The 454,090-nt window shown below is 69.1% G+C and carries 387 protein-coding genes, 5 tRNA genes, 8 pseudogenes and 1 riboswitch (2 of these 401 only partly in view); of the genes and pseudogenes, 212 read left to right on the plus strand and 188 right to left on the minus strand.

Annotation, left to right across the window (positions count from 1 at the left end; genetic code table 11):
- Positions 1 to 196 carry the 5' portion of an alpha/beta fold hydrolase gene (locus V5F53_RS00260; protein WP_393995780.1) on the minus strand. 662 nt of this gene lie to the left of the window's left edge, so only the first 196 of its 858 coding nucleotides appear in the window; it begins with the start codon at positions 194 to 196; the stop codon falls past the left edge of the window.
- 251 nt (positions 197 to 447) lie between these two features.
- Between V5F53_RS00260 and V5F53_RS00265 the strand changes: the two genes are divergently transcribed.
- Positions 448 to 1,773, plus strand: coding sequence for a hypothetical protein (locus V5F53_RS00265; RefSeq protein WP_509212749.1), 1,326 nt, complete (start codon positions 448 to 450; stop codon positions 1,771 to 1,773).
- A gap of 388 nt (positions 1,774 to 2,161) precedes the next feature.
- Here V5F53_RS00265 and V5F53_RS00270 read toward each other — a convergent pair whose 3' ends face one another.
- From V5F53_RS00270 to V5F53_RS00280, 3 genes are read right to left on the minus strand one after another with little or no spacing between them, the layout of a single operon-like run.
- Positions 2,162 to 3,037, minus strand: a complete 876-nt coding sequence (locus V5F53_RS00270; protein ID WP_393995782.1) for a siderophore-interacting protein — start codon at positions 3,035 to 3,037, stop codon at positions 2,162 to 2,164.
- Positions 3,034 to 3,990, minus strand: coding sequence for an alpha/beta hydrolase (locus tag V5F53_RS00275; protein WP_393995783.1), 957 nt, complete (start codon positions 3,988 to 3,990; stop codon positions 3,034 to 3,036). Before V5F53_RS00275 ends, V5F53_RS00270 begins: the two co-directional genes overlap by 4 nt.
- A 2-nt stretch (positions 3,991 to 3,992) precedes the next feature.
- Positions 3,993 to 6,206 carry a TonB-dependent siderophore receptor gene (locus tag V5F53_RS00280; RefSeq protein WP_393995784.1) on the minus strand — a complete coding sequence of 738 codons (2,214 nt, stop codon included), beginning with the start codon at positions 6,204 to 6,206 and terminating at the stop codon, positions 3,993 to 3,995.
- 339 nt (positions 6,207 to 6,545) lie between these two features.
- On the opposite strand from V5F53_RS00280, the gene V5F53_RS00285 reads away from it, so the two are divergent.
- Positions 6,546 to 7,586, plus strand: a complete 1,041-nt coding sequence (locus V5F53_RS00285) for a helix-turn-helix transcriptional regulator (RefSeq protein ID WP_393995785.1) — start codon at positions 6,546 to 6,548, stop codon at positions 7,584 to 7,586.
- A gap of 185 nt (positions 7,587 to 7,771) precedes the next feature.
- On the opposite strand, the gene V5F53_RS00290 is transcribed toward V5F53_RS00285, so the two are convergent.
- Both V5F53_RS00290 and V5F53_RS00295 read right to left on the minus strand, forming a co-directional pair.
- Entirely contained in the window at positions 7,772 to 10,057 is a 2,286-nt protein-coding gene (locus V5F53_RS00290; RefSeq protein WP_393995786.1) for a transglycosylase domain-containing protein, read from the minus strand.
- A gap of 266 nt (positions 10,058 to 10,323) precedes the next feature.
- Positions 10,324 to 10,743 carry a YidB family protein gene (locus V5F53_RS00295; protein WP_393995787.1) on the minus strand — a complete coding sequence of 140 codons (420 nt, stop codon included), beginning with the start codon at positions 10,741 to 10,743 and terminating at the stop codon, positions 10,324 to 10,326.
- Between the two features lie 188 nt (positions 10,744 to 10,931).
- On the opposite strand from V5F53_RS00295, the gene ccmI reads away from it, so the two are divergent.
- From ccmI to V5F53_RS00315, 4 genes are read left to right on the plus strand one after another with little or no spacing between them, the layout of a single operon-like run.
- The gene (ccmI, locus tag V5F53_RS00300; RefSeq protein WP_393995788.1) at positions 10,932 to 12,089 is read left to right on the plus strand and encodes a c-type cytochrome biogenesis protein CcmI; all 1,158 of its coding nucleotides are present in this window, start codon (positions 10,932 to 10,934) and stop codon (positions 12,087 to 12,089) included.
- Positions 12,090 to 12,130: 41 nt separating this feature from the next.
- Positions 12,131 to 12,610, plus strand: a complete 480-nt coding sequence (gene ccmE, locus V5F53_RS00305) for a cytochrome c maturation protein CcmE (protein ID WP_393995789.1) — start codon at positions 12,131 to 12,133, stop codon at positions 12,608 to 12,610.
- Positions 12,611 to 12,616: 6 nt separating this feature from the next.
- On the plus strand, positions 12,617 to 14,599 hold the full coding sequence (locus V5F53_RS00310; RefSeq protein ID WP_393995790.1) for a heme lyase CcmF/NrfE family subunit: 1,983 nt from the start codon (positions 12,617 to 12,619) through the stop codon (positions 14,597 to 14,599).
- Positions 14,600 to 14,604: 5 nt separating this feature from the next.
- A complete protein-coding gene (locus V5F53_RS00315; RefSeq protein WP_393995791.1) occupies positions 14,605 to 15,102 on the plus strand; it encodes a cytochrome c-type biogenesis protein in 498 nt (165 codons plus the stop codon).
- Positions 15,103 to 15,310: 208 nt separating this feature from the next.
- Here the strand turns inward: V5F53_RS00315 and V5F53_RS00320 are convergent, their stop codons facing one another.
- The 3 genes from V5F53_RS00320 to V5F53_RS00330 form a co-directional block, all read right to left on the minus strand.
- Positions 15,311 to 16,807 carry a carboxypeptidase M32 gene (locus tag V5F53_RS00320; RefSeq protein WP_393995792.1) on the minus strand — a complete coding sequence of 499 codons (1,497 nt, stop codon included), beginning with the start codon at positions 16,805 to 16,807 and terminating at the stop codon, positions 15,311 to 15,313.
- Between the two features lie 201 nt (positions 16,808 to 17,008).
- Positions 17,009 to 17,344, minus strand: coding sequence for a heme-degrading protein HmuQ (gene hmuQ, locus V5F53_RS00325; RefSeq protein ID WP_393995793.1), 336 nt, complete (start codon positions 17,342 to 17,344; stop codon positions 17,009 to 17,011).
- A 39-nt stretch (positions 17,345 to 17,383) separates the two neighbouring features.
- Positions 17,384 to 19,567 (minus strand): TonB-dependent hemoglobin/transferrin/lactoferrin family receptor, encoded by a 2,184-nt coding sequence (locus V5F53_RS00330; RefSeq protein WP_393995794.1) that lies wholly within the window; start codon positions 19,565 to 19,567, stop codon positions 17,384 to 17,386.
- Between the two features lie 309 nt (positions 19,568 to 19,876).
- On the opposite strand from V5F53_RS00330, the gene V5F53_RS00335 reads away from it, so the two are divergent.
- Genes V5F53_RS00335 through V5F53_RS00345 form a run of 3 tightly spaced genes read left to right on the plus strand, consistent with a single transcriptional unit; the run spans position 19,877 to position 22,667 of the window.
- Entirely contained in the window at positions 19,877 to 20,782 is a 906-nt protein-coding gene (locus V5F53_RS00335; RefSeq protein ID WP_393995795.1) for a heme/hemin ABC transporter substrate-binding protein, read from the plus strand.
- Positions 20,779 to 21,867 (plus strand): FecCD family ABC transporter permease, encoded by a 1,089-nt coding sequence (locus V5F53_RS00340; RefSeq protein WP_393995796.1) that lies wholly within the window; start codon positions 20,779 to 20,781, stop codon positions 21,865 to 21,867. Before V5F53_RS00335 ends, V5F53_RS00340 begins: the two co-directional genes overlap by 4 nt.
- Before the next feature lie 5 nt (positions 21,868 to 21,872).
- A complete protein-coding gene (locus V5F53_RS00345; RefSeq protein WP_393995797.1) occupies positions 21,873 to 22,667 on the plus strand; it encodes a heme ABC transporter ATP-binding protein in 795 nt (264 codons plus the stop codon).
- 36 nt (positions 22,668 to 22,703) lie between these two features.
- Here V5F53_RS00345 and V5F53_RS00350 read toward each other — a convergent pair.
- Positions 22,704 to 23,156, minus strand: a pseudogene (locus V5F53_RS00350) (peroxiredoxin); the annotation flags it as partial.
- A 350-nt stretch (positions 23,157 to 23,506) separates the two neighbouring features.
- Here V5F53_RS00350 and V5F53_RS00355 point away from each other — a divergent pair.
- On the plus strand, positions 23,507 to 26,911 hold the full coding sequence (locus V5F53_RS00355) for a YhdP family protein (protein ID WP_393995799.1): 3,405 nt from the start codon (positions 23,507 to 23,509) through the stop codon (positions 26,909 to 26,911).
- A 33-nt stretch (positions 26,912 to 26,944) separates the two neighbouring features.
- Here V5F53_RS00355 and tyrS read toward each other — a convergent pair whose 3' ends face one another.
- Positions 26,945 to 28,189 (minus strand): tyrosine--tRNA ligase, encoded by a 1,245-nt coding sequence (gene tyrS / locus V5F53_RS00360; protein WP_393995800.1) that lies wholly within the window; start codon positions 28,187 to 28,189, stop codon positions 26,945 to 26,947.
- Between the two features lie 180 nt (positions 28,190 to 28,369).
- Here tyrS and V5F53_RS00365 point away from each other — a divergent pair, with 180 nt between their 5' ends.
- Positions 28,370 to 29,479, plus strand: coding sequence for an anhydro-N-acetylmuramic acid kinase (locus V5F53_RS00365; RefSeq protein ID WP_393995801.1), 1,110 nt, complete (start codon positions 28,370 to 28,372; stop codon positions 29,477 to 29,479).
- A 392-nt stretch (positions 29,480 to 29,871) separates the two neighbouring features.
- Here V5F53_RS00365 and V5F53_RS00370 read toward each other — a convergent pair whose 3' ends face one another.
- Positions 29,872 to 30,534 carry an alpha/beta hydrolase gene (locus tag V5F53_RS00370; RefSeq protein WP_393995802.1) on the minus strand — a complete coding sequence of 221 codons (663 nt, stop codon included), beginning with the start codon at positions 30,532 to 30,534 and terminating at the stop codon, positions 29,872 to 29,874.
- A gap of 402 nt (positions 30,535 to 30,936) precedes the next feature.
- On the opposite strand from V5F53_RS00370, the gene V5F53_RS00375 reads away from it, so the two are divergent.
- From V5F53_RS00375 to V5F53_RS00400, 6 genes are all read left to right on the plus strand, one after another.
- Positions 30,937 to 32,142 (plus strand): cysteine desulfurase family protein, encoded by a 1,206-nt coding sequence (locus V5F53_RS00375; protein WP_393995803.1) that lies wholly within the window; start codon positions 30,937 to 30,939, stop codon positions 32,140 to 32,142.
- A gap of 92 nt (positions 32,143 to 32,234) precedes the next feature.
- On the plus strand, positions 32,235 to 33,707 hold the full coding sequence (sufB, locus tag V5F53_RS00380; protein ID WP_393995804.1) for a Fe-S cluster assembly protein SufB: 1,473 nt from the start codon (positions 32,235 to 32,237) through the stop codon (positions 33,705 to 33,707).
- Between the two features lie 139 nt (positions 33,708 to 33,846).
- Positions 33,847 to 34,596, plus strand: a complete 750-nt coding sequence (gene sufC, locus V5F53_RS00385; protein ID WP_393995805.1) for a Fe-S cluster assembly ATPase SufC — start codon at positions 33,847 to 33,849, stop codon at positions 34,594 to 34,596.
- A 10-nt stretch (positions 34,597 to 34,606) separates the two neighbouring features.
- On the plus strand, positions 34,607 to 35,902 hold the full coding sequence (sufD, locus tag V5F53_RS00390) for a Fe-S cluster assembly protein SufD (protein WP_393995806.1): 1,296 nt from the start codon (positions 34,607 to 34,609) through the stop codon (positions 35,900 to 35,902).
- 332 nt (positions 35,903 to 36,234) lie between these two features.
- Entirely contained in the window at positions 36,235 to 36,609 is a 375-nt protein-coding gene (locus V5F53_RS00395; protein ID WP_393995807.1) for an SUF system Fe-S cluster assembly protein, read from the plus strand.
- Positions 36,610 to 36,619: 10 nt separating this feature from the next.
- Positions 36,620 to 37,036 carry a VOC family protein gene (locus V5F53_RS00400; RefSeq protein ID WP_393995808.1) on the plus strand — a complete coding sequence of 139 codons (417 nt, stop codon included), beginning with the start codon at positions 36,620 to 36,622 and terminating at the stop codon, positions 37,034 to 37,036.
- A 298-nt stretch (positions 37,037 to 37,334) separates the two neighbouring features.
- Here the strand turns inward: V5F53_RS00400 and V5F53_RS00405 are convergent, their stop codons facing one another.
- Entirely contained in the window at positions 37,335 to 40,991 is a 3,657-nt protein-coding gene (locus V5F53_RS00405) for a sensor domain-containing protein (RefSeq protein ID WP_393995809.1), read from the minus strand.
- A gap of 184 nt (positions 40,992 to 41,175) precedes the next feature.
- On the opposite strand from V5F53_RS00405, the gene V5F53_RS00410 reads away from it, so the two are divergent.
- Positions 41,176 to 41,580: a HesB/IscA family protein gene (locus V5F53_RS00410; RefSeq protein WP_393995810.1), complete on the plus strand. Its 405-nt coding sequence runs from the start codon at positions 41,176 to 41,178 to the stop codon at positions 41,578 to 41,580.
- A gap of 689 nt (positions 41,581 to 42,269) precedes the next feature.
- On the opposite strand, the gene V5F53_RS00415 is transcribed toward V5F53_RS00410, so the two are convergent.
- Positions 42,270 to 43,361, minus strand: a complete 1,092-nt coding sequence (locus V5F53_RS00415; protein WP_393995811.1) for a hypothetical protein — start codon at positions 43,359 to 43,361, stop codon at positions 42,270 to 42,272.
- A gap of 274 nt (positions 43,362 to 43,635) precedes the next feature.
- Between V5F53_RS00415 and V5F53_RS00420 the strand changes: the two genes are divergently transcribed.
- Positions 43,636 to 44,232: a superoxide dismutase gene (locus V5F53_RS00420; RefSeq protein ID WP_393995812.1), complete on the plus strand. Its 597-nt coding sequence runs from the start codon at positions 43,636 to 43,638 to the stop codon at positions 44,230 to 44,232.
- Between the two features lie 375 nt (positions 44,233 to 44,607).
- On the plus strand, positions 44,608 to 46,248 hold the full coding sequence (locus V5F53_RS00425) for a glycosyltransferase family 39 protein (protein WP_393995813.1): 1,641 nt from the start codon (positions 44,608 to 44,610) through the stop codon (positions 46,246 to 46,248).
- 488 nt (positions 46,249 to 46,736) lie between these two features.
- Here V5F53_RS00425 and V5F53_RS00430 read toward each other — a convergent pair whose 3' ends face one another.
- The 3 genes from V5F53_RS00430 to V5F53_RS00440 form a co-directional block, all read right to left on the minus strand.
- Positions 46,737 to 48,179, minus strand: a complete 1,443-nt coding sequence (locus tag V5F53_RS00430) for an esterase-like activity of phytase family protein (protein WP_393995814.1) — start codon at positions 48,177 to 48,179, stop codon at positions 46,737 to 46,739.
- Between the two features lie 221 nt (positions 48,180 to 48,400).
- Entirely contained in the window at positions 48,401 to 49,408 is a 1,008-nt protein-coding gene (locus V5F53_RS00435; RefSeq protein WP_393995815.1) for a zinc transporter ZntB, read from the minus strand.
- 129 nt (positions 49,409 to 49,537) lie between these two features.
- A complete protein-coding gene (locus tag V5F53_RS00440; protein ID WP_393995816.1) occupies positions 49,538 to 50,407 on the minus strand; it encodes an amino acid ABC transporter substrate-binding protein in 870 nt (289 codons plus the stop codon).
- A 214-nt stretch (positions 50,408 to 50,621) separates the two neighbouring features.
- Here V5F53_RS00440 and V5F53_RS00445 point away from each other — a divergent pair, with 214 nt between their 5' ends.
- The 3 genes from V5F53_RS00445 to V5F53_RS00455 are packed head-to-tail and all read left to right on the plus strand — an operon-like array spanning position 50,622 to position 53,211.
- Positions 50,622 to 51,623: an ABC transporter substrate-binding protein gene (locus V5F53_RS00445; protein WP_393995817.1), complete on the plus strand. Its 1,002-nt coding sequence runs from the start codon at positions 50,622 to 50,624 to the stop codon at positions 51,621 to 51,623.
- A 7-nt stretch (positions 51,624 to 51,630) separates the two neighbouring features.
- The gene (locus tag V5F53_RS00450; protein WP_393995818.1) at positions 51,631 to 52,431 is read left to right on the plus strand and encodes an ABC transporter permease; all 801 of its coding nucleotides are present in this window, start codon (positions 51,631 to 51,633) and stop codon (positions 52,429 to 52,431) included.
- Positions 52,432 to 52,434: 3 nt separating this feature from the next.
- Complete coding sequence (locus tag V5F53_RS00455; RefSeq protein ID WP_393995819.1) at positions 52,435 to 53,211, plus strand: ABC transporter ATP-binding protein; 777 nt, start codon at positions 52,435 to 52,437, stop codon at positions 53,209 to 53,211.
- Positions 53,212 to 53,250: 39 nt separating this feature from the next.
- Here V5F53_RS00455 and V5F53_RS00460 read toward each other — a convergent pair whose 3' ends face one another.
- The 7 genes from V5F53_RS00460 to V5F53_RS00490 all read right to left on the minus strand — a co-directional run bounded on the left by V5F53_RS00460 (position 53,251) and on the right by V5F53_RS00490 (position 61,501).
- Positions 53,251 to 54,162: an NAD(P)/FAD-dependent oxidoreductase gene (locus V5F53_RS00460; RefSeq protein ID WP_393995820.1), complete on the minus strand. Its 912-nt coding sequence runs from the start codon at positions 54,160 to 54,162 to the stop codon at positions 53,251 to 53,253.
- A gap of 158 nt (positions 54,163 to 54,320) precedes the next feature.
- Complete coding sequence (locus V5F53_RS00465; RefSeq protein WP_393995821.1) at positions 54,321 to 55,097, minus strand: ferredoxin--NADP reductase; 777 nt, start codon at positions 55,095 to 55,097, stop codon at positions 54,321 to 54,323.
- A gap of 148 nt (positions 55,098 to 55,245) precedes the next feature.
- Complete coding sequence (rfbD, locus tag V5F53_RS00470) at positions 55,246 to 56,136, minus strand: dTDP-4-dehydrorhamnose reductase (RefSeq protein WP_393995822.1); 891 nt, start codon at positions 56,134 to 56,136, stop codon at positions 55,246 to 55,248.
- Between the two features lie 290 nt (positions 56,137 to 56,426).
- On the minus strand, positions 56,427 to 57,407 hold the full coding sequence (locus tag V5F53_RS00475) for a class I SAM-dependent methyltransferase (protein WP_393995823.1): 981 nt from the start codon (positions 57,405 to 57,407) through the stop codon (positions 56,427 to 56,429).
- Positions 57,408 to 57,414: 7 nt separating this feature from the next.
- Positions 57,415 to 58,725 (minus strand): cytochrome P450, encoded by a 1,311-nt coding sequence (locus V5F53_RS00480; protein WP_393995824.1) that lies wholly within the window; start codon positions 58,723 to 58,725, stop codon positions 57,415 to 57,417.
- A 74-nt stretch (positions 58,726 to 58,799) separates the two neighbouring features.
- The gene (locus tag V5F53_RS00485; protein ID WP_393995825.1) at positions 58,800 to 59,978 is read right to left on the minus strand and encodes a glycosyltransferase family 2 protein; all 1,179 of its coding nucleotides are present in this window, start codon (positions 59,976 to 59,978) and stop codon (positions 58,800 to 58,802) included.
- 56 nt (positions 59,979 to 60,034) lie between these two features.
- On the minus strand, positions 60,035 to 61,501 hold the full coding sequence (locus tag V5F53_RS00490; RefSeq protein ID WP_393995826.1) for a cytochrome P450: 1,467 nt from the start codon (positions 61,499 to 61,501) through the stop codon (positions 60,035 to 60,037).
- Between the two features lie 394 nt (positions 61,502 to 61,895).
- Here V5F53_RS00490 and V5F53_RS00495 point away from each other — a divergent pair, with 394 nt between their 5' ends.
- Positions 61,896 to 63,410, plus strand: coding sequence for an LTA synthase family protein (locus tag V5F53_RS00495; protein WP_393995827.1), 1,515 nt, complete (start codon positions 61,896 to 61,898; stop codon positions 63,408 to 63,410).
- A 37-nt stretch (positions 63,411 to 63,447) separates the two neighbouring features.
- Here V5F53_RS00495 and V5F53_RS00500 read toward each other — a convergent pair whose 3' ends face one another.
- The 5 genes from V5F53_RS00500 to V5F53_RS00520 form a co-directional block, all read right to left on the minus strand.
- Positions 63,448 to 64,740, minus strand: a complete 1,293-nt coding sequence (locus V5F53_RS00500) for a glycosyltransferase family 4 protein (protein WP_393995828.1) — start codon at positions 64,738 to 64,740, stop codon at positions 63,448 to 63,450.
- A 206-nt stretch (positions 64,741 to 64,946) separates the two neighbouring features.
- Positions 64,947 to 66,272 carry an aminotransferase class I/II-fold pyridoxal phosphate-dependent enzyme gene (locus V5F53_RS00505; protein ID WP_393995948.1) on the minus strand — a complete coding sequence of 442 codons (1,326 nt, stop codon included), beginning with the start codon at positions 66,270 to 66,272 and terminating at the stop codon, positions 64,947 to 64,949.
- A gap of 59 nt (positions 66,273 to 66,331) precedes the next feature.
- Positions 66,332 to 73,843 (minus strand): SDR family NAD(P)-dependent oxidoreductase, encoded by a 7,512-nt coding sequence (locus V5F53_RS00510; protein WP_393995829.1) that lies wholly within the window; start codon positions 73,841 to 73,843, stop codon positions 66,332 to 66,334.
- Positions 73,844 to 74,474: 631 nt separating this feature from the next.
- Entirely contained in the window at positions 74,475 to 75,794 is a 1,320-nt protein-coding gene (locus tag V5F53_RS00515) for a glycosyltransferase family 4 protein (RefSeq protein ID WP_393995830.1), read from the minus strand.
- Positions 75,795 to 75,805: 11 nt separating this feature from the next.
- Positions 75,806 to 76,951, minus strand: a complete 1,146-nt coding sequence (locus V5F53_RS00520; RefSeq protein WP_393995831.1) for a polysaccharide pyruvyl transferase family protein — start codon at positions 76,949 to 76,951, stop codon at positions 75,806 to 75,808.
- Positions 76,952 to 77,294: 343 nt separating this feature from the next.
- Here V5F53_RS00520 and V5F53_RS00525 point away from each other — a divergent pair, with 343 nt between their 5' ends.
- Positions 77,295 to 79,130, plus strand: a complete 1,836-nt coding sequence (locus V5F53_RS00525) for a capsular polysaccharide export protein, LipB/KpsS family (RefSeq protein ID WP_393995832.1) — start codon at positions 77,295 to 77,297, stop codon at positions 79,128 to 79,130.
- 66 nt (positions 79,131 to 79,196) lie between these two features.
- Here the strand turns inward: V5F53_RS00525 and sseA are convergent, their stop codons facing one another.
- The 4 genes from sseA to V5F53_RS00545 all read right to left on the minus strand — a co-directional run bounded on the left by sseA (position 79,197) and on the right by V5F53_RS00545 (position 83,715).
- Positions 79,197 to 80,036 carry a 3-mercaptopyruvate sulfurtransferase gene (gene sseA / locus V5F53_RS00530; RefSeq protein ID WP_393995833.1) on the minus strand — a complete coding sequence of 280 codons (840 nt, stop codon included), beginning with the start codon at positions 80,034 to 80,036 and terminating at the stop codon, positions 79,197 to 79,199.
- Between the two features lie 150 nt (positions 80,037 to 80,186).
- Positions 80,187 to 81,215 carry a cysteine synthase A gene (locus V5F53_RS00535; RefSeq protein WP_393995834.1) on the minus strand — a complete coding sequence of 343 codons (1,029 nt, stop codon included), beginning with the start codon at positions 81,213 to 81,215 and terminating at the stop codon, positions 80,187 to 80,189.
- Positions 81,216 to 81,291: 76 nt separating this feature from the next.
- Entirely contained in the window at positions 81,292 to 82,728 is a 1,437-nt protein-coding gene (locus V5F53_RS00540) for a cryptochrome/photolyase family protein (protein ID WP_393995835.1), read from the minus strand.
- A gap of 105 nt (positions 82,729 to 82,833) precedes the next feature.
- Positions 82,834 to 83,715, minus strand: a complete 882-nt coding sequence (locus V5F53_RS00545) for a LysR substrate-binding domain-containing protein (protein ID WP_393995836.1) — start codon at positions 83,713 to 83,715, stop codon at positions 82,834 to 82,836.
- A 229-nt stretch (positions 83,716 to 83,944) separates the two neighbouring features.
- Between V5F53_RS00545 and V5F53_RS00550 the strand changes: the two genes are divergently transcribed.
- The gene (locus V5F53_RS00550) at positions 83,945 to 84,271 is read left to right on the plus strand and encodes a DUF1127 domain-containing protein (protein ID WP_393995837.1); all 327 of its coding nucleotides are present in this window, start codon (positions 83,945 to 83,947) and stop codon (positions 84,269 to 84,271) included.
- Positions 84,272 to 84,359: 88 nt separating this feature from the next.
- Here the strand turns inward: V5F53_RS00550 and V5F53_RS00555 are convergent, their stop codons facing one another.
- From V5F53_RS00555 to V5F53_RS00565, 3 genes are all read right to left on the minus strand, one after another.
- Entirely contained in the window at positions 84,360 to 85,412 is a 1,053-nt protein-coding gene (locus tag V5F53_RS00555) for a DUF937 domain-containing protein (protein ID WP_393995838.1), read from the minus strand.
- A gap of 302 nt (positions 85,413 to 85,714) precedes the next feature.
- Complete coding sequence (locus V5F53_RS00560) at positions 85,715 to 87,556, minus strand: monovalent cation:proton antiporter-2 (CPA2) family protein (protein ID WP_393995839.1); 1,842 nt, start codon at positions 87,554 to 87,556, stop codon at positions 85,715 to 85,717.
- A 271-nt stretch (positions 87,557 to 87,827) separates the two neighbouring features.
- Positions 87,828 to 88,415, minus strand: coding sequence for an invasion associated locus B family protein (locus V5F53_RS00565; RefSeq protein WP_393995840.1), 588 nt, complete (start codon positions 88,413 to 88,415; stop codon positions 87,828 to 87,830).
- A gap of 559 nt (positions 88,416 to 88,974) precedes the next feature.
- On the opposite strand from V5F53_RS00565, the gene coxB reads away from it, so the two are divergent.
- The 8 genes from coxB to V5F53_RS00605 all read left to right on the plus strand — a co-directional run bounded on the left by coxB (position 88,975) and on the right by V5F53_RS00605 (position 95,729).
- Positions 88,975 to 89,811: a cytochrome c oxidase subunit II gene (gene coxB, locus V5F53_RS00570; RefSeq protein ID WP_393995949.1), complete on the plus strand. Its 837-nt coding sequence runs from the start codon at positions 88,975 to 88,977 to the stop codon at positions 89,809 to 89,811.
- Between the two features lie 183 nt (positions 89,812 to 89,994).
- Positions 89,995 to 91,599 carry a cytochrome c oxidase subunit I gene (gene ctaD / locus V5F53_RS00575; protein WP_393995841.1) on the plus strand — a complete coding sequence of 535 codons (1,605 nt, stop codon included), beginning with the start codon at positions 89,995 to 89,997 and terminating at the stop codon, positions 91,597 to 91,599.
- Between the two features lie 118 nt (positions 91,600 to 91,717).
- Complete coding sequence (locus V5F53_RS00580; protein ID WP_393995950.1) at positions 91,718 to 92,647, plus strand: heme o synthase; 930 nt, start codon at positions 91,718 to 91,720, stop codon at positions 92,645 to 92,647.
- A gap of 110 nt (positions 92,648 to 92,757) precedes the next feature.
- Complete coding sequence (locus V5F53_RS00585; protein WP_509213018.1) at positions 92,758 to 92,928, plus strand: cytochrome c oxidase system small membrane protein; 171 nt, start codon at positions 92,758 to 92,760, stop codon at positions 92,926 to 92,928.
- Between the two features lie 97 nt (positions 92,929 to 93,025).
- Positions 93,026 to 93,607, plus strand: coding sequence for a cytochrome c oxidase assembly protein (locus V5F53_RS00590; RefSeq protein WP_509212764.1), 582 nt, complete (start codon positions 93,026 to 93,028; stop codon positions 93,605 to 93,607).
- A 66-nt stretch (positions 93,608 to 93,673) separates the two neighbouring features.
- The gene (locus V5F53_RS00595; protein ID WP_393995843.1) at positions 93,674 to 94,519 is read left to right on the plus strand and encodes a cytochrome c oxidase subunit 3; all 846 of its coding nucleotides are present in this window, start codon (positions 93,674 to 93,676) and stop codon (positions 94,517 to 94,519) included.
- 11 nt (positions 94,520 to 94,530) lie between these two features.
- Entirely contained in the window at positions 94,531 to 94,920 is a 390-nt protein-coding gene (locus V5F53_RS00600) for a DUF983 domain-containing protein (protein WP_393995844.1), read from the plus strand.
- Between the two features lie 98 nt (positions 94,921 to 95,018).
- Entirely contained in the window at positions 95,019 to 95,729 is a 711-nt protein-coding gene (locus V5F53_RS00605; protein WP_393995845.1) for an SURF1 family protein, read from the plus strand.
- Here V5F53_RS00605 and V5F53_RS00610 read toward each other — a convergent pair.
- Positions 95,711 to 96,271: a hypothetical protein gene (locus V5F53_RS00610; protein WP_393995846.1), complete on the minus strand. Its 561-nt coding sequence runs from the start codon at positions 96,269 to 96,271 to the stop codon at positions 95,711 to 95,713. The two genes, V5F53_RS00605 and V5F53_RS00610, sit on opposite strands and share 19 nt — an antisense overlap.
- Positions 96,272 to 96,495: 224 nt before the next feature.
- Positions 96,496 to 97,509: a P1 family peptidase gene (locus tag V5F53_RS00615; protein WP_393995847.1), complete on the minus strand. Its 1,014-nt coding sequence runs from the start codon at positions 97,507 to 97,509 to the stop codon at positions 96,496 to 96,498.
- A 200-nt stretch (positions 97,510 to 97,709) separates the two neighbouring features.
- On the opposite strand from V5F53_RS00615, the gene V5F53_RS00620 reads away from it, so the two are divergent.
- Positions 97,710 to 98,441 carry a cytochrome c biogenesis CcdA family protein gene (locus V5F53_RS00620; RefSeq protein WP_393995848.1) on the plus strand — a complete coding sequence of 244 codons (732 nt, stop codon included), beginning with the start codon at positions 97,710 to 97,712 and terminating at the stop codon, positions 98,439 to 98,441.
- Between the two features lie 70 nt (positions 98,442 to 98,511).
- Here V5F53_RS00620 and V5F53_RS00625 read toward each other — a convergent pair whose 3' ends face one another.
- The 6 genes from V5F53_RS00625 to V5F53_RS00650 all read right to left on the minus strand — a co-directional run bounded on the left by V5F53_RS00625 (position 98,512) and on the right by V5F53_RS00650 (position 104,250).
- Positions 98,512 to 99,624: a branched-chain amino acid ABC transporter substrate-binding protein gene (locus V5F53_RS00625; protein WP_393995849.1), complete on the minus strand. Its 1,113-nt coding sequence runs from the start codon at positions 99,622 to 99,624 to the stop codon at positions 98,512 to 98,514.
- 80 nt (positions 99,625 to 99,704) lie between these two features.
- The gene (locus V5F53_RS00630; RefSeq protein ID WP_393995850.1) at positions 99,705 to 100,172 is read right to left on the minus strand and encodes a DUF6867 family protein; all 468 of its coding nucleotides are present in this window, start codon (positions 100,170 to 100,172) and stop codon (positions 99,705 to 99,707) included.
- Between the two features lies 1 nt (position 100,173).
- Complete coding sequence (locus V5F53_RS00635) at positions 100,174 to 100,905, minus strand: ABC transporter ATP-binding protein (RefSeq protein ID WP_393995851.1); 732 nt, start codon at positions 100,903 to 100,905, stop codon at positions 100,174 to 100,176.
- A complete protein-coding gene (locus V5F53_RS00640; protein ID WP_393995852.1) occupies positions 100,902 to 101,855 on the minus strand; it encodes an ABC transporter ATP-binding protein in 954 nt (317 codons plus the stop codon). The genes V5F53_RS00635 and V5F53_RS00640 overlap by 4 nt, the downstream gene beginning before the upstream one ends.
- Positions 101,855 to 103,333, minus strand: a complete 1,479-nt coding sequence (livM, locus tag V5F53_RS00645) for a high-affinity branched-chain amino acid ABC transporter permease LivM (protein WP_393995853.1) — start codon at positions 103,331 to 103,333, stop codon at positions 101,855 to 101,857. The genes V5F53_RS00640 and livM overlap by 1 nt, the downstream gene beginning before the upstream one ends.
- Complete coding sequence (locus V5F53_RS00650) at positions 103,333 to 104,250, minus strand: branched-chain amino acid ABC transporter permease (protein ID WP_393995854.1); 918 nt, start codon at positions 104,248 to 104,250, stop codon at positions 103,333 to 103,335. Before V5F53_RS00650 ends, livM begins: the two co-directional genes overlap by 1 nt.
- A 205-nt stretch (positions 104,251 to 104,455) precedes the next feature.
- Here V5F53_RS00650 and V5F53_RS00655 point away from each other — a divergent pair, with 205 nt between their 5' ends.
- From V5F53_RS00655 to V5F53_RS00675, 5 genes are all read left to right on the plus strand, one after another.
- Positions 104,456 to 104,920, plus strand: a complete 465-nt coding sequence (locus V5F53_RS00655; protein ID WP_393995951.1) for an SRPBCC family protein — start codon at positions 104,456 to 104,458, stop codon at positions 104,918 to 104,920.
- 26 nt (positions 104,921 to 104,946) lie between these two features.
- On the plus strand, positions 104,947 to 105,999 hold the full coding sequence (locus tag V5F53_RS00660) for a bile acid:sodium symporter family protein (protein ID WP_393995855.1): 1,053 nt from the start codon (positions 104,947 to 104,949) through the stop codon (positions 105,997 to 105,999).
- 184 nt (positions 106,000 to 106,183) lie between these two features.
- Positions 106,184 to 106,804 carry a Maf-like protein gene (locus V5F53_RS00665; RefSeq protein ID WP_393995856.1) on the plus strand — a complete coding sequence of 207 codons (621 nt, stop codon included), beginning with the start codon at positions 106,184 to 106,186 and terminating at the stop codon, positions 106,802 to 106,804.
- A gap of 95 nt (positions 106,805 to 106,899) precedes the next feature.
- Positions 106,900 to 107,052 (plus strand): DNA gyrase inhibitor YacG, encoded by a 153-nt coding sequence (yacG, locus tag V5F53_RS00670; protein ID WP_509213019.1) that lies wholly within the window; start codon positions 106,900 to 106,902, stop codon positions 107,050 to 107,052.
- A gap of 265 nt (positions 107,053 to 107,317) precedes the next feature.
- A complete protein-coding gene (locus V5F53_RS00675) occupies positions 107,318 to 108,796 on the plus strand; it encodes an aldehyde dehydrogenase (protein ID WP_393995858.1) in 1,479 nt (492 codons plus the stop codon).
- Between the two features lie 21 nt (positions 108,797 to 108,817).
- Here V5F53_RS00675 and tmpT read toward each other — a convergent pair whose 3' ends face one another.
- Together tmpT and V5F53_RS00685 are read right to left on the minus strand one after the other, a co-directional pair.
- Positions 108,818 to 109,474 carry a thiopurine S-methyltransferase gene (gene tmpT, locus V5F53_RS00680; protein ID WP_393995859.1) on the minus strand — a complete coding sequence of 219 codons (657 nt, stop codon included), beginning with the start codon at positions 109,472 to 109,474 and terminating at the stop codon, positions 108,818 to 108,820.
- Positions 109,475 to 109,572: 98 nt separating this feature from the next.
- On the minus strand, positions 109,573 to 110,493 hold the full coding sequence (locus V5F53_RS00685) for a hypothetical protein (RefSeq protein WP_393995860.1): 921 nt from the start codon (positions 110,491 to 110,493) through the stop codon (positions 109,573 to 109,575).
- Between the two features lie 286 nt (positions 110,494 to 110,779).
- Here V5F53_RS00685 and V5F53_RS00690 point away from each other — a divergent pair, with 286 nt between their 5' ends.
- Positions 110,780 to 112,201, plus strand: coding sequence for an aspartate aminotransferase family protein (locus V5F53_RS00690; protein WP_393995861.1), 1,422 nt, complete (start codon positions 110,780 to 110,782; stop codon positions 112,199 to 112,201).
- A 171-nt stretch (positions 112,202 to 112,372) separates the two neighbouring features.
- On the opposite strand, the gene V5F53_RS00695 is transcribed toward V5F53_RS00690, so the two are convergent.
- The 5 genes from V5F53_RS00695 to V5F53_RS00715 form a co-directional block, all read right to left on the minus strand.
- The gene (locus V5F53_RS00695; RefSeq protein ID WP_393995862.1) at positions 112,373 to 112,969 is read right to left on the minus strand and encodes a glutathione S-transferase N-terminal domain-containing protein; all 597 of its coding nucleotides are present in this window, start codon (positions 112,967 to 112,969) and stop codon (positions 112,373 to 112,375) included.
- A 124-nt stretch (positions 112,970 to 113,093) separates the two neighbouring features.
- Positions 113,094 to 114,020, minus strand: coding sequence for a cation diffusion facilitator family transporter (locus tag V5F53_RS00700; protein ID WP_393995952.1), 927 nt, complete (start codon positions 114,018 to 114,020; stop codon positions 113,094 to 113,096).
- 90 nt (positions 114,021 to 114,110) lie between these two features.
- Positions 114,111 to 114,962 (minus strand): 23S rRNA (adenine(2030)-N(6))-methyltransferase RlmJ, encoded by an 852-nt coding sequence (locus tag V5F53_RS00705; RefSeq protein ID WP_393995863.1) that lies wholly within the window; start codon positions 114,960 to 114,962, stop codon positions 114,111 to 114,113.
- A 150-nt stretch (positions 114,963 to 115,112) separates the two neighbouring features.
- Entirely contained in the window at positions 115,113 to 115,733 is a 621-nt protein-coding gene (locus V5F53_RS00710; protein ID WP_393995864.1) for a ribonuclease T2 family protein, read from the minus strand.
- Positions 115,734 to 115,831: 98 nt separating this feature from the next.
- Complete coding sequence (locus V5F53_RS00715) at positions 115,832 to 116,353, minus strand: hypothetical protein (protein WP_393995865.1); 522 nt, start codon at positions 116,351 to 116,353, stop codon at positions 115,832 to 115,834.
- Between the two features lie 200 nt (positions 116,354 to 116,553).
- On the opposite strand from V5F53_RS00715, the gene V5F53_RS00720 reads away from it, so the two are divergent.
- Positions 116,554 to 117,846, plus strand: a complete 1,293-nt coding sequence (locus V5F53_RS00720; protein ID WP_393995866.1) for an alanine racemase — start codon at positions 116,554 to 116,556, stop codon at positions 117,844 to 117,846.
- A 19-nt stretch (positions 117,847 to 117,865) separates the two neighbouring features.
- Here V5F53_RS00720 and msrP read toward each other — a convergent pair whose 3' ends face one another.
- The 5 genes from msrP to V5F53_RS00745 form a co-directional block, all read right to left on the minus strand.
- On the minus strand, positions 117,866 to 118,828 hold the full coding sequence (gene msrP, locus V5F53_RS00725) for a protein-methionine-sulfoxide reductase catalytic subunit MsrP (protein ID WP_393995867.1): 963 nt from the start codon (positions 118,826 to 118,828) through the stop codon (positions 117,866 to 117,868).
- Between the two features lie 174 nt (positions 118,829 to 119,002).
- Positions 119,003 to 119,662, minus strand: coding sequence for a DUF992 domain-containing protein (locus V5F53_RS00730; protein ID WP_393995868.1), 660 nt, complete (start codon positions 119,660 to 119,662; stop codon positions 119,003 to 119,005).
- A gap of 36 nt (positions 119,663 to 119,698) precedes the next feature.
- Positions 119,699 to 120,223, minus strand: coding sequence for a DUF992 domain-containing protein (locus V5F53_RS00735; protein ID WP_393995869.1), 525 nt, complete (start codon positions 120,221 to 120,223; stop codon positions 119,699 to 119,701).
- Positions 120,224 to 120,455: 232 nt separating this feature from the next.
- A complete protein-coding gene (locus V5F53_RS00740; protein ID WP_393995870.1) occupies positions 120,456 to 120,923 on the minus strand; it encodes a DUF992 domain-containing protein in 468 nt (155 codons plus the stop codon).
- A 134-nt stretch (positions 120,924 to 121,057) separates the two neighbouring features.
- Complete coding sequence (locus tag V5F53_RS00745; RefSeq protein ID WP_393995871.1) at positions 121,058 to 122,260, minus strand: pyridoxal phosphate-dependent aminotransferase; 1,203 nt, start codon at positions 122,258 to 122,260, stop codon at positions 121,058 to 121,060.
- A 273-nt stretch (positions 122,261 to 122,533) separates the two neighbouring features.
- Here V5F53_RS00745 and V5F53_RS00750 point away from each other — a divergent pair, with 273 nt between their 5' ends.
- Together V5F53_RS00750 and V5F53_RS00755 are read left to right on the plus strand one after the other, a co-directional pair.
- On the plus strand, positions 122,534 to 123,181 hold the full coding sequence (locus tag V5F53_RS00750; RefSeq protein WP_393995953.1) for a glutathione S-transferase family protein: 648 nt from the start codon (positions 122,534 to 122,536) through the stop codon (positions 123,179 to 123,181).
- A 142-nt stretch (positions 123,182 to 123,323) separates the two neighbouring features.
- Positions 123,324 to 123,731, plus strand: coding sequence for a hypothetical protein (locus V5F53_RS00755; protein WP_393995872.1), 408 nt, complete (start codon positions 123,324 to 123,326; stop codon positions 123,729 to 123,731).
- A gap of 120 nt (positions 123,732 to 123,851) precedes the next feature.
- Here the strand turns inward: V5F53_RS00755 and V5F53_RS00760 are convergent, their stop codons facing one another.
- Positions 123,852 to 124,973 (minus strand): baeRF11 domain-containing protein, encoded by a 1,122-nt coding sequence (locus tag V5F53_RS00760; protein WP_393995873.1) that lies wholly within the window; start codon positions 124,971 to 124,973, stop codon positions 123,852 to 123,854.
- Between the two features lie 187 nt (positions 124,974 to 125,160).
- Between V5F53_RS00760 and V5F53_RS00765 the strand changes: the two genes are divergently transcribed.
- On the plus strand, positions 125,161 to 126,345 hold the full coding sequence (locus V5F53_RS00765; protein WP_393995874.1) for a PQQ-dependent sugar dehydrogenase: 1,185 nt from the start codon (positions 125,161 to 125,163) through the stop codon (positions 126,343 to 126,345).
- Here the strand turns inward: V5F53_RS00765 and V5F53_RS00770 are convergent.
- Positions 126,321 to 126,683, minus strand: coding sequence for a DMT family protein (locus V5F53_RS00770; protein WP_393995875.1), 363 nt, complete (start codon positions 126,681 to 126,683; stop codon positions 126,321 to 126,323). The two genes, V5F53_RS00765 and V5F53_RS00770, sit on opposite strands and share 25 nt — an antisense overlap.
- A 147-nt stretch (positions 126,684 to 126,830) precedes the next feature.
- Between V5F53_RS00770 and V5F53_RS00775 the strand changes: the two genes are divergently transcribed.
- From V5F53_RS00775 to uvrB, 3 genes are read left to right on the plus strand one after another with little or no spacing between them, the layout of a single operon-like run.
- Positions 126,831 to 127,190, plus strand: a complete 360-nt coding sequence (locus V5F53_RS00775) for a hypothetical protein (RefSeq protein ID WP_393995876.1) — start codon at positions 126,831 to 126,833, stop codon at positions 127,188 to 127,190.
- 51 nt (positions 127,191 to 127,241) lie between these two features.
- Entirely contained in the window at positions 127,242 to 127,514 is a 273-nt protein-coding gene (locus V5F53_RS00780; protein ID WP_393995877.1) for a hypothetical protein, read from the plus strand.
- Positions 127,515 to 127,573: 59 nt separating this feature from the next.
- Entirely contained in the window at positions 127,574 to 130,363 is a 2,790-nt protein-coding gene (gene uvrB / locus V5F53_RS00785; protein ID WP_393995878.1) for an excinuclease ABC subunit UvrB, read from the plus strand.
- 28 nt (positions 130,364 to 130,391) lie between these two features.
- Here uvrB and V5F53_RS00790 read toward each other — a convergent pair whose 3' ends face one another.
- The gene (locus tag V5F53_RS00790) at positions 130,392 to 130,631 is read right to left on the minus strand and encodes a hypothetical protein (RefSeq protein ID WP_393995879.1); all 240 of its coding nucleotides are present in this window, start codon (positions 130,629 to 130,631) and stop codon (positions 130,392 to 130,394) included.
- Positions 130,632 to 131,052: 421 nt separating this feature from the next.
- Between V5F53_RS00790 and V5F53_RS00795 the strand changes: the two genes are divergently transcribed.
- On the plus strand, positions 131,053 to 131,682 hold the full coding sequence (locus V5F53_RS00795) for a trimeric intracellular cation channel family protein (RefSeq protein ID WP_393995880.1): 630 nt from the start codon (positions 131,053 to 131,055) through the stop codon (positions 131,680 to 131,682).
- A gap of 19 nt (positions 131,683 to 131,701) precedes the next feature.
- On the opposite strand, the gene V5F53_RS00800 is transcribed toward V5F53_RS00795, so the two are convergent.
- Positions 131,702 to 132,112 (minus strand): DUF930 domain-containing protein, encoded by a 411-nt coding sequence (locus tag V5F53_RS00800; protein WP_393995881.1) that lies wholly within the window; start codon positions 132,110 to 132,112, stop codon positions 131,702 to 131,704.
- Between the two features lie 217 nt (positions 132,113 to 132,329).
- Here V5F53_RS00800 and V5F53_RS00805 point away from each other — a divergent pair, with 217 nt between their 5' ends.
- Positions 132,330 to 132,860 carry a DUF2478 domain-containing protein gene (locus V5F53_RS00805; protein ID WP_393995882.1) on the plus strand — a complete coding sequence of 177 codons (531 nt, stop codon included), beginning with the start codon at positions 132,330 to 132,332 and terminating at the stop codon, positions 132,858 to 132,860.
- A 268-nt stretch (positions 132,861 to 133,128) separates the two neighbouring features.
- Here the strand turns inward: V5F53_RS00805 and V5F53_RS00810 are convergent, their stop codons facing one another.
- On the minus strand, positions 133,129 to 134,601 hold the full coding sequence (locus tag V5F53_RS00810; protein ID WP_393995883.1) for an MFS transporter: 1,473 nt from the start codon (positions 134,599 to 134,601) through the stop codon (positions 133,129 to 133,131).
- A 242-nt stretch (positions 134,602 to 134,843) separates the two neighbouring features.
- Here V5F53_RS00810 and V5F53_RS00815 point away from each other — a divergent pair, with 242 nt between their 5' ends.
- Positions 134,844 to 135,554: a hypothetical protein gene (locus V5F53_RS00815; RefSeq protein ID WP_393995884.1), complete on the plus strand. Its 711-nt coding sequence runs from the start codon at positions 134,844 to 134,846 to the stop codon at positions 135,552 to 135,554.
- Here the strand turns inward: V5F53_RS00815 and V5F53_RS00820 are convergent, their stop codons facing one another.
- Positions 135,555 to 135,998, minus strand: a complete 444-nt coding sequence (locus V5F53_RS00820; protein WP_393995885.1) for a GtrA family protein — start codon at positions 135,996 to 135,998, stop codon at positions 135,555 to 135,557.
- Positions 135,999 to 136,317: 319 nt separating this feature from the next.
- Here V5F53_RS00820 and carB point away from each other — a divergent pair, with 319 nt between their 5' ends.
- Entirely contained in the window at positions 136,318 to 139,683 is a 3,366-nt protein-coding gene (carB, locus tag V5F53_RS00825) for a carbamoyl-phosphate synthase large subunit (RefSeq protein ID WP_393995886.1), read from the plus strand.
- 349 nt (positions 139,684 to 140,032) lie between these two features.
- Positions 140,033 to 140,506 (plus strand): transcription elongation factor GreA, encoded by a 474-nt coding sequence (gene greA / locus V5F53_RS00830; RefSeq protein ID WP_393995887.1) that lies wholly within the window; start codon positions 140,033 to 140,035, stop codon positions 140,504 to 140,506.
- Positions 140,507 to 140,817: 311 nt separating this feature from the next.
- Here the strand turns inward: greA and V5F53_RS00835 are convergent.
- A pseudogene (locus tag V5F53_RS00835) lies at positions 140,818 to 141,675 on the minus strand (LysR family transcriptional regulator); the annotation flags it as partial.
- A gap of 97 nt (positions 141,676 to 141,772) precedes the next feature.
- On the opposite strand from V5F53_RS00835, the gene V5F53_RS00840 reads away from it, so the two are divergent.
- Positions 141,773 to 142,219 carry a CidA/LrgA family protein gene (locus V5F53_RS00840; protein ID WP_393995888.1) on the plus strand — a complete coding sequence of 149 codons (447 nt, stop codon included), beginning with the start codon at positions 141,773 to 141,775 and terminating at the stop codon, positions 142,217 to 142,219.
- Between the two features lie 16 nt (positions 142,220 to 142,235).
- Entirely contained in the window at positions 142,236 to 142,934 is a 699-nt protein-coding gene (locus V5F53_RS00845) for an LrgB family protein (RefSeq protein WP_393995954.1), read from the plus strand.
- Here V5F53_RS00845 and V5F53_RS00850 read toward each other — a convergent pair.
- A complete protein-coding gene (locus tag V5F53_RS00850; protein ID WP_393995889.1) occupies positions 142,891 to 144,057 on the minus strand; it encodes a COX15/CtaA family protein in 1,167 nt (388 codons plus the stop codon). The genes V5F53_RS00845 and V5F53_RS00850 overlap by 44 nt on opposite strands.
- Positions 144,058 to 144,179: 122 nt before the next feature.
- Here V5F53_RS00850 and V5F53_RS00855 point away from each other — a divergent pair, with 122 nt between their 5' ends.
- Positions 144,180 to 144,401 (plus strand): DUF2842 domain-containing protein, encoded by a 222-nt coding sequence (locus V5F53_RS00855; RefSeq protein ID WP_393995890.1) that lies wholly within the window; start codon positions 144,180 to 144,182, stop codon positions 144,399 to 144,401.
- Positions 144,402 to 144,410: 9 nt separating this feature from the next.
- Here the strand turns inward: V5F53_RS00855 and V5F53_RS00860 are convergent, their stop codons facing one another.
- Positions 144,411 to 145,895, minus strand: coding sequence for a hypothetical protein (locus V5F53_RS00860; RefSeq protein ID WP_393995891.1), 1,485 nt, complete (start codon positions 145,893 to 145,895; stop codon positions 144,411 to 144,413).
- A 115-nt stretch (positions 145,896 to 146,010) separates the two neighbouring features.
- The gene (locus tag V5F53_RS00865; RefSeq protein ID WP_393995892.1) at positions 146,011 to 146,832 is read right to left on the minus strand and encodes an enoyl-CoA hydratase; all 822 of its coding nucleotides are present in this window, start codon (positions 146,830 to 146,832) and stop codon (positions 146,011 to 146,013) included.
- A gap of 111 nt (positions 146,833 to 146,943) precedes the next feature.
- Here V5F53_RS00865 and V5F53_RS00870 point away from each other — a divergent pair, with 111 nt between their 5' ends.
- The 3 genes from V5F53_RS00870 (at position 146,944) to rpsI (ending at position 148,604) form a co-directional block, all read left to right on the plus strand.
- Entirely contained in the window at positions 146,944 to 147,399 is a 456-nt protein-coding gene (locus V5F53_RS00870; protein ID WP_393995893.1) for a PaaI family thioesterase, read from the plus strand.
- 262 nt (positions 147,400 to 147,661) lie between these two features.
- On the plus strand, positions 147,662 to 148,123 hold the full coding sequence (gene rplM, locus V5F53_RS00875; RefSeq protein WP_393995894.1) for a 50S ribosomal protein L13: 462 nt from the start codon (positions 147,662 to 147,664) through the stop codon (positions 148,121 to 148,123).
- Between the two features lies 1 nt (position 148,124).
- Positions 148,125 to 148,604 (plus strand): 30S ribosomal protein S9, encoded by a 480-nt coding sequence (rpsI, locus tag V5F53_RS00880; RefSeq protein ID WP_393995895.1) that lies wholly within the window; start codon positions 148,125 to 148,127, stop codon positions 148,602 to 148,604.
- Positions 148,605 to 148,776: 172 nt separating this feature from the next.
- Here rpsI and V5F53_RS00885 read toward each other — a convergent pair whose 3' ends face one another.
- Complete coding sequence (locus V5F53_RS00885) at positions 148,777 to 149,109, minus strand: hypothetical protein (RefSeq protein WP_393995896.1); 333 nt, start codon at positions 149,107 to 149,109, stop codon at positions 148,777 to 148,779.
- Between the two features lie 240 nt (positions 149,110 to 149,349).
- Here V5F53_RS00885 and V5F53_RS00890 point away from each other — a divergent pair, with 240 nt between their 5' ends.
- From V5F53_RS00890 to V5F53_RS00920, 7 genes are all read left to right on the plus strand, one after another.
- Positions 149,350 to 150,159, plus strand: a complete 810-nt coding sequence (locus V5F53_RS00890) for a histidine phosphatase family protein (protein WP_393995897.1) — start codon at positions 149,350 to 149,352, stop codon at positions 150,157 to 150,159.
- 470 nt (positions 150,160 to 150,629) lie between these two features.
- The gene (locus V5F53_RS00895; RefSeq protein WP_393995898.1) at positions 150,630 to 151,280 is read left to right on the plus strand and encodes an NrsF family protein; all 651 of its coding nucleotides are present in this window, start codon (positions 150,630 to 150,632) and stop codon (positions 151,278 to 151,280) included.
- Positions 151,281 to 151,630: 350 nt separating this feature from the next.
- The gene (locus V5F53_RS00900; RefSeq protein WP_393995899.1) at positions 151,631 to 151,849 is read left to right on the plus strand and encodes a hemin uptake protein HemP; all 219 of its coding nucleotides are present in this window, start codon (positions 151,631 to 151,633) and stop codon (positions 151,847 to 151,849) included.
- A gap of 347 nt (positions 151,850 to 152,196) precedes the next feature.
- A complete protein-coding gene (locus V5F53_RS00905) occupies positions 152,197 to 153,930 on the plus strand; it encodes an ArnT family glycosyltransferase (RefSeq protein WP_393995900.1) in 1,734 nt (577 codons plus the stop codon).
- Positions 153,927 to 154,844: a phosphatase PAP2 family protein gene (locus V5F53_RS00910; RefSeq protein WP_393995901.1), complete on the plus strand. Its 918-nt coding sequence runs from the start codon at positions 153,927 to 153,929 to the stop codon at positions 154,842 to 154,844. The genes V5F53_RS00905 and V5F53_RS00910 overlap by 4 nt, the downstream gene beginning before the upstream one ends.
- Positions 154,841 to 155,587 carry a glycosyltransferase gene (locus V5F53_RS00915; protein ID WP_393995902.1) on the plus strand — a complete coding sequence of 249 codons (747 nt, stop codon included), beginning with the start codon at positions 154,841 to 154,843 and terminating at the stop codon, positions 155,585 to 155,587. Before V5F53_RS00910 ends, V5F53_RS00915 begins: the two co-directional genes overlap by 4 nt.
- 1 nt (position 155,588) lies before the next feature.
- Positions 155,589 to 155,918 carry a lipid-A-disaccharide synthase N-terminal domain-containing protein gene (locus V5F53_RS00920; RefSeq protein WP_393995903.1) on the plus strand — a complete coding sequence of 110 codons (330 nt, stop codon included), beginning with the start codon at positions 155,589 to 155,591 and terminating at the stop codon, positions 155,916 to 155,918.
- A gap of 97 nt (positions 155,919 to 156,015) precedes the next feature.
- On the opposite strand, the gene V5F53_RS00925 is transcribed toward V5F53_RS00920, so the two are convergent.
- On the minus strand, positions 156,016 to 156,939 hold the full coding sequence (locus V5F53_RS00925) for a bestrophin family protein (RefSeq protein WP_393995904.1): 924 nt from the start codon (positions 156,937 to 156,939) through the stop codon (positions 156,016 to 156,018).
- 160 nt (positions 156,940 to 157,099) lie between these two features.
- Entirely contained in the window at positions 157,100 to 158,293 is a 1,194-nt protein-coding gene (gene metC / locus V5F53_RS00930; protein ID WP_393995905.1) for a cystathionine beta-lyase, read from the minus strand.
- 161 nt (positions 158,294 to 158,454) lie between these two features.
- Here metC and V5F53_RS00935 point away from each other — a divergent pair, with 161 nt between their 5' ends.
- The 4 genes from V5F53_RS00935 (at position 158,455) to V5F53_RS00950 (ending at position 163,081) form a co-directional block, all read left to right on the plus strand.
- Positions 158,455 to 159,465, plus strand: a complete 1,011-nt coding sequence (locus tag V5F53_RS00935; protein ID WP_393995906.1) for an amino acid ABC transporter substrate-binding protein — start codon at positions 158,455 to 158,457, stop codon at positions 159,463 to 159,465.
- Positions 159,466 to 159,571: 106 nt separating this feature from the next.
- Positions 159,572 to 160,867: an amino acid ABC transporter permease gene (locus tag V5F53_RS00940; RefSeq protein ID WP_393995907.1), complete on the plus strand. Its 1,296-nt coding sequence runs from the start codon at positions 159,572 to 159,574 to the stop codon at positions 160,865 to 160,867.
- Positions 160,868 to 160,871: 4 nt separating this feature from the next.
- The gene (locus V5F53_RS00945) at positions 160,872 to 162,275 is read left to right on the plus strand and encodes an amino acid ABC transporter permease (protein ID WP_393995908.1); all 1,404 of its coding nucleotides are present in this window, start codon (positions 160,872 to 160,874) and stop codon (positions 162,273 to 162,275) included.
- Positions 162,276 to 162,304: 29 nt separating this feature from the next.
- A complete protein-coding gene (locus tag V5F53_RS00950; protein ID WP_393995955.1) occupies positions 162,305 to 163,081 on the plus strand; it encodes an amino acid ABC transporter ATP-binding protein in 777 nt (258 codons plus the stop codon).
- Positions 163,082 to 163,237: 156 nt separating this feature from the next.
- Here V5F53_RS00950 and panC read toward each other — a convergent pair whose 3' ends face one another.
- On the minus strand, positions 163,238 to 164,086 hold the full coding sequence (panC, locus tag V5F53_RS00955; protein ID WP_393995909.1) for a pantoate--beta-alanine ligase: 849 nt from the start codon (positions 164,084 to 164,086) through the stop codon (positions 163,238 to 163,240).
- A 209-nt stretch (positions 164,087 to 164,295) separates the two neighbouring features.
- Here panC and V5F53_RS00960 point away from each other — a divergent pair, with 209 nt between their 5' ends.
- On the plus strand, positions 164,296 to 165,039 hold the full coding sequence (locus V5F53_RS00960) for a VWA domain-containing protein (protein WP_393995910.1): 744 nt from the start codon (positions 164,296 to 164,298) through the stop codon (positions 165,037 to 165,039).
- Positions 165,040 to 165,404: 365 nt separating this feature from the next.
- Positions 165,405 to 166,121: a DnaJ domain-containing protein gene (locus V5F53_RS00965; protein ID WP_445329441.1), complete on the plus strand. Its 717-nt coding sequence runs from the start codon at positions 165,405 to 165,407 to the stop codon at positions 166,119 to 166,121.
- A gap of 18 nt (positions 166,122 to 166,139) precedes the next feature.
- Here V5F53_RS00965 and V5F53_RS00970 read toward each other — a convergent pair whose 3' ends face one another.
- A complete protein-coding gene (locus tag V5F53_RS00970) occupies positions 166,140 to 168,011 on the minus strand; it encodes a serine hydrolase (RefSeq protein WP_393995912.1) in 1,872 nt (623 codons plus the stop codon).
- 301 nt (positions 168,012 to 168,312) lie between these two features.
- Here V5F53_RS00970 and V5F53_RS00975 point away from each other — a divergent pair, with 301 nt between their 5' ends.
- The 4 genes from V5F53_RS00975 to V5F53_RS00990 all read left to right on the plus strand — a co-directional run bounded on the left by V5F53_RS00975 (position 168,313) and on the right by V5F53_RS00990 (position 172,584).
- Positions 168,313 to 168,645: a phasin family protein gene (locus V5F53_RS00975; protein ID WP_393995913.1), complete on the plus strand. Its 333-nt coding sequence runs from the start codon at positions 168,313 to 168,315 to the stop codon at positions 168,643 to 168,645.
- A 375-nt stretch (positions 168,646 to 169,020) separates the two neighbouring features.
- Positions 169,021 to 169,347, plus strand: a complete 327-nt coding sequence (gene clpS / locus V5F53_RS00980; RefSeq protein WP_393995956.1) for an ATP-dependent Clp protease adapter ClpS — start codon at positions 169,021 to 169,023, stop codon at positions 169,345 to 169,347.
- Between the two features lie 203 nt (positions 169,348 to 169,550).
- Positions 169,551 to 172,001 (plus strand): ATP-dependent Clp protease ATP-binding subunit ClpA, encoded by a 2,451-nt coding sequence (clpA, locus tag V5F53_RS00985; RefSeq protein ID WP_393995914.1) that lies wholly within the window; start codon positions 169,551 to 169,553, stop codon positions 171,999 to 172,001.
- A 190-nt stretch (positions 172,002 to 172,191) separates the two neighbouring features.
- A complete protein-coding gene (locus tag V5F53_RS00990) occupies positions 172,192 to 172,584 on the plus strand; it encodes a hypothetical protein (protein WP_393995915.1) in 393 nt (130 codons plus the stop codon).
- Positions 172,585 to 172,592: 8 nt separating this feature from the next.
- Here the strand turns inward: V5F53_RS00990 and V5F53_RS00995 are convergent, their stop codons facing one another.
- Genes V5F53_RS00995 through pabB form a run of 3 tightly spaced genes read right to left on the minus strand, consistent with a single transcriptional unit; the run spans position 172,593 to position 175,350 of the window.
- Entirely contained in the window at positions 172,593 to 173,168 is a 576-nt protein-coding gene (locus tag V5F53_RS00995) for a GNAT family N-acetyltransferase (protein WP_393995916.1), read from the minus strand.
- On the minus strand, positions 173,165 to 173,956 hold the full coding sequence (locus V5F53_RS01000) for an aminotransferase class IV (RefSeq protein ID WP_393995917.1): 792 nt from the start codon (positions 173,954 to 173,956) through the stop codon (positions 173,165 to 173,167). The genes V5F53_RS00995 and V5F53_RS01000 overlap by 4 nt, the downstream gene beginning before the upstream one ends.
- Positions 173,953 to 175,350, minus strand: a complete 1,398-nt coding sequence (pabB, locus tag V5F53_RS01005) for an aminodeoxychorismate synthase component I (protein ID WP_393995918.1) — start codon at positions 175,348 to 175,350, stop codon at positions 173,953 to 173,955. The genes V5F53_RS01000 and pabB overlap by 4 nt, the downstream gene beginning before the upstream one ends.
- A 225-nt stretch (positions 175,351 to 175,575) precedes the next feature.
- Here pabB and V5F53_RS01010 point away from each other — a divergent pair, with 225 nt between their 5' ends.
- From V5F53_RS01010 to V5F53_RS01025, 4 genes are all read left to right on the plus strand, one after another.
- On the plus strand, positions 175,576 to 176,328 hold the full coding sequence (locus tag V5F53_RS01010) for an AzlC family ABC transporter permease (protein ID WP_393995919.1): 753 nt from the start codon (positions 175,576 to 175,578) through the stop codon (positions 176,326 to 176,328).
- On the plus strand, positions 176,325 to 176,669 hold the full coding sequence (locus V5F53_RS01015; protein WP_393995920.1) for an AzlD domain-containing protein: 345 nt from the start codon (positions 176,325 to 176,327) through the stop codon (positions 176,667 to 176,669). The genes V5F53_RS01010 and V5F53_RS01015 overlap by 4 nt, the downstream gene beginning before the upstream one ends.
- Positions 176,670 to 176,751: 82 nt before the next feature.
- Positions 176,752 to 176,860, plus strand: a riboswitch (TPP riboswitch).
- 85 nt (positions 176,861 to 176,945) lie between these two features.
- Positions 176,946 to 178,814 (plus strand): phosphomethylpyrimidine synthase ThiC, encoded by a 1,869-nt coding sequence (gene thiC, locus V5F53_RS01020; protein ID WP_393995921.1) that lies wholly within the window; start codon positions 176,946 to 176,948, stop codon positions 178,812 to 178,814.
- A 192-nt stretch (positions 178,815 to 179,006) separates the two neighbouring features.
- The gene (locus V5F53_RS01025; protein ID WP_393995922.1) at positions 179,007 to 181,106 is read left to right on the plus strand and encodes an FUSC family protein; all 2,100 of its coding nucleotides are present in this window, start codon (positions 179,007 to 179,009) and stop codon (positions 181,104 to 181,106) included.
- A 31-nt stretch (positions 181,107 to 181,137) separates the two neighbouring features.
- Here V5F53_RS01025 and V5F53_RS01030 read toward each other — a convergent pair whose 3' ends face one another.
- The 7 genes from V5F53_RS01030 to rlmB form a co-directional block, all read right to left on the minus strand.
- Positions 181,138 to 182,133 (minus strand): aldo/keto reductase, encoded by a 996-nt coding sequence (locus V5F53_RS01030; RefSeq protein ID WP_393995923.1) that lies wholly within the window; start codon positions 182,131 to 182,133, stop codon positions 181,138 to 181,140.
- A 19-nt stretch (positions 182,134 to 182,152) separates the two neighbouring features.
- Positions 182,153 to 183,031, minus strand: coding sequence for an NAD(P)-dependent oxidoreductase (locus tag V5F53_RS01035; protein WP_393995924.1), 879 nt, complete (start codon positions 183,029 to 183,031; stop codon positions 182,153 to 182,155).
- Between the two features lie 149 nt (positions 183,032 to 183,180).
- Positions 183,181 to 184,551, minus strand: a complete 1,371-nt coding sequence (locus tag V5F53_RS01040) for a (Fe-S)-binding protein (protein ID WP_393995925.1) — start codon at positions 184,549 to 184,551, stop codon at positions 183,181 to 183,183.
- A gap of 65 nt (positions 184,552 to 184,616) precedes the next feature.
- On the minus strand, positions 184,617 to 185,621 hold the full coding sequence (locus tag V5F53_RS01045) for an LLM class flavin-dependent oxidoreductase (RefSeq protein ID WP_393995926.1): 1,005 nt from the start codon (positions 185,619 to 185,621) through the stop codon (positions 184,617 to 184,619).
- A 232-nt stretch (positions 185,622 to 185,853) separates the two neighbouring features.
- Positions 185,854 to 185,928, minus strand: a tRNA-Thr gene (locus V5F53_RS01050).
- Positions 185,929 to 186,181: 253 nt separating this feature from the next.
- Entirely contained in the window at positions 186,182 to 187,849 is a 1,668-nt protein-coding gene (locus V5F53_RS01055) for an MFS transporter (protein ID WP_393995927.1), read from the minus strand.
- Positions 187,850 to 188,169: 320 nt separating this feature from the next.
- Entirely contained in the window at positions 188,170 to 189,033 is an 864-nt protein-coding gene (gene rlmB / locus V5F53_RS01060) for a 23S rRNA (guanosine(2251)-2'-O)-methyltransferase RlmB (RefSeq protein ID WP_393995928.1), read from the minus strand.
- A 225-nt stretch (positions 189,034 to 189,258) separates the two neighbouring features.
- On the opposite strand from rlmB, the gene V5F53_RS01065 reads away from it, so the two are divergent.
- The 20 genes from V5F53_RS01065 (at position 189,259) to V5F53_RS01160 (ending at position 213,051) form a co-directional block, all read left to right on the plus strand.
- Positions 189,259 to 189,343 (plus strand) — tRNA-Tyr (locus tag V5F53_RS01065).
- A 317-nt stretch (positions 189,344 to 189,660) separates the two neighbouring features.
- Positions 189,661 to 190,758, plus strand: coding sequence for a calcium-binding protein (locus tag V5F53_RS01070; RefSeq protein WP_393995929.1), 1,098 nt, complete (start codon positions 189,661 to 189,663; stop codon positions 190,756 to 190,758).
- A gap of 125 nt (positions 190,759 to 190,883) precedes the next feature.
- A tRNA-Gly gene (locus V5F53_RS01075) sits at positions 190,884 to 190,957 on the plus strand.
- 131 nt (positions 190,958 to 191,088) lie between these two features.
- Positions 191,089 to 192,279 carry an elongation factor Tu gene (gene tuf / locus V5F53_RS01080; protein WP_509212781.1) on the plus strand — a complete coding sequence of 397 codons (1,191 nt, stop codon included), beginning with the start codon at positions 191,089 to 191,091 and terminating at the stop codon, positions 192,277 to 192,279.
- A 633-nt stretch (positions 192,280 to 192,912) separates the two neighbouring features.
- Positions 192,913 to 192,989: transfer RNA gene (locus tag V5F53_RS01085), tRNA-Trp, on the plus strand.
- Positions 192,990 to 193,240: 251 nt separating this feature from the next.
- Positions 193,241 to 193,438 carry a preprotein translocase subunit SecE gene (secE, locus tag V5F53_RS01090; RefSeq protein WP_393998079.1) on the plus strand — a complete coding sequence of 66 codons (198 nt, stop codon included), beginning with the start codon at positions 193,241 to 193,243 and terminating at the stop codon, positions 193,436 to 193,438.
- 17 nt (positions 193,439 to 193,455) lie between these two features.
- Positions 193,456 to 193,989: a transcription termination/antitermination protein NusG gene (gene nusG / locus V5F53_RS01095; RefSeq protein ID WP_393998078.1), complete on the plus strand. Its 534-nt coding sequence runs from the start codon at positions 193,456 to 193,458 to the stop codon at positions 193,987 to 193,989.
- A 188-nt stretch (positions 193,990 to 194,177) separates the two neighbouring features.
- Positions 194,178 to 194,399, plus strand: coding sequence for a cysteine rich repeat-containing protein (locus V5F53_RS01100; RefSeq protein ID WP_393998077.1), 222 nt, complete (start codon positions 194,178 to 194,180; stop codon positions 194,397 to 194,399).
- A gap of 259 nt (positions 194,400 to 194,658) precedes the next feature.
- Complete coding sequence (gene rplK, locus V5F53_RS01105; protein WP_393998076.1) at positions 194,659 to 195,108, plus strand: 50S ribosomal protein L11; 450 nt, start codon at positions 194,659 to 194,661, stop codon at positions 195,106 to 195,108.
- Positions 195,109 to 195,113: 5 nt separating this feature from the next.
- Positions 195,114 to 195,812: a 50S ribosomal protein L1 gene (gene rplA / locus V5F53_RS01110; RefSeq protein WP_393998075.1), complete on the plus strand. Its 699-nt coding sequence runs from the start codon at positions 195,114 to 195,116 to the stop codon at positions 195,810 to 195,812.
- A 629-nt stretch (positions 195,813 to 196,441) separates the two neighbouring features.
- Entirely contained in the window at positions 196,442 to 196,960 is a 519-nt protein-coding gene (gene rplJ, locus V5F53_RS01115) for a 50S ribosomal protein L10 (RefSeq protein WP_393998074.1), read from the plus strand.
- A gap of 73 nt (positions 196,961 to 197,033) precedes the next feature.
- Complete coding sequence (rplL, locus tag V5F53_RS01120; RefSeq protein ID WP_393998073.1) at positions 197,034 to 197,405, plus strand: 50S ribosomal protein L7/L12; 372 nt, start codon at positions 197,034 to 197,036, stop codon at positions 197,403 to 197,405.
- 289 nt (positions 197,406 to 197,694) lie between these two features.
- Positions 197,695 to 201,771 (plus strand): DNA-directed RNA polymerase subunit beta, encoded by a 4,077-nt coding sequence (gene rpoB / locus V5F53_RS01125; protein ID WP_393998072.1) that lies wholly within the window; start codon positions 197,695 to 197,697, stop codon positions 201,769 to 201,771.
- 99 nt (positions 201,772 to 201,870) lie between these two features.
- Complete coding sequence (gene rpoC / locus V5F53_RS01130; RefSeq protein ID WP_393998071.1) at positions 201,871 to 206,070, plus strand: DNA-directed RNA polymerase subunit beta'; 4,200 nt, start codon at positions 201,871 to 201,873, stop codon at positions 206,068 to 206,070.
- 429 nt (positions 206,071 to 206,499) lie between these two features.
- Positions 206,500 to 207,507: a L,D-transpeptidase gene (locus V5F53_RS01135; protein ID WP_393998070.1), complete on the plus strand. Its 1,008-nt coding sequence runs from the start codon at positions 206,500 to 206,502 to the stop codon at positions 207,505 to 207,507.
- Positions 207,507 to 208,433, plus strand: coding sequence for a penicillin-insensitive murein endopeptidase (gene mepA, locus V5F53_RS01140; protein ID WP_393998069.1), 927 nt, complete (start codon positions 207,507 to 207,509; stop codon positions 208,431 to 208,433). Before V5F53_RS01135 ends, mepA begins: the two co-directional genes overlap by 1 nt.
- A gap of 19 nt (positions 208,434 to 208,452) precedes the next feature.
- Positions 208,453 to 209,361 (plus strand): alpha/beta fold hydrolase, encoded by a 909-nt coding sequence (locus V5F53_RS01145; protein WP_393998068.1) that lies wholly within the window; start codon positions 208,453 to 208,455, stop codon positions 209,359 to 209,361.
- Between the two features lie 163 nt (positions 209,362 to 209,524).
- A complete protein-coding gene (locus V5F53_RS01150) occupies positions 209,525 to 210,574 on the plus strand; it encodes a GHMP family kinase ATP-binding protein (protein ID WP_393998067.1) in 1,050 nt (349 codons plus the stop codon).
- Between the two features lie 78 nt (positions 210,575 to 210,652).
- Complete coding sequence (locus tag V5F53_RS01155; protein ID WP_393998066.1) at positions 210,653 to 211,879, plus strand: HAD-IIIA family hydrolase; 1,227 nt, start codon at positions 210,653 to 210,655, stop codon at positions 211,877 to 211,879.
- A gap of 11 nt (positions 211,880 to 211,890) precedes the next feature.
- Positions 211,891 to 213,051, plus strand: a complete 1,161-nt coding sequence (locus tag V5F53_RS01160) for an AGE family epimerase/isomerase (protein ID WP_393998065.1) — start codon at positions 211,891 to 211,893, stop codon at positions 213,049 to 213,051.
- A 119-nt stretch (positions 213,052 to 213,170) separates the two neighbouring features.
- Here the strand turns inward: V5F53_RS01160 and V5F53_RS01165 are convergent, their stop codons facing one another.
- Positions 213,171 to 214,592, minus strand: coding sequence for an exopolysaccharide biosynthesis polyprenyl glycosylphosphotransferase (locus V5F53_RS01165; RefSeq protein ID WP_393998064.1), 1,422 nt, complete (start codon positions 214,590 to 214,592; stop codon positions 213,171 to 213,173).
- 278 nt (positions 214,593 to 214,870) lie between these two features.
- Here V5F53_RS01165 and V5F53_RS01170 point away from each other — a divergent pair, with 278 nt between their 5' ends.
- Positions 214,871 to 215,113, plus strand: coding sequence for a hypothetical protein (locus tag V5F53_RS01170; RefSeq protein WP_393998063.1), 243 nt, complete (start codon positions 214,871 to 214,873; stop codon positions 215,111 to 215,113).
- A complete protein-coding gene (locus V5F53_RS01175) occupies positions 215,110 to 215,322 on the plus strand; it encodes a type II toxin-antitoxin system HicB family antitoxin (RefSeq protein WP_393998062.1) in 213 nt (70 codons plus the stop codon). The genes V5F53_RS01170 and V5F53_RS01175 overlap by 4 nt, the downstream gene beginning before the upstream one ends.
- Positions 215,323 to 215,434: 112 nt before the next feature.
- Here the strand turns inward: V5F53_RS01175 and V5F53_RS01180 are convergent, their stop codons facing one another.
- Positions 215,435 to 215,779 (minus strand): hypothetical protein, encoded by a 345-nt coding sequence (locus tag V5F53_RS01180; RefSeq protein WP_393998061.1) that lies wholly within the window; start codon positions 215,777 to 215,779, stop codon positions 215,435 to 215,437.
- A 79-nt stretch (positions 215,780 to 215,858) separates the two neighbouring features.
- Between V5F53_RS01180 and V5F53_RS01185 the strand changes: the two genes are divergently transcribed.
- Genes V5F53_RS01185 through V5F53_RS01200 form a run of 4 tightly spaced genes read left to right on the plus strand, consistent with a single transcriptional unit; the run spans position 215,859 to position 218,404 of the window.
- Complete coding sequence (locus V5F53_RS01185; protein WP_393998060.1) at positions 215,859 to 216,878, plus strand: threonine aldolase family protein; 1,020 nt, start codon at positions 215,859 to 215,861, stop codon at positions 216,876 to 216,878.
- Complete coding sequence (locus V5F53_RS01190) at positions 216,878 to 217,414, plus strand: hypothetical protein (protein WP_393998059.1); 537 nt, start codon at positions 216,878 to 216,880, stop codon at positions 217,412 to 217,414. Before V5F53_RS01185 ends, V5F53_RS01190 begins: the two co-directional genes overlap by 1 nt.
- A gap of 4 nt (positions 217,415 to 217,418) precedes the next feature.
- Positions 217,419 to 217,883, plus strand: coding sequence for a thioredoxin domain-containing protein (locus tag V5F53_RS01195; protein WP_393998058.1), 465 nt, complete (start codon positions 217,419 to 217,421; stop codon positions 217,881 to 217,883).
- Positions 217,884 to 217,936: 53 nt separating this feature from the next.
- Positions 217,937 to 218,404 carry an SRPBCC family protein gene (locus V5F53_RS01200; RefSeq protein WP_393998057.1) on the plus strand — a complete coding sequence of 156 codons (468 nt, stop codon included), beginning with the start codon at positions 217,937 to 217,939 and terminating at the stop codon, positions 218,402 to 218,404.
- A gap of 72 nt (positions 218,405 to 218,476) precedes the next feature.
- On the opposite strand, the gene V5F53_RS01205 is transcribed toward V5F53_RS01200, so the two are convergent.
- From V5F53_RS01205 to V5F53_RS01215, 3 genes are all read right to left on the minus strand, one after another.
- Positions 218,477 to 219,700, minus strand: coding sequence for an ABC transporter substrate-binding protein (locus tag V5F53_RS01205; protein ID WP_393998056.1), 1,224 nt, complete (start codon positions 219,698 to 219,700; stop codon positions 218,477 to 218,479).
- Between the two features lie 139 nt (positions 219,701 to 219,839).
- The gene (locus V5F53_RS01210) at positions 219,840 to 220,646 is read right to left on the minus strand and encodes an SDR family NAD(P)-dependent oxidoreductase (RefSeq protein ID WP_393998055.1); all 807 of its coding nucleotides are present in this window, start codon (positions 220,644 to 220,646) and stop codon (positions 219,840 to 219,842) included.
- 88 nt (positions 220,647 to 220,734) lie between these two features.
- Entirely contained in the window at positions 220,735 to 222,282 is a 1,548-nt protein-coding gene (locus V5F53_RS01215; protein ID WP_393998054.1) for a class I adenylate-forming enzyme family protein, read from the minus strand.
- A 188-nt stretch (positions 222,283 to 222,470) separates the two neighbouring features.
- On the opposite strand from V5F53_RS01215, the gene V5F53_RS01220 reads away from it, so the two are divergent.
- A complete protein-coding gene (locus V5F53_RS01220) occupies positions 222,471 to 223,052 on the plus strand; it encodes a LuxR C-terminal-related transcriptional regulator (RefSeq protein ID WP_393998053.1) in 582 nt (193 codons plus the stop codon).
- A gap of 71 nt (positions 223,053 to 223,123) precedes the next feature.
- The gene (locus V5F53_RS01225; protein ID WP_393998052.1) at positions 223,124 to 223,576 is read left to right on the plus strand and encodes a hypothetical protein; all 453 of its coding nucleotides are present in this window, start codon (positions 223,124 to 223,126) and stop codon (positions 223,574 to 223,576) included.
- A gap of 30 nt (positions 223,577 to 223,606) precedes the next feature.
- Here the strand turns inward: V5F53_RS01225 and V5F53_RS01230 are convergent, their stop codons facing one another.
- Positions 223,607 to 224,101 carry a GNAT family N-acetyltransferase gene (locus V5F53_RS01230; protein ID WP_393998051.1) on the minus strand — a complete coding sequence of 165 codons (495 nt, stop codon included), beginning with the start codon at positions 224,099 to 224,101 and terminating at the stop codon, positions 223,607 to 223,609.
- Between the two features lie 367 nt (positions 224,102 to 224,468).
- On the opposite strand from V5F53_RS01230, the gene V5F53_RS01235 reads away from it, so the two are divergent.
- Together V5F53_RS01235 and V5F53_RS01240 are read left to right on the plus strand one after the other, a co-directional pair.
- On the plus strand, positions 224,469 to 225,440 hold the full coding sequence (locus V5F53_RS01235; protein WP_393998050.1) for a glutathione S-transferase family protein: 972 nt from the start codon (positions 224,469 to 224,471) through the stop codon (positions 225,438 to 225,440).
- A 135-nt stretch (positions 225,441 to 225,575) separates the two neighbouring features.
- Positions 225,576 to 226,274, plus strand: coding sequence for a VIT1/CCC1 transporter family protein (locus V5F53_RS01240; RefSeq protein WP_393998049.1), 699 nt, complete (start codon positions 225,576 to 225,578; stop codon positions 226,272 to 226,274).
- A gap of 18 nt (positions 226,275 to 226,292) precedes the next feature.
- Here V5F53_RS01240 and V5F53_RS01245 read toward each other — a convergent pair whose 3' ends face one another.
- Together V5F53_RS01245 and V5F53_RS01250 are read right to left on the minus strand one after the other, a co-directional pair.
- Positions 226,293 to 227,480 carry an FAD-dependent monooxygenase gene (locus V5F53_RS01245; RefSeq protein WP_393998048.1) on the minus strand — a complete coding sequence of 396 codons (1,188 nt, stop codon included), beginning with the start codon at positions 227,478 to 227,480 and terminating at the stop codon, positions 226,293 to 226,295.
- Positions 227,481 to 227,522: 42 nt separating this feature from the next.
- On the minus strand, positions 227,523 to 227,783 hold the full coding sequence (locus V5F53_RS01250) for a zinc-finger domain-containing protein (protein ID WP_393998047.1): 261 nt from the start codon (positions 227,781 to 227,783) through the stop codon (positions 227,523 to 227,525).
- Positions 227,784 to 227,978: 195 nt separating this feature from the next.
- Here V5F53_RS01250 and V5F53_RS01255 point away from each other — a divergent pair, with 195 nt between their 5' ends.
- From V5F53_RS01255 to V5F53_RS01275, 5 genes are all read left to right on the plus strand, one after another.
- Positions 227,979 to 229,058, plus strand: coding sequence for a hypothetical protein (locus tag V5F53_RS01255; RefSeq protein ID WP_393998046.1), 1,080 nt, complete (start codon positions 227,979 to 227,981; stop codon positions 229,056 to 229,058).
- A 53-nt stretch (positions 229,059 to 229,111) separates the two neighbouring features.
- Positions 229,112 to 229,864 (plus strand): alpha/beta fold hydrolase, encoded by a 753-nt coding sequence (locus V5F53_RS01260; RefSeq protein ID WP_393998045.1) that lies wholly within the window; start codon positions 229,112 to 229,114, stop codon positions 229,862 to 229,864.
- Positions 229,865 to 230,015: 151 nt separating this feature from the next.
- Entirely contained in the window at positions 230,016 to 230,879 is an 864-nt protein-coding gene (cysE, locus tag V5F53_RS01265; protein ID WP_393998082.1) for a serine O-acetyltransferase, read from the plus strand.
- Positions 230,880 to 231,016: 137 nt separating this feature from the next.
- A complete protein-coding gene (locus V5F53_RS01270; protein ID WP_393998044.1) occupies positions 231,017 to 231,229 on the plus strand; it encodes a DUF3126 family protein in 213 nt (70 codons plus the stop codon).
- A gap of 290 nt (positions 231,230 to 231,519) precedes the next feature.
- On the plus strand, positions 231,520 to 232,392 hold the full coding sequence (locus tag V5F53_RS01275) for a cation diffusion facilitator family transporter (protein WP_393998043.1): 873 nt from the start codon (positions 231,520 to 231,522) through the stop codon (positions 232,390 to 232,392).
- Positions 232,393 to 232,653: 261 nt separating this feature from the next.
- Here the strand turns inward: V5F53_RS01275 and V5F53_RS01280 are convergent, their stop codons facing one another.
- The 6 genes from V5F53_RS01280 to V5F53_RS01305 all read right to left on the minus strand — a co-directional run bounded on the left by V5F53_RS01280 (position 232,654) and on the right by V5F53_RS01305 (position 240,051).
- A complete protein-coding gene (locus tag V5F53_RS01280) occupies positions 232,654 to 232,884 on the minus strand; it encodes a formate dehydrogenase subunit delta (RefSeq protein ID WP_393998042.1) in 231 nt (76 codons plus the stop codon).
- A complete protein-coding gene (gene fdhD / locus V5F53_RS01285; protein ID WP_393998041.1) occupies positions 232,874 to 233,782 on the minus strand; it encodes a formate dehydrogenase accessory sulfurtransferase FdhD in 909 nt (302 codons plus the stop codon). Before fdhD ends, V5F53_RS01280 begins: the two co-directional genes overlap by 11 nt.
- 153 nt (positions 233,783 to 233,935) lie before the next feature.
- Positions 233,936 to 236,776 carry a formate dehydrogenase subunit alpha gene (fdhF, locus tag V5F53_RS01290; RefSeq protein ID WP_393998040.1) on the minus strand — a complete coding sequence of 947 codons (2,841 nt, stop codon included), beginning with the start codon at positions 236,774 to 236,776 and terminating at the stop codon, positions 233,936 to 233,938.
- Positions 236,777 to 236,791: 15 nt separating this feature from the next.
- The gene (locus V5F53_RS01295) at positions 236,792 to 238,354 is read right to left on the minus strand and encodes a formate dehydrogenase beta subunit (protein WP_393998039.1); all 1,563 of its coding nucleotides are present in this window, start codon (positions 238,352 to 238,354) and stop codon (positions 236,792 to 236,794) included.
- Complete coding sequence (locus V5F53_RS01300; protein ID WP_393998038.1) at positions 238,354 to 238,848, minus strand: formate dehydrogenase subunit gamma; 495 nt, start codon at positions 238,846 to 238,848, stop codon at positions 238,354 to 238,356. The genes V5F53_RS01295 and V5F53_RS01300 overlap by 1 nt, the downstream gene beginning before the upstream one ends.
- A gap of 273 nt (positions 238,849 to 239,121) precedes the next feature.
- Positions 239,122 to 240,051, minus strand: a complete 930-nt coding sequence (locus V5F53_RS01305; protein WP_393998037.1) for a LysR family transcriptional regulator — start codon at positions 240,049 to 240,051, stop codon at positions 239,122 to 239,124.
- Positions 240,052 to 240,081: 30 nt separating this feature from the next.
- Here V5F53_RS01305 and V5F53_RS01310 point away from each other — a divergent pair, with 30 nt between their 5' ends.
- The 3 genes from V5F53_RS01310 to V5F53_RS01320 all read left to right on the plus strand — a co-directional run bounded on the left by V5F53_RS01310 (position 240,082) and on the right by V5F53_RS01320 (position 241,488).
- Positions 240,082 to 240,291, plus strand: a complete 210-nt coding sequence (locus V5F53_RS01310) for a hypothetical protein (RefSeq protein ID WP_509212791.1) — start codon at positions 240,082 to 240,084, stop codon at positions 240,289 to 240,291.
- A gap of 19 nt (positions 240,292 to 240,310) precedes the next feature.
- Positions 240,311 to 240,550: a hypothetical protein gene (locus tag V5F53_RS01315; protein ID WP_393998036.1), complete on the plus strand. Its 240-nt coding sequence runs from the start codon at positions 240,311 to 240,313 to the stop codon at positions 240,548 to 240,550.
- Positions 240,551 to 240,678: 128 nt separating this feature from the next.
- A complete protein-coding gene (locus V5F53_RS01320) occupies positions 240,679 to 241,488 on the plus strand; it encodes a DUF2865 domain-containing protein (RefSeq protein ID WP_393998035.1) in 810 nt (269 codons plus the stop codon).
- A gap of 99 nt (positions 241,489 to 241,587) precedes the next feature.
- Here the strand turns inward: V5F53_RS01320 and V5F53_RS01325 are convergent, their stop codons facing one another.
- The 3 genes from V5F53_RS01325 to cysQ form a co-directional block, all read right to left on the minus strand.
- Positions 241,588 to 242,364 carry a coiled-coil domain-containing protein gene (locus tag V5F53_RS01325; protein ID WP_393998034.1) on the minus strand — a complete coding sequence of 259 codons (777 nt, stop codon included), beginning with the start codon at positions 242,362 to 242,364 and terminating at the stop codon, positions 241,588 to 241,590.
- Between the two features lie 127 nt (positions 242,365 to 242,491).
- A complete protein-coding gene (locus V5F53_RS01330) occupies positions 242,492 to 243,127 on the minus strand; it encodes a DUF1134 domain-containing protein (protein ID WP_393998033.1) in 636 nt (211 codons plus the stop codon).
- 112 nt (positions 243,128 to 243,239) lie between these two features.
- Positions 243,240 to 244,091: a 3'(2'),5'-bisphosphate nucleotidase CysQ gene (cysQ, locus tag V5F53_RS01335; protein WP_393998032.1), complete on the minus strand. Its 852-nt coding sequence runs from the start codon at positions 244,089 to 244,091 to the stop codon at positions 243,240 to 243,242.
- A 171-nt stretch (positions 244,092 to 244,262) separates the two neighbouring features.
- Here cysQ and chpT point away from each other — a divergent pair, with 171 nt between their 5' ends.
- Positions 244,263 to 244,955 (plus strand): histidine phosphotransferase ChpT, encoded by a 693-nt coding sequence (chpT, locus tag V5F53_RS01340; RefSeq protein WP_393998031.1) that lies wholly within the window; start codon positions 244,263 to 244,265, stop codon positions 244,953 to 244,955.
- 133 nt (positions 244,956 to 245,088) lie between these two features.
- Here the strand turns inward: chpT and ctrA are convergent, their stop codons facing one another.
- Positions 245,089 to 245,790 carry a response regulator transcription factor CtrA gene (ctrA, locus tag V5F53_RS01345; protein WP_393998030.1) on the minus strand — a complete coding sequence of 234 codons (702 nt, stop codon included), beginning with the start codon at positions 245,788 to 245,790 and terminating at the stop codon, positions 245,089 to 245,091.
- Positions 245,791 to 246,250: 460 nt separating this feature from the next.
- Between ctrA and V5F53_RS01350 the strand changes: the two genes are divergently transcribed.
- From V5F53_RS01350 to V5F53_RS01360, 3 genes are all read left to right on the plus strand, one after another.
- Complete coding sequence (locus V5F53_RS01350) at positions 246,251 to 246,646, plus strand: flagellar export protein FliJ (protein ID WP_393998029.1); 396 nt, start codon at positions 246,251 to 246,253, stop codon at positions 246,644 to 246,646.
- A 232-nt stretch (positions 246,647 to 246,878) separates the two neighbouring features.
- The gene (locus V5F53_RS01355; protein ID WP_393998028.1) at positions 246,879 to 247,412 is read left to right on the plus strand and encodes an RNA polymerase sigma factor; all 534 of its coding nucleotides are present in this window, start codon (positions 246,879 to 246,881) and stop codon (positions 247,410 to 247,412) included.
- Positions 247,409 to 249,274 (plus strand): hypothetical protein, encoded by a 1,866-nt coding sequence (locus tag V5F53_RS01360; protein ID WP_393998027.1) that lies wholly within the window; start codon positions 247,409 to 247,411, stop codon positions 249,272 to 249,274. The genes V5F53_RS01355 and V5F53_RS01360 overlap by 4 nt, the downstream gene beginning before the upstream one ends.
- Before the next feature lie 48 nt (positions 249,275 to 249,322).
- Here the strand turns inward: V5F53_RS01360 and V5F53_RS01365 are convergent, their stop codons facing one another.
- Positions 249,323 to 250,519 carry a GGDEF domain-containing protein gene (locus tag V5F53_RS01365; RefSeq protein WP_393998026.1) on the minus strand — a complete coding sequence of 399 codons (1,197 nt, stop codon included), beginning with the start codon at positions 250,517 to 250,519 and terminating at the stop codon, positions 249,323 to 249,325.
- A 218-nt stretch (positions 250,520 to 250,737) separates the two neighbouring features.
- Between V5F53_RS01365 and speB the strand changes: the two genes are divergently transcribed.
- The 4 genes from speB (at position 250,738) to V5F53_RS01385 (ending at position 254,804) form a co-directional block, all read left to right on the plus strand.
- The gene (gene speB / locus V5F53_RS01370) at positions 250,738 to 251,718 is read left to right on the plus strand and encodes an agmatinase (protein ID WP_393998025.1); all 981 of its coding nucleotides are present in this window, start codon (positions 250,738 to 250,740) and stop codon (positions 251,716 to 251,718) included.
- A gap of 105 nt (positions 251,719 to 251,823) precedes the next feature.
- Entirely contained in the window at positions 251,824 to 252,930 is a 1,107-nt protein-coding gene (locus tag V5F53_RS01375; RefSeq protein WP_393998024.1) for a calcium:cation antiporter, read from the plus strand.
- Between the two features lie 116 nt (positions 252,931 to 253,046).
- Positions 253,047 to 253,457: an NADH:ubiquinone oxidoreductase subunit NDUFA12 gene (locus V5F53_RS01380; RefSeq protein WP_393998023.1), complete on the plus strand. Its 411-nt coding sequence runs from the start codon at positions 253,047 to 253,049 to the stop codon at positions 253,455 to 253,457.
- Between the two features lie 705 nt (positions 253,458 to 254,162).
- Entirely contained in the window at positions 254,163 to 254,804 is a 642-nt protein-coding gene (locus V5F53_RS01385) for a DUF2155 domain-containing protein (RefSeq protein WP_393998022.1), read from the plus strand.
- On the opposite strand, the gene aat is transcribed toward V5F53_RS01385, so the two are convergent.
- Together aat and V5F53_RS01395 are read right to left on the minus strand one after the other, a co-directional pair.
- Entirely contained in the window at positions 254,735 to 255,412 is a 678-nt protein-coding gene (gene aat, locus V5F53_RS01390; RefSeq protein ID WP_393998021.1) for a leucyl/phenylalanyl-tRNA--protein transferase, read from the minus strand. The genes V5F53_RS01385 and aat overlap by 70 nt on opposite strands.
- Before the next feature lie 72 nt (positions 255,413 to 255,484).
- A complete protein-coding gene (locus tag V5F53_RS01395; protein ID WP_393998020.1) occupies positions 255,485 to 256,672 on the minus strand; it encodes a pyridoxal phosphate-dependent aminotransferase in 1,188 nt (395 codons plus the stop codon).
- A 286-nt stretch (positions 256,673 to 256,958) separates the two neighbouring features.
- Here V5F53_RS01395 and V5F53_RS01400 point away from each other — a divergent pair, with 286 nt between their 5' ends.
- From V5F53_RS01400 to V5F53_RS01430, 7 genes are all read left to right on the plus strand, one after another.
- Complete coding sequence (locus tag V5F53_RS01400) at positions 256,959 to 258,416, plus strand: M48 family metalloprotease (RefSeq protein WP_393998019.1); 1,458 nt, start codon at positions 256,959 to 256,961, stop codon at positions 258,414 to 258,416.
- 31 nt (positions 258,417 to 258,447) lie between these two features.
- On the plus strand, positions 258,448 to 259,209 hold the full coding sequence (locus V5F53_RS01405) for a DsbA family protein (RefSeq protein ID WP_393998018.1): 762 nt from the start codon (positions 258,448 to 258,450) through the stop codon (positions 259,207 to 259,209).
- 194 nt (positions 259,210 to 259,403) lie between these two features.
- Complete coding sequence (gene aroQ, locus V5F53_RS01410) at positions 259,404 to 259,844, plus strand: type II 3-dehydroquinate dehydratase (protein WP_393998017.1); 441 nt, start codon at positions 259,404 to 259,406, stop codon at positions 259,842 to 259,844.
- 59 nt (positions 259,845 to 259,903) lie between these two features.
- Entirely contained in the window at positions 259,904 to 260,365 is a 462-nt protein-coding gene (gene accB / locus V5F53_RS01415) for an acetyl-CoA carboxylase biotin carboxyl carrier protein (protein WP_393998081.1), read from the plus strand.
- 157 nt (positions 260,366 to 260,522) lie between these two features.
- Positions 260,523 to 261,878 (plus strand): acetyl-CoA carboxylase biotin carboxylase subunit, encoded by a 1,356-nt coding sequence (gene accC / locus V5F53_RS01420; RefSeq protein ID WP_393998016.1) that lies wholly within the window; start codon positions 260,523 to 260,525, stop codon positions 261,876 to 261,878.
- A 725-nt stretch (positions 261,879 to 262,603) separates the two neighbouring features.
- Positions 262,604 to 263,743: a polysaccharide biosynthesis/export family protein gene (locus V5F53_RS01425; RefSeq protein WP_509212795.1), complete on the plus strand. Its 1,140-nt coding sequence runs from the start codon at positions 262,604 to 262,606 to the stop codon at positions 263,741 to 263,743.
- A 285-nt stretch (positions 263,744 to 264,028) separates the two neighbouring features.
- Positions 264,029 to 264,583 (plus strand): invasion associated locus B family protein, encoded by a 555-nt coding sequence (locus tag V5F53_RS01430; protein WP_509212797.1) that lies wholly within the window; start codon positions 264,029 to 264,031, stop codon positions 264,581 to 264,583.
- 743 nt (positions 264,584 to 265,326) lie between these two features.
- Here V5F53_RS01430 and der read toward each other — a convergent pair.
- From der to V5F53_RS01445, 3 genes are read right to left on the minus strand one after another with little or no spacing between them, the layout of a single operon-like run.
- Positions 265,327 to 266,691: a ribosome biogenesis GTPase Der gene (gene der / locus V5F53_RS01435; protein WP_393998013.1), complete on the minus strand. Its 1,365-nt coding sequence runs from the start codon at positions 266,689 to 266,691 to the stop codon at positions 265,327 to 265,329.
- 51 nt (positions 266,692 to 266,742) lie between these two features.
- Entirely contained in the window at positions 266,743 to 267,006 is a 264-nt protein-coding gene (locus tag V5F53_RS01440) for a hypothetical protein (protein WP_393998012.1), read from the minus strand.
- Between the two features lie 11 nt (positions 267,007 to 267,017).
- Positions 267,018 to 267,710: a tetratricopeptide repeat protein gene (locus V5F53_RS01445; protein WP_393998011.1), complete on the minus strand. Its 693-nt coding sequence runs from the start codon at positions 267,708 to 267,710 to the stop codon at positions 267,018 to 267,020.
- A 218-nt stretch (positions 267,711 to 267,928) separates the two neighbouring features.
- Here V5F53_RS01445 and V5F53_RS01450 point away from each other — a divergent pair, with 218 nt between their 5' ends.
- The gene (locus V5F53_RS01450; protein ID WP_393998010.1) at positions 267,929 to 268,726 is read left to right on the plus strand and encodes a PAS domain-containing transcriptional regulator; all 798 of its coding nucleotides are present in this window, start codon (positions 267,929 to 267,931) and stop codon (positions 268,724 to 268,726) included.
- A 134-nt stretch (positions 268,727 to 268,860) separates the two neighbouring features.
- Positions 268,861 to 269,193: a N(2)-fixation sustaining protein CowN gene (gene cowN, locus V5F53_RS01455; RefSeq protein WP_393998009.1), complete on the plus strand. Its 333-nt coding sequence runs from the start codon at positions 268,861 to 268,863 to the stop codon at positions 269,191 to 269,193.
- A 7-nt stretch (positions 269,194 to 269,200) separates the two neighbouring features.
- On the opposite strand, the gene V5F53_RS01460 is transcribed toward cowN, so the two are convergent.
- Positions 269,201 to 269,686, minus strand: coding sequence for a YaiI/YqxD family protein (locus tag V5F53_RS01460; protein WP_393998008.1), 486 nt, complete (start codon positions 269,684 to 269,686; stop codon positions 269,201 to 269,203).
- A 241-nt stretch (positions 269,687 to 269,927) separates the two neighbouring features.
- On the opposite strand from V5F53_RS01460, the gene V5F53_RS01465 reads away from it, so the two are divergent.
- Positions 269,928 to 270,713, plus strand: coding sequence for a phosphatase PAP2 family protein (locus V5F53_RS01465; RefSeq protein WP_393998007.1), 786 nt, complete (start codon positions 269,928 to 269,930; stop codon positions 270,711 to 270,713).
- Positions 270,714 to 270,987: 274 nt separating this feature from the next.
- On the opposite strand, the gene V5F53_RS01470 is transcribed toward V5F53_RS01465, so the two are convergent.
- Both V5F53_RS01470 and V5F53_RS01475 read right to left on the minus strand, forming a co-directional pair.
- A complete protein-coding gene (locus tag V5F53_RS01470) occupies positions 270,988 to 272,343 on the minus strand; it encodes a sigma-54-dependent transcriptional regulator (RefSeq protein ID WP_393998006.1) in 1,356 nt (451 codons plus the stop codon).
- Positions 272,343 to 274,199, minus strand: a complete 1,857-nt coding sequence (locus V5F53_RS01475) for a sensor histidine kinase (protein WP_393998005.1) — start codon at positions 274,197 to 274,199, stop codon at positions 272,343 to 272,345. Before V5F53_RS01475 ends, V5F53_RS01470 begins: the two co-directional genes overlap by 1 nt.
- 283 nt (positions 274,200 to 274,482) lie before the next feature.
- On the opposite strand from V5F53_RS01475, the gene V5F53_RS01480 reads away from it, so the two are divergent.
- A complete protein-coding gene (locus V5F53_RS01480; protein WP_393998080.1) occupies positions 274,483 to 275,823 on the plus strand; it encodes a dicarboxylate/amino acid:cation symporter in 1,341 nt (446 codons plus the stop codon).
- A gap of 67 nt (positions 275,824 to 275,890) precedes the next feature.
- Here V5F53_RS01480 and V5F53_RS01485 read toward each other — a convergent pair whose 3' ends face one another.
- A complete protein-coding gene (locus V5F53_RS01485) occupies positions 275,891 to 276,589 on the minus strand; it encodes a pirin family protein (protein WP_393998004.1) in 699 nt (232 codons plus the stop codon).
- Positions 276,590 to 276,698: 109 nt separating this feature from the next.
- Here V5F53_RS01485 and V5F53_RS01490 point away from each other — a divergent pair, with 109 nt between their 5' ends.
- Complete coding sequence (locus tag V5F53_RS01490; RefSeq protein WP_393998003.1) at positions 276,699 to 277,676, plus strand: LysR family transcriptional regulator; 978 nt, start codon at positions 276,699 to 276,701, stop codon at positions 277,674 to 277,676.
- Between the two features lie 54 nt (positions 277,677 to 277,730).
- On the opposite strand, the gene acpA is transcribed toward V5F53_RS01490, so the two are convergent.
- From acpA to V5F53_RS01510, 4 genes are all read right to left on the minus strand, one after another.
- Entirely contained in the window at positions 277,731 to 279,101 is a 1,371-nt protein-coding gene (gene acpA / locus V5F53_RS01495; RefSeq protein WP_393998002.1) for an acid phosphatase, read from the minus strand.
- Between the two features lie 139 nt (positions 279,102 to 279,240).
- Positions 279,241 to 280,194, minus strand: coding sequence for a ribose-phosphate pyrophosphokinase (locus V5F53_RS01500; RefSeq protein WP_393998001.1), 954 nt, complete (start codon positions 280,192 to 280,194; stop codon positions 279,241 to 279,243).
- An 85-nt stretch (positions 280,195 to 280,279) separates the two neighbouring features.
- Positions 280,280 to 280,960: a hypothetical protein gene (locus V5F53_RS01505; RefSeq protein WP_393998000.1), complete on the minus strand. Its 681-nt coding sequence runs from the start codon at positions 280,958 to 280,960 to the stop codon at positions 280,280 to 280,282.
- A 113-nt stretch (positions 280,961 to 281,073) separates the two neighbouring features.
- Positions 281,074 to 281,625: an RBBP9/YdeN family alpha/beta hydrolase gene (locus V5F53_RS01510; protein ID WP_393997999.1), complete on the minus strand. Its 552-nt coding sequence runs from the start codon at positions 281,623 to 281,625 to the stop codon at positions 281,074 to 281,076.
- 193 nt (positions 281,626 to 281,818) lie between these two features.
- Here V5F53_RS01510 and V5F53_RS01515 point away from each other — a divergent pair, with 193 nt between their 5' ends.
- Positions 281,819 to 282,406, plus strand: a complete 588-nt coding sequence (locus tag V5F53_RS01515) for a glycosyltransferase (protein WP_393997998.1) — start codon at positions 281,819 to 281,821, stop codon at positions 282,404 to 282,406.
- Positions 282,407 to 282,825: 419 nt separating this feature from the next.
- Here V5F53_RS01515 and V5F53_RS01520 read toward each other — a convergent pair whose 3' ends face one another.
- The 13 genes from V5F53_RS01520 to V5F53_RS01580 all read right to left on the minus strand — a co-directional run bounded on the left by V5F53_RS01520 (position 282,826) and on the right by V5F53_RS01580 (position 292,142).
- Positions 282,826 to 283,392, minus strand: a complete 567-nt coding sequence (locus V5F53_RS01520) for a recombinase family protein (RefSeq protein ID WP_393997997.1) — start codon at positions 283,390 to 283,392, stop codon at positions 282,826 to 282,828.
- A gap of 208 nt (positions 283,393 to 283,600) precedes the next feature.
- Complete coding sequence (locus V5F53_RS01525; protein WP_393997996.1) at positions 283,601 to 283,888, minus strand: hypothetical protein; 288 nt, start codon at positions 283,886 to 283,888, stop codon at positions 283,601 to 283,603.
- Positions 283,889 to 283,900: 12 nt separating this feature from the next.
- Complete coding sequence (locus V5F53_RS01530; protein WP_393997995.1) at positions 283,901 to 284,056, minus strand: hypothetical protein; 156 nt, start codon at positions 284,054 to 284,056, stop codon at positions 283,901 to 283,903.
- Between the two features lie 651 nt (positions 284,057 to 284,707).
- Complete coding sequence (locus tag V5F53_RS01535) at positions 284,708 to 284,965, minus strand: hypothetical protein (RefSeq protein ID WP_393997994.1); 258 nt, start codon at positions 284,963 to 284,965, stop codon at positions 284,708 to 284,710.
- On the minus strand, positions 284,965 to 285,273 hold the full coding sequence (locus V5F53_RS01540; RefSeq protein ID WP_393997993.1) for a hypothetical protein: 309 nt from the start codon (positions 285,271 to 285,273) through the stop codon (positions 284,965 to 284,967). The genes V5F53_RS01535 and V5F53_RS01540 overlap by 1 nt, the downstream gene beginning before the upstream one ends.
- A gap of 39 nt (positions 285,274 to 285,312) precedes the next feature.
- Positions 285,313 to 285,528, minus strand: a complete 216-nt coding sequence (locus V5F53_RS01545) for a hypothetical protein (RefSeq protein ID WP_393997992.1) — start codon at positions 285,526 to 285,528, stop codon at positions 285,313 to 285,315.
- Between the two features lie 204 nt (positions 285,529 to 285,732).
- Complete coding sequence (locus V5F53_RS01550; protein ID WP_393997991.1) at positions 285,733 to 285,957, minus strand: head fiber protein; 225 nt, start codon at positions 285,955 to 285,957, stop codon at positions 285,733 to 285,735.
- A gap of 6 nt (positions 285,958 to 285,963) precedes the next feature.
- Entirely contained in the window at positions 285,964 to 286,899 is a 936-nt protein-coding gene (locus V5F53_RS01555; protein ID WP_393997990.1) for a major capsid protein, read from the minus strand.
- Between the two features lie 109 nt (positions 286,900 to 287,008).
- Complete coding sequence (locus V5F53_RS01560; protein WP_393997989.1) at positions 287,009 to 287,515, minus strand: Rha family transcriptional regulator; 507 nt, start codon at positions 287,513 to 287,515, stop codon at positions 287,009 to 287,011.
- A gap of 460 nt (positions 287,516 to 287,975) precedes the next feature.
- Entirely contained in the window at positions 287,976 to 289,223 is a 1,248-nt protein-coding gene (locus V5F53_RS01565) for a hypothetical protein (RefSeq protein ID WP_509212803.1), read from the minus strand.
- Between the two features lies 1 nt (position 289,224).
- A complete protein-coding gene (locus tag V5F53_RS01570) occupies positions 289,225 to 289,818 on the minus strand; it encodes a Rha family transcriptional regulator (RefSeq protein ID WP_393997987.1) in 594 nt (197 codons plus the stop codon).
- A gap of 1,007 nt (positions 289,819 to 290,825) precedes the next feature.
- Positions 290,826 to 291,452, minus strand: a complete 627-nt coding sequence (locus V5F53_RS01575; RefSeq protein ID WP_393997986.1) for a hypothetical protein — start codon at positions 291,450 to 291,452, stop codon at positions 290,826 to 290,828.
- Between the two features lie 216 nt (positions 291,453 to 291,668).
- Positions 291,669 to 292,142 carry a hypothetical protein gene (locus V5F53_RS01580; RefSeq protein ID WP_393997985.1) on the minus strand — a complete coding sequence of 158 codons (474 nt, stop codon included), beginning with the start codon at positions 292,140 to 292,142 and terminating at the stop codon, positions 291,669 to 291,671.
- 945 nt (positions 292,143 to 293,087) lie between these two features.
- On the opposite strand from V5F53_RS01580, the gene V5F53_RS01585 reads away from it, so the two are divergent.
- Complete coding sequence (locus tag V5F53_RS01585; RefSeq protein ID WP_509212805.1) at positions 293,088 to 293,636, plus strand: hypothetical protein; 549 nt, start codon at positions 293,088 to 293,090, stop codon at positions 293,634 to 293,636.
- Here the strand turns inward: V5F53_RS01585 and V5F53_RS01590 are convergent.
- Positions 293,567 to 294,321 (minus strand): IS5 family transposase gene (locus V5F53_RS01590; RefSeq protein WP_509212807.1). Its coding sequence is split into 2 segments (ribosomal slippage): positions 293,567 to 293,988 and positions 293,988 to 294,321, totalling 756 coding nucleotides; the frame shifts between segments, so codons are not numbered across the junction. The two genes, V5F53_RS01585 and V5F53_RS01590, sit on opposite strands and share 70 nt — an antisense overlap.
- A 282-nt stretch (positions 294,322 to 294,603) precedes the next feature.
- On the opposite strand from V5F53_RS01590, the gene V5F53_RS01595 reads away from it, so the two are divergent.
- Positions 294,604 to 295,032: a hypothetical protein gene (locus V5F53_RS01595; protein WP_509212809.1), complete on the plus strand. Its 429-nt coding sequence runs from the start codon at positions 294,604 to 294,606 to the stop codon at positions 295,030 to 295,032.
- A 231-nt stretch (positions 295,033 to 295,263) separates the two neighbouring features.
- Here the strand turns inward: V5F53_RS01595 and V5F53_RS01600 are convergent, their stop codons facing one another.
- A complete protein-coding gene (locus V5F53_RS01600) occupies positions 295,264 to 296,472 on the minus strand; it encodes a tyrosine-type recombinase/integrase (protein ID WP_509212811.1) in 1,209 nt (402 codons plus the stop codon).
- 291 nt (positions 296,473 to 296,763) lie between these two features.
- On the opposite strand from V5F53_RS01600, the gene V5F53_RS01605 reads away from it, so the two are divergent.
- Together V5F53_RS01605 and pbpC are read left to right on the plus strand one after the other, a co-directional pair.
- Positions 296,764 to 302,136, plus strand: a complete 5,373-nt coding sequence (locus V5F53_RS01605; protein WP_393998158.1) for an alpha-2-macroglobulin — start codon at positions 296,764 to 296,766, stop codon at positions 302,134 to 302,136.
- Positions 302,133 to 304,250 (plus strand): penicillin-binding protein 1C, encoded by a 2,118-nt coding sequence (gene pbpC / locus V5F53_RS01610; protein ID WP_509212813.1) that lies wholly within the window; start codon positions 302,133 to 302,135, stop codon positions 304,248 to 304,250. Before V5F53_RS01605 ends, pbpC begins: the two co-directional genes overlap by 4 nt.
- Positions 304,251 to 304,377: 127 nt before the next feature.
- Here the strand turns inward: pbpC and V5F53_RS01615 are convergent, their stop codons facing one another.
- Positions 304,378 to 304,584, minus strand: coding sequence for a hypothetical protein (locus V5F53_RS01615; protein WP_393998156.1), 207 nt, complete (start codon positions 304,582 to 304,584; stop codon positions 304,378 to 304,380).
- A 224-nt stretch (positions 304,585 to 304,808) separates the two neighbouring features.
- On the opposite strand from V5F53_RS01615, the gene V5F53_RS01620 reads away from it, so the two are divergent.
- Positions 304,809 to 304,882: transfer RNA gene (locus V5F53_RS01620), tRNA-Gln, on the plus strand.
- Positions 304,883 to 305,579: 697 nt separating this feature from the next.
- Positions 305,580 to 308,414 (plus strand): HD domain-containing phosphohydrolase, encoded by a 2,835-nt coding sequence (locus V5F53_RS01625; RefSeq protein WP_393998155.1) that lies wholly within the window; start codon positions 305,580 to 305,582, stop codon positions 308,412 to 308,414.
- Positions 308,415 to 308,553: 139 nt separating this feature from the next.
- On the opposite strand, the gene V5F53_RS01630 is transcribed toward V5F53_RS01625, so the two are convergent.
- From V5F53_RS01630 to V5F53_RS01675, 10 genes are all read right to left on the minus strand, one after another.
- Positions 308,554 to 310,635, minus strand: a complete 2,082-nt coding sequence (locus V5F53_RS01630; protein WP_393998154.1) for a methyl-accepting chemotaxis protein — start codon at positions 310,633 to 310,635, stop codon at positions 308,554 to 308,556.
- Positions 310,636 to 310,999: 364 nt separating this feature from the next.
- A complete protein-coding gene (locus V5F53_RS01635; RefSeq protein WP_393998153.1) occupies positions 311,000 to 311,836 on the minus strand; it encodes an amino acid kinase family protein in 837 nt (278 codons plus the stop codon).
- Positions 311,837 to 311,847: 11 nt separating this feature from the next.
- Positions 311,848 to 312,660, minus strand: a complete 813-nt coding sequence (locus V5F53_RS01640) for an amino acid kinase family protein (RefSeq protein ID WP_393998152.1) — start codon at positions 312,658 to 312,660, stop codon at positions 311,848 to 311,850.
- An 895-nt stretch (positions 312,661 to 313,555) separates the two neighbouring features.
- Positions 313,556 to 314,158: an alkylhydroperoxidase domain protein gene (locus tag V5F53_RS01645; protein WP_393998151.1), complete on the minus strand. Its 603-nt coding sequence runs from the start codon at positions 314,156 to 314,158 to the stop codon at positions 313,556 to 313,558.
- A gap of 12 nt (positions 314,159 to 314,170) precedes the next feature.
- A complete protein-coding gene (locus V5F53_RS01650; protein WP_393998150.1) occupies positions 314,171 to 314,836 on the minus strand; it encodes a CMD domain protein in 666 nt (221 codons plus the stop codon).
- A complete protein-coding gene (locus tag V5F53_RS01655; protein ID WP_393998149.1) occupies positions 314,833 to 315,930 on the minus strand; it encodes a putative FMN-dependent luciferase-like monooxygenase in 1,098 nt (365 codons plus the stop codon). The genes V5F53_RS01650 and V5F53_RS01655 overlap by 4 nt, the downstream gene beginning before the upstream one ends.
- Complete coding sequence (locus V5F53_RS01660; protein ID WP_393998148.1) at positions 315,927 to 317,579, minus strand: dipeptide ABC transporter ATP-binding protein; 1,653 nt, start codon at positions 317,577 to 317,579, stop codon at positions 315,927 to 315,929. The genes V5F53_RS01655 and V5F53_RS01660 overlap by 4 nt, the downstream gene beginning before the upstream one ends.
- 22 nt (positions 317,580 to 317,601) lie before the next feature.
- Entirely contained in the window at positions 317,602 to 318,528 is a 927-nt protein-coding gene (locus V5F53_RS01665; RefSeq protein WP_393998147.1) for an ABC transporter permease, read from the minus strand.
- Entirely contained in the window at positions 318,525 to 319,535 is a 1,011-nt protein-coding gene (locus tag V5F53_RS01670; RefSeq protein WP_393998146.1) for an ABC transporter permease, read from the minus strand. Before V5F53_RS01670 ends, V5F53_RS01665 begins: the two co-directional genes overlap by 4 nt.
- A 62-nt stretch (positions 319,536 to 319,597) precedes the next feature.
- Positions 319,598 to 321,274, minus strand: coding sequence for a TIGR04028 family ABC transporter substrate-binding protein (locus V5F53_RS01675; RefSeq protein ID WP_393998145.1), 1,677 nt, complete (start codon positions 321,272 to 321,274; stop codon positions 319,598 to 319,600).
- A gap of 184 nt (positions 321,275 to 321,458) precedes the next feature.
- Between V5F53_RS01675 and nrtS the strand changes: the two genes are divergently transcribed.
- The 8 genes from nrtS (at position 321,459) to V5F53_RS01715 (ending at position 329,522) form a co-directional block, all read left to right on the plus strand.
- On the plus strand, positions 321,459 to 321,698 hold the full coding sequence (gene nrtS / locus V5F53_RS01680) for a nitrate/nitrite transporter NrtS (RefSeq protein ID WP_393998144.1): 240 nt from the start codon (positions 321,459 to 321,461) through the stop codon (positions 321,696 to 321,698).
- Positions 321,699 to 322,038: 340 nt separating this feature from the next.
- Positions 322,039 to 323,013 (plus strand): TauD/TfdA dioxygenase family protein, encoded by a 975-nt coding sequence (locus V5F53_RS01685; protein ID WP_393998143.1) that lies wholly within the window; start codon positions 322,039 to 322,041, stop codon positions 323,011 to 323,013.
- Positions 323,014 to 323,085: 72 nt separating this feature from the next.
- A complete protein-coding gene (locus V5F53_RS01690; protein ID WP_393998142.1) occupies positions 323,086 to 324,219 on the plus strand; it encodes an ABC transporter substrate-binding protein in 1,134 nt (377 codons plus the stop codon).
- Between the two features lie 85 nt (positions 324,220 to 324,304).
- Positions 324,305 to 325,156, plus strand: a complete 852-nt coding sequence (locus V5F53_RS01695) for an ABC transporter permease (RefSeq protein ID WP_393998141.1) — start codon at positions 324,305 to 324,307, stop codon at positions 325,154 to 325,156.
- Complete coding sequence (locus tag V5F53_RS01700; protein ID WP_393998140.1) at positions 325,146 to 325,976, plus strand: ABC transporter permease; 831 nt, start codon at positions 325,146 to 325,148, stop codon at positions 325,974 to 325,976. Before V5F53_RS01695 ends, V5F53_RS01700 begins: the two co-directional genes overlap by 11 nt.
- Entirely contained in the window at positions 325,973 to 326,773 is an 801-nt protein-coding gene (locus tag V5F53_RS01705) for an ABC transporter ATP-binding protein (RefSeq protein WP_393998139.1), read from the plus strand. The genes V5F53_RS01700 and V5F53_RS01705 overlap by 4 nt, the downstream gene beginning before the upstream one ends.
- 247 nt (positions 326,774 to 327,020) lie before the next feature.
- On the plus strand, positions 327,021 to 327,725 hold the full coding sequence (locus V5F53_RS01710) for an SIMPL domain-containing protein (protein WP_393998138.1): 705 nt from the start codon (positions 327,021 to 327,023) through the stop codon (positions 327,723 to 327,725).
- Positions 327,726 to 327,845: 120 nt separating this feature from the next.
- Positions 327,846 to 329,522: an NUDIX hydrolase gene (locus V5F53_RS01715; protein ID WP_393998137.1), complete on the plus strand. Its 1,677-nt coding sequence runs from the start codon at positions 327,846 to 327,848 to the stop codon at positions 329,520 to 329,522.
- A 194-nt stretch (positions 329,523 to 329,716) separates the two neighbouring features.
- Here V5F53_RS01715 and V5F53_RS01720 read toward each other — a convergent pair whose 3' ends face one another.
- Positions 329,717 to 330,517 (minus strand): DUF2189 domain-containing protein, encoded by an 801-nt coding sequence (locus V5F53_RS01720; protein ID WP_393998136.1) that lies wholly within the window; start codon positions 330,515 to 330,517, stop codon positions 329,717 to 329,719.
- 215 nt (positions 330,518 to 330,732) lie between these two features.
- Between V5F53_RS01720 and V5F53_RS01725 the strand changes: the two genes are divergently transcribed.
- A complete protein-coding gene (locus V5F53_RS01725) occupies positions 330,733 to 331,368 on the plus strand; it encodes a FecR family protein (RefSeq protein WP_393998135.1) in 636 nt (211 codons plus the stop codon).
- Between the two features lie 36 nt (positions 331,369 to 331,404).
- Here the strand turns inward: V5F53_RS01725 and glsA are convergent, their stop codons facing one another.
- Positions 331,405 to 333,249 (minus strand): glutaminase A, encoded by a 1,845-nt coding sequence (glsA, locus tag V5F53_RS01730; RefSeq protein ID WP_393998134.1) that lies wholly within the window; start codon positions 333,247 to 333,249, stop codon positions 331,405 to 331,407.
- Between the two features lie 269 nt (positions 333,250 to 333,518).
- On the opposite strand from glsA, the gene V5F53_RS01735 reads away from it, so the two are divergent.
- Together V5F53_RS01735 and V5F53_RS01740 are read left to right on the plus strand one after the other, a co-directional pair.
- Positions 333,519 to 334,967, plus strand: a complete 1,449-nt coding sequence (locus tag V5F53_RS01735) for a mannose-1-phosphate guanylyltransferase/mannose-6-phosphate isomerase (protein WP_393998133.1) — start codon at positions 333,519 to 333,521, stop codon at positions 334,965 to 334,967.
- Positions 334,968 to 335,129: 162 nt separating this feature from the next.
- Positions 335,130 to 336,683: an acetate--CoA ligase gene (locus V5F53_RS01740; protein WP_393998132.1), complete on the plus strand. Its 1,554-nt coding sequence runs from the start codon at positions 335,130 to 335,132 to the stop codon at positions 336,681 to 336,683.
- 219 nt (positions 336,684 to 336,902) lie between these two features.
- On the opposite strand, the gene V5F53_RS01745 is transcribed toward V5F53_RS01740, so the two are convergent.
- The 24 genes from V5F53_RS01745 to motA form a co-directional block, all read right to left on the minus strand.
- Positions 336,903 to 337,721 carry a lytic transglycosylase domain-containing protein gene (locus V5F53_RS01745; RefSeq protein ID WP_393998131.1) on the minus strand — a complete coding sequence of 273 codons (819 nt, stop codon included), beginning with the start codon at positions 337,719 to 337,721 and terminating at the stop codon, positions 336,903 to 336,905.
- Complete coding sequence (locus tag V5F53_RS01750; protein WP_509212817.1) at positions 337,669 to 341,790, minus strand: flagellar hook-length control protein FliK; 4,122 nt, start codon at positions 341,788 to 341,790, stop codon at positions 337,669 to 337,671. The genes V5F53_RS01745 and V5F53_RS01750 overlap by 53 nt, the downstream gene beginning before the upstream one ends.
- Entirely contained in the window at positions 341,787 to 343,268 is a 1,482-nt protein-coding gene (locus tag V5F53_RS01755; RefSeq protein ID WP_509212819.1) for a MotC family chemotaxis protein, read from the minus strand. The genes V5F53_RS01750 and V5F53_RS01755 overlap by 4 nt, the downstream gene beginning before the upstream one ends.
- Before the next feature lie 455 nt (positions 343,269 to 343,723).
- Positions 343,724 to 344,869 carry a flagellar motor protein MotB gene (locus V5F53_RS01760; RefSeq protein WP_393998128.1) on the minus strand — a complete coding sequence of 382 codons (1,146 nt, stop codon included), beginning with the start codon at positions 344,867 to 344,869 and terminating at the stop codon, positions 343,724 to 343,726.
- Positions 344,859 to 345,578 (minus strand): hypothetical protein, encoded by a 720-nt coding sequence (locus V5F53_RS01765; protein WP_393998127.1) that lies wholly within the window; start codon positions 345,576 to 345,578, stop codon positions 344,859 to 344,861. Before V5F53_RS01765 ends, V5F53_RS01760 begins: the two co-directional genes overlap by 11 nt.
- Before the next feature lie 2 nt (positions 345,579 to 345,580).
- Positions 345,581 to 347,269, minus strand: a complete 1,689-nt coding sequence (gene fliF / locus V5F53_RS01770) for a flagellar basal-body MS-ring/collar protein FliF (protein ID WP_393998126.1) — start codon at positions 347,267 to 347,269, stop codon at positions 345,581 to 345,583.
- Positions 347,270 to 347,566: 297 nt separating this feature from the next.
- On the minus strand, positions 347,567 to 348,622 hold the full coding sequence (locus V5F53_RS01775) for a flagellin N-terminal helical domain-containing protein (RefSeq protein ID WP_393998125.1): 1,056 nt from the start codon (positions 348,620 to 348,622) through the stop codon (positions 347,567 to 347,569).
- A 256-nt stretch (positions 348,623 to 348,878) separates the two neighbouring features.
- Positions 348,879 to 349,706: a flagellar type III secretion system pore protein FliP gene (gene fliP / locus V5F53_RS01780; protein ID WP_393998124.1), complete on the minus strand. Its 828-nt coding sequence runs from the start codon at positions 349,704 to 349,706 to the stop codon at positions 348,879 to 348,881.
- Complete coding sequence (locus V5F53_RS01785; protein ID WP_393998123.1) at positions 349,703 to 350,197, minus strand: flagellar basal body-associated FliL family protein; 495 nt, start codon at positions 350,195 to 350,197, stop codon at positions 349,703 to 349,705. Before V5F53_RS01785 ends, fliP begins: the two co-directional genes overlap by 4 nt.
- A gap of 12 nt (positions 350,198 to 350,209) precedes the next feature.
- Positions 350,210 to 350,929, minus strand: coding sequence for a flagellar basal body L-ring protein FlgH (locus tag V5F53_RS01790; protein ID WP_393998122.1), 720 nt, complete (start codon positions 350,927 to 350,929; stop codon positions 350,210 to 350,212).
- The gene (locus V5F53_RS01795) at positions 350,926 to 351,348 is read right to left on the minus strand and encodes a MotE family protein (protein WP_393998121.1); all 423 of its coding nucleotides are present in this window, start codon (positions 351,346 to 351,348) and stop codon (positions 350,926 to 350,928) included. Before V5F53_RS01795 ends, V5F53_RS01790 begins: the two co-directional genes overlap by 4 nt.
- A 336-nt stretch (positions 351,349 to 351,684) precedes the next feature.
- A complete protein-coding gene (flgI, locus tag V5F53_RS01800) occupies positions 351,685 to 352,797 on the minus strand; it encodes a flagellar basal body P-ring protein FlgI (RefSeq protein ID WP_393998120.1) in 1,113 nt (370 codons plus the stop codon).
- Positions 352,794 to 353,372, minus strand: coding sequence for a flagellar basal body P-ring formation chaperone FlgA (flgA, locus tag V5F53_RS01805; RefSeq protein ID WP_393998119.1), 579 nt, complete (start codon positions 353,370 to 353,372; stop codon positions 352,794 to 352,796). The genes flgI and flgA overlap by 4 nt, the downstream gene beginning before the upstream one ends.
- The gene (gene flgG, locus V5F53_RS01810) at positions 353,372 to 354,160 is read right to left on the minus strand and encodes a flagellar basal-body rod protein FlgG (RefSeq protein WP_393998118.1); all 789 of its coding nucleotides are present in this window, start codon (positions 354,158 to 354,160) and stop codon (positions 353,372 to 353,374) included. Before flgG ends, flgA begins: the two co-directional genes overlap by 1 nt.
- A gap of 18 nt (positions 354,161 to 354,178) precedes the next feature.
- The gene (gene fliE, locus V5F53_RS01815) at positions 354,179 to 354,445 is read right to left on the minus strand and encodes a flagellar hook-basal body complex protein FliE (protein WP_509213003.1); all 267 of its coding nucleotides are present in this window, start codon (positions 354,443 to 354,445) and stop codon (positions 354,179 to 354,181) included.
- 71 nt (positions 354,446 to 354,516) lie between these two features.
- Positions 354,517 to 354,936: a flagellar basal body rod protein FlgC gene (gene flgC / locus V5F53_RS01820; RefSeq protein ID WP_393998161.1), complete on the minus strand. Its 420-nt coding sequence runs from the start codon at positions 354,934 to 354,936 to the stop codon at positions 354,517 to 354,519.
- Between the two features lie 5 nt (positions 354,937 to 354,941).
- Entirely contained in the window at positions 354,942 to 355,319 is a 378-nt protein-coding gene (gene flgB, locus V5F53_RS01825) for a flagellar basal body rod protein FlgB (RefSeq protein ID WP_393998116.1), read from the minus strand.
- A 135-nt stretch (positions 355,320 to 355,454) separates the two neighbouring features.
- The gene (locus tag V5F53_RS01830; RefSeq protein WP_393998115.1) at positions 355,455 to 355,913 is read right to left on the minus strand and encodes a BspJ family T4SS effector nucleomodulin; all 459 of its coding nucleotides are present in this window, start codon (positions 355,911 to 355,913) and stop codon (positions 355,455 to 355,457) included.
- A complete protein-coding gene (gene flhB / locus V5F53_RS01835; protein ID WP_393998114.1) occupies positions 355,900 to 356,976 on the minus strand; it encodes a flagellar biosynthesis protein FlhB in 1,077 nt (358 codons plus the stop codon). The genes V5F53_RS01830 and flhB overlap by 14 nt, the downstream gene beginning before the upstream one ends.
- A 114-nt stretch (positions 356,977 to 357,090) precedes the next feature.
- Complete coding sequence (locus V5F53_RS01840) at positions 357,091 to 358,128, minus strand: flagellar motor switch protein FliG (RefSeq protein ID WP_393998113.1); 1,038 nt, start codon at positions 358,126 to 358,128, stop codon at positions 357,091 to 357,093.
- A gap of 13 nt (positions 358,129 to 358,141) precedes the next feature.
- Positions 358,142 to 358,498 carry a flagellar motor switch protein FliN gene (gene fliN / locus V5F53_RS01845; RefSeq protein WP_393998112.1) on the minus strand — a complete coding sequence of 119 codons (357 nt, stop codon included), beginning with the start codon at positions 358,496 to 358,498 and terminating at the stop codon, positions 358,142 to 358,144.
- Between the two features lie 27 nt (positions 358,499 to 358,525).
- Positions 358,526 to 358,813: a hypothetical protein gene (locus V5F53_RS01850; protein ID WP_393998111.1), complete on the minus strand. Its 288-nt coding sequence runs from the start codon at positions 358,811 to 358,813 to the stop codon at positions 358,526 to 358,528.
- Positions 358,794 to 359,720, minus strand: a complete 927-nt coding sequence (locus tag V5F53_RS01855; protein WP_393998110.1) for a flagellar motor switch protein FliM — start codon at positions 359,718 to 359,720, stop codon at positions 358,794 to 358,796. Before V5F53_RS01855 ends, V5F53_RS01850 begins: the two co-directional genes overlap by 20 nt.
- A 3-nt stretch (positions 359,721 to 359,723) precedes the next feature.
- Positions 359,724 to 360,614 (minus strand): flagellar motor stator protein MotA, encoded by an 891-nt coding sequence (gene motA, locus V5F53_RS01860; protein WP_393998109.1) that lies wholly within the window; start codon positions 360,612 to 360,614, stop codon positions 359,724 to 359,726.
- Between the two features lie 240 nt (positions 360,615 to 360,854).
- Here motA and flgF point away from each other — a divergent pair, with 240 nt between their 5' ends.
- The 21 genes from flgF to V5F53_RS01965 all read left to right on the plus strand — a co-directional run bounded on the left by flgF (position 360,855) and on the right by V5F53_RS01965 (position 381,039).
- A complete protein-coding gene (gene flgF / locus V5F53_RS01865) occupies positions 360,855 to 361,580 on the plus strand; it encodes a flagellar basal-body rod protein FlgF (protein WP_393998108.1) in 726 nt (241 codons plus the stop codon).
- Between the two features lie 70 nt (positions 361,581 to 361,650).
- A complete protein-coding gene (fliI, locus tag V5F53_RS01870; RefSeq protein WP_393998107.1) occupies positions 361,651 to 362,973 on the plus strand; it encodes a flagellar protein export ATPase FliI in 1,323 nt (440 codons plus the stop codon).
- A gap of 87 nt (positions 362,974 to 363,060) precedes the next feature.
- Positions 363,061 to 364,380 (plus strand): flagellar hook protein FlgE, encoded by a 1,320-nt coding sequence (locus tag V5F53_RS01875; RefSeq protein WP_393998106.1) that lies wholly within the window; start codon positions 363,061 to 363,063, stop codon positions 364,378 to 364,380.
- Positions 364,381 to 364,405: 25 nt separating this feature from the next.
- Positions 364,406 to 365,860 (plus strand): flagellar hook-associated protein FlgK, encoded by a 1,455-nt coding sequence (gene flgK, locus V5F53_RS01880; protein ID WP_393998105.1) that lies wholly within the window; start codon positions 364,406 to 364,408, stop codon positions 365,858 to 365,860.
- A 5-nt stretch (positions 365,861 to 365,865) separates the two neighbouring features.
- Positions 365,866 to 366,903: a flagellar hook-associated family protein gene (locus V5F53_RS01885; protein WP_393998104.1), complete on the plus strand. Its 1,038-nt coding sequence runs from the start codon at positions 365,866 to 365,868 to the stop codon at positions 366,901 to 366,903.
- A gap of 20 nt (positions 366,904 to 366,923) precedes the next feature.
- Positions 366,924 to 367,271, plus strand: a complete 348-nt coding sequence (gene flaF, locus V5F53_RS01890) for a flagellar biosynthesis regulator FlaF (protein ID WP_393998103.1) — start codon at positions 366,924 to 366,926, stop codon at positions 367,269 to 367,271.
- On the plus strand, positions 367,268 to 367,687 hold the full coding sequence (gene flbT, locus V5F53_RS01895) for a flagellar biosynthesis repressor FlbT (RefSeq protein WP_393998102.1): 420 nt from the start codon (positions 367,268 to 367,270) through the stop codon (positions 367,685 to 367,687). Before flaF ends, flbT begins: the two co-directional genes overlap by 4 nt.
- A gap of 55 nt (positions 367,688 to 367,742) precedes the next feature.
- A complete protein-coding gene (gene flgD, locus V5F53_RS01900) occupies positions 367,743 to 368,156 on the plus strand; it encodes a flagellar hook assembly protein FlgD (protein WP_393998101.1) in 414 nt (137 codons plus the stop codon).
- Entirely contained in the window at positions 368,153 to 368,419 is a 267-nt protein-coding gene (gene fliQ, locus V5F53_RS01905) for a flagellar biosynthesis protein FliQ (protein ID WP_393998100.1), read from the plus strand. The genes flgD and fliQ overlap by 4 nt, the downstream gene beginning before the upstream one ends.
- A gap of 145 nt (positions 368,420 to 368,564) precedes the next feature.
- The gene (flhA, locus tag V5F53_RS01910) at positions 368,565 to 370,646 is read left to right on the plus strand and encodes a flagellar biosynthesis protein FlhA (protein WP_393998099.1); all 2,082 of its coding nucleotides are present in this window, start codon (positions 368,565 to 368,567) and stop codon (positions 370,644 to 370,646) included.
- Entirely contained in the window at positions 370,643 to 371,395 is a 753-nt protein-coding gene (locus V5F53_RS01915; protein ID WP_393998098.1) for a flagellar biosynthetic protein FliR, read from the plus strand. Before flhA ends, V5F53_RS01915 begins: the two co-directional genes overlap by 4 nt.
- A gap of 9 nt (positions 371,396 to 371,404) precedes the next feature.
- Entirely contained in the window at positions 371,405 to 371,806 is a 402-nt protein-coding gene (locus tag V5F53_RS01920; RefSeq protein ID WP_393998097.1) for a hypothetical protein, read from the plus strand.
- Between the two features lie 50 nt (positions 371,807 to 371,856).
- Positions 371,857 to 372,396, plus strand: coding sequence for a rod-binding protein (locus V5F53_RS01925; protein WP_393998096.1), 540 nt, complete (start codon positions 371,857 to 371,859; stop codon positions 372,394 to 372,396).
- Entirely contained in the window at positions 372,393 to 372,776 is a 384-nt protein-coding gene (locus V5F53_RS01930; protein ID WP_393998095.1) for a hypothetical protein, read from the plus strand. The genes V5F53_RS01925 and V5F53_RS01930 overlap by 4 nt, the downstream gene beginning before the upstream one ends.
- On the plus strand, positions 372,773 to 373,273 hold the full coding sequence (locus V5F53_RS01935) for a hypothetical protein (protein WP_393998094.1): 501 nt from the start codon (positions 372,773 to 372,775) through the stop codon (positions 373,271 to 373,273). The genes V5F53_RS01930 and V5F53_RS01935 overlap by 4 nt, the downstream gene beginning before the upstream one ends.
- Before the next feature lie 24 nt (positions 373,274 to 373,297).
- Complete coding sequence (locus V5F53_RS01940) at positions 373,298 to 374,974, plus strand: methyl-accepting chemotaxis protein (RefSeq protein ID WP_393998093.1); 1,677 nt, start codon at positions 373,298 to 373,300, stop codon at positions 374,972 to 374,974.
- 100 nt (positions 374,975 to 375,074) lie between these two features.
- The gene (locus V5F53_RS01945; protein ID WP_393998092.1) at positions 375,075 to 377,924 is read left to right on the plus strand and encodes a hybrid sensor histidine kinase/response regulator; all 2,850 of its coding nucleotides are present in this window, start codon (positions 375,075 to 375,077) and stop codon (positions 377,922 to 377,924) included.
- A complete protein-coding gene (locus V5F53_RS01950) occupies positions 377,921 to 378,415 on the plus strand; it encodes a chemotaxis protein CheW (RefSeq protein ID WP_393998091.1) in 495 nt (164 codons plus the stop codon). Before V5F53_RS01945 ends, V5F53_RS01950 begins: the two co-directional genes overlap by 4 nt.
- A 199-nt stretch (positions 378,416 to 378,614) precedes the next feature.
- Positions 378,615 to 378,995, plus strand: a complete 381-nt coding sequence (locus V5F53_RS01955; RefSeq protein ID WP_393998090.1) for a response regulator — start codon at positions 378,615 to 378,617, stop codon at positions 378,993 to 378,995.
- Positions 378,992 to 380,188 (plus strand): protein-glutamate methylesterase/protein-glutamine glutaminase, encoded by a 1,197-nt coding sequence (locus V5F53_RS01960; RefSeq protein ID WP_393998089.1) that lies wholly within the window; start codon positions 378,992 to 378,994, stop codon positions 380,186 to 380,188. Before V5F53_RS01955 ends, V5F53_RS01960 begins: the two co-directional genes overlap by 4 nt.
- On the plus strand, positions 380,185 to 381,039 hold the full coding sequence (locus tag V5F53_RS01965; protein ID WP_393998088.1) for a CheR family methyltransferase: 855 nt from the start codon (positions 380,185 to 380,187) through the stop codon (positions 381,037 to 381,039). Before V5F53_RS01960 ends, V5F53_RS01965 begins: the two co-directional genes overlap by 4 nt.
- 409 nt (positions 381,040 to 381,448) lie before the next feature.
- Here V5F53_RS01965 and V5F53_RS01970 read toward each other — a convergent pair whose 3' ends face one another.
- Complete coding sequence (locus V5F53_RS01970; RefSeq protein WP_393998087.1) at positions 381,449 to 382,153, minus strand: protein phosphatase CheZ; 705 nt, start codon at positions 382,151 to 382,153, stop codon at positions 381,449 to 381,451.
- Between the two features lie 183 nt (positions 382,154 to 382,336).
- On the opposite strand from V5F53_RS01970, the gene V5F53_RS01975 reads away from it, so the two are divergent.
- Both V5F53_RS01975 and V5F53_RS01980 read left to right on the plus strand, forming a co-directional pair.
- Complete coding sequence (locus V5F53_RS01975) at positions 382,337 to 382,720, plus strand: response regulator (protein WP_393998086.1); 384 nt, start codon at positions 382,337 to 382,339, stop codon at positions 382,718 to 382,720.
- 592 nt (positions 382,721 to 383,312) lie between these two features.
- Positions 383,313 to 383,984 carry a response regulator transcription factor gene (locus V5F53_RS01980; protein ID WP_393998085.1) on the plus strand — a complete coding sequence of 224 codons (672 nt, stop codon included), beginning with the start codon at positions 383,313 to 383,315 and terminating at the stop codon, positions 383,982 to 383,984.
- A 282-nt stretch (positions 383,985 to 384,266) separates the two neighbouring features.
- On the opposite strand, the pseudogene V5F53_RS01985 reads toward V5F53_RS01980, so the two are convergent.
- The 3 genes and pseudogenes from V5F53_RS01985 to V5F53_RS01995 all read right to left on the minus strand — a co-directional run.
- Positions 384,267 to 385,066, minus strand: a pseudogene (locus V5F53_RS01985) (IS5 family transposase); the annotation flags it as partial.
- 39 nt (positions 385,067 to 385,105) lie between these two features.
- A complete protein-coding gene (locus V5F53_RS01990; protein ID WP_393998084.1) occupies positions 385,106 to 385,480 on the minus strand; it encodes a hypothetical protein in 375 nt (124 codons plus the stop codon).
- Positions 385,481 to 385,500: 20 nt separating this feature from the next.
- Positions 385,501 to 385,872 (minus strand): IS5 family transposase, encoded by a 372-nt coding sequence (locus V5F53_RS01995; protein ID WP_393998083.1) that lies wholly within the window; start codon positions 385,870 to 385,872, stop codon positions 385,501 to 385,503.
- Positions 385,873 to 386,082: 210 nt separating this feature from the next.
- Between V5F53_RS01995 and V5F53_RS02000 the strand changes: the two genes are divergently transcribed.
- From V5F53_RS02000 to V5F53_RS02010, 3 genes and pseudogenes are all read left to right on the plus strand, one after another.
- Positions 386,083 to 386,837, plus strand: a protein-coding gene (locus V5F53_RS02000) for an IS5 family transposase (RefSeq protein WP_509212807.1) whose coding sequence is annotated in 2 segments (ribosomal slippage) — positions 386,083 to 386,416 and positions 386,416 to 386,837 — 756 coding nt in all. Because the reading frame shifts where the segments join, the coding sequence is not laid out codon by codon here.
- Between the two features lie 23 nt (positions 386,838 to 386,860).
- Positions 386,861 to 387,016 (plus strand): annotated as a pseudogene (locus V5F53_RS02005) (IS481 family transposase); the annotation flags it as partial.
- 59 nt (positions 387,017 to 387,075) lie between these two features.
- A pseudogene (locus tag V5F53_RS02010) lies at positions 387,076 to 388,027 on the plus strand (IS481 family transposase).
- Here the strand turns inward: V5F53_RS02010 and V5F53_RS02015 are convergent.
- The 4 genes from V5F53_RS02015 to V5F53_RS02030 all read right to left on the minus strand — a co-directional run bounded on the left by V5F53_RS02015 (position 388,024) and on the right by V5F53_RS02030 (position 392,051).
- Positions 388,024 to 388,686: a helix-turn-helix domain-containing protein gene (locus V5F53_RS02015; RefSeq protein WP_393998797.1), complete on the minus strand. Its 663-nt coding sequence runs from the start codon at positions 388,684 to 388,686 to the stop codon at positions 388,024 to 388,026. The pseudogene V5F53_RS02010 and the gene V5F53_RS02015 sit on opposite strands and share 4 nt — an antisense overlap.
- A 644-nt stretch (positions 388,687 to 389,330) precedes the next feature.
- Complete coding sequence (locus tag V5F53_RS02020) at positions 389,331 to 390,143, minus strand: 2-keto-4-pentenoate hydratase (protein WP_393998798.1); 813 nt, start codon at positions 390,141 to 390,143, stop codon at positions 389,331 to 389,333.
- Between the two features lie 8 nt (positions 390,144 to 390,151).
- On the minus strand, positions 390,152 to 391,057 hold the full coding sequence (locus V5F53_RS02025) for an alpha/beta fold hydrolase (RefSeq protein ID WP_393998799.1): 906 nt from the start codon (positions 391,055 to 391,057) through the stop codon (positions 390,152 to 390,154).
- Positions 391,058 to 391,157: 100 nt separating this feature from the next.
- On the minus strand, positions 391,158 to 392,051 hold the full coding sequence (locus tag V5F53_RS02030) for a LysR substrate-binding domain-containing protein (RefSeq protein WP_393998800.1): 894 nt from the start codon (positions 392,049 to 392,051) through the stop codon (positions 391,158 to 391,160).
- A 137-nt stretch (positions 392,052 to 392,188) separates the two neighbouring features.
- Between V5F53_RS02030 and hcaE the strand changes: the two genes are divergently transcribed.
- From hcaE to mhpT, 9 genes are all read left to right on the plus strand, one after another.
- Complete coding sequence (gene hcaE, locus V5F53_RS02035; protein ID WP_393998801.1) at positions 392,189 to 393,553, plus strand: 3-phenylpropionate/cinnamic acid dioxygenase subunit alpha; 1,365 nt, start codon at positions 392,189 to 392,191, stop codon at positions 393,551 to 393,553.
- Entirely contained in the window at positions 393,546 to 394,103 is a 558-nt protein-coding gene (gene hcaF, locus V5F53_RS02040; RefSeq protein WP_393998802.1) for a 3-phenylpropionate/cinnamic acid dioxygenase subunit beta, read from the plus strand. Before hcaE ends, hcaF begins: the two co-directional genes overlap by 8 nt.
- Positions 394,104 to 394,106: 3 nt before the next feature.
- Positions 394,107 to 394,427, plus strand: coding sequence for a 3-phenylpropionate/cinnamic acid dioxygenase ferredoxin subunit (hcaC, locus tag V5F53_RS02045; protein ID WP_393998803.1), 321 nt, complete (start codon positions 394,107 to 394,109; stop codon positions 394,425 to 394,427).
- Positions 394,427 to 395,239 carry a 3-phenylpropionate-dihydrodiol/cinnamic acid-dihydrodiol dehydrogenase gene (hcaB, locus tag V5F53_RS02050; RefSeq protein ID WP_393998804.1) on the plus strand — a complete coding sequence of 271 codons (813 nt, stop codon included), beginning with the start codon at positions 394,427 to 394,429 and terminating at the stop codon, positions 395,237 to 395,239. Before hcaC ends, hcaB begins: the two co-directional genes overlap by 1 nt.
- A 51-nt stretch (positions 395,240 to 395,290) precedes the next feature.
- Positions 395,291 to 396,235, plus strand: coding sequence for a 3-carboxyethylcatechol 2,3-dioxygenase (locus V5F53_RS02055; protein ID WP_393998805.1), 945 nt, complete (start codon positions 395,291 to 395,293; stop codon positions 396,233 to 396,235).
- A gap of 12 nt (positions 396,236 to 396,247) precedes the next feature.
- Positions 396,248 to 397,507, plus strand: coding sequence for a 3-phenylpropionate/cinnamic acid dioxygenase ferredoxin--NAD(+) reductase subunit (gene hcaD, locus V5F53_RS02060; protein ID WP_393998806.1), 1,260 nt, complete (start codon positions 396,248 to 396,250; stop codon positions 397,505 to 397,507).
- A 121-nt stretch (positions 397,508 to 397,628) separates the two neighbouring features.
- Positions 397,629 to 398,570, plus strand: a complete 942-nt coding sequence (locus V5F53_RS02065) for an acetaldehyde dehydrogenase (acetylating) (protein ID WP_509212829.1) — start codon at positions 397,629 to 397,631, stop codon at positions 398,568 to 398,570.
- On the plus strand, positions 398,570 to 399,604 hold the full coding sequence (gene dmpG, locus V5F53_RS02070) for a 4-hydroxy-2-oxovalerate aldolase (protein WP_393998847.1): 1,035 nt from the start codon (positions 398,570 to 398,572) through the stop codon (positions 399,602 to 399,604). The genes V5F53_RS02065 and dmpG overlap by 1 nt, the downstream gene beginning before the upstream one ends.
- Before the next feature lie 143 nt (positions 399,605 to 399,747).
- Entirely contained in the window at positions 399,748 to 400,986 is a 1,239-nt protein-coding gene (gene mhpT / locus V5F53_RS02075; RefSeq protein ID WP_393996816.1) for a 3-(3-hydroxy-phenyl)propionate transporter MhpT, read from the plus strand.
- A gap of 566 nt (positions 400,987 to 401,552) precedes the next feature.
- Here mhpT and V5F53_RS02080 read toward each other — a convergent pair.
- Both V5F53_RS02080 and V5F53_RS02085 read right to left on the minus strand, forming a co-directional pair.
- Positions 401,553 to 404,714 carry an efflux RND transporter permease subunit gene (locus tag V5F53_RS02080; RefSeq protein ID WP_393996817.1) on the minus strand — a complete coding sequence of 1,054 codons (3,162 nt, stop codon included), beginning with the start codon at positions 404,712 to 404,714 and terminating at the stop codon, positions 401,553 to 401,555.
- 30 nt (positions 404,715 to 404,744) lie between these two features.
- Positions 404,745 to 405,920, minus strand: a complete 1,176-nt coding sequence (locus V5F53_RS02085) for an efflux RND transporter periplasmic adaptor subunit (RefSeq protein ID WP_393996818.1) — start codon at positions 405,918 to 405,920, stop codon at positions 404,745 to 404,747.
- A 1,145-nt stretch (positions 405,921 to 407,065) separates the two neighbouring features.
- Here V5F53_RS02085 and V5F53_RS02090 point away from each other — a divergent pair.
- The 6 genes and pseudogenes from V5F53_RS02090 to V5F53_RS02115 form a co-directional block, all read left to right on the plus strand.
- A complete protein-coding gene (locus V5F53_RS02090; RefSeq protein ID WP_445329444.1) occupies positions 407,066 to 407,776 on the plus strand; it encodes a L,D-transpeptidase in 711 nt (236 codons plus the stop codon).
- Positions 407,777 to 409,097: 1,321 nt separating this feature from the next.
- Complete coding sequence (locus V5F53_RS02095) at positions 409,098 to 409,835, plus strand: spermidine synthase (protein ID WP_393996819.1); 738 nt, start codon at positions 409,098 to 409,100, stop codon at positions 409,833 to 409,835.
- A 559-nt stretch (positions 409,836 to 410,394) separates the two neighbouring features.
- The gene (locus V5F53_RS02100; protein WP_393996820.1) at positions 410,395 to 411,873 is read left to right on the plus strand and encodes a porin; all 1,479 of its coding nucleotides are present in this window, start codon (positions 410,395 to 410,397) and stop codon (positions 411,871 to 411,873) included.
- Positions 411,874 to 412,223: 350 nt separating this feature from the next.
- Positions 412,224 to 413,534, plus strand: coding sequence for a porin (locus V5F53_RS02105; RefSeq protein ID WP_393996821.1), 1,311 nt, complete (start codon positions 412,224 to 412,226; stop codon positions 413,532 to 413,534).
- Positions 413,535 to 413,816: 282 nt separating this feature from the next.
- Positions 413,817 to 415,940: an OmpA family protein gene (locus V5F53_RS02110; RefSeq protein WP_393996822.1), complete on the plus strand. Its 2,124-nt coding sequence runs from the start codon at positions 413,817 to 413,819 to the stop codon at positions 415,938 to 415,940.
- Positions 415,941 to 416,463: 523 nt separating this feature from the next.
- A pseudogene (locus tag V5F53_RS02115) lies at positions 416,464 to 416,706 on the plus strand (helix-hairpin-helix domain-containing protein); the annotation flags it as partial.
- A gap of 47 nt (positions 416,707 to 416,753) precedes the next feature.
- Here V5F53_RS02115 and V5F53_RS02120 read toward each other — a convergent pair.
- Complete coding sequence (locus V5F53_RS02120; RefSeq protein ID WP_393996824.1) at positions 416,754 to 419,072, minus strand: lytic transglycosylase domain-containing protein; 2,319 nt, start codon at positions 419,070 to 419,072, stop codon at positions 416,754 to 416,756.
- Between the two features lie 336 nt (positions 419,073 to 419,408).
- Between V5F53_RS02120 and dapA the strand changes: the two genes are divergently transcribed.
- From dapA to V5F53_RS02135, 3 genes are all read left to right on the plus strand, one after another.
- Complete coding sequence (dapA, locus tag V5F53_RS02125) at positions 419,409 to 420,308, plus strand: 4-hydroxy-tetrahydrodipicolinate synthase (protein ID WP_393996825.1); 900 nt, start codon at positions 419,409 to 419,411, stop codon at positions 420,306 to 420,308.
- Positions 420,309 to 420,387: 79 nt separating this feature from the next.
- Positions 420,388 to 420,864: an SsrA-binding protein SmpB gene (gene smpB / locus V5F53_RS02130; RefSeq protein ID WP_393996826.1), complete on the plus strand. Its 477-nt coding sequence runs from the start codon at positions 420,388 to 420,390 to the stop codon at positions 420,862 to 420,864.
- Between the two features lie 116 nt (positions 420,865 to 420,980).
- Complete coding sequence (locus V5F53_RS02135; RefSeq protein ID WP_393996827.1) at positions 420,981 to 421,556, plus strand: peroxiredoxin; 576 nt, start codon at positions 420,981 to 420,983, stop codon at positions 421,554 to 421,556.
- A 162-nt stretch (positions 421,557 to 421,718) separates the two neighbouring features.
- Here the strand turns inward: V5F53_RS02135 and V5F53_RS02140 are convergent, their stop codons facing one another.
- The gene (locus tag V5F53_RS02140; protein ID WP_393996828.1) at positions 421,719 to 422,360 is read right to left on the minus strand and encodes a uracil-DNA glycosylase; all 642 of its coding nucleotides are present in this window, start codon (positions 422,358 to 422,360) and stop codon (positions 421,719 to 421,721) included.
- Between the two features lie 9 nt (positions 422,361 to 422,369).
- Positions 422,370 to 422,978, minus strand: coding sequence for a LabA-like NYN domain-containing protein (locus V5F53_RS02145; RefSeq protein ID WP_393996829.1), 609 nt, complete (start codon positions 422,976 to 422,978; stop codon positions 422,370 to 422,372).
- A gap of 203 nt (positions 422,979 to 423,181) precedes the next feature.
- On the opposite strand from V5F53_RS02145, the gene rpoZ reads away from it, so the two are divergent.
- Positions 423,182 to 423,568: a DNA-directed RNA polymerase subunit omega gene (rpoZ, locus tag V5F53_RS02150; protein ID WP_393996830.1), complete on the plus strand. Its 387-nt coding sequence runs from the start codon at positions 423,182 to 423,184 to the stop codon at positions 423,566 to 423,568.
- A gap of 280 nt (positions 423,569 to 423,848) precedes the next feature.
- On the opposite strand, the gene rimO is transcribed toward rpoZ, so the two are convergent.
- Both rimO and V5F53_RS02160 read right to left on the minus strand, forming a co-directional pair.
- On the minus strand, positions 423,849 to 425,192 hold the full coding sequence (gene rimO, locus V5F53_RS02155; RefSeq protein ID WP_393996831.1) for a 30S ribosomal protein S12 methylthiotransferase RimO: 1,344 nt from the start codon (positions 425,190 to 425,192) through the stop codon (positions 423,849 to 423,851).
- A 450-nt stretch (positions 425,193 to 425,642) separates the two neighbouring features.
- Complete coding sequence (locus tag V5F53_RS02160; RefSeq protein ID WP_393996832.1) at positions 425,643 to 426,146, minus strand: cysteine hydrolase family protein; 504 nt, start codon at positions 426,144 to 426,146, stop codon at positions 425,643 to 425,645.
- An 89-nt stretch (positions 426,147 to 426,235) separates the two neighbouring features.
- Here V5F53_RS02160 and V5F53_RS02165 point away from each other — a divergent pair, with 89 nt between their 5' ends.
- Together V5F53_RS02165 and V5F53_RS02170 are read left to right on the plus strand one after the other, a co-directional pair.
- Positions 426,236 to 427,171, plus strand: a complete 936-nt coding sequence (locus V5F53_RS02165; protein ID WP_393996833.1) for a GlxA family transcriptional regulator — start codon at positions 426,236 to 426,238, stop codon at positions 427,169 to 427,171.
- Between the two features lie 386 nt (positions 427,172 to 427,557).
- Positions 427,558 to 428,547, plus strand: a complete 990-nt coding sequence (locus V5F53_RS02170; protein ID WP_393997027.1) for an aldo/keto reductase — start codon at positions 427,558 to 427,560, stop codon at positions 428,545 to 428,547.
- Positions 428,548 to 428,673: 126 nt separating this feature from the next.
- Here V5F53_RS02170 and V5F53_RS02175 read toward each other — a convergent pair whose 3' ends face one another.
- The 3 genes and pseudogenes from V5F53_RS02175 to V5F53_RS02185 all read right to left on the minus strand — a co-directional run.
- Positions 428,674 to 429,381, minus strand: a complete 708-nt coding sequence (locus V5F53_RS02175) for a RibD family protein (RefSeq protein ID WP_393996834.1) — start codon at positions 429,379 to 429,381, stop codon at positions 428,674 to 428,676.
- A 104-nt stretch (positions 429,382 to 429,485) separates the two neighbouring features.
- Positions 429,486 to 430,070 (minus strand): annotated as a pseudogene (locus tag V5F53_RS02180) (aldo/keto reductase); the annotation flags it as partial.
- A gap of 69 nt (positions 430,071 to 430,139) precedes the next feature.
- Positions 430,140 to 430,487: pseudogene (locus tag V5F53_RS02185) on the minus strand (alcohol dehydrogenase catalytic domain-containing protein); the annotation flags it as partial.
- Between the two features lie 175 nt (positions 430,488 to 430,662).
- Between V5F53_RS02185 and V5F53_RS02190 the strand changes: the two are divergent.
- Positions 430,663 to 431,556: a LysR family transcriptional regulator gene (locus V5F53_RS02190; protein ID WP_393996835.1), complete on the plus strand. Its 894-nt coding sequence runs from the start codon at positions 430,663 to 430,665 to the stop codon at positions 431,554 to 431,556.
- Positions 431,557 to 432,063: 507 nt separating this feature from the next.
- On the opposite strand, the gene V5F53_RS02195 is transcribed toward V5F53_RS02190, so the two are convergent.
- Complete coding sequence (locus tag V5F53_RS02195) at positions 432,064 to 435,231, minus strand: efflux RND transporter permease subunit (RefSeq protein ID WP_393996836.1); 3,168 nt, start codon at positions 435,229 to 435,231, stop codon at positions 432,064 to 432,066.
- 10 nt (positions 435,232 to 435,241) lie between these two features.
- Complete coding sequence (locus V5F53_RS02200; protein ID WP_393996837.1) at positions 435,242 to 436,447, minus strand: efflux RND transporter periplasmic adaptor subunit; 1,206 nt, start codon at positions 436,445 to 436,447, stop codon at positions 435,242 to 435,244.
- Between the two features lie 268 nt (positions 436,448 to 436,715).
- On the opposite strand from V5F53_RS02200, the gene V5F53_RS02205 reads away from it, so the two are divergent.
- From V5F53_RS02205 to V5F53_RS02220, 4 genes are all read left to right on the plus strand, one after another.
- Positions 436,716 to 437,393 (plus strand): response regulator transcription factor, encoded by a 678-nt coding sequence (locus V5F53_RS02205; RefSeq protein WP_393996838.1) that lies wholly within the window; start codon positions 436,716 to 436,718, stop codon positions 437,391 to 437,393.
- A complete protein-coding gene (locus V5F53_RS02210) occupies positions 437,386 to 438,840 on the plus strand; it encodes a sensor histidine kinase (protein WP_393996839.1) in 1,455 nt (484 codons plus the stop codon). The genes V5F53_RS02205 and V5F53_RS02210 overlap by 8 nt, the downstream gene beginning before the upstream one ends.
- Positions 438,841 to 439,340: 500 nt before the next feature.
- Positions 439,341 to 440,168: a response regulator gene (locus V5F53_RS02215; RefSeq protein ID WP_509212834.1), complete on the plus strand. Its 828-nt coding sequence runs from the start codon at positions 439,341 to 439,343 to the stop codon at positions 440,166 to 440,168.
- A gap of 194 nt (positions 440,169 to 440,362) precedes the next feature.
- On the plus strand, positions 440,363 to 441,193 hold the full coding sequence (locus tag V5F53_RS02220) for a DUF1217 domain-containing protein (RefSeq protein ID WP_393996841.1): 831 nt from the start codon (positions 440,363 to 440,365) through the stop codon (positions 441,191 to 441,193).
- Positions 441,194 to 442,122: 929 nt separating this feature from the next.
- Here the strand turns inward: V5F53_RS02220 and scpB are convergent.
- Positions 442,123 to 442,935, minus strand: coding sequence for a methylmalonyl-CoA decarboxylase (gene scpB / locus V5F53_RS02225; protein ID WP_393996842.1), 813 nt, complete (start codon positions 442,933 to 442,935; stop codon positions 442,123 to 442,125).
- Positions 442,936 to 443,020: 85 nt separating this feature from the next.
- Positions 443,021 to 444,145 (minus strand): helix-turn-helix transcriptional regulator, encoded by a 1,125-nt coding sequence (locus tag V5F53_RS02230; RefSeq protein WP_393996843.1) that lies wholly within the window; start codon positions 444,143 to 444,145, stop codon positions 443,021 to 443,023.
- Positions 444,146 to 444,728: 583 nt separating this feature from the next.
- Here V5F53_RS02230 and V5F53_RS02235 point away from each other — a divergent pair.
- The 4 genes from V5F53_RS02235 to V5F53_RS02250 all read left to right on the plus strand — a co-directional run bounded on the left by V5F53_RS02235 (position 444,729) and on the right by V5F53_RS02250 (position 452,545).
- The gene (locus V5F53_RS02235; protein ID WP_393996844.1) at positions 444,729 to 447,032 is read left to right on the plus strand and encodes a DUF3141 domain-containing protein; all 2,304 of its coding nucleotides are present in this window, start codon (positions 444,729 to 444,731) and stop codon (positions 447,030 to 447,032) included.
- Positions 447,033 to 447,505: 473 nt separating this feature from the next.
- A complete protein-coding gene (locus V5F53_RS02240; RefSeq protein ID WP_393996845.1) occupies positions 447,506 to 448,351 on the plus strand; it encodes a polyphosphate kinase 2 family protein in 846 nt (281 codons plus the stop codon).
- Positions 448,352 to 448,499: 148 nt separating this feature from the next.
- Entirely contained in the window at positions 448,500 to 449,741 is a 1,242-nt protein-coding gene (locus V5F53_RS02245; protein WP_393996846.1) for an ArsB/NhaD family transporter, read from the plus strand.
- A gap of 257 nt (positions 449,742 to 449,998) precedes the next feature.
- Entirely contained in the window at positions 449,999 to 452,545 is a 2,547-nt protein-coding gene (locus tag V5F53_RS02250; RefSeq protein WP_393996847.1) for a plasma-membrane proton-efflux P-type ATPase, read from the plus strand.
- Between the two features lie 135 nt (positions 452,546 to 452,680).
- Here the strand turns inward: V5F53_RS02250 and V5F53_RS02255 are convergent, their stop codons facing one another.
- On the minus strand, positions 452,681 to 454,090 hold the 3' portion of the coding sequence (locus V5F53_RS02255; protein WP_509213004.1) for a heavy metal translocating P-type ATPase. It continues 795 nt past the right edge of the window; the window shows 1,410 of its 2,205 coding nt (coding positions 796-2,205); its start codon lies beyond the right edge, outside the window — the gene reads right to left on this strand; its stop codon occupies positions 452,681 to 452,683.

Genomic DNA, 454,090 nt, shown 5'->3' on the forward strand with positions numbered 1-454,090 from the left:
GGAAGCCTGCCAGTTCCGGTGCGCCGGTCTGCCGCATCCAGGACAGCCCGCAGTGGGAGAAGCCATGGATGAACAGCAGCTCCGGCCCCGTCGCCGCCCCTGCGCTCCAGTCCTGCACATGGATGGAGAGGCCATCGGGCGTAACGGCGGTGATGACGCGCGGGGGCGCGGAGGAGGGGCTGTTCAGCGGGCTCATGATCGACTCGCGGTGGAAGGCCGGGTGGGGCGGTGGCGCGGGCGTGCCGGTCCTTATACCATTGGCCCCGGTCTTTCGACCGGCGCCAAGTGGGTCCGCTCAAGCGCCGCGCGGGCTTAATGCCGAAGGCCCGTGAGCTTTGCTCACGGGCCTTCGGCATTAAGCCATGCTCAACCCATTTCGCGCAGGAACATTGGTCCAAGATGCCGCGCCGAACCGTTCGGCGCCGGGTCCAGGAAGGAAGATGTCCCATGTCGAGACGCTCCGTGTCGAGACGCCTCATGACGCCAAGCCCCCTCTCGCGTCGCGGCGCGCTGGCGCTGGCCGTGGCCGCGCTGGCGGCGGGCGCCGCCACGCCGGCCCGGTCTGCCGACCACTACATGGCGCTGGGGCTGCCCTTCTTCGAGCCCTATCGCGTGGGCATCGCCACCGTCGAGGTGGGCGATGACAAGGCCACCGGCACCATCGCCCCGCCGGCCGGCGATCCGCGCCCGGCGCTGCCGTTCACCGGCACGCTCGTCAACGGCATCCTGAAGGTGAACGTGGGCACGGGGGCGGACTCCTACGTGCTGACCTTCACCGAGAGTGAGCGCGGCCTGCACCAGGTGTGGGACGAGGCCACCACCATCGGCGACCTGGAACGCATCACCCTGTTCCGCCCCGCCGCCGACTTTTCCGACACTGCGCTGGTTCTCCAGCACGTGGACGACAATTGGTGCGGCCAGGTCTATGGCGGGCTGTCCGTGGCGCTGCGGCCGGAGGTGCTGAAGTCGGCCGCCGCCGCGCCGGCGGCCCTGGCCGATCTTGACGTGGCGGTGGCCGGGCCGGCGCGCGGCACCGGCACCGCCAAGCTGAAGGACGTGTGGAGCCGCCTGCGCCTTGCCGCGCGGGGCGGCGAGGACGTGGCGGTGGACATCGTCGTTCCGATCGGCCAGGAGGCGGCGCGCGCAAAGGCGCTGCGGGCCGACCCGGCGGTGCTGACGGTGGGCCTGCCCAATGCCTGCACGGAAATGGCGCTGGCCGTGGTGCCCCGCGCCAAGGTATCGGAGGGCGCCGTGGTTTCCGACGCCAAGCTGAAGACCTATCTGGAAACCGCCCTCGGCCGCCTGCTCGCGGGCGCGCCAGCGGAGGGGGCGGCGGGCGGCGCGCGCAAGTTCAAGCTCGCCGGCGTCAGCGTCGCCAAGGGCGCCGGCGGCGCGCCGGTGTTTCATGCCACCGTGACCGGGGAATCGGATGCGACGCGGCTGGAGAAAGGCAGCTGGGACCAGTTCGTCCTGTCGGTCCAGCCGGTGGTGACCGCCGCCGACACCGGCGACAGCATCTCGCTCATTCCCACCATCACCGAGGTGAGGACGGCGAGGAAGAGCGGCGCCCAGATGCCCGCCGACAGCGCGTTCAAGCCCGTGGACGACGATGCCGTCACCGCCGGCATCACCCATCGGCTGGTGTCGTGGCTGGCGACGGCGGAGGGCTCGCGCTGCGACTTCCTCACCCGCGCCGGCTTCGACGAGCCGGAAGGCGCCTACAGCTGCACCAACCAGGCGCTGGACGACGTCGCCCATCCCGACGACAACTGACGCGCGGGTCCATGCGTTAAGCCATCGACGACAAGACATCGGTGCGCCCGGACGGGCGCACCGAGCCGGATGCCGGGAGTGGGTGACTGCGGCCGGCGCATCCGGGCCCAAGAGGCGCCGGCTCAGGTGCTGTGGCCCAAGAGAGGCCGCTCAATAGGCGCAGCCCAAGAGGCGCGGGTCGAAGTGGAAGCCGGCTTCGGCTTGTGGACCTGAGCTTATGGACCTGGGCTTATGGACATCCGGCGCGCGGATTTGGGCGAGGGGCCTCAGGCGAGGGGGGACTTGGCCCGTGGATTTGGGCCCGTGGATTTGGGCCTGTGGATTTGAGCGCGCAGGCCCCCGGTGGGCCGGGCCCCGCGCGTTGCCCGGCGGGAGGCCCGGCGCGGTGTCAGCCGGCGCCTTCCTCGCGGGCGGCGCGGTGGTAGTCGGCGTCGCGGTCGTGGTCGTGGGCGGCGTGGTAGGCGGTCTCGCTCATGCCGCGCTTCCAATAGCCCACCGCCACCAGGGCGCGGGGCGAGAGGCCGCGCTCGTCGCGGAGATGGGCGCGCAAGGCGCGGGCGGCGGCCGATTCGCACGCCACCCAGGCGGCCACGCCATCTCCCGCCGGCAGGTCGGCGGCGCGCACCGCCGTTTCCAGCAGCCGCGTGGTGCCGGCCTCGGCGCCGTTGCGGTGGAGATAGGCGATGCGCACGCCGGGCGGGGCGGCAAGGTCCTGTTCCTCCGCCGCGTCGTCCACCTCCAGCAGGGCCAGGCCGCGCGTGGCGGGCGGCAGCCGTTCCAGGATGGCGGCGATGGACGGCAGGCCGCTATGGTCGCCAGCCAGCAGCACCGTTGGCGCGGTCGGGAGCCCGCGCCCGCCGGGGCCGGCGATGCCCACCGTGTCCCCGGCCCGCGCCCGCCGCACGAACCGCGCCGCCGGCCCGTCTTGGCCGTGCAGCGCGAAGTCGATGGAGACTTCGCCGCGTTCGGCGTCGAACCGGCGGACGGAATAGGTGCGGGCCACTGGCCTTCGCGGTTCCGGCGGCCAGAGCGGGCGCCCGTCGGGACCCTCCAGCGGCCATTCCGGCTCCACGAGCCCGTCCGGTGGGATCAGCAGCTTGAGATTGGGGCCGGCGCCGAAGCCGGCCACCTCCGGCCCGCCCAGCACGATCCGGCGCGTGCGCGCCGTCACCGCCTCCACCCGCACCACTTCCAGCACCCGCAGGTGGCGATAGCGCGGGCCTGCGGGCGCCACCGTGGCGTCGTTCGTCTGCCGCACAGTCATGGCGCGGTGCCTGTCGAATCGGGGCCGAGGAAGAATTCGAGTCCCGCCAGCAGCGCGTGGGGCGCGGCCGAGGCGTGGGTCTGGCCGGGAAGGATTTCGAACCGCACCGCAACCGGCCGGCCGGGCAGCGCCGCGATCCGTCCGGCGAGGTCGCGGGCGGCGTCCACCATGCCCCGCGCTGCGAGCCGCTGCGCCACCTTGTCGGCATCGGGCTGGGTTCGCAGGCCGGGATGCAGCGTCTGTTCATAGGCGCCCACGGTGAGCAGCAGGCGCCGCGTGCCGGCCGGGGGATGGGCGGCGAAGGCCGCCTCCTCGTTCAGGATCGCCCGGTTCGCCCACCAGATGGAGGGGCTGGCGGCGATATAGGTGGAAAACGCCTCGGGGAGGGTGAACAAAGCGTGCAGCGTGAACAGCCCGCCGAACGAGTGTCCCATCAGCCCCTGCCGCGCTGGATCGACCGGAAAGTCGGCGGCGATGAGCGGGCGCAGCTCGTCGAGCAGGAAGGAGAGGAAGGCGTCGGCGGCGCCGGTCTGCTCGGGCGTGAGATAGGTTCCGGTGCCCTCGCCGGGCGGGGCGGGAACGGGCGTCAGGTCCCGCGCGCGGCGGGGCATGTTGTGGGGCGCATCGCCCGGATAGCCCACCGCCACCAGCACCGCCGGCTGGATCAGCCCGCCCTGGTTGCGCGCCTGGGTGCGGGCGAGGTCCGAGAGGGTGCCCGCCACTGCGTTGCCGTCCAGCACATAGAGCACCGGATAGCCGGCGGGCGGTGGCGGCTCGCGCGGCGCGGTGATGAAGAGGCGATAGGGAAGGCCGCCCCGGGAGACGACCACCCGTTCCTCGGTGCCGGGCAGGGTGAGCGGCCCGGCGGTGCCGCGCGCCGCGCCGCCCAAAAGGGCGGCGAGGGCGAGCAGGGTGGCGCCGGCACGCCGGAGCGGGGAGAGTGTGGCGGCCATGGTCAATAGGTCGCGCTCACCTTGAGCCAATAGCCGCGCGGCTCACCATAGAAGTTGAACAGGGAGGTGGAGCCGACACGCTGGTAATAGACCTCGTCGAACAGGTTGGTGACGGTGACGGTCGCCTTCCAATTGTCGTTGAACTTGTAGCCTGCCTGGGCATCCACAACCGTGTATCCGTCCTCGGTGAGCTTCACGCCGCCGGACTTGGTGTAGAAGCTGGACAGAATCTTCACCCCGCCGGCCACATGGAAGCCGCGCAGCGCGCCGTCCTGGAATTCGTACTTGGTCCACAGATTGTAGTTGTGCTTCGGCGTGTAGGTGCTGAAGCCGGACTGCAGCTGCGCCACGGTGGCGGTGAGATATTCGGTTTCGGTGTAGGTGTAGCCGGCATAGATGTCCCAGCCGGGGGCGAGGCGCCCGCTCACCTCCGCCTCCCAGCCCGACACCTCCACCTCGCCGGAAGCGACGTAGACGTTGGCCACGTTGGTGGCCAGGGCGCGGTTGTCGTCGCGGATCACGAACAGGGCGGCGGAGGCGCTGAGCGCGCCGTCGAAGAAGGACCCCTTTACGCCCCCCTCATATTGGTAGCCCTGGCGCGGCGCCAGCACGTCGCCGGCGGCGTTCAGCTCCGTCTGCGGCATGAAGGTGGTGCTATAGCTGCCGTAAACGGAAATCTCCTTCGTCATGTCGATGACGAGGCCCACCGAGGGCAGGACCTTGCCGTCCACATCCACCGTGGACTGGGTGGTGGTGAGCAGGCCGCCGTTGAGGGTGTTCACCGTGGAGGTCGCGTCGTACCACGAGAAGCGCCCGCCCAGGATGACGTGCACCTGCTCAATGGGGTTGATGCGGGCCTGGGCATAGAGGCCGTACTGGGTGGGGTCGGTCACCGCCTCGCGGTTGTAGACGGTGAGGGGCTCCGCCACTGCCCAGGGGTTGGGCGCGTAGATGTTGTACACGTCCGGCAGGTTGGTGCTGGTGGGCGACCACTGGGTCTGGTCGGTGCGGCGGAAGTCGGCGCCGACGGTGAACTGGTGCTCCTGGCCGAACAACTGGAACGGGGTCGAGACATGGGCGTCGCCGGACAGCGAGCTTTCGTTCACCTGCGCCGCCGTGTAGGCGAGGCCGAAATTGCCCGAGGTGGCCGGCGCGGTGCTGACGGCGGTGCGGCCGTAGGCGTATTTATAGTCGATGTCGCGATCGGAATAGCGCAGGGAGGCCTTGGCCTCGCCGCCATTGTCCAGGTCGTGTTTCACCTCCACGAGATAGTCGGTCATCTCGTTGTTGAAGCGGTTCCAGGTGCCGCCCACGAAGGTGGAGCGCGGCACGTTCAGAAGCTGGCCCTCCCCGGTGCCGAGGTTGATCGCCGGCAGGCCGTTGAAGGGGGTGATGTCGCGCTCCTGGTGCCAGGCGTGGAACGACACCGTGGTGTTCTCGGTGATGTCGAAATCGAGGGCGCCGTGGCCCACCCACACCTGGTTGTCGTTGATGTCCACGAACGAGTTGCGGTCCTGGAAGGCGCCGCCGATGCGGGCGCGCACGGTGCCGGCCTCGTTCAGCTTGCCGCCGGCGTCCACTTCGGCGCGCACGAAGTCCCAGGAGCCGTATTCGAGAGCCGAGGCGATGAACGGCTTGGCGGTGGCCGGCTTCAGGGTGCCGTTGATGATGCCGCCGGGGCCGGCATTATTGCCGGCGGAGCCGCCGTAGAACAGGGCAGCAGGCCCCTTCAGCACGTCCAGGCGGTCAAAGATGAACAGGTCCGGCTGGGTGCCGAGAATGGAGGAGAGCGGGGCCGGCAGGTTGTTGACCAGGAGCGTGTCGATCTCGAACCCGCGGGAGAAGATGGAGGAGCGGCCCTGGTCGTTGGCCAGCACCACCATGCCGGTGGTGCGGCGCATGGCGTCTTCCAGCTGGGTGAAATTCTGGTCGGCCATGCGCTGGCTGGTGACGGTGGAGATGGACTGCGGAATCTCGCGCACCGGCGTGGGCGTGCCGACGCCGATGGTGGTGATGGCGGCGTTGTAGGTGTCAAGTCCTTCGGTGAAGACCGCCTGCTCGCGCTTGCGTTCCTCCAGCACCTGCACCGTGTCGAGCGCGATGTCGCCGGCCGCCTGCTGCTGCGGCTGGGCTTGCGCGAAGGCTGGAGCCGGGGCGGCGGCCAGAAGCGCGAGCGCGGTGCCCGACAGAAGGGTTCCGGCCATCATATGGCCCATGCGAAGCCGCCGCGCCGACGCGCGCTCCAATCCGATCATGCAAATCCCCACTTCTAGCAAAGTAACCTGAAGTTGCGCCGGGCGTGGCGCAGACTTCCAAATGGCTGGCCTCGGCTCGTGGGTCTTTTTTAGCGGCTGCACTCCTGGCTGCTCCAGCAGGAATGGGTTTGTAGGATCGTATAATTCGTTTGCAAAATCCTCATCTGTTTTAATGGGAGAGGTTTCAGGAGTGCATACGCGATGATCAGGCGGGTGGTGTCCTGATTATCTGGAATAATACTAAATCGAATGGGCGGCTCTGCTCTTGACAGCGGCGGCCCGGGTCCATGTTGTTGCGACATGAGCGACCCCGATGCGTCCGCCATTCCGCCCCCGGCCGAGGGCACGCCCACGCCTGCGGTGTCCGATGCGCTCGTGCGCTCCCGCGACATCGCGGCGCTGTCCCGCGTCACCGGCCGGGACTTCAGTCTGGTGACGCCGCGCCTCGGCGCGGATGGCGCGGTGTTGCGCGGGCGCTATGTGCTGGCGCCGCTGCGCAGCGGGCTGGTGCTGCATGCCACCGACGCCGCCGACCTGCACGACACCACCACCCGCGTGGTGCACGGGGCCGGGCTCACCGTGTCCCTGTTCCTGGCGGGCGAGGCCGACGTCTGCATCGGCGGGCGCCCGCTGCACCTGGGCACGCCCGAAGGGGTGGAAGGGGCCCTGATGGCGCGCGCAGAGCCCGACCTGTTCGTGCGCAACGGGCGGCGCGGCATGCGGGTGCGCAAGGTCAACATCTTCCTGCCCGAGGGGTGGCTGGAGCAGGCCGAGCACGACGATCGCCGTCATCAGGCGGTGCTGGCCTTTGCCCGCGACCACCGGGCTGTCGCGCGCTGGCGCCCTTCGGCGCAGATGACGGCGCTGGCCGAGCAGATCCTGGCGCCGCCGCGCTACGGGCCGATGCTCTCCGGCCTCTACGCCGAGAGCCGCGCCATGGAGCTGGTGGTGGGGGCCCTTGGCCTGCTGGGCGCCGGAACCGAGGGCGAGGCGCTGGCGGCGCTGCGTCCGCGCGAGCGCCAGAGGATGTGGGCGGTGCACGATTTTCTGGAGGCCCATCTCCAGCGCGAACTGAGCCTGGAGGACATCGCCCGTGAGGCTGGCATGAGCGTCAATTCGCTCCAGCGCGCGTTTCGTGCCGCCTTTGGCACCACGGTGTTCGACTATGTGCGCCGGCGCAAGCTGGAACTCGCTCGCGACGGACTGGCGGCGGAGGGGCTCACCGTGGCCCAGGCGGCCTATGTGGCGGGCTATGGCTCGGCCGCCAATTTCGCCACCGCCTTCAAGCGCGCCTTCGGGGTTTCCCCCCGGGACTGGCGGGAGCGATGCCGGCGGGGGTGAGGCGACCTGTGGGCGCCGGGCTGGTGGGTGGGGCGCGGCAACCCATCCGGGGCGGCATCGGGCTGGCATCTTGATGGCGCCCGGCAGCTTTGGCATCCGGCGGAGCGCGGCACCGACCCCTTCGGCGCCGCGTGCCATCAAAGGCTCCTGCTCTCAGCGCTCCGTGCTCGTCGCTCCCGATGCTCCTAGCCCTTGGGGGCGGCCGCCGCCTCGCCGGTGCGCAAGGGCCGCGGCGGCGGCAGCGGCGCGCCGGGCTGGGGCAGCTTGCCGGCAGGCGGGGCGGTGGCCGGTGCCGGCGGGGTGGCCTGGGCGCCTTCGGTGTCCTTCATCAGCCGTTCCAGCGCCGCCAGCCGCTCGGCGGAGCGGGGCGAGAGCGTCACCGGGCGCTGGGAGTCGGCCAGCCCCGGCACGTCGAGGGGGGCGGGCGTCTCGTCCAGCTTGGGAATGGGCGAAGTGACGCCGGGGATGGGCTTGATCTCGATGCCCTGGTGGGCATAGGCCATCACCTTCTGCCAGGTCATGGCGGGCAGCGAGCCGCCGGTCATCTTGTTCAGCGAGGCATAGTCGTCATTGCCGAACCACACGCCGGCCACGTAATTGCCGGTGAAGCCCATGAACCAGGCGTCGCGGTAGGCATTGGTGGTGCCGGTCTTGCCCGCCACCTTGGCGTTCACCAGCCGCGCCCGGCGGCCGGTGCCGTTCTCCACCACGTTGTTGAGCATGGCGTTGATGTCGTGGAGCTGCGGCGTCGGGATGATCTGCACCGGGGGCGGGGCGTCGCGGTCGAAGCGCCACACCACCTCGCCATTGCCGATGCGCATTTCCACCACCGCGTGGGGGTAGACGCTGCGCCCGCCGTTGGCGAACACCGAATAGGCGGTGGTCATGTCCACCAGCGTCACCTCGGCGGCGCCCAGCGGCAGCGGCGCGGAGATGGGCAGCGGCGTGCGCACGCCCATCTGGTGGGCGAGGTCGACGATTTTCTTGCGCCCGAACTTCTCGGCGAGCCGCACCGCCACGGTGTTCAGGGAGTGCTGGAGCGCGGTCTGCAAAGTGATGGAGCCCATGTAGGAGCGCCCGTAATTCTGCGGGCACCAGTTGCCCAGGCAGATCGGCGCGTCCTGCACGATGGTGGAGGGCTTGAAGCCGTTCATGAGCGCCACGGTGTAGACGAACGGCTTGAAGGAGGAGCCGGGCTGGCGCAAGGCGTCGGTGGCGCGGTTGAACTGGCTCGCGCCATAATCGCGCCCACCCACCATGGCGCGCACGGTGCCGTTGGGTTCCATGACGACGATGCCGCCCTGGCTCGCCTTGTAGTCGCGCCCGAACTCGCGCAGCGACTGCTCCAGCGCGGCTTCCGACACCTTCTGGATATTGGGGTCGAGGCCGGTGCGCACCACGAAGATGCGCTCGGTGACCGAGGCTGGAAGCTGGTCCACCAGCTTCTTCACCTCGCCGAAGGCATAATCCAGGTAGTAGTCTGGCACCGCCTCGTCGCGGCGGTCCACCGGGGTGGCGGGGTTGCGGCGGGCGCCGAACACCTGACCCTCGGTCATGAAGCCGGATTCCACCAGATTGTCGAGCACGGTGGACGCGCGGGCACGGGCGGCGGGCAGGTTCACGTGCGGCGCGTACTTGGAGGGGGCCTTGAACAGGCCGGCCATCATGGCCGCCTCGGCGAGGTTCACCTCGCGCACCGACTTGCCGAAATAGTAGCGCGCCGCCGCATCCACCCCATAGGCGCCGCCGCCGAGATAGGCGCGGTCGAGATAGAGCTTCAGGATCTGGCTTTTCGTCAGGCGCGCTTCCAGCCAGATGGCGAGGAAGGCTTCCTTGATCTTGCGCTCGAAGGTGCGCTCGTTGGACAGGAACAGGTTCTTGGCGAGCTGCTGCGACAGCGATGAGCCGCCCTGGCGCACCCCTCCGGCGCGGGCATTGGTGACCAGGGCCCGCAGGGTGCCCGCCACGTCGATGCCCCAATGCTCGTAGAAGCGCCGGTCCTCGGTGGCCAGGGTGGCCTTGATGAGGTGGTCGGGGAAATCCTCCAGCGGCACGGTATCGTTCTGCCGAACGCCGCGCTCGCCGATGATGTTGCCGTAGCGGTCGAGGAAGGTGACGGCGAGCTCGGTGCGCTTCAGCCAGTCGTCGGAGGTTTCGTGGAAGGCGGGGATAGCCAGGGCCAGCACCACCACCGTGCCGATGGCGCCGAGGGAGAAGGCCTCCGAGGCGAGCCCCACGAAAAAGCGCGGAATGCCGCTGATGTTGAAGTTCTCGGTGAAGGCCGCATAGGCCGAGAGCGCACGCCGGGTGCGGCTGCCGAGGCCGAACAGCGAGGAATCGAGAACGGCGTCGAGGTCCAGCAGCGCATTGCGCAGCCGGGCCAGCAGGGAAGGACGCTCGGGCGCGGTCACGGGTCGGGGCTCATCCCATTGGAGCGGGGACGGCGCCGCCAGCCGGTGCCGTCCCGCCATCAGCCCTCCGCAAAGAGGGCGATTTCGCGACGGCGCCGCACTGCCGGCGCTGCCCGTTCACGACCATAGCGCGCCCTGGCTCCGCGCGCGACGGGCAACGCATGCTCAAGGCATAGCGCGCTCAAGGCATAGCACGCCTAAGGCGTCGCGCGCCTAAGGCATTGCGTACCCAGGCCATAGCGCGACGGAGCAGGACACGGGGGCGGCGGGCACGCGGGAGCCGGTGCGAGGGGCGCCCCGGTCCCGCCGGGCGGGGCGGGTCTGCGTCAGGCCTTGGGGACTTCGAGCACGCCGTTGGGGCTCAGCTTGTCCACCAGCGACGGCAGGTATTGGGAGAGCAGCTCGGTGATCCGCTCGGGGGTCAGGCCGAAGCCGGCGCCGAGCTGCCCGAGCTGGCTTTCGCCGAGGGCAGAGACGATCTGTTCGGCGCTCACCGGAAGGTTGGGGCCGTTGGACAGCCAGCTCGTCACCTGCTCGCCGAGGCCGGATTCCTGCAGCTGCGCCAGCAGGCCGTCGAGGCTGCCATAAGGGGTCTTGGCGAGGGCGCCTTCCAGCATGCCCGGCAGCGCCTGGGCCATCGGCCCGCTCAGCGCGGAGTTCAGGAGGTTGCCGAGGGCGCCGGAATTGCCCGCCTGGGAGAGGACGTTGTTGAGAACGCCGCCCAACATTTGATCGAACAGCCCCATGGCCCTTCCTTTCCGCGGTTGCCGGAGGTGTGTGGTTTGCGGGGCGTGCAACGCCCGGTGTTCGGCGGCAAGCTCTACTGGAAGACGGGTGAAAAGTCGATCACAAGTCGCGGCGCCCCTGCGGCCCGGCGCCGCTGAGGCGGGATGTGGCCTTTGCTTTCGGCGGGACTACGGCTAACGGCTAAGGGATGATCTCCGCGCCCCTGTTTGCCCTGTTCGCGCTCATGACCGCCGTGGCGGCCCTCGCCGTGCTGTGGCCGCTCAGCCGCGCCCGCGCCCTGCGGGGCGAGCGGGCGGCCGACCTCGCCGTCTACCGCGACCAGCTCGCCGAAATCGACCGTGACCGCGACAGCGGCCGCCTGCCGTCCGAGCAGGCCGAAGCCGCCCGCGCCGAGGTGGCCCGCCGCATGCTCGCCGCCGCTGCCCGGGCCGAGGAGGACGGGGCGGCGGGCGGCGGCGAGGGCCGTCGGCGCGCGGCGGCGGTGATGGCGCTGCTGCTGGTGCCGCTGTTCGGCGCCGGTCTCTATGTCTATCTCGGCTCGCCCGATCTGCCCGGCGCGCCGCTGGCGGCGCGCATGGCGGCTCCCGCCGACCGGGGCGACGTGGCGATCCTGGTGCGGCGGGTGGAAGACCATCTGGCCCGCAATCCCGACGACGGCGCCGGCTACGAGGTGCTGGCCCCCATCTATCTGCGGCTGGGCCGGTTCGACGATGCGGCGCGCGCTTACACCCAGGCCATCCGGGTGCTGGGGTCGACGGCGCTGCGTCAGTCGGCGCTGGGCGAGGTGCGGGTGGTGGCCGCCAACGGTGTGGTCACCGCCGAGGCGCTCGCGGCCTTCACGGAGGCGGCGAAGCTCGATCCCACCGAGCCGCGCGCCAGTTATTTCCTCGGCGTCGCCGCCGAGCAGGACGGCCGCCCGGCCGAGGCCGCCGCCATCTGGAGCGCCATCCTGGCGCGGGCGCCGGCCGAGGCGCCCTATGTGCCCGGCGTGAAGCGCGCGCTCGCCCGCGTGCAGGGCGAGGCGAAGACCGCACCGGCGAGCCCGGGCGCCGCGCCTGCCGCCGCACCCGGGCCCAGCGCCGCCGACGTGGCCAATGCCGCGGCGTTGTCGGCGGGCGACCGCAGCGCCATGATTCGCGGTATGGTGCAGCGGCTGGAAGATCGGCTGAAGACCGCGCCGGACGACCTGGACGGCTGGTTGCGTCTGGCCCGCGCCTTCCAGGTGCTGGGTGAGCCGGACAAGGCCAAGGGGGCGGTTGAGTCCGCCCGCGCGGCCTTCGCCGGCAATGCCGAGGCGCTGGCGCGCATCGCCGCCGCCGAAAAAGAGCTGGGGCTGGGAGGCTAGCCCATGGCGTCGCGACACGACAATCGCCGGGAGGAAAGACAATGACACGCAAAGGCCGTCGCCTCGCGCTCATCGGCGCCGGACTGGGCGTTCTGGCGCTGGCCGCCGGGCTGATCCTGTCGGCGCTCAACGATACCATCGTGTTCTTCCGCACCCCCACCGAGGTGGCGCAGCAGCAGGTTGCGCCGGGCTCCCGCCTGCGCCTCGGCGGGCTGGTGGAGAGCGGGTCGGTGGTGAAGGCCGGCACGCTCACCACCTTTGCCGTGACCGATGGCAACGCCACCGTGAAGGTGGCCTATACCGGCATCCTGCCCGACCTGTTCCGCGAGGGGCAGGGCGTGGTCACGGAAGGCGCGCTGCTGGCGGATGGCACCTTCCGCGCCGACAGCGTGCTCGCCAAGCACGACGAGAACTACATGCCGCGCGAGGTGGCCGACGCGCTGAAGAAGCAGGGCGTGTGGAAGGAAGGCGAGAACGGCGCGGTGGTGCCGGCCCGCGCTAGCGCCAACCCGGGGAGCTGAGCCGCCGTGATTGCCGAACTCGGGCAATATGCCCTCGCCCTCGCCTTTGCCCTGTCGATCCTGCAGGTGATCCTGCCGAGCTGGGGCGCGGCCAAGGGCGACGCGGTGCTGATGGGCACCGCCGCGCCCATCGCCATCGGCATGCTGGGCTTCATCGGCTTCGCCTTCGCGGCGCTGGTGCAGCTCTACGTCACCTCCGACTTCACGGTGGTGAACGTGGTGGAGAATTCCCACTCGCAGATGCCGTTGATCTACAAGGTCACCTCCACCTGGGGCAACCATGAGGGATCGATGCTGCTGTGGGTGCTGGTGCTGGCGCTGTTCGGCGCGCTGGTGGCGGCCTTCGGCGGCAACCTGCCGGATCGGCTTCGGGCCCATGTGCTGGCGGTGCAAGGCTTGATCGGCACCGCCTTCCTCTCGTTCATCCTGTTCACCTCCAATCCGTTCCTGCGCCTGGCCTCGCCGCCGGCCGAGGGGCGCGATCTCAACCCGATCCTGCAGGACCCGGGCCTCGCCATCCATCCGCCGCTGCTCTACCTCGGTTATGTGGGACTCTCGGTGTCGTTCGCCTTCGCCATCGCGGCGCTGATCGAGGGGCGCATCGACGCCGCCTGGGCGCGCTGGGTGCGGCCGTGGACGCTGGCGGCCTGGGTGTTCCTGACGCTGGGCATCGCCATGGGCTCCTACTGGGCCTATTACGAGCTCGGCTGGGGCGGCTGGTGGTTCTGGGACCCGGTGGAGAACGCCTCGCTGATGCCGTGGCTCGCCGCCACCGCATTGCTGCATTCCGCCGTGGTGATGGAAAAGCGCGACGCCCTGAAGGTGTGGACCATCCTGCTCGCCATCCTCGCCTTCTCCCTGTCGCTGGTGGGCACCTTCCTGGTGCGCTCGGGGGTGCTCACCTCGGTGCACGCCTTTGCCACCGATCCGGCGCGCGGCGTGTTCATCCTCGGCATCCTCACCTTCTTCATTGCCGGTGGCTTGGCCCTGTTCGCCTTCCGCGCCTCCGAGCTGAAGCAGGGCGGCCTGTTCGCCCCGGTGTCGCGGGAAGGGGCCTTGGTGCTCAACAACCTGTTCCTCACCGCGGCCACGGCGGCGGTGCTGGTGGGCACGCTCTATCCCTTGGGGCTGGAGGCCTTCACCGGCGCCAAGATCACCGTTGGCCCGCCCTATTTTAACCTCGCCTTCGGCGGGCTGATGCTGCCGCTGGTGTTCGCGGTTCCGTTCGGCCCGCTGCTGGCCTGGAAGCGCGGCGACCTGCTGGGGGTGGCGCAGCGGCTGATGCTGGCGGCGGGGCTCGCGGTGGTGGCGGCGGTGGTGACCGCGGCGGCCACCTCGGGCGGACCGGTGCTGGCGCCGCTGGCGGTGGGCCTTGCCGTGTTCATCATGCTCGGCGCCCTGACCGATCTCGCCGAGCGGGCCGGCCTCGGCCGGGTGCGGGCGAAGGTGGCGTTGGCCCGCCTCGCGGGCGTGCCGCGCTCGGCCTATGGCACGGCCATCGCTCATTTCGGCGTCGGCGTGTGCCTGCTCGGCATCGTCTGCGAAACCTCATGGAGTCACGAGAAGATCGCCTCCATGAAGATCGGCGACCAGTTCGTCATCGCCGGCCACGCCCTCGCTTTGGAGCGGCTGGAGAACCGTACCGGCCCGAACTTCAGGGCCCGCACGGCGGTGTTCTCCATCCAGCGCGACGGTCGTTCCGAGGGCACCATCGAGGCCTCCCGGCGCCTGTTCGCGGCGCGGCAGATGGGCACCACCGAGGCCGGCATTCGCACCTTCGGCTTCAGCCAGCTCTACGTGAGCGTGGCGGAGGAGACGCCGGACGGGCACGTTTCGGTGCGCGCCACCTTCAAGCCCCAGGTCACGCTGATCTGGCTCGGCGCGGTGGTGATGGCCCTTGGCGGGGTGCTGTCGCTGCTGGACCGGCGCCTGCGCATCGGCGTGCCCAAGACGGCGCGGCGGCGCGCCGTCGCCGTGCCGGCGGAGTGACGGCCATGCGCAGGCTGATGTCTGTCCTCGCGTTCGCCCTGGTGGGGGGCCTGATGCTGGTGGCGCCGGCGCGGGCGGTCCAGCCCGACGAGGTGCTGGGCGACCCGGCCCTGGAAAGCCGCGCCCGTGTGCTCTCCTCGGAGCTGCGGTGCATGGTGTGCCAGAACCAGTCCATTGATGATTCCGACGCGCCGCTCGCCCGCGACCTGCGGCTGATCGTGCGCGAGCGCCTCAAGGCCGGCGACAGTGATGGCGAGGTGCTCGACTTCATGGTCGCGCGCTATGGGGAGTTCGTGCTGCTGCGGCCGGTCTTCTCCTGGCGCAACGCGTTGCTCTGGGCCACCCCGGGCCTGGTGCTGGTGCTCGGGGCGCTGGCCTCGTTCGTGGCGCTGCGCCGCCGCCGCGCCGCCGTCACCACCCGCGAGGCGCGCCTGACGCCGGAGGAGGAAGCCCGGCTGAAGACGCTGCTGGCCGCCCCGCCGCCGGCCCCGCCCGCGTCGTGAGCCGGGCCCGCCGGCGGCGCTGACGGGGCGCGAGGGACGAGCGGGAGGGCCTGCCCTCCACCCGCGCCTCCATCTCATATCAAAGGCCCGCGGGCGTGCCTCATGGGCCTTGGGTCAAGCCCGCGCGGCGCTTGAGCGGACCCACTTGAGCGGACCCGCCTGGCACCGGTCGAAGCTTGGCACCGGTCGAAGACCGGGGCCGATGGTGTCAGCCCTCGGCGCTGGCGTAGCGGCTTTCCAGATGGGCCTTGAAGACGCCGGCGTCGAGCGGGCGGCCGGTGGCGCGGGTCAGCAGGTCGTCGGTTTCCAGCAGCGAGCCCTGGCTGTGGACATTGGCCCGCAGCCACGCCAGCAGTGGGCCGAAATCGCCGCGCCCGATGCCGGGCAGGATGTCGGCATCGGCCCGGCGGGCGGCGTCGAACAATTGGGCCGCGGTCATGGCGCCGAGCGTGTAGGTGGGGAAATAGCCCCAGCCGCCGCTCGGCCAATGGATGTCCTGGAGGCAGCCGAGGCGGTCGTCGGGCGGCACCACGCCGAGCAGCGCGGCCATGCCCTCGGCCCAGGCGCCGGGCAGGTCCTTCAGCGCCAGGTCGCCGGCGATCAGCGCCTTCTCCAGCCGGTAGCGCAGGATCACGTGGGCCGGGTAGGTGACTTCGTCGGCGTCGACGCGGATGAACCCGCGCTTGACCCGGGTGTAGTTGCGCCAGAGGGCGTCGGCCTCCCAGGCTGGCCCGCTGCCGCCGAACGCCGCGCGCATGCGGGGCGCGGCGAAGCCGATGAAGGCGCGGCTGCGGCAGGCCTGCATCTCCATCAGCAGCGACTGGCTCTCGTGCACGCTCATGGAGCGGGCCTGCCCCACCGGCTGGCTGAGGTAGGCGGCCGGCCGGCCCTGCTCGTAGAGCGCATGACCGGTTTCGTGCAGCACGCCCATGAGGGCGCTGGAAAAGTCGGCCTCGTCATAGCGCGTGGTGATGCGCACGTCGTCGTCGGCGCCGCCGCAGAAGGGGTGGGTGGAGATGTCGAGCCGCCCGCGCTCCAAGTCGAAGCCCACCACCTTCATCATCTCCAGGCCGAGCGCCCGCTGCGCCGCCACCGGGAACGGACCTTCGGGCAGGGGGGTGGCCGGCTGGCGGGCCTGAATCTCCAGCACCCTTTCGGTAAAGGCGGGCAGGAAGGCGGCGAGGTCGTCGAACAGGTCGTCGATGCGGGCGGAACGGCCGCCGGGCTCGTAATCGTTCAGCAGCGCGTCATAGGGCGACAGGCCGAGCTTTTCGCCCTTGGCGGCGGCAACCTCGCGCTGCAGCCGCAGTACCTCTTCCAGGTGCGGCAGCAGGGCCGGAAAGTCGGCCTCGGCGCGGGCCTTGCGCCAGGCCATTTCGCATTTCGAGACCGCCTTGGAGGAGGCTTCCACCAGCGCCGGGGGAACCGCGGTCTGCACTGTCCACAGGCGCTGGATCTCGCGTACGTTGGCGCGCTCGAAGGCGTTGAGGCCGTTGTCGGCGGCCGCGTCCGGCAGCCAGTCGCCAACCCTCGGATCGGTGACAAGGCCGTGGTGCAGCACGCGCAGCAGCGCCAGGCTCTCCGAGCGGGTGTGCGCGGCGCCCTTCGGCATCATCACGTCGCTATCCCATTGCAGGATGCCGATGGCATTGCCGAGGGCGGCGGCGCGGGCGAAATGGGCGGAAAGCTCTGAATAGGCTGTCATGTCTCACAATCCCGAGGGGCGGCCGGCCGGGGGCCTGAAAGCGGGCGAAGCGGCAATGGCCTGAGGGTAGGGCCGGCTTCGGCGGCGCGAAACCCCGCCGCGCGACATCGGCGCCGGCTCTCCGGCACCGGAACAAAAAAGCCCGGCGCCGGAGAGCCGGGCCGGGGGAGGGGATGACAGAAGGAATGCGATGGGGCGGCCTCAGGCCGCCTTCTCGCTGGGGGTGAGGGTGAGCACGGATTCGAAGCCCTCGAACTCGGGGCCGCCGATGTAGTTCACGGTGTTGGTGCTGGCACCGGCGTTGCGGTGGGCGAGGCGGAAGGCCTCCGACTTGGTCCAGGCCTCGAAATCAGCCTTGGAGCCCCACACGGTGTGGGAGATGTAGAGGGTGTAGTCCTCTTTCTCCGGGCCGCGGCACAGGTCGAAGGCCACGAAGCCGGGCACGCTGGCGATATAGGTGTCGCGCTCGCGCCAGACCGTCTCAAAGGCGGCCTCGGAGCCGTGCTTCACCTTGAATCGATTGGTGGCAATGAACATGGTCTGAACTCCATTTGAAACGAGGGCGCGGCGACCCGGTCACTTGACGATGCGGGCGGGGGTCGCCGCGGCGATGACGTCGCCGCCCAGCGTGACCTTCAATCCAGCCTTGAAGGTGATGCCGGCGCTGGGCACGAACTGCTGGTATTGAGTGTATTGCTCATTCAACAGGTTCTCCAGAGCGAACTGGGCGCTCACCCATTCGGTGGCCTGGTAGGCGAGGTAGGCGTTCACGAGATTGAAGCTGGGCGTCGGCTCGATGGCTGAGCCGGCGGGCAGGTCGGCTTCCGTCTTCGCCGCCACCCACTGCCAGCGCACGGAGGCCTGCAGGCGCCGGTCGAACAGCCGGGTGCCGAGGGTGGTGGCCACGGTGTTGGGCATCACCGAGGTCAGCGGCTGGCCGTCGGTCTGGTTGTCGCCCGACGACACGGTGGCGTTGAAACCCGCGAACCACAGCCCGGTGTCGTACATACTCTCGAACTCGAAGCCCTGGAGCTGGGCCTCGGCGACGTTCTGGTACTGGTAGCACAAGGTCCAGCCGGCGGCGGCGCAGGCCGGCACCGCCCCGGTCATGTAGTCGATGTCGATATAGTTGGAGACGTCGTTGCGATACAGGTTGGCCTTGGCGCGGATCTTGTCGCCCTTCATGAACAAATCATTATACTTGATGTTGACGCCGATTTCCTTGTTCTTGCCCACTTCCGCCTGAAGCTCCGGATTGGGCAGGAAGCCGAACGAGAAATAGGGGCTGACGGAGGGGTGCTCGCCGTTCACCAGCGCCTCGGTGACCGAGGGGGCGCGGTAGCCCTCCGCATAGGTGGCGTAGAAGGTGATCCACTCGAACGGCGAGACGCCGACGGTGATCTTGGGCGAGAAGCGGTCGCCGCTGGTGCCGGGAGCGGTGTCGCTGGACAATTCGTAGGCATCCCAGCGCACGGCGGCGATGGTCTGCAGCCACTTGGTCCAGTCCGCCTGCCATTGCACGAAGGCGCCGCCCACCGAGCGCTCGCCGGAGGGGTTGTAGCCGGCGCCGAAGCCGAAATTGTCCTGGTTGTCCACCTTGTCGTGGAAATAGTCGCCGCCCACGGTGATGGCGTTCTTCACCGCGGCGAGATCGAGGCGCGACGTGTTGTTCACGTCGAAGCCGAGGGTGTCGATGGTGAAGCTGCGCGGATCGCCGATGCAGCCGGTGGAGCTGGAGCAGACGCCGTCCACCTTGGTCTGGTCCTGGCCCACCTGGTTCCAGTAGGCGCTTGAGCGCCAGTCGAAGACGGCGTTGTCCGGATTGGAATAATTGTAGCTGGCGGTGACCGTGCGGTTGGTCACGTCGGTGGCATACTGAGTGGTGCCGGTGCCGGGATAGGTGTTGCCGGTGGTGTAGGTGCTGTCGAGGTTGAGGGCGGTGAGCTTCACCTCGTGGAATTCGGCCGGGCGGACGGTGAGCTTGGCGATGCCGGTCCAGGTGTCGTAGCCGGTGCCCAGCACCTCGTTGCCGTCGCCATCCGTATATTGCGACTGGGCGCGCACGGTGCCGCCGAAGAACAGGTCGGCGTTCGGGCCGAGGCGGGTGGCGGCGAAGGCGGAACCGAAGCCCATGGGCCCGTTGGCGCCGAACTCGCCGGAGGTCTCCACGCCCCATTGCTGGCCGCTCTTCAGCAGGTCGTCGGCATCCTTGGTGCGGAAGCTGACCACGCCGCCGATGGCACCGGAGCCGTAGACGTTGGCCACCGGGCCGCGCACCACGTCCACGGTGCTGAGCAGGGCGGGCTCCAGGAAGAACGAGCCGGCGCCGTCATTGTGGCCGAGCTGGGTGAAGTTCTGCCGCGCTCCGTCCACGATCACCGCGACGCGGCCGAAGTCCTGCATGCCGCGGATATTGATCGAGGCCTGGGTGGAATTGCCGTTCTGGATCACCGTGGTGCCGGGCACGCCGAAGAACACCTGCTGCGTGGTCGAGGCCATCAGCTCGGTGAGTTCCTCCGAGGTGATGATGCTGACGCCGGCCAGCGCGTCCACGGCGCGGGTCTCGATGCCGCGGGTGGCCGCCACCGTGAGGGTGTCGAGGGCGATGTCGTCGCTCGCCGCCGCCGGGGTGGCGGTTGCCGTCGCGCTCTGGGCGAGCGCCGCGCCGGCGCCCAGCAGAAGGGCACCGGCCGCCGCGCCACCCAGGAACAGGTGACGCAGCGGAGTGGAAGATTTGGGGTCCGATGGCCCGCGCACCATGATCGTCTCCGCGTCATGTCGTGGCTGGCTACCGTCCCAAAAGGGAACCTCGCGTGCTGCAGATGCCTCTCATCTGCGATCTTCGAGTTATCTCGCGACCCGTGGAGCGTCAAGTTGTCTCTGCGATGCCTTGTCAAATGATGGAAATAACGCCATTTATTGGTGCGGGAATGTCACCATATGTCGAGGTTTTGAATTTTGAATAAATCGAATATGGTGAGTCGACTGAAGCAGATTGACTCCAGGTGGCGAGATTTGAGCGATTCAAAACTGCGTTGGATCGCCTATGCTCTCGCTCGGGTCGGTGCAATGCCTCTTCTTCTGCTGGCGTCCGTGGGGCCGGTGGCCGCTGAGGCGGTGGTGGATGCGCGCGGTCGCGCGGTGGAGGTGAAGGACACCTCCCGGATCGTCTCCATTGGAGGATCGGTGACGGAAATCCTGTTCGCCCTCGGCCTCGGCGACAAGGTGATCGCGGTGGACCAGACCAGCCGTTATCCCGCTGCCGCGCGGGGCCTGCCCAATGTGGGCTATGCCCGCACCCTGGCGCCGGAAGGTGTGCTCTCGGTGGGGCCCAGCGTCATTCTCGCCCTTGAGGGGGCCGGGCCGCGCTCCACCCTCGACGTGCTGGAAGGCGCCTCGGTGCCGGTGGTCATCCTTCCCGATGCCCATGATGGCGAGGGGGTGGCGCGCAAGATCGAGGCGGTGGCCGCCGCCGTGGGCGTGCCCGAGAAGGGGCAGGCCCTGGCGGCGGCGGTGCGGGCCGATTTCGCCGCGCTCCAGGCGGCGGTGGCGGGGCTGAAGGATCATCCGCGCGCGGTGTTCGTGCTGTCGGTGGGCAATGGCACCGCCGTGGTGGGCGGTTCCGACACCAGCGCCGATGCCATGCTGCGCCTCGCCGGGGCGGGCAACGCCATGGCCGGCCTCAAGGGCTATAAGCCGGCGGTGGACGAGGCGGCGATGGCCGCCGACCCCGATGCGGTGGTGGTGATGCGCGGCGGCGGGCAGGTGCTGGACGCCGATACGGTGTTCGCCTTGCCGGCCTTCATCGGTACCCCGGCGGCGCGCGACAGGCGCTTCGTGAGCCTGCCCGGCTCCTATCTGCTGGGGTTCGGGCCCCGGGCGCCGCAGGCGGCGCGCGACTTGGCGGCGGCGCTGCACGGCGCCGCGGTGCTGGACCTGCCGGCCCGCCCCTGGGCGGCGGAGCGCGACGAATGAGCGCCGATCCCGTTCCCCTCGCCCTGGCCGCGCCGACGGCGCGCCGACCGGTGGCGGCCGGCCTCGCTTTGTTCGCGGTGCTGGCGGCGCTGGCCTTCCTCGGCGCCCTGGCCATCGGCCCATTCGCCATTCCGCCGGGCCGGGTGGCGGCGGTGCTATGGGAGGCGGCGGCCGGCGTGCCCGCCGGCAGCGGCGGCCTGCTGCGCGAGCGCATCGTGGTGATGGACGTGCGCCTGCCGCGCGCGGTGCTGGGCGCCCTCACCGGCGCCGGCACGGCGGTGGCGGGGGCAGTGATGCAGGGGGTGTTCCGCAATGCCCTGGCCGATCCCGGCCTGATCGGCGTGGCGCCGGGGGCGGCGCTGGCGGCGGTGGCGTGGGTGGTGTTCGGCGGTGCCGTGGGGGCGGCTCTGCCGGCCTCGGCCCAGCTGCTCGGCCTGCCGCTGGCGGCGTTCGCGGGCGGGCTCGTCACCACCCTGGTGATCGCGCGCCTCGCCACCCGTGACGGGCGCACCTCGGTGGCGACGCTGCTGTTCGCGGGCCTCGCCCTGGGGGCGCTGGCGAGTGCCGGCACCGGGGTCGTGGTGTTCATGGCCTCCGAGCAGCAGACGCGGGAGTTCCTGTTCTGGACCATGGGCAGCCTCGGCGGCGCCACCTGGACCAAGGTCGGCCTCGCCGCCCCCTTCATCGTCGCCCTGGTGGCCGCCGCGCCGCTGCTCGCGCGCGGGCTGGACGCCCTGGCGTTGGGCGAGGCGGAGGCTTTCCACGTAGGCATTTCGGTGGAGCGGCTGAAGCGCCTCGCCATCATCGGCGTGGCGGCCGGGGTCGGGGCCTCGGTGGCGGCGGCGGGGGTGGTGGGCTTCATCGGCCTGGTGGTGCCGCATCTGGCGCGGCTGGCGCTGGGGCCGGCGCATCGGGTGCTGCTGCCGGCCTCGGCCCTGCTCGGGGCGGCGGTGCTGCTGGGGGCCGATATCCTGGCCCGCATGCTGGCGGCGCCGGCCGAGCTGCCGCTGGGGGTGGTGACGGCGCTGGTGGGCGCCCCCTTCTTCCTGTGGCTGCTGCTGCGCCGCCGCGCGTTCGTGGGGTGAGGGGGATGGGCGACGACAAGAATGCCGGCGCCTATCGCGCCGAGGCGGTGCGGGTGGTGGCCGGTGGCCGGGTGCTGCTCCAGGGCGTGAGCCTGACGGTGCGCCCGGGCACGGTGACGGTGCTGGTGGGCCCCAATGGCGCCGGCAAGTCCACTTTGCTGAAGGCCATGTCGGGCGAGCAGAGGCTGGCCGGCGGCCGGGTGCGGCTGGACGGGGTCGACATCGCGGCCCTGGCGCCGCTGGAGCTGGCGCGGCGCCGGGCGGTGTTGCCCCAGGCGGCCGAGGTGGCGTTCGCCTTCTCGGTGGCGGAAGTGGTCACGGTGGGGCTGCTGGGCGGGGCCGACGGCGCCGCGCGCACCGCCCGCCTGCTGCGGCAGGTGGACCTGCCGGGCTTCGCCGACCGCCGCTATGACAGCCTGTCCGGCGGCGAGCGCCAGCGGGTGCAACTGGCCCGGGTGCTGGCGCAGCTCGAATGCGGGGTTGCCGGCCGGGCCGGCTACCTGTTCCTGGACGAGCCGACCGCCAGCCTCGATCTCGCCCATCAGCTGACCGTGCTGCGCCTTGCCCGGGCCCATGCCGATGCCGGCGGCGGCGTGCTGGCGGTGCTGCACGACCTGAACCTCGCGGCCATGGTGGCGGACCGGCTGGTGGTGCTCGCCCACGGTGGCCTCATCGCCGAGGGCGGCGTGGCGGAGGTGATCACCGATGACGTGCTCCAGCGCGCCTTCGGGGTGCGGGTGCGGGTGGGCGTGGCGCCGCCGGGCCCGTTCGTGCTGCCGCAGAACGTGGTTCCACCCTAGCGCCCGGGCGCGCTGCGGCGCGGGCGCGCCGCGGGCTCAGGGCAGGGCTTGCGCGGCCTTGAGCACGGCCTCGGCGTGGCCGTCCACCTTCACCTTGGGCCACACCTGGGCGATGGTGCCGTCGCGGCCGATCAGCACCGTGGCCCGGGTGATTCCCATGAAGGTGCGGCCATACATGCTCTTCTCGCCCCACACGCCGTAGGCGGCCAGCATCTCGTGGGTTTCGTCGGAGCCGAGGGGGAAGGCAAGGTCGTATTTGGCGCGGAAGCTGTCCTGGGCCTTCACCGGATCGGCGGAAACGCCGACGATGTCGGTGTCGGCGGCCGCGAAGGCGGCGCGCAGGGTGTTGAAGGCGATGGCTTCCTTGGTGCACCCGGAGGTATTGGCCTTGGGGTAGAAATAGACCACCAGCTTGCGGCCCTTGAAATCGTCGAGCGCAACCTCGCCGCCGCCGTCCCGTTTGAGGCGAAACGGGGGTGCTTTCGAGCCGACTTCCGGAATCTGGGACATCCGCCTTCCTTTCGACGTGTTCGGCGCCATACGGCAGAACCGCAACTCCGGCCAAAGATAGCTCTGTTCGGGGGATCGGCGGTATGGTGCGCGCGGATCGATCCACCTCATCTTTACGCCGGATATGGACATTAGGGTGAAGAGACGAGGCGCGGCACCGGTGGCGCAGGGCGGGGCGGCTGAAAGCCCTGGGCGCCGGTGACGCGCACGGTTGCGGGAAGGACCACGCGGGGATGGTGGATTCAGGGCCGACGCCGGCGCCACAGCGGCGCAGACCACGGCATGCGCGCATTCGCACCCTCATGGGCGCGCTGGTGCCGCGCGGACGCTTGGCCCGCGTCGCGGCCAGCGTGTTCCTGGTGCTGATCGCCCTCGCCGGCCTGGGCGCGCTGGTGCTGTACGCCCTGATCGCCACCGGGACCGTCACCGCCAACGTGGCCACCCCCTATATCGAGCAGGCGCTGGAGGAGCGAATCGGCGGCGGGCACAAGGTGTCCATCGGCTCCACCACGGTGGAGACGGCCACCGACGGCGCCACCGCCGTGGTGGTGCACGACATCAAGGTGCTGGCTCCGGACGGCCAGCTGGTGGCGAGCGCCCCCAGTGCCGAGGTGGAGCTGGAGGGCTCGCTGCTCTCGCTGATGCCCAAGGCGCGGCGGATCGACCTCATCGGCGCGGAAATGACCGTGCACATCAGCGCCTCCGGTCAACTGGCGGTTGCCGCCGGTCGCGGTGCCCGGCCGCTGACGCCAGCCCTGGCGGCCTCCGCTGCGCCGCCCGGCCCAGCCCCCATGCCCCCGGCCGGCGGCGGCCCTGGGGCGGCGGCTCCGGCGGCCGACGCCGCCGGCGACATGGACCCGCTGCAGCTGACCTTCCTCGCCCAATGGCTGCGCGAGCTCGATGCCGTGGGCTTCGACGGCGGCGCGCTCGCCGACGTGGGCCTGAAGAACGGAACCCTGATCGTCGAGAACGAGAGTTCCGGCCGCGCCATCACCTTCCAGCACATCTCGGTGCGGCTGGCGCGCATGGCGGGCGGCGGCGCGGAGCTGAGCTTCACCTCGCAGGGGCCGCAGGGCGTCTCCACCGCCGTGGCGCGCATCGCTCCGGCCCGCGAGGGGGAGCGGGCGGTGGAGGTGGTGGTCAACGACGTGTCCACCCGCGACCTGGTCCAGGCCTTCAGCCAGGATCATCGCCGCTTCTACATGGATACCCCGCTGAACGCGAAGATCACCGCGCGGATCGCCCTCAGCGGCGCGCTGAAGGCGGCGGAGGCCAGCCTGTCCCTGGGCCCCGGCGCCATCGGCAACGGTGAGGAGGTGCAGGAGCGCTTCGTCATCGACTCCGCCCGCCTGACCGCCCGGCTCGATCCGGAGCGGCGGGTGATCGTGCTCGATCCCATCGTCGCCACTAAGAACGAGAACAAGGTGGCGCTGAACGGCGAAGTGACGGTGCCCGCCCGCGCCCGCGACAACTGGCCCTTCGCCATCGCCCAGACCCGGGTGGTGCTGGCCGGGCCGGAGATGAGCGAGCCGCCGCTGGTGATCGACCAGGTGCAGGTGGCCGGCGCCTTCGAAACCGCAAGCCGGCAACTGGTGGTGGAGCGCGGCCTGCTCGGCAGCAAGGCGGGAAGCTTCAGCTTCACCGCCACCTTCGATTTCGGTGCCGCGGTGCCGAGCCTGCGCATGAACGGGGCGGCCTCGCCCATGCCGGTGGCCACTGTCAAGCGCTTCTGGCCGGTGTCCATCGCCCCGCCGGCCCGCGAGTTCGCCATCGAGAACGTCTCCGCCGGCACCGCCGATGGCATCACGCTGGCGGTGAACATTCCCCTCGACCTCATCGGCCAGAAGCAGGTGCCGCTGCCGGAAGACAGCGTGCGCTTCACGATCAACGGCAAGGGCGTCACCCTGCGCCCGGTGAAGGGCCTGCCGCCGGTGGTCAACGCCAGCCTCGCCATCGTCGTCACCGGCCGCTCGGTGCGCATCGACATGCCGGACGGCACCATGGTGACGCCGCAGAACCGCAAGATTGCGGTCTCGGAAGGCGTCATGTTCCTGCCGGACTATTTCCCGCGCGAGCCCTCGGCCCAGATCTCCGTGCGCTTCGCCGGGCCGGCGGACGCCGCCGTCGAGGTGCTGGGCATGGAGCCCCTGAAGGGGCCGGCCGGCACCGCCTTCGATCCCTCCACCACGCGCGGCAAGTTCCAGGCTCTGCTCAAGGTGAACATCACCTTCCGCAAGGTGCCGCTGCCGGAGGACCTCGACTATTCGCTGGAGGCGACCCTCACCGATTTCGGCCTCGACGAGGTGTTCAAGGCACTGCGCCTGGAGGGGGCGACGGTGCAGGCCTTCGCCTCGCCCGCGGGCATCCTGCTGCGCGGCGACGGCAAGCTCGCCGGGGCGCCCATCGCCTTCGAGTACCAGAAGAAGAAGGATGTGGCCGATGCTGACATCCGCATCAGCGCCACCGTGGCGGACGCCGCCCGGGTAAAGCTGGGCATCGACATTCCCGGCATTTCCGGCCCGCTTGCGGTGCGCCTGGTGGGGACCACCAACAATGAGGACACGCGCGCGACCATCGAGGTGGACCTCACCGCCGCCCGCATCTCCGACCTGATCCCGGGCCTCAGCAAGCCCGCCGGCAAGCCGCTGAAGGCGCGCTTCGTGATGGACGACCAGGGCCGGTCGATCAAGCTGAACGACCTGGTGATGGAAGGCTCCGGCACGCTACTCAAGGGCACGCTGGAGATGTCCGATACCGGCGATCTCATCGCCGCGAACTTTCCGACCTTTCAGCTCTCCGATGGCGACAAGGCCGCGCTGAAGGCCGAAAAGGCGGGCGATGTGCTCAAGATCCGCATCACCGGCGAGGTGATGGATGCGCGCGGCATCATGAAGAGCCTCATGAGCACGCCCACGCCTTCATCCGCGAACAGCCGGCGCCAAGCCAAGCTGCCGGATGTGGACGTGGACGCCAAGGTGGGGGCGCTCTCCGGCAACAATGGCGAGGTGCTGCGCCAGTTTGAGCTTTCGGTCGCCCGCCGCGGCGTGGAGATCCAGGATTTCACCCTGAACGCCAAGGTGGGCCGCGACGGCTCGGTCGCCGGCAAGATCCGCGACTGGCAGGGCCGGCAGCGGGCGCTGCAGGTGGCCACCGGCGATGCGGGGGCGCTGCTGCGCTTCCTCGACGTTTATCCCAAGATGCAGGGCGGCGAGGCCTGGCTGGTGGTGGACCCGCCGCGCACCGACACGACGCCCCAGGAAGGCGTGCTGCACCTGCGCAATTTCTTCGTGAAGGGCGAGCCGGGCCTGTCTCAATTGTCCAGCGCGGCGCGCGATTCCTCCGGCAACATCGTCGATGGCTCGGCGGCGTTCGAGAAGGCGCAGGCGCAGTTCGTGCGCACGCCGGGCAAGATCACGCTCAAGGACGGCGCCATCTGGGGCACCTCGGCCGGCGTCACCTTCGACGGCACGGTGGATTTCGCCGCCAACCGGGTGTCGCTGCGCGGCACCTTCGTGCCGGCCTATGCGCTCAACAACATCTTCTCGAAGGTGCCGGTGCTCGGCATGCTGCTGGGCGGCGGGCCGAACGAGGGCCTGCTGGGCGTGACGTTCGAGGTGGTGGGCTCCATGAGCGGGCCGACCCTGCGCGTCAATCCCATCTCCGCCGTGGCCCCGGGCTTCCTGCGCAAGATCTTCGAATACCGCGATTCAAACGAAGCCCCGCCGAGCCGCTGAGGCTGGCGGGGCGTGGCGACGCAGGCCGGCGGCTCACACCGGCTTAATGAGCACGTGCTTCTTCTTGCCCAGGGACAGCTTGACGACGCCCTCGGCGGTGATGTTGGCCGGTGTCAGCAGCGCCTTTTCATCGCTCACGGTGGCGTCGTTCACCTTCAGCCCTCCGCCCTTGATCTGGCGCCGCGCCTCGCTGGTGGAGGCGACGAGGCCGGCCCGCACGAAGGCGCTGGCGACGCCCAGGCCCGCCTCGATCTCAGCCGCCGGCAGCTCCACCGTGGGCAGGTCCACGGCCAGTGCCCCCTCTTCGAACGTGGCGCGGGCGGTGGCCCTGGCCTGCTCGGCGGCCGCGCGGCCATGCAGCAGGGCGGTCGCCTCGGTGGCCAGCACCTCCTTGGCGTGGTTGATCTCCTGGCCCTCCAGCGCGGCCAGGCGGGCGATCTCGTCCAGCGGCAGCTCGGTGAACAGCTTCAGGAAGCGCTCCACATCGGCGTCGCCGGCGTTGCGCCAGTATTGCCAGTATTCGTAGGGCGCGAGCAACTCGGCGTCGAGCCACACGGCGCCGCCGGCGGTCTTGCCCATCTTGGCGCCGGAAGAGGTGGTGAGCAGCGGCGTTGTGAGGGCGAACAGATCCGCCCCGCGCATCCGCCGGCCCAACTCCATGCCGTTGACGATGTTGCCCCACTGGTCAGAGCCGCCCATCTGCAGAATGCAGCCGTGGCGCTGGGACAGCTCCACGAAGTCATAGGCCTGCAGGATCATGTAGTTGAATTCGAGGAAAGTGAGCGGCTGCTCGCGCTCCAGGCGCAGTTTCACGGAATCGAACGTGAGCATGCGGTTGATGGTGAAATGCGGGCCCACCTCGCGCAGCAGGGGAATATACTTCAGCTCGTCCAGCCAGTCGGCATTGTTGGCCAGGGTCGCGCCGGCCTCGAAATCGAGGAAGCGGGCGAACACCTTGCGGATGGAGGCGATGTTCGCGTTGATCTGCGCGTCGGTGAGCATCTTGCGCGCCTCGTCCTTGCCGGACGGGTCGCCGATCTTGGTGGTGCCGCCGCCCATCAGGGCAATGGGCCTGTGCCCGGTGCGCTGGAGCGTGCGCAGCATCATGATGGAGAGCAAATGCCCCGCGTGCAGGCTCGATGCGGTGGCGTCGAAGCCGATATAGGCGGTGATGGGGCCTTCCGCGGCCTTGGCATCGAGGCGCTCAAGGTCCGAGCACTGGTGGATGTAGCCGCGCTCATGGAGGGTGCGCAGGAAATCGGAGCGGAAGGTTGTCATCGCGATCAATCGGCCAAATCGGTTCGAGGGTCGGTGCGAGCTCGGCTCAAGGTCCGTTACGGACGCGGAAAGGTGGCTGGTGTATCAGGTTCGGCGCGAGATTGCATGGGGCGGAGGTTCGTCCGCCGCGCCGGCGCCGGGCGCGGCGGCTTCGGGCCGGGCGGACAGGAGATTGAAGGCATGCGCGTCGTCGGCCTCATGAGCGGCACCTCCATGGATGGCGTGGATGCCGCGCTGATCGACACCGACGGCGAGGCCATCTCCTGGCTCGGCCCGGCGCTGACCCTGCCCTATGACGGGCCGACCCGCGCCCTGCTGGAGCAGGCCATGGCCGACGCGCGCGGTGTCAACGCCCGCACCGACCGGCCGGGGGTGCTGGCGGCGGCGGAGCGGCGCATCACCGATCTCCACGCGCAGGCGGTGCGGGCGCTGCTGGACCCGCTGCGCCTGTCGCCGCCCGACGTGGACCTGGTGGGCTTTCATGGTCAGACCGTTCTGCACCGGCCCGATGCCCGCCTGACGGTGCAGATCGGCGAGGGCGCGCGCCTCGCCGCGCTGCTGGGCGTGCCGGTGATGGCGGATTTCCGCGCTGCCGACGTGGCGGCGGGGGGACAGGGGGCGCCGCTGGTGCCGGTATTCCACGCGGCGCTGGCGGCGCGGCTTGGTGGTCCCTGGCCGCTGGCGGTGCTGAACGTGGGCGGGGTGGCCAATGTCACGGTGATCGACGGCGCGGGCCCGCCGCTCGCCTGCGACACCGGGCCTGGCAATTCCCTGATCGACGACTTCCTGATGGCGCGCACCGGCCGGCCGTTCGACGCCGATGGCGCGGCGGCGGCTCGGGGGGCGGTGGACGAGGGCGCGGTCGCGGCCGTTCTGGACCACCCCTTTTTCCGCTTGGCGCCGCCCAAGTCGCTGGATCGCAACGCCTTCCGCGCCTTCGTGGCGGCACGCGCGGGGCTTTCGGCCATGACCCTCGAGGATGGGGCGGCAACCCTCACCGCCCTCACAGCGGCGAGCGTCGCGGCGGTGCTCGGGCATCTGGTGGTGGCGCCGCGGCGCTGGATCGTGGCCGGCGGCGGGGCCCGCAACCCGACGCTGTGCGCCATGCTGGCGCGGCGGCTCGGCGCAGAGGTGGTGACGGCGGATGCGGTGGGCTGGTCGGCCGATGCGCTGGAGGCACACGCCTTCGGCTTCCTGGCGGCGCGGGCGGCGCGCGGTTTGCCCCTGACATATCCGAGCACCACCGGGGTGGCCGCGCCCCTGGGGGGTGGCGTGCTGTTCCGGCCCTGAGGCGGCAGGCGGGGCATCGACCCGTGCCGGCTGCGCACCGGGCGGCAGCGGAACGCGGCCTTTGCCGGAGCAGCGCCAAGGAGCAGGAGAACCAAGGGGGCAGGGGGGCAGGGGCACGTGGGGGCCCGAAACGGCGCGGACCCGGCGGCGCGCGGCACGTCAGGGGACGACGCGATGTCCGCGGGGGGCATGGCCGGCCCTGGTCGCGCCGCCTTCGCCTCTCGGCGCTGGCGGACGCGGCGTTGTCCCTGCCGCGATGACCGGGGAGCCGGCCGATCGGGTGCGAGCACCGGGGGCGGGGGGCAATCAGACGGGAGCGATCAGACGAAGAGTCGTCAGGCCGGCGCAAGGGGCGCCTGTCGGGGCCGGAGCCCCGACAGAGTTCCTTGGGCTTACGCCGCGCTGGTGTTGCGCGTGCCGGGCAGGCGCTTGTCGAGGTAGGTGCCCACCACGCCCATCAGTTCCTCGGTCTTGCCGTCGAAGAAATGGTTGGCGCCGGCCACGACCTGCTGCTCGATGACGATGCCCTTCTGGGTCTTCAGCTTTTCCACCAGGGTCTGGACCGCCGTGGTGGGCACCACCGCATCCTTGTCGCCGTGCACGAACAGGCCGGACGAGGGGCAGGGCGCCAGGAAGGAGAAGTCATAGAGGTTGGCGGGCGCGGCGATGGAGATGAAGCCCTCCACCTCCGGGCGACGCATGAGCAGCTGCATGCCGATCCAGGCGCCGAAGGAGAAGCCGGCGATCCAGCAGGCGCGGGCGTCCGGGTTCACGGACTGTGCCCAGTCGAGGGCGGCGGCGGCGTCGGACAGCTCGCCCTGGCCGTGATCGAACGACCCCTGGGAGCGGCCGACCCCGCGGAAATTGAAGCGCAGCACCGAGAAGCCACGGTTGGCGAACTGGTAATAGAGGTTGTACACTACCGGATTGTTCATCGTTCCGCCAAATTGCGGATGCGGATGAAGAATGATGGCGATGGGGGCATTGCGGGTCTTGGCGGGCTGGTAGCGGCCTTCGAGGCGCCCCTTCTCGCCGGGGAAGATGACTTCTGGCATGGACGTCCGCAACCTCTGGGTGGCGATCTCGATGGTCGGTCCGTGCAGGGTGGCGCGCGGACCGGTCTATGGCGGGCGCCGGGCGGAAGGCGCAGGCTTTCCGTCGGCGATCCCTTCCGAAAACTGTCGGGCCGGCGATCCTGATGCGGTCGAAGCCGACCACGGGCCTTTCCGTGGTCGTGCCCCGCGCGTTGAGCGCCTTGACTTCACGACGGGGTCAACCCATCATTTTCGGATCATTCTAACATGCTCCTGTTCGCAACGCGCCGTCCGGAGGTTCGCTCCGGGGATATTACGCAAGGCAGGAACGGTTGGAATTTGACCTATGACCGAGATTGCTGGCAATTGCAAGCCTCAGAACGGCTGGAACGGCCGGAGGTTGCAGTGGGAATCGAGGCGGGCATGAGCGAGCGAGGGCAGGCGGCCGAGGAGCGGCGGGACGGCGCGGCGTGGGATCGGGTGTATCTCGATCACAACGCCACCTCGCCCCTGCGCCCGGAGGCGCGGGCGGCCATGCTGGCGGTGCTCGATGCCCCCGGCAACGCGTCGTCGGTGCATCGGGAAGGCCGCGCCGCCCGGGCCCTGCTGGAGCAGGCGCGCGGTGCCGTGGCCGGCCTGGTGGGCGGCCCGGCGCGGGGGGTGGTGTTCACCTCCGGCGCCACCGAGGCGGTGGCCCTGGGGCTTCACCCCGAGGTCGAGATCGGCGGCCGCCCGCATCCGTGCGACGTGCTGCTGGCGAGCGCTGTGGAGCACCCGGCCGTGCTGCGCGGCCATCGCTTCGCGGCGGTGGAGCGGGTGCCGGTGGACAAGGCGGGGCGGGTCGATCTCGACGTGCTGGAGGAGCGCTTGCGCCATCACCGCGACGCCGGGCGCCGGGCCATGGTGGCGCTGATGGCGGCCAACAACGAGACCGGGGTGCTGCAGCCGGTGGGCCACGCGGCGCGGCTCGCCCATGCCCATGATGCGGTGGTGTTCTGCGACGCGGTCCAGGCCGCCGGCCGCCTGCCCCTCGACATGGCCGCCCTCGATCTCGACCTGCTCGCCGTGTCCGCCCACAAGATCGGCGGTCCGCAGGGCGCCGGGGCGCTGGTGGCGGCGCGGGCCGACATCCGGTTGCCGCCGCTGGTGGCGGGTGGCGGGCAGGAGCGCAACCGGCGAGCCGGAACCGAGAACGTGGCGGCCATCGCCGGGTTCGGCGCCGCGGCGGCCGTCGCCGCGCAGCGGGCCGATGCGGCCCGCCTCGCCGCCGCGCGCGACCGCCTGGAGGAGGGGGTTCTCGCCAGCGTCCCCGGGGCGTCGGCCATCGGGGCTGCGGTGGAGCGGCTTCCCAATACCTCCCTTATTGCTTTTTCGGGATTGCGCGCGGAAACACTGGTGATTGCCCTCGATCTTGCCCACATAAGCGTCAGTGCCGGTTCGGCGTGTTCGTCCGGGAAGGTGGGCCCCTCCCATGTGCTGGAGGCCATGGGGGTGGATGCGCAGCGGGCGGCGGGGGCCATCCGCCTCTCGCTCGGCTGGTCGACCCGCGATGAGGATGTGGATAGGGCGGTCGCGGCCTTGCAAAAGGTGGTGCCGCAGGTGAGAGGCCGCTCGACGAAAGCGGCGTGAAGGGGCCCCGCGCGACGCCGGCGCATGCCGGAGGGGCGTGGTTTTGAACTTGACCCGTGGGCCTTGACCCCGCGTGGGAGAGGAGACTGAAGATGTCTGCCGTCCAGGAGACCGTCGCGCAGGTGCGCGCGATCGATGTGGATCAGTACAAGTATGGATTCGTGACGGACATTGAGAGCGAGAAGGCTCCCAAGGGTCTGTCGGAAGACACGGTGCGCTACATTTCGGCCAGGAAGAACGAGCCGGAATGGATGCTGGAATGGCGGCTCGATGCCTATCGCCGCTGGCTGACCATGCGCGAGCCCACCTGGGCGCGGGTCAGCTATCCGGCCATCGATTTCCAGGACTATTACTATTTCTCGCAGCCCAAGGCGGCGCCCAAGTCCGTGGACGAGATCGACCCCGAGATTCTCAAGACCTATGAGAAGCTGGGCATCCCCCTGCGGGAGCGCGACGCGCTGCTCGGCATCGAGGGGGCGAGCGGCTCCCGGGTGGCGGTGGACGCGGTGTTCGACAGCGTTTCGGTCGCCACCACCTTCAAGGCGGAGCTGGCGAAGGCCGGCGTCATCTTCTGCTCCATCTCCGAAGCCATTCGCGAGCATCCGGACCTGGTGCGCCGGTACCTGGGCTCGGTGGTGCCGGTGAGCGACAATTTCTACGCGACGCTGAACACGGCGGTGTTCTCGGACGGCTCGTTCGTCTACATCCCCAAGGGGGTGCGCTGCCCCATGGAATTGTCCACCTATTTCCGCATCAACGAGCGCAATACCGGCCAGTTCGAGCGCACCCTCATCATCGCCGACGAGGGGGCCTACGTGAGCTATCTGGAGGGCTGCACCGCGCCCCAGCGCGATGAGAACCAGCTTCATGCCGCCGTGGTGGAACTGGTGGCGCTGAAGGATGCCGAGATCAAGTATTCCACCGTCCAGAACTGGTATCCCGGCGACAAGGACGGCAAGGGCGGCATCTACAATTTCGTCACCAAGCGCGGCGATTGCCGGGGCGACAATTCCAAGATTTCCTGGACCCAGGTGGAAACCGGATCGGCGATCACCTGGAAATACCCGAGCTGCATCCTGCGCGGCGACAATTCGCGCGGCGAGTTCTACTCCATCGCCATTTCCAACGGCCACCAGCAGGTGGACAGCGGCACCAAGATGGTGCACCTCGGCAAGAACACGTCGAGCCGCATCATCTCCAAGGGCATCTCGGCGGGCCGCTCCAACAATACCTATCGCGGGCTCGTCTCCGCCCACCGGAAGGCCACCGGCGCGCGCAACTTCACCAATTGCGATTCGCTGCTGATCGGCGACACCTGCGGGGCGCACACCGTGCCCTACATGGAGGCCAAGAACGCCTCGGCGGTGTTCGAGCACGAGGCCACCACCTCGAAGATTTCCGACGACCAGCTCTTCTATTGCCTCCAGCGCGGGCTGTCGCAGGAGGAATCGGTGGCGCTCATCGTCAACGGCTTCGTGCGCGACGTGCTCCAGCAATTGCCCATGGAGTTCGCGGTGGAGGCGCAAAAGCTCATTGCCGTCAGCCTCGAGGGCTCGGTGGGCTGAGGGCCCGGCTGGGGCCTTTTTCCGGCGCTCCGGGCGAGGGCCCTGCAAGGAATGGCGCCGTCCTTTCCGGACGGCGGGGCGCGGATGGCGGGCGCGAGCGGCGCTCCCCGCGCCGATGACGGTTCAAGGAACGCGACACATGCTCGAAATCAAAAACCTGCACGCCCGCATCGGCGGCAACGCGATCATCAAGGGGCTCGACCTCACCGTTCCAGCCGGCGAGGTGCACGCCATCATGGGGCCGAACGGGTCCGGCAAATCCACCTTGTCCTACGTGCTCACCGGCAAGGCGGACTATGAGGTGACGGAGGGGAGCGTGACCTTCGGCGGCCAGGACCTGCTGGCGCTGTCCGCGGACCAGCGGGCGGCGGCGGGTGTGTTCCTGGCCTTCCAGTATCCGGTGGAGGTGCCGGGGGTGGCCAACATGACCTTCCTGCGCGCCGCCCTCAATGCCCAGCGCCGCACCCGCGGCGAGCCGGAAATCTCCACCCCGGACTTCCTGCGGCTGGTGAAGGAGAAGGCGCCGCCGCTCGGTATCTCCCAGGACATGCTGCGGCGCGGCGTCAACGTCGGCTTCTCCGGCGGCGAGAAGAAGCGCAACGAGATCCTGCAGATGGCGCTGCTCGCGCCGAAGCTGTGCATTCTGGACGAAGCCGATTCCGGCCTCGACATCGACGCCCTGAAAGTGGTGGCGGAGGGGGTGAACGCCCTGCGCGGGCCCGACCGCTCGATGCTGGTCATCACCCATTACCAGCGCCTGCTTGATTATATCGTGCCGGATGTGATCCATGTGATGCACAAGGGCCGCATCGTCCGCTCTGGCGGCAAGGAACTGGCGCTGGAGCTGGAAGAGACCGGCTATGCCGCCTATGGCGCGGACGCGGCGTGAGGGCGGCCCCATGAACGCCGATCCTCGCCCCCTCCGCACCGCCGCCGAGCAAGCCTTCGCGGACATGCTGGCGCTTTCGCCGGCCGCCGAACCCGGCCGGGTCGGCGAGTTGCGCCGCGCCGCCACCGCCGCCTTCCTGGACCAGGGCCTGCCCAGCCGGCGGGTGGAAGACTGGCATTATACCGACCTGCGCGCCACGTTGCGCGCCGTGCCCGCGCGCGCGCGGGGGGCGGGGGCGGGTGCCGAGGCGAGCGCCTTTCCCGATGCCGCGCGTATCGTCCTGCGCGACGGGCAGGTCGCAGAGCGGCCGGCGGACTGGCCGGCGGGCGTCAGCCTGGTGCCCCTGGCCGAGGCGCTGGCGGCGGGCCATCCGCTGCTGGAGCGGCTCGGCGCGGCCGCCCCGGCCCGCTATGACGCGGCGCTGGCGCTGAACACGGCCCTGCTGGGCGACGGCGTGGTGCTGCACGTGGCGGCGGGCGCTGTCGTGGAGCGGCCGGTCCAGGTGGCGCAGGTGTTCGGGGCCGGGGCCGCCGCTTCCGTCTTCACCCGCCTGCTGGTGGTGGTGGAGGAGGGGGCGAGCCTGCGGCTCATCGAGAGCTTCGAGGGGCCGGCCGGCGTCGGTTATCTGGACGACGCGGTCGTCGAGCTGTTCGTGGGCGACGGCGCGCGGGTGGACCACGTGCGCCTGCAGGCCGAGGGCGATGCGGCGACCCATCTCGGCACGGTGGTGGCCGAGCTTGGCCGCCACGCGTGTTACGACCTGTTCGTGCTCACCCTCGGCGCCGCCCTGTCGCGGCTCACGCTCCATGGGCGCTTCGGTGGCCCGGACAGCCACATGGGGGTGCGCGGCGCCAGCCTGCTTTCCGGCAAGCGCCATGGCGACGTGACCTTGTTCGTCGATCATGCTGTGGCCCGCTGCGAAAGCCGGGAATTGTTCAAGACCGTGCTGGCCGATGCGGCGCGCGGCGTGTTCCAGGGCAAGATCATCGTGCGGCCCGACGCCCAGAAGACCGACGGGCGCATGATGAGCCAGGCGCTGCTGCTGTCCGACGACGCGGAGATGGACAATAAGCCCGAGCTCGAGATCTTCGCCGACGATGTGCAGTGCGGGCATGGCGCCACGGCCGGCGCGCTCGACGATAAGGTCTTGTTCTACCTCATGTCACGCGGCCTGCCGCGCCAGGAGGCGGAGATGCTGCTGATCCAGGCATTCGCCGGCGAGGCGGTGGAGCATGTGGCCGATCCGGCGGTGCGCGAGGTGCTTGTCGCGCGCATGGCGGATTGGCTCGCGGCCCGCGCCGGGTGAGGCGCGGCCCGCATGGAGGGTGGGGAGGGCGCGTCCGCGCGCCCGCTGCTGTCCGGCGAGGTGCGTCCGTGGGGCGCAAGGCAGGCGCCGCGCGAGGCCGTTGCATACAGGTGCGTTTGGGCTGATATGGAGAGTGGCGTTCGGCGGGCTGCCTGTTCTCCCCTCCCTCCAGGGGAGGCGGGCGGCGCCGGCCGGAGCCCGGTGCCTGACTCCCAAGGCCGTGGTGCCCGAGGCCGTTACACCAAAGTTCGACATCTGGTCCCACATTTGGAAATCCGCCACAGGGAAACCCGCCATTTCGGCGCCCGGCCCACGGCACAGGAAGTGTTCGCATGACCCAGACCAAGGCTCACGAGACCGATCGTCTGCCGGAAATCCACGCTGGTCTTCCGCAGGACGAGCTGACGCGCCTCACCGAGGGCATCGTGGATGCGCTGAAGACGGTGTTCGATCCGGAGATCCCGGTGGACATCTATGAGCTGGGCCTCATCTACAAGGTGGACATTGCCGACGACCGCTCGGTGGCGGTCGAGATGACGCTGACCACCCCCAATTGCCCGGCCGCCGCCGAGCTGCCGGGCATGGTGGAAAACGCGGTCTCGGCCGTGCCGGGAATCAGCGGCGTGAAGGTGGAGATCACCTTCGATCCGCCGTGGGACCAGGGGCGGATGTCGGAAGAGGCGCGGACCACCTTGAACCTGTGGTGAAATCCTTGCCATGGACCGGCCGCCACCGCTTTCCCGCGTGCTCGAAACCGGCCTGTATGTGGACGACCTGACGCGGGCGCGGAGCTTTTACGAAGGGGTGCTGGGGCTGTGCCCCATGCGCGCCGATACGCGCTTCGTGGCCTATCCGGTGGGCGAGACGGTGCTGCTGCTGTTCCGGCGCGGTGCGGCGGATGCGTCCACGGCGCTGCCGTTCGGCGGCGTCATTCCGGGCCATGACGCATCCGGGCGCGCGCATTTCGCCTTTGCCGTGGCCGATGTGGAGCCATGGCGGCGGCATCTGGCGGCCCAGGGGGTCGCCGTCGCCGGCGAGGTGCGCTGGCCGAAGGGCGGCGTGAGCCTTTATTTTCGCGATCCCGACGGCAACCTGGCGGAAATCGCCAGCCCCGGCCTGTGGGACAATTACTGAGGCCAGGGCCCATCGCGCGCGGCGCCCGCAAAGGCCGGGTCGTGTTTTGACGGCGGCTGGGCGGCCTGCAAGCGGACCTGGACCAGGGCGGGTCCTCCTTCTCACCCGGCCGCCTTCGCCCTGCGCCCGCGAGGCGGATCGGCGTTTGCGCGACGCGGGTCCGTCACGGCGAAAGGCGGGGGACGAACGGCGGAAGGCAACGGGCCGGCCCCGGCCGAGAGCGGGCACCCTCCGGGCCACGACGCCCCGGGTCCGCCGCGCGCGGCGGACCCGGGGCCGTCCGGGAGGTTCGCTGATCTCAGGCCGGGCTCGTCTCCAGGACCACCTGCTTGGTGGCGAAGCGGGTCTCGATGTCGTGCACCTGCAATGGCCGGCTGAACAGGAAGCCCTGGCCCAGGTCGCAATTGCGGTCGCGCAGGAAGCTGTATTGCTCCTGGGTCTCGATGCCCTCGGCGACCACGGCCATGCCCAGGGCCTTGGCCACGGCGATGATGGCCACCGTGATCTCGCCGTCCGCCACCGAGCGGGGCAGGTCGCGCACGAAGCTGCGGTCGATCTTGAGCTTGGAGATGGGAAAGCGCTTCAGGTAGCCGAGCGAGGAATAGCCGGTGCCAAAATCGTCCAGAGCGATGCGCACCCCCATCTGCGCGAGGGTCTGGCACTTCTGCTCGGCGGCGGCGCGGGCCTCGAACAGCATGCCCTCGGTAATCTCCACCTCCAGGCGCTCGGGCGGCAGGCCGGTGAGGCGCAGCACCTCGCTGATCCGGTCGCACACCGCCTCGCGGCTGAACTGGCGCGGCGAGAGATTGACGCTGACATAATCGCAGATGATGCCGGCGGCGATCCATTTCGTCATCTGCCGGCAGGCTTCCTCCAGCACCCAGTCACCCAGCGGCACGATGAGGCCGGTTTCCTCGGCGAACGGGATGAAGCGATCGGGCGGCACCAGCCCCCGCGTGGGGTGGCGCCAGCGCACCAGCGCCTCCACGCCATGGATATGGCCGGTGGCGAGGTTGACGCACGGCTGGTAGTGCAGCTCGAATTCCTGCCGTGCCAGGGCCCGGCGCAGCTCCGCTTCCATCTCGATGCGGGCCTTGGCGCTCTGGGTCAGCTCCTGGGTGTAGAAGCTGTAGGTGCCGCGGCCATTGTTCTTGGCCTCGAACAGGGCCGAGTTGGCATGCTGCACCAGCTTCTGGGCGGTGTCGGCGTCCTCCGGGCAGAGGCTGATGCCGACGCTCGCGCCCACATAGACCTCCTGCCCGTCGGGAAACACGTAGGGCGCGGCCAGGGCGGCGATGATGGAGGTGGCGGTGGAGGCGGCGTCCTCCGGCCCCTTCAGGTCTTCCAGGATGACGAGGAACTCGTCGGCGCCGTAGCGGCCGAGGGTGGCGTTGGCGGTGAGGACGCCATGCATGCGGGCGGCCGACATCTGGAGCATCTGATCGCCTGCCACGTGGCCGTAGCTCTCGTTCACGGTCTTGAAGCGGTCGAGGTCGACGCACAGCACCGCGCAGTGGTTGCCCACGCGGTTGACAGCATGCTCCAGCAGCGAGGCCAGCAGGGTTCGGTTGGGCAGGTCGGTGAGAAGGTCGTAATGGGCGATGTGGTCGAGCTCGAATTCCGAGCGCTTGATGGCGGTGATGTCGTGGAAGGCGCCGATGAAGGCCTGCGGCGCGCCGGCGGCGTCATAGACGGTGCTGATGACGAGCTGCTGCAGGAAGACCTCGCCGTTCTTGCGGCGGTTCCAGATCTCTCCCTGCCAGCTGCCGTTGTCCCGGATGGCGTGCCACATCTGCTGGTAAAAATAGGCATCGTGGCGCCCGGAGCGCATGACATGCATGTTCTTGCCCAGCACCTCGGCTTCCTGGTAGCCGGTGATGCGGGTAAAGGACGGGTTGACCGCCGATATGGAGCCGACGAGATCGGTTACCACCAGGCCTTCGTGGGAGCTGACGAACACCGCCGCCGCCAGGCGCAGGTGCCGTTCGGTGCGCTTGTGCTCGGTCACGTCGGCGAGCATGCCCACCACACGGACCACCGTTCCGTCCGGGTTTCGCCGCGCGTAGCCGCGCAGGTGGAAGTCGTGATAGCTGCCGTCGCCGTGGCGGATGCGGGCGTCCACCTCGAACAGGTCGTTGCCGTCGCGCAGCCCGCGCCAGGCGTTGCGGAACGTGGGGCGGTCGTCGCCATGGAGCAGCTCGCACCAGAGCCGGGTCAGGTCGATGCCGTCGTCGGCGGGCAGGCCGAGCAGCGCGTAGCAGCGGGGCGAGAGATACAGGCCGGGGCCGGTGCGACGCCAGTCCCAGACCCCCTCCTCGGTGCTGCTCACCGCAAGCTCGAACCGCTCACGGCTCTCGCTCAGCGCCGTTTCCTGGGCGCGTCGCTCCGACATGTCCTGGACGATGGTGATGAAATAGCTCGGGGCGCCGCTGGAATCGCGGGCCAGCGACGTGGTGCACGCCAGCCAGAGCACAGCGCCGTCCTTGCGGACGTGCCGTTTCTCGGTGCGGGTGTTGGAGACCCTGCCACTGAGGAGGGACTGTTGCAGGTCGCAGTCGTCGGCCATGTCGTCGGGGTGGCGGACCGTGCCGTAGGGCCGGCCCTCCAGCTCCGCGCTGGTGTATCCGAGCAGGGTGCACAGGGTCTGGTTGACGCGTAGGAAGCTGTCGTCGAGGCTCACATAGGCGATGCCCACGGCCGCCTGCTCGAAGGTCGCGCGGAAGCGGATCTCAGCCTGGCTGAGCGCCCGGGCCTGATCGGCGATGCGGGCGCTGGCGCGGCGCTTGGCGGATTCGGTGACGGCGAAGCCGACGGCGAAGGCCAGCAGGAGCGACAGCCCCGCCACCGCCGTGGAAAGGCCGGCGACCACCCGGGAGTCGCGCAGCACCTCGTCGAGATCAATCTTCGCCACCAGGTCGGCGGGGGTGCCGTCGAGGTGCCGGCGGAACGCGAGCACGGCGCGGCCGTGATGATCGAGCCCCACGCCCGGACGGCCATTGTCGTGGGTGGCCGCGAAATCGTAGCTGCCCGGATCGATGCTCTGCGTGAGCGGCGGCGCGGAGGCGGAGCGCTGCGGCGAGGTGATGATCCACCGCCCGCCCGCCTCGGGACGCATGAAGAAGACGTCGGCGGTTCGGGAGCCGCGCACGGCGTCCAGCAGGATCGGGTAAAGAAACTGCGTGGCGTCGGTCTCGCTGAGCAGCAGGCCGAGCAGCGGGCCGGCCTCGTCGCCGGGATCGATGATCGGAGCGAGAACGCCGCTGCGGGTGACGCCGTCGCCGGCATCCCAGATCGGCATGAAGCTGGCGCGCCGGGTCTCGATCACCCGCAGCACCGCCGAGCCCAGGTCCGGCGGGGCGGTGCCGCCGAGCGTCGTGGTGAGGACGCGCTGGCCCTCGCGGTCGAACACTTGCAGCGCGGCGAAGTCGAAAGTGGTCGCGGCGCCCTGCAGCAGGGCGCGGACCTGTTCCGCTTCCCGCTCGTCGCCATTGGCCACGTAGGCACGCAGGGCCCGGGACAGGGCCGGGAATGCCGCGATGGTGCCGGTGGCGGCGGTGCGTAGCGCCCGCTGGCGCGCCAGGTTCCGGCTCTGGACCTCGCTGAGGCTGGCGAGATAGCGGCGATTGTCGTCCAGCAGGCGCTGCGACGTGCTGTGATAAGTGTAAGCGATGCCGGCGATGACGGCGACGCCCAGGGCCAGCGCCGCCACGGCTGCATGCAGGAGCCGCGGTGTGAGCGTGCCCGCGCGGAGGCCCGGCGTGCTGGTGCGCTCAAGCGCCAGCAGCAGCAGGGGCGCGGTGAAGACGATGAACAGGATGTTGCGGTAAGGCGCGATGGCGGCGGCGGTGTCGGCACCGGCCACGCGAGCGATGATCGCGTCGGGGAGGAGCAGCCAGAGGCCTGCCGCGATCGCATAGGCGAGCGTCAGGCGAAGGGTGTGACTGCGTAGGGGCATTCGTTCGAACTCTTGAGCCAGGGCGGGCAGGTGTCGGTCGGGGGCGCCGGATCAGGGACGCGGGCGGCTGTGCGGGGCGCCCGCTTCCCCGGCGCGCGCGCGACGCCTTGTCTGCGCCGGGATCGCCCACCATCTAGATAAGGACGCGCGCCCCAGTCCTTGGGACGCCGGAGGGAGTGAGTTCATGAGCGATGTTTCTCCGCCGCGCGAGGCCAAACGTTCACGTCCACCGGTTCTCCGCATTAGCGACGCCGCCGCCGCGCGTCTGAAGGAGGTTCTGGCCGCTGCCGAGCAACCGCACGCGGCGGTGCGTGTCGGCGTCGCCAACGGCGGCTGCGCCGGGATGTCCTACACCATGGAATATATCAATGATATTGGTTCCTTGGATACCGTCGTCGAAGAGAAGGGCGTTCGGGTGGTGATCGACCCGAAGGCGCTGCTCTTTCTTTTGGGAACGGAGATGGACTTCAGGGAGGATAAGTTGTCTGCACAATTTGTCTTCGATAATCCGAATCAGGTTTCGTCTTGTGGTTGTGGCGAATCGGTTTCGCTTGTGCCTGCGGATGCCTCGACCTATGCGCAATCCTGAAGCGTGCGGCCGGACGAGCGCGCGGGAGGGAGTGGGCTCGACGGAAGCCGAAATTGCCGCTAACTGAAGCGCGGTCACGGCGGACGTGGCGAAATCGGTAGACGCAGCAGACTTCAATTGGAGTGCCCGCGGAGAAATCCGTGGTGCAGAACCGCTCAAAGTCGGGGAACGCTAAAGGGCGCAAGCCTCAGGCCAATCCCGAGCCAAGCCCCATGCGCAGGCCAGCCTTTCGCAGGGGGAAGGTGTAGAGACTGGACGGGCGGCGCCTAAAGCTCAGGCCAGGGCGAAGGGACAGTCCAGACCACGAACGCCGGGCGAATCGCGGCGGCCCGGGTCCTTCGCGGGCCCGCGCCCCTGGCGATCCGGTGGCGGCGAAAGCCGAAGTGGTACGAAAATCTGCCTCTCAATGAGAGTACGGGTTCGAGTCCCGTCGTCCGCACCACATCCGCTATACCTCATCCGCGACACCGGACGCGGCACCGAGCGATCTGCTCCCGGCGGCGCCGGTCGAGGGGGCGCCGGGAAGCCACGGGCGTCCGGCCGCCCCGCGCAGGGCGTGGGGCGGTTTTTCGCGGATCCCTGTTCAGCGCTCTATCATCCGGGGTCCCTCGCCGTGGCGCCGAGGGCGCCACGCCTCGCCTGTCGGGCCGCGCGGGCCCGAGGCCAGCGGGTTGCGCAATACCCGAGGGTCAGCGCACCTGCTGGGCGCGGGCCACGTGGTCGCGCAGTTCCTGAAGCGATGCGAAGCGCACCACGCCATCGGACAGCTCGGCCTGAATCGAGCCGTCCGAGTAGAGCGTATAGGCCATTCCGCCCACGATTCCCGACTTCAGGATCCGCGGCTCCTCCGGAGCCGGCGGCGTCTCGGGCGCGGCTGGCGGGTTCTGTGCCTCCACCGGTCGGGGCGCGCGCGGCGGCGGCTCATAGCCGGTGCGCTGGCGCGGCGGGACCGGCGCGTGTTCCACGTCCGGCACCGCCGGACCTTCGCCGCGCCGCTCGAGTCGCTCGCGCCGCGCCGCGAGCATGGGGTCGTTCACGAGCGGCGGCTGGGGCGCGCGGGGCGGCTCGCCGGCGGGCGGCGCGGAGTCGGGGGCGGCTTCCCGGGGCGGGGGGAGGTCCTCGGCGGCCGGGCGCGGGCCGCGCGGTTCGGGTCGCAGCGCTTCGGGCTTGGCGGCGCCGGCCCTGGGCGAGTCCGGCTTTCCGGCTTCCGGCTTCGCGGTCTCGCCCGCGGTCTTTCCAGCCGTGAAGGCTTCGGGCGCGGTGGCCTCGGCCGGGCGCTCGGTGGCGGCATCGGGCCGGCCGGCCTCCGGCTTGGCAGCCGGCGGCTTGGACACCTGGGGCTTGGGCGCCTGCGGCTTAAGCGTTTGAGACGTGGGCGCTTGAGAGGCAGGCCCTTGGGGCGCGGCGATCGGGGCGGGGCCGGCCGGGGGCGTGGAGAACTCCGGCTGTGCCGGGCGCCCAGGACGGGACGGTGTGTCCGCGCCAGCCTCGGTCGCGTCGGGCGCCGTGTCCGCACCGGCGGTGCCGTCCGGGGCGTCGGCGGCGGGCCAGTCCTCGGAGCGGCCGCGCGCGATGGCCACTTCGATGCGCTGCGACAGGCGCTCCATCTGGCGCAGCACCAAGCCCATGGCGGTGATGACGAACCCGCCCGAGGCCGCCACCGCGCCGGTGGTGATGAGGGTGTTGCCGAAGGTGGAGATGAAGATGGAAACGCCGAGCGCGATGACCGCCAGTCCGGTCAGTGCGATCAGTATGCCGATAACGACCAGAAGCCCCCACATCCCACCACCCCACTTCGCTGTGCCGGCCTTGCGCTGCCTTGATTTTACAGCGGCCTAGCGCCCTTTTGAACCATTTACCTGGATATGATGCCAGGATGGCACGACACCCATAAAATTGGCGAGATCAAGGTTGTTAGATGCCTGACCCCGCCCTATCTAGGTCGCAGCTCGGTCGCTCCGCATTTCCCGGCCCAAGCCCTGGCCTACGCCCAGGCGCCGACCGGACCTGCGATCTGGCGCCGAGCCCGTGCCGGATCGTTTGCGGAGATGTTTCATGTCCTTTACGCTGCCCGAACTGCCGTATTCCTATGACTCGCTCGCCCCGTACCAGTCGCGCGAAACCCTGGAGTACCATCACGACAAGCACCATCTCGCTTATGTCAACAATGGCAACAATCTCCTAAAGGGAACTGAATTTGAAGGAAAATCCCTCGAGGAGATCGTGAAGGGCTCATTCGGGAAGAATGCGCCCCTCTTCAACAATGCCGCGCAGCACTATAACCACCTGCATTTCTGGAACTGGCAGAAGCCCAACGGTGGCGGCGCCATCCCCGGCGAGCTTGAGAAGAAGATCATCGAGGACCTCGGCTCGGTCGAGAAGTTCAAGGAAGCCTTCATCGCCGCCGGCGTCGGCCAGTTCGGGTCCGGCTGGGCGTGGCTCTCCCTCAAGGACGGCAAGCTGGAGGTCACCAAGACCCCCAATGGCGAGAACCCGCTGGTTCACGGCGCCACCCCCATCCTCGGCGTCGACGTGTGGGAGCACTCCTACTACATCGACTACCGCAACCGTCGCCCCGACTATCTGAAGGCCTTCGTCGACCACCTGGTCAACTGGGACTACGTGGCCGAGCTCTACAGCAAGGCTGTGTGATCCGTCGACATGCCGTTGCGGAACACTTCGGCCCGGAGGCCGGAGTGTTCCCTCTCGCCGCGGGGGCCGCTGGTGAGCGTCCATTGTGCAGGCCGGCCTTGGGGTCGGCTATTTTTTTGCCAGCTTACGTTTCGTTGCACGAATATCCTTTGCTCTCTTGGGAATATGGCCCACGGGTTAATTGTAAAATGCCTTAATTATGGCCGCGCCCGGCATAATCTTGTTGCAGTTCCAGGCTAGCCATCCTTATCTGCGAGTGCCTTCGCGAGCTTGGCCATGGATGATGCCCCTTGGAGCCCGTCTCCCAGGATCACGCCCCGGGTCGACTGGCGGATGGACGCTCCCTTCAGGTGTCTCGTTTGGGGTCCTCCGTTGATGTGGGTGTTGCCTTTTGGCCGGCGGCCGGGTGCGATCGCCGATGCCTGCTCTCTCGCCCTGCTGGCGCTGCTCGCGGCCATCGCCGCGCTGACCTTTTCCGACTACGGGCTCGGGTGGGACGACTTCACCCATTCCCAGTACGGCGACCTGCTGTACAAATACTATGCATCTGGTCTGACCCAGCGTAAGGTCTTCTCTTTCGTCAACCTGTATTATTATGGGGGCGGGTTCGATCTTCTCGCCGACGCGCTGTCGAAAGTGCTGCCGGTGGATGTGTTCGACATCCGCCGCTTCCTCGGCGCCGTGGTGGGCATGGCCGGGTTCGTTCTGGTGTGGCGGATCTCCCGCCGGCTGGCCGGCCCGGTGGCCGGCTTCGCCGCCATCGCGCTGCTGGCGATCTGCCCGCTCTACTACGGCCACATGTTCATGAACGCCAAGGACGCCCCGTTCGCGGTGGCGGTGGCGGGGCTGATCTATGCCACGGTGCGGGCGTTCGATGAATTCCCCAATCCCACCCCGCGCACGGTGACCCTGTTCGGCCTGTTCCTCGGCCTGGCGGTGGGCACCCGGGTCGTGGGCATCATGACCGGCATCTACATCCTCACGGCGCTGGCCTTCCTGTTCGTTGTCACCTGGCGACAGGACGGCCTGAAGGCGAGCGCAAGCCGTGCCGGGCGGTTCGTGCTGCTGCTCGCGCTCAGCCTGCCGCTGGCCTATCTGGTGCTCGGCCTGGTGTGGCCGTGGGGCGTGGCCGACCCGGCCAATCCCTTCTATGCGCTGAAGTATTATTCCAAGTTCTGGGAAGTGCCCTGGCGCGAGATGTTCGAGGGGCGGCCGATCCTGGTGCCGGACATGCCGCGCTCCTACGTGCCGACCCTGTTCTCGGTGCAGATGCCGGAACTGTTCCTGGGGCTGACCCTGGCGGGCGCCGCCGGCGCGCTGGTGGCGGTGGTCGCCGGGCGGGACACCCCGGCGCGGCGCGCACGGCTCATCGTGGTGGTGATGGCCGCAATGTTCCCCATCCTGCTGGTGGTGACCACCCGTCCGGTGGTTTACAACGGCATTCGGCACTTCGTGTTCATCTCGCCGTCGCTGGCCATCCTCGGCAGCCTCGCGGCGGCATGGCTGTGGGAAAAGGCGGGCGCCCTGGCGCAGGCCAACCGCGCGAAGCTGGCGCGCGGCGCCCTCGCGGCGGTGTTCGCGGTGGGCATTCTGGCCCCGGCGGGGAGCTTCTATCAGCTTCATCCGTATGAATATACCTACTACAATGCGTTCGTCGGCGGCATCAAGGGCGCCGAGAAGATGTTCATGCTCGATTACTGGGGCTTGGCCTTCAAGCAGGCAGCCGAAGAGCTGGACGAATATGTGGAAGGCCACCGCCACAGCCTGCCGCAGGGGCGCAAGCTGAAGGTGGCTGTGTGTGGGCCGCGGTTTGCGGCGGCGGCAGAGCTGGGGCCGCGCTACGAGACCACCTACGACAGCCAGACCGCCGACTTCTATCTGGCCCTGGGTGAGTTCTATTGCGCCGATGTGAAGGCGCCGGTGCTGGTCAAGATCGAGCGCGACGGCGTCACTTATGCCCGGGTGTTCGATGTGCGCGGGCGCCCCTTCCCGAGCGTGTTCGCCGCCGGGCAGTGATGTGACCGGCCTCTGGAGGCCGCGTCTGGGCCGGGGCAGATGCTGCGGCTCCCACCCCCGGGTCGGGGCCGGCTGGGCGGGCGTGAAGCGCCGGCCTGAGGAACGGTCGGCGTCCGAGGGTGATCGGGCTAAGAAGGATCGGGCCCGGAGGCGGGCGCCGCGCCAGGATGGAGAGATAAAGGCCGGGCGCCCGAGGCTCCCGGCCTTTTTGTGTTGCCGGCCCGCGCCAGTTCGCCGGCCATTCCGTGCCGGTACGGCAGCGCAGTGACCCGGGACGCCGCGCCGCCCTGGCCTCCGGGGGCAGTCTTTCCGCCGCTGTCGGTCGGGCGGTTTTGGGCTTTCCGCTTTGGTTTGGCCGGCGGGCAGGACCCGCCGGCCGGGGGCCTTATACCAAAGGCCCATGAGCGTGACTCATGGGCCTTTGGTCAAGCCCGCGCGGCGCTTGAGCGGACCCACTTGGCACCGGTCGAAGACCGGGGCCGATGGTATTACTTGGCGTTCAGCAGTTCCGGCACCGAGAGCAGGACGAATTCATTGTCGTCATTCTTCTGCGGCGTGCGGCTGGCGGAATAGGGCAGGTTGTTGTCGATGCCCACCACGATCTCGGTGGGGCTCACGCGCACCACGTCCTCGATGGTGAAGAAGGGCAGGTCGAGCACGCCCTCGTTTCCGCCCTGGCGGGCCTTGCCGTTGGGGTCCTTGATGTTCAGCAGATCGATATATCCCACCTTGCGCACCTGCTGGCCGGCGGTCTCGGGCGAGAACTCCACCTTGTAGACGCGCTTGAAGCGGGCCGGCTTGTCGAAGCAGGTGGGGGCCACCTGGCCTTCGGGGCACGCCTTGAAGCGGGTGCCTTCCAGGCTGTCGCGCTCGATGATGAGGCCGTGGGTGTCGTCGATCATGTTGAAGTCGCCGATGGCGTTGCCCGCCACCGCCAGCGGATAGGTCCAGAAGCGGCCGGTCCATTCCTTCTTCGCAAGGTCGAACTCAAGCACCCGCAGCACCTCGGTGTCGCCGGCCTTCTCCTTGCCGCCGGTGGCGGCGTCGAACAGCGGGCCTTCCAGCAGCGCATAGAGCTTGGTCTTGTCGGGCGACAGGGCCATGCCCTCGAAGCCCTTGGAGCGGTAGACGTTGAACGCCACCTTGCCGTCCGGCGCGGACGGCGTGGTCACCGCCGGATGGTCGGGCGAGCGTACCACCTTGCCGTTCACCTTGGTCTCGTGAATGGCCTTCACCTTGCCCTCAAGATCGGTCTCGATCAGGAACGGGCCGAATTCCTCGCCGAACCAGATGCTGTCCCCGACCACCTGGATCGATTCGAGATCGAAGTCGGAGCCGGTGAGATAGCGCTTCGGCGTGCCCTCAAAGGTGATGGGGTAAGGCACCTTCTTGTCGGGGTCATGCAGGAACACGGTGGCGAGCCGCTCCACCTTGCCATCCTTGAAGTCGATCCTCAGGCGGTGGGCCATCAGCATGGTGTCCGGCGAGTTGGCCTTGGAGCCGAAGCCGTTGTCGGTGATGACCCAGAAGCGGTCGCCGCCCTCGTGGACGATGCCGGAGAAGCCCTGCACCGGCTGGCCCTGGAACGGCAGCGCGAAGCCGGTTTCGCGCGGGGCGGCCGGGTTCGACAGCACGCTGGTGGCCTTCACCGAGCCCACCGCGTCGTTGCGTACGCGATCAGCGCTCGTGAACTTGCCGGACACCTTCAGATCGGCCGGGGCGTCCTCGGGCGGGGCGATGAAGGTGGCGGCGGGCAGCAGCGCCTGGCCCACCAGCACCGAGGGGAAAGCCGCGCCTTCGGTGGCGGCCTTGTCCTGGCTGGCTTTGTCCTGGCTGGCCTTTTCCTGCGCGAACGCGGGGGCGGAGATGAGGGCGGCGCCGGCGAGGAAAGCCAGCGAAAGACGACGGAGCGAGCGCGTGGGGGTCTGCACGGTGAGTCTCCTGGGCGGGGCCGGAGCCGGGCCGCCCCGGCGGCGTTGGGCCGTGGTGCGATTCGGACTTCGGACGGAGGGACACGGCATGGGGCGCCCGCCCGGCGGGGAGGCCGGCGGGACGGCACATGACCTTGCGTGCGCTAGGTGGACTGGAAACGGTGTCGGTCGCGCGACAGCGCCGCGACGCTTCCTTGACGGACGCCGGGCGCGGGCGGACCTCAGATCAGGCGCAGACGCCGGAAAGCCCACAGGAAGAACAGGCCGAGGCCGACCAGCAGGGCCGTCACCAGCCAGAAGCCCTCGCCGTCCTGGGAGCCGGGGATGCCGCCCACGTTCATGCCGAACATGCCGGAGATGAGGGTGAGCGGGGCGAACACCACCGTCACCGCCGCCAGCACCAGCATGGACTGGTTCATCTGCTCGGCCCGCCGGTCCACCATCTGGTCGCGGATGACGGCGGCGCGCTCGCGCACGCTGTCCAGTTCTTCGGTAAAGCGGGTGACGCGGTCGGCGGCGTCGCGGATGCGGTTGCGGTCCTTGGGACCCATCCAGGCGTCGTCCTCGAGCGAGAAATGGTTCAGCGCCTCGCGCTGGGGCGCGATGTGGCGGCGCAGCTTGATGGCCACGCGCCGCAGTACCGCCACCTTGGGCAGCAGCGCCGAGTTCACCTCGGCCAGCACGGTGTCTTCCAGTTCGTCGGCCTCGTCGATGAGGCTGTTCACCACCGCATCGAGCCGGTCCACCAGGCGCATGGAAAGCTCGGCCACGAATTCCCCCTGGGTGCGCGGGCAGCGGCCGCGCTTCAGCATGTCCTCATAGTCGGCGATGGCGGACAGCGGCTCGTGCTGCACCGAGATGATGCGCTGGGCGTCGACCCACAGGTGCACGGTGATGAGTTCTTCCGGCAGCGCATTGCGCTGCAGGTTGATGCCGCGCAGGGACAGCAGGGCGCCGTCTGCGAAGATGGCGCAGCGCGGGCGCGCCTCCGGCTCCACCATGGATTCGATGGCCGAGGGGTCGATGCCGGCGGTCTGGCGCAGCCAGGTCTGCGGCGCCCGCTCGATGTGCCGGAAGTGGAGCCACAGGAAGCCGCCCTCGGGAATGGGCTGCCGCAGCACCTCGCTCCAGGAGATGCGGGCACCGGCGCCTTTGCCATCGAAGGACCATGCGGTGAGCAGGCCTTCGGCGTCGAGACTGGTCGCGAGGCTGGGCGCGAGGCTGGTCATGGGCCATCCGTGGGCGGAAGGGACAGTCGTCCCTTCCTGGCACGATTGCGCGACGCAAGAAAGTCGCTCGCGCAAGGGCATGGCTCAGCTTGTGAGGGGCATCCACCGGCCGGTGACGCCGGCGCGGCGCTACTTCGGCACGCCGTTGATGACGAACAGGGCGTTCAGGAACTGGTCGGGCGGAAACTTGCCGAAGGTGCGGGCATAGATGTCGCGGATGCTCTCGGTCCGGTAGAGGTCGGCGAGGGTCGAATCCACCAGCAGCCGGAACGCCTGGTCGCCGCGCGGCAGGCCCAGCGCATAGGTCTCGAAGGTGAAATACTGGTCCGAAAGCGTCAGCTTGCCGGCATAGGGACCGTTCGAGATGAGGTAGTACAGGATGCCGCGATCGCCGAAATAGGCGTCGAGCTTGCCATCCGCCAGCAGCTTCAGGCCTTCGGGGTGGTCGTTCACGGTGATGACGTCGGCGGCGACATGCATCTGGCCGAGGGTGGTGCGCAGGGTTTCCTCCGTGGTGGTGCCCTTCAGCACCCCCACCTTGCGTCCGGCGAGATCCTCCAGGCCCTTCACGGGCGTGCCACGGGTGACGACGCTGGCGCCGTCGATGAAGGTGGGTAGGGAGAAGTCCACCAGGGCGCGGCGCGACATGGTCATGGAGCTGGGCTCGCACAGGATGTCGATGCGCCCGTCGCGCACCGCCAGGAAGCGGTCGTCGGCGGTGACCTTCACATAGTCGATGTTCAGCTTGGGCAGCTTGAGCGCCTTCTGCACCCCGGCGGCGACCTCCCGGCAGAGGTCCACGATATAGCCGGCCGGCTGGCCGTTGCCGGCGGAATAGGAGTAGGGCGGGGCGAAATGGCGGTAGCCGATGCGGAAATTCTGGCTCTGCGCCACCCGCTCCAGGGTCTGCGCCATGGCTGATGGCAGCGCGCCCGGCGCCAGAAACGGCGCGAGCAACAGCACCGCCAGACCGAGCCGCCGCCCCCAAGGTGCCCTCATCTTTCCCTCCCCCGCCTTCCGCCGCTCCGCGCCCGCGCCGGATGCTGCCATCGCGTGGCCGAAATTACCACTGTGTTCGCGCCGCCGGCCGGGTTCCGCCGCGACATTGTGACGGCGCGAGGGCGCGTGAAATCACCGTTGGCCTGGTGTTATATCTGAACATATATAGGATTGATCCTGGCCCGAGCGGGGCCTTTTCAAGGGACGGCTTTTCATGACCGCATTGCTTTCGCGTCGTCGCCTGCTTTCCACCTTCGCTGCCTCCGGAGCGATGGCGCTCGGCGGCGGCGCGTTCTCGCGGGCCTTCGCCGCCCCGGCCGAGGGGCTGGAGATTCTCGGTGCGCCCAACGGGTCCACCATCGTGCTGGTGCGGCTGCTGGCTTCCGGCGGGCTCAGCGCCGCCGCCCCCGGCGCCACCTTCCGCCTGTGGCGCGACACCGACGACCTGCGCGCGGCCATCGTCTCCGGCCGCACCCGCCTGTTCACCACCCCCACCCACGTGCCGGCCAATCTCGCCAATCGCGGCCTGCCGCTGAAGCTGCTGGCCATCTTGTCCATGGGCCACCTGACGGTCGTGAGCGCGGACGAGAGCATCAAGGACCTCAAGGATCTGGCCGGGAAGTCGGTGCTCGGATTCTTCCGCAACGACATGCCAGACCTCGTGTTCCGCGCCTGCCTGAAGGGCGCGGGCATGGACCCGGACAAGGACGTGACCCTGTCCTATGTGCAGACCCCCATGGAGGCGGCGCAGATGCTGGCGGCCGGGCGGGCGTCCACGGCGGTGCTCTCGGAACCGCCGGCCACCGCCGCCATCATGATGGCCAAGCACGCCGGCCTGTCGCTTCATCGCGCGGTGGACCTGCAGGCGGTGTGGCGCAGCCAGCATGGCGGCCTGGGCCTGCCCATGGCCGGCATCGCCGTGCACGAGAAGCTGATCGAGGACAATCCGGAAGTGATGGCGGCGCTGCGCGCCGGTCTGGTGCCGGCCAAGGACTGGGTGCTGGCCAATCGCCCCGCCGCCGGTGAGCTGGCGCAGGAGCAGATGGGCATGAAGGCGCCGATTTTCGCGGCTTCGCTGGAGCATTTCAACGTGGTCGCCACCGGAGCGAAGCAGCTCAAGCCGGGGCTGGTCGCCTTCTACGAGACCATTCTCGCCCTGCAACCCGACGCCTTGGCGGGGAAGCTGCCGCCGGACGACTTCTATCTCGACCTGTGAGGCCGGGATGATGCGCGCCTTTTCCTTCGCAGGCGCGGCCGGACGCTGGGGCTGGGGCGCGCTCGGCGTCGCGCTGCTGCTGGCGGCGTGGCAATGGGGATTCCAGGCCTTTGGCCCGTTCGTGCTGCCTTCGCTGCCGGACACAGCGCGGGCCATCTGGCGGCTGTTCGCCACCGGACAGGCCTTGCCGGCCCTGGCTGCCACCGCCGGCCATGCCCTGGGCGGCTTCGCGGCGGGCGGCGCCGCGGGGCTGGCGGCGGGGCTTGCCGGCGGGCTGGTGCTGCCGGTGGGCGCGGCGATGGCGCCTGTGCTCATCATGATTCTCGGTACCCCGCCCATCGCCTGGGTGGTGCTGGCGCTGCTGTGGTTCGGTCCGGGGGGCGGGGCGCCGGCCTTCACGGTGGCGGTCACCGCGGCGCCCATCGTGTTTCTGGCGGCGCTGCAGGGGGTGCGCAGCCGCGATCCGCGGCTCGACGAGATGGCGCGCATCTATCGTGCGCCGCCGTGGCAGCGCGCCAGTGATCTCATCCTGCCGGCGCTGGCGGACCATCTGGTGCCGGCGTTCGCCACCGCGCTCGCCTTCTCCTTCAAGGTGGCGGTGATGGCGGAGGTGCTGAGCGGGGCGAGCGGGGTGGGCGGCGGCATCGCCACCGCCCGCGCCTATCTGGATCTGGCCGAGACCATGGCCTGGATCGTGCTGGTGGTCGCCTTCCTGCTGGCGGCGGATGCGGTGTTGCTGGCGCCGCTGCGGGGCTGGGTCGCCGCCCGCGCCGGTGGCGGCGCGGCGGTTCCGCTCGGGGGAGGGTGAGCCATGCTTCAGCTCGAAGGCGTTCGCCTCACCTTTGCCGACGGCGCGGTGCTGGAGCGCATCGATTTGCAGGTAAGGCCCGGTGAGCTGGTGGTGTTGATCGGCCGGTCCGGGTGCGGCAAGACCTCCCTGCTGCGGCTGGCGGCGGGCGTCCAGGCGCCGAGCGCGGGCGTGCTGCGCAACGGCTTCGGCAATGCCGCCATGGTGTTCCAGGACCCGCGCCTGCTGCCCTGGGCCGATGCCCGTGACAACGCCGGCTTCGGCCTGAAGGCGCGCGGCGTTGCCCGGGCCGCACGGCGGGCGGCGGCGGCGGGCATCCTGGCCCGCTTCGGCTTCACCCCCGGCGATCTGCGCAAGCGGCCGGCGGCGCTTTCAGGGGGCATGCGGCAGCGGGTGGCCATCGCCCGGGCGCTGGCGGTGGGGCCGGACCTGGTGCTGATGGACGAGCCTTTCTCCGCCCTCGACGTGGGCCTGCGCCAGGAGCTTCAGGCCCTGGTGCGGCGCGAGGTGGAGCGCGCCGGCACCGCGGTGCTGTTCGTCACCCATGACCTTGCGGAGGCGGTGCGGCTGGCGGATCGCATCGTGGTGCTGTCGGCGCGCCCGTCGCGGGTGGTGGCCGACCTGCCCCACACGCCGGTCAGCGCGCCGGGCGACGTCTACGCGGCGGCGGCCGCGCTGATGCGGCGTCCCGAGGTGGCGGCGGCGCTGGCGGGGCCGACGCCCGCGCAGCCCGAGGCCCCGGCGATTGCGGCCGCGGCGGTGCCGCTCGCCGCGGGTTAGGCGCACGACCGGTCGTGCTCCGGCGGGTGTCGGCGGGGCTCAGGATTCGGCGCTCTGGCTGGCGCGCACGCGTTCCGTGAAGCGGGCGACGGCGTCCTGTTCCAGGGTGCGCTGGATGGCCTTGGCGGCGACCACGCCGTCGGCCATGGAGGTGACGCAGCACGGATGCATGCGCTGGGCGATCTCGCCGATGGCGTAGAGGTTGGGGAGCGAGGTCTGGCAGTCGGGATCGGTCTCGACAAAGCCGCGCGCGGTGCGCGCCAGCTCCAGATGATGGGCATAGGGCAGGTAGGGCTCCCAGCCGTAGAGCACCACCAAGCGGTCATAGGCGCGGTCCGCCACCGCCGGCCGTTCCGGCTCCACGTGGTAGGCGCCGAGCCGCACGTCGCCGGCCGGCACCTTCTCCAGGAACTCGCGCCGGGCGCGAATGGTGCGGGCATAGATGTGCACTGCCGCCGCGCCGCGCTTGCGCACGAACATGTAGTTCTCGAAGGCGTTGTCGCCACCGCCCAGGATCGCCACCTCCAGTCCGTCGAAGGCGGCGTTGAACATGGTGCGGCCAGGGCCGATGAGCACCTGGTCCGAGGCCGACAGCCCGCCCTTGACGGGCCGCACGCCGCTGGCCAGCACCGCGGTGCGGCCGAACACCATGGCGCCGCCGGCGGTGGTGACACGAAAGCCGCCCACCACCACGTCGAGCGCGGTGACGCTTTCGCCCAGGCGGCAGACGATGTCGTGGGCCAGGAGGTGGCGGTGGATGTCGTGGGCCACCTCGTAGCCGGTCTGGTTGGTGACCGAGGCGATCCATTCGTTGGGATAGGGGTTGTCGTTCTGCAAACCGCCCAGGGTCGGCCGCCGCTCGATCAGGCAGGGCCGGAACCCCAGCATCTTCAGCCAGAGGGCGCAGGATGCGCCGGCTGGCCCGCCACCGATGATGACCGCGTCGAACATGCCTGCGTCAGCCTCGCGCCCCCGCGATTGACCTCCGGCCGGGCGTCCCCTCCGGTTCCGGCGGCACGGAAGCCGCCGGGAACGCCAGCCTTCCGCATTAGGGCCGTTCGCCAAAGCGAACGCAAGGGCGCGTCATCGCCCCCTTGCGTGCCGTGCGTTCAGCGCTCCACGAAGGCCTTCTCGATCACATAATGGCCGGGGTCCGACTGGCTGCCTTCCTTGAAGCCGCGCGCCTCCAGGAGCGCCACCATGTCCTTCAGCATCTGCGGGCTGCCGCACAGCATCAGGCGGTCCTCCTCCGGCGACATCACCGGCAGGCCGATGTCGGAGAACAGCTTGCCGGAGGTGATGAGATCGGTCAGGCGTCCCTGGTTGCGATACGGCTCGCGGGTGACGGTGGGGTAATAGATGAGCTTCTTCTTCACCTCTTCGCCGATGAACTCGTTGTTCGGCAGCTCCTGGGTGAAGAAGTCCTCATAGGCAAGCTCGCCCACCGTGCGGGTGCCGTGGATCAGGATGATCTTCTCGAACCGCTCGTAGGCGTCCGGGTCCTTGGTGACGGAGAGGAAGGGGGCGAGCCCGGTGCCCGTGGAGAGCAGGTAGAGCCGCTTGCCGGGCAGAAGATTGTCCTGGATCAGCGTGCCGGTGGGCTTGCGGCCGACCAGGATCTTGTCGCCCACCTTCAGGTGCTGCAGGCGCGAGGTGAGCGGGCCATTCTGCACCTTGATGGAGAAGAACTGCAGGTCTTCCTCGTAATTGGCGCTGGCCATGGAATAGGCCCGCAGCAGCGGGCGGCCGTTCACTTCCAGGCCGATCATGGTGAACTGGCCATTGAGGAAGCGGAAGCCCGGATCGCGGGTGCAGGTGAAGGTAAAGAGGTTGTCCGTCCAATGCTGGACGCTCTTCACGGTTTCCTCGTTGAAATTGCTGCTCATCTCATGGTCCGGCGCAGCGAGCCCGCGGCGGGCCGGCCGGTGGGCCGGGTGTCTGGGGCTCGATCGGTAAAATCGCCGCGCACCCTACAGGATGCGGGCGGTGCAAAAAAGTGCGACGGCATGTCCTCGCCGCTGCGAAAACGAGGGGTCAGCCTGTCGTCGGCGTGGTGGCAAGCACGGTGTCCACCACCTCAGCCACCCGCTCCCGCCACGGCGCGGCGCGGAAACCGAACGTGCGGTGGAACAGGTCGCTGGCGAGCTGGGAGTTGGCCGGGCGCTGGGCCGCGGTCGGATAGTCGGCGGTGGCGATGGGGCTCACCTCGGGGCTCCGGCCCAGGCGGGGACCGGCCGCGCGCACGATCTCGGCGGCGAAGCCGTGCCAGCTCGTCGCCCCGTCGCCGGCGAAATGATAGGTGCCCCAGCGCGCATCCCCGCTGGTGGCTACCTCGGCCGCCGCCAGCAGCGCCCCGGCGAGGTCGCGGGTGGCGGTGGGGCAGCCCTGCTGGTCAGCCACGATGCCGAGGCGATCCCGCTCGCGGGCGAGGCGCAGCACGGTTTTCAGGAAGTTGTTGCCGTGGGGACCATAGACCCACGAGGTGCGCACGATGACGTGGCGCTCGGCGGCGGAGCGGACCGCCGCTTCGCCCGCCGCCTTGGTCCGCCCATAGACGCCGAGGGGCGCGATCGGGTCCTGTTCCACATAGGGCGTGGGCTTGGTTCCGTCGAAGACGTAATCGGTGGAGACGTGGATGAGCGGGGTGCGGTAGCGCTCGCAGCGCTCGGCGATATGGGCCGGGGCGAAGGCGTTGATGCGGGCCGCGAGCTGCGGCTCGCTCTCGGCCTTGTCCACCGCCGTGTAGGCGGCGGCGTTCACCACCACGTCGGGGCGCACCGCTTCCATGGCGCGGGCCACGGCGGCTGGGTCGCAGATGTCGAGGGCGGTATGGTCGAGCCCGGTGAGCGCGAGGCCTCCCTCCCGGGCCCGATCGGTGAGTTCCCGGCCGAGCTGGCCGCCGGCGCCGAGCAGAAGAATGCGCATCAGGAGGCCTGCTCCAGGGTTGAAGGTCCGAGCCGCCAGGTGCGGCTTTGGAAAAAGCGTCGGACGGGCATCGGCTGTGCCGGCGATCCCGGGCGCCGTGGCAAGCGGCCGTGGCCTCCTGCCCGCCACCGGGGCACTGGTTGCCGGTCGCGCCGCCGCGGCGAAATCGGCGCCCGCCGTCACGCGTTCCATGCCTCCATACACCATCGGCGGGTCGGGGGCATTCGCGGGGAATACGGAGCCCGATCCCGGTCGTGCCGCCGGCCCCGGCGAGGAGCATGACTGCGGCGTCAGGGTTTGCGCGCCACCAGATAGGCATCCACCGGCCGCGCCGTGGACGGCATGGACAGGAAGCGGCTGGCCACCCGGGCGCCCAGATAGGCCAGGGCGATGCTGGCATGCCACGACCAGCGGTGGGCGAAGTAGCGCTCGTCCGGCGAATGATAGGTGCGGCGGAACAGAAGCTTATGCATCCAGAAGAACATGTTCTGGTGCGGTGAGGGCGGGGTGGCGGAGGCTTCCACCACCTCCAGCCCGAGCTGTTCCGCCAGCGCGGTGAAGGACTGCGGGTTCCACCAGGTCACATGGTGGGGCGGCATGTTGACGGGCAGGTTCGGAATCTCGGTGAGCGGCGAGGGAAACAGCGGCGCCGCCAGCACCACCAGCCCGCCCGGCCGCACCAGCCGCGCCATCAGCTCGGCGTGCCGCAACGGGTCCTGCACGTGCTCGATGACGTGGAAGGCGCACGCCACGTCATAGGCGCCGGGGTTCTTGGCGGCGTGCGCCTCCAGGGTCTCGCGGATGACCACGTCGTCCACGTCGGGCCCGGCATAGGGGTCGAGGCCGGTATAGCTGGCGTGCGGCAGATGGCGGCGGAACACGCCGGGACCGCAGCCGATGTCGATGACCTTGGCTCCATCGGGAACGTGCTTGGCTGTGTGCATGAAGTCCACGCGCGTGTCCGAGAGGTGGGTCAGCGCGTCGTGGACTTCCCATTTGTCGTAATAGGCGTTGTAGAAGGCGCCGTCGCCCACCACCATGGGGTCGAAATAGACGAGGCCGGTGGGCGATTCATACAGGCTGAAGCCCTTCACGTCGGTCAGCAGGTGGCTCACGTCCACCCCCTGGCCGAGGCGCCAGATGTCCTGCAGCAGCGCCTTGGAGAAGGTCTGGATGCGCCGCACCGGCGGCTCGCCGGTGATGGGGCAGGGCAGGGCGCCGGCCAGCGCGGGGTCGGACTTCTTCTTGGACGTTGTCGGTGTCTTGGCCACGAGCAGGTCAGCTCCGTTGGGCGGAAGTCGGCGTCGCGGCGCGTGGCGTGACGGTGAGCACGATGTCTGGCTCGGGCCGCGAGGTGAGGTTGCCGAGAGGAACGGGCGCGCGGCCCCGTGTCAAGCCGAGGCGGGTGCGGGTCAGCAGCAGGCGGGTGATTTCCGCCATCTCGATATTGGCGAACTGCGCCCCGGGGCACACCCGCGCGCCCAGGCCGAACGGGATGAAAGCGGTGCGGGCCGGCGGGTCCTCCCGCTTGAGCCAGCGTTCGGGCCAGAAGGCGTCGGGCTTCTTCCAGTAGCGGCGGTGTCGGTGCAGCACGCGCGGGGCCACCACCACGAAATTGTCCCTGGGCAGGGTGCGGGTCTCGAGCGGCATGTCTTCCCGGTTCTCGCGCAGGAAGAAGCCGATGGGTGGATAAAGCCGCAGGGCTTCCTGGCACAGGGCGGCGATCACCTCGTCGCCGGTGGCACCGGCGAAGCGGGCGGCCTTTGCGGGGGCTGGCGTGCCGGGCGGCAGGGCGAGGATGCCGGCGACGGTCTCCTGCAGGGCGGGGTCGCCGGCGAGCACGTAAGCAAGCCAGCTCAGGGTGGAAGCGGTGGTCTCGTGCCCGGCCAGCAGCATCACCGCGATCTCGTCGAGCGCCCGCTCGTCGCGTCCGGGATCGGCATAGCCGGCATCGGCCAGGGCGCGGGCGAAGATCGCGGTGTCTCCTTCCCGGCCCAGGGGGCCGGACAGGAAGCGCTGCCGCATCAAGGCGCGCATCTCCGCACCGATCTCCTCCAGCCCCAGCTCGTGGATGATGCGGGCGCGGGTGCCCTCGTCCGCATGGGCGAGGAGCAGAAGGGTGGCCTTGGCGCGCCGGTGGTAGAGCGTGAACAGGTCGGTGAAGCGCTGCGACTCCGCCGGGCTGAAGCGCCGGCCCAGGGTGCACACCGAAACCACGTCCACGGTGAGGCGGGACAGGTCCACGCCCACCGGGGCCGGCGCGCCGGGCTGCTTCAGCCAGCCGTCCAGATAGTCCTGGGTGAGGGTGCGGGTGACCTCGGCGATGTGCGCGGCCGGGATGGCGGCGAGGGCGCGGGCGAGCACGCGCCGCGTCTCCTTCACGGTGTCGCCGCCGGGCTGGCCGAACACCCCCTCGCCGATCAAGGGCTTGAGCAGGGCGTGGAGCACGGTGCTCTTGGGGAAGGTGCCGGCGCGGTCGAGCATCACCGTCTCGGCGGTGGCATTGTCATTGACGAGGGCGAGGCGGCGGAACGGCAGGTTGAACACGGTCTGCCAGCCTTCCAGCGGCTTGGCGCCGAGCAGGGGCATGGGGTCGCCCAGGAAGCGACCGGCGATCTTCGCCGCGAACGGCAGCCGGCCGAAAGCGCCGGCGCAAGCCCGGATCAGAGTGAGAATGGCCGTCTTCCTTTCACCCGGATCTGGTCCGGGCCCGCGATGTCGTAGGTGACGTGCCCCCATCGCACGGTCCGGGTCGAGGCGGCCCCGACGATGACGCTGAAATGGAACGCGTCGGCGACAGGTTGCACGATCCCGATGAGAAGCTGACCGAGGCGAACCGACGCAGGGTCGGCAAGCCCCGCGCGCGCGGCGACCTGGCTCACCAGATATTGCTTGAGCAGGCCGAGCGCGGACAGGCCCGCCAGCGCCGCCATGGCCCACGCGGCGGGCAGGCAGGCGCCCGCCACGATCCACGCGCCCAGCCGGACGCCGATGGCGCAGAGCGCCAGCCACCACAGCGCCGGGCGGTAGATGTGGCAGATCTGGTATTGCCGGCGCGCGAACCGCCAGGCCGGCAGGAGGCTCAGATCCGAGGGCGAGGCGATGTAGAGCGAGCCGCGCGTCACCACCTTCAGTCCGGCCTCCGCCGCCTTGAGGGAAATGGACAAATCGTCCGACAAGGTGCGGTCGAGGCTGGCGGACAGGTCCATGCGCGCGGCGGCGGCGACGGAAATGGCCATGCTGCCGCCCCACACCACGCGGGTGCTGTCGCGGTCCAGGCGCGGGGTCAGCGTCACCGCCCGGTCGATGGCCGCGACAAGGTGGGCGCCGAGGCGCGGCGCGCTCACCTGCTGCCAGCGGTGGCCGGTGACGAGGTCGAAGTCCTCGAGGAGGATCGGCGCCACCAGGCCCGACAGCCAGTGCCGGTGCGGGCGGATGTCGCCGTCCATAAGGACGATGATGTCGTCCCGCCCATCGATGTGTCGCAGCGCGGCCTGCTGGTTGTGGCACTTCTGCGCCTGGTCGGTGGCGGCGCCGGCGATCACCACCTCCACCGGAAACGGCGCGCCCTGGGCGGCGGCGCGGGCGGCGGCGCAGGCCGGATCATCCTCGGCCTCCACCACCACGATCAGCCGGCGCGGCCGCAGCGTCTGGGCACCGAGCCGCGCCACCATCTCGCGCAGATGCGGCACGGCTCCGGTGAGGGGCAGGATGATGCTGACCCGGGCCTGGGCGCGTTCGTGCGGCAGGTGCATCCACAGCAGCTTCCGGGCTGCCGCGACCACGGAAAACAGGCTCAACGCCAAGCCCAGGACGACCACGATGACGGCTAAGACGGCCAAATCGGAGCACTCGGTTGCGCGCCGCCGACGGGCGCAGGATGAAGCCCCTGGTCCGCTCAGCTCCCGAACGCGGGGCTGGGGGACCGCGGGGCGGCGAAGGACCCGGCGCCGGCGCGCCGGCGCACCCGCAGGGGCAGCGCCCGGCCGGGACGGATGGTGTTCTGGGCGATCGGCTCGACCACGGTTCCCGGCTTCAGCTCGAATGCGAAGCCCGATACCAGCATAGCCACGGCCAGCACCGCATCGGTGAGGCCCAGCGTGGCGGCGGGGCAGGCGCGGGGGCCCACCGAGAACGGGATATAGGTGTATTTGCGCACCTTCCGTTCGGTGGAGTCGGGAAGAAAGCGGGCTGGACGGAAGGCGTCGGGGGCATCCCAGAAATCGCGGTGGCGGTGCAGCAGCCAGGGCACCACCACCACCAGCGCGCCGGCCGCGATCTTGTGGTCGCAGATGACGTCCGCGTGGGTCGCCTGTCGTGCCAGCATCAGCACCGGCGGGTACAGCCGCAGGGTCTCGGAGACGACCGCGCGGGCGTAGGGCAGCGCCTTGAGCGCGCCCGGCGCGGGCGCGGCATCGCCGATCACCCCCTCGGCTTCGGCGCGCACCTGTTCTTCCACGTCCGGTGCCTGGGACAGCAGGTAGAGGGTCCAGGCCAGCAGGCTTGCCATCGGATCGTAGCCGCCGATGAACAGGCAGATGAGTTCGTTGCGCAGGGCCTCGCCCTCCAGACCGCCGGCGGCCCCCAGGGCGTGGGCGATGCTGTCGGGGGCGTTGCGCGTCCGGGCGATGAGGGTGTCGAACAGGGAGCGGACCACGGCCGCGCTCGCCATGATGGGCGCGTTCTTCAGCCAGGGCGTCCAGTTGGGCAGGCCCAGCAGCATGGGCAGATCGCTGCGGCTGGCATGGGCCTGATAGTCGGCGATGGCGCCGACCAGGGCGCTGGCATCGGCGTCGGCGAAGCCGCGGCCGAACAGCAGGCGGCCGATCATCTTGGCGGAAAGCCGGTTCATCGCGTCCAGCGCGTCCACCTCGCGGTCGTCGCCCCAGGTGGCCGTCACCTCGTCCAGCGCCTGCGCCAGCGCCGGCAGGCCCTGTGGCCGGAACCGCTCCAGCACCGCTTCGACCACCGCGCGCCGGGTTTCCCAAAGGGGACCGTCGCTGACGAACAGGCCGTCGCCCACCAGCGGCGCGAGGCCGCTGCGAATCTGCGGGCTCTTCCGCGCGAAATTCTCGTGCTTGTGAACCAGGGCCTCGGCCACCGTGACCGGGCTGTTGCAGATGAAGACCTGGCGGGTCAAGACCTGCAGTGTCATCGTGTGGTATTCAAAGGCCTTGTCTTCGAAAATCGTCAAAAAATTCGCCGACCCGTGCCGCAGCATCTCGAAAATGGAAGGCGACTTGGCCGGGCGTGGAGGGAAGGGGGGGACGAAGTCTGACATGCGCGCGCTCATTCCAGTGTCCGGTCGGCGAATCGAATGCTCGGGCCCGTGAGAACATGTCGAAAGTGGCGCAAGGCATAGCATATGCGCCCTCGGCTTCAATTCGATTCCGCCGGCGGCATCGACACCGCGGGGCGGGACCGGCGCTCCGGCGCCGTTGGGGAATGCCCGATCTGCTTTCCGGTATCAAGCACTTGCTGAAGTTGCAACCCGTACCCGCCCGCGACCGTCGCGGGCGCGAGGCCGGGAATGTCATCATCCGGCCTCGCGAACCTTTTATGAGCACACCGAAGATGCCCGGCCGGCGCCGCACCGGGATCGGCGCGCGGCGGGGGCCGGGGTTCTCCACGGGATTGACGGGATCGGCGTGGAGCGCTGAAAGGCCGATGGCGGGCACCGTCCGGGACCGGTATGGTCGGGCGCGGTTTCGGCGGCAGGGCGCGGGGTGCATCTCCCGCCGGGCGGGGGCGATGACGGAATGATCCATTCGACGGTGGCGGTCGGCGCGTCGGCCTGTGTGCTCGCGACGCTGGTATGCGACCTCATGGAGCGGGTTTTCGCTCCGGCGCCGCGTCGGGCCGGGGCGGTGGGGCCTCACCTGGCCTTGCGGCTCGCCGTGTTCGCCGTGCTGTTCCTGTTCTGGCTGGCGGTATCGGCGCGGGCGGCGTTCGCGGCCACGGCCTCCATCATCACTACGGCGGTGTTCCTGATCATCTCCGGGGAAAAGGCCCGGCACCTGAAGGAACCGTTCGTGGTGACGGATTTCGCCTTCCTGGTGCTCCTGGTGCGGCATCCGGACCTGTTCTACCTCGGCTGGCGCAAGTCGCTGGGCGTGTGCGCGGTCATCGCCGGGCTGGTCGGCCTGATCGTGGGCTGGATGGTGCTGGAGCCGCGCACCCTGAGCTGGGCCAGCCAGGGCATCGCGCTCGGGGCGTTGCTGGTGCTCGTGGGGCTGGCCTTCGCCGTGCCGCGCCTGCTGCTGTCGCCCTGGCCGCGGGCGCTGGCTCTGGTGACCGAGGCGCCGGCGCGGGCGTTCGTGTCGCAATTGGGATTGCTGCCCTCTGTCGCGGTCTCGGCGCTGGCGCTGCGGGCGCTGCCGGCTCCGGGGCCGCGGCCGGCGGCGGCGGCCGGCGCGCGCGGGAGCGCCGGCCCGATGCCGGGCCCGAACTGGGACGCGGTGGTGGTGATCCAGTCGGAATCTTTCTACGACCTGCGGCGCCAGGGGGTGGCGCTCGACCTCCAGGCGCTCGACGCATTGAAATCCCGTGCCCTCGCGCACGGACGGCTGGTGGTGCCGTGCTACGGCGCCTACACCCTGCGGCCGGAGTTCGCCGTATCCACCGGCCTGCCGTTCGCCGCGCAGGGCATGGATCGCTTCCACCCCTATCTGCGGGCCCGGCGCTTCGCTGGCCATGCCCTGCCGGCCGAGCTGGCCGCCGAGGGCTGGGAGACGGTGTTCATCCACCCCTACGATCCGCATTTCTTCAGCCGGGCGCGCGCCGTGCCCCACCTGGGCTTCCAGCGTTTCCTGACCGAGGCCGATTTCGCCGGCATGGAGCGCTTCGGGCCCTACGTGGCCGACGCCGCCGTCGGCACGCGGATGCGGGCTGAGCTGGCTGCCGCGCGCCAGCGGGCGCGCCCGCTCTACATGATGGCGGTGACCATGGAGGCGCACGACCCCTATGGCGCCGGCCGGCTGGCCGACACCGACGACCCGCTGGAGCAATATTGCCGCCATGTGACCCATGCCGATGCGCTGCTTGCCGGCATGGTGGCCGAGCTCGACGCGCAGACCGACCGCTCCCTGCTGGTGTTCTATGGCGACCACGCCCCGCTGTTGCCGGGCTTCGACATGCTGGCGGACGATCCGCGCACCGATTATCTCGTCGTCGCCTGCGGTCGCCAGATGACCGCAGGCGGTGGCGCCGCCGCCGGGGAATGCGCGCCGGACGGGCTCAACGCCATCCTGCGGCGAATGCTGAACCGGGAGTGATGCCGCGTCCGGTCGCTTTGACGGGGCGGGCGCGGGCCTATCGGGCGAGGTCGAGGATCAGCCTGTCCACGGTGTCGAAATGCTGCGTCCAGCTTGGCACCCGGAAATCCGCCAGGGCCGCCACCTGCGCCTCGCGGGCCGGGCTGTCGGGCCGGGCGAAATCGGTGATGGCCGCCATCCAGCCCGGCCCGTCGATGGGGTCGAGGGTGGTGGGAATATCCCCGGCGATCTCCTGGAACACGTCGAGGTCGGAGGCGATCACCGGCACTCCCAGCGCCAGCGCTTCCGCCAGCGGCAGGCCGTAGCCCTCGGCGAAGGAGGGGAACAGCATGGCCCGCGCCCCCCGCAGGAGCTGGCGCAACTGCCAGTCGGGCAGCCGGTTGCACTCGATCACGTGCGGCTTGAGCGCGGTGGCGCGATCCAGCAGATCGAGGATGTTCTCGTTCTCCCAGCCGCGCCGGCCCACCAGCACGAGCTTGGGGGTGTCGGCGCCGAGCCGCTCGGCCATGCGGCGCCACGCATGCAGCACCAGCAGGTGATTCTTGCGCGGCTCGATGGTGCCGACCATGACGAAATAGGGATGGGGGGCCAGCGGCGCGGCGCCGGTGGCGGCGGCGCGGAAGGTGTCCTCTATGCCGAGCAGGGCGACCACGCCCGGCGGCATCGTGAGGCCTTTGCGGCGGGCGAAGGCGGCCATCGCCGCCTCAGTATGGGCCGAATTATAGATGATCGCCGCCGCCGAGTTCAGCACCGCCGTCATGCGGATGTCGTGCTTGGCCTCGTCGCCCTCCCGCACATATTCGGGATGGGTGAGGGGGATCAGGTCGTGGATCAGATAGACCGGCTTCCAGCCATGGGCCCGCGTCAGGCGCTCCATCTCGCCGGGAAAGGTGAGCCCCTCATGCGACACGTTGAGATAGACCGCGCCCCGCCCCACCGGCCGGCTCAGGGCGCCGGTGATGCCGCCGCCGGGCGAGAACAGGGTGGCGAGCGCCGGGCGGATGTCGGCGTGGAGCGCGGGCGCGCCGGGCCGGGGCGGCGCCGCGAGGGCGCCGGGGGCGAGGCCGACGAAACGTTCCAGGCGCTCCAGCTCGCCGCTTGCGACGGTGCCGTCCGACTGGTCCCAGCGCGCGGCCAGGGTGTGGAGGAAGCGCGGCACCGCCGCCGCCCGCACCGGCCAGATGTGGGAGCGGTAGCGCACGATGAAGCGCACCTGCGGCGCGCGCGCCAGGAGGTGCAGGGCATAGGCCAGCTCGACGCGGTCGATGCCGGTCGGGGTATATTGCAGGGCGCGCCGGAAGATGCGCGTGATGTCCATCAGGATCGTCATGCCGGCGTTCCCCGAAGCGTTCTCGCGTGAAAGGGGACCGTTCGCCCGGGAATGAGCCTGCGGGCGGGATCGATGCGCCGCCGCCTGTCGCGGCCGGCGCCCGCGCGGTCCTTGGGTCCAAAGCCGATTTGCGCTTTTGCTGACATGTCTTGCCGGGCCGACGCCGCCGACCCTTGGCCGGGCGACGGGCTGGCCGGCGCGATGGTTCAGCCGCGCGCGGCGCCGGCGCCGCCTTCCAGCATGTCGGAGAGGCCGGCGAAGGCGAGCTTGCGGATGAAGGTGTCGGTGTTCGGCAGCTCCTCCTTGAGGATGGCCATCGTGGCCTCGATCTGCGCCGGTGTGTGCGACGCGGTCACGAAGAAGCGCAGTCGCGCCGCCTTGTTGGGCACCGCCGGATGGATGATGGGCAGGACGTTCACGCCCCGGTCCAGCATCAGGTTCGACAGCACCACCGCCTTCAGCGAGTCGCCGACGATGACCGGGATCACCGCGTGCCCGTCGGCGGCGCCGGTATCGAGGCCGGCGGCCCGGGCGGCGGCGAGGAAGTGGGCGCTGTTGGCCTGGAGGCGCGCCACCCGCTCCGGCTCCTTCAGCATCTGCCGCAGGGCGGTGAGGGCCGACAGGGTGGCTGGTGCCGACAGGCCCACCGAATAGACGAAGCCGGGGGCCGAGAGCTTCAGATAATCCACCAGATCCTTGGAGCCGGCGATATAGCCGCCGCAGCTCGCCAGGGTCTTGGAGAGCGTGCCCATCCAGATGTCGACCGCCTTGGGGTCGACGCCCTGGGCCTCGAACACGCCGAGGCCGCGCGGCCCGAGCACGCCCAGGCTGTGCGCCTCGTCCACCATCAGCCAGGCGCCATGGCGCTGCTTCAGCTCGACCAGGCGGGCGAGGTCGGGGGCATCCCCGTCCATGGAATAATTGCCCTCCACCACGATCAGCGCGCGCCCATAGGCGCCGCGTTCCGCCACCAGCATGGCTTCCAGCGCGTCGAGATCGTTGTGGGTGAACCACCGCCGGTGGGCGCGGGAGAGCTGGGCGCCGACGATGGCGCTGTTGTGCATCAGCTCGTCGTGGAACACCACGTCCCGCGGGCCCATTAGGGTGCCGATGGTGGCGACGTTGGCGGCGTGCCCGCTCACATAGACGATGGCGTCATCGGCGCCGTAGACGGCGGCCAGCTCGCGCTCGAAGGCGGTGTGGAAGGCGCGCTCGCCGGCGACGATGCGGCTGGCGGAAACGCTGGTGCCGAAGGCGTCCACCGCCGCATGGGCGGCGGCCTGCACCTCGGGGGCGCCGTTCAGGCCGAGATAATCATAGGAGGCGAAGTTGATCACTTCCTTGCCACCGATGACGGAGGTGGCCCCCGCGCGGCCCTCGTGGGTGCGGAAGAACGGGTTGGGAATGCCGAAGGCATTGGTGGCCGCGTGCATGAGCTTCAATTGCTCGAAGCCCGGCAGGGTGGCGAAGGAGGTGTCGTAATGAGGTGTCGTTGCCGTGGCGGGCGCGCCGCCGGGGGCGGTGGCGCGCATCCGGTTCAGAAGCGCCGCCTTGGCGTCGGCTGAGAGGCGCCCCTGGGTCTTGGTTCCGCTCACAAAATGCCTCCGCTGGCATGCTCGCGCTCGCTGACCACCTTGGCGCTGAGGCGGGCGATGGCCTCGGCGTCGAGATCGAGGTCCACATGCTTGTCCATGATGCCGGTCTCGGCGATCAGCTGCGCGGGGGCGCCGCCGCTGGAGTCGCCGGTGCCGCGCACCTGCTGCAGCACCTTCTCGGCCACGTCCATGAGGGTGGAGCCGGCGCCCAGCGCCAGCACCGGCAGTTCGACCCCGAAGCGGCGCTGCACTTCCATGTCGAGCTCCAGGCTCATCAGGGAGTCCATGCCGATGTCGGTCAGCGGACGGGTGAGGTCGATGCTCTCCAGCGGCAGGCGGAGGATCTTGCCGATCTCCTCCGCCAGCAGGCGGGCGATGGTGAGGCGGGCCTCGTGGTCGCTCTGGCCGGCGATCAGGCTGTCGAGGTCGGAGCTCTTGCCCAGGGTGCGCTCGCCGCGCCCGTCGGTCAGCAGGCCGGAGAAGGTGGCGGACTTCACCAGTGCCAGCTCGCCGGCGGTGGACCAGTCGATATAAGCGCAGGTCAGCGCCGCCGGATGGCTCGACGCGCCGGCCGCGAGGACCGCGCCCAGGTGCTTCAGCGCGGTGGCCGAGGTCATGGCGTGGCGGCCGATGCGGCGCTTGAGCTTCTCGTTGATGGCGGTCTCGCGGGCGAGCACGCCGACGTCGGAGATGGCGCCCCACGACATGGCGAGCCCGGGCAGGCCGGCGGCCCGCCGGGCGCGGGCGATGCCTTCCAGGAAGGCGTTGGCCGCCACGTAATTGCCCTGGCCGGGATTGCCCACCAGCGTGGTGGCCGACGAGAACAGCACGAAATAGTCGGGCCCGGCGCCGGCCGCAAGGGCGCGCGTGGCGGCGTCGAGATGGCTGGCGCCCTCGATCTTGGGGCCCAGCACCTTCTCGAACCGCTCGGCGGTGAGATCGCGCAGCAGGCCGTCGTCCAGCACCATGGCTGCATGCACCACGCCGCTCAGGCGGCCGTAGCGCTGCACCAGGGCCTCGACGAAGGCCTTCACCGCTGCGGCGTCCCGCACGTCGAGCCGTTCGGCGGTCAGCGTCACGCCGCGCGCCGCGAGCGCCGCCGCCCGGGCCGCGGCCTCCGGCGTCAGCACGCCGCTGCGGGAGGCCACGACGATGGCGGTGGCGCCATGGTCGGCCAGCCATGCGGCGGTCTCGAAGCCGAACCCGCCGGTGCCGCCGACCACCAGATGCACCCCGTCGCGGGCGGCCTGGAACGTGGCCGGCGCGGGCGCCGCCGGCGGCGGGGCGAGTGGCGGGGTCAGCAGAATCTTGCCCACGTGCCCGGCGCCCTGCAGCAGGCGGAATGCCTCGGGTGCGCCGTCGGCGGCGAACGCGCGATACGGCAGGGCGGTGAACTCGCCCTGCGCCAGCAGCCGCACCAGCTCGCCGAACAGGTCCTGCAGCGCGTCGGGCCGGGCGGCGATGAGCTGGTCGGTGTCCACGCCGAAATAAGAAAGGTTGCGGGCGAACGGGCGAAGGCCGATCTCGGTGTTGCCGATATAGTCGCGCTTGCCCAGCTCCACGAACCGGCCGAACGGCTTCAGCACCGAGATGGAGCGCTCCATCGCTTCCCCGGCGAGGGAGTTGAGCACCACGTCGACCCCGCCGATGCGGGCGCGGATGTCGTCCACGAACGCCAGCGAGCGGGAATCGAGCACGATGTCGGCCCCCGCGAGGGTGGCGAGGGCCCGCTTCTCCGGCGTGCCGGCGGTGGCGACGATGTGGGCGCCGAGCCAGCGGGCGATCTGCAGCGCGGCCAGGCCGACGCCGCCGGCGGCGCCGTGGATGAGCACCCATTCGCCGCGCTTCAGCCGCGCCTGGGTGACGAGGCCGTACCAGGCGGTGAGGAACGCGACCGGAATGGTGGCCGCCGCCTTCAGCGGCACATTGTCCGGCACCTTCAGCGCCATGTTGGCCGCCACCACCACATGCGAGGCGAAGGCGGCGGGCGCGAAGGCCATCACCCGGTCGCCCACCTTCACGTCGGCCACGTCGGCGCCGACGCGGGAGACGACGCCGGAACACTCGAAGCCGAGCGAGGGGCCGGTGAAGCCGTTCTCCAGCATCTCGTCGCCGATGATGCCCTGGGCGAACATCACGTCGCGGAAGTTGAGGGCGCTGGCGACGACCTCGATCTCCACGTCGCCAGCCCCAAGGACGGGGCGGGGGGCGCTCACCCACGTCAGCCGGTCCATGGAGCCGGGCTTGGCCTCCAGGCGGGACATGGCGGTGGTGGCGGTGGGGACGGGTGCCGCCTCGGTCTGCCGGGCGGCGGCGGCGGTGGTGGTGCGCACCGCGCCCACCGGGCCTTCGCCGATCACCAGTTCCCGCTCGGCGGGCGCGGCCAGCAGCAGCGCGGCGAGCCGCCCGGCGGCGACATCGGCACCGAGGGTGGGGGCCACGTCCACCAGGCGCAGGTCGAGGTCGGCGAATTCGTTGATGGCCACGCGGCCATACCCCCAGCAGGCGCTGGCGAGCGGCGTGCCGTCCACCGGGGCGCCGCCGCGGGTGACGAACCACACTTCCGCCTTTCCGGCGCCGGCCCGCACCGCTTCCAGCAAGGCGGTGGCGCGGGTGAACAGGCGGGCGAGGGCGTCGGGGGCCGCCGAGGTCGGCGTCAGCGGGTGCACCACCACCGTGCGCGGCGCGGCGGCGCCGGTCAGCGCCTGAGCCCAGGAGGTGGCCTCGTCCGCCACGCGGTGCAGCGCGCCCACGTGACCGGCGGCGTCGATTTCCGCCACCAGGGTGGCGGCCGCCGCGCTGTGCCCGAATTCCAGCGCCAGGGCCTCGGCGAAGGTGGCTTCGGCGGGGGGAGGGGCGTCGGTGTCGGCCAGGGGAGCGCGGGCCAGCAGCACGTCGACGACGGCATCGGCGGCGATGGCACGGCGGGTCTTCACGCCCAGGAAGCCGGCGGCGGCGATCTTTCGCGCCGTCTCGTCCATGGGCCGCAGCGGCGCGGCATCCGAGACCTCGGAATCGGTCGCGGCGGCGATGAGCGCGGCGAAGGGATGGCTTTCGATCTGCAGCACCGCCAGCACGCCACCGCCGGACACGCGCTTGGCGAGCCGGGCCGGGAGCGCCTCGGCCTCGGTCACCATCGGGCGTAGATCGGCGGCGATCACGAGGTCGTAATGGGTCTCGGTTCCATCCGTGGCGGGGGGCGCGAGAAACGGGGCAAGCGCCGGATGACGCGCGGCCAGGGCGTCGCGGCTGGCGCTGTCGGCGCCATCCACGGCGAAGCGAACCCGGCCGGCATGGGCCAGCGGCAGCAGCGCCATGGCCAGGGCGCCGTGGCGTTCCACCACCAGCACGCGGGCCGGCGCGGTGGGTTCGGCGCCGCGCGCCGCCTCGGCCAGGGCCAGGGCGGTGTCCTGGAGCGCCCGCACTGGGGGAGCGGCGGTCTCCCAATGTTCCAGCAGCGCGCCGGTGAGGCGCAACGGCGCGCCGTCGGCCAGATGCGCCGGCACGGCGGCGGCCAGGTAGGCGCCGAGGGTGACTTCCGCCGCCCGCTCCGGCGCGTCGCGCAGCACCTCGCCGAGGATGCTGGCGCTGTCCGGCAACCCGCTGTCGGACGCCACCGTCCACACCTGTCCCTCGCGCCCGGCCAGCCCGGCATGGGCGAGAATGCCGAGCAGCGCGACCAGGGTTGGGCGGCCGGCTGCAGCCAGGATGCCGCGCTCGGCGAGATCGTCGGCGTCCACCGCCGCCAGGGCGGAGGCGTCGCCCTTCAGCAGGCCGGTGATCGCCTCATGGGCGAGCGCGGTGGCGAAGGCGTTGAGCAGGATGAAGGCGTCGCCCGCGTCGCCCGTGTCGTCAAGGCCGGTGAAGGCGTCCTCCACCCGCTCCACCACGCCGATGTCGGCGATGGCGGCGGGCAGCGCCTCCACGTGCTGGCGGTAATCGGTCTCGGTGGCGGCCATGTTGGACAGGTGGGCCGCCCGAAGGCGGGCGCCGTCGAGGCGCGCGACCACGGTGCCCGCGGAGTCCAGAAGGCGGATGTCGAGCAGCAGCGAACGGGCGCTGGCGCGCGCCACGTACAGCTCGGCCCGCGCCACCGGCCCCTGGCCGAACACATGCAGGGCCCCGAACCGGGCCGGCAGATAGACGCGGCCGCTGTCGAGGTCGGCCGGGTCCACCGCCAGCAGCAGCCCATGCAGGCAGGCATCGAGCACCGTGGGGTGCAGCACATGGCTGCTGCCGAAGGCACCTTGGTCGGCGTGCTCCGGCCGCAGTTCTAGGGTGATATGGCGCCCGCGGGCGGTCGCCTCGGTGACGAGGCGAAATTGCGGTCCGTAGTCGAGGCCCATCCGCTCGGCGGCGCCATAGAGCGCGGCGGCGGTCAGGTGCCGGGTCTCCGCCGCCTCGTTGTCCGCCGCGTGCGGCGGCCGGCCGGCCGGCGAGGAGGCCGATGGCCGGACGTGGCCGCGCGCGTGCAGCGTCCAGTCGGCGGTGAGGCGGGGCCGGCTGAGGATTTCCACGAGCCCGTCGGGCCCGACGCGCACCAGGCTTTCGCGGCCGCCGTCCTCGCCCAGGGCCAGGGCGTGGAGGATGTCGAACTCCTCCAGCGCGAGCGGGACCTCGCCATGAATCGCGCGGCCGGCGGCGAGCGCCATTTCGGCGAGGCCGGTGGCCGGCACCACCACCGTGCCGTTGACCTTGTGGTCGGCGAGATAGGGCACGATCAGCGGGTCGATGAGGCCGTGCCACTCCTGCGAATCGTGGCGCAGCCGGGCACCGAGCAGCGGATGCAGGCGGCGGGAGCCACCCATGTCGGAGGCCTCGATGGTCTCGGGCACGACGATGTGCTGGCGCTGCCAGGGGGTCAGCGGCAGGGTGACCGCGCCGAGCGGGCGCCGCCCGCCGAACACGGTTTCACGCGCCACCGGCGCGCCCTCGACGAAGCAGGTGAGCAGGGTCTGGAGCACCGGGTCGCGCTGCGCCGGCGCCTTTTCCTGCAGGGAGCCGAGCACGGTGTAGTTGCCGGAGAGCGGCTCCAGGGTCTCGCGCATGTGCCCGGTCAGCACCGGGCGGGGGCCCATCTCCAGGAAGATGTCGATCTTCTCGCGCTCGGCGGCGTTCACCACCGCGTCGGCGAACAGCACCGGCGCGCGCACATTGTGCCACCAGTAGTCGCCGTCGAGCCGGGCGGTGTCGATCAGCTCCCCGGTCACGGTGGAGAAGAAGGGGATGTCGCCCGCGCGCGGGGCAAGTCCGGCCAGGGCCGCCCGCAGGGGCGCTTCCACCGGCGCCATCAGCGGCGAGTGGAAGGGATAGTCGAGGTCCATCCGCTTGCCGGCCACGCCGCTCTTGCGGGCGCGCCGCAGCAGGGCATCCAGCTCGGCGCGCGGGCCGGCGATGGTGACCACGCTCGGGCTGTTGACGGCGGCGACCACCACGTCGGCCGCCCCGGCGGCGCTGATCAAGGCGGCCGCGTCGTCCTTGGAGGCCATCAGCACGGCCATGCCGCCGGCGCCGCGGGTGGGCTCCTGGAGCTTGGAGCGCCAGTAGATGACCTCCACCGCGTCCTTGAGGTCGAGGGCGCCGCAGATATAGGCGGCCGGAATTTCGCCGACGCTGTGGCCGAGCACCGCCGATGGACGGCAGCCATGGGCCATCAGGCTCTCGGCGAGGCCGACGCCGATGGCGAACAGCATCGGCTGGGCCACCTCCGTCGCCGCCACGCGGTCCTGATCGGCCGGGGCTTCCAGCGCTTCCGCGATGGACCAGCCGGCGCGGGGGATGAACAGCTCGTCGATGCGGGCGATGGAGGCGCGGAACGCGGCGCTCGACAGCTGGGCGGCGCGTCCCATGCCCACATACTGGCCGCCGTTGCCGGCGAACACGAAGGCGATGCGCGCGGCGCGGTCGGAGACGCCGGCGGCGATGCCGGGCTCCGGCTGGTCGGCGGCGAAGCGGCGCAGCGCCGGGGCGACTGGCAGTCGGCCGTCGAGCGGCAGCGCCAGGCGGTGGGAGAGCTGGCCGCGTCCGTGCGCGGCGGCGTTGGCGAGCGTGGCGGCGTCGGCGCCGGCCTCGATGGCGTCCGCGTAAAGGCCGGCCAGCTCCGCCAGGGCCTTGCGGCTGGCGGCGGAGATGGCGAGGGCCCGGGGCGGGGCGGCCTCAATGGCAGCGGGGATCGCCACCTCGTCGGCGCGCGGCAGGCGGATCACCGCGTGGGCATTGGTGCCGCCGAAGCCGAAGGACGAGACCGCCGCGGCGTCCAGGCCATCCGCGATCGGCACGGGCGTCGCCGCCGGCGCGAGGTTCAGCTCGCCGAACGGGATGGTCTCGTTGGGCTCGTCGAGGTGGAGCGAGGCCGGCAACACCCGGTGCTCCAGGGCGAGCAGGGCCTTGAGCAGGCCGGCGAGTCCCGAGGCCGGTTCCAGGTGGCCCAGGTTGGACTTCACCGAGCCGATGGGCAGCGGCGTGGCGCGGCGGCGGCCGATGGCGTTGCCGATGGCGCTCGCCTCGGCGGGGTCGCCCACCCGGGTGCCGGTGCCGTGCGCCTCGATGAAGGCCAGGGCGTCGGGATCGATGCCGCGCGCGGTGTAGACGGTCTCGATGAGGGCTTGCTGGGCGCTGGTGTTGGGCAAGGCGATGCCCACCGTGCGACCATCGGAATTGGTGCCGGTGCCGAGCACCACCGCGCGGGGCGGGCGCAGGGCGTCGCCGGCGGTGGAGAGGCGTCGCAGCACCATCACCACCGCGCCCTCGGAGCGCACATAGCCATCGGCGCGGGCGGAGAACGGGCGGCAGCGGCCGGTGGGGGAGAGCATGCCCGCCCGCGCGAAGCCCACGAAATTATAGGGGCTGGCGAGGATGTTGACGCCCGCCACCACGGCCACGTCCACCTCGCCGCTCTCGATGGCCCGCACCGCCCGGTCGAACGCCACCAAGGACGAGGAGCAGGCGGTGTCGATGGTCAGGCTCGGCCCGGTGAAGCCGAACGCGAACGAGATGCGGTTGGAAATGATGGAGAGGGCATTGCCGGTGACGAAGTGCGGATCGATCGAGCTGACGTCGGCCGCGAACCGCACCGAATAATCGAGCGACGAGGCGCCCACGAACACGCCGACGGATGTGCCCTCAAGCTCCGACAGGGGCAGGTTGGCGTTCTCGAAGGCCTCTCGGGTCAGCTCCAGCAGCAGGCGTTGCTGGGGGTCCACCTGCTCCACCTCGCGCGGGGACAGGCCGAACGCGCCGGGATCGAAGCCATAGATGTCGTCCAGCACGCCGGCGGCGAAGGTGTAGGTGCGGCCCGGCTCGCCCGAGCGCGGATGCAGGAAGCGTTCCCTGGCCCAGCGGGTGGGGCTGATCTCGGTGACGGCGCATCGGCCTTCCGACAGCAGGGACCAGAAGGCGTCCACGTTCGCGGCCCCCGGCAACCGGCAGGCGTAGCCCAGAATCGCGGCAACGTGGTTCGGTCCAGTCTCGGGCATCGGCGTCTGGGCACGGCTGATGCGGTTCGTCATTCATTCCCTCTTTGGCCCGGATCCGCCGCGGCCCGACGTACCCAACCTCAATCGTCATCGGCTCAAGCCAGGGGTGGAATGACCGTATTCCGACCCCGGCCCGTGGCTCCGTGGGGCGATGCCGCCCCGCGCGGTCCGCCCCCGTTCCGGTCGCGCACCGGAAAGCCGTCTATGATCCGTTCCAACATCACTGCACCGCCCGCATGGTGCGCCGGATGGCGCCATGTTTTGCGTTGCAATGCGATTCAGGAGTGTTCCGTTACGATCTTCGTGCCCACTGCGTCAATCAAGTCTGGAGCCCTCCGCGGCGATCGCCTCGCACTGGAAAGAAGTGACTGTCGCCTGGCGTCGGGCGGGAAGGGTGTCGGCCCGTAGCGTCGTACCGCGTCCATCGATGGCCGCCGGCCTGCCGTTCCGCGCCTGACGCTGGAGTAGCAGGCCGCGCGCGCGATGCAACCCCTCGGTGCGAGCGGAACTCGCGGCGTGCGGACGGTCCGGGGTGCAGCCTCCACGTGATACCTCCGCGTTGACGACACATTCGCCTCCATTCGCGGTAGGTAGCACACTTGCCCCCGTGCGCACATAGCCGTCGCGCCGGTTCCGTCCGGCGCGACGTGGGGTGGGGCGGCGGTCACGCGCCGGGCGCGAGCAGGCGGTCATACAGCGCCGCCACCCGCTCGCGGTAGCGCTCGGGCGAGAACAGCTCGGCCTGGGCACGTCCCTTGGCGCCGAGCGTTTCGCACAGGGTCGCGTCAGCGGCGAGGGCCTGGATGCCGTCGGCGATGGCCCGGGTGTTGTAGGGGTCCACCTTGAGCGCGGCGTCGCCGGTGATCTCGGGGATGCTCGCCCGGTCGGAGGTCAGCACCGGCGTGCCCAGCAGCATGGCCTCCAGGATCGGCAGGCCGAAGCCTTCGTAGAGGGAGGGGAAGACGACCGCCTTGGCGCCGCGGATCAGGCTGACCAGGAATGGGAACGAGACGTACTCGAAGCGCCGCACCCGGTCGCCGTGGGAGGTTTCCGAGAGGATGCGCAATTCCCGGTCCGCCTTCCAGGCCGGCTTGCCGACGATGACGAGGGGCTCCTTCACCTGGCTCGACAGGTAGCCCTCGATGATTCGTCCCACGTTCTTCTTCGGCTCGATGGCACCGAAGAACAGGAAATAGGATTTGTGGGGCAGGTTGAAGACGCCCTCCACCTCCTGGCGGACCATCTCGTCGCTCTTGTCGCGCAGATGCCGGGGAATGGACACCGCCTGATAGGTGTTGGTGATCTTTTCTTCCGGGTATCCGAAGATTTCGACGATGTCCCGCTTCGAAGATTCCGAGACCGTGACGATATGGTCGGCCCGCTGCAGCAGTTTGTTGATAAGGCTGAAATAATATTTTCTGTTGTCGAGCGTCGTATACGGCAGGCGCAGCGGCACGAGGTCGTGGATGGTGTAGATGTTCTTGGTGTTCTTCAGGCGGATCGGCAGCGGATAGGTCCAGTGCATGATATCCGGCGTGTCGAGGCCGGCCACGGTGCTGAAGAGGCGGTAGGCATAATAAAGGGTGAAGGCGCGGTCGAACAGGTTGGCTACGTTCCAGATGGTATCGAAGTGGGGCATCTGGGTGGCGAACTGGTCGATGATGACGCGGCCGCTGATGGGAATGGAGAGCGCCCGGGGATTGAGGAAGGGCGTGGTCAGGCTGTGGATGTCGCGGGCGACGCGGGTGGTGAGCTTCGCCCGTTCCGGCTGGGTCGCGAAGAAGGACACCTCGCGGAAGAACGGGTCCTTGGTGGTCGAGGACGGGATTCCGTACAGAATGTCCGTGCGGTAGCCGAGGCTCCCGCACGCGTAGCTGAGGTTGCGCGCATAGGTGGCGACCCCGGTGCCCCGCTCGAGCGCCAGATTGTATCCGTCGATCATGATCGTGCGGCGCGTGTGGCCGGTGCGGCTGTCGGCGGGCATGGGGCGTCCTGTCACTGGGGGCCGGAGGGCTGGGGCGGGGCGGCAGCGGCGTCGCGCGGTTCCGCCGCCGGTTTCCGGAACAGGCGGGCGAGGCGCTGCAGGCCGGTGTCCGCGCCGGCGTCGCCGCGCAGCAGGGAGGTCTGCTGGAAGGGAAGGCCGCGAATCAGCGGATGGTCGAACACGGTCTGTCCCGGCGGCGGATGGAGCGGGGCCACGTCGAGCGGGAAGGCGCCCAGCAGCGGCTCGTAGTCGAACGGCTTGGGTTCCCAGGCCTCGTCGATGGCGCGCATCACGTGGGCCCAGTCGGTGGGCGCGCGCCGTGCCTGGACATAGACTTGCAGGCGATCGAGGCCGAGCCCTTGATAAAGATCGGTGATGCGCAGGTCGTTGCCGTCATTGGGGTCGAGGATGCGGCTTTCAAGGCCGGGACGGCGCCCGCGCGGCGCGAAATAAAGGCAGGGAATGCCGTAGCTCTCCGCGAACACCATGCCATGCAGGCTGGTGGACACCAGCCGCCGGCAAGCGAGGATTTCGTCGAGCCGCGCGCGCAGGGCATCGGCGGAGATCGCGGTGCGGGTGTGGATGATGCGGACGCTGTCGCGGAACTCGTCGGGGATGTGATAGCGCTGCAACTCCTGTCGCACGAAGGTGTCGAGCTCCTTGTCGTTCAGCTCCGACAGGTGGACGATGACACCGAGGTCCCACTTCTTTTCCGCCGGCGGGCGGTGGAACTGGGGCAGCAGCCACACCGGGTCGCCGAACACCGCCGGGCGAACCGCATTCTCCTCGTTGAACAGCGCCCGCGACACCGGCCCGCGGGTGGCGGCGACACGGTAGCGGGTGCCGGGATAGGGGGCGAACGGCACGCGCTCCACCCGGGAGACGGCGTGCGGATTGCAATAGCGCGACACGCCGGTGCCCCACACCGTCACGTCGCCATTCTGCAGCATGTGGCCAATGGTGCCCACCGCCGCCATCCGCACGCCACGGGCGCTATGGGCCGCGTGGACCACCGGCAGGCTGGACAGCAGCGCCACCATCACCGGGCTCAGGGCGTCGCCGAGGTTGATATGGGACTGATCGGCCGTCGCTGCGGCCCAGACCAGCGGCACCGCGCCCAGGGCCGCGGTTCTCGCTCGAACGGGGAACGGCTCCATCACACCTCCACACCACGTCCCGACATGCGTCCTCCGCCGCGTCCCGGTGCCGCCCCGCCCGGGAATGCCGCGACGGCGACCCGAAGCGGCAGCGCGCCTGCCTCACGGTTGATAGCCGCATTTGACCGCGTCGGCACCCTCGAAACGTCGAAAAGCTTCGCTGCGTCAGTCCGGCCGGCGCGCCCCGTCCGGCGTCCTCCGCGCGCCCGCTGGCCCGCGGCGCCGGCTTGCCTTGCCGGCGCCGTCATGGTCGGTTGGCCCGCCGGGAGGCGGGCGGGGCCTGGTGTGGATGGCGCCGAGGCGGTTTATACCCTGTGCCGCGCAAGGGCGGGTGGATGTGACGATGGACCGGGGCGAGGCGAGGCGGGCGCTGATCTTCCGCATGACGGGGGACGAGTCGGCCGGCAATGCGGAGCGGCTGGCGCGCACCCTCCGTGGTGCGGGATTTGTGCCGGTGGTGGTGCCGTTCTGGTCCGATGCCGAGCACGCCGCCACGGACCCGGCGGCGCCGGTGCTGCTGGAGGGGGGCTTCGATTCGGCGCCGCGCCTGTCGGGTTTCGCCTTTCGGGCGCGGCACGGCCTGTCTCCGGATCTGATCGAGCTGTCCGCCCACAGCCTCGCCATCGGCGACGCCCGTGTCGACAACCTGCTCGCCGAATCGGTGTGGAGCCAGCAGTTGCGGGGCGTGGCCGATCGCGCCATCGCGGTCATGCGGGGGCTGGCGCCGCAGGTGGTGTTCGTGCCCCATGGGGCGGAGGTGGTCTCGCGCCTGCTCGCGGTGGCGAGCGCCCACGTGGGCATCCCCTATCTCTATTGGGAAAGCCCGTTCTTTCCCGGTTATCATTTCGTTGATCCGCACGGCCCGCACTTCTTTCGCGGCGAGAGCCGGATTGATCGCACATGGAGCGCCGACACGGCGGCGGATGGCGCGGTGGCGGCCCGCGCCGCGCGGTTCATCGCGCGCGCGCGCGCCGAGCGCATCACCAAGTATCGCCAGGCCACGGCGCCGGAGGAGCTCGATCGCCTCAAGGCGTGGCTGGCGCTGCGGGCCGGGCCGGTGCTGTTCGTGCCGGGACAGATCGCCTTCGACGCCACCATCACCGTGAGCCTGCGCGACTATCCCGACCTCGGCAGCATCTACCGCGCCGTCTTCCGGGGGCTGCCAAGGGGCTGGCGGGTGATCTTCAAGCCGCATCCGCGCGGGCCCGACGCCGGCCGCGCCGAGGGGTTGCCGGAGCATGTGTTCGTGGTGCGGCGCGTCTCCATCCACGACATCTTCCCTTTGTGCGACGTGGTGGGCCTGCATTCGTCCAATGTCGGCCTGGAGGCGCTCATGGCCGGCCTGCCGGTGATCGCCTGGGGCGAGCCCTATTACGGGCGCAAGGGACTGACGCTGGACATCGAGGACGGGGCCGAGCTTGGGCGTCATCTGGCCGCCGCCCCCCTGCCGCGGCCCGATCCGCTGCGGGTTGGGGCGCTGGTGGGCCATATCCTGGAACAGGGGATGGTGCGGCAGGACGATGGCGCCGCCCTGCTGCACCGCGTGGCCGAGGCCACGGCGGCGCCACCCGCGCCCCGCGCGCCCTGGTATGGCGGGCCGATCCGGCGGCTCATGGCCATCGGGGCGGCGCTGGAGGTGGAGCTCGGCCGCAACCGGGGCATGGCTGCCGCCCTGAGGGCCCTGCCGCGTGCCGACCGCGAGGTGCTGGAGCAGCGGTTCGGCCGGCGGGCCCTGCGCCGGCATTGTCGCGGCGCGCCGCGCCTGGGCTCGGGGTGGCTGCCGCGTCGCATTCTGCTGGCGCGGCGCTTCTCGTCGTTCCTTGGCACCCCGATCCGTTTTGACGAGGTGGACATGCAGGCGGTGCACGACCCGGCGGCGGCACTGGCGGCGCTGGCGGGCCGGGCCCGACGCGGCGGCCGCCTGGTGCTGCTGCGCCGCCGCGCGCCGAGCGCGGCGCTCATCCAGCAGCTCGCCGCCGCCGAGGTCGCGGCCTGGTTCGCCGATGTGGCGCCCGATGTCACGGTGGACGTGTTCGGCTGGTCCGGCGTCCGCCCGCTCGCCGAGCTGGAGGCGCGCGCGGACGCCGAGGCGCTTCTGCTGCTGCGCCCCGCCGGCGCCCGCCCGCTCGGGCTCGCCGACCGGGCGCTGCTGACGCGTCGGCCGGCGCCGGTGCCGTAGCCGTTGCTCGCCTCCCGGCTGAAGGGCACGCCGCGACCGCCGCGCACCGGCGTGACGGCGCCCGGCTCAGCCCACCGCGATAGGCTTGCCGCTGGCACCCCACTCGGTCCAGGAGCCGTCGTAGAGCGCCTGCGGGCGCTTGCCGATGGTTTCCAGCGCCACCCAAAGGATGGCGGCGGTGACGCCCGAGCCGCAGGAGGTGATGACCGGCCGCGACAGGTCGAGCCCGCTGGCCTCGACGATGGGGCGCACCTCATCCGGGGGCAGCAGGCGGCCGTCTTTCAACAGCTTGCCATAGGGCAGGTTGAAGGCGCCGGGCATGTGGCCGGAGGGCAGGCCGGCGCGGGGCTCGGGCGCCTCGCCCCGGAAGCGGGCCTCGTTGCGGGCGTCGAGCACCTGGGCGCTGCCGCTGGCAAGGGCGCGCTCGACGGTGTTGATGTCGGCGACGATGGAATGGTCGAGCCGGGCGGTGAAGCTGGCCGGCGCGCGGCGGGCCGGGCCGCTGTCCACCGCCCGCTCCTCGGCGAGCCACTTGGCGAGGCCGCCGTCGAGGATCTTCACGTCGGTGGCGCCGAAGGCGCGCAGGGTCCACCACACGCGGGCGGCGGAAAACAGGCCGGCGCTGTCATAGACCACCACCCTGAGGCCGTCGCCGATGCCCAGCGCCCCCACCGCCTGGGCGAAGCTGTGCGGGTCCGGCAGCATGTGCGGCAGATCGGTGGAGTGGTCGGCAATGGTGTCGAGGTCGAAATAGACCGCGCCGGGAATGTGCTGCTGCTCGAACTCCCCGGCCCCGCTGCGCCCGGTGTTCGGCATGTGCCAGGAGCCGTCCACCACCACGAGGTCCGGCGCGCCCAGGTTGGCGGCGAGCCATTCGGTGGAGACGAAGGGCGAGCTGTCGGCCATGGCAGGTTCTCCTTATCCGCGCGTCGAATGGCGCCGCTGCGCCCAGCGCCCGGAGCCATCATCGAGGATTATCGCCCATCGTGGGGGCGTGTGGCCCGTGGGGCGGGCGGGCACCGGAGCGGTCATCCACAGCTCCGGCGTCGCAGGGGATCAGAGGAAGACGCTGGGCACCTCGGCCTTGCGCTCCAGCCAGCCGGGCACGGGCAGGCTCTTGGAGCGCAGGAACTCCGGGTTGAACAGCTTGGACTGGTAGCGGGTGCCGTAGTCGCACAGGATGGTGACGATGGTGTGCCCGGGGCCCATCTCGCGCGCCAGGCGGATGGCGCCCGCCACGTTCACGCCCGACGAGCCGCCCACGCACAGGCCCTCGTGCTCCAGCAGGTCGAACACGATCGGGACCGATTCCTCATCCGGGATCTGGAAGGCGATGTCCACCGGCGCCCCCTCCAGGTTGGCGGTGATGCGGCCCTGGCCGATGCCCTCGGTGATGGAGGAGCCCTCGGCGTGGAGCTGACCCGAGGTGTAATAGGAATAGAGCGCGGCGCCGGGCGGGTCGGCAAGGCCGATCTGGATGGCCTTGTTGCGCTCCTTCAGGGCGATGCCGATGCCGGCCAGGGTGCCGCCCGAGCCCACCGCGCAGATGAAGCCGTCCACCTTGCCGTCCGTCTGGGCATAGATTTCCGGGCCGGTGGTGTCGATATGGGCCTGACGGTTGGCCACGTTGTCGAACTGGTTGGCCCAGATGGCGCCGTTGGGCTCGGTCTTGGCGAGCGCCTCGGCGAGGCGGCCGGAATACCTCACGTAATTGTTGGGGTTGGAATAGGGCGCGGCCGGCACCTCCACCAGCGTGGCGCCGGCGAGCCGGATCATGTCCTTCTTTTCCTGGGACTGGGTCTCGGGAATGACGATGACAGTGCGGAAGCCGAACGGGGCGGCCACCAGCGCCAGGCCGATGCCGGTATTGCCGGCGGTGCCTTCGACGATCACGCCGCCGGGCTTCAGGGAGCCGCGGGCGATGGCGTCCTGGATGATGCCGAGCGCCGCGCGATCCTTCACCGATTGTCCCGGATTGAGGAACTCGGCCTTGGCGAGAATCTCGCAGCCGGTTGCCTCCGAGGCGCGCTTCAGACGAATGAGGGGCGTGTTGCCAATGGATTCCACAAGACCATTACGGATCATGATCGATTAAGCCTTCAAGCAAACTGATCCCAGGCTAACCCACGCAGTGGGCTGTATCAAGACATAACATCCATCATCATTGTGTGGATTTGAGCGCCCGCAAGGCGCGGTCCCGCGCCGCCGCGTGGTCCACCAGGGGGCGAGGATAGGTGGTGCCGAGGCTGATGCCGGCGGCACGCAGGGTGGCGGCGTCCGCGGTCCAGGGCTTGTGGATGAGAGCGGCCGGCAGGCGTGCCAGCTCCGGCACGAAACGCCGGACATAGGCACCGTTGGGGTCGAACTTTTCCCCCTGCAGCACCGGGTTGAAGATGCGGAAATAGGGCGCGGCGTCGAGCCCGGTTCCCGCCACCCATTGCCAGCTCGCCGGATTGCTCGCGGGGTCGGCGTCCACCAGCGTGTCCCAGAACCAGGCCTCGCCGGCGCGCCAGTCGATGAGCAGGTGCTTGGCCAGGAACGATGCCACCACCATTCGCACCCGGTTGTGCATCCATCCCGTCTGCCACAGCTCGCGCAGGCCGGCATCCACCAGGGGATAGCCGGTGCGCCCGCGCTGCCACGCCTTCAACTCGCCGGGGCATTCGCGCCAGGGGAAGGCGTCGAAGGCGCCCTGGATGTTGCGCCGGGCGAGGTCCGGCTCGGCCGCCAGCAGGTGGTGGCTGAATTCGCGCCAATAGAGCTCGGCCAGGAACTTGGCCGCGTCGTCCGCCGGCACCGCGCCCTCGGCCCGGGCCTGTTCCACGGCCGCCAGCACCTGGCGCGGCGAGAGCTCGCCGAAACGCAGATGCGGCGACAGGCGCGAGGCGTGAGGCGCGCCGGGATGATCGCGGCCCTCCGCATAGCCGGGAAGGCCTTCGGCGACGAAGGCGGCGAGGCGCGCCTGGGCGGCGCGCTCGCCGGGATGCCAGGCCAGGCGCAGGCCGCCGGCCCAGTCCGGATGCTCCGGCTCAAGGCCGAAAGCCTCCAGCGCCTCCCCGGGAAGGGGCGCCGCCGCTGGCAGCGGGCCGGGCGGTGGCAGGGGCGGGCCCGGCGGGGGAAGCCGCAAGGCGGCGCGGTGAAAGGCGGCGAAAGTGCGCGGCAGGCGTCCGGTTGCGGCGGTGACGGTGCCGGGCGCATGCAGCAGGTGAGCCCAGAAGCGCTCCACCTGCCGCTCTTCCTGGCGCAGCCGGGCGGTCACCGCCTCGTCCACCTTGGCCTCGGCGGCGCCGGGGCGATGGTTGAACACCACGAGCGCGGCGCCGAGCTCGGCCGCCGCCTGCGGCACGACGCGAGTGGCCGGACCCCGCCGAAGCGCCAGCGTGAGCCCGTGCTGTGCCAGCCGGGCGCCAAGTGCCCGCAGTGCCCCGGCCAGCCACCAGCGCGCTGCCCCGCCGAGGGCGCGCAGGCCGGGGGCCTCTTCGTCCAGCACGAACAGGGCGGCGAGCGGTCGCCCGCTGGCGCGCGCGGCCTCCAGCGCGGGATTGTCGGACAGGCGCAGGTCGTCGCGGAACCAGATCAGGGCGGGGGGGCGCGTCATCAGGGGCTCGCGAGGGCAGGGAGGATGAGCTTTCCGCCGTTTGTCGGCCCGCGCAAGGCCCGCCGCCCGCCCATCCCCTGAAACGCGCCGGCCGCGGGGCGATGACTATTGCGCGGCGTCCTGCTCCGTGAGGTTGTCGAGGCCCTGGATCACGTGCTGGGCCAGGGCGTCGGCGAGCGGCGAGGGCTCGTGGCGGTTGCGCAGCAGGCCGATGTCGCAGGGTGGCAGCGCCGGAAAGCCGTCGGCGGTGCCCAGCACCCGCATGCCCGGGCGCAGCGCCGATTCGGGAAACACCGAGACCGCGAGGCCGGACAGCACCGCCGCCGCCACCGCGCCGCTGTTGGGGCTGGAATAGAGGATGCGATGCCCCCGGCCGGCGGTGGCCAGCCGCGTCACCGCGATGTCGCGCCATTGGCAGGTGGTGCGACCGAGCGCCAGCGGCACCACCGTTTCCTGGTGCACCGCGTGGCGTGCCGAGGTCACCCACATCAGCCGCTCGCGGCGGATCACCTGGGCGTTGCGGGCGGTGATCTCGGTGGCGGTGATGATGGCGAGGTCGATGGTGCCGGCGGCGATGCGCTGCACCAGCTCGCTGGTGGGCTCGCAGATCACCGTCAGCTCCACCGAGGGATGGGTGCGGGAGAAGCGCGCCATGATGTCCGGCAGGTAGCGGTCGGCATAGTCGTCCGGCACGCCCAGGCACACGCGGCCCGACAGTTCCGCATCGGCGAAGCTGGAGAGCGCCTCCACGTTCAGCCTGACGATGCGCCGGGCGAAATCGAGCAGCCGCTCGCCATCCTCCGTCAGGCGCGAGGCGCGCCCGTCACGGGCGAAGATCGCGCGGCCGACGCGGTCCTCCAGCCGCTTCATCTGCATGGACACGGCGGACTGGGTCTTGTGCACCACCTCCGCGGCGCGGGTGAAGCTGCCGGTTTCGGCGATGGCGACGAAGGTGCGAAGCTGGTCCGGGTCGAGCAGGACGGCCATGGCGGTTCCCGACTGTGGCGTGCGCGACCGCCGCCGTTGGCGGAGATGCTCCGCTCATTCATCACGTCTGATGATATCTGGGATGAATAACATTCGCTAGCGTGATCCTCCCGCGCCGGGCAGAAAGGACCGCGTCGAAGCCGTGGGGCGTGAGATCGGGCGGCTGCCCACGCCGCCCAGCCCCTGGAAAAGGAGAGCGGCAGATCGTGTCGCGGTGAAGGAGATGACGATGAGCGCGCATGGCGAAACCCGCAGAATCAGCGTCGCCCCGGTGGGCGAGGGAATAGCTTTCCTGGTGCTGAATGTCCTCGCGGTGGCCGGTCAGGCCAAGCGCTGGCTGGACGCCGCCGGGCGCGCCTTCGAGCGTCGTCAGGTGATGGCCGATCTCGCCGCCCTTGACGATCACATGCTGCGGGACATCGGCATCACCCGGGCTGATATCCGGGATGCGATCGGCGCCCCCGTCGGGGCCGACCCCACCTTGGTCCTGGTTCTGCGCGCCACCGAGCGCCGGGCGGCCCTGCGTCTGGCGCGGCGCGAGCAGGGCCGCGACTGACACCTTCACGAGATTCGGCGGGCACGCCCCTCGGACCCGCCGCTGCTGGACCCGCGCCGACCGCAACCGGCGCGGGTCTTTTTTGTGCCTATTTTGAATCGCTGTCCTTGCGCACCAGCCGGGGCTTTTCGGGCGGCAGGATCTCCGCTTCCGGCGTTGCCGGGCGCCCGCGGGCCAGCATGTCCAGCCAGAATTCGGGGAAGGCGTAGGGCGGGCGCTCGGTGCCGGTGGCGGCCGGGAAGGTCGGCGGAAAGCCCTGCGCGAACATCTTCGCGAAGAAGTCCTGGAACGGCTGCAGCGGGTTGGCCGCGGCGTCCGGCGCCGGCTGCGGCGCGGGCTGCGGCGGAGGCGGCGGCGCGTAGGTGCTGGCCGGCGGGGCGCCGGCCTGGGCGAGGGTGCTGGTCATGGCGTTGACCACGTCCTGCCACGCGTGGGCCGGATTGGCACGGGCCTGCGGCGCGGCAGGGGCGGGCGCCTGCTGGAACATCACCCGCGCGAATGCGTCCGCCCAGGGATTGCCCGAGGCGTAGGAGGGGGCGTTGGCCGCCGTGGTGGTGGAGAAGGCGAGGAAGGCGTCGATCCAGGGATTGCCGGACGAGATGGGCGCGGGGCGCGTCGCCGGCTGGCCGATGGGCAGCCGGCTTAGCATCGCCGCCGTCATGGTCTGCAGCGCGCCGGACGCGGCGAGCGACTTGGCGAGCCCGCCCACGAACAGGCTGGCGAAGGTGGGAAGCATCTGCTGCACCACCGCCACGCCGAGCCCGGTGGTGGCCGCCGCGTGGTTCGCCACCGCGCGGCTGACCTCGTTGGAGCCGAACACCGCGTTCAGGGCGTCCACCCCCACTTGGTTGAGGTTCGGTTGCGGCGGGGGCGGAGCGGCGGCGGGGGGAGGCGCATAAGGCGCCGTGTAGCTCGCCGGCTGGCCGTAATAGGCGCCGTAGGGACCGTTCACCATCAGCGCCATCAGCGAGGCCATGGCCTCCGGCGACTGGGTGATGTGGCGGAAGCCGTCCGCGAAGGCGGGCATGAGGGCCTCGGCCACAGCCTGGGCCTGCTGCGTCGACAGGCCATAGACCCGTGCAAGATTCTCCATCCCGTGTCCCCCTTGAGCGGCGCGCAGCAGCTCCACGAACTGATCCATAGACCCTCCTTCGCCGGTTATGCCGGCGGCTGAGGGGCCGCCCGGCGGTTCCGGTCTGTTTCCTCATCCGCGCTGAGCGCGCGTGTCGTTTTCCGACACCTCATTGGGGTGTCCTGGCTGCCTTTGCAACCGCTCCGATGGGCGGGCGCCCGGCGAGCGGGGCGCTGGCGCGCGGATTCCCCCTCTCCGGGGGCCGCCCGCGCGCAGGCCGGCGGGGCCGGCGCGATGCCGCCTGCCCGTGCCGGGGGACTTTACGCCATGGGGGCGTCAAAATCACGAAGGGATCGCCGCCGGGGACGCGCTTAGCCGGAAAACTCGGTCTCGTGGGCCAGGATGTCCTGGGCCTCGGGATTGAGGGGCCGGGCCGGCTTTTCCGGGGTATGGAGCGGCTCGGGCTCCACCTTGCGGCCGCGCTGCAGCTCGGGCGCGACGAAGATGCCTTCCACCAGCTGCCGCTCCAGCCGCGCGCGGTCCCGCGCCCGGACGTCGGCGACGCGCGCATTGGCGGCCTCGGCAGCGATGCCCAGGGCCTGCAGCGTGCGCCCGCCGAAGCCGAGCGCCGATTCCAGCGTCTCGCGAATCTCGTAATCCACCCCGAGGCGCATCAGCTCCATGGAGTGGATGCGATCGAAGCTGCGCACGAACAGCCTGGCGCCGGGAATGGAGCCCTTCACCACCTCGACGATGCGGTTGGCGTCTTCCTTGTCGTCCACGCACACGCAGATGACCTTGCAGGTTTCCGCCCCGGCGGCGCGCAGCACTTCGAGGCGCGTGCCGTCGCCATAGTAGATGTGCACCCCGAACCGGCCGGCGCTCTGGATCATCTCCACGTCGTTGTCGATGATGGTGACGCTCACGCCCTCGGCCAGCAGGCATTGGGACACGATCTGCCCGAACCGGCCGAAGCCGATCACCAGCACCGAGCCGTCGGCGTCGGCGAAGTCGTCGGCCTCCGGTTCCGGCGCCGGGCGCGAGAGGCGGGGCAGCACCAGACCCATGGCCGCGAACAGAAGCGGGCCGAGGATCATGGTGAGCGCGGCCAGCGCGATCAGCAAATCCGCCTGGGCCGGCTGCAGGATGCCGGTGTTGAGGCCCAGCGGAAACAGCACGAAGGCGAACTCGCCCGCCGAGAGCAGCACCACCGAGGCCAGGGCCGATTGTGGCGGGGCGATGTTGTCGTTGCGGAAGACGAAATAGACCACCACGCACTTCATCACCGACACCAGCAGCGTCGCGATCAGCAGCGGGCCCACATTGTGCACCACCACCGAGATGTTCAGCGACATGCCCACGCTCATGAAGAACATGGCCAGCAACAGGCCGCGGAACGCCTCCACATTGGCTTCCAGCTCGTGGCGGAAGGTGGATTCGGACAACAGCAGGCCGGCCAGGAACGCGCCCAGGGCCATGGACATGCCAGCCGCCTGCATCAGCCCGGCGGCGCCCAGCACCACCAGCAGGGCGGCCGCGGTCATCGCCTCCCGCGCGCCGGAGCGCGCCAGCACCCGGAACAGGGGGTTGAGCAGATAGCGCCCCGCCACCACGATCACGGCGATGGCGACGATGGCGGTTCCCGCCCGCAGCAGCGCCGCCGTGGGATCGTCGGCGAACTTGCTCTCGCCGGGCGCCAGCAGCGGCACCAGCGCCAGCAGCGGCACCACCGCGATGTCCTGGAACAGCAGGATGGAGAAGGCGCGCTGGCCGTAGGGGGTGGCGAGGTCGCCGCGCTCGTTGAGCAGTTGCAGGGCGATGGCGGTGCCCGACACCGACAGCGCCATGCCGCTGACCACCGCCGCCGCCATGCCGAAGCCGAACACGAAATAGGCGAGCAGCGCGAAGGCCAGCCCGCTCAGCAGCAATTGCGCCGCGCCCAGGCCAAAGATGTAGCGCCCCATGGAGAGCAGCCGCGACGGCTTCAGCTCCAGGCCGATCAGGAACAGGAGCATCACCACGCCGAGCTCGGCCACCGTGGACACCACCGACGGGTCGGCGACATTGAAGCCCACCGGCCCCACCGCGATGCCCACCAGCAGATAGCCGACGATGGGAGAGAAGCCGAGGCGCTTGGCGAGGGGAACCGAGATGACGGCGGCGGTCAGAAGCGCGAGCGCCGCGACGAACAGCGCGTGATCCTCGCCGTGCATCCGTAAATCTCCCGTGCCGCCGCTGCCGGCGGGCCCATGGCCAATAAAGCGCGTCGCCCGGACACGGGGCGGCGGGCGCGAGCCCCGATCCGCCGGCATGCGCCGGGCTCGAAACAGGATGCGAACGGGCCGCACGGGGTGCCGCCTGTCCAGTGCGCGCTCAAGAGCGCATCAAAGCGTGTCCAAACCGTGCCGAGGGTGGGGCGGGCCGGCGGCGGCCGGACGAAACGCCCGCGCTGCGGCCCCGCGGCCACGGGTCCCGTGCCGGGCCTTACTTAAGGGAATCGAAGCCCGGCCCGAAGCCGTCGAGGCTGAGCGGCACGCCGATGCCTTCCTCCGGGGTCTGGAAGATGATGAAGGTGGCGAGCTTGCCGGTCTTGAGGCGGGAGATGAGCGTGTCGTCCATCACCACCTCCGCCACGCAGCCGTTGGGCAGGCAGCGCACGAAGCCGGCGCGGCCCACGTCCTGGTCGTCGATCTTGAGGCCGAGCCCGGCCGGCAGCAGCACGCCGAGCGGCGCCAGCACCCGCAGCAGGCGGCTTTTCTGGTCGGCGGTCTTCAGCACGATCACGGTCAGGCCGACGTTGGGCCGGTCTTCCGCCTGGACGGACTGCAGCAGCACGCATTGTTCGCCGGAGGCGCCGGGCGGGGTGTCGCAGCGGATCTGCCATTCCCCGTGCACGGACTTCACCACGCCCTGGGCGGCGGCGGGGCTCGAGGCCTGGGCGGCGCCGATCAGCAGCGCAGCCGCCAGCAGCAGGCCCTTGAGGGCGCCCGTGAGGGCGAAGGCCGAGGGCCGCCACCCGGCTCCGCCGCGCGAGGCCGAGAAAAGGAGGAGACCACGGGACGACACGACCATCAACACGACTCCGGAAGCTGCGAGCTCCTCGACCAGGGGCCGAGCTTCATCTCGAATAGCGGCATTTCGCAACGATTGCCTTAATGCCCAGGCCTTCCTGTCAACAATGGGGCGATTCTCCCCTGGCGTCGCTGCCGCTGTCCGCCCTGCTGCCGTGCCGCTCTTCACGCCGCCGGCGTGTGCGTCGCGGCGAGGATCATGCGTGGCCGAGCTGCGGTAATTTGTCTCTCCGGCAGCTGCGGGGAGGGGTGGCCCTACCCTCCGGCAAGGTGCGGTCGCGTTCCCTTATCGTCCTATGAAATAATATGAAAGTCAGATTTTCATAGGATTCCGACGGGCCTCCGGGGCCTTGCAGCGAGCTGAGCGCCACTGTGTCGCACTGCGGCATTGCTGCGACGCATTGCAAGACGGCGACGAATGTGTTTGCCGAATTTTCGGGATGATGGCAGCCTGAGCATGACCGGCGGACAGTCGGCAAATGTGGCGAAAGCCAGGACGCCCGAAACGGGCACGCACATCGGCAGCCAATAGCCGAGGCAGGGAAGAGGCGAACAAGATGATGTCGCGCAACGGCTCCGCCGCTTGCGCCGCGTCGAGTTTCTTCGCGGCGCTGTTCCACGGTCCGGCCGCCTTCGCCGGAACCGGTCAACCCTCTCCATGGCAGATGAACCTGCAGGGCGCGGCCTCGCCGGTGATGGAGAGCATCCATTCCTTCAACACCTTCCTGCTCGTCATCATCACCGCCATCGTGCTGTTCGTTCTGGTGCTGCTGGCCGTCGTGGTGCTGCGCTTCAACGAAAAGGCCAATCCGGTGCCCTCGCGCACCAGCCACAACACGCTGATCGAGGTGGCGTGGACGGTGGTGCCGGTGATGATCCTGGTGGCCATCGCCATTCCCTCGTTCCGCCTGCTGCACCTGGAACTGAAGGTGCCGACCGCCGACATCACCCTGAAGGCGGTGGGGCACCAGTGGTACTGGTCCTATGAATATCCGGACCACGGCGGTTTCGGGTTCGATTCCCTGCTGGTGCCGGAGAATGAATTGAAGCCCGGCCAGCCGCGCCTGCTGGCGGTGGACAATGAGGTGGTGGTGCCGGTGAACAAGGTGATCCGCATGCAGGTCACCGCCGCCGATGTCATCCATTCGTTCGCCGTGCCCTCCTTCGGCATCAAGATCGACGCGCTGCCGGGCCGGCTCAACGAGACCTGGTTCAAGGTCACCAAAGAAGGCGTCTATTACGGCCAGTGCTCGGAATTGTGCGGGCGCGACCACGCCTTCATGCCCATTGCCGTGCGGGCGGTGAGCGAGAAGGACTTCGAGGCCTGGGTGGCGAGCGCCAAGGGCAAGTTCGCCTCCAGCCTCGATGCCGCCGGGCGTCTCGCCGAGGCGCGCTGACGCGCGAGCGCAGCCGTCGTCCGCTCGACGCTCCCGCGTGTGGGGCGTCCGGCATGGCCAGGGCGCATTCGCCCCGGCTTCCGCAGCCGAAGACCAGAGGGGCCGCGGGCCTCCATCGGGCGTCAGAATCCCGAGGGGGCCGGGTCGGCGGGCGCGGCGCCCGCGCAAGGGAAGGACCAGGGCATGGCCATTTATGCGTTATCCGACGCCGATCACGCCCCCATCCCCAGCGGGTGGCGGCGCTGGCTGTTCTCCACCAACCACAAGGACATCGGCCTGATGTACCTGGTCTTCGCCATCGTCGCGGGGATCGTGGGCGGCGCGCTGTCCATCGCCATCCGCATGGAGCTGCAGCAGCCGGGCATGCAGATCTTCGCCGATCCGCAGGTGTTCAACGTCTTCACCACGGCCCATGGCCTCATCATGATCTTCTTCATGGTGATGCCGGCGCTGATCGGCGGCTACGGCAATTATTTCGCGCCCCTCATGATCGGCGCGCCGGACACCGCTTTCCCGCGCATCAACAACATTGCCTTCTGGCTGCTGCCGCCGGCCTTCATCCTGGCGCTCTCCTCCCTGTTCGTGGAGGGGGCGCCGGGTTCCAACGGCTTCGGCGGCGGGTGGACCATCTATCCGCCCTTGTCCTCCAAGACCGGCCATCCCGGCCCGGCGATGGACCTGCTGATCTTCGCCTTGCACCTGGCCGGCGTGTCCTCGCTGCTCGGCGCCATCAATCTCATCACCACCATCTTCAACATGCGCGCCCCCGGCATGACGCTGCACAAGATGCCGCTGTTCGTGTGGTCGCAGCTCGTCACCGGCTTCCTGCTGCTGCTGTCGCTGCCGGTGCTGGCGGGCGCCATCACCATGCTGCTCACCGACCGCAATTTCGGCACCACCTTCTTCGATCCGGCGGGCGGTGGCGACCCCATCCTGTTCCAGCATCTGTTCTGGTTCTTCGGTCACCCGGAGGTCTACATCCTCATCCTGCCGGGCTTCGGCATCATCTCCCACATCGTCTCCACGTTCGCGCGCAAGCCGGTGTTCGGCTATCTCGGCATGGCCTATGCGATGGTGGCCATCGGCGTGGTCGGTTTCGTGGTGTGGGCGCACCACATGTACACGGTGGGCCTGTCGGCCGGCACGCAATCCTATTTCGTCGCCGCGACCATGATCATCGCGGTGCCCACGGGGGTGAAGATCTTCTCCTGGATCGCCACCATGTGGGGCGGCTCCATCCAGTTCCGCACCCCCATGCTGTGGGCCATCGGCTTCATCTTCCTGTTCACCGTCGGCGGCGTGACCGGAGTGGTGCTGTCCAATGCCGGCATCGACCGTTCGCTGCACGATACCTACTACGTGGTGGCGCACTTCCATTATGTTTTGTCTCTGGGCGCGGTATTCGCCATCTTCGCCGGCTGGTACTATTGGTTCCCGAAGATGAGCGGATACATGATTCCGGAATTCTGGGGCAAGCTGCACTTCTGGGTCACCTTCGTCGGTGTCAACCTCATCTTCTTCCCCCAGCATTTCCTCGGCCTCGCCGGCATGCCGCGCCGCTATGCCGACTATCCCGACGCGTTCGCCCCCTGGAACTTCGTGTCCTCGGTCGGCTCCTACATTTCCGGCGTCGCGGTGCTCATTTTCCTCACGGGGACGACGCTGGCCTTCCTGCGCAAGGAGCGGGCCGGCGACAATCCGTGGGGGCCGGGCGCCACCACGCTGGAGTGGACCTTGTCCTCGCCGCCGCCGTTCCACCAGTTCCAGGTGCTGCCGCGGATCCGGTGAGGATGGAGGCGGGAGGTGGCGGCGCGGGCAGACGCCGCCGCCTCCCAGTCTCCGCCGTCTCGCCCTTGAACGTGTGGGGAGGGTTTGCGTCATGAGCGATATCAGCGTCGGCCAGTCCATGTCCCACGGTGCCGGGGTGCGCTCCGGGCCGGGCCTCGCCACGCCCGGCGACTATGTCGCCCTGCTGAAGCCGCGGGTGATGTCGCTGGTGGTGTTCACCGCGCTGGCCGGGCTGGCGCGGGCGCCGGGGGAGCTCCACCCCGTGCTCGGCTTCGCCGCGCTGCTGTGCATCGCCGTGGGCGCGGGCGCGGCCGGCGCGCTCAACATGTGGTGGGACGCGGACATCGACGCGGTGATGACCCGCACCGCGCGCCGGCCCATTCCCGCCGGCCGGGTGACGCCCGGCGAGGCGCTGGCGTTCGGGCTGACCCTGGCCGCTTTCGCGGTGGGAGTGCTGGGGCTGGTGGCGAACCTGCTGGCCGGCGCCCTGCTCGCCTTCACCATCTTCTTCTACGTGGTCGTCTATTCCATGTGGCTGAAGCGGGCGACGCCGCAGAACATCGTCGTCGGCGGCCTCGCCGGCGCTCTGCCGCCTTTGGTGGCCTGGGCGGCGGCGGCCGGCACGGTGTCGCTGGAGCCGGTGCTGATGGTGGCCATCATCTTCTTCTGGACCCCGCCGCATTTCTGGGCGCTGTCGCTGTTCCGCTCGGACGATTACGCGCGGGCCGGCGTGCCCATGCTGCCGGTGGTGGCGGGGCCGGACCAGACCCGCCTGCAAATCCTGCTCTACACTCTGGTGCTGGTGCCGCTGGCCGTCAGCCCGGCGCTGCTGGGCCTTGCCGGGCCGGTCTATGGCGTGGTGGCGCTCGCGGCGGGGGGGCTGATGGCGCGCGCCGCGTGGCGGGTGTTCCGCGTGCGGCGGGGCGAGGCGGCGCTGAAGGCGGCGCGGGGATTATTCGGCTTTTCCATTCTTTACCTGTTCGCGCTGTTCGCGACCCTGCTCGGGGAAGCGCTGGCGGCGCATGTGCTGGAGGGGCGCCTGTGGTGACGCGTGGTCGAAATCTCAAGCCGGGCGCGGTGCCCGTCGGTGAGCAGGAGCGCCGTCGACGCCTGCGCGACAGTGCCAATGCAGCGGCCCGCGGTGGGCAGGTCATCCCCCTGCCGCGCCGGGCCGGGCCGGACGACGGCGTGGTGCTGACGCCGGAGCAGCAGCGGCGACGCCGGGCGCGGAGCGTCGCCATCGCGCTCGTACTCGGGGCGCTGGCGCTGCTGTTCTACGCCGTCACCATCGTCAAGCTCGGGCCGGGGGTGCTGAGCCGGCCGTTGTGAGCACGGCGCGAGGACGGAGGCGCAAGAACGGAGGCGGGCCATGGACACAGGCGGAACGGGCACCAGGGGCGGAGGCGGAGCGGGCCGGCATCGGCTGGTGGCGCTGTGTTGCGCCGCCTTCATCGCCGCCATGGTGGGCGTCACCTATGCCTCGGTGCCGCTCTATGCCGCCTTCTGCGCGCTCACCGGCTTTGGTGGCGCCACCCGGGTGGCCCAGCGCGCGCCGGATGGGGGGACGGCGCGCGACATCACCATCCGCTTCGATGCCAATGTGGCGGCCGGCCTGCCCTGGCGCTTCGCGCCGGATGCGCGGGAGGCGGTGGTCAAGATCGGCGCGCCGAGCCTTGCCCACTACACCGCCCGCAACACCTCGGGCGAGGAGACAATGGGCAACGCCACCTACAACGTCTCGCCGCCCCAGGCCGGCGCCTATTTCGTCAAGATGCAGTGCTTCTGCTTCGAGGCGCAGCAACTGGGCCCCCACGGGGCCGCCGACATGCCGGTGGCCTTCTATGTGGACCCGGCCATCCTGGACGATCCGGATCTCAAGACGCTGCCGGCGATCACCCTGTCCTACACCTTCTTTCCGGCGCGGACGCAGGCGGCGTCCGGCGACGGGCGGGACCGGGACGCGGGGAGCGGCGGCGGGGAACAGGCGGTGCGCGCACCGCGAGGCTGAAGGCGGCGCGGTCCTGCGCGAGGGCCGGGCCTGAACACGAACGCGCGGCAAGGGAGGCCGTTCGCCATGGCCCATACCGATGTCCATGCCCCTGTGAAGAAGCACGACTACCACATGGTGGAGCCCAGCCCCTGGCCCATCGTCGGCTCGGTTTCCGCCCTCATCCTCACTGCCGGGGCGGTGGTGTGGATGCACGGCGGCACCCGCCTCCTCATGCTGGCCGGCGCCCTCGGCGTCGCCTACACCATGTTCGGCTGGTGGCGCGACGTGATCCGCGAGGGCCACCAGGGCTTTCACACCCGGGTGGTGGTGCTGGGCCTGCGCTATGGCATGATCCTGTTCATCGCCTCGGAGGTGATGTTCTTCGTCGCCTGGTTCTGGGCCTTCTTCGACGCCTCCCTGTTCACCGGCGAAGCGATCAATTTCCAGCGCGCCGAGGTCACCGGCGGGGCCTGGCCGCCCAAGGGCATCGAGACCCTGGACCCCTGGCACCTGCCGCTGCTCAATACGCTGATCCTGCTCACCTCGGCCACCACCCTCACCTGGGCCCACCACGCGCTGGTGGAGAACGACCGCGACGGGCTGAAATGGGGCCTGTGGAGCACGGTGGGGCTCGGGGCGCTGTTCTCGCTGCTGCAGGCCTATGAATATGCCCACGCGCATTTCGATTTCGCCGGCAACATCTATGGCGCCACCTTCTTCATGGCCACCGGCTTCCATGGCTTCCACGTGATCGTCGGCACGCTGTTCCTGGCGGTCTGCCTGCTGCGGGCCTATCAGGCGGATTTCACGCCGGAACGTCATTTCGGGTTCGAGGCGGCCGCCTGGTACTGGCATTTCGTGGACGTGGTGTGGGTGTTCCTGTTCGCCTTCATCTATGTCTGGGGCTCCATCGGCATCGCCTCCCACTGACGGAGGCGAGGATGCCCGATGAACCGGACCGGGGCGCGCCGGCGCCCCTCGTCGCCGGCCTCCTGGGCCGCTGCCCGCGCTGCGGCAAGGGGCGCCTGTTCCGGGGCTTCATCACCCTGGCGCCGGCCTGCCCGGTGTGCGGGCTCGACTATGGCTTCGCCGATGCCGGCGACGGGCCGGCGGTGTTCGTCATCCTCATTGGCGGCTTCGTGGTGGTGGCGCTGGCGCTGGCGGTGGAGGCGGCCTACGCGCCGCCGCTGTGGTTGCACGCGGTGCTGTGGGGGCCGGCCATTCTGGGGGTGACGCTCGGCCTGCTGCGGCCGTTCAAGGGCGTGCTGGTGGCGCTGCAATACCGCAACCGCGCGGCGGAAGGGCGCCTGGACCGGGGTGACCCGCCATGAGAGCGGAGCCTCGCGCGCCCGGTGTCGCCGGCGGCGCGCCAGGCGCGCGGGCTCTCGCCGCTTCCTCCGGCTGGAGGGGGCTGGGCGCTGTGGCGTTGGTGGGCGCCGCGGTCCTGCTGCTGGTGGGTCTGGGCACCTGGCAGATGCAGCGCCTGGCGTGGAAAGAGGGCGTGCTGGCACAGGTCGCGAAGCGCGCGCATGCACCGGCGGCGGGGGTGCCGGAGGCGCGGGACTGGCCCGCCCTGACGCGGGAGGCGGACGAGTATCGCCACCTCCGGGCGCGGGGCCGTTTCGACCATGCCCGCGAGACCCTTGTCTATGCCGGGGGCGGGGTGGGCGAGGGGGAGGGGCCCGGCGCCTTCGTCATCACCCCGCTGCTGCGGGCGGACGGGCCGCCCATCCTCGTCAACCGGGGATTCGTGCCGCAGGCCCGGCGTGACCCGGCGACCCGCGCCGACCGCCAGCTTCCCGGCGAGGTGGAGGTGACCGGCCTGCTGCGGCTGCCGGAGGAGGCGAGCTGGTTCGTGCCCGCCAACGACGCCGCGCGCGGGGCATTCTATCGCCGCGACCCGGCCAGCATCGCCGCCGCGCGCGGCCTCGACGGCGCGGCGCCGTTCATCATCGATGCCGATGCGGAACCGGGCGCCGCGCCATCGGGCGGGGCCACGCGGCTCGTCTTTCCCAACCGGCACCTCGACTATGCGCTGACCTGGTATGGCCTTGCCGCCACGCTGCTGGCGGTGAGCGGGGCGGTGTGGTGGTCGCGCCGCCGTCCGCGGGCTGGCTCCGTTCAGCGGCCCCGGGAATAATAGGCCTTCGGCCGCTCACCCTCGCGGAAATAGCCGAAGATCGCGGCCGTTCCCAGCACCTGCGCCAGCAGGCCGGGGGTGAGGGCGGCGAAGTCGGCCATGGTGGCGCCATCGGGCGCCATGGCGGCGCGCAGGGAGAATTGGCAGTAGGCCGAGACCGCGACCCAGGCCACCAGCAGCCAGGGCGCCACCATGAGCGCATGGCGCGACTTCATCACCGTGAGCACCACGAAGCTCGCGCCCCAGGCGAACAGCACCAGTTGCGGCCACAAGCCCAGGCGGAGCAATTGCGCCTGCAGGGTGGAACCGGCGAAGGTCTCGCTGAGGGCCCAGCTGGCGCCGGTGACCCCGGTGGCGGCCACCAGTGAGAACAGGCCGGCCAGGGGCAGGGCGGTGATGCCGCAGGCGCACCAGAACAGCACCATCAGCGCGCCGCCGAGCTTTGGCGTTTCCCGCGGCGGCGCGGCGGCGCGGCGGCGCGGCCGGGGCGTCGGGGCGGCAGGCACGGCGGTGCGCGGTTCGGCGGGGGGCTGTTCGGTCATGGCGGGTTCCCTGGAGCAGGCGCGCGCGGGCTGTGGCCGCACACGGGGCGCATGGACGCGGACCCTAGAGCATCCCCGTGATTCGCAGAAACAGGCCCTCTCCCGGCGCGCGCGCCGAGGCGCCACGGCCGGGGCATCCGCCGGGTGCCTCCGCAACCGGGCTGGCGGCTCCCTTGGCGCGCGGCCTGACAGACCCGGCGCGATTCGCGCGCCGCGCGGGCGGGCTACGGCTGCAGCGCCGTGGCGGAGGCGCCGAACAGGTCGCGCCAGCTCGGCTGGGCATTGGGGAAGGGCAGGGCCTGGGCGCTGAACACGGCGCGCGCCACCGCCCGCGCCAGCACCGCCGAGGCGCAGGCGCCGAGCCGGGCGAGATCGCCCACCGCATGCTCCAGCGGCCGCCGGCCGGTCGCCAGGGTGAACACACAGTCGCCGTCGAGGGGCGTGTGGATGGGGAACAGCGACAAAGCGAGCCCGTCCTGCGCCATCACCGCGAGCCGGTGGGCCTGGGCGGGGGTGAGGACGGCGTCGCACGCCACCACTGCGATGGTGGTGGCCGAGAGCGGCACATGGGTCTTGAGCGCCGGCCAGGAGGCTTCGTCCGGAATGCAGGGCGGCAGGCCGAGCCCGCCGAACTCGGCACCGCGCTCATAGGGGGCGGCGCGGAAGTGGGGGCCGAGGCCGAACAGGGGGCTGCCGACCGCATTCACCGCCACCACGGCGCCCACCACATGGCCGGACGGCAGCACTGCGGAGGCCGAGCCGAGGCCGCCCTTGACCGTGGCGGTGGTGGCGCCGAAGCCGGCACCGCTGCTGCCCAGGGCGAAATCGAGCGCCACCGCGTGGAGCGCCTGCCGCCCGAGATGACGATAGGGCGGCTCCACGCCCCAGGCTTTGTCGCCCCCGTTCAGCAGGTCGAACAGCACCGCTCCGGGCACGATGGGCACCCGTGCCGGGCCCACCGGAAAGCCGCGCCCCTCCGCCGCCAGCGCCGCCATCACCCCCGCCGCCGCGTCCAGGCCGAAGGCGGAGCCGCCGGACAGCACGATGGCATCCACCTTCTCCACGGTGGCCGCGGGGTCGAGCAGGTCGGCCTCCCGGGTGCCGGGGCCGCCGCCGCGCACATCCACGGCGGCGACCGTGGGGGTGTCGCACAGGACCACGGTGACGCCGGTGGCGCGGGCAGGGTCCTCGGCATTGCCCACCTTGAGGCCGGGCACGTCGGTGATGAGATTACGCATGAGCCACCCTCCGATGGCCTTGTTGTAAGGGCTTACCTGCCGTTTGGGAATGAGGCGGAATGCGCGCCCCGGCGGGGCACAGGCGGCGGGCCACCTCACAAGGCGGCGAGCGCGGCCGGATGCGGCCACGTGCGGCTTGCCGCCGGCCGCGGCACGGCCCATGAGGGGGCCTGGATCGATCCCATTGCCGTCAGGGTTCCATGGCCGACGTCACCCTTCCCGCCGCCTTCCTGGCTGGCCTCGTGAGCTTCGTATCGCCCTGCGTGCTGCCGCTGGTGCCACCTTACCTGTGCTTCCTCGGGGGCAGCACCCTGGAGGACCTGGCCGGCGACGAGCCGGTGCGGGAGGTGGGCCGGCGCGCCATTTTCGGCTCGGCGCTGTTCGTGTCCGGCTTCACCCTTGTGTTCGTGCTGCTGGGCGCCGGCGCCTCGGCGGCCGGCGACCTGCTGCGGGCCCATCTCGACCTGCTGTCCATCGTCGCCGGCCTGACAATCCTGGTGATGGGGCTGAACTTCCTGGGGGTGTTCCGGATCCAGCTGCTCCATCGCACCGCCCGGCCGCATGTGAACGAGCCCGCCGGCCTTTGGGGGGCGTTCGTGATGGGGCTCGCCTTCGCCTTCGGCTGGACGCCGTGCCTGGGCCCGGTGCTTGGGGCGATCCTGGCGGTAGCGGGTTCGGAGGGGGCGATCTCCAAGGGGGCCCTGCTGCTCGCCACCTATTCCCTGGGGCTCGGCGTGCCGTTCCTGCTGGCGGCGGTGGCGGTGCGCCCGTTCCTGGCCAGCCTCGTCCATGTGCGCAAGCTGCTGCCGGTGATGGAGAAGGTGATGGGCGCGCTGCTGGTGCTCACCGGCATCGCCTTTATGTCGGGCTGGATCGCCCATGCCAGCTATTGGCTGCTGGAAACCTTCCCGGTGCTGTCCACCATCGGCTGAGGCGGCGCCCCTCGCGCACGAAAAAGCCCGCGCACAGGGCGCGGGCTTTCGTGACGGGCGGGGGCGCGGCTCAAAGCTGCTTGTAGCCGCCGTCCTTCCATTCATAGACCACATAGTCGAGCTTGGTGATGTCGCCCTTCTTGTCGAAGGAGAGCGGGCCAAGAACGGTGTTGAACACCTTGCCGGAGTGGATCTCAGCGGCGATCTTCTTCGGGTCGAGCGACTTGATCGCCTCTGCTGCCTGCTTGATGATCTGCACCGCGGCATAAGAATAGAGCACATAACCTTCGGGATCGATGCCCTTGGCCTTGAAGGCGGCGACGATGTCCTTGGCGGCGGGGTTGTTGCGCGGATCGGGACCGAAGGTCATCAGCGTGCCTTCGGCGCCGGGGCCGGCGATGGTCCAATATTCCTTGTCGGCGATGCCGTCGCCGGAGAACAGCACGGTCTTGAGGCCCTGGTCGCGCATCTGGCGCACGATCAGGCCCGCTTCGGGGTGCAGGCCGCCGTAATAGACAAGGTCCACGCCGTTGGCCTTGAGCTTGGAGACCAGCGCCGAATAGTCCTTCTCGCCGGGATTGATGCCCTCATAGAGGACTTCCTTCACGCCGCCCTTGTTGATGGCCTTCTGGGTCTCGTCCGCGAGGCCCTTGCCGTAGGGGGTCTTGTCGTGGACGATGGCGATCTTCTTGCCCTTGAAGTTCTTGACGATGTACTCGCCGGCGACCGACCCTTGCTGGTCGTCGCGGCCGCAGGTGCGGAACGTGTTCCACAGCTTGCGCTCGGTGAAGGTGGGGTTGGTGGAGGCCGGGCTGATCTGCAGCACGCCTGCTTCTTCATAGTCGGTCGAGGCCGGGATGGAGACGCCCGAGTTGAAGTGGCCGACCACGTATTTCACGCCATCGGAAATGAACTTGTTGGCGGCGGACTTGCCCTGCTCGGGCTTGCCGGCGTCGTCGCCCACCGAGAGCTCGATCTTCTTGCCAAGGATACCGCCCTGGGCGTTGATGTCGGCGACCGCCTGCTCGGTTCCGGTCTTCAGCTGGGCGCCGAAGGCGGCGTTGGAGCCGGTCATGGGCCCGCCCACGCCCATCTTCACGGTGGCTTGAGCCTGCGCCTCGACCCCGGCCGCGAAGGCGAGGCTGGCGCCGAGCGCGAGCGACGCCAACAAGAGTTTCCTCATCTCTAGTCTCCCCTCGAGTGCCCGGCCGAACCTTCAGGTCCGGTCCGGCTGGACGTGGCGCGGCGCAGTGTGCCGCAATTTCAAAGGCGCGTGCCGGGCGGCTCCGCGTCGGTGCCGTCGTTTCGGCGCCGCCAGGCGAGCGGGCCGGCCGGCACGAACAGCCAGCTGTAACGGGCAATCATCTGGCGCTTGCGCACGGAGCGGAAGCCCAGCGCCGCCACCGCCAGGAGAAACAGGATTTCCGCAGCCGACGTGACGGGCGCAAACAGCGCGTCATCGAACAGGGCGAAATGGCAGAAGCGGACTGCCGCCGCCAGCGGCACGCAATAGGCCGCCAGGTGCAGGAGCGAGCCCCAGCCACGCGCCACCGCCCGGCCGGTGAGCCAGGCGGCACCACCGCCCAGCACCAGTGACACCAGCAGGAAGTCACCCAGGGAGGGGCCGATCACCTCGCCCGGCCACAGCATCACCGCAAGCACGAACACGACCAGCAGCCCCAGCGGGCCGAGAAGCAGGGGCGAGGTGGGGCGGCCGGGATTGCGGGCCATCTCAATGCCCCCCTTCCAGATAAGCGGCGCGCACCTCGGGCCGGGCCAGCAATTCGGCGCCGGTGCCGGTCATGGTGATGACGCCATTGACCATCACATAGCCGCGATGGGCGAGCTTGAGCGCGTGATAGGCGTTCTGCTCCACCAGGAACACGGTGAGGCCCTCGGTCTCGTTGAGCAGGCGGATGGCATCGAAGATCTGCCGCGCCACCAGCGGCGCCAGCCCGAGAGAGGGCTCGTCCAGCAGCAGCAGGCGCGGCCGGCTCATGAGGGCGCGGGCGATGGCCAGCATCTGTTGTTCGCCGCCGGAGAGGGTGCCGCCACGCTGGTTGATGCGCTCCTTGAGGCGGGGGAACATCTCGAACATGCGCTCGAGGTCCTCGGCGAAATGGGTGCCGCCCTCCACGGCAGCCCCCATCTGCAGGTTCTCATAGACGCTCATGCGCGGGAAGATGCGCCGGCCCTCCGGCGACTGGGCGATGCGCAGGCGCATGATCTCGTGGGTGGGCAGGCGGGTGATGTCGCGCCCGGCGAAGGTCACCGCGCCTTCCCGGGCCTGGGGGGCGCCGCAGATGGTCATCATCAGCGTGGACTTGCCGGCGCCGTTGGCGCCGATGAGGGTGACGATCTCGCCCTCGCTGATGTCCACGTCCACCCCCTTGAGGGCGATGATGTTGCCGTAGAATGTCTTGACCCCGCGCACCGCGAGCAGGGGGGAGGCGGGCAGGCTCATGCGGACACCCCGACGGCTGCGGCGACTTCGTCCTCGTCCTCCACGCCGAGATAGGAGGCGATCACCTTGGGGTCGTCGCGCACCTCGCGCGGGGTGCCGTCGGCGATCTTGCGGCCGTATTCGAGGACCACCACGTGGTCGGAAATCTCCATCACCACGCTCATGTCGTGCTCGATCAGCAGGATCGAGGTGGCATGCTCGGCGCGGATCGCCAGCAGCAGGGCATTCAGCTCGTGGGATTCGCGCGGATTGAGGCCGGCCGCCGGCTCGTCCAGGCACAACAGGGCCGGCTGGGTGCACATGGCGCGGGCGATCTCCAGCCGCCGCTGGTCGCCATAGGGCAAATCGCCGGCCGGATCGTCGGCGCGGGCGCCGAGGGCGATCTTGTCCAGCCAGTAGACGGCGAGCTCCACCGCCGCCTTCTGCTGGCGCCGCCAGGACGGCAGGTTGAACAGCGCCGCCGGATTGAGGAGGCCGGCCTGGGTCAGCGACATGTGCTGCGCTACCAGGAGGTTTTCCAGCACCGTCATGCCGGAGAACAGGCGGATGTTCTGGAATGTGCGCGCCACCTTCGCCCAGGACGACACCTTGTGGTCGGGCAGGCGCTCCAGCAGGTAGGTGGTGCCGGCCGCCGTCCTGGCCCAGGACAGGCCGGCGGCGGTGAGGTCGTCGATCTCCGCCCGCGTCGCCGGCCCGCCCTGCATCAGGGCGAGGCGGCCGGTGGAGGGCTTGTAGAAGCCGGTGATGCAGTTGAACACCGTGGTCTTGCCGGCGCCGTTGGGGCCGATGACGGCGGTGACCTCGCCGCGCCCGGCGCGGAACGAGACATCGCCCACGGCGACGAGCCCGCCGAAGCGCATGGACAGGTGGTCCACGTTCAAGATGGGGTCGCGGTCCCAGCTCCGCGGCGCGGAGGGGGGCGGGGCGGGGGGCGGGTGGCTGTCGGACATCAGCCGTGGCCCTCCTTCACCAGCGCGCCGGACACCGCCTTGCGGGTCTTCAGGAAGATGGTGGGCATGCGGTTGGCCACCAGGCCGCGCGGGCGCCACACCATCACCGCCACCATGGCGAAGCCGAAGATCAGCATGCGGTAGAGCGAGGGGTCGAAATCCGCGCCGAACAGGAATTCCGCTTTCAGGAACGAGAGGTTGCGCAGCATCTCCATGCCGCCGATGAGCAGCACGGCGGCCGCCGCCACCCCCATTTGCGAGCCCATGCCGCCCAGCACCACGATCGCCAGGATCACCGCCGATTCCATGAAGGTGAAGCTCTCCGGCGAGACGAATCGCACCCGGACCGCGAAGAAGGCGCCGGCGAAGCCGCCGAACATGGCGCCGGTGGCGAACGCCGTGAGCTTGGTCAAGGTGGTGTTGATGCCGAGCGAGCGGCAGGCGATCTCGTCTTCCCGCAAGGCCTCCCAGGCCCGGCCCACCGGCATCTTGCGCAGGCGGATGGTGGCGAGCGCGGTGAGCGCGGCCAGGCCCAGGATGACGAAATAGAGGAAGATCATGCGGTGCATGGAATCATAGTCGAGCCCGAACAGGGCCGCGAAGCCGTCGTCCTCGCGGTTGAACGGCACGCCCAGGAAGGTGACCGGCGGGATGGAGGAGATGCCGGCGCCGCCATTGGTGAGCGACACCCAGTTGATGAGCACGAGGCGGATGATTTCGCCGAACGCCAGGGTGACGATGGCCAGGTAGTCGCCGCGCAGCCGCAGCACCGGAAAGCCCAGGATGACGCCCCACAGGGCCGCCAGCAGGCCCGCCACCGGCAGGCACACCCAGAACGACCACGCCGCCCAGAAGCCTTCCGCCCCATGCGCCTCGAAGAAGGCGTTGACCGGCACCGAGGTGGACAGCAGGGCGAAGGTGTAGGCCCCCACCGCATAGAAGGCCACGTAGCCGAGGTCCAGCAGGCCGGCGAGGCCCACCACGATGTTGAGGCCCCAGCCCAGCATCACATAGGTGAGGATATAGATGCCGAGATCCACCCAGTAGCGGCTTTCGGAGAGGCCGCCGGAGCCGAGGATGGCCAGGAACGGATAGGTGAGCGCCAGGGCGAGGAAGGCCGGCTTCAGCACCGGCGCGATGTTCCGCGTCGCGGCGGCGGCCAGCGCCGTGCCGGGGCCGGCGGCGCGGCGGCCGGGACGCCACAGGGTGAGGCTCAGCGCCAGCCGCAGCCCCGCCACCAGCGCCGCGAACACCGCGACCAGGCCGAAGCGATAGGTGAGGGTCAGCGGGCCGGAGCCCGATTCGGTGGCGCGGAAGCCCACCAGGGGCAGCAGCAGCAGCCCGGTGATGACCCCGCTCGCCACCGCGTCCTTCAGCGCCGGCAGCAGCACCGCCTCGGCCGGCGGCGGGGGCGGCGCCGGGGGGGCGGCGGGTGCCGCCTCCTCGCGTTCCCACAGGTCGGATCTGCGGGCCGCCATCACACCTTCTCCACTTCCGGCCGGCCGAGCAGGCCCTGGGGCATGAAGATGAGCACCACCACGAGGATGGAGAATGCGGCGACATCCTTGTATTCAATGGAGAAATAGGCGGACCAGAAGGTCTCGATGAGGCCGATGAGCAGGCCCCCCAGCACCGCGCCCGGCAGCGAGCCGATGCCGCCCAGCACCGCGGCGGTGAAGGCCTTCACCCCCGGCACGAAGCCGTCGGAGAAGTTCACCACGCCATAATACATAAGATACATCACCCCGGCCACGGCGGCCAGCATGGCGCCGATGACGAAGGTGAGGGAGATGGTGCGGTCGACGTTGATGCCGAGCAGCGCCGCCATCCTGCGGTCCTGCTCGCAGGCGCGCTGGGCCCGGCCCAGCGGCGTCTTCTGCACCAGCCACCAGAAGCCCAGCAGCAGGCCGGCGGTCACCAGCATGATGATGATCTGCTTGTAGGCGAGGGTCACCTGGTAGCCGTCGCGCTCCATCAGAACGATCACGTCGGGCACCATGGGCGGCAGCGGCTTGTTGCGCGGGCCCTGGGCCACCTGCACGAAGTTGGACAGGAAGATGGACATGCCGATGGCGGAGATCATGGGCGCCAGGCGGAACGAGCCGCGTAGGGGCCGGTAGGCGACCCGCTCGATGGCCCAGCTCACCAGCCCGGTGAACAGCATGGCCACCACCAGCGTGATCGCCAGGACCAGGAAGATGGAGCTGATGCCGATGACGGTGGTGAGCAGCAGCACGCAGATGAGGGCGATGAAGGCGCTCACCATGAACACGTCGCCATGGGCGAAATTCACCATGCCGATGATGCCGAACACCATGGTGTAGCCGATGGCGATCAGGCCGTAGATCGACCCCAGGGTCAATCCGTTGATGAGCTGCTGGAGGAAGACGTCCATCCGTCGCGTGTCCCCTGTGCTCCAGATGCCGCGCCCACAAATTCATCCTGCACGATGTTTGAGCGAAGCAAATGCCACTCATAGCCTGACCCGGCGGCCGACACAATTCTGGTGCCCGTGGCGGGGCGCCGGCGGCGCCGGCTGGCGGCGTTTCCCTCGCGCCGGCGGGCCAGGCCGTGCTTGAATGGGCGTCGAGAGGAGGGGGCTGGCCTTGGAGCTGAGCGGCACCGTGCACATTCCCGCACCGCGCGCGGTGGTGTGGGCGGCGTTGAACACGCCGGAGACCCTGAGGGCCTGCATTCCCGGTTGCCAGGAGCTGGAGCCGCTGTCCGGGACCGAGCTGAGGGCGGTGGTGGTGGGCCGCGTCGGGCCGCTGAAGGCCCGCTTCAGGGGCATTGTGACCTTGAGCGAGCAGATCGTCCCCGACAGCTATCGAATTTCTGGGGAAGGGGAGGGCGGCCTTGCCGGATTCGCCAGGGGTGGGGCTCAGGTACGGTTGACCGAGACGGCGGCGGGGACGAAGCTGGAGTATACCGCCGAGGCACAGATCGGTGGCAAGATCGCCCGGCTCGGACAGCGTCTGGTGGCTGGAGCGGCCAAGAAGATGGCCGATGCGTTCTTTCGGAACGTCGCCTCGGCCGTGGGAGGGGAACCGGTTCACCGTTCCTGAACATTCACGCCGTCTGCCCCAGGCCCATGATCGCGCGCTTCAAGATCGACCCCTTCCTTCCGGCCCTCGTCGCCGTGGTTCTCCTCGCCCTGCTGTGGCCCGAGCCCGGCGTGACCGGCGGCGTGCTGCATGCGGACAGCGCCGCCACCTGGGGCATCGGCATCATCTTCTTCCTCTACGGCATCTCGCTCGCCACCCGGCGGCTGCTGGAAAGCGCCACCCGCTGGAAGCTGCACCTGGTGGTGCAACTCGCCACCTTCGGCTTGTTCCCGCTGGTGGTGGTGCTCGCCATGCCCCTCATCAACCGGCTGATGCCGGAGGAGGTAGGGGTGGGTTTCTTCTTCCTGGCGGCGCTGCCCTCCACGGTGTCGTCGTCGGTGGCCATGACCTCGCTCGCCCGGGGCAATGTGGCGGTAGCCATTTTCAACGCCTCCATCTCCAGCCTCATCGGCGTGTTCGTCACGCCGCTGCTGATGGCCTGGTATCTCCACGCCACCGGCGAGACCATGGCGCTGGGCGACGTGATCCTGAAGCTGGTCATCATCGTCATCCTGCCGCTGGTGGCGGGACAATTGGTGCGGCCGCTGCTCCTGTCGGTGGTCGAGAAGCATAAGGCGATCGTGAAGGTGGCGGACCGGGCGGTGATCCTGGCCATCGTCTACAACGCCTTCTGCGACAGCGTGGTGGCCGGGGTGTGGAGCGGGCAGAGCCCGGTCCTGCTGGTGGAGATGGTGGTGGGCGTGGGGCTGCTGTTCGCGGTGGTCTATCTGCTCATCGGCGTGTTCTGCCGGCTGGTCGGCTTCGACCATGCCGACACCACGGCGGTGCTGTTCTGTGGCTCCAAGAAGTCGCTGGCCACCGGCCTGCCCATCGCCAAGGTGATGTTCGGCGCGGTGCCGCAGCTGTCGCTCATCATCACGCCCATCATGATCTACCACTTTCTGCAACTGGTGGTGGTGGGCGTCATCGCCGGGCGCCGCGCCGCCCGCGGCGAGGTGCTGGACGCCATCGCCGCCGAGGAGGCCGCCGAACCCTCGCTCCTGGCCGACCCGCCCGGGGATGCGGACAAGCGGGACTGAGCGGCGCGGACGGGACCTTGTGGCGGCACTCCGCCGTTCACAGCGCGGTTCCTTTCCATTAGAGCGATGACGCGGCACGCCGGACCACCTCAAGGCGGTCTGGCGTGCCCCCGCGCGGATCGCGCGGATGTCGGGCGCGGCGGGCTTTTGCCCGCGGGGCGCCCGCCGGTATCAGGAGATGGTTGTGACCGATCAGCTGAAGCTCGTCCTGGCCTCCGGCTCCCCGCGCCGGCTGGCGCTGCTCAATCAGGTGGGGATCGAGCCGGACCTGCTGATGCCGGCCGATGTGGACGAGACCCCGGAGCGGGGTGAGCTGCCGCGCCGCCTGGCCCAGCGGCTGGCCGGCGAGAAGGGCAAGCTGGTGGCCGATCGCGCCCGCGAGGCCGGCATGGAAGCGCTGGTCCTGGCCGCCGACACGGTGGTGGCGGTGGGGCGCCGCATCCTGCCCAAGCCCGAGCTGCGGGAAGAGGCGGAAGAGTGCCTGCGCCTGCTTTCGGGCCGCAGCCACCGGGTGTTCACCGGTGTGTGCGTGGTGGACCGGCGCGGGCGGGCGCGCATCCGGCTGGTGGAGACGCGGGTGCGCTTCAAGCGGCTCTCGCGGGAGGAGATCAACGACTATCTCGCCTGCGGCGAATGGCGCGGCAAGGCGGGCGGATATGCCATCCAGGGCATCGCCGGCTCTTTCGTGGTGAAGCTGGTGGGCTCCTATTCCAATGTGGTGGGGCTGCCGCTGAACGAGACGGTGGGCCTGCTGTCGGGCGACGGCTATGCGGTGCGGGCCGGCTGGGTGGAGCGGGCGCAATGAGCGGGCAGGACCCGAACGGCCGCGATCCGGCCTCCCCGGACACCGGCACCGGGGCACCGGAGGCCGGGGCGCCGCGCGCAGCCAAGCCGTGCCCGATCTGCGGCAAGCCGCCGGTGGAAAAGTACCGGCCGTTCTGCTCCCGGCGCTGCGCCGACGTGGATCTCAATCGTTGGCTGTCGGGCGCCTATGCCATCCCGGTGGTGGCCGAGGAGGACGAGGACGGCGCCTCGTCCGAGCCGGGGCGCTGACCGGCCGGCGCCGCGCCTCGCGGACCGGCGCCGCCGAATCGGTTGAGCGCCCGGTGGTGGCGCCGGATGCGTCCCGAAGGCGGGGTCGTCTCCCGGAGGCGCGGGCGCGACGGCCGGCGCTGATCAGGCCGGGCCTCCTCCGCGCGCCAGCGGGCGGTGCGCGCGGAGGAGGCCCGGCATCGCGCGGTCGGCGGCGCCTTGACGCCGGGCCCGGGGGCGCGCCAGTTTTGGCCCTCAAGGCCCATCTCGCGGCCGAGGAGCCATCATGACCGCGCTGGCGGAACCTGCAGCCCTTCCCTCCTTTCGCACCCAGGCCTTCATTGACGGCGGCTTCGCGCCGGCGGCATCTGGCCGGACCTTCAGCGCCGTCAATCCGGCCACCGGCAATGTGCTGGCCGAGGTGGCGGCCGGCGACAGCGTCGACATCGACCGCGCCGTCACCGCCGCCCGCCGCGCGTTCGAGGACCGCCGCTGGGCCGGCCTGCGTCCGCTGGAGCGCAAGCGCGCCCTGCAGCGCCTGGCGGATCTGATCCGCGCCCATGGCGACGAGCTGGCCCTCACCGAGAGCCTGAACATGGGCAAGCCGGTGTCCGACGCCCGCGCGGTGGACGTGCGCGCCACCGCCGACTGCTTCGCCTACTATGGGGAGTGCGCCGACAAGGTCTATGGCGAGGTGGCGCCCACCACCAGCGACAACCTGGCCCTCATCCTGCGTGAGCCACTCGGCGTGGTGGGCTGCGTGACGCCGTGGAACTTCCCCATGATCATGGCCGCCTGGAAGGTGGCGCCGGCGCTGGCCATGGGCAATTCGGTGGTGCTGAAGCCGGCCGAGGAATCGCCGCTCACCGCGCTGCGGCTGGCCGAGCTGGCGCACGAGGCGGGCATTCCCGATGGCGTTTTCAACGTGGTGCCGGGCCTTGGCGTGGAGGCCGGCAAGGCGCTGGGCCTGCATATGGACGTGGACGCCCTCGCCTTCACCGGCTCGACCGAGGTCGGGCGTTATTTCATGCGCTACTCCTCGGACAGCAATTTAAAGCGCGTCTATCTGGAGCTGGGCGGCAAGACCGCTTTCGTGGTGGCCCACGACGTGCCCGACCTCGACGCGGTGGCGCAGGCGGTGGCGGGCGGCATCTTCTTCAACCAGGGCGAGATGTGCACCGCCGCCTCGCGGCTGCTGGTGGACAATCGCATCCGGGCCGAGCTGGTGGCGCGCGTGGCCGCCCTGGCGCCGCGCTGGATGCCGGGCGATCCGCTCGATCCGGCGGCACGGGCGGGCGCGGTGGTGAGCCGGGAGCACCAGCAGCGCATCCTTGCCGCCATCGACCGGGGCGTGTCGGAAGGCGCGCGGCTGGTCACCGGCGGCACGGCGGTGCGCCAGGAGAGCGGCGGCGCCTTCGTCGCGCCCACGGTGTTCGACGCGGTGGCGCCGGGTTCCTCGCTGGCCCAGCAGGAGATCTTCGGCCCGGTGCTGTCGGTGATCGGCTTCGACGGGCTCGACGAGGCGGTGACCATCGCCAACGGCACCGTCTACGGCCTGGGCGCGGCGGTGTGGAGCGGCGACCTCGCGGCCGCGCACAAGGTGGCGCGGCGCTTCAAGGCCGGCATCGTCTATGTGAACTGCTTCGACGCCGACGACATCACCACCCCGTTCGGCGGTGTCAAGCAGTCCGGCTTCGGGCGGGACAAGTCCTTGCATGCCCTGGAGAAGTACTCCGACTTGAAGACCGTGTGGACGCGTCTTTAGGGGCTGTGCCCGGCCCGCGCCTCAGGGCGCGGGCCGGGCGAGGTGAAAGACGTGCTCGGTGGCGTCGCATTTGCCTTTCAAGCCGCCGGCGAGCGGCGCCTGCGTCAGCTCGCTCACCCCATAGGCCGCGTCGTAAAGGGCGTGGACCTCGCCGGGCGGCACCGAGAAGGGCGGGCCCTCCACGGCGGACTGGTCGTAGGCGAAGGTGATCAGAACCTGCGGCGCGCCGCAGGTGATGTCCAGGAGGTGGCGCGCATAGCGTGAGCGCATGGGTGCCGGCAGCGCCACCAGGGCCGCCCGGTCATAGATGGCATCGACCGGGCCGAGCCGCGCGGCGCTCAGGTCGAAGATGTCGCCCTGGAAGATGTCGATGCCCGGGCCGGCATGGCGCGCCAGGGGGGGCTCCGGGGGGCCGTCGGCGGTGACGGCGGGCTCGATGCCCAGATCGTCGAACAGCTGGGCCACCGCCAGGGCGCTCAGCTCGGCGCCGGCCACCCGCATGCCGCGCGAGAGCAGCCAGGCGATGTCGCGCGTCTTGCCGCACAGCGGCACGAACACGCGCGCCCCCGGGGCCAGAGCGAGGCGCTCGAAATGCGCTTCAAGAAAGGCGTTGGTCCGGCCCTCGTGAAAGCCGATCTGGTTGTTCGCCCAGCGTGTCTGCCAGAACTCCGCTTCCATGCGCCTTCGTCTCCCGTTGCCGTGCGTGCCTGCGCCGGTGCCGGGATGCTAGCACCTCCGGCCGGCCGGGGGCATGGGCGCGGCAGTCCCGCGCCGGCCTATGGCGTGTCGGCGAGGGGGCGGGCATGGCGGGCAAGGGTGCCGAGCATGTCCGCCAGGGCGGGCGCGTTGGCCGGGGCCATCAGCGAGCCGCCCAGGCGCGGGTTGATCTCGTAGACGCACAAGGAGCCGTCGGCGCGGATGCCGTAGTCGGCGTTGCAGGGGCCGTTGTAGTCCAGCGGCGCAAGGAAGCGCTCCAGCACCTCCACCATCGGCTCCGGCGTCGGCCACGGCTCGTTGGCCTGGGTGGTGCGCGGTCGCCGGATCCGCGCGCCCGGCTTCATGATGTGGCGACAGGAACGCTGAACCAGCACCCGGCCGTTGCGGCAGACGGCGTGGATCACCAGCTCGTCCTGGACCGGCTCATAGGCCTGCAGGAGCACGGGGAACCCGTTCCAGGGGGCGGTGTGCAGCAGCTCCGCCAGGTGGGCGGCGGAAGTGGCGATCTCCACCCCCTTGCCGGAGCGCAGGTCGATGCGCTTCACCACGCAGGGAAAGCGCGCTGCCTCGGCGGAGGCGAACACCTGCGGGCAGTGGGCCGCAAGCCCGTGGCGGGCGGCGTGGGCGGCGAAGGCGGCCTTGTCGGCCAGGGTGGCCACCATGTGCGGGGTGGGGATCAGTCCCTCGTGCCGATCCCGCGGGCAGGCGAGCAGGTGCGGTTCCATGAGCGGCACCACCACGGTGCGCACCCCCGCCAGCGGCGCGGGCAACGGTGCCTGCGGATCGTCCACCACGAGCACGTCCGACACCCCCTCGATCAGCGTCCAGACCCGCGCCGACGGTGCCAGGGCCGCGTTCCAGTTCGGCGCGTGCGATCCGTAGACGACGAAGCGAATCGGGGGCGCGGGAGGGCGGCTGGCTGAAGTTTCCGCCACCGCCCCGTGTTCCGGTTCACTTTGCGGGGGAAGGCGGTCCGTCATCAGTCCTGCTCCTGGAGGTCAAATCGCGTGGGGCGCCATGGATACCAGTTTAGGTCGGAACAGGCCGCCGGTTTCCTGTCGCCGCGCCATTCTTGACGGGAAATGGGAATTCACATTTGCTGAGCGCGCCGGGATGTCGCGGGGCGAATGTGGGGCGGCCCGCCAGGGCCGCACCGCTGGTACCCGCCGCGTGGGATGGTCCTGCGTCATCCGATCGTGTGGCGCGTTTTTTCCCGCGTGAACCGGCGTTCGCGGCGTTCGAAATCGGTTTGGGAGCATCTCCATCGTGTCATCACCCCCCCTGTCCAACTCGACGGCCCACTGGCGCGCGCTCGACGCCGCCCATCACCTGCATCCGTTCTCGGACACCAAGGCGCTCAACGCGGAAGGCGTGCGCGTCATCACCCGGGCGGAAGGGGTCTATGTGTATGACAGCGACGGGAACAAGATCCTGGATGGCATGAGCGGCCTGTGGTGCTCCCAGGTTGGCCATGGGCGCAAGTCCATCGTCGATGCCATCGCCGCCCAGCTGCACCAGCTCGATTATTACAACACCTTCTTCAAGACCACCCATCCGCCGGCGGCGGAGCTGGCCGCCGCCATCGCCGACGTGGCGCCGGAAGGCATGAGCCGCGTGTTCTTCACCTCCGGCGGCTCGGAGGCGGTGGATACGGTGCTGCGCCTGGTGCGGCACTATTGGGCGTCCCTCGGCCGGCCGCAAAAGTCCATCTTCATCTCCCGGCGCAATGCCTACCATGGCTCCACCCTGGGTGGCGCCTCGCTGGGCGGCATGGGGCCGATGCATGCCCAGGGCGGCCTGCCCATTCCCGGCATTATCCATGTGCAGCAGCCCTATTGGTGGGCCGTGGGCGGCACCATGGACCGCGATGCGTTCGGCCTGTACGCCGCCCGTGAGGTGGCCCGCGCCATCGACGAGGCGGGGCCGGAGAATGTGGCCGCCTTCATCGGCGAGCCGATCCAGGGCGCCGGCGGCGTCATCATCCCGCCCGCGACCTACTGGCCCGAGGTGGAGAAGATCTGCCGCGAACGCGACGTGCTGTTGATCTGCGACGAGGTCATCTGCGGCTTCGGCCGCACCGGCGAATGGTTCGGCAGCCAGTTCATGGGCGTGAAGCCCGACCTCATCACCTTCGCCAAGGGCATCACCTCCGGCTACTTCCCGCTGGGCGGCGTCATCGTCGGCGACCGGGTGGCCGAGGGCTTCATCGCGCACGGTGGCGATTTCAACCACGGCTACACCTATTCCGGCCATCCCGGCGGCTGCGCGGCGGCGCTGGCCAACCTCAAGATCATGCATGAGGAAAAGCTGGTGGCCCGGGTCAAGCACGACATCGGCCCCTATCTGCAGGAACGCTGGCTGAAGCTTGGCGATCATCCCCTGGTGGGCGAGGCGCGCATGGTCGGCCTCATCGGTGCGCTGGAACTGACACCGGACAAGGCCACCCGCGCCGCCTTCGCCGCCGAGGAGGGCACGGTGGGCCTCATCTGCCGCGACTTCTCGTTCCGCGAGGGCCTGGTGATGCGGGCGGTGCGCGACGGCATGATCCTGGCCCCGCCCTTCACCCTCTCCCACGCCGAGGCCGACGAACTGGTGGGCATCGCCTGGCGGGTGCTGGACCTGACCCATGCCGAGCTGAAGCGGCGCGGTCTGCTGGTGCCGGTGCCGCGGGTCGACGCGGCGGCATGAGACTGGCGTAGGCTTGAGACGAAAAGGGCCGGCGGGCGCACCGCCGGCCCTTTTCATGCGCGGCGGCCACTCATGCCAAAGGCCCGTGAGCTTGGCTCATGGGCCTTTGGCAAGCGCGAGCGGGGCTTGAGCGGCCCCTTTGGCACCGGTCGAAGACCGGGGCCGATGGGATCAGCGCGGGGCGGTTTCCTCGAACTGCGGGCACCGGGCCGCGAACGCCGCCTGCCAGGCCACCAGGCGCGGGTGATCGGCGCGCCATGCGCCGGCGAAGCGGAAGTCCAGGAAGCCCAGTGCGCAGCCGAGGGCGATCTCCCCGGCGCCGAGGGGGGCGTCGAGGTCCGGCGGCGCGGCTTCCAGCGCGGCCAGGGCGCGGGCCATCTTCTGGCGCTGGTGGTCCAGCCACTTCTCCTCGTGCTTCTCCACCGGGCGGAAGCGGGTTTCGTAGAGCACCAGGACGCCGGCATCCATCAGCCCGTCCGCCAGGGCCTCAAGCTTCAGGCTGGCGATGAAGGCGGCGGGGTCCTTGGGCAGCAGCACGCCGCCGCCGGCCACCTGGTCGAGATAGGCCAGGATCACCCGCGAATCATACAGGCATTCGCCGGCATCGGTGATGAGGGTCGGGATCTTTCCGAGCGGGTTTTGCTGGCGCAGGGTGTCGCTGGGATCGACCGTGTCGGCGAGCTGGAGCTCGATCGGCAGGCCGGCGACGGCGGCCGCGAGACGCACCTTGCGCGCGAAGGGCGAGGTGGCGGAAAGGCGCAGGAGCATGGCAGGCGTCCGGCTGTTGTGGTGGGGCCGCCTTCCTAGAGCATTTTCGCGCGCGGCGGGACCCGGTGCGGTGGAAGAAAATGCCCTCCGGCCGGTGGGGGCGCGCGGTTTGGTGCGCGGCGGCTTATTCCGCCCATTCCGGATCGCCGGTGAAGACGATGGTCAGCCAGCGGTCCGGCCCCTCGCCGCCGAGGGCCTCGCCCATCTCGTCCCGCAGGGCGTCCCAGGCGGCGATGGGCTTGGTGGCCATGCCCGGCGGGACGATGAAGTACAATTCGATCATGCGCGAGCGGCCGACCCGCGCCACATAGGCGCGGTAGGAGGAAAAGCCGTGCCGCGCCACGAAGGCCTGGGCGGCGGCGTCCACCTCCTGCTTGAGGTCGGTCGGCGTCACCAGGAACATGTCGGAGAGCGCCTGCCGGACGGTGGCGATGGGCAGCGGCGCGATGACAAGGCAGACGATGGCCAGCACCGCCGGGTCGATGAAGGGCGTGATCCATTCAAAGGTGGTGCCTTCCACCGCGTAGCCGAGGCAGAAGGCGATGAGCAGCGCGGCGGTGATGCCGGCCGACATGACCCAGCCCCGGACGTCCAGGGCGATGAAGTCGGAGCCGATGCGGCGGTTGGCGCGCGCCTCCACCACCGCCGTCGCGGTGCAGATGGCGACGGTGAGCGCGGCATAGATGATGGCGTATCCGAATTCCAGGTCGCGCCCGCCTTCCAGCAGGCTGCCCACGGCATTGATGAGGGCGTAGATGGCGATGCCCACCAGCAGCATGCCGTTGAGCGCCAGCACCATGGGTTCCAGGTGCCAGAAGCCCATGGAGAAGCGCTCGTGCAGCCGCCCGGCCAACTTTCGCGAGGCGGCATGGGTGGCGATCAGGTTGGCCACGCCCAGGGCCAGCAGGCTCATGGTCGCGTCCACCAGCGAATAGACGCCGTCGAAGGTGATGGAGAACGAGCCGGAGACGAGGCCGAAGCCGATGCCCAGCGACGACACCACCAGGGTGGCGCCGATGGAGGCGCGCAGGACGCCGCATTCTGTGTTCAGGTCGAAGAAGCTGCCCTTGTCTTCCACGCCGCGCTCCGTCTCTTGGTTCTGCTCGCCGGCGCCATCCGCGCGCCCGGGCGGCGATGGCGATCAGCCGGCGGTGGCGGTGAGCCACGACACGCGAACCCGCCCCTTGCCGTCGCGCGCCAGCAGCGGTGCGATGGCGGTGAGCAGGGTGCGGGCCTCGTCGGCCAGGGTGAAGGGCGGATTGACGATGATGAGGCCGCTGCCCGAGAGGGTGTCCAGGCTGCGCACCTCGGCGAAGTCCACTTCCACCCGCAGCGTCTTGGGCAGGCGCAGTTGCGCGACCTCGCGGCGGAAGGCATCCACCGCGCGCAGGTCCTTGATGGGGTACCACAGCATGAAGGTGCCGGTGGCGAAGCGCGCGTAGGCGGCCTTGAGCCCTTCCACCAGCCGATGGAATTCGCCCTGCTCCTCGAAGGGGGGGTCCACCAGCACCAGCCCGCGCCGCTCGCGCGGCGGCAGGTGGGCGGACAGGGCCTGATAGCCGTCCTGGGCCAGGATCTTGGCGCGGGCATCGGCGCCCACGCGCTTTTCCAGCTTCGCCCGCTCCTCCTTGTTGAGCTCGCAGAACAGCAGGCGGTCCTGGGGCCGCGCCAGCGCCAGCGCCAGCGCCGGCGACCCGGGGTAGAGCCGGCGCCCGTCCGCGCGCAGCGCCCGCACCGCGTCGAGATAGGGCGCGAGCAGCACCGCGGCCTTCTCCGGCAACGGGGCGGCGAGGATCGCCTCGATGCCGGCATCGGCCTCCAGGGTGCGCTGGGCGTTGGCGCCGTCGAGGTCGTAGATGCCCGCCCCGGCGTGGGTGTCGAGCACGCGATAGGGCGTGTCCTTCCGCGCGAGATAGGCGAGGATGCGGGCCAGCATCGCGTGCTTCATCACGTCGGCCGGATTCCCGGCATGGAAGGCGTGGCGATAGTTCATGGAGCGGGGTTCACCAAAGCGTTCGCGCGCCGGCGGCGGGGACCGCGCGGCGTGGCGCCCGGTCTATCCGAAAAGACCGGCCCGGCTCCAGCGCATTCTCAAGCCGGGTAGCGCCGGGCGCGGGCATGGACGCGAGGCGGGGCCGCCGGCCTAGTTGCCGCGCACCGGCGGCATGACCATGCGGTCGAGCCGGCAGGCGCGCTTGTCCACCTCGGGGCAGGGGCGGAAGGCCAGGGTGTCGCGCGACAGGCAGACCCGCACCTCGCGCAGGCGGCGCTTGTCGCAGTCCACCGAGATCATGTTCGGCTGAAGGCCCGGGTTGGCGGCGCGGAAGGCCGCCTCCAGATCCACCGGCGCCACCATGCGGTAATCGTCGAGGTGGGCGAACTCGGCGGGAATCGCCACCTTGTCCCGCGCCGCCCGCACCAGCGCGAAATAGCCGTCCGCGTCGAGGCCCGAGCACGTGCCGTGCTTCTTCCATTCGTGGATCACCAGACGCTTGCTGGGCATGATGTCCAGCATGGAGGTGACCAGGCGGTTCGGCACATAGGGGGCGGGGCTGCCGCAGAATTCGGGATAGCCGCGCTCATATTGGGGCCACAGGCCGTGCACCACGAAGGCGTAGGGGCGGCGGGTGGCGCATTGCGGCTCGTCCGCCGCCCGCGCGCCCTGGACCTCGCAATAGGTGGGCGACCACGACAGGGACAGCACGTAGAAATCAAAGCTGCCCGGAGCCGCGCTCTCGGCCGCGGCGGGCGCTGCCACGGCCATCAATGCTCCGAGGCCAACAGCGATCCGGCGCAGCCAGCGCCCTGCGCCGGACACGCGCCTGTCGCGCGGCGGCGGGCCGGGTCGGACCGCCGCCGGCCTCACGGCTGCGCCATCCGGCAGGACGGGGCGTAGGCGTAATTGCGGTCGAGGCCGACGATGCACCATTCCACGCCCCAGCTGGCGCCGATGAAGCCGCCGGATTCGACGATGGCGTAATAGATCGCCCGCTTGTGGGCGTCGGAGGTGTAGACGGTGCCGCGGCAGAAGCGGCGCGGCAGGTAGTCCGGCCCCCAGGGGCGGAAGGCGATTTCCTTCGGCTGCTCGAACTGGGTGATGGACAGGTCGGAGGACCAGAACCGCCGTTCGGTCTCGGCGAAGCGCTGGGCGATCAGGTTGAGCGCCGCCTGTTCGTCGCAGGCCGGCACGTCACCGGAATAATTGGGGCCGGACAGCCAGAAGTTCAGCTCCAGCAGGTTGGCCGCCTCGGCGCGGGGAAGGCTGGCGCCGAGCGCCAGGGCGAACACGGCGGCGCCCAGGCTGGCCAGACGACCGAAGCCGGCCCCGGAGCCGAAGCGCCACGGGTTCGCCTTGGCCTTCGCAGTGCGCACCCCATTCCCCATGGTCGTCTCCACTCGTCGCTGATGCCGCATTGCGGCCATGTTGACCGGACGATGGCGTCCCCGCGGGGGCCGGTCAAGCGCAGCGGAGACACAGGCGTTGAGAAATCGTCAATGAACGGCGTGGCGCGCCGCCGCGCCAAAACTGGGATAGGCTGCTCCGGGAGCCCGCTGGCGCGGCGGGCCGGCGAGGGGAGGCGCGCATGTCCCAGTCCCGTTTCGCGTTCGGCGCGGGGGAGGAGCGGCCAGCCGCCGGGGCGGCGCCCCTGGCGCGCTTCGCGAGCGGGCGGGCGGCCGCGCTGGACCTGCGTCCGGACCATCCGGTCTATTGCTTCCGCCCTGCCGTGTTGCGCGCCGATGCGTCCGCCTTCCGCGACGCCTTTCCCGGCAAGACCGCCTATGCGGTGAAGACCAATGGCGAGCCACTGGTGCTCGAAACCCTGGCCCAAGCCGGCATCTCCGCCTTCGACGTGGCGAGCCCGGCGGAGTTCGAAGCCGCGCGCGCGGTCGCGCCCCAGGCGGAGCTGTTCTACATGCACCCGGTGAAGGCGCAGTCGGACATTCGCCTGGCCCTGGAGCGCTATCGCATCCGCGTCACCGCGCTCGACCACGAGGACGAGGTTGCCAAGATCCTGCGCATCGTGCGCGGCCTCGATCTCGATCCGCAGGACCTGACCCTGTTCGTGCGGCTCGCCACCAAGGGCGAGGCGGCGTACGAGCTGTCGCGGAAGTTCGGCGCCGCGCCCGGCCACGCGGCGGAACTGCTGCAGCGCATCCACGGCTTGGGCATCCGCTGCGGCCTGTGCTTCCACGTGGGCAGCCAGGTGGAGGACGCCGCCACCTACGAGCGGGCGGTGGCGGTGGCGGCCGAGGTGCGCGCGGCGGCGGGCGTGCCCGTCCATGGCCTCGACGTGGGCGGCGGCTTTCCGGCCGCCTATGCCCGCGACCCGCGCCGCGGCGAGCCGGCCATGCCGCCGCTGGCGGACATCATCGGCGGCCTGATGGCGGCGGTGGAGCGCCACGGCTTCTCCGGCGTGCCGCTGGTGGCGGAGCCGGGGCGGGTGATCGTGGCGCGGGCGTTCTCGGTCATCGTGCGGGTGCTTCTGAAGAAGGGGCAGCGGCTCTACATCAACGACGGCATCTGGGCCTCGCTCTCCGATTCCTGGACCGGCAAGATCCTGCTGCCGGTGCGGCATATTCCCGATCCCGCCCGCCGTCGCCGGCCGGCCCGCTCCACCGCCATCGAGCCGTTCCGCATCTACGGCGCCACCTGCGACAGCGTCGACGTGCTCTCCCGCCCCTTCTACCTGCCGCAGAGCGTGGACACCGGCGATTGGATCGAGATCGGCCACATGGGGGCCTATTCCCTGTCGCTGCGCACCCGGTTCAACGGCTTCTATCCCGACACCTTCGTCACCGTGGACGCGCCGTTCGACGCCGGCGACGCGCCCCAGGGCTTCGCCGAACCGGAACATCGCGGCCTCCCGGCGCCCTGAACGTCCCGCGCATGACCCTTCAGAACCAGATGCGGTCGCTCTCGCGGCCGGCGTAGAGGCCGGCCACCTGATCGCCATAGCCGTTGTAGAGCAGGGTCGGGCGGCGCTCGCCGGTGGCGATGTCCTCCTCGCTGGCCTGGCTCCAGCGGGGGTGCGCCACCTTCGGGTTCACATTGGCCCAGAAGCCGTATTCGGCGCCCTGCACCTCTTCCCAGAAGCTCACCGGCTGGGTGTCGGTAAAGGTGAAGCGCACGATGCCCTTGATGGACTTGAAGCCGTACTTCCACGGCAGCGCCAGCCGCAGCGGCGCCCCGAACTGGGCCGGGGCCGGCTTGCCATAGGCGCCGGTGACGAGGAAGGCGAGCTCGTTGCCCGCCTCCGCCAGGGTGATGCCCTCCACATAGGGCCACGGATAGCGGAAATCGCGCTGGTTGGGCGCTATCTTCGGGTCGCGGAAGGTCTCCATCCGCACGAACTTCGCCGCCGCCGTGGGCCGTGCCAGCGCCACCAGCGCCGCCATGGGAAAGCCGGTCCAGGGAATGGCCATGGACCAGGCCTCGACGCAGCGGTGGCGATACAGCCGTTCCTCGAGCGCGACCTTCTTCAACAGGTCGTCGATGTCGAATTCCTGCGGCTTCTCCACCAGCCCGTCCAGCACGATGCGCCAGGGCCGGCGCTGGAAGCGGGCCATGGCCGGGGCCACGTTCTTGGCGTAGCTGAACTCGTAATAATTGTTCACCGTGGAGGACTTGGCCTCCGGGGTCACGGGCCGGTCCAGGGTGTAGCGCGGGTTGGCGCGGGCGGGGTAGAGCGCGGCGCTCGGGTCGGGCAGGTCGGTCACCCGCTGGGCGGCGGCGGGGCCGGCGAAGGCGGCGGCGCCGATCAGTCCCGCGCCCAGCACCGTGCGGCGCGAGAGGTAGACGGATTCCGGAGTGGCGGCGGATTCGGGCAGTTCCCAGCCGCGCCGGCGTCGCAGATGCATGGTCGGTCCTCCTCGGGGCCCGGCGGCTGTGTGGCGCACGGGACCCGGTACGGGCTTGCCCCTCCGGAGGCGGTCCGGGCGATGGGGCGGTTCGCGGGGGGAGGATCGGGACGCGGCCGCCGGCGCGCAAGTCACAGCGGCGTGTGGCCAAGGCGGGACCGCGCGGAAGCGGCCTCAGCGCCGAGGCGTGGCTGCGGACGGGGGATCGCCGGCGACCTGGGGCGTCGAGGGCTCCAGCGTCAGGGTGGCGCCCGCGATGGAGAGGCTGAGCCCGCTGTCGGAGGACACGCTCAGCGGCTGCAGGGTCACCTGCTTGGCGGGGTCCTTGGCGGCCAGCATGTTGGCGGAAAAGCCGGGCCCCAGCGCGAAGCCTGAGGTGAAGCCCACATAGGTGCCGGCGAGCACGCCGCGTTCCAGGTTCGGCGAGGTGGCGAGCACGCCCCAGAGCATGCTGCCCTGGTCGGAAATGCCGATGTCGAGCCCGATGCGCTCCAACGTGCCCACGTAATAGTGATTCTGGCCCATGCTCGGGCGGAACTCGCAGCGCACGGCGCGGGTGGAGCCGAAGCCGGTGGCGGTGGCCATCTCGCCGCGGCATTCCAGCAGGCCGGCCGAAACCTTCGGCATCTGCGGGCGGGCGTCCGGCGCCGCCGCGCCGGGGGCGACATTGAGCTGCGGCAGGGGCTGGACGGGTGTCGCCCCCTGACCGTAAGGCGGCGCGGAGCCCTGCTGCGGCGCGATGGCCAGCGGCTGACCGAACGCGGTCCGGTCGGCGGCGGCCATCGGCAGCAAGGTCGCCACCGTGGCGAGAAGAGCGGGGCGGAAGCGGGTCATCATCATCTCCTGCCCCGATCTTGCACACCTTTCAGGTCATTTGGTGACCTTGGCCTTGGTCGGGGCGGGGACGGTGACCTGCTCCAGCTTCAGGTCGGCCACGCCGGCGGCGATGGTGGCGCCGGTGATGCCTTCCAGCGACAGGGGCTGCAGGGCGATGGTCTGGGTGGAGCCGCCGACCAGCACGTTCACGCCGCCGCCGATGGCCCAGGCCGCATTGGCCGACACGCCGAGATAGGTGCCGGCGAGGGCGCCGGGGCCGACATCCACGGTGGGGGCGAACACGGCCCACGACAGGGTGTTGCCGGAGGTCACGCCGATGTCGATGCCGAAGCGCGACACGGTGCCCTTGTAGGTGCCCTTCACGGTGTAGGGCTCGATGCGGGAGGTGCGCAGCTCGCAGGCCAGGTCGCGCACGGAGCCGAGCACGAGGCCGACCGACGGCGCGACGGAGCACACCAGGACGCCGATCTGCACCTTCGGCGTCTCGGCGGCGGCGGCAGGCGTGGCCGCAGCGACGGCGACGGCGGCGAGGCCGATGAGGCCGGACATGATACGCATGAGATCCCCCAAAACGATGAGCAGAAGCGCGTGCCCGCAAGCCCGCGCCAAGCGCTGTTAGAGCCAGATCGTGGCGGTATTTCGCAAAGCCCCCAAAATGCTTGCGCCCCCGGCGATTGCGGGGGCGCAAGGGGAATTTACGGGAATATGATACCGCGCTAGATGGCTTCACCCATCTCCGATCCGCTCGGGCGCGGCTCCACGCGAATCGCCTGGAGCCGCGGCGGGGCGATCAGCGCAGCGACAGGTCGGCGACGCCGAGGGCGAGGTTGAGGCCGGTCTGGGCTTCCACCGACAGGGGCTGCAGGGCGATGGTGTTGTTGTTGCCACCCACCAGGGCGTTGGCGCCGAGGCCCGCGCCGACGGCGGCGTTGGCGGACGCGCCCACATAGTTGCCGCGCAGGCTCTCCGGGTTCACCGAGGACGACGGGGCGAACACGCCCCACACCAGCACGCCGGCGCCGCTCACGCCGATGTCGAGGCCGAGGCGGCGAATCGTGCCCTGATAGGCGCGGGTCTTGCCGCGACGGGTGGTGAAGGTGCAGCTCATGTCGCGCACCGAGCCGAGGATGAAGCTGACGTTGGGCGCCAGGTTGCAGCGCAGCTCGCCCACCTGCACGCGGGACTGGGCCGAGGCGGGCACGGCGCTGAGGGCGCAGAGGGCGGCGGCGGCGAGGCCGGCCTTGAAAATCGTCTTCATGATGTCGTTCCTCCTGGGGAAGTCCGCGGGTGTCCGATCCGCATGGCACGACGGCGCAGCCATAGCCCAGACTTCACGGCCGCGCCAACGCTTCTATGGGCGGCGGTTTATGTTCCGCCGCCCCTGTTGCCGGCTCAGCTCAGCGCGCCGCAGAAGCGCTGGATGCGCTGGCAGGCTTCCTCGAGATCGGAGGTGGCGGTGGCGTAGGAGATGCGGAACGCCGGGCCGGTCCCGAACGCCGAGCCGTGCACCACCGCAACCCCTTCGGCTTCCAGCAGCTGGGTGGCGAACACCTCGTCCGAGGTGATCGTCACGCCCGACGGGGTGGTCTTGCCGATGGTGCCGGCGCAGGAGGGGAACACGTAGAAGGCGCCTTCCGGCTTCGGGCAGGTGAGGCCCTTGGTCTGGTTGAGCATGGCCACCACCAGGTCGCGCCGCTCCTTGAACACCGCATTGTTCGCGGCGATGAAGTCCTGGGGGCCGTTCAGGGCCTCGACCGCCGCCCACTGGGCGATGGAGGAGGGGTTGGAGGTGGACTGCGACTGCAGCGTGCCCATGGCCTTGATGAGGGCCTCCGGGCCGGCGGCGTAGCCGATGCGCCAGCCGGTCATGCAATAGGCCTTCGACACGCCGTTGAGGGTCAGCGTGCGGTCGTAGAGCTTGGGCTCGACCTGGGCCGGGGTGACGAACTTGAAGTCGTCATAGACCAGGTGCTCGTACATGTCGTCGGAGAGCACCCACACATGCGGATGGCGCAGGAGCACGTCGGTGAGCGCCTTCAGCTCGTCGTGGGTATAGGCGGCGCCCGACGGATTCGACGGCGAGTTGAAGATGAACCACTTGGTCTTGGGGGTGATGGCGGCTTCCAGCACCTCGGGACGCAGCTTGAAATTGTCCTCGAGATGGGTCTCGGCCGGCACCGGAACGCCGCCGCAGAACTGCACGATGTCCGGATAGCTCACCCAATAGGGGGCGGGGATCACCACCTCGTCGCCGGCGTCCAGGGTGGCGAGCAGCGCGTTGAACAGCACCTGCTTGCCGCCGGTGCCGACCGACACCTGCGCGGGCTTGTAGTCGAGGTCGTTGTCGCGCTTGAACTTGCGGACGATGGCGGCCTTCAGCTCGGGAATGCCGTCCACCGCGGTGTACTTGGTCTCGCCGCGGCGGATGGCGGCGATGGCCGCTTCCTTGATGTTGTCGGGGGTGTCGAAGTCCGGCTCGCCGGCGGACAGCGCGATGATGTCCCGGCCCGCTGCCTTCAGTTCCCGCGCCTTGTTGGAAATGGCGATGGTGGGCGAGGGGTTGATTCGCTTCAGGGCGGACGAAATCAGGCTCATGGCCGGTGGCTCCGGACGCGCCCGCCCGCAGCGGCGCATCCGCGGCGGCCGTAAGGCGCAGGTGTGGCACGAATTGAGCGCCGCGGAGGCTCCGTCAGCGCGGGCGGACACTAGTTCAGCCGTCGCGCGGGAACAAGCGACGATGCGGAATGAAACACGCCGCGCGCCGTGATGAATCGGCGCGCCCCGCAGGCGCCGGGCCACCTTGCGTCGCCCCTCCGGCGACGCCACATGCGGGCCGATGGACCGCCGGAGGGCCTGGGGGATGACACGGTGCTGAAGCTTTATTCCACGCAGTCGTCTGGGAATTCCTACAAGGTGCGGCTGATGCTGGCGAAGCTCGGCCGGCCGTTCCAGCTCGCCGAGGTGGACATCTTCGCCGGCGAGCACCGCACTCCGGAGTTCCTGGCCCTCAATCCGGAAGGACGGGTGCCGCTGCTTGACGTGGATGGGCGCCTGCTCGCGGAATCGAACGCCATCCTGTTCTATCTGGCCGAGGGCACCCGCTTCCTGCCCGACGATGCGTTCGCCCGCGCCGAGACTCTGCGCTGGATGTTCTTCGAGCAGAACAGCCACGAGCCCGGCATCGCCACGGCGCGGTTCTGGCTGACCCAGGTGCGCGGCGGGCGCGACCTGCGCACCCACGACGTGGACCGCTGGATGGAGGAGGGTTACGCGGCCCTCGCCATCATGGAGCGCCATCTCGCCACCACCGACTACTTCGCCGCCGGCCGGCTCACCATCGCCGATCTCGCCCTCTATGCGCATACCCATGTGGCGGAGGAGGGCGATTTCAGCCTCGCCGCCTTCGCCAGGGTGCGGGCCTGGCTTGCCCGGGTCGAGGCCGACCCGGGGCACGTGGACATGGGCTGGCGCCCGTCGGTAGCGGTCGCGGAGTGGGGAGAACTCGCGGTTCCGTGAGTCGAGGTCATGGTATCGCCATATTTTGGCGGGTCCCAGCCGTGGCACGGCCATAGTCCTCGGACACCTTCAAGCGTGCCGAAGCGACTGATTCGCCGGCCTGAACGTGGCGGAGCCACGATTCGTTCCGTGTGAGAGTGTCATGTTGAAGCCCCTCGCCGCCGAAGCCCATGTGCCCACCACCCGTCCCGCGGGTACGGGTCGCGTGCCATCGCGCGTCGGGCTGGGGGCGTTCGATCCCTGGCCGGGCGCGCCGCGCGCCCTGTCCGCCGCCGATCCCGACACGCTGGCGCGGGCCGTGCGCGCCCACAAGGCGGGGGACGCTTTCGCCCAGGCGGCGCTCACCCTCGCCTTGATGCTGGCCATCGGTGCGGTCGCGTTCGTGCTCAGCACCGGCCGGGCCGCTGCCGCGGGCGTGCTGGTGGAAGGGGTGGCCGACCATGCCGCCGTCCTGTCCGCCGTGGCCCTGGCCGGTGGCGGGTTGCTGCTGGCGGCACGGGCGCGGATGCGGCGCGCGCGGGTGCGCGCGGACGACCGCCGCCGGCGCTGAGCCTCCGGGCGCATGCTGGCCTGCATCGACATGCGAATGGAAAAAGGCGCCGGAGCATCTCCGGCGCCTTCTGTTTTTGGCGGGCCTGGGGCCCGGGCGCGCGTGCCCGGGCCGGGCGCGTCAGATGGCGTAGCGCAGGATGGCCGCGAGGTCGCCCTGGCCCGGCAGGTCGCCGCGGCGCACCGACAGCACGCGCCCGCCCGCCAGCAGGGTACGGCGGGCGATCTCGTCCACCACGCCATAGTTCACCGCGTCGGGCGCGGCGTCGAAGGTCACCGTGCCATCCTCCTCGTTGACCGAGCCGGACAGGGTGGCATCCATGTCCACCAGCAGGGTGTCCACGGCGCCGAAGGTGGCGGCGCGGGCCGCCAGCGCCACGTCGGCGGTGGCCCGGCCCTGGGCCTCGCGGGCGGCGTAGAGGGCGCCGAAGGCCTGGATCTCGGCGGCGTAGATGTCGTCGAGCACCTTGCGGGCGGCATCGGCCAGGACGTGGTCGGCGGTGTCGTCGGCGCTGCCCGAGATCACCGTTTCCGACAGGTGCGGATAGCTGCTGACCGACTTGTAGATGGAGGCGAGCGGCTCCGAGGCGGCCACGATCAGCGGGCGCTCATCGCCGGTCAGCACCGGGCGCAGGGCGTGCTCCACCACGCGGGCGTAGCGGGTGAGGGTGGCGTTCTCGCTGGTGCTCTCGCCGCTGCGCAGGCCGCTCTCGCGCTCCACGTGGCTGCGGCGTCCGAGCGCGTCGCTGAAGTCGCGCGGCAGGCCCGGCACCGCCACCGGATGGGGCGGCAGGTCCGCCGACACCTCCACGAGGCGCACCGCGCCGACGCCGATGGCGAGCACGTAGGCTTCGTGCGGGAAGGTCACGGAGCGGATGAGGGGCGCCAGGTGAAAGCGGTCGGACACTTCCACCGCGTTGGCCAGCTTGTTGGGCAGGCGGAAGGTGCGGATCTTCTCCGGTGTCGCGAAGATGGCGAGGCTGTTGGCCTGGTTGACCCAGAAGTCGTCATCCTCCACCAGCGCCTCGATGCCCTCCTGAATGGGCCACAAGGTGCGCTTGGCGACATCCACGGCCTCCAGTTCGGCCACCGCGGTCTTCAGAAGATTCTTGAGCTCGATGCGGTCGGCCTTGGTCTCTTGAGTGACCGGCGTGGTTCGCAGATAAATGGAGACGGCGGGCGAACCACGATAAGCCGCAAGCTTTTCGATCTGAGCGCGGGTCGGAAGGTCGATATGAAGCACGAACAAACTCCGTTCTGTATGCCCGCAGTTTAGGCCAAGTTCGTGTCTGAACCTTGATATGAGGCAAAAACTCTTTTCCGCCGCGGGCGGAAACGAAGCGGAAGGCAGGGAGGCGCCGGTGGTTCGTGGTCTCGGGTGCAGGCGCTGTGAAGGTCGTTCCGGTGCTCCCGCGCGGCGGGGCGCGGCCGTGTTCCGGGCGGCGGTGCGGGCGGCGGGCCTGCTCCTCGTCCTGGGGGCGGGCGCGGCGCCGGCCCGGGCCGTGCCGGACAAGCCGGTGCGGTTCGCCGGCGAGATGGTGCGGGTCGATGCCTTCGCGTCCGGGCTCGACCATCCCTGGGGCATGGCCTTCCTGCCGGACGGCCGGCTGCTGGTCACCGAGCGGCCGGGACGGCTGCGGGTGGTGGAGCGCAATGGCGTGGTGGGTCCTGCGCTCGCCGGAGTGCCGGCGGTGGCCGCGGTGGGGCAGGGCGGCCTGCTGGACGTGGCCCTGGACCCGGCGTTCTTCGACAATCGCTTCATCTACCTGAGCTTCGCCGAGCCGCGTGCGGACGGCCTCGCCACCGCCGTGGCCCGCGCCCGGCTCAGCGCCGACGCCGACGCGCTGACCGACCTCACGGTGATCTTCCGCCAGCAGCCGGCCTGGCCGGGGGGCGCGCATTTCGGCTCACGCCTGGCCTTCGCCCCGGACGGCACCTTGTTCGTCACTCTCGGCGAGCGGTTCGACCTGAAGGAGCGGGCGCAGGACCTGTCCACCACCCTCGGCAAGGTGGTGCGCATCAATCCGGATGGCTCGATTCCCCCGGACAATCCCTATGCGCGCGTGACCGGGGCCCGGCCGGAAATCTATTCCTATGGCCATCGCAACGTGCAGGGGGCGGCCATCGAGCCGGGCACCGGGCGGCTGTGGACGGTGGAGCACGGCCCGCGCGGCGGCGACGAGGTGAACCGGCCCATGCCCGGGCGCAACTATGGCTGGCCGGTGATCGGCTACGGGCGGCATTATTCCGGCGCCAAGGTGGGCGAGGGCACCGCCAAGACCGGGATGGAGCAGCCCCTGTTCTATTGGGACCCCTCCATCGCCCCGTCGGGCGCGGCCTTCTACGACGGAGCCCTGCTGCCTGCGTTCCAGGGGCAGTTGTTCGTGGGGGCGCTGGCGGGGGCGGCCCTGGTGGAAGTGAAGGTGCGCGACGGCCTGGTAATGGGCGAGGAGCGCCTGCCCCTGGGCGCGCGCGTGCGTGACGTGCGCATGGGGCCGGACGGTGCGCTGTGGCTGGCCACCGACTCGGCGGAAGGCCAGATCCTGCGGGTGGTTCCCGCCACCGCCCCGCGCGGCGGGCCGGCCGAGGATCAGAACTTGTGGAAGATGAAATAGGCGCCGGCCGAGATGAAGGCGAAGCCCACCAGGTGGTTCCAGCCCAGGGGTTCCTTCAGGTACAGCACCGAGAAGCCGGCGAACACGAGCAGGGTGATGACCTCCTGCATCGTCTTGAGCTGGGCGGTGGAATAGACCTCGGAGCCGAGCCGGTTGGCGGGCACCGCCAGGCAATATTCAAAGAAGGCGATGCCCCAGCTGGCGACGATGGCGAGCAGCAGTGGCGACGACTTGTACTTGAGATGCCCGTACCAGGCGAACGTCATGAAGACGTTGGAGGCGACGAGCAGCACGATCGGTGCGACGTGCGGAGGCAGAAGCGAGGAGAGAGGGGGCATGGGGCGACGCCGGAGGACAGGGGCCTTATCTCCTAATGCACGCCGGGCCGCGATGAAAGCGCGCGCCGGGCCCGGCCGGCGTCACGGTCGACATGGTTTATGAACATGCAGGATGCCCTCGAAGGGTGTGTAACCTCAGGGGGAATCATGAATTTGCGCGTTTTCGCGGCTGCGGGCCTGTGCCTGACGTTGGGCGGCTGTATCGCGAATCGCGGGCCGGCCCTGGGCGCGCGGGAGCTGGTGCCGCCGCAGCGGGGCATTTACGTCGGCTCCCTTTATTATGTGCAGGAGCGGCCCAGCGCGCGGCTGGAGGCGCCGACCGAACTGGAATCCCTGTGCGATGTGCGGCCCGATCTCACGGTCTTCGGGGTCGCCAATCCCGTCGCCCAGCCGGTGGCCGACATCAACCTGCTCTTTGATACGCGGCTCCAGGGATCGCTCAGCGGCCTGTCCACCAAGCTGTTGTCGGTGGGCCTGTCCGGCAACGTCTCGGACTATTACGAGTAAAAGCTCACCAACGTCGCCAAATACACCATTTCGGAGGCCTCGGCGCAGACCGTGTTCGAGGGCCTCGCGGCGGAGCGCAGGTGCAAGGCTGCCCTGCGCCGGCACGCCAATGAAGGCATCTACCAGGTCAAGGCCACATATGTGGGCGACCTGGTGTTCCAGCGAAAGCAGGCCGCGGGCATCGACACCACGGTGGCGGCCAAGCTGGGCCAGGTGGAGCCCTCCATCAAGTCCACATTCGGCCAGACGCTCAACCTGGGATTTTCGGGCCAGGGGCTCGTCTTCTCGTTCGTGCCGATCCTGCGGAGCGGCTCGGGCATCTGAACGCCGGAAGGTGGCGCCGGGGGCTTTTCCTGCCGCGTTCCGGCGCCCATATTCGCCGCATGGCCAAAGCATCCCGCCCCGGAAAGCTCGGGGAGCGCTCCCAGCGCGCCTTCGAGCCGGCGCCCCAGCAGGCGCTCGACCCCGCCCTCGCCAAGTCCCTCGGGCTGGAGCCGGGGGACATCGCGCTCGATTTCGAGGCGTCGGGCGCCTCCGCCACGGTGCAGGCCCTCAGCAGCCTGATCGAGAACGGCCGCCCCGAGATCACCGGCCAGACCTGGGTGCCGCATCGTCCGCCGCGCCCGGAGAAGTCCGAGGGCGGCGTCGAGTTCGTGATGAAGAGCGAGTTCAAGCCCTCCGGCGACCAGCCCCAGGCCATCAAGGAATTGTGCGCCCAGGCGCGGGCGGGCGAGCGCGACCAGGTGTTGCTGGGCGTCACCGGCTCGGGCAAGACCTTCACCATGGCGAAGGTGATCGAGACGCTGCAGCGCCCCGCCATCGTCCTGGCGCCGAACAAGACGCTGGCGGCGCAGCTCTATGGCGAGTTCAAGAGCTTCTTTCCCGACAATGCGGTGGAGTATTTCGTCTCCTACTACGATTATTACCAGCCGGAAGCTTATGTGCCCCGGACGGATACGTATATCGAGAAGGAGTCTTCCATCAACGAGCAGATCGACCGCATGCGCCATGCGGCCACCCGCGCGCTGCTGGAGCGCGACGACGTCATCATCGTCGCCTCGGTGTCGTGCATCTACGGCATCGGCTCGGTGGAAACCTATTCGGCCATGACCTTCGACCTGAAGGTCGGCGAGCGCATCGACCAGCGCAGCCTGCTGGCCGACCTGGTGGCGCTGCAATACAAGCGCATCCAGGCCGATTTCGCCCGCGGCACCTTCCGCGTGCGCGGCGACGTGGTGGAGATCTTCCCCGCCCATTATGAGGATCGCGCTTGGCGCGTGTCCCTGTTCGGCGACGAGATCGAGAGCATCTCCGAGTTCGATCCGCTCACCGGGCAGAAGAGCGGCGACATGAAGAGCGTGCGCGTCTACGCCGCCTCCCATTACGTCACCCCGCGCCCGACCTTGATCCAGGCCATCGCCGGCATCAAGGCCGAACTGAAGGTGCGCCTGGAGGAGCTGTACAAGATGGGCCGCCTGCTGGAGGCGCAGCGCCTGGAGCAGCGCACCCGCTACGATCTGGAGATGATGGAGGCCACCGGCGCCTGTGCCGGCATCGAGAATTATTCGCGCTGGCTCACCGGCCGCAAGCCGGGCGAGCCGCCGCCCACTTTGTTCGAGTACGTGCCCGACAATTCCCTGGTGTTCATCGACGAGAGCCATGTGACGGTGCCGCAGATCGGCGCCATGTATCGCGGCGACTTCCGCCGCAAGGCCACGCTGGCCGAATACGGCTTCCGCCTGCCGAGCTGCATGGACAACCGCCCGCTGCGGTTCGAGGAATGGGAGGCGATGCGGCCGCAGACCGTGCATGTCTCCGCCACCCCCGGCGGCTGGGAGCTGGACCAGACCGGCGGCGTGTTCGTGGAACAGGTGATCCGCCCCACCGGCCTCGTCGACCCGCCGGTGGAGGTGCGCCCCGCCCGCACCCAGGTGGACGACCTTTTGGGCGAGATCCGCGCCGCCAGCGCCAAGGGCTATCGCACCCTCGTCACCGTGCTCACCAAGCGCATGGCCGAGGACCTCACCGAATACCTGCATGAGAACGGCATCCGCGTGCGCTACATGCATTCGGACATCGACACCATCGAGCGCATCGAGATCATCCGCGACCTGCGGCTGGGCGCCTTCGACGCGCTCATCGGCATCAACCTGCTGCGCGAGGGCCTGGACATTCCCGAGTGCGGGCTGGTGGCCATCCTCGACGCCGACAAGGAAGGCTTCCTGCGGTCCGAGACCTCGCTGGTGCAGACCATCGGCCGCGCCGCCCGCAATGTGGACGGGCGGGTGATCCTCTATGCCGACACCATCACTGGCTCCATGAGCCGCGCCATGGCCGAGACCACCCGCCGCCGCGAGAAGCAGGTGGCCTACAATCTGGAGCACGGCATCACGCCCGAGAGCGTGAAGAAGGCCATCGGCGACATCCTCAACTCCGTCTACGAGCGCGACCACGTGCAGGTGGACACCGGCCTGATGGAGGAGGGAGCGGCGTTCGGCCACAACCTCAAGACCGTCATTGCCGACCTGGAAAAGCGCATGCGCGCCGCCGCCTCCGACCTCGACTTCGAGACCGCGGCCCGCCTGCGCGACGAGATCCGCCGCCTGGAGGCCACCGAGCTGGCGGTGGCCGACGACCCCATGGCCCGCCAGGAGGCGGTGGACGACCGCACCGGCGGCTTCAAGGGGCCGCGCAAATACGGCCGCGCCGCCAACCTGCCGCCGGATGCGGCCCGAGGCCGGAGCGGAAAGGGCGTCGCTTCACGGGAGGGAACCGCGAAGGGCGGGGCGGCCAAGGCGCCGGGTTCCACGGCGCCGGTTTCCACGGCGCCTGTGTCCACGGGTCCGTCGTCCGCGCTTTCCGCGCGCGGGCGCGGTGCCAGGACGGCCGCGCCCGAGACCCCGCTGCCGGCGGACGAGGTGCCCGGCAAGGCCGCCGCGCCGGCGCGTACGTCGACCGCGAAAACCGATCTGGAGGCCGCCCTGGAAAGATTGGCGGAACGGCAGGCGCCCTATGCGGCGCCCCGCGCCGGGCGGGCGCACAAGCCGTCCCTGGACGACATGGGTCCTGGCACCGACCGCGCCGTTCCGTTGTCGGAAGACAGCTTCCGCCCCGGCCCACGCCCCGACCCAGGCACCAAGGGCTATCGCAAGGGCGGCCGGCGGAAGGGGTGAGGCCGCAGGCGCCGTCCGGCCGGTCGCATCAGGGCGGGGGGCGCCGGCTGACTGTGCCCACCACCAGTTCGTCGATTTCCAGGTGTCGGATGCGGGCGCGGCCGACGAACAGCCGGCCAATGGCGAGGGCGCCCAGGGCCACCGCGCCCACCGCGAGCGCGCCAATGGCCAGGGCCCCGATGGCGCCGGTTCCGCTCGCGCCCGCGCCCACGGCCAGGGCAGGAATCTTCAGGCTCGCAGCCGGCGCTGGCGGAGCGGGTTCAGCCACGGCGGGCCCGGGCTCCCGCGGCGGTTCCATGTCGGGGGTGGTGTCGACGGTTCGTCTGGTCATTCTGGGCCTGCGTGCGGTTGGATGAGCCCGTGCTTGTATCCCCCGGAGCGCCTGGGATGTGCTGCCGCGAGGTGTGGGAACATACCATGGCTTGTGTTTCGGCCCTGTCTCCGTCGTTCAGCGCGGGTGTCGCGCGGCCTCTTCCGCCCGAAAACGCCGCGGTGGTGACGTGGAGCATGAGCGACCCGCCGTCCCGCGGATCGCGTCGTCCGGATTGGAAGAGGCCCGGCTCGCGCGGGCGGACGCGGCGTTTCCGTATGGTGACAGCCCTTGTGATAACGCGGGTGGCGACGTTCGCCACGGACCCGTCCGTTATGTTACCTCGCGACATGGGCGTGGTCGCTGGGGAGGGTAAAACATGGAAACGGCGCTGCTGTTCAAGATTCTCTACATCGTCGCCATCGTCGCCGAGGCCATGACGGCGGCGCTGGCGGCGGGGCGGCGCGAGATGGACTGGGTGGGGGTGTGCCTGCTCGGCTCGGTCACGGCGCTGGGCGGCGGCTCGGTGCGCGACGTGCTGCTGGGGCGCCATCCGCTATCGTGGATCGAGCATCCCTCTTACCTGCTCATCACCTCCGGGGCGGCGCTGGGCACCATCTTCATCGCCCGCTACATGCACCACCTGCGCTACCTGTTCCTGTTCCTGGATGCGGTGGGGCTGGTGGTGTTCACCCTCATCGGCTGCAACGTGGCCCTCAGCCTGGGCATGCCGGTCATCATCGTCATCGCCTCGGGCATGATTACGGGCTGTGTCGGCGGCGTGCTGCGCGACATCCTGTGCGCCGACGTGCCGCTGCTGTTCCGGGCCGAGCTGTACGGCACCGTGTCCATCGTTACCGGCGGGCTCTATGTGGGCGGCAAGTGGCTGGGCGTGCCGCACGACCATCTGCTGATCGGCACCATGCTGCTGGGCCTCGGCCTGCGCCTGCTGGCGCTGCGCTACGGCTGGCGCATGCCGAAGTTCGCCTATACCGAGACCCTGCATTGACGGCGGGGGGGCGCCGGCGTCACGGCACCAGATAGTGCGCGGACCAGTCCGCCCTCGGCACCTCGCTGCCCAGGGCGTAGCTGAACTCCCGGATGTCGAGGCCGTCGGCGGTGGTGCGGCAGCGGTAGGAGAGGCGGTACCAATGGCCGGCGCTGCGCACCGCCGCTCCGCTCGCGACGATGGTGTCGGCGCCCACCTGGGTGTCGGCGAAGGCGTAGGCCACCAACTCGTCGGGCCGCAGGTCATGATGCTCGCGGCTGATCACCCCCATGGCGCGGGCGTTGCAGCGCTGTTCGATACGCGTGGCGGGGTCGAGGTGAAGGATCATCTCGTCGCGTCGGGGGCTCGCAGCCGCGGCGCCGCCGAGGACGCAAGCGGCGCCCGCGCACAGGACGACGGCGGCGGCGATGCGGCGATGACTGAAACGCAAGGGGGCATCCTCTTCCTGGGTCTCGCTTGGGGGCGACTTAAGTCGAATCTGTGGCGAGGATAGGGAGGCCCCGGCCGGCGCCGCCGCGTCGGTTGGTCCCGGCTGGCGGGGATTGGCGGCGGTCTGCTATTGTTCGATATATATGTGAAATACACAGCGCGGCGGGAAGCCCGCCGCCGCCGGGAAGCTCGCGATGGTGGACGCACCGAACCGACCCATGATCCTCGCCGTCCAGGGTGCCGACCGGGACGTCATCCAGACGCTGCTGGTGGCGGCGGCGCGGCGCCTGAAGGCCGATGGCGCCCATGTGATCGGCGTAGTGGAGGACATGGTGCCCGGCGTCGCCCATCACGAGGTGATGCTGCTCGACCTGGTGACCGGCGCCACCAACCGGCTGCATCAGGATCTCGGCCCCGGCTCCGCCGGATGCAGCCTCGATCCGGAGGGGCTGGCGGCGGCCTGCGCCGGGGTGGAGAGCGCCATCGCCGCGCGCGCGGCGGCGGGCGGCGGGGCGGGCGACACGGTGGTGATCCTCTCCAAGTTCGGCCGGCAGGAGGCCGAGGGTCGCGGGCTGACCGCCGCCTTCCATGCCGCGGTGGCGGCGGAATTCTCGGTGCTCACCTCGGTGTCGCCCTCGGTGTCCGCGGAGTGGGGCACGTTCGTCGGCGACATGGCCCGGGTGGTGCCGGTGGAGATGGACGCGGTGGACGCCTGGTGGCATGGCGCGCCAGCCCTGGCGCCCGGCTGATGGCGACGGGGGCTCTGCGAGCACGGCGGTTCGCCCGGTTCAGCGGCGCGGAGCGCCTGCAGGGGGAGGGGCCGCAGGCGGTCCCCCATCGGGCGAGACGTGCGGACGGCGGGCGGTCCCCATACCCGCACGTCCCATCATCCGCATTCGAGGCGGCGGGGGACGCTTCTGAGGCCCGCGGCAGCTTCGCTCCCGGGGCGGTTCCCGAAGGCTCAGCCGATCCGCCGCGGCCCGCCGGGCGGGGGCGACGGGGGCCGGGGGCGATCCTTTACAGCCCGATGTCGTCGAGCCGGCGGCCCTTGGTCTCGATGCGGAAGGCGTAGGTGACCACCGCGCCGAGCACCGAGGTGCCGGCGAGCACATAGAGCAGGGCGGCGGTGCCGATCTGCGCCAGCAGGATGGGGAACAGGAAGGCGGTGGCCACCGCCCCCAGCTTGGCGAAGGCGGCAGCAAAGCCCGCCCCGGTGCCGCGGATATGGGTGGGGAACACCTCGCCGGCCAGCAGGTAGGTCTGCGCGTTGGGGCCGAGATTGGTCATGAAATTGAACAGCATGAAGCCGGCGAAGATGAGCGCGAGGCGCGGCCCGTCGGTGTAGTAGGTGGACAGGGCGGCGATCAGCAGCCCGGCGGCGCAGCCGATGAAGCCGGCGATCTGCAGCGGAATGCGGCCGACCCGGTCGGCCAGCGCCACGGCGGCGGCGATGCCGACGATGAGCAGCAGGTCGATGGCGGCCGCCCCTTCCGCCGCCACCATGTCGTCGGCGATGAGGTCGGTGAGGTCCTGGGCGTGGGACGCGGCGACGCCGAGCGCGGCGGCCAGGATGGTGGGCGTGAAGATGCCGATACCATAGGTGCCGAGGTCCTGGAGGAACCAGGGCACGGCGGCAAGGATAGTGGCGCGCCGGTTGTGAGGGCTCAGCAGGGCCAGCGGATGGCGCTCGCCCTTGGCATGCGCCTTGTGCCCGGCGGCGAGCGTGATGGCCTTGGGATACTGGGGCTTGCGCCGCAACAGCCGGTGGGCCTCGCGCTCGGCCTCGGCGTGGCGGCCGTGGACCATCAGCCAGGAGGCGCTCTCGGTGACGTAGAAGCGGCCCACCGCCACCGCCAGCGCCGGCACCACGGCGACCGCGTACATGAGCCGCCAGCCACCCACATCGGTGATGTTGGAGAGCACCAGATAGCCCACCAGCGTGCCCATGAGGGCGCCCATGGCCTGGAAGCCGAACGCGCCGAGCACCAGGCGTCCGCGCGCCCGGGTGGGGATGCTCTCGGAAATCACCAGGTGCGCGGTGGGATAGTCGCAGCCGAGCGCCACCCCCATGCCGAACAGGAAGGCCACGGTCCAGCCGAAGCTGGGGCTGATCGACAGCAGGGCCAGGAACAGGATGAAGATCAGCATCTCGGCGACGAACATGACCTTGCGGCCGAGCTGGTCGGCGAGGCCGCCCAGCAGCAGCGCGCCCACCAGGATACCGGCGAGGCTCGCCGCGCTCACCAGCCCGTGCTGGAAGGCGTCCATGCCGAATTCCCGCGCCATCAGCGGCAGCGCCACGCCGGTCATGAACACGACGAGGCCCTCGAAGAACTTGCCCGCCGCCGCCAGCCACCAGATGCGCCATTGCATGGCGGTCATGGGCACGGCGGAAACCGGAGTGCCGTCAGGCCAGGCCGGAGCTTCATCGATATAGTCCTGGACCGAGCGGCCGGCCGCGTGGGGTGGGGAAGTGCGCATCTCGTTCATGGTGCCGTCCTCGACGATCGGCGTGAGGAAAACCTCTTTACCGTGAAACCGTTGTGACGCCGGGCGGCACTGGCGGCCGCGGCCGGGAGCCGCTATCGTCCTTTTGGCGCATGCGCGTGAAACTGGGGTGGCTCCGGCGGTTGCGCACGCCCCCCGCGACCGCACAGGCGCAGACGGTTTTCGGTATCCGCCGAACCGGCATCGCGCGGCTTGTCTGCGTCACTCGGTTGCTCGAGGCTGTCATGTATTCGCGTCGCTCCACTTCCGTGTCCGCCATCGCGCTGCTGGCGCTGGCGTCCGCCGTGCTCGCCGCCTGCCAGGGCTCCCCGGATAGCTGGGGAACCGCCGTGGTCAAGCAGACGGACGGCTTCGGCGATTATTCCGAGACCGTGGTCTCGGTGCCCAAGCCCACCGCCGGCCCGCGCCAGTTCCAGTGCACCGGCCCGTTTGCGCCCAATTCCACGGCGCTCAACCTGGCCGCCGATTTCGGCCAGTCCAATGTGGTCAGCGGCACCGTCACGTCGCCCGATGGCAGCACCTCGCCGGGCGTGGTGCTGCTGCCCAACGACCCCGCCCTGGCCATGGAAATCTCGTTCAAGGACCCGGGCGCGCTGGCCTCGCCGCGCCGCATCTCCTTCACCGAGGAGAGCGCCTGGACCGTGAACGGCATCGGTATCGGCACCAGCCTTGCCGACCTGGAGAAGGCCAACGGCGGCCCGTTCCGCATCCAGGGCTTTGGCGGCGAGGCCGGCGGCGTGGTGGCCGACTGGCAGAACGGGCGTTTCGCCAATATCGGCGGCGGCTGCCGGCTCGGCGTGCAGCTGGCGTTGCCGGCGACGGTGAGCGGGGCGACCCAGGGCAAGGTGTCCGGTCCGCGCCGGCTGGTTTCCACCGATGCCGCGGTGCGCGCCGCCAATCCAACGGTGGGCGTGTTCTGGATCAACTACCGCTGATCAGGTCCGGCGGATGGAGCGGTCGGCGAAGGCCCACACCCGGTAGCCGGTGAAGGTCCACACCAGGGTGACGCCAGTCGCCACCACCTGGGCAGCCAGGTAGTAGAGGCCGATCCGCTGCGCCAGAACCTCCATGAGCAGGGCGTTGAGCGCGAACGCGCCCAGCGCCACCACCGCGAATCGCGGCACGGCGCCGGCATGGCTGCGGGACGATTCGAAGGTGAACAGCCGGTTCAGGACGTAGGACACGACGGCGCCCACCACCGAGCCCATGACCGAGCCGAGGACGGGACCGGCCAGGCCCTGCTCCACGACCAGCGCCAGAGTGGCGAAATGGGCGCCGGTGGCCAGGAGGCCCACCCAGGCGAACGAGCCCACCTGCAGCACCAGGGGGCGATAGCGGCGCACGGCCCTGCGGATCTCAGCCACCGAACTTGTGAACACCTTGCAACGCTCCTTTGCGGGCGCCAGAGGGGAAGGCGTCTTCCGTCGCCGTAAATTATGGTCTAAGGAAGCCATCCAGAGAGCCGGCACGTGCGATTTTTCGCGCGTCACGCCGGCTGGAACCGCATCCGTCAGCCTCGTCGAGCGCGTGCGCCTCGGCCGGAAGCAGCGGAACTGATCCTGTTTGGGGGCGCGCGACCCGCGGCCCTTTTTTTGCGCCTGAACGTGCTTTGCCGCCCGAACATCGCGTCTGACGTGATTTTCGCTCCGGTGGCAGGGCGAACGCAGGCGCCAAGGTGAGCCAGAGCGCCAGAGAGACATGCCGAAACGCACAGATCTCGAAACCATCCTCATCATCGGCGCCGGCCCGATCGTCATCGGCCAGGCGTGCGAGTTCGATTATTCCGGCACCCAGGCGGTGAAGGCGCTGAAGGAGGAAGGATACCGCGTCGTCCTGGTGAACTCGAATCCGGCGACCATCATGACCGACCCGGACATGGCGGACGCCACCTATATCGAGCCGATCACCGCCGAGATCGTCGCCAAGATCATCGAGAAGGAGCGCGGCGACCGGTCCAGGGGCTTCGCCCTGCTGCCCACCATGGGCGGCCAGACCGCGCTCAACTGCGCGCTGTCGCTGAAGAAGATGGGCACGCTGGAGACTTTCGACGTCGAGATGATCGGCGCCACCGCGGAGGCCATCGACAAGGCAGAGGATCGCGAGCTGTTCCGGGAGGCCATGACCAAGATCGGTCTTGCCACCCCCAAGTCGCGCCAGATCAAGACCTTGTCCCAGGCGCTGGAGGCGCTGGACGAGGTGGGCCTGCCCGCCATCATCCGCCCGTCCTTCACCATGGGCGGCACCGGCGGCGGCATCGCCTACAACAAGGCCGAGTTCATCGAGATCGTCGAGCGCGGCATTGACGCTTCGCCCACCTCCGAGGTGCTGATCGAAGAGAGCGTGCTCGGCTGGAAGGAGTATGAGATGGAGGTGGTCCGCGACAAGGCGGACAACTGCATCATCATCTGTTCCATCGAGAACATCGATCCGATGGGCGTCCACACCGGCGATTCCATCACGGTGGCGCCGGCGCTGACGCTGACCGACAAGGAATACCAGATCATGCGCGACGCATCGCTTGCGGTGCTGCGCGAGATCGGGGTGGAAACCGGCGGCTCCAACGTTCAGTTCGCGGTCAACCCCGAGGACGGTCGCCTGATCGTCATCGAGATGAACCCCCGGGTGTCGCGCTCCTCGGCGCTGGCCTCCAAGGCGACGGGTTTTCCCATCGCCAAGGTCGCGGCGCGCCTCGCGGTCGGCTACACCCTGGACGAGATCGAGAACGACATCACCGGCGGCGCGACCCCGGCGTCCTTCGAGCCGACCATCGACTATGTGGTGACGAAGGTGCCGCGCTTCGCCTTCGAGAAGTTCCCCGGCGCCGAGCCGACGCTGACCACCGCCATGAAGTCGGTGGGCGAGGCCATGGCCATCGGCCGCACCTTCCAGGAATCGCTGCAGAAGGCGCTGCGCTCGCTGGAAACCGGGCTGACCGGCCTCGACGACATCGAGATCGAGGGGCTCGGCCAGGGCGACGACAAGAACGCCATCCGCGCCGCTTTGGGCACGCCCACCCCGGACCGGCTGCTCTATGTGGCCCAGGCCATGCGCCTCGGCCTTTCCGACGAGCAGATCCACGCCGCCTGCAAGATCGACCGCTGGTTCCTCACGGAGATTCGCGGCATCGTCGAGGCCGAGCAGAAGATCCGCCGCCTCGGCTTGCCGGCGACGCCGCAGGCGTTCCGCACGCTGAAGGCCATGGGCTTCTCCGACGCCCGGCTCGCCACCCTGGCCGGGCGCACGGAAGCCGATGTCCGGGCCCAGCGCCGGGCCCTCGCCGTGCACCCGGTGTACAAGCGCATCGACACCTGCGCCGCCGAGTTCGCCTCGCCCACGGCCTACATGTATTCCACTTACGAGGCGCCGTTCGCGGGGGCGTTCGCCGACGAGTCGCGCCCCTCCGAGCGCGAAAAGGTCATCATCCTGGGCGGCGGGCCGAACCGCATCGGCCAGGGCATCGAGTTCGACTATTGCTGCTGCCACGCGGCCTTCGCCCTGAAGGACGCGGGCTATGAAGCGATCATGGTCAACTGCAACCCGGAGACCGTCTCCACCGACTACGACACCTCGGACCGGCTCTATTTCGAGCCGCTGACCGCCGAGGACGTGCTGGAGCTGATCGCCCGGGAGAAGGCCAACGGCACCGTCAAGGGCGTCATCGTGCAGTTCGGCGGCCAGACGCCGCTGAAGCTGGCGAAGGCGCTGGAGGCGGCCAACGTGCCGATCCTGGGCACCTCGCCCGACGCCATCGACCTCGCCGAGGACCGCGACCGCTTCAAGCACCTGCTGGAACGGCTCGCCATCCGCCAGCCGGCCAACGGCATCGCCTATTCGGTGGAACAGGCGCGCCTGGTGGCCTCCGAACTGGGCTATCCCATGGTGGTGCGCCCGTCCTACGTGCTGGGCGGCCGGGCCATGCAGATCATCCGCGAGGAAAGCCAGCTCGGCGATTACCTCCTGGAGACCCTGCCGGGGCTGGTGCCGCAGGAGATCAAGGCGCGCTATCCCAACGACAAGACCGGCCAGATCAACACCGTCCTGGGCAAGAACCCGCTGCTGTTCGACCGCTACCTGTCCGACGCCATCGAGGTGGACGTGGACGCGCTGTGCGACGGCAAGGACGTGTTCATCGCCGGCATCATGGAGCACATCGAGGAGGCGGGCATCCATTCGGGTGACAGCGCCTGCTCGCTGCCGCCCTATTCGCTGAGCCCGCAGATTCTCGCCGAACTGGAAAAGCAGACCGCGGCCATGGCCCTGGCGCTGGGCGTCGGCGGCCTCATGAACGTGCAATACGCCATCAAGGATGACGACATCTACGTCCTGGAGGTGAACCCGCGCGCCTCGCGCACGGTGCCGTTCGTGGCCAAGGTCATCGGCCTGCCCATCGCCAAGCTGGCGGCGCGGGTGATGGCGGGGGAGAAGCTGGCGGGGTTCGAACTCGAGACTCCCGAGTTCGCGCACATCGCCATCAAGGAGGCGGTGTTCCCGTTTGCCCGCTTCCCTGGCGTCGACACCGTGCTGGGCCCGGAAATGCGCTCCACCGGCGAGGTGATGGGGCTCGACACCGACTTCGGCGTGGCGTTTGCGAAGAGCCAGCTCGGCGGCGGCACCAAGGTGCCGAAGGCCGGGACGGTGTTCGTCTCCCTGCGCGAGCAGGACAAGGCGCGCATCCTGCCCTCCATCAAGATGCTGCAGGGCCTGGGGTTCAAGGTCATCGCCACCTCGGGCACCCAGCGCTTCCTGGAGGAGCATGGCATCGTCGCCAGCAAGATCAACAAGGTGCTGGAAGGCCGCCCGCACATCGTGGACGCCATCAAGAACGGCGAGGTGCAGCTGGTGTTCAACACCACCGAGGGCGCGCAGGCTCTTGCGGACAGCCGCTCGCTCCGGCGCGCCGCCCTCTTGCAGAAAGTGCCATATTACACCACGCTGTCCGGTGCCGTCGCTGCGGCGCAGGGGATCGAGGCCTATGTGGGCGGGGAACTGAAAGTTCGCCCGCTGCAGGATTATTTTGACGCTGGCCACAGTCCGCTGACGCAAGGCAAGCCCTCCGCCGCCTGACGGACGGGCGGGGTGAACAGCGCGGGCGTTGCGGCGCCCGCGCCTATTTGTCGTCGGCGGGTGCTCATGCGCGGCTTTTTGCTCCGCACGGGGGGCCTGCATTTGTTCAAAACGCCGGAACGAAGGACCGAGCCCGCCCCCACCGTCGTCGCTGTCCCGCGGCGTTCGGGCCCGGCGGGGCGGTGGCATGGAGCCGGCCGGGGCGGGCCGATCTCCACCGGCGGGCAGAGGGCTGAGGGCCGTGCCACGAAGTTCCGCGTTGGGCGGGCACGGGAAAATTCATGCGTGATGGGCCACAGGACGCCGGGCGTCGTGCGCGCATCAGTTTCAGGAGGTCTTGAAAGGACCCATGGAGAAGATTCCCATGACCATCGGGGGCTATGCCGCCCTCGAGCAGGAATTGAAGCATCGTCAGCAGGTTGAGCGCCCGCGTATCATTGCCGCGATTTCCGAGGCCCGCGCCCACGGCGACCTGTCCGAGAATGCCGAATATCACGCCGCCAAGGAGCTGCAGTCGCTCAACGAGGGCCGCGTCGCCGAGCTTGAGGACAAGTTGTCCCGGGCCGAGGTGATCGACGTCTCCAAATTGTCCGGCGATGTGGTGAAGTTCGGCGCCACCGTGACCCTGGTGGACGAAGACACCGAGGAAGAACGGGTGTGGCAGATCGTCGGCGACAGCGAGGCGGATGCCAAGGCTGGCCGCATCTCCATTTCCTCGCCGGTGGCGCGCGCCCTGATCGGCAAGAAGAAGGGCTCGTCCGTCGAGGTGGTGACGCCCAAGGGCGCCCGGTCGTTCGAGATCGTCGAGGTGCGCTGGGCCTGAGGCCCTCCCGCCCCGGCGGGACGCGGCAGGTGGCGCGTCCGCCTGCCCATCGCCCTGGGCCGTGAGCCGCTTGCGGCTCAGCCGGCCGGTTCCTCCGGCGGGCCGGGATCAAGGTCCCGGCCCGGCTCCGGCCCACGCGGTGTCGAGATTGTCCCATGCCGGCCAGACGTGCCGGGGTTCGGTGCGGAAGCGCCGGGCGTCTGGAGGCTGGGTACCTGAATGCCGGGTACCTGGAGGCCCGGCGCCGGGAGGCCGGGCATGTGGGCGCCGGTCGGATCCATGCCGGGTGCGGTGCCGTACACCTCGCGCGTGAGGTCCACCCAGGCGCGGGCGGCGCCGGACAGATAGCCGCCGCGCCGCCACACCAGGGCCATGTGCCATTGGGTTCCGGGCTCGTCCAGGAGCACCAGGGCGACGGCCGGCGTGCGCCGCAGGGTGGCGATGGTCTGCGGCAGGAAGGCGACGCCGAGGCGCGCGCCCACCAGCTCCACGATGAAGTCGATCTGGCCGCTGCGGGCGGTGATGGCAGGGGAGAAGCCGTTGCGGTCGCAGGCTTCCAGCAGCACCTTGTTCAGGGCGAAGCCCTGTTCGAACAGGATCAAGGGCGAGGCGGCCAGCTGCGCGATGCCGATCTTGTCCGCCCCCGCAAGCGGGTGGTCCTTCGGCATCACCACCATCAGCGGCTCGCAGCGCACCGGTTGGAAATCGAAATCCTCGGAGGTGGGCAGCAGCGAGGCGGCCAGCTCCACCTCACCGGCCAACACGATCTCCTCCAGCCGTTTGGAGCCCTGCTCCGTCAGGCGGATATCGATGCCGGGATAGCGCGCGCGGTAGATGGCGAACAGCGGCGCGAACAGGGTGCTCGCCCCAAGCGGCGGCAGGCCCAGGCGCAGGGTGCCGGTCCTGAGCCCGCGCAGGTCGGCGAGCTCCGACACCAGGTTATCCCGCTCCGCCAGCATGGCCAGTGCCCGCCGGTAGACGATCTCGCCGGCGGCGGTCAGCACGCTCTTGTGCCCGATGCGGTCGAGCAGAGGCACGCCGAGCTCGTCTTCCAGCTGCTTGACCGCCTTGGAAATGGTCGGCTGGGTGGCGAACACCACCTTGGCGGCCTGCGAAAAGCCCCCCTGGCGCACCACCTCCACGAAGGCCCTGAGCGTGCGAAGTTCCATTTAATTCCCATATGGAATGATATGAATTCAGTCAATTCATTTTCATCATAGAGTGGAGGCGACTATCTTTTGGGTGACGGCACTGGAGGTGCCCCCCATGTCTGCCAAAATGCCTGTTCCCGTCCGCGCGTTCCGGCGTGGCGTCGTTTATTCCCGGGCGGCGCTGCACCGCTCGGGCCTGCTGCAGATCGCCGTTCTGGCGGTGTTCTGGATGCTTGGCGAAGCCCTGGTGCGGCTTGTCCATCTGCCGTTGCCGGGCGGCATCGTCGGCATGGCGGTGGTGCTGGCGCTGCTGGCCACCGGCTGGATCCGCCCCGTGGCGGTGCGGCGCGGCGCGTCCTGGCTGATCGCCGAGATGCTCCTGTTCTTCGTGCCGGCGGTGATGGCGGTGCTCGACCACCGCGAATTCGTCGGCGTGCTGGGCCTCAAGATCGTGGCGGTGATCCTGGTCGGCACCGTGCTGGTCATGGGCGGCACGGCGCTCACCGTGGACCTGTGCTACCGCTGGCGCGCCCGCCGGGAGGCGACCCGTGTCGGCGCTTGAGGCCCTCGGGCCACTGCTGGAGCGGCTGGAGCCGCTGAAGGGGCCGTTGTTGTGGTCGGCGGTGACCATCGGTGCCTATCTGGTGGCGCGCTTCATCGCCCGCCGCTGGCGCTTCTGGTGGACCTCGCCGCTGCTGCTCACTCCAATCATGGTGGGCCTCGTGGCCGTCAGCCTGCACGCGGGTTATGCGGAATACATCCGCGGCACCCATTGGCTGGTGCTGATGCTGGGGCCGGCCACGGTGGCGTTCGCCATCCCCATCTACGAGCAGCGGGCGGTCATTCGCCGGCATTGGCCGGTGCTGCTGCTGGGGGTGCTGGTGGGCAGCTCCATCGCCATGGTCGCGGCCTTCTTCATGGCCTCCTGGCTGGGGCTCGGCTCCACCATGCAGCTGAGCCTGATGCCGCGCTCCACCTCGACGCCCTTCGCCATGGCGGTGTCGGGCGACATCGGCGGCATTCCGGACCTGACGGCGGTGTTCGTCATCCTCACCGGCGTCGCCGGAGCAGCGCTGGGCGAGCTGATCCTGAAGGTGATGCCGCTGCGCTCGGCCCTGGCACGGGGCGCGCTGTTCGGCATGGGCGCGCACGGGGCCGGCGTCGCCCGGGCCCACCAGATCGGTGGCGAGGAAGGCTCCATCGCCGGCCTCGTCATGGTGCTGGCGGGCCTGTTCAATGTGATGATGGCGCCGGTGGTGGCCTTCCTGCTGCGCTGAGGGCGACCTCCCCCGGTGCTCCCCGGTGTCGGGTGAGGTCCACCGCATGGATGGTGGCGGCGATCAGCACCAGCGTGGCGCCGAGCTGATGGGCGAGGGCCAGGGGCAGGGGCACGTGCGCCAGCAGGGTGGCGATGCCCAATAGGGCCTGGGCCGTCACCAGGGCGAGCAGCACCGCCGCGCCGGCCGTCGCCGCCGGGTCCGCCCGGCGGGCGTCCCAGGCGTGCAGCAGGCTCACCCCCCACAGCAGGTAGGCGATCATGCGGTGGTCGAACTGCACGGTCAGGGCGTTCTCGAACAGGTTGCGCCACCACGGCCGGGCGGCGGCGAGCTGATCCAGCGGCGGGATCAGGTGGCCGTCCATGAGCGGCCAGGTGTTGAAGGCAAGGCCGGCGTCGAGCCCGGCGACGAGGCCGCCCGCGAACACCTGCGCCAGCACCAGCGCCACCAGCACGGCGGCGGTGGCGCGCAGCCGGGCCGGCGTCGGAGGCGCCTCCGGCGTGTGGCGGAGCGAGCGGGCGATGGCCACCACGGCGGCAAGGATCAGGCAGGCGAGGGTCAGGTGCACGGCGAGCCGGTATTGGCTGACGGAGGTGCGCGCGCTCAGTCCTGACGCCACCATCCACCAACCCACGGCGCCCTGGAGCCCGCCGAGCAGGAACAGGCCGGCGCAGCGCGCCAGCAGTCGGCCGCGAATGGCGCCGGTCAGGGCGAACCACGCAAACGGCAGCAGGAAGGCGAGCCCGATGAGGCGGCCGATAAGCCGGTGCGTCCATTCCCACCAATAGATGCGCTTGAAGGCATCGAGCCCCATGCCCCGGTTGAGAAGCTCATATTGGGGAATGGTCTTGTAACGGTCGAACTCGGCCTGCCAGTCGGTGTGCGAGAGCGGCGGCAGGGTGCCGGTGATGGGCTTCCATTCGGTGATGGAGAGTCCCGATTCGGTCAGCCGCGTGGCGCCACCCACCAGCACCATGATGACAATCAGCGCCGCCACGCCGTACAGCCACAGTCGCACCCGGCGGGTCGCGGCGCCGGGCGTGGCCGCCCACGCAAGGCCGCGTGGCGCAAGGTCCTGTGGCGCAAGGTCCTGTGGCGCGTGCCCTCTTGGCGCGTGCTCCATCGCGGCGCCTCCTGGTGGTGTCTCCCCGCCACCGGGCCATTCTGGCGTGGCTCTCGCGGCCGATCCGTTATAGAGGGCTCCTGCCCGGCGCCACAAGGCGCGGGCGTAAGGGGAAAGGGACGATGATGCCCCAGCGCATCCGCAAGCTCATCGGCACGGTGCTGCTGCTGGCCCTGGTGGTGGTGTGGGCTCTCGGCGCCATGGTGGTGGCGCAGGGCCGCGTCACCGAGCTGCATTGGGCCGCGCAGACCCTGTGCTATGTGCTGCTGGGCACGCTCTGGGTCATTCCCGCCGGCGCGCTCATCTGGTGGATGGAGCGGCCCGACCGCCCCAGGGCGCGGTGAGATTCGGCCTCAGGCGGCGCCCTTCAGGGGAATGAAGTCCATCACCAGCCGCGACATGGCGGGCGGAGCCGGCGGGGGCGCCACCACGGGCGGGGGCTCCGCCGCCTCGGCTGTGGTCGCGCCGGTGGCGAAACGCAGCATGACGATGCGCGAGAAGCGCAGGGCAGCCAAGGCGTCGAAGCTTTCCACGGCCGCCGTGGCGGGGGCGGTGTCGGCGGTCAGGCACACCATCAGCGGCTCCGCTGGGTCGAGGCCGGTGTGGTCGGGCGCCAGCGGCGGATTGGCCACCACCACGTAATCGTAGGTCTGCCGCAGGGCGTCGAGCAGGATGCCGAGCCGGCCGGCGCCGGAGGCGTCGGGCCCCGCCGCGTCGGGGCCCATGGCGCCGTTGCCGGTGGCCGAAGTCCAGCCCGGAGGCAGGTGCCCGGGCGGAATCACATGGGCGCGCGAATGGGGATCGCGGTGCAGGGCCTCGCCAAAGCGGGCGCGACCGAGCAGCAGCTCGCGGATGCCGGGGTCGGCGGCCTCGCAGCCGATGTCGACGAGGTCGGCGGGGCTCGCGGCCCGGTCCAGCACAACCAGCACCACGCCGGCATCGTCGGCGAGCCGCCGGGCGAGGGCGCGGGCGCAGCGCCCGGCCGCGTCGGGCAGGCCATCGGAGGTGACGCAGACCAGACGGCCGCGCATCCGCGTCGGCCCCTCGGCCCAGGTGGTGGCGTGGGGCAGGAGCTGCGACACGGCCTCATCAAGATCGAGGCCCTGGGCGTCGTGGCCGTCGAGCCAGCTGATGCGGTGCGGGGTGTCGAGCTGGCGGGGCAGATCGGCGCGGTCGAGCAGGCCCTCCGGCGGGGGCTTGCGGCGCTGCTGCCGCCAGCCGATGAGGAGGGAGACCGCCGCCGCCGCCAGCAGGGTGAAGGGCAGCGGGCCCGGCAGATCCGGCAGCATGGGCTCGAGTGTGGCTGTGCCACGGCCGAGGCCCGGCAGGCGCCCGGCGGTTTCGGGGGCGGGCTGGGCGTCCAGTTCCAGGGCGGCGGCGACATAGGCGTCGGCGAGGCGCACCGCCAGCGCCGGGGATGGCGCGGAAACGGAGATGGAGAAGCCGCGTCCGCCGTTGACAGGGACCACGGCGACCGCCTGGGCCACGCGCCGCGCCGCCTGTCCGGCGAGGGCCGGCAGGCCGCCGCTGGCGGCGGCGGGGAACAGGCTGTCGGTGGCGAGCCGCGCCACCTCGCCGGAGGTGAGCTTTTCGAGCGCGTCGCGGGCCAGCGCGCGGGAGCCGAGCACCTGGCCGATGCCGCGCACGGCGCTTGCCGGGGGCTGGGCGGCGACCTCGAAGGCGAGGTTGGCAGTGGCGGTGAAGGTGAGGGGCAGGGCGCTCACGAGGGCCAGGGCTGCGAGCGCCGCCGCCCCCGCGCCGAAGCCGCCAAGGCGGCGCACGCGCGCCGGGGTGGCGGCGTCCGCTGCCAATCCGATCTCGGCGACATTCGATGTCATGCGCCGCGGGCCCCGCTCTCGCCGCCCCGTCCTGGAGCGGCTTCCAGACCGCAGCAGAACCCGGTTATGGTTGAGAGAAGGTTAAAGACGTCGTCAGGATTGGGGGCGATCGCCCTCAGCGGTCCTCCCAGCTGGGGGCGCGCTTGCCGAGAACCGCGGAAATGCCTTCGTCCGCGTCGTGCGCCAGCATGTTCTGCGTCATCACCCGTGCCGCGTAGGCATAGGCGTCGTCCAGCCCCATCTCCAGCTGCGCATAGAAGGCGGCCTTGCCGAGCTTCACCGGCACGCGGGACTTTTCCGCGATTCGCCGGGCGAGCCCGGTGGCCTCCGCCAGGGCCGCGCCAGTGTCCACCACCCGGTTCACCAACCCCATGCGCAGGGCGTCGTCGGCCAGGGTCCATTCCCCCAGCAGCAGCATTTCCAGGGCGTGCTTGCGCGACAGGTTGCGGCTGAGCGCCACCATGGGGGTGTGGCAGAACAGGCCGATATTGACCCCCGGGGTGCAGAACCGGGCCTCGGCGCCGGCCACGGCCAGGTCGCAGCTCGCCACCAGCTGGCAACCGGCGGCGGTGGCCATGCCCTCCACCGCGGCGATGACCGGCTGGGGCAGGCGCACGATGGCGGTCATGAGCGCCGAGCAGCGCTTCAGGACCTCCTCGAAATAGGCCCGTCCGCGATCGGCGTCGCCGCGATGGCCCTGGATCTCCTTGAGGTCGTGGCCGGCGCTGAACACAGGGCCCTCCGCCGCCAGCACCACCGCGCGCACGCCCTCGTCGGCGCCGATGTCGGCCAGCGCCGAGGCGAGCGCGGCCATCATGGCCTCGGACAGGCTGTTGCGCGAGCGAGGGCGTGCCAGGGTGAGGGTGGCGACGCCCTCTGCCCGCTCGATCCTCAGGAGGGCGTCGGGCGGCGTGGCGGTGGCGGCGTGCGCGGACATGGGCGATCCTCCCGGGACGGCTGGCGGCTTGATCTTGTGCGGCGGCATTCTATGCACAAGCCGAAACGCGGCGCGACCCACGCGCCCGAGGCCAAGGCAGGGAGGACAGGCATGACGTGTGAGGGCCCCGGCGCACCGGGGATGACCATCGCCGAGCTGGAGGCTTTTCTCCAGGTCGAGTTTCCGCAGGCGTTCGGGCCCGGCCGGCCGCATCATGTCGAGGCCATCGGCCGGCGTGCCGCCACCGTCCGGCTCGATGCCGACGAGGCGCACCTGCGGCCCGGCGGTACCGTCTCCGGCCCGGCGCTGATGGCGCTGGCCGACATCGCCGTCTATGTGGCGCTGCTGGCGCAGATCGGCCCGGTGGCGCTGGCGGTGACGACGAATCTCTCCATCAATTTCCTGCGCAAGCCGGCGCCGGGGCCGATCCGCGCCGACGCCCGGCTCATCAAGCTGGGCCGGCGGCTGGCGGTGGGCGACGTGGGCCTGAGGGGCGAGGGCGACGACGACCTGGTGGCCCATTGCGTGGCGACCTATTCCATTCCCGACCGCCCGGCTCAGGGCTAGTCCCGGGTCGGCGTCGGGAGGCGGTGGCGCGGCTCGGGGTCCGCTGGCCCGGCGCCACCGCGCCAACTTTCTGCAGAATCAGCCGTTTTTGTATGGTGCTATAATACCAAAATAATAAGTCATTGTTTTATAAATAGAAAAATGGACACGCTCGCGTTGACGCGGTTTCGACGGTCGGATACAAGCCCGGTCCATCGCCGGAGCGTGGCGCGGGTGGAGCATCCGTGACAGGGGCCGGCTGTCACAATCGGAAACCTTCCCCATGAAGACGTATTCGGCCAAGCCCGCCGAAATCGAGAAGAAGTGGGTGGTGATCGACGCCAGCGGCCTCGTCGTGGGCCGTCTCGCCACCATCATCGCCATGCGCCTGAAGGGCAAGCACCTGCCCATCTACACCCCTCACGTGGACTGCGGTGACAACGTCATCGTCGTGAACGCGGAAAAGGTGGTGCTCACCGGGCGCAAGAAGGACCAGAAGGTCTATTACCACCACACCGGTTTCCCGGGTGGCATCAAGGAGCGCACCGCCAAGTTCATTCTCGAAGGCCGCTTCCCGGAGCGCGTCATCGAGAAGGCGGTTGAGCGCATGCTCGCCCGTGGCCCGCTCGGCCGCAAGATCCTCGGCAACCTGCGCGTCTACAAGGGCCCTGCCCACCCGCACGAGGCCCAGCAGCCCGTCGCCCTCGACGTGGCGGCTCTCAACCGCAAGAACGTGAGGAACTGACATGGCCGAGGTTCTCCAGTCCCTCGAAGCCCTCGGCGGCGCCGACATCGCCACCGAGGCGGCGGCTCCGGTCCATGTCCAGAAGCTGGACAAGTTCGGCCGCGCCTATGCCACCGGCAAGCGCAAGGACGCGGTGGCCCGCGTGTGGATCCGCCCCGGCACCGGCAAGATCACCGTGAACGACCGCGACATCGAGGTGTATTTCGCCCGTCCGGTGCTGCGCCTGCTCATCAACCAGCCGTTCCAGGCGGCCGCGCGCGAGGGCCAGTATGACGTGATCGCCACCGTCGCCGGCGGCGGCCTGTCGGGCCAGGCCGGCGCGGTGCGCCACGGCCTGTCCAAGGCGCTCACCTATTACGAGCCGGAGCTGCGCAGCCCCCTCAAGAAGGGCGGCTTCCTCACCCGCGACAGCCGCGTGGTCGAGCGCAAGAAGTACGGCCGGGCCAAGGCGCGTCGGTCGTTCCAGTTCTCCAAGCGCTGATCGGCGCTTCGGGTTTGCGAAAGTTGGAAACGGCGGGGCTGGCCCCGCCGTTTTTTTTGTCCGCCTGTCCGGCGGGAGCGGTTGCCTGCCGCCGGACCAGCCTATCCCCGGACGAGAAAAGGGCCGGCGAGCAATGCTCCCGGCCCTTTTGGCGTGTGGCGATGGTGGCGAATCAGAAGCTCGGCGTGTCGCCGTCGAGCGGGCTCCACGAGCCATTGTTGGTCGGGTCGCCGGGCGGGCCGGAGCCGTAGCCGCCGGACAGATCCGGCGGGAACACGTAATTGTTGTTCTCGCCCCGGCCGATGGACACATCCGGCCGGATCGCCGGGCCGGGACCGGGGTCGAGATAATTGCCCTGGGGGATGACCGGCAGCTGGATCACGTTGGGGGTGATGACCACATGGGGGCGGGAGGCGGTCTGCGCCAGCGCCACCGTGGCAAGGCAGCCAAGACCGGCCAGCAGCACCATGGTGTGGGCGCTGGTCTCCAACCTGATTGCGAGCATGGCTCAACTCCCCCTTGAACCGGGACCCTCGATCCCGCCTTGAAGCATGTTCGCGCAAGGGTGTGAAGGCCCAACCGCGCGCCGGTTGGACGTCTTCGCCGGCGCGGTTGCTCCTGCCTCGGGGGAGGTCGTCCCGCACGGCGGGCGCGCGCGCCCCCGGCACCGGCCCGGTGCGGATGGCGAAGGGGAGCGGAATATGTTTTGTTCCCAATCACATCGAAATTGAATCCGGGGGCGGCGATGGCGGGACGCGGGGTGATGCTGGCGGGCGGGGCGTGTGCGCTTGCGATGGTGCTGGCGGCGAGCGAGGCGGTGGCGCTGCCGGGCCGCATCATCCTGCTGCGCCATGGCGAGAAGCAGGATGCCTATCGCCTGTGCCCGGTGGGTTTGAGCCGGGCGCAGGGGCTGGCCGCGCAACACCTGGGGCGGGACGCCAGCGCCAGCCTGTTCCGCCCGGGCGAAACCCCGAAGGGCTTCTTCGCCATCACCTTGCACACGCTCGAGACCATCGCCCCCTCGGCGGCGTCCTGGGGGCAGCCTGTCATTACCTACGCGGCGTTGCCGGATGCTTCCGGCGCGCTCGCCGACACCCTGCTCAACGCGCAGACCCAGCAGCTCGCCCGCGACCTGCTCACCGATCCGCGCTGGGATGGGGCGACGGTGGTGGTGACCTGGGAACACGACCACATCGCCAAGACGGTGTCCGGCCACGCCGGCAAGGACGCGGCGGAGAAGGCCGAGGCCGCCGCCAGGGAGGCGAGCCGGAGCCCGCAGAAGCTGGAGGCCGCCGTCGTGAAGGCGGACGGCCGTCCGGAGGCGCCCTCCACCCTGTTCGACCTGTTCGGCCTCGCCCGCTTTGCTGAGGCGCTGAGCAACTGGCCGGGAGAGACCTATGACTATTTCTGGATCATCGATTTCGATCCCAACACGCGGGAGGCGTCCTCGTTCCAGAAGGTGAGGCAGGTCTATTCCGGGCCTTATGCGGCCCTGCCGCAGAACGAGTGGGGTCAGCCCGACGGGCTCACCGCCGCCAGTGGTTGCCAGCTCTGACGTGGCGGGTGGGGCCGGGTGACGGGGATCGCAGGAGGGCCCTCGCTGGAGATTCCGGCCCCCGAGCGCGGCGGCCGGACATTGGCGACGCGGCCGGGCGGGGCTTTCGCGCGGGCCTGTGGCGTGTGTCCGGGACCCGGCGGTTCGCGACTTGCTTCCCGCCACGGCCAGAGCTGGACCACGCGGCGGCCGCAGGCCCGGCTGTCCCCCGCCATGTGCTCCCCGCCATGTGCTCCCCGCCATGTGCTCCCCGCCATGTGCTCCCCGCCGTGCTGATGGGACGGCGGTGCCGCGCGGGCCGGTCCGCCGAGGCTGGCGGATCTGGCGCGGGGCGAGGACAATGGCGGTTTCGGCCGCGTCGCGCCCGCCAGCTCGGCGCGACTGGCCCGCGTCCTTCGGGGCGGGAGCGGGGATGGCGCGGCGGCGCGGCGCTGAAGGCGTCCGGCCGCCGCTGATGGAGGAGTAAAGCCATGAAGACCGAACAGCCGATCCCCGCATCGTCCGCCGGGCCCGCCTCGGGCGGGCCGGCGCCGGGCGCGGCGCTGGCGGGGGCCGTGGTGCTTGGCGCGGCCGCCGCTGCGGCGGGCCTGCTGCTGGGGCTCGGCGTGCGGGGCGATCTCGTAAGCGCTTTGGGCTCGCCGCGCTTTCTCTTCAAGCTCGCGGTGACCGCTGCGGTGGCATGGACCGCGATCCGGCTGGCGCTGCGGCTGGCGCGCCCGGGGCCGGAGCGGTGGTCGGCGGAACTGGCCCTGTTCGGGCCGCCGCTGGCCCTGTTCGTGGCGGTGCTGCTGGAAGTGCTGAGCGTGCCGGAGGCGGCCTGGGGCGCGCGGCTGGTCGGCGCCCATTGGGCGACATGCCTGCTGGCGGTGCCGCTGCTGTCGCTGGTGCCGCTGGTGCCGATCCTGCTCGCGCTGCGCCGGGGGGCAGGCGAATCGGGCGCCACCGTGGGGTTCCTGGCGGGGCTGGCGGCGGGCGGCATCGGCGCCTTCTTCTATGCCTTCCACGGCGGGGACGACTCGCCGCTGTTCGTGGCGGCCTGGTACACCCTGGCCATCGGCCTCGTGGGCGGCCTCGGCGCGCTCGCCGGCGCGCTTCTGGGCCCGCGTGCGCCACGCCGCTAGGAGCGGGTCGGCTTTTCTCGTCGTTCCAATGTGCGCGTCCGCGTGGCGTGGCGGCGGCGATCACCGCCGCCGCCCAGGCTCCGCCGCGTCTCCCGGCCTTCGTCGCAAGTCCTTATCCGTACGGGCAGATCACCATGCGCGGCCGGTCCGTTCCTGGCCACGGGGCGCCCGCGCGGCCGGCTGGGTGCCGGCGCGGCTGATGGGCCGGTGTCACAAGGTCAGTTGATCAGAGCAATGTCGTGTATTATTCAAAGATGACGGCCGAGGATAGCAATATTGAACCCTTCTAAGGTGACGAAGAAGAGTTGAATACTGTGAATGTCACCTGTGGCAATTTGGAGCGATTCAAAATGACCAAGCAAGATTATCCGCGCACCGCCTGGTCAGGGGATCAGGGCGAAGGCTGGGGCGGGCGCTCCGGCGCGACGGCGCGGGCGATCCCCATGGTGGATACGCAGCTCGACAGCCGCGACCTGTTCGCCGCCGGCCGCCTCATCACCATCGCCCATGGCGATCAGACCTATCAGCTGCGCCTCACCGCCCAGAACAAGCTGATCCTGACCAAGTGAGGCCCGCGGCGCCGGTGTTCGGCCGGAGCCGGAAGGGCGCGCGCAGGCCGGCTCGGGCAGAGCGGCGCGCGGGCGGGCCACTCAGGAGGCTGCGCGGGCGTGGCTGACCGTGGGTGGGCGCGCGGCTGAGGCGCGCCGGCCGCGCGGACGAGAGTGGCCGGTCGGACTGGAGCGGGCTGGGCAGGGGCGGGTCGCGCGGGCACGCCGCGCCTTTCCTTCGCCCTTTTCCTTTGCCAGAGGTCCGCCGGCTCGGGGTGGGGGTGCGCTGGCGCCCGCGCATCGGGCCTTTCCGGTGTGGGCGGTTCTGCTATTGTCCGCGCCCAATTCGAGCGGAACCGACAACACGCATGGCCATCTCAGAGCCCGCCCCCCCGAAGGGCCGGGCGTTCGACCTCGACCTCCCGCGCCGGTTGCCGCGCGTGCTCGACCGCGCGGCGGCGGGGCACGGCCGCGCCTGCCTGCTGCTCGTCATCGTGGCGCTGTTCGCGTTCCTGCCGGGCTTCTTCTCCCTCTCCCCCATCGACCGCGACGAGGCCCGCTTCGCGCAGGCCACCAAGCAGATGCTGGAGAGCGGCAACTACGTGGACATCCGCTTCCACGTGCAGGCGCGCCACAAGAAGCCGGTGGGCATCTACTGGCTCCAGGCCGCCTCGGTGAAGCTGGGCGAGGCGGTGGCGGGGCCATCTGCGCGCGGTTCCATCGCATTTTACCGCGTGCCGTCGCTGCTGGCGGCCATCGGCGCCGTGCTGCTCACCTATTGGACGGCGCTGGTGTTCCTCACCCGGCGCGGTGCGCTGGTGGCCGGCCTCGTCATGGCCAGCTGCGTGCTGCTGGGGGTCGAGGCGCGCCTCGCCAAGACCGACGCGGTGCTGCTGTTCACCATCCTCGCCGCCTTCGGAGCCCTGGCGCGGGCCTATCTCCTGCCGCCCGTGGAGCGGCTGAGCGACGTCAAGCTCGCGGCCATCTTCTGGACCGCCATGGCCGCCGGCATCCTGGTGAAGGGGCCCATGACGCCCCTGTTCGTCGGCCTGGCGGTGGTGACGCTGGTGGCGACCGAGCGGTCGGGCCGCTTCTTATTGGCGTTGAAGCCCCTGCCCGGGCTGTTGTGGTGCCTGCTGCTGGTGCTGCCCTGGTTCGTGGCCATCTATTATGTCACCAACGGCGCCTTCTACCAGCACGCCGTGGGCGTGGACATGCTGGGCAAGGTGACAGAAGGGCAGGAGGGCCACTGGGGCCCGCCCGGCACCTATCTGCTGGCGGTCTGGGGCACCTTCTGGCCCGGCGTGGTGCTGGCCGCCATGGCGGTGCCGTTCGCCTGGAAGGCGCGGCGCGAGAAGCCCATGCGCTTCCTTCTGGCCTGGGTGGTGCCGGCCTGGGTGGTGTTCGAGATCGCCGCCACCAAGCTGCCCCATTATGTGCTGCCGCTGTATCCGGGCCTCGCCATCATCGCCGCCCTGGCGCTGGAACGCGGCGTTCTCGCTAAGCCGGGCAGCCGGCTGGCCGGCTTGGTGTGGCTGTGGCCAGTGATGGCAGGCCTGCTCGCGGTCGGGCTGGGCGGCGCCTATGTGTGGCTGGGCAGCGGCTTCGGCCTGCTGGCGTGGCCGCTGCTGCTCATCGCCGTGGTGCTGGCGGTGGCCGCGGCGCGGGCGCTGGCGCGAGAGGGGGCGGAAGGCGCCTTCCTCACCGTGGTGGCGGCGGCGCTGGTGCTCTATCTTGCCGTCTATCAGGTGCTGTTGCCGCAGATGCGGGCGGTGTGGATCTCCGAGCGGCTGGCCGCCATCGCCGCGCAGGCCGGCTGCCCGGCGGAAAATATCGCCTCCGTGCCCTACCAGGAACCGAGCCTGGTGTTCCTGGTGGGCACCAAGATCAATTACATCGCCCCCACCGAGGCGGCGGAGCTGCTGAAGAAGGGCGGCTGCGCGCTGGCGTTCATCGAGCGCCGGATGCAGCCCCTGTTCGAGCAGCGCGCCGGCGAGCTGAAGCTGAAGTACAGCGCCATCGCCACCGTGGACGGCTTCACCTATAACGGCGGACGGCCGGTGAGCATTACCGTCTACCGCTCCCAGGAGCCGGGGCCGTGAGCGCGGCGGGCGTCCGCGCGGGCGGGCGGCGCCTTGCCGAAGCCGGCCGCGACATCGCGGCCGGGCTGCTCGGCGGGCTCGGGGATCTGCGACGCCGCCCGGCGCGTCGCCCGGCGCCACGGGTGCTGCGGGCCGGATGGCCGGTGATCGCCGCGGGCGTCATCCTCACCGTGGCGGCGGTGGCGGCGGCGATGCTGCTGGTGGACCCGCTGACGCCGGGCCTGCGGGCGCGGGCGCCGGCGGGTGTCGTCATTCTGGCCGAGCGCCTCACCGACCTGGGACTCGGCGGCGTGGTGCTGTGGCCCCTCGGGATCGCGCTGGCGCTGCTGCTGGTCCTGCGGCCGCATCTCGACGCCATGGGGCGGCGGGTGGCCACCGCGGTCATCGCCCGGGTGGGCTTCCTGGTGCTGTGCGTGGCTGGGGCCGGGCTGCTGGTGACGGTGGTGAAGCGCCTCATCGGCCGTGCGCGGCCCCATGTGGCGCTGGGCCTGCCGGGCCCGGACCCGCAGCTCACCTTCGACTGGCTGTCGTGGCGGGCGAGCTATGCCTCGTTTCCCTCAGGCCACGCCACCACGGTGTTTGCCACTACGGTGGCCCTGGCGGCGCTGTTTCCGCGCGCGCGCGGTCCGCTCCTCGCCTTGGCGGCGGTGGTGGCGGCCACACGGGTGCTGCTCGGCGCCCATTATCCGAGCGATGTCATCGCCGGGGCGGGGGTGGCCACCCTGTTCGTCCTGTGGATGGTGAAGCTCTTCGCCGCCCGCCGGCTGGTGTTCCGCCTTGACGCGGAGGGCGCCATCGCGCCCATGGCGGGGCCGTCCGCGCGCCGGCTTGGGCTGCTGCTGCCGTGGGGCGCCCGCTGGAGCGGCGGCCGCAACGGCCGTTCCCCCATTCCCTTGGAAGAGGCGAGATCGTGACCTCCGCTGACGCAAGCACCGCCCTCGTCCCCCGCCTCTCGGTGATCATCGCCGTCCGGGACGAGGCGGAGAACATCGCGCCGTTGATCGCCGAGATCGACGCGGCGCTGGATTTCGAGCCGTTCGAACTGATTTTCGTGGACGACGGTTCCACTGACGCCACCCTTGCGGAGCTGCGCAAAGCCGCCGCGACGCGGCCCTACATGCGCATCCTGATCCACGCCACCTCCTGCGGCAAGTCCGCCGGGGTGGATACGGGCGCCCGCGCGGCGCGCGGCGAACTGCTGCTGCTGCTGGATGGCGACGGCCAGAACAACCCGGCCTACCTGCCCGAGATGGTGCGCGTGCTGGACCAGGGCGGGCCCGTGGTGGGGCTGGTGCAGGGCGAGCGGCAGGGCCGCAAGGATACCCGCTTCAAGCGCTTTCAGTCGCGCCTCGCCAATTGGGTGCGCCGCTCGATGCTGAACGACGGCAACCGTGACACGGGCTGCGGCCTCAAGGTGGTGCGCCGCGACGTGCATCTGCGCCTGCCGGTGTTCGACGGGCTGCACCGCTTCATGTCGGCGCTGGTCAAGCGCGAGGGCTATGAGATCCGCACCGTGAAGGTGGTGGACCGCGAGCGCTGGCACGGGATGTCGAAATACGGCTTCTGGAATCGCCTGTGGGTGGGCATCGCCGACCTGATCGGCGTGTGGTGGCTGATCCGCCGCCGCCGGGTGCCGCGGCTGGTGGAGCGCCGTTGAGATGATCTATTATCTTTCCGCCATCGGCACCTATCTCCACGAAGTCTTTGTCGATCAGTTCGACTGGTGGACCGTGCTCGGCCTCGTGGCCCAGTTCATGTTCACCATGCGCTTCGTGGTGCAGTGGATCGCCTCGGAACGCGCCCAGCGCACGGTGATCCCCTTCGCCTTCTGGACCTTCTCCCTGGGCGGCGGCACCCTGCTGCTGGTCTATGCGCTGTATCGGCGCGATCCGGTGTTCATCGCCGGGCAGGCGCTGTCCACGTTCATCTATATCCGCAACCTGCAATTCGCCTTGCGCGAGCGCCGGGCCAACCGCTCCGTCACCTGACGGCCTCGCTGTCCCGTGCCGCGCGGCAGGGAAGGCGGCAGAAAGATGATGGCCGGTGGGGCTGCCCCGCCGGCCATCGGCGTTCTGGAAGGCGGGGTTACAGCAGGATGTGGTCTATCGGCTGCGGCACCGGCGGGCGCTCGCGCTCGCCCATGGCTTCGCGCAGGCTGATCTCGATGGTGGTGGCGAGGGCGCCGATGGGCAGGTCGTTGGGCAGGGTGCCAAACGGTTCCTCCAGTTCGCTGCCCAGGGCATCGAGGCCGAAGAAGGTGTAGGCCACCAGCGCGGTGGCGAGCGGCGTGCCCCAGCCCAGCACGTCGGCGAAGCCGAACGGCAGCAGGAAGCAGAACAGATAGGCGGTGCGGTGCAGCAGCAGCGTGTAGCCGAACGGCACCGGCGTCGTCTTGATGCGCTCGCAGGCGGTCAGCGTCTCCGACAGGTGGGAAACGGTGTCGTCGAGAAGGCGGTATTCGATGTCGGAGAGGGTGCCGGCGTTGCGCAGGCCGGCCAGCACCACACCCATCTGGTGCTGCAGGACCTCGGGCGGGTTGTGGCTGGCGGCGATCGCCGCGCCGAGGTCCGCCGGCAGGGTGCGGGCGAGATCGGCGCCGTCGCCGCCGGGGCGCAGGTGGATCACCAAGGCATGGGGAAAGGCGATGGCGATGGCGACCAGCCGGCGTCGGGCGGCCTCCGCCTCCGCCCCCCGCCCTTCGAGCAGCAGCGTGCGTCGCGTCAGGTCGCGGGCGGCCAGCAGCAACTGGCCCCAGGCCTTGCGGGCCTCCCACCAGCGGTCGTAGCAGGCGCTGTTGGAGAAGCCGAGGAACACCGAAAGGGCGATGCCGAGCAGGGCATAGGGCGCGCCATTGAAGCTGGGGATGAGGCCTGGGTTGCGCCCGTGGGCGAACACCACCAGCGCCGACAGCGCCATCACCACCATCACTTGCGGAAAGATCCGCTGCAGCACCGAGCCCCTGAGGATGAGGAACAGGCGCAGCAGGCCGGGGCGTTCGCGCACGATCATAGGCCGGGTCCTGTGTTGCGCCCCCGGCCGGCGCAGCCGGCGGGAGTCTTGAAGGCCATCCGCTCCGGATGCTGGGTCCGGACGGGCGCCGGCACGCCCGATCGTCCCGCCCCCGGGGATCGGAGCCCCGGAGCGCGGCCTGCCGGAGGCACGTGGCGGATCAGCCGGCGGCTGCGGCGAGCGCCGCGAACGCCTGGTCGAGATCGGCCTTGAGGTCGGCGACGTCCTCGAGCCCGATGTGCAGGCGCACCGCCGGACCTTCCACGTCCCATTCGGTGGCGGTGCGGTAGTCCCTGCAGTCGAACGGAATGGCCAGGCTCTCGTAGCCGCCCCACGAATAGCCCATGCCGAACAGCTTCAGGGCATCGAAGAAGGCGGCGACGGCGGGTTCCGGCACATCCTTGAGGATCAGGCTGAACAGGCCGGAGGCGCCGGAGAAGTCACGCTGCCACAAGGCGTGGCCGGGGTCGGACGGCAGCGCCGGATGCAGCACCCGCGACACTTCCGGGCGCTCCTGCAGCCATTCGGCCATCTCGATGCCGGAGCGCTGGTGGTGGGCAAGGCGCACCGCCAGGGTGCGCAGGCCGCGCGCGCCAAGCGCCGCGTCGTCCGGCGAAATGGTGATGCCGAGGTTGCCGTGGGTGGTGATGACCTTTTTCCACGCCGGCCCCACCGCGGAGATGGTGCCGAGGTTCAGGTCGGCGTGGCCGCCGATGTACTTGGTGCCGGCCTGGATGGAAATATCCACGCCCACCGCATGGGGCTTGAAGAACAGCGGCGTGGCCCAGGTGTTGTCGATGAGGGTGGTGATGCCGCGGCCCCGGGCGACGGCGGCGATGGCCGGCACGTCCTGGATCTCGAAGCTCTGGGACCCGGGCGATTCGAGGAAGATGGCGCGGGTGTTGTCGCGGATGAGGGATTCGATGCCGGCGCCGATCAGCGGATCATAATAGGTGGTCTCCACCCCCAGGCGCTTCAGCGTGCTGTCGCAGACGGTGCGGGTGGGGCGGTAGGCGGTGTCCACCATGAGCAGGTGGTCGCCGGCGCCGAGCACCGAGAGCAGGGCGATGGACACCGCCGACAGGCCCGATGGGGTGAGGGCCACGCCGTCGCCGCCTTCCAGGGCCTTGAGCGCGGCCTCGAGCCCCTCCGTGGTGGGATTGCCGCGCCGGCCATAGCTGTAGCGGCCGCGATGATGGATCAGGTCGTCATAGGTCGGCGACAGCACCGTGGAGCCGCGTACCACCGGCGTGTTCACGAAGCCGTCGAACCGCTTCGGGTCCCGCCCGAGGTGCACCACCTGGGTGGCGGGCCCCGGGGCCGCGTTCCTGCCTTCGTCTTCCGCACCCGTCATCCCGGCCTCCTCTTTCGTCCTACCGCATAACCACTGCGTCTCTATTGACCATGCCGCAACATCGGTCTGTGATGGGCGGGATAGACGCCCCGGGCCGCCGCGTCGAGACTTGACCTCAAGCATGGATCGGCGGGGACGTCATCCCAAAGAAGGAACCTTCCGTGAAACGCTTCCTCCTCGCAGCAGCCGGACTTCTCTCCCTGGTCGGCATCGCCCAGGCCGGCACCCTCGATGACGTCAAGACCCGGGGTGCCCTCAACTGCGGCGTGTCTCAGGGCTTGCCGGGCTTCTCCACGCCCAACGACAAGAACGAGTGGAGCGGCTTCGACGTGGATTTCTGTCGCGCCGTCGCGGCAGCCATCTTCAACGACCCCAACAAGGTCAAGTTCTCCCCCCTCTCGGCCAAGGACCGCTTCACGGCCCTGACGTCGGGCGCCATCGACGTCCTGTCGCGCAACACCACCTGGACCATGTCGCGCGACACCACGCTCGGCTTCAACTTCGCCGGCGTCACTTATTATGACGGCCAGGGCTTCCTGGTGCGCAAGTCGCTCGGCCTCAAGAGCGCCAAGGAGCTCGACGGCGCCTCGATCTGCGTGCAGACCGGCACCTCCAACGAGCTCAACGTCTCCGATTACTTCCGCGCCAACGGCATGAAGTTCCGCGAGGTGATTGCCTTCGGCACCCTCGACGAGACCGTGAAGGCCTATGAATCGGGCCGGTGCGACGTGTTCACCTCCGATCGCTCGCAGCTCGCGGCGGTGCGCCTCAAGCTCACCAATCCGGCTGACCACGTGGTGCTGCAGGAAACCATTTCCAAGGAGCCGCTGGGTCCGCTGGTGCGCCACGGCGATGACCAGTGGTTCGACCTGGTGAAGTGGACCTATTTCGCGCTGCTAGATGCGGAAGAGCTGGGCGTGACCCAGAAGAACGTGGACGAACAGCTGAATTCGCCCAATCCCGAGATCAAGCGCCTGCTCGGCACCGACGGCAAGTATGGCGAGGGCATCGGCCTCACCCCCGACTGGGTGGTGCGCATCGTCAAGGCCACCGGCAATTACGGCGAGATCTACGACCGCAACCTCGGTCCCGCCACCCCGCTCGGGCTGGAGCGCGGCCTCAACAACCTCTGGAACAAGGGCGGCATCCAATACGGCATGCCGGTGCGCTGAGCCCGGCCGCGCCGCTGCTCACGACGACAACGGGAGCGGGCCACGGCCCGCTTCGGCCTCATAAATATAAGGAGGCCCTTGAGGCTTCCGAACCTCCGAGGGTTTCATGTCGGATGCTCGCCTCTCTGACCCCGGCGCCACGCCGAGGCGGCGCTGGTCGTGGACGGACCCCAAGCTCAGGAGCTCGGTCATCCAGATCGTGCTCGGACTGATCCTGGTCTGGCTCGCCTGGTCGTTCTATGCCAACGCCGCCGCCAACCTGTCCCGGCTCGGCATCGCCTCCGGTTTCGGCTTCCTGGACGACCGCGCCGGCTTTGCCATCAGCCAGTCGCTCATTCCCTACAACGAGAACATGAGCTACGGGCGCGCCTTCCTGGTGGGCCTGCTCAACACGCTGCTGGTGGCCTTCTTCGGCATCATCCTTGCCACCATCATCGGCTTCCTGGTGGGCGTGGCGCGGCTGTCCAAGAACGTGGTCATCAAGGCGCTGGCCTCCGCCTATGTGGAGATCACCCGCAACCTGCCGCCGCTGTTCCAGATCATGTTCTGGTACCTGGCGGTGCTCGCCGCCCTGCCGACCCCGCGCCAGAGCTGGGGCCTCGGCCTGCAGCCGATCTTCTCGGCGCTGGCGTCCGGCCTGTCCGCCATCGGCCTCGGCGCCCTGGCGAGCCCGTTCGCCGGCGCCGCCGAGGCGATCGGCACTCCGGCGGTCTATGTCAACAACCGCGGCCTGATGCTGCCGCGTCCCATCTTCGGCGACGGCTCCGGCGTCATCCTCATCGCCCTCGTCGTGGCGGTGGTGGCCAGCCTCATCCTGGCGCGCTGGGCCAAGACGCGGCGCGAGGCCACCGGCCAGCCGTTCCCGGTGTTCTGGACGTCGCTGGGGCTGATCGTGGCGCTGCCCCTCGTCGCGGCGGCCGCCGCCGGCTTTCCGCTGCACCTGGAGGAGCCGCAGTTGCGGGGCTTCAATTTCGTGGGCGGCGTCAGCGTCATTCCCGAATTCGTGGCGCTGCTGCTGGCGCTTGCCACCTACACCGCGGGCTTCATCGCCGAGATCGTCCGCTCGGGCATCCTGGCGGTGTCCAAGGGGCAGAGCGAGGCCGCTCATTCGCTGGGGCTGCGCAGCGGGCCGACCCTGCGGCTGGTGGTGATCCCGCAGGCCATGCGGGTGATCGTGCCGCCGCTCACCAGCCAGTATCTCAACCTCACCAAGAACTCGTCGCTGGGCGTTGCTGTGGGCTATCCCGATCTGTTCGCGGTGTTCGCCGGCACCACGCTGAACCAGACCGGCCAGGCCATCGAAATCATCGCCATGACCATGGCGGTGTACCTCGTCATCTCGATCGTCACCTCCCTCGTCATGGGCTGGTACAACAAGCGCGTGGCGCTGGTGGAGCGGTGAGGCCATGAGCAACCCATCTCCCTCTCCCTCCGCCGCCGCCTTCGTCTCGCCGGTGTTCCGCGAGCCGGAGCCGCCGCCCGTGTCCAATCGCGGACCCATCCGCTGGGCCCGCGCCCATCTGTTCGGCTCGGTCCCCCAGGTGCTGCTCACGGTGTTCGGCCTGTGGCTGCTCTATGCGGTGATCCCGCCGCTGGCCCGCTTCTTCATCATCGACGCGGTCTGGAGCGGCACCAACCGCACCGCCTGCCTGCCGGCCGATGTGGGCCATCCGGTGGGGGCGTGCTGGCCGTTCATCTGGGCTAAGATCAACCAGTTGGTCTATGGCTTCTACCCGGCCGAGGAGCGCTGGCGGGTCAATCTCGTCTATGCCCTCGGCGCGGTACTGCTGCTGCCGCTGCTGATCCAGAAGCTGCCGCACAAGCGCCTCAACGCCATTTTGTTCTTCGGCGTCTATCCGGTGGTGGCGTTCGTGCTGCTCACCGGTGGCAATCTCCAGCTCCAGCGCTTCGTGCTCGGCTACCTTGGCTTCGACGGCCTGTTTCCCGCCGGCGCGACGGTGTTCGGCCTGTCGGCGGCGTTCTGGGCGGACTTTGTGGTGTCGAGCGCGCTGCTGGCGCTCGGCGCGGCGGCGCTGGCGCACGTCGTGGCCGGGCGCGGTGCCGGGCGCGGCGCGGCGCGCAGCACCCTCGCGGTGCTGGCGGTGCTGGGCGTGGTGCTGCTGGCGGTGGACCTCAACGTGGGCCTCGCCCAGGTCGAGACCCGCCTGTGGGGCGGCCTGCTGGTGACACTGGTGATCGCGGTCACCGGCATCACCGCCTCGCTGCCGTTCGGCATCCTGCTGGCGCTGGGGCGGCGCTCCAAGCTGCCCCTGGTGAAGATCGCGTCGGTGGTGTTCATCGAGTTCTGGCGCGGCGTCCCGCTCATCACGGTGCTGTTCTTCGCCACCTACATGCTGCCTCTGTTCCTGCCCGGCCAGCTCACCATCGACGGGTTGCTGCGGGCGGTGGTGGGCGTCGCCCTGTTCGCCTCGGCCTATATGGCGGAAGTGGTCCGCGGCGGCCTTCAGGCGATCCCGAAGGGACAATACGAAGGCGCCATGGCGGTGGGGCTGCGGCCGAGCCTGATGATGCGCCTCGTGGTGCTGCCACAGGCGCTGAAGCTGGTGATCCCCGGCATCGTCAACAACTTCATCGGCCTGTTCAAGGACACGACGCTGGTGCTGATCGTCTCCATCTTCGATCTGCTCGGCGCCATGCGGGCCGCCTTCACCGATCCCAACTGGGCGACGCCGACCACCCTGTTCACGGGCTTCGGCTTCGCCGGCATCATCTATTTCGTCTTCTGCTTCGGCATGTCGCGGTACTCCATGGCGCTCGAAAAGCGCCTCGACCGCGCGCAACGTCATTGAAAAGGGAAAAGGCCATGACCACCAAGTCCATGACCACCGATCCCGTGATCGCCGCGTCCGAGGCCGGCGCCCCGAAGATCGCCGTCGAGATGGTCGGCGTGAACAAATGGTACGGCGAGTTCCACGTGCTGCGCGATGTGAACCTCACCGTGCAGCGGGGCGAGCGGCTCGTCATCTGCGGGCCGTCCGGCTCGGGCAAGTCCACCTTGATCCGCTGCATCAACCGCCTGGAGGAGCACCAGAAGGGGCGCATCGTCGTCGACGGCATCGAACTCACCGACGACCTGAAGCGCATCGACGAAGTGCGGCGCGAGGTCGGGATGTGCTTCCAGCACTTCAATCTGTTCCCGCACCTGACCATTCTGGAGAATTGCACGCTGGCCCCCATCTGGGTGCGCAAGACGCCCAAGAAGGAGGCGGAGGATGTGGCCATGCACTTCCTCGAAAAGGTGAAGATCCCCCACCAGGCGCACAAGTATCCGGGCCAGCTCTCCGGCGGCCAGCAGCAGCGCGTCGCCATCGCCCGTGCCCTGTGCATGCGCCCGCGCATCATGCTGTTTGACGAGCCGACCTCGGCGCTCGATCCGGAGATGGTGAAGGAGGTGCTCGACACCATGGTGGAGCTGGCCCAGGACGGCATGACCATGCTGTGCGTGACCCATGAAATGGGCTTCGCGCGGCAGGTGGCGAACCGGGTGATCTTCATGGACGCCGGTCAGATCATCGAGATGAACGAGCCCAACGCCTTTTTCTCGAACCCGCAGCACGAGCGCACCCGGCTGTTCCTCAGCCAGATCCTGCACTGAGACCGGTGGCCCCGGTTTTCCACCGGGGCCACGCCCGCGCAAGCCGGGCTTGAGCGGGGGAGCGGTGTCGCAGGCGGGCGATCTGCCCGCGGCCGGCGCCGTTGCCGCCCGCCCGTCCCGGAACTGGCGATCCGCCGGGCGCCCCGGCCGTCGGCCTTACACGCCGATGTTGTCGATGAGCCGGGTGGTGCCGAGCCAGGCGGCGGCGAGCAGGCGGATCGGCTCGCCCTCGGCGCCGGTGAGCGGCGCCAAGGTTTCGGCGTGGCGGGCGGCCACATAGTCCACCTTGAACCCTTTGGCGGCCAGGGTCTCGGTCGCCCGGGTGGTGGCGTCCTGCGCGGCGGCACCGCCGCGGATGTTGAGGGCGGCCGCCTTCAGCGCCGTATAGATGGCCGGCGCGGTGGCCCGTTCCGCCGCGCTGAGGTAGGCATTGCGCGAGGACAGAGCGAGCCCGTCCGCCTCGCGGGTGGTGGGCACGGGCACGATCTCCACCCCGAGGTCCAGATCGCGCGACAGGCGGGCAACCACCTTGAGTTGCTGATAGTCCTTCTCGCCGAAGGTGGCGAAGTCCGGCCGGCATTGGATGAACAGCTTGCCCACCACAGTTGCGACCCCGGCGAAGAAGTGCGGGCGGAAGTCGCTCTCCAGCCCCTCGGCCGGGCCGGCGACGCTGATCCGGCTCGTAAAGCCGGCCGGATACATCTCCGCCGGGCTCGGGGCATAGACCGCGTCGGCACCGAGCGTGGCGAGCTTTTCGAGGTCCGCTTCGAAGGTGCGGGGGTAGCGCGAGAAGTCCTCGGTGGGGCCAAACTGGGTGGGGTTCACGAAGATGGAGACCACCACCTTGTCGGCGACCTCGCGGGCCCGGCGCACCAGCGCCATGTGGCCCGCGTGCAGCGCGCCCATGGTGGGCACCAGGGCGATGCGCGCCCCCTGCGTCCTGTAGGCGCCGGTCAGCGCCTTCAGGTCCTGAACCGTCTCCACCACCGTCGGCGTGCTGGCCATTGTTCCGCGACTCCCCGTTTCGGGCGGGGCGGACCCTAGAACGTGCCGGCCCGGGAGGGAAGCGCCCTTGGCGCATGCCCTTGGCGCATGCCCTTGGTGCGTATCTTTGGCGCGTGGCTTTGGCCCGTGCCCTTGGTTCACGCCGCGCGGCCCCCATTTCAGGCGCATGCGCAGGCCGGGGGTGGTGTCGGCGCGGGTGAAGGGGTTCCATGGCGCGTTCCGAAGACAAGACAAAACACGATGTCTCCGCCGCGACCGGCGTCAACGCGCCGGCCGCGCCCTCCGCCGCCGGCGACATCGCCCGCTTCCTGGGCGAGGTGCGCGCCATGGCGCCGGCGCGCGCGGGCGTCGGGCGGGGCCGGCTGGCCTTCGCCCTCGATGCCACCGCCTCGCGCGAGCCGACCTGGGCGCTGGCGTGCGAGATCCAGGCCGACATGTTCGCCGCCGCCGCCGCCCATGGCGGGCTGGACATGCAGATCGTCTATTACCGGGGCATGGATGAGTGCCGTGCCTCGCCGTTCGTGGGCGACGGGGCGACGCTGCGCCGGCTCATGGGCCGCATTGCCTGCGAGGGCGGGCTGACGCAGATTCATCGCGTGCTCGGCCATCTGGAGCGCGAGGCGGAGCGCTGCGGGCTCAAGGCGGCGGTGTTCGTGGGCGATGCCCTGGAGGAGGACGCCGACGCGCTGCACGCCGCCGCCGGTCAGCTGGCGCTGCGCGGGGTGCGTCTGTTCATGTTCCAGGAGGGCGACGACCGGCGGGTGGAGCGGACCTTCCGGGCGCTGGCGAAACTCACCGGCGGCGCCTATTGCCGGTTCGATGCCCGTGCCGGGCATCACTTGCGCGCCCTGCTGTCGGCAGTGGCGGCCTATGCGGCCGGCGGCCGCCCGGCGCTGGAGGCCCGGGGCGATGCCGGGGCGCGCCAGCTGCTGCTGGCCCTCGGCGGCAGTTGATGCCGGCTCGGCTCCTCTGGACCGGGACGCGCCGACCCGCCGACCCCTGGAAGTGGGGCGCGGCGCGACGTGCCAGCATCGGTGTGCCGCGTGGCGCCCGCCGGAGCGCCACTGCGGTGGTCAGCGCCGGCCGCATGGGGGCCATGGCGCTGCCCTGTTCATGTCCAGGCCCTGGTCGCGAGGCGGGTCCATGCCTGCTATCCATCACCGGCTTCTGCTCCAGCGCGCGCTGCGCTTGAGCGCCACCCGCTCGGCATCGGGCAAAGACCGAGGCCGATGGTATAAGGCCAACGACAGGACAAGGGCAGGGCAACGACAGGTCAAGGGCCGGCGCGGGCGCGCGCGGCTTCAGGGAGCGACACGTGATCAGTCTCATCGCCGGCGCGCTGCTGCTGGCCATCGGCCTTTACGGCCTCAAGGTCTGGACCAAGGCCGATCCCAAGGCGCTGGCCGGAATGCTCATGCGGGCGGTGGCCTATTCGGCGCTGGCGGGTGCGGTCGGCGCGCTGCTGCTGGGGCGCTTCGGCGCGGCCGTGCCGCTGGCGATGGCGGGGCTGGCCCTGCTGGGGCGGCTCGATCCGGGCGGCGTGGGGGGCTGGCTTGGCGGCCTGTTCCGGAAGTCGGCGGCGCCGCGAACCTCGCAGGTGCGCTCGGCGCTGCTCGAGATGGAACTGGACCACGCCCGCGGCACGCTCACCGGGCGGGTCATCGCCGGCGCCCATGCCGGCGCCGCGCTGGACGATCTCGACCTGCCGACCCTCCTGGCGCTGCGCGCGGCGTGCGACCCGCAGTCCCTCGCCCTACTCGAAGCTTATCTCGACCGCCGGGCGCCCGCTTGGCGTGAACACGCTGAGGGCGATGCGGGTCGGGGGAATATGGGTGGTATCGCGTCGGGCGGCGGGGCGATGACCGAACAGGAAGCCTACCAGATCCTTGGGCTTCAGCCGGGGGCGGACCCCGGGGAGGTGCGCGCCGCGCACCGTTCCCTTATGAAAAAGCTCCACCCCGACGCCGGCGGTTCCAGTTACCTGGCGGCGCGGATCAATCAAGCCAAGGATCTGATCCTGCGCAAGCATGACTAAGTCTCTCTCCCGACGTCCTCAGTTCTTGATAGTCATGCAGGCAAACGCGTTACGCTGGAGTAAACGGCAGGCTTCCTTGGCACCCTTCTCGTCGAAGCCGGCGAAGCGGGCGCGATAGAGGGCGGTTGAGCCTTTCGTGACCTTCTCGGTATAGGGGTCGGCCTTGCCAAGGGCGGCGCGGGCCTTGCTCTGCGCCAGGTCGAGCTTGGCGCGGGCCTCGGTCTCGGCCCCAAAGGCGCCGATCTGGATGGACCAGCCGCTGCGGGCGCTGCCGGGGGTGCTCCGCTCCGGCCGTTCCGGCGCGGCCACGGGGGCGAGGGAGGCGGTGCGCACGGGCTTCTCGGGCGCGGCGGCTTGGGTGGCCCGGGGCTCCGGCGCGCTGCGGACGGGAGCCGGGGAGTCTTGCGCGGCGACGAGGGCGGTGCGTTCGGCGAGGGTGGCCGGGCGCGGCGGTGGCGCGTAGCGGGCGGTGTCCTTGGCGGCTTCGGTCGCCGCCGCGACCGGCTGGGCGACGGGCTGGGGCTTGGGCGCCGGCGGGCGGGCCCGGCCTTGGGCGACGGCGGTGTCGCCGGCCGGAGCCGCGCCGGCGGGTTCCATGTAGCCGAGCACGCCCGCGGAGGTGCTGAAGCCCCGCGCGGCGGCGGTGGCCGAGGCCGCCGCCGAGGTGGCCGGCGCGGCGGCGTTGGCGGCCACCGCACGTTGGATGGCCACGGTCTTCACCGCCACCGGCCGAATGGGCTCCGCCGATCCGCTCTTCACTCCCGCCGATGTGGGGATGGAGGCTGTGGTGGCCGGGTCTGCGTTCAGCACGGCATATTGCGGCTTGGGCAGGGGGGCCACGTCATGGGCGGGCACCGCCTCGCGCGCCACCGGCTGCGGGGTGGGCGCCATCCCCGCGAACAGGCCGCCGTTCTCGGTGACCTTGGGCGCGGTGCGTCCACCGGCATAGGCGCGCGGGTAATTCTCCGCCAGCAGCGAGCGCATGCGGGAATCGCGGGAGCCGGCGCTGCGCCCGCCCAGCACCACGGCAACCAGGAAGCGGTCGTCCCGCTTCATGGAGGTGAGCAGGTTGAAGCCGGAGGCCTGGGTGTAGCCGGTCTTGATGCCGTCCACGCCCTCCACCGCGCCCACCAGGCGGTTGTGATTGCCGATCGCCTCGCCGCGATAATAGAAGGTACGGGTGGCGAAGTAGCGGTATTCCTTGGGGAAGCGGTCCTGGATCGCGCGGCCGAGGGTAGCGAGGTCGCGGGCCGTGGTCAGCTGGTTGGGATTGGGCAGGCCGGAGGCGTTGCGGAAGGTGGTGCGGCTCATGCCGAGCGCCCGCGCCTTCTGGGTCATCATGTCGGCGAAATTGCTCTCGGAGCCGCCGATGGCTTCGGCGATCACCACCGCCACGTCGTTGGCCGAGCGCGTCACCAGCGCCTTGATGGCATCCTCCACCTCGATGGTGGAGCCGGGACGCACGCCCAGCTTCGACGGCGACTGCGAGGCCGCCTTGGCCGATACCGGCAGGTCGCTGGACAGCTTCAGGCGACCCGCGTCCAGCTGCTCGAACAGGAGGTAGAGGGTCATTACCTTGGTGACTGAGGCAGGATGCCGCAGGGCGTCCGCGTCGTCCTCATAGAGCGGCCGGCCGGTATTGGCGTCCACCACGATGGCGGAGGAGCCGTAATGCCAGCGGCCGGCCTCATCCTGGGTGGCGCGCGGCGGGCTTGTGGTCCGGCGCTGTGCCGTGGTCTTGCGGGCCTTGCTGCTGCTCTTTGTGCTCTCGACCTGGGCCTTCTTGCGCGGCCGGGCCTCGGCCGTGGTCGTCGAGAGGACGAAGCCGGCAAGAGCAGCCACGGCAAGGGCTTTGGTCAGGAGCGAAAGGCTCGCGGAAGCTGTACGCATGGACAAAGGCCCCGTCTTGGCGGTCGCTGCACTGCTTGATCCCGCGCCGACACGACGCGCAGGCGTGGTGCGCGAAGGGTGCCGCTGAACGAACGCGGCGGGGGAAGGCGACCAGGGAAGAAGCCTAAGAAGGCGGAGTTACCAAGGCGTGAATCCGGCCGCGTCGGGGCTGTTGTGCACTGCACAAAATTTGTTGACATCCATGCTGCAGTGCATATTCTCATATTCGAGCGGGAACGCTCCGCTCACTCGGCAACGGCAGAACCGGTGCTCCCACCGGCCTAGAGGAATGAGGACTCCCATGGTGCAGAGCGCAGAAGAGCTCCAGCAGCTCAGCAAGGACAATATCGAGAACGCCCTCAAGAGCTTCGGCCTGCTCTCCAAGAGCGCGCAGGCGATCGCTGTCGAAGTGGCGGACTACACCAAGACCTCTTTCGAGCAGGGCACCGCCGCGCTTGAGAAGCTTCTCGGCGCCAAGTCGGTGGACCAGGCCATCGAGATCCAGCAGGCCTATCTGAAGAGCGCCTACGAGGGCGCGGTGGCCCAGGCCACCAAGATCGGCGAGCTGTACACCGAGCTGGCCAAGGAAACCTACAAGCCGTTCGAATCCGTGTTCAGCAAGGTCGCGCGCTGAGCCTTCCGCCGGTCCAGCCCCGACGTTCCATCTGCCCGTGACGTTGAGGGACGAAAGTCCAAAAGGCCCGACCTTGCGTCGGGCCTTTTCTATTCCGACATAGTGCTGGCCATGGCATGCTGAGGGGGATCGACCGCGCCGTGAGGGCGAGGCGCTGAGCCGGCGGCGGGTCAGGCGGTCCGCGCCTTGCGCGGCGCGCCAAGGCGGGGGTAGGACGGGGTGTCTGCGTGCTCGCGCAGGCCCGGGCCTTTTCCATGATTATGCGGATGTGCGCCAAAGCCCGCCCCCGTGGCCGGCGCGGCGGGCGAGGACGCGATGGATATGATCGCGACGGACATGATGCACGAACGATATTCTTCTCATCCGCCGGCATTCATGGCGGGACCCGATACCAATCGACGAGACGGCAGCGGGACGGCGGTCATCAGTCGCACCCGCCCGCAGACCAAGCGCCCGAGCCTTTATCGGGTGCTGCTGCTGAATGACGACTACACGCCGATGGAATTCGTGGTGCATGTGCTGCAGCGCTTCTTCAGCAAGAACACCGATGAAGCCAATCGCATCATGCTTCACGTTCACCACCACGGGGTGGGCGAATGCGGCGTCTTCACCTACGAAGTGGCGGAGACCAAGGTGACGCAGGTGATGGATTTCGCCCGCAAGCACCAGCATCCGCTCCAGTGCGTGATGGAAAAAAAATAGCGCGGCGCGAACCGGGCGAGGCGATGAATTTCAAGGCGTGGCGGGAGGTTGCGAGTTCGGTTTTCGGCGCGGCGGCGCGCATCGGCGCATCGGGGGACTTGCGCACTGCGGAATCCAGTACGAAGTTTGTGTGAATGGTGCACAAGCCTTCGAGGTCTGCGACCCTTCCGCGGATCCGCGGGTGATGCGCGAAAGAGGTGTCGATGCCTACATTTTCACGCAGCCTCGAGCAGTCGCTTCATCGCGCTCTGGCCCTCGCCAACGAACGTCATCACGAATACGCCACGCTGGAGCATCTGCTGCTCTCCCTCATCGACGACCAGGACGCCGCCGCGGTCATGCGGGCGTGCAACGTCGACATGGAGAAGCTGCGGCGCAATCTGGTCGAATACGTCGATTCCGAGCTTGAGAACCTCGTTCAGTCGGGCTCGGACGATTCCAAGCCCACCGCTGGTTTCCAGCGTGTCATCCAGCGCGCGGTGATCCACGTGCAATCCTCCGGCCGCGAGGAGGTGACCGGCGCCAACGTGCTCGTCGCCATCTTCGCCGAGCGCGAGAGCCATGCCGCCTATTTCCTGCAGGAGCAGGACATGACGCGGTATGACGCCGTCAACTACATCTCCCACGGCATCGCCAAGCGCTCCGGCATGTCGGAGAGCCGGCCCGTGCGCGGCGCGGAGGAGGAGACCGAGACCAAGCCCGGCGACGACAAGCAGAAGAAGGCCGATGCGCTCGACGCTTATTGCGTGAACCTCAACAAGAAGGCGCACGAGGGCAAGATCGATCCCCTCATCGGCCGCGACAGCGAGATTCAGCGCACCATCCAGGTGCTGTGCCGCCGGCAGAAGAACAACCCGCTGTTCGTGGGCGACCCCGGCGTCGGCAAGACCGCCATTGCCGAGGGCCTGGCCAAGCGCATCAACGACGGCGACGTGCCGGAGGTGCTCGCCACCGCCACCGTGTTCGCCCTCGACATGGGCGCGCTGCTCGCCGGCACCCGCTATCGCGGCGACTTCGAGGAGCGCCTCAAGCAGGTGGTCAAGGAGATCGAGGCCTATCCCAACGCGATCATGTTCATCGACGAGATCCATACGGTCATCGGTGCCGGCGCGACCTCGGGTGGGGCCATGGACGCCTCCAACCTGCTGAAGCCGGCGCTGGCCTCCGGCTCGCTGCGCTGCATGGGCTCCACCACCTACAAGGAATACCGGCAGTATTTCGAGAAGGATCGGGCCCTGGTGCGTCGCTTCCAGAAGATCGACGTGGCCGAGCCCAGCGTGGCAGACGCCATCGAGATCCTGAAGGGGTTGAAGCCCTGCTTCGAGGACTACCACAAGCTGCGCTACACCAGCGAGGCCATCAAGGCGGCGGTGGAGCTTTCGGCGCGCTACATCCACGATCGCAAGCTGCCGGACAAGGCCATCGACGTGATCGACGAGTCGGGCGCCGCGCAGATGCTGCTGCCCGAGGCCAAGCGCAAGAAGACCATCGGCATCAAGGAGATCGAAGCGACCATCGCGACCATGGCGCGGATTCCGCCCAAGTCTGTGTCCAAGGACGATGCCGAGGTGCTGGCCAATCTGGAGACCACGCTGAAGCGCGTGGTGTTCGGCCAGGACAAGGCCATCGAGGCCCTGTCCGCCTCCATCAAGCTGGCCCGCGCCGGCCTGCGCGAGCCGGAGAAGCCGATCGGCAACTACCTGTTCTCCGGCCCCACCGGCGTCGGCAAGACGGAAGTGGCCAAGCAGCTGGCCTCGGCGCTGGGCGTGCAGCTGCTGCGCTTCGACATGTCGGAATATATGGAGCGCCACACCGTGAGCCGCCTCATCGGCGCGCCTCCCGGCTATGTGGGCTTCGACCAGGGCGGCCTGCTCACCGACGGGGTGGACCAGAACCCGCATTGCGTGCTGCTGCTGGACGAGATCGAGAAGGCCCATCCGGACCTGTTCAACATCCTGCTGCAGGTGATGGACCACGGTAAGCTGACCGACCACAACGGCAAGCAGATCGACTTCCGTAACGTCATCCTGATCATGACCACCAATGCGGGCGCGGCGGATCTGGCGAAGCCCGCCTACGGCTTCACCCGCAGCAAGCGCGAAGGCGACGATTCGGAGGCCATCAACCGCACCTTCGCGCCGGAGTTCCGCAACCGGCTCGACGCGGTGATCCCGTTCGGCCATCTGCCCACCGAGGTCATCACCCAGGTGGTGGAAAAGTTCGTCCTGCAGCTGGAAGCGCAGCTCGCCGACCGCAATGTCACCATCGAGCTGTCGCCGGAGGCGGGCAAGTGGCTGGTGGAGCGCGGCTATGACGAGCAGATGGGGGCCCGTCCCATGGCGCGGGTGATCCAGGAGCACATCAAGACGCCGCTGGCGGACATGGTGCTGTTCGGCGCGCTCAAGCACGGCGGCCATGTCCAGGTGGTGGTGGAAGGCGAGGGGCGCGACTCCAAGCTCGGTTTCCAGTTCCCGGAAGGGCCGGTCACGCCCAAGCCGGAGAAGATCGACGAGGAGGCCAAGCCCGCCGCCCGCCGCAAGCCCGTCGCCGCCGCGAAGGCCGCCAAGTCCGGGCCGAAGGCGGGGCCGAAGTCGGGACCCGGGTCCAAGCCCGGGCCGAAGCCCGACCCCAAGGCGCCGCTGCTGAAGGTCTGACGGACCGACGCAAGACGAGATCGAAAGAGGCGGCCACGGCCGCCTCTTTTCGTTTCACTGAACCTTGCATCATATGGGCCGGCGCGGCATCGGGCCGGGAGATAGGGTGTGTCGCGGTCGAGTACCTGCGTGGATTGCAATTTGCGGCCAATCTGGAACCCTGTTCGGGTGAACGCTCGGAGTGGTTCAGATGGCAATGTTCAAGCTGCCCCTGTCGGGGGACGTGACCCAGTTCTTCCGCCTGTTCAGTACCAATCTGGCGGCGTTCGGCAGTCAGATCGGTCTTATCAACATCAACCTGGGACAATCCAAGGCGCCGGAGGTGGAAGAGGAGGTGCTGCAGAGCGTGGGCAGCTACGGCAGCCAGATCGGCCGCATCAGCGAGGCGCTGGTGGTGCTCGTCACTCATTTCCGGCCGGAGCGCGCGCTTGAGCCGGATGAACTGCGTGCCCTCAACCGGCTGCGCGCCATGCTGGACGAGATCGCCGATATCAAGGAGCGCCATGGCCGGCGGGCGGTCCGGTTTCCGGAGGCGCTGTCCCTCGGCGTCCCCCGCGACCCGCCGCCGCGCGGCACACCGTGATGCCGGCGTCAGCCGGCGCCCGCGCCGGGCACATGGCCGGGGCGGGCGATGCGGTAGAGCACCTGCCGCCGCCGGGGATGGCCGAGGGGGATGGAGGGCAGGTCGAAGTCCCCATTCTCGACGCGGGTCATGCCGAGCCGCTCCATCACTGCGCGCGAGCGGCGGTTGGCCGGCACCGTGATGGCGACGATGGTGTCCAGCTCCAGCCGCTCGAAGCCGAAGGCGAGGCACTGGCGGGCGGCTTCCGTGGCATAGCCCTGGCCCCAGTGGGCGGACAGGAAGCGCCAGCCGATCTCCACCGCAGGGGTGAAAGGCGCGGTATACGGCACATGGACGAGGCCGGCATAGCCGGCGAATGCGGTCACTCCGGGCACCTCCACCACCCACAGACCGAAGCCGTGGTCGGCGAAATGCCGCGCGATCCGGTCCGCCGCCGCGTCGCTGGCGGCCCGGTCCGGCACCGGCATCAGGAATTCCATCACGCGCGGATCGGACTGCATGCGCCACAGGGCGTCGCGGTCCGCCGGCCGCCAGTGTCTCAGGCGCACGCGCGGGCCCGGGGCGGGAACGACGACGGGGCTCATGGCTCCCCGAGGGCGGTCTTCAGGCGCAGGACCGTGGCGGCGGAGGCCAGCGGGCGGCCGGCCAGCTCGGCCACCGAGCGGAGCCCAAGGCTGGAGGACAGGAACACTTCCTCGGCGCGCGCCAGGTCGTCCACGCTCAAGGTGCGCTCGGCGCCGGCGAGGGCCAGCACCGCCGCGCGCATCACGCCCGGCAGCGCCCCATCGGCCAGCGGCGGCGTGAGAAGATGCCCCTCAATGACCGCGAACACGTTGGCGATGGAGGTTTCCGCCACATGGTCGCGGGTGTTGAGGAGGATGGCATCGTCGGCACCGGCGGTGGCGGCCTCCTGGCGGGCGAGGATATTGTCGAGGTAGTTGAGCGACTTCACGCCCGCCAGCGGCGAGCGCTCGTTGCGCCGGGTCGAGGTGGCGACGATGAGCCGGGCGGCCGCCGGCGGCGGTGCCATGGGAGCGATGGTGACGAGCACTGTGGGCTGAGGCGCGGCCGGCGGCAGCACTCCGCGCGGGCCTTCGCCGCGCGTGACGGTGAGGCGCAGCACCGCGTCGGCAAGGCCGTTGGCGGCACGGGTGTCGTCCAGCACGGCGGCAAGGTCGAGTTGCGGCAGCGGCAGGCCGAGCACTCGCGCGCCCGCTTCCAGTCGGGCGAGATGGGCGTCGAGGCGCAGGATGCGGCCGTCGCGCACGCGCAGGGTCTCGAACAGGCCATCCCCCAGGGTGAAGCCGCGATCGCCGGGGGCGATGCGGGCGTCGGCGGCATCGCGCAGGGCGCCGTTGAGATAGAGCTTCACCGGCCTTCTCCGGACAGCGCCCGCAGCATGGGGGCAAGCTTCACCAGGCTTTCCTCGTATTCGTCCGCCGGGTCGGAATCAGCGACGATGCCGCCGCCGGCCTGGGTGAGCAGGGTGTCGCCGACACGGGTGATGGTGCGGATGACGATGGAGGAATCCATCGCGCCGTCGAAGCCGATCCAGGCCACCGAGCCGCAATAGACGCCGCGCGGGAACGGCTCCAGCGCGTTGATGATCTCCATGGCGCGAATCTTCGGCGCGCCGGTGATGGACCCGCCGGGGAAGCAGGCGGTGAGCAGGTCCACGGGGCCGAGCCCGTCCATCAACTGGCTCTCCACCACCGACACCAGGTGGTGCGCGCTGGCGAAGGTTTCCAGCGCGCACAGCGCCGGCACCTTCACGCTGCCCACCTTGCTGACCCGGCTGAGATCGTTGCGCATCAGGTCGACGATCATGAGATTCTCCGCCCGGTCCTTCACCGAGGCGGTCAGCGCCCGCGCCAGCGCGTCATCCTCCACCGGGTCGGCCGCGCGGCGGCGGGTGCCCTTGATGGGGCGGGTTTCCACCCGGCCCTCCGCATCCAGGCTGAGGAAGCGTTCGGGCGAGGCGCTCAGCACGGCAAGGTCGGGCCCGCAGCGCAGAAGGGCGGCGAAGGGCGTCGGGCTCACCGCGCGCAGGCGGGCGTAGAGCTGAAGGTCGCTCAGCCCCTCCGGCCGGGGCGCGCGCATCTGCTGGGTGAGGTTGGCCTGGAAGATGTCGCCGGCGCGGATGTATTCGATGACGCGGGCGATGGAGGCTTCCACCGCCGCGCGCGGCTGGTCGGGCACGAAACGGCCGGTCAGCGTCCAGTCCGGGGCGGGCGGGACGGCGGGGGCATGGGCGATGCGGTCGAGGACCATGGCCGCCCGCTGTTCGGCGCGCCGGGTGCGCAGCTCGGCATCGACCTCCGGTCGGCCGGAGGAGAACAGCACGGCCCGTCCGGTCGCATGGTCGAAGGCCAGCACCAGGTCGTAAATCCCCATCACCATCTCGGGCAGCGGCGGGCGCCCGGGACGCGGGGGCGGCAGGCGCTCCAGGTGGCGGCCCAGCTCGTAGCCGAGGAAGCCGACCGCGCCGCCGCGGAACGGGAAGGCGCCCGCGTGGGGCTCGGCGCCGCCCTCGGCGGCGAGCATGCGGGCGAGGACGGCGAAGGGCGTTCCCTCCACCATCCGCCCGTCCACCCGCACGCCGTCGGCATCGGCGACGAGGGTGTGGAATGGGTCCACCGCGATGTAGGAAAAGCGCGCGCGCGGATCGCCGACGGCAGCGCTGTCGAGGAACGCGCAATTCGGCACGTCGGCGAAAGCGTGAAAAAGGGCGAACGGGTCGCGGTACGGGATGTCGAGACGGAGCACGGGCAGGCGACCGATTCGGGGCAGCGCGATCAGGATGACGGTGCGAGGCCGTGGCGGCAACCGCTCCGCAGGGTTCTTGCACCCTGCCTACAGCACCGTGCCGCCGGGGGAAAGCGCTTCGGGGGATCGGGACAAGGCGAGCCTGTCGAAGCGCCGGCGGAGATGCTATGGCTACCTTATCGATGCTCTCGTCCCCGCCATTCCCACGATTTGCCTGATCCTTCCATGTCCCTGCGGTCTCCTTCTCACAGCCACGATCCCCTCGGGTCGGCGCGCTCCACTCTCGGCTGGTTCTTCCATGGCGCGCGGCATGGCCTTTCGGTGCCGGCGCTGGTGCTGTTCGCCAGCTATGCCGGCTTCGGCGCGCTGCTGCAGGGGGTGGGCTTTCCCATCGGCGCGGGGGTGCTGTCCACGCTGCTGGTGTGGGCGCTGCCGGCGCAGGTGATCCTGGTGGGCGGGCTGGTGGCCGGCTCGGCGCTGCCGGCGCTGGCCTTCGCCATCGCCTTGTCGTCCATGCGGCTGCTGCCCATGGTGGTGTCGGTGGCCCCCTATATGCGCGGGCCGCGCCGGAACCTGCTGGTCGAGCTCGTCTGTGCCCATTATGTGGCGATGACGCTGTGGGTGGAGGGGCAAAGGCTGCTGCCGCACATGCCGGGCGAAGCGCGGGTGCCCTTCACCCTCGGCCTCGGCAACATGCTCATTTCCATCAGCATGATTGGCACCGCGCTCGGCTATCTGATGGCGGGCAGCCTGTCGGGGCCTCTGGCGGCGATGCTCTTGTTCCTCACACCGCTGTCGTTCTCGGTGCTGATGGTGCGCAATTCCACCGGGCTCACCGACTGGCTGGCCCTGGCCGCCGGCTTCTTTCTCATGCCGTTCGCCGTAGCGCTGGACGGCGGGCTGGACCTGCTCATCGCCGGCGTCGGGGGCGGGTCGCTGGCCTATGGCATCGGCCGGTGGCGGCGGAGGCGCGCATGATCGCCACCCTGAGCGAGGGCACGGCGCTGTTGATCGTCGTGCTGGTGGGGTTCCTGCCCACCGAGGTCTGGCGCTCGCTGGCGGTGCTGGCCGGGCGACGGCTGGAGACCGGCAGCGAGGTGTTCCATTGGGTGAAGGCGGTGGCGACGGCGCTGCTGGCGGCGGTGGTGGCGCGGCTGCTGTTCGCCCCGGCCGCGCCGCTGGAGGTGGTGCCGCTGGCGGTGCGGCTGGGGGCGGTGGCGGGCGGCATCGCCGGCTTCGCCCTGCTGCGCCGCTCGGTGTTCGCCGGCGTGCTGGTGGGCGAGCTGCTGCTGGCCGCCGGCATCCTCGCCTTCGCCTGACGCGGACGCCGGGAAAACCGTCGCCGGCGATGACCTTCCGCCAGGTGTGGATTGACAAACCCCGCCGTGGCGCGGACAGTCGCATCGTTCCGAGGGGGGCCCCGAGTTCGGGGGCTGAGAGTGGGCGCGCCGCCCTGACCCTTGAACCTGATCCGGCTCATACCGGCGGAGGGACGGGAACCTGCGACACGCGCCCCGCGCCGCCGCAGTGGCGAAGGCCGCACCCAATCTGCCCCCAGCGAGTTCGGATCGCTCGTGTGCCAGAGAGGATGCGCCATGACCACAGCCGTCGATCCCAGCAAGATCAACACGGGCGGTCCACAGACCGTCACCACCGGCCCCATCGTCGGGTCCCGCAAGCGTTATGTGGAAGTGCCCGGCGCCGATATAGCGGTGCCGGTGCGCGAGATCACGCTTTCCGACCCGGCCGAGGCGCCGGTGCGGGTCTATGATTCCTCCGGTCCCTACACCGAGTGCGCGCCGGCCATCGACCTTGCTGCCGGCCTCCATGGCCAGCGCGAGGCCTGGGTGGCGAACCGCGGCTTCGAGGCCATCGTGCCGCGCGCGGTGAAGCCCGAGGACAACGGCTTTGCCGGCGACCGCCTGGTGGCCGCCTGTCCGGCCGAGCGCACCGTGCGCCGCGCCGCCCCGGGGCAGATGGCGACCCAGTATGAGTTCGCCCGCGCCGGCCTCATCACCCAGGAGATGATCTTCGCCGCCCACCGCGAGAATCTCGGCCGCGCCGAGGTACTGGAGCGGGCCGAGGGGGCCCTTCAGGACGGCGAGAGCTTCGGCGCCGAAATCCCGCCCTTCATCACGCCGGAATTCGTGCGCGCGGAGATCGCGCGGGGCCGCGCCATCATCCCCGCCAACATCAACCACACCGAGTTGGAGCCGATGGTGATCGGCCGCAACTTCCTGGTGAAGATCAACGCCAACATCGGTAACTCCGCCGTCACCTCCTCCACCGCGGAAGAGGTGGAGAAGATGGTGTGGGCCATCCGCTGGGGTGCGGACACGGTCATGGACCTGTCCACCGGCCGCAACATCCACAACATCCGCTCCTGGATCGTGCGCAACTCGCCGGTGCCCATCGGCACCGTGCCGATCTACCAGGCGCTGGAGAAGGTGGGCGGCGACCCGCTCAAGCTCGACTGGGAGGTGTTCAAGGACACCCTCATCGAGCAGGCCGAGCAGGGCATCGACTATTTCACCATCCATGCCGGCGTGCGCCTCGCCTATGTGCCGCTCACCGCGCGCCGCGTCACCGGCATCGTCAGCCGCGGCGGCTCCATCATGGCGCGCTGGTGCCTCGCCGGGCACCGCGAATCGTTCCTCTACGAGCGGTTCGACGAGATCTGCGACATCATGCGGGCCTATGACGTGTCGTTCTCGCTGGGCGACGGCCTGCGCCCCGGCTCCATCGCCGACGCCAACGACGCCGCCCAGTTCGCCGAGCTGGAGACCCTGGGCGAACTTGCCAACATCGCGTGGCAGAAGGGCTGCCAGGTCATGATCGAGGGGCCGGGCCATGTGCCCATGCACAAGATCAAGGCCAATATGGACAAGCAGTTGAAGGCGTGCGGGGAGGCCCCATTCTACACCCTCGGCCCGCTGACCACCGACATCGCCCCCGGCTACGACCACATCACCTCGGGCATCGGCGCGGCCATGATCGGCTGGTTCGGCTGCGCCATGCTCTGCTACGTCACGCCCAAGGAGCATCTGGGCCTGCCCGACCGCGATGACGTGAAGACCGGCGTCATCACCTACAAGATCGCCGCCCACGCCGCCGACCTCGCCAAGGGCCATCCCGCCGCGCAGATCCGCGACGACGCGGTGAGCCGGGCCCGCTTCGACTTCCGCTGGCAGGACCAGTTCCACCTGGGACTCGACCCGGACACGGCGCAGAAGTTCCACGACGAGACCCTGCCCAAGGACGCGCACAAGGTGGCGCACTTCTGCTCCATGTGCGGGCCGAAGTTCTGTTCCATGAAGATCACCCAGGAATTGCGGGCCGAGGTCCGCGCCATGGAGGGGGCCGACGAAGCCCTGTCCGCCGAGGCGCGGGAGCAGGGGATGCGGGAGAAGTCGCGGGAGTTCCTGGCCGAGGGCGGGGAGCTTTATGTGAGCGCAGCGGAATAGCCGTCGCGCCCGATCCTTCCGAAGGCACCAGAACCCGGCCGTCGCGCCGGCCGGGTTCTGGTCGCGCGGGGGGGCTCATCGCGCGGGGGTCCGCCACGCCCGCCCCCGCCACGACACCGCTGAAGCTTTCGACTAATCTTGAGGGCGCCTTGGCGGATGCCGGCCCGGCGACGCCCTTTGCAGGGATGTGGAATGAACGCGGACGAAGCGGGAGCGGCGGCGCGGCAGGACGCGCGGAAGAATGCGCACGGGGACGCGCGTGAAGACGGCCTGTCCCGGCCCAATGCCTGGTTGCGGGAGCTGGCGCGGATCAAGCCGGCGCCCTGGTCCTGGGGGCGGGCCATCCGCTCCGCCCTCTGCATCGGCGTGCCGTTTTCCGTGGGCTATGCCTGTGACGCGGTCATCACCGGCATGTGGATTTCCATGGGCACGCTCATGATGGCCGCCGCCGAGCCCGCCGGCACCTACCGCTTCATCTTCCGCCACCTCGCCCTATCGGGCGTCATCGGCGCGCTCGGCTATCTCGCCGGCTATCTGACCGGCTTGCCCTGGGGCGCGACGGTACTGGCCATGGCCGCGTTCGGCGTCCTCGGCGGCCTGCTCAGCGGCTATGGGGCGGTGCTGTCCATCGGCGCCATGCAGGCCCTGCTCCTGTCCTCCATCGCCATCGGCGTGCCGGGCATCGGGCCCTATTGGTGGTTGTCGGTGCTCTATCTGGTCGGCGCAGTCTTCTATATGGCGGTGCTGGGGATAGAGGCGCTGCTGTGGCGCGACCGGCCCCGGCGGCAGGCGGTGGCCGGCCTGGTCCGCGCCCTGGCGACGCTGGCCGCCGCCCGGGCCGACGGCCTGGCGGCCGACGCGGATGCGGGCGCGGCGCCCGCTGGCCCGGGGCTCGAGGCCGCCCGCCGGGCGGTGACGGACGGGCTTCGCGCCCTGACCGGCCTGATGCTGGAAACCCAATCCCGCAATGTCGGCCGTGGCCGCGAGACCGACCGCCTCGCGGCGCTGGTGCAGGACTGCGACGCGCTGTTCGCCGCCATCCTGTCGTCGCGCGACACCGTGGGCCTGCGGGCGGCGGGCGCGCGGCTGGGTGTCCTGGCCGCCGCCGCGGACGGTGATGCGGTGGACACGGCGTCGCCCGCGGGTCCCGGCGGGGATCGGCTGGCACAGGCGGTGGCGGGGGTGGCGGCGGCGCTTGCCGCCACCGGCGCCACCCCCGCGCCGGGGCGCGGGCAGGGTGGCGATGAGGCGGAGGCTGAGGCGGCGGCTGAGGCTGAGGGACGGAGCCATGCCCCCGCTGCCGCCACGCAAGCGGGCGCGCGCCTGCGCATCGCCCTCGACCGGCTGGCGCCGGGCGCGGAGAATATCCGGGCGGCGCTGGCCCTGGGGCTATGCATGGGGCTCGCCTATGCCGCCCATTGGTGGGACCGGGAGAGCCACTGGTTCTGGATTCCGCTCACCGTCAGCCTGGTGATGAAGCCCGACCTCGGCTCGGTGTTCGCCCGGGCGGTGCTGCGCTGCGTGGGCACCATCGGCGGGGCGGCCCTGGGCGCCTTGGCATTGGCCTATCTGCCGAAGGGACAGCCGGTGATCCTGCTCATCGCCGGGCTCTCGGCGGTGCTGCCGTGGGCGATGCGGCGGTCCTACGTGCTGCAGGCGGTGGTGCTGGCGCCGCTGGTGCTGCTGCTGGTGGACATCGTCGAGCCCGGCCCCCGAAGCGCCGATTATGCGCTCCAGCGGGTGGTCGATACCTTCATCGGCGGCGGCATCGTGCTGGTGTTCGGCTATTTCCTGTGGCCGCGCACCCATCACAGGCACCTCGCCGAGACCTTCCATGGCGCCAAGGGCCTGATCGGCGATTACCTGCTCGCGGCCTGTGGCCTCGGCTCCGGCCCCGACCTGTCCGAGCATCGCCGCCGGACTTATGGCCGGCTGGCCGACATGCGCACGCGCCTGCGGACCGCGCTGATGGAGCCGCCCCCCGCCAGCACCGAGGCCGGCGCGTGGTTTCCCCTCGTCAGCGCGGCCGAGCGCATCTGCGACCGCGTCACCGCCTATTCGGCTAGCCCGGACCGGCGTGTGCCGCCGGCGGACGCGGAGGCGATCCGCGCGCTTGCGCGCTACATTGCGGCGACGCCCGGCGAACGCGTCCGGCTTGCCCCGCCGGCATCGCCGGCCGCGACCGCCGCCGGCTTTCTCGCCGACGGTATCCGCGACGAACTGGCCCACATGAACCGCCTGCAGGACGCTGGCGGCTTCCCGCAGGCCCCGCCCGAGGCCCCGCGCGGCTGATATATATGCCGCATGGCCTCTCGCCGGGGCGTCAGGCCGCCGTCGGACGCTTGGCGGGTGGCGCCATGAAGGCGGGTGAGACCGGGTCGGTCACGGTGCGGGCGAGGATGGCGTCGATCTCGGCCCGGGTCGCGTCGTCGATGTGAAAGCCGTCCACGTCGCCCACGGGATCAAGCTGGCCCGGCCTGCGCGCGCCCCACAGGGCGATGGTCGGCCCCTGGTCCAGCACCCAGCGCAAGGCCAATGCCAGTACCGACTTTCCGTAGCGCGCCCGGGCCAGCGCCTGCAGCTCCGCCACCGCCTGCAGATACTGCGGGAAGCGCGGGGCGGTGAACTTCGGGTCCACCTTGCGCAGGTCGTCGCCCTCGAACGTGGTGGCGGCGTCCATGCGGCCGGAGAGCAGGCCCCGGCACAGGGCGCCGTAGCTCAGGACGGTGAGCCCGGTGCGCGCCGCATAGGGCAGCACGTCGGCTTCGATCTCGCGCTCGAACAGATTGTAGGGCGGCTGCACCGCGTCGAGCCGCGCCACCGCGCGGAAGGCGTCCATCTGCGCGGGCGCATAGTTCGACACGCCGACGGCGCGGATCTTGCCCTCGCGGCGCAGCTCCTCCAGCACCCGCGCGGTGTCCTCGAACGGCGTTTCGAGGTCCGGCCAGTGGACTTGGTAAAGGTCGATCACATCGGTCCTCAGGCGGCGCAGGGAGTCCTCGATCTCCTGCCGGATGCGGGCCGGGCGGCTGTCGCGGAACACCCGCCCATCGCGCCAGGCAAGCCCGACCTTGGTGGCGATCTGCGCCTTCTCGCGCAGCCCGTCGGCCAGGGCCTTGCCGACGATCTCCTCCGAATGACCGAAGCCGTAGACCGGGGCGGTGTCGATGAGGGTGATGCCGCACTCCACCGCCGCGCGGATGGTGGCGATGGCCTCCGCCTCGTCGGAGCCGCCCCACATCCAGCCGCCGATGGCCCAGGTGCCAAGCCCGATGCGCGAGGTGGTCACGCCCGAGGCGCCGAGTTCGATCTGTTCCATGGCTTGATCTCCGTCTCGATCAGGATTGCCCGGCATCGCGCGCCGCCAGCAGGCCGATGGCGGACCAGTCGCGGTCGGCGCCGCCGGTGGCCAGAAGGGTGAGGAAGCGGTCGCGCAGCAGGCTGGCCAGCGGCAAGGGCACTTCCAGCGCCTCGGCGGCGGCCAGCGTCAGCTTGATGTCCTTGAGGCCCAGCGGCGCCGCGAAGCCGACCGGGGCATCGCCGCCTTCGGCCAGCAGCCGGCCGTAATTCTTATAGACCGGCGCTCCGAACAGGGTGGAGGTGAGCAGCTCCAGGTACTGGGTCTTGTCGATGCCGGCCTTGCCCACCAGCGCCAGCGCCTCGCCCAGGGATTCGATGACGCAGGCGATGAGGAAGTTGCCCGACAGCTTCACCAGATTGGCCCGCGCCGGCAGGTCGGACACCACGAAGGTGCGCTGGCCCACCGCCTCCAGCAGCGGCCGGGCGGCGGTCAGCGCCGCGTCCTCCCCCGCCGCCACCACGAACAGCGTGCCGGCGGCCGCTACATCCGGCCGCCCGAACACCGGCGCCGACAGGAAGAGCTGGCCGGCCGCGGCGTGGGCGGCGGCGAGCCGCTCCGACAGGGCTGGGCCAATGGTGCTGGCGGAGACGTGCAGCGCCCCCGCGGGCAGGGTGGCGATGAGGCCCTGGGGCTCGAACGCCACCTCCTCCACCGCCGCGTCATTGGCGAGCATGGTGATCACCGCCTCGCCCCGGCAGGCCGCGGCAACGTCAGCGGCCCGGGCGGCGCCTGCCGCCACCAGGGCGTCAGTCTTGGCGGGGGAGCGATTGTACACGGTGACGGCATGCCCGGCCTTCAGGAGGTTGCCGGCCATGCCGGCCCCCATCTGGCCCAATCCGATGAAGCCCACCTGCATGGTTCTGTCCTCCTGCCGCGACGGCGCGCCTCGGGTCGGCGTGGCCTCGATCCGGGACCATGGGCGCGCGCGCCGCCGCGATCAATCGCGACGGCGTGATGGCATTCATGCAGGCCATGAATGTGTCGATGCGGCGGGTGCGGTCCCGTTCAGCGCGGGGCGTGGGCCGGGGCGGCGAGGGCGTCGCGCAGCAACAGGGCGATGTGGCGGGCCTTGCGGCCGGTGCCGTGCTCGATCTGGTGGCGGCAGGAAAAGCCGTTGGCGATCAGCGGCGTATCGGGCGCGGCATCGCGCACCGCCGGCAGCAGGTTGAGTTCGCCCATCTCCATCGAAGCATCGTAATGCTCGGCCTCCAGGCCGAAGCTGCCGGCCATGCCGCAGCAGCTGGTTTCGACGATGTCGTACGAAAACCCGGGAATCCACGACAGCACCTTGCGGGTCGCCTTCATCACCCCGAACGCCTTCTGGTGGCAGTGGCCGTGCAGCAGGGCCCGGGGCAGGTCCAGGCCCTGCAGCTGCAGCCGAAGCCCCTTGTTCTGGTGCTCGCGCGCCAGGAACTCTTCCAGCAGATAGAGTTGCTTGCCGAGGTCGCCTACCTCCGGCCCCAACCCCAGGCTGTACAGCTCGTCGCGCAGCGACAGCAGGCAGGAGGGCTCCAGGCCGATGATGGGCGTCTTGGCGGCGATTTCGTCGCGGAAGGCGGCCAGCACCCGGGTGGCCTCGCCCCGCGCCTTCTCCACCATGCCGGTGGTGAGATAGGTGCGCCCACAGCACAAGGGCCGGTTCGGCTCGGCATCGGTAGCGGCGGGACGGGCCGCGCGCACGCGATAGCCGGCGGCCTCCAGCACCTGTTGCGCGGCGTGCGCGACCTCGGGCTCGAAATGGTGGCAGAAGGTATCCACGAACAGGATCACCTCGCCCCGCGGCGGCGCCTCCCCCACGGTCGGCGCCGTGGGCGCGAACGGCGCCGGCGCGGGCTCGGGAATGGGCCGGCGGGCGGTGATGCCGAGCCAGCGGTCCGCCAGCCGCGCCGCCAGCCGCCAGCGGTTGCGCAGGCGGATGGCGGCGCGCAGTAGGCGACGATGGCGCCCCGTCCATTCGGGCACGCCGCCGAACAGCCGGGTGCGCAGCGGCACCCCTTTGATCTCGTGGCGCTGCGCCAGGTATTCGGTCTTGATGAGCGTCATGTCGACGGCGCTCGGGCATTCCTTCTTGCAGGCCTTGCACGACACGCACAGGTCCATGGCCGCGTCGAGCCGGGGGTCGGCGAAGGCCTGCGCGTCCGAGCCGTCGTTGAGGGCGGCCTTGAAGGCGGCGACGCGGGCCTCGGTGGAATGGGCGGCATCGCCGGTGACGCGATAGGAGGGGCACATCACCCCTTTGCCGGTATTACGACAATCGCGGCTGTGCATGCACACCGCGACCGCCTTCGCGTAATTCCCGCCGGTCGCGGGAATGCCGGAATAGGCGTCGCCGATGCCGTAGGTGTCGTAAGCCGACCAGTCGAGGAAGGTTTTCATGCCGTGGAACTCCCGCCGCCGCGCTCAAGCAAGACGCGCGCCAGCGGCGAGGCTCCGGCCGGTCGTCACACCGGCGGCGGGGGGCCGCCGTTCAGCCCGAGGCTGGCGATGATCTCGAAGGACCGCAGCCGCGCCGCCGGGTCGAACACGTCGGACACCACCATCACCTCATCCACCCCGGTTTCGGCGATGAAGGCGGTGAGGCCCGCGCGCACGGTGTCCGGGCTTCCCACCACCGAGCAGGCGAGCATGCGCTGCGCCTGCGCCTTTTCCATCGGGCTCCAATAGGTCTCGATGTCATCGATGGGCGGTTGGCTCAGGCCCCGGGCGCCGCGGAAGATGTTGGCGAAGGACATCTGCTGGGTGGTGGCGAGCCGCTGCGCCTCCCGGTCCGTCTCCGCCGCGATCACGTTGATGCCGGCCATGGCATAGGGCCGCGCCAGCGCCGCCGAGGGCTTGAAGCGGGTGCGGTAGACGTGGAGCGCGTCCATGAGTTGGTCGGGCGCAAAATGGGAGGCGAAGGCATAGGGCAGGCCCAGTTCCGCCGCCAGATGGGCGCCGAAGGTGGACGAGCCGAGGATCCACACCGGCACCTCGGTGCCCGCCGCCGGCACCGCCTGCAGCGTCTGGCCCGGCTGGACCGGCCGGAAATAGGCCTGGAGCTCCAGCACGTCCTGGGGGAAGCGATCGGAATCGGCGGGGGTGCGGCGCAGGGCGCGGAAGGTGGCCTGATCGGTGCCCGGCGCGCGGCCGAGGCCCAGGTCGATGCGGCCGGGGAACAGCCGCGCCAGGGTGCCGAACTGCTCGGCCACCACCATCGGCGCATGGTTCGGCAGCATGATGCCGCCGGCCCCGACGCGGATGGACGCGGTGCCGGCGGCGATATGGCCGATGACCACTGCGGTGGCGGCCGAGGCGATGCCCGGCATGTTGTGGTGCTCGGCCACCCAGAACCGCCGGTAGCCCCAGCCCTCGGCATGGGCGGCGAGGGTGCGGGCGTTGTCCAGCGCGGCGCGGGCGTCCGCGTCCACGGTGACGCGAACGAGATCGAGAATCGAGAAAGCCGTCATGAGAGGCCTTGTGCTTGGCTGCCACGGGCTGCGCCGCCCCCGCGCAGGCCCTGCATGTAGGCCCTGCCGCCCGCCATTCAACCGCCCGGCCCGCATCTCCTGCGCAGGGCTCGCGCCCGCGGCCAGTCAAGGGACATGGCGCAAGAGGCAGGTGATGCAAGAGGCAGATGGTACAAGAGGCAGATGGTACAAGAGGCAGATGGTACAAGAGGAATGTGGTGGAAGACGAAAATGGTGCCGGCTGAGGGGATCGAACCCCCGACCTTCGGTTTACAAAACCGCTGCACTACCGCTGTGCTAAGCCGGCCCCGTTCGAGGCCCGGGACCCATCGCGACCCGGGGCTGGACGGCCGGTGGGGGCGTGGGCCCTCGCCGGTGCGCCTTCATCCCTCGCCGGCGTCCGCGCGTCAAGACGGGCGCGGTGGACAGATGACTTGGCGCCGGGCCGCGCGGTCCGGCGGCCCAAAAAAAGCGGCCCCGCACCGTGCGGGGCCGTCCCGGGAGGGGCGCGGCGGTGAACGCCGCGCCAGAGGTCCTGTGCACGGCTCCTGAGCGGGGGCTCAGTGCCAGTGATCGATGTTGCGGTCCTTGGTCTCGGGCACGAACAGCAGGCCGATGACGAAGGTCATCAACGCAATCACGATCGGATACCAGAGGCCAAAATAGATGTCTCCGGTAGCCGCCACCATGGCGAAAGACGTCGCAGGCAGAAGGCCGCCGAACCAGCCGTTGCCGATGTGATACGGCAGCGACATGGAGGTGTAGCGGATGCGGGCGGGGAACAGCTCCACCAGCGCCGCCGCGATGGGCCCGTAGACCATGGTGACGAACAGCACCAGGATGAACAGCAGCCCGATCACCGCCGCCACCTGTGGGCGGAAGATGTCGAACGGGTGCGCCATCTTCACCACGCCGGTGTCGGACCCGGCCTTGGGATAGCCCGCCGCCTGGAGCGCGGCGAGGGCGGTCTTGCCGAAATCGGGACCGAACGGCACCACCTGGTCGTTCACCTTCAGTTCCACCGGGGCGCCGGGCGCGGCGGGGAGGGTGGAGTACTTCACGCCCGCCTTGGCGAGGGTGTCGCGGGCGATGTCGCAGGGCTGGCTGTAGATCCGTGTTCCCACCGGATTGAACAGCGAGCCGCAATTGCCGGGATCGGCCACCACGGTCACCCGCACGTTCTGAACCGCCCGCTCCAATTGCGGATTGGCATAGGTGGTGATGAGGTTGAACAGCGGGAAATAGCTCGCCGCCGCGATCAGGCATCCGGCGAGGATGATGGGCTTGCGGCCGATCTTGTCCGACAGCCAGCCAAAGAACACGAAGAAGCCCGTGCCGAACACCAGCGACCACGCGATCAGGAGGTTGGAGGTGTAGCCGTCCACCTTCAGGATCGATTGCAGGAAGAACAGGGCATAGAACTGGCCCGTGTACCAGACCACGCCCTGGCCGGCGACGAGGCCGAACAGGGCGAGCAGCACGATCTTCATGTTGCCCCAGTGGCCGAACGCCTCGGTCAGCGGCGCCTTGGAGGTGGTGCCCTCCTCCTTCATCTTCTTGAAGGTGGGGGATTCCGACAGTTGCAGGCGGATCCACACCGAAATGCCGAGCAAGGCGATGGAGACCAGGAACGGCACCCGCCAGCCCCAGTCGCGGAACGCCTCCTCGCCGGTCACGGTGCGCGTGACCAGGATGATGACGAGGGACAGGAACAGGCCCAGCGTCGCCGTGGTCTGAATCCAGGAGGTGTAGAAGCCGCGCCGGCCGTGTGGCGCGTGCTCGGCCACGTAGGTGGCGGCGCCGCCATATTCGCCGCCCAGCGCCAGGCCTTGCAGCAGCCGCAGCGCGATCAGGATGATGGGGGCGAGGATGCCGATGGCGGCGGCATTGGGCAGGATGCCGACGATGAAGGTCGACAGGCCCATGATGAGGATGGTGATCAGGAAGGTGTATTTGCGGCCCACCATGTCGCCGAGCCGGCCGAACACGATGGCGCCGAACGGACGGACCAGGAAGCCGGCGGCGAAGGCAAGCAGCGCGAAGATGTCGCGCGTGGCGGGCGGATAGGCGGAAAAGAACTGCGCGCCGATGATGGCCGCCAGCGAGCCGTAGAGATAGAAATCATACCATTCGAAGACGGTGCCGAGGGACGAGGCGAAGATGACCTTCTTCTCCTCCCGTGTCATGGGGCGGGGGGCTGCCGCCGCCCGCGCACTCGTAACGCTCATGGACATGTCCTCCCACGTCGATGCCCCGGCCGTGTTCCCCCGGCGGAGCTGAGCCAGGCTGCGCGCTGCCGCGGCGCGGGCCGAGCGTGGGGCGATGCCCGCCGCCGCGCGCGGGAGCGGGCGGCGATGACCGGGCGGTCCTCCGTCGGCCTGGCGGTCCGCCTCTCTGGTCGGGCGGTTCGGCTAAGGCTGGGCGCACGCGCGCCTGAGGACAGTGTGGCTGGAAAAAGGTTCTACGACGATAGTCTATTGGTCTTAGGTGCAATGCCGCAAGGTGATGTCGGTGGTGTCATGATCCTGCAGCTGCCCTTCCCCGGCCTTCAGGCCCTCTTCAGGGCGCGTCGGGCGATGCCGAGGGACAAAGCGGCGGCATTGGAGACATTGAGGCTCTTGATGACGCCGGGCAGGTCGATGCGGGCCAGTTCATCGCAGGTCTCGCGCGTCAGTTGGCGCAGGCCCTTGCCTTCGGCGCCCAGGACCAGGGCGAGCGGCGCGCGCAGGGGCGTGTCCTCCAGGTCGGCCGCGCCCTCGCTGTCGAGGCCGACCACCAGCATGCCGTTGTCCTTCAACTCGGTGAGGGCGCGGGCGAGGTTCTGCACCAGGCAGATGGGCACATGCTCCAGCCCGCCCGAGGCGCTCTTGGCCAGCACGCCGGTGGCGACCGGGCTGTGACGGGCGGTGGTGACGATGGCGCTGACCGCGAACGCCGCCGCCGAGCGCACGATGGCGCCCACGTTGTGCGGGTCGGTGATCTGGTCCAGCACCAGCACCAAATCGGTCTTGGCGATGTCCCTGAGGCGGGGGGAGGGCAGGTGGTCCACCTCCGCCAGCAACCCCTGATGCACGGCGTCCGCGCCCAGCAGCTTATCGATCTCGGAGGGCCGCACGAGCTCGGGTTCGACCGGCGGGGTGAGGCCGGCCTCGGCCAGGCGGTGGGCGGCGTTCTCGGTGGCGAGAATCCTGCGGAAGCGACGCTTCGGATTGGCCAGCGCCTCCGCCACCGTGTGCCAGCCATACAGCAGGGCCACCTCGTCCTCGCCCGCCCAGGCCGGCGCCGCGCCGCTCTTCGCGCCGCCCTTGCCCGGCCAGCGCGACCGGCCTCCGCCAGGGCCTCCGCCTTTGCCGCCGAAGGGACGCGGGGAGCCGGGAGCGCGGGTCGGGCGATGGGGAGGACGGTCTGACATGGCGTGGCTTTGTCAGAGCCGGCGCCGCCGCGCAAGAGGCCTTGCGACATGGTGGGGCTAAAGGCGCGCGCCGCGTCATCCACAGCTCGATCATGGCCCTGCGCCTTTTCGGTTGACTTGAACCAAGCCGCCTTACATAACCCGGGACCTCAGCAGCGGCGCGGGCCTCTCGCCCCGCTGCTGAGCCGCTTCGCAGGAAGCGGTCGCGATGACGGGCCGTCGTATGGAGGGGTGCCCGAGTGGTTAAAGGGGACGGACTGTAAATCCGTTGGCTCTGCCTACGTTGGTTCAAATCCAACCCCCTCCACCACCCGTCATCGTCTGGGTCGAAAGCGATCCGATGGGGATCGCCTGATCGAATCGGCGAAGTTGAAGCAACGTTGCGCCGTAACGGCGATCCGATCTTCTCATGTCGCCGTCCAGCGATGATCAAGTCTTGAGCCTGAGCCCGCTTTCGCGTGGGATATCGTATGGCGCGATCTGGTCTGGCGCTGCACGTCGGCGCGCGTGCGCCCTTCCCAGCTTCTCCTGTCGCAATGAGCGTGGATGCCCCGCCGCAGCGTGTTGTGGTCTGTTTGACGGATGCAACCCAGGATCGTAACCTGCCCTATCGAAATGGGGGCCGGAATGGCGGTTTACAGGGGCACGGCTCGGGCCGACATCATCAATGGCAGTGACGCCGGAGATCGGATCTACAGCGAAGGCGGGGACGACGAGATCAATGCCGGGGGCGGCAATGATATCATCTACAGCGCGTCCGGGCATGATACGATTATCGGCGGTTCCGGGAATGATCAGGTTTACGCGGGCTACGGTTCGGACTGGATTTTTGCCGGTCCGGGAAGAGACATCATCTATGCCGAAAGCGGATACGACCGCGTCGAGGGTGGGAGTGGAAACGATCTGATTTATGGTGGGTTTGGCGATGACGAGTTGTATGGCGATCATATGGTCAATGATTATTACGATGGATCTGATTATATAGATGGTGGATCAGGCAACGACACAATTTTTGGTGGTGGGGGCGACGACACGCTGATCGGTGCATTTGGCAACGACTATATGGAAGGCGGATCGGGGAAAGATCGTCTGCTGGGCGGCTCCGGGAATGACAAGCTGTACGGTGGCGACTCCACCTATTACGGATATTTGGACGCTGATTACCTGGATGGCGGCACCGGCGACGATATTCTTGACGGTGATTCAGGCTATGACACCCTCATCGGAGGGGAGGGCAACGACCTCCTCTACGGCGGTGCCGGGAAGGACAGCCTGTCTGGCGGCGCCGGAAACGATGTGCTGTACGGCGACGGGCCGGGAGAGAGAGACGATGCGCCACTGGCGGATCGTCTGTCTGGCGGGGCGGGCAATGATCGCTTGATCGGGGGGCTCGACGCGGATCGCCTGAGTGGCGGTGGGGGAGCCGATGTGTTCATCTTCCAGGCGGTGGACGAGTCGCGGGCCGGCACGAACGACACGATCACGGATTTTTCTGCGGTGCAGGGCGACAAGATCGACCTTTCCGCCATCGACGCCAATGCGGTCGGCGGCGGGCAAAACGATGCCTTCGTGTTCATCGGCGCGGTGGCCTTCTCGGGCACGGCCGGCGAACTGCGCTACAGCAAGAATGGCCTCTGGGGCGACGTGGATGGCGACGGGCGCGCTGACCTCGCCATCCGCTTGAGCGGAGTGAGCGAACTGAGCGGCGCAAGCCTGATCCTTTAGGCGCGGCGAGCGCGAATGCGAACGGCTGGCGCCCGGCCCCATGATGCCGGGCGCCGCCGGGTTATCCCCAGGCGGCGCGAGGTGCCTTTCGCCGGGGCGGAGAGCGTGCTATGCGTCCCGCTCCCGCGGGTGTAGCTCAATGGTAGAGCAGCAGCCTTCCAAGCTGAATACGAGGGTTCGATTCCCTTCACCCGCTCCACTCTTCCCGTGATTCGGCGGTCGCGCTCCGGCGTCGTGAAGCCCGGGTCTTGCATCCGCGCGCGAAACCCCCTATCCCACGGCGGCTTTTTTTGCGGCCCGCGCGGGCGGCCGACCGAGTGAGAGAGAACGATGGCCAAAGAGAAGTTCAACCGTTCGAAGCCGCACTGCAACATCGGCACGATTGGTCACGTTGACCATGGCAAGACGTCGCTGACGGCGGCGATCACGAAGGTGCTTGCGGAGACCGGCGGCGCGACGTTCACGGCGTATGACCAGATCGACAAGGCGCCGGAAGAGAAGGCGCGTGGCATCACGATCTCGACCGCGCACGTGGAATACGAGACCCAGAACCGCCACTATGCGCACGTCGACTGCCCCGGGCACGCCGACTATGTGAAGAACATGATCACCGGCGCGGCGCAGATGGACGGCGCGATCCTGGTGGTGTCGGCCGCCGACGGCCCGATGCCGCAGACCCGCGAGCACATCCTGCTCGCCCGTCAGGTGGGCGTGCCGGCGCTGGTGGTGTTCCTGAACAAGTGCGACATGGTCGACGATCCGGAGCTGCTGGAGCTGGTCGAGCTGGAAGTGCGCGAGCTGCTCTCCAAGTACGACTTCCCCGGCGACGACATCCCGATCGTGCGCGGCTCGGCGCTGGTGGCGCTCGAGAACGGCGATCCGGTGCTCGGCCGTGACGCGGTGCTCGAGCTGATGACCCAGGTCGACGCCTATATCCCGCAGCCGGAGCGCCCGGTTGACCTGCCGTTCCTGATGCCGATCGAGGACGTGTTCTCGATCTCGGGCCGCGGCACGGTGGTGACCGGCCGCGTCGAGCGCGGCATCATCAAGGTCGGCGACGAAGTGGAAATCGTCGGCATCCGCCCGACCCAGAAGACCACGGTGACCGGCGTCGAGATGTTCCGCAAGCTGCTGGACCAGGGCCAGGCCGGCGACAACGTGGGCATCCTGGTGCGCGGCACCAAGCGCGAGGACGTGGAGCGCGGCCAGGTGGTGTGCAAGCCCGGCTCTGTGAAGCCCCACACCAAGTTCAAGGCCGAGGCCTACATCCTGACCAAGGAGGAGGGTGGCCGTCACACGCCGTTCTTCACCAACTATCGCCCGCAGTTCTACTTCCGCACCACGGACGTGACCGGCGTGTGCACCCTGCCGGAAGGCACCGAAATGGTGATGCCCGGTGACAACGTGTCCATGGACGTGGCGCTGATCGTGCCGATCGCCATGGAAGAGAAGCTGCGCTTCGCCATCCGCGAGGGCGGCCGCACCGTCGGCGCCGGCGTCGTCGCCGCCATCATCGAGTGATCGGGCGCGGGTGAGCCGGGGGGCCATCGCCAGATATCGGAAGGGGCGGCGCGGATGCGCCGCCCTTTTCTTTTGCCGGCCCTCAAGCGCTGTCCTCGCGCGGCAGGCGCTGGCCGGCCTCGCCGTGTGCCTCGCTGTGTGCCTCGCCGCGTGGCCGGCGGTGGCGAAGGACCCCTGCCCGGAGCGCGAGCCCTGCCGCGGGTGCGGCTGCGCCGGAGGGCCGGGATATCGCGGTCCCGACGGTCGCTGCGTCGGTTTCAAGGCGTTGGAGCGCGTGTGCGGCAGTCCCCCGGACGCCCGCTGCGTGTTCGAGAATGCACCGGGGGCCGGGGCGAATCGCCCCTGTGCCCTTGGCGCGACCGAGCAGGCACCGGACCCCGCCCAATCCGGTGCCAGCCCGTCTCAACGCCCCGGAGAGCCAGGGCAGGGCGCGCCTTGAGCTGCTGCGTTTGCCTCGGTTCTGCGGCGCAGGCTGGGGACAGCGCGATCTGGTCCAAGCGATCGCCCTTTACAGACGCCACGCATCCCTCTACACACACGCCCACCGATGCGCTGGGTCGCTTTTCCGGCGCGGCGGGCTTTACCCTCGAGTGTCGCGCGCCATCATTGGCTGCGCCGGTCGGGGAAGGGCCTAGGAGTGTAGCTCAACTGGTTAGAGCACCGGTCTCCAAAACCGGGGGTTGGGGGTTCGAGTCCCTCCACTCCTGCCACCTTCCTTCCTGGGGAAGGGCGGCAGGTCTTGAAGCGACGGTCCGGGAGATGCTCGGCGCTCGGGTGCGTGTTGCCCGTTATCGGCGCCTTCCCATTCGCCCGGCGCGGTTCCGGGTCAGCGCCCTTCCGAAGCACGGCGAGACGGGCTATTGGAGTTGACGGCGGTGCCGGGCGCAATCGGGCGCGGGGTACCTTCGAACAAGGAGAGGTGGCGGCCACCGGGTTTTCCCAAGGGGCCGCCGTGTCACGCATGGCGAAGAACAGTCCTGTCGCGTTCTTTCAGCAGGTCCGCGCCGAAACGGCGAAGGTCACCTGGCCGACCCGTCGCGAGACGCTGATCACCACGGCCATGGTGTTCGTGATGGTGTTCCTCGCCTCGATCTTCTTCCTCGTGGTTGACCAGATCATCCGGTTCGGCGTCTCCACGCTGCTCACCATCGGGCACTGAGGCGGCAGGAGGCCCCAATGGCGAAACGCTGGTACATCGTCCACGCTTATTCCAACTTCGAGAAGAAGGTGGCCGACTCGATTCGCGAGCAGGCCGAGCAGCGCAATTTGACCGATCTGTTCGAGCAGATCCTGGTCCCCACCGAGAAGGTGGTTGAGGTGCGGCGCGGCCGGAAGGTGGACGCCGAGCGCAAGTTCTTTCCCGGCTATGTCCTGGTGAAGATGGATCTCACCGACGAGGCGTTCCATCTGATCAAGAATACGCCCAAGGTCACCGGTTTCCTGGGGGCGGACAACAAGCCCATGCCCATCTCCGAGGGCGAGGCCATGCGCATCCTGCAGCAGGTGCAGGAAGGCATCGAGCGGCCCAAGCCGTCCATCACCTTCGAGGTGGGCGAGACGGTGAAGGTGTCCGACGGGCCGTTCGCTTCGTTCAACGGCATTGTCGAGGAAGTGGACGACACGCGCTCGCGGCTCAAGGTGGCGGTGTCGATCTTCGGCCGCGCGACTCCGGTGGAGCTGGAGTTCAATCAGGTCGAGAAGGTGGCCTGAGAGCCGGGGTTGCCCCCGGTGTCTGGTGGACGGGCGCGGCATGGCCGCGCCTTTTTCATGTGCCGTCTGTGCCGTCGCGTTTCACTCATCCAGCCAGTTTCTGCCATCGCGCCCGCATGCGCCCGGCCCTAGAGGCGGGGAGGGCGGCTGCGGACCCCCGCGAATCGGCCGCCAGCGGGAGACAGGCTATGAAGGCGGTCATTTTGGCTCTGGCGATTGCCGGCAGCATGGCATTCGCCACCTCCAGCCACGCCCAGGAGGACGTGCTGGTCAAGTATTGCAAGCCGGACATCGAGCGCCTGTGCGCGACGGTGGCGCCCGGCGGCGGACGCCTCCTGAAGTGTCTCAAGGCTCATGGTGAGCAGATTTCCGTTGGCTGCGCCAAGGCCTTGCAGCAGCTGAAGGGCTGAGCGCCGCCGGCGATGCCGGCCCTCGACTCAAAATGACGCGCGGGCGGCCAGTCGGCCTTTTCCCGCGCGTCGGTTTGGTGTAAAGCACCGCCTCGCCCCGCTTCGGGCGCATTCATGCGCGGGAGGCCCGCCCGGTTCGCCAGCCGGATCAAGCGTGCCGCTACCGCGATCCTCAGTCCGCGCCGCCTGCGATGGCATCATCCGGCAGGCGCGTCTTGGCATTTACGGCCGGCTGCCGGAACTGCCGGGGAGTGTGTAAATGGCGAAGAAGATTACGGGTTTCGTCAAGCTGCAGGTGCCCGCCGGCAGCGCCAATCCGGCGCCGCCCATCGGCCCCGCGCTCGGTCAGCGCGGCCTGAACATCATGGAGTTCTGCAAGGCGTTCAACGCCCAGACCGCGCAGCTCGAAAAGGGCATGCCGATCCCGGTGGTGATCACGGCCTATCAGGACCGCTCCTTCACCTTCGAGCTGAAGACCCCGCCGGTCTCCTACTTCCTGAAGAAGGCCGCGGGCCTTGAGACCAAGAAGAAGCCCGGTTCCGGCTCCAAGACGCCGGGCAAGGGCACCTTCGTCGGCAAGGTCACGCGCGCCCAGCTCTCGGAGATCGCCGAGAAGAAGATGAAGGATCTGAACTGCGAGACCGTCGAGGCCGCGGTTCAGATGATCGAAGGATCGGCCCGCTCCATGGGCCTCCAGGTTCAGGAGTGAGCGCAATGGCGAAGCAAGGCAAGCGCATTCGCGCCGCCCACGAGGGCATCGATCGCAACAAGCTGTACGGCCTGGATGAGGCTCTGGCTCTGCTGAAGGAGCGGGCCACCGCGAAGTTCGACGAGACCATCGAGGTCGCGCTGAACCTCGGCGTGGACCCGCGCCACGCCGACCAGATGGTGCGCGGCGTGTGTAATCTGCCGAACGGCTCCGGCCGGACCGTCCGCGTGGCGGTGTTCGCCCGCGGCGCCAAGGCCGACGAGGCCAAGGCGGCCGGCGCCGACATCGTTGGCGCCGAGGACCTCCTGGAGACCATCCAGGGCGGCACCATCGAGTTCGATCGCTGCATCGCGACCCCGGACCTGATGCCGCTGGTCGGCCGTCTCGGCAAGGTGCTTGGCCCGCGCGGTCTGATGCCGAACCCGAAGGTCGGCACCGTGACCATGGACGTCAAGGGTGCCGTGGGTGCCGCCAAGGGCGGCGCCGTGGAGTTCCGCGTCGAGAAGGCGGGCATCATCCATGCCGGCATCGGCAAGGCTTCTTTCTCCACGGAGAAGCTCGCCGAGAACATCCGCGCCTTCGCCGACGCGGTGGTCAAGGCCAAGCCGACCGGCGCCAAGGGCACCTATGTGCAGCGCATCGCCGTGACCTCGACCATGGGGCCGGGCGTCAAGGTGGAGCCCGCCTCGGTGCTCACCGCCTGACGCAGCCGACGCTGTGATCGCCTGGAAGCCGCGACGCACTCCGTCGCGGCTTCTTGCATTCCGAGGGCGAGAATAATGCCTGAAGGGACGTGACAAGACGTTCGTAAGGCATTATATAGGCTGTTTCCTGGCTGGCGTGCTGGCGGGGAATTTGGATTTCAAGCTTTCGCCCTTGACCGGGTGAAAGGGCTGGGAGGGTTCGCCCGCCCGGCCTTGTCGTCTATCTCGATGCTGCGTTTCAGTCAGATGGAGCATCGGGGTGGGCGGAAAGTCCTGTCCGAGACTGCAGGTGCCGCGGCCGTTTTCCAGAATGCGCCGGGGCTTAATTCTCAAGGGTCATCCCGGAGGGGTGGCGTCGGGGAGCCAGCATAGACGGGGAAGACCGGAATTTCAGCGCGGCCGCCGCTGTCGTGGTGGTTGTGGAGATCGGTTCGAACCAGCGCCTTGTGTTTCGTCCCGGGCCTTTGGCTTCGGTGGGGATCCGAGGGGACAGGGCATGAGCGCCGCGCGTCGCGGTCGGCATGCCGTTTAACGACGGATCCGGCCGCGGTGGGCGGCAAGGCGCAACCGGTGGAATCGACGACCCCTCCGGGTCGGTGCTTCCACCACAGGCTTAAAGAGAGCCAGACGTGGATCGAGCGGAAAAACAACAGCTCGTCACGGCGCTTTCGGAAGTGTTCAAGACCACTTCCGTCGTCGTGGTCGCCCACTATTCCGGCCTCACCGTGGCTCAGCTGTCGCGCCTGCGCCGGCAGATGAAGCAGAACGGTGCGTCCGTGAAGGTGGCCAAGAACCGCCTCGCCAAGATCGCTCTGGAAGGCTCCGACGTCGCCCACGTGGCGCCCCTGCTGAAGGGGCCCACGCTGATCGCTTATTCGAGCGATCCGGTGGCGGCGCCGAAGGTTGCCGTCGAATTCGCCAAGGCCAACGACAAGTTCGTCATCCTTGGCGGTGCGATGGGCACCACGGCCCTGAACGTGGACGGTGTGAAGGCGCTTGCCACACTGCCGTCCCTGGACGAACTGCGCGGCAAGCTCGTCGGCCTCATCCAGGCCCCGGCGACCAAGCTGGCGCAGCTCACCACCGCGCCGGCGGGCAAGCTCGCGCGCGTGTTCGGGGCCTATGCCAAGCAGGACGAAGCGGCGTGAGGCCCGGGTCGCCTGAATCGGGCGGCCGGATCTCGCAAATCTCGAAATCGAACCTATCTCAAGGAAGACTACAATGGCTGACCTGACCAAGCTCGTCGACGAGCTCTCCGCCCTCACCGTGCTCGAGGCCGCCGAGCTGGCCAAGCTTCTCGAGGAGAAGTGGGGCGTTTCCGCCGCCGCCGCCGTGGCGGTTGCCGCCGCCCCGGCCGCTGCCGCCGCCGCGGTGGAAGAGCAGACCGAGTTCACCGTTGTCCTGGCTGCCGCCGGCGACAAGAAGATCGAGGTCATCAAGGAAGTGCGCGCCATCACCGGTCTCGGCCTCAAGGAAGCCAAGGACCTCGTGGAAGGCGCTCCGAAGCCCGTCAAGGAATCCGTTTCCAAGGACGAGGCCGAGAAGCTCAAGGCTCAGCTCGAGAAGGCTGGCGCCAAGGTCGAGCTCAAGTGAGCATGTGACGCCGGCACCGCGCGCCTTGGCGCGCGGTGCTGCCGTTCCCGCCGCTCCGGGCTGGTTCCCGGGGTGGCGAGGGCGATGTTGGGGCGAGGGTGGGGCGGTTCACCCGGCCGGCAGGAAGCGCGAGGCGCTGCCGCCGGCCGGGCGAGCCGTCATGGTGCTGAGATGGGCCTGTCGGGCCCGGATCTCGGCGTGACGGTGATGTGGTTCCGGTGCCGGCATGGCGAGCCCTCGGTCTTAGGGGAGCCGGCCCGAAAAGGGACCTGGACGGACGAGGATCGAGATGGCGCAAACGTTCACCGGTCGTAAGCGGATCCGCAAGTTCTTCGGGAAGATCAAGGAAGTGGCCGAGATGCCGAACCTCATCGAGGTTCAGAAGGCGTCCTACGACCAGTTTCTCCAGATCGAGGAACCGAAGGGCGGGCGCGCCGACGACGGCCTGCAGGCGGTGTTCAAGTCGGTGTTCCCCATCTCCGACTTCTCCGGCGCGGCCATGCTGGAGTTCGTGCGCTACGAATTCGAGCCGCCGAAGTACGACGTGGACGAGTGCCGCCAGCGCGGCATGACGTTTGCCGCCCCGCTCAAGGTGACGCTCCGCCTCATCGTGTTCGATGTGGACCCTGATACCGGCGCCAAGTCGGTGAAGGACATCAAGGAGCAGGACGTCTATACCGGCGACATTCCGCTGATGACCATGAACGGCACGTTCATCGTCAACGGAACCGAGCGCGTCATCGTCTCGCAGATGCACCGTTCGCCGGGCGTCTTCTTCGATCACGACAAGGGCAAGACCCATTCCAGCGGCAAGCTGCTGTTCGCCGCCCGCATCATCCCCTATCGCGGCTCCTGGCTCGACATCGAGTTCGACGCCAAGGACATTGTGTTCGCGCGTATTGACCGCCGCCGCAAGATCCCGGTGACGAGCCTTCTCTATGCGCTCGGCCTGGACGCCGAGGAGATTCTCGACACCTTCTACGAGAAGATCCTGTTCTCGCGCGACAAGGGCGGCTGGCGCATGCCGTTCGATCCCAAGCGCATGAAGGGCTACAAGGCGGTCTCCGACCTGGTGGATGCCGATACCGGCGAGGTGGTGCTGGAGGCCGGCAAGAAGCTGACCGTCCGCGCCGGTCGCCAGCTGGCGGAGAAGGGGCTGAAGGCCCTCAAGATCTCCAACGAGGAGATGATCGGCCAGTACGTAGCCGAAGATCTCGTGGACGCGCAGACCGGTGAGATTCACGCCGAGGCCGGCGACGAGCTGACCGAGAAGAGCCTCAAGCAGCTCGACGAGCTGGGCTATAATGAAATCCCGGTGCTCGACATCGACCATGTCAACACCGGTGCCTACATCCGCAACACGCTGGCGGCGGACAAGAACGTCGCCCGTGAGGACGCGCTGTTCGACATCTACCGCGTGATGCGTCCCGGCGAGCCGCCGACGCTCGATTCGGCGCAGGCGATGTTCCATTCCTTGTTCTTCGACGCCGAGCGCTACGACCTCTCCGCGGTCGGTCGCGTGAAGATGAACATGCGCCTCGACCTCGACTGCCCCGATACGGTGCGCGTGCTGCGCCGCGAGGACATCCTCTCGGTGATCCGCACCCTGGTGGAGCTGCGCGACGGCAAGGGTGAGATCGACGACATCGATCACCTGGGCAACCGTCGCGTGCGCTCGGTCGGCGAGCTCATGGAGAACCAGTATCGCGTCGGCCTGCTGCGCATGGAGCGCGCCATCAAGGAGCGCATGTCGTCGGTCGACATCGACACGGTGATGCCGCAGGACCTGATCAACGCCAAGCCGGTGGCGGCGGCGGTGCGCGAGTTCTTCGGTTCGTCGCAGCTCTCGCAGTTCATGGACCAGACCAACCCGCTGTCCGAGATCACCCACAAGCGCCGCCTTTCGGCGCTGGGTCCGGGCGGCCTGACCCGCGAGCGCGCCGGCTTCGAGGTGCGCGACGTGCACCCGACGCACTATGGCCGCATCTGCCCCATCGAGACGCCGGAAGGCCCGAACATCGGCCTCATCAACTCGCTCGCGACCTTCGCCCGGGTGAACAAGTACGGCTTCATCGAGGCGCCCTATCGCCGGGTGGTGGACAGCAAGGTCACCGACGAGGTGGTCTATCTCTCCGCCATGGAGGAGGGGAAGTATCACGTCGCCCAGGCGAACATTCCGCTCGATCCGGATGGCCGCTTCGTGGAGGATCTGATCATCTGCCGGCATGCCGGCGATGTGCTGATGGTCTCGCCGGACCGCGTTGACTTCATGGACGTGTCGCCGAAGCAGCTGGTCTCGGTGGCCGCGGCGCTGATCCCGTTCCTGGAGAACGACGACGCCAACCGCGCGCTCATGGGCTCCAACATGCAGCGTCAGGCGGTGCCGCTGGTGCGCTCCCAGGCGCCGCTGGTGGGCACCGGCATGGAAGCCGTGGTCGCCCGTGACTCTGGCGCGGCCATCGCCGCCCGTCGCACCGGCATCATCGACCAGGTGGACGCCACCCGTATCGTGATCCGCGCCACCGAGGAGCCCGACCCCTCGAAGTCCGGCGTGGACATCTACCGGCTGATGAAGTTCCAGCGCTCCAACCAGTCCACCTGCATCAACCAGCGTCCGCTGGTGCGCGTGGGCGACGCGGTGCGCAAGGGCGACATCATCGCCGACGGGCCGTCCACCGAGCTGGGCGACCTGGCGCTGGGGCGCAACGTGCTGGTCGCGTTCATGCCCTGGAACGGCTACAATTACGAAGACTCCATCCTGCTCTCGGAGAACATCGTCAAGGATGACGTGTTCACCTCGATTCATCTCGAGGAATTCGAGTGCATGGCCCGCGACACCAAGCTCGGGCCCGAGGAAATCACCCGCGACATTCCCAATGTCTCGGAAGAGGCACTGAAGAATCTCGACGAGGCGGGCATCGTCTATATCGGCGCCGAGGTCGGCGCCGGCGACATCCTCGTGGGCAAGATCACCCCCAAGGGCGAGAGCCCGATGACGCCGGAAGAGAAGCTGCTGCGCGCGATCTTCGGCGAAAAGGCGGCGGACGTCCGCGACACCTCCCTGCGGCTGCCGCCCGGCACCAAGGGCACCATTGTGGAAGTGCGCGTGTTCAACCGCCACGGCGTCGACAAGGACGAGCGCGCCTTGGCCATCGAGCGCGAGGAGATCGAGCGCCTGGCCAAGGACCGCGACGACGAGCAGGCGATCCTGGACCGCAACGTCTACGGCCGACTGACCGAGATCCTGGACGGCAAGACCGCCATCGCCGGCCCGAAGGGTTTCCGCAAGGAGACGCAGGTCACCCGCGAGATCCTGCAGGAGTATCCGCGCTCGCAGTGGTGGTTGTTCGCGGTGGCGGACGACGCCATCATGAGCGAGCTGGAGGCCATCCGCGCGCAGTATGACGAATCGAAGAAGCGGCTTGAGCAGCGCTTCCTCGACAAGGTGGAAAAGCTGCAGCGGGGCGACGAGCTGCCGCCCGGCGTGATGAAGATGGTCAAGGTCTTTGTCGCGGTGAAGCGCAAGATTCAGCCCGGCGACAAGATGGCCGGCCGGCACGGCAACAAGGGCGTCGTGTCGCGCATCGTGCCCATCGAGGACATGCCGTTCCTGGAGGACGGCACCAACGTGGACATCGTGCTGAACCCGCTCGGCGTGCCGTCGCGCATGAACGTGGGCCAGATCCTGGAGACCCATCTGGGCTGGGCCTGCGCCGGCCTCGGCCGGCAGGTGGCCGCGGCGGTGGACGCCTATTATGCGCAGCAGGACCTGGCACCCCTGCGCAATCGGTTGGAATCCATCTACGGCAAGGACGAGATCGACCAGATCCAGGATTCCGAGCTGCCGGAGCTGGGTGAGAACCTGCGCAAGGGCGTGCCCATGGCGACGCCGGTGTTCGACGGCGCCCACGAGGATGACATCGAGGCGCAGCTGGAGAAGGCGGGGCTCGACCCCTCCGGACAGTCCACGCTGTACGATGGCCGCACCGGCGAGCCGTTCGATCGTAAGGTCACGGTGGGCTACATCTACATGCTGAAGTTGCACCACCTCGTGGACGACAAGATCCACGCGCGGTCGATCGGTCCCTACTCGCTGGTGACCCAGCAGCCGCTGGGCGGCAAGGCCCAGTTCGGCGGCCAGCGCTTCGGCGAAATGGAGGTGTGGGCGCTCGAAGCCTACGGCGCCGCCTACACGCTGCAGGAGATGCTGACCGTGAAGTCGGACGACGTGGCGGGGCGCACCAAGGTGTACGAGGCCATCGTGCGCGGCGAGGACACGTTCGAAAGCGGCATTCCCGAGAGCTTCAACGTGCTCGTGAAGGAAATGCGCTCGCTCGGCCTCAATGTGGACCTCGAGAACAGCTAAGGGGCTCGCGACCCTTTCCGCTTCAGGCGGATTGCCGCTTCGGCCCGATGGCCGGAGCGGCGCGAAGAGATAGCCGCCCACCCCGTTTGGGAGCAGCATATGAACCAGGAAGTCCTGAACGTCTTCAATCCGACCGTTCCGGCCCCGAGCTTCAATCAGATCCGCATCTCGATCGCGAGCCCGGAGAAGATCAAGTCCTGGTCCTACGGCGAGATCAAGAAGCCGGAGACCATCAACTACCGCACGTTCAAGCCTGAGCGTGACGGCTTGTTCTGCGCGCGCATCTTCGGTCCGATCAAGGATTACGAGTGCTTGTGCGGCAAGTACAAGCGCATGAAGTACAAGGGCATCATCTGCGAGAAGTGCGGCGTGGAAGTCACGCTCTCGCGGGTGCGGCGCGAGCGCATGGGCCACATCGAGCTCGCGGCTCCCGTGGCGCACATCTGGTTCCTGAAGTCGCTGCCGAGCCGCATCGGCCTGCTGCTCGACATGACCCTGAAGGACCTGGAGCGCATCCTGTACTTCGAGTACTTCGTCGTGATCGAGCCCGGCACGACCAAGCTCAAGTATCGGCAGCTGCTCTCCGAGGAAGAGTATCTGCGCGCGCAGGACGAGTATGGCGAAAGCAACTTCAGCGCCATGATCGGCGCCGAGGCCATCCGCGAAATTCTGCGCGGCATGGACCTGGAGAAGATCGCCGCCGACCTGCGCGTGGAGATCGCCCAGGCCACCACTGAGCTGAAGCCGAAGAAGCTCGCCAAGCGGTTGAAGATCGTCGAAGCCTTCCAGCAGTCCGGCAACAAGCCGGAGTGGATGATCCTGACGCATGTGCCGGTCATTCCGCCGGACCTGCGTCCGCTGGTTCCCCTCGACGGCGGCCGTTTCGCCACCTCCGACCTGAACGATCTCTACCGTCGCGTCATCAACCGCAACAACCGCCTGAAGCGGCTGATCGAGCTGCGGGCGCCGGACATCATCATCCGCAACGAGAAGCGCATGCTTCAGGAAGCGGTGGATGCGCTGTTCGACAACGGGCGTCGCGGGCGCGTCATCACCGGCGCCAACAAGCGGCCGCTGAAGTCGCTTGCCGACATGCTGAAGGGCAAGCAGGGTCGGTTCCGCCAGAACCTGCTCGGCAAGCGCGTGGACTATTCCGGCCGCTCGGTGATCGTGGTGGGCCCGGAGCTGAAGCTGCACCAGTGCGGCTTGCCCAAGAAGATGGCGCTCGAGCTATTCAAGCCGTTCATCTATTCGCGTCTGGATGCGAAGGGCCATTCGGCAACCGTCAAGCAGGCGAAGAAGCTGGTGGAGAAGGAGCGTCCCGAGGTTTGGGACATCCTGGACGAGGTCATCCGCGAGCATCCGGTGATGCTGAACCGCGCGCCGACGCTGCATCGCCTGGGCATCCAGGCGTTTGAGCCGGTGCTGATCGAAGGCAAGGCGATCCAGCTGCATCCGCTGGTCTGTTCGGCGTTCAACGCCGACTTCGACGGCGACCAGATGGCCGTGCACGTTCCGCTTTCGCTGGAAGCCCAGCTGGAAGCGCGCGTGCTGATGATGTCCACCAACAACATCCTGCATCCGGCGAACGGCCAGCCAATCATCGTGCCGTCGCAGGACATCGTGCTGGGGCTCTACTACCTCTCGCTGATGCGCGAGAACGAGCCCGGCGAAGGCATGATGTTCGCGAATATGAGCGAGATCGACCATGCGCTGAACGCCAAGGCGATCACGCTGCACACCAAGATCCGCGGCCGCTACATCGGTCTCGATGCCGAGGGCAAGGAATATTCGAAGATCTACGAGACCACGCCCGGTCGGATGAAGATCGGCGAGCTGCTGCCCCGCGATCCCAAGCTCTCCTACGACGTCGTCAACAAGCTGATGACGAAGAAGGAGATCTCCAACATGATCGACTCCGTCTACCGCCACTGCGGTCAGAAGGAGAGCGTGATCTTCTGCGACCGCATCATGTCGCTGGGCTTCTACAATGCCTTCCGCGCCGGAATTTCGTTCGGCAAGGACGACATGGTGGTGCCGAAGAAGAAGTGGGCGTTGGTGGAAGACGCGCGCGTGCTCACCAAGGAGTACGAGCAGCAGTATAACGACGGTCTCATCACCCAGGGCGAGAAGTACAACAAGGTGGTCGATGCCTGGGGCAAGGCTACCGACCGCATCGCCGAGGAGATGATGAAGGAAATCTCCGCGGTGAGGAAGGATCCGGAGACCGGCCGCGACAAGCAGATCAACTCGATCTACATGATGAGCCATTCCGGCGCCCGTGGCTCGCCCACCCAGATGCGCCAGCTGGCCGCCATGCGTGGCCTGATGGCCAAGCCTTCCGGCGAGATCATCGAGACCCCGATCATCTCGAACTTCAAGGAAGGCCTGACCGTGATGGAGTACTTCAACTCCACCCACGGCGCGCGTAAGGGCCTGGCCGATACCGCCTTGAAGACCGCCAACTCGGGCTACCTCACCCGCCGTCTGGTCGACGTGGCGCAGGATTCCATCATCACCGAGCGCGATTGCGGCTCGGAGAAGGGAATCCACATGCGCGCCATCCTCGATGCGGGCCAGGTGGTGGCCTCGCTGGCCTCGCGCGTGCTCGGCCGCACCGCGGCTGAGGACCTGATCGAGCCGGCGACCGGCACCGTCATCGTGGCCAAGGGCACGATGATCGAAGAGCCGGACATCGAGCGGATCAACAAGTCGGGCATCCAGGAGATCAAGATCCGCTCGGTGCTCACCTGCGAGACCCGCAACGGCGTGTGCGGCACCTGCTATGGGCGCGATCTGGCCCGCGGCACGCCGGTGAACATGGGCGAGGCGGTGGGTGTCATCGCCGCCCAGTCCATCGGCGAGCCGGGCACCCAGCTCACCATGCGCACGTTCCACATCGGCGGCGCGGCGACGCTGGCGGACTCCTCGTTCGTGGAGTCCAATTTCGAGGGCTCGGTCAAGGTCCGCAACCGCAACGTGGCGCGGAACTCCGACGGCGATCTCGTCGTCATGGGCCGCAACCTCGCGGTGGTGATCGTCGATCACGACGGCACCGAGCGCGCGGTGAACCGTATCCAGTACGGCGCCCGCCTGAAGGTGGACGAAGGCGACACCATCAAGCGCGGCCAGCGCATCGCGGAGTGGGACCCCTACACCCGCCCGATCCTCACCGAGGTGGACGGCATCGTCGCCTTCGAGGATTTGGTGGAAGGCGGCTCCATGAACGAGACGGTCGACGAATCGACCGGCATCGCCAAGCGCGTGGTCACCGACAGCCGCAGCGGCCGCGGCCCGGAACTGCGCCCGGCCATCCTCATCAAGGGGGCGGACGGCAAGGTGCTGAAGGTGGCGCGCGGCGGCGACGCCCGCTATGCGCTGCCGGTGGAGGCCATCATCTCGGTGGACCCGAACCAGAAGATCAAGGCCGGCGACGCGGTGGCCCGCGTGCCGATGGAAAGCGCCAAGACCCGCGACATCACGGGCGGCCTGCCGCGCGTCGCGGAGCTGTTCGAGGCGCGCCGTCCGAAGGATGCGGCGATCATCGCCGAGATCTCGGGCACCATCCGCTTCGGCCGCGACTACAAGAACAAGCGCCGGCTCTCCATCGAGCCGGTGGACGGAGATCCGGTGGAATACCTGATCCCCAAGGGCAAGCACATCCATCTCCAGGACGGCGACGTGGTGGAGAAGGGCGACTTCATCGTGGACGGCAATCCCGCGCCGCACGACATCCTGGCGATCAAGGGCGTGGAGGAACTCGCTGCGTTCCTCGTCAACGAGATCCAGGAGGTCTACCGGCTCCAGGGCGTGAACATCAATGACAAGCACATTGAGGTGATCGTCCGGAACATGCTGCAGAAGCTTGAAATCGACGATTCCGGGGAAACCGAATTCCTGGACGGCGAGCAGGTGGACCGCATCGAGTTCATCGAGGCCAATGAAAAGGCCATCGAGGAAGGGCGCAAGCCGGCCACCGGCCATCCGGTGCTGCTGGGCATCACCAAGGCGAGCCTGCAGACGCGGTCGTTCTTCTCGGCGGCTTCGTTCCAGGAAACCACCCGGGTGCTCACCGAGGCGGCGGTCAACGGCAAGATCGATCCGCTGGAAGGCCTGAAGGAAAACGTGATCGTCGGCCGCCTCATTCCGGCGGGCACCGGTGCGCGGATGAACAAGCTGCGGGCAGTGGCGAACTCCCGCGATGATCTCATCGTTGCCACCCGCGACGAGCAGACCGAGGCGCCGGCGGTGTTGGTGGAGGTGCCGGCCGAGCCGGTGGCGCCGCCGCCGGCCGAGTGAGCCTTCGGCACGCGATTCAAGAGTGAGACAGGGCCGCCCTTGGGCGGCCCTTTTTCGTTTGGGCGCGCGGCGGCCGAGACCGCAGGGCTGGGCGCCGTTGGCGTGGCGCTGGATCTTCTCTGCAGCTCTGCCCAAGGGGTGCGTCAGGGCACGTCTCGGAAGGAGCGCAGGTTCGGCAGCTTCCACGATGGCACCCGCGCGGGCGCGCCCGGGACGGCGCATCGGGGCCCGGCTCTCCGAGATGGCGGCCGCTTCCGGCCGTCGCTCCCGTTCCATCTCAGCGGGGCGCCGCCGCCGGTTGCGGTGAAAGGGCAGGCTACGGTGTAGGCCGCGGGGGCGGGCAGCCGGAGAGAAGCGAACGCCGCGGACATGGGGGATTAAACATCCTCGCCCATACTCGCGCAGATGATTCGCTCCTGGGGTTCCGCCATGTCCGATGGGTCCAGTCGCAGGCCGCTGTTGCTCGCCCGGCGCGGTGTCCTCCAGCTCGGCATCGCCGCCGTCTGCGGCCTCGGGTTCGACGCGCTCATCCCGGCGCTGGCGGGACCGGACCCGGACATCGCCGCGATCGCGGCGCTGAAGCCGGGGGCGTTCGTCTGGTATCCGGATCGCGCGCCCGACGGTTTTGTGGCCGTCGTGGTGAACCTGTCGGATCAGCGCGCCTATGTGTACCGCAACGGCGTGCGCATCGGCGTGTCGTCGGTGTCATCGGGTCGCCAGGGTCACGATACGCCGACCGGCGTGTTCACCATTCTGGGCAAGGACGTGGACCACCACTCCTCCCTCTATGACGATGCCTCCATGCCCTACACCGAGCGCCTGACCTGGTCGGGCGTGGCGCTGCACGCGGGCGGGCTGCCGGGCTATCCCTCGTCCCATGGCTGCGTCCATCTTCCGCTGGCATTCGCCAAGCTGCTGTTCGGCATCACGCATGTGGGAACGCCGGTGATCATCGCCGACACCCACACCGCGCCGCAGGAGGTTTTGTCTCCCGGGCTGGTGATGCCGGAGGCGCTGGGACAGCAATTGGCGGTGGACGCCACCGGAGCCGGGGCGCCGGCGGCCGATGCCGAGGCGGTGTCCATGGTGGCGAGCGCCGCCGACCGCTCATTGACCGTGCTTCAAGGGGCGCAGATCGTGCTGCAGGGACCGATTGCGGTGAAGGACCCCGCCACCCCGCTCGGGAACGTGGTCTATGTGCTGACCCCGCGTGACGGCGTTCCGCGCTGGAGCGCCATATCCTGCGAGGGCGGAGGGGCCACGGCCGGCGCGCCGCAGCAGGCGCTGGCCCGCATCACCGTCGATCCGGCCATCAATGGCCGGGTGGCGGCCCTGGTGAAGCCCGGAGCCACCTTGTTCGTCACCGACCTGCCGGCCCATCCGGGCACGCGCAGCGGCGACGGCTTCGTCATCCTGACCCACAAGGCGGTGAGCTGATGGCGGCCGGACCACGGAGCTGCCAGCGCGCGGCGCCGGCGCTCGGCTTCGCGCTGGCGGTCGTGGCGGCGCTGCCGGGCGCGGCTGGCCCCGCCACCGCCCAGCCGGCGACTCCGGCCAAGGAGCTGTTCGGCCGGGTCCGCGCCCCGGCCGACAACTTTCTGCCCGAGGCCATCGGCTTCTATTCCAAGGGCTGCCTGGCGGGGGGCGCGGCGCTGCCGGTGACGGGACCCGAAGCGAATGGCCCGCTGTGGCAGGTCATGCGGTTGTCGCGCAATCGCAATTTCGGCCATCCGGAGCTGGTGGCTTTCCTGGAACGGTTCGCGCGCAAGGTGCCGCAGGTGTCGTCCTGGCGGGGCATCCTGGTCGGCGACATGTCGCAGCCGCGGGGCGGCCCCATGCTCACCGGCCATGCGTCCCACCAGGTCGGGCTCGATGCGGACATCTGGCTCACCCCCAGTCCCGGCCGGGCGCTGAGCCGGGAGGAGCGCGAGAACCTCTCCGCCACCATGATGGTGCGCAAGGACCGGCGCGATATCGACCCCGCCGCATGGCGGCCGGATCACTGGCGGGTGATCCGCGTCGCCGCCACCGATCCGCAGGTGGAGCGGCTGTTCGTCAACGCCGCCATCAAGAAGGCGCTGTGCCGCGACGCCACGGGCGATCGCGCCTGGCTCGGGAAGGTGCGGCCCTATTGGGGCCACGACTACCACATGCATGTGCGGCTCGGTTGCCCGCAGGGCAGCGCCGAATGCAAGGGGCAGGAGGCGCCGCCCTCGGGGGAAGGCTGCGGCGCCGAGCTCGACTGGTGGTTTTCCGACGAGGTGCTGCATCCCAAGCCCGACAAGGAGCCGTCCAAGCCGAAGCCGCCCATGACCCTGGCCGATCTGCCCCCCGCCTGCACCACCGTGCTCGGCGGCAAATAAGCGACGCGGAGGACCACCCATGACGGATCTCTCAGACCTCTTTCCGGGTTTTGCCTCTCACTACGTGGATACCAAGGCGGGGCGCATCTTTCTGCGCCAGGGCGGGGAGGGGCCGCCGCTGCTGCTGCTGCACGGTTTTCCCCAGAGCCACGTGATGTGGCACCTGGTGGCTTCGAAGCTGGCCGAGCGCTTCACCGTGATCGCCCCCGACCTGCCGGGCTATGGCTGGAGCGCGGCGCCAGAGCCGGGCGACGATCTCCTCCCCTACACCAAGCGGGCCATGGCCGCCGCCATGGTGGAGGTGATGGAGCACCTGGGGTTCGCCCATTTCAACCTCATGGGGCATGATCGCGGGGCACGGGTGGGCTACCGGCTCGGCCTCGACAATCCCGGCCGGCTCGACCGGCTGGTGCTGCTCGACATCGCCCCCACCTATGTGATGTGGCACAAGATGGACCGGGCGCGGGCGCTGCAGGTCTATCACTGGGCGTTCCTGGCGCAGCCGCATCCGCTGCCGGAGAAGCTCATCGCCGGCCATCCGGCCTTCTATCTCGACTGGACCCTGGCGAGCTGGACCGGCGCCAAGGATCTCGGCGTCTTCGACGCGCGGGCGCTGGCCTATTATCGCGCCGCGCTGTCGTCGCCGGATCGCATCCACGCTATGTGCTCGGACTATCGCGCCGGCGCCACCTTCGACCTCGCCCACGACGAGGTGGACCTTGCCGCCGGGCGCACCCTGTCGTGCCCCACCTTCCTGGTGTGGGGGGAAAGCGGCATTCCCAGCCGTGGCGTCAGCCCGCTGGATGCGTGGCGTGCGTTCGCGCCGCAGATCACCGGAACCGCGGTGCCGGGCGGCCATTTCGTGTGCGAGGAGGCGCCGCGCCCCACCCTCGACGCGGTGCTACCGTTCCTGCGGGGCGCGGCCTGACCCTCCGGATGCGCCGGGCGTGGGATTGCTCGCGGTCAATGCGCCCGGCGCGCGCCTTGCGATGATAGGGTGCGGGGCGGAAAGCTCCGGCGACCTGTCATCTCCACCCCTTGAAACCATCCCCGCCTGCTGCAGGCGCTCCCAGGGTAAGGACCTGAACCCCATGGCCATCGGCGATGCGTTGAATGTTCGTGCGCGTGCTCCCCTGCGCCTCGGGCTGGCCGGCGGCGGCACCGACCTGTCGCCCTATTGCGACGAGTTCGGCGGCAATGTGCTGAACGCCACCATCGACCGCTTCGCCTATGCCCACATCCGCACCAACCGCATCGGCGCCCTGGTGCTGCGCGCCCGCGACGTGGATACCGAGGAGGTGCTGGAACCGAGCGTGGACCATTCGGTTCACGAGGGACTGGTGCTGCATCGCGCCGTGTATGCCCACATGATGAAGACCTATTGCGACGGCGTGGCGCTGCCGCTCACCATCTCCACCACCATCGACGTGCCGGCGGGCTCGGGTCTGGGCGCGTCATCGGCACTGGTGGTGGCCCTCATCGAGGCCTTCCGCTCGGCGCTGCACCTGCCGCTGGGCCCGTATGAGGTGGCGCGCCTGGCGTTCGAGATCGAGCGCGTGCATATCGGCCTCGCCGGCGGGCGGCAGGACCAGTATTCGGCGGCCTTCGGCGGGCTCAACTTCATCGAGTTCCTGCCCGGCGAGCGGGCCATCGTCAATCCGCTGCGCATGCGCCGGGAGTATCTGAACGAGTTCGAGTCCTCCCTGGTCATCTGCTTCTCGGGGCAGTCGCGCCAGTCGGAGAACATCATCAAGCAGCAGGTGGCGGGGCTGAAGCAGCTCGACGGCAAGACCCTCGAGAACATGCATAAGCTGAAGCAGGACGCCATCGACATGAAACTGGCGCTGCTGCGCGGCGATATCCGCGGCACGGCGGAGATTCTCGGGCGCTCCTGGGCGGCCAAGAAGGCGACCGCCGCCGGGGTCGCCACCGAGGCCGTGGACCGGCTGTTCAACGAGGCCATGGCGGCGGATGCCTGGGCCGGCAAGGTATCGGGGGCGGGCGGCGGCGGCTTCCTGATGTTCCTCACCGATCCGGAAAACGTGTATCGCCTGAAGCGGGTGCTGAACGCGGCGGGCGGCCAGGCCAGCGCGGTGAAGCTCACCTTCGACGGCGCCGAGGGCTGGCCGATCTGCACCTGAGCGGGCGGGACCTTCAGGACGGTGAACGGAAGGCGGGGCGCGGTGCGCGCCCGATGCGGATCACGGGGGGACGGGCTGGTGGTGAACCAATGTGTGATTCTGCTCGGCGGGCTCGGCACGCGCCTCGGCGCGCTCACCGCCGACACGCCAAAGCCGCTGCTGCCGGTGGGTGACATTCCGTTCGTGGAGGTGCTCATCGCCGAGGCGCGGCGGCGCGGCTTCACCAAGGTGCTGCTGCTGGCGGGCCACCGCGCGGAGGTGGTGACCGACTATATCGACCGGACCGACGTGCGCGGCCGCTTCGGCGTCACCGTGGATATTGCCATCGAGCCGACCCCGCTTGGCACCGGCGGCGCCCTGGTGAACGCGCTGCCGCTGCTGGACGACACCTTCCTGCTGCTCAACGGCGACACCTGGTTCGACTTCAACTGGCTGGATCTGGTGGCCCAGACCCTGGCCAACGCATCCGACGTGGGCATGTCGCTGCGCCTGGTGGAGAAGCCGGACCGCTATGAGACCATCGTCCTGGAGGGCGCGCGCATCGCTGCGTTCCGCCCGCGCGGGGCGGGGCTCGACCGGGCGCTGATCAATGGCGGCGTCTATGTGATGCGTCGCCGGGCGGTGGAGACGCTGGCCTGTCCATCCTCGGTGGAAAGCGACCTGCTGCCGCGTCTGGTGGCGGAGGGCAAGGCGACCGGGGTGGCCTACGAGGGCTTCTTCATCGACATCGGCATTCCCGAGACCTATGCGGACGCCCAGGTGTCGGTGCCGGCGCGGCGGCGGCGGCCGGCGGTGTTCTTCGATCGCGATGGCGTGCTCAATGTGGATACGGGCTATCCCCACGACCCGGCCGACATCACCTGGGTGCCGGGCGCGAAGGCGGCGGTGAAGCGCTTCAACGACTTGGGCTTCTACACCTTCGTCGTGACCAACCAGGCCGGCGTGGCGCGCGGCTATTACGGCGAGGAGGCGGTGCGCGGGCTGCACGCCTGGATGGAGGAGGAGTTGCGCGCCGTTGGCGGCTCCATCGACGACTGGCGCTATTGCCCGTTCCATCCCGAAGGCACGGTGGCGCGCTACACCGGCGCCCACCCCTGGCGCAAGCCGGCGCCGGGCATGCTGCTCGACCTGCTCGACCATTGGCCGGTGGACGTGAAAGCAAGCCTGCTCATCGGCGACAAGGCGTCCGACCTTCAAGCCGCCACCGGCGCCGGTGTCGCCGGGCACCTGTTCACCGGCGGCGACCTTCTCACCTTCGTCGAGGGACTGCACCCCGCGGCGTCCCGTCCCGCCGGCCAGCCCTGAGGCGACCCGCCATGCCCGCCGCTCCCGCTTCGCCCGCCGTCGCCAGCCTCCAGGACGTGGCGGCCGACGCCCGGCACTGGCTGCTCGAGGTCGCCGCTCCCCTGTGGTCCACGGTGGGGCGCTCGCCGAAGGGCCTGTTCGCCGAACGCCTGACCCGCGCCGGCGCCGCCGACGATGCGCCGCGCCGCCTGTTCGTGCAGGCGCGCCACACCTATTCGTTCTGCGAGATGGGGCGGCTGGGCTGGGCCGGGCCGTGGCGGGAACTGGCCGGCGCCACGGTGGATTATCTGCTCGCCCACGGGCGGCGGGCGGATGGCCTGTTCATCCATTCCTTCACCACCGATGGTGCCGTGCTCGACGCCCGCGCCGACCTGTACGATCAGGCCTTCATGCTGTTCTGCCTGGGCCATGCCGCCGCGGCGCTGGAGCGGCCGGAACTGCTGGCGGTGGCGGCCGATCACATCAAGGTGCTGGAGGCCGATCACCTCCACCCGGCCGGAGGGTTCGTGGAAAAGGATGTTCCACGCCCATTCCGCCACCAGAACCCGCACATGCATTTCTTCGAGGCGTTTTCCGCGCTCTACGCCTTGAGCGGCCAGCCGCAGTGGAAGGCGCGGGCGGAGACCATGGCCGGCCTGTGCCGCGACCATTTCATCGACGGCGCCAGCGGTGCCCTCACCGAATATTTCACCGAGGATCTACAGCCCGCGCCCGGGCGCGACGGCATCATCGTCGAGCCGGGCCATTGCTTCGAATGGGCCTGGCTGTTCGAAGGGCTGGTGCCGTGGGGCTGGCCGGGGGCGGAGGTCTCGGACCGGCTGACGGCGTTCGGGCGCGCCCATGGCATCGATCCGGTGCGCGGGGTGGCCATCAACGAGGTGACCACCGCCGGGGCCGTGGTGAAGGCCACCGCCCGCCTGTGGCCGCAGACCGAGCGGCTGAAGGTGGCGCTCGCCCGCCTGCGCCGCCTGGGCACGCGTGAGGAGGCCGACGAGGCGCGCCGGGCCTATGCCGGCCTCAAGCTCTACCTGGACATGCCGGTTCCCGGCACCTGGCAGGATGTGTCCAATCCCGACGGCTCCTGGGTGGACATGCCCGCGCCGGGCTCCTCGCTCTATCACATCACCTGCGCGCTGGCGGAGCTGCTGGACACGGTGGAGGGGCGCCGCTGAGGCGGACGGCGCGCCGGGTCCTGGTCGCATCTCGGCCCGGTTTTGCCGGCGGCGTTGGGCTGCCGCATGAAAATGGCCGGGACGTGCCCGGCCATTTTCATATCCGCTCCGCCGTGCCCTCAGAACACCGAGGGGCCGGCCATGCCCTTGGTGATGGTGAGCACCATGATGCGGATGTCGAGCCAGATCGACCAGTTCTCGATGTAATAGAGATCGAGGGCGAGCCGCCGTTCCGCCTTCTCCACCGACTGGATGGGCCCGCGCGAGCCGTTGATCTGCGCCCAGCCGGTGATGCCGGGCTTGACCCGGTAGCGCGACACGTAGTGCTGGATGGCCTCGTACACCACGTTCGGCGACACCAGCATGTTGGGCACGTGTGGGCGCGGCCCGACGATGGACATGTCGCCCTTCAGCACGTTGAGCAGCTGCGGCAGCTCGTCGATGGAGCTGGAGCGCAGGAAGCGGCCGATGCGGGTGATGCGCGGGCTGTCGCGGCGGGTGCCGGCGGAACCGTCGTCATTGGGGTCCACGGTCATGGTGCGCAGCTTGAAGACCTGGAACACCTTGTTGTTGCGCCCCACGCGCGGCTGGGTGAACAGCACCGGACCGGGGGATTCCAGCTTGATGGCGATGGCCGCCGCCAGCAGGATCGGCGAGGTGACAATGAGGCCGAGGGTGGCGACCACGTAGTCCTCCACCGCCTTCAGCAGGCCCAGCGAGCCCTTGAACGGCTGCTGCTGCACCTGGAGCGCCGGCTCGCCGGCAAGCATGGTGAGGTGGGCATAGTTGAGCGAGAAGGAATGGGGGTCCAGCTCCACCACCACGTCCGTGGCGATCTGGTGCAGCTCGCCCACCAGGGCGCTGATGGCGGCCGGGTCGGACCAGGACTTGGTGATCACGACCATGTCCACCGGGGCGTTGCGCGCATAGTCCAGAAGCTCGCGGACGCCGCCGCGCTCATGCGGGTAGGACTTGCCGGTGACGGGCGAGATGCCGCTGTCGGGGGCCTCCGGATCGTCGCTGAAGATGCCGACGAAGGACAGCAGGCCGCCCTGGGCCTCCTGCTCGTTGTAGCGGTCCACCAGCTCGCGGGCGCGGACACGCTCGCCGAGCACCGCCACGTTCCGACGCAGGACCGCATGCCGCTTCACCAGGATCATGCCGAGGCGCACCAGCACCAGACGGCCGAACGCCAGGGCGACGATGGTCGTGACGCTCCAGCCCACCAGGGCCCGCAGGCTGGTTCCCTCGGTGGGAATGAGGGCGTAATAGCATACCACGACCACCGCCGCGGCGGGAATGCCGCCGACGATGATGTGGCCGATCTGCCGTCGCACGAGCGAGTAATGTTCAACGCGATAGGCCCGGCCAAACTGAAGAATTTGCACGAAGCTGAAGATGCCGATGATCCAGAGAATTGAAATCTGGCTCCAGGACAGGAAATTCCAATGCAAATGCGCCACGATTGCCGCCAGCAGCGTCATGGCGATGTCGCAGACGATGACGAGGCGATTGATAAGGCCGTGGGTCCAACGAGTCATGGTGCCGCATTCCCGCAAGCCCAACCTATGATGCGATCGAGGCTTATCCTGAACTTCTCCTTAATCGCGGCTGGACCGTCAAGGGTAGCCAGCCACTGATTTTAAGCTTTGATTAATGCCGGCCGGTCTCACGGATTATGTCTGATTCCAACGCTTTGGATCGTTCGCGGCGCCACGGCGCGCGGGCGGCGCTTTTTTCGGCTTGCCCAGGGGGCGCCCGCGCCTAGACTGAAGACTTTCCAGGTTTTCATTTTCGATCTTTTTGACGGATTTTCACCATGTACAACAAACGTCTCGAAGCATTGCGCAGCAATCCGGGCGGCGACTGGCGGCCGGCCGACCTTGAAATCACAGCTTCCCAATATGCGCTGAAGTTTCGCAAGGTCACGGGAACCCACGTGGTCTTCACCCATCCCTCGGTCCCCAATTGCGTGGCCGTGCCGATGAAGGGGAGGATCCGCGCGGTGCACGTGCGGGCGTTCGTCGAGATGATCGATCGCATGGACGGGTTCGACCAATGACCGACATCGCCGCCTATCGCCATGAGCTGAAGCCTATCGCGCCCGAGGAGGGCGGTGGCTTCGTTGCGTGCTTTCCCGACATTCCCGGATGCCTGGGTGTCGGTGATACGCCAGAGGAGGCGCTGGCCGACGGGCGGCTGGCCCTGTTCGCCTGCATCGACGCCCTGAGGGCCGCAGACCGGGTGCCGCCGGAGCCTTCGGCGGGCTGACCTGCGATCTCATACCATCGGCCCCGGTCTTCAGACCGGGGCCAAGCGGGGCCGCTCAAGCGCCGTGCGGGCTTGACCAAAAGCCCATGAGTCAAGCTCACGAACTTTGGTCTCAGCGCCCGCCGGGTGGGCGGCGCGCGGCCTGCTCCTCCATCCAGGCGGACACCGTGTCCAGCAGGCGGATGGCCGCCGGCAGCTGGGCATGGGCCTCCGCCTGGGCCGGGGTGTCCGGCTCCAGCGTCCGCCACCAGGTGATGAACTGGCCGATCAAGGCGCGCCCGGGGATCTGCCCGAAGGCCAGGCCCGGGAAGGCGACACGTCCGAATGCCGCCTCCACGTCCCGCAGCCGGCCCGACACATAGGCGCGGTCGTCGTCCTCCAGGGGGAAGGGGTGCTCCGGCGCGCGGCGCACCATGCGCACTTCGCTGAGCTCGGGAATGTAGTCGGTCCGGGTCACTGCGGCCTCGCTGCGGGCCCCCGCGCCGGGCCTGGGCGGCGCCGGGCGGAGTCGGCCGCATTCTTGCACGTTTGGTGCCATGGACTTCGCGAGCGACAATACCGGCGGCCTCGCGCCCGCCATCCAGGCGGCGCTCGCCCGCGCGTCGGCAGGCCATGCGGCGGCCTATGGCGGCGATGAGGGGTCCGCCCGGCTGGACGCCGCCTTCGGCGTCCTGTTCGAGACCGAGGTGCGGGTGTTTCCGGTGCTCAGCGGCACGGCGGCCAATGCCCTGGCCCTGGCGCACCTGCTGCCGCCCTGGGGCGCGGTGCTGTGCCATGCGGACGCCCACATCCAGACCGACGAATGCGGGGCGCCGGAATTCTTCAGCGCCGGCGCCAAGCTGCTGACCCTGCCGGGCGATCACGGCCGCATCGACCCGGCGGCGCTGGCGGCCCGGCTCGATGCGCCGGCCTCGGCGCATCAGGTGCAGCCGGCGGTTCTGTCGCTCAGCCAGGCCACTGAGGCGGGCACATGCTACGCCGCCGCCGCCCTTGCCGCCTGCGCCGGGGCTGCGCGCGCCAGGGGCCTCAAGGTGCACATGGATGGCGCCCGCTTCGCCAACGCCGTCGCCGGGCTGGGGCATAGCCCCGCCGCCCTGACGTGGCGGGCGGGGGTGGACGTGCTGTCGTTTGGCACCAGCAAGAACGGCGGGATGATGGCGGAAGCGGTGGTGTTCTTCGATCCGGCGCTGGCGGCGGGCTTCGACCGGCGGCGCAAGCGGGCCGGCCAGCTCATGGCCAAGGGGCGGTTCCTGGCGGCGCAGCTTCTGGCCTCCATCGAGGACGGCCTGTGGCTGCGCCTGGCCGGACACGCCAATGGTCTGGCGCGGCGGCTGGGGGCCGGGTTGGCGGCGCTCGGGTACGTTCCGGTGCATCCGGTGGAGGCCAACTCTGTTTTCGTGCGTTTGCCCGAGCCGCTGGCCCAGGCGCTGCGGCACCGGGGCGCACGATTTTATGATTGGCCGACGCTGGGGCCGCAGGGCCGGCGTTTCGTCACCTCCTTCGCCACCGGCGGGGAGGAGGTGGACCGCCTGATCGAGCTGGCGAGGGTGGGCTGATGGACCCCGCCGCGCCCCCAGACCATCGCGCGCCCCTGGAGCATCTCGCACCCCTGGAGCATCTCGCACCCCTGGAGCATGCCGCGCCCGCGACCCATGCCGAGGCGGTCGCCATTCACGCGGTGCCGGCGGTGCTGGGGCCATCCGGCTTTCGCCTGCTGGTGCTGCGAGAGTTCCGCGCGGCGGACGGGCCGCCAGCCTTCGCCCTCATCACCCAGCATCTGCTGCGCCCGCCGCACCGGCTCAACCGCCATGGGGTGTCGTTCGCGCTGACCTTCCAGCCGGACGTGATGGCGGCGCTCTGCGCCCAGATCGGCCGCCCCGCCCGTCGCGACGGCGCCGGACAGGTGGCGCGCAACCCGTCCTGGCCGGCCTTCGGCTGGTCCCCCGCGCCGCGGGCCTGGGCCGACGGGACCGGCACCGTCGAATGGTGGGCGCGGGTGGAATTTCCAGCCCCCGCTGCCTGGACCGCCTTTCAGGCCCGTTTTGCTGAACGCCTCGCCGGGCGGCTGGAGCCCGCCTGCGCACTGGAGTGACCCCATGAGCCCGCTCACCATCGCCTGTCCCCATTGCGACGCCCGGATTCCGCACGCCTCCAGCGTCGAGCTGAAGGCGGCACGGTGCGGCGCCTGCTGCCAGCCGCTGTTCACCGGCCGTCCCATGGTGCTGACCGCGGCGCGCTTCGATGCCCACACTGCCGCCGACGGATTGCCGCTGCTCATCGACTTCTGGGCCGACTGGTGCGGCCCCTGCCGCTCCCTGGCGCCCATGTTCGCGGCCCTGGCGGCCGAGTTCGAGCCCCATGTGCGCTTTGCCAAGGTGGATACGGACGCCGAGGGCGAGCTGGCCAATTCCTTCCGCATCCAGACCATCCCCACCTTGAGCTTCGTGCATCGCCGGCGGGAGGTGGCGCGGGTGTCCGGGGTGCTCGCCGCCGGGGAACTGCGGCGCTGGATCTACAGCGCCCTGTCGGAGGCCGACGCGGCGTTGGAGCCGGCCCGCTGACGGCGCCGGGGCCGAAGTCATCCGTTCTTCATCGTCAGATTGGGAGTTGCACCGTGACCCTCGTTGCCGAGACCCGTTTCATCGAGAAGGAAGCCGAGTTCGCCTTTCCCGTGGAGACCGTCTGGCGCGCCATGACCGATTCGGAATGGCTTGCCGTGTGGTTCTTTCCCAACGACATCCAGCCGGTCGTGGAGCACAAGTTCACCATCTGGAGCCGTCCGGTGGAGCGCTGGGACGGCGAGTTCCGCTGCCAGGTGGTGGAGGTGCAGCCCGAAAAGCTGCTGAAGTTCACCTGGCGCGGCGGCCATGAGGAGCTGAAGGGCTTCGGCCGCTTCATCGACACGGTGGTGACCTGGACCCTCACCCCCACCGAGACCGGCACCCGCCTCACCTTTCGGCATGACGGCTTTGCCGCCGAGGCGGCCTCCGACAACGTGTTCGAGATCATGTCCAAGGGCTCGGAAAGCGTGCTGCGGGCCCTGGCCAAGCGCCTGCCGGACCTGGTGGAGCACGGCGCCTGAGCCGGTCACGAAAAAGGGGCCGCGCGAACGCGGCCCCCTCGATGCGGCCTGCGCCCGGCGGGCGCGCGCGGCTCACTTCTTGGCGGTGACCAAGGGGCAGTTGCCATCGGCCAGCGGGCGGAAGGCCTCGTCGGCGGGGATGGTGGCGACCAGCTCATAAAGGTCCCACGGGCCCTTCGAGTCCGCCGGCTTCTTCACCTTGAACAGGTACATGGGGTGGGTGGCGCGGCCGTCGATGCGCACTTCGCCCTTGCCGAACAGCGGGTCGTCGATGGGGGTGGCGCGCATCTGCGCCATCACCTTGGGGGCGTCCTTGGTGTTGATGGCCTTCACTGCGTTCAGATAGTGCATGGCGCTGGAATAGACGCCGGCCTGGGCGCTGGTGGGCATCTTGCCGTTGAACTTCTCGGCGAAGCGCTTGGAGAAGGCGCGGGTGTCGTCGTTCAGGTCCCAGTAGAAGGCTTCGGTCAGCAGCAGGCCCTGCGCCGCCTGCAGGCCCAGCGCCTTCACGTCGCTGGAGAAGATGAGCAGGCCCGCCAGCGACTGGCCGCCCTGGGTGATGCCGAACTCGGATGCCTGCTTGATGGCATTGATGAGGTCGGAGCCGGCATTGGCGAAGCCGATGACCTTGGCGCCGGACGCCTGGCCCTGCAGCAGGAAGGAGGAGAAATCGGTGGCGCTCAGGGGGTGCTTGACGCTGCCGGCCACGGTGCCGCCGGCCTTCTTCACGGCCGCGGCGGCATCGCGCTCCAGCGCGGCGCCGAAGGCGTAGTCGGCGGTGATGAAGAACCAGGGCGTTCCACCCTGCTTGGTGAGGGCGGAGCCGGTGCCGTTGGCCAGCGCCCAGGTGTCATAGGTCCACTGCACGGTATTGGGCGAGCACTTGGCGCCGGTGAGATCGGAGGTGCCACCACCGGAAACGAGGAAGATCCTGTTCTTCTCGCGCGTCACGTCCGTCACCGCCAGGGCCACGGAAGACGTGGTGGTGTCCATGATGACGTCGACGTTTTCCTGGTCGTACCACTTGCGGGCGATGGCGGAGCCGACGTCCGGCTTGTTCTGGTGGTCGGCGCCGACCACTTCCACCTTGATGCCCTTGTTCTTGGCCATGAAGTCGTCGGCCGCCATCTGCGCCGCCACCACCGAGCCGGGGCCGGAGATGTCGGCGTACAGCCCCGACATGTCGTTGAGCACGCCGAGCTTCACGGGGATGTCCTCGGCCTTCGCGCCGGTGGTGGCCAGGGGCGCGGCCAGGGTCAGCAGCGTTGCCGCGAGCAGCAGGTTGCGTGTCTTCAATGTTTCCTCCCTCATCAGAGCTTGTTCGCGTTCTTGTTGGGCGCGAGCATAGCCGAGTTTCTTTCCTTGGCGTGTTTTGATCACGCAAAACTGAGCGTCATCCGCAGAAGAGTGCGCCCTTCGCCGCGCCGCCGCCGGCTCACGCCATCTTCAGGGTGACGCCGCCGTCCACCACCAGGTCGAGCCCGGTGACGTAGCGGGATTCGTCGCTGGCCAGGAACAGGGCGGCATAGGCCACGTCCCAGGCGGTGCCCATGTGGCCCATGGGCACCTGCGCGTCGCGGGCCTTCCACATGGCCTCCACGTCGCCCTTCGCATAGGTGTCGGCGAGGCCGGTGGACTTTTCCACCATGGGCGTCTTCATGAGCCCGGGCAGCACGCAGTTCACCCGGATGTTCCTGCCCGCATATTCCACCGCGGTGGTGCGCGAGAGATGGTTCATGGCCGCCTTGGTGGCGTAGTAGGTGGAATACGGCACGCCGGTGTAGCGGATCGAGGCGATGGACGAGATGTTGACGATGGAGCCGCCGCCCTGGCGCTCCATCACCGGGATCACGTGCTTCATGGCCAGGAAGCAGCTCTTGAGGTTCACCTGGAACATGCGGTCCCACACCGCCTCGTCGAGCTCCACCACGCCGCCCACTTCGGCAAGGCCCACATTGTTGTCGAGCACGTCGATGCGGCCATAGTGGCGTATGCAGGCCTCGACGAAGCCGGCGATCTCGGCGGGCTTCGACACGTCGGCCTGGAACGCCTGCGCGTCGCCGCCCTCGGCGCGGATGATGTTGGCGGTCTCCTCGGCGGCGGCGGGGTTCACGTCCACGCAGAACACCTTGGCGCCCTCGCGGGCGAACAGCACCGCGGTGGCCTTGCCATTGCCCCAGCCCGGTCCCACCGAGCCGGCGCCCACCACCAGCGCCGTCTTGCCCGAAAGCCGTTCACCCATTGCATCTCTCCCTGATCTTGTCGTTGTCCGCCGGTGTGCCCGGTCGGGTGTCGGCGGCGAGCCGAGGGGCCGCGTTGGCGCGCGGCGCTCAGCGTGCGGGGGCCGGCCGCCGCTCGGCGGTCTCGGCCCGCAGCACGGTCTTGAGAATCTTGCCGTAATGGCTCTTGGGCAGCTCCTGCCGCCGCTCATAGCGCTTGGGACGCTTGAAGCGGGCGATGGCTGACAGGCAATGGGCGTCCAGCTCGGCGTCGGTGACCGCGGCGCCGGGGGTGGTGACCACGTAGGCGATCACGTTCTCGCCCCACTCCGGGTCTGGCTCGCCCACCACGCACACCTCGGCCACGGCCGGATGGGTCAGCAGCGCCTCTTCCACCTCGCGCGGGTAGATGTTGGTGCCGCCGGAAATGATGACGTCCTTGGAGCGGTCGGTGAGCGTCAGGAACCCGTCCTCGTCCATGCGGCCGAGATCGCCGGTGAACAGCCAGCCCTCCTTGATGGCCGCGGCGGTGGCCTTGGGGTTGCGCCAATAGCCGCGCATGACGGTGGTGCCCTTCACCACGATCTCGCCGGTTTCGCCCGGCGGCAGGGTGCGCCCGTCGGCATCGGCGATGCGCACCTCCACCACGCTCTGGGCGACGCCCACGGAGGCGAGCCGGGCGCGCCCGGCCTCGGTGCGGGTGTCGGCGTGATAGCCGCGGGCGAGGGCGGTGATGGCCATGGGGCTTTCGCCCTGGCCGTAGATCTGCACGAAGCGCTGGCCCATGACCGAGATGGCCGCTTCCAGGTCGGCCAGATACATGGGCGCGCCGCCATAGATGACGGTCTTGATGCCCGTGCCGTCCTCGCCGCGCCGTCGCGCCGCCTCGGTCAGCCGGCGCACGATGGTGGGGGCGGCGAAGAAGGTCAGGTTGCCGATCTGGTGGCCCAGGTCGAGCACCTCGTCGGCGTCGAAGCCACCGGAGGCGGGCACCACATGGCGCGCGCCGACGCGCACATGAATGAAATTGTAGAGCCCGGCGCCGTGCGACATGGGCGCGGCATAGACGATGGCGTCCTCGGCCCGGGCCTGATCCACGTCGGCGAGATAGGCGAGCGACATGGCGACGAGATTGCCGTGGCTCAGCATCACCCCCTTGGGGCGGCCGGTGGTGCCGGAGGTGTAGAACAGCCAGGCGAGGTCATCGCCCGCGCGGGCCAGGGGTTCCGGCTCGGGCGGCGGCGTGCGCAGGGCTTCGAACGCCGGGCCCTCCACGTCGATCACCGGGGGCAAAGCGGCGGCCCCGCCGACCTCCTCCAGCGCCTCCAGCGCATGGCCGGCGGCGAAGGCGAGCTTGACCTCGGCATCGGCAAAGATCCATGCCGCCTCGTTGCCGTGCAGCTTGGCATTCACCGGCACCGCCGCCGCGCCCGCCCACCAGATGCCGTACAGGCATTCGAGGTAGCGGGTGTGGTTGCCCATGAACACGCCGACCCGGTCGCCGGGGGCGATGGCGTGCCGGTCCCGAAGGGCGCGGGCGATGGCCCCGGCGCGGCGGGCGAAGGTGGCGTAGTCGGCCTCCACGCGCGTGCCGTCGAGCAGCGCCGGGGCCCGCGGGGCGAGACGCGCGCGCGCCGCCAGCCAGAGGGCGATGTTCATGGCCGCACCACGGCCACGCGGACGCAAAGGGAACGAGAACCGGCGCGGCGGCCGGGCGGATGTGGCGTCATATTTCCTCACCTGTGGGGAGATGATCTCCCCCGCGCCGGTGGTCCGGCGTCGTTCAAGGTTTCGTGCGTTCAGGTAAGCCCCGGTGACAGGCCGGCGGCAATGCGTAGAATTACGCGATGTTCGTTCACGAAAGGCCGGCCATGGAGGACGAGGCTCAAGCTCTGGCGGAAGGATTCCTGAGCGCGCCGGTGGCGCTGGCCCTGTCTCGCCATCGCATCATCGCCGCCTGCAACGGCGCCTTCGCCGACCTGTTCCGCACCGATCCCCAGGCGCTGGCGGGCCGCTCCCTGGCGCAGCTCTATCCCTCGGTGGATGCGTTCGCCGACGTGGTGGACCACTGGCTTGCGCCCCTGCGCGAGGGCGGCGCCTTTGCCGACGAGCGCTTCATGAAGCGGGCCGACGGCGAGCTGTTCTGGTGCCGGGTGGCCGGCCGCTCGCTCAGCCCGGCGGACCCGCTGGCCCGCGCGGTGTGGAGCTTCGGCGAGCTGCCGACGCCCCCGTACCTGGACGCGACCCTGTCACGGCGCGAGCGGGACGTGGCCTGCCACGTGGCGCGCGGGCGCACGAGCAAGGAGATCGCCAAGCTGCTGGGCCTGTCGCCGCGCACGGTCGAAGGCCACCGGCTGCGCCTGATGCGCAAGCTGAAGGTGAACAACGCCGCCGAGCTGAACCTGCGCATCGGCGGCGGACTCGGGTGACGCCGTCCTCGTCCGTTGCCGCGCTTCAGGTGTAGGCTGGCCGCCGGAAGATCCTCGGGAGGCCCCGGCGCATGTATCTGTTCGTCATCCTGGCCACCATGCTCGTGCTGCCGGTGGCCTCCATCGGCGCGGAACTGGCGCTGCACGGCGGGAGCCTGCCGGCCCTGGCGGGCAAGTGGTTTACGTTCTGGGGCGTCGGCGTGCGCATCATGCTGGCGGCGGTGAAGCAGATGGCGCAGCCGGAGTTCACGGCGCGGATCCTCGGGCTCGCCGATCCGCGCGCGCACATCGTGGTGCGGGAGCTGGGCTTCGCCAATGCCGCCATTGCCCTGCTGGCGCTGCTGTCGCTGGCCTGGCCCGCCTTCCTGGTGCCGGCGGCGCTGGCCGGGGCGGTGTTCCTCGGGCTGGCCGGGGTGCAGCATGCATGCGTGGCGGAACGCAACGGCCAGGAGAGCATCGCCATGGTCTCCGACCTCGGCCTCGCCGTCGTGCTGGCCCTGGCCCTGGCGTGGCGCCTGGCTTGAGCGAGACGCCGGGCCGGGGGAGGCGTGCGCCTAGGCGTTGACCATGCCGGAGACGCCGGCGAAGGCGCCGGGGCTCAGCTCCGCCACCAGCAGCCGCGCCGGGTCCACCGGGCCGGGCAGGGCGACGGTGCCGGGGGGCACCGGCTTGAATCCAAACTTGGCATAATAGGGCGCGTCGCCCACCAGCACCACCAGCCGGTGGCCGGCGGTCTCCGCGGCCTTCAACGCCACGTCCATGAGCCGGGCGCCGATGCCCACCGACTGGAACGGCGGCTCCACCGACAGCGGGCCGAGCAGCAGCGCCGGGGTGGCGCCCACCCGGACCTGCGTCAGCCGCACCGAGCCCACCAGCATGGTGCCCACCCGGGCGGTGAACGACAAGGACCGCTCGTGGCCGGCCTGCTCGCGAATGCGGAACGCGGTGCGCGCGAACCGGCCGGGGCCGAAGGTGCGTTCGTGCAGCCGGTTCACGGCTGCGTCGTCGTCGGGGGTCTCAGTGGCGATGGTGAGGGGAAGCTCGGTCATGCTGGTCTTCGGCGATCGGAGGGCGGGATGGTGCAATCCGCCCGGGCCCCGGCGCGCGGGGCGTCGCCGAAGGGGGGTCAGGCGGGCAAGGCGACGCGTGCGCTCTGGCGCACCGCGTTCATTCGTCGTCGCTGCTGGCCCCGGGCCATGGCGGTCCTCTCGCCGGTGTCTCGATTCTTGAGGAGGCGGGCGATAGCATGCTCTCTGGCGCCGGTCCAGGGGGAGCCGGCGGCATGGGTCCGGCATGGACGCAAGCGGTGCTTGCCCGCGTGCGCATGGCCGTGGCGGGAGCGGGTGCCTATCTGCAGCGCAGGCGGACGCGCGCGGCCCGGGCCCGGCGCCGCCGCCCCCATTCAGGAGCGAGGTCATGGGCCTTCTCATCGACGGCGTCTGGCACGACCAATGGTACGACACCGCCAAGACCGGCGGGCGCTTCGAGCGGCAGGTGTCGCGCTTCCGCAACTTCGTCACCGCCGACGGCGCCCCCGGGCCGAGCGGGGAGGGCGGCTTTCCCGCCGCAGCGGGGCGCTATCATCTCTATGTGTCGCTGGCCTGCCCCTGGGCCCACCGCACCCTCATCATGCGGGCGCTGAAGCGGCTGGAGCCGGTGATTCCGGTGAGCGTGGTGGAGCCGTTCATGGGGAGCGAGGGCTGGACCTTCGCCGCGCCCGATCCGGTGCTCGGCAAAACCCGCCTGCACGAGGTCTACACCACAGCCGATCCCGCCTATTCCGGCCGGGTGACGGTTCCGGTGCTTTGGGACCGGGAGCGTTCCACCATCGTAAGCAACGAATCCGCCGAGATCATCCGCATGTTCAATTCGGCCTTCGCCGCCTTCACCGGTGATACGGCCGATTACTATCCCGGGGCCCTGCGGGCCGAGATCGATGCCGTCAACCAGCAGGTGTACGACGACGTGAACAACGGCGTTTACAAAGCTGGATTCGCCACCACCCAGGCCGCCTACGAGGCGGCGGTGGGGGTGCTGTTCGCCCGTCTCGACGCGCTGGAGGCACACCTGTCGCGCCATGCCTGGCTGGTGGGCGACGTGCTGACGGAGGCGGACATCCGCCTGTTCACGACCCTGGTGCGGTTCGACCCGGTCTATGTGGGCCATTTCAAGTGCAACCTCCGCCGCATCGCGGATTATCCCAACCTCTTCAATTATTTGAAGGCGCTGTACCAGCGCCCCGAGATTCGCCCCACGGTGAATTTCACCCATATCAAGCGGCATTATTACGAGAGCCACCGCACCATCAATCCCACCGGCATCGTGCCCGTGGGGCCGGTGATGGACCTCGACGGACCGCAGGATCGCGGGCGTTTCGCCGGGGCCTGACAGGGCGGCGGGTCGCTCGTCGTGAAGCTGTCACCGCGCCCGCGCAGAAGGGCGCGGGCCGGGCCGCGCTGGCGCACCAGGGTGTTCGGGCGTAGCGTGGCGTCCGCGCCGGCATCCCTCAATCGAGGAACGATCGTGAACCCTCCCCTGCATACCGAGCGCCACCTCGTGGATCGCATCGGCTGGCTGCGCGCCGCCGTGCTCGGCGCCAACGACGGCATCATCTCCACCGCCTCGCTGATGGTGGGCGTCGCCTCGGCGGCCACCGCGTCGGAGGATGTGCTGGTGGCCGGCATCGCCGGCATCGTCGCCGGCGCCCTGTCCATGGCGGCGGGCGAATATGTCTCGGTGTCCTCGCAGGCGGACACCGAGGAGGCGGAGCTGGCGCAGGAGCGGCGCGAACTGGCCGCCATGCCGGACTTCGAGCAGCGCGAGCTGGCCGCGATCTATGTGAGCCGGGGCGTGGAGCCGGAACTGGCGGCGCAGGTGGCCGCGCAGCTCATGGCGAAGGATGCCCTCGGCGCCCACGCCCGCGACGAGCTGGGCATTTCCGAAGTGGTGGTGGCGCGGCCGATCCAGGCGGCGCTCACCTCGGCCGGCACCTTTTCCGCCGGCGCCATCGTGCCGATCATCACGGCGGCGGTGGCGCCCCAGGGGGTGCTGGTTCCGGCCATCTCCATCGTGTCGCTGCTGCTGCTGGCGGCGCTCGGCGCGGTGGGAGCGAGGATGGGCGGCGCCGCCGTCCTCAAGCCCACCCTGCGCGTCGCCTTCTGGGGCGCGCTGGCCATGGCGGTCACTGCCGGCGTCGGCCACCTGGTGGGGGCGGCGGTCTGATCGCTCCGGCCGGGGCCGTCAGGCCTCGTAGATCCAGCCGTAGCGGTCCAGCAGGGTGCTGCCCTGGCGCCGGATCACCAGATCGCGGGCGAATCGGGGCACGCCGGAGAGGTGATAGATGACGCCGTTGCGCCGCGCCTCCCGCTGGATCCGGGCGGTGCGGGCCTGCCGGTCGCTCTCGTAGCTCCGGAGGGCGGCGGCCGCGTCACGGTGACCGGTGACGGCGCGGGCGAGGGCGGCCGCATCCTCAATGGCCTGGGCCGCGCCCTGGGCGAGGAACGGCAGCATGGCATGGGCGGCGTCGCCCAGCAGGGTCACCCGGCCGGCGCTCCAGCGCGGCAGCGGGTCGATGTCGTAGAGGCCCCAGCACAGGAAGTGGCCGGCGCTCTCCAGCAGCGTGCGCGCCTCGGGGGCCCAGCCGGCGAAGGCCTGATGCACGGCGGCGCTGTCGCCGGGGGCGTTCCAGCGGGCCACCGGCGTCGTTTCCTTCACGATGGCGACCACATTCAAGCTGGTCCCGCCCTTCACCGGATAGACCACCAGATGAGCGTCGCGGCCGAGATAGAGCCGCACCTCGTTGGGATGGCCGTCGGGCACGTTGACGGTGGCGCGATAGGCGAGGCGCCGCGCGAACACCGGCGGCGCCGATGGGCCGACATGGCCGCGCACCGCCGAGCGCACGCCATCGGCGCCCACCAGGATGTCGGCGCCATGGGCAATGAGATCGCCGCCCTGGTTCACCACCGCCCGCACGCCGCCGAAGGCGGGCTCGACGCTGGTGAGATCGGCCCCCAGCGCAATGGCGGCGCCGGACTGGGCGGCGGCGTCCGCCAGCAGGGTCTGCAGGTCGGCGCGATGGACCACCAGGAAGGGCGCGCCGTAGCGGGCGGCGGCGGGGGCGTATTCGGCCCGGGTCAGGGTGGCCCCGGTGCGCCCGTCGCGCACGTCCAGGGCGCGCGGCGCCACCGCCACCGCCTCCAGCCGGTCGAGCAGGCCGAAGTCGCGCAGCACGCGGGTGGCGTTGGGGGTGAGCTGAAGCCCGGCGCCCACCTCGCGCAGCCGCTTCGCCCGCTCCACCACCTGGACGGCAAGGCCGGCCCGGCTGAGCGCGATGGCGCAGGCGAGGCCGCCGATGCCGCCGCCAACGATGACGGCGCTGCGGGCCGCGAGCTGCGGCTTCGGTCGGAAGGGGATGGGATCGGGCATGTCAGTTCCGACCGCCACGGCGGCCGGCGGAAAGCGGCGGCGTCAGGCGGCGGCGGATGTCTCGTCCTCGTCGTGCCACACGCACGCCTCCGGCTTGGCGGCGCCGGCGCCGAGCGCCGGATTGTAGCGGTAGAGGGTGGAGCAGTAGGGGCAGACCTTCTCCGTATCCTCGCCGAGGTCGAGGAAGATATGGGGATGGTCGAACGGCGGCGCGGCGCCGACGCACATGAACTCCTTGCTGCCCACCTCGATCACCGTGAGCCCGAGGTCGTTGCAGAAGTGAGGAATGCCGGTGTCCGCCATGGCTCTGCCTGTAGAGGATCTAAATTGCGCCGCGACCTTATCCTCTGCGCGGCCATGATGAAAGGGGGGCCGGCGCGGCACTTGCGCCCGAGCCGCGCGCCGGCGGCATTGCCCGGCGGGCTGAGCCCGGCCGCGTGCCGCCCGTGAACCGGGGCCCTGTTCGCGCGGTGGCGGTGGGCCCATATGGTGGGGGACATGGCTCGCATCCTCGCCCTTCTTGCCCTTCTCGCCGCGCTCCTGGGGGCGGCGCCGTGGCTCGTGCCGCTGGCCAAGCAGGGCGTGCGCCTGGTGGCCGCGCGTGATGATCCGGCCGTTCTCGCCGACCTCGGCCTGGCCGATTTCTCGGCCGCCGACGCGGCCTCCGCCATCGACGCGGCGTTGCGGGGGGACGACGCGGCGCTCGCCGCCTCCTACGTCGCCCTCGCCGATGCCCGGGCGCTCCCGTTGCCGGCCGAGCTGCGCGCCCGGGTGGCGGCGGCCACCGCCCCGGCGGCGCAGGCGGCGCGGACCGCGCGCAGCTTCGGCGCCGGCTTCGCCACCGGCCAGCCCGAGGATCTGGCCGGCCTCACCGGGGCGCTGGTGGGCGACATGATGGTCTGGGGCGACATTCGCGACGCTTCCCGCGAGGGCTGGAAGCTGGCGCGCGGGGAGGCGGCCGACGAGCTGATTCTCGGCCTGTCCGCCGTGGGGCTGGCGCTCACCGCCGGCACCTATGCCACCGGCGGGGCCAGCCTGCCGGTGCGGGCCGGGATCACGGTGGTGAAGGCGGGCGCCCGCACCGGCCGGCTTTCGGTGGGGCTGGCGCGCAGCCTGACGCGGGCGGCGCGCGAGAGCGTGGACCTCGCCGCCCTGCGCCGGCTCGCCGCCAATCCCGTCGTGGCCGATGCGGCGGCGCTCAAAGGCGTGGTGCGCACCGACCGGCTGGCGGGTCTCGCCCGCATGCTGGACGATGTGGCGACCGTGGAGGCCAAGGCCGGCACCCGCGCCGCTCTTGAAGGGCTGAAGGTGGCCGATGGCGGGCGCGACCTTGGCCGGGTGGCCCGGCTGGCGCAGGCCAAGGGCGGGCAGACCCTGGCCATCCTGAAGACCCTGGGGCGCGGCGCCATCGTTGTCACCGGGGTGCTGCTGAAGCTGGTGTGGTGGGGGCTTGCGGCCTGCGCCTATGCCTATCTGCTGGTGTCCTCCATCAACGCCCTCTGCGTCGCCTGCGCCCGGCGGCTGTGGCGGCGGGGCGGGCGGCGGGGCGGGGTTGGCAGCGGCGGGGCGCGGCACTAGGGTCGCGCCGGTTCCGGCATCGCGGGGTCGCGGGCCGCGCGCAGGACGTCTCCATGCCCCATTTCAATTCCGACGGCATCGACATCGCCTATCTCGACCAGGGGGCGGGCGATCCGGTGCTCCTCATCCACGGCTTCGCCTCCAACAAGGAGATCAACTGGGTCGGCCCGTCCTGGGTGAAGACCCTGACCGAGGCCGGCCACCGGGTGATCTGCTTCGACCACCGCGGCCACGGCGCCTCGGGCAAGGTCTACGACCCGGCCCTCTACGACACCGCGCGCATGGCCGAGGACGCCCGGCGCCTGCTCGCCCATCTTCACATCGAGCGGGCCGACGTGATCGGCTATTCCATGGGCGCGCGGGTGGGGGCCTTCATGGCGCTGCTGTTTCCCGAGGCGGTGCGCGCGCTGGTGATCGGCGGGCTCGGCATCCACCTGGTGGACGGGGTGGGCCTGCCGCAATCCATCGCAGACGCCATGGAGGCGCCGCGCCTGGAGGATGTGGCCGACCCCATGGGCCGCATGTTCCGCGCCTTCGCCGACGCCAACCGGCAGGACCTGAAGGCGCTCGCCGCCTGCATTCGCGGCTCGCGGCAGGTGCTGACGCGGGAGGAGGTGGGCCGCATCTTCCAGCCGGTGCTGGTGGCGGTGGGCACCCGCGACGCGGTGGCCGGCGACCCGGGCCCGCTGGTGGACCTGCTGCCGGACGGCGAGCTGCTCCCCATTCCCAACCGGGACCACAATCCGGCGGTGGGCGACAAGGTGTTCAAGCAAGGCGTGGTGGAGTTCCTGCGGCGCCGGCCCTGAGCCCGATCTCGTACTCGTGAAAGGCACGGCTGCACCGCGCTACCGGGCGTTCTCGCCGGGGCGCGGGCTATGATAAGAAGGCAGCCAAGTGTTCTTTCTCGAGGAGGCATGCATGGGACAAACTCCGGTGCCGGTTCAGTCCACGCCCATGATGCAGGGTGAGGCGTCCACGGTGCGCCTGACCAAGGCGGCCGTGGACCGCTGGCATGACGTGGTGGACCCGGTGTGGGCCCGCGTGCGCAACGAGGCCGAGGACGCGGCCGAGCGCGAGCCGCTCATGACCGCGTTCCTGACCGGCGCCGTGCTCGGCCAGCCGAGCCTGGAGGCCAGCGTCGGCCAGCGCATCGCCATGCGGCTCGACCATGCGGACGTGCCGGCGGCGGTGATCCTGGCCGCCTATCTGGAGGCCACCGCCGACGACAAATCCATCGCCCAGGCGCTGCGCGCCGACATCATGGCGGTGGTGGACCGCGATCCGGCGGCCGGCCGCGCGCTTGATCCGGTGCTCTATTTCAAGGGTTTCCATGCCATCCAGACCCACCGCCTCGCCCATTGGCTGTGGATGCGCGGCCAGTTCGACCTGGCGCTGTACCTGCAAAGCCGGGTGTCGTCGGTGTTCGCGGTGGACATCCATCCCCAGGTGCCCATGGGCCGGGGCATCTTCCTCGACCATGCCACCGGCGTGGTGATCGGCATGACGGCGGTGATCGAGGACGATGTGTCCATTCTCCAGGGCGTCACCCTGGGTGGCACCGGCAAGGAGACCGGCGACCGGCACCCGAAAATCCGCCGGGGCGTGCTGATCGGCGCCGGCGCCAAGGTTCTGGGCAATATCGAGGTGGGTCGCTGCGCCCGCATCGCCGCCGGCTCGGTGGTGCTGAAGCCGGTGCCGCGCAACACCACGGTGGCCGGCATTCCCGCCAAGGTGGTGGGCGAGGCCGGCTGCGCCGAGCCGTCCCGCTCCATGGACCAGGTGTTTGAGGATGTCGCCATCTTCGCCGGCGCCGACATCTGACCGTGGCGCCGTGCCCGGCGGCCCTCCGGAGCGCCGGCCGGGCAGCGGGCACATATCTGGGATTTGTGCGCCGGCGTGCCTTGAATGCGCCCGGCGGGACGGTCATAAGGCGGCTGGCGGACATCAGGAGGCCAGCCTTGGACAAGAAAGACATCGAATCCGTTCAACGTTATCTGCGCACAAAGTTCGGAAACCCGCAGATCAAGGTCGTGGCACGGCCCAAGAAGAAGGATTCGGCTGACGTTCTTCTTGGTGAAGAAGACATCGGCATCATCTTTGAGGACAAGGAAGATGGCGATCTTTGCTATCATTTCCAGATGACGATATTTGATGTGGATCTTGAGGACTGAGGCGTCCTTCGCCTCGTTTGTGAAAGGCGCGGGGATGGGGACGTGGCGCGCCGCATGCCGTCGCCCCGCGGGCGTCCAGAACGCGCCAAGGACGAGGACATGACGCCATGAGCGGGTCGCAACCGCCGCGGGCGGTCGAGACCTCCACGGCCGGCGCCGGGGGCCATGGCCCCGCCGCCCGCTCCGGCGCGGAAATGGCGGCCGCGGGAAGCCGCGATCCCGCCGGGTTTTCGCGGTGCTTCTTCCCGCATGCCTCGTCTTGTCGCGCCCCAGGCGGAGTGGGCGCGGGCGTGACGGCTCCGTCGCCGCTGGTGTTCGGCCTTGCCGTCGCGCTCAACCTGGGTTTCGTCGCCACCGAGGCGGTGGTGGGGCTCTGGGCCGGGTCGCTCGCCTTGGAGGCGGATGCCGGCCACAACCTGTTCGATGTGCTCGGCCTGCTGCTGGCCTCCGGCGCCGCCTGGCTGCTGCGGCGCTCGGCGCGCACCGGGGCGGCGTTCGGGCCCGGCGGCCTGCCGTTCCTCGCCATCTTTGCCAATGCGGTGCTGCTGCTGGTGGGAACCGGGGCCATCATCGTCGAGGCGGTGCTTCGCTTCTTCTCGCCGCATCCGGTGCATACGGGGGTGGTGATGGCTGCCGCTTCGGTCGGGCTGGTCATCAAGGTGACGACGGCGGCCTTGCTGATGCGCGGCGGCGCCGGGCGCCGGCGGCAGGGCGCGGGCCTGCGTGTGGCGGCGGATGGGGCGGTGTCGCTCGCGGTGGTGGCTGCGGCCGCCGGCATCGCGCTGACCGGCTGGCTGTGGCTCGATCCGGCCGTGTCGCTGGTGATTGCTGGGATTATCCTCGCCAGCACCTGGCGCCTTGCCCGCGACAGTTTCAGCGTGAACGCGACGGAGGTGGGCGAAGCCGCCGACCGAGCCGAAATTCTGGCCTATCTGTCGCAACTGCCGGGGGTAAGCGCGGTAACGGAGCTGCGCATCTGGAGAGCGAACGCTGCGGAACTGGCGGCATGCGCCCATCTGGTGCGCCCCGGGGCGACGCTGGACGACGCTTTCCTGGCGCGGGCGAGCGAGCATCTGCGGGTCTGCTTTGGCATATCCCTGGTCACCCTCCAAGTGGAGGAGGGCGGCGCAGCGGCGCCCTCAGTTGCCGCACCCGGCCGCTGATCCTAAAGCCCGGCGAGCGTGGCGCATGGTGTTTTCTTCAAGCCGGTGCCGCGCTTGAACACGTCCCCGGGCGGCGGTTTTCCAAGCGAGCACATCCCTTCTGTCCGGCTCGAAGACCGGGCCCCGACCTGCGGCCGGCCGGGGGAGCGGGAACCGTCCGCAGGGGCGTCACCCCCGCGCGGCCGCGCTCCCGGGGCGGCTCGCCCCTCATGTCTTCACCCGCCCGTGCGCCCGTGGGGCGGAACGGATGCGCCATCGGACCTAGGCCGCCTTGATCGGAGGCAGGCCGTCCAGGGCCTCCCGGGCGACGGGCAGGAGGCCTTCGCCGCCGGCGGCGACGTGCGCGGCGATCTTGGCGCGCATGCGCGGGTCCCAGAACTTGGCGATATGGGTGCGCGTGGACTCCACCGCCGCCTCGTGCCGCTGCTGGGCGAAGGCGGTGGCGATCTGGTTGGCCATGTAGACGAGCTTATCAGCTGAACTATGCGACATGGGCGTCGTGCTCCGTCTCGTTGCCGAGCGCGATGCGCCCGGGATGGGTGAAGATCTCGAACCCGTCGACGCGCACCACCGCGCACAGGGTGATGCCGGCGGCCTGCGCCGTGCGGATGGCGAGGGAGGTGGGCGCTGAAACCGCGGCGATCACGCCCACGCCCAGCACCGCGGCCTTCTGCACCATCTCGATGGAAACCCGGCTGGTGAGCAGCAGCAGGCCCTTGTTCGTCTGCAGGCGGCGGGTGGCGGCGATGCCGACCAGCTTGTCGAGCGCATTGTGCCGGCCCACGTCCTCGGCCAGGGCGAGGATGCCGGCGCCGGGCTCGGCATAAGCTGCGGCATGGACCGCACGGGTTTCGCGATTGAGCGCCTGGAGCGGGCCCAGCGCCGCCATGGCGGCCAGGACCTGGTCGGGCGTGAGGCGCGGGCCGGCGACGACCCGGGCGGCGGGCTTCACCGCCTCGGCCAGGCTCTCCACCCCGCACAGGCCGCAGCCGGTGGGGCCGGCGAGGGCGCGGCGGCGGGCCGAGAGGGTGCGCATTTTTTCCTCGGCGATCCACATGCGCGCCTCGATGCCCTCCTCCACCACCAGCTCCTCCAGGGAGAGGATCTCGGATGGGTCAGCGACGATTCCCTCGGTCAGGGCGAAGCCAAGGGCGAAGGCGGGGATGTCGCTGGGGCTGGCCATCATCACCGCATGGGTGGTGCCATTGAAGGTGAGCGCCACCGGCGTCTCTTCCGGCACCGCGCGGCTGCCGCTGCTGACGATGCCGTCGCGCACCTGTACCCGCTCCACGCGCCGGGCCGGTGGCGGCGCCGGCAGGTCGGGTTGTGGCTCCCGCGGCAGCGGGCAGGCTGGCGCTGCGGCGAGGGCGGGGTCGGGCACGTCGGTCATGGGGCGCTTCGTTCCGCGCAGCCGAGGCCGCGCCTGTCATGGCAAAGACGGCGGCCCCTGGCGCGCCGTTGCGGATCGGGGCCTCTCCCCGCCAAGGAGAGGGATGGGCCTCGGCGGGGAGAGGGGCGGCGGGATGAGGGATCCGCGCCGGGTCTATTCCGCCGCTTCCGCCGCGACGCGACGGCTCTTGCGGCTCAGGTCCTCGTAGTCCTCCTGCCAGGCGGTGGGGCCGTTGGAGGGCGAAATCTGCACCGCCGTCACCTTGTATTCGGGGCAGTTGGTGGCCCAGTCGGAGAAGTCGGTGGTGACCACGTTGGCCTGGGTCACGGGGTGGTGGAAGGTGGTGTAGACCACCCCCGGCGCCACCCGGTCCGAGATCACCGCCTTGAGCGAGGTGGCGCCCGCGCGGCTCTCCAGCTTCACGAAGTCGCCGTCGCGAATGCCCCGGTTCTCCGCGTCGCTGGCGTGGATTTCCAGCACGTCCTCGGGGTGCCAGGCCACGTTCGCGGTGCGCCGGGTCTGGGCACCCACATTGTACTGGCTGAGGATGCGCCCGGTGGTGAGCAGCAGCGGGAAGCGGGGGCCGGTCTTCTCGTCGGTGGGCACGTATTCGGTGAGGATGAACTTGCCCTTGCCACGCACGAAGCCGCCGATGTGCATCACCGGGGTGCCGGTGGGGGCCTTCTCGTTGCAGGGCCACTGCACCGAGCCCAGCTCCTCCAGCTTCTGATAGCTCACCCCCGTGAAGGCGGGCGTGAGGGCGGCGATCTCGTCCATGATCTGCGAGGGATGGGTGTAATCCATCTTGAAGCCGAGCGCGTTGGCCAGCATCTGGGTGACTTCCCAGTCGGCATAGCCATTCTTCGGCGCCATCACCTTGCGCACCCGCTGGATGCGACGTTCCGCATTGGTGAAGGTGCCGTCCTTCTCCAGGAAGGTGCAGCCCGGCAGGAACACATGGGCGTAATTGGCGGTCTCGTTCAGGAACAGATCCTGCACGACCAGGCATTCGAGGGCGGCCAGACCGGCCGAGACGTGCTTGGTGTCGGGATCGGACTGAAGAATGTCCTCGCCCTGCACATACATGCCCTTATAGGTGCCCTCCACCGCCGCGTCGAACATGTTGGGAATGCGCAGGCCCGGCTCGTCGTCCAGGTGCACGCCCCACATGGCCTCGAACGCGGCGCGGGTGGCGTCGTCGGAGATGTGGCGATAGCCCGGCAGCTCGTGGGGGAACGAGCCCATGTCGCACGAGCCCTGCACGTTGTTCTGGCCCCGCAGCGGGTTCACGCCCACGCCCTCGCGGCCGATGTTGCCGGTGGCCATGGCGAGGTTGGCGATGGCCATCACCGTGGTCGAGCCCTGCGAATGCTCGGTGACGCCCAGGCCGTAATAGATGGCCCCGTTGCCGCCGGTGGCATAGAGGCGGGCGGCGCCGCGCACCAGCTCGGCGGGCACCTGGGTATACTTCTCCACCGCCTCGGGGCTGTGGCGCGCATCGGCCACGAACGCCGCCCATTCCTGGAAGTCTTCCCAGTCGCAGCGCTCGCGCACGAATTGTTCGTTCACCAGGCCCTCGGTGACCACCACATGGGCCAAAGCGGTGACGATGGCGACATTGGTGCCGGGCTTCAGGGGCAGGTGATAGGCCGCCTCGATATGGGGCGAGCGCACGATGTCGGTGCGGCGGGGATCGACCACGATCAGCTTGGCGCCCTCGCGCAGCCGCTTCTTGAGCCGCGAGCCGAATACCGGGTGGCCGTCCGTGGGGTTGGCGCCGATGATGAGCACCACGTCGGCCTTCTCGACGCTGTCGAAATCCTGGGTGCCGGCGGAGGTGCCATAGGTCTGGCTGAGGCCATAGCCGGTGGGCGAGTGGCAGACGCGGGCGCAGGTATCCACGTTATTGTTGCCGAAGCCGCCGCGGATCAGCTTCTGGACCAGGTAGGTCTCTTCATTGGTGCAGCGCGAGGAGGTGATGCCGCCCACCGATCGCTTGCCGTACTTTTCCTGGATGCGCTTGAACTCGGAGGCGGCGTAGGCGATGGCCTCCTCATAGCTCACTTCCTTCCAGGGGTCCTGGATGGAGGCGCGAATCATGGGCTTCAGGATGCGGTCCTGGTGGGTGGCATAGCCATAGGCGAAGCGGCCCTTCACGCAGCTATGGCCGCGATTGGCCTTGCCGTCCTTGTAGGGCACCATGCGCACCAGCTCGTCGCCGCGCATCTCCGCCTTGAAGGTGCAGCCCACCCCGCAATAGGCGCAGGTGGTCACCACCGAATGCTCGGGGGTGCCGATGTCGAACATGGCCTTTTCGTTCAGCGTGGCGGTGGGGCACGACTGCACGCAGGCGCCGCAGGAGACGCACTCCGAGGTGAGGAAGCTCTCGTCCATGCCCGGCGACACGCGGCTGTCGAAGCCCCGGCCGGAGATGGTCAGCGCGAACGTGCCCTGCACCTCCTCGCACGCCCGCACGCAGCGATTGCAGACGATGCACTTCGACTTTTCATAAGTGAAGTAGGGGTTGGACTCGTCCTTGCCGAGCTTGGTGTGGTTCTCGCCCTCGTAGCCATAGCGCACGTCGCGCAGGCCAACCACGCCGGCCATGTCCTGCAACTCGCAGTCGCCGTTGGCGGAGCAGGTGAGGCAGTCGAGCGGGTGGTCGGAGATGTAGAGCTCCATCACCCCCTTGCGGATCTGCTTCAGCCGCTCGGTCTGGGTTTTCACCACGATGCCCTCGGCCACCGGCGTGGTGCAGGAGGCGGGGGTGCCGTTGCGGCCCTCGATCTCCACCAGGCAGAGGCGGCAGGAGCCGAAGGCGTCGAGCATGTCGGTGGCGCAGAGCTTGGGGATCTGGTTCCCGATCTCCATGGCCGCGCGCATGATGGAGGTGCCTTCCGGCACGCTCACGCTCATGCCGTCAATGACGAGGGTGACCAGCTTCTCGGAGGTGGAAGCCGGCGTGCCGTAGTCAATTTCGTGAACGAGGGACATGGGCGTTCCTCCTGATTATTCTGCGGCGGCCGGCAGGCTCGGCGTGGCGCCGAAGTCTTCCGGGAAGTGGGTGAGGGCGCTCAGCACCGGATAGGGCGTGAAGCCGCCCAGGGCGCACAGGGAGCCGAGCTTCATGGTGTGGCAAAGGTCGTTGAGCAGAGCGAGGTTGGCCTCGCGCCGCTCGCCGGCGATCACCTTGTCGAGGGTTTCGACGCCGCGGGTGGAGCCGATGCGGCAGGGCGTGCACTTGCCGCAGCTCTCGTGGGCGCAGAACTCCATGGCGAAGCGCGCCATGCCGGCGAGGTCCACGGTGTCGTCGAACACCACCAGGCCGCCATGGCCGATGAGCGCATCCTTGGCCGCGAACGCCTCGTAGTCGAACGGGGTGTCGAACTGGGACACCGGCAGGTAGGCGCCGAGCGGACCGCCCGCCTGCACCGCGCGCACCGGCCGGCCGGACTGGGTGCCGCCGCCGATGTCGTTCACCAGCTCGCCCAGCGTGATGCCGAAGGCGGTCTCGAACAGGCCGCCAAACTTCACGTTGCCGGCGATCTGGATCGGCATGGTTCCGCGTGAGCGGCCCATGCCGAAGTCGCGATAGAACTTGCCGCCCTTGTCCAGGATCACCGGCACGGTGGCGAGCGACACCAGGTTGTTGATGACGGTGGGCTTCTGGAACAGGCCCTTGTGGGCCGGCAGCGGCGGCTTGGCGCGCACCAGGCCGCGCTTGCCCTCCAGGCTTTCCAGCAGCGCGGTTTCCTCGCCGCACACATAGGCGCCGGCGCCCATGCGCATCTCCAGGTCGAAGTCGAGCCCCGAGCCCAGGATGTTCTTGCCCAGCAGGCCGGCGGCGCGGGCCTTCTCGATGGCCTTTTCCATCACCACGAAGGCGAGCGGATATTCCGAGCGCGAATAGACGTAGCCGCGGGTGGCGTTCACCGCGAGGCCGGCGATGGTCATGCCCTCGATGAGGCAGAACGGGTCCGCCTCCATGATGAGGCGGTCGGCAAAGGTACCGCTGTCGCCCTCGTCGGCGTTGCAGACGATGTAGCGCTGGTCGGCCGGCGCCGCCGCCACCGTGCGCCACTTGATGCCAGTGGGGAAGCCGGCGCCGCCGCGGCCGCGCAGGCCACTGTCCACCACCTCCTCCACCGTGGCGGAGGGGCCGATCTCGATCGCCCGCTTCAGGCCGCGATAGCCGCCATGGGCCTCGTAGTCGGTGAGCGAGAGGGGATCGATGATGCCGACCCGGGCGAAGGTGAGGCGGGTCTGTTTCTTGAGATAGGGAATCTCATCCACCACGCCGACGCACAGCGGGTGGTCGGCGCCGTGCAGGAAGCCGGCGTGCAGCAGGTCTTCCACGTCGGACGGCGTCACCGGGCCGTAACCCACGCGGCCGTTCGCGGTCTCGATCTCGATCAGCGGCTCCAGCCAGAACAGGCCGCGCGAGCCGTTGCGGGTGATGTCGGCGGTGACGCCGCGGGCGAGCAACTCATGCTCCAGCTTGCGGGCCACCCGGTCGGCGCCGCAGGCCACGGCGGTGGCGTCGTTGGGAACGAAGATGCGGGGGGATTTCATCACGCCTCTCCGAAGCTTTTGCCATGGGCGAAGCCATCGGCCATGTCATCGATGGTGTCGCGGTCGAGCCGGCCGACCAGCTGGCCATCCACCAGCGCCGAGGGCGCGCAGGCGCACAGGCCGAGGCAATAGATGGGCTCAAGCGTGATCCTGCCGTCCGGCGAGGTCTCGCCCATGGCGACCCCCAGCCGGTCCTCGGCATAAGCGGCCAGGGCCTTGCCACCCATGGACTGACAGGCTTCGGCGGCGCACAGCTTCACCACATGGCGGCCCGGCGGCTCGCGGCGGAAGTCGTGATAGAAGGTGAGCACGCCATAGACTTCGGCGCGTGACAGGTTGAGGCTGTCGGCGATCAGCGGCACCGCCGGGTCGGGCACGAAGCCGAAGGTCTCCTGCAGCGCGTGCAGGATGGGCATGGTGGCCCCTTCGAGATGTCGAAGCTCCGCGATCACCTGAGCTGCGCGCTCGGTGCTCCAATCCTCATAGACCGCCATGGGCGTCCGCCTTCCCGCGTCAGACCGTTTCATCCGGGCCGCCAGGGCGACCCTTTCCTTATGATGATTTCAAACAGACTGTCACAAACGCGGCGGGGATCAATGCAGCTGTGGGATGGTGCAATAGAACATTTCTATGGTCCAGCCCCGTGCGTGCGGGGCTGGACGCTGCGTCATCGGCCTTCAGCCTGCGGCAAAAGGGGCGTTTTGCCGGTTTCAAGGCCTTGAACGATTGGACTTCTCTATGTGTACCCGGGTGCGCGGGGGAATGGCCTATTGCATCGCGGCAAGGGCGGGATCGGCCAGGCCCTGCTGGTCGAGCTTGGGGGCGATGCGCCGCGCCTCCGCCACCAGCGCGGCAATGATGGGGGTGGTGGGCTCGCGGTGGGGCACCACCAGGCCGATGGAATGGGAGATGTCGGGGTCGAGGATGGGGATGGAGCGCAGCCGCGCCGTCAGCCCCAGGGAATCGGCCAGCATGGCCGGCATCACGCTGGCCCACAGGCCGGTTCGCACATGGGTGAACAGCACCGTCATGGAATTGGATTCCAGGGTCGGCTGGGGGCGTGCGCCCGCCGCCGCCAGCAGGCCGTCGACGATGCGGCGATTCTGCATGGTGGGAGTCAAGAGCGCCAGCGGCAGCTCGCCCACCTCGGCCCAGGTGACGCTGGCGCGGTCGCCGAAACGGGCGTCGGCGGCCGTGACCAGGCGGTACCGTTCGCGATAGAGCGCCACCGTGTTGACCCGGCCCAGGGGTTCGTTGTCGAGATAGGTGATGCCGGCGTCGACCTCGAGGTTTTCAAGGTCGCTCAGGATTTTCAGCGAGGTGCGGGACACCACGGTGAAGCGCACGTCGGGATGGCGGGCGCGGAACGGGGTGGTCAGCGCCGCCACCATGGGCAGCGCGGTGGGGATGGCGGCGATGCGCAGCGGGCCGGACAGGCCGCGTTTCAGCGCGTCGATGTCCTGGCGCATGGCGCGGGCGTCGGAAACGATGCGCCGGGCCCAGTCCAGGGCGCGCTCGCCCTCGGGCGTGAAGCCGAGGAAGCGCGAGCCGCGCTGCACCAGCAGCACGCCCAGCATGTCCTCCAGCTGCTTGATGCCGGCTGAAAGGGTGGGCTGGGTGACGCCGCAGGCTTCGGCGGCGCGGCCAAAGTGACGTTCCCGGGCGAGGGCGATGAGGTATTCGAGCTTGTCTATCATTCCCGCCATATCAGGGGCGGGAGGGATGGCATGCAACTTCCTTCGTCGCTGCAGCGCAGCGAAATCACGCCCGGACGCCGGCCCTTCCGCTCTCGCGTGTTCGTGAAGGCGGCGGGTGGGAACTGCCCGGCGGCCTTCATCTTTTCTTTACAATCCCGCGCGGCGGGGGCGGGCCGGCGGGGGCTCGCGGTTCGCGCGCGGCTGTCGCAGCATGTGGCCCCGGCGCCTGCCGCGCGCTGAGGCGGAGAGGAGTTCCGCCATGAACAGGTCGGCTTCCTGGATCGCTCCCGCGGTCGCGCGCGGGCCGGGTTCTGCGCGTCGCTGGGCCGGGGGACGGGCGGCGCGCCAGGCGTCCTTCGGCATCTCCCTCGTGCTGATCCTGCTGGCGCTGCTGCTCATCGCGACGCCGCCGCTGGCGCTGCTGACGGTGCCGGCGCAGCACCCGGCGGCCCCGGCGCCGCAGCCGCTCAAGACCTTCTCGGTGTCCCTGCTGGCGTGAGCGGAAGCCGGCGCCTGGAGGTCTCGCCGGCCGAGGTGTATGTCACAGCCCGAATTCGCACCTGATTCGGGCGGCGACGGCGGCGTCCGGGCGGCAAGCGCAAGGTGCGGCACGCCGGGGGAGATGTCGTGACGACGCAATGGGGGCGGCGCGCCCTTCTCACCGCGCTCTGTGGCGGCCTGCTGCTGCCGGCGCTTCCCGTCGCGGCCCAGAGCGTCGGCGCGCGGTCGTTCATCCAGGGCGAGGCGGGGCGGCAGGGGGCCGCAGGCGGCCCGGCGCGCGGGCCCGCCCGGGAGTCACCGCCCGCGCCGGCCCGGCGGGGCACGTCGCAGCGGGAGTTCGTGGCGCTGCTGTTCGGCATGCGCGGCGATGTCGCGACCACCGGATCGCTTGGCGGCGGGCGGGAGCGTCCGCGCATTCTCATTACTCCGGCGCCGCCGGCCGGCGCCTCGGCGGGCGGCAGCCGCATCGCTTATTGCGTGCGCACCTGCGATGGCCGCTTCTTTCCCCTGAGCGGGCGGGTGGCCGGCGCCGCCGATGCTGCCGCTCAGGCCCAGTGCAACGCTTTCTGCCCGGCCGCCGAGGTGGCGGTCTACACCTCGCCCGACCTGGCCAAAGGCATCGACGGCGCCGTCGATGGGGGCGGGCATCCCTATTCCGCTTTGCCCAATGCCTTCGTGTTCCGCCAGCGGCTGGTGGAGGGGTGCGCCTGCACCCCCGGCGGCGGCCCGGCGGGGGTGGCGCGGGTGGATGTGAAGGCCGACGTGAGCCTCCGAAGGGGCGACATCGTGGTCACGCCGGAGGGACCCCGGGTGTTCGCCGGCAGCCGCAGGGGACCTCCGTTTCGCGCGGACGATTTCGTGCCGCCGGGCGCTCTGCCGGATTTGCCCCGGGACCTGCAGCAGCGGCTGAAGGATCTCGCTTTCGTCAGCGACTGACTGTGCGGCCCGGCGCCCACCCGGCAGGTGCGGGCGTCGGGAGCGCAGGTGCTGGAGGCGGGGAATCGGGAGCCCGCGGGCGCAGGGGCGCCGCCGGTGTTACTCTGCGGCTTGCGGCGCCTCATGCAGGAGGGCGCGGATGCGGCCGGCAAGGGTCGCCTCGCCTGCCGGCGCCTCGGCCACCAGCGCCGGGATGGGGGAGGAGGCACCCTCCACCTGCGCCGTGAGCACCACCACCTTCGCCGCCAGCTCCGCCAGGGTGGCACGCAGCGCGGCGTCGGGGCCGCCCGCGGTTTCCAGTTGTTCCAGGGCCATCTGCAGCCGCGCGGCGCGGGCCTGCTCGGCGGCGAGGCTCTCCTCGCGCGCGGCCAGCGCAGCGGCGAGCTGATCCAGCTCCATCCTGAGCCGGCCGGCGGCCTCGCTGGCCTGCGCCAGCTCCGCGAGGCGGAGGCCCAGTTCCTCGTCGAGCCGGGCCGCGGCGGCGGTGCGGTCGGCCACCTGGTCCTGAAGCTCGCCCACCACCACCGCCTGCTCCGCGTTGAGCCCCTCAAGCCGGCGCGTGGTGTCTTCCAGCGCGGCCTTGGCCTGTTCCAGCTCCACCACCTTCAGGCGGTGCCGCTCGATGGTGGAGGCATGGGCGACGATGGTCTCGCGCATGGCGTCCGCCTGCAGTTCCAGGCGACGCTGGTTGAGGGCGAAGAAGGCCCGCTGCTGGTCCTTGTCCGCCTGCACCTCGAACAGGGAGACGGGCACCGCCGCTTCCACGCGGCGCGTGGTCAGGCGCACGGCCCGATGCCACACCGCCGGCAGCACGAGCAGGGCCACGAGCGTCGCCATGAGGACGCCCAAAGCGAAATACATGATCTGCTCGATCACGTTGGCCCTTGTCCTTCAGCTCCGATCCCGCAACCCGGATCTCTCATCCATTCATGCCAGAACTGGACGCGGCGCACCAGCCCGCCGCCATCGGCCGGAGGGCGCGGGGCCGTCCCGTCGCGCGGGCTCAGAACGGATTCCAGGTGGGGGTGGGGGTGAACTTGAGGTAGCCGAGATTGGCGCCAAGCCGCACCCCGACGCCGGACCGGATGGGAACCACCACGATGCCGTCGGCGCCGAGCGCGGTCATGCCGAAGCCCGCCACCACATAGGCCGAGCCGGACAGGCCGGCGAAGCGGCGGAAGATGTCCTCCACGCTGCGCAGGTTGTAGACCAGGATCATGGTGCGGGCGCCGTCGCCGCCGAAGTCCCAGCCCACCGAGGGGCCCTGCCAGTACAGCTTCAAGTCGCCGGCATTGCGGGTATAGAGCACGCCCTCGCCATAGCGCAGGCCGCCCACGAACGCTCCGGAGCCCTCCTGCCCGAGAATGTAGCCATTGGGCTGGCCCCATTGGGAGACCGCCTTCTCGATGGACAGCGCCAGCCCCCGCGACACGCTGCCGAAGAAGGAGTGGCCTTTGCTCACCAGTTCGCCGGTGGAATAAGTCTGCGGGGCCTGCTGCTGTCCCTGCTGTTGCGCGGCGGCCGGCCCTGCGGCCAGGGACGCGAGCCCCAGGGACGCGAACCCCAGCCCTGCGGCCAGGAGGCCGCGCAGGACGGTGCGGCGCGCGGCAGGGGTGAGGAAGCTCGATGAGAAGCGCATGGGGGATCTCGCGAAGGGCTTCGGTGGACGGCGGACGCCGCGATTCGAGCTTCGATTATTGCCAGCACTGTGACGGCCGGAAGGCGGCGGCGCCCGCGGGGCCGTCGCCGGCTCACGCGCCGGCGGGCGTGGGCGGCGTGCCGGCGCCCCAGGCGAGGAAGCCCCGCACCTTGAAGCCCTGGTCGGCATGCCCGTAGGTCAGTGGGCTGCCGTCCGGCCGGGTGAGCCGCCCGCCGGCGGCCGCCACCAGCGCGTGCCCGGCGGCGGTGTCCCACTCCATCACCGTACCGAGGCGCGGATAGAAATCCACCCGCCCTTCCGCCAGCAGGCCGAACTTCAGCGCCGAGCCGGCGGGGGTGTATTCGGCCACCCGGTAGCGAGCCACCAGGGCGTCGGTGGCAGGGTCGCCATGCGACCGGCTGGCGGCCACCGCCAGGGGGCCGTCCGGCAGCGGGCGGCAGGTGATGGACGTCCACCCGTCGGCATCCACCGCCGCGCCGGGCGCGCGCGCGGCGCGGAAAGCGCCCCCGGGCCGACCGGCGTAGAGAATCTCCCGCGCCGGTGCGTAGACGACGCCCAGCACCGGCGCGCCGTTCTCCACCAGGGCGATGTTGACGGTGTACTCGCCATTGCCGGAAATGAATTCGCGCGTGCCGTCGAGCGGGTCCACCAGGAAGAAGCGCGGGCCGCAGGCGACGCTGGCGCCGGCCGAGGTGGCCTCTTCCGCCACCACCGGCACGCCGGGGGCGAGCCGTTCGAGGGCCGCGCAGATGATCGCCTCGGCCGCGCCGTCGGCCGCGGTCACCGGGCTGAGGTCGCTTTTCTGGTGGGCCTGGATGCCCTCCCTCTCGATGCGGCGGATGGCGACGCCGGCGGCGAGCGCCGCTTCGGCCAGTCCGGCGAGGAGGGGGGCATCGGCGGGCGAGGAGGGGCGCGGCAACGGAGCGGAAACAGGTGTGGTCATCGGCGGTGCATAGCGGGGCGCGGACCGTGTGTCGACGGCGGCTTGTGAGCCGGCCCCGGTCGGGTGTATCAGAGCCGACCCTTACCCTTGCGATTACCTCCGCCGCCAAGGGCCTGCCGTCGCAGGCGGTTTCGGCGGCGGAATCGCAGCACGCCCGGAAGCCCCGCCCCCATGTCCAATGCGAAGCCGTCCGATGCGAACCTGTCCGACGCGCAGCCGCTCGACACGCCCATCGCCGTTTCCGCCCTGGATCTCGCCGCGCTGCTGTGCTCGCGGGTGTGCCACGACGTGATCAGCCCGGTGGGCGCCATCGTGAACGGCATCGAGGTGCTGGAGGACGAGGGCGCCGCCGACATGCGCGAGGTCGCCCTCGATCTCATCGCCAAGAGCGCGCGGCAGGCGTCCGCCCGGCTCCAGTTCACGCGGCTCGCCTTCGGCGCCGCCGGCTCGGCGGGCGCGCAGCTTGATCTCGGCGACGCGGAGCAGGTGGTGCGCGGCATGATCGAGGACGACCGCACCAGAATCGAATGGCTGCTGCCGCGCGAGTTTCAGGCCAAGAACAAGGTGAAGTTGTTACTCAACCTGATGCTGCTCGCCGTCACCACCGTGCCGCGCGGTGGCGTGATCCGGGTGGCGCCCCTGGGCGGCGGCGAGGCCATGGGCTTCACCCTGGCGGCGCGCGGTGTCAGCGCGCGCATCCCCAAGGGGGTCGAGGCGCTGCTGGCCGGGGAGGCGCCCTCGGGCGGCCTCGATGCCCATGTGATTCAGCCGTACTATGCCGGCCTTCTGGCCCGCGCCTGCGGTTTCGTCACAAGCTTCGACCAGGACGGCGAACTCGTGACCCTGACGGCGCAGGCGGCCTGAGGCTCGGCCTTTCCGCATCTCGCGGCGCGCGGGGCAACGGCCGCGCCCCGGGCCAAAATAAAATGCCCCACCGGAGGTGGGGCAGGGCGACGCGCGGAAATCCTTGAATGGAGAAGGCGGCTCGCGCCGCCCTTCACACTGCCATGCGCTCGGCGCCCGGCGCCGGCTCGCGCAGCACGTAGCCGCGGCCCCAGACCGTCTCGATATAGTTCTTGCCGGCGGACGCATTGGCCAGCTTCTTGCGCAGCTTGCAGATGAAGACGTCGATGATCTTCAATTCGGGCTCGTCCATGCCGCCGTAGAGATGGTTCAGGAACATCTCCTTGGTGAGCGTGGTGCCCTTGCGGAGCGAGAGCAGCTCCAGCATCTGGTATTCCTTGCCGGTGAGGTGCACGCGGCCCCCTTCGACCTCGACCGTCTTGGTGTCGAGGTTGACGATGAGGTCGCCGGTCTGGATCACCGACTGGGCATGGCCCTTGGAGCGGCGGACGATGGCATGGATGCGGGCGACCATCTCGTCCTTGTGGAAGGGCTTGGTCAGGTAGTCGTCGGCGCCGAAGCCGAAGCCCTTGACCTTGTCTTCCGTGTTGGCGAGGCCCGAGAGGATGAGGATCGGGGTCTTGACCTTGGCGACGCGCAGCGCGCGCAGCACCTCAAACCCGGACATGTCCGGCAGGTTCAGGTCGAGCAGAATGATATCATACTCGTAAACCTTGCCGAGATCGACACCCTCCTCACCGAAGTTGGTCGTGTAGACGTTGAAGTTTTCGGTTTTGAGCATCAGTTCGATGCCCTTGGCCGTCGCACTGTCGTCTTCGATGAGCAAGACGCGCATGGCAATCCCTTTCCTCGCAACTTACCGGGAGACGGCGATGCCGACTTCCGTTGCTCGGCCGACGGGGTGATTCGCGTGACGTGTGCGGAATCGATAGCAGACCCCGATTCGCGCGGACAAGGCCTTGTTAAAAAACAATTGTGCACGGTTTCGAAGAGCGAATCCCCGTCAGGCACTTAACTGTTTTCGCCCACTGCCGAGCCCTCGTTTCACCCGTCCCCGGTCATCCCCCCAGCCGGCGTTAGAGCGGGCACGTGATGCGCTTCGCTCGAACCGTGGAGCCATGATTAACGAAGGCGGTAAACGATTGGTTGCCGTGGGGCCATCCGGTGCGATTTTCCGCAACGTCGTTCGGCGCCGGTAAGAAACGGGCAACCGTGAGCCGCCATGGTGAGGCGTGTTGAGGGGGCCCGAGGGTGCTCGGCCCGCATTGCCTCGTTGCGTACCGGAGTTGATGGCGATGAAGTCGCGAGAGCCCTTGATCCGCGCCAAGAAGTTTCAGATCGACGATGCCCGCCGGCGCCTTGCCCAGATCGATGCCATGATCGCCGATTTCGAGCGCATGGCGGTGGAGCTCGACCGCGACATCGCTGGCGAGGAGGAGCGCTCCGGCATCAGCGATCCCGCCCATTTCGCTTATCCCCCGCTGGCCCATGCCGCCCGCGGCCGCCGTGACAACCTGCGCCGGTCGGTGGAGGACCTCGCCGGCCAGCGGGAGGCGGCGAGCGCCGCCTTGAGCGAGGCCGAGGCCGAGCTGACCCTGGCGGAAGCGGCCGGCGAGCTCGACCGTACGGCCAAGCCCGAGCTGGGCAGCCGGCGCGCCGCGTGGCGCCACGCGGATTCCTCGCGCCCGTGAGGGCGGGTCGGAACTTTCGCGCCGGATTGCTATTTTCCCAGTGTCTTGCGCCGCGCGCATGCGCTTCAATGGGGGCGCCTGACGGTGGCGGGAATGCCCGTGGCCGTGAAGGGACGGCGGCTCCGAGGGGGCGGACGCTTTTCGCCGCTCGGAGAAACGCGAGAATGGCCTGGCGCCAATGCAGCCCCGATGCGCCCGAGCGCGGCCCGGCGGCGAGGGAGGTGGACCCGCCGTGACACCCCAGCGAGAGCTGCGTGAATTGCTGGCGCGGCCCGGCGATGCCGCCGCGCGCGAGCGCGTCTATGCGCTGTCCGCGCCGAAGATCTATGGCCTCATCCTCCGCCTGGTGCGGCGTCCGGAACTGGCGGCCGAGACCATGCGGCGGACCTATCGGCACATCTTCTCTCATGCCGCGGCCGTGGCTGCGGATCACGATCCCCTGGCGGCGATGGTCATCATCGCGCGTGGCGCCGGGCTCGACGTGATGCGCGAGCATGGCGGGGCCGACGCCTATGAGCCGTTTCGCGTGGCCAACCCGGCCAAGGACCCGCTCGCACCCCCGGCCCGCAGCAAGGCGCTGCTGCGCCTGCTCGCCGGTCTCGGCAGCCTGTCGGAGGAGCGGCGGCGGATGGTGCTGCTGGCCTATTACGACGGCTGGACCCGCGATGCGCTGGGCGTCTATTTCGATGTTCCCCCCGCCGGGGTGCGGGCGTGGCTCGCCCGCAGCATCCAGCAGCTCGCCACCGAGCTTGGAGTGCGGGGATGACCGGCGACGACCTCATCGCCGCCGAATTCGTGATCGGTACGCTCGACGCGGCGGAGCGCGCGCAGGTGCGCACCCGCATCGCCGTCGATGCCGCCTTCGCGGCGCGGGTGCGCACCTGGGAACGCGCGCTGGTGCCCCTGTACGAGCTGGTGACGCCCATCGATCCGGCGCCGGGGCTGTGGCGGAGCATCGCCGAGGATCTCGACAGCCTCCGCCTTGGAGCCGAACCTGCCGCCGCGGGCAAGCGCGGCGGACGCACGCGGACGGCGGCCGGCAAGGGGAACAAGGACCGCGCGAAGGCCTCGCCGGCGGATGGCGCGAGCTCCGCCGCCGGCGGGACGGCGGGTGGTCGCGTCGCTGGCGCCCTCCGCGCTCCGTTCCAGGCCATGAAGGGGTTGATGCGTGGCCTGCGGGCGCGGCGGGCGGCGGCCAAGAGCCCGCCTGCCGCGCCTCCGCGTGCCGCCAAGCCGCGCCGCGTGCCGGCGCCGGAGGCGGCGGCTTCGCTCTCGGCGGCCGCGCCGGCCCGCGCCGGCGCCGAGCCGCCCCCTGCGCGGGCACGGGACATCGCCCACGCGCGGCGGCGGCTGGAGGAAGAACTGTCCCGGGCGGAGCCGCCGCCGCGCCGGCCCGAAGTCCCCTCGCAGGCCGCGGCGGCGGCTCCCGTGGCGGCGCTTCCGGCGCCGTCCGACAGCCCCCTCGATGCGAGCACGCCACCGCGCGCCGGTGTGGCGCGGGGGGAGCGCAGCAAGATCCGCCGCCGGCGGGCCGATTCCACCAGCGTCGCGCCAGCGCCGCCGGCCATGGAGGCGGCCGAGGCGCCGCCCGCCGGGGCGGCGGATCGGCCGAAGGAGACGTCGCGCCCATCGGGCGCCCGGGAGCGCGTTCGGCGGGTGAGCGCCCATCAGGTGCGCGACACGGGCCGGGACGCGAACGCGGAAGCCGCGCCGGCCGACGCGCCGGTGGACGCGGGGCTGGAGATCGCGCCCCCCGTCGTCCCTGGCGGCGTGCCGCCGGCGGTGGAGACGCCGCCGCGCGCGGATGCGGACGCCGGGGGCTCAGAAGCGCCGCCGCCGACCGCGACAGGGCGTGTGGAACTGTCCCTGTCGCTGGAGCGGCGCCGTATCGCCCATCCCGCCCTGCTGCTGGGCCGCCTGGTGGCGCGCGCGGCCTCCACCACGCCGGACACCGTGGCGCCACCGCCGGCCGAAGCCGCGGGGCCGGGCAAGACGGCGCGCGCGGCGGCGACCCGCCCGGTGAAGCCGGCTGAGCCGTCTCGGCCGCTGTCGGCCACGCCATCGGGCGGCGGGCGCGCCCCGGTGAAGCCGGCCGCGCCCGCGCCGAACACCGCGCCGTCCCGGCCGGCGGCCCCCGGCGCGCCGGCGCCGGCCCCCGTCATCCGGACCTTTCACCCGGCCGAGTCCCTGTCCCTGCGGGCCCGCCTGCTGTGGGGGGCGGCGGCCCTGGCCGGAGTGCTGGGCGGGGCGGTGGGCGCCGACATGCTTGCGGTTTCGGTGGGCGGCCCGGTGCGGCAGCCGCGCACGGTGCCGCTGGTGCCGGTCTATATGGCCAGCCCGCCGCCGGATGTCCGGCTCAAGCTCGATGTGCGCAGCGGCCTGCTGGATCTGCGGGTGACGGCGCCGCCGGCCCCGCCCGGCCGCATCTATCGCCTGTGGTTCAAGACCGAGGCCGGACAAGCCCATTTGCTCGGCAGCTTCACCAGCAGCCTGTTCACGGTGGCCGACGTCGGTCCGCTGATGCTCGCCGGCGCCCCTGGCACGGCGCGCCTGTCGCTGACCGTGGGGGCCGTGGAGGATCCCGACGGCGTGGGCGATGAGATCTACAGCAGCCGCATCGGCGGCTGAGGCCGGGGCGGTGCGGCCCACACCCGGCCGGCCTGTCGCCGGGCGGGCTCAGGCGGGGGCCCTAAGGCCGCGCGGCGTGCCGGAGGGCGGCGACGGCCGGCCGCGGCCGGCCACCCCGACCCGGTTGCGGCCATCGGCCTTGGCCTCGTAGAGGGCGAGGTCCGCCGCCTGCATCAGGCTGGCCAGGGCCGCCGGGGCGCTGGCCGGCGGATCGAGGGTGGCGACGCCCACCGTGACGGTGGCGTGGATGGGCAGATCGACGACGGTGCGCAACTCGCGTTCGGCGATGCGGCGCAGGCGCTCGCCGACCTCGCGGCCGGCATCCGCGTCCGCCCCCGGCAGGATGGCGCAGAATTCCTCGCCGCCGAGACGGCCGATCACGTCCCCCGAGCGCAGCTCGCGGGCGGCGGCCTCCGCGAAGCGCTGCAGCACGGCGTCGCCCACATGATGGCCGAAGCGGTCGTTGATGGACTTGAAATGGTCGAGGTCCACCATCAGCACCGACACGGCCCGCCGCCGGGCGCGGGCGTCGTCCAGCAGCAGCCGGCCGCGCGCCAGCGTGGTGCGCCGGTTGAGCAGGCCGGTCAGGTCGTCGGTGGAGACGAGGCGGTCGAGCACCATATAGAGCGAGCAGAAGTTCCAGCTCGTGGCCAATGCCAGTCCCGCGGTCACGAGCACCGCCTGGGACGCGCCCGTGAGCGCGGCATCCGCGGTCATCCAGCCGGCGCCGAGCGCGGCGGTCCGCGCGAGATAGGAGATGCCGAGCACAAGCAGCAGCACGGCACAGGCGCCACGGGCGAACGACCAGCCGTCCCGCTGCGGCCGCGGCCACAGCGTGCCCACCGCCGCCAGGCACCAGCCGGCGTTGATGATCGAGGCGATGATGATCCGCTGGCCCAGGTCGTCGCCGAGGAAGAGCGACCCGGCCAGCAGCCCGGCCCCCGCGAGGGTGACGAGGACCACCGTGCCGACCATGGCCGTCTTGCCATCGAACACCCGCACGCCGGCCAGCATCAGGCCGAGGGCGGCGAAGATCAGGCCGTTGCCGGCGACGACGCTCAAGGCCATCGGAATGTCGCCGCGCAGCCCCAGGAGGAGCCCGCCGACGGCCACGGCGATGTTCGCCGCGGCCCAATATCTGAGCGAGGGATTCTGGAGACGGCGGCTCGCGAACACCTGCAACAGCGCCACGAGGCCGCTGATCATGGCCGACGTCAGCATCAGGGTCGGAACATGAAGCATCATGCGCGTCGTCCTGTGGCGGGAAAACCGAGACGGCGGCGAAGGTCGAGCATCGTACACCCCGGCGACGACAATGCGAGGGGCAAATGGCGGACCAAGTGGCGCAGGTGGACGACGACCGGCCATGAAAGCCGCCATCGGGACCGGAGCCGGAAGAGCTGGAATGATCAGGCGCGCTGATTATCATGCGCCGGCCGGCCCGTCGAGCCGAGAGGTGCTGCATGATGAATCCCGCGTTGCCGCGTCCCGTGGATCGGGCCCTGGACCCGTCCTTCCGGCATGGCCAGTCCACTGAGCCGAATTATTCCGGCGTCACGTCCTTCCTGCGCCGGCGCTATGCCCGCGACGGCGGCGGCGCCGAAGTGGTGGTGTGGGGCGTGCCGCTGGATGTGGCCGTGTCCAACCGCCCCGGCACCCGGTTCGGCCCGCGCGCGATCCGCGCCGCCTCGAGCATCCTGGACGGCGACCCGTTCTACCCGTTCGGCATCGACCCGTTCGAGACCCTGGATGTGGCGGACGCCGGCGACTGCGTGTTCGACTATGGCGTACCCGCCGGCATCCCCGAGGCCATCCGGGCCCAGGCGGCGGCTCATTATGCGCGCGGCAGCCACCTCGTCACCGTGGGCGGCGACCACTTCCTGACCTATCCGGTGCTGAAGGCGCTGGTGGAACGTCGCGGCGCGCCGGTGGCGCTGATCCAGTTCGATGCTCACCAGGATACCTGGGATGATGCCGGCGACCGGGTCGATCACGGCACCATGATCACCCGTGCCGTCAAGGACGGGTTGATCCGCGTGGATCGTTCGATCCAGGTCGGCATCCGCACCCATGCGCCCAATACCTACGGCATCGAGATCGTCGACGCGCTCACCGCCGGCGAGCTCGGCCCGGCTGCTTTGGCGGCGCGCATCACGGAGCGGGTGGGGGACGCGCCGGTCTACCTGTCGTTCGACATCGATGCCATCGATCCGGCGTTCGCGCCCGGCACCGGCACGCCGGTGTGCGGCGGGCTCACCCCGCGCGAGGTGATCGCCTGCCTGAAGCGGCTGGGCGGGCTCGACTTCAAGGGCTTCGACGTGGTGGAGGTGTCGCCGCCCTACGACCACGCGGAGATCACCGCGCTCGCCGGGGCCACTTTGGCCTCGCTTTATCTGTGCCTGCTGGCGCAGCGGAAGACCGCGGGGCATCCGGTCGCGCCCTGATCGCGGCGCAGGGCGCAGGCGCGGCGCCGCCTTGCCGTTGTCGTGATCCTGTGGGAGAGCGTCGCCGGTCCGGGACGGCAAGGCGGGCGAAGTGAGGTCGGCGGTGTGAGGAAGACGCGGTTCGGCGCCTACGCCTATGTGTTCCCGGTCCTGGCGGTCGCCCTGGCCGCCGTGTTCGCGGCGTGCCCCGCGATCGCGCCGGACGGTGCGTCCGATGGCCTTGCGGAGGCCATCGGCGGAACGCTGGCGGTCCTGTTCCTGTGCGGTTCCGCCTTCTCGGCTGTGGCACATGCCGACGTGGTGTCGGCCCGGCTCGGCCAGCCGTACGGCACGCTGGTGCTGACGCTGTCGGTGACGCTGATCGAGGTGTCGGTGCTCGCCTCGATGATGCTGCACGACGCCGGCAACCCGACGCTGGTCCGCGAATCGGTGTTCTCGGTCATCATGATCGTGAACACCGGCATCGTCGGCCTGTGCCTGCTGCTGGGCAGCCTGAAGCACCGCGAGCAGACCATTCAGCAGCAGGGCGTCAGCGGCTTCCTGTCGGTGCTGATCGCCCTCGGCGTGATGCTGCTGATCCTGCCGAGCGAGACGCGGGATGGCGCGACCGGCCAGTTCACGCCGTTCCAGCTCGGGTTCATGGCCTTCATCGCGGTCGGCCTCTACGCCGCTTTCCTCTACATGCAGACGGTGCGGCATACGGAGCACTTCGCCGCCCAGGAGCCGGAACACGGCGCCACCCGGCCCTCCACCGGGGATTTCCTGCGGGCGCTGGCCATGCTGGCGCTCAGCCTCGCCGGCGTGGTGAGCCTGTCGGGGCAGGTGGCGGCCAGCTTCGAGGATTTCCTGTCGTTGTTCCCGCTGGCCGATCCCGACGCGGTGACCGGCGCGCTGGTGGCGACTCTGCTGCTGCTGCCGGAGGGCATCAGCGCGGTGCGCGCGGCCAGCCGCAACCACCTCCAGCACAGCCTCAACATCGCGCTCGGCTCGGCGCTGGCCTCCATCGCCCTCACCATCCCGGCCATGGCCGCCATCTCCATGATGCTCGGCCTGCCCATGGTGCTGGGGCTGGACCCGGAGGATCGCACCATGATGGTGCTCACCTTCGTGCTGTCGATCCTCTCGTTCGGCACTGGCCGCACCAATGCCCTGAACGGCGTGGTGCACCTCATCCTGTTCGGCATGTACGTGATGCTGACCTTCGTCCCCTGAGCCGGTCCCGCGCCATCCCGCCGGGCGGGGCGAAGCGCCGTCGGGCGGCTCTGGACGGTGGACAGAGCCGAGGGCAGATGGCATGGTCCGCCCGATTTTGGAACGAGGCGTCGGCCGTGAAGAACCTGCTGCTTTATATCTTCACCTGGTGGAACAAGCAGACCCCCGGAACTTGGCTGTGGACCAAGCGCTACGGCGAGTTCGTGGGTTCCGACGAGTTCGGCAACCGCTATTATCGCACCAAGGGCGGTGCCATCGACCCCACCCTCGGCTTCCAGCGCCGCTGGGTGGTCTATCCCGGCTATGCGGAAGCCTCGGCGATTCCCCCCGGCTGGTGGGGCTGGATCCATCACCGGGTCGATACCCCGCCGGTGGACGAGGCCTACACCCCGCGCGAGTGGCAGAAGCCCCATCGGGCGAATCCCACCGGCACGGCGGCGGCTTACCACCCTCCGGGCTCGGTGCTGGCCGGCGGCCATCGTCCGCGCGTCACCGGCGACTACAAGGCCTGGGCCCCCGGCGAGTGAGGCACGGGGCTGGCGTTTCGGCGCGTTCATCCTGTCCTTGACGCGCGTCGCTCCATAGAGTCCTGGCCGGGTGTCGCCGACACCGGGCCTGCCGCAGAACGGCGCGAATCTCCACCGGCGCGCGGGCTGGGATGGCCAGTGTCCGATGGCGTTGGCGTCGTTTTGTGCGGGTATTGGGCCGCCACAGCGGGGAACCGGCTACGGGCAGGGCCGGGATATTCAGGGCAACCTAAAGTTGCCCGCGTCGAAGCATCGCCCTGGCGTCGAGTCCGCAACTGGACAGGATGGGGCGCCATGCGCCGATCCCGCCTCAAGAGCGTGCTTCATTCCCGCGCGTTTTCCAGCGAAACAGGCCCCGGTTCGCGGGAGCAAAATGCGTGAGCTCAAGGCGCTGGAGGGCGTTCCCGATTCCGTGAAACGGGAAAGCGCTGAAGCGCCAAGGGCGGGGGCGTCCGCCGAGCACCAGGTTGCGGTGGCGATTCGGGCGGGGAGGCGGTCGCGCCGTCGGGCTCCGGGTCGGTGCGGCGGGCATTACGCCCTGTTCAAGCCGCATTGTCGGTGCTAATCGGCGGCGTCTGAAGATTCAGCGGTTCGGGTGCGCCGACCGGCACGCTCGTGTCACCCTCCGGCGTTTTCGCGCGAAGCGGTTCGGCCCGGGTGATGAAGACGCGTCCATTCCAGTTTCTAGACCGGTGCGCCTGAAGCATGATGCGGATGTCCCACGGCCTCGCGGCGGTCGCCCTGGTGGCGGTTGCGCAGGCGGCATGTCTCTCGCCCGCCGTGGCGCAGTCCCAGCGCTCGGGCATCGAGCAATCGGCGGTGCCGCCGCCCTCCGGCTTCGGCGCGCCCACGGCGCCCGAGCCGCGCCGTCCGGCGCCGCCAGCTCCGGCGCCCTATCAGCCGACCCCCTACCAGCCCGCGCCTTACCAGCCCGCGCCCGCCACTCCGGCCGCCGGCGCGCCGGTGGACGTGGACGGAGACGGTGTGGTGGTGCAGCCGCCTTCGGTGAAGATTCCGAACCACCTGGCGGTCTATGCGGGGCTCGACAAGATCACCGGCCGCATCACCTCATTCGACGTGGCCATCGGCGAGACCGCCCAGTTCGGCGCGCTGCAGGTGACGCCGCGCGTGTGCTACACCCGACCCGCCAACGAGACGCAGAACACCACCTCGTTCACCGAAGTGAACGAGATGACCCTGAAGGGCGAGGCCAAGCGCATCTTCACCGGCTGGATGTTCGCCGCGAGCCCGGGCCTGCACGGGGTGGAGCACCCGATCTACGACGTGTGGCTGATCGGCTGCAAAGCCCCGGCGCCGGTCACCGCCGCGCCGGCCGGCCAGCAGTAGAAATCGCCTTCCGCCGCCAGCGCGTGATCGAGCAGGCGGTGGTAGTGGCGCCGGGAGACCTCGACCGCGCCGAAGGTCTTCAGGTGGCTGGTGACGAACTGGGTGTCGAGCAGCCGGAAGCCGCCGGCGATCAGCCGCCCCACCAGATGCACCAGCGCCACCTTGGAGGCGTCGCGCTCGCGGTGGAACATGCTTTCGCCGAAGAAGGCGGCGCCCAGCCGCACGCCGTAGAGGCCGCCCACCAGGGCGCCGTCGCGCCAGGCCTCCACCGTGTGGCAGCGCCCGCGGGCGAACAATTCGCCATAGAGGCGGCGGATGCGGGTGTTGATCCAGGTCTTCTCGCGGCCGTCCTGGGGCTCGGAGCAGCCGTCGATGACGCCTTCGAAGTCGGTGTCCACCCGCACCTCGAACCGATCCGACCGCACCGTGCGGGCGAGCCGCGAGGAGATGCGGAAATCATCGAGCGGGATGATGCCGCGCCGCTCGGGCTCGATCCAGTAGAGCCCCGGATCGTCGGCGCTCTCGGCCATGGGGAAGATGCCGCAGGCGTAGGCCTTGAGCAGCACGTCGGGCGTGATTTCGACGATCTGGTCGTTCATCCGGCTCATGGCGAGCGACAGTAGCAGAAAATCGAGCGGGTGTGTGACGCGCGCTCGCCGTTGGCGGCCGTGCGTCGTTGCTCATTCCCGCCGCAGGAAGGCGCCGATGCGGGTGACCGCCTCGGCCATGTCGGCCGCCGAGCCCGCATAGGACAGGCGCAGGAACTGCTTGCCGCGGAACGGATCGAAATCCACCCCCGGCGTGGTGGCCACGTGCACCGCGTCCAGCATGCGGGTGGCGAAGGCGGCGGAATCCCCGGTGAAGGCGGAGACGTCCGCATAAAGGTAGAAGGCGCCGTCGGCGGGAAGGAAATGGCTGAGGCCCACCCGGGGCAGTCCCTCGGTGAGGATGCGCCGGTTTTCCACGTAGCCGGCTTTCACCCGGTCCATTTCCGCCCGCCCGTCGAAGGCGGCGGCGGCGGCGATCTGTGACAGGGTCGGCACCGAGATGGACAGGTTCTGCTGCAGCCGCTCCATGGTGCGCGACAGGCCGGGCGGCACCACCATCCAGCCGATCCGCCACCCGGTCATGCAGAAATATTTGGAGAAGGAATTGATGACGGTCACATCGTCGGCGATCTCCGCCGCGCTCACCGCCGGGAAGGCATAGTCCAGGCCGTGGTAGATCTCGTCGGAGATGAAGGCGAGGCCCAGGTCGCGGGCGCAGGCATGGAGCGCGCTCAACGCCGCGCGGTCCATCATGGTGCCGGTGGGGTTGGCGGGGCTCGCCACCAGCACGCCCTTGAGCGGGGCCTGCCGGTGCGCTTCCAGCAGCCGCTCGGGGGTGAGGGCGTGGCGATCCTCGGCGCGGGTCTCGATCAGCACCGGCTCGCAGCCGAGCGCCGACAGCACATGGCGATAGGGCGGGTAGCCGGGGGCGGCGATGGCGACCCGGTCGCCGGCCTCGAACAGGGCGAGGAAGGCGAGGACGAAACCGCCGGACGAGCCGTGGGTCACCACCACCCGCTCCGGATCGATGGCGATGCCGTGGATCTCCTGATAATGGCGGGCGATGCGCGCCCGCAGCGCCGGAATGCCGAGCGCGGCGGTGTAGCCCACCTGGCCGGCGGCGAGCGCGGCGGTGGCGGCCTGCCGCGCCACCAGCGGGGCGGGGGCGGCGGGCTGGCCCACCTCCAGGTGCATCACCGTGCCGCCGGCGGCCTCAATGCGCGCGGCATGCTCCATCACGTCCATGACGATGAACGGGGCGACGGCGCTGCGACGCGAGGGCTGGAGGTTGGCGCGCGGGCCGGAAAGGGGGCGGGTCATGGGGCACATCCTTCGGCTCGGACGGCGCCCGGCCGGAGCGCCTGCCGCGCTGCCGCCGTATTCTCGCGGTCCTTGGGCTCATGTCGCCCCAATGTGAATGCGGTCCCGTTGACTTGGGTCCGCGCGGGGCTTCACTGTCCGCCCGCTTCCTACCGCGTGCCGGACGGTCCGCCAAGGGACGTGCGCGACGGGCGCGCGCGGGCCGGGGCGTTGGGGCGCCGCCGGAGCCGCCCATCGCCGGCGGGGGCGGGGCAGTGAGACGAGGCGGGAACGAACGTCGGGGCGCATGGACGTGTCATCTTCGGACGCATCATCATCTTCCGGCCGGCTGCGCCGGGTGGCGCGGCGCTGCGGGCGGCTGCTCGCGGCCGTCGCCGTGGCGGCGCTGCCGCTGCATGGGGCGCAGGCCCAGCAGGGCGGCCAGGGGCGGGTTTCCACCATCCGCGACACCGAGATCGAGGCCCTGCTGCGGGACTATACCCGCCCGATCCTGAAGGCGGCGGGCCTGGCCCAGCAGAATGTGGAGGTGGTGCTCATCAACGACCGCTCCTTCAACGCCTTCGTGGCCGACGGGAAGCGCATCTTCGTCAACACCGGCGCCCTGGTGGAGTCCAAGACGCCGAACCAGATCATCGGCGTGCTCGCCCATGAGACCGGACATATCGCCGGCGGCCACCTGGCGCGCATGCGCGAGCAGCTGGCGGGGGCGCAGACCATGGCCATCGTGGCCATGCTGCTGGCCGGCGCGGGGGTCGCGGCCGGCGCCGCCAGCGGCGCGGGGGGCAGCAATCTCGGCAGCGCCGCCGTCGCCGGCATGAGCGCGCCGCAGGAGATGATTCGCCGCTCGCTGCTGTCCTACCAGAGGGGCGAGGAGCAGGCCGCCGACCGTTCGGCGGTGAAATATCTGGACGCCACGCGCCAGTCGGCCAAGGGCATGGTGGAAACCTTCGAGCGGTTCCAGAACGACCAGCTGTTCCTCAGCCAGCGGGTGGACCCCTACCTGCTCAGCCACCCCATGGCGCGTGAGCGCATCGCCGCGCTGGAGCAGCTGGCCAAGGCCAGCCCCTATTACAATACCAAGGACCCGGCGGAGCTGCAGGCCCGGCACGATCTGATGCGGGCCAAGCTGGTGGCCTTCACCGAGCGGCCGGATGCGGTGGCGCGGCTTTATCCGGCGTCCGACGGCTCCATGGCGGCGCAATATGCGCGGGCCATTTCCGCCTATCGTTTCGGCAATGTGAACGGGGCGGTGGCGCAGATCGACGCCCTCATCGCCAAGCAGCCGAACAATCCCTATTTCTACGAGCTGAAGGGACAGGCGCTGCTGGAAAGCGGGCGGGCGGCCGAGGCGGTGGCGCCGCTGCGCAAGGCGGTGGCCCTGACCAACGGCGCGCCCCTCATTCGCGCCATGATGGGCCAGGCCATGGTGCAGTCCGGCTCCAACGTCAATCCGGACGAGGCGGTGCGCGAGCTGATCCAGGCCACCCAGCGCGATCCCGATTCCGCCAGCGCCTGGCGTTCGCTCGCCATCGCCTACGGCCGCAAGGGTGATCTTGCCAATGCCGACTTGGCGGCCGCCAACGGCTATTTCGCCTCGGGCGAATATAAGACCGGGCGCGAGCTGGCCGCCCGCGCCCGCCAGCGCTTTCCCGCCGGCTCGCCGGGCTGGCTGAAGGCCGACGACCTGGTGAATTTCAAGCCGCCCAAGGGCGCCGAAAAGGGCGGCCCAGGTGGCGGGCAATAAGACTGACCTTTCTCACGCGATGGAGATCTTCATGTTTTCGCGCCTCGGCCGCAGCGCCGGCCTCGTTCCGCTGGCGCTCGCCGCCGCCTTGGCCACGAGCCCGGCTTCCGCCTTCACCGACGAGGAGAAGAAGGAGCTCGGCCCCGTCATCCGTGAGTATCTGTTGCAGAACCCGGAAGTGCTCCAGGAGGCGATCGCCGTGCTCGAGGCGCGCCACAACGCCACCGAGGCCAAGGCGCGCAGCCAGGCCGTGGCCGAGCTGAAGCCGCTGCTCCTGGACAGCCCGCGCGGCGTGGTGGTGGGCAACCCCAAGGGCGACGTCACCCTGGTGGAGTTCTTCGACTACAATTGCGGCTACTGCAAGAAGGCGCTCGTCGACCTCCAGGAGCTCATCAAGCAGGACCCGAACCTGCGGGTGGTGCTGCGGGAATTCCCGGTGCTCGGCCCGGGCTCGGTGGAGGCGGCGCAGGTGGCGGTCGCGGTGCGCCTGGTGGCGCCCGAGAAATACATGGCCTTCCATCAGGCGCTGCTGAATGGCAGGGGCCAGGCGGATCGCGCCAAGGCCCTGGCGGCGGCCAAGGAGGTGGGCATCGACCCCGCCCTGCTGCAGAAGCAGGCCAGCTCGCCCGAGCTGAACGCCACCCTGGACGAGAGCATGAAGATCGCCGAGGCGCTGTCGCTCAACGGCACGCCGTCCTACGTGGTGGGCGACACGGTGGTGGTGGGCGCCGTGGGCTTCGACAAGCTGAAGGCCGCCATCGCCGAATCGCGGGCCGAGAAGAAGGCGAACTGATCGCCGGCCGCCGGCCCCCGTGGCCGGCGGACACGCGGTTCGATGCCGGGGCCGGGCCCCGGATGTGTTGAAGGACGGGGGCATGCGCCCCCGTGCCGGCCCGGCGGGCATCGGCTGGCCTCTTTCCTTGCGCCGTGAGCGCTCCTATAAGGGCCGCCAACCCGGCCATGGGGCCGCAGGCAGATGTCTTTGGGATGTCCGATACCATCCACGTTCTGAACGGGCCCAACCTGAACCTCCTCGGCACCCGCGAGCCCGGCATCTACGGCGCCGCGACCCTGGCCGATGTGGAGGCGCTGTGCCGTGAGGCGGCGGCGCGGCACGGCTTTGCGCTCGTGTTCCACCAGACCAATTCCGAAGGCGCGCTGGTGGACCTGATCCAGGCGGCGCGCGGCGCGCGGGGCATCGTCCTCAATGCGGCGGCCTATACCCATACCTCGGTCGCCATTCGGGACGCGGTGGCGGCGGTGGGGGTGCCCACGATCGAGGTGCACCTCTCCAACGTGTTCGCCCGCGAGCCGTTTCGGCACCATTCCTATCTGTCGCCGGTGGCGCGGGGCGTCATCTGCGGCTTCGGCCCGCAGAGCTACGTGCTCGGCATCCAGGCGCTGGCGAGCCTTTCCCAAGGGACATGATGGCGCGCCATCGCCTCCCGCGCGCGGGGGCGGGCGCCGCCGGCAAGAGCAGGACCATGATGAAGCCTTCCAAACCGCAGATTGATACCGACCTCGTCAAGGACATCGCCAAGCTCCTGTCGGACAGCGACCTGACCGAGATCGAGGTGGAGCACGAGGGGTTGCGCATCCGCGTGGTCCGCGCGCCGGCCCAGGTGATCGCGGCCGCGCCGGTGGCGGCGGTGCCGGCCCCGGTCGTCGCGCCGGCCGTGGCCGCGGCGGAGGCGCCCGCCGACCTGTCCAAGCACCCTGGCGTGGTCACCTCGCCCATGGTGGGCACCGCCTATCTGGCGTCCGAACCCGGCGTGCCGCCGTTCGTGGAGGTGGGCGCCACCGTCCGCGAGGGCCAGACGGTGCTGATCGTCGAAGCCATGAAGACCATGAACGCCATTCCCGCCCCCCGTTCCGGCACGGTGACGCGGGTTCTGGTCGGCAATGGGCAGCCGGTGGAATACGGCGAGCCGCTTGTGATCATCGAGTGAGCGCCGGTCGCCGGCGCTCCCCGGCGTGTCGCGACCGCGCGCCGGGAGGCCGCGGCCACGACACGCCGCAGTGTTTCCATGCGAAGCGGCAAGTGCTTCGCCAGCAGAACGCGGAGCGGCGGACGCTTCGCGGGCACATGCTCCAGGGGCAGGCCTGATGTTCAAGAAAATCCTCATCGCCAACCGCGGCGAGATCGCGTTGCGCATCCTGCGCGCCTGCAAGGAGCTCGACATCGCCACGGTGGCGGTCCACTCCACCGCCGACGCGGACGCCATGCATGTGCGCCTCGCCGACGAGAGCGTGTGCATCGGCCCGCCGCCGGCCCGCGAGAGCTACCTCAACATTCCCTCCCTTCTCGCCGCCTGCGAGATCACCGGCGCCGACGCGGTGCATCCCGGCTACGGCTTCCTGGCGGAGAATGCCCGCTTCGCCGAGATCCTGGCCGATCACAACATCGGCTTCATCGGCCCCAAGGCGGAGCATATCCGCATCATGGGCGACAAGATCGAGGCCAAGAAGACCGCCCAGTCCCTCGGCATCCCGGTGGTGCCCGGTTCAGACGGCGGCATCCGCGACGATGAGGAGGCCCATCGCGTGGCCGCCGAGATCGGCTTTCCGGTGCTGGTGAAGGCCGCCGCCGGCGGCGGCGGGCGCGGCATGAAGGTGGCCCTGGCCAAGGAGGACCTGTCGCAGGCCCTCTCCACCGCCCGCATCGAGGCCAAGGCCGCCTTCGGCGACGATGCCGTCTATCTGGAAAAGTACCTGTCCACGCCGCGCCATATCGAAGTGCAGGTGCTGGGCGACGGCAAGGGCCACGCCATTCATCTCGGCGAGCGCGACTGTTCGTTGCAGCGCCGGCACCAGAAGGTGTGGGAGGAGGCGCCCTCGCCGGTGATCACCGCCGCGCAGCGGGCCGAGATCGGCGAAACCTGCGCCAAGGCCATGCGGGACCTGAAGTATCTGGGCGTCGGCACCATCGAGTTCCTGTATGAGGACGGGCGCTTCTATTTCATCGAGATGAACACCCGCATCCAGGTGGAGCATCCGGTGACCGAGATGATCACCGGCATCGACCTCATCAACGAGCAGATCCGCGTCGCCGCCGGGGAGCCGCTGACCCTCACCCAGAGTGACGTGGTGATCGACGGTCACGCCATCGAGTGCCGGGTGAATGCGGAGCATCCCGCCACCTTCCGCCCCTCGCCGGGCCGGATCACCCATTACCATGTGCCGGGCGGCCTGGGCGTGCGGGTGGATTCCAACGCCTACCAGGGCTATGTCATTCCCCCCACCTACGACAGCCTGGTGGGCAAGCTGATCGTGCACGGCCACACCCGCGACGAGTGCCTGCGCCGCCTGCGCCGCGCTCTCGACGAGTTCGTGGTGGACGGCATCGACACCACCCTGCCGCTGTTCCGGACCCTGGTGCGCACCCGGGACATCGCCGAAGGCCGGTATGACATCCATTGGCTGGAACATTTCCTGGCCGATGTGGCGAAGGCGCACGGCTGAGCCCGCGCCCGGCGCTTGCCGGACGGTGGGGCGGATGGCCGGGCCGCCGCCGGGGTCGCCGCAGGGCGACCCGGAGCGCCTGCCGCCGAGAGGGCTGTGACTGAGAGGCTTGCGGGCGTGGCGCCGGGCAATACATCGGCGCCGTCTCTTGGTCTTTCTCCCGCCCCTTGGGGAAGCGTTTGCTATTCGCCCAGCATTGGCCGCAAGACTTTCCGTTTAACATCTTGTTAGCTACGTGCGTTGTTTTCTGTGCCCAAGTTGGGGCGGGTCCCTTAGGTCAGCTTTCCCGAAGCTTGGCGGTCAAAGTTGTTGCGGCAGGGCCACAGTTGGCGATTGATTGCCGTTTCCCGGCGAAATGACGCCTGAAAAAGCCATTTACCTGATGCGTCTTCACCTGGGCGCAGCATAATGCAGCCGAGCATGCAGGCCTGGGAGTCGCTCCGGTTGCAGGCGGCGCGCAGGCGCCACGTTTGCGCCGCAGCGTGGACATGATAAAGGCAAGCATCCGGGGATGCCGGTTCCGCCCGCGACCGTACGGTCAGGTGTCGGCATCGTCGCGGGTCTAAGGTGCAAGGGCGCGTATCCACCGGCAGTTGAGCGTCGATTGCCGGCGGTCATTGCAGTCAGCAAGAGGGCCTGGGGGAATGGTGTTGAATTGGCTCCGCAAGTGCCGGCACACGTTCGGGGAAGCCGTTCGGCCCGCGCATGCGCTTCTGGTTCTGGCCATGGGCGCCGCGTTGGGTCTCGCCGGCTGCGAAACGCCGCGCAGCGGCCCGATGGCGAGCGACATCCAGCAGGACAACGAATATCCGCACGACTTCCCGTTCCGCCTCGTCCCCGTGGATGTGGCGGTCAGCGGCGTGCTGCTGCGGGTGCCTGACGACAGCTTCTCGACCCGTGGCTTCTTCCGCAGTGATCGCTCGCCGGGCGGGCCGGTGCTGGGGCCGGGCGACGTGCTCGCCATCACCGTGATGGAGCCGGCCTCGGGCGGCGTGTTCTCCGGCATCAACTCGCAGAGCGTCGGTGGCCAGTCGGCCGCGCTGGTGACGTTGCCCGAGATGTCGGTGGATGCCCAGGGCTCCATCAGTTTCCCGCTGGTGGGCACTGTGCATGTGGGCGGCCTCACCACCCGGCAGGTGGGCTCAAAGCTCGAGGAGGAGCTGAAGAGCCGCATCATCCAGCCGCAGGTGATCGTTCGCCTGGTGGGCAACCAGTCCAACAAGGTCATCATCGCTGGTGCCGTGAAATCGCCGGGCGAGTTCGACGTGACCGCCGCCGGTGAGACCCTGCTGCAGCTCGTGACCCGGGCCGGCGGGCCGACCGTGCCGCCGAGCGATGCGATCGTGGAGCTGACCCGCAACGGCTCCACCCGCTCCGTGCGTCTGCAGGCGCTCATCAACCAGCCCACGGCAGACGTGAAGCTGAAGGGCGGCGACTTCCTCAATTTGTCGGTCAAGCCGCGCATCTACATGATCATGGGCGCCGTGAACCGCACCACCGAGGCCGCGTTGCCGCCGGAAAAGGTGACGCTCGCCAACGCCCTGGCGCGCAACGGTGGCCTCATCGACACGCGCAGCGACGTGAAGGGTGTGTTCGTGCTGCGCTACGAGCCCAAGGCGGTGATCAACCAGCTGACGCCCGACCAGCCGGCGGAGAGCACCTACGTGCCGGTGGTCTACCAGTTCAACCTTGGCGCCACCTCGGGCTTCTTCCTGGCGGACAGCTTCGTGCTGCGGGACCGGGATATCGTCTACCTGTCCAACGCGCCGACCGTGGAACTGCAGAAGATCCTGGACGTGTTCCGCGTCGCGGTCTCGCCGGCCATCTCCGCTGTCTCGGTCGCCGGCAGCGTCAACAACTTCTGACCTTGAGAGGTCCCGCGCTTCAGGGCGCGGGACCTCGGCCGGCTGGGGCGGACCGCCGGCCAGGGATAGGTGTTGCCGAACCCGCTGCGATTCGTATATCCGGACGCATATGCCGATGGGGTCCATGCACCGCCCGGCACCGGAGCTTGTCCCGCGGGACGCGCAGCCCTCGCGAGGCCGGCTCCGGCTCGTTGCTTCAACGCGGTTTCGGACGCGCGGGCGCTTCCCGCTCTGGCTGAAATCGCCCTGAAATGCCGCCGAACGTCGGGGACTTCCATGATCATCATGTCGCGCAAGGTTTTCCTGCCCGCCCGGGCCAAGGCGGCCGTCACGGCACTGGCCTGGACGCTGGCCGCCGCGCTCGGCGGCGGAACGGCGCTCCAGGGGTCGGTGGCGCGGGCCGAAAGCCCGGCCGCGAGCGAGACGCGGTCCACCCATGACGACTGGGTGGTGCGCTGCAAGAAGGACGCCTCTCCCAAGGAGTGCGAGGCGGTTCAGACCCTCCAGACCCCGGATCTGAAGGGCGTGCTCGCGCATGTGGCGGTGCGGGCGCGGCAGGGCGGCGAAGTGCTGCTGGTGGTGCTGACGCCCCCGGGCGTGTGGCTTCCCGCCAATGTCACCTTCAAGGTGGGCGGCGTCCCCGACCTGACCTTGAGCTACAAGCGGTGCGGCCAATTCTGTGTCGCCAGCCTCGCGCTCACGCCGGAGAATCTGGCGGCGCTGAAGGCGAGTGCCGGCAAGGGCGAACTGACCTTCGAGACCGGCTCGCGCAATCCCGTGATCCTGCCCGTCTCCTTCAAGGGCCTGGGCGAGGCCATCGCCGCCAGCCTCAAGAGCTGAGGACGCACGTCGCGCCCGAACGGGTCGGCGGTGGGGCGAAGGGATGAGGGCGGCGGCGCGACCGCCGTTCGTGGGCCCGGCGTTGGCGAATATCGCCAATCGCGCCGGCTCCCGAGACGGGAGAGCGCGTTGCGCTGCGCATCCGATCGCAGCCGGCGCTGTCGCGGGGGCGCGGATTGGCCGGCTTTTTCGCGATCTCGCGGGCAGGGAAATGGTCGGCCGGCCGTCGGGTCCGGCATCGGCGGCAGCTTCCCGCGTGCTGGCGGCATGACGGGGTCTCAGGCCCCACGGCTGCGCAGGGAGGCCTCGGTCAGCCCGGCTATAAAGCGCTCTTTATTGGCCAGCAGGTCCTTCACCAGCAAGGTCCTTCACCAGCAAGGTCCTTCACCAGCAAGGTCTCGGGCTGGCAGGTCATGGGCCGTACCCGCGTTTCCGCGCGCCCAACGACATCGCGGCCGGGGAGGCCGCGGGATCTCGCGTGGATATCCGGCGACGGTGCCAGGAGTGACCGCGGACCTCGCGGGACGCAGGCGCGCGAAGTCCGCGGTCGGCCGCCGGTATTGCGCGGTCGCGCCCGGCATGCCTGAAGGGCGCCCCCTTCGATCGGCGGCGGGAACTGCGTTCACGACCGGTCCAAGGCGGCGGGGGCGGCCATCCGGGGGCTCGATGCCGCATGGGGCCTGCGGCTCCCGCCAAGCCCGCGCCGGCGAAGGCTGGGTGCCGGCCGGTCGGGGCGTCTGGCCTCACTCCGCGTACGGATTGTCCTTCTGCCTTAGGGTCAGGCGAATGGGGACGCCGGGCAGGTCGAAGGTCTCGCGCAGGGCGTTGGTGAGGTAGCGGATATAGCTTTCCGGCACGGCATCGGCCCGTGAGCAGAACAGCACGAAGGAGGGCGGCCGGGCCTTGGGCTGAGTCATGTAGCGCAGCTTCACCCGCCGCCCCGACACCGCCGGTGGCGGATGATTGTCTACCACCTGTTGCAGGAAGCGGTTCAGCGGATTGGTGGCGACCCGCTTGTTCCAGACCTTGTAGGTGGCGGAAATGGCCTCCACCAGCTTGTCGAGGCCGTGCCCGGTAAGGCCCGACAGGGCGACGATGGGCACACCCCTCACCTGCGGCAGCAGGCGGTCGGCCTCCTCGCGCAGGCGGGTGGCGAGGCCGCCGCGGGCGATGAGGTCGGACTTGTTGTAGCCGATCACCACCGCACGGCCCTCGCGCGTCACCAGGTCGGCGATGCGCAGGTCCTGCTCCTCGAACGGGCGGGTGGCATCGATGAGCACCACCACCACCTCCGCGAACTTCATGGCGCGCAGGGCGTCGGCGGCGGAGAGCTTCTCCAGCTTGTCCTCGATGCGGGCGCGCCGGCGCAGGCCGGCGGTGTCAAACACCTCCAGCCGGGTGCCACGAAACTCCACCTCGACGGCGATGGAATCGCGGGTGATGCCGGCCTCCGGGCCGGTCAGCAGGCGGTCGGCGCCCAGCAGGCGGTTGATGAGGGTGGACTTGCCGGCATTGGGCCGGCCCAGCACCGCCACCTTGATCGGCCGCTTTGGCTGTCCATCCTCGGCCACGGGCTCGTCTTCGTCCGCCTTCTGGGCCTCCAGGCTGGTCTGCTCCGGCAGGGCGGCGCAGATGGCGTCATAGAGGTCGGAGAGCCCTTCTCCATGCTCGGCGGAGAGCGGCACCGGGGTGCCGAGGCCGAGGGCGTAGGCCTCGATGGCGCCGGCCTCGCCGCCGCGCCCCTCGCTCTTGTTGGCCACCAGGATGGTCGGCTTGCCGGAGCGGCGCGCGAGGGCCGCGAAGGCCCGGTCGGTGGGGGTCAGCCCGACGCGGGCGTCGATGAGGAAGAGAATGGCGTCGGCGTCGCCGATGGCGGCCTCGGTCTGGGCGCGCATGCGGCCCTCGAGGCTGGCGGCGTCCGCCTCCTCCAGGCCGGCGGTGTCGACGATGCGGAAGGCGAGGTCGCCGAGCCGCGCGTCGCCCTCGCGGCGGTCACGGGTGACGCCGGGGCGGTCGTCCACCAACGCGAGCTTCTTGCCCACGAGGCGATTGAACAGGGTGGACTTGCCCACATTGGGCCGGCCGACGATGGCCAGGGAGAAGGTCATGGGATCGGCTCGTCGCCCGAAATGGAGGAGGGGAAGGCCCTGCGTCGCGCCTCAGCGCGACGCGTTCGCGCCCGAGGGCGGCGGATTGGGCAGGTCGATGGGGGCGTTGGCGTTGCTCGGCTGGCCGGGGCCGGTCGAGTAATCGACCCCGGGAACCCCCTGCGGGAACACCTGCTGGCGTGCGCCGGGCAGGGGTTTTTCCTTTTCCTCGAAGGGGTTCATCTTCTCAAGCGTTTCGCACCCGGCGGCCGCGAGGGCGAGGGACAGCCCGACGGCGACACGCAGCGAGCACAGCAGACGGCGGGACTGTCCCATAGGCGGCATCCTTACTGTACGGCGGCAGGGGCGGCGACGGCCGGGGCGGGCGGGGCGTCCGCGGGCGTGGCGGTCAGGCGGCGGATCAGCTCGGCGCGGGAGCGGACCCCGGCGGTGGCGCCGGCGTCCTCGGTGATCCGGGTGGCGGTGGCGTTGGCTGCGGCGCGGTCGCCGGCTTTCAGCTGGGCCACCGCGAGCATCTCGCGCGCCGGATTGCGCAGGGGACCGGTGCCGGCCGCCAGATCGCCCACGCGTCTGGACACGTCGGCGAGGTCCGATGTGTCGAGCAGGATCAGGCCGGCGCGCAGCCGCGCCATCTCGCGCACCAGGGCGTTGAGACCGCCATCGGCGGCGATGGCGTCGAAGGCGGCGACCCCGGCCGCCTTGTCGCGCGCGGCGGCGGCATTGGCGGCGTGGAACAAGGCGATGGCGCGGTAGCCCTGCGGCCCGCTCCGGGCGATTTCCTGGAACGCGGCCTCGGCCTCGGTGAACTTGCCGGCGGCGTTCAGGTCCACGGCGTCCTGGAGGGCGAGGCTGGCGGCGACCGCCTGCTGCTGGCGCCAATAGGAATAGCCGCTCCAGGCGGCGGCCCCGGCGACCGCCAGCACGACGGCGGCGATCAGCACGATGCCGTATCGGTCCCAGAGCTTGCGCATCCGCTCGCGACGGAGGTCTTCCTGGATCTCGTGGAAAATGTCGGTCATCAAAGGTCCGCAGATGCAAGGAACGGTCGGTCGGCACGGCAAGACGGGGACGGCGGGAAGGGCCGTCGCGCCGACTTCGGCCGCGTAACGTATCCATGCGGCCTCTTCGTGGCAAACCCGGCGTGGCCGCCTGTGGGCGAGGCTGCCGGTCGACCGGCGGAAGCGATGGTGTAAGGTCGGCCAACCGGGCGCCGGACGCCCCGGCAGGAGAACAGCCCATGGCCAGGCCGACGGAGGACCCGGGGCCGCGCGCGGCCCCGCCGTCGTTTGAATACCGGCTCAGCCGCACCCCCGTGGGGGTGGTGATGCTGGACGCCGATCTCGTCATCCGCGCGGTGAATCCGGTGGCGCTGCGGCTGCTGGCGCCGGCGGGGGCGCAGCTGATGGGCGCCGGCATTCTCGATCTCCATCCCGACGAGGCGCGCGAGAAGGTCGGCTGGCTGATCGCGCGGGCCGCCGCTGCGGCCGACGGCACCGCCTCGCTGGTGGTGACGACCGCCATGGGCAGCCTGGTGGCCAAGGTGAGTCGCCTCGACGGCGCCAATGGCGCAGCCGGCTATTGCATGATGATCCATGCCCTGGCCGACGCTCCGGTGATGGGCCGGGCCGAATCGGAGGCCGGAGAGGAGCGGGTGGAGGCGGTGCCGGTGGCGGCCGCCGCCGGGCAGGCGCTGTGCCCGCTGATGAAGCTGCCGCTCATGCGTGGCAAGGGCGCCGTCATCTCCCTCATCGACGTGGGCGAGGTGGTGTGCCTGGTGGCCCAGGGCCATTATGCCGAGGCGCGCACGCTCGCCTTCTCCGCCTTTTGTCCGCGCTCGCTCGCCGACCTGGAGCGGCGGCTCGATCCCGCCGCCTTCATCCGGGTCCACCGGCGCTACGTGGTGAACATCCGCCATGTGCGCGGGGCCGAGCGCGCCGATGGCGGCTGGCACCTGATCCTGGCCGACCGGGAGGCGACGCGGGTGCCGGTGAGCCGCGCCAAGGTGGAGGCCATGCGCCGGATGCTGGCGGTGTAATCCGCCGTTCGTGCAGCGGGAGTGCCGCTCGTGCGCGCCGCTCGTGAGCCGTTCCCGCATCGTTGAGCGCCGGGGCGGGGGGCGACACGCTTCGGTCATGCGCGGCTTTCGCGCCTGATCCCGAAGGGTGTTCCATGGATTCATCCGTTTCCGCCGACTTCTCGCAGCTGCCGGGCGACCTCGACAATCCCGATCGCTATGTCACCTTCCGGGGCATCGATTTCGACGGCAATATGAGGCAGGTGCTGGGGCACCTGTTCCGCTACATCGACGATCCGGCTCACGGCAACGCTTTCTGGGCCCGCTTCAAGGCGCGGCTCGTGGCGGCGGAGAAGGGCGGCGCCGCTCTCTGCGACAAGCTGCTGCTGCTCCATTCCCATGTCTATTACATGGTCGATCTGTTCGAGGAGCAGGAGGACGAAGCCGCCCTTGCCGCGCTCAAGAAGCTGGAGGAGGAGTGCTTCTGAGCCGGGCTCAGGCGCCGGCGGTGAAGCCGGCTCGCTTCAGCCGCACGATGGCGAGGTCGAGGGCCGAGAGGAAGGCCGAGCGGTCGCGGGCGGAAAACGGCCGGGGGCCTCCGGTCACCGCTCCGGCCGAGCGCAGATCGTCCATCAGGTTGCGTGTGGCCAGGGCCATGCCGATGGAATCGGGCGTGAAGGGCTTGCCGGAGGGGGCGATCACGTCCGCCCCCGCCTTCACGCAGCGGGCGGCAAGCGGCACGTCGGCGGTGACCACCACATCGCCGCGTGTCACCCGGGCGGCGATGAAATCGTCGGCGGCATCGGGCCCGGCCGGCACCACCACGCGGTGAATGAGCGGGTGGGACGGCACCGCCAGCGGCATGTTCGCCACCACGTGGGTTTGAAGAGCATGCCGCAAGGCGACCTTGTAGGCCTCCTCCTTCACCGGGCAGGCGTCGGCGTCGAGATAGAGGGCGATGGGGGCGTCACGGGGGGTCATCCCCGGCACATGGCAGGGGCGGGGCGCCAGGGCAAGGGGCCGGGCAAAGCGAGCTTCCGAGCACGGGGGGGGCCGGGGCCCCGGCAAGGGCTCCCGATCGCGGAGCGGTCCGCCGGGCCCGGTGTCCGGGCGAGTGGCGCGCGGGGGTGTCCGGCCCGGCGGGCCGGCCATGGCATGCCGCTGCGTCATGGGCCGAAACGGGCGGTTGACGCGGGGCCCGGGTCGCGCCAAGCCTTTGCCCATGACTTCGCTCATCACCCGCGGCCGCCGCCGCCTCGAAGCCCTTCCCGTCATCGGCCGCCTCCTGGCCTCGGTGAGCCACATGGAGCGGATGACGCTGGCGACGCTGGGTTTTGCGGCCTGCGCGCTATACATCTTCGCCCGGATCGCCGACGAGGTGCTGGAAGGGCCGGCCGGCAGTCTCGACCGGGGCATCCTGCTGGCGCTGCGCGATCCCAACAATCTGTCCGATCCGCTCGGCCCGGTCTGGCTCGAGGAGATGATGCGCGATTTCACGGCGCTGGGCAGCACCGGGGTGCTGACCCTGCTCACGCTGGTGGTGCTGGTGTTTCTGCTGATGACGCAGAAGCGCCATGCGGCACTGCTGGTGGCGGTGTCGGTGGCCGGCGGCACGGCGCTGTCGCAGGTGATGAAATGGGGCTTCGACCGGCCGCGCCCGGACCTCGTGCCCCATGGCGCCGCCGTCTACACCCAGAGCTTCCCCAGCGGCCACGCCATGCTGTCGGCCATCGTCTATCTGACGCTTGGCGCGCTCCTGGCGCGCACCCAGGCCCGCACCCGGGTCAAGGTGTTCCTGGTCGGCACTGCCGCCGTGGTCACGGTGTGCGTGGGCGTCAGCCGCATCTATCTCGGCGTGCACTGGCCCACCGACGTGCTCGGCGGCTGGATGCTGGGCGCCGGCTGGGCGGCTCTGTGCTGGCTCGTCATGCTGTGGCTCCAGCGCAAGGGCGACGTCGAGCCCGAGCCCGGCCTGCCCACGCCCGACACGGCCAAGCCCAAGGCCTGAGGCAAGCCCAAGGCGGGGCAAGCTCAAGGCGGGGCAAGCTCAAGGCGGGGCAAGCTCAAGGCGGGGCAAGCTCAAGCGCCAAGCGGGCCGACATCCGCCGTCATGCCGCCCGCAGGCCGGTGGCGCGCGTGGAATTGGCTCGCAGCAGCCCTGTGGCCGCTGAGGTTCGTGGCGGCGGGGAGCGTCGCGCTGGACGCGGTCGCGGCGCACGGTGCAAGGGGGCGCAGGCGGCGCGATCGGTGCCGCCGTCCGGCGGGGAGGCCCCGCGGCAGGCTCACTTCTCCGGGCGGTAGCGGCCCTGGTCGATGCCGTGGCGGCGCAGCTTGTCGTAGAAGGTCTTGCGCGGAATGCCCAGGGCGCGGACGGCGGCCTGCACGTCACCCTGGGTGGCGGCCAGGGCGGCGCGGATCTCGGCGGCCTCGAACGCCTCCATCCGTTCCGGCAGGGAGGGGGCGTTCTCGGCCTCCGCCGGTGGCGGCGGCGCCTCCGGCGCCACATCGCCGGCGTCGCCGATGAGGCCGAGTGCCACCCGTTCGGCGTAATGGGCCAGCTCGCGCACATTGCCCGGCCAGTCGTGGGTGTCGAGGTGCCGGCGCGCGGTGGCGGTGAGGGGCGGCGGCTCGCGGCCGAAGCGCTTGGCCGCGCGGGCGAGGAAGTGGCCGAACAGCAACGGCACATCCTCCCGCCGTTCCCGGAGCGCCGGGATGCGGACACTGGCCACATGCAGCCGATAATAGAGATCTTCGCGGAAATCGCCCTTGCGCACCAGGTCGATGAGATCGACCTTGGAGGCGGCGACCACCCGCAGGTTCACCCGCCGCACCTCGTTGGTGCCGAGCGGGGCTACCTCGCGCGCCTCCAGCACGCGCAGGAGCTTGACCTGGAGCGCCGGGGACATGGCCTCGATCTCGTCCAGGAACAAGGTGCCGCCGCTGGCATGCTCGATGCGGCCGACCCGCTTCTTGACCGCGCCGGTGAAGGCGCCGGCCTCGTGGCCGAACAGCTCGCTCTCGATCATGCTTTCCGGCAGGGCGCCGCAATTCACCGCCACCAGCGGCCGGCCGGCGCGCCGGCTCCAGCGGTGCAGGGCATGGGCGACCACTTCCTTGCCGGCACCGGTCTCGCCCTCCACCAGCACGTCCACGTCGGCGTCGGCGAGCTGGCGCAGGGTCTGGCGCAGCCGCTCCATGGCCGGGGCGACGCCGATCAGCGGCTCTTCGGCGCTGACCGCCTCCGCACGATGCTTCAGCTCGCGATTCTCCAGCACCAGCCGCCGCTTTTCCAGGGCGTGGCGCACCGCGCCGAGCAGGCGGTCCATGGGGTAGGGCTTGGCGAGGAAGTCATAGGCGCCCTCGCGCATGGCATCCACCGCCATGGCGATGTCGCCATGGCCGGTGACCAAGATCACCGGAAGATCGCAGTCCATGCGCTTGAGGTGGCGGAACAGGGTGATGCCATCCATGCGCGGCATGCGCACGTCGCTCACCACCACGCCGGGAAAGCTCTCGTCCAGGTCGTCGAGGGCGGCCTCGGCGGAGGCGAAGGGTTTCACCTTCAGGCCGGCCAGCATCAGCGCCTGCACATTGGCGGCGCGCAGCACATCGTCGTCGTCGATGAAGGCGACATCCATCAGGCAGCCTCCGGCAGGGTGATGATGAAGCGGGCGCCATCGGCATTCTCGGCGGCGAGGCTGCCGCCGAACTCGCGCAGGATGTCCTGGCAGATCACGAGGCCCAGGCCCAGCCCGTGCGGCTTGGTGGTGGTGAAGGGCAGGAACAGCGCCGCCATCACCTCCGGCGTCAGCCCCGGTCCGTTGTCGGCGATGGTGAGGGTGATGGCGCCGCCGGCGCGGGCGGCGAGGATGCGCAGCCGCCGGTCCGGCCGGTCCGCCAGGGCCTCGATGGCGTTCTGCAGCAGGTTCACCAGCACCTGTTCCAGCCGGCCGCGGTCAGCCCGCGCCACCAGGGTCTCGGGAATGTCCAGGGCCAGGGCGATGTTGTGCTCGCGCAGCCGGTAGCCCATCAGCCCCAGCACCCCCTTGACCGCCGCCGCCACCGGCACCGGGCCGATTTCGCGCGCCGGCTTGCGGGCGAAGGCGCGCAATTCCTGGGTGATGGCGCCGATGCGCTCGGTGAGGGCGGCGATGGTGCCGAGATTGTCGCCGGCGGCGTCGGGCTGGCCCTGCTCCAGGAAGGTGCGGGCATTGTCGGCGAAGACGCGGATGGCGGCCACCGGCTGGTTCACCTCATGGGCGATGGAGGCGGCGATCTGGCCGAGCATGGCGAGCTTGGTGGCCTGGGCCAATTCGTCCTGCAGCGCCTCCAGGGCGATGCGGGCGCGACGGCGCTCGACCATCTCGGCCTTGAGCTGCCCGTTGGCCGCCTTCAGTTCGGCGGTGCGGGTCTCCACCTGTTCCTCCAGCTCCCGCCGGGCCTCCCGCTGCCGCGCCTTTTCCCGTTGCCGCTGGGAGCGGCGGGCGACAAGCAGGCCGCCGGCGCCGAGCCCCACAATCCCCGCCAGCAGCGCCACCGAGCGGCCGGCGGTGGCGGCAAGGTTCACCGCCGGGGCGGTGGGCACCAGCACGTGCAGGGTCCAGCTGGTGGTGGGAACCTCCGCACGCGCCTCGACGAAGCTGCGCGGAGCGGCGGTGCCGGGCAGGCTGGCGCGCACCACATGGTCGCGGTCGGCGGCGGAATGGAAGGCGAGCGGCTCCAGCGGCGCATCGCCGAATTGCAGGCTGGCGCGGATGGCGGCCTTCTGGTCCTCGGCGATGGGCGCGAGGGCGCGGAAGCGCCACGCCGGCTCGCTGGTGACGAGCACGATGGAGCGGGTGTCGGTGACGAAGGTGGGGGTGGGCAGCGGCAGGCGCCGCCAGTCGCTCTCGATGTCGTCGAACTCGGCCTTCACCACCACCACCCCCAGCGGGCGCCCGTCTGCGGCGTCCACGCGCCGGGCCAGGTAGAGGCCGGGATGCAGGCTGACGGTGCCGAAGGCGAAATGCTCGGCGCTCCCCTCCGCCAGGGCGCGCTGGAAATACGGCCGGAAGCCATAGTCGGAGCCGACGAAGCTGAGCGGCGTGCCGGCATTGCTGGCGGAAATGCACAGGCCGGAATCGGTCATGAGATAGATGACGCCGGCCCGGGTGGCCGCGGCCAGGGTCTTGAACTTGGCATCCAGCGCGGCAATGGCGGAGGCATCGCCCTGTTCCAGCGCGGTGCGCACGTCGGGGTCCTGGGCCAGCACCACCGGCAGGGTGCGTTGCTTCTCGATCTCGCTGCGCAGGGCCGTCACCCGGATGTCGGCGGCGAAGGCGGCCTCGCCCTGGACCTTGGAGATGGCCCAGCGGTCGGCGCCGAAGACCGCGAGTCGGTCCAGCCCCACCAGCAGCAGCAGCCCGCCGGCGGCGAGCCCTAGCAGCGCCGGCAGCCGGCGGCGGGTGGGCCGGCCGATGCCGGCACCGGCCTCTTGCGAAAACTCGGACACCATGGGCCTCGCGCATGGGGTGATGTGCGGATTTTCGCACGACCTGACCTGCCCTTTGTGTGGCAGCTCGCACGGCCTGTCGAGCGCGCGGAGCGGAGGTGGGGATCGGTTAACGTCTTTTCAATGCTTTGCCGGCTGCGCGCCAGGCCGGCTCACGTGGCACGGGGCTTGCGCAAAGGCGCTGTCCGCGCGGTGCGCGTGCGGGCAGTGCACAACCCATTCGGTTCGACGCCGCCCGATTCAAGAGGCGCGACGAGGCCGGCAGAGGAAACGGTCCATGGCCCCCATGATCCCGGCTGCGGCGCCAGCGGCGCACGCGGCGCCCCGCAAGCTCCACCATCACCTGTATGTCCAGGTGCTTGTCGCCATTGGCGCGGGCATCCTGCTCGGCCATTTCTACCCGAGCCTCGGCGCCGACCTGAAGCCGCTGGGCGACGCCTTCATCAAGCTGGTGAAAATGGTCATCGCCCCGGTCATCTTCCTGACCGTGGTGATCGGCATCGCCGGCATGCGCGACCTCGGCAAGGTGGGGCGCGTGGCCGGCAAGGCCATGGCCTACTTCCTCACCTTCTCCACCCTGGCCCTCATCATCGGCCTGATTGTGGGCAACGTGATCCAGCCCGGCGCCGGCCTCAACATCAATCCGGCGACGCTCGACCACAAGGCGGTCGCCGACTACGCGGCCAAGGCCCATGATCAGACCCTGGTCGGCTTCCTGATGGGGGTCATCCCCAACACGCCCATCAGCGCGCTCGCCTCCGGCGACATTCTGCAGGTGCTGTTCTTCTCGGTGCTGTTCGGCATCGCGCTCGGCGCCATCGGCGAGCGGGGCGAGCCGCTGATGCATGTGCTGCAGTCGGCGGCGCAGGCCATGTTCAAGCTGGTGGCCATCCTGATGAAGGCGGCTCCCATCGGCGCCTTCGGCGCCATGGCCTTCACCATCGGCAAGTATGGCATCGGCTCGGTGGCCAATCTCGCCTTGCTGATCGCCACTTTCTACATCACGGCGCTGATCTTCGTGCTGGGCGTGCTCGGCGCGGTGGCGCGCTACAACGGCTTCTCCATCCTGGCGCTCATCCGCTACATCAAGGAAGAGCTGCTGCTGGTGCTCGGCACCTCGTCGTCGGAAGCGGCGCTGCCGAGCCTGATGGAGAAGATGGAGCGCGCCGGCTGCGGCAAGTCGGTGGTCGGCCTGGTCATTCCCACCGGCTATTCGTTCAACCTCGACGGCACCAACATCTACATGACCCTGGCCTCGCTGTTCATCGCGCAGGCGGTGGGCATCCACCTCTCGCTGTGGGACCAGATCCTGCTGCTGCTGGTGGCGATGCTGTCGTCCAAGGGGGCGGCGGGCATCACCGGGGCCGGCTTCATCACCCTGGCGGCCACCCTTTCCGTGGTGCCCTCGGTGCCGGTGGAGGGCATGGCGCTGATCCTCGGCATCGACCGTTTCATGTCCGAGTGCCGGGCGCTCACCAATTTCACCGGCAATGCGGTGGCCACCATCGTCGTCGCCCGCTGGGAGAACGACCTCGACACCGCGCAGCTCGACGCCGCTTTGCATGGCCGGGTGCAGGACACGGCGGACGTGCCGATCGACATGCCCACCCCGGCGCCCATCGACTGACCGGCGGCGCACACAAGAACGGCCGCCCCGCATCGCGCGGGGCGGCCGTCGTCGTTTCAGGCGTCGATCAGGCGGCGTCGATCAGGATCACCTCGGCCTCGTCCACGGCGGTCACCGTGAGGGTGGCCTCGTCGTGGATGGCGGCGCCGTCGCGTTCACCGACCCGCACGCCGTTCACGTCCACCGCGCCGCGGGCGGTGACGAGATAGAGGTGCCGGCCGGGCTCCGCCGCATAGGTGGCGCTTTCGCCGGCGGCGAGGGTGGCGGCCACCAGGCGGGCATCGGCGCGGATGCGCAGCACGTCCGCATCATCCGTGCGGCCGCTGGCCAGCGGCACGAAGCGGCCGGCGCGCTCGCCCTTGGGGAAGGGCTGGGCGGCCCAGCGGGGGGCGCCGCCGCGCTCCTCCGGAATGATCCAGATCTGGAAGATCTTGGTCACACCCTTTTCCAGATTGTACTCGGAATGGCGGATGCCGGTGCCGGCGCTCATCACCTGCACGTCGCCGGCCTCGGTCCGGCCGCGGTTGCCCTGGTCGTCCTGGTGGGTGATGGCGCCCTCGCGGACATAGGTGATGATTTCCATGTCGCGGTGGGGATGCAGCGGAAAGCCGGTGCCGGGTGCGATTTCGTCGTCGTTCCACACCCGCAGGTTGCCCCAGTGGATGCGGTCCGCGTCGTAGTAATCGGCGAACGAGAAATGGTGCTTGGTGTCGAGCCAGCCGTGGTCGGCGCCACCCAGGCGGTCGAAGGGACGAAGCTCAATCATGGCGAACTCCTTGTCGCCCGTGCGGTGACGGGCCGTTCGATGTCCTCGCTTGGACTGCGGCGAATATGGCATTGAGCTTCGGTGTGAAAAATGGAAACAATGGAAACCCATGGTTTCCAATTCTACACCTCATCGCCTGCCCGACCTGGAGGGCTGGGCCATCTTCGCCAAGGTGGTGGAGGCGGGTTCGTTCGCCCGCGCCGCCGGTGATCTCGGCCTCTCCAAGGCCACCGTCTCGAAGGCGATCGGCCGGCTGGAAGAGCGCCTCGGCACCCGGCTGATGCACCGGACCGCGCGCCGGCTTTCGCTCACCGCCGCCGGGCGCGCCGCCGCCGCCGCCGCCGCCCGCCTGCTGACGGAGGCGGAGGCGGCGGAGGCCGAGGCGGTCTCGCAATCGGTGGAGCCCCATGGCGTGGTGCGGCTGGCGGCGCCCATGTCGTTTGGCCTCCGGCATGTGGCGCCGCTGCTGCCGGAACTGGCGGAGCGCTTCGTGAAGCTCTCGATCGACCTGCATCTGAGCGACGCCCAGGTGGACCTGGTGGGCGAAGGCTTCGACCTGGCGTTGCGCATCGCCAATCTGCCGTCGTCGAGCCTGAAGGCGCGTCGCATCTGCGCGGTGCGTCGCATCCTGGTGGGGGCGCCGGCCTATTTCGCGCGCCATGGCCGCCCGGCCCATCCGCGCGACCTGGAGGCGCACCGCTGCCTGGGCTACGCCTATCTGCCGGTGCCGGATCGCTGGCGCTTCGTCGATGCTGGCGGGGAGGTGGTGACGGTGACGCCGGCCGGGCCGCTGCGGGCCAACAATGCCGATGCCCTCACCCCGATGCTGCTGGCCGGCCAGGGCCTGGCGCTGCAGCCCGAATTCATGGTGTGGCAGGACCTGGCCGCCGGGCGGCTGGAGCCGGCCTTGCCCGGCTGGTCGATGGCCGACCTGACGCTGAACATCGTGATGCCGCCGGGCGGCCTGCGCCCGGCGCGGGTGACGGCGGTGGTGGACTTCCTGGCCGTGCGGCTGGCGGCGGCGCCCTGGGCGGCCGCCGGGGCGGGGCTGGCACCGGGGGCGCCCGGAGCGAGGCGCCCTGAATAGCTGCCCTGCATCCCCGGCGACCGCGGCCGCCGGGGATGAGACGGGGCCGCGGCCTCAGTTCAGGTCGAGCGCGCTGGTGAGGTCGGAGGCGGCGGCGTCGCGATCAGAGAGGGGCGCAAGGCCGTGCCGGGTCTCGATCAGCTTCAGCACTGAAGTGGTGTCGGCATAGCTCTTGTCCACGAAGCCCTTGCGCGCGAACGGCGACACCACCAGCGTGGGAATGCGCAGGCCCGGGCCCCAGCGGTCCACCTTGGGCGGCGCCACATGGTCCCAATAGCCGCCGTTCTCGTCATAGGTGACGATCACCACCGTGTCCTTCCAGATCGGGCTGCGCTCGATCAGGGCCAGGATGTCGGCGGCCTGGCGGTCGCCGGCCAGCACGCTGGTGTAGCCGGGATGCTCGTTGGCAACGCCGATGGGCTTGTAAAAGGACACCGGCGGCAGGGTGCCGGCGTTGATGGCCTCGATGAAGTCGATGCCGTCCTTCAGGTGCCTGGCGCGGGCCTCGGTGCCGTCGCCATAGGCCTTGAAATAGGCGAACGGCTGGTGGTGGAACTGGAACGACATGTCGGGATGGCCGGCGATGGCGTCGTTCCAGCCGCCCGAATACCAGGCCCAGTCCACGCCCTTCTCACTCAGGCGGTCGCCGATGGTGGGCGCCTCCTGGGGCGGCAGCAGCTTGGCCGGGTCGTTGGCCGAGGCCGGGCGCGGGGTGAAGGAGGAGTAGGTGGTGTTCACCGCATAGCCGTCGGGCGTCACCGGGCCGTCCTTGGCCAGGGTGCCGTCGGGATTGAGCTTGGCGCGGATGGCCTCGGGCGCCGACTTGAACTCGGGCGTGCAGGCGCACACCAGATACATGTGGTTGAGGAACGAGCCGCCGAACGCCGCGTGGAAGAAGTTGTCCATCAGCGTGTAGCGCTGGGCGGTGCGCCACAGGGGCAGGCGGGCGCCGTCATAATAGCTCATGGTGAGCCCGCCGGCGTCGGAGATCGCGGCGAAACGGTCCATCTTGCCGCCGTTGATCTGCTCCTGCTGCTGGTAGAAGCGGTGCACCAGGTCGCCGGTGGTCTGGTCCAGGTCGGCGAAGCGCTCGGCGCGGAAGGGGCCGTTGGGCAGCGCGTCGGGGAAGCGGTTGTCCACCACCGGCGGCTTGATGTTCAGGTTCATGACCAGGGGCAGGTGCTCATAGGGCTTGCCGTCGCGGTCGGTCTGGATGGCGGCGGCGCCCGCGTCGGCGATGCCGTTGGCGCCGGGGAACAGGCCGTAGAGATTATCGAAGCTGCGGTTTTCCAGGAACAGCACGATGATGTGCCCGACCTTCTCCAGCCCCGGCTTCGGGGCCGGGGGCTCGGCCGCGCCCGAGGGGCCGGTCATGGCGAGAAGGCAGGCCGCGGTGGACGCGAGAGCCAGGGAACGAATGCGCATGGTGGATGCCGCCCGATGGAAGAGGCGGCACCATCCCTCCGCGGTATGACCCGGCGATGACATTTGGAACGCTTCCAAATACTGCCCCAACGGCAGGTTGCGCGCCCGCGGCCGGACGGCGTGGCGCTTCCGGCCGCGCTCAGTCGAACAGGCTGGAGACCGATTCCTCGTGCGCGGTGCGGGCGATGGCCTCGCCGATGAGGGTGGCGATGGACAGCACGCGGATGTTGCGCGCCACCCGCACCGCCTCGGTGGGCTGAATGGAATCGGTGATCACCAGCTCCTTGAGCTTGGAGGCGGTGATGCGGGCCACGGCGCCGCCCGAGAGCACGCCATGGGTGATGTAGGCGGTCACTTCCTTGGCGCCCCGGGCCAGCAGGGCCTCGGCGGCGTTCACCAGGGTGCCGCCGGAATCGACGATGTCGTCCACCAGGATGCAGGAGCGGCCTTCCACATTGCCGATGACGTTCATCACCTCGCTCTCGCCGGGGCGCTCGCGGCGCTTGTCGACGATGGCGAGCTGGGCGTCGATGCGCTTGGCGAGCGCGCGCGCGCGCACCACGCCGCCGACGTCCGGCGACACCACCATGAGGTTCGACAGCTCGAACCGTTCCTTGATGTCGCGCACCATCACCGGGGCGGAATAGAGGTTGTCGGTGGGAATGTCGAAGAAGCCCTGGATCTGCCCGGCGTGCAGGTCCAGCGTCATCACCCGGTCGGCGCCGGCGTGGGTGATGAGGTTGGCCACCAGCTTGGCCGAGATGGGCGTGCGCGGGCCGGGTTTGCGGTCCTGCCGGGCGTAGCCGAAATAGGGCAGCACCGCCGTGATGCGCTTGGCCGAGGCCCGGCGCAGCGCGTCGATGATGATGAGCAGCTCCATCAGGTGGTCGTTGGCGGGGAACGAGGTGGACTGCACCACGAACGCATCCTGCCCGCGCACGTTCTCCTGGATCTCGACGAAGATTTCCATGTCCGCGAAGCGCCGCACCACCGCCTTGGTGAGGGGGGTGGCGAGATAGGCGGCGATAGCTTCCGCCAGCGCGCGGTTGGAATTGCCCGCGACGAGCTTCATGGGACCGTTCTCCGCTGACATCTGACGCTCCACCCGCCACCGCGGGTTCTGAGAGGCTTGGGACGCTCTGATAGGCGTCCCGTCGCAGTCTTGTAAAGATCGCGGATCAGTTGGCTGCGTAGGCGAGCACGGGTGCCGCCTCGGCGAGGGCGGCCACCGGCCCCCCGGGTTCCGCCGCCGGCGCCGGGGCATCCGCGGCCGGGGCGGGAGCGGTCGCCGCCGCCGGGGCTGGGCGGTCGCCGCCGCTGCCGCCGAGGGCCGCCGAGAGTTCCGCCATCGACCGGTTGGCGATCCGCTCCAGCACGGCGTCGTCGCAGGCGGCCCAGCCGCCCGCGCCCTTCACCGGCCCGGCGCTTTCCTCGCCGGTGATGCGGGCCACGCGGTCCTTGCCGGGGTCGTAGACGTCCCAGGCATAGGCCACCGAGGCCTTGCCCCGCTCCACATGCATCGAGAGGTAGCCCTTCACCCGGTAGGCGCGCGGGTCGTCGCGCGCGGCCATCTTCATCTGCCGGCTCTCGGCCTCCGAGGAGAGAGTGTTGACCAGCTTCTCGAAGGTCGGCTTGGGCGGCCCGTCGATGGAGACGAAGGCGAGGGCGCCGGAACTGGTCGCCATCCCCGAGCCGTCGGTCTGGCATGCGGCGAGCGCAAGGCTCGCCGCCAGGAGGCCGGCGCGGAACACGAGGCGCAGGGGACGGGACGTGGAGGAAGAGGGGGTGGAACGCGCACGGCGCGCAATGCGCCGGTGTTCGACCGTCACGTGTCCGGCCGGTGCCTGAGGTACCCGCATGGCGGCTCCCGCGTGCTGCTTGGTCCGGCAAGGGGTAGCGGCAAACGCGGGCGCGGTCCAGAAAAACGGTTAATGGGGTGTTAACAACGGGGATTCTCAACCCGAGGCCGCAGTCAGCCGAGAGACCGCAGGAAGCCCAGCAGCCGCATGGAGCCCTCGGGCCACGGCCCGAACCCGGCCGCCGGGTTGATATGGCCGGCCTCGCCCGCGTCCAGCAGCTCGGCGCCCCAGGCAGCGGCCAGCTCCTGCGCGTGGGCATAGCTGCAATAGGCATCGTTGCGGCTGGCCACCACCACCGAGGGGAACGGCAAGGGCGCGCGGGGCACTGGCGCGAACGAGGAGAACAGCGGGTTCAGCGGCGCGGCGTCGAGGTCGGGCGGCGCCACCAGGAAGGCGCCGGCCACCTTGCCGGGGGGGAGGTCCGGCACGGCATGGACCAGGGTCGGCACGCCGAGGGAATGGGCCACCACCACCACGGGCTTCTCGGCGGCGGCGACGGCGGCGCCGAGCGCGGTGGTCCAGGCGGCGCGATCGGGTCGGGCGAAGTCCGCCTGTTCCACCCGGCGCGCGGTCGGCAGCCGGCTTTCCCAGCGGCTCTGCCAGTGGTCGGCATCGGAGCCCTGCCAGCCGGGGACGATGAGAAGGGTGGTGTCGGAGGATTTCATGGGGCGTGTTCCGGCGTCGGCGGGCGCGGGCACGCCCGGGGGTTTGGGCTGGGCTTGCCATATCCCGGCGGCCGGGGCCAGAGCGGCGCCGGACGCGCGGCCGCCGCCGGGAGAGAGCAGGCATGCATTGCGGAATCGACGTTGCTGCAGAGCAGCGGTATAGCTGTCACAAACTGCCCGGAGCCTGTCGCCTTTGCTGTCCGTCGTCATCGCCACCCAGAACTCTGAGCGTCAACTGGTTCCGGTGCTGTCGGCTCTGGTCCAGGGTGTCACCGCCGGCGTGCTGCGCGACGTGATCTTGGTGGACAGCGGCTCCACCGACGACACCGCCGCCATCGCCGATGCCGCCGGCTGCGCCTTCCTACATGCGGTCAACGACGTGGGCGTGCGCCTGCGGCAGGGCGCTGCGGCGGCGCGCGGGCGGTGGCTGCTGTTCCTGTCGCCCCAGTCCTTCCTGGAGGAGGGCTGGGCCCGCGAGGTGGCCAATTTCATCGAGACGGCCGAGCGCCGGGGCCATGCCGAGCGGGTGGCCGCCACCTTCCGCCTGGCGGTGGACGGCTACGGCCTGCGCCCGCGCCTGGGTGAGGCCATGGCGGCGGCGCGCCTGGCCCTGCTCGGCCTGCCGAACGCCGGCCAGGGCCTCCTCATCTCGCGCAAGCATTACGAGCGCCTGGGCGGGCACCCCGCCGGCGTGAAGGCGGAACGCCGGCTGGTGGCGCGCATCGGCCGGCGGCATGTGCATCTGCTGCGTGCCCATGTACTGCTGCCCGAGCGCGGCTGAGCCGGTTCTCGCCATTTCCTCTTGGCGGCGCGGCGCGCTTTCGACTAGATGACGGTGCGGGGTCGGGCCAGTCTCGTCGTGGATGCGGCGGACCGGCGTCGATGAGCCATTTCTGAGGGCGCGGTAACCTTGGCGCTCCCGATATTTTATAGTATTTTCAATCGGTTGTGCCGGGGTGTTTGCAGGCTGGTTCACCACGAAGTTCACCAAGGCGGTGCACCGCCCGACGAACGTTGTCTTCACGGTTTATTTCAGTTCTGAAACAAAATTACAGATGGCGGTTCGCGGGTGCGGAAAGGTCCTCGCCCCCCTTCACCCACTCCTGAACACCGTTCACAAAAACCGATGACCGGAGGCGCGATGGCAGATAGATCGTGCACGATATAATGAAAAACCACAGGTAAGCCCCCGCGCACCCCTCATCCCGGCCCCTCCTGAAGCACGCGATAGACGCTGGCGCGGCCGATCCCGAGGCGCCCGGCGATCTCGGTGGGGCTCACGCCCTCGCCCTTGAGCCTACGCACCTCGTCAGCCTTGGCGCGTGCCGTGGGCTTGCGGCCGCGATAGCGTCCTTCAGCCTTGGCCTTCTCGATCCCCGCCCGTTGGCGTTCCAGCATGAGGCTGCGCTCAAACTCTGCCACGGCCCCGAACAGGGACAGCGTCAGGCGCCCGGAAGCGCTCGTGGTGTCCATTTGGCAACCTCCGAGGTTGCGGATGATAAGCCCCACGCCCTTGGCGTCGAGGACTCCCACGATCTGCCATAGGTGCGTGATGGATCGAGCGAGCCTGTCGAGCTTGCAAACCATCAGGGTGTCGCCCTCGCGAACGAAGTCCAAGGCCTGTTCCAGCTCCGGCCGGGACGCGGCGACGGCGCTCACATGCTCCTTGAACACGCGCTCGCATCCCGCCGCCTGTAGCTCGGTCACCTGGGCGTCGAACCCTGCGTGCTGTTCGTCGGTGCTCACCCGCGCGTAGCCTACCAACATCGCCCCGTTCTCCTCTTCCCGCTTCTCGGGTCCCTCTGTCTGCACTCGCAAGAGCCTCTGTGTCTTTCTAGGGGGCTCCCCTGCGAGACGGTGTGGAGGGCGTCCGATAGGGTCCATTCCGGCATTTCGGACGCCTCGTCTCGCAGGGCTTAGGGCGCCATTGGGACGCTGCCTCCAGGCTGCTTGCCCTGCGCCCTCGCCGTCGCCTTCAGGCCGTGGGCATGGCCTCTGCGGCGTCCCTGGCGGCCCGTGCGATCCACTCGGAACGCTGGCGCACCGGAGCCGGCGCTTCGACGCGGTGGCCGCTGTAGGCGTTGCAGTCACGTTCCGCCGCCGCCCGCTCCTCGGGGGACCAGTGCCGGGCGTTCGCCGCGATGTTCAGGACACGATCCGCCCAGCTCTCCCAGATCGTGGAGCCGGTCGGCCGGTGGTTCGCCCAGGGCAGAAGGCCCATCTTGTCCGCCTTCGCCGCGACTTCGGTGTGGTTGTAAGTCATTGGATGCTCCCTTCAGGCCTTGTCGCTGGTCCGGATTGCGGTCCTGCCGCTCATGCGCCGCCGCTTGGTCGCGTTCCCGCTGGGGGCTGGCGCCGGGGCCGCGCCTTCCTCCCGCTTCGCGGGTCCATCCGCCTTGACCGCTTCGTCGAAGAGTTTCTTCAGGTCCATGTCCGTCTCCCTGTGTTGTGTGGAAGATGTTCCGCCGTGTTTGGCCTCAAACATGGGAATTATGCTGATTCGTCTCGCTAGAACTGTCAATGATAAATTTGATATTTGCTCGATATTTCTCAGATGTAATTGAAGACAAAAGCGAATTTCAACTTATCAACAACTTCAGAAATAAGCGGAAAGACGGGCGCGTGTACATGCGCTGTGGGTGCGTGTGCTTGCGCGGGAGCGCCTGGATGCGGGCATGGGTGGGCTGGCGGGCGGGTGCGGCTTGCCGTCCGCCCTCGCGCGGTGTGCCGTGTCGCGGGCGCGGGAACGGCTAGACGGGCGCGTGGGTGCGCGTTTTTCCGTCCGCGCGAAGGGGGCATGGGGGGATCGCGCCACTTTTTATTCTATCGATGGGGCTTCAGAAATTTCCCCCGGATTTTCCCGGGCGGTTACGTCCCACTGGAAAGCGGCAACGCGATCTTGAAGCCCCCCACGGGGCGGCGCTGCCTCGGGATTGGACCGAGCACAGGTCGCCGTGGCGAGGCGTTCAGAGGCTCCGCCGAGGGACCCGCGAGGGACCCGCGAGGCGGGACGAAGCGGGACGAAGCGGAGTGCAGGCAGCGGCACATTGCAGGGCTTGGACCTGCCAATGGTTGCATGGGCTCATTCCGGCCGGGGGCCGCCCACGCGGGTTCCGGTCCCGGTGTTGCCCAGCTTGGCGAAGGTGGCCTTCATGCTGTCCAGCGCCGTGAGGGCCTGCCCCGGCGTGTCGAAGCTGCCGAGGAACACCGGACGGCCTTGAGGATCATCCAGGGTCGCCGCGTAGCGCCGCGTCACGGGCGACCACGACACGCCGGGAATGTGCCGGGGGCCTTGGCCGTCCCGAAGGTCCACCAGGGCCATGTCGTGGAGAGAGGGCATTAGATGCCGTCGCCGTTCATGCCCTCGCCAGCGCCCAGGGTGGCGGCGTGCCGGGCGTAGGCCCGGTCCTTGGCGGCCTCGATAATCTCCCGATCCGCGTTGAAGGCGTCGCGGGCGGTGCGTCCCTCCTCGGTGGTCACGTCGAACAGGGCTCGGGGCTGGGAGCCGTCGGGCCGAAGCGCAGCGGGGCAGAGTTCGTAGAAGCCGGAAGCGATCATGTTCGCTGGAATGTAAGCGGCCGGGGCGGTGCCATAGATGGCGTGGCCGGCGGTGACGGGGATGGTGTCGATGGTGGTGGTATGGGTCATGGGTTGTCCTTGTCTGAGGTGATTGGGGAAGTGTGAGGGTCAGGCGGCCACGGGAAGCCGCTCTGCGGTCACGGGAAGGCCGATGGCGGCCATGCGTTCGGCCGCCCATGCTTCCGCCTCGGCTTGGGCAAGGCGCTGGAGCGCGGCCGTCTCGGCGTCGTGCGTGTCCGCGAGCGCCACCTTCAGGTCTGTGAACGCTGCGGCCGTCTCCAGCATCTCGGCGCGGGCGGCGACCACGACGGTTTGCGTGGGCATGACTGTTCGTCCTTTGTGACGATGCGAGGGAATGGCCCGTGTGACCGCGTGGCCCGTCCCCCGGTGCAGGATGGACAGGGCTGCGGGTCCTCGATCACCGGCAGGCGGCAGGACACGGGATGGATGGACACGGGATGGATGGACACGGAGCGACGCCCCCGGCCTCACTCGGAGTGGAGCAAGGCCGGGGCAGTGTGCAGGGGGCTAGGCGCCGGCTTCAGGCTCGGGCGCGATCACCCCGGCGGCGCGGAGGGACGCCAGCAGCGCGTTGAGCTGCGCCAGGGCGGTGGTGGCGTTGGTGGCGTCGGCAACGGCCGCGCCCTGCCGCACCCCGCCGGGAACGGCCGGAGCGGCTTCCGGCAGCACGTAGGGGGCCTGTCCGCGCCGGACGATGGCGAGGGAAGCGGAGTTCAGGGGAATGTCAGCCATCCGCCGTCACTCCACGCCGCCGGTGGCCAGTTCCAAGGCGCAGTCGCTGCGCAGCACGTCGTGGCCCACCGCGTACTTGGCAATGAAGAACGTGCCCTGGCGGCGAATTTCGTAATCGCTCTCCAGGCTCAGGTCCATGAGCTGCACCGTGCCGGCGGCCATCTTCTGGAACACCAGACCCACGGTGCTGGTGAAGTCGCCCCGGTACTTGGTGGGGCCGGTGGTGACGTTGGTGGACGGGACGTTGTTGGACTTCACGATGGGCAGGCCGGCGATGGTGTCCACCTTGCCGGAAGCCACGGCGCCGGAGCCGCCTAGGTTGGTGTCCACCAGCCGGTCGCGCTGGGCGAGAAGGTAATACTGCTGCGGGCGGAACACGGCATAACGGTCGTTCTGGCCCACGTTCTTCTCGTCCAGCATCTGCGTGGCGGTGAACAGGGCCGCTTCCAGCTTGGCCGGATCGGTCGCCATGCTGGGATCAATGATGCGGTCTCCGCCGGGACGGTCGGCCAGGGGCGAGGCGGCGCGGGCGGCAAGGGCCAGCACCTGCCCCAAGTGCTTGTCGTACTGGTGGGAGAGTGTGGCGCCCAGCTCCTGGCTGTAGATGCTGCGTACGTCGTAGTGGTTCATCGCCTCTTCGACGCTGGCGACGAAGGTGTTGGCCTGGAGTAGGTCATCAACCGCGATCACCTTCTCGGCGTGGTCAATGGCGGTGCCGTCGATCCAGGTTCCGGGGGTGTGGTAGGCGGACGACGCGCGGCCCACCAGCGGGAACGTGGCCGTCTTGCCGGCGGCGATCTGGCGAACGTAGGTGAGCGCCTTGAAGACGTTGTTGCGCTCGAACTCGGTCAGCACCTCACCGGCGAAGACCTTGAGGAACAAGGCATCGGTGGCGCCGGCCTGATTGACCTGCCCGAGGCGTGAAACGGTGGAATTGGTCACTTAGGTGGTTTTCCTGAATGCTTGAGGATGTTTCCTCGGCACCGGGGACGGGGCCGTGGTAGCCCCCTTGAAAGGGGCACTACTTCACGGGCATTCAGGATGGACACCATCAAGGGGCGTCCGCTTTGGGGCCGGCGGTGGCGAGCTTCTCCTCGGCGACAGCGGCTCGCTGGGCCTCGATCATCCGGCCCCGGTACTCCTTGGCGAATGCCTCGGCGGCCTCGGCAGGGTCGAGGAAATTCGGGAGCTGGGGAAAAGCGCCCGCAAGCTGCGCCTCCAGCTCCTGCCAGCGGTCCACCACGCGAGCCGTGAACTCCGGGGAGAGCTGGGCGACGACGATCAGGCTGGAGCGCTTGTCGAGGCGGTACTCGCGGACCCGCATCGGTTTCGTGGCCGTGGGGATTTCCTCAGACTGAGGGAATTTGAAAACGCCTTTCCCCGCAAGGGTTTCAACAGTGCGCTTCACGTTGTCATGCCGGTTCCCGAGAAGCTCGGCGATCTCCCGCGAGGACATGGTGAGCGGCTCGCCGGGCGCTGCCCCGGTAGTGGGAAGGATGGCGGGAACGGCTGCGAAAGTCGTGGTCGTCGGGGCCGTGTGAGTGGCCGTGTCAAACATGCGGTGTGGGTGCTCCTTCATGAGGAAGTGGAAAGAGCGGCGCCGCGTCGGGGTCAGGGCGGGCAAGGCCCGCTGGGGACCGACAGCAGGTCGCATGGGTGTCACGGGCGCACGGGACCACCCTCCCTGCGGAGGGCCGAACGATACGCCAGGGGAACGGGTTGCCGCCACGCCCGCTCCCGCCGTCCCTGGAGAAAGGACGAAAGCCAGGGGCAGCGGCCAGCTTGCTGGCGCAAGGGAAACGGGCGCGGCGGCAGGCGCTGCAACTCCATGTGGTGCATGGAGCTTTTGACGGCCGGTGCGAGCGGCCGGAGCGCGATGGGAAATTGTCACGGTGATGCCGGGCAGGCGGCTCACGGCCGCTCCTTGCGACCCACGTCCCACACTCCGGCTCAGGCAGTGGGGGAACACGGGAAGCAAGGAGCGGCGTGGCTTCTCCTCAAGCATCACAGGAGCGCCGTCACCAGGGCGGTGAGGCGTCTTCTGGATTTCGTTGAACTTCGTGAGGTACGGCGGCCGGCGGCGGAGGAACGATCACCACCGGGCCGGTGAGGCCGTCGAGGCGGTGCATGCGGATGCTGCGGGTCTTGCCGCCCTCCGGCAGGTTCTCGGAGCGCATGGCGAACGGGGCCTTGCCCTTGTTGGCGACCACGTGCCAGCGGTGGCCGTCAACCAGGGGCACGTCAGCGGCGGCGATCATCGCGCTATAGCCTTGGGTCAATGGCACGAGGGCCTTGCCGTCGTCGGTGAGGGTGATGGCGCGGGGCGGCGAAGGCGGGCGGGGAGCGCGGGCCACTTTCGGGGCCGGGTCCGTCGTGGGCGTGGTTGCCTGCGTCTGCGGCCTCTGGCGGGCCTCGGCGCGGCGCTGGCGCTGGTCCGTCGTCCGCTTCTCGCGCTTAGCCTCCTTGGCGACGGCGGCCCGTTCCGATGGCGGCATGAGAAGGAGCTTGAGCCACTCCGACGATGGCTTGGATGGGATGACGGCGGGGCGGCAAAGCCATCCATGGTCGTCGTCCAGGCCACCGGCGGCGGCAATCTGCGCCCAGACATCGCCATTGGCCCGAAAGATGCGGCAGGCGAATAGCAACGGGTTGTTGCCGCGCCCGGAGAGCGAAGACCAGCCCCACCACGGCAGGGTACAGCTCGGATATCGGACCTGCCGGCCATCGTGGACCGGGTTGACCGCGATCCACGCGTCAAAGCTCATGGGCTCGAAGGGAAGCGCCATGATCTCGTCTTCGGTGGACCACGGCCCCGGCGGGTGGCACTGCGCCTCGCTCCAGCCCATCCGTGTGCAGCCGGGGGAGCCGTCGAGGTGGCGCCGGGCGACCAGCAGGCCACGGGTGAGGGACGCCAGATGCCGGCAGCGCTCCAGGCGGGCCTCGTAGGCGACCACATGGGCGTTGTGCTGGTCGCCCTCCACGTCGTCGTCGTCCGCCTCGTCGTCGCCCTCACCGAGGCAATGCAGCAGCTCGGCCGTGAGCCCGAAGGCTTCGGGGTCTTCCAGGGCGGCGGCGTAGAGCGATCCGCGCGTGTCGTATGTGTCGTCGTCTTCTGCGGCACTGGCCCATGGGGCATCCTCGTCAAGGTGGCCGAAAGAAGCGTCCAGGAGAATAGCGGGGGTCCTTTGATGAGAAGTGAAAGTGCCTGAAGCCAAAATTTTAACAGGCGCTGGATGGGCAAGGTTCCGGTGTAGGCTCCTGTGCAACCTAACTCGGCGCGGGCAAGGTTCCGGTGTAGGCTCTCGTGGGTGTTAAGTCGCGCTGGGCAACCAGCTTCTTCGCCGCTGCCATGAGGTAGAACAGGCCCTCGGAGTTGGTCAGGACATCCAGCGTTTCCGCCTTCGGGCCGGCAATGGCGAGCTTCTCCTCGGCCGCGACGGCGCGTTCCGCCTGCTCGGCGGCCAGCCGGAGCGCCTCCGGGAGGGTCTGGGGGATGCGGAAGGCGGGAGCTTCGCCCGCAAGCTGCGCCTCCAGCTCCTGCCAGCGGTCCACCACGCGAGCCGTGAACTCCGGGGAGAGCTGGGCGACCACGATCAAGCTGGAGCGCTTGTCGAGGCGGTACTCAGTCGCCTTGCGTCCGGTGGTATCAAGATATTCCTCCGTCGGAGGATAGCTGATGGCGGAACGGTTTGTGAGGCGTTCGATGGTCCGCTTCACGTTGTCATGGCGGGAGCCGAGAAGCTCGGCGATCTCCCGCGAGGACATGGTGAGCGGCTCACCGGACGCCGCCCCGGTGGTGGGAAGGATGCTGCCGGCGATGGTGCTGGCGGAGGCGATGGCGGGCAGGTTGTGTACGGTCACTTCGAGAGCACTCCGAGTTCCTTGGCGATGACGTGGCCAATCACACCGGCGGCGACCATGGTCGGCACGACGATGGGCAGGGCGAGGAGGAAGGTGATGAAGGGGCTCATTTCGTCAGCTCATGCTCCGCATAGAGACGCAGCGCCCGGAACTCCGGACGCTCGCCGTGGACGGTGTCGGCCGCCATGTTCCGGGCGGTCGTGGGGGCTCACACGGAGCGCCCGGCAGGCATCCGCCGCCACGAACCAAGGTGCCCCGTCGATGTCCATGGTGCGGATTTCGTGGCCGTTGAAGGCCAGCTTGAGGAGGTCTCTGCATTCGTAATGCCTCCATCGGGGGAGGGGCTTTGCCCCCTCCTCCTCAATGAACAGGCATGCGGGTGGCGAAAAGTGCAGGCGCCTGCACTTTTGACCCCGAGACAGGAGGCCTCTGCACTACCCCTCTATGAATAGCTCTCTGGTGAGAACTCTGCACTCCACGTACGTCCCGCTGTGCGGGTCCCTCGTGGAGCCTCTGGATATTCGTATAGGAGTAGTCTGTCTCAATTCTCCTACGGGTATCTTCAAAAGTCTTATAGATACCTTCAAGATACCTACAGGATATATCTATATGTATATCACCCCGGAGAGCTAATGCTCTCGTGCAACCTAAGTCGCCTGCGCTAGAATCGATTGGGAGGGCCGCAGGTGGCAACCTTTCATTCTGTCGCCTTCGGGTAGCCCGGCGCATCACGTGGCCGTCTTGGGTGGCCCCAATCGATCTGCGGCATGGTGGAGGTGGGCGGGGGTTATCCCGGATGCGGCCCCAAGGTCCGGCGAAATGCCGAGGGCTGACTGTGCCGCGCAGCGGCTGCCAGCTTGCTGCACTCCACGTACGTCCCGCTGCGCGGGTCCCTCGTGGAGCCTCTGGCGCAAGCGGAGCGAAGGGCAAGGTCGTGTTTCCAGCCGGTAAGCGTCATGTGTACTACACCGTAGACCCAGGGGTCACAGGATACGATCTTCAAGACATCAAGAGGATATATGATACTTATTCATGATAATCTCCCCATGCGTAAGCCGGGGCAGTTCTGCGGCTTTCGATTGACGGGCCTTCGCCCGCTGGCGTGACCGCAGAGCCGACCATTTGAACACGGCTGCTTCAGTGACACCCAGGACCGCTGCAATCTCCCGTGTCGTGATCTCTTGGAAGTGGTCCAGCAGCCAGCACACGTCCATCTGGGCTGTCATGGCGGCCCTTCCTCCCGCTACGCGGGTCCCTCCGCGCCACTCCCGATAGGATTGCAGGGCCTCCGCAGCCTCACGCACCACGGGCGCGGCGGTGGCTTCACGCGCCTCCACGACCGCCTTCGCCGCAGACCACCTCTCCATGGCCCAATCCTGCCCGGCGGGGTGGAGCACATCGAACGGAAACTTTCCCTCCTTCTTCCGCAGGCGCATGCCAAGGCCGGTGGCTTGGTGTTCCGGCCTGAGCCGGAGACGACCCCCCTCAAGCTGAAGCAAGCCCATCTCCGCCAGGATCGACCGACCGAGGCGCAGGGGAACGCCCATGCTGTGGGTGAAGTCGGTGAGGGTCATGGACACGCCGAGGTCGTGGAAGACCACCTTGCCCGTGGTGGGGTCGATGGTCTCCAGCACATAGGGACGATCAAGCCTCGTCCCCATCGTCCCACCGGCTGGCGGGCAACATCCGGTCCCGGATGCGGCCGTCCTCCACGCCCATGTCCGTAAGCCCGAGGAGGGCACGGAACTGGCCCTCCACGATGCCCGGGCGGCGGGGCCGGGCTTCCCGCTGTACAGGCGCTTCGGGGGCCTGAAGGCGGCGTCGTTGGTTCTCGGTGGCGGCCGACGCGATCATGCGAACAGCTCCCGCAAGATGGGATCGGGGAACAGCAGCACCGTGGCGATGCCCGCTTCCCGCGCTTTCACCGGAGCCTGCCATTCGAGGGGCTCCATCCCCTCCTTCGCCATGAAGGCAAGGGCGGTTTCCTGGCGAGCGTTCCGGAAGTCGCCTCTTGCCCATTCTGCGAAGAGGTCCGGCATGTGTTCTTCGAACAGCCAGAAACAAGACGGTTCAATCAACGCGAACCAATGCGGGATGGAATACCAGCCGGCGGGTGGAGCACGGTCCCGCCCGTCTGGTCTGTCGAGGTTGATGCAGTCGAGCGGCGACCACCCGTCCCAGGTCACGAGAGGTCGTCCGTCCGACAAATGGGTCGGAATGTCTTCGACACGGCATCCGTGGGGGTGGAGCGGGATCGGCGAGGGGTAGGCCATTGATGCACTTGCGCCGAACTGCGCCGCGTGGTCGGACGTGACAGCATTCATTTCGCATTCTCCATGGTGTTCTATTCATTGAATGCGTAGATTTTCGGCATCTGCCTCCGGCGCGTCCAACGACATTTTGGAATCAATCGACAGGCATCGATTCATGTTTGTGATGCATGCCGTACTCCGCTCATGGCGGAGCCTCTGCGTGGCCTCGTTCGTCACGATCCACGTGTGCTGAACACCGCTCTCCGGCCCGTATCGGAGACTTGGGGCGCACTGGGTCCGGCTCGCCTCCTGCTGGCGCAGGCGAGGTTCCGGCCGTCGCTACGGCATCAGCCCGGCCGAGATTTGTTCGCCCTCGGCTCAGGGTGTAGCCCGCGAGGGATCGGCGCAGGGGCTCGTGAGGCGCGTTCATCCCCTCCGGCGAGCCATTGCCGGTGAGCATGAGCGGCCCCTCACGCGGCTCTGCGGGAGCCTGCGGGCGGTCTTCTGGTGTGGGAAGGAGGTGTGTGGGCTGTCGGAGCGCGTCTAGTCGCTCACGGCATCCCCTGCCGCAGGTATTGCGGGGGCCTTCACGCCTCTGGACCGTGCCGGGAGTGGGTGCGGAAGGATGTTCGGAAGTCGGTCGGCGTCGTCAATGGGGGTGAGTGGTTGCGTTCCCATGCCGCGAAGATGCATTGGCAAGGCCGTCTGGTCAACGGGCAAGTATTTGAGTAAAGGTGATAAAATTGGATATTTAGTCTGCTGTGTCGGATTGTTTCGCAAGGGGTTGCGAACGGGCAGCGACAAATTTGGTGACAGGGTGCGCCCGTCTGCCGCAGATATTGGTAATTTTCCACCACCGGCATGTGCCCCCAATTTTGAGGTGACATTGGGAGCCGGCACGACCTCTTCAGCGGCCTTGTCGAGATGGTTGGAGGAGGTCGTGTTTTCAGCCGGTAACTGCCCGCATATGATAACGATCAATCTGGCGGCGCCAGTTCGCATCAGCGAGATTGCGCGATGAGCATTAGGATCAGTTCTTGGTACACCGCTGTCGCAATGGTGGTTCTCCTCGGTCCCGCACAGGCGCAGCCGAACCCAGCCATCGACTTCGCCGGCCCCAAGAGGCATTGGGTCGACACGGCTCCCCCATTCACCCCCGCCGGCTCTCCCAAGGACGCCTACACCGGTGTCCGCCGGCACGGCATCGACACCTCGGTCCCGTACCCCCTCGCCGGGACGCCGGAAGCCGCCGCCCAGCCCGACCCCCGGAAGACCACACCAAGCCCGGGCTATTGGGCGATGACCGAAGCCGCCTGGAGCGAGTCCTCCACGGCCTACGTCTTCTCCGCCACGCCCATGTTCAAGCCCGTTGACGGCTACCGGCCGGACCCGGAAATCATCCGGCAGGCGCAGAAGGAGCTGCCGGAGAAGTATTGGGGCAAGTTCATTGGCGTCTCTGAGGCCCATTCTACCTACCTAGGCTCAGGACTCACTAATCAGAGCCAGAAGATGACGGTGGCTGCGATGCAGATGGCTGAGAAGAAGGTGTGGGCGCACCGGTCGTAGCGTGTGGCGATGCGGCGCCAGTCCTTGAGTTTGGCGAATAGGTTCTCGACCTTGTGTCGCTGGCGGTAGAGGGCCTTGTCATAGGCGAAAGGCCGCTTGCGGCTCCTGGATGATGGAATGCAAGGCGCGATCCCCTTGGCGGCGAGCGCGTCCCGGAACCAGGCGCTGTCATAACCCCGATCGGCGATCAGACTCTTGGCCGGCGGCAAGGCATCAAGGATAAGGCGGGCGCCCTTGTGGTCGCTCATCTGGCCTTCCGACAAGAGCATGATGATCGGCCGGCCTTTATCGTCGCAGACGGTGTGGAGCTTGGAGTTCAGGCCACCCCTTGTGCGCCCGATACGACGGGGAACAGCCCCTTTTTTAAGAGGCTCGCCGCAGTGCGGTGGGCTTTGAGATGGGTGGCATCGATCATGACCCGATCGGGTTTGGGCCCTTCGCCGGCGAGGCTGGCGAAGATGCGGTCGAACACCCCGAGCCGGCTCCAGCGGATGAAGCGGTTGTAGAGCGTCTTGTGCGGACCGTAGTCCTTCGGCGCATCCTTCCACTGCAGGCCGTTGCGGATCACGTAGACGATGCCGCTCACCACCCGCCGGTCATCCACCCGCGGAACCCCATGGGCCAATGGGAAAAACGGCGAGATCCGCGCCATCTGGCGCGCGCTCAACAGGAACAAATCACCCATCGCAGCCTCCTCAACGGAGACTGTGAATCACACCCGCAGCTCAATTAATAGGTCCTGAGCCTAGCCGAGCAGGCCCACCGGCAGTTTGCGAATGAGCATACTCTCGGCCTCCTTAGCACGGCCCAACGGCTTTCCATCTCTGTGCTTGTCGGGCTATTTGATCCCGTAAATCTGTTGCTATGGCTCGTAGCTATCAGAATTGGATGGCGCGTTGCCGGTGGCGCTGGGTTTGGTCGTGTCGGGCAATTTGTGGCAGGCACCGTAGGCGGCGCTATCGGAAAAATGATTGCTGTTGGTGTATCGGACGTCTTTGGCAAAGTTACCGAAGGCTCCGATTATGCTCATGCTGCAATACTCGGAGCGGGGCAAGCGGGGGTGGTGCTGTCTAGTATATGCATATGGCGATGGATTCGTGCCGATGCTCACAGGAAAGCAGCCATCTCGATTCAGCGGCAGCTTGGAGAACTGGACCGAGAGCGGCGCTTCGGGTTCGTCGTGCTGCTTCTTTGGATTGTTCTGTTTCTTGCACACTGGTTCATCGCCAATCCATATCGTCATGAGTATGGACCTACCTATGTTGGGCTGTTCTTGCTCTGGCTGATCTTTCCGCCGATTGTTGCATTTGGAGCGTTGAAAGCCTTGAAATGGGCATCGCGGGGCGCTCCTCTCCCGGATCGCGGAGTGGGCGACAAGGGGCTTGATGGCGGATAAGGCGCCAGGGCGGGGCCGACCACCTCACCCCACCTCATACCTGGGCAGCTTGGCAATGGCCGCCACCTTCGCCTTTAGCGACACGTCCCCTAGCTCTCCGCGACTGTGTCGGCACTATGCCCCTGGATTGCGGCCCCCACACCGGGGGCCATCCCAACGTCCCGCGCCAAGGTCTTGAAGCGATGCCGCCAGCCGTGCGCCGGCTGCACATCCGGGTCCGGATTTGGGGCGCTAAGCCGGCAGCTTCACGGCCAGGACACACGCCCGCTTCGCCTCCATGCCTGCCGCTCCAGGGTATCGCCCCATCGTCATGGGCAGCGGCCCGGCTTCCTTGGAATGGCCCACCACGTCCGCCAGGGTCCAGGCGGTGAAGCCGGTGCGGGCTTGCCTGTGTCCCGGCAGCTTGTCTTCCAGCTTCAGCTCGCGGAGAAGGCGGGACGTGGCGAGGGAGATTGAGGCTCCTCGGGAACGCTCTTGACTCTCCGGTGTCGTCAGTTCGGGGAATAGGTAGGTGGGGCCGGCCTTGCCCTGGCATCGGGCCGTGAGGAGGGGCAGCAAATCGGGGTGCACGGGGACGGCGCGGGACGCAGCGTCGGTCTTGCCCTCGACCACCTGAAGGAATGGCCCCTCGCCCTGCAAGTGCACGTCCGCGACCCTCAATGCGGCGATCTCTCCAAGGCGCATTCCCGTGAGCGCCGCGACCTGGCTCATATCGCCCAGGTGGGTGCCTTCCGAGGCCTTAAGAAGGGCTGTCACCTCTGCGTCGGCGAAGGGGCGGGTTGATCCGCCACCGTCTGGCGCCTTGGCCTTCTTCGCTTTCAGCCCTTGGCCCCGCCATGGGTTCTCATCCGCATGCCCCCGCTTGATCGCCCACGACCACAGCGCCGACAGCCCCGCCAGTAGCTTGTTCGCGACTGCGGCGGATGCGCCAGGGGTGATGAAGGCGTCTTGCATAAATTTGCCGGCCACCTTCCGGGGCAGCGCCTCGAATGCAAGGGGCACGCTTTCCGTAGCTGCCCATTTGGAGAGCATGGCGAACGCTTGCCGGTACGCGGCCTCCGTGCGGCCGGCGTACTGTGCCTCGGTCAACCACATATCCACGAGCGGTTCCACCAAGGTCGCCTTGCCGGTGGCGACATCCACGAATGCCTTGGCCGTCCGGTAGCCGTGCCGGTGTTCGATCTCGTAGGCCCTGTCGGTGAGGAGGGACGACATCACCCCTTCGCTTGGATCGTCTTCCGCCTGGAGCCGGTCCCGCCATTCCATCGCCTCGCCACCGAGAAGATCGGCGCCCCGGACCTGCTGTCGAGCCTGTTCGATACGGCCCTTGAGGCGGGCAATTACCTCCCACTTCCTGGCGTTGGCGAGCGACAGGCTGTCGGTGTGGAGGCCCTCCACCAGAAAGGCGCTGCCAATGGTGGGGCGCACCTCCTTCGGCACCTTGATTCGAACCCTCCACTGGTTCCCGTGCTGCTCAAGGTGGCGCCTGTCGTGCCTAGATGCCATAGTGCGGTGGTGCTCCACTGGTGAACCGCTGCAAGTTCACCAAGGAGAAGGCGGAAAGCCCTTTAAGTCAAGGCGGATAGGGGTTTTCGTGTGGGGTGGTAAGTCGTTCTGATGACATGAGGGTGCGTCGCGTCACGCGGACCCCTGTGCCGGAAGGTCGCCCGCACAGCCGCCAGATCGCGAGGTCCCCTCGACCATGATGCTTCGCATCGGGGGAGGGAGCCCATGCCGTTCGTTCGTCGTCTGGTTGCCCGTGGCGTGCGAAAGGGGGGCGGCGCCGTCCGCCTCCTGGCGCTGGCGGCGAGCGTCGCGCTGCCGCTCGCCGGCCTCTCCTTCTCTGCTGCCCCGGTGGCGGCGCAGGCCACGCGTCCGCCGGCGCCGCTGCCGCCCCCGGCGACCACGCCGCCCGCCACCATGCCGCCGCTCGCGGGTCCGCCCGCCGCCGCCCCGGTGCCGGCGCCGCCTCGCCCGGCGGCGCTCAAGAGTTTCCAGCGCGCCGATCTCGTCACCGGCGCCCGGCGCTTCGAACGGCACCTGCGCCGCGAGGTGGTTCCGCCCACGGTTCCCGTCGAGCGCATCCGCCGCGAGGCGGAGCAGGCATTGCAGCGCAATGACGCGCGGTCCGCCGTCACCGCCTACAGCGGGCTTGCCCTGGTGACGCCGCAGGACGCCGGCGTGTGGCTGCGGCTGGCCCGCGCTCTCGCCGCCGTCAAGCCCAATGAGGATGAGGACGCCGGCGCCCTCACCGACAATGCGCTGGCCGCGGCCTATATCTCCTACCGTCGCGCGGCGACCCGGGCCGAGGAGGCGGATGCCCTGGCCGTCATCGGTCGCCTTTATGCCGCGCGCGGCCTGTGGAACGCGGCGCTGGAGACCCTGAAGGCCTCGCTGGAGCTGCGCGACGCGCCCGCCGAGCGCGCGTTTTATGACAAGCTCCGCGAGGAGCATGGCTTCCGCCTGCTCGACTATACGGTCGAGGCCGATTCGGCGGCGCCGCGCGCCTGTGTGCAGTTTTCCGAAGACCTTGCCGCCGCCACCGATTTCGCCCCGTTCGTGCAGGTGGCGGGGCTCGATGCGCCGGCGGTGACGGCGGAGGCGCGGCAGATCTGCGTCGAGGGCCTCAAAGCGGGCGAGCGCTACACCCTGCGCGTGCGCCCCGGCGTTCCGGCGGCCACCGGCGAGAGCCTGCGCAAGCCGGTGGAGCTGTCCTTCTATGTGCGCGACCGCGCGCCCTCGGTGCGCTTCACCGGCCGCAACTACGTGCTGCCGCGCACCGGGCAGAAAGGCATTCCCATCGTTTCGGTGAACACCCGGGCGGTGAAGGTGAACATTCTGCGCATCGGCGACCGGGCGCTGGTGCCCACCGCCATCCAGGGCGAGTTCCGCCAGAACATCGACAGCTACGTGCGCGAGCAGATGGCCGCCGGGACCGCCATAGCCCTCTATTCCGGCATCCTGGAGGTGGAAAGCCCGTTGAACGGCGAGGTCACCACCGCCGTTCCCGTCACCGAGGCCATCGGCAAGCTGGAGCCGGGCGTCTATGTGATGACGGCCAGGCCCGACCGGGTGCTGGGCGATGACGACTACGGCGCCGAGGCCACCCAGTGGTTCATCGTCTCCGACCTTGGCCTGACGGCCCTGTCGGGACAGGACGGGGTGCATGTGCTGGTGCGCGCGCTGGGCAGCGCCCGGCCGGTGGCGGACGCCACCGTGCAGCTGGTCGCCAAGTCCAACGAGGTGCTGGGCGAGGCGAAGGCCGATGCCGATGGCCATGTGCGGTTCGATCCCGGCCTGTCGCGCGGGCCGGCCGGCCTGGAGCCGGAGGTGGCGATCGCCCGCACCCCCGCCGGCGACTATGCCTTCCTTTCCCTGAAGGAGAGCGCCTTCGACCTCACCGACCGGGGGGTGGCCGGCCGCGAGGCACCGCGCGCCCTCGACGCCTTCGTTACCCCCGAGCGCGGCGTCTACCGCTCCGGCGAGAGCGTGCACCTCACGGTGCTGCTGCGCGATGCCCAGGGCCGCGCGGCAACCGGGGTGCCGCTGACCCTCATCCTGCAGCGGCCGGACGGGGTGGAGGATCGGCGCCTGGTGGTGTCCGACCAGTCGGCGGGCGGGCGGGTGGCGGACTTCGCCTTGCTCAAGGGCGCCGCCACCGGCACCTGGCGGGTGCGCGCCTTCACCGACCCCAAGCTGCCGGCGCTCGGCGAGGCCGCCTTCCTGGTGGAAGACTATGTGCCCGACCGGGTCGAGTTCACCCTGTCGGCCAGGGAGGGACGGGTGTCCCGCAGCCGGCCCGCCGAGCTGCTGCTGGAAGGCCGCTTCCTGTTCGGCGCCCCCGCCTCGGGCCTTGACGTGGAGGCGGAAACGGAGGTGCGCATCGCCGAGAACCGCAAGGGCTTCGAGGGCTACCGCTTCGGCAATGCCGACGACAGCGTGCTGCCCGAGCGCCAGCCGGTGGCCGATGCGCCGCGCACCGATGCCGCCGGCCGCGCCAGCCTGAAGGTGGCCGCCACCGCCCTGCCGTCCACCGCCCGGCCGTTGGAGGTGGAAGCCCTGGTGCGCCTGGTGGAGGCCGGCGGGCGCGCCGTCCAGCGCACCCTGGTGCTGCCGGTGGCGCCGGCAGGCAGCCAGATCGGCGTGAAGCCGCTGTTCGCCGACCGGGTGCGGGAAGGGGAGGTGGCCCAGTTCGACGTGGTGGTGGCCGGCATCGACGACCGGGTGCTGGCGGCCCCCGGCCTCAGCTGGCGCCTGTCCAAGGTCGAGACCCGTTACCAATGGTACAAGGCCGGCAGCTCTTGGGACTATGAGCCGGTGAAGGTGGTGACGCGGGTGGGCGAAGGCCGGCTGGCGACCCCGGCGGACGGCCCGGCCCGGCTGTCGGTGCCCACCGAATATGGCCGCTATCGCCTCGACATCTCCGGCGACGGCCTGCCGCTCACCTCCCTCGGGTTCGATTCCGGCTTCGGCGGCGACGGCACCGCCGACACGCCCGACAAGCTGGAACTGACCCTGGACCGGGCCGCCTATGCGGGCGGCGACACGCTCGCCGCCACCCTCACCGCCCGTGCCGCCGGCACCGCCACCGTGATGGTGCTGAACGAAGGGCTGCTGGCGCAGAAGGTCATTCCCGTCTCGCCCGGCGCCAACCCGGTGAGCTTCAAGGTGGCCGATGGCTGGGGGCCGGGGGCCTATCTGGTCGCGTTCCTGCACCGGCCGCTGGACGTCGCGGCGGGGCGGATGCCCAGCCGGGCCATCGGCCTCGCCTGGTTCTCCGTCAACCGGGAGGCCCGCACCCTGGGGGTGGAGCTGACCCCGCCGGCGCAGATGCGGCCCGACGCGACGCTGGCGGTGCCGGTGCGCGTTTCCGGCATCGCCCCCGGAGGCCAGGCGTTCGTGACGGTGGCGGCGGTGGACGTGGGCATCTTGAACCTCACCGGCTTCAAGCCTCCGGCGCCGGATGCGGTCATCTTCGGCCAGCGCCGGTTGTCGCCGCAGATCCGCGACCTCTATGGCGCGCTCATCGACGGCATGCAGGGCAATGCCGGGCGGCTGCGCTCCGGCGGCGACGGCGGGGAGGCGGCCTTCCAGACGAGCCCGCCCACCCAGGCGCCGCTGGCGCTGTTCTCGGGGATCGTGCCGGTGGCGGCGGACGGCACGGCCCTGGTCTCCTTCCCCATTCCCGCCTTCGACGGCACCGTGCGGCTGATGGCCATGGCCTGGAGCGCCGACAAGCTGGGCCACGCCGCCACCGACGTGGTGGTGCGCGACAAGGTGGTGGTGCTCGCCACCCTGCCGCGCTTCCTGGCCAGTGGCGACCGCTCCACCCTCACCCTCGACCTTGCCAATGTGGAGGCGCCGGCGGGCACCTACCGGCTCGACGTGACCGCCTCCGGCGCCGCCGGCCTCCCGCAGCCGGCGGGCGAGGTGACGCTGGCGGAGAAGCAGCGCGTGGCCGTTCGCCTGCCTCTGGAGGGGCGCGGCGTCGGACCCGCCACGGTCGAGGTGCGGCTGACCGGGCAGGGGGTGGACATCGCCCGCAGCTTCGCGCTGAACGTGCGGCCGGCCTATCCCGAGATCACCCGCCGCACGGTGCGCACCCTGGCGCCGGGGGAGAGCCTGACGCTGTCGAAGGCGCTGGTGGCGGACCTGCTGCCGGGGACCGGAGCGGTCGCCGTGAGCGTGACCCCCAACAGCAGCATTGACGTGCCGGCCCTGCTGGCGGCGCTCGATCGCTATCCCTATGGCTGCGCCGAGCAGGTCACCAGCCGCGCCTTGCCGCTGTTGTCCTATAACGACCTGTCGGCGCTGGTCGGCCGCGCGCCCGATCCCGTCGCGGACGCGCGCATCCGCGACGGCATCACCCGCCTCATGGCCCGCCAGGGGTCTGACGGATCGTTCGGCCTGTGGGCGGCCGGCGGCGGGGATACGTGGCTCGATGCCTATGTCGCCGATTTCCTGACCCGCGCCAGGGAGAAGGGCTTTGCCGTGCCCGAACCGGCGTTCGCACTGGCCCTGGACCGGCTGCGCAACACGGTGAACCTGGCCGGGGCGGAGATGCAGTCCACCTCCGAGGGCCTCGCCTATGCGCTCTATGTGCTGGCCCGCAACGGCCGCGCGCCCCTGGGCGACCTGCGCTACATCGCCGACACGCGGCTGAAGGCGCTCTCCACGCCGCTGGCGCGGGGGCAGGTGGCGGCGGCGCTGGCGCTGCTGGGCGACCGCGCGCGCGCCGAGCGGGTGTTCACCGTGGCGCTGGAGGGCCTCCCCGCGAGCCCGGCCGACCCGCAGGCGGGCCGGGCCGATTTCGGCTCAGTGCTGCGCGATGCGGCGGCGCTGACCGTGCTCGCCCGCGAGGCCGGCCTGGAGAACTATGCCGACATCGCCCTCGCCCGGGTCGATGCGGCGCGGCTGCGCACCGAGCGCACCTCCACTCAGGAGAACGCATGGCTCATCCTGGCCGCCACCTCCCTCGTCGACAGCGCCAAGGCCATGCGGCTCGAGGTGGACGGCGCCGAGGCCCGCGGCGTGTTCGGCCGCGCCCTCTCCCGCGCCGAACTGGAGCGCGCGCCCCTCACCGTACGCAACGGCGGCGCCGAGCCGGTGAAGGTGGTGGTCTCCGTTACCGGCGCGCCGGCCGCCTCCGAGCCGCCCATCGCCCGCGGCTTCGCCCTTGAGCGGCGCTATTTCAGCCTCGACGGCAAGCCCATGGACCCGGCGCGGGCCACCCAGAACCAGCGCCTGGCGGTGGTGCTGAAGGTGGCCGAGGACCAGGGCGCGCTGGCCGATATCTTGCTGGTGGACTACCTGCCCGCCGGCTTCGAGATCGAAAACCCCAGTCTTGTTCAAGGTGGGGAGGATGGCGGCTTCGCCTGGCTGGACCAGACCAGCGAGGCGGCGCATGTGGAGTTCCGCGACGACCGCTTCGTGGCCTCCGTGACCCGGCAGGAGGGGGACGACCCGTTCGTGGTGGCCTATGTGGTGCGGGCGGTTTCCCCCGGTCGCTACGCCCATCCGCCGGCGGTGGTGGAGGACATGTATCGTCCGGACCGGTTCGCCCGCACCGGCGCCGGCACCGTGGAGGTGGCGCCCGGGCGATGAGCGCGCCAGTGCCCGAACCTCCGGCTGCTCTTCCCCCCGGCTTCGGCGGGCGGCGGTTTGCGCTCGGCGTCCGCCTGGCGGCGGTGACGGGCATCGCGCTGGCGCTGATCGGCGGCGGCGCGGCGGCGGGGCTGGCCGGGCTGCGCGGGGCGGCCCCGCCCGCGCCCCATCCCGCGCTCTCGCGGGAGGTGCTGGATCGCGACGGGCGCCTGCTGCGCCCCTTCGCCCTGGCCGACGGCCGGTGGCGTCTCGCTGCCGGGCTGGAGGACGTGGATCCGCGCCTGGTCGCCCTGCTGGAGGCCTATGAGGACAAGCGCTTCACGGCTCATGGCGGCATCGACCCGGTGGCGCTGGCGCGTGCCGCCTGGCAGGGGCTGTGGGCCGGGCGGGTGGTGTCCGGCGGCTCCACCCTCACCATGCAGGTGGCGCGGCTGCTGGCGCCGCCGCGCCCGCGCACCTTCGCCGCCAAGCTCGCACAGATGCGCCGGGCGCTGGAGCTGGAAGCGCGGCTGTCGAAAGCAGAGATTCTCTCACTTTATCTCACCCTGGCGCCCTATGGCGGCAATATCGAGGGCGTGCGCGCCGCGGCGCTCGCCTATTTCGGCAAGGAGCCGCGCCGGCTGACCCTCGGCGAGGCGGCAGTGCTGGTGGCGCTGCCCCAATCTCCCGAGGCCCGGCGGCCCGACCGTGACCGCGCGCGGGCGGTGGCGGCGCGCGACCGGGTGCTCGATCGCCTGCTGGGGGAGGGCGTGGTGTCCGCCGACGAGGTGCGGGTCGCCAAGGCGGAGCCGGTGCCCGGGCGCCGCCGCGAGATGCCGCGCCTTGCCCCCCATCTGGCCGAGGACATGGTGGCCGCGCGCCCGGCGGCCACCCGCCACCCGCTCACCCTCGACGGGCCGCTTCAGGAGCGGCTGGAAGCGCTGCTGCGCGAGCGCACCCAGGCCCTGGGGCGCGGCCTGTCGGCGGCGCTGGTGGTGGTGGACACCGACAGTGCCGAGGTGCGGGCCTATGTGGGCGGGCCTGACTTTTCCGACCGCACCCGCGCCGGCGAGGTGGATCTCGCCCGGGCCGTGCGCTCGCCCGGGTCCACGCTGAAGCCCTTCATCTATGCCCTGGCCTTCGACGATGGCATCGCCCATCCCGAAACCCTCATCGAGGATCGCCCGGTGCGGTTCGGCGCCTGGAGACCGGAGAATTTCGACCACGGCTTCCAGGGCACGCTCTCGGTGCGCAAGGCGCTGCAGATGTCGTTGAACGTGCCGGCGGTGCGGCTGCTGGATGCGGTGGGGCCGCAGCGCCTCGCCACCCGCATCCGCGAGGCGGGCGCGCGGCTGGAACTGCCGCCGGGGGCGGCGCCGGCCCTGCCCATGGGCCTCGGTGGCGTGGGCATCCGCCTGACCGATCTGGCCTTGCTCTATGCCGCCCTGGCGCGCGGCGGCGAGGCGCGCCCGCTTGTCTACCGGCGCGACGAGGGCGCGCTGGCGGCGCCGCGGCGCGCGCGGCTGGTGGGCGAGGTGGCGGCCTGGTATGTGGGCCAGTGCCTGCTGGGCACGCCCGCGCCCGAGAACGCGCTGGGCGGGCGCATCGCCTTCAAGACCGGCACGTCCTACGGCTATCGCGATTCCTGGGCCGTGGGCTTCGACGGCCGGCGTACCGTTGCGGTGTGGGTGGGGCGGCCGGATGGCCAGCCGGTGGCCGACCTGACCGGGCGCAGCGCGGCCGCGCCGCTGCTGTTCGAGGCCTTCGCCCGCATTGCGCGCACGCCAGCGGCCCTGGGACCGGCGCCGCGAGGGGTGCTGGTGACGTCGAACCCGCGCCTGCCGCCGCCCCAACGCCATTTCGGCGGGGCCGGCGAGGGGCGCGCGATGCAGGTGGTCTACCCGCCGGACGGCGCCCGGGTGGCGCGCGAGGGGGAGGCGGCCGGCGGGGGGGGCTTCGCGGTGAAGGTGGAGGGGGGCCTTCTGCCCCTGACGCTGCTGGTGGATGGCCGGCCGGTAAGCCGCTCAGAGGACCGGCGTTTGTTGTTCTGGAACCCGGAGGGGGCGGGCTTTGCCCGGATCACCGTCATCGACGCCAGCGGCCGGGCCGACAGCGTCACCGTACGCGTGGAGTGAGGCCGGTCCGGCCCGCCGGATGTGACGCCGCCCTTTTCCGCCAGAGACAAGAAAAATCCCGCACATCGAAAGATGTGCGGGACAAGTCCTTGGGAGGAAACGCAAACTCTAAATGGCTCGAACCGGGTCAGTGGCGGGGGTGGAGCACCGCGGGAACATCTTCCCGAGGCAGTCCCATCAGGTCCTGTTCGCTGTTGCGCAGGTGGGTGGGATCCTCGAAACGATCCGCCATCCGTCGCGCCTGGGCGACAGCCGCGAAGAAATCGGACATCGCCGCGCCAACCCGCGCGATGAAACCGTGCCCGTCCTGGGCGCTCGCATGCACCGTAGCCATTTCCAACTCCATGATCTGACGCAGAGATAGGCGGATCGCGCGCGGCGCGGCAGGGGGCTTTGTGCATGGCACCATTGCGCGACCTGTATGAGTGTCCGCCTGTGGATGACTCAAAAAGGGTCTGGACCCACCGATGCCGATTGGGTACTAAGCGCCAGTGCCTTCGGGCACACCCTTCGAACCCCCGCTCATCCGGCTCCGCCGGCGGCGGTAGGCGAAGCTGGTGGGGGATAGTTCAACGGTAGAACCGCGGACTCTGACTCCGTTAATCTAGGTTCGAATCCTAGTCCCCCAGCCAACTGAAAATTCTTCGAAATCAGAGCATTGAGAAAGCGTCGCGTCGCCTTGGTGGCGCGCGCTTCCGGCTTTTCTCGCTCTCCTCATGCGGGTCTCCGGTGCCGTGCGAACGGCCGCCATGGCACCGTATGGCGCGGTCGCGGGGCGCCGCGCTGCTGGTCACGCTGGATCAGGTGGCGATTTTCGAAGGCGGCCGTGAAGGCGGTGGGGCGTCGATGGCGAAACCTCGCCAGAGGTGCCGGGCGCTGTCCCGTGGGCGGGCTGTCTTGTCGCGGCCCGGCTGGGGACCTGCGGGATGCGCCGACGTCCCTGCACGTGCGGGGATGATGTTCGAGAGGCGCGTGGGGCGGGCGGTGGGCCGCAGATGCTTCGCGTCGTCGCGGGCGGGGGCTTGGCCGGACCATGGTGGCGCAGGCCGCTGGCGCACCACTGCGGCGGGCTGTTCGGCGGGGTACCGCGTCCGTGCCCGCGGCGGCGGCGCTCCGCGCCCGTCGCCCCCAGGCGGACATCTGCGGCGGGCGTTTCAACCCGAGATGGCACCGCGGCCCGCTCGCCAATTTCCATGCGGCGTCGCGCGGGCAATGGTATGAATTCATCATTGCGCTCGCTTCGGATTGGTTGACCGTCTCATGAGGAACTTCAGTCCCCCGACGCATGGGCAACGCTCAGGTCGCTATTCGATCAGGCTGCCATTATTGATGGCCAGTGCCATTGTCGCATCCATGCTTTCAATCGGCTTCGTCTTGATGTGGCAGGGTTGGAATGCGGCTCGTACGGCCCTGCTTTCATCTGCCAAGGATCAAAGCCTCTTGATGGCGAGGCTGGTTGATGAGAGGGCGCAGAATATATTGAGCTCCGCCGCGTTCGCGCTGACAAGTCTTTCATTCGATATCATTGGGGATGCAAGTACGATAAATGATAGAATTTCGAGAATTAATATATTTTTTGATTCTCTCAATAATATAAAAATATTATCTTCAATATATGTCGGATATGAAAACGGAGAGTTTTTTCTGCTGCGGAGAATTGGGAGTGCTGAGGAGAGAAAAGCCTTTAATGCCCCTTCCGATGCCGCATTCCTCCTGCAAACGCTCACAAAATATGAAAATTCAGATCTGCGGGGAGAGTGGCTTTTTTACGATGAGCAGATGCAGCTTTCAGGTCGGCGGCTCATGCCGGACTACAGATTCGATCCCCGCTCGAGGCCTTGGTACAAATTGGCTGAACAATCGGGCGGAATTCAGCTTTCAAGCCCATACGTCTTCTTCACGACGCGTAATGTCGGTGTAACTTTAAGTAAAAAATCAGCCTCCAGAAATGCCGTCGTCGCCATAGACATCGAGCTCTCTGAGTTGAACCGGCAGATGGAAAGCCTGCTGCCGACGCCGCGGACAGAGGTCGCGCTGACGGGTGGCAACGGGTTGATTGTGGCAAGCACCGATAGCGGGCAGAATTTTTCTCAACAGGGTGATGTTGTCAGGGTAAAATATATTTCAGATTTGAATGAAGAGCCCATAAAAAATCTTGCAGGCCTCAATTCAAGTCCGGATCAGATCCGTAGTTTTTATGCGATGGATGAGCAGTGGCAGGGTATCAAGGTGCCCCTTTCTGCCATTCGTTCCAATGAATTGGTTCTTTATATCGCCATGCCGGACGGCGATCTGTTCCAGGCCGCCCGCCACGGGTTGGCGCGCCAGGCTTTGGATGCGACCGTGGTCGTTTTCGTTCTCATGCTCGCGGGGTGGTTCGGTGGCGCGAGGCTGGGCCGAAGCGTCTCTCAGGTGACGGATCGGGCGGAGCGGATGTTGCGGTTCGATTTCGAAACGCAATCGAGCGGCGGAAGCGCCATTTCTGAAATTCAGGCTCTCGAAACGGCATTAAACAAAGTCTGTGTCACCATTGATAGCTTTCTTGTCACATCCGATGTGATCGGGCGTGAAGGAAATGTCGATCGAATGAATGGAAAAGTGCTTAAGAATATCGTTGCCGCAACAGGATGTTCTTTTGGTGCTCTTTATCTCATGGATTCCGCCGGGTTTCAGCTTCAGTTGAGCGCGGTATCTCAGAAGCAGTCGGACAATGCGATCTTTCCGGAGCCGACGCTGCCGATATCCGCCATATCCGGAGAGCGCGTCATTTCCGAAGATCTCTCGGGCCGTGGGCAGATGATCGTGCCGCTCACCAATCGGCAGCACCGGCCGATCGGATTGATTGTTTTGGTCTATCCGCTGGACAACCGGAGCGGCGGGGCGGCTTTCACCACATTCGTGGAAAAGCTGTCGGGCGCATTGTCGTCCGCGATCGAGACGCGGCAGCTGTTTGAGGCGCAAGAAAATCTGCTCGACGGATTCGTGCGTCTCGTCGCCGACGCCATCGACGCCAAGAGCCCCTATACCGGCGAACATTGTCGGCGGGTTCCCGAACTGGCGATCATGATGGTCGACAAGATGGCGTGTGAAACGCACGGACCATTCCAGGCGTTTCGTCTCACTGACGCGCAGCGCTACGAGTTTCGCCTCGGCGCCTGGCTGCACGATTGCGGGAAGGTCACCAGCCCTGAGCACATCATCGACAAGGCAACGAAGCTGGAGGCGGTCTACAACCGGATCCACGAGATTCGGACCCGTTTCGAGGTGCTGTGGCGCGATGCGGAGATCGCCCATCTGCAACGGCTTGGCAAGGGAGACGACGCGTCGCGCTCGGCCGCCGAGCGCGACGCGCTCCAGGGCCGGCTGAGAGAGGAGTTTGCCTTCGTCGCCAACAGCAACATCGGCGGCGAGTTCATGAGCGAGGAGGCCATCGCGCGCATCCGCGAGATCGGCGCCCAGACGTGGCTGCGGCACTTCGATGACCGCCTGGGACTCTCGGTGGAGGAGGCGCGGCGGCTGGAGGGGCGCGCGAAAGAGAGCCTGCCCGCGCAGGAACGCCTTCTTGCCGACCGGCCGGAACACATCCGGCCATGGGGTAGCGTCCGCCCAGCGGTGGAGACGGGTGATCCGGCCAATGCCTATGGTTTCGACATGAAGCTTCCGGCGCATCGCGCCAACCTGGGCGAGATCCACAACCTCTCCATCGGGCGGGGCACGCTGACGGAGGAGGACCGTTTCAAGATCAACGACCATGTGGTCCAGACCTACATCATGCTCAAAAGCCTGCCCTGGCCGAACTATCTCTCGCGGGTGCCGGAGATCGCCGCGACCCATCACGAGCGGATGGACGGCAAGGGGTATCCGCGTCGCCTGACGGGAGAGAAGCTGTCCACGGAGGACCGGGTGATGGCGATCGCCGACGTCTTCGAGGCGCTCACGGCCGCCGATCGCCCCTACAAGCCGGCCAAGACGCTGTCGCAGTCGCTGCGCATCATGGCCCTGATGTGCAAGGGCGGGCATGTCGATCCGGTGGTGTTTCGCTATTTCCTTGAGAGCCGGCTATGGGAAACCTACGCCGGGCGCCACCTGAACGAGGCGCAGAGGGACGCGGTGGATGTCGATGCGCTGTGCGCGCTCATCCCGCGGGCAGCCGAGGCGGCGTGACGACTGTTCGAGCGTGCGCCGCGGGGTCTTGGGGGCGCCCGCACGGCACGTGAGCCGTCATCCCCCCGGTCCGGGTCAACACCGGCGTCGAGGGGAGACGTCAGGGGCCGGGCGGACCCGGTGGCGGCGTCCGCGGCGCTCAGGCCGCCTTGACGAAGTCGACGAACTTGCGGACCTCTCCCCGCAGGGTCTCCGCATGGTGGGCCAGCTCGCTCGCCGAGGAGAGCACCTGCGCGGCGGCGGACGAGGAGACTTCCGCGGCGTGGGTGACGCCGGTGATGTTCGAGCGCACCTCATTGGCCCCGGTCGCGGCCTGCTGGACATTGCGGGCCACCTCGGTGGTGGTGGCGCCCTGTTCCTCCACCGCCGCGACGATGGCCGCCGCGATGGCGTTCATGTCGCCGATGGTCTTGCCGATGGCCGATATGGTGGTCGCCGCGCCGGTGGTCGAGCCTTGCATGCCGTTGATCTGGCCGGAAATGTCGGCGGTGGCACGCGCCGTCTGCTCCGCCAGGCTCTTGACCTCCTGGGCAACCACCGCGAAGCCGCGCCCCGCCTCGCCGGCGCGGGCGGACTCGATGGTGGCGTTGAGGGCCAGCAGGTTGGTCTGCGCGGCGATGTCGCCGATCAGCCCGACAATGGCGCCAACCTTTTCCGCATCGGCCCGCAGACTGGTCATCTGCAGGTTGGTTTCGTCGGCCTGGCCCACGGCGCGGCTGGCGATGGAGGTGGATTGCGTGACCTGCCGGCCGATCTCATGGGCCGAGGCGGCAAGCTCCTCGATGGCGGCGGCGACGCTCTGGACGTTGGATGCCGCCTGATCGGCGGCGCTGGCCACCGCCGCCGCCTGGGCGGAGGTCTCCTCGGCGGTCGCGGTGAGGCTCTGGGCCGCGGCCTGCAATTCCGTGGCGGCCGAGGACACCATGTCCACCACGCCGCCCACCGCTTTTTCAAACTGCTCGCCCAGCGCATTCATTTCCGAGCGGCGGAGCGCCTCCGCCTCGGTCCGCGCCTTGAGGGCCTCCTGTTCCAGCGCGGCATTGCGTTCAAGGCCGGTCTTGAAGACCTGGAGCGCGTTCGCCATCTGGCCGATCTCGTCGCGCCGGCCGAGGCCGGGTACGGCGGTGGACAGGTTGCCGGCGGCCACCGCCTCGATGGCGCCCGCCATGTCGAACAGGGGTCGGATCGCCCGCCGCGACACCAGGATGAGAATGACCGTCACGGCCACGACGACCGCCGTCAGGCTGGCAAGGGCCCAGGCGAGGCTCGTCCAGGCCGCCTGGATGGCGCCGGACATGGCCTTCTCGGCCTCGTCAAACGCGGCGTCCCGCAGCGCGATGACGCTGCTCCACATGCGCACCGTCTTTGAGCGGTAGCCCGGTCCATCAAGGGGGAAGTCGCCGCTGTCGAACGCCGGCAGCATGTCGCGGCTCAGGTCGGCGAAGCGCTGCACATAGTCATCGTTCGCGGTCTCGAGGGCGGCGACGAAGCCCGGGGCCCGGGTCCTGAGGGCGCGCAGCGCCCACAGGTCGCCCCAGGTCTGCTCGACGCGGCCCTGCAGGGCAAAGAAGGCGTCGCGCTGCGCCGGGGAAACCGGCTCGCGGGCGGTGACGAGGGTCTGCAGCATGCCGGCCTGTCGCCCGCCTTGATTGCGCAGGGCCAGCACCGTCACGGCGGTGTCGCTCCAGGCGAAGCCGACGCCGTTGGCGGCGGCAAGCCTGCGCAGTTGCGCCGCCATGGCGTCCGATGACTTGGTCACCATGGCGTCGGTCTTCTCGACCACGATGTTCCAGGCCGTGCCGCGCTGGTCGATCGGCCGGCTCAGGGCCTCGTCGGCAGTCGCGCGCAAGGCGCGATAATCGCTGGCGATCTCCTCCGCCGCCGCGACGATGGCCGCCGCGTCGTCCAATGCGCCAAGGGTGGCCCGGGCGCGGACCTTGATGTTCTCCATCGCCTTCTCCGTGTCGGCCCGAAACGCGGCGAGCTCGGTGCCGGCGGCCTGGGACGCGGTCATGGTCTGAAGCGCCAGGGTGGTCAGTCCGCGCTCCGGGTTCAGCAGCTTGGGCACGTCCGCCAGGGCGCGGATCACGTCGAGGCGCGCAGCGGCGCCTTGCGCGGTGGTCAGTTGCTCCCACTGGCGCACGGCCATGAAGATGGCGAGTGCGCAGGCGATCGCCGCGATGACGAAAATGGAGAGCGAGAGCAGGCGTTTGATGGACATGTCCCGGGCATCCTGGACTGGAGCGGCGGAGGTCTTGAATGGGATAAATTCAAAGACGAAGGCTTGCGCGAGGATGGTGGGTGCGGCGCTTTTGCGCGGAAATCGGCGGCCTTGGCGCCTCGGGGAGCGTCCTGGGGGATGTCCCTGCGCCAGCTCGCCCGGCGGGGTTGCGCGCGGGGCGGTGTGGAGGCGAAATCCGTAGTGTTTTATTGACGTTACGTCATATCGATGCACCGCACCGATGTACCAGTGTTCGTGCTTCGCGTCCTGAAGAACGGCCACGGCCGGTGAGGCAAGCTCACCGGCCGTGGATCGAATCGGGCCCGTGGCGACGCCACGGGCGGTTGGGATGGCGCCCCAGGCCTCAGGCCGGGCGCGCGCCGGTGTGGACGATGGTGCCCACATGCTCGCCGCGCAGGGCGGCGGTGAGGCGGCCGGGCACCAGGCCATTCACCACCTGCACGCGTTCCAGGTGGCGGGCATTGGCCATCACCTCCACCAGGGCGCGATCGAACGGCAGGGTGCCGTCGTGCTTGGCGAGGTCGTCCACGGTGGCCTCGCGCAGGAGTTGCGCGGCCTCGCCGCCCGGCGCCTTGGGATCGGCCGTGTACACGCCGTCCACGTCTTCCACGATGGTCAGGCCGGCGGCGCCCAGGGCGTCGGCGAGCAGGAAGGCGCCGGTGTCGGCGCGGTGCGCCGGGATGCGGGCGCCGGGGAACTCATGGTGATGGTAGGGCGGGAAGGCGCTGCCCACCACCGCGCGAGCGGCCTGGAGATGGATCGCCAGCTGGCTGGCGATGGTCGGGTGCTCCACGTAGGAGACCCCTTCCGGCGCCAGCAGCGAGGCCAGGATATGGCCATTCTGACCGGCCTCGCTCGCCGCGAGCGGGGCCAGGGAGCCCACCGGCAGGCCGAGGTCGAGGCCGACGCCGTAGAGATGGCGGGCCCGCACGCCGGCGCCCGTCAGGATCAGCAGGCGGTGCTCCGGCAGCAGCTTGCGCAGCTCGTCGACGATGGGAAGGATCGCCTCGGCGCCGCGATCCATGATGGAGCGACCGCCGATCTTCACCACCTGCAGCCAGGGCAGGAGGCGGATCGGGCGTCCACCGGCGATGGGGCGGGTCAGCTGCCCGTCGAGAAGGGTCTGGCTCGCGAGCGGCGAGGCGACGTGCTTGATGCTGCTGGTGTTGAAGTCGGGCATGGCAGTTCTTCTCAGCTCGCGGTGATGAGGGTGCCGACGTGCTCGCCGGCCAGGGCGCGGGTCAGGTTGCCGGGAACGAGGCCGTTCACGACCTGCACCTGGCGCACGTGGCGGGCGGCCTTCAGCAGGTCGAGCACCGGGAATTCGAGGATGGAGTCGTGGAGGCCCCGGGCCTTCATCTCGTCCACGGAGATCTTGGGAATGAAGGTGGCGTCCTTGGAGGTCTTCGGATTGGCGGTGTAGAGGCCGTCCTCATCCTTGACGTAGATCATCGCCTTGCAGCCGAACTGCTCGGCCAGCAGGAAGGTGCCGGCATCGGTGCGATAGGGCGGGATCACGCCGTCGGCGGCGGGGCGAATCCACAGCGAATAGGGTGGCATGCCGCTGAAGACCACGGCGTTCACCTGCTCCAGGTAGAGCGGCACCGCCGACAGGCCGGCGCCGTCCACCTTGGAGATGCCGTGCTTGGCCAGCAGCTGGCCCACCATCTCCGCGTTCTGGTCGGCCACCGAGGCGCCGAGCTGGGCCAGCACGCCCGCCGGCAGGTTGAGTTCCGCCGCGATGGAATACAGGTGCCGGGCCCGGGTGCCGGCGCCGGTGCCGATCAGCAGCTTGTGGTTCTTGCGAACCGCGACGATCTCCTCAAGGAGCGGGAAGAGCGCGGCGCGGCCACGGTCGATGAGGCTCTGGCCGCCGATCTTGATCACCGTCGCGTCCGGCAGGATGCGAAAGTCCGCAGCCGTATCCGCCGCCGCGAGAAGCTGGGCGTCGGTCAGGGATCGCTGGGTGAGGAGCGCGTCAAGCTCCGCCGTCGTGTTGGCCATCGGGATGCCTTTCGTTGCTTCCGTGTATTGCTTGTTCTTCGGGGAGCTTGATACTGCGCCTGGACAGGCCCGGGCAATATGCGAAAAACATGTACCTTTTACATCGTCGGGAAAAAACGACGAGAAATGCAGGGGGCGATCATTCTTTCCGGATTCCAGGGCGGGTGGCATCGAAACCAGGGTGCGTAGAATAAAGCCCCGGCACCCTTCAGAAATCGCGGCCGCAAGCCCGTTACGGCCGGGCATTCCCTCTATGGCCGTGGCCGGACATCCTGGCGTCCGCCGCCGGAAACTGACCCTTTTTCAGGTTTCCCGCCCCTCCGGCCCGCGACGATCCGATGATCGGCAACCCTTCAAATGGATCTTCGCAGGGGGCGCCGGCCCTGTCCATCGTCCTTGCGGCGCACAGGTGAAGAGGTGGTCTCAAGGTAACGAGTGTATTTGAAATATAATTTAAAATCCCTATCGATATAGGGCTTTGACGCGTAATTTTTATTGAATGCTTTCAGTGCAGTTATTTTGTTTCGCGTTCCAGATCTGGTCTGCCGGGCGGTTCTTATGGCGGGCCGGTGCCTGAGGCTTGGTGCGATGCGGTGGAGTTGATGGGGTGGGCCAGGACGCCGCGCGAAGGTGAAATTCTTGTGATCTGAATAAAGATCATATTCTTACACAAGTCATGCCATCGGCCCCGGTCTTCGACCGGTGCCAAGCGAGTCCGCTCAAGCGCCGCGCGGGCTCGACCGGAGCCCCATCAGTCAAGCTTACGGGCCTTTGGTATCACGAGGCCGCCCCGGTGCGGCCGCGGGCGCGACCGCAGCCATCCGCCCGCGCGCCGCGCGCGGTGTTCAGCACTGGCGGCGCCGGTTCGCCGAAGGCTGGATGGCGGGGCGCGCTGTCAGGGGGCGGGGGTCGGCTCGCCCAGGGACAGCATCAGGCGGTTGGCCCAGTTGAAGAAGGCGGCGGCGTGGATCACGTCCGCGATCTCGCCGTCGTCGAGGCCGGCGTCCCTCAGCCGCACCACATGGCCGGCATCGAAGGCGGGCGGCGTCTGCGTCAGAGCCCCCGCTGCCGCTGCGATGGCGCTCCAGCGCTGGTCGAGCGGCGCTGACAGGCCGCGTTCGAGCAGGCGCCGGACCGCCTCCGGCTGCTTGGAGAGATGGACGGCGAAGCGGGCATGGACCGAGGCGCAGAAGATGCAGCCATTGACACGCGAGACGGCGGTGGCGGCGAGCTCGCGCGCGTCGCGAGGCAATCCGTCCGTGGTGTTGTAGAAGATGTCCTTGTCGGTGCGGGTACGGGCGGCGAGGATGTCGGGGTCTCGCGCCAGCAGCATGAAATAGGCCGATTTCGCCCGTGCCGGGTCCACCAGGGCCGCGCGGTGGTGCTCGGTCAGCTCGGCCTCGGGCAGCGGCGCCAGCCACGGGGTCCAGCCGATCTGCTCCAGGGTGAAGGCATTGGGCGGGGCGGCGATGGCCGGTTCGATCAAGGCTTCGGTCATGAGGGGCTCCGCTCAGGCTTGCGCCAGGACCCTGAGGCCGGCGACGACACGGATCTGGAAGGCGAGGAACGCCACCAGCTGGGACAAGGTGACGATGCCGGTGCTGCTCCAGCCGGCGTCGATCAGGCGCCCGAGATGCGCCGGCCGCGCGTCGCGCGGGTGGAACACCAGCAGGTGAGCATGGGCGAGCGCCGCCGCGAGCCGGGGGCCGAGCGTCGCCGCGTCGTTGGCGGCGAACGCGAGATCGGGACCCGGCTGGTCCTCTGTCGACAGCGGACCGGCGGGGTAGCGGCCATAGGGGCCGTGCGCGGCGCCCCTGGCGGCGGCGGCTTGCACCGCTTCGACCAGCGCGGCCCCGCCCGGCTGCCGGCGCAGGGCATCGGCATGGTGCGCGGCGAGGTTTGGCGCGGCGTGCAGGAGGGTGACGAACAGCGCCACCGCATGACGTTCGGCGCGGCTCGCGTCGGCCTCGGAGCGGGGGGTGAACAGGGCCTCGTGGCTGTCCTGCGCTGCCTGTGCGGTCACCGGGCGGCGGGCGCGTAGCCGATCATCCGGCGGAACGCCGGAGGCCTCGGCGATGATGTCGGCCGAGACTCCCGGCGCGGAGACTCCGGGCGCCGGGGCTCCCGGCGCGGAGGCGCCGATCGTGGCGGTGGTGGACGGGGAGGTTTCGGTCATGGGTGGCTCCCAGGTCTGTCGGCAGGTCTGTCGGCAGCTTGGTCGGCGGCGGCGCGCGGGCCGGCGGCTTGATGCCAGCCCAGCGCCGGGGCGACATGGCGTGCGGTGAGGGTCAGGGAGGCGAGGACATCGACGTGGGGCGGGTCGATGGAATGCACCTGGAACACGATGTCGGTGGCCCGCGCCAGCGCGGTGTCGGCCTTCAGCGAGGCGATCACCTCCTCGGGCGTGCCCACATGGCTGTCGAGGGCGGCGATGAGGTCCTCCACCCGGGTGCTGGCGAAGCGATGGCCGGCCGCCTCGAACCGGCGCGCCACCCGCGACAGGCCGGCTTCGGCCAGGCGCAGCGCGTGGCCGCGGTCCTCGGCCACGAACAGGCTGCGCGAGGCCAGGATGCGCGGCGCCCGGCCGGCTGGCAGGGCGGCGAGATAGGCGTCGATGATGGGGGTCTGAATATCCCACAGGGTGGCGCCGGGGGCCTCGGCCGGGCGCGGCTGGGTGCGCGAGAGCATCAGCCCGTCGCCGCTTTCCCCCGCGAGTCGTCCGCCGGCGACGGAGAAGGTGGCGAGCCAGGTCCGGTCGAGCAGCCCCGGTGCGGTGGGGTAGAGGGTGGCGGCGGCGGCCAGCGGCCGTCCGGCCCAGGCGTCGCGCACGATCAGCAGGTTGTCGCCGTAGACCGCGCCGCGCCGGTCGCTGGCGATGCCGAAGGCCTCGAAGGATTCCCGCGTGCCGCCGGTGCCGAACCCCACCTCCAGCCGGCCGCCGCTGATCAGGTCGAGCACGGCGGTGTCCTCGGCGGCGCGGATGGGGTTCTCCATGGGCAGGGTGATGACGCCGGTGCCGAGGCGGATGGCGCGGGTTCGCGCCGCCACATGCGCCAGGAACACCGCCGGCGCCGGCAGGCCGCCCTCGTCGGGGTGGAAATGATGCTGGGCGATCCAGGCGCTGTCGAAGCCCAGTGCCTCGGCATGGAGGATCTGCGCGGTCGCCAGGCGGTAGCGCTCGCCCGCGTCGCCGTCGTCGAGCAGGCGGGTGAAGAAGCCGAGGCGCCGGGCGGGGCGCTCGGCGGCGGGCTTGCCGGGGGTCCCGGTCATGACACGTCCTCCACGCGGGGGATGAAAGGCGGGGCGGGCCGGGGCAGGGCGCGGCCGGGAATGGCGTCGATCAGCTCGCGGGTGTAGGCGCTGGCCGGACGCGCGAAGACGTCCGCCACCGCCCCCCACTCCACCTGCCGGCCGTGGTGGAGCACCGACACCGTGTCGGCGATCTGCCGCACCACCGCCAAATCGTGCGAGACGAACAGGTAGGTGAGACCGAGATCGCGCTGCAGCGTGCCGAGCAGGTCGAGGATCTGCGCCTGGACCGTGACGTCAAGCGCCGACACCGCCTCGTCGAGCACCACCACGGCGGGATCGAGCACCAGCGCCCGGGCGATGGCCACCCGCTGGCGTTGGCCGCCGGACAGGGCATGGGGCCGGCGCTCCAGCGCCGCGCGCGGCAGGCCGACACGGTCGATCAGCGTCTCCACTTTCCGCGTCCGCTCGGCCGGGGAGAGCGGGGCGAAATTCAGCAGCGGCTCCTCCACCACCGCGCGGATGGTCTGGCGCGGGTCGAGGGAGGCGAACGGGTTCTGGTGCACCATCTGGATGATGCGCCGGAACGCGCGCCGCGCGTCGCCCTTGAGCGTGGCGAGGGCTTGGCCTGCCACCTCGATCCGCCCGGAGGTGGGCGCGAGGAAGCCGGTCACCGCGCGGATGGCGGTGGTCTTGCCGGACCCGCTTTCGCCGACGATGGCATGGGTGGTGCCCCGTGCCACGGCGAAGGAGACGTCATCCACCGCCCGGAAGCGCCCGCGCCCGGGAAGCGTGAACTCCTGCACCAGCCCGTCCACCCGCACGGCGATGGGGGACGCGGGCGGCACCGGCGGCCGGGCGACGGCCGGGCGCAGCGCCGGCGCATCGGACAACAGGCGCCGGGTGTAGGGGCTTTGCGGATCGGCGAGCACGGCGCGGGTTTCTCCCTGCTCCTGGATGCGGCCGTGCCGCATCACGATCAGCCGGTCGGCGCGGTCGGCGGCGACGCCGAGATCGTGGGTCACCAGCAGCACCGCCGTGCCGTGGGCCCGCCGCAGCGTGTCGATCAGGTCCAGGATGCGCCGTTGCACCGTCACGTCGAGCGCCGAGGTGGGCTCGTCGGCGATGATCAGCGCCGGTTCGAGGGCGATGGCAATGGCGATCAGCACCCGCTGGCGCATGCCGCCGGACAGCTCGTGGGGATATTGCCGGGCCCGCAGCTCCGGTTGGCCGAGCCCCACGTGGTCGAGCAGTTCCACCGCCCGCGTGCGCGCCGCGCGGCCGGAGGCGCGGCCATGTACCTTCAGGATCTCCGCCACCTGCGCGCCGATGGTCAGCACCGGATCGAGGGAACTGGTCGGGTCCTGTGGCACCAGGCTGACCACCGCCCCGCGCACGGCATCGAGCCGCCGGGGGCTGAAGCCGGTGATGTCGATGCCGTTGAGGCGCACCGTGCCGGCCTCGACGGCGCCGCCGGCCGGCAGCAGGCCGATGACCGCCTGGGCGGTGGAGGTCTTGCCGGAGCCGCTCTCCCCCACCAAGGCCACCACCTCGCCCGGCGCCACCTGGAACGACAGGTCGTGCACCACGCGGGCGCGCCCGGTCCCGGCGCCGTAGGCCACCGTCAGGCCGTCGACGTCGAGCACAGGCGCCGTTGCGATCCGGCTCATCGGTGGTCCTCCCCGTCGGCACTCATGGGCGGGCCGTGCCGATGGCGCGGCCGACGCGATTGGCGGCGAGCACCACGACCACCACCACTGCGCCGGGCGCTGCCGCCAGCCACCAGGCGGTGGCGATGTAGTTGCGCCCCTCGGCGATCAGCAGGCCCCATTCCGGGGTCGGCGGCGGGGCGCCATAGCCGAGGAAGCCGAGGGTGGAGATCTGCAGGATGGCCCAGCCGAACTGGAGCGCGGTGAAGGCCAGAACCGATGTCAGGGAGTTGGGCAGGATGTGCCGCCGCAGCACGGCGAGGACGGTGCCGCCGGAGCCGAAGGCCGCCTCCACGAATTCGGAGCGGCGCACCCGCACCACTTCCGAGCGCATCAGCCGGGCGAAGCCGGCGACGGCGGTCGCGCCCACCGCCAGCGCCGCGTTGAGCGTGCCGAAGCCGAGGATGATGATGATGCTCAGCGACAGCAGCAGGGTGGGAATGGACAGCAGCACGTCCACGAACCGCATGGCGGCGGCGTCGGCGATGCCGCCGAGGGTGCCGGCCAGCAGCCCGAGGGCGGAGCCGGCCAGCAGTCCCACCGCCACCGCCGCCAGCGCCCCGGACAGGGAATGCACCGCCCCATGGACGATGCGCGCATAAAGATCGCGGCCGAGGGAGTCCGTGCCAAGGAGATGGTCGGGCCCCGGCGGCCGCAGCTGCTGCCCAGGCACCCCGACCAGGGGGTCGGAGGCGGTGAACAGGCCGGGGGCGAGCGCCCACAGCCCGGCCAGGGCCAGCACCAGCACCGCCAGCACCAGCCCCGGTTCCACCTGGGCGAGGCCCGCACGCAGCCGTCCACGTGGGCTTCGCCCAGGTGGAGCCTCGGTGATCGCGAAGGCGAGCGCTGAGGGTTCGGCGGTAGGGGGGGCCTCGCCGGGCGTGCCCGGGGGGCAGTCGAGGCGGCTCATGGCTGGCTCCCCTGTGATGGTGCGCCGGTGTGCGGCATGGCGTGGCCTCGCCCTCCCGGCGCGGCGGCGGTGGGCCGCGCGCCGGTGGCGAGACGCGGGTCGAGGAGCGGATAGGCGAGGTCGACGGCAAGGTTGATGAGAACGAAGGCGGTTGCGGAAACCAGGACCACCGCCTGCAGCACCGCGATGTCCTGGTTGCCCACCGCCTGCTCCGTGAGGCTGCCGAGGCCGGGCAGGCCGAACACGGTTTCGGTCACCACCGCGCCGGCGAGCAGTTCTCCGAACAGCACGCCGGCGATGGTGATGACCGGCAGCACCGCGTTGCGGGCCACATGGCGCCACAGCACGCGGGCGCGCGAGGCGCCCTTGGCCCGCGCCACCGCCACGAACGGGCGGGTCTCGATCTCGTCCATGTTGCGGATGAGGATCTGTGCCAGCGGCGCGCTGATGGGGACGGCCAGCGTCAGCACCGGCAGCACCAGGCTTTCCACCGGCCCTGGGGCGATCACCGACACCAGTTTCAGCCGGAACGAGAAGATCTGGATCAGCATGATGCCGAGCCAGAAGGTGGGGATGGACACGAACAGCGACGGCGCCGCGTGGGCGAGGTCGCGCAGGATCGCCAGCCGGCGGACGGTGGCGAGGGCGGCGATGGCCATCGCCAGCACCGCCGCTGCCAGGAAGCCGAGGCTGGCGAGCGTCAGCGTCGCTGGCAGGTTGGCGGCGAGCAGCGCGGTGACCGGCACGCCGGCCTGGAGCGAGTAGCCGAGCCGGCCCTGGAGCACGTTGCCCAGGGTGGCCAGGTATTGCGCGAGGAGCGGGGCGTCGGTGTCGTAGGCGGCACGGATCTCGGCGATCTGCGCCGGGCTGAGGCCGTATTCGGGATTGAGGAACTTGATCAGCACCGCATCGCCGGGCAGGGCCTGCAGCAAGATGAAGGAGAGCGTGAAGGCCGCCCACAGGACCAGAGCCGCCTGGGCGATGCGCGCGAGGACATATTTCGTCACCGGGGATGTTCCGCCTCATTGCCAGGCCGATGCGCGGCCGGAGGGGCCGCGCCGCGGGCGCCTTATTTGCGCTCCAGCCACACGCCGTAGAAGCTCGGCCGGCCCACCGCCTCGAAGCCGACGCCCTTCACGTGGGGCGCGCCGGCGAAGGCCTGGGGCTCCTCGAAGATCGGGATGGCATAGGCCTGGTCGAGCACGTAGGCCTGGACTTCGCCCACCAGCTTCAGGCGCCTGTCGCGGTCGGGCTCGGAGGCGATGGCCTCCAGCAGGCCGTTCAGCTTCTCGTCCACGAACGCCTGCACCTTGGCGCTGGCGCCGCCCTTCTGCCGCAGCACGTCGCGGTTCTTGGGATGATACTGGCTCTTGATGACGTCGGGGTCGGCGCGGCCCACCATGGCGGGGGCGACCGGGGTCTTGAGCGGGTCGAGGTCGTCGAGGGTGCGGCTGCCGCTGTCGCCGGCCAGCACGTTCAGCTTCACCCCCACCTTGGCCCATTGCTGCGCCACCAGTTGCAGCATGGCCTTGTTCTGCGGCTGGGGCAGGCTTTCATAGGCGGTCAGCTCCAGGCGCCTGCCGTCCTTCTCGCGGATGCCGTCGGCGCCGGGCTTGAAGCCGGCGTCGTCGAGCAGCGCCCGCGCCTTGTCGAGATCGAAGCCGAGCTTGTCCGACTGGTCCACATAGCCGATGGCGTCATGGGCGATGATGGAGGTGGCGGCCGGATAGTGCGGGGAATAGAGGGTGGAGAGGATTTCCTGGCGGTTGGTGGCCAGCGACAGCGCCTTGCGCACCCGCACGTCCGCCACCAGCGGATTGTCCGGGCGGAACACGATGGAGTTGTTCTGCCCCCGGGTGCTGGGCGCGTAGATGGGAAAGCCCTTGGCCTCCACCTGCGGCTCGTCATAGGCCTGCACCTGGCGGATGAAGTCGGCCTGGCCGGCCAGCAGCGCGCCGATGCGGACGCTGTCCTCGCCGGTGACGATGAAGCGGATGCCGTCGAGATGGGCGGGCCCCTGGTGGGCGAGCCTGGCCGGCCCCCAGGCATAGTCCGGGCGGGCCTTCAGCGTGAGCTCCTTGCCGAGCCGCTCGGCGGCGACCACGAACGGGCCGGAGCCGATGATCTTGGTGGCGTCGCCGAGCTGGTCGAATGGCAGGTCCAGGGTCTTCTGGGCCACCAGGCCGGAGCCGATCGCCGAAGTGCCCTGCAGGAAACCGGGAGAGGGCCTGCTGAAGAAGAACCTCACCGTCAGCGGGTCGATCACCTCGCTGCGGTGGTAATTGTTCACCACCTCCGACACCGGTTGCTTCAGCGCCTTGTTGCCGAGGCCGAAGGTGTCGAAATTCCGCGCCACCGCCGCCGCATCCAGCGGCGTGCCGTCGGAGAAGGTGACGCCGGGGCGCAGCTTGAAGGTGTATTCGGTGGCGTCCGGGTTCACGCTCCAGGTTTCGGCGATCCAGGGCTCGATCTCCAGCGTCCTGGGATTCTGGTAGGTGAGCTTGTCGGTGATCTGGTTGAGCACCCCGCCATTGGGATAGAAGCCGCCCGCCGGCGGGTAGAGGTTGGTGTGGGCCTGCTGCTCCAGATAGATCAGGGTGCCGCCCTTCACCGGCTCCGCCGCTCCGGCGCTGGTGGCCAGCAGGGTTTCGGCCAGCACCGTTCCGGCCAGAAGCGTCGCCGCCCAGAATGTCCCGGTCGCGTGCGTGGCGCGGCCGAAGGCCGCCAGCCTGCCATATGTCCTCATCGCCTGTGTCCCTCGGATGCGCGGCGGGGTGGGGATCCCCTGAGACTCAATTTATATAAATATGATAGAATATGTATACTAAACATTGGGCGCGATCCGGTCCGAGGCTGCGACACAGCTTCGCGGTGAAGGGCGCTCATTCCGCAAGGGTGGCGCGTGGGCGGAAGCGAGGGGAGGGCAGGGCATGTCCTGGCACGCCGTTCGTTATTGTCTGGACGCCGGGGTTCCCCGGCGATCCCTGTGCGTGGCGCTGGTGGTGGGCACGGTCCTCAATCTGATCAACCAAGGTGATGCCTTGCTCGGCGCCGGGGCGCTCAACTGGGGTAAGATCGTCCTCACATTCCTGGTGCCCTATTGTGTCGCGACCTATGGCGCGGTGTCCTACCGCCTGCGGCAGGAGGCGGCCGGGGCGGCGCGCTCCTGAGCGGCGCCGGGCGTGGATCGCCGCCCCGCCGAAATCGCGCGCGCGGCCCTCTCATCCGGCCCCCTCGTCCGGCCCCCGGTGCGCCTCACCCCCTGCGCCGCCGCCGGAAATGGCTGGCCGCCCTCCTTCTGTCTCGCGCACGCGGCGCGGTCCCTGGCGGCGCGGTAAAGCCCGTCGCCTTTTGTATATTTAATAGATAGACAAAGTCTATTTTATGCGGTTGAATCATTCTCAACGGCAGCTGCCGCGCGTGTCCGTGCCCCATCGTCGGGCACCCGGGCCGGCCGGCGCGGTCGCCGCCGGTTCGATTTCGATTCGACAGCTGCGCCATGAGGTCGCCATGACTGCATCGCCTCCGCCATCGCGTGTTTCGGCTGCTCCCGTCGTCCTCGCGGACGGCCAGATAGAGCCATTGTCCGGGCGCCTCGGGGCTGAAATTCGCGGCGTGCGGCTGGGTGGAGAGCTGCCGCGGCCGCTGTTCGACGAGATCCATCGCCTGCTGCTGAAGCACAAGGTGCTGTTCTTCCGCGACCAGCACCATCTGGACGATGCCGCCCAGGAGGCATTCGGGGCGCGCTTCGGCACCCTTGTGGCGCATCCCACGGTGGGCGCGCTCGCCGGCACATCGTCGGTGCTGGAACTCGACACCGGGCGCAGCGGCGCGCGTGCGCCGGGCCAGGGCGCCGGCCGCGCCGACCAGTGGCACACGGATGTGACCTTCGTGGATGCCTATCCGAAGATCTCGGTGCTGCGCGGGGTGCTGATCCCCGCCGCCGGCGGCGACACGGTGTGGTCCAACACCACCGCCGCCTACGCGCGCCTGCCGGAGCCGCTGCGGCTGCTCGCGGACGGCCTGTGGGCGGTGCATTCCAATGCCTACGATTACGCGGCGGTTCGCCCCCACGCCTCGGCCGACGACCGCGCCCAGTTCGAGCGGACCTTCACCCGGACCGTCTATGAGACCGAGCATCCGGTGGTGCGCGTGCATCCGGAAACCGGGGAGCGGTCGCTGGTGCTCGGCAATTTCGTCCAGCGCTTCGTGGGGCTCAACAAGGGCGACAGCCAGAAGCTCTACGACCTGTTCCAGAGCCACGTCACCGCGCCGGAGAACACCCTGCGCTGGCGTTGGCGGGCGGGCGACGTGGCGGTGTGGGACAACCGCGCCACCCAGCATTACGCGGTCAATGACTATGACGAGGCCCATCGCATCGTACGCCGCGTGACGGTGGACGGCGAGGTGCCGGTGAGCGTGGACGGGCGCACCAGCATCGTCCGCTCGCGCACCGACAAGGCCGACGCCAGCCGCGCCGCCTGAGGCCGGGCCGCCGCGACCGTCGGTCCCGGAGCCGCATCTTCCCGCTGGGGGCATCGTTCCAAGAGGTCATCCATGTCCGAACCGAGTTTTCTGAACCGGTCGCTGAAGCGGCTTTCCGCCTGGCTCGCGCGTCCCGCCGCCGTGGCGCTCGCCGCCCTTGCCCTGTCGGCCCAGGCCGCCGGCGCCGAGATGGTGATCCGTTTCGGCCATCCCGGCGTCGGCGCCGAGCAGCGTCCCTATTCGCACGGCGACGCCACCACCTATGCGCGGGCGCGGCAGTGGATCGAGAAGGAGTTCGAGAATGACAAGGACATCAAGATCGAATGGACCTTCTTCCGTGGCGCCGGCCCGGCGCTCAATGAATCGGTGGCCGCCGGACAGCTCGATTTCTTCCTGCTCGGCGACCTTCCCGCCATCGTCGGCCGGGCGCGGGGACTGAAGCACAAGTTCATCTTCGCCACCGGCCGGAACAACCCGATCTTCCTCGCCGTGCCCACCGACAGCGACATCAAGAAGGTCGAGGACGTGAAGGGTCGCAAGGTGGCGCTGTTCAAGGGCACCAACCTGCAGAACGCCACCGACCGCATCCTGGCCCTGCACGGGCTGGGTGAAAAGGACGTGCGCTTCATCAACCTCGACGCCAACGCGGCGGTGGCCGCGCTCACCTCCGGCAATGTGGACGCGGTGTTCGGCGGGCAGGAATATCTGCCGCTCGCCGCCAAGGGTGTGGCGAAGATCGTCTATTCCACCAAGGACGACGACCCGACGCTGGGGCGCAACTCGTCCTATTTCGTCACCGAGGCCTTCGCCGCCGCCCATCCCGAGTTGACCCAGCGCGTGGTCAACACCTTCATCAAGGCGGCCCATTTCATCGCCCTCGACGAGAATCGCGACGAGGCGTTCGAGGCCTGGACCCTCTCCGGCCTGCCCAAGCCCACCTTCGAGACCAATTTCGAGGGCGTGCGGCTGTCCCTGGTCACCAATCCGCTCATCGATGACTATGTGGTCGCCCGCTACAAGGAGCAGGCGGACGCCGCCAGGCAATACGGGCTGCTGAAGGGCGACCCCGCCATCGATACCTGGTTCGACCGCACCTATCTCGATGCCGCGCTCAAGGCGCTGAAGCTCGAGGACTTCTGGTCCACCCGCGATGCCAACGGACATATCGAGACCCGCGGCAGGATCGACCAGAAGGCCTCCAATTGAGCCCGCCGGCCACGGCGGCCGGCTGAAGCGAAGGCGGGCGCCGGTCGGCGGCGCCCCATCGGTCCCGCCATATCGGGGTGACAGCATGAGCCTGACGCAGACCTATGACGAGCCGGCTCTGGCCGCCGGGGCGGATGCGGCCGCCCCGCGCCGGCGCGGGCGGCGGCGCCCGCTCGTGCCCGCCTTCGCGCTCGGCCTCGTCTTTCCCTTCGCGCTGGTCGCCCTGTGGTGGGCGGCGGCGCGCGCCGGCCTCGTGCCGGAGCAGATCCTGCCGGCGCCGCCGGTGATCGTGGCGACCACCCTCGAGCTCGTCGGCGACGGCTCCCTTGCCACCCATCTGTGGGTGTCCACCCAGCGGGTGCTGGTCGGTTTCGGCATCGGCGCCGTGTTCGGGCTGGCGTTCGGCGCCGCCGCCGGGCTGTGGCCCACCTTCCGCGCCTTCGCCTATCCGCCGGTGCAGGCGGTGGCGCGGGTCAACGTGCTCGCCTGGATGCCGCTGCTGACCTTGTTCATGGGCATCGACGAGCCCTTGAAATATGTGGTCATCGCCTGGTCGGCCTCCATTCCCGTCATCCTCGGCACCGCGCGCGGCATCGAGAACATCTCCCCCGCCTTTCGCGAGCTCGGCCGGGTGCTGCAGTTCAATCCGCGCGACACACTGCGGCTGGTGGTTCTGCCCGGCGCCGTCCCCTCCATCTTCGCCGGCCTGCGGGAGGGCCTCGCCAATGCGTGGCAGACCCTGGTCCTGGCCGAGCTGTTCGCCTCCTTCGAGGGCCTCGGCTACCTCATGACCTGGGGCCGCCAGCTGTTCCAGCTCGACCTCGTCATCATCGCCATGATCGTGGTGGCCCTTGCCGGCCTCGCCATGGACCTGCTGCTGCGGCTGCTGGAGCGGTGGGCCCAGCCCTGGACGCGGGGGACCGCCGATGTCCATTGACGCCGTGGCCGATACGCCGGCCGCGCCGGGCGCCAGCGCCAACCCCGGCGCGCCTGCGCGACGGCACGGCCTGCGGGCCGACTGGCGGCCCTGGGCCTCGTTCGGCGTGCTGCTGGCCCTGTGGTTCGCTGCCCACCACCTGGGCTGGGTGCCGGCCAAATACCTGCCGTCGCCCGTCGCGGTGGTCCAGCGCCTGGTGCGGGAGGTCCATTCCGGCACCATCCTGCATGACCTGGCGGAGACCATGCGTCGGAACCTCACCGGCCTGGCTTTGGGCGCCGCCGCCGGATTGGCGCTCGGCGCGCTGCTCGGCATCTTCGGGCTCATCGGCCGCATCGTCGGGCCCACCGTGCTGGCGCAGCGCCAGACGGCGCTGTTCGCCTGGGTGCCGCTGCTGGCCATGTGGTTCGGCGGCGGCGACACCGGCAAGATCGCCTTCATCGCGGTGGCGGCGTTCCAGCCGGTGGTGGTGAGCACCTGGCGCGGCATCTCCCTGGTGCCGGCCACCTATCGCGAATTGTCGGCGGTGCTGCTGCTCAGCCGCTGGAATTATTTCCGCCTGGTGGCGCTGCCGAGCGCCGCGCCGATGATCTTCACCGGGCTCCACGGCGCGCTCATCTATGCCTGGCTCGCCACCGTGGGGTCGGAACTGTTCCTCAACATCACCGCCGGCCTCGGCGGGCGGCTGAACGAGGGCAGCCAATTGTTCGAGATCGACCTGCTGTTCCTGTCCATCCTTTTGTTCGGCCTCATCGGCCTCGCTTATAATGCGCTGGCCGAGCGCGGCGAGGCCCTTCTCCTGCGGTGGAATGCCCGATGAACGCGCCCTTCGCTCCTCCCGCCGCCCCGGTGCCCCTGGCCGGGCGGCCGGCTCTCGACATTCGTAACGTCAGCAAGGCGTTCGCGGTGGGGCGCGGCGCCATCGAGGTGCTGTCGGGCATCAGCCTCGCGGTGGAGGCCGGATCGTTCGTGAGCATCGTCGGCGCCTCCGGCTGCGGCAAGTCCACGCTGCTGCGCCTCATCCTGGGCCTCGACCTCGACTATAGCGGCGAGATCCGCCTCGACGGCCGGCCGGTGACCGGCCCCGGCCCGGAGCGCTCCATCGTGTTCCAGGAGCATCGGCTGCTGCCCTGGCTCACGGTGGAGGCCAACGTGGGCGCGGCCCTGCTCCATTCCGGGCTGGACAAGGCGCGGCGGCGGCAGGCGGTGGCCGAGCACCTGGAACTGGTGGGCCTCACCGCTTTCGCCCAGGCTTATCCGGCGCAGCTGTCGGGCGGAATGGCGCAGCGGGTGGCGATCGCCCGGGCGCTGGCCAACCGGCCGCGCTTCCTGCTGCTCGACGAGCCCCTGGGCGCGCTCGACGCGCTGACGCGGCTGCGCCTTCAGGACGAGCTGAAGCGCATCGTCGCCCACGAGGGCGCCACCGCCATCCTCGTGACCCATGACGTGGACGAGGCGGTCTACCTCGGCAACCGCATCGTGGTGCTGCATCCCCGGCCGGGCCGCATCGCCACGGTGCTCGACGTGCCCGACAGCGCCCGCGCCCACCGCTCCAGCCCGGATTTCGTGGCCTTGCGCGACCAGGTGCTGGAACTGCTGGGCGTCGCGCGGACCTGAGGGCGCGGCGGGTGCGCTTGCCCGACGCGGCGTGCTCCTGCCGCCCCCGGGCCTGCCGCCCCGCTTCCTCGCGCCGCCTCCTGGCGCGGCCGAAGGCGGTGGGGCGGGGCTTGAGGGAGAGTGCCGGAGGGTGAGCTATCCCCATCATGGTGCCCTTCCCGGCGCGACCCGCCCCATTGGCGCCGTGTTCGCGAGATGGTGTCGCGGGGTCCGCGGCAGGCGCGGACGGCACCATTCGAGGTTCAGGATGTTCGCACCCCTTCATGCCGCCGCGGCCTTCGCCTTCGTCAGCCTCGCCGCGCCGGCGGCGCTGGCCGCCACCATCACCGTGGCGGGTGAGGCCAGGATTTCCGTGGTGCCTGACGCGGCGGTGCTGACCACCGGCGTGGTGTCCGCCGGCAAGACCGCGGACGAGGCGCTCGCCGCCAATTCCAAGGCGGTCAGCGCGCTGATCGAGACCATCAAGGCGGCGGGCGTGGAGCCGCGCGACATCGCCACCTCCAGCTTCTCCCTGCAGCCGCAGTATGCGACGGGGCAGGGCGCCCAGCGCGAGGCGCCGCGCCTGGTGGGGTTCGAGGTGCGCAACAGCGTGCGGGTGACGGTGCGCGATCTCGCCGCCCTCGGGCCGCTGCTCGACAAGATGGTGCAGGCGGGCGCCAACCAGGCCTCGGGCCTCGCCTTCACCGTCTCGAATCGGGCGAAGCTGGAGCAGGACGCCCGGGTCGCGGCCGTGAAGGATGCCATGGACCAGGCCGCCGTGGTGGCGGGCGCGGCCGGACTGCGGCTGGTGCGCATCGTCTCCATCACGCCGGAGGCCGACGGTTCCGGCCCCATCATGCCGGTTCCCATGTTCGCCAAAGCCGATGCCGCGCGCATGGCCGTGCCGGTGGAGGCGGGGGAAGTGGAAGTGCGCGGGCGCGCCAGCATCGTCTATGATGCCGAACCGCAATGACGGTGAAGTGAAAGGTTTTTCTGTGGCGCGGCTGTGATAGATCAGCGTCAGTGACTGATTGCGCCCCGGTGCCCGGCCGTGTCCGGCGCCGGGGCGCGCGAGATCCGAGGCGGATCGCTCATGTCTGTGACCGGCAACCCACCCGCGGGGCGACGGGTGCAATACGCGGCTTTGCCCTATCGCGTCCGGCGCGACGGCGAAGTGCAGGTGCGGTTGATCACCTCGCGCGAGACACGGCGCTGGGTGATTCCCAAGGGCTGGCCCATCAAGGGCCTCACGCCCGCCAAGACCGCCGCGCGCGAGGCCTATGAGGAGGCTGGCCTGACGGGCTCGGTCGATCGCGAGGCGATCGGCGTCTACACCTACGAGAAGAATCTCGGCATCCGCTCGGTGCTGTGCGACGTCATGGTGTTTCCGCTCAAGGTGAAGCGGCACCTGCAGAAGTGGCCGGAGCGGGCGCAGCGATATGGGTTCTGGTTCTCCATCGACAGCGCCGCCACGGCGGTGCTGGAGGAGGAGTTGAAGGCGCTTATCGTTGTTTTCGGGCAGCAGATGGCCGCGCGCTTCGCGGCGGCGGCCGCCGCCAAGGCCAGCGCGGCGCTGGACGGCAAGAAGAAGAGCGGCGCCAAGGCCAAGGTGAAGGGAACCGCCGCCGCTGAAGCGTCCATGGAAACGCCGGAAGCCCGGGTCGAGGCTGGCGCGTTGTCCGCGGGCGCCGTGACGGCACGGGCCGATGTGGCCGCCGCGGGTGCCACGAAGGGCCGGTCCAAGGGCAAGGGCGCGGGTTCGGGCAAGGCGAAGGAGGCGGCGAAGGACGCCGCCGCGCTCGAGGCCGGACAGGGCGCCGCGGCCGAGCCCGGCGCTTCGGCCAAGAAGACAGCCAATAGGACAGCCAAGGGCGCGGGCAAGGGTGCGGCCAAGGGCGCGGCCAAGGGCGCGACCAAGGGCACGACCAGGGGTTCAGAAAAGTCGCCTGCGAAAGCCAAGGCGAAGGGGCGCGCGCCGGATGAGGCCCTCATCGCGGTCGAGACCATATCCGGAGCCGGGGGCGCGGGCGGGAAAACCACCAAGATCGCGGGCCAGGACCTGAGCCGGGACCTGAGCCGGGACCCGCGCAAGGACCTGCCCCAGAGCGCGACCGGGAAGGCCGGCAAGGCAGGTGGCAAGGCGGGTGGCAAGGCGGGCGGAAAGAGTGGCGGCAAGGGGGGGGGCAAGGGGGGCGTCGAATCCGTGGCGGCGATCGAGGGACCGGAGCTGGATGCGGCCGCCTCCCGGAACACGGCGCCCGAAGCCGCCTCCCTGGCCAACCCGCCGGTCGATGGTGCGTCCGGGGACGACAGCCGGGCGACCGCTGCCCCGGGAGGCGGGCCCGCCTCGCCCGCCGGGACACCCGCTCTCAAGGGCAAGACATCGGCACAGGCGCAGGCGGCTGTTGCCGGCAAGGCCCGGGTGGTGGCCCGACGGGGTACGATGCCCACGGGCGGCAGCGGCGTCGGCAATCGGAGAGGCGCCGCTCCGGCGAGTTCGCCGGCGTTGCCGGCCCGGCCGCCGGGGACGCGGCGGCGCGCGAGCGGGGCCGGCGCCGAGCCGGTTCCGGCCGTGACCGGGACGGCGCCAGCGGGCGCGAAGGCGGGCAGCAAAGCGAAAGCCAAGCCCGTGGCCGCGGTCCGCAAAGGCGAGAAGAAGCCGGCCAAGCCGGTGGCACGGAACGCGCCGCCGAAGCGCGGTCCTCCCGGTCCTGGGGATGGCGAGCCCGCCGCCTCCCCCGAGAAGCCCCCGCGGCCGGGCAAGTCATAGGCCGGGCAAGTCATAGGCCGGGCAAGTCATAGGCCGGGTTCTGCATGCGGTCCCCGGCCGGCGCTTCGCACGCCATGTCGCCGCATGGGTCCAGGCTCTGCTGCGGCCCAGGCTCTGCTGCGGCCCAGGCGAGACAGAGCTTCGGGCATCTGGGGCCGCGCGCCGGCGGGGCCTTTCCCGACGGCAGGGTTGCTTCAGGCGCGCGACGGCAGCACCGTGCGCCGGTAGAGATGCCAGGTGGCGTGGCCGAGCACCGGCAGCGCCACGATGAGGCCCAGAAAGGCGGGCAGCGAAGCCACCAGCAGCGTGGCCACCACCAGGATGCCCCAGGCGATCATCGGCCCCGGGCTGAGCAGGACCGCCTGCACGCTGGTGATCATGGCGGTCACCACGTCCACGTCGCGGTCCATCAGCAGCGGGAAGGAGATGACCGACAGGGAGAACAGCGCCAGCGCCAAAGCGGCGCCGACCACATGGCCCACCGCCAGGAAGGCAAGGCCATCGGAGGTGGTGAACAGCACGACGAGGAAGCTGTGCAGCGTCGAGAACGAAGCGAAGCCCAGGAACAAGGCCAGGAGCAGCCGCACCTGGTACATCCAGATGATGAAGGCGAAGATGGACACGAAGGCCATCCAGCTCATCTCCCGCTTGCGCTGGTCGAACACGACGCGCAGCACGTCGGTCCAGGTCGGTGTCTTTCCGGCCTCCATGTCGCGGCTCACGGCGTAGAGGCCGGCGGCCACGAACGGGCCGATGAGCACCGAGCCCGCCACCAGCGGATAGGCCAGGTAGCTCACGCCGAGGGCGAAGACCGTGGACAGAAGGACGATGCCGCCGGCCGCGTAGATGCCGCCGAAGAACAGCCCGAAGACGGGTGCCCGGCGAAAATCCTCCACCCCGGCGCGCAGCGCCGCGGCAACATCGGCCAGTGTGATGGGACGAACGCGCGGGGCAGCGGGCATGGCGGCCGCGCCCTTGTCGAAAATGTCCGACATGATTGCCTCCCGAGGGACATTTCTTATTTTCCTGGAAGTCTGGGATCGGTCCGGTGGGTTGTAAAGGGGGCGCCATGCGACGAGAGGAAGGGAATGCGTGTTTTCGAGGCCGGGCGGACCGGCATGGGTAGCCGCGTGTGGAACCTGTGAAGCAAGGGGCGGGGGCGTTGACCGTGAACGCAGATGTCGAACGCGGGCCGGGGACGCGGAGGGCCATGCCCCGCCGCGCGGTGCTGGCGGGGCTTTGGGCCGGTCTGGTCCTGCTGACGGCGCCGGGCGCGCTTCATGCGCAAGATCCCATCGGTGTGCTGGCCGCCACCGGCCGGCTGGGGATCGGCACCGTCGAGGCGGTGACCGGCGAGGTGCGGATCGAGCGCGACGGCGCCCCCGTCGCGGCCGAGCCCGGGGCCGCCGTGGTGGCCGGGGATACGGTGCTGACGCAGGACACGGGGCGGGCGGTGCTGCTGCTCGGCCCCTCCACCCAGGTCCGCCTCGGCCCGGACACGCGCCTGCGCATCGATCGCTTTACGCAGGGGGAGGGGGCAACCTTCACCTTCGGCGGTGGTGCCATGCTCTACACCCGCTCGGAGCGCGGCCAGCCGCCGCCGGTGAGCCTGACCGCGCCGTTCGGAACCCTGATCGGGCGCGTGGGCCGCTTCTTCGTCGGGCGCGTCGAGGCGCAATATGGGGTGCTGGTGATGCGGGACAGCCTGAAGGTCAGCTCCGGCGGCGGCGTGGTCAACCTTGAGCCGGGCGATGCGCTGGACATTCCGCGCAACGGCTTGGCGCCGGGAGCGCCGCAGCCCTGGAGCGAGGCCCGCATCCGCCTCGCCCTGTCGCTGGTGGAATAAGGCGGGCGGCGCGCGGTGAGGGCCCGCGCGCCGGGCTCAGCCGGTGAGCATCTCGATGCGAGCAGTGGCGCGGCGGATGCGTCCGGCCAGCAGCACCGCGAGATTGCGGATGATGCGCTCGGCGGCGCGCGGGTGGGTGTCCTGGAAGGCGCGGAACTGCTCCACCGGCAGTTCCATGCAGATCGCCTCGGTGTCGGCGCGCACATGCCCTGCGCGGGGCTCGTCGATCAGCGCCAGCTCGCCGAAGGCCATGCCCGGGATGAGGGTGTCGATGCGGGTGTCGTGGCTGCCGCGCGCGCTCACCACCCCGCGCAGCAGGAAATAGACGGTGGCCGTGGCGGCGTCCTTCGACATGATCTCGGTGCCGGCCGGGTAGGCGGTGCGGGTGCACAGGCGCCCGAGTTCCGCCACGTCCTGGGCTGACAGGCCGAGCAGCAGGGCCTGGCGCCCGAGGTCCGAATCCAGGCTGCGCTCGGGAAAGCCGCCGTGGCGGTAGATGATCTGGTCTTCCGCCCACTCCACCGCCGCCTCGTAGGTGGGGAAGATGCGGACCCGCGCGCCCTCGTTCTTCAGCGCCCACACGCGCGGCGCCACCGGCGCGCCGGCATCCACCCCCGCCACCACGGTGGTGGTGGCGGGGGGCAACTGGTCCTTCAGCATGTCGAGCAGCAGCGACATGCCGGCATCGGTGATGGTGGTCACCCGATGCAGGTTGAGGATGAGGAATTCCGGCACCGCCGCCGGATCGGCGAGCCGCCGGCTCACGTAGTCGGTGCTGGCGAAGGAGAGCTTGCCGGCCAGTTCCAGCACCCGGATGGCGCCCAGGCGGGCGGCGAGGATCTGTTCTTCCCGCTGCTGGCGGCCGGGCTTGGCGGGCACGGCGCGGAAGTCGTAGTCGGCGAGCACGCAGGAATGGGCATCGTCCCGCCGCGACAGCAGGTGCAGGTCGAAGGCCTCCGACAGCATCTCGCAGGTCTTGATGCCACGCACGCTGTTGCCGTGAACGTCGAGGCGCGGAGAAAAGGTGCCGAGCCCGAGCTGGGACGGCAAGGCGGCCAGGATGCCGCCCCCCACCCCGCTCTTGGCCGGCACGCCCACGCGGTAGATCCATTCTCCGGCGAAGTCGTACATGCCGGAAGAGCTCATCACCGCCAGGGTGCGGGCGATGGCATAAGGCGAGGCGACGGTCTCGCCGGTGACCGGGTTGACGCCGTGATTGGCGAAGGTGGCGCCCATGATCGCGAGATCGCGGGCGGTGACGAGCAGCGAGCACTGGCGGAAATAGACGTCCAGCACCGCGTCCACGGTGCCGCGGATGCCGCCATAGTTGCGCAGCAGGTAGGCGATGGCCCGGTTGCGGTCGCCGGTGATGCGCTCGGAGGTGAACACCGCCTCGTCCACCTCCAGCGGCCGACCGGCGAATCGGCCGAGGGTGGCGGCGATGAGCGGAAACGCCTCCGCGCCCCTGGCGTCGGCGATCAGGCCGCTGCAGGCGATGGCGCCGGCATTGACCATGGCGTTGAAGGGCCGGTTGTCGGCGCTGAGGCGAATGGAGTTGAAGGCGTCGCCCGATGGCTCGACGCCAATGGCGGCCTCCACCGCCTCAGCCCCGAGCGTATCGAGCGCGAGCGCGAACACCACCGCCTTGGAGATGGACTGGACGGTGAAGGGCACGCGCGTGTCGCCGACCTCGTAGAGGTGGCCGTCGGTGGTGGCCAGGGCGATGCCGAACTGGTCGGGCGCGGCCTTCGCCAGCTCCGGGATGTAGCTCGGTACCTCGCCGTCATGCAGCGGCGCGAGGGCGGCGTGGGTCCGGTTCAGGAAACGGTGCAGGGGTGTTTCGAGCACGGCGGCCTTGGCGGCTAGGGCACTTTGGGGCACGGGTTGGGTTCCGACGCGCGGAGCGCTCAAGGAAGCCTAAAGCAATTCGCCTCCGGGTTGAAACCGGAAAAGGCCGCGTCGCGGCCGCCGCCGCAGCGCCGGCCCGGCGGGGCGAGTTGACCTTCCCGGGCGAAAGGGTTGAAACAGGGGGCGGTGCGCGGGGCTCCAGGCTCGGCCCGCTGCCGTTGTGGTCTGGGCTCCCCGTCGCGGACGTGGGCCGGCGGCGGTGGGGATGTGTGAGCGCGCATGTCCGGTTGGTGAGGGGCTCGATGACGCAAGGTCCAATCGTACCGATCGTGATGGCGGGTGGGGCGGGCACGCGGCTGTGGCCACTCTCGCGCGAGACCATGCCGAAGCAGTTCATTCCCCTGCTCGACGGCGGCCTGTCCACGTTCCAGGCGACTTTGCTGCGCATCGCTGACCCGCGCTTCGCCCGCCCGGTGGTCATCACCAACCATGCCTTTCGCTTTGTGGTGGCCGAGCAGATGCAACTGGCCGGGGTGGAGGGCGAGATCATCCTGGAGCCGGAGCGGCGCGACAGCGCCGCGGCGGTGGCGGTGGGCGCGCTCCTGGCGCAGGCCCGCCACCCGCAGGCGGTGGGCCTCGCCCTGGCGGCGGACCATGTGGTCGGCGACACCGAGGCCTTCCGGGCCGATTGCGTGGCGGCGGCGGAGCGGGCCGCCGAGGGGCTCATCATGACCCTGGGCATCGTGCCCACCCATCCTTCCACCGCCTATGGCTATATCGAGGCGGGCGCCTCCCTTGCAGACGGGGCAGCCATCGCAACACCGGCGGGCGGGGCGCGGGCGCGCCGGCTCGCCCGGTTCGTGGAAAAGCCGGACGCGGCCACCGCCGAACGCTATGTGGCCCAGGGCTTCTTGTGGAACAGCGGCAATTTCGTGTTTTCCGCCCAGACCATGCTGGAGGAGCTCGAGGCCCTGGCGCCCGAGGTGCGCGCCGCCGCCGCCGCCGCTGTCGCCGAGGCCCGCGCCGATCTGGATTTCCTGCGCCTTGACGCCGCCGCCTTCGCCCGCGCCCCGCGCATCTCCATCGATTACGCGGTGATGGAGAAGACGCGCCATGCCGGCGTGCTGGCGGCCCGCTTCGACTGGTCGGACGTGGGCGCATGGGATGCCATCCACGCGCTGAAGGCCAAGGACGCGAACGACAACGTGCTCGAAGGCAATGTGATGGCGCTGGAGAGCCGCGGCTCGCTGGTGCGCAGCGAGGAAATCCTCACCACCGTGATCGGTCTCGACGACGTGGTGGTGGTGGCCACCCGCGACGCCGTGCTGGTGGCGAGCAAGGCCTCGGCCGGCAAGGTGAAGGGGCTGGTGGAGGCGCTGAAGCGCGCCAACCACCGGGAGGCGGACGAGCACCTGCGCATCTACCGGCCCTGGGGCTGGTATCAGCGGATCGACGTGGGCACACGGTTCCAGGTCAAGCGCATCAATGTGAGGCCGGGGCGCAGGCTGAGCCTGCAGAAGCACTTCCACCGCGCCGAGCATTGGGTGGTGGTGTCCGGCACCGCCGAGGTGACTCTGAATGGCGTGGTGTCCCATATCCATGAGAACGAATCCATCTATCTGCCCATCGGCTGCACCCACCGCCTGCACAACCCCGGTCGTATCGACCTGGAATTGATCGAGGTGCAGGTGGGCAGCTACACCGGCGAGGACGACATCGTCCGCATCGAGGACGAATACGCCCGGCTGTGACGGCGGCGGACCGTCCCGGCGGGCGGGGTGAGGTGACTTGCGTCCGTGCCGGCGTTGCAGCGCCACCCGGCCGCTCGGCCCCCGCGCGGTGGCGCGGAGCGGGCGAGCGGTCCATGATCCGGCCACTAAACCCGCGCCGACTTCCGACACACGACACCTGCCATGATCGATCCCACACGCGTTTCCACCGCCATCCGCGCGGCCTCCGGCTCCGGCCCGGCCTTCAACCTTGCCCGCTATTGCCTCGGGTCCGGGGCGGATCCCGACAAGCCGGCGCTGCTGGTGGCCGAGGGACCGCGCGGGCAGATCGTCGAGACCTGGAGCTACGGCGCCATGACGGATGCGGTGGCGCGCGCCGCTGGCGGTTTCGCCGGCTTCGGCCTGGAGCCGGGCGCGCGGGTGCTGCTGCGGGTGGGCAATACCTCCACCTTTCCCATCCTGTTCTTCGGCGCCATCGCCGCCGGGCTGGCGCCCATTCCCACCTCCACCCTGCTCACCGCGCGGGAGGTGGACCTGATCCTGGCCGATTCCGGCGCCGGGCTGGTGATCGGCGACGGCTCCGGGGCGATGCCCACCGATCCCGGCGCGGCAGTGGTGCTCGGCCCGGACGGGATCGGGGCACTGCGCGACTCGGCTCCGGTTGGCTTTGCCGCCACCGCCGCCGACGACCTCGCCTTCCTGGTCTACACTTCTGGCACCAGCGGTCGCCCGAAGGGGGTCGCCCATGCCCAGAGGGTGGTGCTCGGCCGCCGCCCCATGCATGAGGGCTGGTATGGCCTGCGTCCCTCCGACCGGTTGTTCCACGCCGGGGCCTTCAACTGGACCTACACCCTCGGCGCCGGCCTGATGGACCCCTGGTCGGTGGGCGCCACCGCCATCGTGCACCTGGGCGAGCGTCCGCCCGAGGCCTGGCCGGACCTGCTGGAGGCGACCGGGGCGACCCTGTTCGCGGCGGTGCCCGGCCTGTATCGGCGCATCCTGAAATATGCCGCTGTCACGCCGGATCGCTTCGCCAGCCTGCGCCACGGCCTCACCGCCGGCGAGGCGCTGAAGCCGACGCTCCACGCCGAATGGGTGGCGGCCACCGGCCGGCCGCTGTTCGAGGCGCTGGGCATGAGCGAGATTTCCACCTACGTCTCCTCCGGCCCCGGCGTGCCCACCCGGCCCGGCAGTCCCGGCACGCCGCAGGCCGGGCGGCGGGTGGCGGTGCTGCCCCTCGCCGGCGGAGGGCCCGAGGCCGAGCAACCCTTGCCCCCGGGGGAAGGCGGCCTCATCGCCGTGCACCGTTCCGACCCCGGCCTGATGCTGGGGTATTGGGGCCTGCCGGAGGAGACCGCCGCCGTCCTGCGCGGCGACTGGTTCCTGACCGGCGACGTCGCCCATTTCGATGTCGATGGCTACCTCTGGTACGAGGGCCGCGCCGACGACCAGATGAACGCCTTCGGCTATCGCGTGGCGCCCGAGGAAGTGGAGCGCGCCATCGCCGAGCATCCGGCGGTGGCGGAAGCGGCGGTCAAGGAGACGGCGGCCGGCGACGTCTCGGTCATCACCGCCTTCGTGGTGCGGCGCGAGGGGGCGGTGGTGGACGCCGCCGAGCTCGACCGCCATGTGGCCGGGCGCCTCGCGGACTACAAGCGGCCGAGGGCGTGGGTGTTCGTTTCGGACCTGCCGCACACCGCGTCTGGCAAGGTGATGCGCCGCGCCTTGCAGCGCTGACCGACCGTCGTCGGGCGGAGGGCGCGCCGGCCGGGGCGCCGGGTGCTGGTTCCGGCCCCACGCCGGCACGGGCCGGGCGGATCGCCTGTCGGGTCGCCGGTGGCGCCGGCTCTGCCCCGTACCAAAGGCCCGTGAAGGTGCCTCGTGGGCCTTTGGGCAAGCCTGCGCGGCGCTTGAGCGGACCCGCTTGGCGCCGGTCGAAGACCGGGGCCGATGGTCTCAATGCAGCGAGGTGGGGCTGATCTCGCTGGCTGTGGGAGCTGCCGCAGGCGTGGTCGCAGTCTCGGCGGGGGCTGGCGGCACCGGAGGCGTGTCGCAGAACGACTTGGAACTGTCGGTCCACTCGCCGACCCCGGCCGCCACCAGGTTCTTCATCACCCGGCACACATAGCGGTGCTGGCCCACGGTGTTCTTCGGCCCGGCATTGTAGCGGGCCAGGGCCATGGTCCAGCTGCCGTGGCGCTTGCGCAGTTCCTGGAGGAAGCGGGCGGCCTGCTCTACATTGAGGCGCGGGTTGAAGATGTCTTCCAGAGACTTGAACTCTTCCTTGTGCCAGTAATAATTTACCTGCATGCAGCCGATGTCGATCAACTGCACCCCGCGCGCATTCGCCTCTCGAAACAGCTTCAGTGCATCCTGGAGATTATTCGAGATGTAGTCCTTGCCCTCGATATAGAGGGTGTAAGGCTGCAGAAATCCGCCATATCCGCTTTCGGTGAGGCCGACCGCGTAGAGGATCTCAAGCGGGATATTGTATTTCTTCGATGCGCGCGCCAGTTCGCGTTCGCATATGTTCGGCGGTCCGCCTTTTCGTGGCTTCTGGACCGAGGCCGGCGGCTTCGCCTTGGCTTCGGGCGGCGGCGCGGCCGTGGGCGCCCCTCTCGGGGCGTCCGGCTTCGGCGCGTCCTTCGCCGGTTCCTTGGGCGCGCTTTGGAAGGGCGTGCCCTGGAAGGGAATCGAGCCGAAGCTGTTGGCGGCCCCGGGGCTAGCCGTCAGCAGTGTCAGAAGAACGCCGGTTGCGAGACTGCGCGTCGTCATCTGCCGAATCCTGGCGGGAATTATCGCCATTTCTCTCCTGTTCGCGTGGGGGCTGACCGTCCTGCTCCGTGCTGGTGGCGGCCGATTGCGGCGCATTCCAGGCCGGCCGCACCGAGGCTTCCACCGGGCTGCTCGCGTTCCGCACGATGTCGAGGCTGTCCACCTTCGCGCCGTTGGTCTCCAGGATGCGCACCAGGGCGTCGCGATCCTGGGCGAGCATCTGGGCGGTGGCCGGGTCGGTGGCCCTCACCTTCACCTCGAGGCCGGTGGAGGTCAGGCGCATGCGGATGACCACGCGCCCGAGAGCCTCCGGCGTGACGGCCATTTCCAGGATGCGCACCGGCCCCTGGAGGGTGGTGTTGGGCCCGGCGGGCTGCCCGCTTTGCATGCGCGCCGCCTCCTCGGTGATGGCGCGGCTGACCTGGGTGGCGGTGGCCAGGGGCAGGGTGGTGAGGCCGCCCGTCGCCGCTGTGGTGGTGGGTGTCGCCGCCGCCGTCGTCACGGCGACGAGGGGCTCCTCCACCGCCACTTCGGCAGTCCGTTCGCTTCGGGCTTCCGTGGTTTCCGCGCGCGCGGGCTCGCTGGCGGCGGCCGCTGCCGCGCGGGGCGGCTCGGCGTCGCGTGCCGCATCCTGCAGGTCGAACCCGCGGACCGGCGCGAAATGGGTCTCCCGATGCAACACGTTCACCTGAATCCGGTCGGATTGCCCGTCGGTGGCGGCTTCGGTCCGGGGCAGATCGGAGTGCGCGCCGGATCCGGTGTCGGCCCGGGCGTGGGTCGGCTCGCTCGCGTCATCGTTCTTCGCCCGCGCCTGTTGCGGGGCGATGGGGGCGAGCGATGCGATCACGCCCGGCAGCACCGGGGCGGGGGCGACCGGGGTGTCGGCGGCAGGCTCAGCGGAGGCCTGCAGCTCGGTGTCCGGCGCCGGCTCCGTCTGCTCGGCGGCGGTGGTCTCGTCCGCGGAGGCGTCGGGAGGGGGCGCCTGCACACCGCTGTCAGCCTCCACCGGCGCGGCGGCACCCTCCGGCCTTGTCTCGGCCGCGTTGGTCACCGGCTTGGCCACGGGCTTCGCCGCCGGCTCGGACACGGGCTTGGCGACGGCCGCGTCGGCAGGGACGGCGGCGGGAGCATGCGGTTCAACGATCTCGCCCGCCGATTGTTCGGGCAGCGCGGCTGCGGGCGCGGCGGCATCGTCCGCGGTGGACGTCGCCTCCGGCCGCGTTTCGGGCGCGGCCTGCGGAGCGCTGGCGGTCTTCACCGGCTCGGCCACGGGCACGGCGTCCTGCGTGCCGGTCTTGGGTTCGGCCACGACCAGCCGGTCGCTTCCAGCCGCCACCATGCGGTCCGGTTCGATGTCGATCTTCGGTTCCGGCTCGGCCAGGGCTTCGCCGACGGGGGCATTCGCGCGGGTCAGGGGGGCCGAACCCTGGCGGTCGCGCTGGTCGTCCGAGGCCTGCGGATTGGCATCGGTGGCCACTGCGGTATGGGACTCGGCCGTGGTCGGCTGAGCCGTGTCCTTGGGGGGGGCATCCTGCGCTTCGGCCACCTCGGCCACGTCCACCGGCGCGGGGCGCGCGGTGGCGCCGGCTTCGGGCGTGGGCTTGGCGCTGCTGGTTGCGCCAGCGGCGGCCGGAACGGCGGGCTTGGGCGCGGCGTCGGCGTCCTGCGGGCTCGGGGTGGCATCCGCAGTCACGGCGGCATCGGCCGGGACCACTGGCTTCGACACGGCTTCGGCGCTGGCTGGCCGCGGCGTGGTGCTGGTGCTTCCGCCAGAGGCGGCCGGAACGGCGGGCTTGGGCGCGGCGTCGGCGTGCTGCGGGCTCGGGGTGGCATCCGCAGTCACGGTGGTATCGGCCGGGACCACCGGCTTCGATGCGGTTTCGGCGCTGGCCGGTCGCGGCGTGGTGTCGGTGTTTCCGCCAGCGGCGGCCGGGCGGGCGGGCCGGGGCACGTCATCGGCGGTCGGTGGGGCAGACGTGACGTCCGTCGTCGTCGTGGCCTGGGCGGTCGGCTTCGGCGCGGCGGCTTCGGTCTCCCTTGGCGCACCGGCCGGGGCGGCCGGCTTCGACCCGGCTTCGGTCACCGCCGGGCGCGACGGGGCGCTGGTGCCCTCGGCGGCATTGGCCTGGGCGGCTGGCGTGATCGGGGCATCGGCGGCCACGGGACGGGACGCGGTGTTCCCAGTCCCGGTGGCACCGGCGGTCGCCGGGTGCGATGCGGGGGTTGAATGTGGAGGCGCGTCGGCCCGAGGCGTCGTCTGCGGCGCGGGAGCGGTCTTCACCGGGGCGGCGTTGGCACCGTCATCGCGGACCGACGTGTCTGTGGTGGCATCCGCGGTCTCAGTGGCCGTGGCTGCTGCCGGAGCCTGCGCGTCCTGGCGCGGCACGGCGGTGTCGGCATGGGGTCGAGGTGGCGTGCCGGTGGCGGTCGCGTGGGGGCGGGCCTCGGGGCCGCTGGCGAGGGGGGCGGTGGGCGCGGGCTGATCGGCAGCATGCGCCGGCGTGTCATTGCGCGACGAGGTGGTTTCCGACGCAGCGACCGTGCTGCTGGTTGCGGCCCGAGGCGTGGCAGGGCCCGCCATCCCCTGGGGCGCCGACGTGCCGCGTCCCGTGGCTTCGGAAGCGGCCTGGGGTTTTGCGCCGGTGGTCTGCGGCGCGGTACCGCCGCTCGTGGTGTCCGTGCTTCGGGTGTCGGTGGCGCTGGCCTCGGTCGTTCCGGGCGCGCTGGCCTCGGTCTGCGTCGACACGGGGTCGGCGGCCACCGGTGTCGCGGCGGGACCGCCGACGGCGTGCGCGGCGCCCGAGCCGGCCGCCGGCCGATGGGTCGCGGTCGCCCGCTGTCCGGCGGTGCTGGCCTCGGTTCCAGCGCGCGCGCGCGGACTGGCGGGTGTCTGGGGCACGGCGGCATCGGCCGCCGCACCGCCATCGGCGGTGGCACCCGGCGTCGCGGTGCCAGCATCCGCCATGGGTGTCACCGGACCCTCGCCGGGCACGGAGGCATCGGATTTGGCCGTGGCTTGGGCGCTGGTCGTCCCCGTGGCCTGCCGGGGGGTGTTGCCATGGACCAGCGTGCCGCCGGCCATTGTGGTGGCCGCCTTCCGGCCGCCGTCGGCGACGGCCTTCTGGGCCGTCGCCTGGGTGCTCTGGGCCGTCGCGGCGAGGGGAGAGCTGGCCTGCCGCGTCGTGCCGGAGGGGGGGGCGCCGGCCGCCGTCGCCCGTGTGTCGCGCTCGGCACGGGCCGGGCTGGAGCCGGGCTCCGAAGTGGTCTCGGTGGCGGCCTTCGGTTCAGCCTCCCCGGGGGAGGACGTGGCCGTGGTGTTTTCAGCGCCGGTCCGGCGGGTCGCGGTGTCGATGGCCGCCGTGGCATCGGCTGCAGTGCCGGTCGCCTTGGACGCGGCTTGCCGTCCGGCCTCGGCTTTCCCGCTTGCGTGGCGCTCGACGGCGGCCGACTGGGCCTGGGCCTGGCTGGCGGCGTGGGTCTTGGTCGTGGCTTGGTCCTTGGTCGTGGCTTGGTCCTTGGCCGTGGCTTGGTCCTTCGCCGTGGCTTGGGCGCTGGTGGTGGCGTGGGCTTGGCCCACGGCCTGAGTCTGGGCCTTCTGCCCGGCGGCGGTGTGGGCCGTCTGTTCCGCTGTGCGGGCGGCGTGCGCGGTTCCGCCGGTGCTGGCAGCGGCCTTTTCGCCTCCAGCGCCGGTTCGGCTGCGCTTTGCGCTCGTGGAGTCGCCGGTGGGCTGGCCGGTCGCGCGACTGTCGGTGCTCGAGGCTTCGGCCTTGTTCTTGGTCGCCGCCTGCCGCGCGGTCTCGCCGCCGGTCGTTTCCTCGTTCCCTTCGCCGTTGGCCCAGCGCTGCAGCAACAGGCCGAAGGCGGCGGCATCCCGCGCCGGGGTCGCGCGGCCCTCGCCGGTGGTCGCGCCGTCTTCGACGGCAGCCGTGCCGTCGGCGGCCGATTGCGCCAGGTTGGAGAAAATCTCGTCAAACTGGCGGCCATCGGCCGGCGGCTTCGGGAGCTCGGTGTTGCGGCTCGCGGCGGCAGCGGCTGCCGCGGCGTGGGAGAGTTCGGCAGGAGAGGTCATCGTGGCGCGGCCTTTAGTAGCGCGTCTATTTTGGTGAGTGAATCACGAGCGCGAGACATCACCGGAGAAGTTTTCGAATCTTCGGGCGCACCGGCTACCGCCGGGGCGCGCCGGTCTGGCGGCGGCAATTGATCGGCTTGGCGCAGATTGTCCGCCGCCGAGAGAGCGGCGTCGACCAAAGCGGAATCGGCCGCGTCGAGGCGGCTGCGATCCACTTTCCCCAGCGCCTGGCTGGCGGCCTGAAAGCGGTCGGGCATCACCGCCTGCGCGGCTCCGAGGTAAACCTGGGCCCGCTCGGCGTCGCGGCTGGCGGTGGCGGCCAGGGACCGGGCGCGCTCGGCGGCGCGGGCGGCCAGAGCGGTCTTGCCCTCCACCAGCGCCGCGCGTGCCACCAGGAGGTACATTTCCCGCCGGCCGGCATCGTCGAGCACGCCCAGCAGTCCGTCGACCCGGTCCAGCCCTTCGGCGGTGTCGCCGAGCGACATGTGGGCGAGGGCATTGGCGAAGCGCTGGCGGAAGCTGTCGGCGTAGGCGGAGCGGTTGAAGCGGTAGAGATAATGGCGCGCCAGCCGCTCGAAGGCCGGCACGTCGCCGGCCTGCGCGGCCACCAGGACCTCGCGGCGCAGGGCGGCCTCCTCCACCAGCGTGCCCGGCACCACCAGCCGCGCCAGGTCCAGAAGCTCCGACGCCTTGTGCGGGTCGTTGCGGACGGTCAGCGTCGCCTGGGCCAGGGCGATCTGGCCGGCAAGGGTGTTGGGCAGCTTGCGCGCGTCCACCTCGCCGAGCTCCCGCAATGCGGCATCCTCGCGCCCCTCCACATAGAGCAGGGTGCCGAGCAACAGCTTCTCGTCGATGGCCGGTCGCGGGTCGCGGGTGATGATGGTGCGCAGGACCGTGGGCGAGCCGCCGCTGAGAATGTAGCTGACCAGCGCCCGCGCGTTGGCGGGGTCCTGCCAGATCTGGGGATCGGCTGAGGCAAACGCCTCGTCCATGTCGGCGATGATGGCGCGCTGGGTGGAGACGCCATCGGCGGAGCCGGCCGCGATGCGGTCCTGCAGCCGCTGCAGCCGCCGCACCATCTCCACCGGCCGCAACGTGCCGCCGCCGGCGGCCGGCTGCGGGGCCGGAGCCTGTGGCCGCGGGGCATCTGGAGTATTCCCCGCCGCAGGGCGCGGCGCGGCGATGGCCGAGGCGGCGAATGCGGGGTCAGGCGCCGCGGTGATGTCGGCGGGCGTGCGCTCGCCGGCTCCCGCCGGGGGCGCGCCGGGGGCGGGCGGCGCTGCCGCCGGGATGGCCGGTTGCGGGCGGGCGGCCGGCACGCTGGGTGGGGGAAGGGCCGGCTCGGCCACCTCGATCGGCTGTGGGGCCACGACGGGCGGCGCCGTGAGGTCCGGCCGCAGCTGGGTGCGGGTCGGCGCGAAGGCGGAAATGGGCGCATTGGCGGCGGCTGGCGCGGCTGGCCGCTGCGGCGGGGGCATCGGAACGGCGGTGAAGGGAGGAACCGGACGTGCCGGATCAAGGCCGGGAGCGGCCACGTTCTCTCGCGCGGGAACTTGCGCGGGGAGCGGGGCGATGGGCGCGGGCGTCGCCATGGCCGGACGGGGGGCGGGCAGCGGGGCGTCGGCGGCTGGCAGGGTGGCCGGTGGCGCGGGGCGCGGGGCGGCGCGTGAAGCCGCCGCCGGCGGGGGAACCGGCCGGGTGGTGGAGCGTGTGGCCGGCGGCGGCGTGCGCGTCTCGGCGGGCGCTTCGGCAGGTGTCGTCGCCGCGGCCGGGCGGCTCGCGGGCGCCGGGCGCGCCGAAGGGCGGGGCCGTTGTTGCGCAGCCGGAATGTCTCCCTGCGTCCGCAGCCCGCCCCAGGGGTCCTCCGACTGGGCGTGCGCGGAGGCGCCGGCCAGTAGAACCGGCAGCAGGGCGAAGACAGCCACGCCTCTCCTCATGGTGCGGGAGCCCGGAGCAGGATCTCGATCCGGCGGTTATGCGGCGCGTTCGGATCCTTTGGCTTCTTCAGGTTGCGATCCGCGACGCCCTCGATCTTGACGACCCGCGTCTCATCCAGCCCGCCGCGCACCAGCATGTAGAGCGCCATGTGGGCCCGTGCCGAGGACAGCCGCCAATTGTCGTAGGTTTCCGAGCGAAACGGGCGGCCATCGGTGTGGCCGCGAATCGTCACGTCGCCGGGGCGTTTCTGCAGCACGCGGGCGATCTGCTCCATGGCGCGCACCAGGCGGCCATCCGGAATGGCGGAGCCGACGGCGAACATGGAGTAATCGATATCGTCCGTGAGATCGATCACTAGCCCTTCCGATGTGGCCTGGACGGACAGGCTGGGCGTGTGCGGTCCGTTGATGGCGCCGGCCAGGGCGCTCTTCAGCTCGCTTTCCAGGGCCCGGGCATTGGCCGGGGTCGCGGCCGCCGCGGCGCCGTTGGCCGCGGTTTCCGTGGCCTTGGCGGCGCCGGTATCCTTGCCCTTCGACCCGGCCGTGTCCCGTCCGGCGGGCGCCGATGCGTCGCGCTGCGCATCGGCCCGGGCGGCGCGGGCCTGCTGCGCCGCCGACGCCCGCCAATAGGTGGGGTCGAAGGGATCACGGTTCACGTCGCCGGCCCCGGTGCCGGGGGAGCCGAGGTCGCCGGCGGCGGACGAGGGCGCGCCCCCCGGGCTGGGGTCTGCCTCGCCGGCAAGGCGCTTGAGGACGGCATAGGGATCCTGGAACGCCGCCCGCTCCTTGTCCCCCTGCTGGCGGTCGTCGCCGGCTCCGCTCTCGTGCCCAACCGTATTTTTCAGGCTGGATGTGGTCTTGCCATCGGCGGACGTGCCGGTCTGGACCGCGTCCTCGGGGTCGTTGACCCCTTTCACCGCGCTGATGTTGGCGGCGAGGTCCACGGGATTGAAATAGTTGGCGATCGCCTTGCGGGTTTCGCTGTCGGTGACGTTGATCAGCCACATGATGAGGAAGAAGGCCATCATCGCGGTCATGAAATCCGCGTGCGCAACCTTCCAGGCGGTGGAGTGGTGCTCCTCCTCCTCTTCCTCGTAGCGCTTGATGATGATGAGGTCGCCGTGATCCTTCTTATCCGCCACCGACGCCTCCCTTGTCAGTGTCCTCGGTACCGGCGGCGGCAAGCAGATCGGCCCATGCCCCGAGGCGGGTTTCGATCAGCGTGTCGGATCGGGTCACCTCGATGTCGGCGCCGGCTGCCGGGCTGAAGACGATTCCCTCCGGCTCGCCGAGGCGTTCCCTCAGGGCGGCCAGAAGATCCGATGGCCCGCGCACGGTGATCACCGCATCGGGCGCGCCGGGCGGAGCCGGCTGGGTGAGCAGGCCGGCGATGGCATGGCCGACGTCCTCGATCACGCGGCCGCGCACCGCCTGGCTTACGAATGGAGCGAGAATGCGCCCGAGCGCATCGCCGATTCGCTTTTCCAGCAGGTTGAAGGATTCGCCGACGGCGGTGGCCAGGCGTTCTGCCTCGGTCTCGCTCCATTCCGCCCGGGCGATGGCCAGCCGCTCGGCCATGGTCGCCTCGAAGCGCTCAGCGTCCTCACGCCGCGCCGCCTCGCTGGCCGCGAGCTCCGCCTTGGCCTTGGCCTTGGCTTCCCGCGTGGCCTGGGCCACTGCAAGGCTGACCTCTTCCTGGCTGTACTTCGGGGCCGGGGGCTCCGCATGCACCGCGTCCATCGCGGCGTGCCCGCCATTGACCGGCGGCGACCGCCCCTGGCCCTCGCCGCCCGCCGGACGCAGCGTCCCGTCGATGTGAAAATGCGGGAGGTAGCGCAACAGGGGTTGCATGGTCAGGTTCGAGCCTCTTGGTGCAGCCATTGCCGCAGAATGGCGGCTGCCTGCTCCTCATCATAGTCGACGATCTGCTCAAGCCGCTTCTGCGGCGAGCGATTCTTCCGACTGGTGAGGTCCTCGATGAGATTGATGGGGCCACTCTCGCCGTCGCCTTCGAGCGCTGGCATGGTGGGCGGCGCGCCCAAGGCGGGGCTGCCGGGCAGGCCGGTCACGGCGGGAACCTGCGGTCCACCCAGCATGGCGGCCTCCAGCCCGGCGACCTCGTCGTCCACCTCGTCCTGCTGGCGCGACAGCACCGCGCGCACCGCGGGGCGCAGACCGAACCAGATGAGCAGGCCCGCCACCGCAAGGATGGTGAGGGCGTTGATCATGGTGCCCGCCTGCCGCAGCAGCAGTTCGCTCCACGGCAGCGGCGGCACCGGCTCCAGCGCATGACCGTTGTCGGCGAAATTCACCGCAGCGACCTTCAGGCGGTCGCCCCGGTCCTTGTCGTAGCCGGCGGCGGACGCGACGAGCTGCTCGACCTCGTAGATCTGCTGCTCGATGGGAATCATTTCGGTGCTGGGGCCTGCCGGCGTGGCAAGGCGATCCCGGTTGACCAGCACGGCGATGGAAAGCCCGCGGACCACGTAGGCATCACGCACCGTCTGGATCGTGCGGCTCGAGACCTCGAAATTGGTCAGCTCCTCGCGTCGCGAGGAGCTTTCGCTGGTGTCGGTGGTGGGCTGGCTGTTGGTCTGGGCATTGGGAATATTCTGTTGAACCGTGGCGGTCGGCTGCTTGGTGCGGTTCTGGCTTTCCCCGAGCTCCTTGACCACGCGAACCGAGCGCTCCACCCGCGACTGGGGGTCGAAGGTGGTTTCCGAGGTGGTGACGCGGTCGGTGTCGAGGCGCGACGACACGCTCACCTCGAAATTGCCGAGGCCGAGATAGGGCGTGAGGGTGCGGCGAATCTTCTCCTCGGTCTCCCGGTTCACCTGCTGTTGCAGGGCCACCTTGCGTCCGGTGGACGCGTTGGTTCCGTCGTCGGTGGAGGAGAGCACCGCGCCGTCGGTGTTGAGCACGGTTACGTCGTCGAGGCGCAGGCCGGGCACCGCCGCCGACACCAGACGGCGAATCGCCTGGGCGGTCGAGCCGTCCTCCGCATTCTCGGTTCGAATCACCACGGACGCCGAAGCCTGCTGCTGGTCGCGGCGGAAGGCCGCCCGATCCGGCAATACGATGTGCACGCGGGCGGCCTTGATGCCCTTCATGGTCTGGATGGTGCGGGCCAGCTCGCCCTCGAGGGCGCGCACCCGGGTCACCTCCTGCATGAAGGAGGTGAGGCCGAAGGAACGGACGTCGTTGAACAGCTCGTAGCCGGTGTTGGTGCTCTGGGGCAGGCCCTTCACCGCCAGCAGCATGCGCGCCTTGGCGGTGTCGGCGTGGGCGACGAGCACCGTGGTGCCGTCGGCGTTCACGTCGAAGGGGATGCCGGCGTCCTTGAGGGCGCCGCCGATGCGGGCCACGTCGTCGCGGGTCAGGTTGGCGTAGAGAGGCTCGCGCTCGGGCTGGCCAAGGTAATAGACGCCGAGCGCGATGGTTCCCACCACCGTCAGGGCGATGAGGCCCAGGGCGACCAGCCGGCGGGCGCCGAGGTCCCGCAGGTTCTGCAACAGGAGTTCGAGTTGCTTCTGGCCGATCATCCGTTGATCTCGCACGCTTGGACACCGGTCTCGCGCCGGATGGTCCGGCGCGGCGGTCAAACTGAGGATCGGACACGCGAAGCGAAGCCGCTCCGACTATGTGCCAGCGGACACTTTCGGCGGTCAAACTTGCCTGGGCGTTGCAGGCCGGGAGGTAAAAAAATGGCTGCGCTCCAAATGAGGCGCAGCCGAAATGCAGCTCGGGGGAAGAGCCGCATGAATCCCGGCGATTCCGAAACGGTGCCGGACATTATGAAGCCCCCGCGCCCAGGAGGGTTGGGCGCGGGGGCTGTAGGCTCACTGGAAGAGCTGCAGAACGTTCTGCGAAGAGCTGTTCGCGATCGAGAGCGACTGGATAGCCAGCGACTGCTGGGTCTGCAGCGCCTTCAGGCGAGTGGACTCTTCTTCCATGTCGGCGTCCACCAGGGCGCCGATCGACGACTTGTTCAGCGTGATCAGGCTCTTGGCGAAGGTCTGCTGAGACTCCAGACGGCTGGAGGTCGAGCCGAGCTTCGAGCCGCCTTCCTGCAGCTGCGACAGGGTCGCGTTGACCAGCTTGGTGTAAGCTTCGATCAGGTTCGCGTCCTTGTCGGTCAGCGACGACACGTCGAGGCTGCCCACCGACGCAGTAACGGTCTGGGCGGTGCCCGCCGCGTCCGTGTACTGGATGGTGTACTTGGTGTCCATGAAGCCGCCGGTGTCGCCGGTGGCGGTGCTCACGGCCACGGTGATGGCGGTGCCGTCGGCGGCGTTACCGCTGGCGTTGGTGGCGACGTTGGCCAGAGCGTTGGTCACGGTCGAACTGGTGGCGTTCGAGGTGTTGGCGTCATAGAGACGGAAGGAACCGGTATCCAGCGCGGAGGTGCCGACGCTCACCGTGTCGCCGCTGCGCGAGAAGGACGACAGCAGGTTGCGGTTGTCGGTGAACGACGTGGCGCTCGAGTCAACGGACAGCCAGTTGTTGCCGTTGCTCACGGTGTTCGTGGCAGTCGTGCTGATGTTCTTCTGCAGCGCGGAGATTTCGTCCTGCAGCGAGGAGCGCGACATGCTCGAAGACACCGCCGACGCCAGCTTGCTCTGGATGGTCGTCAGGTCGTCGAGAACCGAGGTCACGCCCTTGTAGGTGGTGTCCACGGCATTCTTGTCGAGCGACATGGCGTCCGTAACGGCGCTGAGGGCGCTGTTGTCGGAGGTCAGGGTGGTGGAGATGCTCCAGTAGGCCGCACCGTCAGCAGCGCTGTTGACGGTCTTGCCGGTGGACACCCGGTTGTTGGTGGTCTCGAGCTGGTTGTTGATCGAACGCAGCGTCTGGAGAGCAACCGTCGCCGAGTTGTTGGTGATCATGCTGGTCATGATGATGTCCCTCTTCGTAACACAAACAGAAGATGCAGGGGGACATGCCGGATTTTCACCGGAATAACAGGGCGGCGTCATGCCTTTGAGGGTGGATTTCTCCAATCCCAGGTTCGCCAGGGCGAACCGATCAACCTGTCATGAGTTGAGAATTAGCACGCGAAGCTTGCGCGAGGCAAGCTTGCGGGAGGGCTCCGCACAAAAAAACCGCGCTCATCGGAGCGCGGTCGTGGCAGGCGGGCGGCGGTCCGCCGGTTCAGAAGAACGAGCGGACAAGACCGCTCACCAGCAGATTCCAGCCGTCGATGAGGATGAAGAAGAGGATCTTGAACGGCAGCGAAATCACCGATGGGGGCATCATCATCATGCCCATGGACATCACCAGGGTGGCAACCACCAGGTCGATGACGAGAAACGGGAGCACGATCAGAAAGCCGATTTCGAAGCCGCGCCGCAGTTCCGAGATCATGAAGGCCGGGATGAGCACCCGCATGGAGACCTTGGGCGGTTCCGGCTCGCCCACCGACGTGGGGGGGGCGCCTGCGGTGGGCGCGGGCGTCGGCGGCAGGATATTCTGCCGCACGGCGATGTCCGAGAACAGCTGCAGGTCCTTGCCACGCACGTGATTCAGCATGAAATCGCGGAACGGCTCGGAAATCTTCTCGATCGCCTCCTGTTCCGTGATCTTGTTCTCGGTGAGCGGCATCACGCCGTCGTTCCAGGCGCGATCGAAGGTGGGGGCCATGACGTAAAAGGTCATGAACAGGGACAGGGACACCAGCACGAGATTCGCCGGCGTCGACTGCAGCCCGAGCCCCGAGCGCAGGAAGGAGAAGGCGATGACGAAGCGGGTGAAGCTCGTCACCATGATGAGCAGGCCCGGCGCGACCGACAGCACGGTCAGCAGCGCCACCATCTGGATGATGCGGCCGGCGGTGCCGCCGCTGAGCTCGGGCAGGATCTGGTCGAGGCTCGGCACGTTGGCCTGGGCGAACGCAGGAGCGCTCCAGGTCAGGCCCGCGCTGAGCAGCAGGGCAAACGCGGCCGCCAGGTGCCGCAGGCGCGTCGCGGGGATGCCGGTCACTGCACCACCAGGGACAGCAGCACCAGCTCCGTGATCTTGCCCTGGGAGCGGGTGCTGGCGCGGTCGTTGAGGTCTTCGCGCAGGTGCTGCAGGGCGCTTGGTCCTTCCAGCTGGCTCAACGACAGCGACCGCATGTAGGCCATGATGTCCTCGCGGACCTCGGCTGCGGTCACGTCGGGATTGGCAAGGGCGCCGTTCTTGAACACCAGCGCCGCCTCAAGCCGTACAAACGTGGAGGAGGGAGCCGCGAGATTCACCACCACCGGTTTCAGGTCCTTGATGGTGAGGTCGCCGCTGTAGCGCAACGGCGCTGCCGCCTTGCCCGGTGCCGCCGTGGCCACTGAGGCGGCGACGGCGGCCTTCACCGAGTGCCCCAGCTGATAGCCGATTCCCCCGCCGGTGATGATGGCGATCAAGGTGAGGATCAGCACCGCGAGGATCAGGCCGCGGCGGCTGCTGGCGGGATTGGCGTCGGTAAGGAGGCTAGCCACCGTGAGCGATCCTCACCACGGGGCCACGACGTCGTAGATGCGCTGCCCCCAGGCCGGCTGCTGCACATCCATCTGGCGTCCGCGTCCGCCGTAGGAAATGCGCGCCTCGGCGATCTTGTCATAGGGAATGATATTGCTCGACGAGACATCGAGGGGATTGACGATGCCGGCGATGTTCAGCACCCGCACCTCGTAGTTCACCTTGATTTCCTGCGAGCCGCTGATGATGAGGTTGCCATCGGGCAGCACTTCGGTGACCACCGCCGCGATGCTCAGGCGTAGCTTCTCGGAGCGGTCGATAGTGCCCTTGCCCTTGGTCTCGGTGTCCGAATTGACCGTGAAATTGCCGTTGGCATTGCCGGCGTTGGCGCCACGCCCCAACCCCGAGAGGCTGATTCCGGTGTCGAAGTCCAGGTTGGACTTGGACTTGCGCTCCCGGTCGGTGGCGTTGTCGAACTGTGCCTTGTCGTCAAGCACGATGGACACGCGGATCACGTCGCCCACCTTGGAGGCGCGCAAATCGCGATAGAGGCTGCCGGAACGGTTCTGGTCCCAGGTGGACCGGAAGCTGCGGACGGGAGGCTGCTGGAAGGTGACGGGGACCGGCTCGCGATTCGTCTCCAGGCCCGACCCCAGCGGGCTGAGGGTGGGGCCGGTGATCAGGTTGTCGTTCGTGGTCTGGCAGCCGGCCACCAGCAATGCCGCGCCGAATGTCCATGCGAGCCGATTCATCCGGGCTTGCCTTCCTGCGCGCGGCGCGTGAGACCGACCATGGTGGAGGTGAGGCGAGCAGCGCGAGCGGGCTCGAATTCGTTCAGGATCGAGCTGGCCACCCGGGGGCTGAGCTTGGACAGCAGCGCGGCGGCCATGTCCTCGCTCATCGCCGCCATCTGCGCGGCGGCCGCATCGGGGCGCATCTGCGAGATGACCGCCACCAGGGATTCGTCGGCCTTCTTCAGGAAGTTCTCACGACGCTGGAGCCAGTCCTGGTACTCGGCGCGCTTCGCCTCGAGCTGGGCGATGCGCGCCTCGATCTCTTTTTCCATGGTCGCGAGCGCCTCCTTCTGCCGCGCGAAGCGGGCATCGGCGGCAGCATCGGCGATGTTGCGGCAATATTGGGCGGCCTGCTCGTCGCGGGTGGCGACCGCCACCTGCTGGGGGGCGCTCTGGGCGCGCGCCGCATCGGGGCCGGACGCCCCGAAGATCGTGGCCAAGGCGAGAAGTGGGAGGCCCCGGCCCGCGATCCGCGCCGCGCACCTGGCGACAGCGGCGCCGACGCGACGCCCGGAAGGCCCCGTGAACAGGGTGGGCAGTGTGGGGTTCGTCATACACTCCCTCCATGGTGAGAGGACGCGCTCCGCGCGCGAAGCAGACCGATGGGTGAGTTTGTTTTAGGAAGGCTGTCTTGCGCGACGCTGACCATTCTGCCCGAGCCGCCTCCGGCGGCCCGCGAAAGGGCGAAGGCGGCGCCTTCGCGCCACGCTGGCCTACTGGAAGACCAGCTCGGCCTGCAGCGCGCCCGATGTCTTTACCGCCTGCAGGATGGAGATGATGTCGGTGGGCTTGAGGCCGAAGCGGTTGAGCCCGTTGACGAGGGATTGCAGGCTGGTGCCGCGCACGATGCCGATGGGGCCGCCCGCCTCCTCGGCCGCGATGTCGGTGCGCGGCACCACCACCGTCTCGCCGAAGCTATAGGGCATGGGCTGCGACACTTCCGGCGTCTCGGTCACCTGAACGGTCAGGTTGCCCTGGGTGACGGCGAAGGTGGAGATCTGCACGTTGCGTCCGATGACCACCGTCCCGGTGCGCTGGTCCACCACCACCCGCGCTGGCGTGTCCGGCTCCACCTGAAGGTCGCCGATCTCGGCCAGAAAGCGCGCGGGATTGATCTGCGCCGGGCGCTGCACCAGCACCGTCCGCAGGTCGATCTCCCGCGCAAGGCGCTTGCCATAGCGGGCCTGGGTGTAGGCGTTGATCACGTCCGCCATGCTGGCGGCGGTGCGGAAGTCCGGATTCGTCAGGTCGAGATAGAATTCCGGCAGCTCGCTCAGCCGGCCCGGCACCTGCTTCTCCACCAGCGCGCCGTTGGCGATGCGTCCGGCGGTCGGCACGCCCTGGCTCAAGGTCTCCGCCTGCCCGGTGATCTGGATGCCCGACACCAGCTGGCCCTGCGCGACCGCGTAGACGATGCCGTCGGCACCGTTGAGCGGGGTGACGAGAAGGGTTCCGCCGCGCAGCGACGTGGCGTCGCCGAGCGAGGCGACGGTCACGTCGATGCGGGACCCGACGGCGGCGAAGGCGGGGAGATTGGCGGTGACCGCCACCGCCGCCACGTTCTTTGCCCGCAGCGCGATGCCCTGCACGTTGATGCCCATGCGATCGAGCATGGATTGCATGGCCTGCTCGGTAAACGGCGAATTCCGCAAGGTATCGCCGGTGCCCTGCAGGCCGATGACCAGCCCATAGCCGACCAGCAGGTTGTCGCGCACGCCCTGGATGGAAGAGATGTCCTTGATGCGCGTCATGGCCTGCGCCGTCGGCGCGCCCAGTCCGACGAGGCCGGCGGCGATGAGGACGGCGAAACGCAGAAGACGCATCATCTCATCTTGATCCTGACGGTGCCATCGGCCTGCACCTCGCCGACGATGATCTGCCCGCTGTCCATGTTCTTGAGGCGGACGATGGAGCCGGCCGCGCCAGATTCCAGCGGAATGGCATAGCCGGAGATCTGCAGTCCGCCTTCCTTCAGCAGGACCCGCGCCGCGACTCCCTTGGTGACCATGAGCGCGTCGGTGACGGCGCTCATGGGGATCGGCATGCCGGCGATCAGCACCCGACGGGCGACCTTGCCCGCGAGGTTCTCAGTCCGGGTGGCATAGGTTCCGCTCTCCACCACATGCTGCGGCGCCGGACGGGCGGTGAGCACCGCGGCATTCAGGGCATCACCCGGATAAAGGGTGACATTCGGCACCGGCAAGGTGAGCTCGACGCCCTTGGCGGCCACGGGGCCCGGGGTCGCGGCGGGGGCAGACTGGGGCTCGGTGGCCGTGCCGGCGCGTTCCGCCTCGGCTTGCGCCGCGAGCGTCGAGATGCTCTGCGCGCCCGCCGGAGCGCCCCCCAGCAGGAGCGCCAGAGCCAAGCCGAGGCAGGGCCACATGGCCGGACGCGCGCGCATCAGCGAATGCCCGTGGAGACGATCTTGGACATGTCGTCGGCCGCCTGGATCACCTTCGAATTCATCTCATAGGCGCGCTGGGCAGCGATGAGGGAGGTGATCTCCTTCACCGGGTCCACATTCGAACTCTCAAGATAGCCCTGGACGATGCGGCCAAACCCGATGTCCCCGGCCACGCCTTCCACCGGCTGGCCGGAGGAGGTGGTTTCGCGGTAGAGGTTGTCGCCGAGCGGCTCAAGGCCGGAATCATTGGCGAAGGTGGACATCTGCAACTGGCCGAGCAGCTGCGGCGCCACCTGGTTGGACACCTGCGCGTAGACCTGCCCCGACTCGTTGATGACGATGGAGCTGGCGTTGGTGGGCAGCGTCATGGCCGGGTTGACGGTATAGCCGTCCGCGGTCACCAGCTGGCCGGTGGCGCTGCGGTTGAAGCTGCCGGCGCGGGTGTAGAGCGTCTCACCGGTGGGGCTGGTGACCTGGAACCATCCGCGCCCGTTGATCGCGACGTCGAGCGGATTGGAGGTCTGCGCGAGCTCGCCCTGCACGTGCAGGTTGCGAATGCCGATGGTACGCACGCCGAGACCCACCAGGGCGCCTTCCGGGATCGCTTCCGCTCCGTCCTGGTTCGGCACGCCCTGGGCGCGCTCGGCCTGGTAGAGCAGATCGGTGAATTCCGCGCGGGCCCGCTTGAAGCCGGTCGTGTTGATGTTCGCGATGTTGTTCGCGATCACCTCGACGTTCGTCTGCTGGGCCGACATGCCGGTGGCTGCGATGGCTAGGGCTCTCATGATGGCTCCCTCGAGACGTCAGATGGTCATCCGGCTGATTTCTTGGTAGGCGGCGACGACCTTGTCGCGCACGGCGATGGCGGTCTGCAGCGACTGTTCAGCCGTCATCACCGCCTCCACCACCTGCTGCACCGAGGCGCGGCCATGGATGCCCATGATGGAGGTCGCCTCGCCAGCCTTCAGGGTGTCGACGGTATCCGACGACACGCGCGCCAGCACGCTGGAGAAATCGGCGGCATCGACCCCCTGGCTCCCCTGGACGCGGCCCGCCTGGGACGTTTCCATGTGGGTGTCGCTGCGGGTCAGCGACACCCCGGACGTGCCGCCGGTGGAGGTGTTGAAACTGACGGAATTGATCATGACGATGCCCTCAGCAGGTCGATGGTCATAGTCACCATGGCCCTGGCTTGCTTGATCATCTGCAGATTGGCCTCGTAGCTGCGCCCGGCCTCCCGCATGTCGGCCATTTCCACGAGCGGGTCGACGTTCGGCATCAAAACCTGCCCTTTGGCGTCCGCCGCCGGATTGCCGGGATCATACTCGACCCGGAAGGGCGCGTTGTCGACGCCGGTGTTCTTGACCCGCACCCGCGAGCTGCCGATGGCCCGGTCGAGCTCCGCCGTGAACTGGACGGTCTTGCGCGCATAGGGCTCGGCGCCGGGCGTGGAGCCGGTGGAGCGGGCATTGGCGATGTTCTGCGCCACCACCCGCATGCGGGTGGACTGGGCCTCTAGGCCGGTGCTGGCGATGCTGGTCGCCGCCTTCAGGGGATCGATGATCGTCATTTCAGGCCCGACAGGAGCATGCGGTGGAAGGAGCGGACGATGGAGGTGTCGAGAGTGTAGGCGCGGTTCACCTCGCCCGCTTTCAGCATCTCCTGCTCGATGCTGACGTTGTTGCCGGAATTGTTGGAGCCCCAGCTGTCGGACGCCGCGAGGGTCCGGGTCGGCACGTCCACCGTGGCGGTCTGGAGATGGTTCTGGGACGTGCGCGTAAGGGCCAGCTGGGTCTGGTTCATCACGGCGTCGAACGCCACCGCGTCCACCGCCTTGTATCCCGGCGTGTTGGCGTTGGCGATATTGCCGGCGATGGCCGTCTGGCGCACCGATGCCCACTGCGCGTGGCTGGATGCGAGTCCAAACAGGAAGAGGGGCTGCATCGCGATCTCCTCCGAGCGTCTCCGGAGCAATATGAAGTGACGGTCTTCGCGGGGCGCCCCCCATTCAAGGGAGTTTCCGCGAGGTTCATCCTCTCCATGTACCGCCTGAGGCTTGCCCGAAGCTGAGGGCCGCGGTCAGCCTGCCTGTTCGCGGGACTCCTCAAGCGCCGCGGTCAGCAGGGCGATGCCCTCGGCGTGGTTCGCGAACGGCGCGCGGAAATCGATGCTGTCGATGGCGAGCCCCACCGAGGTCGCGTCGAATACGACCTTGAAATACACGGTCAGCCGGGGGTGATGGAATTCGAGGTTCATGCTGACCGTCGGCGGCCGGCCCCAATCGGATTGGGTGAACGCATGGCGCCCGTAGCGCAGCACCCCGGGCTTCAGGGTCCGCTCCGCGGACGAGGCCAGGATATCCTCGATATTGTTGGCCTGGCCGGTGTTGATGTAGCCGATGAGCAGGCCCGCCTCGGTGAAATACAGCTCCGCCAGGACATTGCGCAGGGCCGTCGCCAGCACGCGCTCGAAGGCCTGCACCTCCAGTTGAGGGCGAGTATTCAGGTCCAGAAGGATCCGGCGACTATTTTGAACCATTGGAGCGCTTCGAATAAATGAAGTGGAGGATTTGGGCTACCGGGCGATAGAATTCCTTGGGAATCCATTGGTCAACTTCTACGGCGTCGTACATGGCCCGAACCAGCGCCCGGTCCTCGATGACCGGAATGGCGTTGTGCTCGGCGATCTCGCGGATCTTCAGCGCGACGAGGTCGAGCCCCTTGGCCACCACCTGCGGAGCGCCGCCCAGATCGCGATCATACTTCAAAGCAATAGCATAATGAGTCGGATTGGCGATGACGACCGTGGCCTTGGGCACGGCGTTCATCATGCGGTGCCGCGCGCGCTGGCGGGCCACCGCCCGCATGCGGGCCTTGACGAAGGGGTCGCCTTCGGCCTGCTTGACCTCGTCCTTCACCTCCTGCTTGGTCATGCGCAGTTCCGACTTCCAGTGGAACCGCGACCACACGAGGTCGGCGCCGACCAGGACGATGGTGGCGACGCATACGGCCGAGACCAGGCGCATCGCCAGCTGCAGCACCGCGGCGGGCAGCTGCATCGGATCGCTGAGCATGGCGTCCACGACGCGATGCTCCTCCCAGTACAGCACGAGGCCGGCGACGATGCCCACCGCCAGGAGCTTGAACAGCGACTTGGCGAATTCGATCTGCCCCTGAATGCCCATCAAGCGCTTGAGGCCGGAACTCGGGGAGATGCGTTCCCACTTCGGGGTGATGCGTTCGAGCACCAGCGACGGAACGTTCTGGAACGCGGCCGCGATCACTCCGGCGAGCGCCAGGATGATCACCATCGGCGTCAGGAATCGCCCGGCGGCCATCATCGTGTCGAACAGCAGTTCCACGGCATCGCTCCCGTGCTCCAGGCGGAAGCCGGCGGGGTCGTCGAGCAGGCGGGCGAGGTCGTCGGTCAGCAGCCGCGCCGGCGCCGACACGAAGAACGTGAGGCAGGCGAGTATGCCGAGGAGCGAGGCGAACAGCGTCGCTTCCCGGGAGAACGGCACGTTGCCCTTCTCCACGGCGTCGGAGATCTTCTTCTCCGAAGCTTCCTCGGTCTTACTCTCCTTGTCCTGATCCTCAGCCATGTCCTCCCATCCCGTCAGTGCGCTGTTGCGTCTTGTTCCTTCAAACGGGCACTCCTCGCGCCTGAATGTGCATGCCCTGGGTGGCCGGCCGGCCCGAACCTGGGCCGGCCGGCGTCACCGCACGTAGAATTCATCATCGCTGTCGCTGTTGAGCTCGATCTCGCCGCGGCCGGCCATGTCGAGGGCGAGGTCGGTGATGGTGCGCCGGGCCTCCGTGACCTCCCGCGACGGCACCGGCTCGCTGCTGGCCATTTCCTGCTCCACCATGCGGCGCACGCGGGCGCCGAGGGACTGGAGAATCATCTCGCGGAACTCGATGTCGGTGCCCTTGAGGGCCAGCACCAGCTTGTCGGTCGGCACCTGGTCGAACAGCGAGGTGCGCGCCCGGGGCGTCAGCTTGACGATGTCGTCGAAGGTGAAGAGCAGGCCCTTGAGAATTTCCGCCGACTTCGGTCGCGTGGCGGCGAGGCTGGTAAGCACCGTCTCCATGTCGTCGCGCTCCATCTTGTTGATGATGTCGGCCATGCGGGCGTGCGGGTCGGCTCCGGCATTGCGCGAGAAGTTCATCATGAAATCCTCGTACACGGTGCGCTCGATCACCTGCATGGTGGCATCGACGATGGGCTTGAACGTCAGCATCCGGCGCAGGATGCCGTTGCGCCGTTCCTCGGGAATGTAGCTCAGCACCTTGGCGGCGCAGGCCGGTCGCACCTTCGAGAGCATCAAGGCGGCGGTCTGCGGGTGTTCCTTGGCGATATAAGTGGCGAGGATGCTTTCCGAGACGGTGGAGATGCGTTCCCAGATGGAATGGTTCGCCGTTCCCAGCAACTCCGCCATGATCTCGGCGATCTGCTCCGGCGGCAGCACCCCGGAGAGCAGGCGCTCGACGTCGGCCGCGGTGCCCATGAGGCTGGTGCCGGAGGCGAACTGAGTGGCGAAGTCCTCCACGATGGCTTCGATCTGGGCCGAGGTGATGGACTTCAGGCGGGCGATGGACCGCGTGACCAGCTTGATCTCATCGGGGTCGAAATGCTTCAGGATGCGGTTCGCCGCCGGCGCCCCCATGGTCATCAGCAGCGCCGCCACCTTGTCGGTGCCGTGGAGGGGGCGCGATTTGCCCGGAATCTGGCCCTGGTTCGTCGGCATCACCATGGGGGTGTCTCCGTCAGGCCGCGTCGGTGCCGCCCGGGCCGACGATCTCGGTCAGAGAGACGCCGAAACGGGAGCTGTCGTCCTCGACCACCATCACTTCGCCGCGGGCGATGACGCGGCCGTTGACCACCACGTCCACCGGCTCGCCGACCCGGTGGTCGAGCGGCACCACCGCGCCACGGCCGAGCTTCAGCAGGCTGGAGACCGGCATGCTGGCGGACCCCAGCACCACCTGCAGCAGCACCGGAATGCGCTTCACCGCCTCGAAGCCCTGGGTGCCGCCGAGGGTCTCCTCGGTGTCGGTCTTGCGCGCGGCGGCGAGCAGCGCGTCGTCGAGGGCGGACTGGGTCTTGTCATTGGGGTCGGGCATGGCGGGCTCCGGGGCGGGGGGAGGGGATCAACGCGGCTTGACGGGGGTGCCGGCGCGGGCGTCGAGCTCGGCGATGACGCCTTGGGCATCGTCGATGCGCTTGGAAAGCTCGGCCAGCACCTCGCGCCCGTCGGTGCTGAAGGTCTGGAACGAATCGCGGGCGGCGGTGAGCGCCCGCGCCGCATCCTCCAGCGCCCGCCCATATTCGGTATTCAGGCGGTCCAGGCGGGCGAGGCGCCGGTAGAGCACGAGCAGGGTGGCGGTGGTGGCCACCAGCGCCGCGAGCAGAAGGATGTCAACGGGGAAGGATATCATCGATGAAGTCCTGATTCTGCTCGATCTGCTCGTCGATGCGCACCACATAGGCGCCATCGGACTGGCCGAGCCGGCCCCAGAACAGCGGCTGGGCGGCGCTTTCCAGCTTCACCCGGCTGCTCGGCGTGGCGTTCAGCTTCAGCACCTGCCCCACCTTGAAGTCCGCGACATCGCCCAGCAGCACCTCGCGCTCCTCGAGGATCGCGCGGAGCTTGACCTCGGTGCGGTTGATCTCCTGGCGAATCTTCTGCGCCCATTGCGGGTCGCGATTGTTGCTTTCCGAGAATGTGGTGTGGGCCAGGGCACGGCGCAGGGGCGTGAGCGCCGACTGCGGAATGATGACGAACATCTCGCCGCCGCGATTCAGCGCCTGCAGCAGGAACTTGGCCACCACCGCCAGATTGTTGCGCCGGCCGATGACGGCGAAGTCCATGCGGGTTTCCTGCCGCTCGAACTGGAAGGTGGTGTCGCTGACGATGGCGAAGGAGGCCCGCAGCGCCTTCGCCATCTGCTCGAACAGCAGCTGGGCGACGCGGCCTTCGATATTGGTGAAGCTGCGCTCGTCCTCCACCGGCGGCTCGGAGCCGTCCGAGCCGAACAGCACCTCGATCATGGAAAAGATGAAGTCCCGGTCGAAGCCGACGATCAGCTGGCTGTCCCAGGAGGGCGCGCGGAAGATGCCGGCGATGGCCATGCCCTCGTAGGCCTCCAGCACCTCGCCGATGCGGCCGTTCTCGATGCTGAGGAAGGAATAATAGGCCTGGGACGCGGCGAACTGGCGCAATCCGTCGGCGCAGGTGGTGGCCATGCGGTCGAACAGCACGTGCAGCATGGGCAGCCGGTCGAGGGACAGCCCCGCCGCGTCCAGCAGCATGTCGCGGATGTCCTGGTGCTTGCGCGATGACATGGATCAGGCCGCCTGCTGCACGGAGGCGCCGGACGAATTGGGCGCGGTGTGGATGGCTTCGCTTTCCACTTCGTCGATGCTGGGACGCTCGGCGGCGGAGATGGTCTTGCGCCCGTGCTCGAGGGCGATGGGGGGGAGCGCGCCGTTCATGAATGCGATCAGGGTCTGCTTGACGATGATGAAGGGCTGGCACTGCTTCTCACGCGTGGTCTTGATCTTGGCCCCGAGCGGGGAAAGGATCGCGTACGAAGAGTAGATGCCGAGGAAGGTGCCGATGAGGGCGGAGCCGATATAGTGGCCGAGCACCTCCGGCGACTGGTCGATGGCGCCCATGGCCTTGACGATGCCGAGCACCGCCGCGCAGATGCCCAGCGCCGGCAGCGCCTCGGCCACCGTGCCGATGGCGGAGGCGGGCTTGGTCTTGTGCTTCTTGATGGTGGAGATTTCCTGCTCCATCAAGCCTTCGATCTCATGGGACTTGGCGTTGCCGATGAGGATCAGGCGCGCATAGTCGCAGATGTATTGAGTCAGCTCCTTGTCCCGCAGAATGGTCGGGAACTGCCCGAACAGCGTCGAGTTCTGCGGGTCGTCGATATGCGCCTCGACCTCGTTGCGCGGCTTCTGGCGCATGTCGCGCATCAGCGCGTACAGCAGGCTGAGGAGGGCCAGGAAGTCCTTGCGCTTGGGCGCCACGCCCATCGCCGCCTGCAGGATCGCCGCCCCGGTGTCCTTGATGACCGACATCGGATTGGCGATGATGAAGGTGGAGAAGGCAATGCCGCCGATGATGACGTACTCGAACGGCTGCCACACCACGCTCAGGTGACCGCCCATGGCGACAAACCCGCCGAACGTGGCGGCAAGGCCGAGGATAATTCCGATAATGACCGCCAAGACGCCATCTCCCTCCAGCAGAGGTGCTGAGTCTAGGGTTAGGTGAGCAGGATTGCGCGAGGCTGAAGTTTGCGCGCCCCCGGTGGCGGGCGCGAGGGAAAACTTTGCCCCGGGGCCGCCGTCGGGCCCGTCGGCGGTGGCCGGGTCGGTCGGGGCAGGCTCGCACAAGCCTCGGCGGTGCATAGTCGGGGTAACGAGGCGTTCTCTCGTTCATCCTCGACCTGAAGTCCGGGAGCTGGCGTGTCATCCAATCTCTACGTCGCCCTGTCCGCCCAGATCGCCGCCGACCGGCGGCTCGCCACCGTGGCGAACAATGTGGCGAACATGAACACGCCCGGCTTCAGGGCCGAGCAGGTGCGCTTTACCGAGCTGCTGTCGCAGACCAGCTCGGACAAGACCTCCTATGTGTCCCCGGGCGAGACATTTACCTCCCTGCGGTCGGGCGCGATCACCCAGACCGGCAACCCGCTTGATCTGGCGGTGGAGGGCGAGGGCTGGTTCGCCGTGCGCACCTCCAGCGGCGTCGGTTACACCCGCGACGGGCGCATGCGCATGACCCCCGAGGGCGCGCTTCAGACCATGAGCGGGATGCCGGTGCTCGATGTCGGCGGCGCCCCCCTGATGGTCGACCCCAATGGCGGTACGCTGCGGATCGGCGAGGATGGCTCGATTTTCCAGAACAGCCGGCCGGTGGCCCGGGTGGGCCTGTTCACCATGGCCGCGGGGGCCAAGCTGGACCGGCATGATGGTGTGACCATGCGTCCCAGCCAGCCGGCGGCCCTGGTGCAGGAGTTTACCCGCAATCAGATCCGCCAGGGCTATGTCGAGGGGGCGAATGTGGAGCCGGTCATGGAAATGACCCGCCTGATCTCGCTGCAGCGGGCGTTCGAGCAGGCGGCCAGCGCCGTTCAGCAGACCGAGGAAAGCACCACTAGCGCCATCCGCCAGCTTGGCCCGTCGAGCTGACGCGCCGCTCCCGCGCGGCGTGGGTCAAACCAGGATAGGGCGGCCGCGGGTCGCCCGGGGGCAGTGAGAGATGAACGGACTGGAGCGTCTCGCCGCCGTGGTCGAAGCCGGGCTGGAGGAGTGTCCGCCGGTTCGCGTCGGCGGCGTGGTGCGTCAGGTGGCGCCCACCCATTTCGAGGTCTCCGGCCTCTCCCGCGTGCTCAAGCTGGGCGAGCGGGTCGGCTTCGAGAGCGACGGGGCGATGCGGTACGGGGAAGTGGTGCGCATCGACGGCGCGGCGGCGGTGGTCAAGCCGTTCGACGGCCAGGTGCATGTGGGCCTCGGCGCGCGCGCCTATCGGGTGGGGCCGCTGATGCTGCGGCCGTCGCACCAGTGGAAGGGGCGGGTGGTGAACGCCCTGGGGCAGGCGCTGGACGGGCAGGGCCCGCTGCCGAGCGGGCCACGCGCCATGCCGCTGGATCGGGATCCGCCGGCGGCCATGGCCCGGGCGCGGATCGAGCGGCCGCTGCGCACCGGCGTGCGCGCGGTGGATATCTTCACGCCCCTGTGCCACGGCCAGCGCATGGGCATCTTCGCCGGGTCCGGCGTCGGCAAGTCCACGCTTCTGTCCATGTTCGCGGGCAGCGCGGGGTTCGACACGGTGGTGGTGGCGCTGGTGGGCGAGCGCGGCCGCGAGGTGCGCGAATTCCTGGAAGGGCCGCTGGCGCCCAATCGCGCCCGGGCGGTGGTGGTGGTGTCCACCTCCGACGAGAGCCCGATGATGCGGCGGATGGCGCCCCAGGCGGCGCTGGCGGTGGCCGAGCATTTTCGCGACGCCGGCGAGAATGTGCTGCTGATCGTGGATTCGGTCACGCGCTACGCCCATGCCGCGCGCGACGTGGCGCTGGCGGCGGGCGAGCCGGCGGTGGCGCGCGGCTATGCCCCCAGCGTCTTTTCCACCCTGCCCAAGCTGCTGGAGCGGGCGGGGCCGGGCGAGGAGGGGCGGGGCTCGATCACCGGCATCTTCTCGGTGCTGGTGGATGGCGACGACCATAACGATCCGGTGGCGGATGCCATCCGCGGCACGCTCGACGGGCATATCGTGCTCGACCGCGCCATCGCCGACCAGGGGCGCTTTCCCGCCGTGAATGTGCTGCGCTCGGTGTCGCGCCTCGCCAATCTGGTGTGGACCGAGCCCGAGCGCGAGCTGGTGCGCCGGCTGCGGGCCATGATTGCCCGCTTCGAGGACACGCGCGACCTGCGTCTCATGGGCGGATACCAGATGGGCAGCGATCCCGAGCTGGACCAGGCCATCGGCGCCGTGCCGCGCATCTACGACGCCTTGCGGCAGAACCCTGGGACACCGCCGAGCCGGGACCCGTTCGCCGATCTCGCCGTGGCGCTGCGGGCCTGATTCCGGCAGCTTCGCACAAGCCATTTAGGATCAAATGACCCCCCAACAGGCGACCAGGGTGGCCATCGTTTTCGGGAGCTGAGCGAAATGAGCCTTTACAGTATGCTGCGCACGAGCGTGTCGGGTATGGGCGCGCAGTCGAACCTCCTCGGCACCGTGGGCGACAATATCGCCAACGCCGGCACCACCGGCTACAAGAACGCCGGTGCCGCGTTCTCCAGCGTCATGCTGGCCACCGCCGGTACCGGCGACTACCAGTCCGGCTCGGTCGACACGACGGTCACCTACGGGATCTCCAAGCAGGGTGGCCTGAACTACACCGACAAGACCAGCACCGACCTCGCGGTGCAGGGCAATGGCTTCTTCCTGGTGGCCGATTCCACCGGCGGAACCCTGCTGACGCGCGCCGGCGACTTCACGCTTGATGCCTCGACCGGTGAGCTGAAGAACAGCGCGGGCTATACGCTGCTGGGCTATTCGTTGGCGCCGGACGCTGCGACGGGCTCGACCAACAGCACCGTCGGCTTGGTGCCGGTGAATGTGGGGGCGACTTCGGTCACCGCGACTGCGTCGAGTTCGGGGACTTTCACCGCGAACCTGCCGTCGACTGCGAAACCGACGGATGGTAAGTTTACCTCCACTTTGACCGTCTTTGATGCGCTCGGCGCGGAGCGGTCGGTGGAGATGACCTTTGAGAAGGGGTCGACGTCATCTTCGGGTGTCAGTACATGGAAGCTGTCCGTCGGAGAGGACGCGGCTCTTCAGTATTCTACTTCTACAACAACTACTTTTGATTATGCGGAGTTGTCTTTCGATTCCAGTGGCATTTTGACCGGTGTGGTTGGTTATCGTACGGTTTCAGTTGGCACGCCGCCTGTCGATACCCTCACGCCTACAACGCTTGATCCGGCCGCGCTGTCGGTCATTGTGGAAAATTCGCAGGCGTCCGGTGGCGGCGCGAAGACTTCGGTCTCGCTTGATATATCCAACATGACGCAGAAGGCGACGGACTTTTCAGTTTTGACCGCAGTCGTGAATGGTAATTCCGCCTCCGTCATCAAGGATGTGGCGATCGAGAGCGATGGTACTGTGTATGGCGTGAATGAGCAGGGTGAGAAGTTCAGCATCTACAAGATTCCGCTCGGCTTTGTGGCGAGCACTGACAATCTGACGCCGGTGACGGGCAACGCCTACACGACCAACCTGCAGTCCGGTCCCCTGCAGATCGGCACCGCCGAGCAGAATGGTCTGGGTGCCATCCGCTCCGGCGCTACGGAGAATTCCACGGTGGACACCGCCACGGAATTGACCACCATGATTATCGCTCAGCGCGATTACACCGCGAATTCCAAGGTCTTCCAGACCGGCGCGGAATTGCTTGACGTTCTCATGAACCTCAAGCGCTGATCCGCGAAGCATTTGGGGGGTCGTCATGAGTCTGTCTGCTGCCTTCGATACGGCGCGGTCGTCGCTGCAAACCACGTCGTCACGCTTGTCCGTGTCGGCGCGCAATGTGGCGTCGGCGGACGATTCCTCGGTTTCGCGCAAGATCGCCGTCGTCACCACCAATGGCGACGGCACCACCCGCGTGGTCGGCATCACGCGGGCCACCGATTCGGCCTTGTTCGAGCGGATGCTCTCGGCCACCTCTTCCAGCGCCAAGCTCAGCGCCATCAATGATGGCCTGACGGTGCTGCAGCAGACCATCGGCGACACCGAGAGCGAAACGTCGCCGGCGGCGCTGCTCAGCGCCTTCTCTGACGCCTTGTCCACGGCGGCGAACACCCCCGACAGCTCGACCCTGGCGCAGGCGGCCGTCACCGCGGCCCAGGATCTGGCGCAGTCGCTGAACGATGCCACCACGGCGGTGCAGCAGGTGCGCACCGATGCGGATTCGAGCATCGCCACCTCCGTCAGCCGCGTGAACGAGCTGCTGACCCAGTTCAAGGCGCTCAACGATTCCGTGGTCGAAGGCTCGGCCAACGGGCGGGACGTGACCGACGCCATGGACAAGCGGGACGCGGTCCTGTCGCAGCTGTCCGAGGAGATGGGGATCGCCACCCTGACCCGGGCCAACAACGACATCGCCATCTACACCGACAGCGGCGTGACCTTGTTCGACAAGTCGGCCCGCGCCGTGACCTTCCAGGCCTCGGGCGCGCTCGATGCGACCACCTCGGGCAACGCGGTCTATGTGGACGGCGTGGCGGTGGCGGGGCCGGGCGCCAGCACGTCCATGGCCCTGAAGTCCGGCACCATCGTCGGTCTCGCCACGCTGCGCGACGACATCACGGTCACCTATCAGGCGCAGCTGGACGAGGTCGCGCGCGGCCTTATCTCCGCCTTCGAGGAGAGCGACCAGAGCGGCTCGGGCGGGGCGACGCTGGAGGGGCTCTTCACGTCCGGCGGGGGCGATGCCTCGGTGTCGGGAATTGCCGGCACGCTTTCGGTGAACGCTGCCGCGGACGCCAGCCGCGGCGGCTCGCCGCTGACGCTGCGCGATGGCGGAATGAACGGCAGCGACTATGTCTACAATACGAATTCGGAGGCCAGCTTTTCGAGCCGGCTGACCGCTCTCGTCGATGCGCTGGGTTCGTCCCGGACCTATGATTCCTCGACGCAACTGCAGAGCGGCACCACTCTCGCCAAGTTCGCGACGAATTCGGTGAGCTGGCTGGAGGGGCAGCGCTCCACCGTGTCCTCGTCCCTCGACCGGCAGAGCGCGGTGCTGTCGCAGACCTCCACTGCTCTGTCGTCGGCGACGGGGGTCAATCTGGACGAGGAATACGCGCTTCAGCTCCAGTTGGAGCGCAGCTACCAGGCTGCTTCCAAGCTAATCAGCGTGGTGAATGATCTGTACGACAATCTGTTCGCCGCGATCGGGTGACGCAAATGAAGAGCTCTTATATTTCGACCTTGGCCTGGACCAGCAGCGCCATGTCGTCGGTCAGCCGGCTCCAGACCGAGATTTCCAAGACGACCAAGGAAATCGCCAGCGGGCGCCACGCCGACGTCGGCCTGACGCTGGGTTTGAAGACCGGGCAGAGCGTGTCGCTCTATGCCACCCAGGCGTCGATCACCGCGCAGACGCAGAGCAACACATTCGCCGCCAGCGTGCTCAGCACCACCCAGACGGCGCGCTCGCATATTCTGGAGAACGCCAACAGCTTCCTGGCGGATCTGGTGACCGGCTCCTCGTCCTTCGCCGACGACAGCACGCTGGTGTCGCAGGCTGACAGCACGCTGTCGACGCTGATTTCGGCGCTGAATACGTCGGACGGCGAACGTTATGTGTTCGGCGGCACCAACAGCGGCGTGGTGCCCATGGCCGAGTATGACAACGGTCCGGCGACGGCGGTGAACGATGCTTTCTACGCAGCGTTCGGCATGTATCCGGACGATGCCAATGTGAGCAGCATTTCCGCCAGCGACCTGACCACGTTCCTGGATGGCGACTTTGCAGCTCTCTTCGGCGATCCCGGTTGGAGCAACACCTGGTCGAGCGCTTCGGATACGGTGTTGACCAGCAAGATCTCCAATTCGTCGCGTGTGGATATCGCTTCCACGGCGAATGAAGAAGGCATGCGGAACCTCACGATGGCGGCGACCATGGTCGCCAAGCTCGGCACGGCGAACTTGTCCGCCGCGGCGCGGGAGGTGCTGCTCAGCAAGGCAACCACCGCGGCCGGCGCGGCGGTGACGCAGATTACTCAAGAGAGCGCGAACCTCGGTATTTCCCAGAACCGCATCACCCAGGCGAACAAGGTCTTGACCGAAAGCAAGACATTGGTCGCCACCCGGCTGACGAGCCTGGAGGGCGTGGATACCGCGGAAGCCAAGACAAGACTGGATACAATGACGACGCAGCTTCAGATGTCGTATTCGACGACCGCGAAGTTGATGCAGTTGTCGCTTCTCAACTACGTCTGATCCGACGCAAGAGGACCGCCATGTATAAATTCGCATATGCGGAAATTCTCGACGAGGCAGGGTCCACGAGTCGGGAGCGCGAGCGCGAGGCACTGGACCACGCGATGGATCTGCTGGCGGACGCGAAGGCCGCGGGTCCCGATTCCAATGAAATGAGGACCGCGCTGCTGACGGTGCAGAAGCTTTGGCGCTTCTTCATCGCCGACCTCGCGGACACACAGAATGAGCTGCCTCAGGCGTTGCGGGTGAATCTGGCTTCGCTTGGACTTTGGATCATTCAGGAAGCGGATCGCATTCTCAACGACCCGTCGCGGGACGTGGGACTCCTGATTGACGTGAACAAGACCATTAGGGATGGGCTGAAATGAACAAGGCCATGCATATCTCGCTGAAGGCGGGCGAAAAGATCTATATCAACGGCGCCGTCTTCCGCGCGGATCGCAAGGTGAACATCGAGCTGCTGAACGATGCGGTTTTCCTCCTGGAAGGCCACGTGATGCAGGTGAAGGACACGACGACCCCGCTGCGCCAGCTTTATTTCATTGTCCAGTCCATTCTCATGGACCCGGTCAATGCCGACGAGGCGCGGCAAATGGCGGTGTGCCATCTGGCGGAATTGGTGAAGGCGTACACCAACCAGGAAGTGCTCTCGCAGCTGCTGGTGGTGAATTCGCTGCTGGCCAATGATCGCTGCTTCGAGGTCCTGCGCCTGGTGCGGCAGCTGCTGCCGCTTGAGGACACGATCATCGGCGAGGCGGCGGCGCAGCAGAGCGAAGTCGCTTGAGCACGGGCTCGGGCCACCGTCGTCTTGCCGGGGCGAATACGGGAAGGATGCCGCGATGACTTCAGTCAGCAGTACAACAGGCGTCACAGGCACGACGCAGTCGTCGTCGAAGTCGTCCACCGCGTCGGCGACGTCCATCGATTACGATACCTTCCTGAAGCTGCTGGTGGCTCAGCTGGAGAACCAGGATCCGACGAACCCGATGGATTCGACGGAATACCTGTCCCAGCTTGCCTCCTTCTCGCAGGTCGAGCAGCAGATCCAGACCAACAACAAGCTGGACACGATGCTGACCGCCTCCGCGCTCCAGACTGCTGATTCAGCGATCGGCAAGACCCTGACCTCGGCGGACGGCAGCGTGTCGGGCACGGTCTCGTCGGTGAAGATCACCAGCGACGGCATCGTGGCGACCCTCACCAGCGGCAAGACCATCACCATCGAAGACGGCGTGACGCTGAGCGGCTCGTGAACGAGGCGGACGCGCTCGACCTGGTCAACACGGCCATCTGGACCGTGCTCGTCGCCGCCGGTCCCTCGGTGGCGGCGGCCATGGTGGTCGGCATTCTGGTGGCGTTGTTCCAGGCGTTGACCCAGATCCAGGAAATGACGCTGACCTTCATTCCGAAGATCATCGCGGTGCTGGTGGTTGCGGCCTTGACCGGCTCTTTCATGGGGTCGCAGATCATGGCCTTCACCGAGGAGATCTATGGCCGCATTGCCACCGGCTATTGATTGGGCGGTTCCAGCGCGTCCCTGCGGGCAAAGCTCCGGGGACGCGCTTTAGTTTGGTGTCTTCACGCGATTTCGGACGCAAGACCGCTGCACATTCTTGCCGGACTTGCCCTGGGGCCTTTTGTGTCCCGCGGAGATTGAGCGCATGGCCGATATTCCCGTCTCCGATGCCGCGACGCGTTCCCGCCGCGATATCGGCTTCGCCATGGGCATCGTGGCGATCCTCGGGATCATGTTCCTGCCCATCCCGCCGATGCTCATCGACATCGGGCTGGCGCTGTCCATCGCGCTTTCGGTGCTGATCCTGATGGTGGCGCTGTGGATCAACAAGCCGCTTGAATTCTCGTCCTTTCCCACCGTCCTGCTGATCGCCACCCTGTTGCGGCTGGGCCTGGGCGTGGCTACCACCCGCCTCATCCTGTCGCACGGCAGCGACGGCGTGCACGCCGCCGGCCGCATCATCGCCGGCTTTTCACAACTGGTCATGAGCGGCGACTTCGTGATCGGCATCGTGGTGTTCGTGATCCTGGTGACGGTCAACTTCCTCGTCATCACCAAGGGCGCGACCCGCATCGCCGAGGTGGGCGCGCGCTTCACCCTCGATGCCATTCCCGGCAAGCAGATGGCCATCGACGCCGATCTCAACGCCGGGTTGATCGACGACCGTGAGGCACAGCGCCGGCGCTCGGAGCTGGAGGAGGAAAGCGCCTTCTTCGGCTCCATGGACGGCGCCTCGAAATTCGTGCGCGGCGAGGCGGTAGCCAGCCTCATCATCATCGCGGTGAATATCTTCGGCGGCATCATCATCGGCGTCACCCGCCACGGCATGCCCATTGGCGACGCAGCCAACATCTTCACCCGCCTTTCGGTGGGCGACGGCCTGGTGGCGCAGATCCCGGCGCTCATCGTGTCGCTGGCGGCGGGCCTGCTGGTGTCCAAGGGCGGCACCAAGGGGCGTGCCGAAACAGCGGTCCTGGGGCAGCTCGGCGCGTACCCGCGGGCGCTGTTCGTGGCGTCGGGGCTCATGTTCGCCATGGCGCTGGTGCCCGGCCTGCCGCTCGCCCCGTTCGCCCTGCTGGGCGGCGTCATGGCCTTTGTCGGCTACTCCATTCCCAAGCAGCTGGCGCGGAAGGCGGCCATCGACGCGGAGAAGGAAGAGGCCGAGCGGCAAAGGAAGGAGCAGGAGGCGCGCGATTCGGTGAAGGAGAGCCTGCGCACGCCGGAGATCGAGGTGTGCGTGGGCAAGCAGCTGGCTGGCCACGTGCTGCGCACGCCGACGGAGCTCAACAATCGCATCGGCAAGATGCGGCGCAAGTTCGCCATGCGCTACGGCTTCGTGGTGCCAGACATCCGCATGACGGAAAGCCTGTCGGTCCAGACCAAGAGCTATCAGATCAAGATCCACGGCACGGCGGTGGCGGTGCAGGAAATGCGGATCGGCGAGATGCTGGTGGTGGTGGGCGATGGCCCCAAGCCCGACGTGCCGGGCGAGGAGGTGCGCGAGCCCGCCTTCGGCATGAAGGCCATGTGGGTGGCGGAGGCCTATGCCAGCGAGGTCAAGCGGGAGGGGTTCGCGCCGGTCGACAACCTGACCGTGATCCTCACGCATTTGAGCGAGGTGATCGCCAACAACCTGCCTCAGCTGCTGTCCTACAAGGACATGAGGGGGCTGCTGGACCGCCTCGATCCCGAGTACAAGCGGTTGATCGACGACATCTGCCCGGCCCAGATCTCGTTCTCCGGCCTGCAGGCGGTGCTGAAGCTCCTGCTCGCCGAGCGGGTGTCCATCCGCAACCTGAACCTCATCCTGGAAGCCATCGCCGAAATCGTGCCGCACGCCCGGCGTTCGGAACAGGTGGCGGAGCATGTGCGCATGCGCATGGCGCAGCAGATCTGCGGTGATCTGTCCGATGGCGGCGTGCTGAACGTGCTCCGGCTCGGCGGCAAATGGGACCTGGCGTTCCATCAGAGCCTGAAGCGCGATGCCAAGGGCGAGGTGATCGAGTTCGACATCGACCCGCGGCTGGTCGAGCAGTTCGGCGCCGACGCCGGAGCGGCCATTCGCGAGCGCATGAAGACCGGCGGCAACTTCGTCCTGGTCACCGCCCCCGATGCGCGGCCCTATGTGCGCATGATCGTGGAGCGCATGTTCCCCGCCCTGCCGGTGCTCTCGCATGTGGAGATCGCGCGTGGCGTGGAGATCCGCTCGCTCGGAACCATATCGTGAACGAGGCGGCCAGCGTCGCGGTCTTGACCGCCATGCTGGTGTTCTGCCGGATCGGCGCCTGCCTGATGCTGCTGCCGGGCGTGGGCGGGCGGAATCTGCCGGAGCGGTTCCGCCTGTTCCTGGCGTTCGCCCTCACCCTGGCCTTCGTGCCGGTGCTTTACGGCGCGGTGGCGCCGCGGGTGGAACTGGTGGCGCCGGGACGCCTGGTGGCGATGATCTTCGCCGAGGTGCTGACGGGCGCGCTCCTCGGGCTCCTGGTGCGCATCTATATTTCGGCGCTGGAGACGCTGACCAATTTCGTGGCCCAGGCGGTGGGATTGGCGGGCATTGCCGGCATGTCCGTCGAAGACACCTCGCTTCCCTCGCTGGCCACCCTGATCGGCTTCGCCGCGGTCGCCCTCATCTTCATCATGGATCTGCACCTGGAGGTGGTTCGGGGCCTGCTCGACAGCTACCGGGCGATTCCAGCGGGGAACCTGCTGAACCTCGGCGCCGGGCTGGCGAGCGTGGTCGATCAATTCTCCGCATCCTTCCTCGTGGCCTTGCGCATCTCCGGCCCGTTTGTGCTTTACTCCATTGGTATCAATATCGCGGTGGGTCTCATTAACAAGTTCACGCCGCAGATCGCGGTCTATTTCATAGCCGGGCCGTTCATCACCGCCGGAGGGCTGCTCCTGCTCTACATGAGCATGTCGCAGTTCCTCTCGCTGTTCATGCTGGCTCTTGGCAACTGGCTGCGGGCGCAGTGAGGGGGCGGGATGAAGGAGCGGCTGAAGAAGGCGGAGCGGATCCGTTCCGTGCGGGAGCAGTTGCAGCGGGCGGCCGAATGGCGGCTGGCGGCGGCCACCCGCGAGCGGGCGGCCCTTGAGGAGACCCGCGGCGCCCTGCTGGCGACGCTGGCCGACGATCTGTTCGGCCCCCTGCTGCTGGAGCAGGCGGCGCGCCATCTGAACCGGGTGGCGGTCGAGGCCGCTCGAGCGGAGGCGTACCAGAGGCAGCAGGAACTGCGGGTGCGCGACGAGGCGCTGGCGCTGAAACGGGCCGAGCGCATGGAGGAGAACGCCCGCCGTGCCGCGAACGCGGCGGACGAGCGGGCCCACACCGCGGAGATCGCGGAGACGAGCGCGCTGCGGTCGCCGCCGGATGCAAGCTCCACATAAGCATACCCCGTCAGCATGTCTTGGTACGTGACCACACGGGAGCGCTCCTGATGGGCATAAGCCCCCCCACCGATCTCGTCTTTGATGTGATGCGCGCCGCCGACACCGGCCGCGCCCAGCAGGTCGTGAGCAAGCTCAAGGCCTTGTCGAGCGGCGATTCGGCGGACTTCAGCGCGGCTCTGGCGCAGACGGGGGAAACAGGGGGCGGCGTCAATCCGGTGGCCGACGATCAGGCAAAGGCGCTGGCGGCGATCCCGAGTGGCTTGGCGTTCTCCGGGATGAGCCTCACCACCCTGCGCAATGCTCACGCCCTTAGCGGGCGCGCCGTCAATCAGTTCGCCACCACCCAGCCGGAGGCGGCCACCCTCAAGAAGTTCGAAGGCATGGTGCTCTCGAAGTTCCTCGACACCATGATGCCGGCGACCTCCAGCGTGTTCGGCAGCGGCATCGCCGGCTCGACCTGGAAGAGCATGTTGACCGAGAAGATGGGCGAGAGCATCGCCCAGTCCGGCGGCATCGGCATCGCCGCGACCATGGCCCGGGCCGCCGCGGCACGGAACGCTGGGGACAAGTCCGGAGGCTCGACATGAGCGCTCCGGCCGGGGGGGCTGTGGTTCCGGCGGTTGCCACCCTGCTGAGCGCCATCGAGCATCTCGAGGATACGATCGACGCGGAAAATTCCGCATTCGAGGCGGGCGTTCCGTTCGATATCGACGAGATCAACCGACGCAAGAGCCGCTGTCTGCTGGAGCTCAGCCGGGCCGCCCGGGCGATGCCGCCGGGTTCGGATCCGGAGCTGGCGGCGCGTGTGGCCGGCCTGAAGGCCAAGCTTGAGCGCAATTGCTACATCCTCTCGGTGCAGTTGGCGGCGGCGCAGGAGGTCGCTTCGATTCTGGATGAGGCGATGCGCGAGGCGGAATCGGACGGGACCTATTCCGCCGCGATGGGGCGCAGCGAGAGGTCTCGATGATCCGGTTTCTCATCATTGGCATCTGGGTCTGCATGGTGGCATTGGCGTCGAGTTACGCAGCGGCATATTGGGTGACGGGAGCCGACAGCACCAAGTCGGAGGACTCCTACCTCGCCGGCCTGGAGTATCGACGCCTGCCGGTGGTCACCATCCCGATGATCATCGACGGTTCGGTGAAGGGCTATGTGGTGGCGAAGCTCGTCATCACGGCCGATGCCGGCGAGCTGCGCAAGCTGCCGATCGATCCCAGCATCTTCGCCGTGAATGCGGCGTTTCAGGAAATCTACGTGAACGGCCGCATCGAGAGCGGCAAGATGTCCAAATACAACCTTCCCGACATGTTGGCCCGGATCAAGCAGGCGACCAACGCCCACCTGAATGGGGATGTGGTCCACGAAGTGCTCGTGGACTCGCTGAATTTCATCGACAAGACAGATATGCGCAGTGGGCCGCCGGCCGCATCGGCGTCGGCGGATGACGAGCGGCCCCGGCGCTGAGGTGGCTGGAGCAGGGGGGCAAGGATGAAGATCGCGGGGAAGATCTATTCCATAGTTGCGGTTCTGGGTGTGTCCGCGCTCGTCATTTGCGGCGCGGCGGTGGTTGGGCTGATTGAAGTTTCCGGCGTGGCGGCGAAGGTCGACAACGTGTGGCACCGGGCGTTCCTGGCCGAGCGGCTCAGCAAGGACGTGGCGATGGTCACGGTGAACACGCGCGGCGTGTATGTGGCGCGGACCGATGCCGACGTGCGGGTGGCGGCGAACGAGGCGGAGAAGTCGCTTGCGCAGCTGACCCTCGGTGTCGACGAGCTCAAGGCGGTGACCCCGCCCGACGCCTCGGCGGACGTGTTGCAATTGGCGACCGACCTCAAGGCATTTCGGGAGCTGGTGTCGGCCATCCTGAAGGCGGCGCTGGCGGACGGCCCGCAGGCGGCCCTCAACGCCGGCAGCGGCCTCGCCGCGAACGCCGCGACCCGGGCAGCCCTTCAGCGCAGCATCGAGCGCGTGACCGCCGACATCCGTGCCAAGCTGGACCCGCTGCGCGAGGAGCAGGAATCGACCCGCCGGACCACCATGTGGATGCTGATCCTGTTCACCGTGGTGGGCGTGGCGGCGGGCGTCGCCGTGGCGCTCTACATTGGCACGCGCAAGCTCAGCCAGCCGCTGCAGCAGGTGTCCGACGCCATCCAGCGTCTGGCCGGCGGCGACCATGACGTGGCGCTGGCGGTGAAGCGCCCGCGGGACGAGATCGGCGAGCTTTGGAACGCCACCGAGCTTCTGCGCGACGAGTTGAGGGCGGCGGAATCGGCCCGTGGCGAACAGCGGGAGGCGGCGGCCCGCGCCGGCGACGAGAAGCGCGCGGTGATGCACCGCCTGGCGGAGGAGTTCGACCGCGCGGTGACCGGCGTGGTGCAGACGGTGTCCGAAGCGGTCGGGGTGCTGGAACGCAACGCCGGCGCCATGCGCAATTCCGCCGAGGAGACCTCGCGCCAGTCCACGGTGGTCGCCGCGGCGGCCGAGCAGGCGACCAGCAACGTGCAGACCGCGGCGTCAGCCGCGGAGGAACTCGCGGCGTCGGTGCGTGAGATCAGCAGCCAGGTGACCATCTCCGCCAAGGTGGCCCGTGAAGCCACCAGCCAGGCCAATGGCACCGCCGAGGTGGTGCGGGGGCTCGCCGCCAGCGCCGGGCGTATCGGCCAGGTGGTCAACCTGATCACCGACATCGCCTCCCAGACCAATCTGCTGGCTCTCAACGCCACCATCGAGGCGGCGCGCGCGGGCGATGCGGGACGCGGATTCGCCGTGGTCGCGCAGGAGGTGAAGAGCCTCGCGGAGCAGACGTCCAAGGCGACCGAGGAGATTTCCGGGCAGATCGGCGAGGTGCAGCGGGCGACGGACGAAGTGGTGCGCGCCATCGAGGCGATCAGCGGCACGATCCATCGCATCGACGAGATCTCCAGCGCCATCGCCGCGGCCATCGAGGAGCAGGGCACGGCCACCGGCGAGATCGCGCACAATGTGCATCAGGCGGCGCAGGGAACGCAGGAGGTGTCCTCCTCCATCTCCGGCGTCAGCAGCGCGGCGGCCGATACCGGCCGCGCGTCGGGGGATATCGTGCATGCGGCCTCGGACCTGTCGTCGCAGGCAACCCATCTGCGCACCCAGGTGACCGCGTTCGTTGAACGGGTTCGCGCGGCCTGACCCTGGCGTGGTGGTGAATACGGCCCGCGCCGCCGCTTGCGGCGCGGGAAATTATGGCCAAGCTTAGGCGGGCGCCGCCTGTCCTCCCGGAGTTGAGATCATGGACGACCTGTTGCAGGAGTTCCTGACGGAGACCAACGAAAGCCTCGACGTGGCCGACGTCGAGCTGGTCAAGTTTGAACAGGACCCGAACAACGCGGAAATCCTGAACAACATTTTCCGTCTCGTGCACACCATCAAGGGCACATGCGGCTTCATCGGCCTGTCGCGTCTGGCGGCGCTCGCGCACGCGGCGGAGACGCTGATGGGCAAGTTCCGCGATGGCCGGCCGGTGACCGCCGATGCGGTGAGCCTGGTGCTCACCACGGTGGACCGAATCAAGTGGCTTCTCGCCGCCATCGAGGACGCCAATGGGCAGGAGCCGGAAGGCGGCGATGCCGATCTGATCGGCCTTCTGGAGGCGCTCGCCGCCGCCGAGCCCCCGCCCCCCGAGCCTGTTCCCGCGCCGCCTCCAGTGGAGGCGGCGCCGCAGGCCCTGGAGCGCGAGCTGCTGCCGGGCGAAGTGCCGCTCGACGAGCTGGAGCGCCTGTTCCGCGAGACGGAGGTCGAGCTTCCGGTGCGTGGCAAGGACAAGGCCGCCGCCGTGCCGAAAGCGGAGCCCGAGGCGTCCACCGCTTCCTCCGCCGCCGCAACCGGCGCCTCCGTGCCGGCGCCGGTGTCGGGTTCCGTGGCCGTGAGCGTCGGCAAGACCGGAGCCGTCACCGTGGCCGAGGTGGCCGCGACGCCGGTGGCCGCCGCCCGGTCCACGCCGCCCGCCGCCAAGCCGCGCGGACCAGGCGCGGTGCCGGCGGGAGCGGGAGCCGCCGGTGACGAGCCGGCCCATGCCTCCGCCGTCTCTGCGCAGACCATCCGCGTGAGCGTGGGCGTGCTGGAACAGCTCATGACCATGGTGTCGGAGCTGGTGCTGACCCGCAATCAGCTGATGGAAATCGCCCGGCGGGAAGGTGATTCGGAATACAAGGTCTCCTTGCAGCGTCTCTCCAACGTCACTGGCGAGCTCCAGGACGCGGTGATGCGGGCCCGCATGCAGCCCATCGGCAATGCCTGGCAGAAGCTGCCGCGCATCGTGCGCGACCTGGGCCAGGAACTGGGCAAGCACATCGAGCTTGAGCAGATCGGCGCCGACACCGAGCTCGACCGGCAGGTGCTGGACCAGATCAAGGACCCGCTCACGCACATGGTGCGCAATTCGGCGGACCATGGCCTGGAAAGCCCGGAGGAGCGCCGCGCCGCGGGCAAGCCGGAGAAGGGCACGATCCGCCTCTCCGCCTACCACGAAGGCGGCCATGTGATCGTCGAGATCGCCGACGACGGGCGGGGCCTCAATGTCTCCCGCATCAAGGCGAAGATCGTCGAGAAGGGGCTCGCGACTGCCACCGAAGTCCAGAAGATGACGGACGTCCAGGCGTTCCGCTACATCTTCCAGGCCGGCTTCTCCACCGCTGACAAGGTTACCAGCGTGTCGGGCCGCGGCGTCGGCATGGACGTGGTGCGCACCAATATCGAGGCCATCGGCGGCACCATCGAGGTGCATTCCAAGCCGGGGCAGGGCTCGGTCTTCGTCATCAAGATCCCGCTGACTTTGGCCATTGTGCCGGCGCTCATCGTACGCGCCGCGGGCGAACGCTTCGCCTTGCCGCAGAGCGCCGTCGTGGAACTGGTCCGGGTCCAGCCCGGCACCGACCATTCGGTGACCTGCCTGAACGACGTGCCGGTGCTGTGCCTGCGCGACAAGCTGCTGCCGATCGTCTCTCTCGGGTCGCTGCTCGGCCTGTCCTCGGCGGCCGAGGCACGGCGCGCCGACCAGTGGACCGATGCCCTGGTGGTGGTGCTGCGGGTGGCGGCCGAAACCTTCGGCGTGGTGGTGGACGCCGTGTCACACACCGAGGAGATCGTGGTGAAGCCCATGTCGTCGGCGTTGCGGCAGGTGCCGATGGTGTCTGGCTGCACCATCCTGGGTGACGGTCGGGTCATCATGATTGTCGATCCCTCGGGCCTTGCCCACAGCGCCGCGGCGCGGGGAACGGAGGCGTCCGAAATCGCGCTTGGGGCCACCGAGGCGGCACAGCGCACGTCGGCGGAGGAGCGGACCTCGCTGCTGCTGTTCCGGGCCGGCTCCGCGGAGCCGAAGGCGGTGCCCCTGGGGCTCGTCACCCGCATCGAGGAACTCGATGTGTCGGGCATCGAGCGCGTCAAGGGCTATCCGGTCATCCAGTATCGCGGCGCGCTGATCCCGGTGCTGTATGCGAACGAGGAGGTGGGCCGCGTCAAGGACGGGGCCCAGCCGATGCTCGTCTTCTCCGAGGCCGGGCGGGTCATGGGCCTGCTGGTGGACGAGATCGTGGACATCGTCGAGACCGACCTCGACATGCAGCTCTCGCCATCGGGCATGCCGGAGGTGCTGGGCGCGGCGGTGGTCGCGGGCCAGGCCACCGAGATCCTCGACGTGGGCTTCTATATTCACGTGGCGTTCGGCGAGCGGTTCGACCGGCTGACGCGCGGCGCGGCGCGGCCGAAGCTGCTGCTGGTGGACGACAGCCCGTTCCATCGCGATCTGCTGACCCCGGTGCTGAAGGGCAATGGCTACGAGGTCACCACCTGCGCGTCGGCGCGCGAAGCCCTGGATCATCTGGAGGGCGGCGGCGGCTTCGATGCCATCGTCAGCGAGCTGGAACTGCCGGACATGGACGGCTTCGCCCTTGCGGCCGCGGTTCGCGACAATCCCCGCAACCGTGACCTGCCGATCATCGCGGTCAGCTCGGCGCGGGATCGCGACGCGATCGAGAGGGGGCGGGCGGCCGGTTTCACGGACTATGTGGCACGCTATGACCGCACCGGCCTCATTGCAGCGCTGAAGGAATTCGCCGGACGACAGGGAGCTGCCGCATGAGCGACTACGATTCGGCCCAGACGGGAAGTCCGACGGGGGCCTATCAGCAGTATGTCACGGTGCGGATCGGGCCGCAGCTGTTCGGCCTGCCGATCCAGACCGTGCATGAGGTGTTCGCTCCCGATTCGATCACCCGCGTTCCGCTAGCGCCGCCAGCCATCGCGGGGGTGCTGAACCTGCGTGGGCGCATCGTCACCATGCTCAACATGCGGTGCCTGCTCGGGCTGCCTCCGGCGGAGGGGAAGGGCATGGCGGTCGGCATCGAGTATGAGGGGGAGGCCTTTGGCCTGATGATCGACGACGTGGGCGAGGTGCTCGGCCTCGACGGCGCCAAGCGGGAGGCGAACCCGGCAAACCTCGAATCCCGCTGGGCGTCGGTGGCCGCGGGCGTTCATCGGCTTTCCGGCGGGTTGATGCTGATCTTGAATGTCGAGCTCGTGTTGCGCGGCGCGGTCGCCGGTCAGCCGCAGCTCGCGGTCTCCGGCTTCTGACGGCGGCCACGAGGCACCGGGCGAGCGGCGGCTGGCGCGATCGGCGTCACCCGCCGCAACGTCTGCCGCATACAAAGCAGCTGGTGATCTGCCGCCGGCTCCCATAACCTTCGAAAGTGCCATCCATGCTTGCTTCGAAGCACGTCCTGCCGGCAATCCGGTGTCATTTTCACGCGAAGCGTCACAAGGAGCTTCACGGATGAGGACCTGTCTCGTAGTGGATGATTCCGGCCTCGTGCGGAAGATTGCCAGGCGCATCCTTGAGGGGCTGGGGTTTCTGGTCGAGGAGGCTGCCGATGGGCAGAAGGCGCTCGATCAGTGCGACACCGCCATGCCGGATGTGATGTTGCTCGATTGGGAAATGCCGGTGCTCAACGGGCTGGACTGCCTGCGCCTGCTGCGTGCGCGGCCCAATGGCGGGGTCCCGAAGGTGATCTTCTGCACCAGCCTCAACGATATCTCGCACATCGCCTTGGCGCTGGAAGCCGGGGCCGATGAATACATCATGAAACCGTTTGACGACGACATCCTGCGTGAGAAGCTGGAAGCCGTGGGCTTGGTTGAGAAGGATTTTCAGTGACCCTTGCTTCCTCTCCGTCTGACGCTGGCGTCACCGGTCAGACCATCCGGGTCATGGTGGTGGACGATTCGGTCTTCGTGCGCGGCATCATTTCTCGGTGGCTGGGTGAAGATCCCTCGTTCGAGCTGGTCGCGACCCACAGCAATGGCCGGCGCGCGGTCGATGACGTCTCCCGGTCCCAGCCGGACGTGGTGATCCTTGATCTCGAGATGCCGGAAATGGACGGCGTGACGGCCTTACCGCTGATCCTGAAGCAGCGGCCGGGCACCATGGTGGTGGTGGCCTCGACCTTGACCCGTCGGGGCGCGGAGGTCAGCCTGAAGGCATTGACGCTCGGCGCGGCCGATTATCTGCCGAAGCCCGAGGCTGGGCCAGGCATGTTCAATGCCGAGGATTTCAAGCGCGAGTTGATCGCCAAGGTGCGCAGTCTCGGCGCCAGGGTGCAACGTCGCCGCGCGCTGGGCGAAGTGGCGCGCGCCGCCGCCGCGCCTCTCAGGCCGAGCGCGGTGCCTCCTATCCCCGCGCCGCGGGCTGCGAGCAGCGCTGTCACGGCAGGGACGGGGGCCACCTCCGGGCCGGCGCCGCGGTTGCGGCCCTACTCCATGTCTCCGGTGACGGTGCTCGCGGTTGGCAGTTCGACCGGCGGGCCGCAGGCGCTCACGCGCCTGTTCGGGGAGCTCGGCCCCCATCTGAAGCGCATTCCCGTCTTTATCACTCAGCATATGCCGGCGACCTTCACCGCCATTCTCGCCGAGCACGTCGGCCGTGCCGCCGGCCTGCCGGCCGCCGAGGGGGCGGACGGTGCGCCGGTTTTGCCCGGGCATGTCTATGTGGCGCCGGGCGGCCATCATATGCTGGTGGAGAAGTCGTCGACGGGCGCGGTGATCCGCCTGTCCGACGCGCCTCCGGTGAATTTCTGCAAGCCTGCGGTCGATCCGATGTTCGCGGCCATTTCAGCGGTGTACCGCCAGCATGTGCTGGCGGTGGTCCTCACCGGGATGGGAAGCGACGGCGCGAAGGGGGCGGGCGTGGTGGCCGATGCCGGCGGCAGCGTGATCGTTCAGGATGAGGAAAGCAGCGTGGTCTGGGGCATGCCGGGGGCGACGGCCACCGCAGGGAATGCCTGCGAGATTCTGCCGCTGGATGCGATCGGCCGCAAGGTGATCCGGATGGTCGAGGGGGGACTGCGGTGATCAGCGCTTCCGATTACGAGTTCTTTTCTCGCTTTCTCAAGCAGAGGTCGGGCCTTCTTCTTTCGGAGGATAAGCATTATCTGCTGGAAAGCCGGCTGATGCCGCTGCTCCGCAAGTTCGATATCCCAGACTTTGCTCGCCTTGCGGCGGTCCTGCGCGATTCCTCATCGTCCATCATCGCCTCCGCTGTGGTCGAGGCGATGACCACGAACGAAACCCTGTTCTTTCGGGATAAGGCACCGTTCGAGGACTTTACGCGCACCATGCTCCCAGCCCTGCATGCGGCGCGGCCTGCCGGGCAGCGCCTGCGGATCTGGTGTGCCGCAGCCTCCAGTGGCCAGGAGCCCTATTCTCTGGCGATCCTGCTGCTGGAGAATCCCGGCCTGATCGGTGGCCGGGAGGTGGAGATCCTGGGCACGGACCTGTCGAATGACGTCCTCGACCGCGCGCGCGCGGGCCGCTACAACCAGTTTGAGGTTCAGCGCGGCATGGGCGTCCAGATGTTGCTGAAGTACTTCACCAAGGTCGGTGACCTTTGGGAGGTGAATGCGCGTGTGCGCAACATGGTGCAATATCGTAAATTCAATCTCCTCGATTCCTATGCCGGTCTTGGAACGTTCGATATTCTGTTCTGCCGGAACGTGCTTATCTATTTCGATGCTCCGACGAAGACCGACATCTTGTCCCGCATGGCGCGGGTGGTTGCTGGGGATGGGTATCTGGTGCTTGGCGCGGCGGAAACGGTGATTGGTGTCGGCGATGCCTTCAAGCCGTTGCCGCAACACCGTTGTACCTACGTGCCGAACATCGAAGCTCGCGAGCGGGCGATTCCCACGCGGGCGCGTACGTAATACAGAAGGCCCGTGAGCTTGATTCAAGGGGCTTTCGTCAAGCCCGCGCGACGCGTGAGCGGGCCACTTGGCACCGGTCGAAGACCGGGGCTGATGGTATAAGTCTCGCGCTTTCTCAAGCCGACGCGCCAATTCTTTCCAGTGATGCGCGCGAGTCCCACGGCAGCGAGGGGCGATCTGCTGCTGGTTCAGCAGCCAAGGTCAATGCCAAGGTCACGATCTGACATCCGAGCTTTCCACAGCAAGGGATGAGATGCCAGATCGTGCCGGCTTACAGACAATGACGTGAAGCAGGAAGCGCAGAAGACTTTTCCCGCGCCGGCATTTATTGCTCATCGGCGGGGGTGGCGACGGCCTCTCTCAACCAGCCGTCGCAATCACGTCATGAGGGGATGTGCATTATGCTGCGTCAGCTGAACATGCTGTCGATATCGTCCTGGGACACCACGTTGGAATCATGGGAGAGCGCGGGGCCATTCAGCAACGCCGCGTCGCCCTCGCGCTTGTCCACCGCGGCGTTGCGCGCAATGAGTTCCGCGCCGCCCCAGATTTCGGTCATGCGGCTGACCCGCTCTTCGATAAAGACGAGGAGCTTGACCACCTTACGGATGCGCTGACCGGTAACGTCCTGGAAATTGCATGCCTCGAACAGCTTGACCACCTCGCCCTGGATGGCGCGAGCGAGTTCCATGTCTTCCTTCGGCAGGCGGCTGGTCATCCGCTGCGTCAGGGTGTCGATGGCCTCCGCCGAGGACAGGATGGTCTCGGTGGCCTCCTCTGTGTCGGCCACCACGGCGTCGAGTTCGCTCGTGGCCCGCATCAGGCGTTCGCCGCGTGGCCCTTCCGCATGCAGGGTCGCGATTTCGTCGCGGGTGTTGCGGATTGCATCCTGAATGGTCTCAATGCCGGCCCAAAGAACATTTCGGTCGCGCTCGCGGCTCAGAGCCGGATCACGCTCCTGAAACTTCTTGATTTCGTCCCGAACCTCGACAAGCTGCGACAGGATCTTATTGATCTGATCGTCGAACGCATTAGGGCTCATCCCCCCTTCGCCGTCGCTCGTCTTGCTGCCGATGCCAGTCTCGATGCGAAAGGGGCGACGCGCACCTGACATGCAACTCTCCCGGGACTCTTAGGAACCACGATATCACCTCTATAGGGCGGAAAAAGACGAACTGAAAGCCCCTTTCGGATGCCGCGGCAAGCTTCGTGCAAGCTCCTAATTGCAGAAGGGGAGGCGGGCTGGTGGCAGACGTCGCCACCGGGAAAGACTTCTCGCCTGTTTGCGGAGTGAGAGATGGCGATTGATCTTACGATGCCGATCCTCGTGGTGGACGATTACAAGACGATGGTTCGCATCATCCGCAATCTCCTCAAGCAGATTGGCTTTGAGGACGTAGACGAGGCTGCCGACGGAACAGAAGCTCTCGCGAAATTGAAGGAGCGTAACTACGGTCTCGTGATCTCTGACTGGAATATGGAGCCGATGACCGGTTACGAACTTTTGAAGCGGGTACGCGGGGACGATGCTCTGAGCAGTATTCCATTCATCATGATCACGGCCGAGGCCAAATCGGAGAACGTGATTGCGGCCAAGAAGGCGGGCGTGAACAACTATATCGTCAAGCCTTTCAATGCCCAGACCCTGAAGGGGAAAATCGACGCGGTATTCGAGAGCTGAAGCGCGTCGCTCGGGTGCGGACTCTCATCGCGCGGCGAGGTGGCAGCGTTCGTCGCGAGGCTGGTGGGTGTCAGCGATCCTATGTGTCTTCATCGAATGCGCGCGCGACGGTCGTCGGTGGGTGTCAGGGCGGTCCTCGTCGGGTTTCGGTGGTGCGCGCGTCGGGGGGGCATCGTTTTGGCTTTGATGGTGTGTGGTGGTCGCGTGCGCGTTCTGACTGGGGCGTGTCAGCTTGTTGCGTCTGCTGCGTTCAGGGGATGGCTGGAGTTGCGATTCGGGGATTTTCGAATGACGGTTTTTCTGTAGTCAACCCCGAAAATCGGATAGTGTAGGGTAGTTAAAGTGGTCGTTCTTTGATCTGGATCATGGTCTAGCGGGGTTGTGAGCTGGAATTTGTTCCAATTCCTGGTCGCTTTGTATCAATGTGCGTCAGTATGGAATTATTAATGGGCCGTTAAGGTATTTCCACGGCTTGCCGCAACGGGAATCGCGCATATGCTACCTTCCATGACGGTTGCCTCTGGGGGACTCAAGTTCCGCGTTTGGCGCGAAATGCGAGCAGGGTGCAGCCGTAGCGAGTATGGAGGGAAGTATGTACGTGGTCGTGGACGAGCGGCCGTCCGTCATTAAAAGTTATGTCGGCGCTTTTTCTCGTGAAGGGGTGGCTTCTCAGGGCTTCACACATAACGAGTTTCGCGATTGGATTTTGACGACGTGTGAGGAGGATCTTGGCGCAGTCGAGAGCTTCGTGGTCGGCGATGTCGATGGCCGGGTTGCATATCCCGAACTCATTCGCGGCTATTCTAGCGCGCCCATCATCGCGCTTGAGGATGTGAAGTCGCTTACCCATACGCTTGAGCTGTTCACTGCGGGCATCGACGATGTGGTGCGTAAGCCTGTGCATGTGAAAGAGATCATGGCGCGTGCGGACGCTGTTTGGCGTCGCGTCCGGGCGGGCGAGCCTCAGGTCGTTGAGTACAATCGCCTTAAGGTGTTTTTCGACGGGCGCGATCCTGAAATCGACGGGCAGTCGCTGGCGTTGCCGCGTCGCGAGCGTCATATTCTTGAATACCTCGTCAAGAACAGCAAGCGGCGCGTGACCAAGACCCAGATCTTCAATACCATCTACGGCATATTCAACGATGACGTGGATGAAAGCGTGATCGAAGGGCACATGAGCAAGTTGCGCAAGAAGTTGCGCCTCAAGCTCGGTTACGATGTCATTGATGCCAAGCGCTATCTTGGCTATCAGTTCGTCGGCTGAAGGCGTTCAGCGGCGGGGCTTGTTGGGGTTTCCCAAGGGAAACCCTGATAACGTTTGAGCCAGGGCTATGAGGCTCTGAAACTCCCTTCGAAAGCCGCTTGATCAGATATTTTTGGCATCAGACATTTTTGGTGTTGATCCGACCTCGGGGGGCGTTGGTCTGTGCGGTCCGGGGCTTAAAGTGATCTTGAGAAGCCAGCAAAGCCCTGCTGGGGCGGTCTGATGAGCGAGGAGTGGGGGGAGCGGGCGCTGGGTGCTTGATCCCGAGGCTTGGAGCGGCTCACAAAACCGACTGATGGCTCTGAAGCCTATGATGGCAGCAGCGAAAACGAGGAACGCGCGGTAGAGGTCGGCGTGGCACTCGTAGCGGATGGCGAGGTGGCGGAACGGGTTGATCCAGGCGAAGGTGCGCTCGCCCCCCCAGCGATGCTTGCCGAGATGCGTGCTGCTGTCGATGCCGCGGCGCGCGATGCGGGGCATGATGGCGCGCTTGTGCAGGTCCTTCCGGCAACGGTCGAAGTCGTATCCCTTGTCGGCGTGGAGCTTGTCGGGCCGCTTGTGGGGTCGGCCCCGCCGTTGGCGAACCGGATGGATCGCATCGACGGCGGCGGTCAGCGTCATGCTGTCGTGGCGATTGGCTCCGGTCAGGACGACGGCAAGAGGCAGGCCCCTTCGGTCGACCACCATGTGTCGCTTGGTGCCCGGCGTGCCACGGTCGGTCGGGTCCGGCCCGATCGCGTTACCCCCCTTTTTTGCGGCAACCGACTACGCGTTCAGGTTGGCGCGCGACCACCCGACTTCCCCGGCGAGGGTCAGGCGCTCCGGCATGTGGCGATGGATCTTGTCTCATAAGCCGGCGTCCTGCCAGGCCCGCAGGCGGCGCAGCAGGTCATGCCCGAGCATCCTGCCACCTCGAACGGCAGCCGCTCCCAAGGGATTGCGGTGTAGAGCACGAACAGGACGCCGATCAGCGCCTCACGGTCCCCCACGCGAGGCCGCCCGCCCTTCGGGCGCGGCGCAGCGAGTGGAAACAGAGGGGCGATCTCGGCCCAAAGGGCATCAGGCAACAACGTCTTGGCCATGCCCAAACCTCAACCAAATAAGGGTAACACGCGGTCTTGTTAGGGCGTGTCGTCAGTTGAGCCAAAACAGCGCTCAGGCGAGCTGAACGGCGGCAAGAAATGAGCTGGCGAGTCTGTCGTAGCGTGTTGCAATTGTGCGGAACCATTTGAGGTTGCAAAAGAATCGTTCGACAGGATTGCGTTCGTAATAGAGCGCGAAGTCGGTTTCCCCTTGTATGATCCGGTTGGCCTTGGAGGGAATGACGGGCTCGATCCCACGTTCTTCCAGGCCTCGATCAAAGCGTCGGCGTCATAAGGCTTGTCGGCCAGAAAGGCTTCCGGCTCGACCTGATCCAGCAAAGGCTCGGCTTGGCTGAGAGCGGATTGCTGACCGGGTGTCAGCGATATGGTAACCGGGTCGCCCAGAGCATCCACGATCGCGTGGATCTTCGTCGTCAGACCGCCTCGGGATCGACCGATGGCTTGGCAGCCTCCCCTTTTTTCCGCGCCCCCGCGCTATGCTGATCGACGCGGACGATGGTGGAATCGAGCATCATGTATTCGTTGTCGCTGTCCGCTGCCAACGCTTTGAAAATGCAGTCGAAAACGCCGCTCTCGCACCATCGTCGGAAGCGCCTGTGCGTATTCTTCCAATCACCGAAGCGCGCCGGAAGATCGCGCCATGGAATGCCAGCGCGATAGCGGTAAATGACAGCCTCGACAAACAAGCGATTGTCCGCCGCCGTGCCGCCGACATCACGCTCACGACTAGGAAGAAAATCCTTGATCCGCTCCCATTGGTCGTCGCGCAGTCCGTAATGTCGCATCGGTCAGCTCCACACAAAGCCGACCTTCTATGAATCACATCATCCGTGCAGACAGTAGACTCGTTCTAGGCCCGCCGACCACAGCTGTTTGATCCCGGGCTTTGATGGTGCAGTCTTTTCGCAGGACTGGAAGGATGCGCTATGGGCTAGGCTCAGGACCTATTAATTGAGCTGCGGGTGTGATTCACAGTTTCCGTTGAGGAGGCTGCGATGGGTGATTTGTTCCTGTTGAGCGCGCGCCAGATGGCGAGGATCTCGCCGTTCTTTCCTCTGGCCCATGGGGTTCCGCGGGTGGATGACCGGCGGGTGGTGAGCGGCATCGTCTACGTGATCCGCAACGGCCTGCAGTGGAAGGATGCGCCGAAGGACTACGGTCCGCACAAGACGCTCTACAACCGCTTCATCCGCTGGAGCCGGCTCGGGGTGTTCGACCGCATCTTCGCCAGCCTCGCCGGCGAAGGGCCCAAACCCGATCGGGTCATGATCGATGCCACCCATCTCAAAGCCCACCGCACTGCGGCGAGCCTCTTAAAAAAGGGGCTGTTCCCCGTCGTATCGGGCGCACAAGGGGTGGCCTGAACTCCAAGCTCCACACCGTCTGCGACGATAAAGGCCGGCCGATCATCATGCTCTTGTCGGAAGGCCAGATGAGCGACCACAAGGGCGCCCGCCTTATCCTTGATGCCTTGCCGCCGGCCAAGAGTCTGATCGCCGATCGGGGTTATGACAGCGCCTGGTTCCGGGACGCGCTCGCCGCCAAGGGGATCGCGCCTTGCATTCCATCATCCAGGAGCCGCAAGCGGCCTTTCGCCTATGACAAGGCCCTCTACCGCCAGCGACACAAGGTCGAGAACCTATTCGCCAAACTCAAGGACTGGCGCCGCATCGCCACACGCTACGACCGGTGCGCCCACACCTTCTTCTCAGCCATCTGCATCGCAGCCACCGTCATCTTCTGGCTCTGATTAGTGAGTCCTGAGCCTAGGTTCTGCATGGATGCGCCACGACGACAGAGGCGGTCCGTCGAGCGATACAGCATAGTCAAGAGCGCCTGAGGGCTCTGGCCAACCGCTACGGGATCAACCAGAAAACAGTCGCGAAATGGAAGAAGCGGACCTCGGTCGCCGACCTGCCAACCGGACCTAGCTGTTTAGTCCCAGAGTGTGATGGCATAGGTTTATCGCCACCTGAAAGGGACACGCTATGGTGCAGGTTCTTCACGGGAGCGCCAAGACCACGCACGCCGTGCGAGCAGAGCTACAGCGATCGAAAGCTCCGACCGCGGAACTCGCGCGGCGCTACGGGATCAACGAGAAAACCGTGAGGAAGTGGCGTTCCCGTTCGATGGTCGAGGATGAGCCGATGGGGCCCAAGGAGCGGCGAAGCTCTGTCCTGTCCGCCGTCGAAGAGGCTGCGATCGTCGCGCTCCGTGTGCAGGCCCGTCTGCCGCTGGATGACGTCTTCCTCGCCCTGAAGGACGTTATCCCGCATCTGACGCGCTCCTCCCTGCATCGCTGCCTTCCGCGTCATGGCATCTCGCGCCTGCCGAAAGCGGATCGCGAAAAGCCAAAGCGGTTCAAAGCCTACGAGATTGGCTACTTCCACATTGACGTCGCCGAGTTGCATTATGAGGGTGGGAAGGCTTACCTCTTCGTGGCGGTGGATCGGACAAGCGAAGCTCGTTTTCGCCAGGATTTACCGCAAAGCGACAAAACTGGTGGCTGCGGGCTTCCTCAAGGCCCTGACCTGCACCGTTCCGTATCGGATCCATACGGTGCTCACCGACAACGGCGTGCAGTTCATCCCGCACGACAGGAAGGCAGCGGAGGGCTTCGTCAGCCACGTCTTCGGCAGGGTCTGCGCTGAGCGTGGCATCGAGCATCGCTTGACCAAACCCTATCATCCGTGGACCAACGGTCAGGCCGAACGCATGGTGCGCACCATCAAGGAGGCCACCGTCCGTTCCTTCCACTCTGCTTCTTTGATCGATCTCAGGCGCCATGTCCGCGACTGGCTGCTGGCCTACAACTACGCCAAGCAACTCAAGGCATTGCGTTTCAAAACACCCTTCGAAGCCATCCGGCAGATCGCGACGCAGAAGCCCGAACTCTTCGTTCGCCAGCCAAGCCATCACATGCTGGGACTAAACACCTAGGCTGGCTTGCAGTCGTCCAGATAGACGAGATCCTCGATGCCGGTGGGCTGATCTCCCGCGCAGGGCTCATAGACCACGTCGACAAGGGTGCGGGGACCGTAGCGGCGGAAGCACATATGCCAGCGATGGGGCACCACTTGGTCCACCTCCAGGCTCATCATGCGCTCGCTGACGCCGCTGGCCAGCCCCAGGTTCCCGGAGACGATGGCATGGCGAAGGTCTTTGTCGAAAAACAGCTTCTGCGCCTCGTTCACCAGCCAGTCCGCCAGGCGATGGTCCCGCAGTTCCCCTGTCTGAGGCCACAATGCACAGAAGCCGCGCGACGCCGCGATGAAGCGCGCGCCGTCGAAATCGATCAGTGCCCGCACACCGGCCTGCCGTTCCACGAAAAGCCGCTCCACCATTACTTCATCGCGGGCGGAGTGGGCCATGAGGGCCTCGAGGCGCGTCAGGGCTGCGGGCGAAGGCAGATCGCGCCTGCCTTCCCAGAATGACACCGCGGCCTGCGAAACGCCCAGCATGTCGGCCAGCGCGGCCTGCTTGATGCCGTTCATCTTCCGCCACGTCTTGAGTCGGCCGGCAAAGGCAGCCTTCGTCGCGTCGGCGTCGAGGCTCGGCAGCGTGGCCCCGTCCTTCGGCTTTGCGTCCCGCGATCGCATGTCGCCCGTCCCGTGTCCCCTGGCGATCCGTGATACGCCAGAATACGACCCCTTCGAAAGACGGCGACCGGGTTTCCCACCGAGCGGCAGTTCTCTTGAAGCTTCATGTGGGCGTCAGAGGCGGAAATGGACGGCGCGGACGTCCTCCGTGGATCCGCCTGAGCGCGCGCCGCGGCTGATGGCGCGCGGTCGCGCCGGCCAGCGGCTGGGTGGGGCGATGTGAGCCTTGCCAATATTCCGCGGGTGCGCTTTGGCGCGCCGGACCGGAGGCCGGGCGCCGAAGCTGCGCGGTGGCGCCCCCGCCCTGTCGGGATCGACGCGCGGGCGGGCCTGATGCAGCACCGCTGCCACCATCGCCTTCAAGGTTCGATCATCGCGTCCTGAACTCCGCTCACGGTCCGCGCAGGCACCTTGGGGGCGGCGCGCGGAGCCGTGGCCGATGGGCACTCGATCACATCGCCCGACGGGGCCTCTCCTGTCCCGCCGCACCAGGTGGATGCCATGGATGGCGCGGGAGCGGCATTCGCGTCGGCATCGAGAACACATGCGGGTCCCGCCCGCAACACGCCCCGACACCCCGCGTTCCAGGCGGGCTTCAGGCCGCCGGGCCCGGCGGCGCACAGGGGCCGGGAGCGGAGGAGGCTTCAGGGGGCGAAGCGCGCGCGCACCGAGCCGAGCCCGGCCACATAAGCCTCATAGCATCCGCCGGCCTTGACCGGCACCATGGGCCCCAGCGCGCCGGACAGCACGGTGTCGCCGGCCTTGAGCGGGCGGCCGGCACGCGCCATGGTCCGCGCCAGCCACCACACCGCGTTCAGCGGATGGCCAAGGCAAGCCGCGCCCACCCCGGTGGAGACCAGATCGCCATGGCACTCCATGGCCATGCCGGCGAGGCGCAGGTCCAGCCCCTCCAGACGGCGCGGCGTGTTGCCGAGCACGTAGAGGCCGGATGACGCATTGTCGGCGATGGTGTCCAAAATGCCGATCTTCCAGCCGGCGATGCGCGAATCCACCACCTCAATGGCCGGAACGGCATAGTCCACCGCCGCGATGACGTCGGCCAGCGTCAGCCGCTCGCCGGACAGGTCGCGGCCGAGCACGAACGCAACCTCCGCCTCCACCTTGGGCTGGATCAGCCGGTCGGCGGCGATCTCCCAGCCGTCGGGGATGGCCATGTCGTCGAACAGCATGCCGTAGTCCGGCTGGTCGACGCCGAGCTGCTTCTGCACCGCCGTGGAGGTGAGGCCGATCTTGCGGCCCACCAGCGCGCGGCCATCCGCCAGCGCCCGCAGCGTGCCGACCTCCTGGACCTGATAGGCGGCCTCAAGATCGCCCGCCGGCAACAGCGGGGCGATGGGATCGCAGGGCTGACGGCTTTCGCTTGCCTGCCGCAGGCGTTCGGCGATGGTGGCGATGAGGCCCTTGTCGCCGGCGGCGGACGTATCGGGATTGGTCATGGCGACGCTCAGCGGCCCAGGAGGAAGTCGAGGTGGATGCGGTTGAAGGTGTCCGGGTCCTCGTATTGCGGCCAGTGCCCGCAATTTTCCATGACCACGAAGCGGCTGCCCTTCACCTGTTCGGACATGCGCCGGCCCACCTCCACCGAGGCGGTGGGATCATGGGTGGTCCACAGCACCAGCGTTTCGGCGGCGATGCGCCCGAGTTCCTCCGGCCGGAGCATGTTGCGCTGGCGCACGTCCATGTCCTGAAGGCACATGATGCGCTCCATGGCCTCAACCATGCCGGGCCGCTGGAAGCAGGCGAACCGCGCCTCCACCAGATCCTCGGTGACGATGGTGGGGTCCAGCATCAGGAATTCAAGCCGCTTGCGGGTCGCTTCCCGGTCCGGCGAGCGGACCGCGGCAAGGCTCAGCGTCTTCAGGCGCTCCATCACCCGGGGGTCGGCGATCATGCCGCCCGCGGTGTTCAGGACCAGCCGGTCCACCCGCTGCGGATACAGGGCCGCGAAGCGCGCCGCCACCCAGCCGCCGAGGGATTCGCCTGAGATGTGCGCCTTCTCGACCCCGATCGCGTCGATGACGTCGCGCAGATGCTCCACGTAGTCGATGATTTCGTAATTGCGGTCCGGCTTGTCGGTGAAGCCATGGCCCAGCATGTCGATGGCGAACACGCGGAAATGCTCCGCATGGGGCAGGACATTGCGGTGATAAGCCTCAAGATGCCCGGAGACACCGTGCAGGAAGATCAGCACCGGGCCCGAGGTGCCGGCCTCCAGCACCCGGGTGCGCACGCCATTGGCGTCGAGATAATGCAGGCGCACCTCGCCGCCGGCGATGGCCGACCATAGGGAGCGCAGCTCCGGCTGGGTGGCGGACGGGGCCGGCGCGTGGGCTGCTGTCGCCTGAGACATGGCGTATTCCTCCGTTTGGTCTTTGAACCTGCGGGAAGATGGGAAAACGCCCGGCGGGCGGCCAATACATAATCCCGACCGCAACCATACGAAAAACGTCTTACAAAGGAGCCCGTCCGAGGGCCTCGCTCACCAATGCGCGAAAGGTCGCGAGCTCGGGCGCGTGGTTTTCGCGGTGCCACGCCATGGCAAGGTCCACCCAGGGCGCATCCCCCTTGAGCGGCCGGGTCGCCACATTGCGGAACAAGAGATGGGCCACATAGTCCGGCAGCAGGGCGAAGCCGGCGCCGAGGCCCACCAGCGTCATCATGGTCATCACATTGTCCACGTCCTGGGCCGTGATCACCTCCACCTTCCGCTCGCGCAGGTAGCCCTCCACGATGCCGTGCAGGCCGCCGGCGTGGCCTGGGGCGATGCGCAGGAACGGGAAGGTCGCCAGCTCGGCGATGTCCACCTCCGCCTCCTGGGCCAGGGGATGGTCGGCCGGCATCACGGCCATCAGCCGCTCGGTCAGCGCGATCTCGAAGGCCAGGGCGGGATCGCCCACCGGCAACCGCAGAAAGCCCACGTCGATGGCCCGGCGGGAGAGCGCATCGAGCTGCTCCGCCGTGGTGAGGCTTCGGAACACCAGGTTGAGATCGGGAAAGCGCGCCCGCATGACGGTGAGCATGGTGGGGAAGATCTTCACTTCCGCCGAGGGCAGGAAGCCGATGGTGAGCCGCCGTTCGTCCAGCCGCGCGGCGTGGCGCGCCAGGGCCAGCGCCCGCTGGGCCTGGGCCAGAACCAGCCGCGCCTCGTCGAGGAACACCCGTCCCGCGGGCGTCAGCTCCACATGGCGCTTGGTGCGCAGGAGCAGCGGCGTGCCGATCTCCGTCTCCAAATCGCGGATCTGCTGGCTGAAGGAGGGCTGGGCGGTGTTCAGGCGCGCGGCGGCGCGGGTGAAGTTCAGCTCCTCCGCGACCGCCACGAAATAGCGCAGGTGTCTCAGTTCCATATTTTAATTAGACGCATTACGTCTTAAACGGCAAGGAACAAAATATTTCATGTGCCCCTCTTCGCGCGTCTAGTGTTTCCCGGCTCGCACGCTTGGTCCTTCAAAATGAACCGGGCGGCACGCAGGGAGGTGCAGATATGGATGACAGGCTCAACGTCCGAGCTCTGGTCGATGCCGAGACAGGCACGATCAAGCCGGCGATCTATACTGACCAGGCGATCTACGAACTGGAGCTTGAGCGTGTGTTCGCCCGCTCCTGGCTGTTCCTCGCCCACGATTGCATGATTCCGAATGCCGGTGACTTCTTCAATACCTACATGGGTGAAGATCCGGTGCTCGTGGTGCGCCAGAAGGATGGCTCGGTCGCCGCCTATCTCAACCAGTGCCGCCACCGGGGCATGAAGCTGTGCCACGCCGAGGAGGGCAACACCCGTGCCCTCACCTGCCCCTATCACGGCTGGTCGTTCGGCATCGACGGCGCGCTGGCCTCCGTGCCGCTGGAGGAGGAGGCCTATCGCAACAAGCTCGACAAGTCCAAGTGGGGGCTGCGCAAGGTTCCGCGCGTGGTCACCTACAAGGGGCTGATCTTCGGCAATTGGGACGTGAACGCGCCGGAGCTCGAACAGTATCTCGGCGACATGGCCTGGTATCTCGACGGATTCCTTGATCGCCGCGAAGGCGGCACCGAGGTGGTGGGTGGAATCCACAAATGGGTCATCGAGTGCAATTGGAAATTTGCCGCCGAGCAGTTTTGCTCGGACCAGTATCACGCTCCCTTCACCCACGGCTCCGCCGTGCAGGTGCTCCAGCCGGTGCCCACCAACAAGCCGGACGGCGCCCCGCTCGGTGAGGGGCAGACCGCCAAGCCCGCCTGGGCCAATGGCCTCGGTGGCGTGCAGTTTGCCGGCAACGGCCACGGCAGCGCGTTCTTCTTCACCGAGAAGCCCGACGCCAACGTGTGGGTGGGCGGCGCCGTTTCGACCTATTTCCGCGAGACGTTCGCGGAAACCGAGCAGCGGCTCGGCCGGGTGCGGGCGCTGCGCCTCGCCGGCCACAACACCATGTTCCCGACCCTCTCCTGGCTGAACGGCACCCAGACGCTGCGCATCTGGCATCCGCGGGGGCCGAACCAGATCGAGGTGTGGGCGTTCTGCATCGCCGACAAGGCGGCGCCCGACGAGGTGAAGGAAGCGCTCAAGCAGAGCCACGCCCGCGCCTTCGGCCCGGCCGGCTTCCTGGAGCAGGACGATTCCGAGAACTGGGTGGAGGTGCAGAAGGTGCTGCGCGGCCACGTGGCCAAGCAGACCGACATGTGCGTGCAGATGGGCCTCGGCTTCGAGGAGCGCCGCACCGACGGCATCCCCGGCCTCACCAACCACACCTTTGCCGAAACCGCCGCCCGCGGCTTCTACCAGCGCTGGGTGGACATGATGACCGCCGAAAGCTGGGACGAGATCGAGCGCCTGAACACCTCCGGCCTGAAGGAGGCTGTCAATGCTTGAGGCCGTCGTCTCCGCCCCCGTCCTGACCGCGCCCGCGGCGCAGGTCTCGCCCGAGCTGCAGCACGAGGTGGAGCAGTTCCTCTACCTCGAGGCCGCCCTGCTCGACGAGCGGCGCTTCCGCGAGTGGCTCGACCTCATCGCCGAGGACATCGCCTACACCCTCGACACCAACACCCTGGCCCAGGCCCGCGATCGGCGGCGTGGCCTGCGTCCCCCCACCACCTACATCTTCCACGAGGACAAGTACCAGCTGGAGCGGCGCATCGCGCGCCTGGAGACCGGCATCGCGTGGTCGGAGGAGCCGGCCTCCCGCACCCGCCACTTCGTCAGCAACGTGCGCATCCTGTCGGTGGCCGGCGACGCGATCGAGCTCTCCTGCAACTACATGGTCCATCGCGCCGCCAAGGCCCGGGATCACCACACCTTCATCGGCACCCGCCGCGACCGGCTGCGGCGCGCGGACACGGCCGGCGGATGGCAGCTGTTCGGCCGCGCGCTGGAGCTCGACGAATTCACCCTGACCTCGGCCAACATCAGCATCCTGTTGTGATCCATGGAAAAAGTTCACGTCTGCTCCGCAGCGGACCTGTCCCCCGGCGAGGCACGCCGGGTGGACACGTCGCCCGCCATCGCCGTCTTCAATCTCGCCGGGGAATTCTATGCCCTGGCCGATCTGTGCAGCCACGGCAACGCTTCCATGTCCGAAGGGTACCTGGAGGATGACTGCACGGTGGAATGCCCCGTGCACACCGCCCGCTTCTGCCTGAAGACGGGCAAGGCCCTCACCCAGCCCGCCACCGTCGACCTCGCGACCTTCGCGGTGGAGGTGGAGGACGGCGAAATCTATGTGCGCCTGCCCGGGGCGGCCGCGTGATGGGCGCGCTCGAAGGAGAGGTCATCCTCATCACCGGCGGCGGGTCCGGTCTCGGCCGCGCTTTGGTGGAGCGCTTCGTGGCGGAAGGCGCCCGCATCGGCGTGCTGGAGCGCTCCGCCGAGAAGGTGGCCCAGCTCCAGGCGGATTTCCCCGCCGCGGTGGTGGCGGTCGCCGGCGACGTCCGCAGCATGGCGGACAATCAACAGGCGGTCCAGCAGACCGTCGCCCGGTTCGGGCGCCTGGACTGCTTCATCGGCAACGCCGCGGTGTGGGACCACGGCGCGCGTCTGGTGGACATCGCGCCGGAACGTCTGGCGGAAGCCTACGACGAGCTCTTCGCCATCAATGTGAAGGGCTATCTGCTGGGCGCGAAGGCGGCGGCGGGGGAGCTGGTGCGGTCCGAGGGCAGCATGATCTTCACCCTGTCCAACTCCGCCTTCTATCCCGGCGGCGGCGGCCCGCTCTACACCGCCTCCAAGCATGCGGCGGTGGGGCTGGTGCGCCAGCTCGCCTATGAGCTGGCGCCGAAGGTGCGGGTGAACGCGGTGGGGCCGAGCGGCATGGCGAGCGACCTGCGCGGCCCCGAGGCGCTTGGCCAGCAGGACATGCGGATCATGGATTCGCGCAGTCCCGATGCGATCCGCGCCATCCTGCCGCTCCAGTTCTTCCCGGAGCCGAAGGACTTCACCGGCCCCTACGTTCTGCTCGCCTCGCGGGCCAACAACCGCACCCTCTCCGGGGTGCTCATCAATGCCGATTGCGGCCTTGGCATCCGCGGCATCCGCCACGTGGCGGGGGGCCTCGATCTCTGACCAAGCAATGACAAGGCCCGCGCCGAACGCGGCCTGGGGAGGACGTTCGCCATGTGCATCAAGCTCATCTGTGTCTCGCACAGCCCGATGATGGATTTCATCCACCCCGAGCCGGCGGTGGAGGCCGCCGCGCGCGGCATGTTCGCCACGCTGGCGAAGGAAGTGGAGGCCTATGACCCCGAGCTGGTCGTGGTGTTCGCGCCCGATCATTTCAACGGCTTCTTCTACGACCTGATGCCGCCCTTCTGCCTCGGCCTGCGCGCCCGCTGCGCCGGCGACTGGGACATCGGCGAGGGTCCCCTCGACGTGCCGGAGGCCCTGGCGCTCGACCTCGTGAAGGCTGTCCAGGCCGAGGATGTGGACATCGCCTATTCCTACCGCATGCAGGCGGACCACGGCTTCACCCAGCCGCTGGAACTGCTCGCCGGGAATGTGGGGCGCTATCCCGTCATCCCCATCTTCATCAACGGCGCGGCGAAGCCGCTCCCGCCCTGTCGGCGGGTGCTGAAGCTGGGGGAGGCAGTGGGACGCTTCCTCGCCCAGCGGCCAGAGCGCATCCTGGTGGTCGGCTCGGGCGGCCTGTCCCATGATCCGCCCACCCCGCAGTTCGGCTCCGTGCCGCCGGAGGTGGAGGAGTTCCTCATCGCCGGGCGCAACCCCACGCCGCAGGCGCGGCAGGCGCGGCAGGAGCGGGTCTTGAGCAACGGCCGGCTGCTGGCCGAGGGCAAGGGCTCCTCCCAGCCGCTCGACGCCGATTGGGATCGCGGTCTTCTGGACACCTTCGTGAGCGGTGATCTCGAACGCTTCCGCACCATGAGCGACGAGGAGATCGGACGCCGGGGTGGCCGTGGCGGCCATGAGATCCGCGCCTGGATCGCCGCCTTCGCCTGCCTGAAGGCCGCCGGGGCCTATCGCGCCGAGACCCGCTATTACCATCCCATCGACGAATGGATCGCCGGCATGGGCATGGTGAGCGCCGAAACCCTCGCGGCCTGAGGGGGGCGCATCATGAACGCGCCAGCAAACGCCGGCCCCCGCGATGCCGGGCCGGTTCACGTGGTGGTGGGCGGCGGCCAGGCCGGCGCGGCGGCGGTGACCGCCATGCGCGCGGCGGGCTTCACCGGACGCATCATCCTGGTGGGAGCCGAGCCCCATCTGCCCTACGAGCGCCCGCCCCTGTCCAAGGAGGTGCTCGTGAAGCCGGAAAGCGCGCGCCTCGTCCTTCACCCCGAGAGCTTCTATGCGGAGAAGGCGGTGGAGTGCCGCTTCGGCGAGGCCGCGTGTCATCTCGATCCGGAGGAGCGCCGCCTGGAGCTCGTCTCCGGTGACGCCGTTCACTTCGACAAGCTCCTGCTCGCCACCGGGGCGCGGGCCCGCGCCTATCCGCTGCTCGACGCGCTGGGGCCGGCGGCGCACACCCTGCGCACCATCGACGACGCCACCGCGCTGCGCGGCCATATCTGGCCCGGCCGGCACCTGTTGGTGGTGGGCGGCGGCATCATCGGACTGGAGGTGGCCGCCAGCGCGGCGACCATGGGGGCCCGGGTCACCGTCATCGAGCGTGGCGGCCGCCTCATGGCGCGCGGCACGCCGGCCCCCATGGTGGACATGCTGCGCGCGCTGCACCTGACGCACGGTGTCGTCTTCGAGCTCGGCGCCGAACTGACGGACGCCGCGCAGGGGCCGACCGGCGAGGTCACCTTGAAGGCCGCCGACGGCCGCGTCTTCACCGGCGATGTGGTGGTCTACGGCATCGGGGTGGAACTGAATGCCGACCTCGCCATAACCGCCGGCCTGAAGGTCGAGGACGGCATCCTGGTCGATGAATATGGCCGCACCAGCCATCCGGACATCTTCGCCGCCGGCGATGTCGCGCGGCAGTGGAATCCCGCGCGCGGCGCGCATCTGCGCTTCGAGACCTGGGACAATGCGCAAAATCAGGGAACCGGGGTCGGACGCGCCATGGTGACGGGCGAGCCCTGTGGCTTCGAGGTGCCGTGGTATTGGACCGACCAGTATGGCCACAATTTCCAGGTGGCCGGGACCCATGAGGCCGACGAATGGCTGCCGCGCGGCGATCCGGCGGCCCTGAAATGCACCCTGCTCGGCCTCAGGGACGCCGTGGTGGTGGGGGCGATCACCGTGAACAACGGGCGCGAGATGCGTCCGGCGCGCGCCATGATCGCCAACGGCTTCAAGATCACCGACCGCGACGGCCTCGCGGACCCCAAGGCCGACCTTCGCAAGCTGGCCGAGGGCCGGCGCTGAGCCGGCGCGAGCCGCGACGCCACGCGGACCGGGGCCGCTCCGGCCTCGCGGACCGGGGGACCGACGAAACGGCATCATCGCGCGGCTGCGCTCGAAGGCGCACTCCAGGGAGAGGGAACATATGGCAAAGATCAAATCAGCGATCATTGGTTCGGGGAATATCGGGACGGACCTGATGATCAAGATCATGCGCACGTCGCGCCATCTTGAGATGGGGGCGATGGTGGGCATCGATCCGAAGTCGGACGGGCTGGCGCGGGCGGCGCGGCTCGGCGTGCCGGTGACCCATGAGGGGATCGAGGGGCTGCGGGCGATGCCCGGCTACGGCGACATCGGCGTGGTGTTCGACGCCACCTCCGCCGGCGCCCACATCCGCAACAACGCGCTGCTGCAGCAGGACGGCAAGAAGGTCATCGACCTCACCCCGGCCGCGCTCGGCCCCTTCACCATCCCCGCCATCAATGGCGACGCCAACATCGATCAGCCCAACGTCAACATGGTCACCTGCGGCGGCCAGGCGACCATCCCCATGGTGTATGCGGTCAAGCGCGCCACCCGGCGCCTGATCTATGGCGAGATCGTCGCCTCCATCTCCTCGCGCTCGGCCGGCCCCGGCACCCGCGCCAACATCGACGAATTCACCGAGACCACCTCCAAGGCCATCGAGGTGCTGGGCGGTGCCGAGCGCGGCAAGGCCGTCATCATCCTCAATCCCGCCGAGCCGCCGCCGATCATGCGCGACACCGTCTTCACCCTCAGCCAGGGCGGCGACCGCGACGCCATCGCCGCCTCCATCGAGGAGATGGCCGCCACGGTCCAGAAATACGTGCCCGGATACCGGCTGAAGCAGAAGGTGCAGTTCGAGGAGATCGGCAACAACGCGCCCGTGCGCATTCCCGGCATCGGCTATTCCAGCGGCCTCAAGACCACCATCCTGCTGGAGGTGGAGGGCGCCGCGCACTACCTGCCCGCCTATGCCGGCAATCTCGACATCATGACCTCGGCCGCCCTGGTCACCGCCGACCACTGGGCCGCCAAGATGCTCGCGAAGGAGGCCGCGTGATGGCCCGCCCCAACCCGGACAAGATCTACATCCAGGACGTGACCCTGCGCGACGGCATGCACGCCGTGCGCCACCAGTACGCCCTCGACACCGCCCGCGCCATCGCCCGGGCGCTCGACGCGGCCAAGGTGGACGCCATCGAGATCACCCATGGCGACGGCCTCACCGGCTCCACCTTCAACTACGGCTTCGGCGCCCATGACGATGCCGAATGGATCGCCGCGGTGGCGCAGGTGTGCACCCACGCGGTGCCCACCGTGCTGCTGCTGCCGGGCATCGGCACCGTGCACGACCTGAAGGCGGCGCATGCCGCCGGCGCCCGCTCGGTGCGCATCGCCACCCATTGCAGCGAGGCCGACGTCTCGCGCCAGCACATCGAGGCCGCCCGCGCCCTGGGCATGGACACCGTCGGCTTCCTGATGATGGCCCACATGCTGGAGCCGGCGCAGCTGGTGGAGCAGGGCAAGCTGATGGAGAGCTACGGCGCCGAATGCGTCTACGTGACGGATTCGGCCGGCGCGCTCCTGCCGGAGGACTATTTCGTCCGCGTGCGGGCCATGCGCGACGCGCTGGCGCCGCAGACCGAGATCGGCGTGCACACCCACCACAACCTCACCCTCGGGGTGGCCAATGCGGTGGCCGGCATCGCCGCGGGCGCGGTGCGGGTGGATGCCTCGCTGGCCGGCATGGGCGCGGGCGCCGGCAACGCGCCGCTGGAAGCGCTGATCGCGGTGCTCAACCGCAAGGGCATCGCCACCGGCTGCGACCTCTACGCCCTCATGGACGCCGCCGACGACCTGGTGCGCCCGCTGCAGGACCGCCCGGTGCGGGTGGACCGGGAGAGCCTGGCGCTGGGCTATGCCGGCGTCTACTCCAGCTTCCTGCGCCACGCCGAGACCGCCTCCGGCCTCTACGGCGTCGACACCCGCGAGATCCTGGTCGAGCTCGGACGCCGCCGCATGGTCGGCGGACAGGAAGACATGATCCTCGACGTCGCCCTCGACATCCTCAACGCGCGCAACGCCGCAGAGTAGGGCCGGGCGGAACACGCCGGGCGCGCCTGCCGGAGGGTTTCCGATCGGAAATCCCCGGCCTCGCCCGCCGTCTCGCGCCCGTTTCTCAATAAAAATCAACGCCAAGAAACAGATCAAAACAAGTCAGATGAGGGAGGTTCACCATGGGGAGTTTTCCAGAATCCACGGCGCTTTCGGGCGGGATTGCATCGGAGCGCAATCCCGCCGGCGTCGTCACGATTACACTGTGCTTCCTGGTTGCCATGATGGAAGGCCTGGACCTTCAGGCGCCGGGAATTGCCGCGCTGGGCATGGGTGAGGCGCTGGCGCTCAACAAGCAGGCCATGGGAGAAATCTTCAGCGTCGGCATCCTGGGACTGCTGCCGGGCGCGGCCATCGGCGGCTGGCTCTCCGATCGCATCGGCCGCAAATGGGTGCTGACCGGCGCCGTGACCTTGTTCGGCGTGTGCTCTCTGCTGACCGCCATGGCCTGGGATTACTGGTCGTTGGCAACCTTCCGCCTGCTGACCGGCATCGGCCTGGGCGGGGCCCTGCCGAGCCTCATCGCCATCAGCGCCGAAGCGGTGGCGCCGGACTTCCGCAACCGCGCCGTGGCGATCATGTATGCAGGCGTCCCGGCCGGTGCCATTTTCGCGGCCCTGATCGGCATCGCCGGCTACACCGGCGCCGACGGCAGCTGGAAGATGGTCTTCTGGATCGGCGGCATCGTTCCGCTGCTGATCGTGCCGCTGCTCATCATGTTCCTGAAGGAGTCCGGCGGCGTGACCGCCAGCGCGGAGACGGGTGCCCGCCCCGGAGTCATCGATGGCCTGTTCCGCCAGGGCGCGGCCCTGCCCACGCTGATGCTCTGGATCAGCTACTTCTTCACGCTGATGGTCGTGTATATTCTCATCCAGTGGCTGCCGTTGCTGCTGCGCGACCTCGGCTTCTCCAAATGGGAGGCAAGCTGGACGGTCTTCTGGATGCACATCGGCTCGACCACCGGAACAGTGTTGCTGGGGTGGGTGTCGGACCGCCTGCGCCCCTGGGCCATCACCGCGCTGGTCTATGGCGGCATCCTGGCCGCGCTCACCGGCCTCGGTCTCGCGGATAACTTCATCGTTATGGTTCTGGCGGCGATGGTCGCTGGCTTCTTCGCCGTGGGCGGCCAGGGGGTTCTCTATGCCTTCGCCCCCTCGTGCTATCGCACGGAGGTGCGTGCGACCGGCGTGGGCGCGGCGGTGGCGGTCGGGCGCCTCGGGGCCATGAGCGGACCGCTGGTGGCCGGCAAGGTGCTGGCCATGGGCGGGGGTGCCGCCGGCGTGCTGCTGGGCGTCATGCCGGGTGTGGCCTGCGCCGCCCTCGCCATGTTCATGCTCTCGCGACGCGTCATCCGGCGGTAACCGGACCTGCGATAGCGACGGCGCCGGCGTGAGGCTCGACAACAGGGCCATGCCGGCGCCATTACCGCTGCCATTGAGACACGGACGACCGGATCGCGATCCGCCACTGCCGTACGGCCCGTGTCATGGCGGCGCGGCAACGGCGAGCCGCCGCCGATGCGCGGGGCGCCTCTCCCGCACCGGCCCGCGAGCCTTCGGGCACCGAATGTGCTCTTCGCCATGATGGAGACGCCCCGGGTCCGTGGCGCGGCCCAGATGGCGCGTCCGCGACGGGCGCGAACCCGACCGATCGCGGCAGGCTGGGCAACAGGCGCCACATCGTCCACCAACAGGCCCCGCTTCTCGCCGTTGTCCCGGCCGGCGGCAACCACCACGACAGCACGGTGCCCCTGCCGTCGAAGACGGGCGGCGGCGCCACCCTGACCGACGATTGCAGGCGCCACGGCACGACCGCGCCGCTCATACCATCGATCCCGGTCTTCGACCGGTGCCAAGCGGGTCCGCTCAAGCGCCGCGCGGGCTTGACCAAAGGCCCATGAGCCTGGCTCATGGGCCTTTGGTATCATTCAGCCCGCGGGCCCTTCAACCGCGGTCTCGCCGTGCCCGGCGCGGCGGCGCGTCCCGGGGCGCAGTCCTTCCAGCGTGGCGAAGAAGGCGGGCACGAACAGCACCGCAAGCCCGGTGGAGGCCAGCATGCCGCTGACCACCGCCACGCCGAGCGACACCCGCGCCCCGGCGCCGGCGCCGGACGCCACCGCCAGCGGCAGCATGCCGAGGATGAAGGCGAAGGAGGTCATGAGGATGGGCCGGAAGCGCAGCCGCGCCGCCTCCACCGCGGCCGCTCCCGCATCCAGGCCGTCGTGGTTGAGCTCCCGCGCATATTCCACGATGAGGATGGCGTTCTTCGCCGCCAGCGCGATGAGCAGCACGATGCCGATCTGGGTGTAGAGATCGTTCGGCATGTCCAGCGCCTTGAGCGCGATCACCGTGCCCAGCAGCGTCAGCGGCACCGAGAGGATGACCCCCAGCGGCTGCACCCAGCTTTCATACTGGCCCGCCAGCACGAAATAGACCAGCAGCAGCGCGACGCCGAACACATAATAGAGCTGATTGCCGACGGCCCGCTCCTGATAGGACATGTCTGTCCACGCCGTGCCCATGGTGGGCGGCAGGGTGCGTCGCGCCACCTGCTCCATCAGGTCCAGGGCCTCGCCGGAGCTGTAGCCCGCGGCGGCGGCGCCCATGATGCTGGCGGCCGGATACAGATTATAGAGCGTGATGAGCGGCGGCCCGACCTCGTCGACGATCCGCGCCAGCGTGCCGAGCGGCACCATCGTGCCGTCCTTGCCCTTCACCTTCAGCTTCAGGATGTCCGCCGGCTCCAGCCGATAGGCGGCATCGGCCTGCACATAGACCTGGAACACCGTGTTGAACGTGTTGAACTGGTTGACATAAGACGAGCCGACATAGGCCTCCAGCGCCTGGAACACGGCATTGACGGTGACTCCCAGCCGCTCTGCCTTCACCCGGTCCACGTCCAGGCGCAACTGCTTCACTGCGCCCTGGAAGGTGGAAACCACATGGGACAGGCTGCTCTGGGTGCCGGCGGTCTCCGCCAGCAGGTCCGCCGCCTCCTGAAGGGCGGTGAAATCCGATGAGCCGTCGCGCATCTGCGTCATCATGGTGAAGCCGGACGCATTGCCGATGCCCTGAATCGGGGGCGGCAGCATCACCTGCGCCACCGCCGTATCCATCTCATTGAGCGCCGCCTGCGCGCGGGTGCTGATGCGCGCCAGGCTGAGGGCCTCGGTCTGGCGCGCATCCCAGTCCTTGAGCACCACATAGAGCATGCCGGCGTTGTAGAGGGTCGCGTTGTTGTCCACCGGGGAGATGCCGGCCACGCCGATGACGGTGTCCACCCCGTCCACCGCCCGCACGCGTGCGACCGCGTCGTCCACCACCTTCGCGGTGCGCTGGGCGGAGGCGGAATCCGGCAGGCGGACATTCACGATGAAGTAGCCCTGGTCCTCGGCCGGCAGGAAGCTGGAGGGCACCTGCGAGAGCCCCCAGAAGGCGACGCCGATGAGCCCCAGGCCAGCGAGCGTGGTGAGCCGGGCGTGGGCCACCAGCCGCCCCACCAGCGCGACATAGGCCCGCTCGCACCGGGCATAGCCGGCGTTGAACGCGCGATAGACGCGGTTGCGCCGCTCGGGCGGCGTGGCGGGCCGCAGCCAGAGGGCGCATTGGGTGGGCTTCAGCGTCACCGCGTTCACGGCGGAGATCAGCGCCGTCGCCGCGATCACCAGCGCGAACTGCTGGTACATCTTGCCGGTAAGCCCGCCCAGCATGGCGGCGGGCAGGAACACCGCCATCAGCACCAGCGTGATGCCGATGATGGGGCCGGTGAGCTGCGACATCGCCTTCACCGCCGCGTCCCGGCTGGACAGGCCCCGCTCCATGTGGCTGGCCACGCCCTCCACGATGACGATGGCGTCGTCCACCACGATGCCGATGGCGAGAACCAGGGCGAACAGGCTGGTGGTGTTGACCGTGTAGCCCATCGCGGCCATCGCGGCGAAGGCGCCGATGATGGTGACCGGTACCGTGGTGGCCGGCACCAGCATGGCCCGCCAGTCCTGCAGGAACAGCAGGATGACCGCCAGCACCAGCACGGCGGCGATGGCCAGCGTCTCATACACCTCGTCGATGGAGGCGACGACGAACTTGGTGCTGTCGAAGGAGACCTTGTAGTCCAGTCCCTGCGGGAAGCTTTTGGCGAGCTCCGCCATGCGCGCGTCCACGCCTTGTGCCACGGTGAGCGCATTGGCCCCGGACAGCTGGGAAATGGCGATGGCGGCGGAGGGCTTGCCGTCCAGCGTCGCCGTGGTGCCGTAGGAGGCCGCGCCCAGTTCCACCCGGGCGACATCGCGCACCCGCACGATGCGCCCGCCGCCGCCATCCAGCGCCTTCACCACGATGTTCTCGAAGTCCGACACCGCGCTGAAGCGGCCGGTGACATTGAGGACGTACTGGAAATTGGCCGTGGGGGGCGAAGGGGGCGCGCCCACGAGGCCGGCGGTGACCTGCGTGCTCTGCTGCGAGATGGCGGTGATCACATCCTCCGGCACCAGCCCATAGGCCTGCATCCGCTCCGGATTCAGCCAGATGCGCATGGCATAGTCGCCCGCGCCCAGCACTGTCACGTCCCCCACCCCCGGCAGGCGGGCCAATTCGTCCTTGAGGCTTATGGTGGCATAGTTGGAGAGGAAGAGATTATCGAACCGCCCGTCCTGCGAATACAGGTTCACGAATTGCAGGATGGAGGTGGACTTCTTCTTGACGCTCAGCCCCTGGGTGGACACCGCCGACGGCAACTGCGCCTCGGCCAGCGAGACGCGGTTCTGCACCAGGATCTGCGCGGTGTCCGGGTTGGTGCCGATCTCGAAGGTGACGACCAGCGTATAGCTGCCGTCGCTGCTGCTGGTGGACTGCATGTAGATCATGCCTTCCACCCCGTTCACCTCCTTCTCGATGGGCAGGGCCACCGTATCCATCACCGTGCGGGCGCTGGCGCCGGGATAGGTTGCGGTGACCTGGACCGTCGGCGGCACCACGTCGGGATATTGCGAGATGGGCAAGGTGAGCAGCGAAAGCACGCCCACGAAGACGATGACCAGCGCCAGCGTGTTGGACAGCACCGGCCGCTCGATGAAAAAGCGGGAGAACATAGGCGTCGCTTTCGAAAATTGCCGATGGCATCAACGCGAGGCGGAAGGAGCGGCAACCTCGGCATTCTCCTTCGGTGCGAGGCCCGCCGGCAGGCCGGCCATGGCGCCGGCCACCGGCGTTACCGTGTTGCCAACCACGGCGCGCTGGATCGCGCCGACAACGACCCTGTCGTCCGCCGAAAGCCCGCCGGTGATGACCCGCAGCTGGCCTTCCACCGGGCCTGTGGTCACCGGCCGCTGCTCCACCACATTGTCCTTGCCGATCACCTTCACATAGCTGCCGGCCTGATTGGACAGCACTGCCGTGTCGTTGACGAGCAGCGCGTTCTCGATGCCGCCCACCCGCAGGCGGACCCGCACGAACAGGCCGGGAACCAGGGATATGTCCGTATTCTCCAGCACCGCGCGCATTTCCAGCGTTCCGGTCTGCGCGTCCACCTGGGGCGCGACATAGTCGACCCGCCCCTCGTAGGCCTCTGCCGCGCCGGAGGAGAGCAGGACCTCGACCGGCATCTCAAGCTTGTCCCCGCGCAGGCTTTTCAGGGTCTTCCCCGCCTTGGCGAGGCTGTCGCGCAGCTCGATCTGCTGCTGCTCGGTGATGTTGAAATAGACCAGAAGAGGGCTCACCTGAAGAATGCGCGCCAGCTTCGTGGGGCCGGAAGACCCCACGAGCGCGCCCACGTCCACGAGATGCCGTGTCACCACCCCGTCGAACGGCGCGGTGACGGTGGTGTAGGCGAGCGAGGCTTCCGCGAGCTTCAGGGCAGCCTCGGCGGAGGAGACGTCCGCGTTGGCGGTGGCCAGCGCGGTCTGCGCGTCCTCCACCTTGCTTTGGCTCGCGACCTGCCGCTCCCCCAGCGCGGCTTGCCGGTCATTTCCGCGCAGCGCATTGGCGGCGGTGGCCTGGGCGGATTCCAGCCGGGCCTGCTGTTGCTCCACCTGCGCCTGATATTGCGTCTTCTCGATCTCGAACAGCACGCGGCCCTTTTTCACAGCCTCGCCATCGACATAGTTGATGGCGGTGAGGTAGCCTTGCACCCGCGCGTCCAGGTCCACCGTGGCCGAGGCGGCGGTGTTGCCGGTGAACTCAACATAAAGCGGAACTGTCGCCACCATGGGCTGGGCGACGGTGACCTTCACGGGAGGCGGCGCCACATAGCTGTTGTCGTCATTGCAGGCGCTCAGAAGGAGCGTCGCCGCCACCATCCCGACGGCCGCCCGGACACGCGGGCGCAAACACCGATGAACGCAGATCATCCGACTCCATCCGCCAATGATTATCACCATTTTGTATTTTATATTAGAATGTAATTATTTCATTTTCAATAAATCGTCCCGTGAATGAAGAAAATTTATCGCAATGGAGTACGGGCGCACTTAAATTCCAAATAAAATTCTGGCAACTTATATTTTATAACCCCAGGCGTGGGTCCCGGCCATGGAGGGCTGACCCCGTGAGACCAAAGGCCTGTGAGCGGGACTCGTGGGGGCTCGGGTCAAGCCCGCGCGGCGCTTGAGCGGACCCGCGTGGCACCGGCTGAAGACCTCGGCCGATGGTATGACGTGGCTGGTGTTGAACATAGGTTGCAGGGCCATCATTCCAGAATACTGGGTGCGGAATTCGGACCTGCCCTGGCTGGAACACGCGCGGCAAGCAGGGGTCTATGACCGCCGGGTGATCCACGACAGCATCCATATGCTGAAGTCCGGGGCGGGCAGCGGAGCGATGCCCAGGCCCGCGAAACCCCGTGCAATCGCCATTGCCCGCCGGGCGGCCAAGGGGGCGGGTTCTTCCACACCTTCGTTGGAACCGGAGGGCCATCCGCGCGGATTCTGGCCGACAGCTCGGTGGTCAAGGCCGACCGCTTGGCCTCTGGCGGCAAGGGCAACGCGCCCGGGCCATCGGCCGTGCGCGCGGCGGTCGCGCGAGCACGGCTCATGGGTTGACCCATGGCGCTCCCGGCCCCGCGTCGCCCCGCTCCACCAGACGCCGCGGGCGCGCATCCTTCAGGGGGCAAGGCTGCGACAGCAAGGTGGCGCTCCGCCAGATGCAGGAGGCATGCTCCCCTGCCGGGCATCCCGTCCGCTCTGGCCTGGAAGGCTGGTCGAATGAGTCGCGGCGCCACCGGCCCGAGTGATGCCATGATCGGCATGTTCTGGTTGACGCTACAGTGAAGCGAGGCTGCGAGACCGGCTGGTGCGCTCGACTTTCGTACATGGCGGGCCCCGCAGCCAGGGCCGGAGCTTGCCAGTTGAGCCCTGTGGCGGCAATCTCCGCCCAGCAAGACGCCCAGCGGGTATGTGCGGCGTATCTTCTCGTCGGGCAAAAGGACATGGGACACAGCCAGATCATGATCATGGATGCTGGAAATACCGCCGCTGGCGGACGTGACGAGTTCGCCGTCCCAGGGTCTCGCTCGGCAGTGCTCAGCCGTCGCTCGTTTCTGTTCGGCTCCGCCATCGGGCTCGGTGCGATCGGGCTGGCCGGTTGCGCGTCGCCCGACGGCATGAGCCTCGCCGAGGCGGAAAAGGTCTACGGGCCGGTGCCAAACGAGAAGTTTCCGATTCCTGCGGCAGATGTCAGAAAGGTCAATCCCAAATATTATCGCCGGACGGTGCGCTACGAAACCAAGGAAGCGCCCGGAACGATTATCGTCGATCCCGGCAACTACTATGTCTACCGCGTCGAAGAAGAGGGGCAGGCCACCCGCTATGGCGCCAATGTCGGCCGCGCCGGCTTCTTGTGGAGCGGTGACGCCTATGTGGGGCGCAAAGCCGAATGGGCGACATGGACCCCCCCAAAGGAGATGATCCAGCGCCAGCCCGAGGCGGCCAAATATGCCGGCGGCATGCCGGGCGGCCTTGAAAACCCGCTTGGCGCCCGCACGCTTTATCTCTATCAGAACGGCGCCTACACGCTCTACACCATCTATGCGTCCAGTGATCCCGAATCCATCGGGACGGGCGTCACAAGTGGCTGCGTCGGTCTTCTCAGCCAGGACATGATAGATCTGTACGCGCGCACGCCGGTCAAGACGAAGGTGGTCGTCCTGCCGGCATAGCCGCGGCCGGTTCCGGCTCCTGCGGAACCCCGCAGGTCTCGCAAGGAGGCTTCCCCCTCCCGGCCGTCTGGTGATGGCGGATAAGGCTGTCCCAGGAGAGGTCGCCAATCCGCCTCCCAAGCGCATGGGGCTGGGGGCGCATGCGCTTGGGCCCCGATATGCGGCGGACGAGGACCTTGCGGTGGATGCCGTCGCGGCGTTTGCCGGGAACGGCGAGGCTGCGGAACAGGCTGACCCGCACCAAGGTGCGCTCGCCCCCTCTATAGACGTGCTGCGGGAACGCTGGTGTCGAACCCACGGCGGGGAGGTGATCCCCGATTTTCCTTCCGGGGCGGCGCAGCTGCTTTTGAACCCCGCCACTGCCGGGCGAGCGTTCACGAGTAGCATTAGCTCAACCTGTCGAGATGGCCGCGCCCGACGATCGAGCTTTCCTCGCGAGAGAGCCGCGCGCAGGAGCGCCGCAGCATTGGGGCAGCGGCTCATACCATCGGCCCCGGTCTTCGACCGGTGCCAAGGGGGTCCGCTCAGGCGCCGCGCGGGCTTGACCAAAGGCCCATGAGCCAAGCCCATGGGCCTTTGGTATAAGGTGGCCCTGTCTTGCCCTTCATGCGAGCGGTGCGGGCCGCCCACACGCCTGCGTCATATGGATTTCATCTTCCGCGTCCGGCTCGCTGCGTTGTCCGGATCGGTTCGGGGCATCGCAGCGCGTGCGCCGAGATGATCCCACCCGTCGGCAGCCCGCCGATATGCGGGAAGGCGGAATTGTGCAGTGCGGAGAGGACGTGTGCCGCGGGTTTCCAGTTTCACGCTTGCGCCTTGTTGATCTCATGGCGAACCTGCGCGGCGCCGCGGACGTGCGGCACGCGACCTGCCTCTGAGCGCCGGATCCCAAGTCGCCTTCGTGTCGGCGGTGGGGTCACGGACGGCGCGCACCGTCCCGCCCGGCTCGCGGACCGCCGCGACCTTCTTTGTGTTCAACCGATTTAGCTGGCCTGGTCCGTCTCCTTGGTCCCGGTGCTGGGACCCGTTTCGGCGAGGCACCATCCTCGGAAGGGCGCCACATAAGTGGAATGTAAAATAAAAATCATTAAATAGTAATGGCTTGCCGCGCTCTCCGCCGGCTCTCTCCGGGCGGCTGGGCCCCTTGGCGAACGACTTGCCGGCGGCCTCCGTTTCCGCTGCATGCCGTGTCCCGTCCAGTGGATTGGCTTCATCACGGATGGCCGGATCTCGCGCCGCGACTGCGCGGCATCGGCGGGCCTTGTTCGTCCGGGCGTGGCGGGCCATAGGCGATGATGCCCATCGTCCGACGAGTTCTCCCATGATTCCCTGGTCCTTGCTCGACACCGCGAAAGTGCCCGATGGCTTTGGCGACCTGCGCCTGATGCGGCGGGGCGACGAATTCTCGATCATGTCCGGCGCCACGGAGCTCATGAACAGCCGCCTGAGCGGCTCCGAGCAGGCGCTGGCCACCCTGGTTTGCGCCCGGCTTGGATCGCGCCGCGCGCCACGCCTGCTCATCGGCGGTCTCGGCATGGGCTTCACCTTGCGGGCGGCGCTGGGTGCCCTGGGGGCGGATGCGGGCGTGGTGGTGGTGGAACTGGTGCCGGCGGTGGTCGCCTGGGCGCGCGGGCCGATGGCGGCGCTGTTCGGCGCCAGCCTCACTGATCCGCGCGTGACGCTGGTGGAGGACGATGTGAGCGCCGCGATCCGCTCCGGCCGCGCCGCCTATGACGCCATCCTGCTGGATGTCGACAATGGTCCGGGCGGGCTGATGCGGGCGGCGAACGACGGCCTCTACGACGCCGCTGGTCTTCAGGCCGCCCGTGCCGCGCTGCGTCCCGGCGGCCTGCTGGCGGTGTGGTCGTCTGCGCCGGACCGTGATTTCACCCAGCGCCTGCGCCGTGCCGGATTCCAGGTGGATGAGGTGAAGACGCGGGCGAACGGCAAGGGCGGCGGGGCCCGGCACGTGATCTGGATCGCCACCGCGCCGGTGGGCGGGCCCAGGCCCATGCCGCGCCCTCTGGCGCGCCGGGCAGGCCATGCCCGCCCCTCGTGACGCGCGAGGCGAGGGGAGGAGGCCGGGAGGCGCCGCCCGCATCCTTCCCTCGCGACGGATGCCGTCCGCGAGTCACCCGATCGGGCGGTGAATCGGCGTCAGTGTGGCGGGCTTCGACCATCCGGCAGGCGCGCTGGAGCCCTGGCTCGGGTATCCCCCCGACGGCCCGCAGCGACCGCCCGACGGGGGCTCCAAGGCCCCCTGACGGCCCCGGGAGTTTAACTTCTTATAAAGCAGAAACAATTGGTTACCCGGGTTTTCCGGGGACTCATCGGAGGTAATATGATGGCGTTTTTCAGCCGTGCCCTTCTTGCAACACCTGCCGGAAAACAGGCTGCGGAGGCCGCCGTTTGGAGTGCTTCCGATTGATCGCTGATCCGCCTTTTGTATGTTGGCTTTGCGACGAAGGGGGGCAGTCCCCGGTCGACCTGATTGCTGCTGACACGTTCGGAAACGGAACTGCGGGAGCGGGATGGGAAACGGGGCAAGAACCTCTCAAACGTGCAATCGCACCGGCGAAGCGGCGCTCGCTCTCTCGGAACAAAACTTGGAGGTCACGATGAAGATGGTGAAGAGCCTTCTCCTCGGCAGCGCGGCGGGTCTCGTCGCGGTGGCTGGAGCCCATGCTGCTGATCTGCCTGTCAAGGCGAAGGCGGTCGAGTACGTCAAGGTGTGCTCCGCTTACGGCGCTGGCTATTTCTACATCCCGGGCACCGACACCTGCCTGAAGATCGGCGGCTATGCCCGCTTCGACACCTATGTGAACGCCGTCGGCACCTTCCGTCCCGACATCGCGACCACCGCTGGCGCGGGCTTCAACGGCCCCGGCGCCGGTGCGCTCGCCTTCCCCTTCCGTGACAACGACGATGCGGACTACCTGACCCGCGCCCGTGGCGTCGTGGACTTCGACGCCCGCACCCAGACCGACTACGGCACCCTGCGTTCCTACGTCCGCTTCGGCGGTGAGTGGAACTCCCAGGCTGGCGCCGGTTCGGGCCCGAACAACGCCTTCTACTTCGAGCGCGCGTTCGTGCAGTTCGCCGGCCTGACCGCCGGTTATACCCAGTCGTTCTTCGAGCTGGGCACCAACTACACGATGACCACGCTGTTCGCCGGCTCGAACACCTGGACCTCGGTCCTGGCCTACACCGCGCAGTTCGGCAACGGCTTCTCGGCCACCATCTCGCTGGAAGACGCCGCCAACCGCACCACCGGCGTGCAGGCGACCACCGCCAGCGGCATCTCGGTTGCCGCCTTCAACAGCAACCCCTTCACCCCGTATCTGACCAGCTACAGCGGCTCGCTCAGCTACTCCAACTACCAGGGCGGCCAGACCGCTCCTGACATCGTCGCCAACATCCGCCTCGATCAGGCGTGGGGCACCTTCCTGCTCTCCGGCGCCCTGCATCAGGTCAATGCCCTCGAGTATTCGCCTCCCGGCGCTTGGGTGGGTGATTCCTCCACCGACAGCTGGGGCTGGGCCATCGGCGCTCAGGCCGAGTTCAAGCTGCCCTTCCTGGCGGCTGGCGACAGCCTCCTCATCCAGGGCAACTACTCTGACGGCGCGCTCAACTATGCCGGCGTGAGCGGCAACGTTCAGGGCACCGCCAGCGGCTGGGGCAAGATCACCGTCGGCTCGAACGGCGGCCTCTCCGGCGCCTACGTGCCGCTGGCCGACGCCGTGCGCACCAATGCCTTCGGCGATTACTCGAAGGTGGAAGCTTGGGCCATCCAGGCTCAGCTGCGTCACTTCTGGACCCCGGGCCTGCGCTCGATCGTCTATGGTGGCTACACCGACATCAACACCCCCGACTCGACCGTCGTGGCCACCACCAGCGCCAACCTGTGGCAGGTCGGTACCGACCTGATCTGGTCGCCGGTGAAGAACCTCGATCTCGGCGCGCAGATCCTCTACACCAAGGTTGAGGCGTCTGACCCGCTGCAGGTCACCTACAACAGCGCCGGTCAGGCGGTCGGTGTGATCGGTGGCTCCACCGACATCTGGTCGGGTGGTATCCGCGCTCAGCGTAACTTCTGATCTTCGTATCAGTCGTATCGAGGAAGAACCCCGGCGGGCAACCGCTGGGGTTTTTCTTTGTCTGCAAATGTTCGTCATTCGGCTGCGGTATAGTTTAGAATAGGAACATAGTAGCGACGCTTCTATTCCATTTGGTGCGGTCTCGGTTAAAAGTAAAAACGACGCGTTCTTGTCCTTCAGTGGACTCCCAAGGGTTTTGAGTTGGGGTGCGCGCCTGCCGTTCGATCCGGGGACGCCGCTCGCGGCGGGGCCGGAGGGCGAGGGTCTCGAAAGTCGCGAGGTCCAGCTTGCCGCCGTGCGCCCTTTGTGGCACACGGTAGATGATATAATATATCAATTGGGGGTCCGATATGAGTCTTGCCCTGCATCTCCCGCGTTTGCGGCTGTTTGGTGCGTCGGGTGTGCTGGCCGCGACCGTTGGGGGGCTGGGCGTGGTGGCGGCGGCGATGCCGGTCCAGGCGGCCGACCTGCTGTTGAAGAAGGCGCAGCCGACCTATCTGAAGCAGTGCCTCTCGCAGGGCGAGGGCTTCTTCTATATCCCCGGCACTGACACCTGCTTGCGCGTGGGCGGCTATCTGTGGGCGGAAGGCTATTACAACACCTATTCCGACTACCCGGCCGAGAACGACAAGACCTATTCCATCGCCACCGGCGGCGTCATCCTCGATGCGCGCACGGAAACGGAATACGGTACCCTGCGGTCCTATTTGGAGACCCGCTTCAAGTGGCGCACCTCCGATCCGTGGTCGGATGGTGTCGCGGCAAAGAACGAGATCGAGGTCTGGAACGCCTACATCCAGTTCGCGGGCTTCACCTTCGGCCACGCTCAGTCGTTCTTCGATTTCTATGCCAATGCCAACGTGCTCGGCACTGATCCGGCGACCATCGGCGATGACGTGCGCCTCAACCTCATCGCCTATACGGCGGAGTTCGGCCAGGGCTTCAGCGCCTCCGTTTCGCTGGAAGACGCGGCGGACCGGAACTCGGGCGTGTCCCCCAACGACCCGGCGGCCGCGAACGTACTGGACGACTACCAGGCCGGCATCCAGGTGCCCGACATCGTCGGCAACCTGAATTATACGGGCGAGTGGGGCCAGGCGCAGATCTCCGGTGCGCTGCATCAGGTGCGCGCGGTCAACTATCTCAACCCGCAGTCCGGCACCACCGACACCTGGGGCTATGCGCTGCAGGCTGGCCTGATGTTCAAGCTGCCGACGCTGGGCGAGGGGGATACGCTCTACCTGCAGGCGGCCTATGTGGATGGCGCGGTGTCCTATCTCGGCCTGCAGGACCCCTCGGGCCAGTATGCGGCGCCGGATGGCTTCCAGGGCCTTGGCGGTGTCAGCAAGGTCAGCGGCTGGAACGCCACCGCCTCGCTGCTCCACAATTGGAACGAGAAGTGGAGCACGGCCGTGTTCGGCGGCTACGCCGCCTATGACTATAACAATTCCGTTGCGGAGGCCGTCTATGGTGCTTCGGGCGGCGAGAACGCCAATGTGGGTGGCTACGTGGGCTTTGCCCCGGTGAAGAATCTGTTCTTCGCTTTGCAGTATGACTTTACCTACAACAAGGCGAACGACTACGTGTACACCGGCTTCGGCGCTAGCCGCGGCTCCACCGATGCCAACCGGGTTCTGCTGTTCGCCCAGCGCGAGTTCTGAGGCGATCAGCACGGTTTCCAGGTGGGACACGACGGGCCGCCCGGGCATATTCCGGGCGGCCCGTCGCGTTTGGGGCGGGTCGGCTCATCTGTGCGTCACTCCCCGGGCTTTCGGAGCGGCGGCCAAATGTGCTGAACTCTCTCCCGGGTCGCGGAGCGAGCGGGGAGAGACGGGTTGATGGTGGGCGATAAGCCGGGCGAGGGGGCAGGCGGCGGAGGGGCCGCCGGCACCGGGGGGCCGCCGGCGGGGGCGTCGGCGGGACGCTCGCGATGGCGGTTTTGGGTGCTGCTTCTGGGTCTTGCAGCCTTGGCGGGGTTGGCGGCGTTCACCATCGCCACGGCGCGCAGGCCGATCGAGGACGACCTCACCCGCAGCGCGGAGGCCGTGCTCGCGCGCACCGGCGAATCCTGGGCGACCGCACGATTCGAGGGGCGTGACGCGACGCTGGAGGGCGAAGCCCTGGCGGAGGAGGCGCGGCTCAAGGTCCGCGCCTCGCTGGAGGGATTGTTCGGGGTGCGCGCGGTGCGCGATGCCACCACCCTGTTGCCGGAACGGCGTCCCTTCACCTTCAGCGCCGTCAAGGACGGGCGCATGATCTCCCTCGATGGCTACGTTCCGTCGCGATACGCGTTGGCGCGGATCGTGGCGATGGTGAAGGCGTCGGGGAACGGGATCACCGGCCAGGACCGGCTGGTGCGCGCCCGCGGCGCCCCCCCCGGCGACTTCGCGGGGCTGGTGGAATTCGCTCTGGGGCAGCTCAATCGGCTGCCCTCCGGTCGCGTCACGCTGTCCGATGGGGCGCTGGCCATCGAGGGGCGGGCGCCGGATCTGGCGACCTACGACTCCATTGCCGCCACCGTGCGCGGCCCGCTCCCCCAGGGCCTGACGCTGGCCCGTTTCGCCGTGCGGCCGCCGGTGGCTTCGCCATTCGTCTGGTCGGCGAGCAGGGAGGGCGAGATGCTGCGGCTGTCCGGCTTCTTTCCCTCGGACGCGGCGCACGCGGAAGTGGCCAAGGCGCTGGCTGCGGAGCTTCCGGGCGTTCGCGTGCGCGACGACACCCATCTCGCCGACGGCGCCCCCAGCACCGATCTCTGGCTGAAGGCGGTGCGCTATGCCGCCCGCCTCCTGGCGGAGACGCCGCAGCTTCAGGTGACGGTGGCCGACAGCACCATCACCGTCGAGGGCCAGGCGGCCACCTTCTCCGCCTTCGAAGCGCTGTCCGCCGCGCGCAGGACGCCGCCCGAGAGCTTCCAGGTGACGCGCTTCGCGGTGGAAGCGCCGCGCGCCGTGCCCTTCACCTGGGACTTGCAGCGCACCGCCGACAGCGTGCGCCTCGAAGGCTATGTTCCTTCGGAGGAAGCGCGCCGGCTGCTTCTGGATGCGGTGCGCAGCGCCTTTCCCGGGGTACCGGTGCGCGATGAGATGCGCCTCGCCTCCGGCGGGCCGCCGGCCGAGATCTGGGGGGCGGGAGCCAATTTCGCGGTGGCGCAACTGGCGCGGTTGAGGATCGGCACGGTTTCCGCCAGCGGCGCCACTCTTCGCCTCAGTGGGGAGGCGCTGGATTCGGCGGCTTTCCAGTCGCTGACCCAGGCCATGAAGGCGGTGCCCGCCGGGCTCGCGGCCGATGCCGGCGCGGTGGAGCCGCCGCGCATCTCGCCCTATGTGCTGGCGGTGCGTCGCGATGGCGATACACTCACCATGTCGGGCTTCTATCCGGACGAGAAGACCCATCAGGCGCTGCTGGCGGCGTTGGAACGCGACTTCCTGAAGGAGAAGGTGAACGATCTGTCCGCCATCGGCGGCGGTGCGCCCGCGGGCTTCCTGCCGGCGGCGCTGGCGGGGCTGGCGCAGCTGTCTCGGGTGGCAAATGGCGAGCTGACCTTGGCCGACACGCAATTGCGCCTGGCCGGGGCGGCCCTGGGCGGGCGGGCCGCGCGGGAGATCGAGGATGAGCTGAAGCGTGCCCTCAAGCCCCCCTTCGCCGCGGAGGCGGTGCTTGATGTGGCAGCGCCCGGAGCCCTGGTGGGCGCGCGGGAGTGCCAGGGCCTCCTCTCCGACCTCATGGGGCGCGGCACCATCCTGTTCGAATCCGGCAGCGCCCGCATCGACCAGCACTCTCTGGGGCTGCTGGACCGGCTGGTGTTCGCGCTGCAGCGCTGCCCGGCGAGCGTGGTGGAGGTGTCGGGCCACACGGATAACGTGGGGGAGGCGGCGGCCAACCTGCGGCTGTCGGAGGCGCGGGCGGCCGCTGTGGTGGCGTTCCTGGCGGAGGCGGGGATCGCGCATGAGCGTCTCGCCGCCTCGGGGCATGGTGCCACCCAGCCGGTGGCGAGCAACGACACGGACGCCGGCCGTGCCCAGAACCGGCGCATCGTGTTCGTGGTGAAGGAGGGGCGGGCGCCATGATCTATCTTGCCCTGTCGCTGTGGCCCCATCTGCTGGCGGCGCTCGGCATCGGTGTGGTCACCGGTTATTTTCTGCGGCGGGAGCAGACGGGAGGGACGCCATGACGGCCTTCAACTGGGATGTTCTGCTGTTGCTGTCGGCGGCCTTCCTGCTGGGGCTGGCCCTGGGGCTGTGGCTGCGTGGCTCGCGGCGCGGAGCGGCGCCCGGGTCCATTCCGGTGGCCGGGGCCGGAGGCCGCGCGTCGCCGGCCGAGGCGACGGCCGCCGTGGCGCCGGGGCAGGCGGGCGACCCGGGAGAGGGGATGTCCATCCGCTCCGAGCCGGTGCCGAGTCCGGCCGGGCCACCGGCGCTGCCGCCGCTGCGGGAGCCGGTGGCGGATGTGTTCGGCCATTTGCTGAAGGTCCCGCCCGGCGCCATCGTGGAGGCGGAGGACCAGGAGCCGGAGCCCTCGCGGCGGACGGAGGACCGGGGCGCTCATCCGGGCGTGCCGCCGCCAGTGCTGGCGGCGCCGGACGGAGGCGTCGCCGACGACCTGAAGCTGCTGAAGGGGATCGGGCCGCAGAACGAGCAGCGCTTGCAGCGGCTCGGCATCTTCCATTTCCGCCAGATCGCCGCCTGGACGCCGGATGAAGCAGCGTGGGTGGGAAGCTATCTGGCCTTTCCCGGCCGCATCGAGCGGGAAGACTGGATCGGCCAGGCGAAGGCGCTGGCCGCTGGCGACCGGCCGGACCCGCGCGCCCCGCGCCGGCCGCGGGCACCGGGCTGAGCGCGCCCGGGCCGCGGGGGAACCGAGCCGGGGCCAGAGGCCCCGCCTCAGCGCGTCCCGCGCAGGTCCGCTTCCATCTGCAGCTTGTTGGGGCTGTTGAAGCGAACCTTGTAGGCTTGGTAGTTCTCCATGACCCGCTGCACATAATTGCGGGTTTCGGCGAACGGGATCAGCTCCACCCAGTCCACCACGTCCACATTGGGGTCGCGCGGGTCGCCATAACGGTCGATCCACTTGCGCACGCTGCCGCGCCCGGCATTGTAGGCCGCGAACACCAGCACGAAATTGCCGTCGTAGTTCTTCACCAGTTCGCCCAGCTCGGCGGCGCCGAACTGCACGTTGTAGGACTGGTCGCTCATCAGGCGGGCTTCGTTGTAAGGCGCTCCGGTCTTGCGGGAGACCTCGAGGCCGGCCGCCGGGGTCACCTGCATCAGGCCCATGGCCTTGGCGCTGGAGAGGGTGCGCGGGTTGAACTGGCTCTCCTGCCGGGCCACCGCATACACCGCCGCCTTTTCCACCGGAATGCCGATGGAGCTGTAGGCGGGCAGGCCGAAGGTGGGGAAGGCTTCCTGCTCCAGGGGGTGGCCCTCGGCCATGCTTTCCTTGCCCACCACCAGGGCGCCGCGGGCGTCGCCATTGGCTTCGGCGAGGTTGGCGAGCAGGGCGAGCTGGCCGGAATCCTCCATGCGCCAGGCGAGGTCGTAATAGATGGTCAGCGGCGTGTCCCGGTCGCCGATGGCATAGAGCAGGCGGATCGCCTTGACCGGCTCGATGCGCGGAAATTCGTTGCGGTCCTGGAACGACACCTGTGCCGTGCGCAGCACCACTGGCGACTGGCCGAGCTGGGTGCGGGCGAGCTGGCCATAATAGGTGGCGGGGAAGCGCGCCGCTTCCTCATAGGCGGCGCGGGCACGCCCGGTGTCGCCCATGGCTTCGGCCGCCCGCGCCTGCCAATAGGCGGCGCGCGACAGGGTGATGGGGTGCTTCTGCCCATGGCCGATGCGGGCGAAATGCGCCGCCGCCGTGCGCGGGTCCTTCAGGAAGCGCAAGGCGATCCAGCCGGCGGTGAACTGCTGCTCGGCGCGGTAGTTGTCGGCCTTGGGGGCGACGCCGGTCGCCGCCACCTTGTAGGCGGTCTGCGGATCGCCGGCGTCGAGCAACTCGCGCGCCACCAGGCGGCGCTCGATCCACCATTCGTCCGGATCGGCATTGGCCTCGGCGGCGGCGGCGCCGCCCAGCAGGGCGCGCGCGGCTTCCTGCGGCTTGTCGGCGCGGCGCAGCAGCTGGGCCTTGGCGAACAGATAGGCGGGATCGTTGGCGAGAGTGAACGGCACGGCGCCGAGCAGGGCGCTGCCGTTGCCGTCCTTGCGGGCGATGGCGAGCCGCGCCTTGGTAAGGGCCACCACGTCGGAGCCGGCGCGGGAGGCCGCGCGCAGGGCGCGCTCCGGGTCCGGCTTGTAGCTGAAGCGGTCGGCGCGCAGCTTGTGGTCGGTGCGGGTGAGCACCGAGCCGAACTCGTCCATGATGGTATTTTCGAACCGCTCGTTCAGCAGGTCCTCGCGCCACGCCTCGCGCACCCAGTCCACCGCGTCGGAGCGGTTGCCGGAAACGATGAGGGCGCGGGCCAGCGCCACCTTGCCCTCGCCGGTGATGGGCGGACGCTCGGCGAAGAAGGCGCGGGTGCGGGCGGGATCGCGATTTTCCTGGAACAGCACCCGCTCGGCCCGCTGGCGCAGGGTGGAAGGGGTGGGCCAGCCGGGCTTTTCCCGCAGGAATTCGTTGATGTTGTCGAAGCCCAGGTCATTCGGCGCGTGGCGGATGACCAGCCAGGTCACCAGGCTGCGCGCCACCGGATCGTCGAGTTGGCTGGCGGCGGACATGGCCTCGCTGGCGCGTCCCCCCTTGGCGGCGGCGACGGCGGCGCGCAGCGTGCCGAGCTCACCGGTGGGCATGGCGGAGGATGCGGCCAGCGTGGGGGCCGCCAATGCCGGCGCCGCGGCGCGGGCGAGGCTCGGCTTGGCCGCGACCGATGCGGTCTTCACGGAGCCGGTGGTGTCCGAGCCCTTCTTTTCGGTGGTCTTGGCACCGGCCTTGGTTGCGGCCGGCTTGGCTGCGGCAGCCTTGGACGTTGCGGTCTTGGATGCAGACGCCTTGCTGTCCGAGGCCTTGGCGTCGCCTTTCTTGGCAGCGGTCCCCTTGGCGTCCTTCGACGATGTGCTGGAGGACGATTTGGCGGACGACGGCTTCGCGGACGACGGCTTGGCGGTGGGCGCGGGGGCCGCTTCCGTGGCTGCATGCGCGACGCCGGCCAGGGCGACGGTGATCGCCAGGGCGCTCGCGGAGATCAGGCTCGAAAAGGGCGACATCAGGGGTCCTCGCACTGCGGGGCGCTCTTCAAGGGTGGCCGCCATGGTGGGCGAGGTGCCTTTACGAAACCCTAACCAGATCGCCGGATCCGGCTTGCCCGTGTCGCGCGCGCCTCACCCTGGCGTTGCAACCTGCCCGGCGAAGGCGGCGAAAGCGCGGCTTGTCGCGGCTTTGCGCCGTGCCCCTTTCCGGACGGCCCGCGACAGGCTATGGGATCGTTTCCGCGCCGTCCCGGCCGGGGGCTGTCATGGCCTTCGGCGGCGTCATCACAATGGCGTCATCCGGGAGCCGTGTTCGCGGTTCAACCCAGTCCTTCAGGAACCAAGGCGCCCGCCATGTCGCCCATCCCGTCCCCGTCGCCGTTCCGCGGCTCCTTCACCGCCCTTGTCACTCCGTTCCGCGACGGGGCGCTGGACGAGAAAGCGTTTCGCGCGTTCGTGGATTGGCAGATCGCGGAGGGCACGCATGGCCTGGTGCCGGTGGGCACCACGGGCGAGAGCCCGACCCTGAGCCACGATGAGCACAACAAGGTGGTGTCCTGGGCGGTCGAGCAGGCCGCCGGCCGGGTGCCGGTGATCGCCGGCGCCGGCTCCAACAACACCGCCGAGGCTATCGGCCTCGCCACGCACGCCCAGAAGGTGGGCGCGAACGCCCTGCTGGTGGTGACGCCCTATTACAACAAGCCCGGCCAGGAAGGGCTCTACCACCACTTCAAGGCCATCGCCGACGCGGTGGACCTGCCCATCTTCATTTACAACATCCCCGGCCGGTCGGTGATCGACATGTCGGTGGAGACCATGGCGCGCCTGTTCGAGATCAAGAACATCGTGGGCGTGAAGGATGCCACCGCCTCCATGGCGCGGGTGTCGCTGCAGCGGCAGGTGCTGGGGCCGGACTTCATCCAGCTCTCCGGCGAGGATGCCACCGCCCTTGGCTTCAACGCCCATGGCGGCCATGGCTGCATCTCGGTAACCTCCAACGTGGCGCCGCGCCTGTGCGCGACGTTCCAGGAGGCCTGTCTCAAGGGCGACTTCGCTGCCGCCCTCGCCATCCAGGACACGCTGATGCCGCTGCACACGGCGCTGTTCGTGGAGACCAACCCGACGCCCACCAAATACGCCCTCTCGCTGCTCGGCAAGATGACCGCCGACGTGCGCCTGCCCATGGTTCCGGTCAGCGAGGCGACGCAGGCGGTGGTTCGGTCGGCCATGGTTCACGCAGGGCTCATCGATTGAGCCTAAGATCCGGCGCGGCGTCCGTCTTTTCCGGCGGGCGCCCCTTGTCTGCCGGGGCCGCAGACATCAGGTTCTGAGCATGAGCGACAAGAAGAAGGACGCCCCCCGCAAGGTGGCGGCGGACAACCGGCGGGCCCGGTTCGATTATGCCATCGAGGAGGTGTTCGAGGCCGGCGTCGCCTTGACCGGCACGGAGGTCAAGAGCCTGCGGACCGGCAAGGCCACCATCGGTGAGAGCTACGCCGCGCAGAAGAATGGCGAGATGTGGCTCTACAACGCCTACATCCCGGAATATCTGGAAGCCAACCGCTTCAACCACGAGACCCGGCGGCCTCGCAAGCTGCTGCTGCACAAGCGCCAGATCGCCAAGCTCGGGCAGGCGGTGGAGCGCGAGGGCATGACCGTGGTGGCGCTGAAGATCTATTTCAACGATCGCGGCCGCGCCAAGGTGGAGATCGGCCTCGCCAAGGGCCGCAAGACCCATGACAAGCGGGAGGCGCAGAAGGAGCGCTCCTGGGCCCGCGACAAGGCACGCATCATGCGCGACCGGGGATAGGCCCGGAGCCGCCGCTGCGGGCCGCCCGCGCATCTGCGCCTGCGGTCTTGCGCGTTGCGCGCCGCCGCTGCTTTGATGCCCGGCGCGATCATCGACATGCCCCGGAGAGGCCGCCCATGACCCACTACCAGACCCTGCCGCCTGACCTGCCCGCGCCGCAGGACGATGGCGCCGCCGATCACCTGCCGGGCCTGGAACTGCCCATCATCGCGCTCGCCGCCACCGACGGGCGGGCGGTGGACCTGTCGGCCCTGTCGGGCCGGGCGGTGGTCTATGTGTATCCGCGCACCGGCGTGCCTGGCGAGCCCCTTCCGGAGGGGTGGGACGCCATTCCCGGCGCGCGCGGCTGCACCCCGCAATCGTGTGCCTTCCGCGACCATTACCAGGATCTGCGCGCTGCCGGCGTGGAGCACGTGTTCGGCCTTTCGGTGCAGGACACGGCCTATCAGAAGGAGGTGGCCGAGCGCCTGGGGCTGCCGTTTCCGCTGCTGTCCGATCATCGGCACGAACTGGCCCGCGCCATCCGCCTGCCCACGTTCGAGGTGGACGGCGCGCGGCTGCTGAAGCGCATCACCCTCATCGTTGACGAGGGGGCCATTTCTCACGTCTTCTATCCGGTGTTTCCGCCCCATGAGAATGCGGCGGCGGTGCTGGCCCATCTGCTGGCCCGGCGCGGTGGGGCTGAGGCCTGATACCATCGGCCCCGATCTCGACCGGTGCCAAGTGGGTTCGCTCAAGCGCCGCGGGGGCTCGGCCAAAGGCCCATGAGTCAAGCTCACAGGCCCTTGGTATGACACGCCGCCGCGCGGGTCTTCGGCCCGTCACGAGAAGGCTGCGCGAACGGTCCGGCGCCGTCAGCCGGCCAGGAACGCCCGCACATCGCGGAACACGGCATGGAACATGGCGGGCGTCAGCACGCCCGTGTTGGTGTTGTAACGCGAGCAGTGATAGCTCGCGAACACCCGCAGACCGCCGATCTCGCCCGAGACGCCATGGCCGAACTTGAGGTGGGAGGCCTTGGCGCCGAGCGCGGCGAGCGTGGAATCGTGGGCGATCTTGCCCAGCGTCACCACCGCCTTGACATGCGGGGTCGCGAAGGCGGGGGAAAGAAAGCGCCGGCAGGTGCGGATTTCGTCCGGCGTCGGCTTGTTCTGCGGCGGCACGCAGCGCACCGCGTTGACGATGCGCGCGTCCCTCAGCGCCAGTCCGTCATCGGGCCGGGCCTGATAGGTGCCGGTGGCGAAGCCGAAATCGAGGAGGGTGCCGTAGAGCAGGTCGCCGGCATAGTCGCCGGTGAACGGCCGCCCCGTCCGGTTGGCCCCGCGCAGGCCGGGCGCGAGGCCGACGATGAGCAGGCGCGCGTTCTCTGGCCCAAAGCCCGGCACCGGAGCATTGAACCATGAGGGCTCGGCCCCGCGCCACTCGTCGCGGAAGGCGGCGAGGCGCGGGCATAGCGGACAATCAGCCGCGGGCTCGGCCGGAACCGGACGCGCCATGGCGCGCGCTCAGCAGCCGTCGGAGTCGGGGCTGGCGGGGGCGCCGCGGCGCTCCAGGAAGCGCGGGGTTTCCTGCATGCGGCCCTGTCGCTCGGCCGGGTCGCGGCCGATCTTCGGCTGGAGGTCGACCAGGTCGATGAAGATGTCGGCCTGACGCCGGAGGTCGTCGGCGATGAGCGGGGGCTGGGTGGAGATGGTGGAGACCACCGACACACGGATGCCCCGCCGCTGCAGCGCCTCCACCAGCGAGCGGAAGTCGCCGTCGCCGGAAAACAGGACGATGTGGTCCACGTGCCCGGCGAGTTCCATGGCATCCACCGCGATCTCGATGTCCATGTTGCCGCGCACGCGGCGGCGGCCCTGGGCATCGGTGAACTCGCGCGCCAGCTTGGTCACCACGGAATAGCCGTTGTAATCCAACCAGTCGAGCAGCGGGCGGATGGAGGAATACTCCTGATCCTCGATCAGCGTCGTATAATAAAACGCGCGCAGGAGGTACCCGCGGCTCTGGAATTCTTTCAGAAGGCGCTTGTAGTCGATGTCGAAGCCGAGCGCCTTGGTCGCGGAGTATAGATTAGCGCCATCGATGAGAAGAGCGATCTTTTCAAGGCCCTGCATAAAAAATTCCGCCGGTCGAATGGGATGGGCGTAACGCTGGAACGGCTGTATCCCGTGCCGTCCGCTGCCTTTCTCCGACGAAGGCCGATTCAACGCAAGCGAAAAAGGCACCCGCCGCTTGCTCCAATTGGTGAAGTGTTGTATCGACGCCCTCTTCCCAGGCTATGATCCAGCGCAATCGCGCATGAGGGAGTGCCGAGCCCATGGCGCGCGTCACGGTTGAAGATTGCATCGACAAGGTGAACAACCGGTTCGAACTGGTGCTGCTCGCCGCCCATCGCGCCCGCATGATCTCCTCGGGTGCCCAGATTACCATCGATCGCGACAACGACAAGAACCCGGTGGTGGCGCTGCGCGAGATCGCGGACGAGACGGTGAGCCCGGAGGATCTCAAGGAAGATCTGATCCACTCGCTGCAGAAATACACCGAGGTGGACGAGCCCGAGCCCGAGGCGGTTCCGCTCATCGCATCCGGCGAGTCGGGCGGTGATGACAGCGATGTCATGCTCGACCGCATGACCGAGGAGGAGCTGCTGGCCGGCCTCCAGGGGCTGGTGCCGCCGGAGCATACGGACGACGACGAGGGCTGAGCCCCGGCCGTCCGCTTGATGCTTGCAACGCCCGTTCGGCTCCCCGGACGGGCGTTTTGCCTTTTCGCGCCGGGCGGCGCGGCGAGCTGTGCATGTCATCCCGGGCGGGGCGGCCGCCCGCTCTTCCGCATCAGCATTGGCCTCCGCAACAGTATTGGCCTGCGCATCAGCATTGGCCGAAGGCGTGCAGCGCGGCGGGGGCGCAGTTCCCATGGGGGGCATGTGCGGGGAGAGCCGGGGGCCCGCCAGCCAGCCCCGCAGCCCGCCGACGGGGCCGGCCTCAGAAGCCGGCGGCGGTGCCCGACAGGTCGTAGGGGCCGGAGGCCTCGATCTTCACGCTGACGATCTCGCCCACCCGCAGCGGCCGGCGCGCCGAGACGGTCACAGTGCCGTCGATCTCCGGCGCGTCGCCCTTGGTGCGGCCGATGCCGCCGGTGGGCGTCACGGCGTCGATGATGACCTGTTGGCGGGTCCCGACCTTGCGTTTCAGGCGCCGCGCGGACACCGCCTGCTGGGCGCGCATGAAGCGGTCGTGGCGCTCCGCCTTCACCTCGTCCGGCACCGGGTTGTCCAAGGCGTTGGCGGGGGCGCCGGCCACCGGCTCGAACTTGAAGGCGCCGGCGCGGTCGATTTCGGCTTCTTGCAGGAAGTCGAGCAGCTCCTGGAACTCGGCCTCGGTCTCGCCGGGGAAGCCGACGATGAAGGTGGAGCGCAGGGTGAGGTCCGGCACGGCCTCCCGCCAGGCCTTGATGCGGGCCAGGGTCTTGTCCTGGGAGGCGGGCCGCTTCATGCGCCGCAGCACCGAGGGGCTCGCGTGCTGGAAGGGAATGTCGAGATAGGGCAGCACCTTGCCGGCCGCCATCAGGTCCATCACCGGGTCCACATGGGGGTAGGGATAGACATAATGCAGGCGCACCCAGGCGCCGAGCTCGCCCAGCGCGGCGGCCAGGTCGAGGAAGCGGGTCGCGACCTCCCGCTCGCCGTCGGCGCCCGTCCACAGGCTCGGGGCATAGCGCAGGTCCTGCCCGTAGGCGGAGGTATCCTGCGAGATGACGAGCAACTCCTTCACCCCCGCCTTCACCAGCTTTTCCGCCTCGCGCAGCACCTCGCCGGCCGGACGCGACACCAGGTCGCCGCGCAGCTTCGGGATGATGCAGAAGGTGCAGCGGTTGGAGCAGCCCTCGGAAATCTTGAGGTAGGCATAGTGGCGCGGGGTGAGCTTCACCCCCTGGTCAGGCACGAGGTCCAGGAACGGGTCGTGCTGCGGGGGCACCGCCTGATGCACCGCCGCGAGTACGCTTTCGTACTGCTGCGGCCCGGTGATGGCGAGCACGTCGGGATGGGCGGCCACGATCTGCTCGGGTTCGGCGCCCATGCAGCCGGTGACCACCACCTTGCCGTTTTCAGCCAGGGCATCGCCGATGGCCTTGAGGCTTTCGGCCTTGGCGCTGTCGAGGAAGCCGCAGGTGTTCACGATAACGAGATCGGCCCCGGCGTGGGTCTTGGTGAGTTCGTAGCCCTCGGCGCGCAGGCGCGTGACGATGCGTTCCGAATCCACCAGCGCCTTGGGGCAGCCGAGGGACACAAAGGAGATGCGGGGCGACTTCTGCGCAGTCTCGGCCATGGGGCGCGGCGGTTTCTTCAACTGTTGGGGCAAGGACAGGAGCAAGGGGCCAGGGGTTAGGGGAGCGCGCGCGTTCCGTCAATCCCGGGGTGCGGGCGAGAGGAACGCCGCTGCCGCTGCTGGCGCCCTGCGATCGCCGGCCCCGCTCAAGCGGCGGCCGCCGGCTTGCCGCCAGGTCGCCTCCACCAGCTCCAGGACCAGGCCGGCGTGCGCCGCGATCCGGGCGAAGAGCGTGTCACCGCCGTGCGGCTGGGCGGCGCTGCCGCGGGCCCGTTGCCGCCCCCTTCGACCGAGATCGTGACGTTCCCCCCTCACTGCCGCGAAATCCCGCGCCGCCCTGCGCGCTCGCCGCCGGCGTCCGGGACCATCGGCCGGGTTCGCGAGGGGCGAAGGCCAGGCGGCGCATCCACCCCCCTTGGCCTTCGATGTCCAGCGGCCAGGACGCGGCGATCAGCTCCAGATCTCGGCGGCGTTCGATACCCGAAGCTTCGAGCCGAGCGCGTTCAGCGCGATCCGATGGACGACCTCGATGGGCGCGGTGCACAGATCGCCGACGACCTGCACGTCAAATCCATCGGCGAGGCGCGACAGGGCGGTGAAGACGACGCAGTTCTGGGTCATCATTCCAAAGACCAGCAGGTCGCGGGTTCCGGCGAGATGGCCGGCAAGATCGGTATCCTGAAAGGCGTCCGCATAGGTCTTGGTCACGATCGGGGCGTCGCCCGCCGCGTTGAGGATCGCCGGGCGAATGTCGGCGCCGGTGCCGTTGGCGGCAAACAGGCCCGTCGGCGCCTTGGACACATGGCGCACCAGGACGATCCTGTCGCCACTGGCGCGCGCCTTGCCGATGGCGGCCACGATCCGCGCTTCGGTCTCCTCCGCCTGCCACAGCGGCAGAGCGCCGCCGGGAAAATAGTCGTTCTGGATGTCGATCACGAGCAGGGTGTGGGTCATTGGAAGGCTCCTTGGGTTGCCCCACCTCTACGGGCTGGAGCGCGTCGTCGTCAGTGGCCTGATGGACATTATTCGTGTAGATCAGGCCAATGCGCCTGGCCGTTCTCGCCTATGACGGCATCAGCCCGTTCATGCTCTCCACGCCGCTCGCGGTGTTCGGCGAACCCTTCGTCGCGGGCGAACACCGGATCGAGGTATGCGCGCGCGTGCCTCGGTTCGCGGCCAGCGGCGGCTTGACGATCGAAGCTTCCCGTCCGCTCGAGGCCGCACGGGAGGCCGATGTCGTCGTTCTCCCCGGATGGCGGGATGCCGATGAGCCGGTCTCCATCGACATCGTGGCCGAACTCCGTGCGGCGCAGATGCGCGGGGCGGTCGTCGTGGGTCTTTGCTTGGGGGCATTCGGTTTGGCGGAGGCCGGCTTGCTCGATGGACGGCGCGCCACCACGCATTGGGCGCGCGCCGCGGCCTTCGCCGAGCGGTATCCAAAGGTCATGGTCGATGCGGGCGCGCTTTTCGTCGACGAAGGGCAGGTGCTGACCTCCGCCGGTGTCGCGTCGGGGCTGGATTGCTGCCTCCATCTGCTGGCCCGGATGTCCGGGACAAGCGAGGCCAATCGCGTCGCGCGCCATCTGGTCGTCGCGCCCCAGCGCATGGGTGAACAACCGCAACTGATCGACCGGCCGGCCATCGGCACATCGGCGGACCGTCGCGTGACAGAAATTCTGGAAGCGCTGCGCACCAATCCCATGGCGGCGCCGGCCCTGGACGATCTGGCGGAGCGCGCCGGCATGAGCCGCCGCACCCTGACGCGCCATATTCGGGCACGAACCGGGGGTAACCTCGGGGAATGGCTGAAACGGGCGCGGCTCGCCCGGGCGCAGGAACTCCTTGTCGGCGGAGCGCGCGGCCTTGACGATGTGGCCATCCGCTGCGGCTTCCCGGATGCCCATGCGCTGCGCAGCGCCTTCCGCACAGAACTCGGGGTGACACCCACCCAATGGCTGGCCCGGCAGCGGGTGCGTTAGGCCGTTTCCCCATGCCTTTGCGTGTGTCGGCGTGTCGTGAGGCAAGCTCGGGACCATCGGGCCTGAGCGATGCGGCGGGATCGGTTGACGCGCCAGTGTTCGCGTACACCCCCTACAACCGTTTCGTGCGCTGGCGGGCTGACCGGGGGAGCGGCGGCCGGAAGCGGTGTCGGCCGCCCAGGTGGCGACACCGCGAGGATCGACGGTTCCCGCGTTCGGGTGGAGGCCCCTGCGGCTGGGTGCGGCGGGCCCCGGCGGAGGCCTCCATTCATGAATTTCAGATATGAGGCCATGCCGTTTCGTGACGCTAATCCATGGCCGCTGACGGACTTAATCTTTCGGCCATCCTGGCAACGGGCAGGCACCGCATGGACGGAGGATGGGCAATGCAGAAGCGCGTACTCGGCAGGGAGGGGCTCGAGGTTTCCGCCATCGGCTTCGGTTGCATGGGGCTGAACTTCAGCTACGGCCATGCGCTGGCGAAGCGCGACAGCATCGCGTTGATCCGCGAGGCGGTGGATCTGGGCGTGACCTTCTTCGACACGGCCGAGGTCTACGGCCCCTATACCAACGAGGAGATCGTCGGCGAGGCGCTGAAGCCTGTCCGCGAACGGGTGGTGATCGCCACCAAGTTCGGCTTCAACATCGTCGATGGCAAGATGGCAGGCATGAACAGCCGCCCGGAGCAGATCAGGGCCGTCGCGGATGCATCACTGAAACGGCTGCAGACGGACGTCATCGATCTCTTCTATCAGCACCGCGTCGATCCGGACGTGCCGATCGAGGACGTGGCGGGCGCCGTGCGGGATCTGATCGCGGCCGGCAAGGTGCGGCACTTCGGCCTGTCCGAGCCCGGCGCGCAGACCGTGCGGAGGGCCCATGCCGTCCAGAAGGTCACGGCCCTGCAGAACGAATACTCGCTGTGGACGCGCGGACCGGAGACCAACGGCATCCTGGAGGCGTGCGAGGAGCTCGGCATCGGCCTCGTGCCCTATAGCCCGCTCGGCAAGGGGTTCCTGACCGGCACGATGGGCAAGGACACCGCGCTTGCCGAGAGCGACTTCCGCAAGATCCTGCCGCGCTTCACGCCCGAGGCCATGGAGAAGAACCAGGCGCTGATCGATCTCCTCACGCGCATCGCGGCCGAGAAGAAGGCGACGCCGGCACAGATCGCGCTGGCCTGGCTGCTGGCGCAGACGCCCTGGATTGTCCCAATTCCAGGCACCACCAAGCCGCACCGGCTCGCCGAAAACCTCGGCGCCGTGGATGTGGCGCTCAATCCGGCGGATCTCGCCGAGATCCGTCACGCGCTTGCGGGCATCGACATCGAGGGGGAACGCTATCCCGCGCAGCTCATGGCCACCACTGGCCGCTGAGCACCGCTGGCCCACGGCGGCGCGAGGGTCCTGCCGGAACATCGCGAGGTTTCGGCGGGGCGCGCGGTGGCGCGCCTCCTGCCCTCGCGCGCCTCCTTGCATGGGGGCGCCAGTTTGCCCCTGGGGTCACGCCGGCTTGCTCGCCGTCACCGTGTAGCGCAGGTGAACGACGCCGTGCCCGACGCTGTCGCAGGAGGTGAGCGCGAGCTGCACCCTGCCAGCGAGGCCGTCCGGCCCGAATGCGACGAAACCCTGATGCCCCGCCCTGCCGTCGAGGGCGGGGGCGACGAGCAGGCTCAGCTCGTCGACAAGGCCGGCCGCGAAGAAGCCGCCATTGATGGTGGCGCCCCCCTCCAGCAGCAGCCGGTGGATGCCGAGTTCGCGACCCAGCACGTCGAGCATCGCGGCGAGATCCATGCCGGCCGTCTCGGCGACGATATAGGAGATGCCGTCGGCGGCGAGCTCGGCGAGATGGCTGTCGGGCACGTCGTGTCCAAGCAGCACCACGACCGGGTCGCCGCCGACGTCCGGGCCGGCGAAGTGGAGCTTGCCGGACGGATCGAGCGCCACGGCGTAGCTGCCCGCCGCGCGCGCGGCGAAATGGTGGGGCCGATCCACCGCGCCCGGCCGCGGCGGCGGATGCGGGCCAGCCTTGCTCATCTCCGCCATGGTCACCCGGCCGACGATCCAGGCATCGCCCGCGAGCGATTGGTGGACCTGTTCATAGAGGCTCGACCACTCCGCCCGGGTGCCGTCGGGGCTGGTCGTGAAGCGGCTGGGATGCAGGCTCCCGTCCAGTGACGCGATCATGTGGCAGATGACATGCGGTCTCATTGTGTTCCCTCTCAGGCCACGCCGTCGCCGGCGCCGGAAACGAGCCTCGCGCGCTGCGGCGTCCCGGGTTCTTTCCGGTCCTGCCGCCGGCGATCGGCGACAGCTCAGAAATACGTCGGCAGACGCGGCGTGTAGGGCCGTTCCAGCGCGGCGACCTCGTCGTCGGTGAGCTGGAGATCGAGCGCGGCGACCGCATCGTCAAGATGCTTCGGCCGGGTGGGACCCACGATCGGCGACGTGACGCACGAATGCTTCAGCACCCAGGCCATGCCGACCGTCGCCATGGAGACGCCGCGCGCGCCCGCGATCTTCTGGACCGCGTCCACGATCGCCTTGTCGCTGTCCTGAAACAGTGGCCGGCCGAACATGTCGGCCACCGGATTTTCCGCGCCGCGGGTGGTGCTCCTGTCGCCCCATGGCCGGGTCACGAGGCCGGCGGCCAGCGGGCTCCACGGCATCGAGCCAACGCCCTGATCGGCCAGCAGGCCGAACATCTCGCGCTCTTCCTCGCGCTGCACCAGATTATACTGGTGCTGCATGGAGACGAAGCGGGTCCAGCCGTTGAGCCGGGCGGTGTACTGCATCTTGGCGAACTGCCAGGCCCACATGGAGGAGGCACCGATGTAGCGGGCCTTGCCGGCCTTCACCATATCGTGGAGCGCCTCCATCGTCTCCTCGACCGCCGGCGTCGGCTGTTAGACGCGCAGGAGCGTCTTGATCGCGCGCCGCTCGTTCATCGCGCGGTAGCCATCGGCGATGTCGGCGAGCGGGACGCGCGCCAGCGGCGCCTGGGCTCCGGTCATGAACGCGCGCTTCTCGCAGGGCGACTGGAAGCCGAAGCGACAATGCGGGCAGGTGTTGTCCGACAGGCAAAACGAGCCGACGACGAACTGGCCCGGGCGAACGGTCGTGACAGCGCTGCCGACCTCATCGACGATGCTGCAGTACTCTTGGCCCATCGCCATCGGCGCGGCGATGGCGTTCAGGCCGCGGAAGGGCCACAGGTCCGATCCGCAGATGCAGCTTGCCGACAGGCGGACCATGGCGTCGGTGGTATGGAGGATCTTCGGCTCGGGAGCCTCCTCGCAACGCACGTCGCCCGGCAGAGAATGGTTCCCAGCATCAGATCTGCTCCTTCGCGACAGGGGGACGTTTTCGGGCCGTACGTCCGCGCCGCGCGCGTGACCGCACGGGCCCTCGACCACATCCCACAGGCTAATCGTGAGTCATTGTGACGATGAGCTGCTGTAAATGGCATGAAGTTATATCGGAGGTTCATGAATGCGGCGCGAGGATCTGGTGGACCTCCAGGCCTTCGTCGCGGTCGCGGAGGAGAGGAGCGTCACCCGCGCCGCAGCGAAACTCGGCGCCTCTCAGTCGACATTGAGCCACACAATCCGGCGGCTTGAAGCGCAGATCGGCGTGCGCCTGCTGACCCGCACCACCCGCAGCGTTTCGCCGACCGAGGCGGACGAACGGCTGCTCGGCACCCTGAGGCCGGCCCTGGAGAGCATCGGCGCGAAGCTGGATTCGCTGAGCGCGCTCCGTGACAAGCCCGCCGGCACGATCCGCATCACCACGTCCGAGCATGCCGCCGAGACCATCCTGTTGCCGGTGATCGAGAAGCTGCTGCCGAGCTATCCCGACATCCATGTCGAACTGAGCATCGATTCCAGGCTGACCGATATCGTGGCCGAACGATTCGATGCCGGCGTGCGGCTGGGCGAGGCGCTGGCCGAGGACATGATCGCCATGCGGATTGGGCCGGATGTCCGAATGGTCGTGGTCGGTTCGCCCGCCTATTTCGAGAGACATCCGCTCCCGCGCACGCCGCAGGATCTTGCCGAGCACGTGTGTATCAACCTGCGCATGCTGAGTTCCGGTGGCCTCTACGCATGGGAGCTTGAGAAGGAGGGCCGCGACGTGCGCGTGCGCGTCGAGGGCCAACTCACCCTCGACAGCGTGCGGATCATCGTATGCGCCGCCACCGCCGGCCTGGGGCTCGGCTTTGTCATGCAGGATCAGGTCGAGGGCCATCTCGCGGAGGGGCGCCTCGTTCGCGTCCTGGAGGACTGGTGCCCGTCGTTTCCGGGCTATTACCTCTATTATCCGAGCCGGCGACAGCCCTCCGCCGCGTTCGCCGCGCTGGTGGAGGCGCTTCGATACCATGGATGAAGGCATCGCCCCGCGACCGGTCGCGGGGCGATGTGCTGCGGGCCCCGCGAGTCGGTCGCGCCTGATCGCGCAGGGGCCCTGCGCCAACCCGCGTGCCGGGGTGCGGCACCTTGAGGAAGAGGCGCAACGCCTGTGCTTCCAGAATGCGCGCGAGAGTGCGTGACTATATTATTTATCAGCGCTTTGTCTTGCATCCGCCGGGCGAGGGGCATCGGCGCACTTGGCGGATTTCGGTGCTCCCGTCCCGTCCGCCGGATGGCAGAGGCCGAGCTGGACGTCCCTGAAATCATGCTTCGCCCGCTCCCGGTAGGTGCGGGGGCGAGGGTCGAGGGCGCTGGCGCTGTCGGCGAAGGGCACCGACAGGAGAAAAGCGCAGGCGAGAATGGTGCCCCTGGAAAGGATCGGGCGCCTGCGAATGGACGTCTTCATGGGTCTTGCTCCTCAATGTGATGGCATGAAATGCGGACGGCGGGCCGGTGGCTGCCGAGGGGATCGGGTCGCGGCCGATCAGGCCGCGCCCGTGTCGAGGCGCGCGGGGGTGTTGGCGGCGGCCGGCGCATGCTCCTGGCCGGGCACGCGCCGGCGGCGCGGCTGGCGCGCCCAGGGTCGGCGCAAATCGAAGGTCGCGACGTAGGGATAGATGACCGGCAGCACCACCAGGGTGAGCAGGGTGGCCGAAACCAGCCCGCCGATGACCACGGTGGCGAGCGGGCGCTGCACCTCCGCCCCGGCGCTGGTGGAGACCGCCATGGGCAGGAAGCCGAGGCTCGCCACCAGGGCCGTCATCAGCACCGGGCGCAGGCGCATGGCGGCGGCCTTCTGGGCGGCGGCGCGGGGCGAGAGGCCATGCGCCTCCTCGTCGCGCACATAACTCATCAGCACCACGCCGTTCAGGATGGCGATGCCGAAGGTGGCGATGAAGCCGATGGCGGCGGAGATGGAGAAGGGCATGTCGCGCAGGTAGAGCGCGATGATGCCGCCGGTGGCGGCCACCGGCACGTTGAGGAAGATGAGGGCGGCGACCCGCGCATCGCCGAACATCACCACCAGGGCGACGGCGATGGCCGCCATGGCCGCCGGCACCACGATGGCGAGCCGGGCGGTCGCATCCTGCATGTTCTGGAACTGGCCGCTCCAGACCATGGAATAGCGCGGCGGCAGCTTCACCCTGGCGGCGACGGCGGCTTCCGCCTCCGCCACGAAGCTCTTCACGTCGCGGCCGCGCACGTTGGCCTGCACCGAGATGCGCCGCTGCAGGCGGTCGCGGCTCACCTGGGCCGGCCCGGAGGCTACTTCCACCGAGGCGACGCGGGAGAGCGGCACCATGGCGCGGCCCGAGCGGCCCACCGGCAGGTTGCGCAGGCGCTCGGCATCGCTGCGGTCCTCGGGCGGCACGCGCACCACGATATCGGTGATGGAATTGTCGTCGCCATAGACCATGCCGGCCGTGCGCCCGCCGATGCTCTCGACCACGTCAAGCACCTCGGAGACGTTGATGCCGTAGCGCGCGGCCATGGCGCGGTCGATGGCGATGGAGACGGAAGGCTGTCCGGCCTGGGATTCCGCCTTCACATCCGCCGCCCCCTCGACGCCCGACACCACCCGCACGATCTCGTCGGCCTTTTCCCGCAGCAGCTTGAGATCGTCGCCGTAGAGGCTGATGGCCACGTCGCCGCGCACGCCTTCCAGCAGGTCGTCCATGCGCATCTGGATCGGCTGGGAGAAGCTGAAGGCGACGCCCGGCACCTTGGCCCGCAGGCGTTCGTCGATGGCGGCCACCAATTCGTCCGGAGTGTGCGCCGTGGTCCAGGTGGCGGGGTCGGCGAGGGTGATGAAGCTGTCGGTGGCCTCGACCCCCATGGGATCGGTGGGGATCTCGGCGCTGCCGGTGAGCGAGACCACGCGCTTGACTTCGGGAAACGCCTTCAGCACCTGCTCCATGCGGTTCACCGTGCGCACGGAGGCTTCCAGATTGATGCCCGGCAGCTTCTCCGAGGTGATGACGATGGAGCCTTCCGAGAGCTTGGGCAGGAACTCGCCGCCGAGCCGGCCGGCCAGGACCACGCTGGCGCCGAACACCGCGAGGGTGAGCGCCACCGTCATCGCCGGATGGCGGGTCGCGCGCCGGAGCGTGGGGGTGTAGAGCCAGCGCGCCGCCCGCACGAGGCGCGTCTCATGCTCCGAGATGCGCCCGCGCGCCAGGAACAGGGCGGCGAGGGCGGGGATCACCGTCATGGTCAGCACCAGCGAGCCGGCGAGCGCCAGGATGACGGTGATGGCCATGGGGCGGAACATCTTGCCGGCCACCCCGTCCAGCGACAGGATGGGCACGTAGACGACGATGATGATGGCCACCGCGAACGCGATGGGCTTGGCCACCTCGGCGGTGGCGTCGCGGATCACCTCATAGGCGTTGCGGCCCGGCTCCTCGGCGCGGCGGCGCATGATGTTCTCGATCATCACCACTGCACCGTCGACGATCAGGCCGAAGTCGATGGCGCCGAGGCTCATGAGGTTGCCTGAAAGGCCCAGGGCCCGCATGCCGGCGAAGGCGATGAGCATGGACAGTGGGATGGCGGCGGCCACGATGAGCCCGGCCCGGAGGTTGCCGAGGATCAGCAGCAGCACCACGACGACCAGCACCGCGCCTTCGATGAGGTTGTGCGTCACCGTGGTGATGGTGCGCTCCACCAGGGTGCTGCGGTCGTAGAAGGGGCGGATCTCCACCCCCGGCGGCAGCTGGGCTGCGAGTTCCGCCACGGTGGCCTTGATGGCCCCCACCACGGCGCTGGCGTTGGCGCCGTACTGCATCATCGCCACGCCCACCACGGTCTCCCCGGCCGCGTCGTGGGTGACGGCGCCGAGGCGCACCTTGGGCGCCTCCACCACCTCGCCCAGGGTGCGGACCGTGATCGGCACGCCGCCCTCGCCGGTGGCGACCACGATGTCGGCGATGTCGCCCATGGTCCGCACAAGGCCGAGGCCGCGGATGACCTCCTGCTGGTCGTTGTGGCTGAGGTAGGCGCCGCCGCGGGCGGAATTGTTCTGCTCCAGCGCGGTGAAGAGCTGGGCCATGGTGACGCCGTAGCGGCGCAGGGCGTCGGAGGAGACGCGCACCTCGTAGGTGGGCATCTCGCCGCCGTAGATGTTCACGTCGGCGACGCCAGGCGTGAGCCGCAGGCGCGGCGCGATGGTCCATTGCAGCAGGCGCCGCAGCGCCATGGGCGAATGGCCGGGCCCGCGCACCTCGAACTGGTAGACCTCGCCGAGGCCGGTGGCCATGGGGCCCATCTGCGGCTCGCCCACGCCGGGCGGCATCATCGCCTTCGCCTGGGTGAGGCGCTGGAACACGTCGTCGCGCGCCTGGGCGAGCGGCACCCCGTCCTCGAAAGTGGCATAGACCGCCGACACGCCGAAGCGCGAGACCGAGCGCACGCTGTCGAGCCCCGGCGCCCCGGCGAGCGCATTCTCCACCGGGAACGTCACGAGCCGCTCCACCTCCAGCGGGCCGAGGCCGGGAGACTGGGTGAGGATCATCACCTGCTTGGGCGAGATGTCCGGCACCGCATCCACGGAAAGGGCCCTGAGGCTGACGAGCCCCGCCAGCGCGCCGGCGAGCACCAGCACCAGGATCAGCCGGCGGCGGGCGATGAGAAGGGAGAACCAGGCCTTCATGGGTGTCTCCTCACTCGCCGGAGCCCAGGAGGGCGCGCAGCAGCACGGCCTTGAGGGCGAAGGAGCCCTCGGCGGCGACGATCTCGCCCGCGGCGACGCCCTCGCGCACCTCCACCCAGTCGGTGCGCTGGAGGCCGAGCTTCACCGCCCGCCGCTCGAACGCGCCGTCGGTTCGCTCCACGAAGACGATGGGCCCCTCCTCGGTCTGCTGCACGGCGCCGGCGGGCACAGTGACGCCGCGCCGGCCGAGGTCGGCGGTGATCTCGACGGTGACGTACATGTTGGCCTTCAGCGCCCCGCCGGCATTGCCGATCTCGACGCGCGCGAGGGCGGTGTTGGTGGCCATGTCGAGGGCGGGGTTCACGGAGGCGACGCGCCCCGCGTAGCTGCCGTCCAGCACGCCGGGCGCCGCCACCACCGCCGGGTCGCCCGCCTTGACGAGCGAGATGTCGTCGCCGAACAGATTGGCCTTCACCAGCACCTGGGAGGGATCGGCGACGGTCAGCGCATCACGGGTCGCGTCCACCACGTCGCCGAGGGTGACGCCGAGATCCACCACCACGCCGGAGATGGGCGAGACGATGGCGCTGGTGCCGGGCTCCTCCCCCGGCGGCGGCGCCAGCCGCTGGTACTGGGCGGCATAGAGGTCCACCTGCGCCTGCGCCGACTGCACGGCGGCGCGGGCCTTGGCCGCATCCACCTGCCGCCGCTCCAGGTCGATCTGGGCCACGCGCCCGCTCTGGATGAGGACATTGCCCCGGTCCAGCGCGGTTTCGGCGATCCTCTCGGCCACCTGCGCCTCGGCCAGCGCGGCCCGCGCGGCGGCGAGGCCGTTGCGCGCGTCCAGCACCCCGCTCGCGTCGAGGGTCGCGAGCACGGCGCCCGCGCTCACGGCGTCTCCGGGGCGCACGGCGAGGGACAGCACGCGGCCCTGGGTGCGCGCCTTCACGCGGGCGATGCGCCGCTCGTCGAAGGCCACCGTGCCGGGTGTGCGGACGATCTTGCGGATCTCGCGCGCGTCCGCCGGGGCGGTGGTGATGCCGAGGTCGCGGCGGGTCGCCGCGTCGAGGGTCACGAGGCCGGGGTCGGGCACCGGCGTGGCCGCGATCGGCTCCGCCGGCGCCTCCGCCGCCGTGAGGGGCATGTAATGGGATGCGGCCATGCCGAGCGCAGCCAGGGCGATGACGCCGACGATGCCGCGAAGAATGTTTTTCATGCCCATGTATCCCAGGAGGCGCAGATATGCGGCAGCGGATGGCGTTCGAAAGCTTCCCTGAGATGGGTGCAGACCTCATTCGCGATGAGATGGTCTTGCACCCTTTAGAGCTTCACTTTCACCAGTCGTCCTTATCCCTGGGTTAGAGGCCACGGCGCGCGGCGAAGCCATTAAATTCGAGTTTAGAGTTATCTCCCGTGGGAATGCGCTATGACTGTTTCCATCAGCCGGGCGGATGGGCGGGAGAACCCGGCGAGGGGCACGCGTGATGGCGAAGGTGCTGCTGATCGAGGACGACCGGGAGACGGCGGAGGAGGTGCTCGGCGACCTGCGCGGGCGCGGGCACGAGGTGCATTGGGCCGCCACCGGCCCCTCCGGCCTCGACCTCGCGCGGGAGCGCGCCTGGGACATTCTCGTCACCGACCGGCTTTTGCCGGGACAGGATGGGCTGAGCGTGCTTCAGGAGCTGCGAAGCGAGGGCGTGCGCACTCCGGCGCTGGTGTTGAGCGCGCTCAGCAGCGTGGACGAGCGCATCCGTGGCTTACGGGCGGGCGGCGACGATTATCTGGTCAAGCCCTTCGCCTTCGCCGAGCTGGCGGCGCGCATCGAGGCCCTCCTGCGGCGGCCGGCGGAGCCGAAGGAGACCCTGCTGCGGGTGGGCTCGCTGGAGCTGGACCTGATCTCCGCCGCGGCCCGGCGCGGCGCGCGGGAAATCGACCTGCTGCCGCGCGAGTTCCGCCTGCTCGAATATCTGATGCGCCGTCCGGGGCAGACCATCACGCGGGCGATGCTGTTCCAGGACGTGTGGAAGTATAATTTCGTGCCCAAGTCCAACCTGGTGGACGTGCACATCGGCCGCCTGCGCCACAAGCTCGATGCGCCCGGCGAGCCGGGCCTGATCGAGAATGTCCGTGGCGTCGGCTTCGTGTTGCAGCCCGATGCGTAGGCTCCTGAAGACCACCGCCTTCCGCTGGGCCTTCGCCATCGCCGCGTGGTCCAGCCTGCTGTCGCTGGTGCTGTTCGCGTTCGTCTACTGGCAGACGGTGTCCTTCGCCCGCGAGCGGCTTGATCATCTCGTGCTGCACGAGGCGGGGTTCGCCGCGGCGGTGCCGGCCGAGGCGGCTCACCGCCTGCAGGTGTGGCTGCAGGAGGATTTGCACAGCGTGCGCTTCGCCGGCCTGTTCTCGGTCGAAGGCACGCCGCTGGCCGGCAATCTCGGCTATTTCCCGCCGGACCTGCCCACTGACGGGGCCGCGCGCCGCATCCAGATGACGGTGCAGCTTGGCGGGCAGAACATTTCCGAGGAGCTGCGGGCGGTGGCGCTGCGCCTTGATGACGGGCGGCGGATCGTGGTTTCCCATGACCTGGACGAGGTCCAGCGCGGACGGGGCGTCATGCTGCGGGCGCTGGCGCTGGCCATGGGCCCCATGCTGTTGCTCTCGGTCGTCGGCGGCGTCGGCCTCGCGGCCCAGGCGCGCCGCCGGGTGGGGAAGGTGGAAGCGGTGCTCGCCAAGCTCATGCGCGGCGACCTGCGCCACCGCCTGCCGGTGAACGGCACCGGCGACGAGTTCGACCGCCTCTCCGCCGGCGTCAACGCCCTGCTGGCGGAGATCGAGCGGCTGATGGACGAGGTGCGCGGGGTCGGCGACAGCATCGCCCACGATCTGCGCACGCCGCTCACCCGCCTGCGCGCGCGCCTGGAGCGCAGCCGCGACGGCGCGCGCAGCGTCGAGGAGTTCCAGCAGGCCATCGACCAGGCCCTGGTCTGGCTCGACCAGACCTTGTCGCTCATCACCGCTGTGCTGCGCATCGGCGAGATCGAGCACGAGCGCCGCCGGGCCGCCTTCCATTCGTTCGACCTCGTCCCGATGCTGCGCGAGGTGGCGGAGCTCTACGAGCCGACGGCCGAGGAGAAGGCGATCCGCCTCCCCCTGGACCTGACAGGCGGGGAGGCGGCGATCACCGGCGATTGCGACCTCATGTTCGAGGCCGTGGCCAACCTCGTGGACAATGCTGTGAAGTTCACGCCCGCCGGCGGGACGGTCCGCCTGGGCCTCCGCATGCGCGAGGGCGCGCCGGTGATCGTCGTGGAGGACACCGGGCCGGGCATCCCGCCGGCGGAACGCGCGGAGGTCTTCAAGCGCTTCTACCGCTCCGCGCCCGAGCGCCACAGTGATGGAAACGGGCTGGGCCTCAGCATCGTCGCCGCCATCGCCGGGCTCCATGGCTTCACCGTCTCGGTCGGGGAGGCGCCAGGCGGCGGCTGCCGCTTCGAGCTGTTCTGCCGATGCGCGCCCGCCGAGGATCGCGCCGACCACATCCGGCGGGCCCCCACGCCATCGCCGGACGGCTCGGGCGAAACGCTTCTCGGCTATCGCGCCGCGCAGCGGTGATGGCGGCGCGCGGCAGGATGGCCGGGCACGTCTCGGGATGGATGTCGCGCGTCCGCCGCTCATCGTGCGGGCCGCGAGGCTCGGGGCCGCTGGAGCCGGGCATGCCGTGATATCGCCGCCTCGATGAAATCCATCGGTTGCGCGTCCGCTCCGCGGGCTTCCGCCAAAGGCGGCGACGCCTTTGGCCCAAACCTCATTCAAACCTGGCTCGAGCCTGGCCCATCGCCGCAGGCCGGAGCCGCGATGGCTGCGGCGGACGCAGATGCGCCCGTGGCTGCGCCGGGCCGGCGGGCGAGGCCGTGGGCATGCCGCTTGGACAGTCCGCAAGGGCAGATTCGGTTCTGACGAAGGAGGTTGCGGAAGACAGCGGTGGCATGGCAAATCTAGCCCCGGCAGGGTGCGTATTGTCGATGTCGATGGACATGCCGCATGAGGCAATGTGCTGATCTAAGGTCACATGGTGCTGATCTGAGGTCGCGTGACTTGGCCGGACGTCCGGGGTGCAGCGCCAGGAGCGATGCGCCGGGCCGCCGGGGGAGAAGTGTATGGACGGCCAGACGCAGAGCGTGCCCCGTGTGCTGCTGGTGGACGATGATACCGACTTCTTGAACGAGATGCGTTACGGCCTTGATGTGCTGGGCTTTCCGGCGCTGACGGCGCATACGGCGGTGGAGGCTCTGGATCTCGTGCGGCAGAACGATGCCCTGCGGGTGGTGGTCACCGACCTGAACCTCCCACGCATCGGCGGCATCGAATTGCTGCAGAAACTGTCCTTGCGCCGGCGGCGTCATCCCCTTTCGGCCATCATTCTCACCGGGCATGCCACCATCGACCGGGTGGTCAGCGCGTTGCGCGTGCGCGCCGTCGATTTCCTGCAGAAGCCCGCCGCGCCGGAGGAGGTGGCGAACGCCATCGCCCGCGCCCTGATGCTGATGCGGGAGCCGCCCGAGCCGGCGACCACGACGATCACCGGTGCCATCGACCGGTCGGACTATCTGCGCGCCCTGGTGGCGGCGCGCGCCGACCGGGCGACGGTCTTCCAGGTCGATCTGTTTTGCGATCCCACGTGGGAGATGATGCTCGACCTGGCCATGGCCGAATCCTGCAACCGCTGGATATCGGTCACCAGCCTGTGCATTGCGTCCGGGGCTCCCACCACCACGGCGCTGCGGCGCATCGACGACCTTCGGGCCGCCGGGCTGGTCGACAAGGTGCCCGATCCGCACGACAAGCGCCGCATCGTGGTGTGTCTCACACCGCTCGGGCGGGAGCGGATGGAAGCCTTCGTTCAGCGCCAGGCGGAGCGGATGGGCCTGAGGCTCGATTGAGCCGTCGGCCACGGGTCTCGGCCCCCGGCGCGGATGGGCGCATCGCGTTCGCGCGTCGGGGGTGACGAAGGGTTCGCCTTGAAAATCCGGCAACCCTGGCTTATGTTACCATTCAATCAGGACGCTGGGGGCGCGCGTCGGATTTGCGATCTGCGCCGGGTGCCGGAGTCCGCTGCAGAGTCGAGCTTCGCGCCATGACCATTTATCTTGGATCCACGTTCGCGACCTATAATTACTACGCGAACAACAACGCCTCGGCTATGAAGGAGGCGTCTGCTGATCCACAGATCTCCAATGCGACGAAGTATTACGAGGAAAACATCGGCAAGGTAAAGTCGGTGGATGATTTCGTCAGTAATTATCGCCTCTTCAGCTACGCGATGACGGCCTACGGCCTGAGCGACATGGTCTATGCCAAGGCGATGATGACCAAGGTGCTGAACAGCGACCTGTCGGATTCTTCCAGTTTCGCCAACAAGCTGACGGACACGCGGTTCACGAATTTCGCGAAGGCCTTCAGCGAGCTGGGGTCGACGACGTCCTCCACGGACACGACCACCTCAGGGGACACGACCACCGGGGACACGACCGATACGACCAGCACGGCGGCCACCACGGCCGAGGTGGTTTCCGCTTATCTGGAGCAGTCCGTCGAGGACAGCCTGGGGCAGACCGACCAGGGCGTGCAGCTCGCATTGTATTTCAAGCGGACGGCGTCCACCGTGAGCAGCGCCTATGGGTTGCTGGCCGACAGCGCGCTGTGGAAGGTGGTGCAGACCGTATATGGCCTGCCGGCAAACCTGGGCAGCATGGAGCTTGAGACTCAGAAGTCGGTGGTCGAATCCAAGTTTGACGTCGCGGATCTGCAGGACCCGGAGAAGGTGGAAAAGCTCCTGAAGCGCTTCACCGTTCTGTGGGACGCGACCGAGAATGCCGCCTCCGATCCTATCCTCCAGTTGTTCGGCGTTGGATCGAGCAGTTCCAGCAGCTCGGGGGGCGGTGCCGAGGTGCTCACCCTGTTCTGATGGCGTTGCCCCGGGGGGCGAATACGCGGCGGCATTCAACGCGGCAAGCGCCGCTGGTCATCTGCGGCCGGCGGCGTCGTTGTTTTGAGATCATGGCGTGCCGAGGCTGGTGTCCTGGGCGGGTGCGTGCGGCGTAGCGCGGGCTGCTCTTCTGTTCCCGGTTTTTGTGTGCGCCGGATGTCTCTGGACGTGATCGGGCCGGAACAGGAGTCCATCATGGACAGCCCGCGAGCGCCCCGCTTGCGGTTGAGCTGGTGTTCACCGCCATTGGCCTCCCTCCAGGGTTTGCGTGAAGCGCGGCAGGCGCACACGATCCATCCCACATGGCGGCTTCATGACCCTTCTCTCTCGCGCGCCCTTGGCCATGCAGTTGGCCTTTGCCGTTGGCGGAGAGCGTGGCCTGGAGCGTTGAGCGCCTGTGGGTAGCGTGTGGAGCCTCACACCAGGTGAGGCGCGCTCGGGGCGGAGGCCCCCTGGTTGCAATTTCATCAACGGGGGCAATCAGTGTTTCCCGCGTGCATCGCGCCTCCGTGAGCCAGACCGGAGATGACGCCCACGCCCCCGCGGTGTCCCGACGTTCGGTCGCGCCTACGGGAAGATGACCGGTGTGCGCCGGTCGCCGTCGAGCGCATGGAGTCCGCGCGACAGGACGATCCCTTGCGGTGCCCCTGAACCTTGAGCCGGCGCTTGCGCCATGGCCTCCGCGCGGCGCGGATGGGAGCCCGCACTCCGCCCCCGTCGGGGAGAAGGAGCGAGCCGCCGCATGGAACCGGGGCGGGACGGCAACTGGGGCGGGGGGAGCGCCATGAAACCGGCGTCCGGCCGTGCTGTCGCGTGGAGGGCCTGTCGGCTCGCGGGGCAGGGCGGGCGGCGTGGCGTGCCCGGGGCGGCGGCCTGCCGGACTTCGCCGGCGCGCCCGCGGCGGGGCCTCACTCGCCGCGAAAGACCGGCGGGCGCTTCTCCAGGAAGGCGTTTATGCCTTCCTCGTAGTCGGTGCTCTCGAACACGCGCTGGCGCATGTCCTGAATCCGTTCGAACACCTGTGCCGGCACCGGCTGGTCGTCGGTGAGCACGCGCAATTGCTCCTTCACCACCGCGACAGCCAGCGGCGCCTTGGAGGCGATCAGCGTGGCGAGGGCGCGCGTATGTGCCTCGATCTCCGCCGACGGAACGAGCTGGTTGATGATGCCCCAGCGCGCCGCCGCGTCCGCCTGCAGCGGCTGGGCGGAAAAGAACATCTCCTTGATGAGGTTGACCGGCACGCGATGCAGGAAATGCAGCAGGCCGGTGGTGTTGTAGGGCAGGCTCAGGTTCGCCGGGGTAATGGCGAAGCTCGACGTCTCGTCCGCCACGACGATGTCGCAGCACAGGACCAGATCGAACGCGCCTCCCCAGACCGAGCCCTGAACCATGGCGATGACCGCGCCGGGATAGGTGCGAATCGCCCGCAGAAGCTGTTCCATCGGGTCGCGATAGGCCAAGGGGTCCTTCTGGCCGCGGGGCAGCTCGCGGATGTCGTGCCCGGCGGACCACACCTTCATGCCCGGCGCCGCGCGCACCACCACCACGCGCACCTTGCGGGCGCGAAAGGTGTCGAACGCGGCCAGCACGCCGTTCATCAGGGCATGGCTGAGGGCATTGCGCTTGGCCCGGTTTTCCAGGGTGAGGATGCCGACGCCGTCCACGATCTCGAACGCCACGAGGGGGGCTTGCGTGTCCGGTATCTGCGGGGAAACGGTCATGCCACGACTCCTGTTGGCGGCCTGCGCGCATGGCGCGGATCGGGCGTATCATTTTTCCGTTGCGTTCGGGAGACGGCGGCCTGCTTCAGGGGGCCGGCTTCGCGAACATGGCGAGCTTGGACACCAGCTCCGCCTGGCGGCCGACATCCAGTTTCTGGAAAACGCGCTTCAGCACCACCCGCGCCGTGCCCTCGGTGATGCCCAGCTGGGATGCCGCGTCCTTGAGGCTCTGGCCGGCGCCCAGCAGGGCGGCGAGGCGGGCCTCTCCAAGGGTCAGCTCGAACACGTTGCGCAGGACGCCGGGGTCGATGACGCGGTCCTGCTCCAGCGGCTGCGCCAGCACCAGCACATGGGCGTCGGGCTGGGTGATCCCCAGGTGGTTCGCCGATGCGCCGACCACGGGCAGGGTCCAGACCACCAGCGGACCGCCCCCTTGCGGATCGGAAATGGTGGTCGGCTGCGGGGCGCCGCTGGCCTGCGGATCGGCGGCGTGGGCATTCCGCACCACCGCGCTGAAGGCCTCCTGCTCGTGGCGCCGGGCCGGGACGAGCCGGCCCTCGTCATGGGTGAAGTAACGCCCCATCAGGTGTTGCGCCGGCTGGTTGACGATGACGGGCCGCTGTTGCCCGTCCAGCACGAACGCGGCGTGATCCATGGTGTCCAGCGCTGCGGCGGCCGACCCCTCCGCGGCGCTGGCGGCGGCGAACTTGGAGGAGATGCGCAAGGATTGCTCCAGATGGCGCGACACCAGCTGCAGGGTGTCCATCTCCGCGGTGGCATAGGGGCCCTTGGGCTTGGCGCGCTGCACGACGAGTCCGGTGGGCACGCCGAGATCCGCCTGGATGACCGCCGCCATCTGCCAGCCCAGGCCCACGCGTGGCAGGAATTGCGAATAGAAGGGAAGGTCCGTGGCCCTCTTGTCGCCGATGATGTCGTGGTCGCAATAGACATCCCCCACCCGGAACCCCACCTCCACCGATTGATCGAGCCACGGATTGTGCTGCCACCAGTGCTCGTCCGCGTAGATGCGCACCGCGTCCGCGAGCCCCGGGGAATGGGCGGCGATGTCCCAGCCCGTGGGCCGTTTTGCATAGACCAGCGCGCCCTCCGATCCGGACAGGGTGGCGATGCCGTCAAGCGCGGCGGGCCAGTGCTCCGGACTCAGCGTGGCCTCATAGATGCGATAGACGACGTCACTGAATTTCAGCAAGATTTTCGCTCGTCGGGTGGGGCGGGGCAAGGAAGCGCGGATGGCGCGTCAGCTAAGGGCGCCAATAGGCCGATGTCAATTCGAGCGCTTCACGCCTGCCGGCGATATCGGCAAGGCGCAAATATCCGGTTTGGGATAGGCCGCGACCTCCGCTCATCTTGGCGCGGGCGCGCGGGTGGGCGTCCGGGCCTGCCGGCAAGGCGGGCGGGAGCCGGCGCCGCGACATTCGGGGCCGGCTACGGGTTGAAGCGCGAGGGGGCATGAAACGGGGCCGCGCGCTCGGCTCGCGGGCCTGCGTGGCGCCGCGCCGGCTTATGGCGGGCGCCGTTCGCGGTTGGATGTCCGCCCCGCCGCTGCCGGCGTCCCGGGCGCGGGGAGTTTCATTTCCCGGCGCCGGGAAATGAGCCGGAAAATCGATCAGGCCGTGACTGGTCTCGAAACTTCGGCGCGCGGAGATTCCCGGGCTTGACTGGAAGGAATTGCAGCTCCTAGCTGTGTGCAGCGCGAAAGTGTACCGCATCCCCGGCGCGGCCATGTCGGTCGTCCACGGGGCGAAGGCCGGCCTGATCCGAGCGAGGTATCCATGAGCAGCGAATCCGCCACGTCAATCGCGTCTCCGCTTCTCGATCCGCGGACCTGGGGCATGCCGGTGTCGGGGTGGAGCGCGCCGGGCGCCCGTGCCGCATCCGGCGGGCCGGGGGCCGTGGCCGGCGCGGCGGGAGCGTATCTTCTGGATGTGTGGCAGCGTTCCGTCCTGTTCCTGGACCTGCTGCGCCAGCGCGGCAACGTTCAGGAAGAGATCACCTCCCGTCCTCAGGCCACGGTGCTGCGCTTCGGTCATGAGGTGCTGGTGAGCGGGCGGTCGCTGCCCCGGCCCATCAATTACGCGCTGTCGCGGATCGTGCCGCCGCCCGGCGTGGAGGTGGACCCCGGGAAGCGCCCGGTGGTGGTGGTGGATCCGCGCGCCGGACAGGGGCCGGGCATCGGCGGCTTCAAGACCGAAAGCGAGATCGGCGAGGCGCTGCGCAGCGGACATCCGGTCTATTTCATCGGCTTCGCGGCCACGCCCGAGCCCGGCCAGACCTTCCTCGACGTGGTGGAAGGGCAGGTGGCCTTCTTCGAGCGCGTCGTGGATCTGCATCCGCGCGCGCCTCGTCCCTTCGCCATCGGCAATTGCCAGGCGGGCTACCAGACCCTGATGGTGGCGATGCTGCGGCCCGACCTTTTCGGCCCCTGCATGGTAGCCGGCTCGCCCATGTCCTATTGGCAGGGCGTGCATGGCAAGAACCCGATGCGTTATTCCGGCGGCCTGCTGGGCGGCTCCTGGCTCACCGCTCTGGTCAGCGATCTCGGCGGCGGCACGTTCGACGGCACCTGGCTGATCTTGAACTTCGATGCCCTGAACCCCGCCAACTGGCTGTGGGGCAAGCAATACGAGGTCTTCGCCACGGTCGACACCGAAGGGTCGCGCTATCTCGAGTTCGAGAAATGGTGGGGCGATTTCATCACCCTCAACGGCGACGAGATCCAGTTTCTGGTGGATGAGTTCTTCATCGGCGACAAGCTGACCCGCAACGAGGTGCGCGCCACCGACGGCCGGGTTTTTGACCTGCGCAACATTTCCTCGCCGGTCATCGTCTTCACGTCGCAGGGTGACAATATTTCGCCGCCGCCGCAGACGCTGGGGTGGATCCTCGATCTCTACAAGGACGTGGACGACATCCGCGCCGAGGGGCGCACCATCGTCTATTGCATGAACCAGAAGGTCGGCCACCTTGCCATCTTCGTGTCCTCCAAGGTGGGGGCGAAGGAGGACGAGGAGCTGGTGCGCCTGATGGACCTCATCGATTGCCTGCCGCCCGGCCTCTATGAGCTGGTGATCGAGCCGGCCACCGATGCCGCCGCGCGGGCGGAAGGCCGCGCCTGGCACAGCCGTTTCGAGCTGCGCTCCCTCGACGATATCCGCGCCTATGGCCGCAACAGTGTGGAGGACGACCGCGCCTTCGCGGCGGCGCGGCGGCTGTCGGAGATCAATCATTCCCTCTACCGCACCTTCCTTCAGCCTGCCGTGCGGGCCATTTCCACCCCCCAGCTGACGCAGGCCCTGTTCGCCTGCAATCCGCTGCGGACGAGCTACACCGCCTTCGCCGACAGCAATCCGCTGATGCGGGGCGTGGCCACCCTGGCCGAGGCTGTGGCCAAGGAGCGCCGGCCGGTGGCCGACGACAACCCGTTCCTGCTGGCACAGAAGCTGTTCTCCGACCAGCTCACCGCCGGCCTGGAGGCCTACCGCGAGGCTCGCGACCAATGGGTGGAGAAGGCCTTCTTCGCCATTTACGGCGCGCCGGCGCTGCAAGGCGTCCTGGGGCTCAATATCGATGCGAAGGTCCGGCAATTGCCGGCCAACAGCCCGCAGAAGGACGCCTTCCGCGCTCGCAAGATCGCGGAGTTTCGCGCCCGGGTGGCCGAGGGCGGGTTCAACGAGGCCCTGGCCCGCGCTGCGCTTTACGTCATCTCCGCCGTCCGGGCCCTGGATGAAAGCGCGGCGATGTCGCTCAACGACGCCCGCCAGCACCTGCTGCAACTGCCTCTGGAGGCCTTCAAGGCCCTGGTGCGCGAGCAGTTCTACATTCTGCTGCTGGAACGCGAGGCGGCGGTGGACGCCATCGCCGCCCTGGTGCCGGAGGTCGCGCAGCGTCGGGAACTGGTGCAGAAGGTGGCGGCCATCGCCGCGGCGGATGGCACCTACAGCCTGGTCGAGCGCGAGCGCGTCGAGCGGCTGGCCTCGATCCTCGATGTGGCCGCGCCCCAGCCGCCATTGCCGGCGGTCGCCGCCGCCGCCGGCGCGGCCGGTGTCCGCCAGATCGCCGCCGACACCGCGGGCTGACGGCATGCGGGCGTGGCGATCCGTCGCCGGGCCCACCCGGTTGCCGGCGGTGGCCGCACGCCGATGGCGGAGGGGGATGCGCTCCGGCCGGCGGGCCCGCCGCCATCCCATCCCGGTTTCCCGCCTTGAGGTTCTTCAATGCCGGCCATCGCAAATCAGGGGGCGCATCTCGCCCCGGAGCGGCCGTCTGATCGACCGGCCACTGGACCCGGGTGCCGTCGGGGGATGATGCCGGAGATCACCGATTCCATCGGGCACGCGGCGCCGGCGGTGGATGTCACGCACCCGCCGCCGACGCCTGGGTTGGTCCCGGTCCGCAGTGGCGGTGGAGACCCGGGCCATCGCAAGGCGTGGTCCGGTGAAAGCTCCTAAGATGTCCGGGAAACATGATCCGGTGGGCGTTCCGCCTGCCGGGAGGGGAAAAGGTCACCCTCCCGGGCGGGGCGGTGGCCGGATGAGGAGAGGAGAGCGGGATGGGCCTGCGCAAGAAGCTCATTGTGGAGCCAGGGACCCGGGTGCGGCTGAAGGACGTGGATGCCGCCTACCACGGCGATTACGCGTCCGCCGAGCATGCCAAGGAGGATCTGGCCAAGAACGTGGCGCGCCTCGCCGAGCTGCAGCAGAAGCTGTATGGCGAGAAGAAGCACGCGCTGCTGGTGGTGCTGCAGGGCATTGACGCCGCCGGCAAGGACGGCACCTGCTGGCATGTCCTGGCGGCGATGAATCCGCAGGGCACGTCCGTCACCGGCTTCAAGCAGCCCACGGCGGAAGAGCGCCTGCACGACTTCCTGTGGCGGGTGCATCCGCACACGCCGGGATTGGGCCAGGTGGCGGTCTTCAATCGCTCGCATTACGAGGACGTGCTGGTGGTGCGCGTGCACGAGCTGGTGCCGAAGGCGGTGTGGTCGCAGCGTTACGACCTCATCAACGATTTCGAGCGGCTGCTCACCCAATCCGGCGTGACCATCCTGAAGTTCTTTCTCTACATCACCCCGGAAGAGCAGCTGGAGCGGTTCCGCCAGCGTCTCGACGATCCGGCCCGGCAATGGAAGATCAGCGAGGCCGACTATACGGAACGGGCCCTGTGGGACAAATATGTCGAGGCCTATGAGGACATGCTGGAGAAATGCTCCACCCAGCATGCGCCCTGGTACGTCATTCCGGCAAACCACAAGTGGTTTCGCAATCTCGCCGTGTCGCGCATCATCGAGGCGACCCTCGACGAGATGAACCTGAAGCTGCCCGCCCCCACCGTGGACCTGGCCAAGATCCGCAGGGACTATCACCACGCCGCCCAGGCCGAGCCCAAGGGCGCTTGAGCCCCGCTCCGCCTGCCTGGCTGCGGTCCGGGGCCCCGCGCCGGCGCTGCCCGGCGTTTTCGCAATTCGGCGAATCGTGAAAATGTCAGGGCAATGTCGGCGCGGCGCGGGTTGCTGTCCGGCGATGGCTCCAGCACCGGCGGGCTTCATGGACGTTACCCTCCTCATCTTCCTGCTGGTCTATGTGGCCATGGGCTTTGGCAAGCTGCCGGGGTTCAAGGTGGACCGCACCGGGGCCGCCATCGTCGGCGCCCTGGCGATGATGGTGGTGGGCTCCATCAGCGCCAAGGCGGCGTGGGATTCCATCGACTACAGCAGCGTCGGCATGCTGTTCGGGCTGATGGTGGTGTCGGCCGCCTTCGTGGTGTCGGGCTTCTATGGCTGGACCGCGCAGAAGGTGGCGATGCTGCCGGTGAGCGCGCCGGTGCTGCTGGCGGTGCTGGTCGCCGTCGGCGGACTGCTCTCGGCGCTGCTCACCAATGACGTGGTGGTGGTGGCCATGACCCCGCTGCTGGTGTCGGTGACATTGGCGCGCGGGCTCAATCCGGTGCCGTTCCTGCTGGCGTTCTGCTTTGCCGCCAATACCGGCTCTTCCGGGACCTTGATCGGCAGTCCCCAGAACATGATCGCGGCGCAGCAGCTGGGATTGTCGTTCAACGGCTTCCTGGGGGTCGCAGGCGTGCCGGCGCTGGTGTCGCTGCCGCTGGTGTGGGGCATCGTCGCGATGATGTACCGGGGCCGCTGGTCGCTGCCGCAGGCGGCGGGCGAGCATCCGGTGTTCGCACAGACACAGGTTCCGCGGCTCGACAGGACCGAGACGATCAAGGCTGCCGTCGTCACCGTGCTGGTGGTGCTCGCCTTCGTGCTCAGCGACTGGCCGCGCGATCTCATCGCCATGGGGGCCGCCGGCGTGCTGCTGATCAACCGCCAGATCGCCTCCAGCGACGTGATGAAGAATGTGGATGGCAATCTGCTGCTGCTCATCATGGGTCTTTTCGTGGTCAACGCGGCGATGGCGGCCACCGGACTGCCCCAGTCGTTGCTCAACGATCTGCGCGCCACCGGCCTGAACCTCAACGATCCTTTGGCCCTGTTCCTGGTCAGCGGCGTGCTCTCCAATGTGGTGGGCAACAATCCCGCGGTGATGCTGCTGGTGCCGTTCCTGGCGCCGGGGAGCGAAGCCGACGCGCTCGGCGCGGCGCTCGCGCTCGGCACGGGCTTTTCCAGCAATCTCATCGTGTTCGGCAGCCTTGCCGGCATCATCGTGGTGGAACAGGCGGCGGCCTGCGGCATCAAGATCTCGTTCGGCGAATTCGCGCGCGCCGGGGTGCCGGTGGCGGTGGCGTGCATGCTGCTTGCGGCCGCGTGGATCGTGCTGATCGGCCATTGAGGGCGGGGGCCTCCCGGTGCGTCCGGCGCTGGCGCGGCGGGGGCGGTGCCCGACGGGCTCAGCGGTGGCGGCGGGGGCGCGAGGCTCGGATTTTTAGCGTCCGGGACGGGGAGTTTGCTGGAAGTCAAATCAACCGTCACGTGTGGCGGTCATCATGGCGTGCGCTCGGGCGGCGGGGGCCGGCCCGAATTCCGGGGGATGACATGTCTCAGACAGCCGCCGTTTCGGGTGCAGACGCACCCCCACATGCAGAGCCGGTGAGCCGCGCGACGAGCGGCAGCCCGACGCGCCTGGATGCCGCCGGCATCGCCGCAAAGTTCACCGAGCTCGGCAGTGCACCGCAGGGCCTGAGCGCGGCTGAGGTGAGCGCCCGGCAGACGAAGTATGGCCCCAACGCCATCGCCGCCCAGGAGGAGAGCCGCTGGAAGAAGCTGCTCGGCTATTTCTGGGGTCCCATTCCGTGGATGATCGAGGCGGCGGCTCTGCTGTCGCTGGTGCGGCTCGACTGGGCGGATTTCAGCGTGGTCATGGGCCTGCTGATCTACAACGCCATCGTCGGCTTCTGGCAGGACAGCAAGGCGGCGAGCGCGCTGGCCGCCCTCAAGAAAGGGCTGGCGCTGAAGGCGCGGGTGCTGCGCGACGGCCAATGGGCGACGGTGGACACCGCCGACCTGGTGCCGGGCGACGTGGTCAGCGTGTCGGGCGGCGATACCCTGCCGGCGGACCTCATCCTGACCGAGGGCAAGTATCTCTCCGTGGACCAGGCGGCGCTGACGGGCGAATCCCTGCCGGTGTCGAAGGCCGTGGGCGATAGCGGTTATTCCGGCTCCATCGTGCGCCAGGGCGCCATGACCGGTCTCGTCACCGCCACCGGCAACAGCACCTTCTTCGGCCGCACCGCCAAGCTGGTGGCCTCGGCCGGCGCCAAGTCGCACGCCGAGAAGGCGGTGCTGCAGATGGGCGACTTCCTCATCATCCTGTCGGCGGCGCTGGCCGTGCTGCTGGTCGTCGCTCAGGTGCACCGCGACATCGTCGCCGACGGCCATTGGGAATGGCAGCACGCCGGCGCCATCGTGCAACTGGTGCTGGTGCTTCTGGTGGCCTCCGTGCCGGTGGCGACGCCGGCGGTGATGTCGGTGACCATGGCGCTGGGGGCGCTGGCGCTGTCGAAGCAGCAGGCCATCGTCTCGCGTCTCTCCGCCATCGAGGAACTGGCGGGCGTGGATGTGCTGTGCTCGGACAAGACCGGCACCCTCACCCTGAACAAGCTGACCCTTCAGGCCCCCATTCCCTGGGGCGATGCCAGCCCGGACGAGCTGATCCTCGGCGCCGCCCTGGCGTCGCAGAAGCAGAGCGACGATGCCATCGACAAGGCGGTGCTGGCGGCGGTCACGGACGCGCAGGCGCTCGGGGCCTATACGCCGGTGGATTTCACCCCGTTCGATCCGGTGAACAAGAAGACCGCGGCCACCGTCAAGGGCCCCGACGGCAAGATCGTGCACTATGCCAAGGGCGCGCCGCAGGTGATCGCCGCTTTGGCCGGCCTGTCGCCGGACACGGCGGCCGAATACTTCGCCACGGTGGCGAGGCTCGCCCAGAGCGGCACCCGGGCGCTCGGCATCGCCCGCTCTGCCGACGGCACGCATTGGACCCTGCTCGGCCTGCTGCCCATGCTGGACCCGCCCCGGTCCGATGCCGCGGAAACCATCGCCCGCGCCAAGGAACTGGGCGTGACGGTGAAGATGGTGACCGGCGACGACGTGGCCATCGGCAGCGAGATTTCCCGCCAGCTTGGCCTCGGCGACCACCTCCTGGTGGCCAGCGAGGTGTTTGGCGAGGACTCGAACCCGGAGCATATCGCCGTGGACGCCGCCCGCGCGGTGGAGGTGGCGGACGGCTTCGGCCGGGTGTTCCCGGAGCACAAGTTCCAGATCGTCAAGGCGCTGCAGGAGCGCGGCCATATCGTCGCCATGACCGGCGACGGTGTGAACGACGCCCCGGCGCTCAAGCAGGCCGATTGCGGCGTGGCGGTCAGCGGCGCCACCGACGCGGCGCGCAGCGCGGCGGCCCTGATCCTCACCGCTCCGGGCCTGTCCACCATCATCCATGCCATCATGGAGGCGCGCGCGATCTTCGAGCGCATCACCAGCTACATCTATTACCGCATCGCCATGACGCTCAACATCATGCTGGTGGTGGTGCTGACCTATCTGACCTACAATTTCATGCCCCTCACCGCGATCATGATCGTGTTCCAGGCGCTGCTGGACGACATCCCGATCATGACCATCGCCTATGACAACGTGAAGGTGCAGGACAAGCCGGTGCGCTGGAACATGCACCGCATCATCTCCTTCTCCACCATCATGGGCATCATGGCGCTGGTGCAGAGCTTCGGCATCGTCATGCTCGGCATGTTCTGGATGAAGAGCCCGGAGCTGACCGCCATCCTGCCCATGGACCTGCCGCATGTGCAGACCATGCTGTTCCTGCAACTGGCGGCGGGCGGCCACCTGCTGTTCTTCGTCTCGCGGGTGCAGGGCACGCTGTTCAAGCCGCCCTATCCCAGCCTGCCGGTGCTGGGGGCGATCTTCGGCACCCAGGTGTTCGCCATCTTCATGTGCGCGTTCGGCTGGTTCATGCCGGCTCTGCCCTGGCTGCTGATCGGCGTGGTGTGGGCCTATTGCCTGGCGTGGACGCTCATCATGGACGCGGTGAAGCTGCTCTACTTCAAGGTGGTCAACGCCCGCGACAGCAAGGCCTCCCTCATCGACGCCTCCATCGGCCCGGTGATGCCGGGCTGAGCGGCCGGCGCCGGCCAGGGGCTACGGCTCCCTTTCTGCAGGAAGGCCGGCGGGTGCACCCCGCCGGCTTTCGTTTTTCCGGCGCCCGCCGCCGTTCGGTTGCGGCGGCTCGCACCGCGCGGCGGCGGCGTCCGCTCACTCCGGCCGGAAGGCGAGAAGCCGCAGGGCGTTCATGGTCACGAGGACGGTGGCGCCGGTGTCCGCCAGGATGGCCGGCCACAGGCCGGTGATGCCGGCCACGGTGGTGACCAGGAACACCGCCTTCAGCCCGAGGGCGATGGCGAGGTTCTGATGGATGTTGCCCATGGTCCGGCGCGAGAGGGCGATCATGGCGGGAATGTCCTTCACCCGGCCATGCAGGGCCGCCGCGTCGGCGGTTTCCAGCGCCACGTCGGTGCCGCCGCCCATGGCGATGCCGATGTCCGCCGTCGCCAGCGCCGGGGCATCGTTGATGCCGTCGCCCACCTTGGCAACCACGGCGCCGGTGGCCTTGAGCTCGGCGACGATGCGCTGCTTGTCGGCCGGCAGCAGCTCCGCCCGCACGGCGATGTCGAGCCGTCGGCCGATGGCCTCGGCTGTGCGGCGGTTGTCGCCGGTCAGCATCACGGTGGCGATGCCGGCGCTCTTCAGGCTTGCGAGGGCGCTGGCGGCATCCGGGCGGGGCTCGTCGCGCAGGGCGATGAGACCGGCCAGCGTGCCATCCACCACCAGCAGGGACACGGTCTTGCCGTCGTCGTTGAGAGCGGCGATGCGGCCGGTCACGTCGGCGCCCACAGGAGCCAGCTCGGCCGCGGCCTTGGGTGCGCCGAGGAACACCGCGCGTCCGTCCACCTGCGCCGTCACGCCCTTGCCACCCAGGGCCTTCGCCTCCTCCGCCGCCGGCACGGCAATGCCGTCGGCTGCCGCCTGCTCCAGAATGGCGCGGGCCAGGGGATGGCTGGAGCCGGTCTCCAGGGCGGCGGCGAGCCGCAGCACCTCGGCGGCGGGCAGGGCGAGGGGGAGGAGATCGGTGACCTTGGGCTTGCCTTCGGTGAGGGTGCCGGTCTTGTCGAAGCACACGGTGGTCACCTTGCGAACGGTTTCCAGCACCGCGCCGCCCTTCAGCAGCAGCCCGCGCCGCGCCCCCGCGGCGAGGCCGGAGGCGATGGCCGCCGGGGTGGAGATGACGAGCGCGCACGGGCAGCCGATGAGCAGGATGGCCAGGCCCTTGTAGATCCACTCGTCCCAGGGCCCGCCGAAGGCGAGGGGCGGCACCAGCGCCACCAGCGCGCCAGCCACCAGCACGGCGGGAGTGTAATAGCGCGAGAAGCGGTCGATGAAGCGCTCGGTGGGAGCCTTCTTCTCCTGCGCCTCCTCCACCAGCTTCACCACGCGGGCGATGGTGTTGTCGGCGGCGGCAGCCGTCACCTCGACCCGCAGGGCGGCGTCGCCGTTCACGGTGCCGGCGAACACGGCGGCCTCCACGCCCTTGCGCACGGGCGTGCTCTCGCCGGTCACCGGTGCCTCGTCGATGGCGCTTTCGCCGGCGACGATGCGGCCGTCGGC

The organism is Xanthobacter cornucopiae (assembly GCF_043195065.2).
Classification (GTDB): Bacteria; Pseudomonadota; Alphaproteobacteria; order Rhizobiales; family Xanthobacteraceae; genus Xanthobacter.

What these genes read in the sequence shown, in the direction of transcription:
- V5F53_RS00265 (WP_509212749.1), top strand. Translation starts at nt 448, where the DNA reads ATGTCGAGACGCTCCGTGTCGAGACGCCTCATGACGCCAAGCCCCCTC.
- V5F53_RS00270 (WP_393995782.1), bottom strand. Translation starts at nt 3,037, where the DNA reads ATGACTGTGCGGCAGACGAACGACGCCACGGTGGCGCCCGCAGGCCCG.
- V5F53_RS00275 (WP_393995783.1), bottom strand. Translation starts at nt 3,990, where the DNA reads ATGGCCGCCACACTCTCCCCGCTCCGGCGTGCCGGCGCCACCCTGCTC.
- V5F53_RS00280 (WP_393995784.1), bottom strand. Translation starts at nt 6,206, where the DNA reads ATGGGCCATATGATGGCCGGAACCCTTCTGTCGGGCACCGCGCTCGCG.
- V5F53_RS00285 (WP_393995785.1), top strand. Translation starts at nt 6,546, where the DNA reads ATGAGCGACCCCGATGCGTCCGCCATTCCGCCCCCGGCCGAGGGCACG.
- V5F53_RS00290 (WP_393995786.1), bottom strand. Translation starts at nt 10,057, where the DNA reads ATGGCGGGACGGCACCGGCTGGCGGCGCCGTCCCCGCTCCAATGGGAT.
- V5F53_RS00295 (WP_393995787.1), bottom strand. Translation starts at nt 10,743, where the DNA reads ATGGGGCTGTTCGATCAAATGTTGGGCGGCGTTCTCAACAACGTCCTC.
- ccmI (WP_393995788.1), top strand. Translation starts at nt 10,932, where the DNA reads ATGATCTCCGCGCCCCTGTTTGCCCTGTTCGCGCTCATGACCGCCGTG.
- ccmE (WP_393995789.1), top strand. Translation starts at nt 12,131, where the DNA reads ATGACACGCAAAGGCCGTCGCCTCGCGCTCATCGGCGCCGGACTGGGC.
- V5F53_RS00315 (WP_393995791.1), top strand. Translation starts at nt 14,605, where the DNA reads ATGCGCAGGCTGATGTCTGTCCTCGCGTTCGCCCTGGTGGGGGGCCTG.
- V5F53_RS00320 (WP_393995792.1), bottom strand. Translation starts at nt 16,807, where the DNA reads ATGACAGCCTATTCAGAGCTTTCCGCCCATTTCGCCCGCGCCGCCGCC.
- hmuQ (WP_393995793.1), bottom strand. Translation starts at nt 17,344, where the DNA reads ATGTTCATTGCCACCAATCGATTCAAGGTGAAGCACGGCTCCGAGGCC.
- V5F53_RS00330 (WP_393995794.1), bottom strand. Translation starts at nt 19,567, where the DNA reads ATGGTGCGCGGGCCATCGGACCCCAAATCTTCCACTCCGCTGCGTCAC.
- V5F53_RS00335 (WP_393995795.1), top strand. Translation starts at nt 19,877, where the DNA reads ATGCCTCTTCTTCTGCTGGCGTCCGTGGGGCCGGTGGCCGCTGAGGCG.
- V5F53_RS00340 (WP_393995796.1), top strand. Translation starts at nt 20,779, where the DNA reads ATGAGCGCCGATCCCGTTCCCCTCGCCCTGGCCGCGCCGACGGCGCGC.
- V5F53_RS00345 (WP_393995797.1), top strand. Translation starts at nt 21,873, where the DNA reads ATGGGCGACGACAAGAATGCCGGCGCCTATCGCGCCGAGGCGGTGCGG.
- tyrS (WP_393995800.1), bottom strand. Translation starts at nt 28,189, where the DNA reads ATGACAACCTTCCGCTCCGATTTCCTGCGCACCCTCCATGAGCGCGGC.
- V5F53_RS00365 (WP_393995801.1), top strand. Translation starts at nt 28,370, where the DNA reads ATGCGCGTCGTCGGCCTCATGAGCGGCACCTCCATGGATGGCGTGGAT.
- V5F53_RS00370 (WP_393995802.1), bottom strand. Translation starts at nt 30,534, where the DNA reads ATGCCAGAAGTCATCTTCCCCGGCGAGAAGGGGCGCCTCGAAGGCCGC.
- V5F53_RS00375 (WP_393995803.1), top strand. Translation starts at nt 30,937, where the DNA reads ATGAGCGAGCGAGGGCAGGCGGCCGAGGAGCGGCGGGACGGCGCGGCG.
- sufB (WP_393995804.1), top strand. Translation starts at nt 32,235, where the DNA reads ATGTCTGCCGTCCAGGAGACCGTCGCGCAGGTGCGCGCGATCGATGTG.
- sufC (WP_393995805.1), top strand. Translation starts at nt 33,847, where the DNA reads ATGCTCGAAATCAAAAACCTGCACGCCCGCATCGGCGGCAACGCGATC.
- sufD (WP_393995806.1), top strand. Translation starts at nt 34,607, where the DNA reads ATGAACGCCGATCCTCGCCCCCTCCGCACCGCCGCCGAGCAAGCCTTC.
- V5F53_RS00395 (WP_393995807.1), top strand. Translation starts at nt 36,235, where the DNA reads ATGACCCAGACCAAGGCTCACGAGACCGATCGTCTGCCGGAAATCCAC.
- V5F53_RS00400 (WP_393995808.1), top strand. Translation starts at nt 36,620, where the DNA reads ATGGACCGGCCGCCACCGCTTTCCCGCGTGCTCGAAACCGGCCTGTAT.
- V5F53_RS00405 (WP_393995809.1), bottom strand. Translation starts at nt 40,991, where the DNA reads ATGCCCCTACGCAGTCACACCCTTCGCCTGACGCTCGCCTATGCGATC.
- V5F53_RS00410 (WP_393995810.1), top strand. Translation starts at nt 41,176, where the DNA reads ATGAGCGATGTTTCTCCGCCGCGCGAGGCCAAACGTTCACGTCCACCG.
- V5F53_RS00415 (WP_393995811.1), bottom strand. Translation starts at nt 43,361, where the DNA reads ATGTGGGGGCTTCTGGTCGTTATCGGCATACTGATCGCACTGACCGGA.
- V5F53_RS00420 (WP_393995812.1), top strand. Translation starts at nt 43,636, where the DNA reads ATGTCCTTTACGCTGCCCGAACTGCCGTATTCCTATGACTCGCTCGCC.
- V5F53_RS00425 (WP_393995813.1), top strand. Translation starts at nt 44,608, where the DNA reads ATGTGGGTGTTGCCTTTTGGCCGGCGGCCGGGTGCGATCGCCGATGCC.
- V5F53_RS00435 (WP_393995815.1), bottom strand. Translation starts at nt 49,408, where the DNA reads ATGACCAGCCTCGCGCCCAGCCTCGCGACCAGTCTCGACGCCGAAGGC.
- V5F53_RS00440 (WP_393995816.1), bottom strand. Translation starts at nt 50,407, where the DNA reads ATGAGGGCACCTTGGGGGCGGCGGCTCGGTCTGGCGGTGCTGTTGCTC.
- V5F53_RS00445 (WP_393995817.1), top strand. Translation starts at nt 50,622, where the DNA reads ATGACCGCATTGCTTTCGCGTCGTCGCCTGCTTTCCACCTTCGCTGCC.
- V5F53_RS00450 (WP_393995818.1), top strand. Translation starts at nt 51,631, where the DNA reads ATGATGCGCGCCTTTTCCTTCGCAGGCGCGGCCGGACGCTGGGGCTGG.
- V5F53_RS00455 (WP_393995819.1), top strand. Translation starts at nt 52,435, where the DNA reads ATGCTTCAGCTCGAAGGCGTTCGCCTCACCTTTGCCGACGGCGCGGTG.
- V5F53_RS00460 (WP_393995820.1), bottom strand. Translation starts at nt 54,162, where the DNA reads ATGTTCGACGCGGTCATCATCGGTGGCGGGCCAGCCGGCGCATCCTGC.
- V5F53_RS00465 (WP_393995821.1), bottom strand. Translation starts at nt 55,097, where the DNA reads ATGAGCAGCAATTTCAACGAGGAAACCGTGAAGAGCGTCCAGCATTGG.
- rfbD (WP_393995822.1), bottom strand. Translation starts at nt 56,136, where the DNA reads ATGCGCATTCTTCTGCTCGGCGCCGGCGGCCAGCTCGGCCGGGAACTC.
- V5F53_RS00480 (WP_393995824.1), bottom strand. Translation starts at nt 58,725, where the DNA reads ATGCCCCTGCTCGGCGCCAAGCCGCTGGAAGGCTGGCAGACCGTGTTC.
- V5F53_RS00490 (WP_393995826.1), bottom strand. Translation starts at nt 61,501, where the DNA reads ATGCTATGCCTTGCGCCACTTTCGACATGTTCTCACGGGCCCGAGCAT.
- V5F53_RS00495 (WP_393995827.1), top strand. Translation starts at nt 61,896, where the DNA reads ATGATCCATTCGACGGTGGCGGTCGGCGCGTCGGCCTGTGTGCTCGCG.
- V5F53_RS00500 (WP_393995828.1), bottom strand. Translation starts at nt 64,740, where the DNA reads ATGACGATCCTGATGGACATCACGCGCATCTTCCGGCGCGCCCTGCAA.
- V5F53_RS00505 (WP_393995948.1), bottom strand. Translation starts at nt 66,272, where the DNA reads ATGCGCGCCACCGCCCCCGGCGGCGCGCCCGCCACGGCAACGACACCT.
- V5F53_RS00510 (WP_393995829.1), bottom strand. Translation starts at nt 73,843, where the DNA reads ATGACGAACCGCATCAGCCGTGCCCAGACGCCGATGCCCGAGACTGGA.
- V5F53_RS00515 (WP_393995830.1), bottom strand. Translation starts at nt 75,794, where the DNA reads ATGCCCGCCGACAGCCGCACCGGCCACACGCGCCGCACGATCATGATC.
- V5F53_RS00520 (WP_393995831.1), bottom strand. Translation starts at nt 76,951, where the DNA reads ATGGAGCCGTTCCCCGTTCGAGCGAGAACCGCGGCCCTGGGCGCGGTG.
- V5F53_RS00525 (WP_393995832.1), top strand. Translation starts at nt 77,295, where the DNA reads ATGGACCGGGGCGAGGCGAGGCGGGCGCTGATCTTCCGCATGACGGGG.
- sseA (WP_393995833.1), bottom strand. Translation starts at nt 80,036, where the DNA reads ATGGCCGACAGCTCGCCCTTCGTCTCCACCGAATGGCTCGCCGCCAAC.
- V5F53_RS00535 (WP_393995834.1), bottom strand. Translation starts at nt 81,215, where the DNA reads ATGATCCGTAATGGTCTTGTGGAATCCATTGGCAACACGCCCCTCATT.
- V5F53_RS00540 (WP_393995835.1), bottom strand. Translation starts at nt 82,728, where the DNA reads ATGACGCGCCCCCCCGCCCTGATCTGGTTCCGCGACGACCTGCGCCTG.
- V5F53_RS00545 (WP_393995836.1), bottom strand. Translation starts at nt 83,715, where the DNA reads ATGGCCGTCCTGCTCGACCCGGACCAGCTTCGCACCTTCGTCGCCATC.
- V5F53_RS00550 (WP_393995837.1), top strand. Translation starts at nt 83,945, where the DNA reads ATGAGCGCGCATGGCGAAACCCGCAGAATCAGCGTCGCCCCGGTGGGC.
- V5F53_RS00555 (WP_393995838.1), bottom strand. Translation starts at nt 85,412, where the DNA reads ATGGATCAGTTCGTGGAGCTGCTGCGCGCCGCTCAAGGGGGACACGGG.
- V5F53_RS00560 (WP_393995839.1), bottom strand. Translation starts at nt 87,556, where the DNA reads ATGCACGGCGAGGATCACGCGCTGTTCGTCGCGGCGCTCGCGCTTCTG.
- V5F53_RS00565 (WP_393995840.1), bottom strand. Translation starts at nt 88,415, where the DNA reads ATGGTCGTGTCGTCCCGTGGTCTCCTCCTTTTCTCGGCCTCGCGCGGC.
- coxB (WP_393995949.1), top strand. Translation starts at nt 88,975, where the DNA reads ATGTCGCGCAACGGCTCCGCCGCTTGCGCCGCGTCGAGTTTCTTCGCG.
- ctaD (WP_393995841.1), top strand. Translation starts at nt 89,995, where the DNA reads ATGGCCATTTATGCGTTATCCGACGCCGATCACGCCCCCATCCCCAGC.
- V5F53_RS00580 (WP_393995950.1), top strand. Translation starts at nt 91,718, where the DNA reads ATGTCCCACGGTGCCGGGGTGCGCTCCGGGCCGGGCCTCGCCACGCCC.
- V5F53_RS00595 (WP_393995843.1), top strand. Translation starts at nt 93,674, where the DNA reads ATGGCCCATACCGATGTCCATGCCCCTGTGAAGAAGCACGACTACCAC.
- V5F53_RS00600 (WP_393995844.1), top strand. Translation starts at nt 94,531, where the DNA reads ATGCCCGATGAACCGGACCGGGGCGCGCCGGCGCCCCTCGTCGCCGGC.
- V5F53_RS00610 (WP_393995846.1), bottom strand. Translation starts at nt 96,271, where the DNA reads ATGACCGAACAGCCCCCCGCCGAACCGCGCACCGCCGTGCCTGCCGCC.
- V5F53_RS00615 (WP_393995847.1), bottom strand. Translation starts at nt 97,509, where the DNA reads ATGCGTAATCTCATCACCGACGTGCCCGGCCTCAAGGTGGGCAATGCC.
- V5F53_RS00620 (WP_393995848.1), top strand. Translation starts at nt 97,710, where the DNA reads ATGGCCGACGTCACCCTTCCCGCCGCCTTCCTGGCTGGCCTCGTGAGC.
- V5F53_RS00625 (WP_393995849.1), bottom strand. Translation starts at nt 99,624, where the DNA reads ATGAGGAAACTCTTGTTGGCGTCGCTCGCGCTCGGCGCCAGCCTCGCC.
- V5F53_RS00630 (WP_393995850.1), bottom strand. Translation starts at nt 100,172, where the DNA reads ATGGCCCGCAATCCCGGCCGCCCCACCTCGCCCCTGCTTCTCGGCCCG.
- V5F53_RS00635 (WP_393995851.1), bottom strand. Translation starts at nt 100,905, where the DNA reads ATGAGCCTGCCCGCCTCCCCCCTGCTCGCGGTGCGCGGGGTCAAGACA.
- V5F53_RS00640 (WP_393995852.1), bottom strand. Translation starts at nt 101,855, where the DNA reads ATGTCCGACAGCCACCCGCCCCCCGCCCCGCCCCCCTCCGCGCCGCGG.
- livM (WP_393995853.1), bottom strand. Translation starts at nt 103,333, where the DNA reads ATGGCGGCCCGCAGATCCGACCTGTGGGAACGCGAGGAGGCGGCACCC.
- V5F53_RS00650 (WP_393995854.1), bottom strand. Translation starts at nt 104,250, where the DNA reads ATGGACGTCTTCCTCCAGCAGCTCATCAACGGATTGACCCTGGGGTCG.
- V5F53_RS00660 (WP_393995855.1), top strand. Translation starts at nt 104,947, where the DNA reads ATGATCGCGCGCTTCAAGATCGACCCCTTCCTTCCGGCCCTCGTCGCC.
- V5F53_RS00675 (WP_393995858.1), top strand. Translation starts at nt 107,318, where the DNA reads ATGACCGCGCTGGCGGAACCTGCAGCCCTTCCCTCCTTTCGCACCCAG.
- tmpT (WP_393995859.1), bottom strand. Translation starts at nt 109,474, where the DNA reads ATGGAAGCGGAGTTCTGGCAGACACGCTGGGCGAACAACCAGATCGGC.
- V5F53_RS00685 (WP_393995860.1), bottom strand. Translation starts at nt 110,493, where the DNA reads ATGACGGACCGCCTTCCCCCGCAAAGTGAACCGGAACACGGGGCGGTG.
- V5F53_RS00695 (WP_393995862.1), bottom strand. Translation starts at nt 112,969, where the DNA reads ATGCTCCTGCGCCTTTCCGCCACCTCGCCCTTCGCGCGCAAGGTGCGT.
- V5F53_RS00705 (WP_393995863.1), bottom strand. Translation starts at nt 114,962, where the DNA reads ATGAACTATCGCCACGCCTTCCATGCCGGGAATCCGGCCGACGTGATG.
- V5F53_RS00710 (WP_393995864.1), bottom strand. Translation starts at nt 115,733, where the DNA reads ATGGCCGTGGCAGCGCCCGCCGCGGCCGAGAGCGCGGCTCCGGGCAGC.
- V5F53_RS00715 (WP_393995865.1), bottom strand. Translation starts at nt 116,353, where the DNA reads ATGGGGAATGGGGTGCGCACTGCGAAGGCCAAGGCGAACCCGTGGCGC.
- V5F53_RS00720 (WP_393995866.1), top strand. Translation starts at nt 116,554, where the DNA reads ATGTCCCAGTCCCGTTTCGCGTTCGGCGCGGGGGAGGAGCGGCCAGCC.
- msrP (WP_393995867.1), bottom strand. Translation starts at nt 118,828, where the DNA reads ATGCATCTGCGACGCCGGCGCGGCTGGGAACTGCCCGAATCCGCCGCC.
- V5F53_RS00730 (WP_393995868.1), bottom strand. Translation starts at nt 119,662, where the DNA reads ATGACCCGCTTCCGCCCCGCTCTTCTCGCCACGGTGGCGACCTTGCTG.
- V5F53_RS00735 (WP_393995869.1), bottom strand. Translation starts at nt 120,223, where the DNA reads ATGCGTATCATGTCCGGCCTCATCGGCCTCGCCGCCGTCGCCGTCGCT.
- V5F53_RS00740 (WP_393995870.1), bottom strand. Translation starts at nt 120,923, where the DNA reads ATGAAGACGATTTTCAAGGCCGGCCTCGCCGCCGCCGCCCTCTGCGCC.
- V5F53_RS00745 (WP_393995871.1), bottom strand. Translation starts at nt 122,260, where the DNA reads ATGAGCCTGATTTCGTCCGCCCTGAAGCGAATCAACCCCTCGCCCACC.
- V5F53_RS00755 (WP_393995872.1), top strand. Translation starts at nt 123,324, where the DNA reads ATGTTGAAGCCCCTCGCCGCCGAAGCCCATGTGCCCACCACCCGTCCC.
- V5F53_RS00770 (WP_393995875.1), bottom strand. Translation starts at nt 126,683, where the DNA reads ATGCCCCCTCTCTCCTCGCTTCTGCCTCCGCACGTCGCACCGATCGTG.
- V5F53_RS00775 (WP_393995876.1), top strand. Translation starts at nt 126,831, where the DNA reads ATGAATTTGCGCGTTTTCGCGGCTGCGGGCCTGTGCCTGACGTTGGGC.
- uvrB (WP_393995878.1), top strand. Translation starts at nt 127,574, where the DNA reads ATGGCCAAAGCATCCCGCCCCGGAAAGCTCGGGGAGCGCTCCCAGCGC.
- V5F53_RS00795 (WP_393995880.1), top strand. Translation starts at nt 131,053, where the DNA reads ATGGAAACGGCGCTGCTGTTCAAGATTCTCTACATCGTCGCCATCGTC.
- V5F53_RS00805 (WP_393995882.1), top strand. Translation starts at nt 132,330, where the DNA reads ATGATCCTCGCCGTCCAGGGTGCCGACCGGGACGTCATCCAGACGCTG.
- V5F53_RS00810 (WP_393995883.1), bottom strand. Translation starts at nt 134,601, where the DNA reads ATGAACGAGATGCGCACTTCCCCACCCCACGCGGCCGGCCGCTCGGTC.
- V5F53_RS00815 (WP_393995884.1), top strand. Translation starts at nt 134,844, where the DNA reads ATGTATTCGCGTCGCTCCACTTCCGTGTCCGCCATCGCGCTGCTGGCG.
- carB (WP_393995886.1), top strand. Translation starts at nt 136,318, where the DNA reads ATGCCGAAACGCACAGATCTCGAAACCATCCTCATCATCGGCGCCGGC.
- greA (WP_393995887.1), top strand. Translation starts at nt 140,033, where the DNA reads ATGGAGAAGATTCCCATGACCATCGGGGGCTATGCCGCCCTCGAGCAG.
- V5F53_RS00840 (WP_393995888.1), top strand. Translation starts at nt 141,773, where the DNA reads ATGTCTGCCAAAATGCCTGTTCCCGTCCGCGCGTTCCGGCGTGGCGTC.
- V5F53_RS00850 (WP_393995889.1), bottom strand. Translation starts at nt 144,057, where the DNA reads ATGGAGCACGCGCCAAGAGGGCACGCGCCACAGGACCTTGCGCCACAG.
- V5F53_RS00855 (WP_393995890.1), top strand. Translation starts at nt 144,180, where the DNA reads ATGATGCCCCAGCGCATCCGCAAGCTCATCGGCACGGTGCTGCTGCTG.
- V5F53_RS00860 (WP_393995891.1), bottom strand. Translation starts at nt 145,895, where the DNA reads ATGACATCGAATGTCGCCGAGATCGGATTGGCAGCGGACGCCGCCACC.
- V5F53_RS00865 (WP_393995892.1), bottom strand. Translation starts at nt 146,832, where the DNA reads ATGTCCGCGCACGCCGCCACCGCCACGCCGCCCGACGCCCTCCTGAGG.
- V5F53_RS00870 (WP_393995893.1), top strand. Translation starts at nt 146,944, where the DNA reads ATGACGTGTGAGGGCCCCGGCGCACCGGGGATGACCATCGCCGAGCTG.
- rplM (WP_393995894.1), top strand. Translation starts at nt 147,662, where the DNA reads ATGAAGACGTATTCGGCCAAGCCCGCCGAAATCGAGAAGAAGTGGGTG.
- rpsI (WP_393995895.1), top strand. Translation starts at nt 148,125, where the DNA reads ATGGCCGAGGTTCTCCAGTCCCTCGAAGCCCTCGGCGGCGCCGACATC.
- V5F53_RS00885 (WP_393995896.1), bottom strand. Translation starts at nt 149,109, where the DNA reads ATGCTCGCAATCAGGTTGGAGACCAGCGCCCACACCATGGTGCTGCTG.
- V5F53_RS00890 (WP_393995897.1), top strand. Translation starts at nt 149,350, where the DNA reads ATGGCGGGACGCGGGGTGATGCTGGCGGGCGGGGCGTGTGCGCTTGCG.
- V5F53_RS00895 (WP_393995898.1), top strand. Translation starts at nt 150,630, where the DNA reads ATGAAGACCGAACAGCCGATCCCCGCATCGTCCGCCGGGCCCGCCTCG.
- V5F53_RS00900 (WP_393995899.1), top strand. Translation starts at nt 151,631, where the DNA reads ATGACCAAGCAAGATTATCCGCGCACCGCCTGGTCAGGGGATCAGGGC.
- V5F53_RS00905 (WP_393995900.1), top strand. Translation starts at nt 152,197, where the DNA reads ATGGCCATCTCAGAGCCCGCCCCCCCGAAGGGCCGGGCGTTCGACCTC.
- V5F53_RS00920 (WP_393995903.1), top strand. Translation starts at nt 155,589, where the DNA reads ATGATCTATTATCTTTCCGCCATCGGCACCTATCTCCACGAAGTCTTT.
- V5F53_RS00925 (WP_393995904.1), bottom strand. Translation starts at nt 156,939, where the DNA reads ATGATCGTGCGCGAACGCCCCGGCCTGCTGCGCCTGTTCCTCATCCTC.
- metC (WP_393995905.1), bottom strand. Translation starts at nt 158,293, where the DNA reads ATGACGGGTGCGGAAGACGAAGGCAGGAACGCGGCCCCGGGGCCCGCC.
- V5F53_RS00940 (WP_393995907.1), top strand. Translation starts at nt 159,572, where the DNA reads ATGTCGGATGCTCGCCTCTCTGACCCCGGCGCCACGCCGAGGCGGCGC.
- V5F53_RS00945 (WP_393995908.1), top strand. Translation starts at nt 160,872, where the DNA reads ATGAGCAACCCATCTCCCTCTCCCTCCGCCGCCGCCTTCGTCTCGCCG.
- V5F53_RS00950 (WP_393995955.1), top strand. Translation starts at nt 162,305, where the DNA reads ATGACCACCGATCCCGTGATCGCCGCGTCCGAGGCCGGCGCCCCGAAG.
- panC (WP_393995909.1), bottom strand. Translation starts at nt 164,086, where the DNA reads ATGGCCAGCACGCCGACGGTGGTGGAGACGGTTCAGGACCTGAAGGCG.
- V5F53_RS00960 (WP_393995910.1), top strand. Translation starts at nt 164,296, where the DNA reads ATGGCGCGTTCCGAAGACAAGACAAAACACGATGTCTCCGCCGCGACC.
- V5F53_RS00970 (WP_393995912.1), bottom strand. Translation starts at nt 168,011, where the DNA reads ATGCGTACAGCTTCCGCGAGCCTTTCGCTCCTGACCAAAGCCCTTGCC.
- V5F53_RS00975 (WP_393995913.1), top strand. Translation starts at nt 168,313, where the DNA reads ATGGTGCAGAGCGCAGAAGAGCTCCAGCAGCTCAGCAAGGACAATATC.
- clpS (WP_393995956.1), top strand. Translation starts at nt 169,021, where the DNA reads ATGGCGGGACCCGATACCAATCGACGAGACGGCAGCGGGACGGCGGTC.
- clpA (WP_393995914.1), top strand. Translation starts at nt 169,551, where the DNA reads ATGCCTACATTTTCACGCAGCCTCGAGCAGTCGCTTCATCGCGCTCTG.
- V5F53_RS00990 (WP_393995915.1), top strand. Translation starts at nt 172,192, where the DNA reads ATGGCAATGTTCAAGCTGCCCCTGTCGGGGGACGTGACCCAGTTCTTC.
- V5F53_RS00995 (WP_393995916.1), bottom strand. Translation starts at nt 173,168, where the DNA reads ATGAGCCCCGTCGTCGTTCCCGCCCCGGGCCCGCGCGTGCGCCTGAGA.
- V5F53_RS01010 (WP_393995919.1), top strand. Translation starts at nt 175,576, where the DNA reads ATGTCCCTGCGGTCTCCTTCTCACAGCCACGATCCCCTCGGGTCGGCG.
- V5F53_RS01015 (WP_393995920.1), top strand. Translation starts at nt 176,325, where the DNA reads ATGATCGCCACCCTGAGCGAGGGCACGGCGCTGTTGATCGTCGTGCTG.
- thiC (WP_393995921.1), top strand. Translation starts at nt 176,946, where the DNA reads ATGACCACAGCCGTCGATCCCAGCAAGATCAACACGGGCGGTCCACAG.
- V5F53_RS01025 (WP_393995922.1), top strand. Translation starts at nt 179,007, where the DNA reads ATGAACGCGGACGAAGCGGGAGCGGCGGCGCGGCAGGACGCGCGGAAG.
- V5F53_RS01030 (WP_393995923.1), bottom strand. Translation starts at nt 182,133, where the DNA reads ATGGAACAGATCGAACTCGGCGCCTCGGGCGTGACCACCTCGCGCATC.
- V5F53_RS01035 (WP_393995924.1), bottom strand. Translation starts at nt 183,031, where the DNA reads ATGCAGGTGGGCTTCATCGGATTGGGCCAGATGGGGGCCGGCATGGCC.
- V5F53_RS01040 (WP_393995925.1), bottom strand. Translation starts at nt 184,551, where the DNA reads ATGAAAACCTTCCTCGACTGGTCGGCTTACGACACCTACGGCATCGGC.
- V5F53_RS01045 (WP_393995926.1), bottom strand. Translation starts at nt 185,621, where the DNA reads ATGACGGCTTTCTCGATTCTCGATCTCGTTCGCGTCACCGTGGACGCG.
- V5F53_RS01055 (WP_393995927.1), bottom strand. Translation starts at nt 187,849, where the DNA reads ATGAGCGTTACGAGTGCGCGGGCGGCGGCAGCCCCCCGCCCCATGACA.
- rlmB (WP_393995928.1), bottom strand. Translation starts at nt 189,033, where the DNA reads ATGTCAGACCGTCCTCCCCATCGCCCGACCCGCGCTCCCGGCTCCCCG.
- V5F53_RS01070 (WP_393995929.1), top strand. Translation starts at nt 189,661, where the DNA reads ATGGCGGTTTACAGGGGCACGGCTCGGGCCGACATCATCAATGGCAGT.
- tuf (WP_509212781.1), top strand. Translation starts at nt 191,089, where the DNA reads ATGGCCAAAGAGAAGTTCAACCGTTCGAAGCCGCACTGCAACATCGGC.
- secE (WP_393998079.1), top strand. Translation starts at nt 193,241, where the DNA reads ATGGCGAAGAACAGTCCTGTCGCGTTCTTTCAGCAGGTCCGCGCCGAA.
- nusG (WP_393998078.1), top strand. Translation starts at nt 193,456, where the DNA reads ATGGCGAAACGCTGGTACATCGTCCACGCTTATTCCAACTTCGAGAAG.
- V5F53_RS01100 (WP_393998077.1), top strand. Translation starts at nt 194,178, where the DNA reads ATGAAGGCGGTCATTTTGGCTCTGGCGATTGCCGGCAGCATGGCATTC.
- rplK (WP_393998076.1), top strand. Translation starts at nt 194,659, where the DNA reads ATGGCGAAGAAGATTACGGGTTTCGTCAAGCTGCAGGTGCCCGCCGGC.
- rplA (WP_393998075.1), top strand. Translation starts at nt 195,114, where the DNA reads ATGGCGAAGCAAGGCAAGCGCATTCGCGCCGCCCACGAGGGCATCGAT.
- rplL (WP_393998073.1), top strand. Translation starts at nt 197,034, where the DNA reads ATGGCTGACCTGACCAAGCTCGTCGACGAGCTCTCCGCCCTCACCGTG.
- rpoB (WP_393998072.1), top strand. Translation starts at nt 197,695, where the DNA reads ATGGCGCAAACGTTCACCGGTCGTAAGCGGATCCGCAAGTTCTTCGGG.
- rpoC (WP_393998071.1), top strand. Translation starts at nt 201,871, where the DNA reads ATGAACCAGGAAGTCCTGAACGTCTTCAATCCGACCGTTCCGGCCCCG.
- V5F53_RS01135 (WP_393998070.1), top strand. Translation starts at nt 206,500, where the DNA reads ATGTCCGATGGGTCCAGTCGCAGGCCGCTGTTGCTCGCCCGGCGCGGT.
- mepA (WP_393998069.1), top strand. Translation starts at nt 207,507, where the DNA reads ATGGCGGCCGGACCACGGAGCTGCCAGCGCGCGGCGCCGGCGCTCGGC.
- V5F53_RS01145 (WP_393998068.1), top strand. Translation starts at nt 208,453, where the DNA reads ATGACGGATCTCTCAGACCTCTTTCCGGGTTTTGCCTCTCACTACGTG.
- V5F53_RS01150 (WP_393998067.1), top strand. Translation starts at nt 209,525, where the DNA reads ATGGCCATCGGCGATGCGTTGAATGTTCGTGCGCGTGCTCCCCTGCGC.
- V5F53_RS01160 (WP_393998065.1), top strand. Translation starts at nt 211,891, where the DNA reads ATGCCCGCCGCTCCCGCTTCGCCCGCCGTCGCCAGCCTCCAGGACGTG.
- V5F53_RS01165 (WP_393998064.1), bottom strand. Translation starts at nt 214,592, where the DNA reads ATGACTCGTTGGACCCACGGCCTTATCAATCGCCTCGTCATCGTCTGC.
- V5F53_RS01170 (WP_393998063.1), top strand. Translation starts at nt 214,871, where the DNA reads ATGTACAACAAACGTCTCGAAGCATTGCGCAGCAATCCGGGCGGCGAC.
- V5F53_RS01175 (WP_393998062.1), top strand. Translation starts at nt 215,110, where the DNA reads ATGACCGACATCGCCGCCTATCGCCATGAGCTGAAGCCTATCGCGCCC.
- V5F53_RS01185 (WP_393998060.1), top strand. Translation starts at nt 215,859, where the DNA reads ATGGACTTCGCGAGCGACAATACCGGCGGCCTCGCGCCCGCCATCCAG.
- V5F53_RS01190 (WP_393998059.1), top strand. Translation starts at nt 216,878, where the DNA reads ATGGACCCCGCCGCGCCCCCAGACCATCGCGCGCCCCTGGAGCATCTC.
- V5F53_RS01195 (WP_393998058.1), top strand. Translation starts at nt 217,419, where the DNA reads ATGAGCCCGCTCACCATCGCCTGTCCCCATTGCGACGCCCGGATTCCG.
- V5F53_RS01210 (WP_393998055.1), bottom strand. Translation starts at nt 220,646, where the DNA reads ATGGGTGAACGGCTTTCGGGCAAGACGGCGCTGGTGGTGGGCGCCGGC.
- V5F53_RS01215 (WP_393998054.1), bottom strand. Translation starts at nt 222,282, where the DNA reads ATGAACATCGCCCTCTGGCTGGCGGCGCGCGCGCGTCTCGCCCCGCGG.
- V5F53_RS01220 (WP_393998053.1), top strand. Translation starts at nt 222,471, where the DNA reads ATGTTCGTTCACGAAAGGCCGGCCATGGAGGACGAGGCTCAAGCTCTG.
- V5F53_RS01225 (WP_393998052.1), top strand. Translation starts at nt 223,124, where the DNA reads ATGTATCTGTTCGTCATCCTGGCCACCATGCTCGTGCTGCCGGTGGCC.
- V5F53_RS01230 (WP_393998051.1), bottom strand. Translation starts at nt 224,101, where the DNA reads ATGACCGAGCTTCCCCTCACCATCGCCACTGAGACCCCCGACGACGAC.
- V5F53_RS01235 (WP_393998050.1), top strand. Translation starts at nt 224,469, where the DNA reads ATGGGCCTTCTCATCGACGGCGTCTGGCACGACCAATGGTACGACACC.
- V5F53_RS01245 (WP_393998048.1), bottom strand. Translation starts at nt 227,480, where the DNA reads ATGCCCGATCCCATCCCCTTCCGACCGAAGCCGCAGCTCGCGGCCCGC.
- V5F53_RS01250 (WP_393998047.1), bottom strand. Translation starts at nt 227,783, where the DNA reads ATGGCGGACACCGGCATTCCTCACTTCTGCAACGACCTCGGGCTCACG.
- V5F53_RS01255 (WP_393998046.1), top strand. Translation starts at nt 227,979, where the DNA reads ATGGCTCGCATCCTCGCCCTTCTTGCCCTTCTCGCCGCGCTCCTGGGG.
- V5F53_RS01260 (WP_393998045.1), top strand. Translation starts at nt 229,112, where the DNA reads ATGCCCCATTTCAATTCCGACGGCATCGACATCGCCTATCTCGACCAG.
- cysE (WP_393998082.1), top strand. Translation starts at nt 230,016, where the DNA reads ATGCAGGGTGAGGCGTCCACGGTGCGCCTGACCAAGGCGGCCGTGGAC.
- V5F53_RS01280 (WP_393998042.1), bottom strand. Translation starts at nt 232,884, where the DNA reads ATGTCGCATAGTTCAGCTGATAAGCTCGTCTACATGGCCAACCAGATC.
- fdhD (WP_393998041.1), bottom strand. Translation starts at nt 233,782, where the DNA reads ATGACCGACGTGCCCGACCCCGCCCTCGCCGCAGCGCCAGCCTGCCCG.
- fdhF (WP_393998040.1), bottom strand. Translation starts at nt 236,776, where the DNA reads ATGTCCCTCGTTCACGAAATTGACTACGGCACGCCGGCTTCCACCTCC.
- V5F53_RS01295 (WP_393998039.1), bottom strand. Translation starts at nt 238,354, where the DNA reads ATGAAATCCCCCCGCATCTTCGTTCCCAACGACGCCACCGCCGTGGCC.
- V5F53_RS01300 (WP_393998038.1), bottom strand. Translation starts at nt 238,848, where the DNA reads ATGGCGGTCTATGAGGATTGGAGCACCGAGCGCGCAGCTCAGGTGATC.
- V5F53_RS01305 (WP_393998037.1), bottom strand. Translation starts at nt 240,051, where the DNA reads ATGATAGACAAGCTCGAATACCTCATCGCCCTCGCCCGGGAACGTCAC.
- V5F53_RS01310 (WP_509212791.1), top strand. Translation starts at nt 240,082, where the DNA reads ATGCAACTTCCTTCGTCGCTGCAGCGCAGCGAAATCACGCCCGGACGC.
- V5F53_RS01315 (WP_393998036.1), top strand. Translation starts at nt 240,311, where the DNA reads ATGAACAGGTCGGCTTCCTGGATCGCTCCCGCGGTCGCGCGCGGGCCG.
- V5F53_RS01330 (WP_393998033.1), bottom strand. Translation starts at nt 243,127, where the DNA reads ATGCGCTTCTCATCGAGCTTCCTCACCCCTGCCGCGCGCCGCACCGTC.
- cysQ (WP_393998032.1), bottom strand. Translation starts at nt 244,091, where the DNA reads ATGACCACACCTGTTTCCGCTCCGTTGCCGCGCCCCTCCTCGCCCGCC.
- chpT (WP_393998031.1), top strand. Translation starts at nt 244,263, where the DNA reads ATGTCCAATGCGAAGCCGTCCGATGCGAACCTGTCCGACGCGCAGCCG.
- ctrA (WP_393998030.1), bottom strand. Translation starts at nt 245,790, where the DNA reads ATGCGCGTCTTGCTCATCGAAGACGACAGTGCGACGGCCAAGGGCATC.
- V5F53_RS01350 (WP_393998029.1), top strand. Translation starts at nt 246,251, where the DNA reads ATGAAGTCGCGAGAGCCCTTGATCCGCGCCAAGAAGTTTCAGATCGAC.
- V5F53_RS01360 (WP_393998027.1), top strand. Translation starts at nt 247,409, where the DNA reads ATGACCGGCGACGACCTCATCGCCGCCGAATTCGTGATCGGTACGCTC.
- V5F53_RS01365 (WP_393998026.1), bottom strand. Translation starts at nt 250,519, where the DNA reads ATGATGCTTCATGTTCCGACCCTGATGCTGACGTCGGCCATGATCAGC.
- speB (WP_393998025.1), top strand. Translation starts at nt 250,738, where the DNA reads ATGATGAATCCCGCGTTGCCGCGTCCCGTGGATCGGGCCCTGGACCCG.
- V5F53_RS01385 (WP_393998022.1), top strand. Translation starts at nt 254,163, where the DNA reads ATGATGCGGATGTCCCACGGCCTCGCGGCGGTCGCCCTGGTGGCGGTT.
- aat (WP_393998021.1), bottom strand. Translation starts at nt 255,412, where the DNA reads ATGAGCCGGATGAACGACCAGATCGTCGAAATCACGCCCGACGTGCTG.
- V5F53_RS01395 (WP_393998020.1), bottom strand. Translation starts at nt 256,672, where the DNA reads ATGACCCGCCCCCTTTCCGGCCCGCGCGCCAACCTCCAGCCCTCGCGT.
- V5F53_RS01400 (WP_393998019.1), top strand. Translation starts at nt 256,959, where the DNA reads ATGGACGTGTCATCTTCGGACGCATCATCATCTTCCGGCCGGCTGCGC.
- V5F53_RS01405 (WP_393998018.1), top strand. Translation starts at nt 258,448, where the DNA reads ATGTTTTCGCGCCTCGGCCGCAGCGCCGGCCTCGTTCCGCTGGCGCTC.
- aroQ (WP_393998017.1), top strand. Translation starts at nt 259,404, where the DNA reads ATGTCCGATACCATCCACGTTCTGAACGGGCCCAACCTGAACCTCCTC.
- accB (WP_393998081.1), top strand. Translation starts at nt 259,904, where the DNA reads ATGAAGCCTTCCAAACCGCAGATTGATACCGACCTCGTCAAGGACATC.
- accC (WP_393998016.1), top strand. Translation starts at nt 260,523, where the DNA reads ATGTTCAAGAAAATCCTCATCGCCAACCGCGGCGAGATCGCGTTGCGC.
- V5F53_RS01425 (WP_509212795.1), top strand. Translation starts at nt 262,604, where the DNA reads ATGGGCGCCGCGTTGGGTCTCGCCGGCTGCGAAACGCCGCGCAGCGGC.
- V5F53_RS01430 (WP_509212797.1), top strand. Translation starts at nt 264,029, where the DNA reads ATGTCGCGCAAGGTTTTCCTGCCCGCCCGGGCCAAGGCGGCCGTCACG.
- der (WP_393998013.1), bottom strand. Translation starts at nt 266,691, where the DNA reads ATGACCTTCTCCCTGGCCATCGTCGGCCGGCCCAATGTGGGCAAGTCC.
- V5F53_RS01440 (WP_393998012.1), bottom strand. Translation starts at nt 267,006, where the DNA reads ATGGGACAGTCCCGCCGTCTGCTGTGCTCGCTGCGTGTCGCCGTCGGG.
- V5F53_RS01445 (WP_393998011.1), bottom strand. Translation starts at nt 267,710, where the DNA reads ATGACCGACATTTTCCACGAGATCCAGGAAGACCTCCGTCGCGAGCGG.
- V5F53_RS01450 (WP_393998010.1), top strand. Translation starts at nt 267,929, where the DNA reads ATGGCCAGGCCGACGGAGGACCCGGGGCCGCGCGCGGCCCCGCCGTCG.
- cowN (WP_393998009.1), top strand. Translation starts at nt 268,861, where the DNA reads ATGGATTCATCCGTTTCCGCCGACTTCTCGCAGCTGCCGGGCGACCTC.
- V5F53_RS01460 (WP_393998008.1), bottom strand. Translation starts at nt 269,686, where the DNA reads ATGACCCCCCGTGACGCCCCCATCGCCCTCTATCTCGACGCCGACGCC.
- V5F53_RS01465 (WP_393998007.1), top strand. Translation starts at nt 269,928, where the DNA reads ATGACTTCGCTCATCACCCGCGGCCGCCGCCGCCTCGAAGCCCTTCCC.
- V5F53_RS01470 (WP_393998006.1), bottom strand. Translation starts at nt 272,343, where the DNA reads ATGGATGTCGCCTTCATCGACGACGACGATGTGCTGCGCGCCGCCAAT.
- V5F53_RS01475 (WP_393998005.1), bottom strand. Translation starts at nt 274,199, where the DNA reads ATGGTGTCCGAGTTTTCGCAAGAGGCCGGTGCCGGCATCGGCCGGCCC.
- V5F53_RS01480 (WP_393998080.1), top strand. Translation starts at nt 274,483, where the DNA reads ATGATCCCGGCTGCGGCGCCAGCGGCGCACGCGGCGCCCCGCAAGCTC.
- V5F53_RS01485 (WP_393998004.1), bottom strand. Translation starts at nt 276,589, where the DNA reads ATGATTGAGCTTCGTCCCTTCGACCGCCTGGGTGGCGCCGACCACGGC.
- V5F53_RS01490 (WP_393998003.1), top strand. Translation starts at nt 276,699, where the DNA reads ATGGTTTCCAATTCTACACCTCATCGCCTGCCCGACCTGGAGGGCTGG.
- acpA (WP_393998002.1), bottom strand. Translation starts at nt 279,101, where the DNA reads ATGCGCATTCGTTCCCTGGCTCTCGCGTCCACCGCGGCCTGCCTTCTC.
- V5F53_RS01500 (WP_393998001.1), bottom strand. Translation starts at nt 280,194, where the DNA reads ATGTCAGCGGAGAACGGTCCCATGAAGCTCGTCGCGGGCAATTCCAAC.
- V5F53_RS01505 (WP_393998000.1), bottom strand. Translation starts at nt 280,960, where the DNA reads ATGCGGGTACCTCAGGCACCGGCCGGACACGTGACGGTCGAACACCGG.
- V5F53_RS01510 (WP_393997999.1), bottom strand. Translation starts at nt 281,625, where the DNA reads ATGAAATCCTCCGACACCACCCTTCTCATCGTCCCCGGCTGGCAGGGC.
- V5F53_RS01520 (WP_393997997.1), bottom strand. Translation starts at nt 283,392, where the DNA reads ATGTTGGTAGGCTACGCGCGGGTGAGCACCGACGAACAGCACGCAGGG.
- V5F53_RS01525 (WP_393997996.1), bottom strand. Translation starts at nt 283,888, where the DNA reads ATGACTTACAACCACACCGAAGTCGCGGCGAAGGCGGACAAGATGGGC.
- V5F53_RS01530 (WP_393997995.1), bottom strand. Translation starts at nt 284,056, where the DNA reads ATGGACCTGAAGAAACTCTTCGACGAAGCGGTCAAGGCGGATGGACCC.
- V5F53_RS01535 (WP_393997994.1), bottom strand. Translation starts at nt 284,965, where the DNA reads ATGCCCTCTCTCCACGACATGGCCCTGGTGGACCTTCGGGACGGCCAA.
- V5F53_RS01540 (WP_393997993.1), bottom strand. Translation starts at nt 285,273, where the DNA reads ATGACCCATACCACCACCATCGACACCATCCCCGTCACCGCCGGCCAC.
- V5F53_RS01545 (WP_393997992.1), bottom strand. Translation starts at nt 285,528, where the DNA reads ATGCCCACGCAAACCGTCGTGGTCGCCGCCCGCGCCGAGATGCTGGAG.
- V5F53_RS01550 (WP_393997991.1), bottom strand. Translation starts at nt 285,957, where the DNA reads ATGGCTGACATTCCCCTGAACTCCGCTTCCCTCGCCATCGTCCGGCGC.
- V5F53_RS01560 (WP_393997989.1), bottom strand. Translation starts at nt 287,515, where the DNA reads ATGTTTGACACGGCCACTCACACGGCCCCGACGACCACGACTTTCGCA.
- V5F53_RS01580 (WP_393997985.1), bottom strand. Translation starts at nt 292,142, where the DNA reads ATGAATGCTGTCACGTCCGACCACGCGGCGCAGTTCGGCGCAAGTGCA.
- V5F53_RS01585 (WP_509212805.1), top strand. Translation starts at nt 293,088, where the DNA reads ATGAGCATTAGGATCAGTTCTTGGTACACCGCTGTCGCAATGGTGGTT.
- V5F53_RS01595 (WP_509212809.1), top strand. Translation starts at nt 294,604, where the DNA reads ATGATTGCTGTTGGTGTATCGGACGTCTTTGGCAAAGTTACCGAAGGC.
- V5F53_RS01605 (WP_393998158.1), top strand. Translation starts at nt 296,764, where the DNA reads ATGCCGTTCGTTCGTCGTCTGGTTGCCCGTGGCGTGCGAAAGGGGGGC.
- pbpC (WP_509212813.1), top strand. Translation starts at nt 302,133, where the DNA reads ATGAGCGCGCCAGTGCCCGAACCTCCGGCTGCTCTTCCCCCCGGCTTC.
- V5F53_RS01615 (WP_393998156.1), bottom strand. Translation starts at nt 304,584, where the DNA reads ATGGCTACGGTGCATGCGAGCGCCCAGGACGGGCACGGTTTCATCGCG.
- V5F53_RS01625 (WP_393998155.1), top strand. Translation starts at nt 305,580, where the DNA reads ATGGCCAGTGCCATTGTCGCATCCATGCTTTCAATCGGCTTCGTCTTG.
- V5F53_RS01630 (WP_393998154.1), bottom strand. Translation starts at nt 310,635, where the DNA reads ATGTCCATCAAACGCCTGCTCTCGCTCTCCATTTTCGTCATCGCGGCG.
- V5F53_RS01635 (WP_393998153.1), bottom strand. Translation starts at nt 311,836, where the DNA reads ATGCCCGACTTCAACACCAGCAGCATCAAGCACGTCGCCTCGCCGCTC.
- V5F53_RS01640 (WP_393998152.1), bottom strand. Translation starts at nt 312,660, where the DNA reads ATGGCCAACACGACGGCGGAGCTTGACGCGCTCCTCACCCAGCGATCC.
- V5F53_RS01645 (WP_393998151.1), bottom strand. Translation starts at nt 314,158, where the DNA reads ATGACCGAAGCCTTGATCGAACCGGCCATCGCCGCCCCGCCCAATGCC.
- V5F53_RS01650 (WP_393998150.1), bottom strand. Translation starts at nt 314,836, where the DNA reads ATGACCGAAACCTCCCCGTCCACCACCGCCACGATCGGCGCCTCCGCG.
- V5F53_RS01655 (WP_393998149.1), bottom strand. Translation starts at nt 315,930, where the DNA reads ATGACCGGGACCCCCGGCAAGCCCGCCGCCGAGCGCCCCGCCCGGCGC.
- V5F53_RS01660 (WP_393998148.1), bottom strand. Translation starts at nt 317,579, where the DNA reads ATGAGCCGGATCGCAACGGCGCCTGTGCTCGACGTCGACGGCCTGACG.
- V5F53_RS01665 (WP_393998147.1), bottom strand. Translation starts at nt 318,528, where the DNA reads ATGAGCCGCCTCGACTGCCCCCCGGGCACGCCCGGCGAGGCCCCCCCT.
- V5F53_RS01675 (WP_393998145.1), bottom strand. Translation starts at nt 321,274, where the DNA reads ATGAGGACATATGGCAGGCTGGCGGCCTTCGGCCGCGCCACGCACGCG.
- nrtS (WP_393998144.1), top strand. Translation starts at nt 321,459, where the DNA reads ATGTCCTGGCACGCCGTTCGTTATTGTCTGGACGCCGGGGTTCCCCGG.
- V5F53_RS01685 (WP_393998143.1), top strand. Translation starts at nt 322,039, where the DNA reads ATGACTGCATCGCCTCCGCCATCGCGTGTTTCGGCTGCTCCCGTCGTC.
- V5F53_RS01690 (WP_393998142.1), top strand. Translation starts at nt 323,086, where the DNA reads ATGTCCGAACCGAGTTTTCTGAACCGGTCGCTGAAGCGGCTTTCCGCC.
- V5F53_RS01695 (WP_393998141.1), top strand. Translation starts at nt 324,305, where the DNA reads ATGAGCCTGACGCAGACCTATGACGAGCCGGCTCTGGCCGCCGGGGCG.
- V5F53_RS01700 (WP_393998140.1), top strand. Translation starts at nt 325,146, where the DNA reads ATGTCCATTGACGCCGTGGCCGATACGCCGGCCGCGCCGGGCGCCAGC.
- V5F53_RS01705 (WP_393998139.1), top strand. Translation starts at nt 325,973, where the DNA reads ATGAACGCGCCCTTCGCTCCTCCCGCCGCCCCGGTGCCCCTGGCCGGG.
- V5F53_RS01710 (WP_393998138.1), top strand. Translation starts at nt 327,021, where the DNA reads ATGTTCGCACCCCTTCATGCCGCCGCGGCCTTCGCCTTCGTCAGCCTC.
- V5F53_RS01715 (WP_393998137.1), top strand. Translation starts at nt 327,846, where the DNA reads ATGTCTGTGACCGGCAACCCACCCGCGGGGCGACGGGTGCAATACGCG.
- V5F53_RS01720 (WP_393998136.1), bottom strand. Translation starts at nt 330,517, where the DNA reads ATGTCGGACATTTTCGACAAGGGCGCGGCCGCCATGCCCGCTGCCCCG.
- V5F53_RS01725 (WP_393998135.1), top strand. Translation starts at nt 330,733, where the DNA reads ATGCCCCGCCGCGCGGTGCTGGCGGGGCTTTGGGCCGGTCTGGTCCTG.
- V5F53_RS01735 (WP_393998133.1), top strand. Translation starts at nt 333,519, where the DNA reads ATGACGCAAGGTCCAATCGTACCGATCGTGATGGCGGGTGGGGCGGGC.
- V5F53_RS01740 (WP_393998132.1), top strand. Translation starts at nt 335,130, where the DNA reads ATGATCGATCCCACACGCGTTTCCACCGCCATCCGCGCGGCCTCCGGC.
- V5F53_RS01745 (WP_393998131.1), bottom strand. Translation starts at nt 337,721, where the DNA reads ATGACGACGCGCAGTCTCGCAACCGGCGTTCTTCTGACACTGCTGACG.
- V5F53_RS01750 (WP_509212817.1), bottom strand. Translation starts at nt 341,790, where the DNA reads ATGACCTCTCCTGCCGAACTCTCCCACGCCGCGGCAGCCGCTGCCGCC.
- V5F53_RS01755 (WP_509212819.1), bottom strand. Translation starts at nt 343,268, where the DNA reads ATGCCCCCGCCGCAGCGGCCAGCCGCGCCAGCCGCCGCCAATGCGCCC.
- V5F53_RS01765 (WP_393998127.1), bottom strand. Translation starts at nt 345,578, where the DNA reads ATGCAACCCCTGTTGCGCTACCTCCCGCATTTTCACATCGACGGGACG.
- fliF (WP_393998126.1), bottom strand. Translation starts at nt 347,269, where the DNA reads ATGATCGGCCAGAAGCAACTCGAACTCCTGTTGCAGAACCTGCGGGAC.
- V5F53_RS01775 (WP_393998125.1), bottom strand. Translation starts at nt 348,622, where the DNA reads ATGACCAGCATGATCACCAACAACTCGGCGACGGTTGCTCTCCAGACG.
- V5F53_RS01790 (WP_393998122.1), bottom strand. Translation starts at nt 350,929, where the DNA reads ATGAATCGGCTCGCATGGACATTCGGCGCGGCATTGCTGGTGGCCGGC.
- flgI (WP_393998120.1), bottom strand. Translation starts at nt 352,797, where the DNA reads ATGATGCGTCTTCTGCGTTTCGCCGTCCTCATCGCCGCCGGCCTCGTC.
- flgA (WP_393998119.1), bottom strand. Translation starts at nt 353,372, where the DNA reads ATGCGCGCGCGTCCGGCCATGTGGCCCTGCCTCGGCTTGGCTCTGGCG.
- flgG (WP_393998118.1), bottom strand. Translation starts at nt 354,160, where the DNA reads ATGAGAGCCCTAGCCATCGCAGCCACCGGCATGTCGGCCCAGCAGACG.
- fliE (WP_509213003.1), bottom strand. Translation starts at nt 354,445, where the DNA reads ATGGAAACGTCCCAGGCGGGCCGCGTCCAGGGGAGCCAGGGGGTCGAT.
- flgB (WP_393998116.1), bottom strand. Translation starts at nt 355,319, where the DNA reads ATGCAGCCCCTCTTCCTGTTTGGACTCGCATCCAGCCACGCGCAGTGG.
- V5F53_RS01830 (WP_393998115.1), bottom strand. Translation starts at nt 355,913, where the DNA reads ATGGTTCAAAATAGTCGCCGGATCCTTCTGGACCTGAATACTCGCCCT.
- flhB (WP_393998114.1), bottom strand. Translation starts at nt 356,976, where the DNA reads ATGGCTGAGGATCAGGACAAGGAGAGTAAGACCGAGGAAGCTTCGGAG.
- V5F53_RS01840 (WP_393998113.1), bottom strand. Translation starts at nt 358,128, where the DNA reads ATGGTGATGCCGACGAACCAGGGCCAGATTCCGGGCAAATCGCGCCCC.
- fliN (WP_393998112.1), bottom strand. Translation starts at nt 358,498, where the DNA reads ATGCCCGACCCCAATGACAAGACCCAGTCCGCCCTCGACGACGCGCTG.
- V5F53_RS01850 (WP_393998111.1), bottom strand. Translation starts at nt 358,813, where the DNA reads ATGATATCCTTCCCCGTTGACATCCTTCTGCTCGCGGCGCTGGTGGCC.
- V5F53_RS01855 (WP_393998110.1), bottom strand. Translation starts at nt 359,720, where the DNA reads ATGTCATCGCGCAAGCACCAGGACATCCGCGACATGCTGCTGGACGCG.
- fliI (WP_393998107.1), top strand. Translation starts at nt 361,651, where the DNA reads ATGAACGGACTGGAGCGTCTCGCCGCCGTGGTCGAAGCCGGGCTGGAG.
- V5F53_RS01875 (WP_393998106.1), top strand. Translation starts at nt 363,061, where the DNA reads ATGAGCCTTTACAGTATGCTGCGCACGAGCGTGTCGGGTATGGGCGCG.
- flgK (WP_393998105.1), top strand. Translation starts at nt 364,406, where the DNA reads ATGAGTCTGTCTGCTGCCTTCGATACGGCGCGGTCGTCGCTGCAAACC.
- V5F53_RS01885 (WP_393998104.1), top strand. Translation starts at nt 365,866, where the DNA reads ATGAAGAGCTCTTATATTTCGACCTTGGCCTGGACCAGCAGCGCCATG.
- flaF (WP_393998103.1), top strand. Translation starts at nt 366,924, where the DNA reads ATGTATAAATTCGCATATGCGGAAATTCTCGACGAGGCAGGGTCCACG.
- flbT (WP_393998102.1), top strand. Translation starts at nt 367,268, where the DNA reads ATGAACAAGGCCATGCATATCTCGCTGAAGGCGGGCGAAAAGATCTAT.
- flgD (WP_393998101.1), top strand. Translation starts at nt 367,743, where the DNA reads ATGACTTCAGTCAGCAGTACAACAGGCGTCACAGGCACGACGCAGTCG.
- flhA (WP_393998099.1), top strand. Translation starts at nt 368,565, where the DNA reads ATGGCCGATATTCCCGTCTCCGATGCCGCGACGCGTTCCCGCCGCGAT.
- V5F53_RS01920 (WP_393998097.1), top strand. Translation starts at nt 371,405, where the DNA reads ATGAAGGAGCGGCTGAAGAAGGCGGAGCGGATCCGTTCCGTGCGGGAG.
- V5F53_RS01925 (WP_393998096.1), top strand. Translation starts at nt 371,857, where the DNA reads ATGGGCATAAGCCCCCCCACCGATCTCGTCTTTGATGTGATGCGCGCC.
- V5F53_RS01930 (WP_393998095.1), top strand. Translation starts at nt 372,393, where the DNA reads ATGAGCGCTCCGGCCGGGGGGGCTGTGGTTCCGGCGGTTGCCACCCTG.
- V5F53_RS01935 (WP_393998094.1), top strand. Translation starts at nt 372,773, where the DNA reads ATGATCCGGTTTCTCATCATTGGCATCTGGGTCTGCATGGTGGCATTG.
- V5F53_RS01940 (WP_393998093.1), top strand. Translation starts at nt 373,298, where the DNA reads ATGAAGATCGCGGGGAAGATCTATTCCATAGTTGCGGTTCTGGGTGTG.
- V5F53_RS01945 (WP_393998092.1), top strand. Translation starts at nt 375,075, where the DNA reads ATGGACGACCTGTTGCAGGAGTTCCTGACGGAGACCAACGAAAGCCTC.
- V5F53_RS01950 (WP_393998091.1), top strand. Translation starts at nt 377,921, where the DNA reads ATGAGCGACTACGATTCGGCCCAGACGGGAAGTCCGACGGGGGCCTAT.
- V5F53_RS01955 (WP_393998090.1), top strand. Translation starts at nt 378,615, where the DNA reads ATGAGGACCTGTCTCGTAGTGGATGATTCCGGCCTCGTGCGGAAGATT.
- V5F53_RS01970 (WP_393998087.1), bottom strand. Translation starts at nt 382,153, where the DNA reads ATGTCAGGTGCGCGTCGCCCCTTTCGCATCGAGACTGGCATCGGCAGC.
- V5F53_RS01975 (WP_393998086.1), top strand. Translation starts at nt 382,337, where the DNA reads ATGGCGATTGATCTTACGATGCCGATCCTCGTGGTGGACGATTACAAG.
- V5F53_RS01980 (WP_393998085.1), top strand. Translation starts at nt 383,313, where the DNA reads ATGTACGTGGTCGTGGACGAGCGGCCGTCCGTCATTAAAAGTTATGTC.
- V5F53_RS01995 (WP_393998083.1), bottom strand. Translation starts at nt 385,872, where the DNA reads ATGCGACATTACGGACTGCGCGACGACCAATGGGAGCGGATCAAGGAT.
- V5F53_RS02015 (WP_393998797.1), bottom strand. Translation starts at nt 388,686, where the DNA reads ATGCGATCGCGGGACGCAAAGCCGAAGGACGGGGCCACGCTGCCGAGC.
- V5F53_RS02020 (WP_393998798.1), bottom strand. Translation starts at nt 390,143, where the DNA reads ATGACCAATCCCGATACGTCCGCCGCCGGCGACAAGGGCCTCATCGCC.
- V5F53_RS02025 (WP_393998799.1), bottom strand. Translation starts at nt 391,057, where the DNA reads ATGTCTCAGGCGACAGCAGCCCACGCGCCGGCCCCGTCCGCCACCCAG.
- V5F53_RS02030 (WP_393998800.1), bottom strand. Translation starts at nt 392,051, where the DNA reads ATGGAACTGAGACACCTGCGCTATTTCGTGGCGGTCGCGGAGGAGCTG.
- hcaE (WP_393998801.1), top strand. Translation starts at nt 392,189, where the DNA reads ATGGATGACAGGCTCAACGTCCGAGCTCTGGTCGATGCCGAGACAGGC.
- hcaF (WP_393998802.1), top strand. Translation starts at nt 393,546, where the DNA reads ATGCTTGAGGCCGTCGTCTCCGCCCCCGTCCTGACCGCGCCCGCGGCG.
- hcaC (WP_393998803.1), top strand. Translation starts at nt 394,107, where the DNA reads ATGGAAAAAGTTCACGTCTGCTCCGCAGCGGACCTGTCCCCCGGCGAG.
- hcaB (WP_393998804.1), top strand. Translation starts at nt 394,427, where the DNA reads ATGGGCGCGCTCGAAGGAGAGGTCATCCTCATCACCGGCGGCGGGTCC.
- V5F53_RS02055 (WP_393998805.1), top strand. Translation starts at nt 395,291, where the DNA reads ATGTGCATCAAGCTCATCTGTGTCTCGCACAGCCCGATGATGGATTTC.
- hcaD (WP_393998806.1), top strand. Translation starts at nt 396,248, where the DNA reads ATGAACGCGCCAGCAAACGCCGGCCCCCGCGATGCCGGGCCGGTTCAC.
- V5F53_RS02065 (WP_509212829.1), top strand. Translation starts at nt 397,629, where the DNA reads ATGGCAAAGATCAAATCAGCGATCATTGGTTCGGGGAATATCGGGACG.
- dmpG (WP_393998847.1), top strand. Translation starts at nt 398,570, where the DNA reads ATGGCCCGCCCCAACCCGGACAAGATCTACATCCAGGACGTGACCCTG.
- mhpT (WP_393996816.1), top strand. Translation starts at nt 399,748, where the DNA reads ATGGGGAGTTTTCCAGAATCCACGGCGCTTTCGGGCGGGATTGCATCG.
- V5F53_RS02080 (WP_393996817.1), bottom strand. Translation starts at nt 404,714, where the DNA reads ATGTTCTCCCGCTTTTTCATCGAGCGGCCGGTGCTGTCCAACACGCTG.
- V5F53_RS02085 (WP_393996818.1), bottom strand. Translation starts at nt 405,920, where the DNA reads ATGGTGGCGGCGACGCTCCTTCTGAGCGCCTGCAATGACGACAACAGC.
- V5F53_RS02090 (WP_445329444.1), top strand. Translation starts at nt 407,066, where the DNA reads ATGATCATGGATGCTGGAAATACCGCCGCTGGCGGACGTGACGAGTTC.
- V5F53_RS02095 (WP_393996819.1), top strand. Translation starts at nt 409,098, where the DNA reads ATGATTCCCTGGTCCTTGCTCGACACCGCGAAAGTGCCCGATGGCTTT.
- V5F53_RS02100 (WP_393996820.1), top strand. Translation starts at nt 410,395, where the DNA reads ATGAAGATGGTGAAGAGCCTTCTCCTCGGCAGCGCGGCGGGTCTCGTC.
- V5F53_RS02105 (WP_393996821.1), top strand. Translation starts at nt 412,224, where the DNA reads ATGAGTCTTGCCCTGCATCTCCCGCGTTTGCGGCTGTTTGGTGCGTCG.
- V5F53_RS02120 (WP_393996824.1), bottom strand. Translation starts at nt 419,072, where the DNA reads ATGTCGCCCTTTTCGAGCCTGATCTCCGCGAGCGCCCTGGCGATCACC.
- dapA (WP_393996825.1), top strand. Translation starts at nt 419,409, where the DNA reads ATGTCGCCCATCCCGTCCCCGTCGCCGTTCCGCGGCTCCTTCACCGCC.
- smpB (WP_393996826.1), top strand. Translation starts at nt 420,388, where the DNA reads ATGAGCGACAAGAAGAAGGACGCCCCCCGCAAGGTGGCGGCGGACAAC.
- V5F53_RS02135 (WP_393996827.1), top strand. Translation starts at nt 420,981, where the DNA reads ATGACCCACTACCAGACCCTGCCGCCTGACCTGCCCGCGCCGCAGGAC.
- V5F53_RS02140 (WP_393996828.1), bottom strand. Translation starts at nt 422,360, where the DNA reads ATGGCGCGTCCGGTTCCGGCCGAGCCCGCGGCTGATTGTCCGCTATGC.
- V5F53_RS02145 (WP_393996829.1), bottom strand. Translation starts at nt 422,978, where the DNA reads ATGCAGGGCCTTGAAAAGATCGCTCTTCTCATCGATGGCGCTAATCTA.
- rpoZ (WP_393996830.1), top strand. Translation starts at nt 423,182, where the DNA reads ATGGCGCGCGTCACGGTTGAAGATTGCATCGACAAGGTGAACAACCGG.
- rimO (WP_393996831.1), bottom strand. Translation starts at nt 425,192, where the DNA reads ATGGCCGAGACTGCGCAGAAGTCGCCCCGCATCTCCTTTGTGTCCCTC.
- V5F53_RS02160 (WP_393996832.1), bottom strand. Translation starts at nt 426,146, where the DNA reads ATGACCCACACCCTGCTCGTGATCGACATCCAGAACGACTATTTTCCC.
- V5F53_RS02165 (WP_393996833.1), top strand. Translation starts at nt 426,236, where the DNA reads ATGCGCCTGGCCGTTCTCGCCTATGACGGCATCAGCCCGTTCATGCTC.
- V5F53_RS02170 (WP_393997027.1), top strand. Translation starts at nt 427,558, where the DNA reads ATGCAGAAGCGCGTACTCGGCAGGGAGGGGCTCGAGGTTTCCGCCATC.
- V5F53_RS02175 (WP_393996834.1), bottom strand. Translation starts at nt 429,381, where the DNA reads ATGAGACCGCATGTCATCTGCCACATGATCGCGTCACTGGACGGGAGC.
- V5F53_RS02190 (WP_393996835.1), top strand. Translation starts at nt 430,663, where the DNA reads ATGCGGCGCGAGGATCTGGTGGACCTCCAGGCCTTCGTCGCGGTCGCG.
- V5F53_RS02195 (WP_393996836.1), bottom strand. Translation starts at nt 435,231, where the DNA reads ATGAAGGCCTGGTTCTCCCTTCTCATCGCCCGCCGCCGGCTGATCCTG.
- V5F53_RS02200 (WP_393996837.1), bottom strand. Translation starts at nt 436,447, where the DNA reads ATGAAAAACATTCTTCGCGGCATCGTCGGCGTCATCGCCCTGGCTGCG.
- V5F53_RS02205 (WP_393996838.1), top strand. Translation starts at nt 436,716, where the DNA reads ATGGCGAAGGTGCTGCTGATCGAGGACGACCGGGAGACGGCGGAGGAG.
- V5F53_RS02210 (WP_393996839.1), top strand. Translation starts at nt 437,386, where the DNA reads ATGCGTAGGCTCCTGAAGACCACCGCCTTCCGCTGGGCCTTCGCCATC.
- V5F53_RS02220 (WP_393996841.1), top strand. Translation starts at nt 440,363, where the DNA reads ATGACCATTTATCTTGGATCCACGTTCGCGACCTATAATTACTACGCG.
- scpB (WP_393996842.1), bottom strand. Translation starts at nt 442,935, where the DNA reads ATGACCGTTTCCCCGCAGATACCGGACACGCAAGCCCCCCTCGTGGCG.
- V5F53_RS02235 (WP_393996844.1), top strand. Translation starts at nt 444,729, where the DNA reads ATGAGCAGCGAATCCGCCACGTCAATCGCGTCTCCGCTTCTCGATCCG.
- V5F53_RS02240 (WP_393996845.1), top strand. Translation starts at nt 447,506, where the DNA reads ATGGGCCTGCGCAAGAAGCTCATTGTGGAGCCAGGGACCCGGGTGCGG.
- V5F53_RS02245 (WP_393996846.1), top strand. Translation starts at nt 448,500, where the DNA reads ATGGACGTTACCCTCCTCATCTTCCTGCTGGTCTATGTGGCCATGGGC.